434 protein-coding genes, 14 tRNA genes, 3 rRNA genes, 1 other RNA gene, 6 pseudogenes, 6 riboswitches and 1 other annotated feature (2 of these 465 cut by a window edge) are annotated in these 461,373 nt (G+C 34.8%); of the genes and pseudogenes, 358 read left to right on the top strand and 100 right to left on the bottom strand.

Annotation, left to right across the window (positions count from 1 at the left end; all coding sequences use genetic code 11):
• From fabG to ABC346_RS19500, 18 genes are all read left to right on the top strand, one after another.
• Nucleotides 1-218, top strand: the end of a protein-coding gene (gene fabG, locus ABC346_RS19585; RefSeq protein WP_413236457.1) for a 3-oxoacyl-ACP reductase FabG. The gene continues 547 nt to the left of window position 1, outside the view; 218 of the gene's 765 nt are visible here — the last part of the coding sequence; the start codon falls outside the window, past its left edge; its stop codon occupies nucleotides 216-218.
• Nucleotides 219-245: 27 nt separating this feature from the next.
• Entirely contained in the window at nucleotides 246-695 is a 450-nt protein-coding gene (locus tag ABC346_RS19580; protein WP_413236456.1) for a MaoC family dehydratase N-terminal domain-containing protein, read from the top strand.
• Complete coding sequence (locus ABC346_RS19575) at nucleotides 692-1,102, top strand: MaoC family dehydratase (RefSeq protein ID WP_413236455.1); 411 nt, start codon at nucleotides 692-694, stop codon at nucleotides 1,100-1,102. Before ABC346_RS19580 ends, ABC346_RS19575 begins: the two co-directional genes overlap by 4 nt.
• 20 nt (nucleotides 1,103-1,122) lie before the next feature.
• Nucleotides 1,123-2,328, top strand: a complete 1,206-nt coding sequence (locus ABC346_RS19570; RefSeq protein WP_413236454.1) for an acyl-CoA dehydrogenase — start codon at nucleotides 1,123-1,125, stop codon at nucleotides 2,326-2,328.
• Nucleotides 2,329-2,343: 15 nt separating this feature from the next.
• Nucleotides 2,344-3,117, top strand: coding sequence for an SDR family oxidoreductase (locus ABC346_RS19565; RefSeq protein WP_413236453.1), 774 nt, complete (start codon nucleotides 2,344-2,346; stop codon nucleotides 3,115-3,117).
• 35 nt (nucleotides 3,118-3,152) lie between these two features.
• Nucleotides 3,153-4,325: a thiolase family protein gene (locus ABC346_RS19560; protein WP_413236452.1), complete on the top strand. Its 1,173-nt coding sequence runs from the start codon at nucleotides 3,153-3,155 to the stop codon at nucleotides 4,323-4,325.
• Nucleotides 4,326-4,409: 84 nt separating this feature from the next.
• A complete protein-coding gene (locus ABC346_RS19555; protein WP_413236451.1) occupies nucleotides 4,410-4,976 on the top strand; it encodes a TetR/AcrR family transcriptional regulator in 567 nt (188 codons plus the stop codon).
• Between the two features lie 25 nt (nucleotides 4,977-5,001).
• On the top strand, nucleotides 5,002-5,466 hold the full coding sequence (locus ABC346_RS19550; protein ID WP_413236450.1) for an acyl-CoA thioesterase: 465 nt from the start codon (nucleotides 5,002-5,004) through the stop codon (nucleotides 5,464-5,466).
• The gene (locus ABC346_RS19545; protein ID WP_413236449.1) at nucleotides 5,423-6,484 is read left to right on the top strand and encodes a phosphotransferase family protein; all 1,062 of its coding nucleotides are present in this window, start codon (nucleotides 5,423-5,425) and stop codon (nucleotides 6,482-6,484) included. Before ABC346_RS19550 ends, ABC346_RS19545 begins: the two co-directional genes overlap by 44 nt.
• Before the next feature lie 22 nt (nucleotides 6,485-6,506).
• The gene (locus ABC346_RS19540) at nucleotides 6,507-7,256 is read left to right on the top strand and encodes a 2-phosphosulfolactate phosphatase (protein ID WP_413236448.1); all 750 of its coding nucleotides are present in this window, start codon (nucleotides 6,507-6,509) and stop codon (nucleotides 7,254-7,256) included.
• Nucleotides 7,257-7,269: 13 nt separating this feature from the next.
• The gene (locus ABC346_RS19535) at nucleotides 7,270-8,079 is read left to right on the top strand and encodes an enoyl-CoA hydratase/isomerase family protein (protein ID WP_413236447.1); all 810 of its coding nucleotides are present in this window, start codon (nucleotides 7,270-7,272) and stop codon (nucleotides 8,077-8,079) included.
• A 309-nt stretch (nucleotides 8,080-8,388) separates the two neighbouring features.
• Nucleotides 8,389-9,252, top strand: a complete 864-nt coding sequence (locus tag ABC346_RS19530; RefSeq protein WP_413236446.1) for a branched-chain amino acid ABC transporter permease — start codon at nucleotides 8,389-8,391, stop codon at nucleotides 9,250-9,252.
• Complete coding sequence (locus tag ABC346_RS19525; RefSeq protein ID WP_413236445.1) at nucleotides 9,253-10,239, top strand: branched-chain amino acid ABC transporter permease; 987 nt, start codon at nucleotides 9,253-9,255, stop codon at nucleotides 10,237-10,239.
• A 14-nt stretch (nucleotides 10,240-10,253) separates the two neighbouring features.
• Complete coding sequence (locus tag ABC346_RS19520) at nucleotides 10,254-11,018, top strand: ABC transporter ATP-binding protein (RefSeq protein WP_413236444.1); 765 nt, start codon at nucleotides 10,254-10,256, stop codon at nucleotides 11,016-11,018.
• Complete coding sequence (locus ABC346_RS19515) at nucleotides 11,011-11,718, top strand: ABC transporter ATP-binding protein (protein ID WP_413236443.1); 708 nt, start codon at nucleotides 11,011-11,013, stop codon at nucleotides 11,716-11,718. The genes ABC346_RS19520 and ABC346_RS19515 overlap by 8 nt, the downstream gene beginning before the upstream one ends.
• Nucleotides 11,719-11,752: 34 nt before the next feature.
• Nucleotides 11,753-12,955 carry an ABC transporter substrate-binding protein gene (locus tag ABC346_RS19510; protein WP_413236442.1) on the top strand — a complete coding sequence of 401 codons (1,203 nt, stop codon included), beginning with the start codon at nucleotides 11,753-11,755 and terminating at the stop codon, nucleotides 12,953-12,955.
• A 102-nt stretch (nucleotides 12,956-13,057) separates the two neighbouring features.
• The gene (locus tag ABC346_RS19505) at nucleotides 13,058-14,206 is read left to right on the top strand and encodes an acyl-CoA dehydrogenase family protein (RefSeq protein WP_413236441.1); all 1,149 of its coding nucleotides are present in this window, start codon (nucleotides 13,058-13,060) and stop codon (nucleotides 14,204-14,206) included.
• Nucleotides 14,207-14,231: 25 nt separating this feature from the next.
• Entirely contained in the window at nucleotides 14,232-15,416 is a 1,185-nt protein-coding gene (locus ABC346_RS19500; RefSeq protein ID WP_413236440.1) for a thiolase family protein, read from the top strand.
• 1 nt (nucleotide 15,417) lies between these two features.
• On the opposite strand, the gene ABC346_RS19495 is transcribed toward ABC346_RS19500, so the two are convergent.
• Nucleotides 15,418-15,846, bottom strand: a complete 429-nt coding sequence (locus ABC346_RS19495; RefSeq protein ID WP_413236439.1) for a DUF1801 domain-containing protein — start codon at nucleotides 15,844-15,846, stop codon at nucleotides 15,418-15,420.
• A 457-nt stretch (nucleotides 15,847-16,303) separates the two neighbouring features.
• Nucleotides 16,304-16,409: riboswitch (SAM riboswitch) on the top strand.
• Between the two features lie 80 nt (nucleotides 16,410-16,489).
• Between ABC346_RS19495 and ABC346_RS19490 the strand changes: the two genes are divergently transcribed.
• The 4 genes from ABC346_RS19490 (at nucleotide 16,490) to ABC346_RS19475 (ending at nucleotide 20,241) form a co-directional block, all read left to right on the top strand.
• On the top strand, nucleotides 16,490-17,539 hold the full coding sequence (locus ABC346_RS19490; RefSeq protein WP_413236438.1) for a homocysteine S-methyltransferase family protein: 1,050 nt from the start codon (nucleotides 16,490-16,492) through the stop codon (nucleotides 17,537-17,539).
• An 86-nt stretch (nucleotides 17,540-17,625) separates the two neighbouring features.
• Nucleotides 17,626-18,612 carry an aliphatic sulfonate ABC transporter substrate-binding protein gene (locus ABC346_RS19485; protein WP_413236437.1) on the top strand — a complete coding sequence of 329 codons (987 nt, stop codon included), beginning with the start codon at nucleotides 17,626-17,628 and terminating at the stop codon, nucleotides 18,610-18,612.
• A gap of 11 nt (nucleotides 18,613-18,623) precedes the next feature.
• On the top strand, nucleotides 18,624-19,454 hold the full coding sequence (locus ABC346_RS19480; RefSeq protein WP_413236436.1) for an ABC transporter permease: 831 nt from the start codon (nucleotides 18,624-18,626) through the stop codon (nucleotides 19,452-19,454).
• A gap of 19 nt (nucleotides 19,455-19,473) precedes the next feature.
• Nucleotides 19,474-20,241, top strand: a complete 768-nt coding sequence (locus ABC346_RS19475) for an ABC transporter ATP-binding protein (protein WP_413236435.1) — start codon at nucleotides 19,474-19,476, stop codon at nucleotides 20,239-20,241.
• A 237-nt stretch (nucleotides 20,242-20,478) separates the two neighbouring features.
• On the opposite strand, the gene ABC346_RS19470 is transcribed toward ABC346_RS19475, so the two are convergent.
• Entirely contained in the window at nucleotides 20,479-20,703 is a 225-nt protein-coding gene (locus ABC346_RS19470) for a hypothetical protein (RefSeq protein WP_413236434.1), read from the bottom strand.
• 503 nt (nucleotides 20,704-21,206) lie between these two features.
• On the opposite strand from ABC346_RS19470, the gene ABC346_RS19465 reads away from it, so the two are divergent.
• The 12 genes from ABC346_RS19465 (at nucleotide 21,207) to ABC346_RS19410 (ending at nucleotide 35,328) form a co-directional block, all read left to right on the top strand.
• A complete protein-coding gene (locus ABC346_RS19465) occupies nucleotides 21,207-22,760 on the top strand; it encodes a spore germination protein (RefSeq protein WP_413236433.1) in 1,554 nt (517 codons plus the stop codon).
• A complete protein-coding gene (locus ABC346_RS19460) occupies nucleotides 22,760-23,872 on the top strand; it encodes a GerAB/ArcD/ProY family transporter (protein WP_413236432.1) in 1,113 nt (370 codons plus the stop codon). The genes ABC346_RS19465 and ABC346_RS19460 overlap by 1 nt, the downstream gene beginning before the upstream one ends.
• Nucleotides 23,869-25,026, top strand: coding sequence for a Ger(x)C family spore germination protein (locus tag ABC346_RS19455; protein ID WP_413236431.1), 1,158 nt, complete (start codon nucleotides 23,869-23,871; stop codon nucleotides 25,024-25,026). Before ABC346_RS19460 ends, ABC346_RS19455 begins: the two co-directional genes overlap by 4 nt.
• Before the next feature lie 12 nt (nucleotides 25,027-25,038).
• Nucleotides 25,039-25,206: a hypothetical protein gene (locus ABC346_RS19450; RefSeq protein ID WP_413236430.1), complete on the top strand. Its 168-nt coding sequence runs from the start codon at nucleotides 25,039-25,041 to the stop codon at nucleotides 25,204-25,206.
• A 51-nt stretch (nucleotides 25,207-25,257) separates the two neighbouring features.
• On the top strand, nucleotides 25,258-26,706 hold the full coding sequence (locus ABC346_RS19445) for an FMN-binding glutamate synthase family protein (RefSeq protein WP_413236429.1): 1,449 nt from the start codon (nucleotides 25,258-25,260) through the stop codon (nucleotides 26,704-26,706).
• 581 nt (nucleotides 26,707-27,287) lie between these two features.
• A complete protein-coding gene (gene celB / locus ABC346_RS19440; protein WP_413236428.1) occupies nucleotides 27,288-28,574 on the top strand; it encodes a PTS cellobiose transporter subunit IIC in 1,287 nt (428 codons plus the stop codon).
• On the top strand, nucleotides 28,571-29,317 hold the full coding sequence (locus ABC346_RS19435) for a carbohydrate deacetylase (protein ID WP_413236427.1): 747 nt from the start codon (nucleotides 28,571-28,573) through the stop codon (nucleotides 29,315-29,317). The genes celB (ABC346_RS19440) and ABC346_RS19435 overlap by 4 nt, the downstream gene beginning before the upstream one ends.
• 435 nt (nucleotides 29,318-29,752) lie before the next feature.
• The gene (locus ABC346_RS19430) at nucleotides 29,753-31,210 is read left to right on the top strand and encodes an Msr family ABC-F type ribosomal protection protein (protein ID WP_413236426.1); all 1,458 of its coding nucleotides are present in this window, start codon (nucleotides 29,753-29,755) and stop codon (nucleotides 31,208-31,210) included.
• Nucleotides 31,211-31,855: 645 nt separating this feature from the next.
• Complete coding sequence (locus ABC346_RS19425) at nucleotides 31,856-32,296, top strand: hypothetical protein (RefSeq protein ID WP_413236425.1); 441 nt, start codon at nucleotides 31,856-31,858, stop codon at nucleotides 32,294-32,296.
• A 120-nt stretch (nucleotides 32,297-32,416) separates the two neighbouring features.
• On the top strand, nucleotides 32,417-33,031 hold the full coding sequence (locus ABC346_RS19420; RefSeq protein WP_413236424.1) for an anthranilate synthase component II: 615 nt from the start codon (nucleotides 32,417-32,419) through the stop codon (nucleotides 33,029-33,031).
• Nucleotides 33,003-34,763 carry an aminodeoxychorismate synthase component I gene (gene pabB / locus ABC346_RS19415; RefSeq protein WP_413236423.1) on the top strand — a complete coding sequence of 587 codons (1,761 nt, stop codon included), beginning with the start codon at nucleotides 33,003-33,005 and terminating at the stop codon, nucleotides 34,761-34,763. Before ABC346_RS19420 ends, pabB begins: the two co-directional genes overlap by 29 nt.
• Nucleotides 34,764-34,815: 52 nt before the next feature.
• Nucleotides 34,816-35,328, top strand: coding sequence for a type 1 glutamine amidotransferase domain-containing protein (locus ABC346_RS19410; RefSeq protein WP_017795826.1), 513 nt, complete (start codon nucleotides 34,816-34,818; stop codon nucleotides 35,326-35,328).
• 54 nt (nucleotides 35,329-35,382) lie between these two features.
• Here ABC346_RS19410 and ABC346_RS19405 read toward each other — a convergent pair whose 3' ends face one another.
• Together ABC346_RS19405 and bglX are read right to left on the bottom strand one after the other, a co-directional pair.
• Nucleotides 35,383-38,724 (bottom strand): GH36-type glycosyl hydrolase domain-containing protein, encoded by a 3,342-nt coding sequence (locus ABC346_RS19405; protein WP_413236422.1) that lies wholly within the window; start codon nucleotides 38,722-38,724, stop codon nucleotides 35,383-35,385.
• Nucleotides 38,725-38,741: 17 nt separating this feature from the next.
• The gene (bglX, locus tag ABC346_RS19400; protein WP_413236421.1) at nucleotides 38,742-40,901 is read right to left on the bottom strand and encodes a beta-glucosidase BglX; all 2,160 of its coding nucleotides are present in this window, start codon (nucleotides 40,899-40,901) and stop codon (nucleotides 38,742-38,744) included.
• Nucleotides 40,902-41,149: 248 nt separating this feature from the next.
• On the opposite strand from bglX, the gene ABC346_RS19395 reads away from it, so the two are divergent.
• The 7 genes from ABC346_RS19395 to ABC346_RS19365 all read left to right on the top strand — a co-directional run bounded on the left by ABC346_RS19395 (nucleotide 41,150) and on the right by ABC346_RS19365 (nucleotide 48,354).
• On the top strand, nucleotides 41,150-42,544 hold the full coding sequence (locus ABC346_RS19395) for a sulfatase family protein (protein ID WP_413236420.1): 1,395 nt from the start codon (nucleotides 41,150-41,152) through the stop codon (nucleotides 42,542-42,544).
• 22 nt (nucleotides 42,545-42,566) lie between these two features.
• Nucleotides 42,567-43,517 (top strand): formylglycine-generating enzyme family protein, encoded by a 951-nt coding sequence (locus ABC346_RS19390; RefSeq protein WP_413236419.1) that lies wholly within the window; start codon nucleotides 42,567-42,569, stop codon nucleotides 43,515-43,517.
• Nucleotides 43,518-43,533: 16 nt separating this feature from the next.
• Entirely contained in the window at nucleotides 43,534-44,766 is a 1,233-nt protein-coding gene (locus tag ABC346_RS19385) for a sugar ABC transporter substrate-binding protein (RefSeq protein WP_413236418.1), read from the top strand.
• Between the two features lie 72 nt (nucleotides 44,767-44,838).
• Nucleotides 44,839-45,723, top strand: a complete 885-nt coding sequence (locus tag ABC346_RS19380) for a carbohydrate ABC transporter permease (RefSeq protein ID WP_413236417.1) — start codon at nucleotides 44,839-44,841, stop codon at nucleotides 45,721-45,723.
• 14 nt (nucleotides 45,724-45,737) lie between these two features.
• Entirely contained in the window at nucleotides 45,738-46,562 is an 825-nt protein-coding gene (locus ABC346_RS19375; RefSeq protein ID WP_413236416.1) for a carbohydrate ABC transporter permease, read from the top strand.
• 15 nt (nucleotides 46,563-46,577) lie between these two features.
• On the top strand, nucleotides 46,578-47,336 hold the full coding sequence (locus tag ABC346_RS19370; RefSeq protein ID WP_413236415.1) for an alpha/beta hydrolase: 759 nt from the start codon (nucleotides 46,578-46,580) through the stop codon (nucleotides 47,334-47,336).
• A 28-nt stretch (nucleotides 47,337-47,364) separates the two neighbouring features.
• Nucleotides 47,365-48,354, top strand: a complete 990-nt coding sequence (locus tag ABC346_RS19365; RefSeq protein WP_413236414.1) for a LacI family DNA-binding transcriptional regulator — start codon at nucleotides 47,365-47,367, stop codon at nucleotides 48,352-48,354.
• Nucleotides 48,355-48,615: 261 nt separating this feature from the next.
• Here ABC346_RS19365 and ABC346_RS19360 read toward each other — a convergent pair whose 3' ends face one another.
• Complete coding sequence (locus ABC346_RS19360; protein WP_413236413.1) at nucleotides 48,616-50,211, bottom strand: BCCT family transporter; 1,596 nt, start codon at nucleotides 50,209-50,211, stop codon at nucleotides 48,616-48,618.
• A gap of 685 nt (nucleotides 50,212-50,896) precedes the next feature.
• Here ABC346_RS19360 and ABC346_RS19355 point away from each other — a divergent pair.
• Nucleotides 50,897-52,114: a M20/M25/M40 family metallo-hydrolase gene (locus ABC346_RS19355; protein WP_413236412.1), complete on the top strand. Its 1,218-nt coding sequence runs from the start codon at nucleotides 50,897-50,899 to the stop codon at nucleotides 52,112-52,114.
• A 499-nt stretch (nucleotides 52,115-52,613) separates the two neighbouring features.
• Here the strand turns inward: ABC346_RS19355 and ABC346_RS19350 are convergent, their stop codons facing one another.
• From ABC346_RS19350 to ABC346_RS19330, 5 genes are read right to left on the bottom strand one after another with little or no spacing between them, the layout of a single operon-like run.
• The gene (locus tag ABC346_RS19350; protein ID WP_413236411.1) at nucleotides 52,614-53,384 is read right to left on the bottom strand and encodes an alpha/beta hydrolase; all 771 of its coding nucleotides are present in this window, start codon (nucleotides 53,382-53,384) and stop codon (nucleotides 52,614-52,616) included.
• Nucleotides 53,371-54,189, bottom strand: a complete 819-nt coding sequence (locus ABC346_RS19345; RefSeq protein ID WP_413236410.1) for an ABC transporter ATP-binding protein — start codon at nucleotides 54,187-54,189, stop codon at nucleotides 53,371-53,373. The genes ABC346_RS19350 and ABC346_RS19345 overlap by 14 nt, the downstream gene beginning before the upstream one ends.
• A gap of 6 nt (nucleotides 54,190-54,195) precedes the next feature.
• Complete coding sequence (locus ABC346_RS19340) at nucleotides 54,196-55,227, bottom strand: FecCD family ABC transporter permease (protein WP_413236409.1); 1,032 nt, start codon at nucleotides 55,225-55,227, stop codon at nucleotides 54,196-54,198.
• Complete coding sequence (locus ABC346_RS19335) at nucleotides 55,220-56,230, bottom strand: FecCD family ABC transporter permease (protein ID WP_413236580.1); 1,011 nt, start codon at nucleotides 56,228-56,230, stop codon at nucleotides 55,220-55,222. The genes ABC346_RS19340 and ABC346_RS19335 overlap by 8 nt, the downstream gene beginning before the upstream one ends.
• 9 nt (nucleotides 56,231-56,239) lie before the next feature.
• Nucleotides 56,240-57,202, bottom strand: coding sequence for an iron-hydroxamate ABC transporter substrate-binding protein (locus ABC346_RS19330; RefSeq protein WP_413236408.1), 963 nt, complete (start codon nucleotides 57,200-57,202; stop codon nucleotides 56,240-56,242).
• 164 nt (nucleotides 57,203-57,366) lie between these two features.
• Between ABC346_RS19330 and ABC346_RS19325 the strand changes: the two genes are divergently transcribed.
• The 6 genes from ABC346_RS19325 to guaA all read left to right on the top strand — a co-directional run bounded on the left by ABC346_RS19325 (nucleotide 57,367) and on the right by guaA (nucleotide 67,403).
• Nucleotides 57,367-58,869 (top strand): amidase family protein, encoded by a 1,503-nt coding sequence (locus ABC346_RS19325; RefSeq protein ID WP_413236407.1) that lies wholly within the window; start codon nucleotides 57,367-57,369, stop codon nucleotides 58,867-58,869.
• A gap of 167 nt (nucleotides 58,870-59,036) precedes the next feature.
• Nucleotides 59,037-60,566 carry an AbgT family transporter gene (locus tag ABC346_RS19320; RefSeq protein WP_413236406.1) on the top strand — a complete coding sequence of 510 codons (1,530 nt, stop codon included), beginning with the start codon at nucleotides 59,037-59,039 and terminating at the stop codon, nucleotides 60,564-60,566.
• A gap of 488 nt (nucleotides 60,567-61,054) precedes the next feature.
• Nucleotides 61,055-62,020 carry an AAA family ATPase gene (locus tag ABC346_RS19315; protein WP_413236405.1) on the top strand — a complete coding sequence of 322 codons (966 nt, stop codon included), beginning with the start codon at nucleotides 61,055-61,057 and terminating at the stop codon, nucleotides 62,018-62,020.
• On the top strand, nucleotides 62,017-63,285 hold the full coding sequence (locus tag ABC346_RS19310) for a DUF58 domain-containing protein (protein ID WP_413236404.1): 1,269 nt from the start codon (nucleotides 62,017-62,019) through the stop codon (nucleotides 63,283-63,285). The genes ABC346_RS19315 and ABC346_RS19310 overlap by 4 nt, the downstream gene beginning before the upstream one ends.
• Nucleotides 63,282-65,468 (top strand): transglutaminase TgpA family protein, encoded by a 2,187-nt coding sequence (locus tag ABC346_RS19305; RefSeq protein ID WP_413236403.1) that lies wholly within the window; start codon nucleotides 63,282-63,284, stop codon nucleotides 65,466-65,468. Before ABC346_RS19310 ends, ABC346_RS19305 begins: the two co-directional genes overlap by 4 nt.
• A 75-nt stretch (nucleotides 65,469-65,543) precedes the next feature.
• Nucleotides 65,544-65,645, top strand: a riboswitch (purine riboswitch).
• A 222-nt stretch (nucleotides 65,646-65,867) separates the two neighbouring features.
• Nucleotides 65,868-67,403: a glutamine-hydrolyzing GMP synthase gene (guaA, locus tag ABC346_RS19300; protein WP_413236402.1), complete on the top strand. Its 1,536-nt coding sequence runs from the start codon at nucleotides 65,868-65,870 to the stop codon at nucleotides 67,401-67,403.
• A gap of 56 nt (nucleotides 67,404-67,459) precedes the next feature.
• Here guaA and ABC346_RS19295 read toward each other — a convergent pair.
• Nucleotides 67,460-68,294: pseudogene (locus ABC346_RS19295) on the bottom strand (site-specific integrase).
• A 108-nt stretch (nucleotides 68,295-68,402) separates the two neighbouring features.
• Nucleotides 68,403-68,687: pseudogene (locus tag ABC346_RS19290) on the bottom strand (transposase domain-containing protein); the annotation flags it as partial.
• 116 nt (nucleotides 68,688-68,803) lie between these two features.
• Between ABC346_RS19290 and ABC346_RS19285 the strand changes: the two are divergent.
• From ABC346_RS19285 to ABC346_RS19265, 5 genes are all read left to right on the top strand, one after another.
• Nucleotides 68,804-69,973 carry an ABC-three component system protein gene (locus ABC346_RS19285; protein WP_413236401.1) on the top strand — a complete coding sequence of 390 codons (1,170 nt, stop codon included), beginning with the start codon at nucleotides 68,804-68,806 and terminating at the stop codon, nucleotides 69,971-69,973.
• A complete protein-coding gene (locus ABC346_RS19280; protein WP_413236400.1) occupies nucleotides 69,973-70,485 on the top strand; it encodes a three component ABC system middle component in 513 nt (170 codons plus the stop codon). The genes ABC346_RS19285 and ABC346_RS19280 overlap by 1 nt, the downstream gene beginning before the upstream one ends.
• Entirely contained in the window at nucleotides 70,482-72,668 is a 2,187-nt protein-coding gene (locus tag ABC346_RS19275; protein WP_413236399.1) for a DUF3732 domain-containing protein, read from the top strand. Before ABC346_RS19280 ends, ABC346_RS19275 begins: the two co-directional genes overlap by 4 nt.
• Before the next feature lie 341 nt (nucleotides 72,669-73,009).
• Entirely contained in the window at nucleotides 73,010-74,797 is a 1,788-nt protein-coding gene (locus ABC346_RS19270) for an ATP-dependent nuclease (protein WP_413236398.1), read from the top strand.
• Nucleotides 74,778-76,604 carry a UvrD-helicase domain-containing protein gene (locus ABC346_RS19265; RefSeq protein WP_413236397.1) on the top strand — a complete coding sequence of 609 codons (1,827 nt, stop codon included), beginning with the start codon at nucleotides 74,778-74,780 and terminating at the stop codon, nucleotides 76,602-76,604. The genes ABC346_RS19270 and ABC346_RS19265 overlap by 20 nt, the downstream gene beginning before the upstream one ends.
• A 718-nt stretch (nucleotides 76,605-77,322) precedes the next feature.
• Here the strand turns inward: ABC346_RS19265 and ABC346_RS19260 are convergent.
• Nucleotides 77,323-77,859 carry a dihydrofolate reductase family protein gene (locus ABC346_RS19260; RefSeq protein ID WP_413236396.1) on the bottom strand — a complete coding sequence of 179 codons (537 nt, stop codon included), beginning with the start codon at nucleotides 77,857-77,859 and terminating at the stop codon, nucleotides 77,323-77,325.
• A gap of 106 nt (nucleotides 77,860-77,965) precedes the next feature.
• Between ABC346_RS19260 and ABC346_RS19255 the strand changes: the two genes are divergently transcribed.
• Entirely contained in the window at nucleotides 77,966-78,928 is a 963-nt protein-coding gene (locus ABC346_RS19255; protein WP_413236395.1) for a helix-turn-helix transcriptional regulator, read from the top strand.
• 107 nt (nucleotides 78,929-79,035) lie between these two features.
• Here ABC346_RS19255 and ABC346_RS19250 read toward each other — a convergent pair.
• Nucleotides 79,036-79,281: pseudogene (locus ABC346_RS19250) on the bottom strand (hypothetical protein); the annotation flags it as partial.
• Between the two features lie 42 nt (nucleotides 79,282-79,323).
• Nucleotides 79,324-79,779 carry an effector binding domain-containing protein gene (locus tag ABC346_RS19245; protein ID WP_413236394.1) on the bottom strand — a complete coding sequence of 152 codons (456 nt, stop codon included), beginning with the start codon at nucleotides 79,777-79,779 and terminating at the stop codon, nucleotides 79,324-79,326.
• Nucleotides 79,780-79,886: 107 nt separating this feature from the next.
• On the opposite strand from ABC346_RS19245, the gene ABC346_RS19240 reads away from it, so the two are divergent.
• The gene (locus ABC346_RS19240) at nucleotides 79,887-80,762 is read left to right on the top strand and encodes a helix-turn-helix transcriptional regulator (RefSeq protein WP_413236393.1); all 876 of its coding nucleotides are present in this window, start codon (nucleotides 79,887-79,889) and stop codon (nucleotides 80,760-80,762) included.
• Nucleotides 80,763-81,170: 408 nt separating this feature from the next.
• Nucleotides 81,171-82,196 (top strand): NAD-dependent formate dehydrogenase, encoded by a 1,026-nt coding sequence (locus ABC346_RS19230; protein WP_413236392.1) that lies wholly within the window; start codon nucleotides 81,171-81,173, stop codon nucleotides 82,194-82,196.
• 113 nt (nucleotides 82,197-82,309) lie between these two features.
• Here ABC346_RS19230 and ABC346_RS19225 read toward each other — a convergent pair whose 3' ends face one another.
• Entirely contained in the window at nucleotides 82,310-83,665 is a 1,356-nt protein-coding gene (locus tag ABC346_RS19225; RefSeq protein ID WP_413236391.1) for a sodium/glutamate symporter, read from the bottom strand.
• Between the two features lie 317 nt (nucleotides 83,666-83,982).
• On the opposite strand from ABC346_RS19225, the gene ABC346_RS19220 reads away from it, so the two are divergent.
• Nucleotides 83,983-84,849, top strand: coding sequence for an AraC family transcriptional regulator (locus ABC346_RS19220; RefSeq protein ID WP_413236390.1), 867 nt, complete (start codon nucleotides 83,983-83,985; stop codon nucleotides 84,847-84,849).
• Between the two features lie 210 nt (nucleotides 84,850-85,059).
• A riboswitch (purine riboswitch) is annotated at nucleotides 85,060-85,160 on the top strand.
• Nucleotides 85,161-85,258: 98 nt separating this feature from the next.
• Nucleotides 85,259-86,563, top strand: coding sequence for an NCS2 family permease (locus ABC346_RS19215; RefSeq protein WP_413236389.1), 1,305 nt, complete (start codon nucleotides 85,259-85,261; stop codon nucleotides 86,561-86,563).
• Between the two features lie 76 nt (nucleotides 86,564-86,639).
• Here the strand turns inward: ABC346_RS19215 and ABC346_RS19210 are convergent, their stop codons facing one another.
• Nucleotides 86,640-87,812 (bottom strand): MFS transporter, encoded by a 1,173-nt coding sequence (locus ABC346_RS19210; RefSeq protein ID WP_413236388.1) that lies wholly within the window; start codon nucleotides 87,810-87,812, stop codon nucleotides 86,640-86,642.
• A 178-nt stretch (nucleotides 87,813-87,990) separates the two neighbouring features.
• Between ABC346_RS19210 and ABC346_RS19205 the strand changes: the two genes are divergently transcribed.
• On the top strand, nucleotides 87,991-88,692 hold the full coding sequence (locus ABC346_RS19205; RefSeq protein ID WP_413236387.1) for a gamma-glutamyl-gamma-aminobutyrate hydrolase family protein: 702 nt from the start codon (nucleotides 87,991-87,993) through the stop codon (nucleotides 88,690-88,692).
• 685 nt (nucleotides 88,693-89,377) lie between these two features.
• On the opposite strand, the gene ABC346_RS19200 is transcribed toward ABC346_RS19205, so the two are convergent.
• Entirely contained in the window at nucleotides 89,378-90,082 is a 705-nt protein-coding gene (locus ABC346_RS19200; RefSeq protein WP_413236386.1) for a CPBP family intramembrane glutamic endopeptidase, read from the bottom strand.
• Nucleotides 90,083-90,087: 5 nt separating this feature from the next.
• Entirely contained in the window at nucleotides 90,088-90,537 is a 450-nt protein-coding gene (locus tag ABC346_RS19195; protein ID WP_413236385.1) for a MarR family winged helix-turn-helix transcriptional regulator, read from the bottom strand.
• Nucleotides 90,538-90,794: 257 nt separating this feature from the next.
• On the opposite strand from ABC346_RS19195, the gene ABC346_RS19190 reads away from it, so the two are divergent.
• Nucleotides 90,795-91,181 (top strand): hypothetical protein, encoded by a 387-nt coding sequence (locus ABC346_RS19190; RefSeq protein ID WP_413236384.1) that lies wholly within the window; start codon nucleotides 90,795-90,797, stop codon nucleotides 91,179-91,181.
• 81 nt (nucleotides 91,182-91,262) lie between these two features.
• Here ABC346_RS19190 and ABC346_RS19185 read toward each other — a convergent pair whose 3' ends face one another.
• Nucleotides 91,263-91,700: an SRPBCC domain-containing protein gene (locus tag ABC346_RS19185; protein WP_413236383.1), complete on the bottom strand. Its 438-nt coding sequence runs from the start codon at nucleotides 91,698-91,700 to the stop codon at nucleotides 91,263-91,265.
• A 46-nt stretch (nucleotides 91,701-91,746) separates the two neighbouring features.
• Entirely contained in the window at nucleotides 91,747-92,271 is a 525-nt protein-coding gene (gene msrA / locus ABC346_RS19180; protein WP_413236382.1) for a peptide-methionine (S)-S-oxide reductase MsrA, read from the bottom strand.
• An 81-nt stretch (nucleotides 92,272-92,352) separates the two neighbouring features.
• Between msrA and ABC346_RS19175 the strand changes: the two genes are divergently transcribed.
• The 16 genes from ABC346_RS19175 to purD all read left to right on the top strand — a co-directional run bounded on the left by ABC346_RS19175 (nucleotide 92,353) and on the right by purD (nucleotide 108,556).
• The gene (locus ABC346_RS19175) at nucleotides 92,353-92,907 is read left to right on the top strand and encodes an MOSC domain-containing protein (RefSeq protein WP_413236381.1); all 555 of its coding nucleotides are present in this window, start codon (nucleotides 92,353-92,355) and stop codon (nucleotides 92,905-92,907) included.
• Nucleotides 92,908-92,924: 17 nt separating this feature from the next.
• Nucleotides 92,925-93,428: a methylated-DNA--[protein]-cysteine S-methyltransferase gene (locus ABC346_RS19170; protein WP_413236380.1), complete on the top strand. Its 504-nt coding sequence runs from the start codon at nucleotides 92,925-92,927 to the stop codon at nucleotides 93,426-93,428.
• A gap of 185 nt (nucleotides 93,429-93,613) precedes the next feature.
• The gene (locus ABC346_RS19165) at nucleotides 93,614-94,867 is read left to right on the top strand and encodes an Nramp family divalent metal transporter (protein ID WP_413236379.1); all 1,254 of its coding nucleotides are present in this window, start codon (nucleotides 93,614-93,616) and stop codon (nucleotides 94,865-94,867) included.
• Between the two features lie 148 nt (nucleotides 94,868-95,015).
• Nucleotides 95,016-95,609 (top strand): DUF2179 domain-containing protein, encoded by a 594-nt coding sequence (locus ABC346_RS19160; RefSeq protein WP_413236378.1) that lies wholly within the window; start codon nucleotides 95,016-95,018, stop codon nucleotides 95,607-95,609.
• A gap of 82 nt (nucleotides 95,610-95,691) precedes the next feature.
• Nucleotides 95,692-95,792, top strand: a riboswitch (purine riboswitch).
• Nucleotides 95,793-95,970: 178 nt separating this feature from the next.
• Complete coding sequence (gene purE, locus ABC346_RS19155) at nucleotides 95,971-96,462, top strand: 5-(carboxyamino)imidazole ribonucleotide mutase (RefSeq protein WP_413236377.1); 492 nt, start codon at nucleotides 95,971-95,973, stop codon at nucleotides 96,460-96,462.
• Nucleotides 96,449-97,582 carry a 5-(carboxyamino)imidazole ribonucleotide synthase gene (gene purK, locus ABC346_RS19150; RefSeq protein ID WP_413236376.1) on the top strand — a complete coding sequence of 378 codons (1,134 nt, stop codon included), beginning with the start codon at nucleotides 96,449-96,451 and terminating at the stop codon, nucleotides 97,580-97,582. The genes purE and purK overlap by 14 nt, the downstream gene beginning before the upstream one ends.
• On the top strand, nucleotides 97,579-98,874 hold the full coding sequence (gene purB, locus ABC346_RS19145) for an adenylosuccinate lyase (protein WP_413236375.1): 1,296 nt from the start codon (nucleotides 97,579-97,581) through the stop codon (nucleotides 98,872-98,874). Before purK ends, purB begins: the two co-directional genes overlap by 4 nt.
• Before the next feature lie 13 nt (nucleotides 98,875-98,887).
• Nucleotides 98,888-99,601, top strand: a complete 714-nt coding sequence (purC, locus tag ABC346_RS19140; RefSeq protein ID WP_413236374.1) for a phosphoribosylaminoimidazolesuccinocarboxamide synthase — start codon at nucleotides 98,888-98,890, stop codon at nucleotides 99,599-99,601.
• Nucleotides 99,598-99,843 (top strand): phosphoribosylformylglycinamidine synthase subunit PurS, encoded by a 246-nt coding sequence (gene purS, locus ABC346_RS19135; protein WP_413236373.1) that lies wholly within the window; start codon nucleotides 99,598-99,600, stop codon nucleotides 99,841-99,843. The genes purC and purS overlap by 4 nt, the downstream gene beginning before the upstream one ends.
• 3 nt (nucleotides 99,844-99,846) lie before the next feature.
• The gene (gene purQ, locus ABC346_RS19130) at nucleotides 99,847-100,533 is read left to right on the top strand and encodes a phosphoribosylformylglycinamidine synthase subunit PurQ (protein ID WP_413236372.1); all 687 of its coding nucleotides are present in this window, start codon (nucleotides 99,847-99,849) and stop codon (nucleotides 100,531-100,533) included.
• Entirely contained in the window at nucleotides 100,517-102,745 is a 2,229-nt protein-coding gene (gene purL / locus ABC346_RS19125; RefSeq protein WP_413236371.1) for a phosphoribosylformylglycinamidine synthase subunit PurL, read from the top strand. Before purQ ends, purL begins: the two co-directional genes overlap by 17 nt.
• Nucleotides 102,721-104,127 (top strand): amidophosphoribosyltransferase, encoded by a 1,407-nt coding sequence (gene purF / locus ABC346_RS19120; protein WP_413236370.1) that lies wholly within the window; start codon nucleotides 102,721-102,723, stop codon nucleotides 104,125-104,127. The genes purL and purF overlap by 25 nt, the downstream gene beginning before the upstream one ends.
• 25 nt (nucleotides 104,128-104,152) lie before the next feature.
• Nucleotides 104,153-105,172 carry a phosphoribosylformylglycinamidine cyclo-ligase gene (purM, locus tag ABC346_RS19115; RefSeq protein WP_413236369.1) on the top strand — a complete coding sequence of 340 codons (1,020 nt, stop codon included), beginning with the start codon at nucleotides 104,153-104,155 and terminating at the stop codon, nucleotides 105,170-105,172.
• A complete protein-coding gene (gene purN, locus ABC346_RS19110) occupies nucleotides 105,169-105,741 on the top strand; it encodes a phosphoribosylglycinamide formyltransferase (protein ID WP_413236368.1) in 573 nt (190 codons plus the stop codon). The genes purM and purN overlap by 4 nt, the downstream gene beginning before the upstream one ends.
• Nucleotides 105,742-105,743: 2 nt before the next feature.
• The gene (gene purH, locus ABC346_RS19105; RefSeq protein WP_413236367.1) at nucleotides 105,744-107,276 is read left to right on the top strand and encodes a bifunctional phosphoribosylaminoimidazolecarboxamide formyltransferase/IMP cyclohydrolase; all 1,533 of its coding nucleotides are present in this window, start codon (nucleotides 105,744-105,746) and stop codon (nucleotides 107,274-107,276) included.
• 17 nt (nucleotides 107,277-107,293) lie between these two features.
• Nucleotides 107,294-108,556, top strand: coding sequence for a phosphoribosylamine--glycine ligase (gene purD / locus ABC346_RS19100; protein WP_413236366.1), 1,263 nt, complete (start codon nucleotides 107,294-107,296; stop codon nucleotides 108,554-108,556).
• 442 nt (nucleotides 108,557-108,998) lie between these two features.
• Here purD and ABC346_RS19095 read toward each other — a convergent pair whose 3' ends face one another.
• Nucleotides 108,999-109,181 (bottom strand): hypothetical protein, encoded by a 183-nt coding sequence (locus tag ABC346_RS19095; protein WP_413236365.1) that lies wholly within the window; start codon nucleotides 109,179-109,181, stop codon nucleotides 108,999-109,001.
• A 197-nt stretch (nucleotides 109,182-109,378) separates the two neighbouring features.
• Here ABC346_RS19095 and ABC346_RS19090 point away from each other — a divergent pair, with 197 nt between their 5' ends.
• The 17 genes from ABC346_RS19090 (at nucleotide 109,379) to ABC346_RS19010 (ending at nucleotide 129,590) form a co-directional block, all read left to right on the top strand.
• Nucleotides 109,379-111,118, top strand: a complete 1,740-nt coding sequence (locus tag ABC346_RS19090) for an adenine deaminase (RefSeq protein ID WP_413236364.1) — start codon at nucleotides 109,379-109,381, stop codon at nucleotides 111,116-111,118.
• A 41-nt stretch (nucleotides 111,119-111,159) separates the two neighbouring features.
• Nucleotides 111,160-112,218 (top strand): DUF3048 domain-containing protein, encoded by a 1,059-nt coding sequence (locus tag ABC346_RS19085; protein WP_413236363.1) that lies wholly within the window; start codon nucleotides 111,160-111,162, stop codon nucleotides 112,216-112,218.
• A 24-nt stretch (nucleotides 112,219-112,242) separates the two neighbouring features.
• Nucleotides 112,243-112,539, top strand: coding sequence for a YerC/YecD family TrpR-related protein (locus ABC346_RS19080; protein ID WP_413236362.1), 297 nt, complete (start codon nucleotides 112,243-112,245; stop codon nucleotides 112,537-112,539).
• Nucleotides 112,540-112,687: 148 nt separating this feature from the next.
• Nucleotides 112,688-113,377, top strand: coding sequence for a heptaprenylglyceryl phosphate synthase (gene pcrB, locus ABC346_RS19075; RefSeq protein ID WP_413236361.1), 690 nt, complete (start codon nucleotides 112,688-112,690; stop codon nucleotides 113,375-113,377).
• Nucleotides 113,378-113,400: 23 nt separating this feature from the next.
• Nucleotides 113,401-115,626 carry a DNA helicase PcrA gene (gene pcrA / locus ABC346_RS19070; protein WP_413236360.1) on the top strand — a complete coding sequence of 742 codons (2,226 nt, stop codon included), beginning with the start codon at nucleotides 113,401-113,403 and terminating at the stop codon, nucleotides 115,624-115,626.
• Nucleotides 115,627-115,637: 11 nt separating this feature from the next.
• A complete protein-coding gene (ligA, locus tag ABC346_RS19065; RefSeq protein ID WP_413236359.1) occupies nucleotides 115,638-117,641 on the top strand; it encodes an NAD-dependent DNA ligase LigA in 2,004 nt (667 codons plus the stop codon).
• Nucleotides 117,642-117,653: 12 nt separating this feature from the next.
• Nucleotides 117,654-118,763 carry a CamS family sex pheromone protein gene (locus ABC346_RS19060; protein WP_413236358.1) on the top strand — a complete coding sequence of 370 codons (1,110 nt, stop codon included), beginning with the start codon at nucleotides 117,654-117,656 and terminating at the stop codon, nucleotides 118,761-118,763.
• A 249-nt stretch (nucleotides 118,764-119,012) separates the two neighbouring features.
• On the top strand, nucleotides 119,013-119,663 hold the full coding sequence (locus tag ABC346_RS19055; RefSeq protein ID WP_413236357.1) for a helix-turn-helix domain-containing protein: 651 nt from the start codon (nucleotides 119,013-119,015) through the stop codon (nucleotides 119,661-119,663).
• Nucleotides 119,660-120,283, top strand: a complete 624-nt coding sequence (locus tag ABC346_RS19050) for a tetratricopeptide repeat protein (RefSeq protein WP_413236356.1) — start codon at nucleotides 119,660-119,662, stop codon at nucleotides 120,281-120,283. Before ABC346_RS19055 ends, ABC346_RS19050 begins: the two co-directional genes overlap by 4 nt.
• A gap of 25 nt (nucleotides 120,284-120,308) precedes the next feature.
• Complete coding sequence (locus tag ABC346_RS19045) at nucleotides 120,309-120,989, top strand: hypothetical protein (protein WP_413236355.1); 681 nt, start codon at nucleotides 120,309-120,311, stop codon at nucleotides 120,987-120,989.
• Nucleotides 120,990-121,238: 249 nt separating this feature from the next.
• Complete coding sequence (gene gatC / locus ABC346_RS19040) at nucleotides 121,239-121,529, top strand: Asp-tRNA(Asn)/Glu-tRNA(Gln) amidotransferase subunit GatC (protein WP_011065172.1); 291 nt, start codon at nucleotides 121,239-121,241, stop codon at nucleotides 121,527-121,529.
• Nucleotides 121,530-121,545: 16 nt separating this feature from the next.
• Nucleotides 121,546-123,012, top strand: coding sequence for an Asp-tRNA(Asn)/Glu-tRNA(Gln) amidotransferase subunit GatA (gene gatA / locus ABC346_RS19035; protein ID WP_413236354.1), 1,467 nt, complete (start codon nucleotides 121,546-121,548; stop codon nucleotides 123,010-123,012).
• Nucleotides 123,012-124,442: an Asp-tRNA(Asn)/Glu-tRNA(Gln) amidotransferase subunit GatB gene (gatB, locus tag ABC346_RS19030; protein WP_413236353.1), complete on the top strand. Its 1,431-nt coding sequence runs from the start codon at nucleotides 123,012-123,014 to the stop codon at nucleotides 124,440-124,442. The genes gatA and gatB overlap by 1 nt, the downstream gene beginning before the upstream one ends.
• Nucleotides 124,443-124,661: 219 nt before the next feature.
• On the top strand, nucleotides 124,662-125,579 hold the full coding sequence (locus ABC346_RS19025) for a diacylglycerol kinase (RefSeq protein ID WP_413236352.1): 918 nt from the start codon (nucleotides 124,662-124,664) through the stop codon (nucleotides 125,577-125,579).
• Between the two features lie 115 nt (nucleotides 125,580-125,694).
• Nucleotides 125,695-127,074 carry a 23S rRNA (uracil(1939)-C(5))-methyltransferase RlmD gene (gene rlmD / locus ABC346_RS19020; RefSeq protein ID WP_413236351.1) on the top strand — a complete coding sequence of 460 codons (1,380 nt, stop codon included), beginning with the start codon at nucleotides 125,695-125,697 and terminating at the stop codon, nucleotides 127,072-127,074.
• 776 nt (nucleotides 127,075-127,850) lie between these two features.
• Nucleotides 127,851-128,489: a hypothetical protein gene (locus ABC346_RS19015; RefSeq protein WP_413236350.1), complete on the top strand. Its 639-nt coding sequence runs from the start codon at nucleotides 127,851-127,853 to the stop codon at nucleotides 128,487-128,489.
• Nucleotides 128,490-128,762: 273 nt separating this feature from the next.
• Nucleotides 128,763-129,590 carry a hypothetical protein gene (locus ABC346_RS19010; RefSeq protein WP_413236349.1) on the top strand — a complete coding sequence of 276 codons (828 nt, stop codon included), beginning with the start codon at nucleotides 128,763-128,765 and terminating at the stop codon, nucleotides 129,588-129,590.
• Nucleotides 129,591-130,681: 1,091 nt separating this feature from the next.
• Here the strand turns inward: ABC346_RS19010 and ABC346_RS19005 are convergent.
• Nucleotides 130,682-131,230 (bottom strand): hypothetical protein, encoded by a 549-nt coding sequence (locus tag ABC346_RS19005; RefSeq protein WP_413236348.1) that lies wholly within the window; start codon nucleotides 131,228-131,230, stop codon nucleotides 130,682-130,684.
• 547 nt (nucleotides 131,231-131,777) lie between these two features.
• Here ABC346_RS19005 and ABC346_RS19000 point away from each other — a divergent pair.
• From ABC346_RS19000 to ABC346_RS18985, 4 genes are all read left to right on the top strand, one after another.
• On the top strand, nucleotides 131,778-131,963 hold the full coding sequence (locus ABC346_RS19000; RefSeq protein WP_413236347.1) for a hypothetical protein: 186 nt from the start codon (nucleotides 131,778-131,780) through the stop codon (nucleotides 131,961-131,963).
• A 1,126-nt stretch (nucleotides 131,964-133,089) separates the two neighbouring features.
• Complete coding sequence (locus tag ABC346_RS18995) at nucleotides 133,090-133,371, top strand: helix-turn-helix domain-containing protein (RefSeq protein WP_413236346.1); 282 nt, start codon at nucleotides 133,090-133,092, stop codon at nucleotides 133,369-133,371.
• A gap of 1,022 nt (nucleotides 133,372-134,393) precedes the next feature.
• Complete coding sequence (locus ABC346_RS18990) at nucleotides 134,394-134,963, top strand: DUF6434 domain-containing protein (RefSeq protein WP_413236345.1); 570 nt, start codon at nucleotides 134,394-134,396, stop codon at nucleotides 134,961-134,963.
• Nucleotides 134,964-134,998: 35 nt separating this feature from the next.
• Nucleotides 134,999-135,319 carry a cytidine deaminase gene (locus ABC346_RS18985; RefSeq protein WP_413236344.1) on the top strand — a complete coding sequence of 107 codons (321 nt, stop codon included), beginning with the start codon at nucleotides 134,999-135,001 and terminating at the stop codon, nucleotides 135,317-135,319.
• A 624-nt stretch (nucleotides 135,320-135,943) separates the two neighbouring features.
• Here the strand turns inward: ABC346_RS18985 and ABC346_RS18980 are convergent.
• The 4 genes from ABC346_RS18980 to ABC346_RS18965 all read right to left on the bottom strand — a co-directional run bounded on the left by ABC346_RS18980 (nucleotide 135,944) and on the right by ABC346_RS18965 (nucleotide 138,238).
• Entirely contained in the window at nucleotides 135,944-136,099 is a 156-nt protein-coding gene (locus ABC346_RS18980) for a hypothetical protein (RefSeq protein WP_413236343.1), read from the bottom strand.
• Nucleotides 136,100-136,278: 179 nt separating this feature from the next.
• The gene (locus ABC346_RS18975) at nucleotides 136,279-136,428 is read right to left on the bottom strand and encodes a hypothetical protein (protein WP_413236342.1); all 150 of its coding nucleotides are present in this window, start codon (nucleotides 136,426-136,428) and stop codon (nucleotides 136,279-136,281) included.
• A gap of 186 nt (nucleotides 136,429-136,614) precedes the next feature.
• A complete protein-coding gene (locus ABC346_RS18970; RefSeq protein WP_413236341.1) occupies nucleotides 136,615-137,922 on the bottom strand; it encodes a T7SS effector LXG polymorphic toxin in 1,308 nt (435 codons plus the stop codon).
• 127 nt (nucleotides 137,923-138,049) lie between these two features.
• Entirely contained in the window at nucleotides 138,050-138,238 is a 189-nt protein-coding gene (locus ABC346_RS18965) for a hypothetical protein (protein ID WP_413236340.1), read from the bottom strand.
• Between the two features lie 594 nt (nucleotides 138,239-138,832).
• Between ABC346_RS18965 and ABC346_RS18960 the strand changes: the two genes are divergently transcribed.
• The 5 genes from ABC346_RS18960 to ABC346_RS18940 all read left to right on the top strand — a co-directional run bounded on the left by ABC346_RS18960 (nucleotide 138,833) and on the right by ABC346_RS18940 (nucleotide 148,842).
• The gene (locus ABC346_RS18960) at nucleotides 138,833-138,976 is read left to right on the top strand and encodes a hypothetical protein (protein WP_413236339.1); all 144 of its coding nucleotides are present in this window, start codon (nucleotides 138,833-138,835) and stop codon (nucleotides 138,974-138,976) included.
• Nucleotides 138,977-139,267: 291 nt separating this feature from the next.
• Nucleotides 139,268-142,231: a DEAD/DEAH box helicase gene (locus ABC346_RS18955; protein WP_413236338.1), complete on the top strand. Its 2,964-nt coding sequence runs from the start codon at nucleotides 139,268-139,270 to the stop codon at nucleotides 142,229-142,231.
• Nucleotides 142,232-142,479: 248 nt separating this feature from the next.
• Entirely contained in the window at nucleotides 142,480-144,489 is a 2,010-nt protein-coding gene (locus ABC346_RS18950) for a type I restriction-modification system subunit M (RefSeq protein WP_413236337.1), read from the top strand.
• Nucleotides 144,489-145,781, top strand: a complete 1,293-nt coding sequence (locus ABC346_RS18945; protein ID WP_413236336.1) for a restriction endonuclease subunit S — start codon at nucleotides 144,489-144,491, stop codon at nucleotides 145,779-145,781. Before ABC346_RS18950 ends, ABC346_RS18945 begins: the two co-directional genes overlap by 1 nt.
• Before the next feature lie 64 nt (nucleotides 145,782-145,845).
• Complete coding sequence (locus ABC346_RS18940) at nucleotides 145,846-148,842, top strand: type I restriction endonuclease subunit R (protein WP_413236335.1); 2,997 nt, start codon at nucleotides 145,846-145,848, stop codon at nucleotides 148,840-148,842.
• Between the two features lie 55 nt (nucleotides 148,843-148,897).
• On the opposite strand, the gene ABC346_RS18935 is transcribed toward ABC346_RS18940, so the two are convergent.
• The gene (locus tag ABC346_RS18935) at nucleotides 148,898-149,170 is read right to left on the bottom strand and encodes a hypothetical protein (protein ID WP_413236334.1); all 273 of its coding nucleotides are present in this window, start codon (nucleotides 149,168-149,170) and stop codon (nucleotides 148,898-148,900) included.
• Nucleotides 149,163-150,134 carry a ParM/StbA family protein gene (locus ABC346_RS18930; RefSeq protein ID WP_413236333.1) on the bottom strand — a complete coding sequence of 324 codons (972 nt, stop codon included), beginning with the start codon at nucleotides 150,132-150,134 and terminating at the stop codon, nucleotides 149,163-149,165. The genes ABC346_RS18935 and ABC346_RS18930 overlap by 8 nt, the downstream gene beginning before the upstream one ends.
• 233 nt (nucleotides 150,135-150,367) lie before the next feature.
• On the opposite strand from ABC346_RS18930, the gene ABC346_RS18925 reads away from it, so the two are divergent.
• The 3 genes from ABC346_RS18925 to ABC346_RS18915 all read left to right on the top strand — a co-directional run bounded on the left by ABC346_RS18925 (nucleotide 150,368) and on the right by ABC346_RS18915 (nucleotide 153,263).
• Complete coding sequence (locus ABC346_RS18925) at nucleotides 150,368-151,420, top strand: four helix bundle protein (RefSeq protein WP_413236332.1); 1,053 nt, start codon at nucleotides 150,368-150,370, stop codon at nucleotides 151,418-151,420.
• Between the two features lie 303 nt (nucleotides 151,421-151,723).
• Nucleotides 151,724-152,635, top strand: coding sequence for a hypothetical protein (locus ABC346_RS18920; RefSeq protein ID WP_413236331.1), 912 nt, complete (start codon nucleotides 151,724-151,726; stop codon nucleotides 152,633-152,635).
• On the top strand, nucleotides 152,625-153,263 hold the full coding sequence (locus ABC346_RS18915; RefSeq protein ID WP_413236330.1) for a hypothetical protein: 639 nt from the start codon (nucleotides 152,625-152,627) through the stop codon (nucleotides 153,261-153,263). The genes ABC346_RS18920 and ABC346_RS18915 overlap by 11 nt, the downstream gene beginning before the upstream one ends.
• Before the next feature lie 261 nt (nucleotides 153,264-153,524).
• Here ABC346_RS18915 and ABC346_RS18910 read toward each other — a convergent pair whose 3' ends face one another.
• Nucleotides 153,525-154,100, bottom strand: coding sequence for a transglutaminase-like domain-containing protein (locus ABC346_RS18910; RefSeq protein ID WP_413236329.1), 576 nt, complete (start codon nucleotides 154,098-154,100; stop codon nucleotides 153,525-153,527).
• A 404-nt stretch (nucleotides 154,101-154,504) separates the two neighbouring features.
• Nucleotides 154,505-156,778 carry a hypothetical protein gene (locus ABC346_RS18905; RefSeq protein ID WP_413236328.1) on the bottom strand — a complete coding sequence of 758 codons (2,274 nt, stop codon included), beginning with the start codon at nucleotides 156,776-156,778 and terminating at the stop codon, nucleotides 154,505-154,507.
• Nucleotides 156,779-157,136: 358 nt separating this feature from the next.
• Between ABC346_RS18905 and ABC346_RS18900 the strand changes: the two genes are divergently transcribed.
• The 28 genes from ABC346_RS18900 (at nucleotide 157,137) to ABC346_RS18765 (ending at nucleotide 192,120) form a co-directional block, all read left to right on the top strand.
• Entirely contained in the window at nucleotides 157,137-157,706 is a 570-nt protein-coding gene (locus ABC346_RS18900; protein WP_413236327.1) for a site-specific integrase, read from the top strand.
• A gap of 130 nt (nucleotides 157,707-157,836) precedes the next feature.
• Complete coding sequence (locus ABC346_RS18895) at nucleotides 157,837-158,646, top strand: TnsA endonuclease N-terminal domain-containing protein (protein ID WP_413236326.1); 810 nt, start codon at nucleotides 157,837-157,839, stop codon at nucleotides 158,644-158,646.
• A 1-nt stretch (nucleotide 158,647) separates the two neighbouring features.
• Nucleotides 158,648-160,801, top strand: a complete 2,154-nt coding sequence (locus ABC346_RS18890) for a Mu transposase C-terminal domain-containing protein (RefSeq protein WP_413236325.1) — start codon at nucleotides 158,648-158,650, stop codon at nucleotides 160,799-160,801.
• Nucleotides 160,794-162,275 carry an ATP-binding protein gene (locus tag ABC346_RS18885; protein WP_413236324.1) on the top strand — a complete coding sequence of 494 codons (1,482 nt, stop codon included), beginning with the start codon at nucleotides 160,794-160,796 and terminating at the stop codon, nucleotides 162,273-162,275. Before ABC346_RS18890 ends, ABC346_RS18885 begins: the two co-directional genes overlap by 8 nt.
• Nucleotides 162,272-163,804 (top strand): TnsD family Tn7-like transposition protein, encoded by a 1,533-nt coding sequence (locus ABC346_RS18880; RefSeq protein ID WP_413236323.1) that lies wholly within the window; start codon nucleotides 162,272-162,274, stop codon nucleotides 163,802-163,804. Before ABC346_RS18885 ends, ABC346_RS18880 begins: the two co-directional genes overlap by 4 nt.
• A 138-nt stretch (nucleotides 163,805-163,942) precedes the next feature.
• Nucleotides 163,943-164,641, top strand: a complete 699-nt coding sequence (locus tag ABC346_RS18875; RefSeq protein WP_413236322.1) for a DUF5986 family protein — start codon at nucleotides 163,943-163,945, stop codon at nucleotides 164,639-164,641.
• A gap of 25 nt (nucleotides 164,642-164,666) precedes the next feature.
• Nucleotides 164,667-165,830: an XRE family transcriptional regulator gene (locus tag ABC346_RS18870; protein ID WP_413236321.1), complete on the top strand. Its 1,164-nt coding sequence runs from the start codon at nucleotides 164,667-164,669 to the stop codon at nucleotides 165,828-165,830.
• Nucleotides 165,831-165,922: 92 nt separating this feature from the next.
• Nucleotides 165,923-167,098, top strand: a complete 1,176-nt coding sequence (locus ABC346_RS18865) for a hypothetical protein (RefSeq protein ID WP_413236320.1) — start codon at nucleotides 165,923-165,925, stop codon at nucleotides 167,096-167,098.
• Between the two features lie 247 nt (nucleotides 167,099-167,345).
• Nucleotides 167,346-169,220: a KAP family P-loop NTPase fold protein gene (locus ABC346_RS18860; RefSeq protein ID WP_413236319.1), complete on the top strand. Its 1,875-nt coding sequence runs from the start codon at nucleotides 167,346-167,348 to the stop codon at nucleotides 169,218-169,220.
• 3 nt (nucleotides 169,221-169,223) lie between these two features.
• Nucleotides 169,224-169,937 carry a hypothetical protein gene (locus ABC346_RS18855; RefSeq protein ID WP_413236318.1) on the top strand — a complete coding sequence of 238 codons (714 nt, stop codon included), beginning with the start codon at nucleotides 169,224-169,226 and terminating at the stop codon, nucleotides 169,935-169,937.
• Nucleotides 169,930-171,348 (top strand): Qat anti-phage system QueC-like protein QatC, encoded by a 1,419-nt coding sequence (gene qatC / locus ABC346_RS18850; RefSeq protein WP_413236317.1) that lies wholly within the window; start codon nucleotides 169,930-169,932, stop codon nucleotides 171,346-171,348. The genes ABC346_RS18855 and qatC overlap by 8 nt, the downstream gene beginning before the upstream one ends.
• A gap of 3 nt (nucleotides 171,349-171,351) precedes the next feature.
• On the top strand, nucleotides 171,352-172,092 hold the full coding sequence (locus ABC346_RS18845; protein ID WP_413236316.1) for a TatD family hydrolase: 741 nt from the start codon (nucleotides 171,352-171,354) through the stop codon (nucleotides 172,090-172,092).
• 218 nt (nucleotides 172,093-172,310) lie between these two features.
• Entirely contained in the window at nucleotides 172,311-172,784 is a 474-nt protein-coding gene (locus tag ABC346_RS18840) for a hypothetical protein (protein ID WP_413236315.1), read from the top strand.
• 783 nt (nucleotides 172,785-173,567) lie between these two features.
• Entirely contained in the window at nucleotides 173,568-174,422 is an 855-nt protein-coding gene (locus ABC346_RS18835) for a formate/nitrite transporter family protein (RefSeq protein WP_413236314.1), read from the top strand.
• 323 nt (nucleotides 174,423-174,745) lie between these two features.
• Nucleotides 174,746-175,810 carry a M42 family metallopeptidase gene (locus ABC346_RS18830; RefSeq protein ID WP_413236313.1) on the top strand — a complete coding sequence of 355 codons (1,065 nt, stop codon included), beginning with the start codon at nucleotides 174,746-174,748 and terminating at the stop codon, nucleotides 175,808-175,810.
• Between the two features lie 21 nt (nucleotides 175,811-175,831).
• Complete coding sequence (locus ABC346_RS18825) at nucleotides 175,832-177,424, top strand: glutathione ABC transporter substrate-binding protein (protein WP_413236312.1); 1,593 nt, start codon at nucleotides 175,832-175,834, stop codon at nucleotides 177,422-177,424.
• 489 nt (nucleotides 177,425-177,913) lie between these two features.
• Nucleotides 177,914-179,194 (top strand): extracellular solute-binding protein, encoded by a 1,281-nt coding sequence (locus ABC346_RS18820; RefSeq protein ID WP_413236311.1) that lies wholly within the window; start codon nucleotides 177,914-177,916, stop codon nucleotides 179,192-179,194.
• A 60-nt stretch (nucleotides 179,195-179,254) separates the two neighbouring features.
• Nucleotides 179,255-180,130 carry a carbohydrate ABC transporter permease gene (locus ABC346_RS18815; protein WP_413236310.1) on the top strand — a complete coding sequence of 292 codons (876 nt, stop codon included), beginning with the start codon at nucleotides 179,255-179,257 and terminating at the stop codon, nucleotides 180,128-180,130.
• A 12-nt stretch (nucleotides 180,131-180,142) separates the two neighbouring features.
• A complete protein-coding gene (locus tag ABC346_RS18810; RefSeq protein ID WP_413236309.1) occupies nucleotides 180,143-181,021 on the top strand; it encodes a carbohydrate ABC transporter permease in 879 nt (292 codons plus the stop codon).
• Nucleotides 181,022-181,052: 31 nt separating this feature from the next.
• Nucleotides 181,053-182,786 carry a cache domain-containing sensor histidine kinase gene (locus ABC346_RS18805; RefSeq protein ID WP_413236308.1) on the top strand — a complete coding sequence of 578 codons (1,734 nt, stop codon included), beginning with the start codon at nucleotides 181,053-181,055 and terminating at the stop codon, nucleotides 182,784-182,786.
• Complete coding sequence (locus ABC346_RS18800) at nucleotides 182,787-184,343, top strand: response regulator transcription factor (protein ID WP_413236307.1); 1,557 nt, start codon at nucleotides 182,787-182,789, stop codon at nucleotides 184,341-184,343.
• A 22-nt stretch (nucleotides 184,344-184,365) separates the two neighbouring features.
• Complete coding sequence (locus ABC346_RS18795) at nucleotides 184,366-185,805, top strand: glycoside hydrolase family 1 protein (RefSeq protein WP_413236306.1); 1,440 nt, start codon at nucleotides 184,366-184,368, stop codon at nucleotides 185,803-185,805.
• Nucleotides 185,806-185,863: 58 nt separating this feature from the next.
• Nucleotides 185,864-186,769, top strand: a complete 906-nt coding sequence (locus ABC346_RS18790) for an ROK family protein (RefSeq protein WP_413236305.1) — start codon at nucleotides 185,864-185,866, stop codon at nucleotides 186,767-186,769.
• Between the two features lie 221 nt (nucleotides 186,770-186,990).
• The gene (gene celB, locus ABC346_RS18785; protein ID WP_413236304.1) at nucleotides 186,991-188,307 is read left to right on the top strand and encodes a PTS cellobiose transporter subunit IIC; all 1,317 of its coding nucleotides are present in this window, start codon (nucleotides 186,991-186,993) and stop codon (nucleotides 188,305-188,307) included.
• Nucleotides 188,308-188,720: 413 nt separating this feature from the next.
• Nucleotides 188,721-188,765 (top strand): erythromycin resistance leader peptide, encoded by a 45-nt coding sequence (locus ABC346_RS18780; protein WP_413236579.1) that lies wholly within the window; start codon nucleotides 188,721-188,723, stop codon nucleotides 188,763-188,765.
• A gap of 366 nt (nucleotides 188,766-189,131) precedes the next feature.
• Nucleotides 189,132-189,980, top strand: coding sequence for a 23S ribosomal RNA methyltransferase Erm (gene erm / locus ABC346_RS18775; RefSeq protein ID WP_413236303.1), 849 nt, complete (start codon nucleotides 189,132-189,134; stop codon nucleotides 189,978-189,980).
• A 709-nt stretch (nucleotides 189,981-190,689) separates the two neighbouring features.
• Nucleotides 190,690-191,670: a tRNA dihydrouridine synthase gene (locus ABC346_RS18770; RefSeq protein WP_413236302.1), complete on the top strand. Its 981-nt coding sequence runs from the start codon at nucleotides 190,690-190,692 to the stop codon at nucleotides 191,668-191,670.
• A gap of 132 nt (nucleotides 191,671-191,802) precedes the next feature.
• Nucleotides 191,803-192,120, top strand: a complete 318-nt coding sequence (locus ABC346_RS18765) for a CHY zinc finger protein (protein ID WP_413236301.1) — start codon at nucleotides 191,803-191,805, stop codon at nucleotides 192,118-192,120.
• Between the two features lie 41 nt (nucleotides 192,121-192,161).
• On the opposite strand, the gene ABC346_RS18760 is transcribed toward ABC346_RS18765, so the two are convergent.
• Entirely contained in the window at nucleotides 192,162-192,578 is a 417-nt protein-coding gene (locus tag ABC346_RS18760; protein ID WP_413236300.1) for a MerR family transcriptional regulator, read from the bottom strand.
• 188 nt (nucleotides 192,579-192,766) lie between these two features.
• Between ABC346_RS18760 and ABC346_RS18755 the strand changes: the two genes are divergently transcribed.
• The 6 genes from ABC346_RS18755 (at nucleotide 192,767) to ABC346_RS18730 (ending at nucleotide 197,464) form a co-directional block, all read left to right on the top strand.
• Complete coding sequence (locus tag ABC346_RS18755) at nucleotides 192,767-193,807, top strand: NAD(P)-dependent alcohol dehydrogenase (protein ID WP_413236299.1); 1,041 nt, start codon at nucleotides 192,767-192,769, stop codon at nucleotides 193,805-193,807.
• Nucleotides 193,808-193,980: 173 nt separating this feature from the next.
• Nucleotides 193,981-194,610: a class I SAM-dependent methyltransferase gene (locus ABC346_RS18750; protein ID WP_413236298.1), complete on the top strand. Its 630-nt coding sequence runs from the start codon at nucleotides 193,981-193,983 to the stop codon at nucleotides 194,608-194,610.
• 124 nt (nucleotides 194,611-194,734) lie between these two features.
• On the top strand, nucleotides 194,735-195,571 hold the full coding sequence (gene phaZ / locus ABC346_RS18745) for an intracellular short-chain-length polyhydroxyalkanoate depolymerase (protein WP_413236297.1): 837 nt from the start codon (nucleotides 194,735-194,737) through the stop codon (nucleotides 195,569-195,571).
• A gap of 85 nt (nucleotides 195,572-195,656) precedes the next feature.
• A complete protein-coding gene (locus ABC346_RS18740; protein ID WP_413236296.1) occupies nucleotides 195,657-196,319 on the top strand; it encodes a hypothetical protein in 663 nt (220 codons plus the stop codon).
• A gap of 142 nt (nucleotides 196,320-196,461) precedes the next feature.
• On the top strand, nucleotides 196,462-196,932 hold the full coding sequence (locus ABC346_RS18735) for an ASCH domain-containing protein (protein WP_413236295.1): 471 nt from the start codon (nucleotides 196,462-196,464) through the stop codon (nucleotides 196,930-196,932).
• Between the two features lies 1 nt (nucleotide 196,933).
• Nucleotides 196,934-197,464, top strand: a complete 531-nt coding sequence (locus ABC346_RS18730) for a DinB family protein (protein ID WP_413236294.1) — start codon at nucleotides 196,934-196,936, stop codon at nucleotides 197,462-197,464.
• Between the two features lie 490 nt (nucleotides 197,465-197,954).
• On the opposite strand, the gene ABC346_RS18725 is transcribed toward ABC346_RS18730, so the two are convergent.
• On the bottom strand, nucleotides 197,955-198,869 hold the full coding sequence (locus tag ABC346_RS18725) for a nuclease-related domain-containing protein (protein ID WP_413236293.1): 915 nt from the start codon (nucleotides 198,867-198,869) through the stop codon (nucleotides 197,955-197,957).
• 112 nt (nucleotides 198,870-198,981) lie between these two features.
• On the opposite strand from ABC346_RS18725, the gene ABC346_RS18720 reads away from it, so the two are divergent.
• From ABC346_RS18720 to argS, 8 genes are all read left to right on the top strand, one after another.
• On the top strand, nucleotides 198,982-199,155 hold the full coding sequence (locus tag ABC346_RS18720) for a hypothetical protein (protein WP_413236292.1): 174 nt from the start codon (nucleotides 198,982-198,984) through the stop codon (nucleotides 199,153-199,155).
• A gap of 161 nt (nucleotides 199,156-199,316) precedes the next feature.
• Nucleotides 199,317-200,222 (top strand): diacylglycerol/lipid kinase family protein, encoded by a 906-nt coding sequence (locus ABC346_RS18715; RefSeq protein ID WP_413236291.1) that lies wholly within the window; start codon nucleotides 199,317-199,319, stop codon nucleotides 200,220-200,222.
• Nucleotides 200,223-200,243: 21 nt separating this feature from the next.
• Nucleotides 200,244-200,501 (top strand): hypothetical protein, encoded by a 258-nt coding sequence (locus ABC346_RS18710; RefSeq protein WP_413236290.1) that lies wholly within the window; start codon nucleotides 200,244-200,246, stop codon nucleotides 200,499-200,501.
• Between the two features lie 512 nt (nucleotides 200,502-201,013).
• Nucleotides 201,014-201,445 carry a hypothetical protein gene (locus ABC346_RS18705; protein WP_413236289.1) on the top strand — a complete coding sequence of 144 codons (432 nt, stop codon included), beginning with the start codon at nucleotides 201,014-201,016 and terminating at the stop codon, nucleotides 201,443-201,445.
• A gap of 73 nt (nucleotides 201,446-201,518) precedes the next feature.
• The gene (sipW, locus tag ABC346_RS18700) at nucleotides 201,519-202,085 is read left to right on the top strand and encodes a signal peptidase I SipW (RefSeq protein ID WP_413236288.1); all 567 of its coding nucleotides are present in this window, start codon (nucleotides 201,519-201,521) and stop codon (nucleotides 202,083-202,085) included.
• Nucleotides 202,086-202,158: 73 nt separating this feature from the next.
• Nucleotides 202,159-202,746 (top strand): TasA family protein, encoded by a 588-nt coding sequence (locus ABC346_RS18695; protein ID WP_413236287.1) that lies wholly within the window; start codon nucleotides 202,159-202,161, stop codon nucleotides 202,744-202,746.
• Between the two features lie 104 nt (nucleotides 202,747-202,850).
• Nucleotides 202,851-204,479 (top strand): purple acid phosphatase family protein, encoded by a 1,629-nt coding sequence (locus tag ABC346_RS18690; protein WP_413236286.1) that lies wholly within the window; start codon nucleotides 202,851-202,853, stop codon nucleotides 204,477-204,479.
• 205 nt (nucleotides 204,480-204,684) lie between these two features.
• Nucleotides 204,685-204,904: a binding site (T-box leader), on the top strand.
• Between the two features lie 44 nt (nucleotides 204,905-204,948).
• Nucleotides 204,949-206,637 (top strand): arginine--tRNA ligase, encoded by a 1,689-nt coding sequence (gene argS / locus ABC346_RS18685; protein WP_413236285.1) that lies wholly within the window; start codon nucleotides 204,949-204,951, stop codon nucleotides 206,635-206,637.
• Nucleotides 206,638-206,813: 176 nt separating this feature from the next.
• Here the strand turns inward: argS and ABC346_RS18680 are convergent, their stop codons facing one another.
• From ABC346_RS18680 to ABC346_RS18660, 5 genes are all read right to left on the bottom strand, one after another.
• The gene (locus ABC346_RS18680) at nucleotides 206,814-207,599 is read right to left on the bottom strand and encodes an energy-coupling factor transporter transmembrane component T family protein (RefSeq protein ID WP_413236284.1); all 786 of its coding nucleotides are present in this window, start codon (nucleotides 207,597-207,599) and stop codon (nucleotides 206,814-206,816) included.
• Nucleotides 207,596-209,179 carry an ABC transporter ATP-binding protein gene (locus tag ABC346_RS18675; RefSeq protein WP_413236283.1) on the bottom strand — a complete coding sequence of 528 codons (1,584 nt, stop codon included), beginning with the start codon at nucleotides 209,177-209,179 and terminating at the stop codon, nucleotides 207,596-207,598. The genes ABC346_RS18680 and ABC346_RS18675 overlap by 4 nt, the downstream gene beginning before the upstream one ends.
• A complete protein-coding gene (locus ABC346_RS18670; protein WP_413236282.1) occupies nucleotides 209,160-209,765 on the bottom strand; it encodes an ECF transporter S component in 606 nt (201 codons plus the stop codon). Before ABC346_RS18670 ends, ABC346_RS18675 begins: the two co-directional genes overlap by 20 nt.
• A 12-nt stretch (nucleotides 209,766-209,777) precedes the next feature.
• Nucleotides 209,778-210,368 (bottom strand): YkoF family thiamine-binding protein, encoded by a 591-nt coding sequence (locus ABC346_RS18665; protein WP_413236281.1) that lies wholly within the window; start codon nucleotides 210,366-210,368, stop codon nucleotides 209,778-209,780.
• Between the two features lie 97 nt (nucleotides 210,369-210,465).
• Nucleotides 210,466-210,567: riboswitch (TPP riboswitch) on the bottom strand.
• Between the two features lie 74 nt (nucleotides 210,568-210,641).
• Nucleotides 210,642-210,887 carry a phage holin gene (locus ABC346_RS18660; protein ID WP_413236280.1) on the bottom strand — a complete coding sequence of 82 codons (246 nt, stop codon included), beginning with the start codon at nucleotides 210,885-210,887 and terminating at the stop codon, nucleotides 210,642-210,644.
• 125 nt (nucleotides 210,888-211,012) lie between these two features.
• Between ABC346_RS18660 and ABC346_RS18655 the strand changes: the two genes are divergently transcribed.
• From ABC346_RS18655 to ABC346_RS18640, 4 genes are all read left to right on the top strand, one after another.
• Nucleotides 211,013-211,570 carry a phosphotransferase-like protein gene (locus ABC346_RS18655; RefSeq protein WP_413236578.1) on the top strand — a complete coding sequence of 186 codons (558 nt, stop codon included), beginning with the start codon at nucleotides 211,013-211,015 and terminating at the stop codon, nucleotides 211,568-211,570.
• 12 nt (nucleotides 211,571-211,582) lie between these two features.
• The gene (locus ABC346_RS18650; RefSeq protein WP_413236279.1) at nucleotides 211,583-212,092 is read left to right on the top strand and encodes a DUF3221 domain-containing protein; all 510 of its coding nucleotides are present in this window, start codon (nucleotides 211,583-211,585) and stop codon (nucleotides 212,090-212,092) included.
• A 13-nt stretch (nucleotides 212,093-212,105) separates the two neighbouring features.
• Nucleotides 212,106-212,675, top strand: coding sequence for an AAA family ATPase (locus ABC346_RS18645; RefSeq protein ID WP_413236278.1), 570 nt, complete (start codon nucleotides 212,106-212,108; stop codon nucleotides 212,673-212,675).
• A 577-nt stretch (nucleotides 212,676-213,252) separates the two neighbouring features.
• Entirely contained in the window at nucleotides 213,253-214,110 is an 858-nt protein-coding gene (locus ABC346_RS18640; protein WP_413236277.1) for a lytic polysaccharide monooxygenase, read from the top strand.
• 172 nt (nucleotides 214,111-214,282) lie between these two features.
• On the opposite strand, the gene ABC346_RS18635 is transcribed toward ABC346_RS18640, so the two are convergent.
• Nucleotides 214,283-215,605: a 6-phospho-beta-glucosidase gene (locus tag ABC346_RS18635; protein WP_413236276.1), complete on the bottom strand. Its 1,323-nt coding sequence runs from the start codon at nucleotides 215,603-215,605 to the stop codon at nucleotides 214,283-214,285.
• Between the two features lie 91 nt (nucleotides 215,606-215,696).
• Between ABC346_RS18635 and ABC346_RS18630 the strand changes: the two genes are divergently transcribed.
• From ABC346_RS18630 to ABC346_RS18610, 5 genes are all read left to right on the top strand, one after another.
• Complete coding sequence (locus ABC346_RS18630; protein ID WP_413236275.1) at nucleotides 215,697-216,425, top strand: MurR/RpiR family transcriptional regulator; 729 nt, start codon at nucleotides 215,697-215,699, stop codon at nucleotides 216,423-216,425.
• A 264-nt stretch (nucleotides 216,426-216,689) separates the two neighbouring features.
• Nucleotides 216,690-218,411, top strand: coding sequence for a sigma 54-interacting transcriptional regulator (locus tag ABC346_RS18625; protein WP_413236274.1), 1,722 nt, complete (start codon nucleotides 216,690-216,692; stop codon nucleotides 218,409-218,411).
• A gap of 138 nt (nucleotides 218,412-218,549) precedes the next feature.
• Nucleotides 218,550-220,202, top strand: coding sequence for an acyl-CoA dehydrogenase family protein (locus ABC346_RS18620; protein WP_413236273.1), 1,653 nt, complete (start codon nucleotides 218,550-218,552; stop codon nucleotides 220,200-220,202).
• Nucleotides 220,195-221,094 (top strand): NAD(P)-dependent oxidoreductase, encoded by a 900-nt coding sequence (locus tag ABC346_RS18615; RefSeq protein WP_413236272.1) that lies wholly within the window; start codon nucleotides 220,195-220,197, stop codon nucleotides 221,092-221,094. The genes ABC346_RS18620 and ABC346_RS18615 overlap by 8 nt, the downstream gene beginning before the upstream one ends.
• Entirely contained in the window at nucleotides 221,091-222,551 is a 1,461-nt protein-coding gene (locus ABC346_RS18610) for a CoA-acylating methylmalonate-semialdehyde dehydrogenase (RefSeq protein WP_413236271.1), read from the top strand. Before ABC346_RS18615 ends, ABC346_RS18610 begins: the two co-directional genes overlap by 4 nt.
• A 76-nt stretch (nucleotides 222,552-222,627) precedes the next feature.
• On the opposite strand, the gene ABC346_RS18605 is transcribed toward ABC346_RS18610, so the two are convergent.
• Entirely contained in the window at nucleotides 222,628-223,668 is a 1,041-nt protein-coding gene (locus tag ABC346_RS18605; protein WP_413236270.1) for an enoyl-CoA hydratase/isomerase family protein, read from the bottom strand.
• 306 nt (nucleotides 223,669-223,974) lie between these two features.
• Between ABC346_RS18605 and ABC346_RS18600 the strand changes: the two genes are divergently transcribed.
• The gene (locus ABC346_RS18600; RefSeq protein WP_413236269.1) at nucleotides 223,975-224,910 is read left to right on the top strand and encodes an NADP-dependent oxidoreductase; all 936 of its coding nucleotides are present in this window, start codon (nucleotides 223,975-223,977) and stop codon (nucleotides 224,908-224,910) included.
• 56 nt (nucleotides 224,911-224,966) lie between these two features.
• Here ABC346_RS18600 and ABC346_RS18595 read toward each other — a convergent pair whose 3' ends face one another.
• Nucleotides 224,967-225,890: a MazG nucleotide pyrophosphohydrolase domain-containing protein gene (locus ABC346_RS18595; RefSeq protein ID WP_413236268.1), complete on the bottom strand. Its 924-nt coding sequence runs from the start codon at nucleotides 225,888-225,890 to the stop codon at nucleotides 224,967-224,969.
• Between the two features lie 128 nt (nucleotides 225,891-226,018).
• Between ABC346_RS18595 and ABC346_RS18590 the strand changes: the two genes are divergently transcribed.
• The 6 genes from ABC346_RS18590 (at nucleotide 226,019) to ABC346_RS18565 (ending at nucleotide 231,014) form a co-directional block, all read left to right on the top strand.
• Complete coding sequence (locus ABC346_RS18590) at nucleotides 226,019-226,324, top strand: ArsR/SmtB family transcription factor (protein ID WP_413236267.1); 306 nt, start codon at nucleotides 226,019-226,021, stop codon at nucleotides 226,322-226,324.
• A 1-nt stretch (nucleotide 226,325) separates the two neighbouring features.
• Complete coding sequence (locus tag ABC346_RS18585; protein WP_413236266.1) at nucleotides 226,326-227,012, top strand: SRPBCC domain-containing protein; 687 nt, start codon at nucleotides 226,326-226,328, stop codon at nucleotides 227,010-227,012.
• A 603-nt stretch (nucleotides 227,013-227,615) separates the two neighbouring features.
• Nucleotides 227,616-229,535: a threonine--tRNA ligase gene (gene thrS, locus ABC346_RS18580; RefSeq protein ID WP_413236265.1), complete on the top strand. Its 1,920-nt coding sequence runs from the start codon at nucleotides 227,616-227,618 to the stop codon at nucleotides 229,533-229,535.
• Between the two features lie 158 nt (nucleotides 229,536-229,693).
• Nucleotides 229,694-230,164 (top strand): GNAT family N-acetyltransferase, encoded by a 471-nt coding sequence (locus ABC346_RS18575; protein ID WP_413236264.1) that lies wholly within the window; start codon nucleotides 229,694-229,696, stop codon nucleotides 230,162-230,164.
• Nucleotides 230,165-230,178: 14 nt separating this feature from the next.
• Nucleotides 230,179-230,466: a hypothetical protein gene (locus ABC346_RS18570; RefSeq protein ID WP_413236263.1), complete on the top strand. Its 288-nt coding sequence runs from the start codon at nucleotides 230,179-230,181 to the stop codon at nucleotides 230,464-230,466.
• A 20-nt stretch (nucleotides 230,467-230,486) separates the two neighbouring features.
• Nucleotides 230,487-231,014 carry a DUF4269 domain-containing protein gene (locus tag ABC346_RS18565; RefSeq protein ID WP_413236262.1) on the top strand — a complete coding sequence of 176 codons (528 nt, stop codon included), beginning with the start codon at nucleotides 230,487-230,489 and terminating at the stop codon, nucleotides 231,012-231,014.
• On the opposite strand, the gene ABC346_RS18560 is transcribed toward ABC346_RS18565, so the two are convergent.
• Nucleotides 231,007-231,303 carry a hypothetical protein gene (locus ABC346_RS18560; RefSeq protein ID WP_413236261.1) on the bottom strand — a complete coding sequence of 99 codons (297 nt, stop codon included), beginning with the start codon at nucleotides 231,301-231,303 and terminating at the stop codon, nucleotides 231,007-231,009. The genes ABC346_RS18565 and ABC346_RS18560 overlap by 8 nt on opposite strands.
• A 225-nt stretch (nucleotides 231,304-231,528) precedes the next feature.
• On the opposite strand from ABC346_RS18560, the gene ABC346_RS18555 reads away from it, so the two are divergent.
• The 3 genes from ABC346_RS18555 to fosB are packed head-to-tail and all read left to right on the top strand — an operon-like array spanning nucleotide 231,529 to nucleotide 233,255.
• A complete protein-coding gene (locus ABC346_RS18555; RefSeq protein WP_413236260.1) occupies nucleotides 231,529-232,254 on the top strand; it encodes a sulfite exporter TauE/SafE family protein in 726 nt (241 codons plus the stop codon).
• Nucleotides 232,255-232,279: 25 nt separating this feature from the next.
• Nucleotides 232,280-232,840 carry a GNAT family N-acetyltransferase gene (locus tag ABC346_RS18550; protein ID WP_413236259.1) on the top strand — a complete coding sequence of 187 codons (561 nt, stop codon included), beginning with the start codon at nucleotides 232,280-232,282 and terminating at the stop codon, nucleotides 232,838-232,840.
• Nucleotides 232,833-233,255 (top strand): metallothiol transferase FosB, encoded by a 423-nt coding sequence (gene fosB, locus ABC346_RS18545; protein WP_413236258.1) that lies wholly within the window; start codon nucleotides 232,833-232,835, stop codon nucleotides 233,253-233,255. Before ABC346_RS18550 ends, fosB begins: the two co-directional genes overlap by 8 nt.
• A 38-nt stretch (nucleotides 233,256-233,293) precedes the next feature.
• Here the strand turns inward: fosB and ABC346_RS18540 are convergent, their stop codons facing one another.
• The gene (locus tag ABC346_RS18540; protein ID WP_413236257.1) at nucleotides 233,294-233,533 is read right to left on the bottom strand and encodes a DUF2651 family protein; all 240 of its coding nucleotides are present in this window, start codon (nucleotides 233,531-233,533) and stop codon (nucleotides 233,294-233,296) included.
• 169 nt (nucleotides 233,534-233,702) lie between these two features.
• Here ABC346_RS18540 and ABC346_RS18535 point away from each other — a divergent pair, with 169 nt between their 5' ends.
• The 9 genes from ABC346_RS18535 to ABC346_RS18495 all read left to right on the top strand — a co-directional run bounded on the left by ABC346_RS18535 (nucleotide 233,703) and on the right by ABC346_RS18495 (nucleotide 241,108).
• Nucleotides 233,703-234,761, top strand: coding sequence for an NAD(P)H-dependent flavin oxidoreductase (locus ABC346_RS18535; protein ID WP_413236256.1), 1,059 nt, complete (start codon nucleotides 233,703-233,705; stop codon nucleotides 234,759-234,761).
• Nucleotides 234,762-234,940: 179 nt separating this feature from the next.
• On the top strand, nucleotides 234,941-235,117 hold the full coding sequence (locus tag ABC346_RS18530) for a hypothetical protein (RefSeq protein WP_413236255.1): 177 nt from the start codon (nucleotides 234,941-234,943) through the stop codon (nucleotides 235,115-235,117).
• Between the two features lie 78 nt (nucleotides 235,118-235,195).
• Nucleotides 235,196-235,381 (top strand): hypothetical protein, encoded by a 186-nt coding sequence (locus ABC346_RS18525; protein WP_413236254.1) that lies wholly within the window; start codon nucleotides 235,196-235,198, stop codon nucleotides 235,379-235,381.
• Between the two features lie 12 nt (nucleotides 235,382-235,393).
• Nucleotides 235,394-235,648 carry a spore coat protein gene (locus tag ABC346_RS18520; RefSeq protein ID WP_413236253.1) on the top strand — a complete coding sequence of 85 codons (255 nt, stop codon included), beginning with the start codon at nucleotides 235,394-235,396 and terminating at the stop codon, nucleotides 235,646-235,648.
• Between the two features lie 301 nt (nucleotides 235,649-235,949).
• Nucleotides 235,950-236,582 (top strand): N-acetylmuramoyl-L-alanine amidase, encoded by a 633-nt coding sequence (locus ABC346_RS18515; protein WP_413236252.1) that lies wholly within the window; start codon nucleotides 235,950-235,952, stop codon nucleotides 236,580-236,582.
• A 21-nt stretch (nucleotides 236,583-236,603) separates the two neighbouring features.
• Nucleotides 236,604-237,296: a response regulator transcription factor gene (locus tag ABC346_RS18510; protein WP_413236251.1), complete on the top strand. Its 693-nt coding sequence runs from the start codon at nucleotides 236,604-236,606 to the stop codon at nucleotides 237,294-237,296.
• The gene (locus tag ABC346_RS18505) at nucleotides 237,293-238,297 is read left to right on the top strand and encodes a sensor histidine kinase (RefSeq protein WP_413236250.1); all 1,005 of its coding nucleotides are present in this window, start codon (nucleotides 237,293-237,295) and stop codon (nucleotides 238,295-238,297) included. Before ABC346_RS18510 ends, ABC346_RS18505 begins: the two co-directional genes overlap by 4 nt.
• A 113-nt stretch (nucleotides 238,298-238,410) precedes the next feature.
• Nucleotides 238,411-239,172: an ABC transporter ATP-binding protein gene (locus tag ABC346_RS18500; protein ID WP_413236249.1), complete on the top strand. Its 762-nt coding sequence runs from the start codon at nucleotides 238,411-238,413 to the stop codon at nucleotides 239,170-239,172.
• Nucleotides 239,162-241,108, top strand: a complete 1,947-nt coding sequence (locus ABC346_RS18495) for an FtsX-like permease family protein (RefSeq protein ID WP_413236248.1) — start codon at nucleotides 239,162-239,164, stop codon at nucleotides 241,106-241,108. Before ABC346_RS18500 ends, ABC346_RS18495 begins: the two co-directional genes overlap by 11 nt.
• 45 nt (nucleotides 241,109-241,153) lie before the next feature.
• Here the strand turns inward: ABC346_RS18495 and ABC346_RS18490 are convergent, their stop codons facing one another.
• Together ABC346_RS18490 and ABC346_RS18485 are read right to left on the bottom strand one after the other, a co-directional pair.
• Entirely contained in the window at nucleotides 241,154-241,777 is a 624-nt protein-coding gene (locus ABC346_RS18490) for a LuxR C-terminal-related transcriptional regulator (RefSeq protein WP_413236247.1), read from the bottom strand.
• Between the two features lie 288 nt (nucleotides 241,778-242,065).
• Nucleotides 242,066-242,449, bottom strand: a complete 384-nt coding sequence (locus tag ABC346_RS18485; RefSeq protein WP_413236246.1) for an SLAP domain-containing protein — start codon at nucleotides 242,447-242,449, stop codon at nucleotides 242,066-242,068.
• Nucleotides 242,450-242,653: 204 nt separating this feature from the next.
• Between ABC346_RS18485 and ABC346_RS18480 the strand changes: the two genes are divergently transcribed.
• Entirely contained in the window at nucleotides 242,654-242,863 is a 210-nt protein-coding gene (locus tag ABC346_RS18480; protein ID WP_413236245.1) for a DUF2187 family protein, read from the top strand.
• A gap of 330 nt (nucleotides 242,864-243,193) precedes the next feature.
• On the opposite strand, the gene ABC346_RS18475 is transcribed toward ABC346_RS18480, so the two are convergent.
• From ABC346_RS18475 to ABC346_RS18465, 3 genes are read right to left on the bottom strand one after another with little or no spacing between them, the layout of a single operon-like run.
• On the bottom strand, nucleotides 243,194-245,074 hold the full coding sequence (locus tag ABC346_RS18475; protein ID WP_413236244.1) for a PTS fructose transporter subunit IIABC: 1,881 nt from the start codon (nucleotides 245,072-245,074) through the stop codon (nucleotides 243,194-243,196).
• Nucleotides 245,075-245,093: 19 nt separating this feature from the next.
• On the bottom strand, nucleotides 245,094-246,005 hold the full coding sequence (gene pfkB, locus ABC346_RS18470; RefSeq protein ID WP_413236243.1) for a 1-phosphofructokinase: 912 nt from the start codon (nucleotides 246,003-246,005) through the stop codon (nucleotides 245,094-245,096).
• The gene (locus tag ABC346_RS18465) at nucleotides 246,005-246,751 is read right to left on the bottom strand and encodes a DeoR/GlpR family DNA-binding transcription regulator (RefSeq protein WP_413236242.1); all 747 of its coding nucleotides are present in this window, start codon (nucleotides 246,749-246,751) and stop codon (nucleotides 246,005-246,007) included. Before ABC346_RS18465 ends, pfkB begins: the two co-directional genes overlap by 1 nt.
• A gap of 387 nt (nucleotides 246,752-247,138) precedes the next feature.
• On the opposite strand from ABC346_RS18465, the gene ABC346_RS18460 reads away from it, so the two are divergent.
• Nucleotides 247,139-248,167: a PTS sugar transporter subunit IIC gene (locus ABC346_RS18460; protein ID WP_413236241.1), complete on the top strand. Its 1,029-nt coding sequence runs from the start codon at nucleotides 247,139-247,141 to the stop codon at nucleotides 248,165-248,167.
• A gap of 97 nt (nucleotides 248,168-248,264) precedes the next feature.
• On the opposite strand, the gene ABC346_RS18455 is transcribed toward ABC346_RS18460, so the two are convergent.
• The gene (locus ABC346_RS18455; protein ID WP_413236240.1) at nucleotides 248,265-250,181 is read right to left on the bottom strand and encodes a vWA domain-containing protein; all 1,917 of its coding nucleotides are present in this window, start codon (nucleotides 250,179-250,181) and stop codon (nucleotides 248,265-248,267) included.
• Nucleotides 250,182-250,193: 12 nt separating this feature from the next.
• Nucleotides 250,194-251,066 carry an ATP-binding protein gene (locus tag ABC346_RS18450; protein ID WP_413236239.1) on the bottom strand — a complete coding sequence of 291 codons (873 nt, stop codon included), beginning with the start codon at nucleotides 251,064-251,066 and terminating at the stop codon, nucleotides 250,194-250,196.
• A 171-nt stretch (nucleotides 251,067-251,237) separates the two neighbouring features.
• Between ABC346_RS18450 and ABC346_RS18445 the strand changes: the two genes are divergently transcribed.
• The 3 genes from ABC346_RS18445 to ABC346_RS18435 all read left to right on the top strand — a co-directional run bounded on the left by ABC346_RS18445 (nucleotide 251,238) and on the right by ABC346_RS18435 (nucleotide 253,781).
• A complete protein-coding gene (locus ABC346_RS18445) occupies nucleotides 251,238-252,191 on the top strand; it encodes a D-2-hydroxyacid dehydrogenase (protein ID WP_413236238.1) in 954 nt (317 codons plus the stop codon).
• 513 nt (nucleotides 252,192-252,704) lie between these two features.
• A complete protein-coding gene (locus ABC346_RS18440; RefSeq protein WP_413236237.1) occupies nucleotides 252,705-253,274 on the top strand; it encodes a DUF4879 domain-containing protein in 570 nt (189 codons plus the stop codon).
• A 99-nt stretch (nucleotides 253,275-253,373) separates the two neighbouring features.
• Nucleotides 253,374-253,781 (top strand): hypothetical protein, encoded by a 408-nt coding sequence (locus ABC346_RS18435; protein ID WP_413236236.1) that lies wholly within the window; start codon nucleotides 253,374-253,376, stop codon nucleotides 253,779-253,781.
• A 265-nt stretch (nucleotides 253,782-254,046) separates the two neighbouring features.
• Here the strand turns inward: ABC346_RS18435 and ABC346_RS18430 are convergent, their stop codons facing one another.
• Nucleotides 254,047-254,409: an ArdC-like ssDNA-binding domain-containing protein gene (locus tag ABC346_RS18430; RefSeq protein WP_413236235.1), complete on the bottom strand. Its 363-nt coding sequence runs from the start codon at nucleotides 254,407-254,409 to the stop codon at nucleotides 254,047-254,049.
• 12 nt (nucleotides 254,410-254,421) lie between these two features.
• Complete coding sequence (locus ABC346_RS18425) at nucleotides 254,422-254,568, bottom strand: aspartyl-phosphate phosphatase Spo0E family protein (RefSeq protein ID WP_413236234.1); 147 nt, start codon at nucleotides 254,566-254,568, stop codon at nucleotides 254,422-254,424.
• Between the two features lie 92 nt (nucleotides 254,569-254,660).
• On the opposite strand from ABC346_RS18425, the gene ABC346_RS18420 reads away from it, so the two are divergent.
• The gene (locus ABC346_RS18420; protein ID WP_413236233.1) at nucleotides 254,661-255,233 is read left to right on the top strand and encodes a DUF2087 domain-containing protein; all 573 of its coding nucleotides are present in this window, start codon (nucleotides 254,661-254,663) and stop codon (nucleotides 255,231-255,233) included.
• 65 nt (nucleotides 255,234-255,298) lie between these two features.
• A complete protein-coding gene (locus ABC346_RS18415; RefSeq protein ID WP_413236232.1) occupies nucleotides 255,299-256,513 on the top strand; it encodes an MFS transporter in 1,215 nt (404 codons plus the stop codon).
• Between the two features lie 87 nt (nucleotides 256,514-256,600).
• Here ABC346_RS18415 and ABC346_RS18410 read toward each other — a convergent pair whose 3' ends face one another.
• Nucleotides 256,601-257,497, bottom strand: a complete 897-nt coding sequence (locus ABC346_RS18410; protein WP_413236231.1) for a GNAT family N-acetyltransferase — start codon at nucleotides 257,495-257,497, stop codon at nucleotides 256,601-256,603.
• 210 nt (nucleotides 257,498-257,707) lie between these two features.
• Here ABC346_RS18410 and ABC346_RS18405 point away from each other — a divergent pair, with 210 nt between their 5' ends.
• From ABC346_RS18405 to ABC346_RS18395, 3 genes are all read left to right on the top strand, one after another.
• A complete protein-coding gene (locus tag ABC346_RS18405) occupies nucleotides 257,708-257,995 on the top strand; it encodes a GNAT family N-acetyltransferase (protein WP_413236230.1) in 288 nt (95 codons plus the stop codon).
• A 24-nt stretch (nucleotides 257,996-258,019) separates the two neighbouring features.
• Nucleotides 258,020-258,250, top strand: coding sequence for a helix-turn-helix domain-containing protein (locus ABC346_RS18400; RefSeq protein WP_413236229.1), 231 nt, complete (start codon nucleotides 258,020-258,022; stop codon nucleotides 258,248-258,250).
• An 81-nt stretch (nucleotides 258,251-258,331) separates the two neighbouring features.
• The gene (locus tag ABC346_RS18395) at nucleotides 258,332-259,243 is read left to right on the top strand and encodes an RluA family pseudouridine synthase (RefSeq protein WP_413236228.1); all 912 of its coding nucleotides are present in this window, start codon (nucleotides 258,332-258,334) and stop codon (nucleotides 259,241-259,243) included.
• A gap of 111 nt (nucleotides 259,244-259,354) precedes the next feature.
• On the opposite strand, the gene ABC346_RS18390 is transcribed toward ABC346_RS18395, so the two are convergent.
• Together ABC346_RS18390 and ABC346_RS18385 are read right to left on the bottom strand one after the other, a co-directional pair.
• Nucleotides 259,355-260,341 carry a DmpA family aminopeptidase gene (locus tag ABC346_RS18390; protein WP_413236227.1) on the bottom strand — a complete coding sequence of 329 codons (987 nt, stop codon included), beginning with the start codon at nucleotides 260,339-260,341 and terminating at the stop codon, nucleotides 259,355-259,357.
• Between the two features lie 113 nt (nucleotides 260,342-260,454).
• On the bottom strand, nucleotides 260,455-260,613 hold the full coding sequence (locus ABC346_RS18385; RefSeq protein WP_413236226.1) for a hypothetical protein: 159 nt from the start codon (nucleotides 260,611-260,613) through the stop codon (nucleotides 260,455-260,457).
• Between the two features lie 192 nt (nucleotides 260,614-260,805).
• Between ABC346_RS18385 and ABC346_RS18380 the strand changes: the two genes are divergently transcribed.
• From ABC346_RS18380 to ABC346_RS18350, 7 genes are all read left to right on the top strand, one after another.
• The gene (locus ABC346_RS18380) at nucleotides 260,806-261,300 is read left to right on the top strand and encodes a peroxiredoxin family protein (RefSeq protein WP_413236225.1); all 495 of its coding nucleotides are present in this window, start codon (nucleotides 260,806-260,808) and stop codon (nucleotides 261,298-261,300) included.
• A 311-nt stretch (nucleotides 261,301-261,611) separates the two neighbouring features.
• Complete coding sequence (locus tag ABC346_RS18375; protein ID WP_413236224.1) at nucleotides 261,612-261,845, top strand: phage holin; 234 nt, start codon at nucleotides 261,612-261,614, stop codon at nucleotides 261,843-261,845.
• Between the two features lie 25 nt (nucleotides 261,846-261,870).
• Nucleotides 261,871-262,665, top strand: coding sequence for an N-acetylmuramoyl-L-alanine amidase (locus ABC346_RS18370; protein ID WP_413236223.1), 795 nt, complete (start codon nucleotides 261,871-261,873; stop codon nucleotides 262,663-262,665).
• A gap of 89 nt (nucleotides 262,666-262,754) precedes the next feature.
• The gene (locus tag ABC346_RS18365) at nucleotides 262,755-262,955 is read left to right on the top strand and encodes a hypothetical protein (protein WP_413236222.1); all 201 of its coding nucleotides are present in this window, start codon (nucleotides 262,755-262,757) and stop codon (nucleotides 262,953-262,955) included.
• A gap of 14 nt (nucleotides 262,956-262,969) precedes the next feature.
• Nucleotides 262,970-264,865, top strand: coding sequence for an ABC-F family ATP-binding cassette domain-containing protein (locus ABC346_RS18360; protein WP_413236221.1), 1,896 nt, complete (start codon nucleotides 262,970-262,972; stop codon nucleotides 264,863-264,865).
• A gap of 128 nt (nucleotides 264,866-264,993) precedes the next feature.
• Nucleotides 264,994-266,046, top strand: a complete 1,053-nt coding sequence (locus ABC346_RS18355; protein ID WP_413236220.1) for a C45 family autoproteolytic acyltransferase/hydrolase — start codon at nucleotides 264,994-264,996, stop codon at nucleotides 266,044-266,046.
• Nucleotides 266,047-266,133: 87 nt separating this feature from the next.
• Nucleotides 266,134-266,802, top strand: a complete 669-nt coding sequence (locus ABC346_RS18350) for a hypothetical protein (protein WP_413236219.1) — start codon at nucleotides 266,134-266,136, stop codon at nucleotides 266,800-266,802.
• A 152-nt stretch (nucleotides 266,803-266,954) separates the two neighbouring features.
• On the opposite strand, the gene ABC346_RS18345 is transcribed toward ABC346_RS18350, so the two are convergent.
• Together ABC346_RS18345 and ABC346_RS18340 are read right to left on the bottom strand one after the other, a co-directional pair.
• Nucleotides 266,955-268,298 (bottom strand): FAD-dependent oxidoreductase, encoded by a 1,344-nt coding sequence (locus ABC346_RS18345; protein ID WP_413236218.1) that lies wholly within the window; start codon nucleotides 268,296-268,298, stop codon nucleotides 266,955-266,957.
• Between the two features lie 89 nt (nucleotides 268,299-268,387).
• Nucleotides 268,388-269,731 (bottom strand): sodium-dependent transporter, encoded by a 1,344-nt coding sequence (locus tag ABC346_RS18340; RefSeq protein ID WP_413236217.1) that lies wholly within the window; start codon nucleotides 269,729-269,731, stop codon nucleotides 268,388-268,390.
• A gap of 311 nt (nucleotides 269,732-270,042) precedes the next feature.
• On the opposite strand from ABC346_RS18340, the gene ABC346_RS18335 reads away from it, so the two are divergent.
• The 3 genes from ABC346_RS18335 to ABC346_RS18325 all read left to right on the top strand — a co-directional run bounded on the left by ABC346_RS18335 (nucleotide 270,043) and on the right by ABC346_RS18325 (nucleotide 273,113).
• Entirely contained in the window at nucleotides 270,043-271,536 is a 1,494-nt protein-coding gene (locus tag ABC346_RS18335; protein ID WP_413236216.1) for an aldehyde dehydrogenase family protein, read from the top strand.
• 63 nt (nucleotides 271,537-271,599) lie between these two features.
• Nucleotides 271,600-272,769, top strand: a complete 1,170-nt coding sequence (locus ABC346_RS18330) for a saccharopine dehydrogenase family protein (RefSeq protein WP_413236215.1) — start codon at nucleotides 271,600-271,602, stop codon at nucleotides 272,767-272,769.
• A 20-nt stretch (nucleotides 272,770-272,789) separates the two neighbouring features.
• Complete coding sequence (locus tag ABC346_RS18325) at nucleotides 272,790-273,113, top strand: DUF3870 domain-containing protein (RefSeq protein ID WP_413236214.1); 324 nt, start codon at nucleotides 272,790-272,792, stop codon at nucleotides 273,111-273,113.
• A gap of 255 nt (nucleotides 273,114-273,368) precedes the next feature.
• Here ABC346_RS18325 and ABC346_RS18320 read toward each other — a convergent pair whose 3' ends face one another.
• From ABC346_RS18320 to mreBH, 3 genes are all read right to left on the bottom strand, one after another.
• Nucleotides 273,369-274,565 (bottom strand): acyl-CoA dehydrogenase family protein, encoded by a 1,197-nt coding sequence (locus ABC346_RS18320; protein ID WP_413236213.1) that lies wholly within the window; start codon nucleotides 274,563-274,565, stop codon nucleotides 273,369-273,371.
• Entirely contained in the window at nucleotides 274,565-275,716 is a 1,152-nt protein-coding gene (locus ABC346_RS18315; RefSeq protein WP_413236212.1) for a CaiB/BaiF CoA transferase family protein, read from the bottom strand. Before ABC346_RS18315 ends, ABC346_RS18320 begins: the two co-directional genes overlap by 1 nt.
• Before the next feature lie 461 nt (nucleotides 275,717-276,177).
• Nucleotides 276,178-277,185, bottom strand: coding sequence for a rod-share determining protein MreBH (gene mreBH, locus ABC346_RS18310; protein WP_413236211.1), 1,008 nt, complete (start codon nucleotides 277,183-277,185; stop codon nucleotides 276,178-276,180).
• A 488-nt stretch (nucleotides 277,186-277,673) separates the two neighbouring features.
• Between mreBH and ABC346_RS18305 the strand changes: the two genes are divergently transcribed.
• On the top strand, nucleotides 277,674-278,516 hold the full coding sequence (locus tag ABC346_RS18305; protein ID WP_413236210.1) for a CAP domain-containing protein: 843 nt from the start codon (nucleotides 277,674-277,676) through the stop codon (nucleotides 278,514-278,516).
• A gap of 524 nt (nucleotides 278,517-279,040) precedes the next feature.
• Here ABC346_RS18305 and ABC346_RS18300 read toward each other — a convergent pair.
• Nucleotides 279,041-280,024, bottom strand: a complete 984-nt coding sequence (locus ABC346_RS18300; protein WP_413236209.1) for an NADPH:quinone oxidoreductase family protein — start codon at nucleotides 280,022-280,024, stop codon at nucleotides 279,041-279,043.
• Nucleotides 280,025-280,170: 146 nt separating this feature from the next.
• Here ABC346_RS18300 and ABC346_RS18295 point away from each other — a divergent pair, with 146 nt between their 5' ends.
• From ABC346_RS18295 to ABC346_RS18285, 3 genes are all read left to right on the top strand, one after another.
• On the top strand, nucleotides 280,171-280,896 hold the full coding sequence (locus tag ABC346_RS18295) for a lysophospholipid acyltransferase family protein (protein ID WP_413236208.1): 726 nt from the start codon (nucleotides 280,171-280,173) through the stop codon (nucleotides 280,894-280,896).
• 144 nt (nucleotides 280,897-281,040) lie between these two features.
• The gene (locus ABC346_RS18290; protein WP_413236207.1) at nucleotides 281,041-282,036 is read left to right on the top strand and encodes a glutaminase; all 996 of its coding nucleotides are present in this window, start codon (nucleotides 281,041-281,043) and stop codon (nucleotides 282,034-282,036) included.
• Between the two features lie 15 nt (nucleotides 282,037-282,051).
• A complete protein-coding gene (locus tag ABC346_RS18285; RefSeq protein WP_413236206.1) occupies nucleotides 282,052-282,723 on the top strand; it encodes an SOS response-associated peptidase in 672 nt (223 codons plus the stop codon).
• A 75-nt stretch (nucleotides 282,724-282,798) separates the two neighbouring features.
• On the opposite strand, the gene ABC346_RS18280 is transcribed toward ABC346_RS18285, so the two are convergent.
• On the bottom strand, nucleotides 282,799-284,151 hold the full coding sequence (locus tag ABC346_RS18280) for an alanine/glycine:cation symporter family protein (protein ID WP_413236205.1): 1,353 nt from the start codon (nucleotides 284,149-284,151) through the stop codon (nucleotides 282,799-282,801).
• 169 nt (nucleotides 284,152-284,320) lie between these two features.
• On the opposite strand from ABC346_RS18280, the gene ABC346_RS18275 reads away from it, so the two are divergent.
• The 15 genes from ABC346_RS18275 to ABC346_RS18205 all read left to right on the top strand — a co-directional run bounded on the left by ABC346_RS18275 (nucleotide 284,321) and on the right by ABC346_RS18205 (nucleotide 298,207).
• On the top strand, nucleotides 284,321-284,815 hold the full coding sequence (locus ABC346_RS18275) for a low molecular weight protein-tyrosine-phosphatase (protein ID WP_413236204.1): 495 nt from the start codon (nucleotides 284,321-284,323) through the stop codon (nucleotides 284,813-284,815).
• Nucleotides 284,808-285,104 (top strand): YtxH domain-containing protein, encoded by a 297-nt coding sequence (locus ABC346_RS18270; RefSeq protein WP_413236203.1) that lies wholly within the window; start codon nucleotides 284,808-284,810, stop codon nucleotides 285,102-285,104. The genes ABC346_RS18275 and ABC346_RS18270 overlap by 8 nt, the downstream gene beginning before the upstream one ends.
• A gap of 33 nt (nucleotides 285,105-285,137) precedes the next feature.
• The gene (locus tag ABC346_RS18265; protein WP_413236202.1) at nucleotides 285,138-285,962 is read left to right on the top strand and encodes a YihY/virulence factor BrkB family protein; all 825 of its coding nucleotides are present in this window, start codon (nucleotides 285,138-285,140) and stop codon (nucleotides 285,960-285,962) included.
• Between the two features lie 184 nt (nucleotides 285,963-286,146).
• Nucleotides 286,147-287,025, top strand: coding sequence for a transporter substrate-binding domain-containing protein (locus ABC346_RS18260; RefSeq protein WP_413236201.1), 879 nt, complete (start codon nucleotides 286,147-286,149; stop codon nucleotides 287,023-287,025).
• A gap of 13 nt (nucleotides 287,026-287,038) precedes the next feature.
• A complete protein-coding gene (locus ABC346_RS18255; protein WP_413236577.1) occupies nucleotides 287,039-287,731 on the top strand; it encodes an amino acid ABC transporter permease in 693 nt (230 codons plus the stop codon).
• 145 nt (nucleotides 287,732-287,876) lie between these two features.
• Nucleotides 287,877-288,677, top strand: a complete 801-nt coding sequence (locus ABC346_RS18250; RefSeq protein WP_413236200.1) for a YfkD famly protein — start codon at nucleotides 287,877-287,879, stop codon at nucleotides 288,675-288,677.
• Nucleotides 288,678-289,073: 396 nt separating this feature from the next.
• Nucleotides 289,074-290,381 carry a Na+/H+ antiporter family protein gene (locus tag ABC346_RS18245; RefSeq protein ID WP_413236199.1) on the top strand — a complete coding sequence of 436 codons (1,308 nt, stop codon included), beginning with the start codon at nucleotides 289,074-289,076 and terminating at the stop codon, nucleotides 290,379-290,381.
• Nucleotides 290,382-290,436: 55 nt separating this feature from the next.
• On the top strand, nucleotides 290,437-291,222 hold the full coding sequence (gene pdaA, locus ABC346_RS18240; RefSeq protein WP_413236198.1) for a delta-lactam-biosynthetic de-N-acetylase: 786 nt from the start codon (nucleotides 290,437-290,439) through the stop codon (nucleotides 291,220-291,222).
• Between the two features lie 263 nt (nucleotides 291,223-291,485).
• Nucleotides 291,486-293,624, top strand: a complete 2,139-nt coding sequence (locus ABC346_RS18235) for an ATP-dependent Clp protease ATP-binding subunit (protein WP_413236197.1) — start codon at nucleotides 291,486-291,488, stop codon at nucleotides 293,622-293,624.
• Nucleotides 293,625-294,160: 536 nt separating this feature from the next.
• Nucleotides 294,161-295,033, top strand: coding sequence for a ComEC/Rec2 family competence protein (locus ABC346_RS18230; protein WP_413236196.1), 873 nt, complete (start codon nucleotides 294,161-294,163; stop codon nucleotides 295,031-295,033).
• A 76-nt stretch (nucleotides 295,034-295,109) separates the two neighbouring features.
• Entirely contained in the window at nucleotides 295,110-295,958 is an 849-nt protein-coding gene (locus ABC346_RS18225; RefSeq protein ID WP_413236195.1) for an SPFH domain-containing protein, read from the top strand.
• Nucleotides 295,959-295,969: 11 nt separating this feature from the next.
• Entirely contained in the window at nucleotides 295,970-296,149 is a 180-nt protein-coding gene (locus tag ABC346_RS18220) for a type II toxin-antitoxin system antitoxin (protein ID WP_413236194.1), read from the top strand.
• A gap of 131 nt (nucleotides 296,150-296,280) precedes the next feature.
• The gene (locus ABC346_RS18215; protein ID WP_413236193.1) at nucleotides 296,281-296,658 is read left to right on the top strand and encodes a GntR family transcriptional regulator; all 378 of its coding nucleotides are present in this window, start codon (nucleotides 296,281-296,283) and stop codon (nucleotides 296,656-296,658) included.
• Complete coding sequence (locus ABC346_RS18210) at nucleotides 296,648-297,502, top strand: ABC transporter ATP-binding protein (protein ID WP_413236192.1); 855 nt, start codon at nucleotides 296,648-296,650, stop codon at nucleotides 297,500-297,502. The genes ABC346_RS18215 and ABC346_RS18210 overlap by 11 nt, the downstream gene beginning before the upstream one ends.
• 3 nt (nucleotides 297,503-297,505) lie before the next feature.
• The gene (locus ABC346_RS18205; protein ID WP_413236191.1) at nucleotides 297,506-298,207 is read left to right on the top strand and encodes a hypothetical protein; all 702 of its coding nucleotides are present in this window, start codon (nucleotides 297,506-297,508) and stop codon (nucleotides 298,205-298,207) included.
• A gap of 396 nt (nucleotides 298,208-298,603) precedes the next feature.
• On the opposite strand, the gene ABC346_RS18200 is transcribed toward ABC346_RS18205, so the two are convergent.
• The 6 genes from ABC346_RS18200 to ABC346_RS18175 all read right to left on the bottom strand — a co-directional run bounded on the left by ABC346_RS18200 (nucleotide 298,604) and on the right by ABC346_RS18175 (nucleotide 302,668).
• Nucleotides 298,604-299,380: an ABC transporter permease gene (locus tag ABC346_RS18200; protein WP_413236190.1), complete on the bottom strand. Its 777-nt coding sequence runs from the start codon at nucleotides 299,378-299,380 to the stop codon at nucleotides 298,604-298,606.
• Nucleotides 299,380-300,288, bottom strand: a complete 909-nt coding sequence (locus tag ABC346_RS18195) for an ABC transporter ATP-binding protein (protein ID WP_413236189.1) — start codon at nucleotides 300,286-300,288, stop codon at nucleotides 299,380-299,382. Before ABC346_RS18195 ends, ABC346_RS18200 begins: the two co-directional genes overlap by 1 nt.
• Nucleotides 300,285-300,485 carry a PLD nuclease N-terminal domain-containing protein gene (locus tag ABC346_RS18190; RefSeq protein WP_413236188.1) on the bottom strand — a complete coding sequence of 67 codons (201 nt, stop codon included), beginning with the start codon at nucleotides 300,483-300,485 and terminating at the stop codon, nucleotides 300,285-300,287. The genes ABC346_RS18195 and ABC346_RS18190 overlap by 4 nt, the downstream gene beginning before the upstream one ends.
• Nucleotides 300,486-300,579: 94 nt before the next feature.
• On the bottom strand, nucleotides 300,580-300,708 hold the full coding sequence (locus ABC346_RS18185; RefSeq protein ID WP_413236187.1) for a YfhE family protein: 129 nt from the start codon (nucleotides 300,706-300,708) through the stop codon (nucleotides 300,580-300,582).
• 96 nt (nucleotides 300,709-300,804) lie between these two features.
• The gene (locus ABC346_RS18180) at nucleotides 300,805-301,365 is read right to left on the bottom strand and encodes a GNAT family N-acetyltransferase (RefSeq protein ID WP_413236186.1); all 561 of its coding nucleotides are present in this window, start codon (nucleotides 301,363-301,365) and stop codon (nucleotides 300,805-300,807) included.
• Nucleotides 301,366-301,768: 403 nt separating this feature from the next.
• On the bottom strand, nucleotides 301,769-302,668 hold the full coding sequence (locus ABC346_RS18175) for a TIGR01777 family oxidoreductase (protein ID WP_413236185.1): 900 nt from the start codon (nucleotides 302,666-302,668) through the stop codon (nucleotides 301,769-301,771).
• Nucleotides 302,669-302,744: 76 nt separating this feature from the next.
• On the opposite strand from ABC346_RS18175, the gene recX reads away from it, so the two are divergent.
• Nucleotides 302,745-303,560 (top strand): recombination regulator RecX, encoded by an 816-nt coding sequence (recX, locus tag ABC346_RS18170; RefSeq protein WP_413236184.1) that lies wholly within the window; start codon nucleotides 302,745-302,747, stop codon nucleotides 303,558-303,560.
• Between the two features lie 62 nt (nucleotides 303,561-303,622).
• Nucleotides 303,623-303,955 carry a YfhH family protein gene (locus tag ABC346_RS18165; RefSeq protein WP_413236183.1) on the top strand — a complete coding sequence of 111 codons (333 nt, stop codon included), beginning with the start codon at nucleotides 303,623-303,625 and terminating at the stop codon, nucleotides 303,953-303,955.
• A 52-nt stretch (nucleotides 303,956-304,007) separates the two neighbouring features.
• On the opposite strand, the gene ABC346_RS18160 is transcribed toward ABC346_RS18165, so the two are convergent.
• A complete protein-coding gene (locus ABC346_RS18160; RefSeq protein WP_413236182.1) occupies nucleotides 304,008-304,997 on the bottom strand; it encodes a metal-dependent hydrolase in 990 nt (329 codons plus the stop codon).
• Nucleotides 304,998-305,076: 79 nt separating this feature from the next.
• Here ABC346_RS18160 and mutY point away from each other — a divergent pair, with 79 nt between their 5' ends.
• From mutY to ABC346_RS18140, 4 genes are all read left to right on the top strand, one after another.
• Entirely contained in the window at nucleotides 305,077-306,141 is a 1,065-nt protein-coding gene (gene mutY / locus ABC346_RS18155) for an A/G-specific adenine glycosylase (RefSeq protein ID WP_413236181.1), read from the top strand.
• 357 nt (nucleotides 306,142-306,498) lie between these two features.
• Complete coding sequence (locus ABC346_RS18150) at nucleotides 306,499-306,681, top strand: gamma-type small acid-soluble spore protein (RefSeq protein WP_413236180.1); 183 nt, start codon at nucleotides 306,499-306,501, stop codon at nucleotides 306,679-306,681.
• A gap of 225 nt (nucleotides 306,682-306,906) precedes the next feature.
• A complete protein-coding gene (gene ntdP / locus ABC346_RS18145; protein WP_413236179.1) occupies nucleotides 306,907-307,434 on the top strand; it encodes a nucleoside tri-diphosphate phosphatase in 528 nt (175 codons plus the stop codon).
• Nucleotides 307,435-307,544: 110 nt separating this feature from the next.
• Nucleotides 307,545-309,299, top strand: coding sequence for an ABC transporter ATP-binding protein (locus ABC346_RS18140; protein WP_413236178.1), 1,755 nt, complete (start codon nucleotides 307,545-307,547; stop codon nucleotides 309,297-309,299).
• A gap of 16 nt (nucleotides 309,300-309,315) precedes the next feature.
• On the opposite strand, the gene ABC346_RS18135 is transcribed toward ABC346_RS18140, so the two are convergent.
• Nucleotides 309,316-310,566 carry an MDR family MFS transporter gene (locus ABC346_RS18135; protein ID WP_413236177.1) on the bottom strand — a complete coding sequence of 417 codons (1,251 nt, stop codon included), beginning with the start codon at nucleotides 310,564-310,566 and terminating at the stop codon, nucleotides 309,316-309,318.
• A gap of 260 nt (nucleotides 310,567-310,826) precedes the next feature.
• A complete protein-coding gene (locus ABC346_RS18130) occupies nucleotides 310,827-312,125 on the bottom strand; it encodes a glutamate-1-semialdehyde 2,1-aminomutase (RefSeq protein WP_413236176.1) in 1,299 nt (432 codons plus the stop codon).
• A gap of 152 nt (nucleotides 312,126-312,277) precedes the next feature.
• On the opposite strand from ABC346_RS18130, the gene ABC346_RS18125 reads away from it, so the two are divergent.
• The 4 genes from ABC346_RS18125 (at nucleotide 312,278) to perR (ending at nucleotide 314,475) form a co-directional block, all read left to right on the top strand.
• The gene (locus tag ABC346_RS18125; RefSeq protein WP_413236175.1) at nucleotides 312,278-312,712 is read left to right on the top strand and encodes a potassium channel family protein; all 435 of its coding nucleotides are present in this window, start codon (nucleotides 312,278-312,280) and stop codon (nucleotides 312,710-312,712) included.
• Between the two features lie 60 nt (nucleotides 312,713-312,772).
• Nucleotides 312,773-313,249, top strand: a complete 477-nt coding sequence (bcp, locus tag ABC346_RS18120) for a thioredoxin-dependent thiol peroxidase (RefSeq protein ID WP_413236174.1) — start codon at nucleotides 312,773-312,775, stop codon at nucleotides 313,247-313,249.
• A 10-nt stretch (nucleotides 313,250-313,259) separates the two neighbouring features.
• Nucleotides 313,260-313,826: a cob(I)yrinic acid a,c-diamide adenosyltransferase gene (locus tag ABC346_RS18115; RefSeq protein WP_413236173.1), complete on the top strand. Its 567-nt coding sequence runs from the start codon at nucleotides 313,260-313,262 to the stop codon at nucleotides 313,824-313,826.
• A 205-nt stretch (nucleotides 313,827-314,031) separates the two neighbouring features.
• Nucleotides 314,032-314,475 carry a peroxide-responsive transcriptional repressor PerR gene (gene perR, locus ABC346_RS18110; RefSeq protein ID WP_413236172.1) on the top strand — a complete coding sequence of 148 codons (444 nt, stop codon included), beginning with the start codon at nucleotides 314,032-314,034 and terminating at the stop codon, nucleotides 314,473-314,475.
• Nucleotides 314,476-314,524: 49 nt separating this feature from the next.
• Here the strand turns inward: perR and ABC346_RS18105 are convergent, their stop codons facing one another.
• Nucleotides 314,525-314,890: a YgzB family protein gene (locus ABC346_RS18105; RefSeq protein ID WP_011065312.1), complete on the bottom strand. Its 366-nt coding sequence runs from the start codon at nucleotides 314,888-314,890 to the stop codon at nucleotides 314,525-314,527.
• Between the two features lie 125 nt (nucleotides 314,891-315,015).
• On the opposite strand from ABC346_RS18105, the gene ABC346_RS18100 reads away from it, so the two are divergent.
• From ABC346_RS18100 to ABC346_RS18015, 18 genes are all read left to right on the top strand, one after another.
• Nucleotides 315,016-315,888 carry a nucleotidyltransferase-like protein gene (locus ABC346_RS18100; protein ID WP_413236171.1) on the top strand — a complete coding sequence of 291 codons (873 nt, stop codon included), beginning with the start codon at nucleotides 315,016-315,018 and terminating at the stop codon, nucleotides 315,886-315,888.
• Nucleotides 315,889-316,282: 394 nt separating this feature from the next.
• Nucleotides 316,283-317,846 (top strand): 16S ribosomal RNA (locus ABC346_RS18095).
• Between the two features lie 273 nt (nucleotides 317,847-318,119).
• Nucleotides 318,120-321,041, top strand: a 23S ribosomal RNA gene (locus ABC346_RS18090).
• Nucleotides 321,042-321,172: 131 nt separating this feature from the next.
• Nucleotides 321,173-321,288, top strand: a 5S ribosomal RNA gene (rrf, locus tag ABC346_RS18085).
• The 16S, 23S and 5S rRNA genes sit together here with 14 tRNA genes alongside, the layout of an rRNA operon.
• A gap of 75 nt (nucleotides 321,289-321,363) precedes the next feature.
• Nucleotides 321,364-321,438 (top strand) — tRNA-Asn (locus ABC346_RS18080).
• Nucleotide 321,439: 1 nt separating this feature from the next.
• Nucleotides 321,440-321,531, top strand: a tRNA-Ser gene (locus tag ABC346_RS18075).
• A gap of 9 nt (nucleotides 321,532-321,540) precedes the next feature.
• A tRNA-Glu gene (locus tag ABC346_RS18070) sits at nucleotides 321,541-321,615 on the top strand.
• A gap of 12 nt (nucleotides 321,616-321,627) precedes the next feature.
• Nucleotides 321,628-321,703 (top strand) — tRNA-Val (locus ABC346_RS18065).
• A gap of 26 nt (nucleotides 321,704-321,729) precedes the next feature.
• Nucleotides 321,730-321,806: transfer RNA gene (locus tag ABC346_RS18060), tRNA-Met, on the top strand.
• A 9-nt stretch (nucleotides 321,807-321,815) separates the two neighbouring features.
• Nucleotides 321,816-321,892, top strand: a tRNA-Asp gene (locus ABC346_RS18055).
• A 32-nt stretch (nucleotides 321,893-321,924) separates the two neighbouring features.
• A tRNA-Phe gene (locus ABC346_RS18050) sits at nucleotides 321,925-321,997 on the top strand.
• Nucleotides 321,998-322,012: 15 nt separating this feature from the next.
• Nucleotides 322,013-322,096: transfer RNA gene (locus tag ABC346_RS18045), tRNA-Tyr, on the top strand.
• 16 nt (nucleotides 322,097-322,112) lie between these two features.
• Nucleotides 322,113-322,186 (top strand) — tRNA-Trp (locus ABC346_RS18040).
• A gap of 5 nt (nucleotides 322,187-322,191) precedes the next feature.
• Nucleotides 322,192-322,264, top strand: a tRNA-His gene (locus tag ABC346_RS18035).
• 25 nt (nucleotides 322,265-322,289) lie between these two features.
• Nucleotides 322,290-322,364, top strand: a tRNA-Gln gene (locus tag ABC346_RS18030).
• A 2-nt stretch (nucleotides 322,365-322,366) separates the two neighbouring features.
• Nucleotides 322,367-322,441: transfer RNA gene (locus tag ABC346_RS18025), tRNA-Gly, on the top strand.
• Between the two features lie 8 nt (nucleotides 322,442-322,449).
• A tRNA-Cys gene (locus tag ABC346_RS18020) sits at nucleotides 322,450-322,523 on the top strand.
• A 4-nt stretch (nucleotides 322,524-322,527) separates the two neighbouring features.
• A tRNA-Leu gene (locus tag ABC346_RS18015) sits at nucleotides 322,528-322,609 on the top strand.
• Between the two features lie 136 nt (nucleotides 322,610-322,745).
• Here the strand turns inward: ABC346_RS18015 and ABC346_RS18010 are convergent.
• The 3 genes and pseudogenes from ABC346_RS18010 to ABC346_RS18000 form a co-directional block, all read right to left on the bottom strand.
• Nucleotides 322,746-322,997 (bottom strand): annotated as a pseudogene (locus ABC346_RS18010) (tyrosine-type recombinase/integrase); the annotation flags it as partial.
• A gap of 112 nt (nucleotides 322,998-323,109) precedes the next feature.
• Nucleotides 323,110-324,801: a hypothetical protein gene (locus tag ABC346_RS18005; protein ID WP_413236170.1), complete on the bottom strand. Its 1,692-nt coding sequence runs from the start codon at nucleotides 324,799-324,801 to the stop codon at nucleotides 323,110-323,112.
• 33 nt (nucleotides 324,802-324,834) lie between these two features.
• On the bottom strand, nucleotides 324,835-326,103 hold the full coding sequence (locus tag ABC346_RS18000) for a hypothetical protein (RefSeq protein WP_413236169.1): 1,269 nt from the start codon (nucleotides 326,101-326,103) through the stop codon (nucleotides 324,835-324,837).
• Nucleotides 326,104-326,751: 648 nt separating this feature from the next.
• On the opposite strand from ABC346_RS18000, the gene ABC346_RS17995 reads away from it, so the two are divergent.
• Nucleotides 326,752-327,024 carry a YesK-like family protein gene (locus tag ABC346_RS17995; RefSeq protein WP_413236168.1) on the top strand — a complete coding sequence of 91 codons (273 nt, stop codon included), beginning with the start codon at nucleotides 326,752-326,754 and terminating at the stop codon, nucleotides 327,022-327,024.
• A 378-nt stretch (nucleotides 327,025-327,402) separates the two neighbouring features.
• Here ABC346_RS17995 and ABC346_RS17990 read toward each other — a convergent pair whose 3' ends face one another.
• Nucleotides 327,403-328,104: a DUF5694 domain-containing protein gene (locus tag ABC346_RS17990; RefSeq protein WP_413236167.1), complete on the bottom strand. Its 702-nt coding sequence runs from the start codon at nucleotides 328,102-328,104 to the stop codon at nucleotides 327,403-327,405.
• A gap of 251 nt (nucleotides 328,105-328,355) precedes the next feature.
• Between ABC346_RS17990 and ABC346_RS17985 the strand changes: the two genes are divergently transcribed.
• Together ABC346_RS17985 and ABC346_RS17980 are read left to right on the top strand one after the other, a co-directional pair.
• Complete coding sequence (locus tag ABC346_RS17985; RefSeq protein ID WP_413236166.1) at nucleotides 328,356-328,700, top strand: hypothetical protein; 345 nt, start codon at nucleotides 328,356-328,358, stop codon at nucleotides 328,698-328,700.
• 186 nt (nucleotides 328,701-328,886) lie between these two features.
• On the top strand, nucleotides 328,887-329,804 hold the full coding sequence (locus ABC346_RS17980; RefSeq protein ID WP_413236165.1) for a 3-oxoacyl-[acyl-carrier-protein] synthase III C-terminal domain-containing protein: 918 nt from the start codon (nucleotides 328,887-328,889) through the stop codon (nucleotides 329,802-329,804).
• Here the strand turns inward: ABC346_RS17980 and ABC346_RS17975 are convergent.
• Nucleotides 329,793-329,909: pseudogene (locus tag ABC346_RS17975) on the bottom strand (IS3 family transposase); the annotation flags it as partial. The gene ABC346_RS17980 and the pseudogene ABC346_RS17975 overlap by 12 nt on opposite strands.
• Nucleotides 329,910-330,197: 288 nt before the next feature.
• Between ABC346_RS17975 and ABC346_RS17970 the strand changes: the two are divergent.
• The 6 genes from ABC346_RS17970 to ABC346_RS17945 all read left to right on the top strand — a co-directional run bounded on the left by ABC346_RS17970 (nucleotide 330,198) and on the right by ABC346_RS17945 (nucleotide 335,592).
• Nucleotides 330,198-330,698, top strand: a complete 501-nt coding sequence (locus ABC346_RS17970) for an SDR family NAD(P)-dependent oxidoreductase (protein ID WP_413236164.1) — start codon at nucleotides 330,198-330,200, stop codon at nucleotides 330,696-330,698.
• 306 nt (nucleotides 330,699-331,004) lie between these two features.
• Nucleotides 331,005-332,261 carry a cytochrome P450 family protein gene (locus tag ABC346_RS17965; RefSeq protein ID WP_413236163.1) on the top strand — a complete coding sequence of 419 codons (1,257 nt, stop codon included), beginning with the start codon at nucleotides 331,005-331,007 and terminating at the stop codon, nucleotides 332,259-332,261.
• A gap of 90 nt (nucleotides 332,262-332,351) precedes the next feature.
• Nucleotides 332,352-333,341, top strand: a complete 990-nt coding sequence (locus tag ABC346_RS17960) for an NAD(P)/FAD-dependent oxidoreductase (RefSeq protein WP_413236162.1) — start codon at nucleotides 332,352-332,354, stop codon at nucleotides 333,339-333,341.
• Between the two features lie 25 nt (nucleotides 333,342-333,366).
• On the top strand, nucleotides 333,367-333,600 hold the full coding sequence (locus tag ABC346_RS17955) for a ferredoxin (protein WP_413236161.1): 234 nt from the start codon (nucleotides 333,367-333,369) through the stop codon (nucleotides 333,598-333,600).
• A gap of 131 nt (nucleotides 333,601-333,731) precedes the next feature.
• Entirely contained in the window at nucleotides 333,732-334,952 is a 1,221-nt protein-coding gene (locus tag ABC346_RS17950; protein WP_413236160.1) for a sensor histidine kinase, read from the top strand.
• Nucleotides 334,942-335,592, top strand: coding sequence for a response regulator (locus ABC346_RS17945; RefSeq protein WP_413236159.1), 651 nt, complete (start codon nucleotides 334,942-334,944; stop codon nucleotides 335,590-335,592). The genes ABC346_RS17950 and ABC346_RS17945 overlap by 11 nt, the downstream gene beginning before the upstream one ends.
• A 44-nt stretch (nucleotides 335,593-335,636) precedes the next feature.
• Here the strand turns inward: ABC346_RS17945 and speD are convergent, their stop codons facing one another.
• Nucleotides 335,637-336,017, bottom strand: coding sequence for an adenosylmethionine decarboxylase (gene speD, locus ABC346_RS17940; protein WP_413236158.1), 381 nt, complete (start codon nucleotides 336,015-336,017; stop codon nucleotides 335,637-335,639).
• 236 nt (nucleotides 336,018-336,253) lie between these two features.
• Here speD and ABC346_RS17935 point away from each other — a divergent pair, with 236 nt between their 5' ends.
• The 22 genes from ABC346_RS17935 to ABC346_RS17830 all read left to right on the top strand — a co-directional run bounded on the left by ABC346_RS17935 (nucleotide 336,254) and on the right by ABC346_RS17830 (nucleotide 363,877).
• Entirely contained in the window at nucleotides 336,254-336,766 is a 513-nt protein-coding gene (locus ABC346_RS17935; RefSeq protein WP_413236157.1) for a DUF4178 domain-containing protein, read from the top strand.
• An 89-nt stretch (nucleotides 336,767-336,855) separates the two neighbouring features.
• Nucleotides 336,856-337,527, top strand: coding sequence for a PspA/IM30 family protein (locus ABC346_RS17930; protein WP_413236156.1), 672 nt, complete (start codon nucleotides 336,856-336,858; stop codon nucleotides 337,525-337,527).
• A 63-nt stretch (nucleotides 337,528-337,590) separates the two neighbouring features.
• Nucleotides 337,591-338,202, top strand: coding sequence for a DUF4247 domain-containing protein (locus ABC346_RS17925; protein ID WP_413236155.1), 612 nt, complete (start codon nucleotides 337,591-337,593; stop codon nucleotides 338,200-338,202).
• A gap of 15 nt (nucleotides 338,203-338,217) precedes the next feature.
• Nucleotides 338,218-338,613: a DUF350 domain-containing protein gene (locus ABC346_RS17920; protein ID WP_413236154.1), complete on the top strand. Its 396-nt coding sequence runs from the start codon at nucleotides 338,218-338,220 to the stop codon at nucleotides 338,611-338,613.
• A 72-nt stretch (nucleotides 338,614-338,685) separates the two neighbouring features.
• Nucleotides 338,686-340,224: a polyamine aminopropyltransferase gene (locus ABC346_RS17915; RefSeq protein WP_413236153.1), complete on the top strand. Its 1,539-nt coding sequence runs from the start codon at nucleotides 338,686-338,688 to the stop codon at nucleotides 340,222-340,224.
• Between the two features lie 503 nt (nucleotides 340,225-340,727).
• The gene (gene mqo, locus ABC346_RS17910) at nucleotides 340,728-342,236 is read left to right on the top strand and encodes a malate dehydrogenase (quinone) (protein WP_413236152.1); all 1,509 of its coding nucleotides are present in this window, start codon (nucleotides 340,728-340,730) and stop codon (nucleotides 342,234-342,236) included.
• A 191-nt stretch (nucleotides 342,237-342,427) separates the two neighbouring features.
• Nucleotides 342,428-342,949 (top strand): LysM peptidoglycan-binding domain-containing protein, encoded by a 522-nt coding sequence (locus ABC346_RS17905; protein ID WP_413236151.1) that lies wholly within the window; start codon nucleotides 342,428-342,430, stop codon nucleotides 342,947-342,949.
• 277 nt (nucleotides 342,950-343,226) lie between these two features.
• Nucleotides 343,227-343,529 carry a MerR family transcriptional regulator gene (locus ABC346_RS17900; RefSeq protein ID WP_413236150.1) on the top strand — a complete coding sequence of 101 codons (303 nt, stop codon included), beginning with the start codon at nucleotides 343,227-343,229 and terminating at the stop codon, nucleotides 343,527-343,529.
• Nucleotides 343,530-343,737: 208 nt separating this feature from the next.
• Entirely contained in the window at nucleotides 343,738-344,454 is a 717-nt protein-coding gene (locus tag ABC346_RS17895; RefSeq protein WP_413236149.1) for a DUF5058 family protein, read from the top strand.
• A 28-nt stretch (nucleotides 344,455-344,482) separates the two neighbouring features.
• Nucleotides 344,483-345,196 (top strand): small-conductance mechanosensitive channel, encoded by a 714-nt coding sequence (locus tag ABC346_RS17890; RefSeq protein WP_413236148.1) that lies wholly within the window; start codon nucleotides 344,483-344,485, stop codon nucleotides 345,194-345,196.
• A 16-nt stretch (nucleotides 345,197-345,212) separates the two neighbouring features.
• Nucleotides 345,213-346,640, top strand: coding sequence for an amidohydrolase (locus ABC346_RS17885; RefSeq protein ID WP_413236147.1), 1,428 nt, complete (start codon nucleotides 345,213-345,215; stop codon nucleotides 346,638-346,640).
• A 522-nt stretch (nucleotides 346,641-347,162) separates the two neighbouring features.
• Nucleotides 347,163-347,939, top strand: a complete 777-nt coding sequence (locus ABC346_RS17880; RefSeq protein ID WP_413236146.1) for a 2,3-dihydro-2,3-dihydroxybenzoate dehydrogenase — start codon at nucleotides 347,163-347,165, stop codon at nucleotides 347,937-347,939.
• 25 nt (nucleotides 347,940-347,964) lie between these two features.
• On the top strand, nucleotides 347,965-349,161 hold the full coding sequence (gene dhbC, locus ABC346_RS17875; protein ID WP_413236145.1) for an isochorismate synthase DhbC: 1,197 nt from the start codon (nucleotides 347,965-347,967) through the stop codon (nucleotides 349,159-349,161).
• The gene (locus ABC346_RS17870) at nucleotides 349,155-350,774 is read left to right on the top strand and encodes a (2,3-dihydroxybenzoyl)adenylate synthase (protein WP_413236144.1); all 1,620 of its coding nucleotides are present in this window, start codon (nucleotides 349,155-349,157) and stop codon (nucleotides 350,772-350,774) included. The genes dhbC and ABC346_RS17870 overlap by 7 nt, the downstream gene beginning before the upstream one ends.
• A gap of 13 nt (nucleotides 350,775-350,787) precedes the next feature.
• Nucleotides 350,788-351,672 carry an isochorismatase gene (locus tag ABC346_RS17865; protein ID WP_413236143.1) on the top strand — a complete coding sequence of 295 codons (885 nt, stop codon included), beginning with the start codon at nucleotides 350,788-350,790 and terminating at the stop codon, nucleotides 351,670-351,672.
• 13 nt (nucleotides 351,673-351,685) lie between these two features.
• Entirely contained in the window at nucleotides 351,686-358,774 is a 7,089-nt protein-coding gene (locus ABC346_RS17860) for an amino acid adenylation domain-containing protein (protein ID WP_413236142.1), read from the top strand.
• Nucleotides 358,775-358,791: 17 nt separating this feature from the next.
• Complete coding sequence (locus ABC346_RS17855; RefSeq protein ID WP_413236141.1) at nucleotides 358,792-359,007, top strand: MbtH family protein; 216 nt, start codon at nucleotides 358,792-358,794, stop codon at nucleotides 359,005-359,007.
• Nucleotides 359,008-360,435: a DHA2 family efflux MFS transporter permease subunit gene (locus ABC346_RS17850; protein ID WP_413236140.1), complete on the top strand. Its 1,428-nt coding sequence runs from the start codon at nucleotides 359,008-359,010 to the stop codon at nucleotides 360,433-360,435.
• Complete coding sequence (locus ABC346_RS17845) at nucleotides 360,435-361,100, top strand: 4'-phosphopantetheinyl transferase family protein (RefSeq protein ID WP_413236139.1); 666 nt, start codon at nucleotides 360,435-360,437, stop codon at nucleotides 361,098-361,100. Before ABC346_RS17850 ends, ABC346_RS17845 begins: the two co-directional genes overlap by 1 nt.
• Before the next feature lie 707 nt (nucleotides 361,101-361,807).
• The gene (locus ABC346_RS17840; protein ID WP_413236138.1) at nucleotides 361,808-362,206 is read left to right on the top strand and encodes an acyl-CoA thioesterase; all 399 of its coding nucleotides are present in this window, start codon (nucleotides 361,808-361,810) and stop codon (nucleotides 362,204-362,206) included.
• Nucleotides 362,207-362,571: 365 nt separating this feature from the next.
• Nucleotides 362,572-363,087 carry a DUF2243 domain-containing protein gene (locus tag ABC346_RS17835; protein WP_413236137.1) on the top strand — a complete coding sequence of 172 codons (516 nt, stop codon included), beginning with the start codon at nucleotides 362,572-362,574 and terminating at the stop codon, nucleotides 363,085-363,087.
• A complete protein-coding gene (locus tag ABC346_RS17830; RefSeq protein ID WP_413236136.1) occupies nucleotides 363,080-363,877 on the top strand; it encodes a cytochrome c oxidase assembly protein in 798 nt (265 codons plus the stop codon). Before ABC346_RS17835 ends, ABC346_RS17830 begins: the two co-directional genes overlap by 8 nt.
• 64 nt (nucleotides 363,878-363,941) lie before the next feature.
• Here the strand turns inward: ABC346_RS17830 and ABC346_RS17825 are convergent, their stop codons facing one another.
• A complete protein-coding gene (locus ABC346_RS17825; protein WP_413236135.1) occupies nucleotides 363,942-364,301 on the bottom strand; it encodes a Lin0512 family protein in 360 nt (119 codons plus the stop codon).
• Between the two features lie 175 nt (nucleotides 364,302-364,476).
• Between ABC346_RS17825 and ABC346_RS17820 the strand changes: the two genes are divergently transcribed.
• The 13 genes from ABC346_RS17820 (at nucleotide 364,477) to ABC346_RS17760 (ending at nucleotide 375,745) form a co-directional block, all read left to right on the top strand.
• Nucleotides 364,477-365,193, top strand: coding sequence for a GntR family transcriptional regulator (locus ABC346_RS17820; RefSeq protein WP_413236134.1), 717 nt, complete (start codon nucleotides 364,477-364,479; stop codon nucleotides 365,191-365,193).
• Nucleotides 365,194-365,555: 362 nt separating this feature from the next.
• A complete protein-coding gene (gene phnG, locus ABC346_RS17815) occupies nucleotides 365,556-365,981 on the top strand; it encodes a phosphonate C-P lyase system protein PhnG (RefSeq protein WP_413236133.1) in 426 nt (141 codons plus the stop codon).
• Nucleotides 365,982-366,005: 24 nt separating this feature from the next.
• Nucleotides 366,006-366,593: a phosphonate C-P lyase system protein PhnH gene (gene phnH, locus ABC346_RS17810; protein WP_413236132.1), complete on the top strand. Its 588-nt coding sequence runs from the start codon at nucleotides 366,006-366,008 to the stop codon at nucleotides 366,591-366,593.
• The gene (locus ABC346_RS17805; RefSeq protein ID WP_413236131.1) at nucleotides 366,593-367,696 is read left to right on the top strand and encodes a carbon-phosphorus lyase complex subunit PhnI; all 1,104 of its coding nucleotides are present in this window, start codon (nucleotides 366,593-366,595) and stop codon (nucleotides 367,694-367,696) included. The genes phnH and ABC346_RS17805 overlap by 1 nt, the downstream gene beginning before the upstream one ends.
• Entirely contained in the window at nucleotides 367,693-368,562 is an 870-nt protein-coding gene (locus tag ABC346_RS17800) for an alpha-D-ribose 1-methylphosphonate 5-phosphate C-P-lyase PhnJ (RefSeq protein WP_413236130.1), read from the top strand. The genes ABC346_RS17805 and ABC346_RS17800 overlap by 4 nt, the downstream gene beginning before the upstream one ends.
• Nucleotides 368,555-369,394: an ATP-binding cassette domain-containing protein gene (locus ABC346_RS17795; protein ID WP_413236129.1), complete on the top strand. Its 840-nt coding sequence runs from the start codon at nucleotides 368,555-368,557 to the stop codon at nucleotides 369,392-369,394. The genes ABC346_RS17800 and ABC346_RS17795 overlap by 8 nt, the downstream gene beginning before the upstream one ends.
• Nucleotides 369,395-369,407: 13 nt before the next feature.
• Nucleotides 369,408-370,589, top strand: coding sequence for a phosphonate metabolism protein PhnM (phnM, locus tag ABC346_RS17790; protein ID WP_413236128.1), 1,182 nt, complete (start codon nucleotides 369,408-369,410; stop codon nucleotides 370,587-370,589).
• Between the two features lie 15 nt (nucleotides 370,590-370,604).
• Complete coding sequence (phnL, locus tag ABC346_RS17785) at nucleotides 370,605-371,324, top strand: phosphonate C-P lyase system protein PhnL (protein WP_413236127.1); 720 nt, start codon at nucleotides 370,605-370,607, stop codon at nucleotides 371,322-371,324.
• On the top strand, nucleotides 371,314-372,120 hold the full coding sequence (locus ABC346_RS17780) for a PHP domain-containing protein (protein WP_413236126.1): 807 nt from the start codon (nucleotides 371,314-371,316) through the stop codon (nucleotides 372,118-372,120). The genes phnL and ABC346_RS17780 overlap by 11 nt, the downstream gene beginning before the upstream one ends.
• 118 nt (nucleotides 372,121-372,238) lie before the next feature.
• On the top strand, nucleotides 372,239-373,267 hold the full coding sequence (locus tag ABC346_RS17775) for a PhnD/SsuA/transferrin family substrate-binding protein (protein WP_413236125.1): 1,029 nt from the start codon (nucleotides 372,239-372,241) through the stop codon (nucleotides 373,265-373,267).
• A gap of 51 nt (nucleotides 373,268-373,318) precedes the next feature.
• Nucleotides 373,319-374,083 carry a phosphonate ABC transporter ATP-binding protein gene (gene phnC / locus ABC346_RS17770; protein ID WP_413236124.1) on the top strand — a complete coding sequence of 255 codons (765 nt, stop codon included), beginning with the start codon at nucleotides 373,319-373,321 and terminating at the stop codon, nucleotides 374,081-374,083.
• A 13-nt stretch (nucleotides 374,084-374,096) separates the two neighbouring features.
• Complete coding sequence (phnE, locus tag ABC346_RS17765) at nucleotides 374,097-374,882, top strand: phosphonate ABC transporter, permease protein PhnE (protein ID WP_413236123.1); 786 nt, start codon at nucleotides 374,097-374,099, stop codon at nucleotides 374,880-374,882.
• Nucleotides 374,882-375,745: an ABC transporter permease subunit gene (locus tag ABC346_RS17760; RefSeq protein ID WP_413236122.1), complete on the top strand. Its 864-nt coding sequence runs from the start codon at nucleotides 374,882-374,884 to the stop codon at nucleotides 375,743-375,745. The genes phnE and ABC346_RS17760 overlap by 1 nt, the downstream gene beginning before the upstream one ends.
• A gap of 289 nt (nucleotides 375,746-376,034) precedes the next feature.
• Here the strand turns inward: ABC346_RS17760 and ABC346_RS17755 are convergent, their stop codons facing one another.
• The gene (locus tag ABC346_RS17755; RefSeq protein ID WP_413236121.1) at nucleotides 376,035-376,910 is read right to left on the bottom strand and encodes a superoxide dismutase; all 876 of its coding nucleotides are present in this window, start codon (nucleotides 376,908-376,910) and stop codon (nucleotides 376,035-376,037) included.
• Between the two features lie 208 nt (nucleotides 376,911-377,118).
• On the opposite strand from ABC346_RS17755, the gene ABC346_RS17750 reads away from it, so the two are divergent.
• The 3 genes from ABC346_RS17750 (at nucleotide 377,119) to ABC346_RS17740 (ending at nucleotide 378,913) form a co-directional block, all read left to right on the top strand.
• Complete coding sequence (locus tag ABC346_RS17750; protein WP_413236120.1) at nucleotides 377,119-377,709, top strand: DUF5412 family protein; 591 nt, start codon at nucleotides 377,119-377,121, stop codon at nucleotides 377,707-377,709.
• A 67-nt stretch (nucleotides 377,710-377,776) separates the two neighbouring features.
• Complete coding sequence (locus tag ABC346_RS17745; protein WP_413236119.1) at nucleotides 377,777-378,370, top strand: hypothetical protein; 594 nt, start codon at nucleotides 377,777-377,779, stop codon at nucleotides 378,368-378,370.
• Between the two features lie 24 nt (nucleotides 378,371-378,394).
• Complete coding sequence (locus tag ABC346_RS17740) at nucleotides 378,395-378,913, top strand: AAA family ATPase (RefSeq protein WP_413236118.1); 519 nt, start codon at nucleotides 378,395-378,397, stop codon at nucleotides 378,911-378,913.
• A gap of 155 nt (nucleotides 378,914-379,068) precedes the next feature.
• Here the strand turns inward: ABC346_RS17740 and ABC346_RS17735 are convergent, their stop codons facing one another.
• Nucleotides 379,069-379,917 carry a YitT family protein gene (locus tag ABC346_RS17735; RefSeq protein ID WP_413236117.1) on the bottom strand — a complete coding sequence of 283 codons (849 nt, stop codon included), beginning with the start codon at nucleotides 379,915-379,917 and terminating at the stop codon, nucleotides 379,069-379,071.
• A gap of 140 nt (nucleotides 379,918-380,057) precedes the next feature.
• Here ABC346_RS17735 and ABC346_RS17730 point away from each other — a divergent pair, with 140 nt between their 5' ends.
• From ABC346_RS17730 to ABC346_RS17685, 10 genes are all read left to right on the top strand, one after another.
• Nucleotides 380,058-380,309, top strand: coding sequence for a hypothetical protein (locus ABC346_RS17730; RefSeq protein ID WP_413236116.1), 252 nt, complete (start codon nucleotides 380,058-380,060; stop codon nucleotides 380,307-380,309).
• On the top strand, nucleotides 380,309-380,887 hold the full coding sequence (locus ABC346_RS17725) for a metallophosphoesterase (protein WP_413236575.1): 579 nt from the start codon (nucleotides 380,309-380,311) through the stop codon (nucleotides 380,885-380,887). The genes ABC346_RS17730 and ABC346_RS17725 overlap by 1 nt, the downstream gene beginning before the upstream one ends.
• Before the next feature lie 113 nt (nucleotides 380,888-381,000).
• Entirely contained in the window at nucleotides 381,001-381,177 is a 177-nt protein-coding gene (locus ABC346_RS17720; protein ID WP_413236115.1) for a hypothetical protein, read from the top strand.
• 901 nt (nucleotides 381,178-382,078) lie between these two features.
• Nucleotides 382,079-383,344: an extracellular solute-binding protein gene (locus ABC346_RS17715; RefSeq protein ID WP_413236114.1), complete on the top strand. Its 1,266-nt coding sequence runs from the start codon at nucleotides 382,079-382,081 to the stop codon at nucleotides 383,342-383,344.
• Between the two features lie 47 nt (nucleotides 383,345-383,391).
• Complete coding sequence (locus ABC346_RS17710; RefSeq protein WP_413236113.1) at nucleotides 383,392-384,270, top strand: carbohydrate ABC transporter permease; 879 nt, start codon at nucleotides 383,392-383,394, stop codon at nucleotides 384,268-384,270.
• Between the two features lie 27 nt (nucleotides 384,271-384,297).
• Entirely contained in the window at nucleotides 384,298-385,137 is an 840-nt protein-coding gene (locus ABC346_RS17705; RefSeq protein ID WP_413236112.1) for a carbohydrate ABC transporter permease, read from the top strand.
• Between the two features lie 28 nt (nucleotides 385,138-385,165).
• Nucleotides 385,166-385,576, top strand: a complete 411-nt coding sequence (locus tag ABC346_RS17700) for a hypothetical protein (protein ID WP_413236111.1) — start codon at nucleotides 385,166-385,168, stop codon at nucleotides 385,574-385,576.
• 44 nt (nucleotides 385,577-385,620) lie between these two features.
• Entirely contained in the window at nucleotides 385,621-387,099 is a 1,479-nt protein-coding gene (locus ABC346_RS17695) for an alpha-N-arabinofuranosidase (protein WP_413236110.1), read from the top strand.
• A gap of 40 nt (nucleotides 387,100-387,139) precedes the next feature.
• Nucleotides 387,140-389,086 carry a glycoside hydrolase family 127 protein gene (locus tag ABC346_RS17690; protein WP_413236109.1) on the top strand — a complete coding sequence of 649 codons (1,947 nt, stop codon included), beginning with the start codon at nucleotides 387,140-387,142 and terminating at the stop codon, nucleotides 389,084-389,086.
• A 261-nt stretch (nucleotides 389,087-389,347) separates the two neighbouring features.
• A complete protein-coding gene (locus tag ABC346_RS17685; protein WP_413236108.1) occupies nucleotides 389,348-389,761 on the top strand; it encodes an NUDIX hydrolase in 414 nt (137 codons plus the stop codon).
• Nucleotides 389,762-389,767: 6 nt separating this feature from the next.
• Here ABC346_RS17685 and ABC346_RS17680 read toward each other — a convergent pair whose 3' ends face one another.
• Nucleotides 389,768-390,112 carry a hypothetical protein gene (locus ABC346_RS17680; RefSeq protein WP_413236107.1) on the bottom strand — a complete coding sequence of 115 codons (345 nt, stop codon included), beginning with the start codon at nucleotides 390,110-390,112 and terminating at the stop codon, nucleotides 389,768-389,770.
• 107 nt (nucleotides 390,113-390,219) lie between these two features.
• Here ABC346_RS17680 and ABC346_RS17675 point away from each other — a divergent pair, with 107 nt between their 5' ends.
• Both ABC346_RS17675 and ABC346_RS17670 read left to right on the top strand, forming a co-directional pair.
• Entirely contained in the window at nucleotides 390,220-390,408 is a 189-nt protein-coding gene (locus ABC346_RS17675; RefSeq protein WP_413236106.1) for a hypothetical protein, read from the top strand.
• Nucleotides 390,409-390,472: 64 nt separating this feature from the next.
• Entirely contained in the window at nucleotides 390,473-390,763 is a 291-nt protein-coding gene (locus ABC346_RS17670) for a hypothetical protein (protein ID WP_413236105.1), read from the top strand.
• Here the strand turns inward: ABC346_RS17670 and ABC346_RS17665 are convergent, their stop codons facing one another.
• Nucleotides 390,764-390,901 (bottom strand): hypothetical protein, encoded by a 138-nt coding sequence (locus ABC346_RS17665; protein ID WP_413236104.1) that lies wholly within the window; start codon nucleotides 390,899-390,901, stop codon nucleotides 390,764-390,766.
• Nucleotides 390,902-390,975: 74 nt separating this feature from the next.
• Here ABC346_RS17665 and ABC346_RS17660 point away from each other — a divergent pair, with 74 nt between their 5' ends.
• Nucleotides 390,976-391,371, top strand: coding sequence for a DUF3221 domain-containing protein (locus tag ABC346_RS17660; protein ID WP_413236103.1), 396 nt, complete (start codon nucleotides 390,976-390,978; stop codon nucleotides 391,369-391,371).
• 114 nt (nucleotides 391,372-391,485) lie between these two features.
• Here ABC346_RS17660 and ABC346_RS17655 read toward each other — a convergent pair whose 3' ends face one another.
• The gene (locus ABC346_RS17655; RefSeq protein ID WP_413236102.1) at nucleotides 391,486-392,298 is read right to left on the bottom strand and encodes an alpha/beta fold hydrolase; all 813 of its coding nucleotides are present in this window, start codon (nucleotides 392,296-392,298) and stop codon (nucleotides 391,486-391,488) included.
• A 184-nt stretch (nucleotides 392,299-392,482) separates the two neighbouring features.
• Between ABC346_RS17655 and ABC346_RS17650 the strand changes: the two genes are divergently transcribed.
• Nucleotides 392,483-393,229 carry a sulfite exporter TauE/SafE family protein gene (locus ABC346_RS17650; RefSeq protein ID WP_413236101.1) on the top strand — a complete coding sequence of 249 codons (747 nt, stop codon included), beginning with the start codon at nucleotides 392,483-392,485 and terminating at the stop codon, nucleotides 393,227-393,229.
• 76 nt (nucleotides 393,230-393,305) lie between these two features.
• Here the strand turns inward: ABC346_RS17650 and ABC346_RS17645 are convergent, their stop codons facing one another.
• Nucleotides 393,306-394,067 carry an SDR family oxidoreductase gene (locus ABC346_RS17645; RefSeq protein WP_413236100.1) on the bottom strand — a complete coding sequence of 254 codons (762 nt, stop codon included), beginning with the start codon at nucleotides 394,065-394,067 and terminating at the stop codon, nucleotides 393,306-393,308.
• A 136-nt stretch (nucleotides 394,068-394,203) separates the two neighbouring features.
• Here ABC346_RS17645 and ABC346_RS17640 point away from each other — a divergent pair, with 136 nt between their 5' ends.
• From ABC346_RS17640 to ABC346_RS17600, 9 genes are all read left to right on the top strand, one after another.
• Nucleotides 394,204-394,773: a TetR/AcrR family transcriptional regulator gene (locus ABC346_RS17640; RefSeq protein ID WP_413236574.1), complete on the top strand. Its 570-nt coding sequence runs from the start codon at nucleotides 394,204-394,206 to the stop codon at nucleotides 394,771-394,773.
• 164 nt (nucleotides 394,774-394,937) lie between these two features.
• Complete coding sequence (locus tag ABC346_RS17635) at nucleotides 394,938-395,912, top strand: bile acid:sodium symporter family protein (protein WP_413236099.1); 975 nt, start codon at nucleotides 394,938-394,940, stop codon at nucleotides 395,910-395,912.
• A gap of 217 nt (nucleotides 395,913-396,129) precedes the next feature.
• Nucleotides 396,130-396,705: a TetR/AcrR family transcriptional regulator gene (locus ABC346_RS17630; protein ID WP_413236098.1), complete on the top strand. Its 576-nt coding sequence runs from the start codon at nucleotides 396,130-396,132 to the stop codon at nucleotides 396,703-396,705.
• A 187-nt stretch (nucleotides 396,706-396,892) separates the two neighbouring features.
• Nucleotides 396,893-397,771 carry a beta-keto acid cleavage family enzyme gene (locus tag ABC346_RS17625; protein ID WP_413236097.1) on the top strand — a complete coding sequence of 293 codons (879 nt, stop codon included), beginning with the start codon at nucleotides 396,893-396,895 and terminating at the stop codon, nucleotides 397,769-397,771.
• Between the two features lie 14 nt (nucleotides 397,772-397,785).
• The gene (locus ABC346_RS17620; RefSeq protein WP_413236096.1) at nucleotides 397,786-398,709 is read left to right on the top strand and encodes an L-carnitine dehydrogenase; all 924 of its coding nucleotides are present in this window, start codon (nucleotides 397,786-397,788) and stop codon (nucleotides 398,707-398,709) included.
• Nucleotides 398,710-398,725: 16 nt separating this feature from the next.
• Nucleotides 398,726-399,196 (top strand): thioesterase family protein, encoded by a 471-nt coding sequence (locus tag ABC346_RS17615; RefSeq protein WP_413236095.1) that lies wholly within the window; start codon nucleotides 398,726-398,728, stop codon nucleotides 399,194-399,196.
• Nucleotides 399,197-399,226: 30 nt separating this feature from the next.
• Nucleotides 399,227-400,423, top strand: coding sequence for a quaternary amine ABC transporter ATP-binding protein (locus tag ABC346_RS17610; RefSeq protein ID WP_413236094.1), 1,197 nt, complete (start codon nucleotides 399,227-399,229; stop codon nucleotides 400,421-400,423).
• Nucleotides 400,423-401,253 (top strand): ABC transporter permease, encoded by an 831-nt coding sequence (locus tag ABC346_RS17605; protein WP_413236093.1) that lies wholly within the window; start codon nucleotides 400,423-400,425, stop codon nucleotides 401,251-401,253. The genes ABC346_RS17610 and ABC346_RS17605 overlap by 1 nt, the downstream gene beginning before the upstream one ends.
• Before the next feature lie 25 nt (nucleotides 401,254-401,278).
• Nucleotides 401,279-402,145 carry a glycine betaine ABC transporter substrate-binding protein gene (locus ABC346_RS17600; RefSeq protein WP_413236092.1) on the top strand — a complete coding sequence of 289 codons (867 nt, stop codon included), beginning with the start codon at nucleotides 401,279-401,281 and terminating at the stop codon, nucleotides 402,143-402,145.
• A 211-nt stretch (nucleotides 402,146-402,356) separates the two neighbouring features.
• Here ABC346_RS17600 and ABC346_RS17595 read toward each other — a convergent pair whose 3' ends face one another.
• The gene (locus tag ABC346_RS17595; protein ID WP_413236091.1) at nucleotides 402,357-402,692 is read right to left on the bottom strand and encodes a hypothetical protein; all 336 of its coding nucleotides are present in this window, start codon (nucleotides 402,690-402,692) and stop codon (nucleotides 402,357-402,359) included.
• 18 nt (nucleotides 402,693-402,710) lie between these two features.
• The gene (locus tag ABC346_RS17590; RefSeq protein ID WP_413236090.1) at nucleotides 402,711-403,280 is read right to left on the bottom strand and encodes a hypothetical protein; all 570 of its coding nucleotides are present in this window, start codon (nucleotides 403,278-403,280) and stop codon (nucleotides 402,711-402,713) included.
• Between the two features lie 319 nt (nucleotides 403,281-403,599).
• Here ABC346_RS17590 and ABC346_RS17585 point away from each other — a divergent pair, with 319 nt between their 5' ends.
• The 9 genes from ABC346_RS17585 to pdxA all read left to right on the top strand — a co-directional run bounded on the left by ABC346_RS17585 (nucleotide 403,600) and on the right by pdxA (nucleotide 413,138).
• Nucleotides 403,600-404,418 carry a glutamine ABC transporter substrate-binding protein gene (locus tag ABC346_RS17585; RefSeq protein WP_413236089.1) on the top strand — a complete coding sequence of 273 codons (819 nt, stop codon included), beginning with the start codon at nucleotides 403,600-403,602 and terminating at the stop codon, nucleotides 404,416-404,418.
• A 101-nt stretch (nucleotides 404,419-404,519) separates the two neighbouring features.
• Nucleotides 404,520-405,194, top strand: coding sequence for an amino acid ABC transporter permease (locus ABC346_RS17580; RefSeq protein WP_413236088.1), 675 nt, complete (start codon nucleotides 404,520-404,522; stop codon nucleotides 405,192-405,194).
• Nucleotides 405,194-405,916 carry an amino acid ABC transporter ATP-binding protein gene (locus tag ABC346_RS17575; protein WP_413236087.1) on the top strand — a complete coding sequence of 241 codons (723 nt, stop codon included), beginning with the start codon at nucleotides 405,194-405,196 and terminating at the stop codon, nucleotides 405,914-405,916. Before ABC346_RS17580 ends, ABC346_RS17575 begins: the two co-directional genes overlap by 1 nt.
• 511 nt (nucleotides 405,917-406,427) lie before the next feature.
• Nucleotides 406,428-406,895, top strand: a complete 468-nt coding sequence (locus ABC346_RS17570; RefSeq protein WP_413236086.1) for a pyrimidine dimer DNA glycosylase/endonuclease V — start codon at nucleotides 406,428-406,430, stop codon at nucleotides 406,893-406,895.
• 161 nt (nucleotides 406,896-407,056) lie between these two features.
• Complete coding sequence (locus ABC346_RS17565) at nucleotides 407,057-407,704, top strand: YczE/YyaS/YitT family protein (protein WP_413236085.1); 648 nt, start codon at nucleotides 407,057-407,059, stop codon at nucleotides 407,702-407,704.
• A gap of 162 nt (nucleotides 407,705-407,866) precedes the next feature.
• Nucleotides 407,867-409,651: a sigma-54-dependent Fis family transcriptional regulator gene (locus ABC346_RS17560; protein ID WP_413236084.1), complete on the top strand. Its 1,785-nt coding sequence runs from the start codon at nucleotides 407,867-407,869 to the stop codon at nucleotides 409,649-409,651.
• 175 nt (nucleotides 409,652-409,826) lie between these two features.
• Nucleotides 409,827-410,822, top strand: coding sequence for a 2-keto-3-deoxygluconate permease (locus ABC346_RS17555; RefSeq protein ID WP_413236083.1), 996 nt, complete (start codon nucleotides 409,827-409,829; stop codon nucleotides 410,820-410,822).
• 29 nt (nucleotides 410,823-410,851) lie between these two features.
• Nucleotides 410,852-412,147, top strand: coding sequence for a four-carbon acid sugar kinase family protein (locus ABC346_RS17550; RefSeq protein ID WP_413236082.1), 1,296 nt, complete (start codon nucleotides 410,852-410,854; stop codon nucleotides 412,145-412,147).
• Nucleotides 412,140-413,138 (top strand): 4-hydroxythreonine-4-phosphate dehydrogenase PdxA, encoded by a 999-nt coding sequence (gene pdxA, locus ABC346_RS17545; protein ID WP_413236081.1) that lies wholly within the window; start codon nucleotides 412,140-412,142, stop codon nucleotides 413,136-413,138. Before ABC346_RS17550 ends, pdxA begins: the two co-directional genes overlap by 8 nt.
• A gap of 212 nt (nucleotides 413,139-413,350) precedes the next feature.
• On the opposite strand, the gene ABC346_RS17540 is transcribed toward pdxA, so the two are convergent.
• Nucleotides 413,351-414,478, bottom strand: a complete 1,128-nt coding sequence (locus ABC346_RS17540) for an NAD(P)/FAD-dependent oxidoreductase (RefSeq protein ID WP_413236080.1) — start codon at nucleotides 414,476-414,478, stop codon at nucleotides 413,351-413,353.
• Nucleotides 414,479-414,689: 211 nt separating this feature from the next.
• Between ABC346_RS17540 and ABC346_RS17535 the strand changes: the two genes are divergently transcribed.
• The 3 genes from ABC346_RS17535 to ABC346_RS17525 all read left to right on the top strand — a co-directional run bounded on the left by ABC346_RS17535 (nucleotide 414,690) and on the right by ABC346_RS17525 (nucleotide 416,897).
• Nucleotides 414,690-415,262 (top strand): hypothetical protein, encoded by a 573-nt coding sequence (locus tag ABC346_RS17535; protein ID WP_413236079.1) that lies wholly within the window; start codon nucleotides 414,690-414,692, stop codon nucleotides 415,260-415,262.
• A gap of 19 nt (nucleotides 415,263-415,281) precedes the next feature.
• A complete protein-coding gene (locus ABC346_RS17530) occupies nucleotides 415,282-415,845 on the top strand; it encodes a hypothetical protein (RefSeq protein ID WP_413236078.1) in 564 nt (187 codons plus the stop codon).
• A gap of 125 nt (nucleotides 415,846-415,970) precedes the next feature.
• The gene (locus ABC346_RS17525; RefSeq protein WP_413236573.1) at nucleotides 415,971-416,897 is read left to right on the top strand and encodes a manganese-dependent inorganic pyrophosphatase; all 927 of its coding nucleotides are present in this window, start codon (nucleotides 415,971-415,973) and stop codon (nucleotides 416,895-416,897) included.
• A gap of 88 nt (nucleotides 416,898-416,985) precedes the next feature.
• Here ABC346_RS17525 and cspD read toward each other — a convergent pair whose 3' ends face one another.
• Nucleotides 416,986-417,186, bottom strand: coding sequence for a cold-shock protein CspD (gene cspD / locus ABC346_RS17520; RefSeq protein WP_011065421.1), 201 nt, complete (start codon nucleotides 417,184-417,186; stop codon nucleotides 416,986-416,988).
• 237 nt (nucleotides 417,187-417,423) lie between these two features.
• Here cspD and ABC346_RS17515 point away from each other — a divergent pair, with 237 nt between their 5' ends.
• The 14 genes from ABC346_RS17515 (at nucleotide 417,424) to ABC346_RS17450 (ending at nucleotide 429,972) form a co-directional block, all read left to right on the top strand.
• On the top strand, nucleotides 417,424-417,576 hold the full coding sequence (locus ABC346_RS17515) for a small acid-soluble spore protein P (protein ID WP_413236077.1): 153 nt from the start codon (nucleotides 417,424-417,426) through the stop codon (nucleotides 417,574-417,576).
• A gap of 580 nt (nucleotides 417,577-418,156) precedes the next feature.
• Nucleotides 418,157-418,546 carry a large conductance mechanosensitive channel protein MscL gene (mscL, locus tag ABC346_RS17510; RefSeq protein ID WP_413236076.1) on the top strand — a complete coding sequence of 130 codons (390 nt, stop codon included), beginning with the start codon at nucleotides 418,157-418,159 and terminating at the stop codon, nucleotides 418,544-418,546.
• A gap of 420 nt (nucleotides 418,547-418,966) precedes the next feature.
• Nucleotides 418,967-419,941, top strand: a complete 975-nt coding sequence (locus ABC346_RS17505) for an ABC transporter ATP-binding protein (protein WP_413236075.1) — start codon at nucleotides 418,967-418,969, stop codon at nucleotides 419,939-419,941.
• Nucleotides 419,928-420,701 carry an ABC transporter permease gene (locus ABC346_RS17500; RefSeq protein WP_413236074.1) on the top strand — a complete coding sequence of 258 codons (774 nt, stop codon included), beginning with the start codon at nucleotides 419,928-419,930 and terminating at the stop codon, nucleotides 420,699-420,701. Before ABC346_RS17505 ends, ABC346_RS17500 begins: the two co-directional genes overlap by 14 nt.
• A 110-nt stretch (nucleotides 420,702-420,811) precedes the next feature.
• Nucleotides 420,812-421,210, top strand: coding sequence for a spore coat protein (locus ABC346_RS17495; RefSeq protein WP_413236073.1), 399 nt, complete (start codon nucleotides 420,812-420,814; stop codon nucleotides 421,208-421,210).
• A gap of 137 nt (nucleotides 421,211-421,347) precedes the next feature.
• The gene (locus ABC346_RS17490) at nucleotides 421,348-421,902 is read left to right on the top strand and encodes an SLOG family protein (protein WP_413236072.1); all 555 of its coding nucleotides are present in this window, start codon (nucleotides 421,348-421,350) and stop codon (nucleotides 421,900-421,902) included.
• Nucleotides 421,903-421,964: 62 nt separating this feature from the next.
• Nucleotides 421,965-422,621 carry an SIMPL domain-containing protein gene (locus tag ABC346_RS17485; protein ID WP_413236071.1) on the top strand — a complete coding sequence of 219 codons (657 nt, stop codon included), beginning with the start codon at nucleotides 421,965-421,967 and terminating at the stop codon, nucleotides 422,619-422,621.
• A gap of 89 nt (nucleotides 422,622-422,710) precedes the next feature.
• A complete protein-coding gene (locus ABC346_RS17480) occupies nucleotides 422,711-422,866 on the top strand; it encodes a hypothetical protein (protein WP_413236070.1) in 156 nt (51 codons plus the stop codon).
• Between the two features lie 192 nt (nucleotides 422,867-423,058).
• Nucleotides 423,059-423,523, top strand: a complete 465-nt coding sequence (locus tag ABC346_RS17475; protein WP_413236572.1) for a GNAT family N-acetyltransferase — start codon at nucleotides 423,059-423,061, stop codon at nucleotides 423,521-423,523.
• A gap of 208 nt (nucleotides 423,524-423,731) precedes the next feature.
• Nucleotides 423,732-425,063: an alkaline phosphatase gene (locus tag ABC346_RS17470; protein WP_413236069.1), complete on the top strand. Its 1,332-nt coding sequence runs from the start codon at nucleotides 423,732-423,734 to the stop codon at nucleotides 425,061-425,063.
• 248 nt (nucleotides 425,064-425,311) lie between these two features.
• Nucleotides 425,312-427,060 carry an adenine deaminase gene (gene ade, locus ABC346_RS17465; protein ID WP_413236068.1) on the top strand — a complete coding sequence of 583 codons (1,749 nt, stop codon included), beginning with the start codon at nucleotides 425,312-425,314 and terminating at the stop codon, nucleotides 427,058-427,060.
• 278 nt (nucleotides 427,061-427,338) lie between these two features.
• On the top strand, nucleotides 427,339-427,815 hold the full coding sequence (locus ABC346_RS17460; protein WP_413236067.1) for a GNAT family N-acetyltransferase: 477 nt from the start codon (nucleotides 427,339-427,341) through the stop codon (nucleotides 427,813-427,815).
• A gap of 352 nt (nucleotides 427,816-428,167) precedes the next feature.
• Nucleotides 428,168-429,280 (top strand): YecA family protein, encoded by a 1,113-nt coding sequence (locus ABC346_RS17455; protein WP_413236066.1) that lies wholly within the window; start codon nucleotides 428,168-428,170, stop codon nucleotides 429,278-429,280.
• A 269-nt stretch (nucleotides 429,281-429,549) separates the two neighbouring features.
• Nucleotides 429,550-429,972 (top strand): spore coat protein, encoded by a 423-nt coding sequence (locus ABC346_RS17450; protein WP_413236065.1) that lies wholly within the window; start codon nucleotides 429,550-429,552, stop codon nucleotides 429,970-429,972.
• Between the two features lie 65 nt (nucleotides 429,973-430,037).
• Here the strand turns inward: ABC346_RS17450 and ABC346_RS17445 are convergent.
• Nucleotides 430,038-430,387 (bottom strand): annotated as a pseudogene (locus ABC346_RS17445) (SDR family oxidoreductase); the annotation flags it as partial.
• Nucleotides 430,388-430,521: 134 nt separating this feature from the next.
• Here ABC346_RS17445 and ABC346_RS17440 point away from each other — a divergent pair.
• On the top strand, nucleotides 430,522-431,457 hold the full coding sequence (locus tag ABC346_RS17440) for a ring-cleaving dioxygenase (RefSeq protein WP_413236064.1): 936 nt from the start codon (nucleotides 430,522-430,524) through the stop codon (nucleotides 431,455-431,457).
• A gap of 163 nt (nucleotides 431,458-431,620) precedes the next feature.
• Nucleotides 431,621-432,229 (top strand): zinc dependent phospholipase C family protein, encoded by a 609-nt coding sequence (locus ABC346_RS17435; RefSeq protein WP_413236063.1) that lies wholly within the window; start codon nucleotides 431,621-431,623, stop codon nucleotides 432,227-432,229.
• Nucleotides 432,230-432,246: 17 nt separating this feature from the next.
• On the opposite strand, the gene ABC346_RS17430 is transcribed toward ABC346_RS17435, so the two are convergent.
• On the bottom strand, nucleotides 432,247-433,029 hold the full coding sequence (locus ABC346_RS17430; RefSeq protein WP_413236062.1) for a class I SAM-dependent methyltransferase: 783 nt from the start codon (nucleotides 433,027-433,029) through the stop codon (nucleotides 432,247-432,249).
• A 188-nt stretch (nucleotides 433,030-433,217) separates the two neighbouring features.
• On the opposite strand from ABC346_RS17430, the gene ABC346_RS17425 reads away from it, so the two are divergent.
• Together ABC346_RS17425 and ABC346_RS17420 are read left to right on the top strand one after the other, a co-directional pair.
• Nucleotides 433,218-433,763, top strand: a complete 546-nt coding sequence (locus ABC346_RS17425) for an NADPH-dependent FMN reductase (protein ID WP_413236061.1) — start codon at nucleotides 433,218-433,220, stop codon at nucleotides 433,761-433,763.
• A gap of 162 nt (nucleotides 433,764-433,925) precedes the next feature.
• The gene (locus tag ABC346_RS17420) at nucleotides 433,926-435,338 is read left to right on the top strand and encodes a DHA2 family efflux MFS transporter permease subunit (RefSeq protein ID WP_413236060.1); all 1,413 of its coding nucleotides are present in this window, start codon (nucleotides 433,926-433,928) and stop codon (nucleotides 435,336-435,338) included.
• Between the two features lie 36 nt (nucleotides 435,339-435,374).
• Here the strand turns inward: ABC346_RS17420 and pdxK are convergent, their stop codons facing one another.
• Both pdxK and ABC346_RS17410 read right to left on the bottom strand, forming a co-directional pair.
• A complete protein-coding gene (gene pdxK / locus ABC346_RS17415) occupies nucleotides 435,375-436,205 on the bottom strand; it encodes a pyridoxine/pyridoxal/pyridoxamine kinase (protein ID WP_413236059.1) in 831 nt (276 codons plus the stop codon).
• A 103-nt stretch (nucleotides 436,206-436,308) separates the two neighbouring features.
• Entirely contained in the window at nucleotides 436,309-437,346 is a 1,038-nt protein-coding gene (locus ABC346_RS17410) for a C45 family autoproteolytic acyltransferase/hydrolase (RefSeq protein WP_413236058.1), read from the bottom strand.
• A gap of 97 nt (nucleotides 437,347-437,443) precedes the next feature.
• On the opposite strand from ABC346_RS17410, the gene ABC346_RS17405 reads away from it, so the two are divergent.
• Nucleotides 437,444-438,100: an endonuclease III domain-containing protein gene (locus ABC346_RS17405; protein ID WP_413236057.1), complete on the top strand. Its 657-nt coding sequence runs from the start codon at nucleotides 437,444-437,446 to the stop codon at nucleotides 438,098-438,100.
• Nucleotides 438,101-438,123: 23 nt separating this feature from the next.
• On the opposite strand, the gene ABC346_RS17400 is transcribed toward ABC346_RS17405, so the two are convergent.
• Complete coding sequence (locus tag ABC346_RS17400; RefSeq protein ID WP_413236056.1) at nucleotides 438,124-438,414, bottom strand: hypothetical protein; 291 nt, start codon at nucleotides 438,412-438,414, stop codon at nucleotides 438,124-438,126.
• A 90-nt stretch (nucleotides 438,415-438,504) separates the two neighbouring features.
• Nucleotides 438,505-438,969 (bottom strand): YndM family protein, encoded by a 465-nt coding sequence (locus ABC346_RS17395; protein ID WP_413236055.1) that lies wholly within the window; start codon nucleotides 438,967-438,969, stop codon nucleotides 438,505-438,507.
• 149 nt (nucleotides 438,970-439,118) lie between these two features.
• On the opposite strand from ABC346_RS17395, the gene ABC346_RS17390 reads away from it, so the two are divergent.
• From ABC346_RS17390 to cydC, 5 genes are read left to right on the top strand one after another with little or no spacing between them, the layout of a single operon-like run.
• Entirely contained in the window at nucleotides 439,119-440,555 is a 1,437-nt protein-coding gene (locus ABC346_RS17390) for an amidase family protein (RefSeq protein WP_413236054.1), read from the top strand.
• A gap of 16 nt (nucleotides 440,556-440,571) precedes the next feature.
• Nucleotides 440,572-441,426 (top strand): alpha/beta fold hydrolase, encoded by an 855-nt coding sequence (locus tag ABC346_RS17385; protein WP_413236053.1) that lies wholly within the window; start codon nucleotides 440,572-440,574, stop codon nucleotides 441,424-441,426.
• A complete protein-coding gene (locus tag ABC346_RS17380) occupies nucleotides 441,419-442,501 on the top strand; it encodes a metallophosphoesterase (protein ID WP_413236052.1) in 1,083 nt (360 codons plus the stop codon). Before ABC346_RS17385 ends, ABC346_RS17380 begins: the two co-directional genes overlap by 8 nt.
• Nucleotides 442,502-442,535: 34 nt before the next feature.
• The gene (cydD, locus tag ABC346_RS17375) at nucleotides 442,536-444,260 is read left to right on the top strand and encodes a thiol reductant ABC exporter subunit CydD (protein WP_413236051.1); all 1,725 of its coding nucleotides are present in this window, start codon (nucleotides 442,536-442,538) and stop codon (nucleotides 444,258-444,260) included.
• The gene (cydC, locus tag ABC346_RS17370; protein ID WP_413236050.1) at nucleotides 444,260-445,981 is read left to right on the top strand and encodes a thiol reductant ABC exporter subunit CydC; all 1,722 of its coding nucleotides are present in this window, start codon (nucleotides 444,260-444,262) and stop codon (nucleotides 445,979-445,981) included. Before cydD ends, cydC begins: the two co-directional genes overlap by 1 nt.
• Nucleotides 445,982-446,405: 424 nt before the next feature.
• Here cydC and cydS read toward each other — a convergent pair whose 3' ends face one another.
• From cydS to ABC346_RS17350, 4 genes are read right to left on the bottom strand one after another with little or no spacing between them, the layout of a single operon-like run.
• Nucleotides 446,406-446,501, bottom strand: a complete 96-nt coding sequence (gene cydS, locus ABC346_RS17365) for a cytochrome bd oxidase small subunit CydS family protein (RefSeq protein ID WP_375544880.1) — start codon at nucleotides 446,499-446,501, stop codon at nucleotides 446,406-446,408.
• A gap of 6 nt (nucleotides 446,502-446,507) precedes the next feature.
• Complete coding sequence (locus ABC346_RS17360) at nucleotides 446,508-447,521, bottom strand: cytochrome d ubiquinol oxidase subunit II (RefSeq protein WP_413236049.1); 1,014 nt, start codon at nucleotides 447,519-447,521, stop codon at nucleotides 446,508-446,510.
• Entirely contained in the window at nucleotides 447,518-448,858 is a 1,341-nt protein-coding gene (locus ABC346_RS17355) for a cytochrome ubiquinol oxidase subunit I (RefSeq protein ID WP_413236048.1), read from the bottom strand. The genes ABC346_RS17360 and ABC346_RS17355 overlap by 4 nt, the downstream gene beginning before the upstream one ends.
• A gap of 58 nt (nucleotides 448,859-448,916) precedes the next feature.
• Complete coding sequence (locus ABC346_RS17350) at nucleotides 448,917-449,687, bottom strand: NRDE family protein (RefSeq protein ID WP_413236047.1); 771 nt, start codon at nucleotides 449,685-449,687, stop codon at nucleotides 448,917-448,919.
• 580 nt (nucleotides 449,688-450,267) lie between these two features.
• On the opposite strand from ABC346_RS17350, the gene proB reads away from it, so the two are divergent.
• Both proB and ABC346_RS17340 read left to right on the top strand, forming a co-directional pair.
• Nucleotides 450,268-451,386: a glutamate 5-kinase gene (gene proB, locus ABC346_RS17345; RefSeq protein WP_413236046.1), complete on the top strand. Its 1,119-nt coding sequence runs from the start codon at nucleotides 450,268-450,270 to the stop codon at nucleotides 451,384-451,386.
• On the top strand, nucleotides 451,383-452,630 hold the full coding sequence (locus ABC346_RS17340; RefSeq protein ID WP_413236045.1) for a glutamate-5-semialdehyde dehydrogenase: 1,248 nt from the start codon (nucleotides 451,383-451,385) through the stop codon (nucleotides 452,628-452,630). The genes proB and ABC346_RS17340 overlap by 4 nt, the downstream gene beginning before the upstream one ends.
• 70 nt (nucleotides 452,631-452,700) lie before the next feature.
• Here the strand turns inward: ABC346_RS17340 and ABC346_RS17335 are convergent, their stop codons facing one another.
• Entirely contained in the window at nucleotides 452,701-453,804 is a 1,104-nt protein-coding gene (locus ABC346_RS17335; protein ID WP_413236044.1) for a 5-methyltetrahydropteroyltriglutamate--homocysteine S-methyltransferase, read from the bottom strand.
• Nucleotides 453,805-453,963: 159 nt separating this feature from the next.
• Nucleotides 453,964-454,067: riboswitch (SAM riboswitch) on the bottom strand.
• 608 nt (nucleotides 454,068-454,675) lie between these two features.
• Between ABC346_RS17335 and ABC346_RS17330 the strand changes: the two genes are divergently transcribed.
• The 8 genes from ABC346_RS17330 to ABC346_RS17295 form a co-directional block, all read left to right on the top strand.
• Entirely contained in the window at nucleotides 454,676-455,395 is a 720-nt protein-coding gene (locus tag ABC346_RS17330; protein ID WP_413236043.1) for an MBL fold metallo-hydrolase, read from the top strand.
• A gap of 283 nt (nucleotides 455,396-455,678) precedes the next feature.
• Nucleotides 455,679-456,368, top strand: coding sequence for a CBS domain-containing protein (locus tag ABC346_RS17325; RefSeq protein ID WP_413236042.1), 690 nt, complete (start codon nucleotides 455,679-455,681; stop codon nucleotides 456,366-456,368).
• 12 nt (nucleotides 456,369-456,380) lie between these two features.
• Nucleotides 456,381-456,974: a 3'-5' exonuclease gene (locus ABC346_RS17320; protein WP_413236041.1), complete on the top strand. Its 594-nt coding sequence runs from the start codon at nucleotides 456,381-456,383 to the stop codon at nucleotides 456,972-456,974.
• 326 nt (nucleotides 456,975-457,300) lie between these two features.
• Entirely contained in the window at nucleotides 457,301-458,908 is a 1,608-nt protein-coding gene (locus tag ABC346_RS17315; RefSeq protein WP_413236040.1) for an acyl-CoA synthetase, read from the top strand.
• Nucleotides 458,909-459,000: 92 nt separating this feature from the next.
• Nucleotides 459,001-459,141: a small, acid-soluble spore protein L gene (gene sspL / locus ABC346_RS17310; RefSeq protein WP_413236039.1), complete on the top strand. Its 141-nt coding sequence runs from the start codon at nucleotides 459,001-459,003 to the stop codon at nucleotides 459,139-459,141.
• Nucleotides 459,142-459,199: 58 nt separating this feature from the next.
• Nucleotides 459,200-459,385: non-coding RNA, 6S RNA (gene ssrS, locus ABC346_RS17305), on the top strand.
• Nucleotides 459,386-459,736: 351 nt separating this feature from the next.
• On the top strand, nucleotides 459,737-459,955 hold the full coding sequence (locus ABC346_RS17300) for a hypothetical protein (protein WP_413236038.1): 219 nt from the start codon (nucleotides 459,737-459,739) through the stop codon (nucleotides 459,953-459,955).
• Nucleotides 459,956-459,971: 16 nt separating this feature from the next.
• Nucleotides 459,972-461,373, top strand: partial view of a sodium:solute symporter family protein gene (locus ABC346_RS17295; RefSeq protein WP_413236037.1) — the 5' portion only. Its footprint extends 29 nt past the window's final position; 1,402 of the gene's 1,431 nt are visible here — the first part of the coding sequence; the start codon lies at nucleotides 459,972-459,974; the stop codon falls past the right edge of the window.

The raw sequence follows: 461,373 nt of genomic DNA, 5'->3' as shown, positions 1-461,373 counted from the left end.
TTGCGCCTGGTTTTATTGAAACAGATATGACTAAAGCAACTGCTGCTAGAGTCGGCGTACCATTTGATGATTTTGTCAAAGGAAGTGTGAGTCAAATTCCGGTTGGAAGAAGTGGAAAACCAGAAGATATTGCGAATGCAGTGGCATTCTTTGCAGATGAGAAATCATCATTTGTGAGTGGTCAGGTAATTTATGTTGCCGGCGGACCAAAAGCATAATTTATATATTAGGAATGAGGTGAATCTATGTTTCGTGATGTGATCGGAGAAGAATCAAAAAAGATCAAAAATGTTGTAGAAAAAGGTATTGTTACAAGGTTTGCAGAGTCAATTGGTGATTTGCATCCCATTTATGTGAACGAAGAGGCTGGGCGACAATCAAGATATGGAAGGAATATTGCACCGCCGACGTTCCCAAGAGTTTTTGATTACGGAGAGATTGAAGGACTTCAACTTCCAAATAAAGGACTCATACATGGTGAACAAATTTATCATTATGAACGGCCTTTATTGGTAGGAGAAGAATTATATTGTTACACACAAGTAAAGGATTACTATGAAAAAGAAGGTAAAAATGGCTTGATGGGATTTTTGGTTACAAAAAGATATGGTGAGGATTTACAAGGAAACATCATTTTCACAGAAGAAGCTACCATCATTATTACAGAAAAAGTAAGGAAGGCGATGGAAGTATGAGTACTCTAGTAAAGCTTCAGGCGGTAGATAGGTTAGAACAAATTACATTAGATCCTGTATCGAGAATGGATTTAATTAAATATGCTGGTTCTTCTCTTGATTATAATCCGATTCATACGATTGATAAGGAAGCAACAAATGCTGGACTTCCGGGAATTATTGCTCATGGGATGTGGACCATGGGAAATCTAGCTAAGTTATTTACACCATATTATGAAGAAGGGTTTATTCAAGATTATAAGATTCGTTTTGCTGGAATGGTATTTTTAAATGATACCTTGACGTTACAGGCAGAAGTATCCGATAAATCGAATGACAACTTATTGTTTGATGTCAAAGCTGTCAACCAACATGGTAAATCGGTTATTAAAGGGACGATTAAATTTAAATTATTTGAAGATGAATAGATAAATTCGGGGTGAAATAGATGGAGTTTGAGTACTCAGATAAAGTGAAGGCTTATCAAGAAAAGTTGACGTCGTTTATGGAATCGTATATTTATCCGAATGAAAAATTATATCAAGAACAACTTGACCCCATGGATCGCTTTTCGAGCATCCCTCCAATTATGGAAGAATTGAAACAAAAAGCAAAAGATGAAAAACTATGGAACTTGTTTTTACCAGATAGTGAATACGGAGCAGGATTAACCAACTTGGAGTATGCTCCATTGTGTGAAATTATGGGTCGTTCGGGCCTTGCCCCCGAAGTTTTTAATTGTGCTGCTCCTGATACTGGCAATATGGAAACAATAGAAAGATATGGTTCAAAAGAGCAAAAGAAAGCATGGCTGGAGCCTTTATTAAATGGAGAGATTCGCTCTTGTTTTTCAATGACAGAACCAGATGTTGCTTCGTCGGATGCAACAAATATAAAGGCAAGTATTGTTCAGGATGGTGACGATTATGTTATCAACGGAACAAAATGGTGGTCTTCTGGAGCTGGGGATCCTCGATGTAAAATCGCGATTGTAATGGGAAAGAGTGATACAACAGCTCCAAAACATAAGCAACAGTCGATGATTTTAGTTCCAATGGATACCCCTGGAGTAACGATAAAACGGACACTACCTGTTTTTGGATACGATCATGCACCACATGGTCATGCAGAGATTGAGTATAAAAATGTGAGAGTTCCTGTTACGAATATGTTATTAGGTGAAGGTAGAGGATTTGAAATTGCTCAAGGAAGATTAGGGCCAGGAAGAATTCATCACTGTATGCGAACGATAGGGGCTGCGGAACGTGCATTAGAACTTTTGTGTAAGCGCGTTCTCGATCGTAAGACATTTGGTAAAAAGTTGGCAGAACAGGGTGTCATTCAAGAGTGGATTGCAAATGCAAGGATGAATATAGAACAGGCTCGGTTATTAACTTTGAAAGCTGCTTATATGATGGACACTGTTGGCAATAAGGAAGCAAAATCAGAAATTGCGATGATTAAAGTAGTAGCTCCAAACATGGCACTTGAGGTGATAGATAAAGCAATTCAAGTGTTGGGAGCGGCAGGAGTAAGTGAAGATTTTCCACTTGCTTCAAGTTGGGCAAATATACGAACGTTACGACTTGCTGATGGTCCTGATGAAGTACATCGCAGGTCTATAGCGAAATGGGAATTGAAGAAGTATCAATAGTTGGGAGATGAGTGTATGCACGTTAACGAGTTATTTGATCTTACAGGAAAAACAGCTCTCGTTACAGGAGGTGGACGTGGACTAGGCGAACAGATAGCTGAAGGATTTGCTGAAGCTGGTGCAAATGTAGTTGTCTGTTCAAGGAAGGAAGAAAATTGCAAGGAAGTAAGTGAAAAGCTAAAAAAAATTGGAGTACAATCACTAGCTTTAAAGTGTGATATTACCAATCCTGAGGAAATTAAACAGGCTGTTGAACAAACCGTTGAAAAATTTGGAGGCATCGATATTTTAGTGAATAATAGTGGTGCAACTTGGGGAGCACCAGTTGATGAAATGCCACTAGAAGCCTTTCAAAAAGTGATTAACGTCAATGTTATTGGGACATTTTTAATGTCACAGGCTGTAGGGAAAGTCATGAAAGATCAGGAATATGGAAAAATAATCAATATTGCCTCGGTAGCTGGATTAAAAGGTTCCGATCCTGAATTGATGGACGCCATTGGGTATAACACAAGTAAAGGTGGAGTAATTACATTTACAAAGGACCTCGCAGTGAAATGGGGGCCAAGTGGAATATATGTAAATGCTATTGCACCGGGATTTTTCCCAACTAAAATGTCTAAGGTATTAATTGAAAGAAGCAAGGATAAGTTTTTAAGTCGAACACCGCTTCGTAAGTTTGGAACAGATACAGATTTAAAAGGGGTAGCTTTATTTTTAGCTTCATCTGCCTCTGACTTTATCACAGGAGAAACCATTGTAGTAGACGGTGGATCTGCGGCAATGTAGTATCAAACTCTTCGAAAAAGGGGTGAAATAAATTTATGAATAGAGATGTAGTAATCGTTTCTGCTGTTCGAACAGCTATTGCCAAGCAAGGCGGTGCATTATCGACCGTTCCTGCTCATTTATTTGGGGCAGAAGTAATTAAAAAATCAGTGGAACGCGCAAAGGTAGACCCGGAGTTAATCGATGATGTAATCATGGGGAATGTACTAAGCGGTGGGGGAAATATTGCTCGATTAGCAGCGCTACAAGCTGATTTATCGATTCATTTACCAGGACTAACCGTTGATCGTCAATGTGGTTCAGGAATTAATGCAGTCGTTCTCGCAGCCCAAGCAATTCAGTCTGGAATGGGAGATATTTATGTTGCTGGTGGGATTGAAAGTATGAGTCGTGCTCCATATTTGATGGACCGACCAGAGAAAGCATATAGTCCCGTCCCGCCAACGATTCGGAAATCTAAATTATCTCCAGATCATATAGGTGATCCACCGATGGGAATAACAGCAGAGAACCTTGTGCAAAAGTATAATATCTCAAGAGAAGAGCAAGATGAATATGCTCTTGCAAGTCAACAAAGAATGGGAGAAGCAATGCGTGAAGGGAGATTTAAAGAACAAATTGTTCCGATTTCCGTTCCCAACCGTAAAGAAGAATCTATTGTTTTTGATGTAGATGAGCATCCACGTCCGAATTCTACTATAGAAGGGTTAAAAAAATTGCCCCCTGCTTTTGTTAAAGGAGGAACAGTGACTGCTGGTAGTAGTTCTGGACTAAATGACGCGGCATCTGCACTTGTAATTATGGCTAGAGAAAAAGCAGAGGAATTAGGGTTAACACCAATGGCGATTATTAGAAATGCTGCGGTTTCTGGAGTGGATCCAAATGTCATGGGCATCGGCCCTGTTCCAGCGACACAAAAGTTACTCAGTCGTGAGAACATAGACTTAAGAGATATCGATCTTATCGAGTTGAATGAAGCATTTGCAGCACAAGTACTCGCTTGTGATCGAGAGCTAGCATTCGATAGGGAGAAATTAAATGTAAATGGTGGAGCAATTGCTCATGGACATCCTCTTGGAGCAACAGGAGCTATTTTAATGACAAAAATGGTTTATGAGTTACAACGAATTGGTGGTAAATATGGCCTTGTAACAGCTTGTATCGGTGGTGGCCAAGGAATTTCCACATTGATTGAAAGTGTGCAGTAGTAAGGTGATATCTAGAATTTGCAACCATTTGTGTGGATTATATATGCTATAATATAACCCACAAAAATGAGAGGAACTTAGATTATGAGAGAAAAAATAATTCAAGTAAGTATACCATTGTTTGATACACATGGTTACAGTGAAACTTCTATTCAAGATATTGTCGATGCTATTGGAGTTACAAAAGGTACTTTCTATTATTATTATAAAAGCAAACAAGAGTTACTAAAGGATATTAATTTGACATATATTCAAAATCTTCTGCTTGCTCAAGAAGAGATTTTGAATGATGGCAATCAGACCTATAAAGAAAAATTATACAATAATGTTTTATTAATCATTCGTAATATACGAAAACAGAGACAGAGTGCAAGAATATTTGCAAGAGAAATTCGTCATTTAGAAGGTGACAACTTAGAAATCGTTAGACATATACGAAATAAATTTAGAAACAACACTCAAACGATTATTGCAAAGGGAATAGAAGGTGGAGAATTCAATAAAAATATTCGTCCTGATATTTTAACGTTAGGAATTCTCGGAATTACAAATTGGAGTTACTATTGGTTTAATCCGGATGGAGAAGTATCTGAAGAAGAACTTACGGATTACTATATGGAGTTAATTTTAAACGGAATCAATCAAGAATAGGAAGTTAGAGGAAAGGAGGGTGTATGTGAACGATGAAATTGAAGTATATGTACGGTTTAGTGAGACCGATATGCTTGGGCACGTTAACAATACGAGCTATTTCTTATATTTTGAAGAGGCTCGAACGAAATTCTTTAAGAAAGTTCATCCGAATCGAGATTCCTCCTTTGGATTTATATTAGCATCCATCAAGTGTGATTTTCTAAAGCAAGCCTACGGTGATGAATCATTAAAAATAAGTACAAATATCTCAAAAATCGGTACAAAGAGCTTTCATATGCAACATATTTTAGTAAATAATCAAGATGAAAAAATTGCCCAAGCAAGTGCTGTAATAGTTTGTTTTAACTATGAAGAACAACAATCGGTAGCTATTCCAGCACAATTGAGAGAAAATCTTGAAGCATGGTTAGCTTCAAAAGTAAGATGTAGCAAGGAGGGTAATAATGCCAGCAGAAACGATTCCAGTACGTCATGGAGAAGCGATTGATCATCTAGCTTTGGAAAAATTTTTAAGAAAAAATATAAAAGATTTACCTAGTGAAGCGATAACGATGAAGCAATTTAGTGCAGGACGTTCTAATCTGACATATTTATTGAGGATGGGGAGGTGGGAAGCAGTATTAAGAAGGCCGCCATTAGGTCCAGTTGCTCCGAAAGCTCATGATATGGGCAGAGAATATACTATCTTAAAGGAAATACATGCTCATTTTTCTCCTGCCCCTAAACCATTAGTATACGGTGATGAAAACGTCATTGGAAGTCCATTTTTTGTCATGGAACGAAAAAAAGGGATTGTATTGGATACAGATTTCCCTGAGGGTATTCAGGTAACAAATGAGTTATGTCGTAGAGTATCAGAAAATATGGTTGATACACTGGTAACGCTTCATCAAATTGATTATAAACAAACGGACTTAGTGAACTTTACAAAACCTGAAGGCTTTTTAGAAAGGCAGGTTCATGGGTGGATAAAGAGGTATGATCGAGCAAAAACAGATGAGATTAACGGAGTGGAACAACTGAAAGCGTGGTTGATAAAACATATTCCATATTCATCAGAAACCACTATTATTCATTATGATTATAAATTAAATAATTTAATGTTTGATGACGATTTTAGTGAAATTGTTGGATTGTTCGATTGGGAAATGACTACAGTAGGCGACCCTTTAGCTGATTTAGGAGTTGCGATGAGTTATTGGACAGAAGCAAATGATTCTCCACTACTGAAAAAAGAATTCGATGGAAAAGAGGTAACTACACATTATTCAGGATTTTTCACTAGAGATGAATGGATTGAATCATATTCCAAGAAAAGCGGAAGAGATGTTTCCAATATCCATTTTTATTTAACATTTGCTTATTTTAAGCTAGCTGTAATTTGCCAACAAATTTATTACCGTTGGTTCCAAGGTCAGACAAACGATCAGCGATTTAAGGATTTAAATGTGTATGTAAAAAACCTTATAATGTATGCACTTGAAAACACGAGTAAAAAAATATAATCCCTTCGAGTGAGGTGTTTAATTGGGAAAAATACATGTTCTCCTCAAGAAAGAGGATTTGAATCGAAAAAAGTTAGAAGGTAAAGTCGTTGTTGTTTTTGATATATTATTAGCTACTTCAACCATTACCGCAGTATTAGAGCATGGTGCAAAAGAAGTTATACCTGTACTTAATGGAGAAGAGGCGAAACGGGTAGCATCGAACGGACCGGAAAATTGTATATTAGTTGGAGAATATCAAGGATTAACGTTAGAAGGATTTCATTCTCCGAGTCCAAAGAGTCTCATTGAACAAGTGAATGAAAAAACGGTGATACTCTCCACAACAAATGGAACTGTTGCGATGAAGAATGCTCATGCTGCAAACGAAGTATATGCTGCCTCATTATTAAATGCGGTTTCTGTGGCAAAAGAAATTTTTCAATATTACGACAATAAAACAATTCTATTAGTATGCTCTGGTTCATCTGGTGAATTTAATATAGAGGATTTCTATGGAGCGGGTTATTTCATTGAATGCATCAAGAAGAATTCGAGTGAGAATTTGGAGTGGGATTTAACTGATGCAGCCATGGCTGCACACCAATTTTATCTTGGGAAAGTTAATCGAGCGGAAGAAGTATTAACAACTTCCCGGGTAGGAAAAAAGTTAAGTGAGATAGGACTTTATCATGATATTTGTTATGTAGCGGAAAAAGATGTCTGCACTGTAGTTCCTTATTTAAAAGATGGTACGTATGTGATTCACAAAAATGTAATTCCAAAAATATAGAGAGGTGATAAAAATGTCTGTAATGAAGTATGAAGATTTAATAGTAGATTTAAAAGAGAACGTTATGTATATAACGTTAAATCGTCCAGATCGATTAAATGCGTTTAGTCCAGAAATGATACTAGGTTTAAAAGAATCTTTAACTGAAGCAAATGCGAATGATCGGGTCAAAGCAATTGTTATTAAAGGGGCAGGAAGAGCATTTAGTGCCGGTGGAGATGTAAAAACAATGGGGACAAAAGATCCTATTCACACTTATGATCATATCGGCAAATTAAATGAACTCATTATTCAAATGAATAATTTAGAAAAGCCAATAATTGCTGCTGTACATGGTTATGCAGCTGGTGCTGGTTTCAACTTAGCATTGGCAAGTGATTTAATCGTGGCTACAGAAGGAAGTAATTTTATTCTTAGTTTTTCTAAAGTCGGTTTAATTTCCGATGGTGGCGGGTTATATTTCCTCCCGAGACTCGTTGGTCCGTATGTAGCAAAAGAGCTATTTTTTAATGCAGAACCAATCTCTGTTGATAAGGCGCACGCTTTAGGAATTGTAAATCAAATCTATTCAAAAGAACAATTCGATGATGAAGTCGAAAAATTTGCTTCTAAGATTGCGTCTGGTCCTAGCTACGCTTATGGATTTATTAAAAAGCTTACCAATCTTTCACTCAACTCTAGTTTGTCAGAAATTCTTGAGCAAGAAAGAATTACACAGGCAACGATGGTCACAACCGAGGATCATGCAGAAGGAGTAAACGCTTTTAAAGAGAAGAGAACTCCGCAATTTGGTAAAAACGAAAGTAAAGAAAGTAGTAGATAAATAATTAGTATAGTGTTAACTGGATTAAAATGTAAACGCTTTAATTAAAGTAACACTGAACTTGTTTCTGAAAATATAGAGGTGCGAGGTGAAAAGTATACCTTAATTGAATTATTGCTTTATCCCATATGTAACAAGGATTCACACTTCAATATCATAATGGTTTAGGCAGTAGAGATGTTATGCAAGCTACCTGTAAATGTCCAAATGACCGATTCTGTGCACTGACATTCATTGGTGGGAGAACGGAAACACCACTGAATGATGTTTTCACTTTATATAAATTTATCGAAAGAAGGGGGAGAATGCATGGAGATATTAATACAGCAGTTATTCAATGGACTAACGATTGGAAGTGTATATAGTTTAGTAGCGTTGGGACTCACCCTAGTTTATGGGATTTTGCATGTACCCAATTTTGCCCATGGAGCTATTTACATGATTGGCGGTTATGTAACGTTAACCATGATGGTTTATGCAGGTTTATCATATTGGCTGGCTATGATTATTTCTGTGCTCGTAGTAGGTACATTAGCATTATTAATGGAGCGTCTCATATTTCATCCTCTAAGAAATTCTATATCCATTAATAGTATGATTGCTGCCATTGGGATGTTGTTATTTTTAGAAGCATTTGCTCAACTGTTCTGGGGACCGGATTATCGCGAAATGCCAACACCTTACAATGAGGTTGTTAACGTATTGGGATTAACACTCACAGTCCAAAGAATCTTAATTGTTGTTGCAGCAATTGCTGTTATGGTATTACTGTACGTTTTTCTTAAGAAAACATTTATAGGTCGAACAATTATTGCATTGTCACAAAATCGAGAAGGAGCATTTTTGGTTGGTATTAATGCAAATAAAGTAGCCATGTTGACGTTCTTTATAGCTGGGGCTCTAGCAGCAATTGCAGCGTCGCTTACATCACCAATCAATCTTGTATTTCCAGGAATGGGTCATCTCGTTATTTTAAAGGCATTCGTCATTATTATTATCGGTGGTATGGGCAGTGTTCCTGGAGCGATTGTAGGAGGTTATATTTTAGGGTTTAGCGAAAGTATTGGGGCAACCTATATCTCGAGCGATTATAAAGATATTATTGCTTTTGTTCTTCTGATTATTATTCTCTCTATTAAGCCAAATGGCATATTTGCAAAGGGGGAACATTAAATGATCAAAAATAATACGCAAAAATATATCGTTATAGGATTGCTTTTAGTTGCTCTTCTCTTCCCTCTGTTCACACAAAATAATTACTATATTCATGTCATGACTCTATCGTTTATATGGATGATTGCCGTGTATGGCTTAAATATTCTGGCAGGATATACCGGTTACCTATCACTTGCTCATGCAGGATTTTTTGCAATAGGAGCATATGCATTAGGGTTACTAACGGTAAAGGCAGAAGTTGGGTTTTGGCTAGCTCTAATTTTAGCCCCTATTATAACAACAATCATTGGGTTTGGTATTGGATTAATTGCATTGCGCACCAAAGAACACTTCTTTGCTATATATACGCTTTGTGTAGGGTATGTCATCTATTTAGTAATTGATAAATGGGATAGTTTGACAGAAGGTGTTCGTGGCCTAATGGGGATACCGTTACCATCTGATATTGGACCAATATCTTTTGAAAGTAACATCGCTCAATATTATTTTATTTTAGTAGTATTGCTTTTCTCTATTTTCGTTATTTATAGAATTGTAAATTCCATAGTTGGAAGAAAGCTAATTGCAATCCGAAATAGTGAACAGCTTGCATTATCGTTAGGTATTTCAACGAAAAAAAATAAACTACTTGCCTTTGTTTTATCTACCTTTTTTGCAGGATTAGCCGGTGCGTTATATGCAAGTTTTATACGGTTTTTAGGTCCGGATATCGGTTCTACAAATATAACCTTTGATTTATTGATGTATCTAATTGTTGGAGGTATTGGTACATTATCTGGTCCGATTATAGGCACACTTCTAGTAGTATGGCTTTCTCAGAACTTACAATTCTTACAAGATTATCGAATGTTAATCTTCGGTCCATTATTAGCACTATTAATCATCTTCTCCCCTCGAGGTATTGTAGGTATGTTCTCTAGCATGAAGCAAAACATCCAACAAAAAAGAGATTTACGGCAAAAACAACTAAAAAAAGAAGCGTAGAAAGGGGTGTATACATGTATATAGAAACAAAGGTATTATCCAAACAGTTTGGGGGATTAAGTGCCGTAAATAATGTTGATTTTTCAATAGATAAAGGGAAAATAAACGCAATTATTGGCCCAAACGGAGCAGGGAAAACAACATTTTTTAACTTAATCAGTGGTGTTCACAAACCTACTTCAGGACAAGTGATGTTTAAAGGCAAAGATATTTCTACATTGCCAGCAAATAAAATCGCTGAATTAGGGGTTGCACGCACTTTCCAAACTACAAATCTATTTGAAAAGTCTACTGTCTTAGAAAATGTTGTCGTTGGTCATAGTTTACGAACCCATTCTAATTTATGGGATGCTATCTTTCGGACAAAACGATTAAAGGAAGAACAAGAGCGATCCAATCAGAAAGCATATGAAGTCATTTCGTTTGTCGGCTTATCAAACGTCGCGGATATCCCTGTTGCGAATCTTTCACAGGAAGAGAAAAAAAGAGTAGCATTCGCACTTGCATTAGCAACAGATCCTGAAATTGTATTTCTAGATGAACCAACAGCTGGTGTTAATCCAGATGAAACCGAAGAATTATCCGCATTAATTAAAAAAATGGCGCAGCAAGGAATTACTATTTGTTTAATTGAACACAAGATGAAAATGATTATGGAGTTAGCCCACAAAATTATGGTATTAAATTATGGTGAAAAAATTGCTGAGGGCACACCGAATGAAATAAATCAAAATGAGGAAGTGATTCGTGCTTATCTAGGAGGGAGTGCAAGTGCTTGAGCTAAATAAAGTTACGGTGAAATATGGTAATTATGCTGCTGTAAACAATATTAATATTCAAGTGAATCAGGGAGAGATTGCTGTATTACTAGGAGCTAATGGGGCTGGGAAAAGTACAGTATTTCGTACGATAAGTGGATTAAACAAACCAGCTTCTGGAGAGATAAAATTTGAAGGAATGGCATTGAAGGGAAAATCCCCAGATAAAATTGTGCAAGCAGGAATTGTACAATGTGCGGAGGATCGAAAGTTATTTCCTCGAATGACAGTACACGACAACTTGATAATGGGTGCCTATATTCATAGAAAAACTAAAAGTAGAATTAAACAGACCATAAAGGAAGTATATGAGTTGTTTCCAATATTATATGAGAAACGCCATAGTATGGCTGGGTCACTGAGTGGAGGACAACAACAGATGGTGGCCATTGGAAGAGCACTTATGGCAAAACCAAAGTTAATGTTGTTAGATGAACCTTCCATAGGATTAGCACCATTAATTGTGGAGCAAATGTTTGATAGTATAAAGCGGATTAATCAGGAAGGAACTACCATTCTATTGGCTGAACAGAATGCAAATGCCGCTTTAAACATCGCCAATAAGGGATATGTCTTTGAAAACGGTGGGATTGTGGTAGAAGGATTAAAGGAAGAGCTACTTTCGAACGAAGAGGTTAGAAAGGCTTATATAGGGGCCTAACCTCATTTTGTTTAAAAAAATAGGAGGAATTAGAATGAGAATAAACAAAATTTTCTTGAGTTTGATTTCCTTATTGGTTATTGGCATTTTAGCGGGTTGCATTGATGGTAGTTCAAACACAAATAATAATGATACGGACTCTAGTACGAATGCGGAGACAAAGGAGAAAGTTGTTAACATTGGATATACCGGTCCTTTAAGTGGTTCTGCTGCTTTATATGGAGCAAATACTTTAAATGGTTTAGAGATGGCTGCAGAAGAAATTAATGAAGAAGGATTTGAGGTTAATGGTGAAACATATAAGTTAAATATTGTTTCTCTTGATGATAAGTATCTACCAAATGAGTCAGCTTCTAATGCAAAACGATTAGTACAAGAAAATGCTACACCAATTATTTATGCTCCACATAGTGGGGGGATTGCAGCGCTACAAGTGTTTAATGAACAAGAAAACTTTATTATTGGGGCTTACTCAAGTGAACCTGCGATTACGGAACAAGGGAATGAATTAACCGTAAGAATTCCGCCTAGTTATCATGGATATGTCGAGCCTTTTACGAAATATTCGATGGAACGATTTGGAGGAAAATTGGCTGCTATTCCTCCAGTAACACAATATGGTCAAGATTGGGCTGATGAATTACTTCCATATTGGGAGGAACAAGGAGGAGAGGTAGTACATGAGGCATCGGTAGATTTTGCAAAAGAAACGGATTTTTATACATTATTAACCAACGCCCTAGAGTCAGATCCTGATGTAATCTTCCTTGGCGGGCCTTCAGAACCAACAGCAAATGTAATGACCCAAGCAAGGCAGCTTGGCTTTGAAGGTGGATTTATTATTATGGACCAAGCAAAATTAGATGAAATGAAACGGATTACAGAAACATATGAAGTCCTAGAAGGTGCAATTGGGACCATGCCATTGGTAGAAGCGGATTATCCTGGAGTCCCTGCATTTGTCGAAAAATATACAGAAGAGCACGGAATTGAACCAGGGTCAGAAGCTGGTTTCCATTATGTGAGTTTGTATATTTTTGTAGAAGCAATGAAAGCAGCAGGCAATGTAGAGGATGCGACTGTAATTCGAGAGCATATACAGGCTGGGTTAGATTCGCTACCTGAAGATAAACATGTATATGTAATTCCAAGTATCGATGAAAATGGAGGATTTGAAATTCTTACTAGAGTCAGTGCAGTAGAAGATGGCGAAATCGTAGGAATTCCAATTGATTAAAGTATCCTAATCATTTTTTATACAGCAAAAAAGCAACTTGGCATTTTTATTGCCAAGTTTGCTTTCTATTTCCAACAAAAGATGAGAAGGAGGTATATTGATATGAATTTTGAATTAGATGAAGTCATTCAATCTATAAAAGAAAACGTTCGCAACTTTATTCAAACAGAGGTAGAGCAGGTCGCTGATGATATTGAGCGAAACAATAAAATACCCGAACGAATAATTGAATTATCAAAGACAATGGGGCTTTTTGGTTTAAGTATACCCGAACAATACGGTGGATTAGGTATTGGAATGGTAGGAAAATGTGCATTATACGAAGAAATTGGAGCGACGCATAATGGATATACAACACTAATCGGAGCTCATACTGGAATTGGTACTGTTGGAATAGTAGAGATGGGAAATGAAGAACAAAAGCAAAAATACTTACCTCCTATGGCAAGTGGAGAAAAAATTGGTGCATTTGCTTTAACAGAACCGGAAGCAGGATCGAACGCAAGTGCTCTAAAAACTACTGCTGTTAGAAAAGGAGATAAATATATACTAAATGGAACAAAACATTATATTACCAATGCCACAGAGGCAGAAGTATTTACTGTAATGGCAGTTACTGATCCAACGAGAGGAGCAAAAGGCGTCTCTTCTTTTATTGTAGAAAAGAGTGCTTCGGGATTTCATATAGGTGCGATTGAAGAAAAAATGGGACTTAAAGGTTCTCACTCGGCGGAAATAATTTTAGAAGATTGTGAAGTGCCCATAGAGAATTTACTTGGTCAAGAAGGACAGGGGTATGTGAATGCCTTAAAAATTTTAACGAATGGCCGTGCTGGTTTAGCAGCTCGGAATTTAGGTTCAAGCCAGAAACTATTAGATATGTCGACTACTTATGCAATAGAAAGAGAACAATTCGGTAAGTCAATTATTGAACACCAAGCAGTTGCACACATGTTAGCAGAGATGGCTGTAGAGATAGAAGCATTACGTGCTTTAACTTATAAAGTGGCATGGATGGTTGACAATGGAGAAAATGTCATTAAAGAAGCAGCGATGTTAAAACTGTATGGTTCAGAAGTATATAACCGAGTAGCGGATAAGGCAGTCCAAGTGCACGGAGGGATCGGTTATATATCTGATTTTCCTGTGGAGCGATTCTATAGAGATGCGCGCATTACGCGGATTTATGAAGGAACATCGGAAATTCAGAAGAATATTATTGCTGGACAATTAAAAAAACATTATAGCTAAGGATAAGTTGTAGGGAGGTATAGGTATGGAAGATTCGATCGTTATTGTCAGTGCAACTAGAACACCAATTGGAGCATATGGGAAATCATTGAAAAACGTATCTTCTGGTTATCTAGCAAGCCATGTAATCAAAGAATCGTTGCAAAGAATAAATATTCCAGCTGATCACATAGATGAAGTTATTTTAGGTGAAGTAAGACAAACGACGGAAGCATCGAATATTGCTAGAGTGGCAGCACTTAGAGCTGGTCTCCCCAAACAAGTGACTGCTTTTACAGTAAATAGATTATGTGCTTCTGGCATTCAGGCGGTTACATCTGGAGTGCAACAAATCCTTAGTAATCAAGCTGATATTGTCATAGCTGGTGGAACAGAGAGTATGAGTCGTTCACCAATATACTTACGAAACACGAGATTTGGAGGAGATCAAACAACTATCGTCGATTCAAATTTAGAAGCAGGACAACAACCTCAAGAAATCTATGGTAAGAATTTATCTATGGGTATTACAGCTGAGAATGTTGCTAGGAAATACGTTATATCTAGAGAAGATCAAGATACATTTGCAATAGAAAGTCAGCAAAGAGCAAAAAAAGCTATAGAGACTGGACGTTTCAAAGAAGAGATAGCTCCTATCCAAGTTGTGGAGAAAAAGCAGACATCTGTATTTGCAGTAGATGAATATCCTCGATTTGATACATCTTTAGAGAAATTAGCAAAGCTAAATCCGGTATTTGAAGCAGGTGGAACGGTGACTGCAGGTAATGCTTGCGGAAGAAATGATGGTGCTTCGGCTGTAATTATCATGAAAGAATCTCGTGCCAATCAACTTGGTTTGCAACCACTCGCTAGAATCAAAGACTGGAGTACAGCAGGTGTTTCTCCTAAAGTTATGGGGATTGGTCCAGTACCGGCAGTTAAACAACTTCTTAAACGAACGAAGAAAACATTACAAGACATAGATTTAATCGAATTGAATGAAGCTTTTGCTTCTCAATCTATCGCTGTCATCCGCGAACTAGGTTTGGATCATGAAAAAGTAAATGTCAATGGAGGGGCAATTGCGTTAGGTCATCCGGTCGGTGCTACAGGAACACGAATTATAACAACATTAATCTATGAATTAATGAAAAGAAAACAGCAATATGGCATAGCTACTTTATGTGCTGGTGGCGGACAAGGGATGGCACTATTAATCGAACAGTGCTAAGTTATTTTTCAGTAACAGGATATGTTGAATTGATATGGCTGAGTGATTGTTTAATTAATCGACGTAAAACATCAAGATTAATATCGCTGAGTTTGTTAATATAAACACATGATTTGCCGGTAGTATATTTACCTAAAGCTGTCATTAATTCACTATCTTGAACAATATCTGTTGCAAGATAGAGACTAATTTTTGATTTTCTGGGAGAGTATCCTACCATTAAAAATTCTCCGGAGTGGCCGGAAGCGTATTTATATTTGTATTTTCCAAAACCAATAATACTTGTTCCCCACATCTTTGCTTGATACTCAGTCGAATCGGTAAATATATCTAATAGTTTATAAGCATCTTCTTTTTTTTGAAGATGATCCACACTTTCGATGAATTGAATAACACTGTCTTCTGTTTCTTTTGTTTTTAACTCATACATTTTTAGCACTCCTAAGTATAAAGGTTAATTATAGTATAACAAATGAAATAAGTTATTTTTATGAAATATGGATATTGTGCTGTTTTTATTTCCAATGCCGATGACTCGCTTATTTAGAAGACACTGCTCTAACATACTAGGAAGAGAAAACCCTTTTCCTAGTGTGCTCTATTTACTAAAATTCCTGTAAATCGCTTATGATTTGGTAATAAACATATTCTATGCACTAATAATTCTTGATTTTCTTTCGTATTTGCCATATATTAAGCTAGGTTATTCTGAGCAGGAGTCACCGTCTTCCATTTCAATCAAGTCCAACTCATTGCTATTGTTGAAACATTAGACAAAATAATTCTTTAAAAAATAATAAATGAATAATTTAAATTTCCTATTGATTATTTTATGGTTATCATTTAAGATGTTAAAAAGTTAATTTTTAAAAAATTTAATAAAGTTAGACTTATCAAGAGAGACGGAGGGATTGGCCCGATGAAGTCTCAGCAACCAGCCTTACATGGGTATGGTGCTAATTCCAATAGGCTTACATGCCTTAAAGATAAGAAGAACAATGTATGCTTACCTTTCTTCTTACTTTTAGAAGAGGGGTTTTTTGTTTGTAAAAATAATTGAGGAGGAGATTTTAATGAAACGTAGTTTAAAAAGACGTTTGCAAGAAGGTACCGTAATAGCAGGGGAAGGGTATTTATTTGAATTAGAGAGGAGAGGGTATCTACAGGCAGGTTCATTTGTACCTGAAGTTGCCCTTGCGAACCCGGATGCGTTAAAACAAACATATCGTGATTTTATGAATGCTGGCTCTGATGTTGTTTTAGCATTTACATATAATGCACATCGAGAAAAAATGCGCATTATCGGAAAGGAAGATCTATTAGAACCTTTGAATAGAAGTGCTATTCGTTTAGCAAAAGAAGTAGCGAAAGAGCATCCTGTGGAGGAGGCATTAGTGGCAGGAAATATTTCTAATACAAATATCTTTGACCCTGATGATGAATCGAGCAAAAATCAAGTAAGAGAGATGTTCGCTGAAATGGCTCAGTGGAGTAAAGAGGAAGACGTTGATTTTATTAATGGAGAAACATTTTATTATCATGAAGAAGCAGAAATCGCGTTGGAAGAAATATTGAAAAAAGACTTGCCAGCAGTCATTACACTGGGATTAATGGGAGAAAATATTTTAAGAGATGGCTACACGGTAGAGGAGTCTTGTAAGATTCTATCAGAAAAAGGAGCACTTGTAGTTGGAATGAACTGTTTCCGAGGTCCAGACACGATGCAACCTTATATAGCCAAGATTAGAAATCATGTAACCGGTTATGTAGGAGCTTTGCCCATTCCATATCGTACATCAAATGAGCATCCGACATTTTTTAATTTACCAGATGGTGGTTGCAGTTGCCATTTGCCTACGGAAACAACTTTTCCTACTGCTTTAGATCCGCTTTACCATAACCGTTATGAACTAGCTGAGTGGGCAAAAGAAGCAAAAGGGATTGGTGTCAATTATATTGGATTATGTTGTGGAGCATCTCCAGCAATGCTTAGAGCTGTTTCAGAGGCGGTTGGTAAGGAGACCATTAACTCTCCTTATTCTCCTGATATGGAGAAGCATTTCTTATTTGGGAAAGATAAAACATTAAAAGAGCATAATGTAGGCTATCGATTTAAGGCATAGTAAATCTCCTATTCTATTTATTTTGTTAGCAGCTTTAGTATAAAACCAAGTAGTTTTATTTAAATAATGAAAAGGAGGAGAAATTAATGAAAAGGAAGTTAATGAGTGTAGCTCTAATTATATTAATAATTAGTGTATTAGCAGCATGTGGATCAGATTCAAGTTCTGCAGAAGGAAAGCCTGATAAGATCCGCTTAGATTATGCCTATTATTCACCAACAAGCCTTGTTTTAAAAGAACAAGGATGGTTAGAAGAAGCTTTAGAAAATGAAGGAATAGGTGTGGAGTGGGTTCTAAGTCAGGGTAGTAATAAGGCTTTAGAATTTTTAACAAGTGATAGCATTGATTTTGGTTCATCGGCAGGATCTGCGGCACTTGTTTCGAAATCCAAGGGTTCTCCAATTCAAAATATATATATTTATTCTCAACCAGAGTGGACAGCGTTGGTTGCTAATAATGAGTCGGGGATACAATCTGTAGAAGAATTAAAAGGAAAAAAAGTCGCTGCCACGTTAGGAACGGATCCATATATTTTTCTACTAAGAGCTTTAAATGAAGCTGGATTATCAGCAAATGACTTAGAAATTGTAAATTTACAACATGGAGACGGTGCGGTTGCTTTGTCGAAAGGTTCTGTTGATGCATGGGCGGGGTTAGATCCACATATGGCTAGAGCAGAATTAGAATCTGATGCAAACTTATTTTATCGAAATAAAGAATTTAACACCTATGGTTTTTTAAATGTAAGAAAGGATTTTGCAGAAGAGTATCCAGATTATGTTGATGTTGTGATTGGTGCGTATGAAAAAGCAAGAGAGTGGACAATAGATAATCCGGAAGAAGCGGCAAAGATTTTATCTGAAGAAGCAGAGATGTCACTAGATGTAGCGAAACAAACTTTAGAGAGGAATGATTTTTCCAATCCTATTCCTGGAGATGAGCATCGAGATACGTTAAGAAATTCAGCAGAGGTGCTTCTAGAGGGAGAAGTTATTGAAGCTAGCACGGACATTGAGAAGGTTGTAAATGAACTTGTTCAACCATCATTTATAGAAGGGCTAAATAATGATTAGGGGTGGTTGTCTTGTCTAAGGCGTCTGAAGAAGTTATTAATTGGGATATAAATAAGTCTAAAAAAAAGAAATCATTTTCGTCATATAAAGTAATTTGGATGGGAAGTATTATCCCTATTTTGCTTTTAATTGTCTGGGAAGTATTAAGTAGATTTGGTTACTTTCCTGCGTATTTATTACCTGCACCAACGACAGTTGTAGGTACGATAATTAATCTTGCTGAAGATGGATCCTTATGGGGACATATAGGTATTACTTTATATAGAGTATTTGCTGGATTTTTCTTGGGTACTGTTGCCGCACTAATACTCGGTGGACTAGTAGGTTTGTATAGAAACGCAGAAATGTTATTTGATCCATTAATTCAAGCATTTCGAGCGATTCCTTCTTTAGCTTGGGTTCCGTTATTTATTCTGTGGATGGGAATTGGAGAGGTTTCCAAAATTACTATGATTAGTGTTGGTGTCTTCTTTCCAGTGTATTTAAATATCATAAGTGGAATTACAAGTGTTGATCGAAAGCTGATTGAAGTTGGGAAAATGAATCGATTGTCTACCTTTCAACTTGTACGAAGAATTATACTACCTGCATCACTACCTTCTTTTCTAACAGGTCTACGTAGCGGATTAGGGCTTGGATGGATGTTTGTTGTAGCCGCTGAATTAATGGGTGCAAGTCAAGGTTTAGGTTATTTATTGATTGCAGGTCAAAACACACTATCTCCTGAAACGATTTTAGCTAGTATATTATTATTCGCATTTATTGGAAAAGGTACAGACTGGATACTGAAAAAACTAGAAAATAGAACGCTACACTGGCAAGATCGAATTGTAAAGTCCTAAAAATAAAGGAGGATGAATCGTGAGTTTGGAACTAAAAGAAGTAAGTCGATCTTTTGATGGTACCCCTGCAATAAATAATATATCGTTTCGTACAAAATCAGGAGAAATTGTAGGATTACTCGGAACAAGTGGCTGCGGGAAAAGTACCATTTTACGTTCAATTGCTGGCTTGGATACAGGGTATCATGGAGAAATTACTATTAACCAAAAACGAACAAAAGGAATACAGGATTCGATAGGATATATATTTCAAGAGCCGAGGTTATTACCATGGTTGAATGTTACTGAAAATGTAACATTTGGGTTAAAAGGGAAAAAAATAAATAAAAATCAGCAAGGTTTATCTTACTTGGAAAGCGTTGGGCTATCTCAAAAGGAGAACCTTTATCCAAAGCAGCTTTCAGGAGGCATGGCTCAACGAGTCGCAATTGCTCGGGCTCTAGTTACTTCTCCGGAGATTCTATTATTAGATGAACCTTTTAGTGCATTAGACGCTTTTACGAAAATGCAATTACAAGATTTATTATTGTCTATATGGAGGAAGTATCAAACAACCATGGTGCTTGTGACACATGATATTGATGAAGCTCTATATCTATGTGATAGGATTCTTATTTTACGTGGGCAGCCTGGAACGCTGTCTGCGGAAATTGTATTAGAACAATCGAAACCTAGATTAAGAGGTAGTCAGGAGATGGCAACGGTTAAGGCAGAAATTTTGGGGATTCTTCAAATTGAAAGAGAAGAACAAAAAGAGAGTACACAAAAAATAAGATATACGATGTAAGGTAGTGACGAACTAGAATAATGAAAAGATTAATACGCGACCTACGGGGGGGAGTCAGTTTACTTGTTACTTGTTTTTTCCTCCCGTAGAGATTACGTCTGTTTTCAACAATACTTTTGTTCTGATCAATGCACCAAACTACATGTGAATACTTTTGTTCTGATCGATGCACCAAACTACATGTGATAACTTTACTACGTCCATTATCATTCCTCTTGTATATCTTATTGTTTTGTCTTAGTTCTTTAATGATTCTTCTACTTCGTATCTCCCTGCCTCTATATCAGATTGCAATGAAAATAAATAATTTTTCAATTCTAAATCCTGGATACTGTCCAGTTCACTCCATTTAAAATTAAATGGCTCCTCATCGATAAGCATGGCAAGCCAGATATCCCCGTTACTTCGGTAAGTAGCAATTAATTTATACTTCGAAGTGAAGGGAGGAATCTTAAATGACATTCCTCATCATTCCTCGCTAATTAAGTTGTATATCTAATTTATTATCGGGTAATTATCTCAGGATATAAACTAGATTGAATAAAATAATTAGGTATTTACGCCTAATTATTTGTTTGGAATGATTCTATTATAACGAATTTCTTACATAGGCCCCATTGAATGAGAATTTCTATTATTAAAGTTATTATGCAATGACAAGTCAGTTATGAAATAAAGGGCATACCGATTTTGGTCATTTGGTACAAGGTACTTTTGCCACAGCAAGATTAGACATTAGAATGTTAGCCATCCTCAAATTGATAAGATTCAATCGCAACCTGCCTAGTGAACCAGTATTAACTAACTTTAAGAAAGAATAAGCCACTAAAAGATGTTTCCCTTAATTTTTTTACATATGTATTATCTTAAACTACAAAACGAAGTTATAAATTCATTCCAATCTAGAGAATAATTAACTGGTTCTGTGGAATGGTAAAAAAAACTGTATCCTTGGAGGTATCGCGTTGAGAAGATCAATATTATCTAAATTAAAGAATATTCAATCAGATAACAAACGTGCTACTTCTATACAGGTATCTTCAAACACAAAATTATCGTTATCAAGTAAGGTAAGTACTAATCTTCAAAATATAAAAGATACGATAGGTAACCCAGAAGATTTAAATTTACGTAATATTAAAATCGGTAAGATGAAGACTATCTGTGGGATTGCCTATATTGCAGGAATAACCGATGAAATCCGTATTAATAATAGTATTATTCAAAACCTTCAACAAAATTTAAAAGATATTGACGTCGATCTCATAGAGAATATTAAGTTAGAGGTAATATCAATTACTTCTATTGAAGAATCTGAGAATATGGATAAGATTATTGATTATGTTTTAGACGGACAGACTGTATTTTTTATTGATGGTGAAAAGAAGGCTTTAATCATTGGTTCTACCGGTGGTAAAGAACGTACCGTGGAGCAGCCTCAATCTGAAACATTAATTCACGGACCACGAGATGGTTTTATAGAAAATTTAGAGGTAAATTTGTCTTTAATTCGAAAAGATATAAGAGATCCGAAATTACGATTTAAAAGTTTTGAGATTGGATCTAGATCAAAACAAAAGGTAGTACTTTGTTATATAGAAGATATCATTAATCCGAATATTTTAGAAGAAGTAACACGAAGACTGCAATCTATCGATACGGAATATGTAACGGATTCTGCACAAATTGAACAATGGATTGAGGATAGTTCGCTATCTCCATTTCCTCAAATGATAAGTTCAGAACGTCCAGACAAAGCGTCATTTGAAATGTTACATGGAAAATTTGTGATTTTGGTAGATGGTACGCCTTTTTCTATTATCGGACCAATTGTTTTAAATGATATTGTGAAATCAATGGAAGATTATAATCAACGTTGGATAACGGCTTCTTTGATACGTAGTTTGCGATTTATTGCATGTATTATTGCTTTATTTTTACCAGCGATCTATATTGCTTTAGTATCCTTTCACCCTGGGATGCTGCCTACATCCTTAGTTTTTTCTATAGCAGCTAGTAGAGAGGGGATGCCTTTTAGTGCAGCTGTTGAAGTGTTGTTAATGGCAATGGTATTTGAGATGCTTCAAGAGGCTGCTATACGACTTCCAAGAGTAATTGGTCAAACCATCAGTATTGTTGGAGGTTTAGTAATTGGGGAATCCGCTGTAAATGCTGGGATTGCCAGTCCAATAATTGTTATTGTGACAGCATTAACAGCTATCGCAAGCTTTTGTGTTCCATATTATAGTGTAGCAATTAGTTTTCGCGCTATTCGTTTTGGAGTTATGTTAGCCTCTGCATTACTTGGATTATATGGACTGATTTTATCGTTAATTATAATGGTGATTCATATAACTAACCTCAAAAGTTTTGGGGTGCCGTACAGTATACCGCTTATGCCAATGGTGAAGAGAGATATGTCAGATATTATTATTCGTGCACCAATTACTATTTTATCGAAGCGGGAGAACTTTTTGCAGAATAATTTAAAACAACCTAAAAAAGGTCGGAAAAGTTAATGAAAACAGTGAACTATACGGATGGAAGAATTTCAAATAGAGCAATTGGTTTTTCGGTTCCAAGTATGGCTGTGGCAGTTGGTATCCTGACATATCCACGTTTATTAGCGAGTAAGACAGAGGCGGCTGATGGATGGGTAACGTTGCTTGTTGCAGGAATCATTTCAATTATGGTTACATGGGCGATTGCTAATATAGCTTCTAAATTTCCTAATCAGTCATTTTTAGATTATGCATCTTTTTTGTTAAGTCGACCTGTTGCAGTTGCTTTTTCGCTTTTTTTTATAATTGTTTGTTGGTTTATTGTAGGGTATGAACTAGCGTTTATTGCAGATATATCACAACACTATCTTTTTGATCGAACCCCATCAGAATTTGTTATATTAACTTTCTTATTAGTTATTGTCTATGCAGTTTCTGGTGATAGAAATGCAATGTTTCGTATGTGTTTTGGATTTATGTCCCTTTCAATCATAGCTACGGTTGTATTGGTATTTATGGCACTACCATTTGGTGATTTCAATCATCTACTACCGATTTTTACTACGGATTGGAAGACATATATCAAAGAACTTCCAAATGGCATCTTATCATATACGGGAGCTTTTATTTTATTATTCTATATGAAATTAAATAGAGATCCTAAAAATGGTCCCAAAAGCGCAGCTGCAGGAATGTTAATTGTAGTAATACTGTATGTTGCAATTTATTTAACTTGTATAGCTGTGTTAGGAAATGTTACGACTGCGAATACAATCTATCCATTAGTGGAACTCGCCAATACAATTCATTCGGCAGGTCTTCTAGATCGGATTGAATCTTTATATTTTATCATATGGAACACTACGATATTCCTCACGTGTATCCTCGCATATGATGTTAGTGTCATGATAATAACAGATTTATTCCCTAAGGTTAATAAAAAATATGTGGCGTTTGGAATATCCCCTATTATATTATTGTTATCCATACTACCAGCTAATTATTATGAACTTGGTTTATACGCAACAATTATAAGTTATTCATCCGTTATCGTGACAATAGTAACTATATTGTTCTTATATATTATGTATCTTTTCAAACGTAAGAAAAAACAGGTGATAAAACAATGAAAAAGTTATTGATCAGCATAGTAATTACTTCTTTTCTTTTTTTAACAGGATGTTGGGATAGTTTGGAATTAGAGGAGCGAGCGTTTTTATCTGGAATTGCAATCGACCTTCCTCATGATAATACAAATCAAACCTTAAGTGTGACTGAACAAATTGTGGTTCCAAATGGACTAATTACATTGCCTGCTGCTTCTAGCGGTACTGGAAAAGGTTATCGAAATATTGTGGAGGAAGGAAGAACAATTTATGAAGTAGGAGATGCAATAGAAAAACAAGAGGATAGAAAATTAGATGGAAGCCATATAGAGATTGTGGTAATTTCTGATGAAGTTGTGAAAGAAGAATATCAATTAGCTGATGTTGTAGATGTATTTATGCGTGAAAAACGGATGAATAGAGAAGTTATACTTTCTATAGCAGAGGGATCTGCTGGGGAATTATTGTACATTGAACCACAGGATGTAAAATTGCCCTCTCAATATTTAACACAACTCATTATAGGAAATTACCGTGCAGTTGGAGGAGATCCACAACGATTTGGAAATATGCAACAATACTTTATTAATAAACGTAGTTTTACGTTACCTTTATTAACTACAGTAGGATCTTCTACCGGTATTGATTTAACTGGGCTTGCTGTTTTTAGTGGCGATAATTCAAAAATGGTTGGAACGTTAAAAGATGACAATTTAGAAGGTTATATGATTATACAACCTATGTATAATGGTTCAGTAACAGCCAAATTTGATGATACCTTTGCAACTTTTCATATTCCAGATGGAATAACAAAGATAAAATTAAAAAATAAAGATCCTAAAAATCTTCATTTTGAATTTGAAACTTTTTTAGATGCTGAGTTAGTGGAAACCTTTTATTCGGAAGATTTTTTTGCACTTAAAAACATGAAAAAATTAGAGAGTTCTTTAGAAACAAGAGTAAAGAGTTTAATTACAGGAACAATAGAGAAAGTTAGAGATGAATACGAAACAGATATTCTAGGTCTTGCCGAACATCTGAAAACCAAAGAGCCGAAGATTTGGAAACAAGTTAAAGATGATTGGGACTACGGAGAAAATTATTTCAAGGATGTGGAAATTACGTTATCCGTAAATATTGATATTAGAGAACCAGGAAATTCAGTGGATACAGATTAAGGAGGGGTTGTTTTGATGGGTTTTATCGCCGACAGGTTAAATAATATGGCGTTGATATGCTTAATATTATCTATAACCGTTCCAATAACTATATATTATATTAATTCCAAGTACCATCAATTAGTCGACCCGAAATGGAAAAAGGAAAATGATCAGCAATCAGAATCAAAGAATCAGTAATGAATTGCACTTGAATTAATAACTGATTAAAGAAAGGAAATAAATAAAACGATGATAGATATAATTATATTAATATTACTTAGCATCGTAATTTTAGGATTCCTAATTACACTTTTCAATTGGCGTAAAATAATTAAAAAAATGACAAAAAAATATGGTTCCATTATTATGTCTGACAGATATCAAGAAAATCTGATTGAGATGCTTGCTGGTTTTAAACACATGGGCATTCAAACTACATTTGAGAATAATCTGCGGTCGGAATATGGAAAGATTTTGCATCGTCCATTGGGATCTACAAGACAGTGGCCTCACTTTGAAAGCATCACGTTTATACCAGCTCAAGTTGCGAAATTTCCAACGGATCATGATGTAGCGGTTGATATTTCTGTAACGATTGGACCAAAAGCAAAAAAACCACTTGAGATTAATGCTCCTTTTATGATTAGCGGAATGGCTTATGGAATTGCGTTAGCTAAAAATGTACGTCTTGCATTAATGGATGCTGCTAATAATGTAGGTATTGCTCTTAATTCAGGTGAAGGTGGAATTTTAGATGAGGAAATAAACAGCGCAGATAAATACATACTGCAGTTTGGCAAGGCAAGATGGTCAAAAGAAGAAAAGTTGTTTAAAAAGGCAGATATGATAGAAATAAAATTCGGTCAAGGAGCATTATTTGGAATGGGAGATGTAATCATTCCAAGAGATTTACAAGGACACGCAAGGAAAGTAATGGGATTAGAGGACGATGAAGACGCGGTGATTCATAATAATTTCTTTGATAATCAAACGATGAAAGACCTAAAAGATTTAGTACAAGAGCTTCGACAAATTAGTGGAGGCGTACCTATTGGTGCAAAAATTGGAGCAGGAGGTAAGATAGAAGATGATATTGACGCTCTATTAGAAATGGATGTTGATTATATAGCAATAGATGGAGGTCAAGCAGCTACATATGGGGCTGCTCCAATCTTAACAGATGATTTCGGTATTCCCACTTTGCATGCTTTAATAAGAGCTGTTAACCATTTAGAGAAATTAAATAAAAAAAGTGAAATCAGTCTTATTATTTCAGGTGGTATGTTTACGCCTGGAGAGTATTTGAAGGCAATAGCATTAGGTGCCGATGCAGTTTATCTAGGTTCTGTATTATTATTTACAGTAGCTCATAAACAAGTTCTAGATGCAGTACCTTTTGAACCGCCTACACAAGTGGTGTGGAGTGATGGGAAGTATAAAGATAAATTTGTGCGAGAAGAAGGGGCAAAAAATGCTACCAATTATCTTAAATCAACTATTGAAGAATTCGAAGTCGCTATTCGTGCAATGGGGAAGAAAAAATTATCAGATGTTACTAAGAAAGATCTGGTAGCTTATGAGAAAAATACTGCGGAAGCAGCTGGGGTTCCATTTACTACATTTCCGTATTCTGAAGACAAAGTAGGTCATCCTTCTCGAAAAAAAGAAAAGAAGAAAGATCCTCTAATAGAATTGTAATAAAAGCATTCTCTACTATAGAAGAATGCTTTTAGTTTATTCAAATTATCCCTTTGGAATATTTATGACAAAACTAACCCGATGCCAATTATCTTTTATTTTATTCTGGGATTAAATAGTTCTGCCAAACTCAGTACTAAAATACATAGACAAGCATTAAAAATTTCCTCTTATATTTACCCTAACTAGTTTTAAAATCTTTTCAACTTCATTCATTTACCATCCACTAACTTTAAATTAGAGATAATACATTTTATATACCTTCTTCCTTATATACTTAGATTATTTATTACAGAATACGCTTCCAATTGTATTTTTGCATGTTTTTCTATCATGACTTTTAAAAGATAGATCAACTGTTCTTAAGAGATTTATATTAGTTTTAAAAGAAATTTAGTTAGAGAAATTGAACATTTATTCTTCATTTGTTGCGCTCCCTAATTTGTAGAAGAAAGCTATGTTTTTGTAAGAACAAATTTAAGAATGCTTGTAGCTGTCATTTCATATGTTTAGATTATACAAGTCTTGAAAAATCTGATGAGAACTACTGTTAATATTTTTCAATAAAAGGAGGCTTTATAGTGAACAAGTTTCAAATATTTATGGAAAAATATTTCATGCCAGTGGCAGGAAAGCTTGCAGAACAGCGGCATCTAAAGGCAATCCGTGATGGAATTATAGCGGTTATGCCTTTATTGATTATCGGAAGTATTTTTTTAATTATTTCTTCACCACCAATTAAATCGTGGGCGGAGTTTATGTCGCAATATGCTGCAACATTAAGTATTCCTGTTAATGCAACATTTGGATTGTTAGGTTTAGTCGCTGTATTTTCCATCGCTTATAGTTTGGCTAAAAGTTATAAGATGGATGGATTATCTGCCGGTGTACTTGCATTATCCGCATTTTTCGTAGCTACGCCATTAACTGAGGACGGAAATATTCCACTGAATTTAATGGGAAGTGAAGGACTTTTTATTGCAATTGTTTTAGCTATTTTTACGGTTGAGGTGTTTCGTTTCTTTAACAGCAGAAAATTAGTAATAAGAATGCCTGATACCGTCCCTCCATCTGTATGGAGAGCGTTTACAGCATTAATTCCTGGTGCCGCTATCATTTCTATTGTATTTGGCGTAGATGTGTTACTTGCACATTGGTGGGATTTATCATTGCATGATATAGTTGCGACTGTTTTAAGGCAACCATTAGAAATGCTTGGTGCGAGTTTTTGGGGAGCAATGGTAGCAATCATATTAATACATTTATTATGGGCATTTGGAATTCATGGTATTTCGGTAGTTGCAAGTGTTATGGCTCCAATTTGGTATAGTCTAACCGAACAAAATGTTGCTGCTCATCAAGCAGGTGAAGAATTGCCGCATATTATTGGCCAACCTTTTATGGCTATCTGGTGGGCGGTTGGTGGATCAGGGATGGTTTTAGCACTAACATTACTATTTTTGATATTTTCTAAATCAAGACATTTGAAAAATGTAGGTAGAGGATCAATTGGTGCAAGCATTTTTAATATTAGTGAACCGACGATATTTGGAGCACCCGTGGTAATGAATCCGATATTAATGGTTCCTTTTATTCTTGCTCCGTTGACGGTTGGAATTATTACTTACGTTTCGATGGCGATTGGTCTTGTTGGAAAACCGTATGTGATCGTACCATGGACAACTCCCGCACCGTTTTCTGGTCTTCTTACGACAGGGGAATTCAGTGGGCTTGTTCTAATGATTATTAATATTGTCATTGCGATGGTAATCTATTATCCTTTCTTTAAGATGTATGATCGACAGTTACTAAAAGAAGAAACTGCAGGTGCTTCAGATAATATAAAGGAAGAAGGGAAGAGTGAATGAGTAAAAAGAAATTAATTGTGAATGCAGATGATTTTGGATTGTCACCAGGGGTTACTATGGGAATTTTGTATGCACATCAGTTTGGGATTGTAACAAGTACAACAGCAATGGTGAATACAATATTCGCAAAAGAAAGTATTCAACTTGCTAGAAGTTTTCCAGAGTTAGGTGTGGGTTTACACCTAGTGTTAGATAGAGGCGAGCCAATTTCTTCAAATGTACCAAGTTTAATTGATAAACAAGGGAATTTTTTAAAAGGAGAAGCATTGTTAGAGAGTGCTGAAAAACAAGATGTAAAAGAAGAAATTATTCGCCAGTTAGAACTATTACTTTCATGGTATCCAAAGGTAACACATTTAGATAGTCATCATCATGTTCACACACGTATTCCGGCAGTTGCAGAAGCTATAGAAGAAGTAGCTAAAGAATATCGGCTACCGATACGAACACTAGATGGATTTAGTATCGATGATATCTTAACACCAAGTAAATTTATTGGTGGGTTTTACGGTGAAGGAGAAGTTGATACAGCATCGTTAATAAATATTCTAAATAATGTCGAAGAAGAAGTAACCGAATTGATGTGCCATCCAGGATTTTTAGATAATTGGTTAATCAAGCAATCAAGTTATCAGCAGCTACGAGTGCAGGAATTAGAAACACTTATAAATCAAGAAGTACAAAATACAATATTAACGAATAATATAGAATGTATCCAATACGAGTATTTTAATGATTTGTGATAATATTGACGATACTGTATTGCATCGCTATAATTAATGTAATACTAGGATGTGCGGAAGGAGAATGAATAAAGATGAATTCAATTAGATTACGTTCCCCAAATTTGAACAAGTAACTGAATATGTTCAAACTCTACCTGTTTTTTTGGAGAGTAAATGGGAGTAGTCTGTCTGATATAAATAATTCATCTTATAATAGATTCTCAATAAGTTAGAAGACAGCTGATTCTTAAGCTGTCTTTTATCTTATCTATAGTTTTTCTCCTAAACAAAAACACAGGTAGAGTACCTGTGTTTTTTGTTTAGGAGGTTAAATATGTATATGTTATTGTTCTTTTGATTCGTACGAGCTTGTCTTTAATAACCATGTAATCAAGCTCGTATCGATATAGTTAGCTATCGATACGAAGTAATATTATTCGGAGGTAGCTATCAATGGAAAGAATTAGTTTTGAATTAGAAAATATTGAATTAAACTATTTAGATAAAGAAATTTTAAAAATTGACCGTTTAGCCATCCATCAATTTGATCGAATTGGCATTGTTGGAAAAAATGGCTCCGGAAAAAGCAGTTTATTAAAGTTACTTGCAGGAAAAATACAACCAAATAAAGGCATCGTACACCAACATGCTAGTTATGCCTATTTCGAGCAAATGGAAGCCCCGGATAAAACAACAGGAAATGAAGATCCTGCTTTGTTAGGAAAACTACATGTTCCTTCCCAATTAGATTCAATAAGTGGAGGAGAACAAACTCGGTTGAAATTAACGCAACTTTTATCAGAGTACCGGGAAGCTTTATTTATTGATGAGCCAACGACGCATTTAGATCAAAACGGAGTTGCATTTATTCAATCTGAACTAGAGTTTTATTATGGTGCATTAGTATTAGTAAGCCACGATCGTACTTTAATAGATAAATTAGTAACGACGATTTGGGAAATCCGCGATGGCAGTGTTTTTGTTTACGCAGGCAATTATACGGAATATGAAAAACAGAAAGAGCTTGAGTTAGAGCAACAACAAGAGGCTCATCATCAATTTGTTAAGGAAAAGTCTCGTCTAGAAAAAGCTGCAGATCAAAAGCGTTCCAAAGCAAATAAAATGATGAAAGGTGAAAAAGCAAACATCCGCTCAAAAGAAGGGGTTAACCGGATGTTTGCGACAAAGTCAAAAGACGCTACGCAAAAAGCGATGCAAAAAAGTGCAAAAGCTATTGAAAAACGAATAGATCAATTAAAGGAAGTTGCTGCTCCTGAATCAAGTCGCCCGATTAACTTCTATAAATCAAAAGCACTTGAATTGCACAATAAATTTCCGATTATAGGTGATCAATTAACTTTGCAAGTAGGGGATAAAGTTTTATTGGAAAAAGCCAGATTTCAATTTCCTCTTGGTGAAAATATTGCTATTACCGGAGAAAATGGAGTTGGTAAAAGTTCCCTACTGCAACATATTGTACAACGTGGAGATGGATTGGATATTTCACCTAAAGTAACATTTGGTTATTTTCAGCAGCTTAGTTACCAGCGGAATATTAATGAGACTGTGCTTGAATTTTTGCAAAAGCGAACAGAATATGAGGAAGGATTTTTAAGAAGTGTTCTTCATTCGATGTATTTCTCGGGAAATGATTTAAGAAAAAAGTTAAATCAATTAAGTGGAGGAGAATCGATTCGACTGCAATTAAGTTATTTGTTCCTAGGAGAATTTCATATATTAATACTTGATGAACCAACAAATTTTTTAGATATTCCAACCATCCAAGCTTTAGAGAAGTTCTTTCACGCCTACCCTGGGACAATCGTATTTGTTTCACATGATCAAACATTTATTAATCATGTTGCTACGAGGAAATTTATTTTTAATAATAAGAAGCTATATGAAGTATAATAGAAAAAGATATTGAAGCAATGAATAACGGAAAAATTTAATGATACACAAAGAGGTTGGGCCATAACGAACAGTTTTTGGCAAAAGATGGGATGATAGCTTAAATAAGCGTAAGAAATATACGCAGACTCCTTGAAAATCAAAAATCGATTTTCTGCGTGCGATGCAATGCTGTCGAGGACTTCCTTGTCCTATGGGAGGAAGGCTTAGGCGAGACCCCGGAATATGAAGTATCCGGAGGCTCACCAGCCGCCCATGGAAAGCGCAGTATATTTCTGAAGCGGTTTTCAAAAGCAAATCATTCGGATTTATCTTTTGCGTGAATACTTTTGTCCCAGCCTCTTTGTGCCATATATAATAGCTAGATTATTATGGAATTCCAAAAAGCGATCACAAAGAACGATCCTAATATAGATAAGCTATTTATTTTAATAATTGAATAGAGGATGAGAAATTTCGATTACCAATTTAAATGGGTTATGTATCCGACATAAAAGTCAAAGCAAAAGCGAAATTTTTGGATAAGTTCAGATGTTGAATGTAGTCAGTTTTAATAGAGAAAAAATTTTATATCAGTATCCACTCTTTTGGGAAACCATGAAAATCTAAAACACAACAAGAATTACATCATGAGGTGAGAAATATATGAAAAAATGGATAATCAGTATGATTATGGTGTTAACAATAGGAATTATAATTGTTAAATTGAACAGTCCGGAAGTAACGTTTGCACATGTATTACCAGAGGAAATGAATGATTCAACAGAAATAAATGAGATTATGATTTATGAGATTAAACCTCGAGGAGAACCACGTGAAATTGTTTTATCTGATAAACAAGATATTGATCAGTTACTCCAAGCATCAAAAAATATGCAGTTGAAACAGACAGATGATTATACCCATAGTGGTTATCTACTTTTATTAAGTGATGAAGATCAGACTTTTACGATTACAGTGAATGAAGAAGGGGATTTGGATACGGATGCCCATGATAATCATTATACAGTTAAAGGAGAAAACGACTTAATAGAAATAATTAAATCATTTGAGGATAAGTGGGAGCCAGTTCAGGAAGAAGACTAGTACTGTTACTGTTCAAAAAGTTATAGTGATATTTATATCACAATGTTATTTATAACTTAAAAGCTGTAGTCTATGCTATAGTTAAGAGGAAATTTGAGATTGAAGCTATAGGAGAAAAAAATGCTATTAATTATAGATAACTACGATTCTTTTACATATAATCTTGTACATTATTTGGAAAAACTTTCTATTGAGTTAATGGTAATTAAAAATGACCAAACAACCATAAAAGAAATAATTGAATTGGACCCTGAATATATTTTGCTATCACCAGGTCCTCATAATCCAGGTCGGGCAGGGATTACTCTAGATGTAATTAAGTTTTTTCATGATAAAGTACCAATTTTAGGAGTTTGTCTTGGACATCAGGCAATTGGACAAGTATTTGGTGCAAATATTATAAAAACTACACCGATGCATGGAAAACGATCCACTCTAGTTCATGATGCTAAAACGATATTTATGGATATCCCCTCTCCTTATTTAGTAACACGGTACCACTCATTAGTAATTGAACGAGCTTCTTTACCTGAAGAATTAGTAATTACATCTGAATCAGAAGATGGGGAGATAATGGCAGTTCGACACAGTAAATTCCCAATAGAAGGTGTTCAATTCCATCCAGAGTCTATTTGGACAGAGTATGGTGAAACATTACTCGATAATTTCCTTACTCATTACGCTAATTACAAGGAGCGAAGAAAAGATGCAACAAGCAGGAAAATTGATATTTGATTTTGCATTTGATGAACAGAAAAAGAAAAGACTAGTTTTTTCAGATCCAGTAGATATGATTGTCGCAAATGCTAAATCGGAAGTAATTTCTGCTATGGAAAAAATTGAAACCTATATAAAACAAGGCTTTTATGCAGGTGGATATATATCTTATGAAGCGGGAGAAGGATTTGATAATAATCTAAAAACATCAGATGATTTTGACCTCCCTTTAATTATGATGGGAATCTATAAAGAACCTGTAGAAAAAACAATAGATGAACAGGAATATGCACAGCCATCCCAGCTAGTCGATTGGGAGATGTCTACTTCTAAAGAAAAATATTTAAAAAATATATCATCCATTAAAAATTCTATAGCCCAAGGAGATACATATCAAGTTAACTATACAGCTCGTTTACATTCCGATAATGTAGTTCGTGACCATGATTTATATGAAAAATTAAGTAAAGCTCAAAAAGCGAATTATTGCGCCCATTTACAATTAGGTAGATATAACATTGTATCAGCATCTCCTGAGTTATTTTTTCAATTAAAAGAAGGTAAGATACTTACAAAACCGATGAAAGGTACGATAAAGCGTGGTAAATCCATTGAAGAGGATATTCGGAATAAACAGTTGCTATCGGAATCGATCAAAGATCAAGCTGAAAATTTAATGATAGTAGATTTATTACGAAACGATATCTCTAAAATTGCGAAAAAAGGTACTGTAACTGTACCAAAACTATTTAATGTGGAGAGTTATCCTACCGTATTTCAAATGACATCAACGGTTTCTGCAGAAATTGAAGAAAACATCGGGATGATAGATATTTTCAAAGCATTATTTCCATGTGGGTCGATAACAGGTGCCCCAAAGCAAAGTACGATGCAGATTATTCAAGAACTTGAAAAAAGTCCGAGAGAAGTTTATTGCGGAAGTATAGGATATATTACACCGAATCAAGAGGCGATCTTTAATGTGGCTATTCGCACGGCATTAATTGATACAGAACAAAACACAATGTCTTATGGGGTTGGTGGAGGAATTACTTGGGATTCTAATCCAGAGGCTGAATATCAAGAAGCTTGGGCAAAGGCAGAAATACTCAAATGTATAAACGAGACTGACATTGAACTTCTAGAAACAATGAAATTTAATAATGGTTCTTACTATTTGTTAAATCATCACTTGGATCGATTAAGTAAATCAGCAAATTATTTTAATTACTCACTTTCTATCAAAGAAGTCGAACAAAAATTATATAAGTATGCAGAAGAAAACTTTAAGCAAAAAAAAGCGTATAGAGTTCGATTATTAGCAAATAAACTCGGTGAAATTAAAATTAATTTTACAACTATTCCTTTGAGAAATGAAAAACCAATAAATACATTTCAACTTGCCACAAGTCCAATAAATAAAAGTAATCCATATTACTACCATAAGACAACATTTCGTAAGATGTATGAAAAATTTCGAGAAGAATTAGGAGATGCGTTTGATATTCTCCTTTGGAATGATAAAGAAGAGCTTACGGAATTTACAATGGGAAATCTCGTTGTAAAAGCACAAGGCAAATATTGGACACCTCCGATAAAGTCAGGTTTACTTGCCGGTACTTTTCGTCAACAGCTAATTGATGAGAAGAAAATCAAGGAAAGAATCATATCTAAATCGGAACTAGAAAGTGTTGACGAAATTTGGTTTATAAATAGTGTGCGAGGGTGGGTGCAGATGTTTCAACAGTAAAAATTCGGGTACACTACTGATAGATGCTTAATAATGAAAGGATGAGTTAAACATGAGTAAACACATTGCAGTATTAGTCACAGATATGGTAGAAGAAATCGAATTAACTGATCCAGTTAAAGCTTATAAAGAAGCGGGTCATACGGTAGATATTATTAGTAATGAAGGAAATAAAACGATTAATGGTAAAAATGGAGATAAAATCGAAGCGGACAAAGGTATTAACGATGTAGATCCATCTTCTTATGACGCATTATTAGTACCAGGTGGATTCTCTCCGGACTTACTTCGTATTGATCCGAAAAATGGAGAATTTGCAAAAGCATTTATGAAAGACAATAAACCAGTATTTGCGATTTGTCATGGACCTCAATTCTTAGTGGAAACGGACTTACTGAAAGGTAAAACATTAACTAGCTTTGTTTCCGTGAGAAAAGACCTTGAAAACGCTGGTGCGACAGTTAAAGATGAAGAAGTAGTTGTTGATGGTAATCTTGTAACAAGCAGAACGCCTGATGACTTACCAGCATTCAACCGCGAATCACTAAAATTGCTTGAAAAATAATAATAAATGTAAAAAGGATTGCAACTCTTGTTGCAATCCTTTCTTGCGTTTAAATCAAGCTAAATAGATATCTAATTGGTTGTTATTTTCTAAAAGATGTTCTTTAAAAGCTGAAAGGGGAATAGCCTTTCCACCTGTTCGATAAGGGTTCGGTTGTACCGTATACTCTAATTTCTGCCCGTTTAATTCAATTGCTTCTATATCTTTATGATAATGATATTTTATTTGAATGGCTTTATTACATAATTCGAAATTCAATACTAGCCCATCTAATTCTCTAGGGAGTATTGGATCAATAATTACAGCATCACTTTCTTTTCGAATTCCTAAAACATTACTAATTAATTGATTCATATAAATTCCTGGTCCACTGGAATAAATACGCCAGCCACCTTTTACAGGAATGGAGCCTGTTCGTAATTTATCAAAATGTTCTTGGGCATCGTAACGGGTATTAAATTTACCATCAGAACTACTAAAATAAGTATTACTTTGACGTAATTCGGCATTAGGTACAGTTTCTTGAATCAGTACAGGATTTATTTGGAATAATCCCTTCCATGCTTGTTCTGGTTTGCCATATTTCGTCATAGCTTCGATAAATCGAATATGAGCATGTACATATTGTAAACCAATCTCTCTTCCAAAGTTCGCTGCTTGTTCCGCTCTTTTAAAGTGAGTACTAATCCCGCCTTGATATTTAGCAGGACGATTCATTAAACGTACACCATCTGGGAAAGTTAAGTGTTTTTCAATAATATTTACATGTGTATCCGCTTGTTCTTTGGTAAATAATTCACTAATAATACTCTCTTGCATAGGTAGTAATCGATAATCGATTCCGGTTTCTTTATCGGTTGGATGTAGCATGAAATCAATATGTTCTTTATTCTCCATATAGATAAATCCTGGAACAATTTTATCATTCATGATATACGTTTGAAAATCGGACTGAATTTCTTGCTTTACAATCAATAATTCTTCTCCTAGTGATTTGTACTTCGTCTTCGTAAGTATTGTAGCCAGATTACGGATGGATTCAAATGTTAACGCGACTGTCCAACTACTAACCATATAAGACTTTAACTGACTGTTAGCCGGTTGTAACGTATCGTCCCAATCTCCGTCATCGTAGGAAGATAAATGTGTATCATGTAAAAAGTTAGTTTGAATATAGTTCAGTTGTTTTTTTACATGTTCTATGATGGAATAATCTTGATTTGAAAAAGTGAAATCCTCCTTTAGCGTATAGGGAACTTTTACATCTAGGATGGTGAAGTCTCCTGTATGTCGCAAATAATCTCCCAATACTTTTAATGGCCATACGATAATATCCCCGTGACTGTCACTTTGCTGGATTTTGTTATATTGATCAAACATAAACCATTGTGGAAAGTCCCCTGACTCCATATATTGATGTTTATATATCTCTATAAGAATGGTACGCACGGTATCATCTTGACCGGTAGCTAAAAAGTATTCTACAGGACCTTGACTGACATCCCTAGTTCCCCATGCAGCACCACCATATTGTTCAAGTCCATGGGGGGTAGAAAAGTGAACAAGCATATTGTGCGTGTACCACCATGCAATTACATTTAATTTGTTTAACTGATGAGAAGACGGACCAGAAAGATGAAAATGATTCATTAGTTTTTTATAATATGCTTGATATTTTTTTGCTTCTGTTGAAAAATCAATTGCTTGTACGTTGTTTCTTTTCCCTGTTAATGAACCTTCTATGGATAGATGAATGTCACTGGTTTTCTCTGTTTTAAAAATTACAAAAGGAGTCTTACTCGATCCATTATTAATTATGCATTGTTCATTTTCTAATGTGAAATTTGTTTCATTCATATCCATAAAATAGCTTAGGTGTGGATATGTTTGTTTGCTAGCAGCATCTTCGCCTGCTGTTACAGTAACAACTTGATTATTTCGTTCAAAAGAGATACTTACCTCATCTTCATTAGGATGCATCGTTATGTGATTGGAAATAAGGAAATGATATTCATTATTATGAAGCGATCGAATTTCCAAGTGAACAGATTTTTCTTCCACTGTTGTAAATGCTTTAATTAATAATAAATCATTTGATAATTTATAATACCATCGTGAATAATTAAATCCGAGCTCATATACAGAAGGTAAAGTTAATAAACGATAGGTACCTTCCATTTCAATATAAATTCGTTGTCCACTAGTTTTCATTATATTTAATGGATTTCTAGCATTGGATAGTAATTTATTCATATTCGTATTGCCTGTTGCGATTTGAGAATTAAATATTCCGTACATATAATGATTAGAGGTTATGGTATCTGTAACTACTTTATGGTTATTCCCACTCATGATAATATGTCCATGCGGTCTTTCCACGCTTAATTCTTTCTCAGGCAATACCACATGTTCAAATGTGTCTGTGTAGAAGGAGAATAAATCATCCCCATTTTTTTCCTCTAATATACGGTTTGGATATAGATTTTCCATTTCTTCTATAGTAAGTCTCTCTCCGCAGAGTGGAGCACCAATCCAAGAATGCTTTTCTACTTTTTCAATAGGTCGGTACAATGTGATAGATTGTGATTGAACATTATCCCAAGCTTTATGGATAAATGCTTCGTTTTCTAATTGAGTTACGGCTTCTGGGTGATTATCTTGAAAGTGAGCATAGAAAATGAATGTCTTTTTATTATTTAGATGAATTGGTTCAGATTGAAGTGCTGAATAAGCAAACTCATATTGATATACTGTGTTGGCAAGGTTCTGTTGTAATAATGCTTCCGGTACGTTGGTTTGTTTATATGTTTGACCAAAAAATTGAAATCCATCTGTACTAAAACCGATATTCCGTTGTAATGAACCTTGCTGTATAAAAGGATTTAGTCCCTGTTGGTCTTGGTTTTGTCTCGAACAGATCGTAAAACTGTCTTTGTGATTCTTATAAACGGAATGATCAATATATTGAGACACATATGCTTCATTGGATTGTAAAGCATTTGTATGTGCTAATCCAATATCTTGTGTATAAACAAGATCAACTTTTTGATTATGGTTATCATCTATCGATACTTCCCAGAACCAAACAGCGTCATCCGCTAAATGAAAAACAACCTCATATTTTATATCCTCAATCGTTCCTTTCCATCTGGCATTGGTCGTAGATATGGAAAAAGAACTGTTGGAATTGATTCCGAGTAAAGGATAGTAATATATTTGTTCATGATTTTTATAAAGACGTAAATATATATTATTGAGAGACCCGTCGATATGATTCCCTAGCAATTGATTAATGGAGATTTCTCCACTCTTTATACTATATATATCGCCAGTTGCTAAAAAGTCGATCTTCACTTTGTGATTTTGAATCGTATATGTTTCTGGGTTTATACTCACCTGTATGATACCTCCTCTTATACCAATCTGAATGTTGCTGCTTTTACATCTACGCTATTAGTACCAATAAATACTGTGAAATCTCCTTTATCAGCATAAAAGGACAAATCAGAATGGTGATATGCTAAGTCTTGTTCATGAATCGTAAATGTAACTTTTTTTGAATCTTTTGGATGTAAAAATACTTTTTTAAATCCTTTTAATTCCTTTAGAGGACGTACTACTTGACCGACATGATCTCGAATGTACAGCTGAACTATTTCCTCAGCTGCGATAGTACCATTGTTAATTACTTCTACAGTTGCTTCGATTGATTCTCCACTCTGAAAGACGGATGACGATAATTGGACATTTCCATAGGAGAAACTGGTGTAACTTAAGCCGTATCCAAATGGATATAAAGGTTCATTTGGTATATCTAAAAACTTTGAAGAGAAGCGTTCTTCTGCATTAGGCGCATCTTTCGGACGGCCTGTATTATAATGATTATAATATACAGGAACTTGTCCTACACTGTAAGGAAATGACATGGATAGCTTACCAGTTGGAGTTTCGTCTCCATAAAGTAAGTCAGCGATAGCAGACCCTCCTTCTGTTCCAGGAAACCAAGCTTCTAATATGGCATCGGAATATTCGATAACCCCGTGAAGGTCTAGTGGTCTACCGTTAAATAACACAGTAACAACTGGTTTATTTAATTCTGAGATAGCCTTAATAAGTGTAAGTTGTTCTTTGGGTAGTTGGATATTCGCGCGAGATCCAGCTTCTCCACTCATTTCTGACCTCTCTCCAAGACCTAATATCACTACATCTGCATTTTTTGCAATTTCAATAGCTTTATCTATTTCCTGTGAATCTATGGAATCAACGTCACAGCCTTTTGCAATAGATAAGTTAGCTGTTTTGTTTTTTAAGCCTTTATCTAAAGTTACTGCATCGTTTTTATCGCCTTGCCAAGACCAGGGCCCTAGGATATCGTTGCTGGTGGAAAAGGGTCCAATTAATGCTATTTTTTGATTCGTGTCTAATGGTAAGGTGTTGTTATTATTTTTTAATAGAACACTAGATTTAATCGCTAATTCTTTCGCTAGTTTACGATGATCAGCGTGTAAGATAGTAAGTGATTCTTGTTCTTCATTAGCAGCTCGGTATGGATTTTCGAATAACCCTAACTTATCTTTTAGTTGCAATATCCGTAGTACAGCTTCATCTAAAATATCTTCCTTTATTCTACCTTGGTCGATTAAAGTTACAAGATGATCTATATATGTGGTAGTCATCATTTCGATATCGACACCTGCTTCTATTGCCAATTTAGCTGCTTCGGAAGCATCTGCTGCAACACCGTGAGGGATGAGTTCTTTTACAGCTCCCCAATCAGATATAATAACACCATTGAATCCCCATTCTTTTCTTAGTATATCTCGCATTAATCTTTTATTGCCTGATGCTGGAATGCCCTCAATGGTATTAAAAGAAGTCATTACGAGCTCGCTTCCTGCTTGTAATGCAGCTTGATAGGCAGGTAAGTAATTTTCACGCAATTCACGTTCGGATATATCTACTGTATTGTAATCTCTTCCAGCTTCTGCCGCTCCATATCCGGCAAAGTGTTTTACGCAAGCCGCTACATGATCCATATCTATTACCGAGCTGTTCCCTTGATATCCTTCAACCTGAGCTTCTGCAAACCTACTATTTAAATAAGGATCCTCTCCTGTTGTTTCCATAACCCTGCCCCATCGAGGATCTCTTACGAGGTCAACCATCGGTGCAAAAGAAACATGCACTCCACTAACCGACGCTTCTTTTGCAGCGACTTCAGCGCTTTTCTTAGCTAAATGTAAATCCCATGAACATCCCATAGCTAACGGAATAGGAAAAATAGTTTTAAAACCATGCACCACATCAGCCATGAATAATAATGGGATTCCTAAGCGATTGTGCTTTAAGTGTTCTTTTTGTATATTGATTGTTTCCTTTGCACCAGAAGCACCTAAAACAGAACCAGTGGATTGAATGACCTTTTCTTTTACTCCCATTTCTTCCATTGGACCTGTGATTTTTCCTTCGTGTTTCGAACCTTTAAAAAAAGGAGTGGCTAATTGTAGTAACTGAGCTGCCTTTTCTTCTGTAGTCATTTTTTCTAATAAATGATGAATGTAATCGTTCGTCATGTAGTAATCCTCCTAAACAATCAATTAATTGAAAAATTTAAAAATACCTTGCAATCGATTTCAACTAATACTATAATCCATTTATAGAAACGTTTCAATAGTTTAATCGAATATTATTTTCTGGTGTATGTATATAAATACTTTAATTAATAGGTTTAATAAATTTTTGTTGAAAACGATTTCAATTTTTATTACACTGTTTTATAGAAACGTTTCACTAAATTTAGAAAGGAAGGTGAATGTTGGATATGAATAGCCATAATAAAAAACGGCCAAATCTATTATTTATAATGAGTGATGACCATTCGGCCAATGCAATTAGCACTTATAATGACCAACTTATAGAGACGCCGAATATTGATCGTATTGCAGATGATGGTATGCGTCTTGATCACGTATACTGTACAAATTCGTTATGTGCCCCCAGTAGAGCTACCATCCTTACGGGTAATTATAGTCATGAAAATGGAGTTCGTGGATTATCAGAGCATTTTGACGGAAGTCAACAAACATTTCCAAAACTAATGCAAGCAGACGGCTATCAAACAGCAATTATAGGTAAATGGCACTTAGGGCACGGGGATAAAAGCGATCCTACTGGATTTGATTATTGGACTGTATTTCCTGACCAAGGAGATTATTATGATCCAGAGATGATTGAAATGGGAGAAAGTAAAGTAGTGGAAGGCTACGCAACAGATATCATAACCGATAAATCAGAAGAATGGTTGGATAATAGAGATGAAGATAAACCATTCATGTTAATGGTTCATCATAAAGCACCGCATCGTCCATGGCATCCTCCAGAGAAGTATAAAGATCTATTCAATCATCACGATATACCGATTCCTGATACATTTCATGATAGTTATCAACAATCAAATGCAGCTAAAAATGCGGATATGCGTATAGAAGATTTAAAAGAAGAAGATGTCAAACAAAAAGTACCCGATGGATTGAGTTCACAAGAAGTAAAAGAATGGAAGTTTCAACGCTATATGAAAGATTATCTAGGATGTGTAAAATCAATTGACGATAATGTTGGTAGATTGCTAGATTATCTAGATAAAAATCATCTAACCGAACATACAATAATTGTATATACATCCGATCAAGGATTTTTCTTAGGTGATCATGGATGGTATGATAAGCGATTTATGTATGAAGAATCTCTACAAATGCCATTTGTTATTCGCTATCCAAAAGAAATACAACCAGCTACCGTCTGTAAAGAAATGATTATCAATAATGATTTTGCTCCAACATTTTTAGATTTTGCAGGAATCAAAGTAGAAGAACCCATGCAGGGAGAGAGTTTTCGGCACTTACTCCAGGGGAAGAAAACAGGTCAATGGAGAGATGCGATTTATTATCGATACTTTGAGCACCTTACTATTCACAATGTGCCAGCGCATTACGGTATACGAACAAATCGGTACAAATTGATTTATTATTATGGAGAGCCATTAGATGTTATAGGGGCAGTGAAAAAACCAACTACTCCGGAATGGGAACTTTTTGATATGGAAAGAGATCCATATGAATTAACAAATGAATACAACAATCCCAATTATGAAAACGTTATAATTGAGTTAAAGAATAAGTTGCAGAATGTGAAAGATTATTATAACGATCATAACTAGTTTTCATAATGGAGGTATATTCATGCAAAAGAGAAGCTGTTGTGTACCCAATAGATCACAGCAACCAAAAAAAACGACTGAGATTAGCGGTATTCAATTAACGGAAAAACATTCTTTCCTTGAAAATATGGTAGAGATTAAGGGTGGAGTATTTTTGATGGGGAATCAAGAAAGTGATGGTTTTCCTGAAGATGGGGAAGGCCCTGTCAGAAGTGTTTCTGTAAATTCATTTTTTATGGATTCCACCACTGTAACGAATAGACAATTTCGAGATTTCATCAAGGCTACCGGATATCTTACGGATGCAGAACGGTATGGTTGGTCGTTTGTATTTTTTCAATTTTTAAGTCGGGATGTAATGGAGACAGCGACAGATAGAGTAGCTCAAACCCCATGGTGGGTAGTCGTAAAAGGTGCAGATTGGGCACATCCGGAAGGTCCAGACTCATCCATTGACAATCGCATGTGCCATCCAGTAGTTCATGTGTCATGGAATGATGCAAATGCGTATTGTGAGTGGGCTGGAAAAAGACTACCAACAGAAGCGGAATGGGAAATGGCAGCTAGGGGTGGATTGAAACAAAAACTATATCCATGGGGAAATGAACTTGTTCCAGATGGTATTCATAAGTGTAATATTTGGCAAGGTAACTTTCCATCGCACAATACATTGGATGATGGATATTTAGGGACTGCACCTGCAAAATCCTTCTCAGCGAATTTGTATGGTCTATTTAATATGGCGGGTAATGTTTGGGAGTGGTGTTCTGATTGGTTTACCAATGTTCCTTCCAACCGCGGTGGAGAAGATAATCCAGTAGGGCCGAATACAGGAATAAGTAAGGTGATACGTGGAGGATCATATCTCTGTCATAAAAGTTATTGTAATCGCTATCGTGTTGCTGCTCGCTCAGCAAACACGCCAGATAGTTCTACTGGAAATATGGGATTTAGATGTGTAAGTAAAAAGTGAAAGAAAGGGTGTTTACATGTTGAAAAGTAAGTATAAATGGATATATGCAATCGTTATTGGAGTGGTCTTTGTTTTATCGGCATGCTCTGGGGGATCAGATAATGAATCTGAAGGTTCTAGTAATACGTTAACTGTTTGGACAATGAGTCAAGATTTGGATGAGTTTGTTACAGAATATGAAGATGAAACAGGAGTGACAGTAGAAGTACAAGCTATTCCTTGGGATAATGCACATGATAAATTACTTACTGCGGTAGCATCAGGAAAAGGACCGGATGTATTACAGATTGGAACTACATGGGTAGCTGAATTCGGTGAAGCGGGTACATTTTTAGATCTAACTGACCATTTAAGTGACTATGAGAATTTAAGTCCAGATAATTTTTTCGAGGAAGCAGTTGCATCAACAGAATTTAATAATCAAACTATCGGCGTTCCTTGGTATGTCGATACGAGAACATTATATTACCGAACAGATATTTTAGAGGAAGTAGGTTATCCAGAAGGACCAGAGTCTTGGGATGATGTGTTAGATGCGTCTAGAAAATTGGCTGATCGAGGAGAAGGACAGTATGGAATAGAATTTCCTAAAACAGATCCTAACTTTCCATTTATGTTAGCTTGGGGGCAAGGTTGGGAATATGATGAAGAACTTGGAACGAAGAATTTTGAAGATCCAAAATTTGTTCAAGCGGTGGAATTGTATAATACGTTTTTTGAAGAAGGCTTAACGCAAAGTGAAGAAGGAAAAGAACTATATCAAGCATTTAGTGATGGTTCAAAACCAATGTATTTTAGTGGCCCATGGGAAATTGATCAATTAAAAGACCAATTGCCAGAATTAGATGGACAGTGGGATGTTCGTGTGATGCCCATGGCAGAAACGAATAATTCTATGATCGGCGGAGCGCATTGGTCGATTTTTCATAATTCGGATAATGTGGACGGAGCGTTAGACTTTATTAATTGGATGTCAGATCCAGAAACGCAACTTTCATGGTATGAAACAAGAAATGAGCTTCCTGCAAATACATCTGCTTGGGATGATCCAATATTAGCGGAAGATTCAAAAGTAAATACATTCGGAGAGCAATTAGAGTCCACTCAAGCACTACCAGTAATTCCTGAATTTAATAATATCGGTCAAGAGCTTGTTAATACACTAGAGCAAATTTATCGTGGTGGACAAGATATTGATACTGCACTCGAAGCTTATCGTCAAGAAGTAAGTAGAATATTAGGGGAATAGATAATGAGAGTTTGGGACAAGCGTATTTAATATGTCCTAACCTCTTACAATTAAAGAGGCGAGGTGGGTAATATGAATACACATAAATCAAAGCTAACACCCTATCTATTCATTGCTCCAGCTATTATTTTACTTGCTATTTTTACATTTTTACCAATTATTATAGCGCTTGGTATAAGCTTTACTGACATGGGTTTAGTTGGCCTAGCTAACTGGGATTCCGTTAATTTTATAGGTTTGGATAACTTTGTAAGGTTGTTCCAAGATGACGTATTTTTAAAAGCGATGGTAAATACGTTATTTTATGTTGTAATTGGTGTTCCTTTGGCAGTATTAAGTTCATTTGTTATTGCGTTGGCATTAAGTAATGTATCGAATTGGATGTCGAACACATTCCGAGTTGTATATTATATGCCATCAATTACAAATATTGTAGCGATTGCAGTAGTATGGGGCTTTCTGTATAACCAAGAATATGGTTTATTTAATTATTTATTGTCCACGGTGGATATAGATGCTGTGCCTTGGTTAAATGATCCTTTTATAGCTAAAATCTCTCTAATAATTTTAGCAGTTTGGAAGAGTAATGGTGTAAGTATGTTAATATTCTTAGCTGCAATTCAATCTATACCAAAGACCTACTATGAAGCAGCAGAAATAGATGGAGCAAATTGGTGGCACAAGTTAACGAAAATCACATTACCATCGATGCGATTTGCTACATTCTTTGTAGTAGTTACTACCTTAATTGGTTGGTTACAATTTTTTGAAGAACCTTTTGTAATGACAAATGGAGGACCTTTAGATGGTACGGTATCGATTGCGCTATTTATATATCAAGAAGGATTCCAATATAGTGAATTTGGTTATGGTGCAGCAGCATCGTTTGTATTATTCATTATTGTCATTTTAGCTACATTACTACAGTTTAAACTACGTAAGAAAGAAGTCATGTAAAGGAGTGAGAAGCGATGCAAATACGAAGTAAAGCTAATAAAATAATTGTTAATGTCGCATTAATTTTAGGCGGTATTCTAGTCTCACTACCATTTATATGGATGATTTTGAGCTCGTTAAAAACTGATAGAGAGGTATTACAAATACCGCCAACGATTATTCCTGAAAATCCCACCTTTCAACACTTTATCGATCTCTTTGTCAGTATGAATTTTGGAACTTACTTAATTAATACATTAATCATTGTATTTTTCTCTATGGTAGGCCTTCTATTAAACACCATGGCAGGATACGGATTTGGGAAGTTTCAATTTAAGGGGAAAGAAATACTCTTTGCGATTGTGTTAATTACGATGATGATACCTGGGCAAGTTACAATGATTCCAACTTACCTTGTTCTAAATGAGATGGGTTTAACAAATACAATGTCTGGGATTGTATTGCCAGGCTTGATTGCTGCTTTCAACATATTTTTGATTAGACAATTTATGCAGACTATACCAGATGGATTGCTGGAAGCAGCTAGACTGGACGGGGCTGGGGAGTTTTATATTTTCTTCAAGTTAATTATTCCTTTAGCGAAGCCGATTTTAGCTGTGCAAGTTATACTCACCTTTATTGGAGCGTGGAATAGTTTTATTTGGCCATTAATTGTAGCGAATGATGAAGCATTATATACACTGTCTGTAGGTTTGGCATTATTACAAGACCAGAATGTAACCAATTATGGATTACAAATGGCTGGAGCTACATTTATGGTTATACCAGTATTAGTGATTTTTATAATTTTCCAACGGTATGTTATTGAAGGGTTCAATGTTGGAGGAATGAAAGAATAGGGAGTGAAAAAAGACATGGCCTATTTACAGTGTGAGTTTTCATCTGAAGTGTTATCAAGAACGATGACGATGTCAGTTATTTTACCTCAAGGAAATGAAAAAAAAGAATATACTACCCTTTATTTATTACATGGTTTTAGCGATAATGGTAATATATGGATGCGCAATACATCGATTGAGCGGTATGCGTTAGAGAAAAATATAGCTGTAGTAATGCCTTCGGTAGATAACAGTTATTATACAGATATGAAAAGTGGAGGAAGGTTCTTTACCTATTTAACTGAAGAGGTGTTGTATTTGTCTAGGCAGTTTTTCCCTCTATCTAATAAACGAGAGCATACCTTTGTAGCAGGAAACTCTATGGGTGGTTTTGGAGCTTTGAAGTGGGGATTAAACTTCCCAGATGAATTTGCGGCAATCGCTAGTTTGTCTGGGGTTACCGATATGGTTTCACATTTAGATAGAATACGTGAGCAACCTGGAGATAAAAAAGAAAGTCTGGAACTTGTATTTGGAAAAGACTCAATTGCTGGAAGTGAAAATGATATAATAAATAGAATGAAGCATTTAGATAAATCTATAGGTAATAAACCAAAATTTTATCAAGCATGTGGACGAAATGATTTTCTCTATGATGTGAATAAACGTTTTTATCATGAGAGTCAGCAAACAAATTTAGATATTACGCATATTTTTAACGAAGGCGATCATACATGGGACTACTGGGATAAACAAATCAAACATGTTTTAGATTGGCTTCCGATTGAATCATGATGGGATGTATTATTTGGAGGAAGAGATAATGGCAACAATAAAAGACGTAGCAAAAAAAGCAGGTGTAGCTCTTTCCACAGCCTCTTATGCTTTAAACAATAGTAATAAGATAAGTGAAGCAACAAGAAAAAAAGTGGAAGAAGCTGCACGGGCATTAAATTACAAAAAGAACGGTCCTGCTTCCGACCTTAAACGAACGAAGACCAATACAATTGCACTAATTCTTAGCGATTTATCTGGCCCATTTTATTCTGAATTAATACAAGGGGTACAAGATGTGGCAATGTCAAATGGCTATGATTTAATTGCTTGTAACTCTATAGGAGGGAACGATTCTACAGCAGTAAAGTTTCTGCGTGAGAAACGTGTTGATGGAGCTATAATTCTTGCGCATAATATAAGCGATACCATTGCATTAGAATCAGCGAAAAATGGATTCCCTATTGTCGTTTTAGATCGTGAGTTAGAGGGGGAATTTATTTTTCATGTAGAGGTTGATAATATTCAAGGTGCTTTTTCTGCAACAGAATATTTAATTCAACAAGGGGCAGAGAAGCTTGCTTTTGTAAGCGGTCCAGTTAATTCTTTTGATAATAAACGTCGTCTAGAAGGATTTGAAAAAGCATTAGAAGAATATAATATTTCAAAGAAGAACAAGTGGAAATTGTCAGGTGACTTTACTCGAGAAGGTGGTTACCGTGCAACAAACTTACTTATTGCTCAACAAGAACTTCCCGACGGAATTTTTTATGCGAATGACGAGATGGCAATTGGCGGAATGAAGGCTTTTGAAGAAAAGGGGATAACTATACCAAACGATATTTTAATTATTGGGTTTGATGATATTAATTTGACGGAATTCACGAATCCCCCTTTAACGACCATCCGTCAACCAAAGTACGACGCAGGAGCATTAGCTACGCATCTGATTTTCCAAGTGTTACACGGAGAAGAGATAAAACATCATTATTCATTACCGACCTCTTTAATCGAGCGAAATTCCGCAAAGTTAACATAGTACTTCTAAAAAAAGTGTTACGGAATGCCTAGAATAGATGTGAGTGGGTAAGGATAAAAAGAAATTAGCTAATAAAAAATCCGGAGAAGCTGCTATTTTCTCCGGATTTTTTATAGTTATCTGTATCATGGAACTTCAGATATGTGACAGAATAAATTGCTCATAAATGTCCGATTCTGTTCAAAGGCTCCTTAGCTTATGCCCTATGGTACTCATTTTTCGTTGAAGTAGAACGACATCCCCACGTATTGCGATTTCACTTTATTTATTTTTTTCTTTTCGGTTTTGATCTCTTTCAACATCAATGATGATAGCAGTGCCTGAGTTAGAATATTTTGTTTGATTAATATCATATGTTGAAGCCCGCATAAACGACCAAGCTAACAGTATCATAATAAACATGACTGGGAAACCGGCGACAATACTGGCGGTTTGCAGTGTTTCAAGCCCTCCAATAAACATAAGCGCCATCGGTAGAATCATTAATGTAAATGCCCAGAACAAGCGATGCCATCTTAGCGGCTCACCCTTCGTTACTTGTTTTTGTGCTACTGCAGCAAGAATGTAGGATGCAGAATCAAATGTCGTAGCCAAGAAGACAATTGCAAGGACAGTAAATACTGGTATTACAAACCAAGCTAATGGTAATTGATCAAGGATGGCAATTATGGTTGCTGGTGCACTATATTCATTAATGTAACTAATAACGTCAAATGAACCGGAAAGCTGTAGGTATAACCCATAATTACCAAGGATACCAAAGAACAGCACACAACCTAACGTTCCGTAGATTAAAGTCCCTAAAATCATTTCCTTAATGGTTCGACCACGTGAAATTCTTGCTACAAACAAACCGACAAATGGTGCATAAACAAGCCACCAAGCCCAGTAAAAGATTGTCCAGCTTTCAGGGAAATTTGTCCCTTCAACTCCTGGTACGTTTGCTTTTGGTTCTAACCACGTTGCCATAGAGAAAAAGTTATTAACGATTACACCAAGGCTGGTAAAAGTCATTTCACTAATAAAAAGAGTCGGACCAAATATAAAGACAAAGGCTAGAATGAAGATGGCTAACCAAAGATTTAAGTCACTTAGCCTTTTAATTCCTTTATTAATCCCTGAAAATGAACTAATTGCAAAAATCACTGTACATATAATCATGATAATTGCTTGTAAAAGTAAAGTAACAGGAATTCCTGTTACATAATTTATTCCTTCTGCAATCATTGGTGTACCTAAGGCTAATGTCGTTCCTGCTCCACCTAAAAGTCCAAAGATAAATAGTATATCAATGATTACTCCAAGCGGGCCATCGGCATATTTACCAATTACAGGTCTTGATGCTTCACTAATTTTTAATACAGGTTTTTTTCGGACGTAATAAAAATATGCTATAGGTAAAGCTGGTAATGTGTATAGAGCCCAAGCTATTGGTCCCCAATGGAATATACCGTAAGAAGCAGCCCAATTGATTGCCTCTTCTGATTCTGGAGTAATCCCAAATGGTGGACCTTGATAGTAGAATGCCCACTCAATCATAGCCCAGTACAGAATACTAGAACCTATACCAGCAGAGAAAAGCATCGCTGCCCAGGAAAAGGTACCAAATTCTTTCTTCACTTCTCTTCCGCCCAGTTTAATCCGCCCATTTTTACTAAATGCAACATATAAGATAAATACTAATGATCCCAAGCCTAAAATAAGATACAAAATACCGAAGTTACCTGTTACAAAGCTATTAGCTGCATTAATTACCTCGGACCCAGCTTCTGGAAATAGAATTAATGGAATTACAACAATGAGTAATATAAGTAGTGCTCCAATAAATGTTGGCCAATCTATTAGACGTTTGTTCATTATTTCCCTCGATTCTTTGGTTTGATTATTTTTCTCCTCTGCTAGTTTAGCTCGCAACTTATTTTATCTTTTACTGTTCTTGGGTATAGAGCTAAACCTTCTACCTTAAATTGCAAAACATTAACAACAATAACAAAACTTTAATTTTTTAACAAATAGCAAAAATCAGGATGAATACATATGAAGCGAAAAATAACTTTATTTGACGGATTTAACATTACTATGCCCTATTATTTCTTTTAAAAGCTTTTATTTGCTGACATTTGCAAAAATCGTTTGTTTTATCCTGCATATAATGTTCAGTATTTTCCTCCTCACTTTAATGCGATGAAACCTAGCCAAAGTGTATAAGTAGGAGATACATGCTCGTAAATATCTGGTTTTGTTCAACGAACATTCGTCGGGGAGGGTGAATATAAAAATCTTGTCTGGTTACGATTAGTTTTAATGTATATTATGATTTTATGTAGTTATATAATTTTTTTTTGTGTTAAAATTAGCTGAAAGTTACCCACCAAGAGCATCTTTCTTTAGTAAAAACAATTAGCAACTTTTATATGTTCATACAGCGACATTCATTTTTAATATTAAAATAGAATATGAATAAATTTCATAATTGCCAAGCTCCATTTTAAAAACGATGATAAAATATTTATAAGGGATAGTAGAAAAGGAGGCTTACAAGATGAAAGAAGTGTTTGAACAATTAATGGGGATGCAAGAAATAAAGCGAATATTAGAGTTTATTCATCAAGATGATAAACAAACATTACAAGAGCAAATTCAATTAACAGAGATACCAGCCCCGCCATTTAAAGAACAAGAACGTGCCAAGAAATTTCAAGAAATGTTAATTCAATATGGACTTGAGGATGTGCATATTGATGTAGAAGGAAATGTTTTTGGAATAAGAAAAGGGACAGGTAATGGTCCGAAATTAGTGATTTCTGCACATATAGATACGGTATTCCCAGAAGGTACGGATACGACTGTAACAGAAAAAGAAGGTAAATTATTCGCTCCAGGTATCGGGGATGATACAAGAGGATTAGCAGAGGTTTTATCTATAGTACGTGCTTTACAGGAAATGGAGCTTGAAACGATCGGGGATATTATAATTGGCGGTACAGTTGGCGAGGAGGGAGCAGGAGATTTAAGAGGAGTAAAAGCTTATTTTAATGAAAATCAAGTTGATGGGTTTATCTCTATTGATGGTCCAAATCTAGAAAGAATTACTTATCAAGGAACAGGCAGTTATCGTTATAAAATTACATATTCTGGCCCTGGAGGTCATAGCTTTGCCGATTTTGGGACGCCTAGTGCTACACATGCGTTAGGTAGAGCAATTGCAGACATATCAAATATAGTAACGAAATCTGATCCAAAAACAACATTCTCTGTTGGTCCGATAACTGGTGGTTCTTCTGTAAATGCAATATCAGAAACTGCTTCTATGCAAGTTGATTTACGTTCTAATTCAAAATCAGAACTTGATCGATTAGACGAAAAGTTCCAGGAAATTGTAAAGGAAGCATGTGAAGCTGAAAATCGCCGTTGGGAAAGCAATACATTAACGGTAGACATACATCGATTTGGCAATAGACCACCTGCTAAACAAAGTGAGGACCTTCCGATTGTATGTGCATTACAAGAAGCAATTATAGCGATAGGGGAAACACCAGAATTATCTGGACCAAGTAGTACGGATGCTAATTATCCAATGAGTTTAGGAATTCCTTCAATTACTTCTGGTACTGGTGGACAGGCTGGAGGAGCACATACATTACAAGAATGGTATGACCCTAAAGATGGTTATTTAGCTGTGCAGAAAAATTTCTTGCTTATTCTTGGACTAGTAGGTATTAGAAGTGAAATTAACCCCACATTAAAAATTCGTTCATAATTAAGATATTTGGTAAATCCAAATGTTGCTCGATCCAATTTTCATTGCAGATGGCTTGCTTTTTAGCAGGCACGGTTTCAACTAATTAATAAAGAAGTAGTATGCTATTTACTAAAATTCCTGTAAATTGCTTATGTTTTGGTAAATAGACGCATTCTATTTACTAAAGTTCTTGTGATTCGCTTGTTCTTTTGTTTATAGACTTACTCTATGTACTAATAATTCTTCGACAATTTTCTTTGTATCTGCTAGTTTTTATGCTCTGTTATTCTGAGAAGAAGTCACCGTTTTGCATCACTATCAAAATCAAATTTACCTATAATAAAAATAAAACGTGGCAATTAAGAAATTCACTCCATTAATGAAAATCCGAACTTTAGTTTAATCTAAAAAATTAAACTAAAGTTCGGATTTATTTATCTGTTCAACTAATATTATAGTGGGAAGGAAAACTCCCATTGAATGAAATTTAAATTTATGACACTTAAGAATGAGGGGCTTATTTGCTAGCATATCGAATCGCCCTGCTCATAATAGTAGGAACTACAGAAGCGTGATTTTCATCTGGAGCGATATATAATCCACAATTAAGGTTATAATGCTTTAAGAGTTGTTGTAGTTGTTTTGCATCATCCACCATAAATCCTTCGTTTTCTCCAACAAATAAATGTCTTCGTTGTGCATGGTCATTTTTTATTTGTAATGCTCTTTCGATATAACTATTCAGTTCATAGTCATTCCACCAAATGGAAGGACTACAAGCTAAATATGTATCAAATAAATTTTGAGAATAGATACTTGCGAATAGAGAAAAGTATCCACCAAGTGAGTGACCAAACAATGTTCGTTTCTCTTGATTGATAAACAAATGTTTATTGATCTCCGGAAATAATTCAAGCTCTATAAAATTCAAAAATTGTTCAGCACCACCAAAGAGGTCTGGAATTTTTCCTTTCATTCTATCTGGAAAAACAACTTGATCTGATAGTGCAGTAAAATCTCGAAAACGTTTATTTCTTCTATCTTCATCCTGATGAGCGATTCCAATAACGATACTTGGATGTACCCCTGTTTTCGTATGGCGGATATGCTGTAGACGAACAACGTCAGCCGCTAGTTGAAAGTGAGAACTTCCATCCAATACAAAAATTGCTGGAAACCCGTTTTCAGGAACAGGACAATCTGGTGTATATATTTGTATATGGTAAGTATCATTAACAAATGAAGAGTGAATAGAGATTTTATTTTCAATAATGTTAATTTCGCTCATTATAAATCTCCTTCTTAATCTGGCATTCATAACCAAAGCAAACAGGACTATTTGTTTGAGGGTCTTTTAAGATTCTAGCTTCAATCTGGAATACTTTTTGTAAAACAGAAGGATGAATAATTTCGTCCGGACTACCTATTTGGATAATCTCTCCATCTTTCATTGCAATGATATTATCTGAAAATCTAGCTGCATGGTTGATATCGTGCAGCACCATAACAACAGTACATTGTTTTTCTTGATTCAATTGTTTTACAATTTGTAGCACTTCTAATTGATGAGCCATATCTAAATAAGTAGTAGGTTCATCAAGTAATAGTATATTTGTTTCCTGTGCTAAGGTCATTGCTAGCCATACTCGTTGACGCTGTCCCCCAGATAATTGTGCTATTTCTTCATTCCGGTATTCGGTTGTTTTAGTAACTTCCATTGCCCATTCAATCATCGATTGATCCTGTTTGGTTAATGTGTTTTTATTTTTACGGTGTGGGTAACGTCCATAAGAAATTAATTCCTCTACCTTGATTGCTCCTGGAGCTGAAGGCGACTGGGATAGTATTGCCAACTTTTTAGCTATCTCTTTTGTAGAAAGGTTCTTCATATTTTGATCATATAAAAGGATGTCACCAAATTTATGTTTTAAAACCCTGCCAATTGTTTTTAAAAGTGTGGATTTACCACAACCATTGGGACCAATTATCGTTGTTATTTTGCCTTCTTCGATTTCTAGTGAAAGGTCAGAAATAATCGTCTTTTTACTATACCCAGTAGTTACATGATCAATTTGAATTGTGTTTTTTGACATTACATATCATCCTTCCTTATTCCGAATGAGAAGATAAAGGAAATAAGGTATCCCAATAATCGAAATAACAATTCCAACTGGTAATTCAGATGGAGAAAAAATAGTTTTTGCTATGAAATCAGACAGAACGACTAATGTAGCACCAATCAAAGCGCTAACTGGGATGACATAGCGGTGTTTGATTCCGATAAGTTGTCTTGCAATATGTGGAGCCATTAATCCAATGAAACCAATGCTTCCGGATACGGACACACAAGCACTGATTAACCCCACGCTTGAATATAGTAAAAGCCTTTTTTCTTTTTCCGTTTGAATGCCAATACTAATCATTTGATCTTCTTGTAATTGGAAATAATCGAGTATCGGAGCTTTTCGATAAATAACAAATCCTAATATTATTAACCAAGGCAGGGAAGACCAAATATAGATCCAATTTGCATTGTAGATACTACCTGTTGTCCATATTGCGGCCATTTCATAGTCTTCTGGTGACAGTTTTAAAGAGATATACATGGATAGAGCTCCTAAACCACTATTTAAAGCAATACCAGTTAAGATTAATCGTTGCATATCCATCTGTTGGTTTTTGGTAGCAAAGAACAAGATAAATATTGCGGTTATAATTCCTCCTACAAATCCAAATATCGGTAACAACATGATAGATACCCAGCCATTTAAAGAGAAGGAGGAAAACATTACTTGGAAAAAATACATAAATGAAATAATCCCTACACCAGCACCTGCATTTATACCTAGAATCCCAGGGTCGGCTAATTCATTTTTTGTTATCCCTTGTAAAACAACACCCGCAATCCCAAGGCCAGCTCCAGTAATAATTGCTAGTACTATACGAGGCATTCTGAAATCAAAGATGACTAATTCATGCATTTCATTATTACCGATTCCGAGGAGCACTCGAATAATTTCCATAATCTTCATGTCGAATTCGCCATTTGTTAAATGGAGGTAAGAAGATACTAAAATTAATAGTAATAATACACCTTGAATAATAATAAATCTAGTTGTTTGTTTAAGCACTTTTCACACTTCCCTTACTCCAGATTAAGTAGAGGAAAAATGGCACTCCAATAATCGCTGTCACTACCCCGATTGGAGTTTCATATGGGAAGTTAATTAATCTACTAATCACATCACATAAAGCTAAAAAACATCCTCCAATAACTGCTGCACACGGAATGATATAACGATAATCGACACCAACTAAAAATCGAGTAATGTGTGGAATAATTAATCCTACAAAACCAATTCTACCTACGAGAGCGACGGATACACCAGTTAAAATGACAACAGTAAACATCGAAGTAATCTTGATCCATAATGTTTTCTGGCCTAAGCCAATAGCAACCTCTTCGCCAAGTGAACTAATTGTAATGCCCTTAGCTAGTGAATAAGCCAGTATAATACCTACAATTCCTATAGGAGCAGATAATAGAAGTAGCTTCGGATCTACTAAATGAATTTTGGAATTATACCATAATGTTATCGTTTGAGATACTTGAAAATGCATTGCAATAGAAGTAGCGACACTTCCTAAGAATGTTCCGATTATAGTTCCGATAATTGCTAGTCTTACAGGTGATAACCCGTCACGGATAATAGATCCAAATCCAAAAACAAGCCCAGCACCTATAGCTGAACCAATCATTGAAATTATTATTAACGAAGTATTAGACATACTTGGTAAAAAGATAATCGCTAATGTTACTAGAAATGCAGACCCGTCATTTACACCCATAATTGACGGAGATGCCAAGTAATTTCTAGTTATCCCTTGCATAATGGCACCAGCAACTGCAAGAAACGCTCCAACGAGTAATGCTGCTGTAAATCTTGGAATACGAGATGTCCAAATAATTTGATGGTCAACATTACTTTCATTGAAATGAAATATAGCTTGATAGATGGCCTCTATCGATATATCTTTTGTACCGATAATAATAGAACTAACCATAACTATTACGATAAAAAAAGGAGAGGATGCTAGTATGAGTACCGGCATCCATGTGTTTTTTTTCTTCATCATCATTCATTACTCCGAATATAGTTCGTTTAATGCTTCAAGAAAATGTACTTTTGACCAAGCAGTACCACCTTGAGCGAGTGGATCAACTGCATTTACGTGAATGTTATCATTTTTTGCAGCAGTAGTGCTTTGGAAGATTGGATCCTCTATTAACTCATCTAACGCTTCAGGTGATTCCGCATTTTCTGATGTTTCGAACTGTAAAAATACCGTGTCTGGATCGATTTCTGCTAAAGTCTCCATCGATAATTCAGCTTGAGCTTCTGAATTTTTAATTACTTCAGGTACTTGAATTCCTAAGTCTTGATAAAGTACCGGGTTTAAATAAACATCTTCTGGGTATACAAACATAGAACCACTTCTTACACGAACAATAAGGACATCTTGATCTGCCATTTCTCCAGAGATTTGAGAAGAAAGGTCTTCTGCATCTTGTTTATAATTATCAATAATTGTTTGTGCTTCATCTTCTTTATTGGTTAATTGTCCTATTAATAATAGATTGTCTTCCCAATCTGAAGAGATATGTGAATAAGGTAATGTTGTTTGAATTTTACTTAGTTTTTCAACTACTGGCTCTTGGAATTTAGATGACCCTAAAATTACATCAGGTTCTAAAGTAGCGATTACTTCGTGATTTGGTTCTCTTTTATCTCCAATTAAAGTAGGATCTTCAAAATCCTCTGCTAGATAACCGGGTACTTGATTAGCTATAGCTAAAACACCAGTTGGCTGAATACCAAGAATCGCTGCATCTTCCATAGATTCTAAGCTAGCGGTTACAATTGAATCTACTTCAGACGGTATTTCGTACTCTTTATCTAAATATGTAACAGACTGGTTTTCTGAGGTCTCTTCTTCTTGTGTACTAGAATTATTATCAGTTGCAGTAGCATCTTCGTCTTGGCCGCATCCGTAAAGTACCCCTAATAGTAGAGCTAGTAATAATAATGAATATATCTTTTTCAATGTGTATTCCCCTCTCTGTTCATTAATTACATTATAGTTGATAATGATTCTCAATTTCAATACGTATTGTAAATATTTTAATATTTTTTTAAAATATATAGATAATGACTTTTAGATTTGGAAATGGTAGAATTTGGTTATAGTTATAGGAGATGAATTGCTGCATGAATCTTAAAGAGTATGTGACCTATGATGCTACAGGATTAGCAAACTTGATCAAGAACAAAGAAGTACATCCAAAAGAGTTAATCAATGTAGCATTTCACAGATTGAATCAAGTAAATAACGAATTGAATATTATTACTCATAGTCGTGAGAAACGAGTGAGAAAAGAGTCTATTAATGAAGTAACGATTCCTAATGGCATGTTTAAAGGTGTTCCGATTTTGATGAAGAATATTTCACAGGCTATTGAAGGAGAACCAACGTCATCGGGGTCAAAACTTTTAAAAGATATTACATATAAACACGATAACTATTTTGTTAAGAAATTTAGAGAAGCCGGTTTCTTATTTATGGGCCATACAAATACACCGGAATTCGGTTTGAAAAATATAACTGAACCAGAGTTTTATGGAGCGACGCATAATCCGTGGAATACATTATATTCACCGGGTGGTTCTAGTGGGGGAGCAGCTGCAGCTATTGCTTCTGGTGTAGTTCCATTAGCGGGAGCAAGTGATGGTGGAGGATCTATACGGATTCCTGCATCATTTACGGGGCTATTTGGATTAAAACCTACTCGTGGACGAACTCCAGTTGGTCCCGGTGTTGGTAGACAGTGGCAAGGAGCATCGATCAATTTTGTATTAAGTCGTTCTGTCCGTGATAGTGCCGCGATGTTGGATCAATTGCAGGTTGTAGAACCCCATGCTGCATTTCAGACACCATTATATGAAGGTAGTTATTTAAATGATATAGAAAAATCACAGGAAAAATCGTTGAAAATAGCGTATTCTACTCAATCACCGGTCGGGACTCCAGTGTCTGAGGAAGCAAAAGAAGCGGTGAATAATTTGATTCAGCTATTGCGTGACGAAGGACATTATGTTGAAGAGGTCGAGTATCCTGTAGATGGAAAACAATTGATGAAAGATTATTATATAATGAACAGTGGAGAGATGAATGCAACTATCTTAGGTTTAGAAAATATGCTTAACCGAAAATTAACAGATGATGACATGGAAATAGAGTCTTGGTTGTTACACCGAGCTGGAGAATCTGTGAGTGCGGCAGCATATTCGCAAAGTCTGTCCTCATGGGACATAGCAGCAGAGAAGATGGCTTATTTTCATCAGACATATGATTTTTACATAACTCCTTCAACTGCTTATTCCGCACCTAAAGTTGGGGAATTGACAATTACAAAGGAGAAAAAGGAATACTACAAAGAATATATTGAGAAGGTATCTAATGTAGAAAAACAAGATATTATTTACGATATGTTTTTACCGAGTCTAACGTATACTCCATTTACACAACTTGCTAATTTAACAGGGCAGCCTGCTATGTCATTACCGCTCTATTTGACCGAACAAGGGCTACCTCTAGGGGTTCAAGTTATGGCAAACAAAGGAGAAGAACATCGATTATTACGATTCGCTCGTTTTTTAGAACAATCTCCTTTATGGGTTGATATGAATGAGAATCCATATTTTAATATATAACATCAAATAGTAGCATTTTTCGACAATCTTATGAAAAATGCTACTATTTTTACTTTAATGTAATAGGTTTCATTATTATCTGTTCGAATGTATAATGGAAAACATGTCTAAACGCAGACTTTATTGTCAGAATATTATCGATTTAATAACAAGGAAGGGGCAACATCATGGCAAAAGAAAGAAAAGGGTTATTCCAACGCTTTCTCGATATGATCGAGTTTGTAGGAAATAAATTACCTCACCCTGTTACATTATTTGCAATATTAGCTTTAATTGTTCTTCTTCTTTCTGCTGCATTGCAGCCACTTAATATAAGTGTGGAACATCCAGGACAAGAAGGAGAAATTGTTGAAATAAACAATTTACTAAATGCTGAAGGAATTAAATATATTTTTGAAAGCATGACCGATAACTTTATCGGATTCGCTCCACTTGGTGTTGTTCTTGTGACGATGCTAGGTATCGGAGTAGCTGAACGAGCAGGCTTAATCAGTGCAATGCTTCGTGGATTTGTATTAGCTATACCCGGCCGATTTGTAACATTAGGTCTTGTATTTGCAGGTATTATGTCCAGTGTGGCATCAGATGCTGGTTATGTAGTACTGCCCCCATTAGGTGCATTAATCTTCGCGGCACTTGGCCGACATCCTTTAGCCGGTTTAGCAGCAGCATTTGCTGGTGTTTCTGGAGGATTTAGTGCAAACTTTGCATTATCCGGTACAGATGCAATGTTAGGTGAATTAACAATTGCTGGTGCAGCAATTATTGATCCTGCCTATGCAGAGCAAATGAACATTGCGATGAACTGGTGGTTTATTGCAGCTTCTGTTATTGTATTAACATTTATAGGTGCTTGGGTAACTGAAAAGATAGTAGAACCTCGTCTTGGTTCATATAAAGGTGACCAAAAAGAAGATCTAGAAGGTATTAGTAGCATAGAGAAGAAAGGACTTATCTGGTCTGGAATCTCATTCGTAGTTGCTGGTGTACTTGCACTATTATTAGTACTTCCGGAAAATGCTCCACTTCGTGGCGATGGGCCTGGAATGGATGCAATCATTCAATCTCCGTTCATGAGTTCATTAGTTCCAATTATTGCATTATTATTCTTAATTCCTGGTTTGACATATGGTATTGTTACGAAGTCGATTCGAAATGATAAAGATGTAGCTAGTCAAATGACGGATACAATGGCGTCTATGGGGATGTTTATTGTACTTGCCTTTACTGCTGGTCAGTTTGTAGCTTATTTTAATGAATCAAATATGGGATTAATTCTAGGTGTTTACGGTGCTGAATTCCTAGACAGTATTAACTTAAAAGGGTTCGCTCTTATCTTAATGTTTATCTTGATTACAGCATTTATTAACCTATTTGTGGGAAGTGCTTCTGCGAAATGGGCTATGATGGCACCAGTATTTGTTCCAATTATGATGCAATTAGGTTATTCTCCAGAGTTAACACAGATGGCTTATCGTATTGCTGATTCATCGACGAATATTATATCACCGCTCATGACGTATTTTGCAATAATCATTGCATTTGCTCAGAAATATGATAAGAAGATGGGAATTGGTACGTTAATTTCTACAATGTTACCATATTCTATATTCTTCCTTGTTGGCTGGTCACTCATGTTAATCATTTGGATGCTACTTGGATTACCGTTAGGTCCAAATGGTCCTTTAACATATTAAATAGTAAAAGCGTAATGCAGTATTTTTGCATTACGCTTTTTTTATCTTAATGATTAGGTTTTGAAATCCGCCACAGAAATACAATGCGCTTAACCTAAGGCGGGTGGTGATCCTCCGGTTACAAATGCAATCCGGGGTCCCTCCTATGCGTTGTTCCCCACAGGACAAGGAAGACCTCGACAGCATTGCATCGCACGCAGAAATCGATTTTGATTTTCAAGGAATCTCCGTATTTTCTTATTCTTATTTTTGCTATACTCCATCTTTTAATGAGAACTTTTCTTTCAAAAAAACAGGGGAGAAATCGCTAAGTATTAAACAAGTCCTCATGAATTCATTCTAGTAAAATATCTAGTTAATTTTAGTATAGAAAATAGAAGTTGTGTTAACACTAGATTTTAAATTATCAAACTATTGCGTTTGATTTCATGTACTTTTCTAGTATAGTTATAGTAGGATAATGGTAAGAGAGGCGAAGGGGGATGAATATGATTCAACAAACAAAGATTTATAACGAAAAAATAGAACGTGTTATCGAAAATATAAATAAAGTTATCATCGGTAAAGAAGAGGTGGCTAGTTTAAGTTTAGTGGCTCTTTTAACAGATGGCCATGTATTGCTAGAGGATGTTCCAGGTGTTGGAAAAACAATGCTAGTACGAACGTTGGCAAAATCTATAAATAGTGATTTTACACGTATCCAATTTACTCCAGACTTGCTACCTTCCGATGTGACTGGAGTGTCAATATATAATCCAAAAGAACTGCAATTTGAATTCAGAAGTGGTCCAATATTTGGAAATATTATCTTAGCAGATGAAATTAACCGAACTTCGCCAAAAACACAATCTGCTTTGTTAGAAGCTATGGAAGAAAAAAGTGTCACCGTGGATGGAGAGACGAAACAGTTACAGAAACCATTTTTCGTCATGGCAACACAAAATCCTATTGAATATGAAGGTACATACCCATTGCCTGAAGCACAGTTGGATCGTTTCTTATTGAAATTGAAGATGGGATATCCAACATTTGGGGAAGAGTTAGAAATGCTGCATCGGACTTCTTCTACTCATCCAATCGAAGCAATAGAAGCCGTAATGACGCAGGCAGATGTATTACAGGCACAAGAAGAAGTAAAGCAAGTTTATATCGACCATTCTGTGAAACAATATATTATTAATCTTGTAACAAGAACAAGAGAAAATAGCTCGATATACTTAGGAGTTAGTCCGCGTGGATCCATAGCTTTGATGAAGGCTGCTATGGCTTATGCATATATTTCCGATCGTGATTATGTTATCCCTGATGATGTGAAGTATCTTGCTCCATTCGTATTATCTCATCGTATTATCCTTACTTCCGAAGCAAGATATGAGGGGATCTCTGGTGAAGATGCAATAGCATCTATTATTAAATCAACGCATGTTCCAATAAGGAAGGATACAGCAGAATGAAGGCAAAGATAAAAGCTACTTGGAATATCACATGGCTAGTTTTATTAATAGTTATATTATTTAGCTATGCGATGTTTCAAGGTGGATTTGTAAGTTGGTTTTTATTTTATAGCTTTCTACCAATTTTTCTATACCAGTTACTTCTATCTATTTATCCGTTTAAAAAATGGGAAATATCACGTGAAATCCCTCGATCGGTAGTTCAAGCTGGTGATGAGATTTATGTAACGATTCATATGAAACGAAATTCATCATTTCCTTTGTTCTATTGTTCTATAAGGGAACAAATACCCGATTCATTGATGGTAAGAGATGTAAAAAAGGAAAAGTATCGTTCTTTCTCCAATCCAAACCAATTCAAAGGGAACCGAACATTAAATCGAATGGTATTCCCGTTATTCAGAAAACGGATATCATTTACTTATTCAATCCAACAAGTTCCTAGAGGAGAGCATGAGTTACGAGCAGTTACGTTACGTACTGGTGATATTTTTGGTTTAATAAAAAAACAGGTAACGATACCTGTGGAAAATAAGCTCGTTGTGTTTCCTTATATTCATGATCTGAAAATTAAAGATCGTATAACGAGTTATGATCAAGGAGCGGTTGCTTCTGCTGTGGTAAATCAATCTAACACGAATATTGCTACGGGTGTTCGAGAATATGCTCCTGGCGACCGTGTGTCATGGATTGATTGGAAACAAACTGCACGAAGACAGGATGTAATGACAAAGGAATTTGAACAGGAAAAAAGTACGGAAATTCTCGTGATATTAGATAGTTGTAATAGTACGCGTCTGAACCAATTAGCATATGAAGCATCTATTGAAATTACCTCCTCTTTATTAATGGAATTTCAAAAAAAGGATCATCAGGCCAATTTTCTTTCAATTGGACAAGAGTCCCACTTTTTCCCATCCAAATACGGGAAAAGTAATCATTCTCCAGTGAATCGTTATTTCATACATGCTCAACCTAGTGGGACCCAACCATTTTCTATTCGTCTACGTGAAGAATTAAAACGAAATAGAAAATCGGAAAGTATTTTTATCATTGTTACTCATGTAGATGATTTTTTAATGCAGATAATGTTAGAAGGAAAAGTGGGGAGAAAATATTTGGCAGTAATATTTATTCAGGCAGGGTCACTTATTACAGAAGAAGAACATCGCATTATTCAGCAGATGAGACTTGCGAATATTCACGTTCAAATGATAACCGACCAACACCTGCTTGAGAGTCCTATCGAGGTGAATGTTAGATGAAGCTTAAAGGAGAACAATCAAACCAAATAACGACGATACTGCTGTATATCTGTGGGTTCTTCTTATTTTTAGAATGGCTATATCCGCTTGGTGATATAACGGATACAACAGTTGGTGTGTTTGTAATGTTTGCGGCTTATTGTTTTTTCTTGTCTCTGTTTGAGATGAAATGGTGGTTAACACTCTCATTAAAAGGCTTCGCATTAATATTCATTTTAAATGGATTATACTTTGACGTTAGTCTGGTTGATTTGCAGTGGATAACAATTGCGATAGAGGAATTATTTTATAATATAAATGTTCTTTTCTCTCAAGAATGGTATTTCTTAACGCCAATGTTCCGTAGTTTGCTATTCTTAGTCTTAATATGGTTAATGAGTTACTTACTGCATTACTGGTTTGTACAAATGAAGCATATTTTCTTATTTATTCTATTAACTTTTTTCTACGTGACGATTATTGATACATTTACTGTTTATGATGGTGCGTTCTCGGTGGTTCGTACATTTATTATTTCTTTTGTTGCGTTGGGAATTGCCAATTTAGGAAAGGAAATGGATAAAGGATCTGTTCGAATAACCATAAAGAATAGTGTTGTTTATTGGCTTGTGCCGTTGATAGGGTTTGTTTTATTTTCTACGATGATTGGATATGCGGCACCTAAATTAGATCCACAATGGCCAGATCCCGTGCCGTTCATTCAAAGTGCGGCAGAGAATGCAGGATATGGTAGTGGTCCGGTTCAAAAGGTTGGTTATGGGGAAAATGATTCACAACTAGGTGGATCCTTTATTCAGGATGATACACCAGTATTTGAAGCGACTGCAGAAGAAGATCATTATTGGCGTATAGAGACGAAGGATGTTTATACCGGGAAGGGTTGGGAAGTTTCACTAGATAGTACAGAGATGGAATTACCTAATGGTATGATTCCATTTGCTACTTTTTCAACTAATGTCGAACTTGAAGATTTAGAAGCAGAAATCGAATTTGTTGGTGGGGAGTCGCTTCCGAAACTTGTTTATCCTTACGGTGCAAATCAAGTAACTATAGAGAATGGGTATGATATTTTTCATGATGTTAGTATGGAATCTGTATTCATGAAAGAAAATGGCGAAGATGTAGAACCTAATCAATATCAAATTCAATATAATCATCCTTCTTATGACATAGATGTATTGAAAGAAGATGACGGCGATGATGGTGAAGCGATTCAAGCGAGATACACACAACTTCCAGATGTACTTCCTGAACGAGTGGAAGAATTAGCAGAAGAAATTACAAATAGTCAAGAAACACGTTATGATAAGGCAAAAGCAATTGAAAGATACTTTAGTTCGAACGATTATCAATATCAGACATCCGATGTTCCGGTGCCAGGCGATGGGGAAGATTATGTTGACCAATTTTTGTTTGATACAAAGGTTGGCTACTGTGATAATTTTTCTACTTCTATGGTAGTTCTATTGCGATCACTCGATATCCCAGCTCGATGGGTAAAAGGATTTACTGGTGGTGAAATCACGGACACATTAGATGATGATAAGAGAATCTACGAAGTAAAGAATTCCAATGCCCATTCATGGGTAGAAGTATATTTTCCGGAAACAGGATGGGTTCCATTCGAACCTACACAAGGTTTTACAAACTTGTCTGATTTTCATGTCGAGTTAGAAGAAAATAATGAAAGTGAGCAAGATTTAGAAGCTCCAGAAAATAATATACAAGAGCCACCAGAGTCAGAATCCGAGGTGCCAGAAGAGGAAGATGATACGCAAGCTACGGGAAGCTCGACTAATGATAATGGTTTTACCATTAATCCCTGGTATATGTGGATCGGTATAGCAGTGCTGGTTCTCATCATTGCTATTATTTTATATAATAAGCGTCATCATCTAAAAGTGAGAATGATTCAAGCTAAACTAGAAAAGCAACAAGATACGGCCTCCTTCCAAGATGCATATTTGTATTTAATTACGTTACTCAAAAAGCAAGGGTATCAAAGACATCCAGATCAAACACTGAGAGAATTTGCAAAGGAAATAGACTTTAATTTATCTTCCCAAGATATGGGAGAACTTACGAGACATTATGAACGAACAATCTATAGTGGCAACCATTCGTTACGAATACAAGAACTAACTCAATTATGGAAAAATTTAATTAACCGTATAATGGGTTGACCAGTGGGAGCCTGCTTAGTAGAATAAGGACATGTGAAAATATAGTGATAAAAGTCGATTTCTATATTAGTATATCGAATTTTATCCAATGCCTTTCGTATATCCTCGATAATATGGTTCGAAAGTATCTACCGGGTCACCGTAAATGACCTGACTATGAAGGCAGAAGCAGGTTCGGTTAAGATACCTGGATTTCTGTCTTTTTAGATAGCTATGTCTATGTAGCTAATGGAAGGACAGTTTTCCAGGTTTTTTCATAGGTAAATGTTTGTTATTTTATTATTTTATTTCGAATAGATATGGATGATACTAGTCATAAGGTATACGGTATGTAAACGAAACACAAACTAATAATATAAGAGACAAGCCTATAGTAAGTATAGATAGGAGAGAGCGATTATGGAAAATAATGAGTTAGTACTTGTACTTGATTTTGGAAGTCAATACAATCAATTAATCACACGTCGAATTAGAGAATTTGGCGTTTATAGTGAACTTCATTCTCATAAATTAACCGCTGAAGAAATCAAAGAAATGAATCCAAAAGGAATTATTCTTTCTGGCGGTCCTCATAGTGTTTATGATGAAAATAGTTTCCGCTGTGACGAGCGTATTTTTGAATTAGGAATTCCTGTATTAGGGATTTGCTACGGAATGCAGTTAATGTCACTTCATTATGACGGTAAGGTTGAACGCTCTAAGAACCGTGAATATGGGAAAGCATTGATTGAACTTGATGGAGATCCGGTATTATTTAAAGATACTCCAAAAGGACAGACTGTTTGGATGAGTCACGGCGACAAAGTCACTGCAGCACCACCATCTTTCAACATTGATGCAACAAGTCCTTCCACACCGATTGCAGCAATTAGTAATGTAGAAAAGGGCTTGTACGGTGTTCAATTCCATCCGGAAGTTCGTCACACTGAATATGGAAATGATTTATTAAATCGCTTTGTATTTGATGTTTGTGGATGTGCTGGAGATTGGTCCATTGAGAACTTCATTGATATGGAAATAGAGAAAATCCAAGAAGCAGTTGGCGACCGTAAAGTATTATGTGCACTAAGCGGTGGAGTAGACTCCTCTGTAGTAGCTGCTTTGATTCATAAAGCGATTGGCGATCAGCTGACTTGTATTTTCGTGGATCATGGCCTTCTTCGTAAAAATGAAGCAGATGATGTCATGAAAGTATTTGCAGAAGATTTTCAGATGAATATTATCAAAGTCGATGCAAAAGATCGTTTCCTATCTAAATTAGCGGGTGTATCCGACCCAGAATTAAAACGTAAAATTATTGGTAATGAATTTATTTATGTATTTGATGATGAAGCATCAAAACTTAAAGATATCGACTTTCTAGCACAAGGTACACTATATACGGATGTTATTGAAAGTGGTACCGACACTGCACAAACCATTAAATCTCACCATAATGTAGGTGGATTACCAGAAGATATGCAGTTTACATTAATTGAGCCTTTAAATACTTTATTTAAAGATGAGGTACGTGAATTAGGATCTCAATTAGGTGTTCCCGATCGTATTGTTTGGCGCCAGCCATTCCCAGGACCTGGATTAGCTATCCGTATCCTAGGTGAAGTAACCGAAGAACATTTAGAAATCGTTCGTGAATCGGATGCAATCCTACGTGAAGAAATTGCAAAAGCAGGTCTAGATCGTGATATTTGGCAATACTTCACTGTCCTACCAAACATCAAAAGTGTGGGAGTAATGGGTGATGCACGTACGTACGCTCATACAATCGGTATCCGCGCGGTAACTTCTATTGATGGTATGACTTCCGATTGGGCACGTATCCCATGGGATGTATTAGAAAGAATCTCTACACGTCTTGTGAATGATGTAGATAATATTAACCGCGTTGTGTATGACGTAACGAGTAAGCCGCCTGCTACAATTGAGTGGGAATAATTGTAGAAGAGCCGAGAAGCCTTGCACGACAAGAACTCCGGCTCTTTTTTCTTTTGTCATTGCATTGTTATGGCATTATTTATTTCTGAGTCTTTTTCTGTATCTTTTCGCAGGTATTGACCAGTGAATTGATATTTGGTGAAGTGTCTTTTTTTCAGTTGAAGTTTGGTAAGATAGAACCCCTTGTAATTTATGAGCTACTTCAAAATTACTGTTTCGATATCTACATGCCCTAAGCGATCTTTAATAATTAATGGATTTTCCGCCATACTGATAAGCAATGAAGCGTGTGAATGCCTAAAAGCACGTAAGCTGTTTCGGTGAACGCCGGCCATTTTAGAATAACGTGTAATAGCATAAGAGAGTGTATGATTTTACGTGGGAACACCATTATAGCTCATTACAAATTTAGTCTGGATAACAGATTGCTGTATATCTTTCCATTCACAAAGTAAATTTAATGTATCCTCGTCTAAAACAATATGACGGGAACTTGCTTTTGTTTTCGGTTCGACAAAAGAGAAGTCATCCAAATTCTTGTAGTAGAGTGTTTTATCAATGGACAATACTCCTGTTTCGAAGTCAATATCATCCCATTGAACTGCAGTAGCCTCTCCAATTCGCATGCCTGTCATAAATAAAACCCATAGCGAGACAAATAAAAAATGTTGATAGTAATCCTCTTTATAAATGTAAGAGAGGATTTTTTCAAACTCTTCTTTTGTCCAAAAGTCAATTTTTGACTTGGTTTTCTTCACGTCGGTCCTCTTTTTTAGTTGTAAAACCACTGCGATATTTTTGAATTTGCTTACCAGTGACGGGATGATAACCTAAATTTTCTCGAAAATAATAAGTTCCATTCTTTGTTTTTTTGATAATATCTTTAGCCATGATTTCACTCCTTACGCAATTAGTGCAAGAAGTATAAATGACTCTTCTAAAGGTAAGCGTCAAACAGCCCACACCTATTTTCAGGTCTAGGCTCGTGCTATGATTGGTTTACTTCTTACTTGGCACATGACAATTTTCAGGTAGATGGTCTGACCAAGGTAAATAGTGTTGAACTACCGTTTCATTGGTAAGGTCTACACTCGGAAGTTCTTCAAATAAATATTTGAGGTATGCATAAGGATTGAGTTTATTAGCCTTAGCTGTTTCAACCACACTATAAATAAGAGCACTGCTTTTTGCACCCTTCGCAGTGTTTCTAAACAGCCAATTCTTCCTTCCAATTACAAAAGGCTTAATTGCTCTCTCCGCATGATTATTGTCTAGCTCCAATGGATTAAATTCAATTTATAACTGTAAATAATCACCTTTTTAGAGTCGGAGAAGGAATTTAGTCTGATAATGTCGAAATATAATATTAGATTTAAAGTTCTATATTTGGTGGTGAAATAATGATTACAGACCATTCAGCATTAGGTAATGCGTTAGGATATGTGTATCAGTTTGATCGTGCAACTCAAAGACTATTTCAATCAGGGGTCGATGTTATTGAAGTGGGTATTGAGTATTTAGATGACGTTAGCGTTCATAAAACTGATGATAGTAAAATACATGAACAAGATAAATCGACGGTAAAAACTGGGTCACCTCTATCGGATCGAAGTGTTGCGTTATGGAAGACTTTGCACATATGGGCTGAATTAGTCTTATCAGACTCATCGGTACTTAACAATACAGAATTTCATTTGGTTACAAATGGAACATTGACAAAGAAATGTCTTGCTCAGCGTATAAATGACACTTCTGAAGAAAATTCTTCAAAAATTGTTTGTGATGAAATACGACAAATGATTACTACTTTGAGAAAAGACTTAGTTCCTTTTGGCAGGACACTGGATAAGATGGGCGATGTATTATTGATGAAGTTATTAACAAAGATTTCTGTATTAGATAATAAGTGTTCTCAATTTGGTGGAAGTTTAGAAGAGATTCAAGCAATTAGAGGATTTGATTTTGGAATTAAAAAAAGTCTTTTTGATCAAATGAGTGGATGGGTTAAGCGAAGAATTATTGAATTAGCACAAGCTGGCGTGCAGCCAAGAATATTAAGAGAAGATTTTGATAGAGAGTTTAAAGGACTGGTAAAGAAAATTACAGTAGCTCGTTTATCAGCAATGGTAGCACCCTATAATTCTGGAGTAGACGTTAGTGAATATGAATCACATGGTTTTGTTAAACAACTAGATTGGATTGATGTTGATGATGGTTTAATTAGAGAGGCCATATTAGATTATATTCATGCTCATGATACAAGGGTTATATGGACTGATAATAATGCGGTATCAGAATCTACACTATTGTTATACCAAACTGAACTAAAAAAAATATGGAGAACTGCAAAAAGAAGGGCTTATAGACAACCTTTCGAAACAGATGAGTTAAAAGGGGAAGAATGTTTGGACTTAACGATGGAACAAAATAGTTACATTCATGGTGAACCCATGCCTAAGACTATTACAAGTGGTAATTTTCATACATTAGCACACTTTAATGAAGAAAAGGAGCCTGATATTGGTTGGCATCCAAAATATAAATCACTATTGAAAGGGTTATCAAAATAATGGAGAAATCTCTACTTCAAGAGTATGAAATAATGCAAAACTCTGCACTTGGTGCAAATGCACTTTGGGCATTTGCTCATGGTTTTTTTTCGGAAAAACAAGATACTGAAAAAAAGTTAACATTATGGCATATGGTGAGTGTTCTTCCTCTTGTTTATCAAAAAACTAGTAGGAAAGTGATTTTGAAAAGACAAGTAACTTCGGGTTTACGTTCCATATTAGACCGTGACCCAAAAATCTCCATAGCACAAAACGAAGCTATTTTTAATATTAATGAACGTATCCATGCAATGGAAAAAAGAACTTTTCGTTCTTTGAATATAGCAATTACTTGCCAGTTGATAAGCATTGGGGATGGATATTTTTCATCTTTACCTCCATTTAAAATTCCTAGAAACACCTCTTTGGAAACTAAAGAAATACTAAAAGCAGCAAACAAATTAGGGAGGTGGGCTGGAGAGATGTCTGATTTCGAATATTTAACTGTGTTAGGAGTGAAACCATTATTATGAAATTTTCTATACTAAAGTTAATTATATGGTCAAATAAGCCGGAAAAAATGCCTAGAGTTTTAGAGTTTCAAGAAGGAACTATTAATTATATAACGGGATCTAGTCGTAGCGGGAAATCAGCTATTATAGAAATAATAGATTATTGTCTAGGATCCAGTAGTTGTTCTATACCTAAAATTGGTGCGATAAGAAAAAATTCATCTTGGTATGGATTATTAATTAACACTGTAGAAGGGAAAAAATTATTTGCAAGAAGAGACCCAGTTGAGCAAAATTCTACGGATGATTATTATATCGAAGAAGGAAACTTTATTAATGTCCCCAATATACCTAAGAAAAATTCTAGTCGAAATCAAGCAAAGGGAATTTTGGAAAGGTTAGCTAGAATTCCGCAATCAAATTCGGATTTTAACGAATCTGGTAGTGGTTATAAAGGAAGAGCATCTATTTTAGATATGACAGCATTTATGTTTCAGCCTCAAAGAATTGTTGCAAATAATGAAACTATGTTTTACGAAGCTGATAACGAAGATCATGCTAGAAAGCTTAAAGAGATATTCCCTCTTGTACTAGGGGCTATTAATGCTGAAACATTGGTAAAACAGCATAGACTTCAAGAAGTTAGAAGAATAATTGCACGTAAAAAACGCCAATTAGAAAATTTAAAATCTGATATTGAAAATTTTTCAGGAGAAGTAAAGGGAAGATATATCGCAGCCAGTCAGTATGGTCTTGTTCAGACAATAAATATTGAAGATACAGATATAAATGTTTTATTGGAAAGGCTTAGAGATTTAGTCTCATCATGGAAAGATAAAGAATACTTGGAGGTCGATGGAAGTGAAGTAAATGCCAAACGTCTTTCCACTTTAAGAAAAGAAGAAAGTAAACTACAAATAGAAATTACGACTTTACGTGTGAGATTATCTCAACTAAAAGAATTATCCTTAGCAAGGGCTACTTCAGAAAAGAATATTCTAAGGCAAAAAGATCGTCTTTCCTCCACTTCTTGGCTAGTAGACAAATTAATGTTTCAACATAAATGTCCACTTTGCGGAAGTGAGACCAATCATCACAACCAAGAACTTGAAAATTTAGTGAACACAACTAAAAAAGTGGAAGAACAGTGGAAAACAATAGAATTAGTACCACCAATGTTAGATGCTGAAGAAGTAGAATTAAAAAAGCAAATATCTTTTCAAGAGTCGAAATTAAAGCAAATAAATGCAGAACGTGAGTATCTGCAGGAGGAGACTGAAGAACTACTTGTTACTAATGAGCAAAAAGCAATGTTTATTGGACAACTTTCTGAATTTATAAGCTTACATACATCCTTAAATGATGAAGGAACATTTAAAAATGAAATTTATACATTGGAAGAAGAAGAGAAGGAGTTATTAAAATCTGTTGATTTCGAAGCTTTCACGGAAAGGAAAGAAACAGCTTTATTTAAGTTTTCAAGATTTGCTGGTCATTATGGAAGTATTTTAGATTTGGAAACAGGTGATGATTTAATTCAACTAGATACCAATAAATTAACAATTAGAGTAATAAATGCTGACGGACAAGCAGCATGGATGCGTCAAATTGGAAGTGGAGCAAACTGGCTAGGCTATCATATTGCTACATTATTAGCATTACATGAATTATTTATTAATCAGAATATACCTTATGTACCAAGTTTATTAGCAATTGATCAACCAAGTCAAACCCATTTTCCGGATAGAACTGAAGCTGATTCTGAACATGAGGAACTTCGCGCAGTAACAAAGGTATTTAAGGCACTTTCATCTGGAATTAATCGAACAGGTGGAAATCTTCAAGTGATCGTCAGTGAACATGCAGGACAAGATATTATTCATGATATAGAGAAGGTTAATATTGTAGAAAGATGGCGCTACGGAAGAAAGTTAATACCATGGCATTGGAATGATGAAATGCCTGAAGATTTGCTAGGAGAGAATTCTAATGCACAATTTGCAGCGGAAGACTTATTGAAAACTATAATTGAGCCTTCTTTTTCAAAAATGACTGGATTTAATGAAGGGGAAATTTCTATAATAGATGCACATTTTGAAGAAACAGGTCTTTTATTTAATGCTGAATTTTCTACTGATAATAAAAAAATTAATTTTTCTGGGAGTATTGATTTTAATTTAAAGATTAAACTTGTACTATTTTAGTAAAGTAAAAATGCTTAATCTTAATAAAAATATAAACGTAAAATCTTGCTGTGTAGCTTTGCTCTCAAAGTACTTAAAATTATATTGCAAAAACAGGCGCTTTCTAAGAAATTAGAGAGTCCCTTTTTTGTATTTTGTGTCAGAAGCAAAGAGAAGTATAGTTTAATTAAAATAAATTACTAGTGTAGTTTACTACCTCCAACTATAATAAAGGATTTTTTTATGGGGAGATATGTTTATGCAATATTTCTAATTATTAATTTAAACAAAATATTTTAATGCGACACTAGTGAAGTATTACATATTTTAAAATATTAAAACTTGTAAGGGGTGCAATAATTATGTACATAAGCAAAGTGAAAATAAATAACTTTAGAAATTTTGACGAAACCGAAGTTGAACTAGAAAAACAAATGGTTATTGTAGGAGAAAATAAAATTGGAAAGTCTAATTTTCTACATGCATTAAGATTGATTTTAGATCCATCGATACCCGATTCAAGACGCTTATTGCAGCTTTCTGATTTTTGGGATGGGTTACCTCGTCCGTTAAATGATGAAGAAATTAGAATAGATGTTGAACTTACTGACTTTGAACAGGATGTAAAATTAAAATCTGTTCTTTCCGATTACTTAGTGCAAGATTCACCATTAACTGCAGGATTAACATTTAGATTTTTTCCTGAAGATGAAGAAGAAAATAAAATTTACAATTTTAAAGTTTTTGGCACAAGGACAGGTAATATTTTTACTTATGAACAAAGAAAATGGTTGCCATTTGAGGTACTGTCAGCGTTAAGAGATACAGAAAATGATTTATCAAATTGGAGGAAGTCCCCTTTAAGGCCGTTAATTGAAAGAGCGATAGAGATAACTGATAAGGACGAACTAAATAGTGTTGCTGAGGAAATTACTCAATCAACAAATTCTTTAAAAGAACTAGATGAAATTGAAGCTTTAACCGAAAAAATAAATACTCAACTAGAAAATATTGTTGGAAACAGATATTCTCTGGAAACTAGTTTGGGCTTCTCTCCTGCTGATGCTACAAAATTATATAGAGCAATAAAGATGTTTATTGACGATGGAAATAGAGGAATTAAGGAGGCAAGTCTGGGATCTTCAAATTTACTCTATCTAGTATTGAAACTTCTTTCTTTAGAACAATATGTGGCTGAAAATGAACGCGCTCATACTTTTTTGGCTATTGAAGAACCAGAAGCACATTTGCATCCTCATTTACAAAGGTTGCTTTACAAGTATTTATTGAATCATGACAAGGTGATAGTTGAAACTTCTCAAAATCATAATCAAATTTATAGTGTGTCTAACATTTTAACAACTCATTCACCTCATATTGCAAGCGTTGCTCCATTAAGATCTATTGTTTTGTTAAAAGAAGCACACAAAGAAAATAAATCTACAAAAATAGTTTCTACTGCAAAAGTTGATTTAGATGATAAAGATGTGAAAGATTTAGAACGTTATATTAATGTTACTAGAGGAGAAGTTTTGTTTGCTAAGGGCGTTATACTGGTTGAAGGAGATGCTGAAGAATTTCTACTATCTTCATTTGCAGAATTACATGGAATTGATCTTGATAAATATGGAATTACTGTATGCTCTGTAGCAGGTACTAATTTCCTCCCGTATATAAAACTTTTAGGAAGCGAAGGATTAGACATACCTTTTACAATACTTACGGATTATGATCCGCAAGATAGTGCCCCTTTAATCCGTAATCGCTTAATTAAGTTATTAAGTTTTATGGATAATGAACGCGAAAAACAATATAAAAATCTAAATACTAACAATTTAATTCTGTGTGGAGAACAGTTTGGTATTTTTACTAATAGTTATACTTTAGAGGTAGATTTATTTGAAACCATGCATCAAGAAATTAAAACGACATTAACTGAATTGACATCAAATCAAAAAGCAATTGATAGGGCTAAAATTTGGGGACTGTTAGGGGGTTTTTTAAATGGAGAGGAAAAAACGTATCTATCTGACATAGGAAATATTGGAAAAGGAAGGTTTGCTCAAAGATTAGCAACAAATCTTACCGATTCTTCAGTTGTTCCTAATTATGTGAAAGGGGCTTTAGACTATGTCATCAGTAGAATTTGATAAGAAATTATATAGAGAAGCCTCTAAAGATTTAGTAAATAATGAAGAGCAACTACAGGTTTATGATTCTACGGGGAATTGCGTAGTACTTGCAGGCCCAGGTAGCGGAAAGTCTAAGGTTCTTACATTAAAATTAGCTAGAATTTTGAATGAAGATATAGAACCACCGCAAGGGATTGCTTGTTTAACTTATAATAAAGAATGTGCAAGAGAATTGAAAGAAAAGCTATACAAATTAGGTGTCCTTGAATCATCTTCAGTTTTTGTCGATACTGTTCATTCTTTTTGTTTAAATCATGTAATTAAACCATACAAACATTTAATAAAGACAAAATTACCTGAACAAATTACGGTAGCTACTTCTGTAGAAATACGGGAAACAAAGTTTCAAACATTCCACTTAACTTTTGGAATAAATGAAAAATGTACGCAAAAATTATTACAAGCATTTGATGTTTATAGAAGAACGTTTACAAAAAGAAATTCTTTTGAATGGGAAAACAATGATAACGAAATAGCAACATGGATTCTTAACTATGAAGATTCATTAAGAAGTAAAGGGTTAATTGATTATGATGATATGGTGTTGAATGGGCTATGGATGATTGAAGAAAATCAGTGGATTCAAAAATTGTTACAAGCTAAGTTTCCTGTTATAGCAGTTGACGAGTATCAAGATTTAGGTGTACCGTTAGATGAAATAATAAGAGTACTTTGTATAAAAAATGAAACTCGTCTTCTAGCAGTTGGAGATCCGGATCAATCAATATATGGATTTACTGGAGCCAAACCTAGTTTATTAAACGATCTTGCTCATCAATCAAATGTTTTAAAAATAAGACTTAAAAAAAATTACAGATCAAAAGGAAATATTGTTAAAGCTTCGATTGCTACATTATTGGAGGAAAGAGAATTTTTCTCAACCCGAGAAGAAAGTGGGAATATTAATTTTTATGGCATTAAGGAAGGGATCGATGCACAATGTGATTACATCTGTACAAATCTGATTCCTAAAATTCTTACTTTAGATTCCTCCAATACGCTTGGGGATATCGGAATATTGTATATTGATAAAAATGATGGAAACAAAATTGCTGATAAAGTGGCACTAGAAGGTTTCCAATATATTAGAGTGGATGGAAATGCACCATATAATAAAAACCAATTAACCGTTTGGATAGAAAAATGTGCAATGTGGTGCTCCGGAGGATGGTTGAAGGGTAACCCAAGATTTTCTGATATTCAACGTGTTTTCATTTCGTTTTTATCAAAAGCAAATATTTCAAAAGCAAAACTAGAAAGTAAAAAATTAAACTTATTTAATTTTTTATTTCGGAATAAAGATATCGACTTAAAATTAAGTGACTGGCTTAAGGATTTTAATGACAATATTATTTATGAATTATTAGATTGTTTTATAGAAGAACCAGAAATTAAAAGGGAATATAATAAATTAATTGAGTCTGCCAAAAAAGGACAATTAAAAGATTTTAAAATATCGTCTTTATCTCGACAATTGGGGTCTAAATCACACTTGAATTTATATACATTGCATAGTTCTAAAGGATTAGAGTTCAAGTATGTTATTATGCTCGGTTTGGAACAAGGAAGGATACCTTGGCTAGAGACTAATGTTGAGAAAGAAGCTGAATTTAGGAGGCTCTTTTATGTAGGGTTAACAAGAGCAAAAGATGAGGTTAACTTGTTATGTTCAGGATGGTACTTTGATTATTATGGTAATGTGAGGCGCAACGGTGCTTCTCAATATGTATTAGAACTTAAAGAGTTTGTGGATAATAATCTATAACTAAGAAAGTATTCTTGGTCTGTAAGAATTAAAACATCACCATTAATAAGGTGGAAGATATGTGACTAAAGAAGGTCACTAGAAGCAATTTTATGCTAGTAGTGACCTTCAATCCTTGCTTAACTTTTCTTGCTCTGAAAGTTTACTGCTAGTTTCGACTGTCTTCTTTACATTTTCCCTCATTGTAAATAATCACCTTCCATTAAATTAGATAATATATATTACTACACCTAAGCAGATAAACTTAGCAACTATGATAAGCATTGAAATTCTTAAATGCCAAATAAGAAGAAAATGATTCCGGTTAGATAGAGGAGAGGGAGTTAGAAAGAATGTCATCATTTAAACCTTTTTAATCATATTTAAAAGCTCTTTATCTTTTTAAAATACTATTAAATCAAGGTTTGGATGCCCAAAGTCTCTAAAATACGATTGAGTGGGAATAAAGAGCTAACTTGATTTGAAGAGACAACGCCTATTTAACAGCATTAAACCTAATCTAAAACGGATAAAAATGTATAAAAATTTATGGTTCCCTACCAACTTAAATTTTTGGTAGGGAATTTTGTTTTAGTTTTAATTTTTGTAGGATATATTGAATTATCGTGTATAATATTATAAAGCTTTTTTATTCTACAAACGTTTCAGACCGCGGAGGAAGTTTAAAAAGAAACACAGTTCTCCTTATTAGGGTTGTTTATTTGCTAAGCAAGATAATTTACCTTTTAACTTCATATTGCAATTCTACAAATTGATTAAATTTCCTAGTTCCTTTTAACAATAATTCTAAGTGATAATCCCCACTTTTGAATAAAGGAATCCCTTTTCCTATGAGTGTTGGAGCAATGGTTATAATGATCTTATCTACAATATTCTCTTTTAGGAAGGAATATAGCAGTTCCCCTCCTCCAACCATCCAAATATTTTTCCCTTCCTGTTTCTTTAGTTTATTTACAAAGTCCTTAATATTGGGGCTAATAAATTTCACCTGCTCCGTATCAGCAATCGAAGACCTTGTAAACACATAAAAATTTTTATCAGAATTCAGCCAGCTATTGTCACCCTCATGTTTTATAATCCAATCGTAAGTTGTTTTCCCCATTAAAACGGTATCAATCGTGTCAAAAAACTCAGAAGTGCCATTATCCCCTTCTCCCTCTACTTTAAACAACCATTCAAGTGACTCCTCTTTTGTCGCAATATACCCGTCTAAAGTCGATGCAATGTACAATACGACATTTCGATTTTGATTCATAATCATTCTCCTTTCCTTATCTCTAAAATAAGTATATCGTTAAAACACGACATCTATTGTCATATAACTATAATTAATTATTATTTTCACTGAATGGATGGATTTTATGAGAGCGGATAGATTAATGAGTATTATGATCTTGTTACAGAACAGAGGGAAAATGACGGCAAAAGAATTAGCTAATGAACTAGAGGTATCGGATAGAACCATTCTTAGAGATATGGATGCATTAACTAATGCAGGGATCCCAATCGTTTCTCAAAGAGGTAAAGAGGGAGGATGGCATCTATTAGATAATTTTCGGAGTAAGTTAAATGGATTAAACATAGATGACATGAAATCTTTATTTCTTTTCCCTTCTGCAGAATTACTCGAGGATTTAGGGTTAAACAACCTGCTACTTGATACGAGGGAAAAGCTACTTGCAGCTATCCCAGATATTTATCGGGATGAAGCACAAGCAATGTGGGAAAGAATTCATATAGATTCGGGTACCTGGAGACAATCCAAAGAAAAAAAGGATGCTCTTAATATCGTGCAACAAGCCGTTTGGGATAGTAAAAAGCTGAAAATTCACTATGAACAGCTAGGTGGGGAGCAAAAGGAAAGGTTAATTGAACCATTAGGGTTAGTGGCAAAAGGAAATAAGTGGTACCTTGTTGCTACAAGAAATGGAGAACTACGTAATTATAGGGTATCGCGAATACACCATGCAAAAGTTGAAAATGAAACATTTAGAAGACCGCTTAATTTCAATTTGGCCACATATTGGGAACAATCAAAAGTAGAGTTTGTACAAAATTTACCGAAATATGATGTACAAGTAGAAATCCATACAGAAATTATTAATAGAATTAATTTTACAGGTAAGTTTGTTAAAGTTATCAAAACCGAAAACCCAAATAGAGATAAATGGATACCAGCGACTCTAAGATTTAATGATAAGCAAGAGGCTATAGAGTTTATATTGGGATTCGCAAGCAAAATAAAAGTCGTTTCACCAAAAGATCTTCCAGAAAAAGTTGTATCATTAGCCACGTCCGTTATTGATTTTTACAATAATGAATAAAAGGGTTATATTGTAATAATACATGTTTATTTGATACCTCTGTCATTGTGTCTTTTAGCAATCAGGCGCTATTTTTGAAGAGAGTAAATCAACAATTTCATTTCACACTATTTTTTGTTTATCTCAAAGAGTCTATTGGAATAGTTGTAGAGTATCCACATTATTGAAGCCACCACTTGTTCATTTATGTAAGAACAAGTGGTGGCTTTTAAAAAATCATGTTCTTTAGAGACAAGTGGTGTAAAAAATTCAGAAATGACGTTATTCCCTTTATCTTCATAGCCGCAGTCTTTAATTTGTTTTAAGAAAAATTGTTTTTGTACGTCACTGCCAAACATCATTGCCATATTTAATTAGATGCTATTAATTTTTTGGATTACTAACAGATTTATTTATCAATGCTTAATAGGTATCCACAATTCAACTTCAGCATCTGTTGGGTTTCCATTCAAAAGAACTTCCAGAATTTCTTTTCCATTATATTGTGCAGACTGTTCCTCATCTGAAAAAAATGCAACTTCCAGTTGATCGAATAGGAGTCTTGATATGCCATTTTGTGAATTAGACACCAAATAATCTTGTGAACTAATTTTCAATTTCTCATATCCATCTAGATTCTTATCAGATATGACACCGGCAAAATATCTGATACCGTTTTCTTTCGGTATAATAACGGCATAACCCCTTTTATCCTTGGATATCGGCATCAATTCCTTCATCATACCAACCTGAAACAGCTCTTTATAAAAAGCTGTTTTTTCATGTGAGTATTTAGGGTCATTAATTCCTGTTCCTTCCATTTCAATACTTCTTCCAATAAAGTTGCATCCTTCTTTGTGTTTTGTTTGCATATCTATTACCTCCTTAATCGTATGTTATAATAGTAGCAAGTATAATATGGCAACTGTATGTCATATTAAAATAAAAGGATGTGTTTATCATAAAAATAGATAGACATATGGGAATTATCTCGTATCTAATTGACCAGCCCAAAACAACTGCTAAAGAGCTATCTGAAAAGTTTCAAGTAAACAGAAGAACAATTATGAGGGATATAGATGATCTGACTTTAGCTGGAATTCCATTATATTGTAAGAAAGGAAAAAATGGCGGTATCTATTTAATGGATTCTGTTCAAATGAATAAGCCACCTTTATCTAAAAGAGAACTAGAGTCAATCGAGGGTAGTTTGAAAAGCAGGATGCAGGTACTTAACGATGATTCTACTTTTAATGCCATTTTAAAATTAAATAAAATGGAAGACATCTCTGATTTTGAAATTGATCTATCGCTTTCAAAGGGAAATATAGAGTTAAGAAAACTTGTTTTAAATGTACTTAAAGCTATAAGGAACAATCAACTGATTTGTTTTGACTATATTAACTCACAAGGAGAGGAATCAGAGAAAACAGCAGAGCCTTATCGTGTCGTTTTTAAAGACAGAAGTTGGTATATGGATGCTTATTGTTATTCTACGGAACGCTTTAATGTCTACAAGCTTGCTAGAATATCTAATCTAAATACAAAAGGGACATTTTCTAAAAGAGATTATCAACCTATTACTTATAATGGGGGAGAGTGGATGGAGAAAGATAAAATTTCCGTCCAACTGCTTGTAAACAAGATTGTTCTGGATAAATTTCTGGAGTTATTGGGAAAAGAAAGTGTGGAAAAAGTAGATAATACATGGTACAGAGTTGTTTATTCGTTAAAGGATAACGTATTTGGATATAATAAGCTGCTTAGTTACGGAAAATTTGTGAGAGTAGTCTCTCCAGAGACTTTTCGAAACCATTTTATTAAGTATATTGATGAAATAAAGAGTTTTTATTGAATGCAAGGAGCGTTCCAAAGTTAACACGAAAAACGAAATGAAGTAATTATTTCATTTCAAAAGCTAAAATCTTGGTAATCAGCCGGGTTTCCATTCTGCCACGTAACGTTTCATTTACTAACATCTCTTCAAATCAAGTTAGCTTTACATGTCTAGTAAGTGATATAAATAATATTAACCGCGTTATCTATGACGTAAACGAGTAAGCCTCATGGAATAACCAAAAAAGCGACAATTCTTTACATTTTAAAGGATTGTCGCTTTTCGTTTGTGATTTCAACTATTACAGCAATTTAATAAATTTAAGGATAGTTTTACATAGTATGTTTATTTTTGGATATTAGTTGGGAAGAGTGTAATAGAAAATTAAATAGGATCTAAAAATTTTAATAAATGGAGGGATTATTCATGAAGATCCTAGCTCTTTTACCTAAAACTACAAGTGTTACACAATTATTATCTAAGGAAGAATCATTAGGCTTAGAAGATTTTCTGAGAAATACGGAGCATGAAATCACGCTTATAGAAAGCGACAGTGAAGTAGACAATCATATCGAGGATGCAGATGTAATTATTTCATCACCATTTTTACCTGCTTATGTTACAGAAGAAAGAATTGATAAAGCGAAAAATCTTAAGCTTGCTATAACAGCAGGAATCGGTTCCGATCACGTTGATTTAGATGCTGCAATTGACAAAAATATTACTGTAGCTGAAATACCTGGTAGTAATAATGTAAGTGTAGCAGAGCAAAATGTAATGGAAGCATTATTACTATTGAGAAACTATGAAGAAGGTCATCGCCAAGTTGAAGAAGGAGAATGGGACTTACCTAAAGTTGGTGCTAGAGCTCATGATATTGTCGGGAAAAAAGTGGGCATATTTGGTTTAGGTCGTATAGGTGAGCTAACAGCTAAGCGATTGAAACCGTTTGAAGTTGAATTGCAATATCATGATCCATATCGCAAAGAAGAATTGGAAAATGAAATTGGAATTGATTATGTAGATTTTGATACGTTAATTCAAACCTCAGATGTTGTTATTGTTCAATCTCCACTAACGAAAGATACGAAGAATAAGTTTGATAAAAATGTTATCAGCCAAATGAAAGACGATGCGGTTTTAGTTAATTGTGCTAGAGGTGGGATAGTTGAAAAAGATGCCTTAGCTGAAGCAGTAAATAAAGGTGAAATCCGTTATGGTGGGGATGTGTGGTATCCACAACCTGCACCAAAAGATCATCCATGGAGATCGCTTAAACAGACTGGTCTTACTGTTCACTATTCTGGTATGACTGTAGAAGCACAAGAAAGAATTCAAAAAGGGGTTCAGGAAATTTTAACAAGCTTTATGAATAATGATCCGATAAACGATTCATATTTAATCGTAGATAATCATAAAATTGCGAACCAAAGTTATCAGACACAAAGCTAATCTTTATGCTTACAATATAAACCCATAATAAGGCCATTACTTCTAAATTTTTTGAAGCAATGGCCTTAAAAATAGCTAATTTGTTGTACTGTTAAGAAACAAACCGAATTTCTTTAGTTTGATGTCTTCCCGTGTCTACCTTCTCCCCATAACCCTGTTACTTTGTATATACCAATGATAACGGCTGTACCAAGTAAAAGAACTACTGGAATAGCCCATGTAAATCCGAGCGCGAATAGAATTGGAGCGAACGTTACAATGATAATATCGATTGGTGCAACACCTACATAAGCCAGGGCATAGTCTTCTGGTGTACGACTTTTAAGTTCCGGGTCAACAATTCGTAATAGTGCAAGTCCCATAGCGACGGTTCCTGTACTCCAACCCCATCCAAAAATTGACTTCTCTAACCAGAATTCTTTGAATATGTTTGGACCGACGAAGCGAAATAATAGATATGCCCACAATGTTCCAAAAGCAAATAAGAGAATTAATGGTAGAGCGTAATCCATAACCACTGTTATATTAATAGAAGCAATACCAAAAGCAACAAGAAAGTCGGTGGCAGTTCCTCCAATTCGCTCCATCACGCGACCGTCAACATAGTCATCTGATTTTATACGTCGACTAATTGCTTGAAATAATAAACCGAGTATAAAGGCAACGCTGAATAATGGAATAGATATTGCAGGAATTAAATCCGAAAGTGTATTTGTTACCCAATAAGATATTCCAATTATAAAAGTAATAATAGCGAGATGTAATACTAGCGGGTCAATGGAACTTGATGATACGGTTTCTTGTCCCATATGGAATCGTTTTGATTTTGGCATTAGGCCGGATTTTAATTCAGAAGGGAGATCTTTAAAGCTAGTAATGAATTGTGTATGTCCTTTTTCAGTACTATGTTTAATCAGAAATAATCCGCCTAAAACAGCAACTAGTAAACCGACTGTAGCTGATGTCATCCCAAGATCCATTGCTTCTTCCCATCCTGCATGCATCAGACCTTCTCCAAGAGCGGCAGCTGTACCATGTCCACCTAAGAAACCTGCCCCTAATATTAATCCAAACCCATTCGGTAAATCGGTAAATATGGGATTAAGAATAAGCATAGCGAATAGGACACCTATACCCCACATGGATAATGTAAGAATCATAGAGTATGAAAACATATTGCGTACACGATGAAAAACTTCGGATAAACGTACCTTCGCAGCTCCAATTGGTATTGCTGCAAAAATAACGGCAATTAACAAGCTCGGATAAACACTGAATTGTGAAGAGAAAGGTAGAATACCTAATCCACTAGGGCCGAAAGCAAGTCCTAGAAATCCTGCTATCATACTAGCAGGTAAAAATAAGGATTGAATCCACCTCACTTTTGCGCGTAAAATGGTTCCAACTAATAGTAATCCAGAAATAATACTAATATCTATCATTAATGACCAAATTGTAAAATTCTCCATTTCGATAAAATTCCTCCTTCAAGTAAGTTATTGAAAATAGTCTTAAGAGTTTGTTGTATGGATGCGAATTTTAGCCTGCGGTTTTAGGGTTAGAGGAAATAGGGACTATTCATTATATCATATAGGGTACGTTTTACCATACTATCAAAAGAATTCCCAAGCATAATGTTTGATGTAAGGCGGTTTTTACGTTAATAGGAGTCTTAAACTATTCTAATGTTAAGATATAGGATTCGATATAATTTATATAAGAAATGTCGAGTATTATAAAAATAACTTTGTTAGGATATAGGCATGAAAGGATGGGTGAATAGAATATGTTACACGAATTAAATCATGTCATTGATTATATTGAGGAGAATTTAACGAATGATTTACCCTTAGAAAGTATTTCTGCATATGCGGGGGTTTCGGATTTTCATTTTAGAAAGATATTTTTTTATATTGCTGGGGTAACGCTAAATGAATATATTAAAAATAGAAGATTATCTGAAGCGAATAAAGAATTATTAAATGGTGAAAAAGTGACAGACGTTGCATTTAAGTACCGTTACGAATCCCTGGATGGATTTACAAGAGCTTTTAAGAAGTGGAGCGGATTTTTACCTTCTGACGTGATCAAAACCGGTGTAAGTAAATATTTCCCAAAACTTTCATTTGTAATAAATGTAAAAGGAGGGTTATCTATGGATGTTAGAATTGAAGAGAAGCCGGCGTTTAATTTTGTAGGCGTGACGAAAAGGGTACCGATGCAATTTGAAGGTGTGAATAATGAGATCGTAAAGCTTGTCGAAAGTATTACAGATGTTCAAATGGAAGAGATGCATACACTGCAAAATATCGAACCTTATGAAGTGGTAAACGTTTCTTACGATGCCGATGCGAATTTTTTGAAAGAGGAAGGCGATTTAACACATTTAGTAGGTGTGTTAACAACCTCGAATCAAGTGAGCAATCAATTAGAAAAGGTCTCTATTGCTGCTTGTACTTGGGCTGTTTTTCCTAATGAGGGGCCTTTCCCTACAACATTACAGGATACCATGGCAAGAACGTATACGGAGTGGTTTCCTACTTCAAATTATGAAGTAATCGATGTACCATCTTTTTCCTTTACCAAGAGGGATGAGCATAAAGCAGAATATGCTTATAGTGAAATATGGATTCCGGTTAGAAAAAGAAAGTAAACTTCTTTCAAAGCGTTTTATCATAACTTTTATAAAAATAAGTTGTGATAGAGCGCTTTTCTGTTTACAATATAATTTATCATCGATAAAATAAGAGCTAACGTAAATAATAAGAATTTGAAATTTTATAGTAAAACACGAATGTTATTTTTTATAATGAGTTTTTTGTTCGTGTTTTATTGACAATTTTCGATAGTGATAGTAATATAATGATGTAATTGAATAGAAATGCGTATAATTAAGGGGATATGGCCCGAAGTTTCTACCAGACTGCCGTAAATGGTCTGACTACGCAGTATTTATATTCGTATCCTGGTTATTTAAGGTATGAAGATATATTTACTGTTGTAATAGTAGAAGCGCTTGGAGATCCCAGGGGCTTTTATTTATTTTGGGGGGAATTAGAGAAATGAAAAAATATTTTCAATTAGAAGAGTTAGGTACGAATATCCGTAGAGAATTTGTAGCCGGCTTAACAACATTCTTAGCAATGGCATATATTTTATTTGTAAATCCTAATATGCTCAGTGAAACTGGGATGGACGCTGACGCAGTTTTTGCTGCAACAGCAATTGCAGCAGCGATAGGTACATTAGTAATGGGATTAGTTGCGAAATATCCAGTAGCATTAGCTCCAGGTATGGGACTAAATGCATTCTTTACGTATACGGTTGTAATTGGTTTTGGTATACCTTGGGAGACTGCACTTGCAGGTGTATTAGCTTCAGGTCTTATATTTATTGTTTTAACCTTATCCGGTATTCGTGAAAAAGTAATTAACGCAATTCCATCAAGTTTAAAGTTAGCCGTTGGTGCAGGTATTGGTCTATTTATTGCTTTTATTGGTTTGCAAAATGCCAATCTTGTTCAAGCTGACCCATCTACACTTCTAGCATTAGGTGATCTTACTTCACCAACTGTTATGCTTGCGATTTTCGGACTTGTAGTTTCTGTTGTTCTATTAGCTTATGGTGTGAAGGCAGGAATATTTTATGGAATGATTATTACTGCGATCGCTGGAATGATATTTGGATTGATTCAACCACCTACTGGAATCAATGATATTGTCAGTGGAGTTCCAAGTTTAGCTCCTACGTTTGGACAAGCCGTTCTGCATTTTGGTGAGATTTTTACTTTAGAGATGTTAGTTGTTATTTTAACTTTCTTATTTGTAGACTTTTTTGATACAGCAGGTACACTTGTAGCAGTTGCATCAAAAGCAGGAATTATGAAAGATAATAAGCTACCTCGTGCTGGTAAAGCATTATTTTCTGATGCTTCAGCTACAGTGGTTGGGGCAGTTGTTGGTACTTCAACAACTACTGCATATGTAGAATCGACAACGGGTGTAAGTGTTGGAGGACGCTCTGGATTAACTTCTGTGTTTACTGCACTGTTTTTCTTACTAGCATTATTCTTCTCACCTTTATTGGGAGTTGTTACAAGTGAGGTTACTGCACCAGCTTTAATTATTGTCGGTGTACTAATGGTAAGTGCTTTAAAAGATATTCCATGGGATAAATTTGAGATTGCTGTTCCTGCGTTCTTCACTGTATTGATGATGCCATTAACGTATAGTATCGCTACTGGTATTGCGATTGGGTTTATCTTTTACCCAATTACAATGTTAGTCAAAGGGCGAGGGAAAGAAATTCATCCGATTATGTATGGTTTATTCGTCATATTTATTCTCTATTTCATATTCCTAAATTAATTTTAGATACAAAAAGGGTTAACCAAATTTGGTTGACCCTTTTTGTATTGCCTATGATAAAATGTACTACATTAGCCTATTCTGAGCCAGGTGCAGTTAAATCTTTACGGTAATATGCGATATGATAAGTGATTAATAATACTGTACCTATTGCAGAAAGAATACCCATTAATGTATACATCGAACTTCCTCCAAAGACATCAACTAGAGAACCTCCGGCTAATGAACCGATAATACCAGAAAGTCCAAAGTATACCGAGAAAAATACGAGATGACCAGTAGATTGTAAGAAACTTGGAATTAATCGTGTAACATAATCAAATGCTGCGGTATAAAATACACCAAATGTTAGTCCATGTAAGAATTGTAAGCCGATAATCATCATGGGATCCATAGCTGATGCGTATAGGAACCATCTGACTGTATATATAATCGCAGCGATAATAATAAATATTAATGAATGGAACTTTTTAAACCAAAACGCTGCTAATGCAAAGACGACTGCTTCTGAGATAACCCCTGCAAACCAAGCCAATCCAACAAGATTCTCACTTCCACCAAGTTCACTAATATAAAGAGCCATATAGTAATCGTTCATTCGGTGAGTAATCGTAATAAATAAGATAACTCCAAGAAAAAGAAGGAAAGGTTTACTTTTTATTATTTTACCGATGTCATTAAATTTAACTGGTTTGGTATCGGCTTTTACATCTTTTAGAGGGATGAGAGTAAGTAACGCAATTGTTCCAAAAGCTAAATAGACCCAAACCATATATCCAATCCCGAATCGCGCCAATACTTCTCCAACTAGTAAGGATGATAGTGCAAACCCAACAGATCCCCACATCCGAATGGAGCCAAAAGAAATACCTAATTGTGTGGCACGTCGTTGCGCAAAACTATCATTTAAACCACCGATAGGAGCTGCAAAAAAGTAAAACACTGCTCCGAAAATAAGAATAGTATGTAAAGAGGACATTTGGAAAAAGGTAAAGCCAAAAATTAATAAGCCGATGAGGCAAATGAATAGTATTCGTTTTATTGTTTTGAACTTATCACTTAGAAATCCCCAAAATGGTTGCGCCAGTATAGCTGCTAAAGATTCAACGGCAAGCACCCAGCCTATTTGTGTGCCAGACAATCCGCGAGACTGTAGATATAGTGGTAAGAAACTTATCAGAATCGTATTGGATGCATGGTAACTTACAAATAATGTTTTTAAAGGGATTAATGATTTTGTTTTGCTCATATAATCAGATCTCCTTTTCGACTATAAAGTGAAAATTCATTCAGCTAGGGGGATCACTGTCCGCTATGAGCGGGATAACGAATAAACACAACTTACATTACTATATCACTTTTTATAAAAGAGATGTAGAGAATATTATTTAATTTTTGAATAGGGGGAGTTTTAATGAAACCAGTTATTGGTATTACATCATCTATGGAGAACAGATTGTTCCCAATACACCATCAATAATCGTAATATACGGGCAATTGAGATCGCAGGTGGTATTCCTGTCATGCTCCCGTATCTGAAGGGAAAAGAAGATATAAATGACTTGATGAACAAGTTAGATGGTTTGTATTTAACCGGCGGATACGATATTGATCCGACCTTATTTGATGAAGAACCTATACCTGGGCTTGGCACAATTATTCCTGAACGAGATCGTTCGGAAATTGCATTTGTAGAAAAAATGATTGAAACAAACAAACCAATTCTTGGAGTATGTCGTGGAAGTCAATTATTAAATATCGCAGTGGGTGGTACCATGTATCAAGATATTTATTCACAACTAGATACTTCCAATTTATTACAACATCAACAGAAAGCACCATTCGATCATCGGTCACATTTTGTGAATATCAAGGAAGATTCATTATTATATCAATTAACTGGAAAGGAAAAAGTCAAAGTAAATAGTTATCATCATCAGACAAACCATCGAGTTCCTAAAGATTTTCAAATCTGTGCAACAGCAAGTGATGGAATTGTAGAAGCTTTTGAGAGTACAAACCATCGTTTTGTGCTTGGACTACAATGGCATCCAGAGGGCCTTATCGATTATAAAGATGATCCCTCGCTTTCGATTTATCAAGGATTTATCAAAGCGTGTATTGATTAGTAGAGTAATAGGATGGTATTGCCTTGCCTGGGATGGTTAGATGGATATTCCTATTAATATAGCTGGAAAATAGCAAAAAAATTTATTCCTTTGATTTGGAAGTAGGAAACAAAATTAGAGAGATGATGGAGAAATCCGGCTACGTTTCTAAACGGGTGCTTGCACTTTTGTTCTAATCATTTTTTCGGTACTATTAGGAGACTAATTCAAGTCTATTGGCGACAATTATGGGATATAGAAGAAGTTTTAGTAGATAGAGGTGTTCTATAAACGACAATTATGGGATATAGAAGAAGTTTTAGTAGGTAGAGGTGTTCTATAGACGACAATTATGGAATATAGAAGAATTTTTGGTGAATAGAGCGGTTCTATAGACGACAATTATGGAATATAGAAGAATTTTTGGTGAATAGAGCGGTTCTATAGACGACAATTATGGAATATAGAAGAATTTTTGGTAGATAGAGGTGTTCTATAGACGACAATTATAGAATATAGAAGAATTTTTGGTGAATAGACCCGTTCTATTAACAATCATTATGAAAAACAGAAGCAGTTATAGTGAATAGAGCGCTTCTATGTTTATAGGCTTCATCTGTCGATTTCGCTTCATATATGTCAAAAAACTGTTCTTTAAGCTCATAGGCTTGAGCCAACAATGGAAACTTGTGAGTCCATACCTTTATTAACTATGTAACTTAACATATTCACGCTTTTGAATTGGCCACCATATTAAATGGAAAAGCATATGGACAAATATAGCTGCTAATAATCCCCCTTGAATGAAGGCTATCCCAGCGAAAAAACCAACCCAAATGTTACCAACAATTGTATACACATACATAAGAGGTTTTGGTTGTGAGGTAACTAGTTTAATAGACGGTAAATGAACCAAGGCAAATAAGATACTTGAAATGGAAATTGCAAACAATGTACTAAGATGATCACCCATACTCATTAATTGAAACAACCAAATAAATAAGCTAAGTAAGCCCCATCGAAACATAACTTCTTCTACAACTCCACCATAAAATAAACGACTTAAAATACCTGTATTTACATAATGCGTTTCAATTTCCATATAATCTGTTTTTGTTAATCTTGGTACTACATACATATAATAAAACACCAAATGGCTAAGAGAACAGATAACACCTAGTCCTAAACCATATATAAGAATTTGACTAATTTCTATTTGTTGAAGAACATGAATCTTAGGAACAAAATAAGCACCCATCGCTGAAAATACAAGTGCTGTTAAGCTGTGTGCAATTATTCGTTGCCCATCTGTCACATCATCATCTTTTATATGTATTTTTTCCGAATGATACATAAAATAAATGCCTGGCATACAAATGGTAAGCACAATGACTAAATAAATCCAATTCATGGGAACTACTCTCCTTTTGATTTCATTTGTTCTTCCAAAATGACCTCATAGATCTTGTTCACTGCTTGTTCCAATTGACTAATTACTTCGTCATCTAGCTTAGCATAGTATGTTGATACAATTTGCTCATCTACTTTTGCATATAATTCATAAAGTTCTTTACCTTTCAAGCCAAGTGATACAACGATTTCACGTCTTGAGTTAGGATTAATGGATCGCTCGATATAGTGCTCTTTCTCTAATTTACTTAACAACTGGCTAATTGCACTTACAGTCACATTCATCTTTTCAGCCAGTTCACTGACTGTTAATGTATTATGCTGCTGGACATGCTCGATAATTAAGGATTGCTTCGGTGTTAATTTATGTTCAAGTACTTCATCGTAGTGATGTAACAATGCGTAGTTTATTTGATCTAATGTTTGGAAAATTTCATTCATTCGCTTTTCTAGCATAAAATCCCTCACTCTATTTAGTCGTATAAACATTTTAGCTATCTAAAGTGTTTGTTATAAGAATACTATAGCTAAATACACACATTAATGCAAACGCATAGAAGTAAATTTTATGCACTATTCTATTGAGCTCCAGATAGGAATGCTGGTCTTACCATAAACTTTTGATAAAATTGTTTAGTTCAAGAGTAGAACAAATTAATCTTCCTTCACATAAAGAAAAAGACGAGCTAACTGTGAGAAGTGAGATCATTGGAATGGATGATGATAAAGATGGAAGGGATGATGTCCGTGCATGGGTTCGAACTTCAAGATCGACAGAAAAGGCGGTTTTTGTTGCTGCATATTCACATCATTCATATGCTAATAATAAATATATAAACATATCTTTGCCATTACCATTTGGGCATATGACAGGTATACTTCGCTTAGTAAATAATATTGATCATGGATTAGAATTAACAAGTAAAGCTCGCTTGAAAAATAAGGGAGATGAAGGTATTTATTACGTGACAAAATGGTTTACTATTAAACTCCCAATTAGTGAGCATTTTACAATTTGGGAAGAGGAAGATTATTTGAAGGCAAACCATGAAATGTGGATTCTTGGAAAGAAATTCGTGTTTCAACAGAATAAATCTTAGTGAATTAAAGTGATGGTATAAAGAAGAAATATGCGGTATTTAGCATATTTCTTCTTTAGCATTTTTTGAAGAGAATTTCGATTAAAGACCCTCTGATAGATTTTTAATCGTTTGTTTTGCTTCTTCTGCAAACTCTACGGAAGCATCATAATACATTTGTCCATTTTCAATTAGTGAGAAATCACCTATTTCTATAGACAATAATGTATGATCATTATTTTCTTCAATATAGAAATGATAGGCGACTTCTCCTTGTTGTGGTTTCTTTTGCCAACCAGTTCCATGTAAATCAATTACTAATTCTTTCTCTCTTACAGCTTTAATAATTGTTGTTATCGATTGATCTCCGTTAGGTGTATCCCAAATAACTTTGGAACCGGTAGTCATGTTTGTTGTGGGATAGTCTTCCGGTAATTCATCCCATATGGCTACATATTTTGGGTTTGTGAGTACTTCCCAGACATTTGTTGGAGTTGTGTTTATTTGGATATTATCTTGAACCATCAACTTTTTCTCCATTTTTATACCCTCCTAAAATAGATATTATATTGAAGGTGCATATGAATTACTCCCAGTTATCATCGATAAATTCATCTCTACCTGATTTTGCTCGATCCTCTTCATACTCTTCTTTATTCTTTTTATAAAAATCTTGATGATATTCTTCAGCTGGATAAAATGGAGTAGCTGGTTTTATCTCGGTTACAATTGGTTTGGAAAAACGTCCGCTAGTTGCAAGCTCTTCTTTAGACGCTTCAGCTAATCCCCACTGTTCTTTGGAATGGTAAAAAATCGCAGTCCGATATTGTTCTCCTCGATCTTGAAATTGACCTCCATCATCGGTTGGGTCAATTTGCTTCCAATATAAATCAAGTATTGTATTATAATCGATTATCGAATCATCATATGTGATTTCGACAGCCTCATAATGTCCGGTATCCCCTTTTTTTACTTGTTCATAAGTAGGGTTCATAACTTTTCCGCCAGTATATCCTGAAATAACCTGGTGAACGCCATCCCATTGGTCAAACGGCTTGACCATGCACCAGAAGCATCCTCCTGCAAATGTTGCTTTTTGTAAAGTCATCATATCCCTCCTAAAAGATTTTCAAACCGTCGCTTTTTTAGTAGAATAAACTTAATATAACACAATCAAAGATTGGGTGACAGTATGGAAGAACCGTTTGTTCATAAGATTATCAAACAAGGTCAATTAATTGAAAGTGAAATGTATTTATCTAAAAATGGATTTATCGAGAAATTAGAACCTTTAAAAAAGTCAGATGTAGATAAGGCAGTATTTGCTTTTCCTATCAAGCATTATTCAAATACGAGTAACGATACTGTATTTAGTGATAGGGTTGGAGAAAAAAAAGAGAATTTCTCCATATTAGAGATGGACGAGTTTTCTGTTTTTGTCGGTGATATTTATCAATTTGGAGAAGCAACAATACAAGTCTCTCAACCAGGGATTGTGACGCGAGAAGAGGTGGAAAATGGCTATCGCACGGGATGGTACTTTCGTGTGGTTAATGAAGGAAACATTCAAGCGGAAACGGATCTAACCTTACTGGAACGACCTTACCCGCAATTTTCTATTGCAGCTTGTTCAGAAATTATGTATATCAATCGAGAAGATTTATGGGCTGCAGATGAATTGTTTCAATGTGAAGCTTTAGGACTCACGTGGAGAAAAGCATTAAGGAAGCGATTAAGAGGTTATTGAATAGGAGGGAACGTGTTATGAACAACGTACTATATTATTCAAAGATTACTCGCAATAATGGAAGTATATGGATTTTAGGGACCGATGAAGCGATTTACTATATAGGAGGATATAATTCCGGTTTCCATGATTTAACATTATGGGCAAAGAAAAAATATCCTACTTATGAACTTATCCGTGATGATCAAATTGTAGAAAACGCCGTAAAAGAAATGGAGAGTTATTTAGATGGCAAGGTAACAGATTTTTCTTTTGAAGTTGATTATTCTTATGGTACACCTTTTCAACAGAAGGTTTGGAGTGCTCTACAAGAAGTTCCTTTCGGTGAAACGGTTACGTATACTGACATTGCTAAGCACATTGGAAGACCTGATGCGGTTCGAGCAGTTGCAGGAGCAATTGGTGCAAATCAACTGTTAATAGCCATTCCCTGTCATCGCGTTATTGGAAAGAATGGAAAGTTAGTCGGTTATCGAGGTGGCTTAGAAATGAAAGAATCATTATTAAAACTAGAGTCATAGACAGAAAGTCTATGGCTTTTTTTCTTATTTTACAGACACATTTTCCTCATAAAAGTATTCGATAATTAAGGTATTTTGCCTATGTTTGAATGATAACGAGAGGGGAAAAGGTATAGAAATATTTTATCTTTCATACGTTTGAAGAAGAAAGGTAATACGTATTCAGGAGAGGGGAAGGTGTATCCATGGAAGATCCGAATCTGGAATCGGGACAAACGGAAAAGAAATCATTGATTCAAAAGCTGAAATCAGTTGGACCTGGTGCCATTATTGCTGCTTCGTTTATTGGCCCCGGGACAGTAACAACGTCTACACAAGCTGGTGCTAGTTTTGGCTATGCTTTAATTTGGGCAGTTTTATTCTCGATTTTGGCTACTATTGTTTTACAAGAAATGTCGGCACGTCTAGGTATTATTTCAAAGAAAGGTTTAGCTGAAGCTGCTCGAGATCAATTTAACCATCCGGCGGTAAAGTATCCGATTATTGGATTTATCATTATGGCAATATACGTGGGCTGTGCTGCCTATATGAGTGGAGACTTAAGAGGAACATCATTAGGGTTAGAGGCCTTAACAGGGGTTTCTATAAATATTATTGGACCAATTGTCGGAATTTTAATACTCTTCCTCGGGTTAAGTGGAAGTTATAAATTAATTGAAAAATTAATGGTATTCTTTGTTGTTTTAATGAGCATTATCTTTATCACTACAATGTTTATAGCTCAACCAGATATAGGTGGAGTGTTATCAGGAATGTTTGTACCGTCTATACCAGTTGGTTCAATCCTTACAATTATCGCGTTAATTGGAACCACCGTAGTACCATATAATTTATTTATCCACTCTTCATCCGTACAAGAAAGATGGTCGCGGCCTGAACAATTGAAAGATTCACGAAGAGACATTTATTTTTCCATCGGTGTTGGTGGTTTGATTACGATGGCAATCGTAATTACATCAGGAACACTGATGCGTGGAGTAGAAGTTAGCAGTGTCATAGATTTAGCAATACAATTAGAACCTTTACTTGGTGGATTTGCGGAATCATTTCTAGCTATTGGGATTTTTTCTGCTGGATTTTCTTCAGCTACTGCATCAGCATTAGGTGCTGCTATTACTGTAAGCAGTATGTTGAAATGGGATAATGGAATGAAAAATTGGAAATTTAAAGCTGTGTTTTCTTCTGTAATTATCATTGGTATCCTATCTTTTGTATTTCGATTTGAGCCGTTGGATGTTTTATTATTTGCACAAGCGTTAAATGGTATATTACTACCTGGTATTGCGATATTATTAATGGTAATAATGAATAATAAGAAATTACTAGGAAACTATGCAAATTCCACTATCGTTAATATAATTGGAACTGCAGTAGTAATTGTATGCACTGGGCTAGGGTTATACAGTCTAGTTACTGCGATACAGGGGTTCATTGGTTAAAGTATGACCTATACATGTCGTCTTGTTATGCCTCATGCAATGGGCGGAAATCTCCCCCTCCCACTGAGAGAGGTCGTATAATGGCATGGATTCGTCCATGTATGATAAATTAGGTGGAATACATGGATAGGATAAAGGAGGATTTACCTTGTTAGAGAATGCATTTATTATGTTGGCAATTATATTCTCGGTAAATGTTATTTATGTATCTTTAATGACAGTAAGAATGATTTTAACATTAAAAGGAAGAACGTATATTGCAGCATTTGTAAGTATGTTTGAGATCGTAATTTATGTAGTTGGATTAGGACTCGTATTAGATAATCTAGATCAGATTCAAAATCTAATTGCTTATGCTATTGGTTTTGGAACAGGTTTAGTTATTGGTGCGAAAATCGAAGAAAAATTAGCTTTGGGTTATATAACTGTGAACGTTGTGTCTGCGAATCCGGATTTAAAATTTACACAACGACTTCGTGACAAGGGATATGGTGTAACGAGCTGGTCTTCATATGGAAGAGAAGGCGATCGTTTATCGGTTCAAATTTTAACCCCACGAAAATATGAATTACGGTTATATGAAACCATTCAAGAAATTGATCCGAAAGCATTTATAATATCATATGAACCGAAACGAATTCATGGCGGGTTCTGGGTAAAACAAGTTCGCAAAGGAAAGTTAATGAATCCGAAGAAAAACAAAAATGCGAACACAGAGGAACCAAAAAACGAACAAAAATAGCAAAACCCGAACGTTATAATAAAAATATATAAAATCGTACGAGATTATATTGATTTTTGGTATTCGATTTGTTATGCTTAAGCCGACAATTGAAAATGAACCTCATATAAATTTGAGAATATGGCTCAGAAGTTTCTACCCAGCACCGTAAATCGCTGGACTATGAGGGAAGATGGATCATTTCCATTATAAGTTTATGTTTTTAAAGACTTGCGATACGTCGATCTCAGTCTATGAAACATGAACGTTAATGAAATGATTAAGTTCGTTAATTACAAGTCTATTCATCTTCTCTCTATATATTATAGATGGAAGATAATAGACTTTTTCGTTTGTAAAAAGACATAGAAAGAGGGATTGGATGGCTCAAGTAGGGGTTATTATGGGGAGTATTTCCGACTGGGAAACGATGCAGTATACTTGTAATGTACTCGATGAATTACAGATTTCTTATGAGAAAGAAGTGATATCTGCACACCGTACGCCGGATGATATGTTTGCTTACTCGAAACAGGCTCGTAGCAGAGGGTTAAAGGTAATTATTGCTGGAGCAGGAGGAGCAGCGCATTTACCAGGGATGGTAGCTTCACAAACAACATTACCTGTAATAGGTGTACCAGTTGAAAGTAAAGCATTACAAGGGTTGGATTCCCTGTTATCTATTGTTCAAATGCCTGGTGGTGTTCCGACTGCTACGGTAGCAATAGGGAAAGCTGGAGCCAAAAACGCTGGTATTCTTGCTGCGCAAATCATCAGTACATTTGATGAAGGTGCAGAGAAGTCTCTAAAGAAGTATCGTGAAGAAATGCGAGAATCTGTGAATGAAATGAGGGAAAATCTTGCAAACTACTAATACGATCTTACCTTCACAAACAATTGGAATTATCGGTGGTGGACAGTTAGGAAGAATGATGGCAATCGCTGCTCGGCATATGGGATATAAGATTGTTGTTTTAGACCCGACTCCAGATTGTCCTACTGCACACATCGCAGATCAACAAATCGTTGCCGCTTATAATGATTTGACTGCAATTGAAGCGTTAATGGATTGTAGTGATGTGATTACATATGAATTTGAAAATGTGGATTTACAAGCTGCTGCTCTTATTCATCAGTCTGGAAAGTTACCACAAGGAACACGTGCATTAGAAGTTACTCAAAATCGTGAAAAAGAAAAAAGCGTAGTTTCTGATTTAGCGTTGCCAGTCCCTGACTATTATATTGTTACTAATACAGAAGAATGTGAACATGCACTTGACTCCATTTCTTTCCCGGCAGTAATTAAAACGTGTCGAGGAGGCTATGACGGAAAAGGGCAATTGAAAATTCATAATGAATCTGAAAAAGATCTAGCCATTCAATTTTTCAAGAAACATGGGTATTGCATTATTGAACAATGGATTACCTTTGATAAAGAAGTATCGGTAGTCTTTACAAGGTCTATAAATGGAAATATCGAGTTCTTTCCATTAGCTGAGAACGTGCATCGGGATCATATTCTATACAAAACAACTGTTCCAGCTAACGTAGACCACCAAATTCATGAATCTGCCTGTCAGATAGCTGAAAAAATTGCGGACCATATGGATATTGTTGGTACCTTTGCTATTGAAATGTTTGTAAAAGGAACAGAAGTCTATGTCAACGAAATGGCTCCTCGTCCTCACAATTCAGGTCATTATACCATCGAAGGTTGCAATGTTTCGCAATTCGCACAGCATATACGGGCAATTTGTGGTTTACCATTAATCAATGTGGAATTACATGGACCAACGGCTATGATTAATGTTTTAGGCAATGATATAGAATACGCAAAAACCTTTCTTACCGAATCACATGTTGGCTTTCTTCATTTGTATGGAAAAGAAGAGCCGAAGGAAAAACGAAAAATGGGACACATTACATTCACTGCTAAGACAGTAGAAGAATTAGAGAAACAACTGAATTACTTCAAGGAGGAAATACATTCATGATTGAACGTTATACAAGAGAAGAAATGGGTAGTATTTGGACGGAAGAGAATAAATTTAAAGCGTGGTTAGAGGTTGAAATATTAGCTTGTGAAGCATGGAGTGAATTAGGAGTAATCCCGAAAGAAGATGTAAAGAAATTAAGAGAAAATGCTTCTTTTGATATGAACCGTATCTATGAAATTGAAGAAGAAACACGACATGATGTAGTAGCATTCACACGTGCTGTGTCTGAGACATTAGGTGAAGAGCGAAAATGGGTACATTACGGTCTAACATCGACAGACGTTGTAGATACAGCGTTATCTTATATTTTAAAACAAGCAAACGATATTTTACGTAAAGACTTAAATAATTTCGTTGATATTTTAAAAGAAAAGGCACGAGAACATAAGCACACGGTAATGATGGGACGTACACATGGTGTACATGCAGAACCAACGACATTCGGTTTGAAAATGGCATTATGGTATGAAGAAATGAAACGTAATGTAGAGCGTTTTGAAATGGCTGCTGAGAATATCGAATTTGGTAAGATTTCTGGAGCAGTCGGTACCTATGCAAATATAGATCCATTTGTAGAACAGTATGTGTGTGAAAAGTTAGGTACCTCTCCAGCTCCGGTATCGACACAAACATTACAGCGTGATCGTCATGCAGCATATTTATCGACACTTGCATTAATTGCAACGTCGATTGAAAAATTCGCAACAGAAATTCGTAGCTTGCAAAAAACAGAAACTCGTGAAGTAGAAGAACGGTTTGCGAAAGGTCAAAAAGGCTCGTCTGCTATGCCGCATAAACGTAATCCTATCGGATCTGAAAATATGACGGGCATGGCTCGTGTGATTCGAGGATATATGGTAACTGCCTATGAAAATGTCGCTTTATGGCATGAACGCGATATTTCTCATTCATCAGCAGAAAGAGTAATCTTACCTGATGCGACTATCGCATTAAATTATATGTTAAACCGTTTTGGCAACATCGTAAAAAACTTAACGGTATTCCCGGAAAATATGAAGCGTAATATTGATCGAACTCATGGAGTTATCTTTTCACAGCGAGTGCTGCTTTCCTTGATTGATAAAGGCATGGCTCGTGAAGAAGCATATGATATTGTGCAACCAAAGGCGATGGAAGCATGGGAAACAGAGACTCACTTCAAACAGTTAGTAGAAAGTGATGATCGGATTACTGGAAAGTTAACACAAGAAGAAATTGATGATTGTTTTGATTATACGTACCACTTGAAGAATGTCGATCAAATCTTTACAAAAATCGGTATTTCCTAGGAGGCCAATCGATATGAAAGCAGCGCTTTTATATGAAGGTAAAGCAAAGAAAGTATATCAATCTTCTGAAGATGAACATCAATTAGTGCTCTCCTATAAGAATGATGCAACAGCTTTTAATGGAGAGAAGAAAAGTCAATTTGAAGGGAAGGGGAGACTCAATAATGAGATCTCTTCCCTTATCTTTCAACGCTTACATGATGCAGGTATTCAAACACATTTTATAAAACGATTGGATTCGACTCAACAAATTGTTCAGAAAACTAATATTATTCCTTTAGAAGTGGTTATTCGAAATATTGCGACAGGAAGTATTACGAAAAGGCTAAGGATTAAAGAAAAGATTCCTTTTACTCCACCTTTACTCGAATTATTTTATAAGCACGATGCTTTAGGAGACCCATTAATCAATGATGAACATGCATTGCTTTTAACGGATATAACTGAAACTGAATTGGCTGAAATAAAAGATAAAGCGAGAGTAGTAAATGGAGCGCTTCAAGAAATCTTTCAATCTATCGGGGTTCGACTAGTAGATTTCAAATTGGAATTTGGAAGAAATAAAGAAGGAGAAATACTTCTTTCAGATGAGGTTTCTCCTGATACTTGCAGACTATGGGATATAAAAACGAATGAAAAACTCGATAAAGATGTATTTCGCCAAGGCACGGGAGACTTAATTACTGTATATCAAGAAATTCTAAATCGCTTGGAGGTTCATGTATGAAAAAAGTAACGGTATATATCACATTAAAACCAGGAGTTTTAGATCCACAAGGAAAAGCAATTCAAGAATCACTTCAGTCCTTAGGATACCAAGAGGTTGAAGATGCTCGAGTAGGGAAGTATATTGAATTGCAAGTGGAGGAGGGACCAAATATTGAAGAACGAATTACGGAGATGTGTGATCGACTTTTAGCAAACCCAGTTATTGAGAACTATCAATTTGATTTAGAGGGGGTTAAGTAAACCGTGAAATTTGCTGTCATCGTGTTTCCAGGATCAAATTGTGATCGAGATATGTACCATGCGGTAAAGGAAGTAGCTGGTGCTGAAGCAGAACTTGTTTGGTATACAGATACAAGTAAATTAGAAAATGTAGATGGAATATTACTTCCAGGTGGCTTTTCCTATGGGGATTATTTACGTTCGGGATCAATGGCCTCTACTTCAGATGTCATGCATAAAATACGAGAGCATGCATCGAAAGGAAAACCTGTCTTAGGAGTATGCAATGGATTCCAAATATTAACGGAATCGGGACTACTTCCGGGAGCTTTGATGAGAAATAAACATCTTTCATTCATGTGCCATCAAGAAGAATTAGTTGTAGAAGATAACCAAACTTTTTTTACATCGCTTTATGAAAAAGGTGAAGTTGTTCGTTATCCGATTGCACATGGTGAAGGAAACTATTTTTGTGACGATGTCACATTGCAAGCGTTAAAAGCAAATAATCAAATCGTCTTTACATATAAACATAATCCAAATGGTTCGATTGAAAATATCGCAGGGATTCGAAATAAACAAGGAAATGTACTTGGAATGATGCCTCATCCAGAACGAGCTGTAGAAGAACTACTTGGCAGTGACGATGGTTTAAAACTATTTAAATCAATGATCGCAAATTGGAGGGACAGCTATGCAGTTAACGCATGATATACATCCAGAACAGATTGAGAAAGACCGTCTATACCTTGATATGGGATTAAGCGATGAAGAGTTTCAACGTATTAAACAAATCCTCGGCCGTCATCCGAATTTTACAGAGACAGGTATTTTTTCCGTAATGTGGTCAGAACATTGCAGTTATAAAACGTCAAAACCACTGTTGAAAAAGTTTCCTACAGATGGGCCTCATGTATTACAAGGACCTGGTGAAGGTGCAGGAGTAATTGATATTGGTGACGAGCAAGCAGTCGTATTTAAAATAGAAAGTCACAACCATCCATCTGCAGTAGAACCATACCAAGGAGCGGCTACTGGAGTAGGTGGAATCATTCGTGATGTATTTTCAATGGGGGCGCGACCGATTGCTTCGCTGAATTCACTACGGTTTGGACCATTAACAAATAATCGTACGAAATATCTTTTTTCCGAAGTGGTCGCTGGAATAGCTGGTTACGGGAACTGTGTCGGTGTTCCAACAGTTGGTGGAGAAGTACAATTTGATGAAAGTTATGAAGATAATCCATTAGTTAATGCGATGTGTGTCGGGTTGATTAATCATAACGATGTGCAAAAAGGGATAGCGGCAGGGATTGGGAATACGATTCTTTATGCAGGGCCGCCAACCGGTCGTGATGGAATTCATGGTGCGACATTTGCCTCTGACGACTTAGCGGAGGATTCCAATAAAGATAGACCTGCTGTCCAGGTTGGGGATCCGTTTATGGAAAAGTTATTAATTGAAGCTTGTTTAGAAGTGATTCAGTCCGATGCACTGGTCGGTATCCAAGATATGGGTGCGGCAGGTTTAACCTCGTCTGCTAGTGAAATGGCGAGTAAAGCTGGAACAGGTTTAGAGATGAATTTGGATCTTGTTCCCCAACGTGAACAAGGCATGACAGCTTATGAAATGATGCTTTCTGAGTCTCAAGAGCGCATGCTGCTTTGTGTGCAGGAAGGTCGTGAACAAGAAATTATCGATATATTCGAAAAATATGGACTGAAATCTGTGCCAGTTGGAAAAGTAATTGAGGAGAAGGTATTTCGTATTAAGCACCTTGGCGAAGTGGTTGCCGACATCCCTGTTGATTCATTAGCTGATGATGCACCGGTCTATGATATGCCATCGAAAGAGGCAGTTTACTACAAAGCTTTTCAACAGATGGATATAGCGACGCCAGCTATTGAAGATTATGCAAATACGTTAAAACAGCTATTACAACAACCGACGATTGCCAATAAAGAGTGGGTCTATGACCAATATGATTCGATGGTACAAACCAATACTGTCGTAACTCCTGGTTCGGATGCAGCAGTTATTCGGATAAAAGGAACGGATAAAGCTTTAGCAATGACAACGGATTGTAATTCGAGATATATCTATCTTGATCCAGAAACAGGTGGGAAAATTGCAGTTGCAGAAGCAGCGAGAAATATCGTATGCTCAGGAGCAAAACCATTAGGATTAACGGATGGATTAAATTTTGGTAATCCGACGAATCCAGAGATTTTTTGGCAAATGGAGAAGAGTGTTGAAGGAATGAGTGCTGCATGTAATGCGTTGCATACACCGGTAATCAGTGGAAATGTCTCCTTATATAATCAATCAAAAGGAAAATCTATCTACCCAACGCCAATTGTAGGTATGGTAGGGTTGCATGAATCGACGAAACATATTACACCGAGTTATTTTCAACATAAAGAGGATGTAATTTATTGCATTGGTAAAGCAAAAGCTGAATTCGGTGGATCGGAATTACAGCAATTATATTCTGGGAAATATGAAGGAAAAGCACCACATATTGATTTAGACGTGGAAGCAGAACGTCAAGAAAAGTTATTAACAGTCATTAAAGAAGGAATTATTTCTTCTGCACACGATATATCTGAAGGGGGTCTGGCGATTGCTTTAGCAGAGTCGTTGTTCAATGGTAAAGGACTTGGTGCGGAGATTAACTTAGTAGGAGAAGCAACCGTAGAATTATTTAGTGAATCTCAATCTAGATTCCTAGTTTCCGTCAATGAAACACATGTGGATGCATTTGAGGACCATTTTCCAGAAGCAACTAAGTTAGGGAAGGTTACTGACCTAGGGGAATTATCTATTTCTATCAACGATAAAATAATCATTCAAGAAGGTACCGAAGAATTAGAGAATCTTTGGAAAGGAGCTATTCCATGCTTGCTGAAATCAAAGGCATAAATGAAGAATGTGGAGTTTTTGGCATCTGGGGTCATGAAAAGGCAGCTGAGTTAACTTATTATGGCTTACATTCCATGCAACATCGGGGACAAGAAGGTGCCGGGATTGTCGTCAATACGGGTAGAGAACTCAAAGCACATAAAGGATTAGGGCTTGTAAATGATGTGTTCAAACCCGTGAAATTTGATGATTTAGCAGGAAGAGTGGCTGTAGGTCATGTCAGGTATGCGACACAAGGTGGCAGAGGCATTGAAAATGTCCAACCTTTATTATTTCAGTCACAAACTGGAGGAATGGCGTTAGCACATAATGGTAATCTAATGAACGCACATGAACTGCGTGGAGAATTAGAAAGAGAAGGAAGCATTTTACAGACATCTTCGGATACAGAAGTATTAGCTCATTTAATTAAACGGAGCGGAGAAGTAACCGAGGACTCTATCGCTCGTGCACTGAATCGTGTTGTCGGAGCGTACGCATATATCATCCTGCAAGAAGATAAAATGTTTGCAGCATTAGATCCTGCAGGAATTCGTCCGCTTTCTATAGGTCGGTTGGGAGATGCTTATGTCGTAGCTTCTGAAACATGTGCTTTTGATCAGATTGGTGCCACATTCGAACGTGAAGTATTGCCCGGGGAATTGATTACAATTAGTGACGATGGAATTCACTCGACTCGATTTGCACCCAGAGATAAGCGCCGTATGTGCGCAATGGAATATGTCTACCTTTCTAGACCAGATAGTGATGTGAACTATGTGAATGTGCATGCATCTAGAAAGCAAATGGGCAAAGAATTAGCGAAAGAATCATCCATTGATGCGGATATCGTTATCGGTGTTCCTGATTCTAGTATCTCTGCTGCGATCGGTTTTGCGGAAGAAAGTGGTCTTCCATATGAAATGGGGATTATAAAGAATCGCTATGTAGGACGTACTTTCATACAACCCTCACAGGAATTACGTGAACTTGGTGTGAAGATGAAGCTTTCACCTGTTCGAAGTATCATTGAAGGAAAACGAGTTGTTATGATTGATGATTCGATCGTACGTGGTACAACAAGTCGGCGAATTGTTCAAATGTTAAAGGAAGCAGGAGCAAAAGAAGTTCATGTTCGGATTGCTTCTCCAGCGATTCAAAATCCTTGTTACTACGGAATCGATATGTCTACTAAACAAGAATTAATTGGAGCCAATTATTCGGTTGATGAAATCAATGACATTATTGGATCAGATACGTTAGCTTATTTATCAGAACAAGGGTTGGAAAAAGCAATTGTAAAAGACAAAACAATTAACCAAGGTGTTTGTATGGCTTGTATGACTGGTAAATACCCAGTAAAACAAGACGGTGAATTGGAAATTCATTATACAAGTTGTTAGAAGAAAGTTACGTGGAGGGATTACCATGTCAGAAGTCTATAAACAAGCAGGAGTAGATGTAGAAAAAGGCTATGAAGCTGTAGAACGGATGAAAAAACATATTGCCCGTACACACCGACCAGAGGTATTAGGGGCACTTGGATCTTTTGCAGGAGCATTTGACCTATCATCGTTTCAATATAAGGAGCCTGTTCTTCTATCCGGTACAGACGGCGTTGGGACAAAATTAAAACTAGCTATTGATTTAGATAAGCATGATACAGTTGGGATTGATTTAGTTGCTATGTGTGTGAATGATATTGTCGCCCAAGGTGGAGACCCACTATTCTTTTTAGATTATATCGCTTGTGGTGAAAATGATCCAACAAGGATAGAAGCAATTGTTTCTGGTATTGCCAAAGGGTGTGAACAAGCAGGGGCTGCATTGATTGGTGGAGAGACTGCTGAAATGCCTGGTATGTATGAACCTAGTGAGTATGATTTAGCAGGGTTTGTCGTAGGAATCGTAGAGAAATCTGAGATGATTACAGGTTCAGAAATCAAATCTGGAGATGTAGTAATTGGACTTTCTTCAAGTGGTATTCATTCGAATGGCTACTCTCTCGTGCGTAAATTAATCGCGGATGTCGATTTACGTCAAACGTACCCTGGACTAAATCAACCGTTATCAGATGCAGTGATGGAACCTACAAAGATTTATGCAAAAACGATTCAAGCGCTAAAACAGAAAGTATCTATAAAAGGAATGTCGCATATTACTGGGGGAGGATTTGATGAAAATATTCCCCGCATGCTTCCAGCAGGTTTAGGCGTTTTAATTGAATCCACTAGTTGGGATGTACCAGAGATTTTTCACTTCCTACAAGCAAAGGGAAACATCGACGACAGAGAAATGTATGGTGTGTTCAACATGGGAATTGGAATGGCTGTCGTTGTGTCAGAAGATGATGTTTCTACCGCATTACAGTTGCTTGAAAAAGTAGATGAACAAGCATATGTGATTGGAAAAGTTATAGAGGAGGAAGGAGTGCACTTTACATTATGACTATAAAAGCAGCTGTTTTTGCTTCAGGGACGGGTAGTAATTTTGAAGCAATAATGGAAGCAACCGATTTGAAATGTGAGATTACTCTTCTCGTATGTGATAAACCGGGAGCATTAGTGATTGATAAAGCAGCTAGTTACAATATTCCAACATTGGTATTTAATCCAAAGGAATACAGTTCAAAGACCGAATATGAAAGAATGATCTACCGTCATTTACAGCATTATGGTATATCTTGGATCTTTTTAGCAGGGTATATGCGACTGATTGGCAATACGTTGCTGGACCAATATGAAAGTAAAATCTTAAATATACATCCTTCTTTGTTGCCTTTTTTTCCTGGAAAGGATGCGATTGGGCAAGCATATGATGCAGGAGCGAGAGAAACAGGGGTTAGCATTCATTTTGTTGATGCGGGAATGGATACGGGACCAGTTATTGCTCAGGAAGGCGTCATGATTGAAGAACATGATACAATAGAAAAATTAAAAAAACGCATACAGAAGGTAGAACATCAACTTTATCCAAAAGTAATTAATAAAGTAGTGTCTAATAAAGTGAGGGAATAACAATGAGTAAACGTGCGTTAATTAGTGTGTCAGATAAAACAAATATAATCGAATTTGCCAAAGGTCTCAAAGAAAGTGGATTCGAAATCTTATCTACAGGTGGGACATTACGAAGTATTGCTGAAGCGGGAATTCATGTAACACCAGTAGATGAAGTAACTGGATTCCCAGAAATGTTAGATGGGCGTGTAAAAACATTACATCCAATGATTCATGGGGGATTACTTGGTAAACGTTCCAACAAGGAGCATCTTTCTCAAATGGAAGAGCATGGCATTGTAGCAATTGATATAGTGGCCGTTAATCTATATCCATTTAAAGAGACCGTGCAGGAAACGGATGTAAGTCATCAAGATATTATTGAGAATATAGATATTGGTGGCCCATCTATGTTGCGTTCTGCTGCCAAAAACTTTGAAGACGTACTTGTTGTAACGGATCCAACAGATTACGAGCATGTGTTAGAAGCAATTATATCCGAAACAGATACATATGAATTTCGTCAGCAATTAGCAGCAAAAGTATTTCGTCATACTGCTAGTTATGATGCAATGATAGCGAATTATTTCCTATCTCAGACTGGGGAGCAATATCCAGAAAGCTATACAGTTACGTATGAAAAAGTGCAAGACTTACGATATGGAGAAAATCCGCATCAGAAAGCTGCATTTTATAAAGAACCCATTCAATCTCGATCTACATTAGCAACTGCGAAGCAACTACATGGTAAGGAGCTTTCTTATAACAATATTCAGGATACGAATGCAGCCATAGAGATTGTAAAAGAGTTTGAAGAACCTGCTGCAGTCGCAGTAAAGCATATGAATCCTTGTGGAATAGGTATTGGAGAGACGATATCAGCAGCATTTGAACGTGCATATCATGCAGACCCAATCTCGATTTTCGGAGGAATTGTAGCTTGTAATCAACCTGTAGATGCTGCTACAGCGGAACAATTAAGTCAGATCTTTTTAGAAATTGTGGTGGCACCATCTTTTGATAAGGATGCGCTAGAAATTTTAACTCAAAAGAAAAATATACGACTATTGGAGTTAGATGTTACAACTGATGACAAACAGTCCAATCGTTTAACAACAGTAGATGGCGGTGCATTAATCCAAGCTTATGACGCAAAAGAAGTAAATGAAGCGGATCTTGAAGTGGTTACTAATCAACAACCAACTAAACAAGAAATCAATGATATGTTGTTTGCTTGGAAAGCAGTGAAACATGTGAAGTCGAATGCGATTGTTCTTGCTAAAGACTCACAAACTATTGGGGTTGGTGCAGGTCAAATGAATCGTATTGGTGCTGCAGAAATTGCCATTAAGCAAGCAGGGGATAAAGGTGAAGGTGCGGTATTAGCTTCAGATGCATTCTTCCCCATGCCAGATACGGTAGAAGCGGCTGCAAAAGCAGGTATTAAGGCAATTATCCAACCGGGAGGATCGAAACGAGACCAAGATTCGATTGACGTTTGTAATCAGTTTGGCATTTCCATGGTCTATACGAAAGTCAGACACTTTAAACACTAACAGTAGGAGGGACGATCTTGGATGTTTTAGTAGTTGGTCGAGGCGGTAGAGAACATAGTATTGTGAAAAAACTAAAAACGAATACGAATATAGTAAATCTTTATGTTGCTCCAGGAAATGGCGGAATCGCGAATGACGCTTCATGTGTGGAAATCGATGAGATGGATATCGATAACTTATGTGAATTTGCAAAGCAAAACGGAGTAGATTTTACCATTGTCGGACCAGAAAACCCTTTAAACGCTGGCATTGTAAATGAATTTCACAAAGAAGGATTAGCGATTTTTGCTCCCACCAAAGAAGCAGCATTATTAGAAGGAAGTAAAAGTTTTGCAAAAGACTTTATGAAAAAGTATGAAATTCCAACTGCTGCTTATGGTGTATTTACTGATGTAAACGAAGCAAAAAAAATGGTAAAACAACAAGGTGCTCCGATCGTTATTAAAGCAGATGGATTAGCTGCCGGAAAAGGTGTAATCGTGGCTATGACAGAAGAGGAAGCTTATCAAGCAATTGACGATATGTTAGTAGATAAAACATTTTCTAATGCTGGTGCAACTGTCGTTATTGAAGAATACCTCGAAGGCAAGGAATTTTCCTTAATGGCCTTTGTTCATGAAAATCACGTCTACCCTATGCTAGCTGCAAGAGATCACAAACGTGCGTTTGATCATGATCAAGGACCCAATACAGGTGGTATGGGTGCATTCGCCCCGGTTCCTGATCTATCAAAAGAAGATTATGACTTTACTTTTGAGCGTATCTTACAAAAAACTGCAGATGGGATGATTGAAGAAGGGCGTCCATTTACCGGGATCTTATACGCCGGGTTGATGATGACGAAAGAAGGACCGAAAGTTATTGAATTTAACACCCGTTTCGGAGATCCTGAGACACAGGTCGTCCTCCCATTACTTAAAAATGATTTATTACAAGTAATGCAAGATGTACTGGCGAAGAAAGACCCGCAATTAACATGGTATGACGAAGCTTGTGTAGGAGTTGTACTCGCCTCTCAAGGATATCCAAATGATTATGAAAAAGGACATCGTATCCCAGAGTTTAATCCGCAACAAAAAGACTTTGTCATCCATGCCGGTGCCAAATTAAATGATGAGAATTTAGTTTCTGATGGTGGCCGCGTGCTTTTAGTGGGTAGTCGAGCTGATACAATCGAAAAAGCCTCTGCAAACGTTTATCATCAATTGGAGAAAACAGCGATTAACACAGATTCTTTCTTTTATCGAAAAGATATAGCAGTAACCAAAACTAGAACATAAGACATAAACCGAGATGATCTTAGGTAATTTATATAGAATGTGAGAGAAAGTTTGGGTAGCGCAGGTGTAGGCTTCCTCCGTAAAATGATCCGTAAATGGAAGCCCACCAGCTATATGTCTGAAGCACCAATAGTCTTTGAGAGAGCGATTTTAATACCAAGCTGCGTTAGAGATCTATAATAACCCAGTTCTAAAACCCAAAACAGCCTAAGAAATCCGGAAAAGTGGTAAATAGAACCGCTCTAAAACCCAAATCAGCACGAGAAATCCGGAAAAGTGGTAAATAGACCGGTTCTAAAAACGAAAACAGCACGAGAAATCTAGAAAAGTGGTAAATAGACCGGTTCTAAAAACGAAAACAGCCTGAGAAATCTAGAAAAGTGGTAAATAGAACCGCTCTATCTTAGAATAGCTTGCCCTCATTCCAAGCTAGCTTAAAAGCTTATGTGTAGATTTGTCCCCCGGCACAATTAATGGTTGAGCCGTTTAGTAATTTTCCATTATTCATTGCAAATATCATTGCTTCAGCAACTTCTTCTGCAGTAGCGGGTTCACTGGCAAGTTTTAAAGCTGTTGCTCGACCTAATCCTGTGGCAGATCCAGTAATTAATACTACGTTATCCATCATAATCCCCCTATATGTATATTATAATGTTAGTATATACCCATAAATGAAACATTTCTATTATGTTGTAGGAACAAAAACATAACACCAAAATATTAATATTTGGTAAATTTTACTAAAATATACACATTCTTTGCTCTATTAAAGCGTTATATATGATAGAATGGAAGAAATTATAATTACTGGAGAGTTGCCGTATGGAAAACGGAAGGAACTGGAGAAATCGAGAATTGCGACAACATGTGAAGGTGATTGATGGAACAGTATCACCAACTTTATTATTGAAAAATGCAACATACTTAAATGTTCATACGAAACAATGGTTAGAAGCGAATATTTGGATTTATGAAGATCGTATTGTATATGTAGGTGAAAAATTACCAAATCAATCCCAAGAGACAGAGGTCTATGATTGTGAAGGTAAGTTTATTGTACCAGGCTATATTGAACCACATGCTCATCCGTTTCAACTAGCAAATCCGGAAATAACAGCTATGCATGCAGCGAAAACAGGTACTACTACGCTAGTTAATGACAATTTGACATGGTATTTGCTAACTAATAAAAAGAAAGCGTTTTCTATTATTGATCAATTTAACAAATTACCAATTTCAATGTTTTGGTGGTCTAGATATGATTCTCAGACAACCTTACAAGAAGAGAATCATTTTATTAATACAAATGATGTGCTTGATTGGATAAATCATCCGTCAGTTGTACAAGGTGGAGAATTAACGGATTGGCCAAGTTTGTTGGCTGGTGATGATCGACTTCTTTATTGGATTCAAGAGACAAAACGAAAAGGAAAACCAATTGAAGGTCATTTGCCAGGTGCTTCATTACGAACATTAACAAAGATGAAATTATTAGGAATTAGTGCCGATCATGAAGCAATGACAGGAGAAGACGTGATGAATCGTCTACAACTTGGATACATGGTAGGTCTTCGCTACTCGCCTATACGGCCTGATTTGCCAACTATTCTAGAAGAATTGCTAGAGTCTGGATTAACTACATTCGATCAACTAACATTTACGATGGATGGCCCGACTCCTTACTTTATGAAAGATGGAGTAATTAATACTTGTATTCAGATTGCTATCGATAAAGGAATTCCAATAGAAGATGCGTATCGCATGGGGTCGTTTCATGCTGCAAAACACCTGCGGATGGATGAGGAACTTGGCAGCATTGCACCAGGTAGAATCGCACATATGAACATCCTGCAGGAAAAAGCTAATCCTAATCCGATCGGTGTCCTCGCGAAAGGGCAATGGATTGTTAAAGAAGCAAAAGAAATCGATATTCCATCGATTATTGATTGGAGTAAATATGAAATTAATGAAATGAATATTGATTGGGAATTAACTGATGATGATTTACAATTTTCTGTTCCAGTAGGGATGGATGTAGTCAATGATGTCATTATTAAGCCATATACGATCGATTCAGATGTTAGTTTTGAAGAACTAAATGAAGAAAAAGGAGAACAATTTATTCTCTTGATAGATCGAAAAGGAAAATGGAGAGTAAATACGATTATTCGAGGGTTTGCACCGAAACTCGGAGCGCTTATCAGTAGTTATTCTGCATCGGGAGATATTATTATAATTGGAAATAGCAAAAAAGACATTTTTATTGCTTGGAGTCGACTGAAAGAATTAAAAGGTGGCATAATTCTAGTTAATGATGGTGAAATATTAACGGAGATTCCATTACCACTTGGAGGATCTCTTCCAAATGAACCAATGGAACAAATGATAGTGTATGATAAACAACTGAAGGAGACATTACAAAAATTTGGATTTGCTTTTTATGATCCAGTTTATAGTCTATTATTCTTGTCCGCTTTTCATCTGCCTTTCTTTAGGATTACACAGAAAGGACTATTAGATGTAAAAAATCGTGATATACTCTTTCCAGCAACAATGAGGTAGCCTATAATAAGAGATAACTTATACACAAAAAGGTGTTGTTTATGAAAAGAGTAGGGTTCGTTTTATTGCTTATTATTTCTTTATTAATCGCTTGCGAAGAGGACAATCATGATGCAACGGCAAATACACAGAAAGAACCAGGTGTAGATAAAAAAGAGCAAGTGACAGATAATCGTAATCAAGAAGTATATCCATTATCTGGTATAGTGTCGGAAGGCGGGAATATTGATCAACGTCCGATTGGTGTGATGATTAACAATCACCGATCTGCTCGACCTCAATCTGGTTTATCTGATGCAGATATTGTCTTTGAAATATTAGCTGAAGGTACAATTACTCGATTTCTCGCAATATATCAAAGTAATTTGCCAGAAGTAGTTGGCCCTGTACGAAGTGCAAGAGAATATTATGCGGATATTGCGAATGGCTATAATAGTATATATGTATATCATGGTGCTGCTAATTTTGTAAATGATATCATTGCTTCAAAAGGAATTGATCATTTAAATGGATCGATTTATGATAACGATGGGCATTTATTTAAAAGAGAAAGTTTTAGAAAAGCACCGCATAATTCATACTTGCAACTACCAGCTGTCAACGAAGTTGCAAGTGAAGAAGGATTTGAAATATCAAATTCAATCGAACCACTTGAATTTTTAACAGATACGGATGTAGAAGGTTTGTCTGGTGATTCAGCGAGTAGTATTGAAGTCATCTACAGTAGTAATCCTGCAAATGTGGTAGAATATATGTACCAAGAAGACAAAGGTACATATACTCGTTCGAGTGATGGAGAACAGACGGTTGAATTACAAACAGAACAACCAATATCTGTAGAGAATATATTTATCTTAGAAACTAACCATGAAGTTATTGATGATGCTGGTAGAAGAGCAGTTGATTTTACGAGTGGAGGATCTGCATATTTAATTCAGCATGGACAATACCAAAAGGTAGAGTGGGAAAATAGAGACGGAAGAATTGTACCAGTAAAAGATGGTAAGGAACTTGGATTGATTCCAGGTATGACTTGGGTAAATGTCGTACCAAGCGGAGATCCTGGAATGGAGCAAGCTGTTACTATTTCTGGTCAGTAGGGCTTAGGTTAAGGAGGAAATTTCGTGCAAATAGATAAATTACGAGGAGAGCAATTAGATCTTTTATTTGATGCTATTCTATCGTTAAAAGATAAAGAAGAATGCTATAAATTTTTTGATGATATTGCTACGATGTCAGAGATTCAGTCATTGTCACAACGATTTCAAGTAGCGAAAATGCTAACTGAAGGAAAAACGTATAGTGCAATTGAGAAGGAAACAAAAGCATCTACTGCGACAATCTCTAGAGTAAGACGTTGTATTAACTATGGTAGTGACGGTTATAATCTAGTGTTAGAGCGAATGGATATAAAGGAATAGTAGCAAGCACCTTCCGTACAGGAGGGTGTTTTTTTGTCGATATTTTGGTAGAGTATGGTTCGTAATAAAAATTTCGCTCAATCACTAAATTCCGTATACTATTTTTGGTATAATAAAGTAATGAATTTATTGATGGAGGAATTATGGTTTGAAAAATATAAATGAGTGGCATCATATTTTTAAATTAGATCCTGCGAAAGAAATATCGGATGAACATCTCGATCAAATTTGTGAGTCTGGAACAGATGCTATTATTGTTGGCGGAACAGATAATGTCACCTTAGATGGTGTACTAGATTTGTTATCTAGGATACGCCGTAGTCATATGGTTCCCGTTGTATTAGAAGTTTCAGAAGAAGAAACGTTAACTCCAGGTTTTGATTATTATTTTGTTCCAATGGTATTGAATTCAAAAGAAAAAAAATACATGATGGATATTCAACATAAAGCTATCAAAGAATTTATCGACATGATGGAATTTGCTGAAGTATACTTTGAGGGATACTGTATTTTAAATGAAGATGCGAAGGCATTTCAATATACAAATTGTGTAATGCCTGATCTTGATGATGTAAAAGCATATGCCTATATGGCAGAGAAGGTATTTCACTTACCATTCTTTTATATAGAATATAGTGGTACATATGGAGATCCTACGTTGGTAAAAGAAGTAAAAGAAGAACTTCAAAATACCCAACTTCTGTACGGTGGAGGAATCGAAACATCAACACAAGCGAAAGAAATGAAACAATATGCTGATACGATCATTGTAGGCAATAGCATTTATACCAATATCAAAGAAGCATTAAAAACAGTAGATGCAGTTAAAGGGAATTAAACAGTAGTAAGGACGGTGTACGTATGAATCAATCATTGGAAAGTATGATCAATACGTTAAATAAACAACAGCAAGAGGCTGTGCGACATACAGAAGGACCATTATTAATTATGGCAGGAGCAGGAAGTGGAAAAACACGTGTGCTAACCCATCGAATCGCATATTTAATGGGAGAAAAAGATGTATCGCCACGGAATATATTAGCCATTACATTTACGAATAAAGCTGCTCGAGAAATGAAAGAGCGTGTGAGCAAATTAGTCGGACCACAAGGAGAGTACATGTGGGTATCCACCTTTCACTCCATGTGTGTCCGTATTTTGCGTCGTGACATAGATCGAATTGGATATTCAACTAACTTCTCTATATTAGATAGTAGTGATCAATTATCAGTAATCAAGCAAGTATTAAAAAATTTGAATATCGATCCTAAAAAATTCGATCCTCGTGCGATGCTTGGACAAATAAGCTCAGCTAAGAACGAATTGATTACTGAAGAAGAATATACGAAAAATGCTGGAAATTTCTATGATCGTCAAGTAGCTCAAGTATATGAAGGGTATCAAAAAAAACTCCGTAAAAATCAATCACTTGATTTTGATGATTTGATCATGCAAACCATTCATTTATTCCAACGTATTCCAGAAGTGTTGGAATATTATCAGCGTCGTTTTCAATATATACATGTGGACGAGTATCAAGATACCAACCATGCACAATATTATTTAGTGAAACAACTAGCTAGTAGATTTCAAAATCTATGCGTAGTAGGTGATTCTGACCAATCGATTTATCGTTGGAGAGGTGCGGATATTGGAAATATCTTAACTTTTGAAAAAGACTATCCTTCTGCTCGAACAGTTTTATTAGAGCAAAATTACCGTTCTACAAAATCTATACTACAAGCTGCGAATCAGGTGATTTCTAACAACTCTGGCAGAAAGCCGAAAAACTTATGGACGGATAATATTGATGGGAAAAATCTAAACTATTATCAAGGCGCAACAGAACAAGAAGAAGCGCTCTATGTCACGGATACGATCCAACAGTTAATAAGAAATAATGATTATCAGCCGAGTGATGTTGCCATTTTATATCGAACAAATGCACAATCACGTGCGATAGAAGATACTTTATTAAAATCAGGTATTGCCTATCAAATGGTTGGAGGCATGAAGTTCTACGATCGTAAAGAAATTAAGGATATGATTGCCTATCTAAGATTAATTGTGAATCCAGATGACGATATTAGTTTTGTACGTGTAGTGAATGAACCAAAACGCGGGGTTGGTAAGACGTCGGTTGAACGACTACAAGCTTATGCTGCAGATCATGATATCTCATTATATGAAGCGGTGAAAGAAGTCGACTTTACAGGTGTATCCAAAAAGGCAGCGAATGCACTAGCGGGCTTTGAAAATTTAATCCGAACTTTATCCCAACAACAAGAGTTCCTAACAGCTACAGATATGGTAGAAGCTGTATTAGAACGAACGGGTTATGAAGAAATGTTAAAAAATGAGCGTTCCATTGAAGCACAAAGTCGGTTAGAGAACTTAGAAGAATTCATGACAGTTACAAAAGATTTTGAAAAAGCAAGCGAAGATAAGACGCTTATTGCTTTCTTAACCGACCTTGCGTTAGTTGCTGATATTGATCGTGTCGATGAAGAAGATCCAGACCATAATGAAAAAATCACATTGATGACTTTACATGCGGCAAAAGGATTAGAATTCCCTGTAGTATTCTTAATAGGAATGGAAGAAAATGTTTTCCCGCATAGTCGGTCCATCATGGATGAAGATGAGATGGAAGAGGAAAGAAGACTTGCTTATGTAGGGATTACACGTGCAGAAAAAGAATTGTATGTAACACATGCAAAGATGCGTACACTGTATGGTAGAACGAATATGAATCCAATAAGTAGGTTTATTAATGAAATACCAAAAGAGTTAATTGATGGTTTGGATGAAATGGATAAACCGATGTTTGGCGCAAAATCTCTCGACCGTTCCCCACTACAACCAGCTCCAAGGAAGCGACGTGCTGAAAAAATGCAACGTTCTTCAGGTGCTGAAAGTAAAACATGGGCTGTTGGTGAAAAAGCAAACCATAAGAAGTGGGGCATAGGAACGGTTGTCAAAGTACAGGGTGAAGGAGAAAAAATGGAATTAGATATTGCCTTCCCTGCACCTATTGGAATCAAACGGTTACTAGCGAAATTTGCACCAATTACGAAGGAAGAATAGGGGCAATTAAAATGAATAAAGAGCAAGCAAGTAAGAAAATAGAATCCTTAATTGAATTATTAAATCAATATGGATATGAATATTATGTGTTGGATAATCCTACTATTCCTGATGCGGAATACGATCAGAAATTACGAGAGTTACAGCAATTGGAGCAGGACTTTCCAGATCTAGTTATGGAAAATTCACCTACCCAGCGTGTAGGTGGAGCTCCGTTAGCATCTTTTCAAAAAGTAACCCATAATGTTCCTATGCTAAGTCTTGGGAATGCATTTAATGAACAAGATTTACGTGATTTTGCAAGACGTGCTAGTAACGGTACAGACCAGCCCATCAGCTTTGTATGTGAGCTTAAAATCGATGGTCTTGCTATTTCTCTTACATATGAAAATGGCAAGTTTGTTCGAGGAGCAACTCGAGGGGATGGAACTATTGGAGAAGATATTACTTCGAATTTAAAAACAATCCGCAGTATTCCTCTATCGATTAAAGAACAAGGTACCTTAGAGGTTCGTGGAGAAGCATATATGCCACATAAATCATTTCTTGCATTAAATGATCAACGTGAGAAAAATGAAGAGGAACCTTTTGCAAATCCAAGAAATGCTGCTGCCGGATCATTGCGCCAACTGGATCCAAAAATTGCTGCAAAGCGCAATTTAGATATTTTCCTGTACGGTGTAGGTGAATGGGAGAATAGCGAACTTACATCTCATAGTGAGCATTTAACTCACTTAAAAGAATTGGGCTTTAAAACAAACAAGGAATGGAAGAAATGTAATACCATTGAAGAAGTCATTGACTATGTAAACTATTGGACAGAACATCGTAATGATCTTTCTTATGAAATTGATGGAATAGTAATCAAAGTAGATAGTCTTGATCAGCAGGATGAATTAGGGTTTACAGCAAAAAGTCCACGTTGGGCGATTGCATATAAATTTCCGGCAGAAGAAGCAATGACAACTCTTCGAGATATTGAATTGAGTATTGGAAGAACGGGTGTTGTCACGCCGACAGCAATATTAGACCCAGTACGAGTAGCAGGTACAACTGTTCAGCGAGCTTCTCTTCATAATGAAGATCTAATTCGCGAACAGGATATCCGAATTGGAGATAAAGTAGTAATAAAAAAAGCCGGGGATATTATTCCAAAAGTAGTTCGGTCTGTAGTCGAACAACGAACTGGAGATGAAGAAGAATTCCATATGCCTGATGAATGCCCTGCATGTGGCAATGAACTTGTGAGACTGGAAGAAGAAGTCGCTCTTCGTTGTATCAATCCGGATTGCCCTGCTCAATTAATGGAAGGTTTAATTCATTTCGTATCTCGCAATGCAATGAATATTGACGGACTAGGTGAAAAAGTAATTATTCAGTTATTCCAAGAAAATTTGGTTCAAACTATGGCGGATCTTTATCGACTTAATAAAGAAGAACTTTTACAATTAGAAAGAATGGGAGAAAAATCAGTTACGAACCTTTTAGAAGCAATTGAAAAATCGAAATATAATTCATTGGAGCGTCTGTTATTCGGATTAGGAATTCGATTTATAGGTGCGAAAGCAGCGAAAACGCTGGCAATGGAATTTGAAACAATGGAAAACCTTCAAAAAGCAACATACGAAGAGGTATTAGCTATAGATGAGATTGGAGATAAGATGGCTGATTCCATTGTACAATATTTTGCTGAAGAAAAAGTTACAGAACTCTTAAACACTCTGCGTGAACTAGGAGTTCAAATGGAATATAAAGGACCACGTAAATCAGAACAGGCAACGGATAGTGTATTTTCAGGGAAAACGGTTGTGCTTACTGGCAAGATGGAGAAGTTTTCTAGAAAAGAGGCAAAAGAAATAATCGAGTCGCTGGGTGGCACTGTTACTGGAAGCGTCAGTAAGAAGACAGATATTGTCATTGCTGGAGAAGATGCTGGTTCAAAATTGGAAAAAGCAGAGAAATTAGGAATTGATGTGTGGAGTGAACAACAACTAGAAGATGTTGTTGGGAAGTAAGGAGGGAGCAATTTGAAAAAAGTCAGCTTGTTAATGTTGGCGTTACTTCTTTTGTTAAGTGGGTGTCTTCAAAATCAAAATAATGAAGAAGAAGTAGTACAAGATGATACGGAACAAGAGACATCAATTGTCCCTAGTTATCAATTATCTGGTGAAAATTATCGTATGATATTACCTTATAAGACTAGTGCAGCTAGGGGAGCTATTGTGAACCAAGTGGCGAATCGTGTCGATATCGACGAAATGGAAGAAGGACTAAGAAGATTGTCTAAAGATGTCTACAGTCCAGAGGATTTATATTTTCAAGAAGGGCAATACTTTGATACAAATCGTATATATACATGGATCGACGATTTAAATCCTGAGGTTGAAGAAGGGGCAGATGTCCAAGAGTATAGAGATAATCCGCGTTATCTCACACATGTTCTAGAGCAGAATTTTATGAGACATACTGATGACCAAAGTGTTGAGCTAGAAGGTATCTCACTAGGAATTGCGATGAAGTCAGTATATAGTTTCCAGACAGAACCGGGCGGAACTACTTATTATCAAGATATACCGGAAGAGGAAATGTTAAGTGTCGCGAATGATGTTGCAGAAAATATCGTAACAGATATAAGAGAAAATGATGAAAATTTGCGTGATGTACCAATAATGATTGCAATCTATAGAGAAGAAGAACAAGCATCTCCTGTCCCGGGGAATTTTGTAGCAAGAACAAATGTCCCAGGTGGAAGTAGTACGATTGATGATTGGGAAGAAATCAAGGAAGAGAATATACTTTTTCCATCTGAAGAAGGATCAGAAAAATATTTTGAGGATCAAGAACTTGTAACAAATTTTGGTAATGAAGTGAGAAAATTCTTTCCTAACTATGTAGGATTGGTTGGAGAAGGATTCTATATCGATGAAGAACTGCAAAAGTTACAAATAGAAATACCTATCGAGTTTAATGGAAAAGGTGAGGTAATAGGTTTCACTCAATATGCTTATGGACTCGTACAGGAGATCTTCCCTAACTATTATGATGTTGAAATAGATGTCGTTTCTAGTCAGAAAACAGAGAGTATCATTTATCGAAATGCGGGAGAAGATCAGGTTAACGTTCATATTTATGATTGAATAGGTTACAAATGAGTTCATTCAAAGTAACTATATAATAAACAAATATTGGTAAAAATGAGGATTTACTGTTTCTAGTTACATCTACTTATAGAAACAGTAAATTTTCTTTGTTTAGGAAAACAGGAAAACTTTTCTTATCTTAAACAAGCATATTGCTCTATGATTTTCCCAATATGAAAATATAGGAAACATGTTATAATTAATTTAACGAAACAGAATTAAGAATTAATTGATAGGGTGGGTACAATGATTGAGATTGGATCCTTTATAAAATTACAACGAAATAAACAAGAAATGACGCTTGGAGAGTTGTCAGACGGGATTGTTTCAGTATCTTATCTATCAAAAATTGAGAATCAAAAGACTCAAGCAAGCCCGGAAATCATCCAAATGCTCTGTAATCGACTAGGTATAGAGGTCGATAATAGTCAGGAAGATCTAATAAGGCAACGATGTGAAGATTGGTATGCAATGTTGTTCGAAGATCAAGATAAAAAAGAAATTGTCGAAACATATAATGAGTTACAGGAGCTAATGGATAAAAATTTATCGGAAAGTTTAATGATGTTTGAAATCCACAAAATTCGTTATTATCTAGTTTTAGGTGATTACGACATTGCACTTCAAAAGATAAACGAGCTTTCCGAGGTTTCAAATTCGTTTGACAACGAACAGCAATATTATTGGTTTAAATTTAAAGGCAATTACTATTCAATTTCTGGAGATTTTTCGCAAGCGATGTATATGTATAAGAATTCAGAAGATAAGTTGTTACACGTTCGAGTTGAGGAACAAGAGATAGCTGATTTAAAATATGTTATTGCTATCACACATACTAAGTTTATAAATACACTAGAGGCAATTGAGTATGCTAATCAAGCATTAGATTTTTTATGAAAGATTATAACTTTGTAAGATGTGCTCAATGTCATAACATATTAGGTATTTCATATAGAAGAATTAAACTATATGATAAAGCAATTAAGAATTTTAATTTAGGTTTGCATCTAGGGAAACTACAAAAAAATAGACAATTAATTCAATTAACTAATCAGAATCTTGGTTATCTATATTCAACACAAGGTAAACATGAGCAAGCAATTTTTCATTATAAAGAAGTATTAGATGATCCAGAGGTTTATATTGTAGAAAAGCTTGCAACTATTTCATCATTAATTAAAGAACTTTATAATACAAAAGATTATGAAGAGACAAAAGAAAAAGTAGAGAAAGCTTTAGAGTTACTTGAAGAGTTCGAATCTGCAGAGTCAGATGAATTATATTTTGTTTATGTTATTTATACTTATAAATATTTATTGGAAGATAATTGGGAAGAATTTGTTGCTCTTTTAACCAAGAAATTTATCCCTCACTTGCAGAAGAATCAAGATTATGCCGGTGTAACAACTTATTCGAAATTATTAGCTAAATATTTCGAGGATACAAACAAGTATAAATTAGCTGCTAAATATTATAAAGAGGCTACCTTTGCCTATGAGCAAATTTCAAATATTTAAAACATCTTTTAAGGAGGGGAGTATTATGAAAAAATTATCAGTAGGATTAGTTTTAGGTGTCCTTCTTGTCACTAGCTCTCTTTTTATCAGTGATATCTCTAAAGAATCTTCCAAGGATAGAGAGCAAGGGTTATCAGAAGTTGAAGATTTTGAAGTAGCAATTGACAGATTACCAGGAGTACTGAAATCAGGTAATGAGGTAGCAATTGACAGGTTACCAGGAGTACTGAAATCAGGTAATGAGGTAGCAATTGACAGGTTACCAGGAGTACTGAAATCAGGTAATGAGGTAGCAATTGACAGGTTACCAGGAGTACTGAAATCAGGTAATGAGGTAGCAATTGACAGATTACCAGGAGTACTGAAATCAGGTAATGAGGTAGCAATTGACAGGTTACCAGGAGTACTGAAATCAGGTAATGAGGTAGCAATTGACAGATTACCAGGAGTACTGAAATCAGGTAATGAGGTAGCAATTGACAGGTTACCAGGAGTACTGAAATCAGGTAATGAGGTAGCAATTGACAGATTACCAGGAGTACTGAAATCAGGTAATGAGGTAGCAATTGACAGGTTACCAGGAGTACTGAAATCAGGTAATGAGGTAGCAATTGACAGGTTACCAGGAGTACTGAAATCAGGCAATGAAGTAGCAATTGACAGACTACCAGGTGTACTATCTATCAACACTACTTCACAAGTTTAATTTTTAAATTTTAACACATGTTTTTTTACCCTATACAAATGACAGATTTCCTGAGACTGTGTGGAAAACAGTTTCAGGTATTTTTTTGTCCATTTATAGAAATAATGTATGCCACTATTAACTTCAATTATTATGGATAACCAGAAGATTTGCCTTTAATAAGCTATCTTTGCTATTATCAATAGTGTTATAATAAGGGAATGAAAAAATTGTAGATACATGTTAGAAAACATATAGGAGGTACTTATAATGGCAGAGATTTCAAAAGACCAAGTGAAGCATGTTGCTCACTTAGCTCGTCTAGAGTTAGACGATGAAGCTGTTGAAAAGATGTCGGACGAGTTGAGTGCGATTATTGATTTTGCTGAACAATTAAATGAACTGGATACGGATTCTGTAGAACCTACTACACACGTACTTAATCTTAAGAATGTAATGCGAAAAGACGAACCGAAGAAATGGATTAGCCAGGAAGATGCATTGCGTAATGCTCCTGATCATAAAGATGGTCAAATTCGTGTTCCATCGATATTAGAATAGGGAGGAGAAAATCATTATGTCTTTATTTGATTACACAATAAAAGAATTAGAAGAAAAGCTACATAATAAAGAAATTACCGTTGTAGATCTAGTGAAAGAATCATATCAACGTATTCATGAAGTAGATCAAGAGGTCCATGCTTTTCTTACGTTAGATGAAGAAAAAGCGTTAGAAAAAGCGAGAGAATTAGATCAACTTGAAGATAAAACAGGTATCTTATTTGGAATGCCTGGTGGTATTAAAGATAATATTGTAACAAAAGGACTTCGTACAACTTGTGCAAGTCAATTCTTAGATAATTTTAATGATCCATTGTATGATGCAACTGTTGTTCAAAAGTTACAGAAAGAAAACATGGTTGCTGTTGGTAAATTAAATATGGATGAATTTGCCATGGGCTCCTCTAATGAGAATTCTGGTTATGAACCAACACGTAATCCATGGAATACAGAACATGTACCTGGTGGGTCTAGTGGTGGTTCTGCTGCTGCAGTAGCTGCAGGAGAAGTGCTATTTACATTAGGCTCTGATACCGGTGGTTCGATTCGTCAACCAGCAGCATTTTGTGGAGTAGTTGGTATGAAACCAACGTATGGTAGAGTTTCACGTTTTGGATTGGTTGCTTTTGCTTCTTCTCTTGATCAAATTGGGCCAGTTACTCGTACAGTAGAAGATAATGCACGCGTACTTGAAGTTATTGCTGGGCATGATCAAATGGATACAACGAGTGCGAATGTAGAAGTTCCTTCCTATACAGAAGCGTTAAAACAAGATGTAAAAGGGCTTAAAATTGCAGTGCCAAAAGAATATCTTGCAGAAGGTGTATCGAAAGAAGTAAAAGACGCTATCTTAGACGCATTGAAAGTATATGAATCCATGGGTGCTACATGGGAAGAAGTTTCTTTACCGCACTCAAAATACGCACTTGCAACATATTATTTACTTTCATCTTCAGAGGCGTCTGCTAACTTAGCTCGTTTTGATGGCGTACGCTATGGTGTGCGTTCAGAGAATGCAGATAACATGATTGATATGTTCAAAAAATCCCGTAGTGAAGGATTTGGAGAAGAAGTGAAGCGTCGTATTATGTTAGGAACTTTTGCGCTTAGCTCTGGTTACTATGATGCTTATTATAAAAAAGCACAAAAAGTACGTACATTAATAAAAAATGACTTTGATAAAATACTAGAGGAATATGATGTTATCGTTGGGCCAACAACTCCAACTCCAGCATTTAAAGTTGGAGAAAAAACAAGTGATCCATTAACGATGTATGCGAACGATATTTTAACTATTCCAGTTAACTTGGCTGGTGTACCAGGAATTTCTATTCCATGCGGATTCTCTCAAGAAGGTCTACCTATTGGGTTACAAATTATCGGTAACTATTTCGATGAAAGCACAGTATACCGTACAGCATACGCATATGAACAAGCAACGGAACATCACAAGAAAAGACCTCAACTTGGAGGTGCAAAATAATGAATTTCGAAACAATTATAGGTCTAGAAGTACACGTAGAATTAAAAACAAACTCAAAGATTTTTAGCCCAAGTACAAATGAATTTGGTTCTGATCCGAATACCAATGTGAACCCGATTGACTTAGGGTATCCAGGTACATTACCTGTACTTAATGAAGAAGCGGTAAACTTTGCAATGAAAGCGGCAATGGCTTTAAATTGTGAAATCGCAACGGATACAAAATTTGATCGTAAAAACTATTTCTATCCGGACAACCCGAAAGCTTATCAAATCTCTCAATTCGATCAACCAATTGGGGAAAACGGCTGGATTGAAATTGAAGTAAATGGTGAGAAAAAGAAAATTGGTATTACACGTCTGCATTTAGAAGAAGATGCTGGTAAATTAACACATGGTGAAGACGGATATTCTTATGTAGACTTTAACCGTCAAGGTACGCCGTTAATCGAGATTGTATCGGAACCAGATATGCGTTCTCCAGAAGAAGCATATGCATATTTAGAAAAACTAAAAAATATCATTCAATATACTGGTGTTTCTGATGTGAAGATGCAGGAAGGTTCTTTACGTTGTGATGCGAATATTTCTTTACGTCCAATTGGACAAGAAGAATTTGGTACGAAAGCGGAATTGAAGAACTTAAATTCTTTCTCTTATGTTCAAAAAGGATTAGAGTTTGAAGAAAAACGTCAGGAAAAAGAATTGTTATCAGGTGGAGAGATACTTCAAGAAACTCGCCGTTATGATGAGAAAACAAAAGAAACCATTCTTATGCGTGTCAAAGAAGGTTCGGATGATTATCGTTATTTCCCAGAGCCAGATTTAGTCCCATTATATATTGATGAGGAATGGAAAGAACGTGTAAGAAGCGAGATTCCTGAATTACCTGATGCTCGTTTAGAACGTTATATTAATGAGCTTGGACTTTCAGAGTATGATGCTAATGTGTTAACAGCTTCCAAGCAAATGTCTGATTTCTTTGAAGATGCAGTAGCACAAGGCGCTGATATGAAGCAAGTTTCTAACTGGTTGATGGGTGAAGTATCTGCTTATATGAATAAACACTATAAAGAGTTAGATGAATTGGCAATCACACCTGAAGCACTTGCAAAAATGATTAACTTAATTGAAGATGGAACCATATCTTCTAAAATTGCTAAAAAAGTATTCGCAGAGCTTGTAGAAAATGGTGGCGATCCTCAAAAAATTGTGGAAGAAAAAGGGCTTGTACAAATTTCTGATCCAGAGCAACTAAAACAGATTGTGAATGATGTGTTGGATGAAAATGAACAATCCATCATTGATTTTAAAAATGGAAAGAATAAAGCAAAAGGCTTCTTAGTTGGACAGATTATGAAAGCAACAAAAGGACAAGCAAACCCACCATTAGTAAATAAAATTCTTGCAGAAGAACTTAATAATCGCTAATACTCTAAGAGAGGCTGTCATTATGAAATAATGGCAGCCTACAAAATTATCGAATACCCTTTTCAAACTATAAAAAAAGGACTATGATATTGGATAGGCATGATTATTAAGATCGATATTAAGAAACCTAGGAGATACTTCTTCAAAAAGTAACACACCCAAGGGTTCTCCGATATATGATAAGTTTCTATCTGTTGAACGTATGGGGGAGGAAATAACATGAAAAAGGCCCGAATCATCTATAATCCAACTTCGGGACGCGAAGCAATAAAAAGAGCTTTACCGAATATACTTGAAAAATTAGAAGTTGCTGGTTTTGAGACATCTACACATGCGACTACATGCGAAGGAGATGCTACGGAAGCTGCAAAAATAGCTGTCGAACGTAGGTATGATTTAGTTATCGCAGCTGGTGGCGATGGAACGATTAATGAAGTAATAAATGGACTAGCGGAACAAGAACATCGTCCACAATTAGGAATTATACCGGCCGGTACTACGAATGACTTTGCTCGTGCATTACATATTCCTCGAGATATTGACAAGGCAGTTGACGTTATTATCGAAGGAAATACGATGGAGCTTGATATAGGTAGAGTCAATGATGATCATTACTTTATCAATATTGCTGGTGGAGGAAAATTAACGGAATTAACATATGAAGTGCCTAGCAAATTAAAAACCCTCCTTGGTCAGCTAGCATACTATATAAAAGGTATTGAAATGCTTCCATTCTTGAAAGCAACAAGAGTGAGGATTGAATATGATGATCAGGTCCTAGAAGATGATATTATGCTGTTTCTTATTTCCAATACCAATTCTGTAGGAGGATTTGAGAAGCTTGCCCCAGATGCAAAATTAAACGATGGGTATTTCGATCTTCTAATCCTAAAGAAAACAAATCTTGCAGAATTTATACAGATCGCAACTTTAGCTTTACGCGGGGATCATTTTAGAAGTAAAAATATTATCTATACACAAGCAAAGCATATAAAAGTATCAAATGAAGAAAAAATGCAATTAAATATCGATGGAGAGTATGGCGGATTACTCCCAGGAGAATTTTTAAATCTACGGAAGCATATTGAATTTTATGTACCGAAGGACTTTATAGAAGTACAGGAAGACTTGGATTAAAAGTCTTCCTTTTGTATGTTTAGAAGCACAAGAAAGATGGGATTCTATTCTTGAGACGGTGCTTATGGTAGAATAATTATTTAAGACGAATATGGTAATAAAAAGGAAGAATGTTATGGCAAAAACGAAGCCTCCAGTAAATAAAAATGAAATATATACACTTACCTTTGAGGATTTAACACATGAAGGGAACGGTGTTGCGAAAATAGAAGGATATCCATTGTTTGTACCGGATGTTTTACCTGATGAAGAAGCAAAAATAAAAGTTGTAAAAGTCAATAAGAACTTTGGATTTGGGAAATTACTTGAATTAACGAAAACAAGTCCCCATCGTGTAGAACCTACATGTCATGTTCATTGCGGTGGATGCCAATTGCAACATATGAGCTATGATTTACAGCTTCAAATGAAGCAAGATCAAGTGCATAATGTGATGAAGAAAGTAGCTCATCTGGATCATGTGCCGGTACATCCGATATTAGGGATGAAAGAGCCATCGTATTACCGAAATAAAGTACAAATTCCTGTAGGGGAGAAAAATGGAGAAGTCATTGTTGGCTTTTATCAAAAACGAAGCCATCGAATTCTTCAAAATCAAGATACTTGTCATATCCAAGATGAAGCAATTAATGAGGTATTACCTTTCACTCGACAATTGATGAATAAATATGGCATCCAAGCTTATGATGAAAAATCTCATCGAGGTCAACTCCGCCATATTATGGTTCGTGTTGGTCACCATACAAAAGATATTATGATCGTATTTGTGACGAAAACGTCCAAGTTCCCAGAGAAGGATCGAATTATTAAGGAATTGACAGAACAATTTCCTCAAGTGAAATCGATCGTCCAAAATGTGAATGATCAACGGACGAATGTGGTACTTGGTAAAAAGACAAAGGTTCTTTGGGGAGAGAATTATATTTATGATAAAATTGGAGATCTTACATTTGCGATTTCCCCTAAATCGTTTTTCCAAGTAAATCCTGTTCAAACAAAGGTCTTATATGATAAAGCATTAGAATATGCCAATATTGATAAGGACGATGTGGTTATTGATGCGTATTGCGGTATCGGCAGCATTTCTTTATTCTTAGCCCAAAAAGCGAAGAAAGTATACGGCATTGAAGTCGTGCCAGAAGCCATAGAAGATGCGAAAATGAATGCAGAGATAAATGCGATGGACAATGTGGAATTCTCTGTTGGGCAAGCAGAAAAAGTGATGCCGAAGTGGAAAGAACAAGGATTAGATCCGGATGTCATTGTAGTCGATCCGCCTCGAAAAGGATGCGATGTCGATTTCTTAGAAGCAATGATTGCAATGAAACCAAAACGTATTGTCTATGTTTCTTGCAACCCTTCCACATTAGCTCGTGATCTTCGTATTTTAGAAGATGGTGGTTTTGAAACAAAACAAGTACAACCTGTTGATATGTTTCCGAGCACGAATCATGTGGAGTGCGTAGCGGAATTGACTCTAAAGTTGTCTAACTAAAATAAACCCTTGCTCGTTAAAATAAACATTACCGATTCAGACCCCGATTTCGTGAATATAAACATTTCCGATTTCAGGGTCTTTTTCATGCCCATCCCTTGTCTTGTCTCGGTTTCCTCTTCTTTCCTCTATGCAACATTTTGAGAGAACTTTATTCCAACTCCCCAAAAAAGATGAAAAAACAGGCGGAAAAGAGGCGGAAAAACGGCAATAATTAAATCCAAAACTGGGGAAAATGGGGGTTCCGTAGGAAAACTTTATTTTAACTCGAACGGTGGAATGCGGGTTGGAGGTGGGGGTTTTAGCAGGGGTTTATTTTGGGGGAACATAGTAGAGAAAAGAAAATAAGTTCGTTTTGTAATATTTCATTTACAATATGGAAATTGGAGGTAAGAGAAAAGAAGAGAGAAGGAAAGAGCAGGCATACAGTTATGTACTCGATCGTTTTTTTAACAAAAACAATATAAGACTCGGACTGGATTCAATAGTGGATTCAGTCTTTTTCTTTATTCAATATTTCCTCGATCAATCATTTGTAGGGGGCGGTTCACGTATTTCCCTGCGATTCTCTCTTTTTCTCTATCTCTGTATCAAAACTGTGATATTTCTTTGAATTATTAACCAATCCAATAATTTTTCAATCGTTAATCAACCTAATAGTCTTTTCTAACGGGTTCAATCATGAAAGAAGGAAAGGAACCTTTTTTGTCGAATTTATACAATAGGAGCAGGATTACATTACAAGTGTTGTTGCTATATAGAAAGGGGAAAATAACATGGGTATATTTGATTATCTATTTAAAAATAAAAAAACACCTCAAAACAATGAAACAGAAAAACAACAAAAGGACGTAACTCCGGAAATTAAAGAAGACTATAAAAGACCAGTCCAAATTGCAGAAACAAGTTATTCAGTAACGAGAGAAGAAAAATATGGAATATTTGAATACATTGATTTCAAGATTGCAGGAACCTCGTTTTACCAAAAGGCTATAAAAAAGGCATTACAACAAGAAAAGGAAAATAGCGTTTTCTTTGATGAAAAATATAATGGTATGACAAACAAAGAAATTTTAGAAGAAACTTATGATGAACCAATTTTTGAATATAGTGATGCATTATTTTCCAATTGCTCACTACGATTAGAACCTGAAAATGAGTATGATTCAAAGGCAATAGCAGTCTATATAGATTCATTTATGGTTGGCCATATCCCCAAGAAAAACTTTTCAGAAGGTAAGGACTACATATATAATCAGTTAACAGGTGGATTGAAAGCTAACCAAAGACTCAATCTTAGTGTCAGTCTAAGTGGTGGTAAATATAAAATAAACCGTAATGACGAAAAAGTAGACACTGGGGAATCTGAATATAAATTAGATGGACAAGTAACTATAAAAACCGAGCTGTATTAAATGAAATTCAGCAATTAATTGCTGAAGAAACAGGATTTGAAGTTAAAGTTTATTTTGAAAACAGAAAGAGATGATTAATTTTGGTTACATTAAAGGATTATTCTCCAGAACTTTTGGTAGAATGACATTTGATAAAAAATGGGAAACTCCCTCCTTTAAATACATCATACGGATCTGACTATGAGCCCATTGTGTTTGTTCTATCTGTGATCATGAATGGAAAATAAGAGTTGCTAATCGTGCCATTCATAAAATGAAAGGGCGTGAATATATATGCTTTCCCTTGAAGAATATATTTCTAAAAGAAAAAAGGAAGATCGACTTAATGAATTTGATATTGAGTCAAAAGCTCAAAACATGCAAACTTGTATGAACTATATATTTGAATATTTTAATCAGTATTTAGATGATGCGAAAATGGATGAAAAGACAGTGCTAAACAAGGAGAAACTTGAGAAGTATAAACATTCTCTTCGGCATTACGATCCTGAAATTCAAGAATGGTTAGTTGGAATTTATGATGATTATGACAAGCAACTTAATCGTTCCATTGCTAACTATCTTAGAAAAGATGATTTATTTTATCTATACAATGCGGATAGAGAATTCCGTAGTGCTTCATATGATTGTTATGCTCAACTTATAAAGAGGAATAGTTTCATGAAAGAGCAGACGGAAATGCTTTTTTTGTTCATCAAAGACCATCATAGAATCCAAAGCCATTCGGAAAAGGATTTTGAAAATACCTATATATCGGATGAAGTAGAGGAGTGGATTAATAATACATGGAACAAATACCAAGTGAATTTGCCTGCTTTTGCTTCAGATTATGTAAATCGCTTTTATGATAATGGTGAAATTTGGGATGCGAAGCATAGAATCAAAAGCAAGGATAGTTGGAGAAAATACGAGTATGACTATAAACAAAAAAGTAATTTATTCAACATTAACTCATTATTTAGGAGAATCTCTCAAAAGCCTTTTATCAGGGGAAAGAAACAATTTCTTGAAATATTATTAATGTATTATTGGCTTCATGAAATTGATGGTAATGAAGACTACTGGCAAGAATATATAAATAAGACATTGCCTTCAAAATAGGTAGTCGTAACTGCTAACCTAGAGTGCTTGATAATTGTTTTCCTGCCATTGTCCTCTTGTCCTTCAGTTACTTTTAAGATGGATGGTATCCCAAAGGCAAGAAATTGGCAAAGAAACAGTGGAGAAATCTGTATCTTATGGTTTTTTCCATACATTGATTTTTAAATGGTGTTACACTATAATTCGAGATAATCATAAAAAGGACGAATGGTGATTTCAAATGAATCGAATGTACTTTTATTCAGAAATTAAACTAATAGAATCTTTAAAAACTCGTATTCAACAGTAGATGCGAGTTTTTTTATTGCTCCCATTGTTTATAGTCAATGGTACATTGGAAAAAGTTTGGAAGGAACCAACCCATAATTACTGTGGAACAAACTTAGTCATTACTATGTTAATTATTTTTTATTTGCTTTACATGGTACTAGGTAGTGGTATATGGGTACTCTTAGTGTCTTGGAGTATCGGATACAAGATAAGGAAAGCTTAGCTAATTGGGGGAGGGGGTGTAAAGGGTACGGATGTTGCAAATAGGATGAAAGTCACAGTAAATTATGTTTCCAAATTGGAAAGGATTGAGAGAACCTACAGAACCTTTAAGCTGTAAGTCTGCGGAAGTATTTAAAATAATTCATGAGGTATATTGTATCGAAAAGCAGATAGGGCTTCTATATTTGATCAGAAGGGGATATTATATGGGACTAATAATAGTATCTGTTGTAGCAATTGTAATTATATTTACGCTAACTATTGCTACTGCAACGCTTATCTTGAAATCCAAAGGAAAAAGATTAAAGAAAAAATAGCCAACTAAAGTGTTTGATAGTTGCATACTTAGCTGAGAAAATGAATTATCTGTTTGAAGGTGTTTAGCCGGAACCAGTTTAGGACAAAAAATTCAAAAAGGTTAGGACACTATTTGCTGTTTTATTGATATGTCACTTCTAAGTTTATAACAGAGATTTAACAAGAAAAGGAGGCTATATGTGATTGTAATAGATAATTGATATTGGTTTTGTGAATAGTTGTTGAGATGGAAAAAAGGAAGCTTTGACTACTTTGAATTAAAAGAGAGTAGAAAGTTAACTCTACTCTCTTTTAGTTTTGTTATTAAGTTTTTGACTCAAGAAATAATTGACGTCATTAGCTTTATCGCCTGCTATAATGTGATAGACAAAACTAGGATTCTCCATAAAAATGAAAAAATGTTCATTTTCTCTAGTATAGTAACTAATTTCTTCCCAATTGTTGGTCATATTTCTTTCTCTATTAGGGTTATTAGGGCGGTAAATGACATGAATTTCTTCTTCAGATAATTCTGCTCTGTACTCCCCTAAAACACTCATATTCTGTGTACTTAGCTCTCTTTTAATCTTTCCTATCCTATCTTTTTCAAATCCCTTCCAACCAAAGTAAGTCATAATTATACTTACAACAAGAACTAAAGCTAAATAAGTGATTAATCCTTCCTCTATCCTCTTATGAACTGGGTATGAAAGAACTGCGATTACTATATACATAACAATCATTGCAAATATGCGAAGTTTTTTCTCTCTATAACTATATTTATAGTAGTTCTCTGCAAATGCCGGAATATCACTTTCGTCTTTTTCATATGTTAGTAAAATCTTTTCCATAATGTGCTCCTTTTATAAATATAGTTAATTTTTTTTAGATTGAATCTTCCTTATCTATAATATTATCTTTGTCGTTCAGAGTATATAGAAATGGTAGCTGAACAATTAACTTATTCTCCGTTATAAGTTGCAAATTTTATCAAACTTTGGATGGGTGCTCCGCTGAAAACTGCAGTTTTTTCTCTATTGAAATCCATAGTTTTGACACCAGGCAATATAAATGCGGTTTACATCCGTGTTTTTCTATTATTTGTTGACAATAGGTAAAACTGTGGAACCATCTACCGCTGAAAACTGCAACTTTTCTTTGTGCAAATCCATAGTTTTGACATTAGGCAATAAATATTTGGTTTATATCCTTTTTTCTTCTATTTTTGTTGACGATAGGTAAAACTATGGACTGTTCTACCGCTGGAAACTGCAGTTTTTGATAAACTCTAGAGGAATGATTCATTATAAACTACACCTTTTTTAAGTTATTAATAATCAATTACTATGGTGTATGATTTAATTAATAGACATTAGTATTAGTAAAGGAGAAGAAAACATGACGTATAAAATTAATGAGCCTTCTAAGAGGAAATTTGGATGGATGGATAAATGGGCTAAAGCCACGGGAGATTTGGCAAGAATTGATGCAAAAGTAAATAATACTTATATTATTTATGAAAAAGAAGGTGAGCTGGTTAAAGAATATCCTAATGGGAAAATCATGCCGTTAAATAACGATTGATAAAGTTAATGTATATTTGTTAAGTTTCTATCTTTAAGCTGCAATAATCTTTGTAATCTTTTTGAACTTAATCGTATTCTCCAAGCAATTTTTTCGTGAAATCGTCTTAAATTTTCTTCATATTTCCGATGTAGTTCAATAGTTTTTTTAGTTATTTTCGATATATTGAATTAACTCACGACTATTTGATTAACCGCTCCAAATGTACATGATAAGATAATAAATATTTAATCTAATAATGTAGGATCTTTTATTCCCTTTTTTTGAAACAATTCCAAATTTTAAAAGGACCGGTTTGCATTCTCCTTAGTTCTCTTTTAAGAAGTTCGTTCTCTCTTTTTAATTTCTTTATTGATTCTGATTCACCCGATTTAGCCAAAGGTAAATTCAAAGCTTTTCTATTATCCCGCCTAAATCTTCAGTTTACAAGAGAAACATGTTCCTCTTAGCTTATATAATTATTATAATGCAGCAAGAGGAGAATGATAAGTCTTATTAAGTTTAATAATTGTTTAACTGTATTTGATACTTGATAAATGTTGATATTTGCTACAAAAAGATAACCGTAATTTTCCTTCGAATTCAACACTTTTTCTCCTAATATCCTATGGTTCATCAATCTTTTTTGGATGATCGCTCAACACTTTTCAATGTATTAAAAAGTGTTGAGTGAATTTTTATGCCAGTTTTTTTATATAAAGCTAATTTGACCTTTCAATCGTATTTATATATACTTTTAATAACTAGAGACAAAAATTTCTTTAATTGATGTGTTGAATTATGAAATACAGAAATTTATTTAATATAAACAAATCAATGAGGTTCAAAGAACTCGTATCTAATTAATGGATACGAGTTCTTTTTTATTACATCGCTTATAGTCAATAGAACTATTTGTTTGAAAGGTGGTGAGAACATTGAATGACAATCAGTTATAAAAAATATTCTATTGAGAAATGAGTTTTATCCATTATTAGAAATTGTAAGAGAAGTGTTCTTTCCAAAATACTTGGCTGGAATAGTAAGAAGACTTAACTATTAGTAATAAAATTCCGTTAGTTATCTATTATAAAGAGTACTAAAAAATAGGGATTGGTTATACCAATAGTTAAGGAGGAAAATAGTTATGGTAGATCAAGAGAGGGTAGTATTAATTGATAGTTTAGTTGAAGATTTTGGTAGAGCAGTTAGGGATTTTAGAATCAGAAGCGGGATAACATTGCAGGATATGGCTTTTATTATTTCGTGTAGTCCTAGTTATATATGGAGGATAGAGGCACATAGGAGAAATCCAGAAGTAGATTTTAGAATAAGGGTTTTAAATCAAGCAATGGGGTTTTCAGCGGAAGATATTTGCTTGTATTTAGAAAAGTATATGGAGAAAAATAAGTCTGCAAGTGAAGTGTAAGATAATTTATCTGAAGCAGGAGGCATAGGTATGGTGACATGGACTATTGTGCTATCTATATTGGCAATTATCATTTCGATTATATCTCTATTTATAAGTTATAAAAATCAGAGGGTGTCAAAATAGCATATTGAATTGGAGAAATAGGCTACTAGATTTTGATGGTAGTCTATTTTTTACTGTATCTGCGGATTTTGATTTACGTCAGGTAATCGAAGGTGTATCAAGAGATAAGGTAGTTAGGGTTTTAATATTATGTGTTGTTTAGTAATTATTCATTATGTTATACATTACTCAAAGCATAATACATCTAGAGAGAAGAAAAACGGCTCTCCCTTCTTTGTCAAAGATGACAAAATAATAAGCCATAAATAACAAAGAGGGATTAAAAAGATTGACTAGCTTCCGTCGTTCAGCGGAAATAGTGTGATATTATTCTAACGAGCGACATGACGCTGTGGTTTTACAGCGAATGGGTTTTTACGTATATTTCCAATCTACAATTAATACAATGCTTAATTTTTATGTTTATATATTATATCCATGTAAATGATAACTTTCTAGTGTTCGAGGTGACAATCGAAATTACCGAATCATATCCCTATATATAGTAATTTGAAAAATTGATATAGCATAGTAAAGTATTAAAATCAGCCATTGATCTAAATCCTTTAATAACAGATACGTTGTAAAAAGTTTAAACTATTTGAAGAGTAAGATACCACAAAGATAAATAAAGGTAATACTACATAATATCTTAAATTTAAAACTATCACAGATTGAGTTTTGAAATGGTTTTATTAATATCTAACAACATGACAATATTAAAGAATATCTCCCTTAACGTAGAGTCTATTTACCTGTGTAATATTATTACACTCAATTTGTGATACTTAATGTGAAATAACTACTTTAAAAATAAGGCTGTTTTCGTAAACTTTGGTGTTTTTGCTTATGATTATCTTTGATTAATAGGAACAAACGTTCTATAATGTGAATATGTAAGTATGGAGGTGTAGAATATGAGACCAAATCTAACAAAAGATATTAGTGTAGATAGTTTTAAAGATTTCTATTGGTTGAAGGAAGAATTACAATCTTTTTGCAGAGAAAATGGAATAAGTGCTTCTGGTTCAAAAATAGAGATTTCCGATAGAATTGAAACATTTCTTCGAACAGGAGAGATAAAAAAGCCAATTAGAAAATCAAAGGTGAATAGTAAGTCAGAACCACAGGTCGATTTAAGTCTTGATACAGTCATTTCGAAAAACCATCGTTGTAGTCAAAATGTAAGAGCTTTTTTCAAGACAGTTATCCCTAATTTTCATTTTTCTACCTATATCCAAAACTATTTTAAAACTAACATTGGAAAAACGTATCGAGATGTTGTAGATGCTTGGTATAAAGAAGAAGAACGAAAGAAAAACCCATCGTACAAGAAAAAAATCGCTCCTCAATTTGAATACAATCAATTTATTCGTGATTTTTTTGCCGACTCTAATAATCAAGGGAAAAGTCGTAAGGAAGCGATTGAGGCGTGGAACAACATCAAAAAACTCCCTGGAAGCAATAAATATACGTCTAATAATTAGTTAAGCACATCTCAACATTTCTATTGTGGTGTGACTTGATTTTCGACAGGCAGAAACAAATCTTAACCAGTGTAGCATCAGACGTTATAAATGCTTCAACCGAATTGTGTATTGAGACAGGTGCAATTCTCGAAGCACATAAACTAAACCCTAAAATTACTCATACGATTTGTGTTGTAAGGGAGGATGAGAATTCTGGATATATAGTTTTAACTCCCTGTGGTGTATGCCAGGAACGACTTTTTTACTGGGGAGAAAATGTAAAAGTAGCTATAACTAATCTGGGTGAAAAATTGGAATTCAAAACATTAAAAGAAATACAACCATATCATTGGTATAAAGCTTATGAAGATTGATTTTACATATTTAAGTAAAGGAGTTTTCCTGAAAAGCGAGAGCTCTATTTTGTGGGATTTATCGAATTGAAATGATAAAATTAAGCAATGAACTAAATACTTTAATTACTCTAAAATAAAGTTCCGTTTTTCCGAATCATATCCTATAAATAGTAAATTATAAAATTGATCTAATTATAGAAAAATGATAAAATTCAGCAAATGAAAAAGAGCTCTAATAAAATGAATTAATAAAGTTTACTTACACACTCTGTAATCAATGCATATGCCAGGATTTAATTGAAGATAATGATAAGTAAATCATGGTTTTATTATATAATATTTTATCAAATCCACAAACACCCGTTATGCTTTGATTTTCGATGACACCTTGCGTGACGAAATTGATAAAATGGATAAATAAAACATTAACTATAATCTCTTTAATGGAGAATAGATGAGAAAAAAAACTTTAAAAAGAAAAGGAACCTAAGTTAGTGGGTTCCTTTTTATTGCTACAATTCAAACCTCAAAAAATAAAAATAATAGTATCTTCAATACTGTCTTCTCTAGTTAGTAATAACATAGTAATCGTTGAAAGAATTATTAATTGAAGGTAACATTTTTCCTCTCTGAGCACTCCATTCAATTTAGGAATTGATCAACAACTATAAAAATTATAGAGAATCCGACAATTAAATAAACAATTTCTTTCCATGTCCTTTTCTTACTATTCTTATTAACCAGTGGTAATAGTAATACGAATAGCGTTGCAATAATAATCGAATAAAGAATTGACATTATTTTATCATCCTAGAAAGCGTTTTGTGAGTATTAGTGCTGTAGATAATAGAGCAATTGCAATAAGTTTTTGTTTCCATGTATCCTTTATACTATGCTTGCTAGTCAATAATAAAATGACAACCGTTGAGAAGTTATTATTAATTGAAAAGGTGACATTTAGACTTCACATTCTTATCTCATAAGAGAAATCTTTCTATTAAAATTAATAAGACTGATAATATAGCAATTGCGATTAACTTCTCTTTCCATTTTTCCTTGATACTATCTTTTGCAGTCAAAACCAATATGCCTATAGTTGCGATTAGAATTAGTTGATGAGGTGACATTCATCATCTTCCCTTTTATCTGTCGTTTAGTTATAAGAGGAATCTATCGATTAAAAATATTATAATAGACAAACCCACAATTAAATAAATTTTCCCTTTCCAACTAGGATTATCACTTCTTTTATCAATAAGTGGTGCAAGTAATACAACTAAAGCTGCAATTATAACTATTTGAAATAGAGACATCTAATTTTCACCCTCTTTAAATACTTTGTAACTAACTCCTCCATCGGAACTAACTACGAAACGTACTCTTCCATCCCAATTTTTTCCATCATCATCACTTATATACAATATAACTTCTTGTGTACCAGCCTTAGGTACTGGCGTTCCCACAATATCTCCCCAAATTGGTATATTCCTTTGCAGATAAAATGATGCACCATATTTAGCAGTGCTTTTAGCAAAAGGAATACTTGTATTATCAAGTTTGTCATACGCTTTCTGAACCGCCTTGACTTTATCTCCTGCAATAGTCGCAACCTTCGATAAGGTAAGAGTTGCAGCAACATTTGACGCTATATAAGCACCTTCCCCAATACGCTGATTAATTTTACCTTGTACAGCATCTTGAGTATAATAATGTAGATTTGGATTATCTTTGAAGATCATAAAGTCTCCATCTTCTATCGCATAATTTATCTGATGGCCATTCAGTTTGATACTAGAAGGCTGAATGCCCATTGCTTCATAATCTACACTTTTACCTTGACTGACTTCCATATTGTTTTTCTCCCATTTAACAATACCAGAGCCGTCTGAACCCTCATTGTTCACTTTTATAGAAGGATTATATTCTAAATACGGTAATTTTCTACCTGAAAGTAACTGCTCCTCACGATAAGCACTAACGTGTTCTTTTAGTACTGGTAATCCATTAATGTCTAAAGTATTAACATAATTAGTAAAACGTTTTTCTCCTTTTGTTGTGCCGGCTCTATCAATTGTTAATCTTATGTGATGAAGAAGTTCTTCAATATCTGAATCAATCTCTGTTGTAGTATATGCATCCAATTTTTCAGTTAAGTCCATTAAGTTCTTAGAAGATTCTTGTTTGTTATTCATTACTGAGGTAAAGTCTGGCTTAGATGCATTACTAATATCTAATACACTATTAATAGTATCAATAATAGATTGATGTTCTTTTTCTAATTTTTCATATGTAGTTGTAATATTCTCTTCAGTATCAAGTAAGTAATCACTGTGGATACGTGCAGATGGACTAGCATCAACATTCTGAAATTCATTCAGGTGTTTCTCTAATTCAGCATTCATCTTAATAAACAATTTACTAAAAGAATCTAATAATGTTAAGTGAATCTCAGAAAAATAGTTCTTTGCGTTATTTGCTGTTTTCCCAGAAAATGAGTCCATGCTTTGTATTATATATATAGCTTGCTTTATATCATTAAGATTTATCTCTGTTGTTTCTGCATATTCTTTGAGGTCGTGTGAAAGTTGTAGCACTTCATCAATGTCTATCTTTTGTGCCATACTATTACATCCCCATTCTAAAATGTTATTTATTTACATTATAAAATAAGCCCCTGTCATTAGATAGGGGTCATTTGTTGTGTTTAGGTATTATCTCATAATGAATCATGCGAAAAGTTGTGGGTCTTTAGTAATATCCTAGAGAAGAGATATTCTCAATAAGTGATTCAATAAAGATGATATCCTTCTCTTGGTGTAGAGAGGCAATTAAATCACCTTGCTCTTCATATGACTTTGGAGTTATTGTCTGAATGACTTGATCATTTAATATAAATTCATATGTACAAAACATACTTGCAGTTTCTTTTTCTAACACAATATACTTTTCTCTTGGCCATACTCTTAAAGCCTACCTTTTATCTTTATTTTATCAGAAAAATTAAAATAGTGTTGGCGTATGATGTTTAAGAAAAAATGCACCCAAATTAAACTTTTATGTGATAGTGATGACCGATACAAATGGGCAAGATTTTTACAAAAATTATTAAGAAAGAAAGCTTATTTTTTTGCCCTGAATTAGATTTCTAAGGGGGAATCAAATCAATATTTTTTCATTATCACTTTTGCGAGCCCCCTTTAGTATTAATTCCGAACCATCTTCCAATTCTTTTAAGTAATTCAAGCATCTTCATTAAAAAGAGGTGATGATGTTGGAGATGTTATGGATTCAATAGTATGTTGTATGTTTTACGGTTGAATTAAAACATTAACATCATCAGGCTTTCTCGAGGTAACTTAGTGGTGCATTTGGTTCATCAATAGCACTTGGAGATGCTTTAGCTTACCTATTATGATAATTTTAGATAGGTTTACATTAAATGAACCAATATTAGTTAACAAAAATTAATACTGGAAATAAAAGGGTGGAACTGATTAAAAACATAAACGTTATCAAATTTGGATTGATATGTTGCGTGATAATAATATTATTCCATTAGTAATATATCGTCATCTAGGTGCGGAAGCTTATTATGCTGTTGGAGTAGGTATAATTAATGTTATTTTAATGTTAATAATTAGTATTGTGTTAGAAAAGAAAAGGAAAAGACAGTGATTATATTATGTTATTAGGACTGCAGTAACCAAAATCTCTGCCTATTTTTATGTTTAAAAGACTCTAGAGAGCACGGTCTTATTTTTTGCACCCAAATTAAACTTTTATGTGATAGTGAAGATCGATACAAATGGGCAAGATTTTTACATAAATTATTAAGAAAGAAAGCTCATTTTTTTGCCCCCTAATCCTGATTAAATTTTATAGAACACCCTCAAACATATGGCTGGTTATCTTAAATACTTAAACCATCTATCATAATGTATCTAATTATGGAAGGATGCATTTAATATGGTAGTAGATAACGATAAAAACAACACAGAGAGAAATATTCTAATTCAACCTTATAAACGAGGGTTTGATTCAAAGGAAGAAGCAATGCAACAAGTTAGTAATATATCATCTTATCTTGAGACGATAAATCTATGGAATAATTCAAAGCTAAATGTAATATCGGAAAAAGAATTTATTCAACAATTAGAGAATGGGGTACCACACCGTCTAGGAAGTTGCTTAGAATCCAGAATGTCATTAAGAGAGGTTGATAAATATCGTACAAATATTTTTTGTTTTGACTTAGATCATTTAGATCATTTACCAGATGATTCAATCCGTAAAATTATATCTAGATTAAATGGAAATTTTCATTATATACAGGAAAGCTTCTCTAGTGGTACTAAATTAACTCAAAAAAGATTTCATTGTTATTTGATGGTATCAACATTACAAGTGGATTTTAATGTGTTGAATTATATTTATAAAAGAGTCAAAGACGAACTAAGTGTGAAGATAGGGATAGAATTTGATGGTAGTATGCATCTATTGAAAAATATTTTTGCTTCTGGTAAAGATGTTAAAGTAAATAACACATTAGATATATTTAATCTTAGTCCTTATTTAGAAGATTATAATGCAAAAAGGTCAACATTAAGTAATAAGCAAGACATGAAGAGCTCCGTTACAGTTAATGAAGTGGTAGATGAAGATTTTAACGATAGATTCACAACTACTCAGGTAAACTTCCCAGAACTTCTTAAAGTTTTAAAATCAGCTAAAGTACCTGTTTATGAGTATCACGAATGGATTCGATATCTAATGTCATTTAATGATATGGAGAGAAAAGGGCTTATAACCAAAGATCAAAAATATCACCTAGCCGAAGCCATTGATGATGGTAATGCAAGTTACTATAAAGAAATGGAAAAACTAGAACGGTATACGAAAGTAACTATTGGTTCATTAATTTATAATTTACAGCTAAGGGGAATATCTACAAATCAGATATTTACCCTCAATGAACGGAAAGAATTGAGAATAGATACTTCATTTGATATTTATGGAAAGATAACTGAAAATCAGCAGGTATTTAAAGAAATAGAGAGAGTTATAACCAATCCTGAAAATAGTGGTAAACGAATACTCTTATATAGTGAAACGGGAACTGGAAAGTCCACAGCAATTCTAAAAATCCTCGAGAAATTCAACGATAATCAAAGTAAAGGCTTCTCTATTTTATCCATTCCACGAAGAAATTTAATTAATAATCTCAAAACAAAATTTGAAAAAAGTAGCGATTCAAACACGATTACTGGAAGTGATATATACACTTTCAAAGAGAGACGAAATATTATCAATGATTCTACCAATATTCTTACAACAGTAGATCATTGTCCTTATATCGTAAAATTCAAGTTGGAAAAAGATGATACTGATCTAGAATTGAATAACAGTGATGTTATGACAAGCTATAACCCGAGACTAATGATATTAGATGAATGCCATATGTTATCAAATGATGCTACTTTTAAGGAGGAAACTATTCGAGAGTACTGTGCAGCCGAAAAAAACTTATTGAAATCAGGTGGATTATCTGTTCATGTTACTGCCACACCAGAGAACCTTCGTTCAGAAGACTATGACTTCATCATTAAGGTAAATCAGTTAGACAGGGAAAATCCTTTTCAACATGCAGGTTACTTGATGATGGAAGGAACATCGAAACAAATAGAGAAGAAGATGCTAGAAACAATAAAATTAGCCACTAAAAAAAATAGAAATCGTCGTTTATTGGTGTTTATTGAACGTAAAGAAATCATTTTTCAATATAGTAAGGAACTAAACAATATGGGTATTAAAACCATGCAAGTGGTTTCCAGTAATGAGGAAATAAAATCAAAGGATGAAATATCAGTTGTTTGTAAAGGTGAAATACCAGAAGATGTGCAAGTTATATTGGCGACTACTTCTTTATCAGCAGGTGTTTCTATTATAAATAATGATAAAGGTGATGAAATATGGGTTTTGTGCACAAGTCGTTCTCTAAATTATGAAATGACAAGGATCGCTCAAATGGCCCATCGTTTTCGAAATCCGTATCACGCTTTAAAACTATTTATTCAACAAGGAAAATCTCAAGTAGAGAGAAAGACATTTCTTTATCATAAATATTTGGATGAAGAAGTGAAAAAAGCGGAGAATTTTAAAAGAACAATTGAGTTTATGAGAGAAAATAATTGTGAAGGGAGGGTTACGCTTGATGATTTAGAGAAGAAAAATGGTCTTTTTACTGACAGAGACGGTCAGGTAAGTGTTTGTCAGCCGTTAATTCAAAGTGAGATTGTTTTAAATAAGACCTACTATAATATCAATAACCCAATGGCGTTAATTAATGAGCTTAGTAAAAAATTTCAGCTTCAAATCAATCAAATGAAAATTAATGGATTTATTGATGTAGAAGAGAATGATAAATCTATGAAGTGTGATCCAACTGTTACTTCAAATGACATCATTTCAAAGCTAATTAAAGATGAGCTTTTCTATTCTCAATTAAATGAAGAGTATATTCTTTATGGTAAAAGTAGATTGATTGCTTCATTGCCAAAAATTAAAAGTTCAACGCTTAATGATTTGATGTTACTCTTCGATAATGGATATGAATTTTCCTTTGCGAGCCAAATAATGAAAGCTCATTTACACGCTAAGAAAAATGAAACTCTTTCTTATAAAAGAGATATAGCTGCTTTGAAGAATATTAATAAGATAAAAAATTCTGCTGAGAAATCTTTACTGACAAAGGTAGTTGAAAAAATATCTAAAGATATTTCATTAGCAAAAAATCAAATGGTTTATCAAAAAACGAGTGAAATAAAGTCTTATCTAAATTCAGTAGCAAGAGAAGTTTTAGAATCTAAGAGGTACTATGAGGAGCCAAAAAAAGTTGAGTATCTTTATAAGCTGTTAAAAATTAAAAAATGAAGAAACAAGGCTGTTGGATTTATGTTATTGAGGGTTTCATTGATATGAAATATATTAAAATGAAGTACGGTGTGAAGAAAGTTCTATATTAGACAAAGGAAAGGGAGATGTTAACTGACATCTTCCTTTTATCAATTTTGCTACATAATATGATAAAAACAGTAGATTAGTCTTATTTAATATACAATTATTTGTTACTATAAAAGTAGTATATTTACATAATAGTTATTACATAGAGGAGTATAAGTATGTTTAATTTTCAAGAAAAAGTTTCATTTATATGGTCTATTGCAGAGTTGCTCAGAGGTCCATATAAACCAGAAGACTATGGAAAAGTAGTCTTACCGATGGCAGTATTAAGACGTTTTGATAGCGTGTTAGGCAGTACAAAAGAAGAGGTTTTAAATAAATACGAGCAATTTAAAGATATACCAGAAGATTCAAGGGATGAAATACTAAACCGAGTGGCGAAGCAGAAATTTAGTAACGTAAGTAAATATGACTTTTCAAAATTACTAAGTGATGCAGATAATATAGCGGATAACTTACGAGATTATATTAATGGGTTTTCTAAGACAGCAAGAGATATCATAGAGTATTTTGATTTTGATAAGCAAATAGATAAGATGGAGCGGAATGATTTACTGTATCTTGTTGTAAAACGTTTCAGCGAGATTGATCTACATCCAAGTGTTGTATCTAATGTAGAAATGGGATACATATTTGAAGAGTTAATTCGCCGTTTTAGTGAGCATGCGGAGGCTGGTGATCACTACACACCAAGAGAGGTAGTTCGTCTCATGGTAAATCTATTGTTCTTAAATGATGAAGATATATTAACCAAACAAGGGATAACACAAACATTATATGATTCATGTGCAGGTACTGGTGGTATGGGATCAGTTGCTCAAGAATATCTAAAGGAATTAAATCCGTCAGCAGAGTTAGAATTCTTTGCTCAAGAGTTCAACGAGGAATCATATGCGATTAGTAAGGCTGATGTTTTGATAAAGGGTGAGGAAGCCAAGAATATTCGGTTTGGGAATACTTTATCAAATGATGCCTTTTCTGAAATGACCTTTGACTATCTAATAACTAATCCGCCTTATGGAGTGGAATGGAAGCCAGCTGAAAAAGCGGTGAAGGCTGAATATGAGGAAAAGGGTTATAACGGAAGATTCGGAGCAGGCCTGCCTCGTATAAGTGATGGACAACTTCTTTTCTTACAGCACCTTGTATCCAAAATGAAGCCTGTAACGGAAGATAATCCAAAGGGGTCCCGTCTTGCCATTATTATGAATGGATCTCCATTATTTACTGGTGATGCGGGTAGTGGAGAGTCTGAAATACGGAAATATTTAATTGAGAACGATTTGGTTGAAGGAATAGTTGCTATGCCAACTGACCTTTTCTACAATACTGGGATTTCTACGTATGTATGGATACTAACGAATAACAAAAGTTCACATCGTAAAGAGAAAATCCAACTTGTAAATGCCATAGAGTTCTATCAAAAAATGAGAAAGAGTTTAGGCAGCAAGCGTAAGGAACTATCTGAGGAGCACATTGCTGAAATAATTAGATTGTATGGTGATTTTAAAGAAAGCAAACAGGTAAAGGTCTTTGATAATAAAGACTTTGGCTATCAAAAGATTACAGTAGAAAGACCGTTACGTTTAAATTTCAAGATTAACGAAGAAAGAGTAGAAGAATTAAATAATCAGACTGCTTTTGCTAACTTAGCAAAGTCTAAGAAAAAAGGCGAAGCTGGTTTAGAGGCTATAGAGTTAGGTAAACAACAGCAAAGAGCCATAGTGTATGCTTTGCTAGCAATGAAATCGGATGAGACATATAAAAATAGAGAAGAGTTCACGAAGAAGCTGAAGAAGAAGTTTAAAGAAAACGATATAAAGGTCGGTGCACCTTTATTTAAAGCTATTCTAGCTGCATTATCTGAGAAAGATGAGACTGCTGATGTTTGTGTGGATACTAAAGGAATCCCTGAACCAGATGCGGATTTACGTGATACAGAGATTGTACCGCTGAAAGAATCTATTCATGACTATTTTGAAAGAGAAGTAAAACCACATGTTCCAGATGCTTGGATTGATGAGTCAAAGACAAAAGTAGGTTGCGAAATTCCTTTTACACGTTATTTTTATGAATATACAGAATTAAGAAGTTCGGAAGAGATAAAAGAAGAAATAAGAGAGTTGGAAGAGAGTATTTTGGAGAAGTTGAAGAAGGTGATGGGATAATGGAAATAATAAAGAAATACCCATCGTATAAAGATAGTGGGGTTGAATGGATAGGGCAGATACCGGAGCATTGGGAATTAATAAAATTAAAAAGAAGTCTTAAGATAATGAATGGAAAAGAAATACGAAATGAAATAGATATTAACGATTCAGAAGTAATAAATGTTTTCGGTTCCGGAGGGGTTTTTAAAAAAACTAATCAATTTTTATATAATGGACAATCAGTTTTGTTCGGTCGAAAAGGAACTATCGGAAAACCATTATACGTCGACGGAAAGTTTTGGACAGTGGATACAATGTATTACACGAAATTTCATAAAGGAATGCAGCCGAAGTGGTTTTATTATATGTTTAATGTGTTCCCTTGGGACTTATATACGACAAAAACTGCATTGCCTAGTATTGTAGGTACTGATATAGAGAATGAGTTTTGGGCCGTACCAGATCTACGTGAACAACAGGAAATAGTTAAACTATTGGATAATAAAACCACTGAGATAGACTTACTCATATCCGACAATGAAAAGCTCATCACATTACTTGAGGAAAAACGTCAAGCTATCATTACCGAAGCGGTTACAAAAGGATTAAATCTTGATGTGAAAATGAAAGATTCAGGTGTGGAATGGATTGGTGAGATACCTGAGCATTGGGAAAAGAATAAAGTTAAATATAGTACCTATGTTAAAGGTAGAATTGGATGGCAAGGATTACGTTCAGATGAATTTATTGATGAAGGTCCGTATCTGGTTACAGGTACAGACTTTGAAAATGGCTTGATCAATTGGGAAACTTGTTATCATATTAGAGAAGAAAGATTTAATGAAGCACCGGCAATTCAATTGAAGGAAGATGATTTGTTAATAACAAAGGATGGTACAATAGGAAAAATTGCTATTGTTAGGAATAAACCAGAACAAGCTATATTAAATAGTGGGGTTTTTGTTACAAGGTGTTTAAATAATCAGTATCTTACTGAATATATGTATTGGGTTTTATCTTCAGAGGTATTTAACAAGTACATTAAGTATATGGAAACGGGTTCTACTATTAAACACTTATATCAAGAAACTTTCGTGAATTTTATTTACCCCTTACCAAATATTACTGAACAAAAAGAAATTGTTGATTACCTTAATGAAGAAACGAACGATATTGATTCAATAATATTTGGTACAAAGAAACAAATCGAAAAAATAAAAGAATATCGCCAATCTCTCATCTATGAAGCAGTCACAGGGAAAATTGATGTGCAGAACTATAAAGGTGAAGAGGTATTATTGCATGAATAAAATTATTGGTAATGCCACGAATGTAATAACAGATTGCAAATAGTTAATGAAAAGGGGTGAGAAAATGAGCATTGATTACTCAGAGCAAGGTTTTGAAGCTAATATAGAAGCTAATTTGATTAATTCAGGGTATATTCAAAGAACCCATTCTGGTCAAACCTTAGATGACTTTAGGAAGTATGCAATTGATGTAGAGATTTTTTTCAAGTTTCTGGAGAACTCACAACCGAAGTCACTTGAACGTTTACGAAAGGCCTATAAAGACCAATATAAAAAGAAAATCTTAGACCGTGTACACAAAGAGTTAGATAAACGTGGAATAATTGACTGTTTGCGGCACGGTGTAAAGGACTATGGTGTGACTTTAAAATTGGCATACAATAAGCCTGTTAGTGATATGAATCAGATGCTTGTTGACTTGTATAGGAAAAACATCTTTACGGTTAGTAGACAAGTTTACTACAGCAGTAAAAACAACAATAGCATTGATATGATGCTCTCTCTGAATGGCTTACCCATAGTTGTTATGGAGTTAAAGAATCAACTAACCAATCAAACAGTAGATGATTCCAAGAATCAGTTTAGAAAAAATCGTGACCCTAGAGAGTTGTTATTTCAGTTTAAGAAACGAGCAGTTGTTTATTTCGCTGTTGATACGGATGAAGTTTTCATGACAACACAGCTTAATCGAGAAAAGACATTCTTTCTGCCTTTCAATAGAGGAAATGATGGGGGCAAGGGAAACCCTGTTGTTTATAATGATTACCGTACGTCATACCTATGGAATGAGATTCTTCAAAAAGATAGCTTACTAGATATTCTTTTTCGGTTCGTCTATGTAAATCAAGAAGATGTTTTAGACTCTACAGGGGAGATTATTGATAAAAAAGAAACAGTTATTTTCCCTCGATACCATCAGTTAGATGCAGTTAGAAAGATAGAACTAGATGTGAAAGAAAAAGGGATTGGTCAAAACTACTTGATTCAACATAGTGCAGGTAGCGGTAAGACTAACAGTATTTCTTGGCTAGCACATCGTCTTGCTAAACTCCATGATGAAGACAATATTGCAACGTTTACGAGCGTAATTGTTATTACGGACAGAAGGGTATTAGATAAGCAGCTGCAAGATGCTGTTTATCAATTAGAGCACAAAGCGGGGATGGTTGAGAAAATAGATAAAGATTCTGCCCAATTAGCTAATGCTATTGCTGGAGGAACTAGAGTGATTATCACTACGTTACAGAAGTTCCCATTTATTATCGAAAAGTTAGGAGAGTTTTCTGCTGGTAAGTATGGAATAGTAATAGATGAAGCTCATTCATCTCAGGGTGGTAAGGCTTCGACAGCAATGACTAACATCTTATCGGATAAATCGTTAGAAGATGCTTTTGAGGCCGACAGACTAGCAGAAGAAAACTTAGAAGATGTAGATGAGCAAATTGCCGAAACTATCGCAAAAAGTGGACAACAAGATAATATCTCTTTCTTTGCTTTTACTGCAACACCAAAACCGAAAACAATTGAACGGTTTGGAACCTATGATGAAGATGGGATGCCAAATGCTTTCCATGTTTACTCTATGCGGCAAGCAATTGAAGAAGGTTTTATTTTAGATGTATTAAAGAATTACACTACGTACAAAACTTTCTATAAAGTTGCTAAAAATATTGAAGATGATCCAGAGATTTCTGGCAAAAAAGCAACCAAACAAATAGCTAGATATGTATCTTTGCATCCACACAACATAGCTCAGAAAACAGAAATTATAGTGGAACACTTTAGACAAGTAACCTCTCATAAAATTGGAGGTCGTGCCAAAGCTATGGTTGTTACAGGTAGCCGTCTCCATGCTGTGAGGTATAAACATGCTTTTGATAGATATATTAAAGCAAAAGGATATAAAGATCTTAATACTTTAGTAGCGTTTTCTGGAGTTGTTGAGGATAAAGGTATGTCTTATACAGAGACGGATATGAACGGATTTGGAGAGAAAGAATTACCGGATAAGTTTCATAAAGACGATTATCAAGTACTCCTTGTAGCAGAAAAATATCAAACTGGATTCGATGAGCCTTTATTACATAGTATGTATGTTGATAAACCGCTTGATGGTATAAAAGCAGTACAAACGCTTTCTAGATTAAACAGAACATGCAATGGTAAAAATGATACCTTTGTACTTGATTTTGTAAATGATGCTGAAAATATTCAAAAAGCTTTCCAACCTTATTATGAAGTAACAGGTTTAGAAACTACAACAGATCCTAATTTATTATATGATCTAGAAAGAGAACTAGCTTCATGTCAGGTTTATACTGAAGAAGAAATTGAAGAAGTATGTAAATTAGAATTTAGTGACAAAAAGAAAATAAGTAAGACTCAGGAAAAACTAAATTCAATTCTAGATAAAGCAGTTAACCGCTTCAATCAAGATTTATCAAAGGAACTGCAGGATGATTTCAAAAGTGCTTCAACTAAATTTCTAAGAGTATACGCATTTATTTTGCAAATAGGACCCTTTGCCGATATAGACCTGCACAAGTTATATGTTTATCTAAATTATTTGTTAAGAAAGCTTCCTAAAAATGTATCTGATAGTGTATATCTTGCAGATGATGTAGCTTTACAATACTATAGAAATGATAAAGTGTTTGAAGGTAATATATCACTGAATCAAGAGGGAGAGTCTAAATTAAAGCCTACAAGTCACGGCAAAGGACAATCAGGTGAAGATGAAAAAGAAAAGCTTTCATCTATTATTGACAGACTCAATGAACGATTTGGTACGGAGTTTTCAGAAACAGATAAGTTATCCAGAGATCAAATAAAAGAAGATATGATAAACAATGAGGAATTAGCTCAAAAGGCACAGAGTAACACAAGGGATAATTTTAAATTTGCTTATGAAAAAGCGTTTTTAGACTTTGTCATTTCAAGAATGTCGCAAAATGAGAAGTTTTTCATGAAAATGTTAGAAAACAGTGAATTTAAAGCTTATATTATGGATGATATGTTTGAAGAAGTTTATGATGGCTTACACGAAAATACAACACATTAGGTGAAATCAGCTTATTAAAAAAGGGCCATAACTGGCCCTTTTTGTTTAGAAGAGTTTAAAAGAGATCTATAATCATTTCTTTATCATGCTCGTCAATAAATTCTTTCTGAGTACTTGATTCTTGCATGATATATCCTTCTTCTTTAATTCTCTTAGCAACGTATTCAAATATTTCTTCCATTGATGAATCAACCTTGGCTGCCATGTCCTTTTTGATTAGTTCTCGAATGTAGGCACTAAAGTTTTGTGATTTACTTTTTTCCTCGACAAAGTGAAGTAATTCGAAATCGTTTGGCAGAAAACTAATCGTGTATCTAACATTAGGCATTTTTAATCTCCAGGATATTGAGGAAAGAAAGGCAATTACTAAGCTGAGGGTTATCCATGATAATTGCATTAGAAAATGATTGTTTGATATATCTTTTAAGCGTAATTGCCCCACCGCCTACAAAGTGGATATCTGACATGTTGAAAGTGTACCCACGACTTTTTGCAAATTGGATGATTTGTTGCAGGTGTTCATACTTTATTTCTTCTATAAATACTTTACTATCTTCAAAGATTTCCCCGTTATTTGCAAAGTATCCATATCGTAGCACTTGTTCTAGATCATCTGAAGAAACAGAAAGACCATATCTTTCATTAATGATTTTTCCAATACTACCCTTAAGAACATTTATTCCTAAATCAGAGACAATCATTGTATTTACTAAAGGTTGAATCCCTTTGAAAGTACAAAAAGTGGCATTTAAACCTCCTATATCTATTACAGTAGTATGTTTATTCTTAAATTTTTCTGGCTTGGAATATACTTCACCCACTCCTTCAAAGGCAAGAGTTACATCTGTTAAATCAAATGAATAATTTTTTTCATTCACTATAAGATGATTTGTCCGGCCTTGATTTTCAACCATCGTTTTGAATTGTTCCTTTTGGTTAGCATCCTTGTAGGTAGTAATAGGAACATTAACAACTAAACGAATGTCAACATTTGAAGGAGTGTGTGCTTTGTGAAGTAACTGAGCAATAGCAGTGTAGATGGTTACCTTGTGAATTAAAGAGGATTTGCTTAAAGAATAATCTACATGATTTTCACTTACCATGTCTCCTAGTAAGTATTCATTGCCATAATAGTTTACTAGATAAGAATTCGGTTGAATATCAACTCCAAGTCTTGAAACTGACATCATTTTAGTTCGAAATGTTGTCATATAGGTTCTTCCTTTATACTTTGCGATTCCTTTTGTTTGATACTTGCCTGAATCTACAGCAATTAAAATTTTTTCAGTCAAATTGACCACTTCCTTTTCTTTTAATAGATTTCTCCTTATACTACTCAGTTCGTTATGAAATATAAGAGAAAATAAGAAAAAAGCGGTTTTAGTCTTATGAATTTTTCATATTTCTTCATATCGAATGCTAGAACAAGGTTAAACTAATAAAAGTATTACTATGCATTGTAGTTAAGTAGAATTGAATTATATAGAGAACCCAAACATACTTGGAAAAAGGAGAATGATAAGCAGTGAATGAAACAGTAGAACAAATCCAAAAATGGTATCGAGATGAAAGAGAGAAGGGTGAATTTAACGTTATTGTCATAGATGAGGCTCTTAAGAAACTTGCAGAAAATGGTCTGGTATGGATAGTTAAAGATCTAAAAGGAAATACAGATGCTGAAGAAATTGTCATTAATGCCTATATTAATAAATATAGAGGCAGGCAAATTTATGATGATTTAGAGAATGTTACTTTTCTTCCACTAGAATCCCCCGATAATATTCTATCAAACACTAACTCTTCTAAAAATAACTCCTCATTACAAATTAGAGATATTACCCGATTCAATGGATATACAAAAGCCCAAGAACTTGAAGAACGGATTATTGAAATAACGAAAGAATTCCCATCATATGAAACGAAACAAATCGTTGATCAAATAAATAGAAGTGCTGAATCAATCAAAAAAAGAATTTATATGGGTGAGCAATCTTATGTTGGGGTGAAATTTAATCAATATAGCTATGCGATAGGTTCGGCGAAAGAAACTTCTGCTTGGCTTCAGATCTCTTTAGACCAGGGATATATAACTCAAAAACAACATCATGAATTAAATAATTTAATTACTCAAGTAGTTTGCATCTTAACAAAAAGCCTATCGAACATTAAAGAGAATGAAGGAAAGGGAATGGATCTACCTAATGTTTATACTCCTAATGTCAATAATTTCAAAGCCTATACATATTCTTTAATTCTAGTAAGGAAAGTGTATGAACTCACTAATAAGAGAGAGTACTGGAATAAAAAAAGATTGGTATCAAGCATTCGTGAGTATAGTACTTCTATTGCTGCTAATATTGCTGAAAGTAATCAATTATACACCTCGAGAAAGTTTCAGTTTTTTAATAATACTATTGTGGCATTAAATGGTCTTGAAAGTGTATTAGAAAGTTCTTTAAGTAGTGGCATTATTTTAAAAAAGGATTTTCTAGAGATTAATAAGTTAAGAATTTCTGTTCGGAATATCTTAACTACGACGATGGGGAACATGAGTGGTAAAAAGTATGTTAAAAGGTAAACTTTGGAGAAGGGTAGAGAAATTCATTCTCTATCCTTACAATATGTGGAGGTTAGTTTAAAAGTGGCCAAATCAAACCTAAAATTTATGTGAAGAGAATCTTTATTCTTATTTACGTTTCGGTAAGAATATTTTTCTGGGTTTTCCTTGAAATTATCTACATGGATGTACTTAAAGTAATGGGGTAATTTAGTTGAAAAGGAGCCTTAAGATCTTGCTTACCTATTGGATTAGATTATAGAAGATAGTTCATATTTTTAATGTTATAATAAATTTAAAATATTTATGTTTTTCGGAGGAATAATGGAGCAAATACTATTATCTAAATATGCTAGAAAAATTTTTTTCTTTATAAGCAGTGTTATATTTATACTTATATTATTTATAAGGTTATTATTAGTCCCGAAAATTTCAGTTTATTTAAGCCAGGAACTTATTAATATTTTCAATACAATACTTGATGCAATACTTTCTACAGGAATTAGTACTGTAATTATTGGTTCTCTTGCATTTTGGCTTACCCCTCGTATAGTGAAAAAATCTCAAATGGACGTAATTAATCCAAAAGAAATTAAAGATTATTTAGAGAAGGCAAGAGATACTGATGAATATTGGTTTGCAGGAGGAACTGGAAGATTTACAAGATCAAAGACTATACCTAAATTGGCTGCCGATGCAAGATTCTCAAATTTTTCTAAAAAGATAGTATTAATCTTGATTAACCCAGATAATGATGGAGTCTGCTCGAGTTATGTAAAATATAGAAACCGAATTAGATCGGGAATTAAAAAAACGTGGGATTATAAAGAATTAAAAAAAGAAATTTTCGCTACAATAGTGTCTGCATATTCATGGGAAAAAGAGCAACCGTTGTTGGAAGTGACGATAGGACTAATAGATCATTACTCTATGTTTAGAATTGATTTATCAACGAAATTTCTCGTAATAACAAAAGAAGACACAAGTGAACCAGCACTAATGTGTGAAAAAGAAACATTCTTTTTTAAGTCATACCTTGAAGATTTAAGGCTTAGTCTAAGTCAAAGTAATATTCTTGATAAAGAAGTAGAAGGTATACCCTTTAATGAATTAAGTGGGGAAAAAATACGAAAATTTATAACTGTTCTAGGATTAAATATAAGTATAATGGATGATGATGACTTTAACGATATCGCTGAATTAGTAAAGAAAGGGGAAAATCCATATGGATACTGAATTAAAACATCTAACAAATAAACTGTTAAAAAAAGAATCACCCGACGAAGTTTTAAAAGCTTTCAAGACATATATAGAACAACAAGGAAGTGAAATTATATTTAATTGGCATCCTTTAGGCTTTGTTCATTCTAAACTTAGCTATATTCCTAATATTGGTTATTTAAGGTTACATGTTTGGTTAGAAGGTGATAGGAAAACTCAATCCCCACCTATGCCAATTCATGATCATATTTTTCAAGTGAATAGTTTTATCTTAGCAGGTTCAGTTACCAATAATATTTATGAGTTAGATAGTGGTAGTGGTAATTTATATAGGACTTACAAAGCTGAGTATAATAACGATGGATCGTTATTAACCCCTACCGAAGAAATATTAACATGTAATCTAAAAAATAGTACTAATTATAATAAAGGAGATTTTTATAGTGTAGAACTAGGGGTTTTTCATGAAACAACTGTAGAGAATGGTAATTTTGCAGCAACCCTTGTGATAGAAACTGAAAAAGATCAAACTATACAACCCAAAATCTTAGGTCCTACTAAGAATAGCAGTTATACTTACAAAAGAAAAAAATGTGATGAACCAATTTTAACAATCCTAAAAGATAAATTAGATTATAAATGAAGAGGATTGTGACCCTGAAAGAGTGATAGTTAAATTTAAAAATAGATAATTCTTAGGCTAACGATTATTCAACCGGTCACTAATTTTAATTTAACTATAAACGGGTGCGTTAGTTGAACAAGGGAAATAGTAAGTAAATTTAAATTATAGCTTACCTCTTATCGAGCTGGGTTATTTTCTGGAATCAAAAACACCGCATTTTGCGGTGTTAATTTAATATACTTTTTTACTTATAATTTGATAACCATATAACATCACATTTTAAGGTTGTTGTTTCAAGGTGCGTTCCGTATTTAAGTATCGCTGTCGAAGTTCGATTATATCCAATTTCAGTCTGAGTTCTCTACCAATGACTTTAACAATTCTCCATGCACCTTCTCTTAACTGGGGATAGTCATCCATATATTTTACAAAAGGAGTTTTCAAAATTTGTTTTGCATCTCTATCAAAACCGGTCGGTGATTGAGATCCGTAAATCCTTTTAGTATTGACTTCGGTTAGCAAATCATACCCTGCATAGACCGGAGCATTCCTAGATGCATCTAATGTCAGTTGAATGGCAATATCAAAAACTCTATCATTAATTTCTATCCATGAGTGATCAAAATATTGAGTACCAGTTTTTACTTCCCCGACACATAGTTGGTTTTCAATGTTTTGTTCATTGAGTAAGACATAAAAAATGCTAGAGACCAGATGGCATGCCCCTGGATTGGGGTGCTTTTTGTAATAATCGGATACTGCAAAGAAAGTCTTAAATATTTTTTCTTTTTGTTCATGTTCGAAAGGTATATCTTCAGCAATTATACGATAGGATTTTGTTTTATCAGTCGCCACAGAATTCTTCCCCCAAATTCAATTGATATTTTATTTTTTCATTTAACCTAAAACTAATTTTAGTCGTTGCTAATAGAACGTATGTAGACATTTCAATCATATTCTAATTTATTATAACATTTTGATTTTAGTTTGAGATATACTTATCTTCGTAAATATTGTTGGAAAAAGAGTTACTTTACAAAAGCTAGGTGAGGAAACAAATGAATGTTGATAAATCAACATTCATTTGTTTCAATATTAGATAGTTAATACGGAATGTTACTCATTCATTTATACACTATACTTAGTAAAGGTCTAATTGGAAGTTGGTCTAAGGAAGGTGAGGGGCGTGCTGATTCAGTAAATTTTTTCTTTGAGTCATATTTTAGTTTTTCCAACAATTAACATACATTTTTGAAGATTTAATTGGATAATATTTCTGTTAATTTATTTGATATTTGTTCTACATCAGATTTTCCTATGCTAACTAATTCAAAGTCGAATAATTTATTATAAATTGATTCAACAAACTCATTAGCAGTCATATCAATACTTCTAAGAAAATTATTTCCCTCGGTTTTGAAGGCTATTAAAAACTCTTGGTTATTAAATATTTCTGTATAACTGACATCTATTGATTTAACTATGAAAAACTCAAAAATGCTATTTGGAATAAAATGATACCTAGATATTTTTTTAAACCTACTCTTTATAGCTCCCAAAAACGTCGATACAGTATCCACAGAGTCGACTTGATAATCCAACAACCACTCATAGTACAATAATCCCTTTAGACCCAAGTTATGAGCAATAATTCGTATATCAAGTGTACTTTTTTGAATCAAATCCTCCATAATATCTTTAAATCTTACGCACTCAATAAGACTAGGTAATTCATCAACGGCACTTAAATAACTAACACACAATGAATCAACCACTCTTGTTTCAAAGTCGATATCTTTGGTATGAATTAATATTCTACCACAATAACTAGCATTGTTAGATAAAATACTTTGAACAAATATTAGTTTTAGATTAGATATCCTGCTGTATTCAAACTGATCAAAATAATTTATTGCAGTTATTTTTTTCTCTCTGTTATAGAATATTTCTTTTAAAACCCCATAGGTAACTCTGTGACCTATATGGGTATTTGATACTTTTACAGCGGCAGATAAAAATAACTGTTCTCGTTGATCATTTTCTAAGAATTTAAAAGCAGATTCTAACTTTTCTTTATAAAAAATTACATTACTATTCCATTTATCAACACCAGGATATAAAAGCTGATACAATATATATGCTACTTGCGATTCCTTATCCATAGTTAAAATTAATTTTTCCAGATTTATGTTTTCTGTAATTAACTCTCGAATGTAGCCATAACTATTGATTAAATAATTCAGGCATATCTGTGAGTACAATTCAATGTTATCATTATCAAATGTTACCTTTTCAAATTCTTCCCCATTTTGAAAATTTGTAACTCTTTTATCAGAGAACGTTGGTAAAGCGAAATAATTTTCACCTTTTAAATAAATATCAAATATTTGCTCCCACTTATATTTTTCAACCTTAATATAGTATGTAATACTGTCAGCAGGACTTGATTTTAGATTGCAAGTAGTTTGTTTGACAGTCAAACAAATATCGGTCATATTATCCGGAGTCGCTTTTTCCAATAATTTATCAAATAAAAAATTATGGATATTCTGAGTCCTCCAATTTAAAACAAAATGATTATCACTTTCTTGTACTAACTCTGGATTTCTGCTAATTAGAAAGTCAAGCATTTCAATATCCTGATATATTAACTTCTTATATGTGGAAAAATCAACTTTCTCTTGAAATTTTGATAGATAATTCCATTTTTCATTTATAAATTTCTTATAACCATTAAAGAGGGAAATTATGTTACCGTGTTCACTTACTCTTCTAATGCTCTTAAATTCATCAAAGTAAACAATGTTTTCGTAAATGGAGGAAAAAACGATAGTTAAAAAATAACCTACTTCTGCACCATCTACTTTGCGAATATCATATTTTATCCAACTAAAGAAGTTTTTTATATCGTTATAATCGAAACCAGAATAATACATTTCCCTAAACAAATCTGTATATTTTCGCTTAATTGATTCTCTTATGTTATATTCTAAACCAGAATCCACATCATCTTTTATCAAAAATAAAATACGCATTATCTTCAAACTCATTCCAATTAAATATATATAAATCCAAAGTAATATTCCCATACTTGTTTGCCAAGTGTACAAAAGATTATTTTGTAAAATACCATGAGTATTAATAAATAGCACGGGTAGTGTAATTGACAAAAATAAAGTCACCAAGAAAGACTTTGTTTGTGTGATTTGATACCAAATTGATATATCAGTAAGATATTTAATTTTACTTTTTCCTAAATATCTTGCTTTTTCGCTGTGTCCGGTTATATATTGCAGGAAACCAATATAAATACCATACATACTAAATATAGCGATCACAAACACAAAAACATCGATTATTTGAAAGTCTGAATTATTAATATTTATAAACTGGATATCATTCTTTTCTTGTATAAAATACAATATTAAAAATAGTAGAAGGAAAACAATATTACTAAGTAGCGGTATATTTTCTCCCGTTGAAAATCTATCCATTTTTTCTACTAGCGTTCGAGTAAGATTCAAATAAATCATAATTCTCCGTATCCATGTCCTAATAAATCGATATACTGTTGGCCCCAAAAACAATATCAATAACAAAGCGAGCCAATTGTTACCTTGATATAATAATTCCACTTTAGAACCTCAAATCTTTTTTCTTTAATTATACTATTCGCTAGTTTCATAGTCACGTGTTCTTGAAATAACAAGCACGCCATCTTGCCACACCTAAATACGAACTGAAAAGTTTATCAAAAAATAGGAAAAACATCTTTATGGAATTTGAAAGGTATTTTGTATACTTTCAATAACTGTTTTATTGCCTTCAGGCTCTTGAGGTTTCTTCATTCACCGGATAGAATGTTTTTGTAAGTTTATAGGAGGTGAAATATTGAAAGTTGTTCAGCCAATAAGGGACTTGAAACAGCTAGAAGCTGTAAAAGGATATTTACGTGGGAAAAATAAAAGGGATTATTTACTTTTTATGGTAGGAATATCATCAGCTTTAAGAATAAGTGATATTTTAACATTGAAGGTAAGAGATGTATGGAATGGAAAAAAAGCTAATGAATTCATAGAAATAAATGAAAAGAAAACTGGAAAATACAAAAGGTTCCCTATAACCAAGAACCTTAAAAAATCTATCAATGAATACATGAAAGAGTATTCTAATAAAAATCAGGATGATTATCTTTTTACAAGTAGAAAGGGTATAAATCAACCGATTTCAAGACAATATGCAGCGTCCATGCTAAATATTGCCTGTGATATGGTGGGTATTAATGAAAGATTTTCGACACACGGAATGAGAAAAACCTGGGGCTACTGGGCATTTCAAAAAGGTATATCGCTCGATTATATATGTATAGCTCTAAATCATAGTTCTGTAGCAGAAACAAAAAGATACCTTGGTATATTACAAGAGGATCTCGATAATCTATACCTAGAGGTGAACTTATAAAAGTGTTCAAACTAAATTTAATAGAAGATAGAAGATGTATTTGACTATTGATAATCAGTTCAAAAAAAAACGAACTCGATTGCCAATAGTCATTTTTGATTTCAAGAAAAAATTCAGCAGGGAGAATTCAATGGGCACAAATAATTGGACTAAGGAAAAATTAACTAAGTATCTGAAAGAAGGAAGAGGGACAGGCAATGGCAAAGATTATCTTCCTTGGAGCTATACCTATAATTATAGTTCTAAAGGAAGAGTTTCTAGAATTTATGGACTGAAAACGAGACGTATTCATCATCTCCATTCAGATAATCAATACAGAGCATTTCTTCTATTTGAGTTTAACTCGAAAGTTAATGATATTAGAGAGTCTTATCCTCTCTTAGACGTACTGGAGGTGATCAATGAAAAGGAGGATCTACGTTTTGATAGGTTTATGGATAAGGAGACTAAACAACCTTATGTATTAACTACAAACTTTCTATTGACTACTAAAGATGCTAAAGGTGATGAAAAGTATGTGGCAAGAACCATAAAAAATACAACAGAACTTAGGAGGAAAATAACATTTGAAAAGCTAGAAATTGAACGAAGGTATTGGCAACAGAAAGGCGTTGATTGGAAGATAATTACGGAAAAACAACTTCCGAGGCAATTAGCTAAGAATATTGAATGGGTAAGAGAAACAATGTTGGAAGGAAGTGAGAGATTACTTGATAAAGAGGGTATGTCCTCTGTATTGCTCAGACTTATCTTAGAAAATGATGAACTCCCTTTAAAAGAAATATTAAAAATAATGGACAAAGAAGAAGGATTACCAAAGGGAACAGGTTTGTATCTATTTCGCTATTTAATTGCTAAGAAAGAGGTATGGTTAGATATGACAAAACCAATAGATTTATCTTTAAGAGTAAGTGATTTACTAAGTAAAGGGATGGATTAACTTGGAACTAACAGAGAACTTATTATTACAGTATCAGGATAAAAAAACAATTCGTATTGTATATTTTGAACATCTTTCTTCTATTATATTTGCAATAGATATGGATAATAAGCGATGGCCGTATGCAATTAATAAAGATGAATTGTTTTCTGAATATCAAGATGGAAAAATAGTTATTTTAAAGAAGGATCCTTATATACAAAACGTTGTAGAAGAGAAACTAAGTAGTGCTGAAAAGGAAAGAAGAAACCATGGATGGGATATAGTTAATTACCTGCTTCAACAAGTGGAATCTGAACACCTTATATTTAAAGTGCAATATAGAAACCAAGCGATTAAACAGGCGATGAATCTCTATAAAGTTAGTTACAACACTGTTAAGAACTATCTTATTCGTTATTGGAGAGGCGGAAAAATACGGAATGGTTTACTTCCTGCATTTAACTTATGTGGCTCAAAAGGGATGGAAAGAATTAGTAGTGATAAGAAGAGGGGAAGACCTCTAAAGTCTGGAGCAAAACAAGGTGTAAATGTAGACGATAAAATTAAGAAATACTTTAGGGTTGGACTGAATCGTTATTATTACAATGAGCGGCAGAATTCATTAAAGACTACATACGAATTAATTCTGAAAGATTTTTTCACAGATACAAAGGTTGATATGAATGGCAAGGAGGTACCAGTACTCAAAGATCCTTCTAAAATCCCATCTTATCATCAATTTTTATATTGGTACAAAAAATTCAATGACTCTAAGAAAGAAATCATTAATAGAAAGGGGACAAGAAATTACTTTCTAAATCACCGAAGCCTACTAGGGAATTCAACGCAAGATGCTGGATTGGGGCCGGGTACACTTTGGCAAATTGATTCTACCCAATTTGATATATATTTAGTTTCTTCAGTTGATCGCAATTTAATAGTTGGACGACCAACAGTTATATGTTGCATAGATGTGTACTCTAAGATGATAGTGGGCATCAATGTCACCTTTGAATCATTTAATTCTTATACGAGTGTAATGGTTGCTTTAGCAAATAGTATGACATCTAAGAAGGATTATTGTTTACAGTATGGTATCCAATTAGAAGAGAATGAATGGGAAGTGGCTTGCGTTCCACAAAAGATTTTTGCAGATAGAGGGGAACTTAATGGAAAACAAATTGAAGATGCTATTGCAGGATTAGGTATCTCAGTTCAGAATGCTCCTCCATATAGAGCCGATTATAAGGGGGTAATTGAACAGGCATTTGCCCAATTAAATATAAAGGTGAAACCTTTTGCTGAAGGAGTTGTAAAAAATGGTAAGAACATAATTGAAAGGGGAGGAGAGGATTATAGATTAAAAGCCAATCTCACTATTGATGAATTTACAAGAATACTGATCAAATGTGTACTTTTTCATAATAATCATCACATATTGAGTGAATATATCTTAGATGAAGTGATGATTGAAGAGGGTATTGAAAAAATTCCAGCTAAAATATGGGATTATGGAGTAAAAAAAATGAAGGGACAGCTACGAATCCTACCAGAAAAGACAGTTAGAATGCACCTACTCCCAACTGATACAGCTTCGATTACTTCTCGTGGGGTTCGGTATAAGAAGATGCTCTATGCTTCGAATTACTCTATGAAAAACAATTGGTATCAGTTAGCAAGGATAAATGGTAGTAAAAAAATAAAAATTTGGTATGATCCACGTGATCTTTCTAACATCTATACTATTAATGAAGACGGTGAATTTCATAAACTTACATTACTTGAACATTTGACGAAGTATAAGAATAGAGGCATCGATGAAATTGAACAAATAATAAATTATGAAGAGTCATTAGATAGTAAAACCAAAGAAAAAGAATTGCAGCAAAAAATGAAGTTATATGATGATATTCAAGCAATCGTAGATCAAGGAAAGAAGAAAACCGAAATGGAAAAGGACGAATCTTTAAGTAAAGCTGAGCGGTTAAAAGGAATTAGGGATAACCAAAGACAGGAAAAAGATTTACAACGAGAATTAGTAAGAAGCAGACAAAAAGATTTGAAAATGGATTCGCAAACGTTAATAGGTTCACAAGAAAATCAGATTCAAGATGACGAACTTAGCATGTTTAGATCTATACAACAATTAGATTGGGCTGATGGTATTGAGTAACCCTATATTTCTACCTAATGGAATGGAGGCAATTAAAGCAGAATATAAGAAATTTCCGCTTCAAGAGTTTAATCAAAATCCTTTAATTCAAGCCTTGCCACCATTATTGGATAAAGCAGCAATCATAAGAAAATTAATGGTTAGACCAATTTATAAGGACGAAGAAAAATATGTAGATAGTGCTTATCGAATCTATATGGTAAACCGGCTTTTTCAATTGTTTACTCCTTTACCAGTACATGTAGAGGTCTGGAATATGATTCATTCATTAATTATGCAAGGTTATTTGGCGAGGAATCCTTTTGATAAGCACTACAAACAATACATTAATGAGTCTGGAAAGGAGATAATCAATCGTTCTTTTGATATTAATAGCAGGCAAAATTTTAGAACAACTGCTGGCTGTGGTACATTTATTGGATATTCAGGTATGGGAAAGACTACTACTATTAATCGGGTGCTTTCTAATATTCCTCAAGTTATCGTTCATAATCAGTATAGAGGAATTCATTACAATCAAATCCAATTAGTTTGGCTTAAATTAGAAGCTCCTAGTAATTCTAGTTTAAAGGCTTTGTGCCTTCAATTTTTCATGAAAATAGATGAGCTCCTTGGAACAAATAATTATAAAAAGTATGTATCTAGGAATATGTCTGTAGATCACATGCTACCTTTAATTAGTCAGGTATCACACAATATAGGACTAGGTCTACTTATTATTGATGAAACGCAGAACATAAAAAAACGTGGTGCAGACCAAATTATGAATTTTTTTGTCTACTTAATAAACTCTGGAATTAATCTTTGTCTAATTGGAACACCTGGAGCGTACGATCTTTTTGGAAAAGAGTTAAGAATGACAAGGCGACTAACAGGAAATGCTGAAATAATCTATAACAATATGAAGTATGGTAATGAATTTACCTATTTATTGGAGTCGATATGGAAATATCAGTGGACACAAAATTTTATACCATTTAATGAAGAGTTGGGAAAGGCAATTTATGAAGAAACTCAAGGAATTTCGGACCTAGTTGTAAAACTATTTGTATACTCTCAACAACTGGCTATAGAGAATGGAGAAGAGGAAGTTTCCATTAATATAATAAAGAAAGTAGCAAAAGACAAATTTAAACTGCTGCAACCAATGTTAGAGGCAATTAGGTCTGGTAATCCTCATAAAATTGCTAAGTATGAAGATATAAGAAGAATAAACTCGGAGAATTTTGTTGTAAGTAACAGTAGAGAAACTAGAAAACAAGAACCAGTAAATCCAAAAAGGGTAAAGGAAGTAGAAATCGTTGATAAGATTGAAGAACCAAGGAAAAAATTAAAACAAAAAGAATACAAGGAAGATGATTTAAGGTATTTACTTCAGCGGGGAGTACAGATAGAAAAGACACCTTATCAAGTACTCCTGGAAAATGAGTATATAGAGGATACCACAAATTGGATAGAGGTGAATGATCTGTGATTAATTTTCTTCCTCAAATCTATGAAAACGAACTATTCTATTCCGTGCTTGCACGTTATCGGAGAATGTGTGGGATGGTAAGTAAAAGGGCTTTGATAGAGGATTTGTTTGGGAGGCACATTTTTGTGTCTTCCATTTATTTTCCTCAGTATATTGATTCCTTTGTTAAATGTCTTCCACCAACTTCAGAGCTGACAGCTATAGAGATTATAAAAAACCATACTATGTTTCCATTTTATACTTCCTTTTTGTCAAAGGAAAAAACAGACTTTCTTTTTAATATCATGCAGAATGGAGCAAATGGTTCAAAAATGACCGTCGAAAAGTATATTGGGTTTTCCAACAGCAAAGTACGTAAACCAAATTATTTAAGATATTGTCCTTTATGTTATAAGGAAGATTTAGAAGTATTGGGAGAAAGTTATTGGCGAACTAATCATCAGATAGCAGGTGTTCATTATTGTTCTAAACATCACCTGCTTTTAAAACAAAGCTCTGTATTAAGTACAGGAAGTGGAATTGATTTTATATGTGCCGATGAACAAGTTTGTGATGTAGAGCTATTGAAGGATGATTATCCAGACAACATAAAACAATTAAATCTTAAATATGTTCATAATGCAGAACTATTACTAGAGACCAACTTTCCTAGGAAAGAATTAAAGTACATTATTGAATTTTATATTGATAGATTAAGAGAAAAAGGACTAGCATCCAATAATGGAAATTTGTATATGAAGGATGTTCAGGAACGTTTTCTGCTAAATTATCCTATGGAGTATTTGAACTTAATGCAGAGCGATATTGATCCAGACAGTCCATCTAATTGGCTTCGATTGTTTGTACGAAACAACAACAAGAACAGAACCCCATTGAGACATTTATTATTTCTACAGTTCTTAGGTATTAGAATGGATTACCTCTTTCAGAATAAGGAGGTTATCGGTAAAAAGTCTGTCTCAATCCAACATAATCCAATTTTTGATATTCAAGAAAGAAGAGAAAAATGGTTGCAATTAATTGAAGAAAATCCGAATGCAAATAGAAGCCAGTTAAAAGAGAAGGGAAAAGGCCTACATACCTGGATCTGTAAATATGATTGGGATTGGTATGACAGAGTAACCCCCAAGGCTGCATTGGGTAGGGAAAAGGCTGGAACAATTGATTGGTATAAGAGAGATGAAGAATGTTTGAGACTTGCTAAAGATGCTGTTGAAAGCATTTTACATAGAAAAGGTAAACCGGTAAGAGTAACTCCGTCGAGTGTAAGGAAAATTTTAGGGTTTGGGTCATGGTTTCATAATGAGAAGTTAGTTAGAACACAACAATATCTAAGAGAAGCAAAAGAAGAGATAGAGGATTTTAGGATTAGGAAGATTAAGAGGGCAATTGAAGATAGAATCAAGCAAGGAGAGAAGTTGACCGTGTATAAGGTGCAACTGCATGCTGGATTTGGGGGAAACAACCAAGAGGTCAAAAATCTCATTGCAGATGTTTTAGAAAAGGAATTTAATTTTCCAAAATGTTAAAGGAATACGATGTTTAATTCTCAACAAATGAAAAAACTAAATAAGTAACTATTTACTAGATTAAAAATTAAAATAGTTGACTTATTTAGAAAATAATCTAAAATAATAATTAGATGGGATGGGATGGGAGGGGCAGTAATGATCAATTTAGATAATAAGGTAGTTAAAGAAATAATAAATATATTAGTAACACCCGATTCTGAATCACGTCATTTATACTTGCAATCTATTAAAAATGTATCAGGAGAAGGAACGCAAAATAGTAGGGGAACTCATGGATGGGATTACCGATATAACAGTATTTTAGAAATGACTAAAAAATTCAATTTGAAACATATAAAATTGGGTAGAGGTAAGTTGTGGGAAGCTATTCTCTTACTTGGACCAGAAAATGAACTTTACGTTTGTTTCAGTGAATCTAATTTGAAAAGGATTATTAGAAAAGGTAAAGATAGTCATTATTTAAGACTACTTAATTTATTCAATAAAGAACTTGATAAGATGAAAGTTTTGAGTCAACAATTGACGTTGTTTGACCAAGAAGTAGAAGAAAAAGATGTCTTAATAAGGCAAGCAAGAGAAATGCTACATATGATGGAGACGGATCCTAGTAAAGTTATTGTTTTTGCCTTTGATAACTCTTTTATCTCAACTGCAAAAGCATTTGCTTTTAATACTAACCATCAAATAGTATGGGAAGAAGATTTAACTGATCTTATAGATGTTAATTATCACTTAGTATTAAAAGACGATAATGTTGAACCTGAGAAGCGTAAAAGCACAAACATTAATGAGACCAAAAAAGAAAAGAAACGTATTGTAAAATTAAAAAGTTAATAATTTGAGTTTGGAGATAGTTTGAATGAAAAAGATATTTAATGGGGCTAGGTTAAAGGAAGCAAGACTTTATAATAAAATGACAATTACTTCTTTGGCTGAAGAATTGAATGTTACTAAACAAATGGTTTCAAAATACGAAAATGGGAAAAGTGAACCAAGTTTTGAAAAATCACTTCAACTGAATAATATTCTAGGTTATCCAAGAGAATTCTTCTATACGATAGAAAAATTCCCTATTCAAAATGAAGGCACTTTTTTTAGATCAAGATTAACTGCTACCCAGAAATCTAAGGAACCAGCTTCAATCGCTCTTAAATATTCGGTTATTGTACGAGATTACCTTGAACAGTTTATAGATTTCCCTACTTTACAAAACAGAGAAGTTTACGAAGGAAAAGATAATATTGAAGAAATTGCTTTAAGTATTCGAAAATCTATGGATTTAGGGTTGGATCCAATACAAGATATTATTGAAGTTGCAGAATTAATGGGTTTTACTGTTATAAATATGAATTACCAAGAGGATAAAGTAGATGCTTTTAGTAGTATGAACACTATAAATGATAATAATTATTTCATAATTACGACCGGTGATTCGGGGTCTTTTTACAGACAACAATTTAGTATTGCACATGAAATTGGTCACTGGGCACTTCATCAAAATATTAACCCACAAGAATTGGATAAGGATGAATATAAGGTAATTGAAGCTGAAGCTAATAAATTAGCTTCAATATTACTCTTACCACAGGAATCATTTGGAAAAGAGTTAAAATCAAAAATAGTCGATGAGATAGATACGTATTATAATCTTAAAAGAAAATGGAAAGTTTCAATGGCTGCTATGATTAAGCGGGCAAGAGACTTAAATATAATTTCATCTGACCAAGAAGCGAAATTATATAAACAAATGCACTACAGAAAATGGAGAAACCCAGAACCTTTTGATTTAGAAACTAAAGTAACCTTGCCAGTCGCATTTAAGCAGTCTTTAGAATTGTTGATTGATGAAAACATTCTACAAGGACACGAAATTCCACTTAGGATAGCTGAGCAATATAATTTATATCTTACACCTAAAATGTTAGCAGAAATTTGTGGTGTTGAGCCAGCAATGTTTACGGATAATAGCCAATCGAAAGTCGTTATAAAAATTAAAGATTTTAAAAACAAATATAGTAGCTAGTTGTATATAATTAACGGTATTTTAGAAAAGTCACTTCTTAGAAACTTGCAAAATCTAAGTAGTGACTTTTTTGTAGAAAGGAGAGCCTTTTTATGGAAACCAGGATCTACGAAAGAGAAAAGCTATATACAGAGGTATGGAAAGAACCTATGACTTCCCTATCCAAGCGTTATGGAGTATCCGATGTTGCATTACGAAAGCAGTGTAAAAAGATGGGAATACCTCTACCGAAGGCCGGCCACTGGATGAAGGTTAAAGCAGGCCACAAGATAAATATACCGCCATTACCAGAAACAGATGAACCAAATAAGGTTGAAGTAAAAATACAGTCAAACGATTTATTTGGTGGGAAAATGGATGATGTACTCTTATTTTTACAAGAAGAAAAAAGAAAAAAAGTAAAGGAATATTGTTTATCAGTAACGATTCCTAGCAAATTAACAAAACCTCATGAATTAATAATGGATACTAAACAATACTACCGTTCAAGGAAAGAATCAACAAGACCTCTGACGGACAGAGTTATTAACATGAAAGTCTCAGTTGAACAAATGGAACGGACATACAGGATTTATAATATGTTATTTAAAGGGTTAGAACATTTAGGATATACAATAGAAATTAGAGAATCCAAGTATCGCCAATATAGAAATCGTAACGAATTATTTGTTTGTTTAAATGAAGATAGTGTTCCTATTTTTATAAAAGAAAAACAAAGAAGGGTGGAACATAAGCAGACTAAGGAAAAAATTGAGTATAGTTTTGGATCTTCTTATGATTATGTCTATACTGGAAAACTTCATTTTGGAATAGATTCTTACCATGCAAAACGTAAAAACTGGCATGATACTGAAACTAAAAAAATAGAAGACCAAATTGGTGAAATTATTATATGGGTAATAGAAGCCATTCAAGTTGAGAAAACAATTAGGAAAAAACATGAAGCAGAAAAAGTCCGTAGGTTAGAAGAGGAGCGTATACGTCAGCAAATAGCGGAGCGTAAAGAAGAGGAATTAAAGCAGCTTGAACAATTGAATATAAATTCTATTGACTGGGACAAAGCTGAACGAATCAGAAGATTTGCAAATGCCGTGGAGTTGAAACTTGATGGAATTAAAAAACAAGAGGAAAAAGAAAAGGTGTTAAATTGGTTGAAATGGGCAAGAGAAAAAGCGGACTGGATTGATCCTCTTGTAGAAAGAGAGGATAAACTTTTAGGGGAACGTTCAGCTTTATTTGAAGCAATTTATGATAGTTTTAAGTCTTAGATTGTTTTATTCAAAGATAATCAATGGCATATATAGCCATTTAGCGAAATTAGAGGAAGAATCCGCATAATTATTTTCTTATGTGTTCTTTATTATTTAAGAATTCCTAATATTATCTTGAAGAAGTGATTTGAACTCTAGTAAAATAGCATTAGGAAATAATAATTAACAAGGTGAGAATTTCAAATTAATATCTAAGTAAATGTTAATTGCAGATAAAGCAACTAATAGAATAGGAGTGGGATATATGTGGGCAGATGATGCTTCAAAAATTGATATGCTTGCTTACCGACCATATGCAGATTTAATAACAGAAATTGCTATAAGTGAAAGGATGAACCCCTTAACAATTGGATTATTCGGAAAGTGGGGAAGTGGTAAATCGACATTGTTGAATTTGATAGAAGAACAGACTACTAATCAAACCGAAAAAAAATTGGCAGTTGTGAAAGTAAACGCATGGATGTTTGAAGGATATGAAGATGCTAAAACAGCTTTAATGGAAGCCATTCTACAGAGTATGAAGGATAATCAAACATTTTTTGAGACTTCCACTGAAAAGATTAAGGGTTTGATGAAAAGAGTTAATTGGATGGGGTTAGGGAAAACGGTTGTGAAGCAAGGAGTGCCCTGGGCTATAAGTGGTATGACAGGTGTACCTCCTATGATAATGATGCCTAATTCCTCCGATTTTGATACACCTGAGAAAATTCAACTACAGATAGATAAGGCAAAAGCGTACACAAAAGAATATCTTAAAGAAAATACGGATGAGAATATTGTAGAAAATATTCGTAAGTTTCGTGAAGATTTTACAAGCCTTATTAAAGAATCTAAAATAGACAATCTAATAATACTTATTGACGATTTAGATAGATGTAATCCAGACCGTATTGTAGAGACTCTTGAAGCAATTAAACTATTTTTATCAGTTGAAAAAACAACTTTTATTATTGCGATGGACGAAAAAATTATTACATACTCAATAAAAAGAAAGTATCCTCAATTAAATGAAGAGGGGATAGATATTTCGGTTGATTATATTGAAAAAATTATACAGCTTCCTATAAGAATTGCAGAATTAGCTGAAAGTGATGTTAAAAATTATATGCTCCTACTTATTTCAGAAATGTACTTGAGCGAAGTAGCGTTGAATCAGTTAATTGAACAATTAAAAGGAAAAGGGATTTTTATAAAGGGCGAAATTATCACAGGAGCTGAAATATTGGATATCGTTCAAAATAAGATAACAGAAGGTGTTCCAAAATACAAAGAGAATATTACCAATGATGAATTTGAAGAACAAATTCAAGTTTTCAACAGTATAGGGAGTATAGTTGCTTCAACTCTTAAAGGAAATCCCCGTCAAACAAAAAGATTTTTAAATACGTTTTATATACGTAAAAGATTAGCAGAGATTCAAAAAATTGAGTTAAACCTTTCTGTTTTAGCAAAATTAATGGTATTAGAATATTTTGATGTTGATTTATTTAAGGAATTATTCCAATGGCAATTTGAACACAGTGGAAAACCTAAACAGTTAAAGGTGCTTGAAGAAAGAATATTCAATGAAGAAGAGACGGAAAAGAGCAGTTCTCAATCAGAGAATACTGAAATGAACACAGCGTGGAAAGGGGAAAAAGTCAAGAGATGGATTGGAGTAGAACCTAAATTGTCAGATATAGACTTGTCTCCTTATTTTTATTTAGCTCGTGATTCTGTTTCAAATAGAAATTTATTTTCAACCAATCTAAATCAGGATGAAAGAAAATTTATTAACCAGATATGTAATCTTGATATAAATAAAGCAGTTCGCAGGAAGAGAATGGAGCAAATGATTGACATGGATGAAGTCACAAGAAACGAAATATTAAAAGGAGTTATAGAAAAATACCATCAAGACAAGAATCAGTTAGAGACCTTAATAGAACTATATAAAATTCTTCCAACCAATAAGTCAAAAATATTTGCTGAACTAAAGAAAATGAGAAATGATCATGTAACATTGCCTGATATTATTCTATTTCAACAATTGGATTCAGATGTGTTCCAGAATTTAAAAACATATTATATTGAAGAGAAAAAAATGGAAAAGACACTTTGGGAGATAGCAGGTGAGTAAGTAATGGGGACTTCAAAGGGTTATGTACCGCCAACAGGATATTTATGGCCTGATGTAAAAAGAGACGTTACTAAAATGGTTAAAAATAATTTTTCGTCTACCTCTGTAGATAAGACTATTTCTAGTTTTGCGAAAGCGTTAAGTAGTTCGGGAACAACAAGTCCAAGTAGGGCAATACAATCAGGTAGTAAAGCTCTCAGTTTTATTGACTCTGTAAGAAGGTATGGATTTTCAGAAACTTTGGATCGTTTAAGATTGTCACATTTGAAAAATGAAACTCCTGAAAATGTTCGTACAGGGCTTTTACAATATTTTAGCGATGGAGGGAGTGAGTTCTATGATAATATTTCCTCACAAAGCATGAATGAATTAATGAGGGAACTGCTTAAAGGCATAAATGATATTAGTGAGTATGAAGATGTTATAAAATCATTAGATACAGGTGTTTTTATTCAGGAGTTCATTATTAAATTCATTCAGAATTGTTTTTTTGCAAACTTTACTGAAAAATTATTAACCTTATTTGATAGATTAGATAGATACGAAGTTGCTGAGCGAAGTGTAAAAACACACATTAGAAATTCAATTGAAAGGAACTTTTCCGCTGAGGATATTCAAAAGGTTGATTGGAATGGTATAGAAGGAAAAAAGATTATTAACAATCTGTATAATAGAGCTCTTGAAATTCTATCTGCTTGGAGTGAAGTGAATGATTAATGTATGGATAAATAAAAATTCTAATGATTTCAATCAAAATAATGTAACAGAAGAACAATTCTTGTTGTTTCAATTATTAGATAAAAAAAATAAATCAAATGTAAAAACGGATATGGAACAGTTATGGAGAAGGTTTGGATTAGAAAATTTGCCGAGCATAAATGAAGATTTTCTAATAATTGCATCAAGTATATTTTGTGCTGATAAGAGGATTCCTCGAAAAATCTTCTCTGATAACTGGTCTAGAACTATCAAGTTATTTATTCCTGTTTTAGAATTAGAAAAATGGAATTCAGTCAAAGATAAACTTCAAGAGACTATTGGATTTTTAAGTGGCGATGAATGGAAATTTGAATTCAGAAAAACTAATTCGAGATTTAGGGGAGATAAGAGAAATACAAAGAATATAATTTCTCCAGAAAAGTACGACTCGGTTAGTCTGTTTTCTGGAGGTTTAGATTCATTTTGCGGTGCTTTAACACTTTCTGAAAAGGAGAAGAATACATGCTATGTGGGTTTTAGAGAATATAGCCTTTTGACTAACCGACAAAAGGAACTATTCTCTGCCATACAAAATTCATATTCCGATTTAGAGAGCGAGTTGCTATTATTTAATGTCAATCCCTTTGTTCCACAACTAATAGGGTATAATTCCATAAAACTTTCAGTTGAAAGTACGAGTCGCAGTAGGTCATTACTATTTATTGCAGGAGCAATGGCCGTAGCTTCAATTATTGATAATAAAACGCCAGTATACATACCTGAAAATGGATTTATTGGAGTTAACGTCCCCCTTACTGATAGTAGGGCAGGTAGTTGTAGTACAAGGACTACTCACCCAATCTTTATAAATTTATTAAATAATATATTTAGAAGCATAGGGATAGAAAATAAAGTATCAAACTTCTATTGGAATAAGTCAAAAGGAGAAATATTAGAAGAACATAAAGAAAATATTGTTTTTGTTGAAAAAGCTCACAGGACACTTTCGTGTTCTCATCCTTGTTTATCACGTTATGATAAAAAACGAAGTGATCAAGTGGTAACACCTTGTAATTGTGGTTATTGCTATCCTTGTTTAATTAGAAGAGCATCTTTTAATAAAATTAAGAAAGATGAAACTAACTATAACCCTCTATATAAATTAAGCAGAGAATTCATTTTGAATCACAATAATCTTCAAGGAAGAGCTAGTGATTTAAAAGCAGTGCTCTTTAGCCTAAGAAGGTACATTCAGCATAAGGACGATCAAGAATATATTAGAAGTCTTCTCCTAAGGCAAGGACCATTAACCAATGAGGAATTAGATGGTTACGAAAAGGTGTATCGTCAATCCATGGATGAACTAAAAGAGATGATAAATGAGAGCAAAAGTGGTTTGTTAGAATATGCGGGTTTGAAGGAAGCGTGAATAGTGAATAATCTATCGGATTTCCATATACATATTGATTATTTTAAAAACTATAATCAAATATTTCATTCTTTCAACAAAAACAAAATCTATGCTTTATTTGTTACCAATTTACCAGAAATTTTTCAACAGTGCAGAAAAGAATTTCCTGATTCTAAATATGTCAAATTGGCTTTAGGATATAACCCACAATTAGCAAATAAATATAAATTTAATCAGAGTTTGTTCGATGATTTGCTCCCATTTACGAAGTATGTTGGGGAAGTAGGATTGGACTATTCTAAAGAGTTTCTTGCATCAAAGAATGATCAACAGGTAGCCTTTGAATATATATGTTTCCAATCGGCTAAACTAAACAGAATAATGTCAATTCATTCCCGCAAGGCTGAATCTGATGTATTATCAATATTAATAAATAATAATGTAAAATTTGCAGTGCTTCACTGGTATTCAGGGAATAAACGAATTCTTCAAAAAGCAGTTAATCAAGGATATTATTTTTCGGTAAACTATTCAATGTTATCAACTCAAAAAGGATTTGATATTATTAGATCTATACCATTAGATAGGTTATTAATAGAGACAGATGCTCCCTTTGGAAATACTAATGTGAATGGAAAACACTATGATTTACCTGGAATATATAACAAGTTTTCAAAGAAATTAGATATAGATTCTTTTGAAATAATAATTCATCAAAATCTGAGAAGATTATTGGAAGAACAAGGAAATGTTTTATATTAAAACTTGGAAGTTTAAATTGTAGTAACAGCTCAATCAAGTCATACACTTAGGAAGAAGATGGAAAATTTACTTTTGATTTTCCAGAAGGTACGTGAAAAAGTGTTGTTTACCTGTGAATATTTAAAGCAATTTAACAAAGCGTAAAAATTAGTTACCCGTTTAAAAAGATGTTTTTGAAAAGTCTCTTGGTTAGTAAATTCGATAAAGGATGAGGAATATTGGATATGGTTGAAGTGTTTGAAAAACAGGTTATTGAGATTACAAAACAAAAAATGAATGATGCCTTAGAAAAATTGAAAAGAGATGAGCCAGTTCAACGGGAATTTAGAGAATTGGCTGAAATTATTTCAAAGTTGGATAGAATTAATTTTGCTTTAAGAAAAAGCTCAAACCACTATAAAGATAGACAGAAATGGATTACAAAGAGTGATGACATTCGTACAAAGCGTAACAGAATATATAGAGAGTTGGAAGAATTAGGTTTTAAACAATCATGGATTGAAAAAATTGTTAATTTTGAAATAGAGAAACTAGATAAAATTATGCATGATGCAAGAGAAGATGCATATATGAAATCTTTTGGGACAACTATCGTTGATGATATAGATATATTTGATAGTCGTTGGGAGTTAGTAGGTCAATATATGGCAGAAGCAAAGTCCAGTTATATTGAAGGAAAAATCTTTAATTAGATGAAAAGGTTAATCCCTGTCTAACTTTTTCTTATATCCTAAAAATCTTTTATCCACTATGTCTAACTAAAATAAACTCTTGCTCGTTAAAATAAACATTACCGATTCAGACCCCGATTTCGTGAATATAAACATTTCCGATTTCAGGGTCTTTTTCATGCCCATCCCTTGTCTTGTCTCGGTTTCCTCTTCTTTCCTCTATGCAACATTTTGAGAGAACTTTATTCCAACTCCCCAAAAAAGATGAAAAAACAGGCGGAAAAGAGGCGGAAAAACGGCAATAATTAAATCCAAAACTGGGGAAAATGGGGGTTTCGTAGCAAAACTTTATTTTAACTCGAACGGTGGAATGCGGGTTGGAGGTGGGGGATTTAGCAGGAGTTTATTTTGGGGGAACAAAAGTTGTCCAACTAAAATAAACTCTTGCTCGTAAAATAAAAAAATTGTAAAATCACCCTGATTCCGTATAAACATTTGCGAAATCGGGGTTTTTTGTGAAATCTCGGTGTTTTACTCAATAAAAATCCAATATTTTTTCTTGAATACCTCCAAAAAAACTTCAATATTCTTTCGGTCCTGAAAACCCTAAAAACCCGCCCATTACTGGGATTTCAATATTTCCCAATACAAATCCACTAACCTTGTTATCCGAATAACTAGCTTTGTAAAAAAGCGTGAATAAATGATTATTCGGGTACATATATTGATAGACTTTTAAATGCAGTCGAAGATATAAAAACTTGTCCCATCTAACATAGAGTTAAAGAAATTAGGAGGATATTTATGGCTGATAATAATAACAATGAATCTTCAAACCAGACAAATGAAACGAAAGAGATCCCAGAAAGGCAATTTTTATTTCCAGTCCAGGTTATGCAGTCATTTAGTAATAAAGGAAAAGAATACCTTGATACAAATACTCCCTCGCAGTTAGTACTTGCTTTAAAAGCAGGTTCATTTATGAGCTTTGGTGCTGTCTTTTCTGTATTGCTAGCCATTGGTGTAGATGCAAAAGGACTAACATATATTTTACAGGGGATTGGCTTCACTGCAGGCTATCTAATGGTATTTATGTCACAATCAGCTTTGTTTACGGAAGTTAATGTTCTTTTACCGACATCTTATTTACAAAAGTCTTATTGGAGGAAGCATAAGTTTCTCAAATTTTGGGGTGTGGCATATCTTGGCAATCTTCTAGGTGCGTTGTTTGTGGCATTATTAATAATTATGTCAAACTCTTTAACACCTGAATTTTCAAAAGAGCTTGAAACACTACTCTCAGATAAAATGAAATTCACCGAAAATGGCTGGGTAGGCTGGTTCCAAGTACTGCTGTCAGGAATTTTAGCCAATTGGCTAATCGGTATGGCTACATTTCTAACAACATCTGCTAGGGACATAGCAGGTAAGATATTAGGAACAGCGCTTCCCGTTATTTTATTTGTGGCAGGTAATTTTCAACACAGTGCTGCAAATATGGGGTATTTTAGTTTAGGGATTTTTACAACTGATAACTATGCGTGGTATGAATATATATTATTAAATTTAATTCCAGCCAGTATTGGAAATATTATTGGTGGAGCAATATTCATCTCCTTGTTATTCTTATATGCTTTTCGGAAAGAGATGCGAGGTTAGGCCTTTTATGTACAATGTACAACTAAATAAATTATTACTAGTAAAATAATACAATTGTAAAATCACCCTGATTTCGAATAATCATTAGCGAAATCGGGGTTTTATATTGTTGAATAGTCTTAGTGTTTCAAATGTTATACGACAGAAAAATCCTAAACCAATAAAATAATAACAGTTAATTTGTCGAATTTTCAATAAAGATGCAAAAAATATGTTGATTCTAAATGTAGAGAGGTATAGAATAACATTAATTATCAAAATATCTAGATAAATTACGGTTTTCTATTTATTGAGATAAAGTTTATAGCGAAAGGGATGTAATGATGGACAACCTTGTAAAACAACTGAGTGAATTAAATGGTCCTTGTGGCTACGAACAAAATGTTACTTATTTTATTCGAGACTATGTAAAGGATAAAGTGGACAGTGTAGAAGTTGATGCAATGGGGAATGTAATTGCAAGGAAAAAAGGTGACAAACCGGGACCGGTAACACTTATAACAGCTCATATGGATGAGGTCGGTTTTATTATAAAGAAAATTGAGAATAATGGATTATTACGTTTTGAAAAATTGGGTGGCCATGATGATCGCATTTTGCTGGCACAGTCTGTGAAAGTACTAGGTTCGAAGCAAGAGCTTGATGGTGTAATCGGGACGATGTCTGCCCATTTTGTGAAATTTGACGACCCGAAAAAAGTAAGACCGCATGCTAATTTATACATAGACGTTGGAGCAACATCAAAACAGGATGCCCTTAAAATGGGAGTAGAGGTTGGAACACCTGTTACATGGGCTACTAAGAGCAGGATTATTGGTCCTGAAGATAAGCAATTGATTGTTGGAAAAGCACTTGATGATCGGGCGGGATGTGCTGTACTTTTATCCGTATTAAATGAGATTGACAAACAAGAATTTGCTGGAGAAATTGTTTTCCTCTTCACTGTTCAAGAGGAAGTTGGATTACGTGGTGCACAAACAGCAATTAATGGTTTGGGAGATGTAGACGTAGCTATCGCTATTGATACGACTGCTGTGAGTGATACACCCGAAGAAACCATGGATCAAAGTCTTTTCCTTGGTGAGGGAACTGGGATAAAGATGTTGGATTTTAGTTTGATTGTACAAAAGAGCATATTGGAAGAATTGAAAAAAATCGCAGTCCAAGAAGAAATTATTCATCAGATGGAAGTCTTTCCTGGAATTGGAACGGATGGAGGAGCAGTAGCTTTAGCCAATAAAGGCATACCAACAGGAGTGCTATCAATTCCTTCCCGTTACGCACATTCTCCTGTTGAAGCAATCAGCCTATCCGATTTAATTGCAACAAAAGAATTAGTGAAAGCATTTATATTTAACTTAAATGAAAATACCAAATTTACATTTTAATACATAATGGGGGAAATCAGCATGATAACACGTAAAAACTTAACTACACTTATCGTAACATTTGTGTTTAGTTTATTGCTTGCTGCATGTGCCAGTGAGCCAGAAGAAAATAGTGATAGTAATTCAGAAGAAGGTGGGAGTCAAGGCGGTGATTTAGTAATTGCTAGCCAAGCAGATGCAGTATCATTAGATCCTCATGCAACAAATGATACACCTTCTGCAAATATTCGCATTAATATTTTTGATAATTTGGTTACACAAAATGAAGATATGGAACTGCAGTCTGCTCTAGCAGAAAGTTGGGAGCAAGTAAATGATACTACATGGGAATTTAAGCTTCGAGAAGGCGTCCTTTTTCATGATGGTTCCATGTTCAATTCAAATGTAGTGAAAGCAAATATCGAACGGATACTCGATCCTGAGATTGGGTCACCAGTAGCATTTATGTACGATATGATAACAGAGGTCCAAGTGGTTGATGATTACACGGTACGCTTCACGACAGAGTATCCTTTTGCTCCGTTGCCAGCTCATTTAGCACATCCGGGTGGACAGATGGTGTCGCAAGAACTAATTGAAGAGGATTATGCAGCAATGGAGAACGGGGCAGATCCAAGCAGTGTAATTAATTCAAGCCCAGTGGGTACTGGTCCTTTTACATTTGAGAATTGGCAAACTGGTGAATCCGTGAAGCTAGTGAAGAATGAGGATTACTGGGAAGAGCCAGCAATGCTTAATTCTGTTACCTTTAAAGTAGTTTCAGAGGATTTAACTCGAATCTCTGAATTATCTACGGGTGATTCTCATATTATTACACCTTTAAGCCCATCCGACGTTGCAGAAGTTGAAAATACAGAAGGAATGAAGGTGCAGCGTCAGGAAAGTTCTTCTTTAGCTTATATAGGTTTTAATATGGAAAAGGAACCATTTAATGATGTGCGTGTACGACAAGCAATTTCGATGGCTATCAACAAAGAAGAAATCATTAATGGAATTTATGAAGGTGCTGGAATTCCTGCCAAGGGACCACTAGCTCCTGGGATTTTTGGATATGATGAGCAATTAAATGGTTTGGAATACAATATGGAAGAGGCAAAGTCATTATTAGAAGAAGCTGGTTATCCCGATGGGTTCTCTGCGACGATCTGGACGAATGATGATCGTCAACGAATTGATACAGCAACAAATGTTCAGGCTCAACTTGCTGAAATTGGAATCGATTTAGAAGTAGAAACGGTTGAATGGGGTGCCATGCTTGATAAAACTGCCAATGGAGAACATGAGATGATGGTATTTGGTTGGACAACTGTTACCGGTGATGCGGATAATGGAATGTATCCACTTTTCCATTCTGAAAATGTTGGGTCACCAGGAAATCGCACATTTACAGTAGATAAAGAATTGGATTCTTATTTGCAAGAAGCGCGTCAAACGGCTGATCCAGAAAAACGTCTAGATTTATATAGTAAGGCACAGGAAAAGCTAGTTGAGCTTTCTCCATTTGTGTACTTACTTCATCAAGAATATTTACTTGGAGTTCGTGATGAAGTGAAGGGTCTGACTCAGTTGCCAACCCAGTTATTGCAATTGAATCGAGTTTCTTTAGAAGAATAAATAGATATTAAAAAAAGTCTGATGTCCACTGTTTGGATATTAGGCTTTTTTAGAGGTGCTAGTATTAACCAGCTTGTTCTAATAACAGAACACTATATTGTTGGAAATCAGATTCTGCGTTTTCATTCACCTTAGTTGAAAACGATTAAACATTTCCTCCTTGTACCGGAAATAGGTTAGGTTTAGTTAAAAAATCGTATCAAATAAAATAAAACTATAGAAAAAAAGCTTTATATACAGGAAGCGAGCAGGTGATGATGACTTGGTCACTCGCTTATCCCCCAAGCAAATTAGGCACCTAAGAATGAACTCATAGGCATTGCAAGCAATTTTCTTCTATCCAGACCCATCGATAACAAATAAAAATTTGAATGGATATTTTTTAAAATATCTGTATTTTTTGGATATTTTTATAGAATTATAGGATACCAAGTAAATAGGTGAATTGCTACAATCTTTGTAAGCGCTTAATAAATGAGGGGGAATATGATGAAAACGATGAAGCTTTTACTATTGGGTGTAGCAGTTACTTTTATACTAGCGGCCTGTGGGGGCAATGAAGAGGCACAATCCGAGGATGGGGTGATTGAGCTAACATTATGGAATGATTGGACAGAGGATCGACCCGAAAATACAGTGTACAAAGATATAATAGAAAAATTCAATGAAGAGCATGAAGACATTCAAATTGTTAATGAAAGCATTCCACATGATGATTACGAAATAAAGTTACGGACACAAGCGGCAGGTAATCAGTTGCCGGATATGATGCGTGTCTGGCCAGGGACTCGTGTACAACCATTAGTTGAAGGTAATGCATTACTTCCATTAAACCCGATTATTGATCATTGGGAGGGTATGATTCCTGATGAGATTTTACAGGACTATGCTGTAGATGGAAATTATTATGCCATTCCATCTAATATTAGTGAAACAAGCTTGATTTTTTATAATAAAGCAATTGTGAGCGAAGCTGGTTATGATGAATTTCCAACAAATTATGATGAATTTAAACGTTTGATAGAGGAATTAAAATCAAATGATGTTACACCAATTTCTCTTGGCAATAAAGCAATTTGGCCATTGCAATCTGTATATATTTCAGGAATTGCGGATCGTTACACAGGAAGTGATTTCCTGGGAAATGTTCTAAATGGTGAAGGTACGTTTGAGGATGAACAGTTCATTAATGCTTTATCTGTAATTGATGAATTGACCAAATTAGAGGCGTTTAATGAGGATATGAATACGGTCGATGAGGCCCAATCAAGAAATGAATTTATTAAAGGTTCTACTGCGATGCATTTTGCAGGTTCCTGGGCAATCGGGCCAATAATGGACAGTGTTGAGGATGTGGAAAATATCGGTGTTGCTGCGTTTCCTTCTTTTGAAGGTGGAGAGGGAGATCCATCTAAAATTTCTGGAGTTGCTGGCGGTGGAATTGCAGTTAATAGTAATTTAAGTGAAGCGGAGCAAGAGGCGGCATTTGAGTTCCTTAAATTTTACTATAGTGAAGAGCTGTTCCAGCAGCTTGTTCAGGCAAATATAATTGTACCCGCTGATGTGGAAATGGATGAAAGTATTCCACAAGTGTTCAAGGACGCGAACAGCATGGCTCAAAGTGGGTTATCACCGGTTTATGACGCGACACTAACACCGGAATTAACGGACATTATCAATAACGGTCTTCAATCTATAACACTTGGTGATAAAAAACCAGAAGAGCTTGCAGAAGAAATGCAGGCAGAATGGGACAAATCTAATGAGTAATCAATTAATTCACAGGTTGCCGGCTTTATTGGCAACCTGTGAAAATTGGAGTGATAGAAGATGCAGCTAACGCGTAAAAGCAAAGCAGCGATTATCATTGGATTACTTCCAGCTTTTCTTATCTATGCTGTTTTTGCTATTTATCCAATCCTTCAATCATTTTATTACTCATTAATGGAATGGGATGGATTTACCGATATGACCTTTATTGGTCTTGATAACTTCAGAAATCTATTTGAAGATCCCTTGTTCTGGAACTCTGTCAAAAATAATCTTTACGTTGTTTTTGCTTCTGTATTAGGTCAGGTACCAATAGCACTATTCTTCGCACTTTTACTGAACCGTAAGATTAAAGGAGTAAAGTTTTTTAGAGCAGTTGGGTTTCTTCCAGTAGTCTTGTCAACGGTTGTAATCTCTTTAACATGGAGCCTTATTTATAATTCTCAGAATGGTATGTTGAATGAGTTTTTGCGAACTGTTGGTCTAGGATTCATGGCGCAAAATTGGCTTGGCGATACGAAATGGGTCATGATTGCCGTTTTAGTTACCGTGGTTTGGCAATTTGTTGGGTTGTACTTCATTATTTTTCTAGCGGCGTTACAAAACGTGCCGACGGAAGTACTGGAAGCAGCGAAAATGGATGGCGCCTCAGAATGGACGACCACGTTCAAAATTACGATACCGATGATATGGGATACGATTATTGTGGCAGTTATTCTATGTATTTCTGGAAGCTTGAAGACATTTGATCTGATTTATGTCATGACGAATGGTGGTCCAGCTCATTCATCAGATGTTATGGCACTCTATATGTTTCATGAGACATTTAATAACCTGCAATATGGGTACGGTAGTGCAGTTTCTGTATTTATCTTCTTCTTTAGTCTCATTTTAATTTTTATAGTTACGAAATTACTAGGAAAGAAAATGATATGAGGAGGGGTGTAAATGGAGTCCACTGTTACTACTGAAGACAATCGCCGCAACAATAACAATGGAAAGATAAAAAAACGGGTCTCAAGAATTATCATCTATACCTTGCTTGGGATATTTGCAATTGTGAATGTCTACCCGATTATCTGGATGGCAATCAACTCATTTAAGTCTGAGCAGGAATTTACGGTCAATCAGTTTGGTTTTCCCAATGAATTTATATTGGATAATTATGCCAATGCATGGGAGATAGCTAATCTTGGTGTGTTGTTCAAAAATAGTATTTTTGTATGTGTGACAGCAACAATCGTCACGGTAATTATTGGGGCATTGGCATCGTATTTCCTAGCTAGATTTAAGTTTAGATTTAATAAGATAATGTATACATTTTTTATATTCGGTTTATTAATTCCGATTCACGCTACGCTCGTTCCGATGTTTATTCTGATGAAAAATCTCGGATTGCTTAATACTGAAATTACACTATTATTCCCGTATGTGGCTTTCCATCTGCCAATTACGATATTTATTTTAACGAGTTTTATGAAAGCTTTTCCAAAGGATATTGAAGAATCGGCAATTATGGATGGCGCTGGGATATTCCGGATCTTTTGGTCGATTATCCTTCCTATGTCAAGACCAGCAATTGCTACGGTTGTTATTCTTAATTTCATCTATAACTGGAATGAGTTTTCTTTTGCATTAGTACTAATTAATGATCCAGCGCTGCAAACATTGCCACTTGGATTAGCTAATTTTGCCGGGCAGTTTACAACCAATTATGGAGCACAGATGGCAGGATTAACGATGTCACTAGTTCCAGTAGTCATCTTCTATTTATTCCTGGAGAAAGAGATTGTGAATGGAATGACATCTGGAGCCGTAAAGGGTTAATGAAGAATTAAATGCTAAAGGACTAGATTGGATGAAGAGATGGGGATTAAAAAGGAAATTCATTACATTTTTCCTGGCATTAATGATACCGATACTGTTTGTTAGTTTATTAATCTATTATCAAACCAGTGTTGCATTGAAGAATCAAGCAATAGAGGAAGCAACAGAAAGACTAAGCAGAAATGAACAAAATTTATTGACCATATTTTCAACAGTAGAATCGATGTCGTCGTATATGATTTATGATCGTAATTTCCGAGAAATTTTTATCTCCGAAGAGAATGAAATGTATCAGCCCGAGTACCAAGAGGCGATGGAAATTATTAAAGGCTATTTTACATTTCAGCTAATATCTAATCCATACATTAATTCCATTTTATTAGAGGGAAGAGATGGCCATTTGGTGGAGCATGGAGAACCAGTTAACGGAGATGAAGAGGAACTGGATAAAGTTGCTGAAGATGCAAATGGTAGCCCAGTATGGAGTAATCCCTATCAAGTAAAAAGTGATTGGAATGATGATAAATATGTCATCAGCTTAACGAGAATAATTAATGATATGAACAATATCAGTGAACAAATCGGGATCGTACGAATACGTTTGGATCAAACGGAATTGTATAACCAAATTGAGGTGCCGTCTCAACAGAGTGACTATTTCATTATTTCTAATACAGGGGAGGTCATCTTACATCCGGATGCGGATCTGGTTGGCAAGCAATTTCCGGACGCAGGCTTGATTGAATGGGTTTTGAGTGGAGAGAAGAAATCATACAGCTATCAGGATGAAGAAAGTCATTTTGTAGTAGTAAGAAACCAACTTACGAATACCGATTGGTTTTCTGTTACTGCTATCGATGAAGATAAGCTTGCTGCGGATTTAACAGAAGTTCGCACATTGATCGGGTTTTTAATTGGTATTCTTTTCCTTGCGGGCATGTTTTTCTTTATCTTCTTTTATCATTCTAATATTAAACGGATACTAGAATTGACTAAACAGACAAAGCAAGTGGAAACAGGGAATTTTACTGCAAGTGTCGATGTAGATTCTAATGATGAAATTGGGAAACTAGGTTACCGTTTTAATAAAATGGTTAAAACTATTCAAAAACATATTGATACAGAATATCGATTAAAAATAAAGCAGAAAGAGTCGGAACTTAAAGTCTTACAGAATCAAATAAATCCACATTTTCTGTATAACACACTTGATATGATCCGTTGGAATGCAAGACTGGAAAATGCACCAGAAACTGGTCAACTGATAGAACGGCTTTCAAAAATATTTCGCATGAATCTAAATAATGGAAAATCCTTAGTAAAGTTCGAGGAAGAAGTGGAATATAGTCAGGCTTATCTCGAACTACAAAAGAAACGATTAGGTGAAAAACTTGATTATCAACTTGTGATGGAGGAGCAACTTAAAGGCTATTATGTTATGAAACAAATGATACAACCTTTAATCGAGAATAGTATTCAACATGGTTTTAAGAACCTTCCGAGACAGGGTATGATTCGGATTCATTGTTACCGTGATGAAAATCAAGCAGTAATAGATGTTATCGATAATGGTTGGGGATTTAATGAACATAAGAAGAACGGTGAGTTACGTGCTGGATATGCCTTGAAAAATCTGAACGATCGACTCTCTCTTGTTTTTGGGAAATCTTATGGGCTAAGTATTTTGGATTCAGGTGAAGGTGCATTCCTTCGTATGACCTTACCACTATTAAACGAGGATAAATCAAAAGAATTAGGTGATTAGATGTCGTCATACAGAATATTGATTGTCGATGATGAACCGATAATTCGATTAGGTCTTCAGCAAACCATACCATGGGGGAAATATCAGATAGAAAAGGTCGAGACAGCATGTGATGGATTGGATGCTATTCGAAAAATTGAAGAGTTAGGCGGTATCGATCTTGTGTTATCTGATGTGCGCATGCCGAACATGGATGGATTACAATTAGCATCCTATTTACACAAAAACCAACCACAAACAAAAACGATGCTCATTAGTGGGTACGATGAGTTCGCATACGCGAAAAAAGCAATCCAGTCAGGTGTAAAGGATTACTTATTAAAACCGGTGGACATAAATGAACTGGAATCAAAAGTGAATAGTCTTATATATGAATTAGAAGCAGAACAAAATGTGAAAAACGAAATTAGACAAAAGGAAATAAAGAATATTATTTATCAGCAGATTTATCATTTCCCACAAGAGACTGTAAATCTTAATAGATATCCAGATAACAGGATTTATCCATTTATTAGTTCGGTAAAAGAGTACGAAAAACAAACTGGTAAACTGTCTGAACAAGATCTAGCATGCTTTAACCAACAATGGAAAGGAACGATTGAGCAAACGACAGAAAAACTCGGATTTGACGCTGTATCGATTTTTGTTCATCGCAATCAATTGCTTACCTGTTTGATAGAACCAATAGATTCTGAAATTAATCCAATTCAAGTAGCTGAGATAATCACTCATACACACTCCAATTCTTTTATATGGAGTGATTCGGTTATTAAAGTGATGGATTTAAAAGACAAATATAATCAGCTGAAAACTGTCTATGACTATTTACCGTTAACCAGAGAACGTGATGTAATTTTCTCCAATTATCAAATGGACCGACCTGATAGCCAAATTTACCCTTTCGAAGTAGAGAAGGAATTGATAGATACGTTATTCCATAGGAAACCAATACAGCATAACCAAGTCGAAAACTGGATATCTGCTTTATTTGACCACTTTCGAAGCCATTCATTTCTTCTTCAAGAAGTACAAGACGCATGTAGCCATATGTTAAGCGGGATTATAAAGGAATACGAAGTGCTACTTGGTGAAATATCTGTAAAGTTAGATTGTCATTTCTTCAAAGAACTGGATCTTATTCTTTTTAATTCGTATTCTTCTTTACAACATTTATTTGAACAGGATGTAGAGCTGATTATGAAAAAGCTTGCTTATCATAAGGTTGAAAAAGCAGATTGGTTGATTAGCCAAGCAGAGGGTTACATCAAGGAATATTTTCGTACAACAATAAAAGTGCAGGAAGTTGCGGATGTCGTAAATGTGTCATCCAATTATTTTAGTACTCTATTTAAACAGAAAACAGGAGAAAATTTCAATGAATATGTCAACAAATTAAGGGTAGATGAAGCTAAATCATTGCTCATAAATACCCCTTTTAAAGTAAGCGAAATCTCAAAACAAGTAGGTTTTCAGGAGTATAAATATTTTGTCAGTGTATTTAAGAAGTTTTCTGGATTAACTCCAACGAATTACCGGAAATTAACTGCAATTGAGTAGAAGCTACAAAGGAGGAGTTTGAATGGAAAATGTAACAATAAAGGTGCCGCGTAATTTTATGCTAGGGGCAGCAGTTTCAGCGTGGCAGACAGAGGGATGGAGTGGAAAGAAGGACTCTCAGGACTCCTATTTGGACATCTGGTATAAAAACAATAAACATGTTTGGCATAATGGGTACGGTCCTGCCGGAGCAACGAATTTCTATGAGAGGTATGAGGAAGATATTCATTATATGAAAGAAATAGGATTAACGCATTTTCGGACATCGATTAATTGGTCACGTTTTTTAGTAGATTATGAGAATGCTGTTGTGGATGAGGAATATGCAGCGTACGTGGATGATGTTATTGAAAAATTAATACAAAACGGTGTAGAGCCAATGATCTGTTTGGAGCATTATGAGGTTCCGGCTGTTTTATTTGAAAAATATGGAGCTTGGGAGTCAAAGCATGTAGTGGAATTATTTGTACAATATGCTAGAAAAGTTTTTGAACGGTATGGAGACAAGGTAAAGCACTGGTTTACTTTCAATGAACCAATTGTGGTACAGACTCGTGTTTATTTAGATGCTATTCGCTGGCCGTTTGAACAAAACACAAAAAAATGGATGCAGTGGAACTACAATAAAGGGTTGGCGACAGCTAAGGTAGTAAAACTATTCAAAGAGATGCAGCTTAAAGAAAAAAGTGGAGCGAAAATAGGCGTTATCTTAAATCCAGAGGTCACCTATGCACGTTCAACTGCCGCACATGATCAACAAGCAGCAAAGATGTATGATTTGTTTTTCAATCGTGTATTTCTCGATCCCTCGATTAAAGGCGAATACCCGGAGGAATTATTTGATGTAATGAAGAAACATGAGATTACATTTGATTATACGGAAGAAGAGTTAGCTTTGATTAAGGATAATACGGTTGATTATGTCGGGTTAAATTTATATTTTCCACACCGAGTTAAAGCACGTACAGCCGCGTGGAATGAACAGACCCCATTTCATCCTGCATATTATTATGAAATGTTTGAACTTCCAGGAAAGAAAATGAATCCCTATCGTGGGTGGGAAATATATCCGCAAATTATGTATGATATGGGAATTCGGATGAAAGAGGAATATGGCAATATCGAATGGTTTATTGCGGAAAATGGGATGGGAGTAGAAAACGAGAAAAGATTTAAGGATGCCTCTAATATAATTCAGGATAATTATCGAATCGAATTTATTCGTGAGCATTTGAAATGGTTATTAAAGGCAGTAGAAGAAGGTGTAAATTGTAAAGGTTATATGCTTTGGGCATTTACCGATAATGTATCACCGATGAATGCTTTTAAAAATAGATATGGATTAGTAGAAATTGATTTGGAAGATAATCGTAATCGCCATTTAAAAAAATCTGCTTATTGGTATAAACAACTAATAGAATCAAGGAAATTTGAAGCAGAAAATGATGAGAATTTTAAATAGACAAGCAATTAATTTTTACTAGTAGAAGATTTTAGAAAAATTGTTAAGGGGTGGATAAATGGATAGGTATCTAGCGTTCGATATTGGTGGAACCTTTTTGAAATATGGGGTGGTAGCTGAGGATATGACAGTGTTAGAAACGAATAAAGTGAAGACTCCTGACTCATTGGAAGGTTTATTACGTGCGATGGAAGAAATCTCACATTTATATAAAGAAGTGAAGGGAGTGACGGTGAGCTGTCCAGGAGCAGTATCGGATGAAGGGATCATAAAAGGCTCGAGTGCACTGAATTATTTACATGGACCAAATATAAGGCATTTAATAGAAGAACGGCTAAACGTACCTATTTTTATGGAGAATGATGCACACTGTGCAGGCTATGCAGAATTTTGGAAAGGGGCTGCAAAAGGGAAGAAAGACGTATTAGTTATGGTGCTAGGAACTGGCATTGGTGGTGCTGTATTTAAAAATGCAGAGCTCCATAAGGGAGCAAATCTGCATGGTGGAGAGTTTGGCTATATGCTTTTGAATTCAAATATTCAAGATAGTAATGATGTGTGGAGCAGAGTAGCTTCAACAAAGGCGTTAGTGCGAGTAGTCGCTGAAAGGAAGAATATTGCTGTAGATTCCCTTTCCGGTGAGCAAATTTTTAGCATGGCAGAGGAAGGAGATGAGGTATGTTTACAAGCATTAGATAGATTCTATCATCTATTAGCAGTAGGCATTTATAATCTCCAATATATGTACGATCCAGAAGTTATCTTACTTGGTGGAGGAATTAGCGCCAGGGAGGATTTAATTGAAAAAATTGATGAAAAGCTGGATGGAATTTTGGCAGCAGTAGATTTAGCGAAGGTCAAACCTAAAGTAGCAGCTTGCAAATTTAAACAGAATGCCAATTTAATAGGTGCTGTATATGGTTGGTTGAAAAAATTTAATCATTCGAAGGTAGCTCCTATTTAATGGATTGCTGCTGGTTAAATGTTAATAGACGCTTTGAAGCGAAGCTTGTTGAAATTGTTGAATAGCAGATGTCTGGCATGGCTGAAGATGGAGAAGTAATAGATGAATTCAAACCATCGTGAGTCTTAATCACTTTAACGGATAATTATAATCATATCGTGGTCAGAAATAGACATTGGGTTTTACTAGTATAAATAAAAGATATACAAAGGGAGTTTAAAATGGAAAACAGCAAATTTATGCAGTTTATGGAACGATTCTTTTTACCAATTGCAGATAAGCTCAATAACAATCGTTACTTAGGTGCTTTGCGTGATGGATTTATGGTAGCATTGCCTATCATTATCTTTGGATCAATTTTTGTCGTTATTGCTAATATCCCATTTTTAGATCAATTACTAAGTGAAGATGCTTACAATGCATATAAAGATGCACTCGGACCAGCATCAGCTGCCACGTTATCGATTATGGGGATGTTTGTCATTGTTGGAATTGCCTATAAACTGACAGCCTATTATGATGGTGACGCTATTTATGGAGGAGTTACTGCATTAGCATCTTTCCTCATTTTGACACCTCAAGTTCTAGAAGATGTTACAGGAGTAATTCCGACATCAAGTTTAGGAGCGGAAGGACTTTTTCTTGGAATCTTAACGGCATTTATTTCGACAGAGATCTTTCGATTTTTTGTAAAGAAAAATTGGATGATTAAGATGCCACCAGGTGTTCCAGAAGCAGTATCAAGGTCGTTTAGTTCTTTAATTCCAATTTCGTTTACACTGTCTATATTTTTGTTAATTCGTATTCTTTTTAGCATCACACCTTTTGAAACGATACAAAACTTTATTTATTCTGTTATTCAAGAACCAATAACAGCATTGGGAAGTGGATTGCCTGCAGCGATCATTGCAGTCCTTTTAATCCAAGTTTTTTGGTTCTTTGGTTTACATGGTCAAATCATCGTAAATTCAATAATGGATCCAATTTGGATGACGTTATCTTTAGAAAACTATGAAGCATATCAAGCCGGTGAAGAAAGACTGCATATCGTAAACAACCAATTTATCGATACATTTATTGTTGGCATGGGCGGATCAGGAATGACAATGGCAGTTATCCTTGGTCTATTTATAGTAGCTAAAAGTAGGCAATTAAAGCAGCTCGGTAAGATTGGTGGTCCGCCTTCGGTATTTAATGTAAATGAACCGATTATATTTGGGTTACCCATCATTCTTAATCCGTTAGTTTTGATACCTTGGTTATTAGCACCAGTTGTTATTACAATTGTTACTTATTTTTCCATGTCGATCGGTCTTGTTCCCGTTTCTACTGGAGTCCATGTTCCTTGGACAACGCCAATCTTCATCGGTGGAATGCTGACAACAAATTCGATAGCTGGTGGAATTATGCAATTAGTGAACCTAGTAATTGTTACGCTTATTTGGATTCCTTTTCTAAAATTATTGGATAAGCGGTATTTTAATGAGGAATTGGTAGGCGCGGGTAAGGAAATTGCAGCAGGTAAAGATAAAGAATGATTGGTCTTGCTTAAGAATACTATGGGGAAGATCGATCTTTTAATAGTATAACGAAAGAGAAGAGAAAAGCCTTGCGTCGGGTGGTTCCCCAAAAAATGTTAGAGTTTTTATTAGGCAGCTGATTGGCTGGATTGAGTTCGATATTCTACTGGACTCAATCCAGTCGATTTTTCTTTTACCAGTAGTTGGTAAGAAATCTACCCGAATGCTGAAAGGGGGATTAGGGATTAGTAAAAAAAATGATATAATTGTCCATTTTAATGCTTACAATAGGTGAATCCTTTTGTAATAAATGGCTATTAACAAAGGAGCTAGATAATAAAATTAAAAGTTAAAATGTTTTGACTTATTACGGCAAGCTTGCTATAATTTATGATATATATTTAAAACGTTATTAGGAGGATTATTAAAAAATGATACATTATATGAGACTACGTTTCCCAACTTTGAACAAGTAATTGAATAAGTTCAAAGGCTCTGTTGTGTGATACAGAGTAAACGGGAGTAGTCTGTCCTTTTTTAATAATCTTCGTTTCATATTAGAAATACATGTAATTTGTCATTAATGGCATTACATGTATTTCTAATACTATCGTTGATCAGTGAACAACGTTAGTATAAAATATGTAATGTTTAAAAGAAAGGCGGATTGTTCTGCCTTTCTTTATTTATGCCTAATTTACCTTCTTATGTTACAAAAAAGAAGGTTTCTTTGCTGATGGTTTCCAATAACCACTAACTTAATAAGGATGTGGCGTCTTCTCTTTACTCTTAATCACAGGCAGATTACCTGTGATTTTTTATTTTAGAAAGGAAGAGAAGATATGACCAAAAAAATTAATAAAAATAATGGGAAAAAATTGAGCCGTGTGGAACCTCCTAACTTTTCAGGTCAGCATTTAATGCATAATAAAAGGCTGCTTCATGAAATTGTCGACAGAGCAAATGTAAGTCAAAAAGACACTGTCTTAGAGTTAGGAGCTGGAAAAGGAGCTTTAACAACTATAATAAATCAACGAGCAGGTAAGGTTTTGGCGGTTGAGTTTGATGCCAAGTTTGTAAACATCCTAAAGCGAAAAACAGCAGAAAATCCTAATACCAAAATTATTCATCAGGATATTATGAAGATTCATTTGCCAAAAGAGAAGTTTATCGTTGTGTCAAATATTCCTTACTCTATTACAACACCCATTATGAAAAAGCTTTTAAATAAACCTTCGAGTGGTTTTCAATATGGGGTTATTGTTATGGAAAAGGGGGCGGCCAAACGCTTTACTTCAAAGTCAGTCAAAGATTATTACGTCTTATCTTGGAGAATGTGGTTTGAAATATGTTACGTAAAAAGCATATCCAGAAACAACTTTTCTCCACCGCCCAAAGTAGATTCCGCGATAATCACAATAACTAGAAAAAAAGAGCCATTAATACCCAACAAGTATTATTCAGTTTTCCTTGGGCTGGCACAACATGCCCTAAAACAACCCGAGGCTACTATTGGTATTGCATTAAAAGGGATATTTACCCATCTACAGTTGAAACACTTAAGAAGGAATTTGGGTATCACGAATGAAACCCCAATAAGGTTACTAACGGCTACTCAATGGGGGAGTGTTTTCAATACGATGATTAAATATGTCCGACGACCTTTATGGCCGAGAGTAAAGAAGAAATAAATTTGAAAGGATCATAGTGATTTTTAAGCAATATGTACAATTCAATTAAAGGGTTTGAGGCAAACCGTAAGACTTACCCTAATAAATAGGAGAGCGGCCTCTGAAAATGAACTAATTCAACAGTCAGAAATTTCACCAGGGTATGAGGCGATATTAGAATGGCCACTTGAAGAACATCCGATAATTTGTTATAGGCTTATGGCACGGGGACATTCATCTGAGACAAACACAATATGTTGTATATTTGAATTCGCCCCGGCTAATAAGGTTTTACTTTAACTCTTGTACACTCCCAGTTCCAATTCAAAAGAGAAGAAAAAAGCCCTAAAGCCCTGCTACAACGCAGGGCTTTTTAGCATAATAGTAAGTTTTCTGGTGGTTAAGTTGTTCATTGTTTTTAGTCTATTGCAGTTCCTTGTCATTTCCTACAAAAGAATATTTCTAGGTATGTAATTTAACATTTTTTCCTTAAACCCTTTTTCTAAATCCCTAAAGGAAAAACATGAAGGTAGGTTTCGTATTTATCCAATGTCCTTTATAATATAATAGTACTCTATCCAAAGTCGCATTAGTGGCGATTATTGGCAGGGTTTATTTTAGGCAATCCGTTTGTTTAACTTACGGAAAAATGATATAAGTGAAAAAGAAGAAAAGATATATTGGGATAAGGGTTAACTATAACCCACAATGAGAGGATTGAAATGTAACAATGATAGATAATTTTTGGCGTGATTTACCACGTCCATTTTTTGTACTTGCACCAATGGAAGATGTGACGGATGTTGTTTTTCGTCATGTAGTGACAGAAGCAGCTAGGCCGGATGTGTTTTTTACGGAGTTTACCAATTCAGAGAGTTATTGCCATCCAGATGGAAAACAGAGCGTGCGCGGACGCTTAACATTTACGGAAGATGAACAACCAATTGTCGCTCATATATGGGGAGATAAACCAGAGTACTTCCGGCAAATGAGTATCGGTATGGCAGAGATGGGATTTAAAGGTTTAGATATTAATATGGGTTGTCCTGTAGCAAATGTAGCAGGGAATGGAAAAGGTTCCGGTCTTATTAATCGCCCAGAGGTCGCTGCTGAATTAATACAAGCAGCTAAAGCTGGAGGGTTGCCTGTAAGTGTGAAGACAAGGCTTGGTTACACGTATATCGATGAATGGAAAGAATGGCTGAAACATGTATTGGAACAAGATATTGTCAATTTGTCGATCCATCTTCGTACGAGAAAAGAAATGAGCAAGGTAGATGCTCATTGGGAGTTAATTCCGGAGATTAAAAAGCTTCGTGATGAGATTGCTCCAGATACCCTATTAACTATCAATGGGGATATTCCTGACCGCCAAACTGGCTTGAAACTTGTAGAAGATTACGGTGTGGATGGAGTAATGATTGGACGAGGTGTGTTTAAGAATCCTTTTGCTTTTGAGAAGGAGCAGAAAGAGCATAGCAGTCAAGAAATGCTTGACCTTTTACGATTACATTTGGACCTTCATGATAAATATGATGAATTAGAATCACGTTCTTTTAAACCACTTCATCGTTTCTTCAAGATTTATGTTAAAGGGTTTAGGGGTGCAAGTGAGTTAAGAAATCAAATGATGAATACTAAATCAACTGCAGAAGTGCGTGCATTACTTGATAACTTTGAGATAGAAAATGCGGTTGAAGTAGAGCAGTAGACAGATCTACTTAGCAAAAAAGGCTGAAAATCATAATTCCAGCCTTTTTTGCTATACAATGCTTGTGAAGTGAAACTACATTAGAATGAGAGATTATTACAGTCAAAGGATCAATTTATAGGAGGCTGCATAGTGATAAAAGTCTATGGGAAGGTTGTCGACGATCAATCTCGTTGTGAACACTATCATTCTGAGAAAGATATTATCAGTATTAAATTTAAATGTTGCAATACTTACTATCCTTGTTATAAGTGCCATCAAGAGTGTGAAAATCATGAAATAGAAAGACGGCAAAAAGAAGACTTTGATGAAAAAGCTATCTTATGTGGTGTTTGTCAGACGGAATTAACGATTAATGAGTACATGAATGTGAGCTCCTGTAAAAATTGTCATGCATCATTTAACGAAAATTGTCAATTACATTATCATCTTTATTTTGATTATAACTAATAAGAGAACCCGCCTACTGTGAAAAAGATAGGTGGGTTCTGTTAGTTAGTAGAGTAAATATCTAATTTTTTGTTTTTATGAATATCTTCTGTTCCTGCATCTAAGGCAGTCTTATAATAATCGCATTTATGATCGATAATTGCCATTGTTTTAGTTAATTCTTCTAATTGAGCTTCTACATTTGCTTTTCTTTCTACAAATAAATCATATCTTTGTTGCAAAGTAGCATCGCCTTCTCCACACCAATCTATAAAATTTTTAATTTCTTTAATTGGCATTCCAGTGGATTTGAGACACTCGATAATGTGTAAAGCTTCAATATCTGCGTCCTTAAACAATCGTGTCCCATTGTCTTTTCTCTCTACAAAAGGCAATAAGCCTTCCTTGTCATAATAACGTAGTGTATATACAGTGAGATTCAGTTTATTTGCAACTTCGCTAATAGAATATGTTTTCATTATAAATCCTCCTTAGTTAGATTTAGATTTCGAGTTAACTCTAGGATTTTGACATAGTCTAACATATTATATTTTGATGGTCAAAATTAACTGATTTCTAAAAATAACTGATGAATCTATTGACTTCGAGTTAACTATAACGTTTACGATGAATATGTAAATAAACTAGAAATTTAGGAGGTTCTTTAATGTATACTGCTAAAGCAAGAGCTGTTGATGGGCCGCATCAACCATTTCACGCAACGGAAATTAAACGACGCAACCTGGATTCACATGATGTTCTAATTGAAATTAAGTATTCGGGTATATGCCATTCAGACATTCATACTGCTCATGGTGAATGGGGAGAAGTAAATTATCCTCTAGTACCAGGACATGAAATTGCTGGGGTAGTATCAGATGTTGGACCTGAAGTTACTAAATATAAGATTGGTGACCGAGTGGGCGTCGGATGTATGGTTGACTCTTGTGGTGAATGTGAAAATTGCCGCAGAGGAGAAGAGCAATACTGTCATCAAGGAAATATTCAAACCTATGGTGGTGTTGATAAATATGGTGAACCAACCCAAGGAGGTTATTCTACTCATATTGTCGTAACAGAGGATTTTGTACTCAGAATTCCTGATAATATCGACTTGGATGTTGCAGCACCATTACTCTGTGCTGGTATTACAACATATTCTCCACTTAATCATTGGAATGCTGGGCCAGGGAAGAAAGTAGCTGTAATCGGTATGGGCGGCCTTGGCCATATGGCTGTTAAGATTGCGCACGCCAAGGGAGCAGAAGTTACTGTTCTATCCAGAACATTAAATAAAAAAGAAGATGGACTTCAATTCGGTGCAGAAAGCTATTATGCAACTAGTGATCCAGAAACATTTGAAAAACTTGCAGGATCATTTGACTTAATTATAAACACGGTAAGTGCTAAGCTTGATATGGATGCTTATTTGAGTCTTTTAAATCTGGATGGTGCGTTGGTAAATGTTGGTGCGCCGGCAGAACCATTGTCACTTAATGTATTCTCCCTCATCGGACATCGCCGTTCATTCGCGGGTTCTTTAATTGGAGGCATTCGAGAAACTCAAGAAATGTTAGACTTCTGTGCTGAGCATCATATTGTTCCAAAAATCGAAGTGATTTCTGCTGATCAAATTGATGAAGCATACAAACGCGTATTAGCTTCAGATGTAAAATATCGTTTCGTTATTGATGTCAGCACAATTTAAATTTAATATTTGAAAGATAAGGTGTTCTATAAGCATTGCTTATGGGACATCTTTTTTTTGTGAAGATTAATGGACAATGCTTCAATCTTTACAAAAATTTCAACTAAAATTATAGTTATTAAAGAGTAATTATATCTTTAATTAATTTCAAGTATAAAGGAGATAGAACTATAATGGAATTCTGGGAAGCAAGCTTTTTAGAAAAACAAGTGATGTGGGGATATGAACCAACTGATTCTGCTATTAAAGCAAAAGACATCTTTATTGATAAAAGTGTAAAGAATATTTTATTACCAGGGATTGGATATGGACGAAATGCAAAAGTATTTATAGAAAAAGGAATAGATGTTACCGGAATAGAAATATCCAAAACAGCAATCGATCTCGCTAGAAAAAATGGGCTAGATATCCCTATTTTTCACGGTCCTGTGAGGGATATGCCTTTTAATAACAAGCAATACGATGGGATATTTTCTCATGCATTGATCCACTTACTTAATCAAGAGGAAAGACTACAATTTCTCCAAGATTGTTATAATCAATTAAAACCAAATGGATATATGATTTTTACTACAGTCTCTAAAGAAGCCCCCATGTATGGTAAAGGCAAACAATTGGATAAAGATTACTATGAAACAAAGGATGGCGTAAAATTGTATTTTTATGATGCTGAATCCATCGATCAGGATTTTAAAGACTATGGGTTAGTAGATTCTTTTGAAGTGGAAGAGCCTAATAAAGATAGTGATAATAAACCTTCGATGAAATTTACGATGATTATTTGTAGGAAAGATGAAAAGTAAGATTAGGCAGCTTTGGAAAAATAAGCTGCTTTTTCATCTGTAATACTCTATTCTTGTCTTTTTGCAATTCATTTCTATGGAGAAGTGGAATATAATAAACAGTGAAAGCCAGGGAGGGGATTGAATGAATGTTAAGATAACTAATGGAGAAACAATACATTACCAAAAGAGAGTTAGTGGAGAAAATATACTCTTATTGATACATGGCAATTTTGCCTCTTCAGATCATTGGGATATTTTAATGGAACAATTACCTAAGGAATATACGATATATGCCATAGATTTACGTGGTTATGGAAAATCTACGTATCATACACCAATAGATTCTTTTAACGATTTTGCGGAAGACATTAGATTATTTTGTGATGTATTACATATTCAAAAGTGTCATGTAATGGGTTGGTCTAATGGTGGAGGTGTGGCTATGCAATTTGCAGCTAATTATCCAACAAGGGTGAAATCAATAATTCTACTTAATTCTATTTCTACCAAAGGTTATCCAGCATTAAATTCGAATGGAGAAAGAATGACCACAAGGGAGGAAATTTCAGCTGATCCAATGATCAATAGAATGCTTCAAGCACAAAAGAACAAAGAAAAATCATTTTTTGAAGCTGCTTTGTTACAGCTAATGTTTGTTATTAAAAAACCGGCAGAAAGTAGATTTAAGAAATATATCGAAGCAGCTCTGAATCAGCGGAATATAATTGATGTAGCTAATGCGGCAAATCAATTTAATATAAGTGGCGGCTTAAAAAATATCACTTCTCCAATTCTTATTTTATGGGGGAGGCATGATTTAATGGTTCCCGAGAAAATGACATTAGAACTAGTGAATGAAATGAAAGAGAACAGTGTATCTTTTATTTATAAACAACTGAATACAGGGCATGCTCCATTGGTTGATGATATTGACAGCATCATTTCAGAATTAGATTCTTTTTTAGATATAACTTCTTAAATTCGTTTACTACAATATCAATCTTAGTTATAGTTAGATTATCATTAAAAGATTGACTTTTCGAAAAAATTGAAGAGGTGAATAATTGAACAGGAGTAAATTGCTATTTATTATCATTACACTATATATGTTTATAATTTCTTATTTCATTTCAAAAACTATCTATCTCTTTTTTACAACTCACATAGAAAATTGGAATAGTTTGATAGATATTATCGCGATAATATTAGTGGTAGTAATTTTCCTCCCATTTTCCATATTTATATCTGAAAAATTAACTAGTTTTATTATGAAAACAAAGCTTGTAGAGCAAAAAGTATACCCCACTATGATTACGTTACTAATAATAATACCAATCATTATCTTTTCATTCACCGTGTTTCATGAATATAAAATAAAAAGTTTAGAAGAATTACTCGAATATGATCAATCCAGTTTTGAAGCCGTTTTCGTCAATCATCAAGAGATAACAGAAGATTATCAAGCCGCTGAAGAGATAGTGGAATTTCTTAGTCAATACCAAGTGAAGAAGATGAACGATCGAGAGTGGAGCTCGGATGTTAGTAAAGAGGATGGTTTTATGATTGAAATTAGGACCGAAAATGAGATCGTCATGGCTAGTATTTATGAAAATCGATTAATGTCGTTAAATAATAACGGTGACTATTATAAAGTAGCGAATGGTCCAATCGAGATACAATGGATGTATGATTATATAAAAGGTTTTGATGAAGAAGTCTCGCGGTGACATTTAGACAGACATTAGTAGTTTTGCTTTGGAGTAGTGTGAAGAACATACCAAATTGCTGAAATTACATAATCAGGTTAAGGTAGAAGGGGTTCTTTAGAAATAAAAATAAGTAAGATAAATTTGACGAAGGATGATATAAATGGATGAACAATCGGTAAAGGATATATGGAATAAATATATAAGAATACAAGCTGATGCTCCCGATTTTGATGAAGTAGATGTGTGGGCTTTTGGAGATGCCCCAGATCATGCTGACGGGTTGGCAAAATTGGTAATGGAAGGGAAGAAGACGGCTACCTCATCGAGCTATAGAAACTATCTAGTGGATGGCGATTCCTTGCCTGTAAGAGGGCTGCACAATATTATTCTCAATGGTGATGGAGAGGCAGTTGCAATCATTGTTACGACAGATGTAGAAATAGTACCTTATCATGAAGTAACAGAAGAACATGCTTATTTAGAAGGAGAAGGAGATCGCTCTTTACGGTATTGGCAAGAGGTTCATGAAGCCTTTTTTACTAGGGAGCTAAAACAAATTGATCAAGAATTTAGTGATGACATTCCAGTAGTTTGTGAAAGATTTGAATTAGTTTATAAAATGAGTGATTGATATGAAAGATAAGAGAGAAGTAATAGATCACTATAAGCAATCAATAGAGTTTGCTATGTTTTTAAAAGATATCGATAACATAACGTGGAGAGCACAAATTGATAAAGGCAAGTGGACGATAGCAGAAGTTTTAGGACACCTTATTCCGTGGGATGAGTTTGTAATACATAAGCGAGTCCCTTATTTTATGCAAAATAGCATCTTCCCAAAAGGGCCCAATGTTGAAGAGATGAATAAATCATCTGCTTTGAACGCAAGAAAAAATTCTCAAACACAAACTATTAATGCATTTGTTCAAGGAAGAAGAGAATTAATAAATGCAATTAGTTCAATTTCGTCTGACATGTGGAGTAAGGAGATAGTTATTGGGACATCCAAGTTAATATTATCTGATTATTTTACGGGTTTGGCTAAACATGATCTTCATCATTTTAATCAAATATATATTGTCCTTAATGAGAGGAAGAAGTACATTGAAAAAATGGAAGACTTCCCAGAATTAAAGAAGAGAAACAAATACGGTAACTCATAGAGTAGATGAACGCCCAGAATTAGGGAAGAGAAACAAAAATGGTAACTCATAGAGTGGATGAACGCTCAGAATTAAAGAAGAGGATCAAATACGGTAACTCATAGAGTAGATGAGCGCCCAGAATTAGGGAAGAGAAACAAATTTGGTAAGTCATAAAGCTGATGAGCGCCCAGGATTGGGAAAAGAAACAAATACGGTAACTCATAGAGTGGATGAGCGCCCAGGATTAGGAAAGAGAAACAAATACGGTAACTCATAGAGTGGATGAGCGCCCAGGATTAGGAAAGAGAAACAAATACGGTAACTCATAGAGTGGATGAGCGCCCAGGATTGGGAAAGAGAAACAAATACGGTAACTCATAGAGTGGATGAGCGCCCAGAATTAGGGAAGAGAAACAAAAATGGTAACTCATAAAGCTGATGAGCGCCCAGAATAAAAGAAGAGAATCAAATCTGGTTAGTCATAGCATAGTAATTTTTGAGTAGTTTTCTAGATATAATAAGTCCATTGCTTTGTTCCCTTCACTTCATAGTTCTCACGTAGTATTTTTCGAATCCGTTTTTTAGAAGTAATGATTGCACACCAATCTAGTATGTTATTGGTTGTTACTTTTTCGTTTGGAAACAGTATTTTATATTCATTGACGCAACGTAGGACTGCAGTATTCACATCTTCCTTTTCATTGCAATGTGCACATACTAGATATTTTCGTTCAGGGTAGGCTATATCAAAAAATTGCTTGCAATTACGGCAGTAGATCCCTTTTTGAAGTTCATCGTAGTGATAATCAGCAACGTTACGAAATTTTGATTGGGAGATATGATGATTTAAGAGCTCTTTTGCTATTAGATGATGTCGTTCTGTAATATTCATTGTGGAATTACGATGGAGCTTTTGTACAAATGATTGGACTTGAGTTGGTAAGACAAAGGGGATTTTTACAGGAGCTTGATATAGAGTGAAATGCGGATGTATAAATATGACCAAGGACTTAATAGGAAGAGTGTATTTAAATCCTAACATCATATTACGAAATAATGCTTCACTACGATGCAGTTGATGAAGTGGCTGTATAATTTCAGTGTTCGGCATTTTAACTAATTTATCATTTTCATAAATAAAATCTCCTTTATAATTCTTTATTTCTAACAAAAAAATAGTATCTGCAGTAATAATTACCGAATCGATTTGGAAAGTTGTATTATTATGTGTAAATAGTAAATCTTGCAGTATTAAGCTATCACCATTGGTCTCATCAAATAATTGATCAAATCTTCTTTCTCCTTCATATCCTTGTTTCATCTTTTCATAGGTTTGCCGATCTTTTATAGAAAAATCCATCCTATGAACTAATAAATCATACAACATTAAATCCTTTGTCTTTTCTCTGCGCTTTGTAATCATAAATCAATTCCTTTCCTATTTACCCTCTATTATATATGAATATTTCGATAAGTGTATTAACTAATGAAAAAAGAATGATATAATTTGAAAAACAGATAAAAAGGGTGGTTGAATGAATTATTTATTTTTCACGATTTATGCTATTCTACTCGCAGTACTTGCATTCTTCACTGGAGAAATCGTCACATTTATTATGTTAGGGATTATATTGATAGCGTTGCAGAATATTCATGCCACTTTAAAAAATATACTTAAGGTCTTAAAGGAAAATAAAACAACGTCTTAACGTGTAAATCAAACATTGAAAATTTTGGGTGACTTCCTTACATTCTCGCAGCATTCTATAATCCCTTTTTAGTTGAATATAATCTCTCTATTTAAAAAATGATCAAGATCATAAAAATTCGGGAATGATATTAAAAGAAGTTTGATAAGGAGAGAGGATTCATGAAGAGAGTAGCAGTAATAATAAATCCTAATGCAGGAAATCAAAAATTAAAAAATGAAATAAATACAATTGAAGCAAGATTAAAAGATGTATTTGAAGAGGTAACCGTATATACTACAGAAAAAGAAGGTGACGGTAAAAAAATCGTCGAAAAAATTTCCAGTAAAGTCGATTTAGTTATTGGTGGGGGCGGAGATGGAACAATATTTGAGCTTGTAAATGCGCTCGCTTCACTAGATCATCGACCAGCCTTTGCGGTGTTGCCGGGCGGTACATGTAATGATTTTTCTAGAACAATAGGGATGAATCAAAATCCGCTAGTTGCATTGGAACAAATCGTACAAAAACAAGTAAAGTCTGTTGATATAGGTAAATACAATGATTGTTATTTCCTTAACTTCTGGGGAATTGGGCTAATATCTAAAGTAGCTGAAGAAATGGATGGGGACAATAAAAAATTACTTGGAAAGATGTCATATTACATTAATACTTCCAAAGTTGTTTTTCAGAATGAAACATTTCAGCTTAAAGTAACTAGTGAGGAAATGAATTATGATGGGGAAGCTGTAATGATGGTCGTTGGAAATGGGGCTTTTCTAGGTGGGATGAAGTCATTTTTCCCTCATGCTGATATTCAAGATGGTAAATTTGACATACTAATTATTAAGTTAGCAAAGTTACAGCATTTTTGGACATGGTTAGAAACACAAATGCAAAATGATTATCCAGATAATAGAAACGATGAAGTTATTTATTTTCGAACAAGTAAACTTCATGTAGACAGTTCGCCCAAGCAAAATATTGATAGTGATGGAGAAGTATTGGCGCAAACGCCTTCTGAAATTACCGTACTTCCCAAACATTTAAAGGTAGTTATAGGCGATGAGGCATTTGGAACATTATAGATCATCAGTTAGGGGGATTATATGAAAAAAACAGCAATATTTATTGGGAGTGTAATTATAGTGTATTTTATATTACAGTTAGGTACAGGTATGATTTTAACTACGTCATATGTACCTAATGTATCGGAGGCGTGGCAAAATGTTGTAGGACTTTTACCTGAAATTACTTTCGGACCGAGTTCAATTGCTTTAGCTCCTGCCTTAATTTTTGGGGTTCTATCCATATTCATTGCCTATGGAATTACATCATTATTCAGCAAAAAATTAAACATAAATTAATCAAAAGGAGGTCCAAGTTATGGTTAACTTGGATCTCCTTTTCTATTTTATAATATTATTGATGCTTGCTCGTTGCAAAAGGGTCAAAAGCTTAGGTGGAAAATTAAGTAAATATCCTGGGTGAATGCTATCAATTAGAATTACTAAATAATTATGTGACAAAAAGATGTACCCTTTTATTGAAGGGTGCATCTTTGTCATTTATCACTGACTTCTCTTTTATTTCACAGTTCTCCTATCACTTCCAACACCAACCTTTTTACCTAAATAAATATCTTTCGTTAATCCAAAATGTCTACTTATTTTATATGTCATTAAATAATCAATACTTTAAACCTATTACCTTATAATTACGAAAAATTTTTATTTTCTTAATTTACAATACATTAACGTTAACTCCATAATCTATTAATAGTACTCCACTATACTTCAAATAGAGAAAAAGAATCTATTAAAAATGCAAGAGTACTTTCACACACTAAACAAACCTCTAAATTTATAGGAGTGATTGAATGAAGAAGAGCTCTATTAAGTTCAAAATTCGATTTCAATTATATGCCATATTATTTTTATGTCTTTATATTATTACGTTGGTAACTTCACCAACAACCGCCTTATTTCGAACTGAAACGGACTTGTTGGAAGGGGAAATTTTGGCTACAGATACATTTGTAGGATATGAGGATGAAGAACTTAATGAAGTAGATGAAACAATTGATAATGAATTAGAAAATGAATCAACAGATAGTATGAACAAGCAATCAACAGATGAACCAAATTATAAATCAATGAATGGCACGAACAAGCAATCAACTGAGGAATCAAACGATTCCAACAAGCCATTAACAGAAGATACAGTAGAGAAAAGCGAGAAAGATGAAAATGAATCACCAGAGAAAGATACAGATGCAGAACTTGACGATACAACAGGCGATGCATCATAGGGTAGAAAGTTTTCTATCAACGCTTTAAAAATAAAAAACATTCAAGGAAATAGGATATATGAGGTGATATTAGATGAAGTGGACAACGATGAAAAAGTTTACGAGTGTACTGACTACAACCGTACTATCTATGTTACTAATTATTACGGTGTTCACGATGATTTTACACCAAGCAACCGATGGAGAACCAAATGTATTCGGGTATCAATTAAAAACAGTTCTATCTGGATCTATGGAGCCAGAATTTCAAACCGGATCAATCATAGCTATTGAACAACAAGAAGATGTTACACAATTTCAAAGAGGCGATATCATTACTTTTCATAATTCTGAAGGAATGGTCATTACTCACAGAGTTGAAGAAGTAAAGGATAATGGAGCGCAATATGTGACTAAAGGGGATAACAACAATAGAGCAGATTCTGAGCTGGTGATCCCTGAGAGTATCATCGGTCAATACACCGGGTTCACCATTCCATATGCAGGATATGTGACTCAATTTGCCAATTCAAAAGAGGGTGCACTTTTCTTATTAATCTTCCCCGGCATAATGCTAGTGGGCTATTCACTAATTAATATCGGAAGAGCATTAAGGCAAATAGAAACCTCAAATAAAAAAGAAATGAGTAGTAATCAGTGACTCCGTGTTATCAGGTCTTCCACCCTGATGGACCGTTCACAAATAAAATCAAATCTTTGAAGGAGGAATTATGATGGGAATCAAAAAGCAATTGGGCATGGGTGTGGCAACAGCAGTACTGGGATTATCATTAATTGGAGGTGGCACGTTCGCATACTTTAGTGACAGTGAACAAACAAGTAACACATTCGCTGCAGGTACGTTAGATCTAACAGCAGAGCCAACAGAGATTATTAATGTTGGAAATATGGCCCCTGGCGATTCAATGGTTCGTGACTTTGAACTTCATAACAGTGGCACACTCGACATTAACACGGTTTATTTGGAAACTAATTATACGGTTGAGGATGCAGAGGGCGATAATTCGGAGGATTTCGGCGAACACATAGAAGTAGAATTTCTTTATAACGTAAATAACTTGGATGAAGTGATTTATCAAACAACATTGGCAGAATTGCAAGAAATGACACCAGAAGCGATCAATGAACATATTTTTTACCCAGCGATTGGTAATGAAGGTCTTGCAGCTGGAGATTCCCATGATTTCGTTGTTCAATTTAACTTCAAAGATAACGGAGAAGACCAAAATCAATTCCAGGGTGACGCTTTAAACCTTGAATGGACATTTATTGCTACGCAAGGAGAGGGACAAGATATCTAAATGAAAAATGTGATTATCTATAAAATAGGTGAATTCGTAGTGTAATTTTATTATTGCTCTAAATAAACTAAGAATCTTGATTTTTAAGGGGAGGGAATTTATTTATGAAAAATGTATTAAAAGATTTGAAAGGTGAGAAAGATTTGAGATTGAAAAAGCGTTCCATAGCTGCGTTGCTTGCAGCGGGAATTATCTTACCAAGTGCAGTAGCTGTGGCTGATCAACAAGAGCATCCTGATGCAGAAACGTACAAGCCTAGTCCGGTTCCAGACCGCGTTTTATTAGGATGGGAGGGCGATACAACTACTACTCAGTCTGTTTCATGGAGAACGGATGATAGTGTTACAACTCCCGTTGCAGAGATTGCAGTAGCTGAAGAAGGGCCTAATTTTACAAGCAATTCATTGACGGTTGAGGCAGAAACGAGTGAAGAGATTGAGGCAAACCTTGGCTATACGAATCAATACCATACAGTGAATTTTGAAGGTCTTGAACCAGATACGCAATACTTGTACCGCGTAGGTGATGGTGCAAACTGGAGTGAGTGGTTTGAGTTTACTACAGCATCAGCTGAAGATGAGCCATTTTCATTTATTTACATGGGTGACGCTCAAAATGATATAAAAGAACATTGGTCACGCGTGATGCGAAGCGCTTATTCTGATTTAGCTGATGCGAGCTTTATTGTGCATGCTGGAGATATGATAAATCACGGTGACGCAGATCAGCAATGGGGTGAGTGGTACGAAGGAGCTGGATGGATAAACGGTATGGTACCAAGTATTGCGACAGCAGGAAATCATGAGTATTATAGAACTACAAATGAACCTAGAAAACTGTCCGAATACTGGGGACCTCAATTTGCATATCCTGGTAACGGCCCTGAGGGACTAGAAGAGCAAGTCGGCTACTGGGATTACCAAGATATGCGTATTATCTCTTTAGATTCCAATGTCGGATATGCAAATATTGATCAACAAGCCGAATGGTTGGATGAAGTTCTTGAGAATAATCCGAATCAATGGACAGTTATTACGTTCCACCATCCGATTTTCTCTTCTGGAGAGGGACGTGATAACGTAGAGCTACGTGAAGCGATACTTCCTGTAATCGAAAAACACAATGTAGACTTAATCTTTCAAGGGCATGATCACACATATGCGCGAGGACATTTGAGCAATGAACAAGATGGGGAAAGAGAGTACACTACTGGTACGATGTTTGTTAACTCTGTCTCTGGTCCAAAGATGTATGATAGATCTGAAGTAGTTTGGGAGGAAAATAACGCTTATGTGAGAAGCGGCGCAGAAGATACCCAGATGTATCAACATGTTTACGTTGATGGCGAAGAGCTGAAATATGAATCATATAACGCTTTAGGTGAATTATACGATGAGTTTACAATGACAAAGCAGTCAGATGGGCAGAAACTTATTACCGAAACAGAGGGGTCTGAAGAACCAGTTGAATCCTCTATCGAAGAGGTGAAAACACAGGTTGATGAGTTATTGGCTGCAGGGGATATATCAAGTGAAGAAACAGCGAGGCATTTAAAGACTCACTTGAATTCCGTCGCACATTATCAAGAAACTCAATCCGTGGATAAGGCTATAAAACACATGAATAGTTTTATAGAGTTGTTGCAAGGGATAAAAGAAGAACAATTAATTACTGAGAATGCTTTTAATGGACTAAAAGCTAGTGCTGAAGAATTAATTGAACAATGGGGATAAAGGAAGAGCTTTAATTAGACATCTCTTGTGGTGGAAAGAAAATCTACTGCAAGGGATGTTTATTTTTATAAATGCTTGAGGGTAACAACAACTGTTTACTGAGCTAGAATACTCTAATGTTCGAAATGAGTAAAAGTAGATAAATTAGTCATTAAATTTTCCTGTTGCATTTATCTATAAAATCAGTATAATAATCATAAATATCATATCGTCGATGACAAAGAGAGTAATTATTGTAGCGTGCACAGCGAACTAGGGATAGTGGGAGCCTAGTCATGAGCAGTAATGAACCGCACTTTGGAGACTCTTGTTCGAAAATTGGAGTAGGATAAGACGGGGATGACCTCGTTAACAACTAAAGCGGTAATGATTCATTAAATTACAATTGGAGTGGTACCACGGGATTATAGACTCTCGTCTCTTTTTCAAATAGAAAAAGAGGCGGGAGTTTTTTTAGGAGGAATAACTAATGGATGGAAAACAAATCTTCGTTCAATCATTATTTGAATGCTTGGATGGGAATTTAGAGGAAGAACAATTATATCGATTGATTGAAAAACCAAAACAAGCAAAGATGGGGGATTTAGCTTTTCCTTGTTTTGAATTAGCACGTATTTTTAGAAAAAATCCTCAAGAAATTGCGATGCAGCTAGCCGCTGAAATAAACTCTATTTACTTTGAGCATGTGGAAGCAGTGGGAGCATATGTAAATGTTTTCTTGAATAAAGCTTTATTTACAGAAAACATTCTTCAACAAATCTGTAAGGAAAAAACAAGTTTTGGTTATTCCAATCTTGGTAAGGAAAGAGCAATCACAATCGATCTCTCATCTCCTAATATCGCAAAACCTTTTTCAATGGGACATTTACGTTCAACCGTGATTGGAAATGCAATTGCTAATATTGCTGAGAAAGTGGGATATAAAACGATTCGTATCAATCATTTAGGCGACTGGGGCACACAGTTTGGTAAATTAATGGTTGCCTATCAAAAATGGGGAAATGAGGCTCAAGTACGAGCGAATCCAATCAAAGAATTACTTCAACTGTATATTCGTTTTCATGAAGAAGCGGAAGTTGATCCTACACTCAATGACTTAGGAAGACAATGGTTTAAGCGATTAGAAGATGGAGATACACAAGCTGAACAATTATGGGAATGGTTTCGTGAAGAATCGTTAAAAGATTTCTCAAGAATTTATGAGCTATTAGGGATTTCATTTGATTCTTATAATGGAGAAGCTTTTTACAATGACAAGATGGTTCGAGTCGTTCATGAGCTACAGCAAAAAAGCTTATTAACCGAATCAGAAGGAGCAAAAGTTGTTACGTTAGAGGAAGAGAACTTACCACCTTGCTTGATTCAAAAACGTGATGGAACTACGTTATATGCAACGCGTGATTTAGCTGCTGCTATCTATCGTTATGAGAATTATCATTTTGCAGAATCCTTATATGTTGTAGGTAATGAACAAACACTACACTTTACACAGTTGTCTTATGTACTTCAAAAAATGGGATATAGTTGGGCTGAGAATATGAAGCATATTTCGTTTGGTATGATGTTAAAAGAAGGAAAGAAGATGTCTACTCGAAAAGGAAAGGTCGTGCTATTAGAAGAAGTACTACAAGAAGCAATTCAATTAGCAAGCACTAATATTACGGAGAAAAATCCTTTATTAGTTAACAAGGAAAAAGTAGCAAGACAGGTTGGCGTAGGAGCTGTCATTTTCCATGATTTAAAAAATGATCGACGCAATGATGTGGATTTTTCTTTAGAAGATATGCTGCGCTTTGAAGGAGAAACAGGTCCATATATTCAATATACACATGCAAGATTACATTCACTGCTGAAAAAAGGCGGATATCATGAAACGGACAATGTTAGCGTAGTAGATATAAATAAAGCTTGGCTAATCATTAGGCGTCTTATGGCTTTTCAAGATACAGTCATGAGAGCTTACAATGAATATGATCCTTCTAAAATAGCAAAATACCTTATTGAGCTGGCAAGAGAATTCAACAAGTATTATGCAAATGTTCGTATTTTAGGCGATGAGGAGAATAAACAAGCGAGATTACAACTTGTGTATTCAGTGAAAACAGTTCTAAAAGAAGGACTGCGACTATTAGGCATTCAGGCGCCAGACGCAATGTAAAAAATACGGCTACAGTCTTGGTTATCAAAGTGGGATTATATATTATGGAATAAGGTTTAGGTGAGACTCAGATGCATGAGCATCTAGAAGCTCACCTAACCGATGAATAAGCAATTAAATGTTTTCGGAAGGGCTTTTCAAAGGTATTCATTTGAACATCGTTCTTTTGGGTAATCCTATCTCCCAACCTCATTCCCAAATATATTCAAGTAACCTAGCTGATACGATGTGTAATAAGCAATGATTAATGCAACAACCATTCCAAAAAGGAATATCCAATCTTTTCTATTAATCTTCATTTGATGATAGTACGTACGCTCGCGTTCTCCAGTGAACCCTTTGGATTCCATAGCAATTGGAACTCGTTCCGCTTTTCTTATTGAGTTAGCAAGTAAAGGAATAGCATATTGTTTCATATTTTGTATTCGATTCTTCCATCCTTCTGCTCTGCTAATTCCGCGAATACGATGCGCTTGTTTCAGTAATTCAAATTCATGTTGTAACGTTGGTAAAAAGCGATAACCAGCTAATATACCATAGGTTAATTTTGGAGTTAATTTACATTGTTGCATTAAACTTAACATGAACTTTGTAGGATTAGTAGTGAATACAAATAATAAGGATAATGCTATAAAACATAAAGAACGTAATGCAAGGCTTATCCCAACCTCAGCACTACCTGTAGTTACTTCAAACCAAAGGAATGAAAATATGACTTCTCCAGTTGCATAGGATTCATCGGTGTAAAGCATCGTCATCCAAGCGAGTGATATAGCAAACAAGGAAAGGGGCATAAAAATGAGTAACCATCTCTTCCATGGAATGCTTGCCAGTAAAAATGTTATCGCTAAAATATACAATAAATAGATTAAAGGTGTAACAATATCGAAAGAGAAACTAAGAAATATCCCGGGAATTAAAATAGCCACAGCTTTCATACTAGGATTTCTATTCTCTATCATCTTAGGCGCACCACCTTTTGATTTCGGCACTCTCGAATGCGATAAGGTTCTCTTAATCTAGTATCTTGTAATAATTCTTTCTGATTCCAAAGCGATTGTGGACTTCCGTCAAAGCTTACTATTCCTTTATTCATCACTAATGCCCGATCGCAATAGGTATCTACTAAATCCATATCATGTGTGACAAAAATAATAGCTGTCCCTTGACTTTGGAGTTCTAATATCATGTTCATCAATTCTCTAGTAGTATGAGCATCTTGACCAAATGTAGGTTCATCAAATAAAAGTAAATCTGGCGTTTCGTCTAACATCGTAGCTACACTCAAACGACGTTTTTGTCCGCCGCTTAATGTAAAAGGATTCTTCCATTGATGATCTAAAAGTCGAAATGCTCGCAGTAACGAAATAGTACGATGATGAATTACACTAGTAGAATAATTGTTTAGTCGCATACCAAAAGCGACCTCATCAAAGACAGTATCACAAATAAATTGATGTTCAGGCTGTTGAAAAACGAATCCAGTATGTTTCGATAATGTTTTTCTATCCCAAACCTGTAGATCTTTTCCTTGAAATAAAATATTGCCACTGTGATATTTTTTTAATCCGATTAAACATTGCAGTAGGGTTGATTTTCCCGCACCATTTTCTCCTAAGATCGCGATAAATTCACCTTGCTGAATAGAAAAAGAGATATCCTTTAATATAGTAGACTTTCTCTGGAAATAGTGAAGATGATGAACTTCTAAACACATAGGCATAGATTTTTTGTGCTCTATTTTCCTAATTGTTTCTTGGTTATCCAGATACTTCATTGGAATTGCGATTTGATGATCTCGCAGCAAAGTTTGATGTACTTGGAACGCTGTTTCGGGCTTTTCGTCTATTAGAATTTTAGTTTCCTTACTCAAAATGACTAGCCGGTCTGCATAGATTTCCCAATCATCGACTTGATGTTCAATAATGAGTATGCCGATAGTTGTTTTCTTTTGTATTTCTATAATAAGCTCGATAAATTCTAACCTTGACATAGGGTCTAAGTTTGCTGTTGGTTCGTCTAAGATAATGTATCTTGGTTCCATAAGTAAGACAGATGCTAAAGCGATTTTCTGTTTTTGTCCTCCGGATAAATGGTGAATGGCGGTATTCATGTACTCGAGCATTCCGAGTTGTTGTAACACATTTCTTATCTTTCTTTTCATTTCAGAACGTGGAATAGAAAGGTTTTCTAACACAAAAGCTAGTTCATCTTCCACTCGAACCATACAAAATTGACTTTCCGGGTCTTGAAATACAATGCCAACCTCTTGGTTAATTACACCTCTTGGATAATCATCAATAGCCTTCCCCTTATACAAAAAAGTTCCTTTCGTGGTTCCTTCTACAGCTTCTGGATAAAGTCCATTTAGACAAAGTGCCAACGTACTTTTCCCAGAACCACTTGCTCCCATTAAAATGGTAATCTCATCCTCATAAATGGATAGAGATAACTGATTAATACTAGCAGATTGGTTCGTATTATAAACGAATGAAAAATTATCGAGTTTAAAAAGGGGTTGATCAAGATGCGCTTTGTTCACGTTGTTTCTGACGCTCCCTTCCTAGTGGATATCCACTAAGCACTCCAGTTTTTGCTAGTTGGTCAGCTGTTAATTTTCCAAGAAGACCAGATAAAATTGCACCACTTATCATTCGTGTGATAAACATTAATCCTACTAACCATGGGGCATATGCATCGTATCCAGACATGAAGTAATGATAAGGAAAACTGATTACTGCGGCACCAATTCCTGAAAATATGAGTATTCTTAGGCGATAATCTTTCCAACCAGTAGCTGCGAAAGCAAGTTCTGCCCCGAGTCCTTGTACCATTCCGGATAATATTAATGTTGGTCCAGAGGTAGATCCAATTAGCACTTCGGTTAGAGCAGCTATCGTTTCTGAGGTAAAAGCGACGCCTGGTTTTCGGATAATGTACGCAGCAACAATAGACACAATAAACCATATCCCAAATATAAATTCATATCCTAATGGGCCTAGTCCTAATGGAGTTAATGCTCCAAATAATATATTTCCAACTCCGAAGAAAGCAAGATAAATTAATCCGAAAACTACTCCTAGCATCGACATCAAGACGACATCTTTTAATTTCCAGTTCTTAGTCATGATATCCACCTTTTAACCTTTATTTGAGGGACTATTAGCAGATATAGTAAATGTCATCGTCACATGTGATACAACTTCTCGAATATTATCAAACGATTGTTGTAGTGCAGAAAAAATATCATTTACATCTCCGTCAAGCCGTGTTGCATAATGGGACTGGCTGACCTTTACACCTGTATTTTTCGATAAATCGATTTGTTCATAGATTTTATCCATATAATCTTCACGTCCAAGAGGGTAAAGAGAAAATTTACAGCCTGCTTGCTGCTTCAAAATTATTGAATTGGATTCGTTCATTAATGTATCAGATTCTTCCATGTATACATCTCCAGAAGAATCACCTGGGCATCCAATGGAAAAGGTTCCGCTCATTGCTACATGTTCTCCTGTTTTTGCTGCATGTAAGAAAATAGCTTTTGTCACATCAAAGATATGAATTGATTTTCCGCGGATACATGTAGTAACATCATCTGTTTCTTTCCATACTTTTGACGTGTCCACTTCTTCAAGAGTAGATAAAATAATATCTACAAAATCACTACTCATTGGAAATAAAGTAAATTGGCATCCTGTAATTCTGCTTGTACTGCAAATGTTTGTCATTTTTAATTCCTCCTATTTTTTGAGTAATAAAAAAAACTGCAATCCTAAGGGAATGCAGTTTGTGTATGTGAATGAAAAAAATCGTAAATATATATCCATACATTGAACTACACTTCCCCACGCTAGTATTATCTAGTTCGGGTTATAAGGGTCAGGCATCGCCTTCTCAGCCATAAAAATAGCTCCCCTAGTGCGCACGATAGAATATGCAGTTTTATTTATTGTAGTTTCATCATAAGCAATATTCATTTAAATGTAAACCATTCATTTGCTTTATATTTTTAATTGTTTTAAATACTTATCTGCCTCTTTTGCGCTTTTTGTATAGCTATTGTTTTTCCAATGGTTCAGAATCTCCGATATTGCTAATGCCACTACTGATAATCCTGTGGCAATTTCTTCATTCGTAAAAGGAATGAGTTGATGACCAAATATCATTGATACCGTATTAGTAAAAACAACAATAAGTATAAACAGGCGGACCCATTTATTATTAATACTTTCTAAAGCTGCTCTCATGGACAATCCCTCCTTAATTAATAAATATGGAACGCACGTATAAGTTATGATTAAGTTCTGAACATTTTGTTATAATTGATGTAAGAGACATCGTGATATGAAGAGGAAAAGGAGGAGGATGGACACTGAAAGGGAAGATAATATTTTTAAATGGCGTTCCGCGATCAGGAAAATCAAGCGTTATTAAAGAACTTCAATCACTTTCAAAGGAAATATGGGTTAATTTAGGGGTAGATCAAACAGCAGCCATGATAGATAAAAAATTTTTTCCTGGAATGGGACTAAGACCTGGTAAGGAATTTCCTGAAATAGAGGAGACCGTAAAAAATCTATACATTGCTTTGTTTCAATCCGTCGTTTGTTATAGTAATCAAGGGTTTCACGTAATTGTTGATGTCGGTTTTCATATAGATTATCATATTGAATTTAATCCATACGAAGAAATGAAAAAAATCCTCAAAGAAGAAAATGTACATCTTTTCACCATATATTGTCCACCTGAAGTTGTAATGGAAAGAAGAAATCAAACATGGGGACAAGAATGGGATGGTAAACAGGTGCCAGAATATGTTTACCGTTGGCATCATGCAGTTTATAAGAGCAACCCATCAACACTTCATTTTGATACATCGCGTTTTTCTAGTAAACAAATAGCTGAAAATATTCTTCAAATAATTCATTAGTGGGTGATATTGGTGAAGAAAGTTCTTCTTATTTTTTTCGGTGGATTAGTATTACTAACGTTTCTCGGTATGATTGCACTTGTTATATTACCTAGCTCCAATCAATCATCTTCGGGTACTTCTGATTTGAATGAAGAAGATTTTCAAAATCAAGAGGCTCCTATGGATGAACAAGAAGGCACGCTGCAAGGATATTATTTCAATGGCTATATCGATTGGCGTGATTCGTTTGCAAGTTTTGAGGAAGAATCAGAGTACATTTACTATATGAATCATCATTTTGACTATTATCGAAATAATGCTTTTGGAAATGAAAATGATGAAAAGAACGAAGACTATGCAAAATATTTTAGCCAATTAGATCCATTAAATGCTCTTGTCTCTTTCTCTAACAATACAAAAAAGGAACTAAGAAATGGTGATTATATAAAAGTGACCTTCAAAGGTGGGATTATGGAATCTTATCCAGCACAAATTGGTGAGGTTGTTGAAGTAGAAGTAATTGACCGAAGGAAGCAATAAAGGAGTTTATGAAATGAAACGCTATGTCATTATCACTGTAGGGAAGACACATAGTGGGAAATCCACCTTTGCAAAATTATTGAATAAACGACTCAGTAATTCAATCATTGTCGACCAAGATAACCATGCGGAATTTATTCATCAATATTATTCGAATTTACAGCCTAAAACGGGACCTAATACATTGAAACATGCTATATCAAGGCTGGTGGTTGCTTATGCTGTGGAACATACAAATGATCACCTGATTATTTGTAACTCGAATCGGAATAAAATGAGCAGACAACATTTGATTCAGTGGTATAGAAATAACAATTTAATCCCAGTTATCGTTCATTTTGATATACCAGATGATGTTCTTTTAAAGCGAATTCAGACAACTACACGTAAAACGAATATTTTTCGTAATGCTAGTAATTTTGAACAAGTTTTAGAACGACAACGTGAAGATTCTAAAAATGAAGATGTTCAAGAACCTAATCAGAATGAAGCAGATTACCTTTTTCAGATTGTAAATGAAACGGATATAGCCGTAGTTATTCATAAAATACAAGAAATAGTCAGATCTTATTCCAGAAGATAGCGAAAAAAGCTTAAAACGTAATAGATTTTTATTAACCACATACCAGAAAAACACATATTAAATATGATATCGTTATAATGTTTAATAATATACTGTTTACGACTTCTAGCAAATAAGTATGATTTAATAACGTTAATTCAGTGAAATAATATCCTGTAAAATTACAATAATGTTAAAATTTTACATTATTGTAAAACATTATAATCTTTGTTGACGCTTCCAAAATGACCATGTAAGATATGGAAATATAAGCGAGTTGGAAAATTAATACAATTGGATAAATTTCGTAATTACTAAGTATATTTAAAAATGAACATTTTTGGTAGTTTATAAAATAATGTTTGATTTATAAGAAATACTTAGTGTTGATTGTAATGGAAGACGGTGCCTCCTATAGGAAGAGCAGGAGCTGAAAATCCACTAAGAAATAGTTAGTGGAAGCCGTGTCTGCTAAAAAGCGTCGTCTGCAATGGAAATCAAACAACACGACATTCGGATTTATACCAAATATATTAATTATTATGAAATTTTTTCTTGTATTAATACCTTTCGCTAATATTTTTAAAGGAGGAGTAACATGAAAGCAGTGTTTAGAACAAAGTCGTTGAAATTTTTTGGAACATCCATTGCTGCACTCGCCTTTTTTATGTTTGTTGCTTGGCAAACAGCTTCAGCACATGGTTACATCGAGGAACCGCAATCAAGGAGTCTATTATGTCACGAACAAGTGAATACGGGTTGCGGAGCGATTCAATGGGAACCGCAAAGTCTGGAAGCACCAAAAGGATTTCCAGGGCCAAGTGTTCCTGATGGCCAAATTGCATCTGCTGGAGGGGCTTTTCCAGAATTGGATGAGCAATCTTCAAACCGTTGGGAAAAAGTGGATTTGAACTGGGGAACCAATACGTTCACATGGCATCTAACTGCGATGCATGCAACGACAAAATGGCACTATTACATTACAAAACCAGATTGGAATCCCAATCAACCACTTACAAGAGATCAATTTGAATTAGTACCATTCTATGAAGTCTATGATGGTGGAGCAAGACCAGGAGAAAAAGTTACGCATCAAGTAACTATACCAGAAAGATCGGGATATCATGTTATCTTAGGTGTTTGGGATGTATATGATACGGCAAATGCTTTCTACAATGTTATTGATGCTAATTTTGGTGGGGAATCTAGTAATCCTGACCCTGATCCAGGTAATCCAGAAGAACCTGAATTACCAGATGTACCGGAATGGAATGCTAGTACGGTCTATGTTGGTGGAGACCAAGTAATATATAATGGTAAATTATATCGAGCAAAATGGTGGACCAGAGGAGAGACTCCTGGTAACTCTCAAGTTTGGGAAGAAGTAGCTACAGGTATAGCTACATCTCAAGACGCTTTTGAATCAATTACTGCTTGGAATACTTTAGCATACTAATAGATTTCTCTCATGTGGAATAGGAAGTAATATGTGAACTTGATGGGGATAGACTGGCGTTAAATGCCTGGTTTAATCACACGATATTATTATGCAGCAGGAAATCCCCTTTTATATAGTAGTAGAAAAAAGTTCCGATCACTAGACTCAAATGATCGGAACTTTTTATTTTTTATGGAACTTTTTCAAAAAAGTTCGGTAGATGATCTTTATGTGCTTCTAACATTTCATTTAAAATCTTCTTCGCTACCGTATCCGATGGTACAAGGGGATTTACCGTCATTGCTAAAAGTGCTTTGTTGTAATCACCCGAAACAGCAGCTTCCGAAGCTACTCTTTCGAAAGACTTAATCTGACTGACTAAACCTTGAACTGCTACAGGAAGTTCATCCATGATAATTGGCTTTGGTCCTTCTTTGGTAATTACACAACTGACCTCTACGGCAGACTCATAAGGGATACTTTGTATCGCGCCGCGATTAATCGTATTTACTGGTTGAATGTCTCTACGATCATTATAAATCGAATCAATTAAGCTGCATGCAGCATCACTATAGTATGCTCCGCCTCGTTTTTCCAATTGAGGTGGTTTTATCGATAAAGTCGGGTCTTTATACAGTTCGAATAATTCATCTTCTAATTTTTTTACTACCTCTGCACGAGTTCCGCCAGATGTAGCGTTTTCTTTTTCATTGTCAAACATCTCATCTGTTTTATAATAATAACGATGGTATGGACATGGCAGTACACCTAATCCTTCAATGAAAGATGGTTCCCAACCTAAATCAATAATGTTTTCCATTGTTCCAGTGGAATTTGCCTCTGTCATTCTCTTTAATACATCAGAAGTAGATTCTTTTCCGTCTACATAAATATGTAAACCAAAGACCATATGGTTGAGGCCAGCGAAGTCGATTTCCACTCGACTTGCATCAACTTCTAAAAATTTTGCAACCATCATTTTCATCCCAATCGGAACATTGCATAAACCAACAATTTTTTTCCAATTAGTATGTCTAAGCACTGCTTCTGTTACCATACCGGCTGGATTTGTGAAGTTAATTAGCCATGCATCTGGGCACAATTCTTCCATATCTTTGACGATATCAAGAATGACAGGAATTGTTCTGAGTCCTTTAAACAATCCACCTGGCCCATTAGTTTCCTGCCCAATTACTCCATATTTCAAAGGGATTCTTTCATCTTTTGCCCTAGCTTCAAGCAGACCAACACGAAATTGTGTGGTCACAAAGTCTGCGTCTTTAAGGGCTTTTTTTCGATCAAGTGTTAAGTGAATATCAATAGGTACATTTGCCTCTTTTACCATTCGTTTTGCTAGTTCACCTACAATTTCTAATTTTTCTTTTCCTGCTTCAATATCTACAAGCCAGATTTCACTCACAGGTAATTCATCATATCGCTTAATAAAACCCTCAATAAGTTCAGGAGTGTAGCTTGATCCTCCCCCTATAGTGACAATTTTAAGTCCATTCATAAAATGAAAACATCCCTTCTAATAATTTTAAATTATCAAAATCTGATTTATAATAAATATAAATACTAAAGAAATGGCGAGTGAATGAATAATGTTTACAAATATAAAAATGAGTGAATTCTCCGATTTAGAATTCTCGTTATATAATTTTATCGTGACGCATCCAGAAAAAGTGATTTATATGCGTATTCGAGACTTAGCTAATGAAACGCATGTCTCACCAACTAGTATTCTCCGGTTTTGTAAAAAGCTTGGATTCGATGGATTTACCGAATTTAAAGTCCAACTAAAAATGTATATGAATCAAACGGAAAATTTGAGTTTTATTCATTCTACTACCTCATTAACAGAATACTTAGAACGTACAATGCAACATGACTATGATCAGCGAATTCGCACAATCTCTCAATCTATTGCTGCTGCACAAACAATTATTTTTATTGGTATTGGAACATCGGGTATTTTAGCAGAATATGGTTCTAGGTATTTTTCTGCCTTAAAAAAATTTTCACTGCATATAAAAGATCCCTATTTTCCAATGTATACTTCTTCTTTGGAAAATAGCGTTGCTATTGTATTATCTGTTTCTGGTGAAACGGAATCCATCATAAACCTTACAAATCGAGTAAAGGAAGAAGGTACAAAAGTAATTAGTATAACTAATTTTCCTGATTGTACTTTGGCAAAATTATCCGATTATAATCTTTCATATTTTGTTTCCACGGAGTATAGAGAAACATTCAATTTGACTACGCAAATACCTGTCATTCATTTGTTAGAAAGTCTAGCTAAAGAAACGTATAAATCTATTAATACTTAATTTTATCCATAGATAAGCGCTTATATTTAACTTATATGAGATCACTGATTGTTGTAAATGCTTATTTACTGTTTTGTATTTTGTTCCACCATGTTGGGAGCTGTTTCAAAGGAGGAACAGAGTGTACCTTTCTATATATATGCTCATATTGTAGTTATATTAACGTTCATTAGACTTCACGCGTATTGGTTCTCATATGTAATAATGCTATAATTAAATAACAGAATTTTTATAATTTTAAAGTTAGAATGGGGGCTACTAAGTATGACTGACAAAATCATTGATTGGATGCACTCGAATCCACTTTATGTACATCCAGAGGACCCTTTAAAACATGCACTTCACATCCTATTGGAAAATAATCGTACAGAAATAGCAGTTGTAGAAGAACAGAAATGGAAAGGAATTATTAAGTTACAGGATGTGCTTCAACAAGATAGTGATAAAAAAATTAGCCCATTCGTAAGGAATTGTGATCGTGTTGCTTCTGCTGATTTGTTAGTAGATAAGCTTCAAGATATACCTACATATATTGTTAATGTTGAAGGAGAACTAATTGGAGAAATAACAGATATGGAATGGCTTCATTATCATACAGAAATAACAAAACAATTAAAGCAAAAAGATGAAATGCTCCATTTGTACGAAATGGTTTTTGATACTGCCTACGAAGGTTTGACCGTGGTAGATGACAAAGGAATTATTCGTTTATTTAATGAAGCATATAGTAGATATGTAAAAGTTCCTACAGAAGAAGCAATCGGAAAAGATGCTTCATTAATTATAGAAAATACTCGATTACCAGTAGTATTAAAAACAGGTGTACCAGAGCGAAGTCAGGCCCATCGACTACAAGGACAAAATTTAGTAGTACATCGAATACCGATATGGAAAGATAATAAGGTGATTGCTGCAGCTGGTATCTTAGTTTATGAAGGTGTATCTGAAATCTATCAAGTTATCGATCAAATGGAAGAATTAGATAAAGTAAAGCATAGTAAATTAAAAAAGGATCAACCGTATAAGAAAAGCTTGCATACTCGATTTGAAGATTTGCTAGGTGATAGTCTCTGTTTTACTCAAACAAAAAAAATTGCTAGAAAAGCTTCACAATCAAAAGCTCCAGTACTAATTACTGGAGAGAGTGGGGTTGGAAAAGAACAGGTAGCAAAAGCCATTCATAATGAAAGCCCTTTAACTAATGGAAGATTTATAAGTGTAAATTGTGCTGCTATCCCGGAAGCATTGTTAGAATCAGAATTATTCGGGTACAGTTCTGGAGCATTTACTGGAGCAGAAAAAGGTGGAAAACCTGGAAAAATAGAGTTAGCCCATAGGGGAACACTTTTTTTAGATGAAATTGGCGACATGCCACTAACCATGCAAGCAAAAATATTACGTGTTATTCAAGAGAAGAGTGTGGAAAGAGTAGGAAGTAATCATCAATCAACCATCGATTTTAGGTTGATAACTGCAACAAACAAAGATATCAAGCAGATGGTTTTAGATGGAACTTTTAGAGAAGATTTGTACTATCGCTTGTATGTAATACCTATTCATATTCCTCCTTTACGTGATAGGGCAGAGGATATTCCTATCATAGTTTCACATAAAATAGCCGAATTAAATAATGAATACAATGATGAAAAAACGATCGATCATTTAGTTGTTCAATGGATGTATACTCAACCGTGGAAAGGGAATATTAGAGAACTTATCAATTTCTTAGAACGATTATATGTGTTAGCAGAAAATCAACATATGACATTAGAAAATATTCCCGAATTGGACGATAAACAACGATTAACATCATATAACTTTCTTACAAATAAAAAATCAGTGAAATCGCTATCGGAAGAAGAAGAGAAGGAACAGATAAAAGAAACATTAAAGCAAGTAAATGGTAATAAGACAAAAGCTGCAAAATTATTAGGGATATCCCGTGCTACACTTTATAATAAAATATCTCGTTATACACTTAAATGAAACTGTAAAATTAGTCAACACTGACATTAATTGTCTATACAGTTAGACACTAATATACCTTTAAAATAAAGCACCTGTAACTTTAACCTGAGTTGGCATACTTTTTGCATGTTTACAATTGAAAGGAGGTTTTTTAACGTGAAACATACTGAAACGAGATCTTTGTTTCCTGATGAAAAGGGGTTAGAAAAAGATAGCTATTCGATTATTTTAAGTGAGGACGAACAACTAATTACTAAAACGATACATCAATTAGTGGACGAGAAAATTCTCCCTTATATGGACAAATTGGAAGGTCATGATTATACGTTACAGAAAAAGAGAATGAAAGAGGTTGGTCAATTAGGTTTAATGGGTGCAGAAGTTCCTGAAAAATATGGTGGACTAGAAGCTGGAAAACGAATGTCTGGAATTATAGCAGAAAAAATGGGGTATGCAGCTTCCTTTAGTGTAGCATTCAATATTCATTCTGGTGTAGGTACGTTACCATATGTGTATTTTGGAAATGAAGATCAGAAAAATCAATATCTACCAAAACTTGTGTCAGGCGAATGGGTAGGGGCGTATGCTCTAACCGAACCTAACGCCGGATCAGATGCACTGGCTTCCAAAACGACTGCAAAATGGAATGAAGAGAAGCAGGTGTGGACTTTAAATGGAGAGAAGCAATGGATTACAAATGCACATATTGCAAATGTGTATGTTGTATTTGCAAATACAGAACAAGGTATAACTGCTTTTATAGTTGAAAGAACTTTCAAAGGGGTATCCATAGGAGCAGAAGAAAAGAAATTAGGTATCAAAGGATCATCTACAGCAACATTAATTTTAGAGGACGTAGAATTAGGTTCTGCACAAGTTCTAGGGAAAATTGGGAAAGGTCATCGTATTGCATTAAATATATTAAATCTAGCAAGATTGAAAATTGCTTTCTCAAATATTGGTATGTCGAAACAAGCACTTGAACTTGCTATTAAATACGGAAAAGAACGTCAACAGTTTGGCAAAAATATTGTTGAATTTGGATTGATTCAAGAGAAAATAGCGAATATGGCTACAGCCATTTATAAGTCAGAGTGTACAGCATACTACACTGCCAGCTTACTTGATCAGCAGTTAATTGAACAAGGTAAAGAGAATTTTATAACATTACTTGCTCGTTTTTCCATGGATTGTTCCATTAATAAAGTACTAGCATCAGAGTCGCTTGATATGATTGTAGATGAAGCATTGCAGATGCATGGTGGATATGGTTATATGCAAGAATATGAGATTGAAAGATTGTATCGTGACGCAAGGATTAATCGTTTATTTGAAGGTACATCTGAAATTAACCGATTAACGATAGCGAAATCGTTTTTAAAACAGTACTCCGATGAAAAATTAAATGAAGAAATTGAATCAGAACAAAGTGTATATATTCGATATGGAAAAGTTTTATTAAACAAAATGTTGAAAGCGGTTACTTTTAGTGGAGACGAAGTTAATCAAATGTATCTGGGGGTAATTGCAGATACCGTAATGGATGTATATGTGATGAAAACAGCTGAGTTAAATTGTAATCACTCCGAAGTAACAAAGCAAATGACACAGATAATACTAGAAGAGAATGTACAACGTATTCTTGAAAGAACCAAGCGTATGATTGTTGCTAAGGTAGATGATGGTTTAGTACAACAACAGTATTTAGACGAAATTGAGGAATTAATAATTCCTAATTATTCTAATATATACGAAGCCAAGGAATATATCGCAAAATCATTAATAAAAAAAGGGGGATATTATGTCTAAAATTGGTTTTATTGGTTTAGGAAATATGGGGTTACCAATGTCTATTGGGTTAATGGAGAGTGGATATGAGGTCATAGGTTATGATGTAAACGAGGAACGGTCACTGCTTTTTAAAAAGTCTGGAGGCAATATTGCGCTTTCATGCACTAACGTAGTTGCAGAAAGTGATGTTATCCTTACTAGTTTGCCATCCAATAAGGCAGTTGAATCTGTATATCTGGATAAAGATGGATTGGTTGACCATTGTAATCCTTCACAAATAGTGATTGATACAAGTACAGTTTCTCCTGAGTTAAATCAACAATTGGAAGCCTCCTTATTGGAAAAATCGATTTCGTTTTTAGCAGCTCCCGTTAGTGGTGGGGTGGTTGGTGCAGAAAACCAAACCTTAACCGTGATGGTTGGAGGAAAAGAAGAGACTTTTCAAAAAGTGGAAGATATTCTGAACGTCATTGGTGGGAACGTCTTTCATGTTGGTGAACAAATTGATAAAGGGACTACTGTAAAACTGATCAATAATCTATTAATTGGCTTTTATACTGCAGGGGTAAGTGAGGCCCTTCAAATCGCCAATCAAAAAGACATTGATTTAAACGATTTATTTTCGATGATGAATGTTAGCTACGGTCAAAGCAGAATTTATGAGAGAAATTATAAAACATTTATTGAACCAAACGATTATAATCCGGGTTTTGCACTAAAGTTACTACGAAAAGATTTAGAGTTTGCTATGGAAGTAGCAGACAACAATCAATTAGATTTGCCAATTAGTAAATCATTGCTAGATTTGTATAAGAATTTAGAACAACAAGGATATGGTGATCAAGATATGGCCGTTTTATACAAATATCTAAAAGATACCATTGATCAAAATAAGGAGGCGACGACATGATTAGTTCTGAAACAAAACATATGCGAAATTATATAAATGGGAAGTGGGTAGATGCCAAAAGTGGGAGGCAAGAAGTGATTCCTAATCCTGCAACTGGAGAAACAATAGCTACGGTCACTATCTCTGATATAGAAGATGTAGATATGGCTGTTGCCGCAGCTAAAGAAGTGTTTCCAGAATGGTCAGACATTCCCGTGCCAAATCGCACAAGATATCTACTTGATTATTGGAAGTTACTACAAGATCATAAGCAAGAATTAGCTGAGATCATTACCTTAGAGAATGGTAAATCACTGAGAGACGCACAAGGAGAGGTGCAACGAGGAATAGAAGTAGTAGAACTAGCTACTTCCACTCCTTCTATGATGATGGGAGATGCACTCCCTAATATTGCTAAAGGTATAGACGGTTCAATATGGCGCTATCCTCTAGGAGTTGTAGCTGGTATTACGCCATTTAATTTTCCAATGATGGTTCCACTTTGGATGTTTCCTTTAGCAATTGCCTGTGGAAATACCTTTGTATTAAAAACTTCAGAAAGAACACCAATATTAGCAGAGAGACTCGTTGAATTATTTTATGAAGCTGGATTTCCAAAAGGAGTATTAAATTTAGTCCATGGTGGAAAAGAAGTCGTTAATCGATTTTTAACACATCCAGATATTGAAGCAATCTCTTTTGTTGGATCAGAACCTGTAGCTAAACATGTATATCAAACAGGAACTGCCCACGGAAAGCGTGTTCAAGCTCTGGCTGGAGCGAAAAATCATGCAGTAGTAATGCCTGATTGTGACATGGAAAAGACCATTCAAGGAGTTATTGGAGCAGCATTTGGAAGTAGTGGAGAAAGATGTATGGCCTGTTCAGTAGTTGCAGTAGTCGATGATATAGCTGATGCGTTTTTAGAACAGCTAGTAAAAGAAACAAACAAACTTCGAGTCGGGGATGGAATGGATGACAGTAATTTTATCGGACCAGTTATTCGAGAATCCCATAAAGAGCGGGTACTCAGTTATATCGATTCTGGTGTAGATGAAGGAGCGCATCTTTTAGTGGATGGAAGGAAAATCAAAGAAGAAACTCCAGATGGTTACTATGTTGGAGCAACAATTTTTGATCATGTAACACAAGAAATGAAAATTTGGCAAGATGAAATTTTTGCACCTGTATTAAGTGTAGTACGTGTGTCAGATTTGGAAGAAGGTATTCGGGTAACAAATCAATCAAAATTTGCAAATGGTGCTGTGATTTATACAAATAGCGGCAAATCTGCTCAACTGTTCCGTAACAGAATAGATGCGGGTATGATTGGGGTAAATGTGAATGTTCCTGCTCCGATGGCTTTCTTCTCGTTTGCAGGTAATAAAGCTTCATTTTATGGTGATCTAGGAACGAACGGAAAAGATGGTGTACAATTCTATACTCGTAAAAAAGTAGTTACTGAAAGATGGTTTTAATTGATGGATAGTAAGTAACTAAAATGGTGGGAAAGGTTAAATCTTTACCACCATTTTAGTATGTGGAGCTTGCCTATTAATTAAAATAGGATTCTACTAAATCTTTCTCAACATCATCTAATTTCTTATATTGATAGTTTGGTTTTTGGTCTTTATCGATAACGATAGATCGTACCCCTTCATAAAAATCATTCGATTTTAAGAAGTTTTTAACAAGTATTAAATCCATATCAAAGCAAGCTTCTAATGATTTTTCTTTCCCTCTCCGTAATTGCTCCAATGTAACCTTCAAAGAAATAGGCGATTTCGTTAATAACAGTTGTTTAGTTTTATTTGCAAAATCACTCTCTGCGCTCTCTAAAGCTGTAATAACCTGTTCTAAAGTAGAATAAGAGAAATATTCGTCGATTTCAGAACGATGATTCTCTAATCTGCTTTGGTCTGATGCTGAAGTGAATTTCTGCACGATATTATCTATTGCATGGTCAATATCCGTTTCAATTATCCAATCTTTTTTTGTAAGTTCGTGGATGAATGTATCTAAGTTATCTGTTGTGATATAGTGATCTGCTGCATTTGCATAAATTGCGTCAGAGCCAGAAATAACTGATGCAGATAAGGCAAGGTAATAACCAACTTTTCCAGGAGCTTGATTAAAAAAGTAGGATGCTCCAACATCAGGAAAGAAGCCAATATTCATTTCTGGCATTGCCCATTTTGTACGTTCTGTTACAATTCGGTGGCTTGCCCCGTAGGTGAGACCAACTCCCCCTCCCATCGTAACCCCATCTAGAATTGCTATTATAGGTTTTGGATAATGATAAATAAGAGCATCTGTCTTATATTCTAATTGGAAAAAACGAATTGCTTGTTGATATTTAGATTCACTCTCTTTTGCTTGATAAAGTGTTTTGATGTCTCCACCTGCACAAAATCCTTTAGGACCATTCCCTGAGAGTATGATAAATTTAATATTGGAGTCATTTTTCCAATCTATTAATTGTTGATGAATCAATTCAATCATACGTTGAGATATAGAATTAATCGCTTTTGGCCGATTTAATTCAATAGTTCCAACCCCATTTTTTTCGCTACATAGTACAACATCTTGTTCCATTTCAATCTCTCCTTCACTTTTTGATTTTTGGATAACGCTTACATAACCGAATATCTTCATTTGATTCCTTATTCTAAGTATTCTATTAATTATATATTATTTTACCATTCATTACCATAAACTGAAACTTCATTTCAGTAGACAGTCGTTCTTTCACTGTACTACAAGGGAATTAACATTGAACAGTAGCGGTAGTTAATTTCATCTTATTGTCTTTAACGATAAAATCATATATTGTATGGTAATGATTAAATTAGTCTATATTGGGGAACAAAGATGATAGATCTTAAAAGAAAGAGGGATAAGATGAAAGCAATTGTAATTCAAAACTATGGACACGCAGATGAACTTCATGAGCAAGATGTCCCCAAACCTAAATTAAAAGATAATCAATTATTAATCGAACAATATGCAACATCAATTAATCCGATAGATTGGAAAATGCGTGAAGGGTATATGAAAGATGGGTTTAATTTTGATTTTCCCATTACCCTTGGCTGGGACTCTGCTGGTGTCGTAGCAGAGGTTGGAAAAGATGTAGGTCAGTTTAAGGTTGGAGACCGTGTGTTTTCACGACCAGCGACTACTGCTCAAGGAACTTATGCAGAATTTGTAGCAGCAGAGGAATCAAGAGTGGCGAAACTACCAGAAAATGTATCTTTTGATGAAGCTGCAAGTGTTCCACTGGCAGGTCTTACTGCTTGGCAATGTCTAGTAGATTTCTCAAATATTAAAAAAGATGACAACGTTCTTATTCATGCAGGTTCGGGTGGCGTCGGTAGTTTTGCTATTCAATTTGCCAAATATTTTGGTGCTTATGTAGCAACTACTGCTAGTGAAAAAAATGAATCATTAGTGAAAGAATTAGGAGCCGATCGATTCATTAATTATAAAGAAGAGAAGTTTAACGAAGTTCTAAACGATTATGACATTGTTGTCGACACATTAGGTGGCGACATATTAGAACAGAGTTTTGATGTATTAAAAGAAGGTGGAAAACTAGTATCTATTGCAGGAAATCCAGATGAAGAAAAGGCAAAAGAAAAAGGGATAAAAGCTGGGTTCCTTTGGTTAGAAGAAAACGGAAAGCAACTTAGCGAAATAGCAGATCTCTTGGAAACAGGTGAAGTTAAGCCGGTTATTGGTCACACGTTCCCATTTACTGAACAAGGATTACGAGAAGCACATCAATTAAGTGAAACACATCATGCTAGAGGGAAAATTGTAATAAAAATAAAATAAAATTCAAGAAACCATATGGAGAGATTTCATATGGTTTTTTTGAATGATTAAATTGTCTAATGAATAAGAAATAAAATATATTGAAGTCCATCTTTGTTTGTATACATTTCCACTTGAAAAGGAATTTTTTGTATGAAAATGAGATTTGAACTTCTTTTTACTTCTAAATTATGTATTGAAAGAATATCTAGGAGATTGTTTAAAACGACGGTATCGGTATTGTCACTAGCTGCAATCTCGAAAACGTATCCATCTAATCCTTCTATTTGAGCACATTTACAAAAATGAATAAAAGAAGGGATGCTTTTGCAAATATTACTCTCCATACTTCTATTGGGATCCCATTCATAACTCCCCCATAGTTTCTGCTCTGTAATTTTACTAGTCGATTGATTGATAAGAGTTTTATATCTTTTTAAGGTCAGTGTTGTTGTTGGGTCGTGCATAAAAGAAAAACGATTTTTATCTCGTAGAGCCGATTTTTTTAACACCTTATCAATAGACTCGAATACATTAAACTTAAAGTGATTTGCAAAAAGAATGAGATATTTATGTAAATAGGCGATCTCCGAGCCTAAATTACGATTTTTTTCTGTAGATTTTTTTATTTTGTCTCCATCGTAATGATTAATGATTCGCGCAATTTTACCTGCTTGAATCTGAATGTGAAAAAATAAATCGGTTATAGAAAGACCACTTCTTAGTTCTTGTAATTCTTTTGTGTTTGTTGGAATAGCTATTTTCATATATACTTCTTCTAATTTATTTATATATTGGTTAGCTAAGCAGGTGGAAATAATATAAATATCCGCAGTTTCTTCTTTCATATCATCTATATTAAAATTTTCTTCCATCATTAATTCTGCTAATTCACCAATCTCTTCTTGTAGTCTGGCAAGCGCAGATATGGATCGCCAGTAGCCGCCTAATTTTTGAATATGTACGTCAATATTACGCTGATATATATGGATGTCTTGCATATTTAACCCTCCTTATTGTAAGTATAACAAAAGTTTTAATTTAATTATTCAAATAATTATTCCATTTAATTTAAATTTAATATATAATACATATAACTAAATGGTTATATAAAGGGAGTAACACACATATGGTGAATTTATATAAATTACTTGCGGATCCAACAAGAAGAACAATACTCTCTTTAACAGCGAAGAGAGAGTATACACAAAAAGAACTAGTTTCATCATTTGACATGAGTCAACCTGCAATTAAGAAACATATTGATATGTTAATTGATGAAGAATTAATTTTAATAAGAAGGGAGGGAAAATACAATTACTATCGTTTAAATGAATCATTGTTTGAAAAAGAAGCAATTGAGGTGAAAAAAGAAATTAATCGTATACTGGAATCTAAACTTGGTCGTTTGAAAGATTTTTTAGAGGAGGAATAGGATGGAATGGGTTAGTATAGCAAAAAAAGAAATAGTTATAAATACGAGTATTGAAAAGGTTTGGCAAGCATTAACTATACCCGAACTTCGAAATAAATGGGAAACAAGACAGTGTGAAATTGATTTATGCAAAGGAGGGAAGATATATTTAGATTACGGTTGGAATGTAACTTATGAAGGAGTCATTGTGGAAATTAAGGAAAATGAAAAACTGGTGTTAGAAGATATAGATGGTTATTATACTACATGGACACTTCAATCACAGGGAGAAATGACGAACGTATCGATTGAATACACAGGAAATTGGGTTGGTGACCACGGTATTTCAGAAATGGAAAATATGCTTTTTGGAACGTTTCAATTTATGTTAAATCTAAAAACCGTGATGGAGGACAAATATGATCAACGTGAGCACTTCTGGAAAAGTTGGTTAGGATTAAATAATCGTACTGAAAATGATCGAGTCAAGGTGGTTCATGTCCATGAAGACACTCCCGTTTCAGGTAAAGTTCAAATGGGGGACTATATTCACGCTGTAAATGGAGAAGTTGTGAACCATTATGATGGGTGCGAATTTGCAATAACACATCAGCCTGTGGGAACTGAAATAAAGCTTGATATTGAAAGAAATGAAAAACAAATTAAAATTATTGCTAACACAATTCCATATGGAACTGCATTGAGATAATAGATTATTGCCTTTTTTTGAAAAACAGCTTGCTAATCCATGGGTGATTGTGTATGATATATCTTAATATTATATAGAGCGAAGATAAGGACATGGATTACTTGGAATAGTTCTCAGAGAAGGAAGGTTAGGTGTGAGCTTCCTAACTAGGAAAAGTAATTTACCACCTTGGAGTTGTGTTAGGGTAACAACTAATACCGTGGATGCGACGTTATAGCAAATGAAGCCGAAAACAGTGGAAAATTTTCGGGAACTTGGGTGGAACCACGAAAACACACATTCGTCCCTTCTTATGAAGGAGAATGTGTGTTTTTTATATACAATTTTATATTCTAATAAGGCACTGAAGAGGACATGAGAAGTATACTGCATTTACAGAGAAGGAAGATGGCTGAGAACTTCCTAATTGGTTGTATGTTTTTTACCACCTTGGAGCTGTGTTAGGGGTAACAACCAGCACCGTTAAAGCGACGTTATCGCAATCAAGCCAAGGATAGCTGAACGCTATTTGGAAATTTGGGTGGAACCACGGATAGAACATATCCGTCCCTTGTATAGGGATGGATATGTTTTTTTATATTTAAAAAAAAGGAGTGAAAGAAAATGAAAGAATTTATTGTTATTGAGTTACCAGATAGTAAGCAGATAAAGGTGGAGAAGGGAACGACACTCATCGAAGTGGCAGGGAAGATTGCAACAAGTTTGGGGAAAAAAGCAATTGCTGGAAAGTTCAATAGTCTGCCGATGTCATTAAATGATTCATTAATGGAATCAGGAAAACTAGAAATCATTAGCATTGATTCGAATGAAGGATTATCCGCTATAAGACAAACAGCAGCACGTGTATTTTGTCATGCAATTCAAAGAGTATTTGGCGATGTGAATTTAGGTATTGGAAATCAAACAGAGAATGGATTCTATTATGATTTTCATACAAATCATCGTATATCAAAAGAAGATTTTAACGTTATTGAAGAAGAAATGAAAAAGATTATTTCTGCAGATATTCCTATTGAATTAAATCTGCTTTCACGTCAGGAAGCAATTCAACTATTTGAATCATATAATCAAAGTTATAAATTGGAACTTATCAATGACTATAAACAAGATATGGTAAATGTGTATAGAGAAGGACAATTTGTTGATATATATGAAGGTCCTTATCTTCCTTCTACAGGTTGGTTGAAAGCTTATAAACTTTTAGAAGTATCTGGCGTTTATTGGAAGGGAGAAGAGACAAACGATGTTTTGCAACGTGTATATGGTATTGCCTTTCGTAACAACAAGGAATTAAACGAACATTTAAAAAGGGTAGAAGAGGCGAAGAACAGAGACCATCGAAAATTAGGCAAACAATTAGAATTATTCATGTTTTCAGATGAAGCTCCAGGAATGCCTTTTTATTTACCAAAGGGTCAGTTGGTACGACAAGCATTAGAAGATTATTCAAGAGAAGCGCAACGCAAATCTGGATATAATGAAGTGCGCACACCATCTATGATGAATCAAAAGTTGTGGGAAGAATCTGGTCATTGGGATCATTACCATGAAAATATGTATTTTTCGGAAGTTGATAAAACGAATTTTGCTTTAAAACCGATGAATTGCCCGGGTCATATGCTGATATTTAAAGATAAGTTGTATTCTTATCGTGATCTCCCTGTACGAATTGCAGAATTTGGTCAAGTGCATCGTCATGAATTTAGTGGAGCATTAAACGGACTCCTTCGTGTACGAACTTTTTGTCAAGATGACGCTCATATTTTTATACGTGAGGATCAGATGGTAGAAGAGATACGCAATGTTTTTTGTCTCATTGATGAGGTATATCAAACATTTGGATTTTCCTACAAAGTGGAATTATCCACTCGTCCAGAAAAATCACTGGGGAATGAAGCATTTTGGGAAGATTCTGAGGCAGCACTTAAACAAGTATTGGATAATTTGGGCATAGACTATGTGCTTAACGAAGGTGATGGCGCATTTTATGGTCCAAAAATCGATTTCCATATTGAGGATGCTCTACACCGGAGTCATCAATGTGCAACGATTCAACTGGATTTTCAAATGCCAGAGAAATTTAATTTGACTTATATCAATGAGAACAATGAGAAGGTTCGACCAGTCGTTATTCATCGAGCGATTTTTGGCTCGATTGACCGGTTCTTAGGAATTCTGATCGAGCATTATGCTGGTGCTTTTCCAACATGGTTAGCTCCTGTTCAAGTGAAAATATTACCAGTAGCCAAGGCGCATGAAGAATACGCTAATGATCTAAAACAACTTCTGCTTAGTCACAATATCCGTGTGGAAATTGATCATCGAAATGAAAAATTAGGATATAGAATCAGAGAAGCACAGTTAGAAAAAGTACCATATGTTTTAGTAGTTGGTAATCAAGAGGTAAATGAAAACCTTATTAATGTAAGAAAATATGGTGAAAAAACATCGGTGAATGTTGGCGTAGAAGATTTTATAGTAAAAGTTTGTGATGAAATAAAATCTAAAAAGTCATCATGGTAAATAGTAGAGGGTCTATAAACGAAAACAGCAGCAAAATTTTATGATAATGGTAAATAGCTCCACTATATTAACTAAAAAAATACAGAATTTAAATAAGCTTTATATATTCAGAAATATAAGATAATATAAAGTTATGAAATGATAAAGGGGGAATTGTAATGACATTTACTTTTAAAAAAATAGATGCATCTAATTATAAGAAGGCAATATTCTTACAAGTGAATGAGAATCAAGATAATTATGTGGCACCAAATTGGTATTCGATTTTAGAAGCAAATTATGAATCTGAAGAAAAGCATCCTTTTGCTATATATGAAGATAAGGAAATAGTAGGTTTCTTAATGTATAGCTATTATTCTGCTGATGAAGATTATCCTCGTGATTCATGGTGGTTAGAACGGTATATGATTGGGAAGGATTTTCAGGGGAAAGGCTACGGTAAGAAGGCATTAAAACAATTTCTAGAATGCTTTTTTAAAGAATATGAAGGGAAAGACATTCTTACGTCTGCTGTCCCTGAAAATCATGTTGCCATTACGTTGTATGAACAGGCTGGATTTAAAAGAACTGGAGAATACGTGGATAAAGAGGTAGTCTTAGAGTTTCCATTTTCAAGATTTAAAATATGAAGTAAGGTGATAGCTTGCAAAATAGAAAAGAGTTATTTACACTACTCGGTTGGTTTTTCACAATCTCGTCTGTAGTTTTAATGACGAGTATGTTCTTTGGCTGGGAGAGCTTGATGGACCTTCTTATTATTCGTATTGGATCTTTCTATATATTAACTTCATTAGTTCTATCATTGATAGCACTTATAATGGCTTTCTTCTCTAAAAATAAATGGAAATTGGCTTTACAATTAATTAATTTTTCCCTAGTAATCATGTTAGCATGTATTAATATTATGGCTCTAGGGTTTAATGAACCGTAATCGTGAATTGGAGGGATGAGATGAATAGCTTTGCAACTTTAAAAAATGGTAATTCAGAGCAGAAAAATGTATGTGAACTTGTACAGTCTTTAAGGATTTTAGACGATTTCTCGAGGTATAGGCCAGTCGTATGTGGTACATATCCAATCGATATTTATACCGATGAATCCGATATCGACATCATCATGTTTGTTGACGATTTTCAATTGTTTTCCAAAAAACTATATTCGCATTATCATCACTTGAAAAAATTTAATTTGAAAGAAAAAATCATTCGTAATAATCAAGTTGTTAAGGCGCAATTTGAATTCCAGGGATACATGTTTGAACTATTTGGTCAAAATGTACCAGTATATGAACAATACGCTTATTTACATATGAAAATTGAAAATCATATATTGAAGTCATATCCATCAATTAAAAATAATATTCGTTTATTAAAAAAAGCAGGAATCAAAACAGAACCCGCATTTTGTAGGATGTTGGGAATTGCAGGCGATCCATATGAGGAATTAATTAATTATGGGAGAGATCAAGGAATTATTTGATATTATTGCTAGTCTCCTTCGCCTTTAACCAATCAACATAACGTTTGCCCTCAAGTAAAGAAAATCCAAACGTTTCACGTGCTAATTTTACTGCCTTTACATCTTGCTGTTGATCAATTAGGAGTAATAATTGTTGATGTATTGGATGATCAGTATAATCGGAGGCCTCTTCCTTATTCAAATATTGAGTATTTGATTCTAGAGATTTTAATTCACTTCGAGTTTTCATTAATTGGATTGCCAAATATAATATGATGAAAATAAGTGAAATAAAGATTATCAACTCCATATTTTCCCCTCCATTTGTTTGATTATAAATATATTGTAACACCAAAAGGAGTTAGGTGCCTTCCTTCGTTTCAGCTTTTACTTGTAGTATACTTATAAATATAGCAACTGGGTAATTTTCAATAAATATTATTGAAAAGAAGCTGGGTAAATGTGACTCGTTTATTATTCTGATGGATCGACCATCCATATTAGATATTTTTTCATGCATATAAGGAGTGTGAAGATGGGGACGATTATTGCTTTTATTAGCATTATTGTAATCGCTAGTATATTTCAAACAAGTACTGGGTTTGGCTTTTCGATAATGGCCACTCCTTTTTTACTTTTACTATTTTTACCACAAGATGCTATACAAATAAACATTGTACTTTCATTAATCATATCGATTGCATTGATTTGGAAGATTCGATCAGATGTAGACAAAAAACTATTGAAGCGGATGATTTTTGGGAGTATTGCTGGGGTACCATTCGGAATTATTATTTATATGACGGTGGATATTGTGATATTTAAATTAATGATAAGTATTATTTTGTTATTGTTAACCCTCCTGCTATTAAGTCGTGTAAAGATGACTCCAACCTCCCGAAGAGATTATTTCGTTGGATGGACATCTGGTATTTTAACTACAAGTATTGGCATGCCGGGACCACCGCTATTGTTGTATTTTACAGGTGCAAAAATAACAAAAGAAAAATTACGTGCTACTACACTTGCTTTCTTCTTATTCATCTATAGTATTAGTCTGATTACGCAAATAACATTTAGCGGGACGACAGCAACAGTGTGGATGTCTAGTTTGTATGCTATACCGCTTGTGATTATAGGTTTAGTACTAGGACAATATATATTTAAAAAGATGAATCAGCAAATATTTACAGTCATAACGTATGTCTTGTTGCTTATAACAGGTATCTATTTATTATTTGATAGTATGAATTCGATTTAAACAGCCTAGATTTGGAGGAGAAACTATGGATTGGTTTGAGCGATTAAATAATTATTTTCCTGAGGATGAAATGAAAGCAAAACAACAGATGGATTTACTGCTTAAAGAAAAAGGAGACCACTATCATAAAGATGAAAGTGATGTACATATTTTGATGTATGCCGAATTTGAACATTTTGTATTTATTGATTTTTTATGGGTGTCTGAAAAAGCAAGAGGACAAGGTATCGGTAAAAAAATAATTCAAAATTTGAAGCATAAAGGTAAAACAATTTTGCTTGAAGTTGAACCTGTAGATGAAGATAATCAAGATACAGAGAAACGTCTGCGATTTTATACAAGAGAAGGATTTAAACTTGCTCCAAACATAGGTTATGTATTTCAAGCTTTTATAGCGAAGGCAGAAACACCACTTAGCATTATGTATTGGGATAGTCATGAAAAGACAGATAATGAAATATATCAACATATGAGAACCGTTTATGAAGCCATCCATACGTATAGAACATACGAAATATATGGGGTAAATCCTAAACAAGTTTCAGATGTTATTTGGATAAAGAATGAAGGGGGATTTTATGATTGATATTAAAGGACTGAATCATCTGTTGTTTTCTGTATCCGATTTGGAAGAGTCTATCGATTTTTATCGCAATGTTTTTAACGCTAAACTTCTAGTAAAAGGGAGATCAACAGCATATTTTGATTTAAATGGGATATGGTTAGCGTTAAATGAAGAGAAACATATTCCTCGAAATGAAATTAATGAATCTTATACCCATATGGCATTTTCCATAGATGAATCAGAGTTTAGAAGTGCTTTTCAACATTTAAAAACGCTGAAGGTTAACATTCTAGAAGGAAGAGAACGTTCTGAGCAGGATAAACAATCCATTTATTTTACAGATCCAGATGGACATAAATTTGAATTCCATACGGGAACATTGCAAGATAGATTAAACTATTATCATGATCAAAAAAAGCATATGACTTTTTATTAAGTAAAAATGGCATAGAAGTATCTTTCTTATGCCATTTTTCAATATTGTGGTTCCTTTTTTTGAAAGTAATCAATGATTAAGCTAAAAATTAAAGACATCACAGTATAAATAATGGCCCATATTAAAAAGCTTGTGTTATATACGAAAATGGTGAGGATAAGAAAAACGATGAGTGTAATTGAAGGAAAAACAAACCATTTTCGGAATAAAAAATACCCAAAAACAGAAGCAAGAATCACAAAGATCGGATAAACGATAAGAACTAATAGAAATTCCAAAGCTATCAGCTCCTTGGATTTTTTATTTTATTATACAATAAATAAACAGGTCTGAATATTCCGATCTTATTTCAAGTGATAAGAAAAGAATTAAAATAAATGACTAGTGCAGGAATTAATAGAATGGTGTAGAAATTAGTATAAAAGTCGTGTGAATAGGAGCGGTGTTATGAATAAATCTTTTTTAGAAGCTATTGGAATTGAATATCCCATTATCCAAGCGCCAATGGCAGGAGGAATTACTACTCCAGAATTGGTAGCAAATGTCTCCGAAAGTGGAGGACTAGGAATGATAGCTGCGGGTTATTTAAATCCCAATCAATTAAAAGTTGCTATTCAAGAAGTGAAAAAAAGAGTGGATAAACCTTTTGGGGTTAACATATTTGTTCCTAGTGATTTTACATATTCTTCTCAGCATGTGGAAAATATGCAATTAATGATGAAAAGTATATATGACGAACTTCAATTAACTGACTATAAAGTAAAGGAACTTCCAAAATTTAAAGATCAACAAGCGATATTCGAACAACATTTACAAGTGATTCTAGATGAAGGAATAAAAGTGTGCTCATTTACTTTTGGATTGCCAACCGAAGAGCAAATAAAACAGTTAAGGCAAGCTGGTGTCTATACGATTGGAACTGCAACGACTGTAAGAGAAGCCCTTATTATACAAGAGCTAGGAATGGATGCTGCCGTAATGCAAGGAAGCGAGGCTGGAGGACATCGTAGTCATTTCTTAAGTTCTTTTGAAGAAGGTAATATCGGATTAATAGCCCTTGTTCCGCAGGCAGTTGAAGAAATCGATATTCCAATTATCGCTGCTGGTGGCATCATGAATGGCAGAGGAATACGAGCTTGTTTAGAACTTGGAGCTCAAGCTGCTCAAATGGGAACAGCTTTCTTAGCATTAAAAGAAAGTGGAGCGCAGAATCTTCATAAAACTGCTATTCTAAACGCTGCTGAGGATGAATTGGTCTTTACAAAAAGTTTCTCTGGAAAATGGGCAAGAGGAATTCGTAATGAATTTACGGAAGAAATGAAATCAAATGAAGCAATGACTTTACCATTTCCTATTCAAAATACATTAACGCAACCAATTCGTAAAGAAGCGGCTAAGCAAAATAAGGCTGCATATATGTCATTGTGGTCTGGACAGGCTCCTCGCTTAGCAACAAATGTTGATGTAACGACGTTGATGGATCGACTGATTAAGGAACTAAATTAGGAAAATAATTATGCAAGCATTACTTGTTATTGATTGATACGCATAATGCGATAGTTCATAATCGTTTTTACAGATTTTATCCAAACTGTATTACATTGGTCTCGAGTAATAAAAGTGTTAGATATGGAAGAATATAGAGATTTGAATAGGAGTATGAGTTTGTAGTAGGGAGTGATTAGGTGGAAGTTATATTAATATTTGTAATAGGATTCATAGTACTATTACTTGCGATTATTGCCATAATCAAATCGATTACTCATCGAATTCAAAATTCAGGTAAAGAAGTAAAAGATAAAATTGAACACTTGGAGAAAAGGTTAGATGAGTTAGAGAATAGTGAAGAGAATAAGAAATAGTTATGGTACGTTTCTCTGAATAGATAGTAATGTGCTGGGTAAACTATCGATGATATATCATCGAAAGGAGCTTGTTGGATGAACCAATTAACACAGACGGAATTAGAAAATCTGCGGAAAATGATTGGAGAGCATGGGATGATTGCAAATAAATTAGAATCTTATGCTCAAGAAGCAATGGATCCGGAACTAAAGTCAATTCTACAACGTGATGCTCAAGCAGCTCGACAAGCACAGCAACAGTTATTGCCATTCTTACAGTAAGGAGAGAGGTATATGCTACAGGATAAGGATATTGTAAATGATTATTTAAATGGGTTAAATGCAAGTATGAAAAGCTATGCCGGATACATTACAGAGGCAAATAATCCAGAACTACGCCAAAAATTAGTCAGTTTACGTAATGGTGATGAAGCAAGACAGTTAAACGTATATCAATATGCATTACAAAAAGGTTTTTATAAACCTGCACAGCAAGCATCTCCACAAGAAATACAGCAAGTACAAACTGAATTAAATCAAGGTAGTTAATCATAAGCTGGTGAATACCCAGCTTATTTTTTTTAGTTATGTATAGAGTTAATACATTCTAAATTACTATTTAGTATCGAAGTATCATATAGATACACATGTAATAAGTTGGTATTCTAGTTTAGAACTTTTATAGAGATTGCTACTTCCCTTTTTAAATATAAAATTAAACAAAATTCTCTTGTCTCCGATAGTGAAAGTAAGTAGATCACTTTTGGAGGATGGAAAATGTTTCGTTTATGGAGAACAAGTTTTATAGTTGTAGCATTATTTTTTTTTAGTAGCGTGTAAGCAAGAAGTAATGGAGGATACAGTAGAAGTAGAAGCTAAGGAAGAAAAGGTAGAATCTGCGGAAGTGGATTTGGAAGAAACTGTGATAGATATGTATCTTCCAGAAGAGAATTCAGAACCAAGAGAAGCATCAATAACTCACGTAATGTTGCACTTTAGCAGTAATGCATTAGAAAAGCCAGAGAATCCTTTTCAAGTCAAAGATATCTATGAGGTTTTCCGTGAGTATGAGGTATCTGCACACTATGTGATTGATCGAACTGGTCAAATATATCGATTTGTGTCTGAAGATAGAATTGCTTACCACGCTGGTAATGGAAAGTTAGAAGGATTTCCAATGTATGAAGATAATTTAAATCCTTATTCTATAGGAATTGAGCTACTAGCAATTGGTACAAAAGAAGAAATGTTACCAATGATGAGCGCTGAACACTATGATACAATAAGCTCTAGACATATAGGTTATACAAAAGAACAGTACGATGCATTACAAGGTCTATTAATGGATATTTCAACAAGACATCATAATTTAAAACTGAATCGGAACCATATCATTGGTCACCAGGAATATGCATCAGAACGAAAGACAGATCCAGGCGAACTCTTTGATTGGGAAAAGTTAATGAGTAGGTTCGAGAATTAAAGAAAGGAGGCAGAATACAATTTGTTTCGGGTTCTCATAATTGAAGATGATCAAACATTATTAAATGAGTTAATTAAACAGTTAAGTCAATGGGATTATGAAACTTTTGGAATTGAAGATTTTAATTTTGTAATGGAGCGTTATAGTGAAATTCAACCTGATTTGATTATCATAGATATTCAACTTCCAAAATATGATGGTTTCCATTGGTGTAGAGCGATACGATCTCGCTCTGATGTACCTATTATTTTTCTATCCAGTAGAGACCATCCAATGGATATGGTTATGGCAATGCAACTAGGTGCAGACGATTATATTCAAAAACCATTTCATTTTGAAGTATTACTTGCTAAAATTCAAGCAATTCTTCGCAGAACGTATCGTTATAGTCAATCGACAAATGTTGATATAAGAATTTGGAATCAAGCTACTATTAACTTTAGTAAAGGTGATATTCATTATAAAGATGGAAGTGTGGAGTTAAGCAAAAATGAAAGTAGTATTCTTCGCATTTTGGTTGACCAAAAAAATCAGATTGTATCTCGCGATGAACTTATTCGAGCATTATGGGATGATGAGCGATTTATTAGTGATAATACACTTACGGTAAATGTAAATAGACTTCGAAAAAGCCTTGACGACATAGGTCTTGGGAAATTTATTGAAACTAGAGTTGGACAAGGATACATAGCGATAGAGGAGCAAGACAAATGATTTTTAGTTATATGAAAGAACGCATTAGTTGGATTATATTGTTTCTAGTAGTACAATCAATCACCTTAATTGTGGGGTATATTGATACGACAATACCTATGAAGTCCATTTACTATATTGTATTTATTCAATTTCTCATTGGAGTTATTTTCTTGGGAATACGTTATAGGAAAGAAACTAGGTTTTATAAAGAATTAAACGAGTGGAAACCAGACATAGAGTTAACAGATATGCCTAAAGGAGACACGCTATTCTCTAGAGTTGTAACTAATGCACTCGAAGATCAATCTCAAATGTACCGTAAAGAATATAATCAGTTACAGTTAGATGTCCGAAGTGAAAAAGATGATCTTCTGTTGTGGATACATGAAGTAAAGACGCCATTAACCACAATGCAGTTAATGTTAGAACGGGTAGAAGACAAAGAACTGCGTGCCCATTTGTCCTATGAATGGCTTCGGATTCATTTATTATTAGATCAACAACTTCATCAGAAAAGAATTCCCTTTATGAAAAATGACTTGTATATAGAAAATGTTAATCTGGAATCTATAATAAATGAAGAAATTCGAACATTGCGTTCCTGGTGTATGCAGAAAGGGATAGGTTTTCAAATTGAATTAAATATAACTCAGGTTCTTTCAGATGCGAAGTGGCTTCATTTTGTACTCCGTCAAATTATTACTAACGCTGTTAAGTATAGTGAGAAGAATGATATAAAAATTGAAAGTTTAACCATAAACAATCAACATATACTTCAAATATCAGATATGGGGCGAGGAATCCCTGCTAAAGATTTGCCACGAATTTTTGAGAAAGGTTTTACATCAACGAAGGAGCATTTTGATCAAAGTTCCTCGGGCATGGGTTTATACTTAGCGAAACAAGCTGCTGATTCATTAGGATTAAAAATAGAAGTTACTTCAGAATGGAATAAAGGCACTTGTTTTCAGTTGATTTTTCCAAAAAAGAATGAATTACTACATGTAACAAGCATGTGACAGCAATGTCACATGCTTTATTATATTGTTCGGAGAATAGAAGGAAAATCGTTATGTATATACGATAAAATAGGTCCATACTAGAAATTAGAATTAAAAAGGAGTAATAAATAATGAGTATATTGCAAGCTCAACAAATTTATAAGAGTTATGGAAATAAATTTAATCGTCAAGAGGTATTAAAAGGAATTGACTTAACAGTAGATAAGAGAGAGTTTGTAGGAATAATGGGAGCATCAGGATCTGGAAAAACCACTTTACTTAATGTGTTATCTTCTATCGATAAAGTGAGTCAAGGAAAAATTCAAATTGAAGGAAAAGAATTTACGAGTATGAAAGATAAGCAAGTTGCAGAATTTAGAAAGCAGCATTTGGGATTCATTTTTCAAGAATATAATCTACTGGATACATTAACGGTAAAAGAAAATATCTTATTACCATTAACTGTACAAAAAATATCTGAAAAAGATGCCCAAATAAGATTTCAACAGGTAGCACAGGAATTAGAAATTTTTGATATACGGGATAAGTACCCAAATGAAATTTCAGGAGGACAAAAACAGCGTACCTCTGCTGCTCGAGCATTTATTCACAATCCTAGTATGATATTTGCTGACGAACCAACAGGAGCATTAGATTCGAAAGCAGCTTCAAATTTACTTAATCGATTAGTGGATTTAAATGAAAAAAGAGCATCTACGATTGTAATGGTGACACATGATCCATTAGCAGCTAGTTTTTGTAGTCGGGTTATTTTTATAAAAGATGGAAGAATATACTCTCAGTTAAATAAAGGTGATGAGAAACGTAAATCTTTTTTTGATGACATTATAAAAACTCAAGGCGTGTTAGGTGGCATACATCATGACTATTAGAAGGCTAATTTTTACAAATTTAAAAAAGAGCGCCAAAAATTATTATTTATATTTATTTGCTCTGACCTTTTGTATCGCATTATATTTTTCATTTGTTACATTGCAATACGATCCAGCGATGAATGAAGTAGAAGGTTCTATTAAAGGGGCTGCAGCTATAAGGGCAGCATCTATAATGTTAATAGTTATTGTAGGTGTATTCTTAATTTATGCAAATAATTTATTTATTAAGCGACGTAGTAGAGAAATTGGATTACTTCAATTAGTAGGTTTTACAAAAGGAAAAATCTTTCAGGTTATTAGTATTGAAAATATAATTATGTATACCATAGCTTTGATTACAGGTATTTTCATTGGATTTATTTCTTCAAGACTTATGATGATGATTTTAATTCGGTTAATGAGCTTAAATGAAGTGGCTGAATTAAATTATTCTAGCCAGGCAGTAATACAGACGCTTCTAGTTTTCATGGGGATTTACATCGTTATTATGGTAGTAAGTGCTCTTTTTATTCACAGACAACGGTTAATAAACTTATTCCAGCTCCAATCCTCTTCTGAATTAAAAAGTAAGAAGATATCTAAATGGCAATTATTCATTGGAATAGTAGGTATTGTTGCTATTTTGTTTGGATATTATATGTCTTCTAAATTATTTGATGGAGATTTTGTGACAATAAATAGTTTATTCGCTGTGATGCTCGTTATATTAGCATCCGTAATTATTGGCACGTATCTATTCTACAAAGGATCAGTAAGCTTTATTTTTTATTTAATAAGAAAGAAAAATAATGGATATCTAACTATTAATAAAGTACTTTCACTATCGTCGATTATGTTTCGGATGCGTTCAAACTCTCTCTTATTAACGATAATAACAACAATTTCAGCTTTAGCAATCGGATTTTTATCTTTAGCTTATATATCTTATTATTCTATAGAAAAACAAGCGGAGAACACAAATCCTAATCATTTTTCTATCCCTAGCTTTGAGGAAGCAGGTGATTTTTATAGTGCCCTAGAAGATAATGATATTGACTATAAAACTACAGAAATGGAATTATATGAAGTTGGTGCAGATTTAAGTAACATTATAAATGGACCAACAGATGATAACTTTTTTAGAACGGACGATACCACAATGATTGTGCTCAGTGATAAATATATTACTGATATTGATTTAAATCGAGAAGAGTCCATTTTTATGAATGTACAAGGTGTTTTGGAGGAATTTATGCAATTGGATGAGGAAGGAGAATTTACGCTCTTTACTGAAACTGAAAGCATTACATTAGATTATCTAGGGGGAAAAGAAGAAAGTATTGTTCCGTTTTCATATAGTAATGGAGGGTTTCCGTTAGCTGTTGTTGATTCCTCTGTGTATGAACAGTTAATAACAGATGTAGAGAATAAAGGTATTTCAGGTTATAAGGAGTATGCAGGAATTGATGTTGAAAATGAAAGTGAATTAGAAGAAGCGAATGAACTTTATCATTCGATTTATGGTGAAGGTGGTCCAGATTATGGATCATATCTGCAATCAATTCAATCTCAAAAATACACAATGGGAATGATTATGTTTATCGTAGGATTTTTAGGACTTACGTTCCTAATCACTTCGGGATGTATCCTTTATATTAAACAAATGGATGAATCAGAAGATGAAAAAAGAAACTATACCATTCTACGGAAAATAGGATTTACGCAAAATGACTTACAAGGTGGTATACGGATAAAACAATTATTTAATTTCGGAATACCATTAGTTCTTGGTATTAGTCATAGTTATTTTGCTGTTAAATCTGGTTGGTTTTACTTCGGGACAGAACTATGGACACCAATGATAGTTGTTATATTTATTTATACGCTCCTTTATTCCATGTTCGGAATATTATCTATCTCTTATTATAAAAAAGTAATTAGAGCATCACTTTAAAAAAGAATGTTCAGAGCTTATACAGCTCTGAACATTCTTAAAAATCTATATCCATCCTTTTCGAAATGCTAACAGCATAGCATTAGTACGGTCGTTTACATCCAGTTTACGAAGGATCGTAGTAACGTGATTTTTAACCGTTTTATCTGATATTTCTAGATTTAAAGCAATCTGATCATTGTTATTACCTTTTGCGATTTCAATTAATATATCCCATTCTCGGTCCGTAAGTAATCCCTCTGGTCGTGCCTGTAATGTATTAGCGATACGAACATATTCTTCATGAAGTAGTTTTGCAAGTTCAGGATATACATAGGTATACCCACTCTTAATAAACTCAATACCAGATACGATATCTTTTTCCAACATAGAATGGTAAAAATATCCATCAAATTCCATTTCGAATAATCTTGTTACATGAGCCATATCTATATCCGAAATGACAATTGCAACAGATGCAGGAAGTGGATTATAATCTTTTATTAGTAGTTCACTATCTTTATGATCCTTAATAGTTACAATTAAAAAGTCAGCTTTTGTTAGTTCTTCCTCTGTCATATGAAATAATTCAACTGGGGTTTTAACATATATAGCTAGATTCGTAATTTGAGATAATGTTGAAGAATTGAAATGGTAAGCCTGTCCATTTGTAGTAGGTGCCATACTCATTATGATCAGCTCCTATCTTTGATTTGAGTAATTGGTCTTTTCAATATGTCGTAAATATAAATAAAGTTGTATAAGTATTCCATTGACTTGAATAATTTTATGTTGTTATAAGAATATTTTCAACCCTTTTAAAGCGAATTACTAGGAAATTATAAAGTTGTAATCATAATATAATATATCATAAAATTAAGATAATTTATATAAAATACTTTAACTTGAAAATAAATATGTCATAACACCTAGACTAATCGGTCCAGGTGTTATTATGAGGTCTTAGAAAACAGTCTGTTATGCCCAACTGAGAACACCATTATTCAATGTTGCTTGCGGACTGATATTTTCTACTGGATAAATGAAAGCCCAAGGCATACTCGTTTTAGGAGGTATAATTACTGTTTTAAGTGTAAAGAAATGTGTTGCGAGTACTTGACCGTCCTCTATATAGTTAATTGGTGCTTGATCAAATGTTAACTCGTCTTCACTATAATTATTAATAACTACTGTTACGAGAAGTTCACCTTTGTAATTCTGGGCTTGCCAAAGCGGTGTGAAAGTCGTTGTTTGTTCAGCAGTCTCATGATTTATTTGCCCAAAAACTTGCTTAATCATCAATCGATCTTGTTCTGGTAAAGCTTTATCCCATGAGGATTCAAATTTCAATGTTTGTGACATGTTTTAGACCTCCTATATTAATCATAATTATATAAAATAGAATGACTTACAAGTATTCTGTTCATTTTCTTGAAAAATGATGAAAATCCCAGTAAACTTATGATACTATTGGAGGGGATTCAAGAGGAAGTTATACGTAAATCTCTATCGAAGTAAGGAATAAATTTTCCTAATATGAAATAAATGTTTGAAGGAGGCCCAAACATGGAACAAGAAAACACTCAACCAGTGCAAAAAGAGGATATGGCAGAAGTTGGAGAAACAATTGACATTATCCGAGGAGAACAAAAAGGCAACAAAGGCAAGGTCTTAATTGTGAGAGAGAACTCAGTAATTGTAAATATTGGGAATCATCCATCCACAGGTGAACCTATTAAGACAGTTGTTAATCATAAGAACTATAAAAGAAAATAATAAATGAACTGAGAGGTAAGTATAGTAAAACATACTTGCCTTTTTATTTTGGTTAAGTTTATATTCCCGAGAATAAGGAAGGGCAAGGAAAGTGGAAGATAAATGAAGAATATGTGACTAGACTGAAGAAAGAGCAAGAAGAAAGGTAAGATAAATGAAGAATATGTGCCCAGAATGAAGAAGGAGCAAGAAGAAAGGTAAGATAAATGAAGAATATGTGCCCAGAATGAAGAGGGGGCAAGAAGAAAGGTAAGATAAATGAATTTACTTTAAAAAAAGATGTAAAAATAGGCATACATTAATGAATAAGTATGCCCTTAAAACAACTTCTTATTTCGTAACAGGTTTTCTCCAAAGTCCTAAAATTATTGCTGTAATGATTGTACCGATAAACAAGGATAGTAGGAAGAATAGAGGCCCTTCTGCCAATGGTATGACGAAAACCCCGCCGTGTGGTGCTGGAATGGAACTATTCCATAACTGCGTAAGTCCACCTGCGATTGCAGCACCTAGTACAGAGGAACCAATGACGCGTAATGGATCTGCAGCTGCAAATGGAATTGCACCTTCTGTAATAAAGGAAAGTCCCATGACATAGTTCGTAACACCTGATTTACGTTCTGCTTCATCAAATTTATTTTTGAACAGCGTAGTAGCTACAGCGATTGCTAGAGGTGGTACCATACCACCAGCCATTACTGCGGCCATAAGACTACCATCACCAGTACTTGTAAATATACCGATAGAAAATGTGTATGCAGCTTTGTTAAATGGACCACCCATATCGATAGCCATCATACCACCAAGTAGTGCGCCAAGTATTACTGCATTTCCAGTTCCTAATCCTTGTAAGAATTCTACCATTATGCCATTTAGTCCGGAGAAAATAGGTCCGATAATAAAGTACATAAGTAATCCTGTGAAGAATAAGCCAAATACTGGATACAGAAGAATCGGTTTTAATCCATCAAGGGATCTAGGAAGCCCTTTAAATACATATTTCAATCCAACAACGATATAACCTGCAAGGAAACCACCAACTAATCCACCGATAAATCCAGCGTCACTATTAAAAGCCAACAGTCCTGCTACCATACCAGGCATTAGACCAGGTCGGTCAGCAATACTCATTGCAATATAACCTGCTAAAATCGGTATAAGGAAATTAAAAGCACTACCTCCAAGATCATTTAGGAAACTAAATATTTCACTTTCTGAACCCAGCACACTTTCGAATAAGAAAGAGATGGCCATGATAATTCCGCCACCAATAACAAATGGTAGCATATGAGAAATTCCATTCATTAGATCTTTGTATATTTTTCCCCATACAGAACTAGATTGTTTTTCTTCATTTTCACTTTTACTTGTTGTAGATGATCCCTGATACACTGGTGCATCTTGATTAATTGCTTTGGTTAATAGTTCTTCAGTGTTCTTTATACCGTCACTTACTGGACGTTCAATAACATGCTTGCCATTAAATCGTTCCATTTCCACTTTTTTACTAGCCGCAACAATAACTGCATCAGCACGCTGAATATCATCGGAAGATAATTTATTCTTGGCCCCATCTGAACCGTTCGTTTCCACTTTAATATCAATATTCATTTCTTTGGCGTGTTTTTTTAGTGCATCTTCGGCCATAAACGTATGAGCGATACCTGTTGGACAAGCAGTTACTGCTACAACAAATGGTCGGTCATACGAATCATTTTGAAGAGTGTTTTTTTGTACCTCCTTTTTAGGAGTATCTTCCTCAGCTTCGCTTAAAAAGAGTTGCTGTACCTCTTCTGGAGTAGAAGCAGCGTTTAATTTCTCAACAAACGTTGGTTCCATTAAAAGTTTGGATAAAGAAGCAAGTGTTTGTAAATGTGTATCATTATTTCCATCAGGAACAGCAATCATAAAGAATAAGTGAGCTGGTTGTCCATCTAATGAGTCGTAATCTATTCCCTGGCGACTTTTGGCAAACAATACAGCCGGTTCATTCACTGAATCAGTTTTAGCATGTGGCATAGCGATTCCATCACCGAGCCCAGTGGAAGATTGTGCTTCACGGTTAAGAATTGCTTTTTTAAACGTATCTACATTGTTTATAACTTTATATTTGTGAAGTTTATCGATCATTTCTTCGATAACGGATTGCTTATCCGTCGATTTCAAATCCATAATCATAATATCTTTACGTAATAAATCAGTTACAGCCATTTGTAACACCCTTTCCATTTTATAGTGACTTTACTTCAATTTCTGAGAGTAAGCCATCAATTTTATTTTTGGTTGCTAGATCATAAGAAAAAGCAGTAGCACTTCCAGCAGCAATACTCATTTTGAATGCTTCAAGTACGTTCTCACTTTTTAGATAAGTACTGAGGAAACCAGCAATCATGGAATCTCCTGCTCCAACGGAATTACGTAAAGTACCTCTTGGAGAAATACCTTTTAAAACTCCATCGTTCGTTATCAAAATAGCTCCATCTGCACCCATTGATATAATGACGTGTTGAGCTCCTTTTTCTAGAAGTTTCTTTCCGTAATTTATGACGTCCTCATCGGTTGATATAGATACTCCAAAAAGATCCTCAAGCTCATGATTATTTGGCTTAATGACTAACGGATGATAAGCAAGTGACTGCATTAATGCATCTCCAGTTGTATCAATGGCGAACTGAGCACCAGTTGCTTTTACTTTTTGGATAGCTTTTTCATAGAAATCAGTTGGTAAAGAGGGTGGCTTACTTCCAGACATAACTACAAAATCGTTGGCAGTTATTTTTTCTAACTGTGAAAGAAGTTGATTGGCCTCATCCTTAGAGATGGAAGGTCCTCGACCATTAATTTCTGTCTCCTCTCTTGACTTCAATTTAATATTGATTCTCGTATCTTCATCTACTGATATAAAATTAGTTTTAAGATTTCTTTTTTCGAGAAAATCAATGATGAAATTTCCGGTAAAACCACCGATGAATCCTAATGCAGTGGAGGAGGTCGAAAGTTCTTGTAAGATGCGAGATACATTAATTCCCTTTCCACCAGGAACTTTATACTCATCGTTCATGTAGTTTAACTTTCCGAGTTTTAATTGATCCACTGGTACAATGAAGTCAATGGATGGATTAAGTGTTATCGTGTAAATCATTACGTTGCCTCCAAAATGTTAGTATAAGGTTGGAAAGGTTCATGTTCGGATGTGAGTTTTTCTGTAATAAAGGTAACATCGTTAATTTCACAGATTTTTGCAAAGTTAACGTTGTTCCATTTACTCTCATCAGCGAGCATATATGTGGTTGATGCTTGTTGTAATGCTAAACTTTTCATGGCTGCTTCTTCAGGGTCCGCAGTAGTACATCCATATCGCAAATCAACGCCATTAACACCTAGAAATGCTTTTGTGAATTGGTATTCTTGTAATTGACGTTGACTACTTGCTCCAACCATTGCGTTTGTGGAGTGCTTCAACTTTCCCCCAACTAAGTAGGAGTGGATTTGCTTATTCGTGAGCATGGATGCATGAACAATTCCATTCGTAACAACCGTTAAAGATGTATCTGGTAAATAGGGAATCATTTCTAAAGTAGTCGTTCCTGCATCTAAATAAATGACATCATTTTCTTCAATTAAGGATGCTGCAAATTTTCCAATAGAAGTTTTATGTTGAACGTTTTTGATCGTTTTTTCTTGATAAGTTGGTTCTTTATCAAATGAATAGTGTTTTTTTGCTCCGCCATGTATCCGAGTTAGCAGTCCATCTTCTTCCAATTGTGCTAAATCTCTTCTTATTGTAGATTCTGAACAATTTAGATCACTTATAAGATCAATGGATTTAACTACACCGCTTTCATTTAGTTTTTTTAAAATTTGTCTATGTCTTTCATCGGTTAGCACATCATCACCTCAAATTTAATAATATCATTGTTACAATCACTAAACAATCATAAACATTCAAAATCAATCAATTTCATCCACGGAGAAATACGTATTCGGTTAACCGCTTTCAAATTAACGGCTTTATTCTGAAAAAAATAACTATTGACTCTAATTCAAAATGGGTTTACTATAGTAACAATTTACAACATGAAAGGAGCATAACTATGATGTGTAAAATAGCTGTAAACCAAATAGGAATTTTAATTATATGACTATAAAATAAGATGCTACATATTGGAATTATTATGTCAATATCTTATTCTTATGGTCTTATTGAAGCCCATGTAGAAGGGCTTTTTTTCATATCAACAGGGGTAGAACATATGGAATTAGGAGGGTCTATGGATGAAGCAGTCAACAAAGAAATATATAATCGATCGAATGTATAAGGGTTCACAAGGTTTAGCAAATGCAGTATTAGTAACGTTAGGTATAGGCCTTCTAATTGAAACATTTGGTACATTTACTGGTTGGGAAGGATTTATTACGATTGGAAATGCTGCACAATTAATGTTAGCACCGGCAATTGGTGCAGGAATAGCCTATCAGTTAGGTGGGAATACGCTAATTATATTTAGTGCTATGGCTGCGAGTACAGTAGGAGCAAATGCGCTTGCGATGACATCTGATGGTGCCTGGGTGTTAACAACTGGACAACCTATCAGCGCTGTCTTAGCTGCTGCTGTAGCGATTTGGATAGGAAAGAGAGTTGCTGGAAAAACAAAACTAGATATGATGTCGATTCCTTTTTCTGCTATTTTTGTAGGTGGGATTGCAGGGGTTGGATTAGCCGCAGTTACTACACCATTATTAGAGGAGATTAGTCGTATTATTGCCAATTCAACAGTAGGATCACCGCTTGTGACATCTGTAGTTATTGCACTTATATGGAGTATTTTCTTAATGTCACCTGCGTCTTCAGCTGCCTTAGCAATAGCTTTACAACTTGATCCAGTATCTAGCGCTGCTGCGTTAATTGGATGTACGGCGCAATTTGCAGGATTCACAGCGATGTCATTAAGACAAAATAATTTAGGTGCAAACATTGCTCAATCTTTCCTAACACCGAAAGTTCAGGTTCCGAATATTGTTAAAAATCCGCGTCTAGTTGCAGGACCGTTTTTATCATCGATTATTTGTGCTCCTATTGCTATTTTAGTATTTGATTTTCAAGTGCCATATGAGCTCGCTGGATTAGGTTTAAATTCATTTATTGCACCGCTTAATATACTAGCAAATCAAGGGTTTGGAGTGTTGTTGATGTATATCGTTGTTGGTGTCGTTCTTCCAGCAGTAATATCAGTTACGGTTTATCAATCATTAAAAGCAAGAGGATGGGCAGAAACAGGAGACCTGCATATGGAAGTTCAATAAAAAGGGAATAGAAAAAAATAGGGCTGGGGCAATAATTTAAGAAATTACATTTCGTTTATTGTCCCAGCCTCTTATGTGTAATTTCCATTTCCTTTTATTACATTGCTTTTAAAAGTAATCTTTTGAGAAGAGGAGTAAAATGTTCTGGAAGTTCCTCAACATGCGGAATCATGATTCGTTCTTTTCCGTAAATGTTTTTCATTGTGGTGTCGTTTTTCTCCTGTATTTCTCCATTGGCTAAAAACATACCAATTACATCGATATGATGCTTTCTTGCTTCAGTAACTGCTTGATGGGTATCAAGAATTCCATTTTGATCATATCCACTTGCGGCAGGTTCACCGTCTGAAAATACAAGTAAGAATTTATTTTTCTCATTACGCTTCATTAATTGTTTTGTTATATAACGAATACTAAAACCATCACGATTATCTTCTTGTGGTTCCAGTTGCATAATTTTTGCACCATTGTTTTCATATAATGAATCATTTAATTCATGTATATATTGTAAATAGTTTGGTTGATACTTCTCTTTTACTTCATTGGCATCTTCCCAAAAACCGATAATTTCATGCGGGATTTGTAATTCTTTTAACACTTCATGGAAAAGAACAACTCCACGTTTCGTTTCTTCCATTTTATTTACCATTGAAGCAGAACAATCAATTAGTAAAGTGAATACTGCATCAAACTCTTTTGATTCTTGTTCTTTTTTATAAAATACCCGAGGAGAATCATCTACAATGATTGGCAATAACTTCTTAGATAGTCGGCCAAATAAAAGCTCGGTACGTGGAAAATTACGTTTGTGTTCTAATGTTAATTGAATTGTTTTTGCTAGTTTTCGTTTATATGGATCAATCTCAAATACGTATTGGTCATATTTTTCTTGGTGATCGAGTGAAGGTTGTTCTGCTTTTTCGATAAACATAACTGCATCTTCATTTTCTTTTCCAAGTTCAGAACCGCTACTACCAGATTGTTGTTCTTCTTGTTTAGATAAGGTTTCTTTATCTGAGTAATCCTGTTGTTTACTTTCAACAGATGAACCTTGAACAGAAGCCATGGCTTGATCAGCATCTTCTGTCTCACGAGCTCCTCCACCCATCATATTGGTTTTCGTGCCTTGCTCTAATTCAAATTGAAGGAAATTTTGCTTTCTGTCCTCATTTTTGTTTTCACGATGCCATGTAGAAAAAGTCTCATCAAAGTATTCATTCTCATCATCTTCGTCTAGCCATTGTTCCTCATCATTTACTACATCATCTGTTCGTGTCAACTCATCAAATAAAGTGTTCTTTTCATAAATTTCTATATGTCCAATAGGAAAGACAAAGTATTCATGAATGCTATCTTTATAGTCAGCTGCTTGAATTAAACGAACAATAGACAAGCATAAGTTGGTATTATCTATTGTTGTCTTTGCTTCAAACACGCGATAGAGATAAGGTTTTAATTTTTCTAGCATTTCTAATTGCGCTTGAGGAACTCTAGGAAATGAGGGGTCAGGTCCATCAGCATGTATAGAAAGGTAAATCATACAAAAAAGTTCATCAGTAGCATAGCTTCTCGTTACGTTTGATTGTAATTGAGTTTGAAAATAACGTTGAAAGAATTGATGACGTTTTTCAAACCACTGTTTTGTTCCTGGGCGGTTTTTTCGAATAATTTCTTCCAATCGTATATCTTCTAATAGGGTTACTAGTTGATTGGCAAATTTAGGTATCATTAACTCGGTTACATCTTCTTTAAAGGTTTGCATTGTTGGAATATGGGTTTCCATCATTGTCCCAAGTGTACGAAGAAGTACATCTGATTTCGTACCCGCAGTTTTCGTTTCTATATCTAATTTATCCCAAAAACGACTAGCAGTAATTTTATTGTCTGCAATATCCGCAAACGAACCATAGCTGTTTTCGAATTGTAACTTAGAATTACCAGATAATACAGTGGTTAGATCTTGTAATTGCATAAATAAATGCGTGTCTACCTTGGATTCATGAAATCGGTACATTTCATATTCTCCTTAATCAAATAGAGTATCTGCAAGATTTTGAACAAAAGCTTTTTCACGATCTTCATCTAGTTTATCCACTATGGAACGAAGAATCGCACGTTTAGGAGGAATGATGGTAGTAAGATCACATGCATCTAGCAGAGCTCTAATAGATGCGGCATCTTCTGATAGCTTACCTTGTTCCACAGCAGTTATTAAATCTTTTGATAAAGTAACAAACAGATTAATGAGCGTCTCATCTTCTAACTTTGTGCTATTAGATATAAGTTGTTTTAATTGGTCTCCTTGAATATAAGGAACATCGATAACAATAAAACGGTTTTTTAATGCTTCATTTAATGGAACAGTTCCTATATATCCTTCATTAATTGCTGCGATTACACCAAACCCCTCTTGTGCAGTGATCATTTCATTGGTAAATGGGTTAGTAATCGTACGACGATAATCTAGGACACCATTAATTAATGGTAATGTTTCTGGTTTAGCCATATTTATTTCATCGATATATAAAAATGTACCGTGTTTCATTGAATTAGTTACAGGGCCAGGCACAAAATCAATTGTTTGTTTACCATTTTCATAACTTAACGTCTTAAATCCCATCAAGCTCTCCGCATCTAAATCAACCGAACAATTAACACTAAACATCGGTTGTTTAAAAAGCGAAGAAAGTGTTTCAGCAAACTTTGTCTTTCCAGCTCCAGTGGGGCCTTTTAAAAGAATATTTTTCCCCATGCTTAGAGCAGTAATCGCATCAATAATTAGCTCCTCATTAGGAGGCATATATCCACCGCTTCTGATCAAATCTTGAAAGTGTTCATGTTTGTATTGATTATTTTTAACTAGTTGTTGTATTGGTTGTGGTAACGAATCAGTGTTCATTTCATTACTCCTTTCCATGACATTGTATTACTAGTCTGGCAAAAAAACAAAGAATGCGCAGTTCGTTGCGATTTAACAAGAAGGTTGATAAGATAAATAATAATTAGACTTTTCGAAAACTTATTTATAATAGAAGTCCTAAGTATACTGAACTTCTAGACAGGAGGAACTATGACAAAGAGATCGATCGCAATTAATTTAAATTTAGATGAACAAAATCTACAAGCAATTCAAGAAGTGGTTCCAGGATGGGATATTTATATTGGGAAAGATATAGCAGAGGAGAAATTAAATAAGGCAGAGATACTTGTACATTGGCGTGAATCACAAGCAGATAAATATGTAAAGAGTAACAATTTGAAATGGGTTCAATCTTGGAGTGCAGGTGTCGATTATATTGATCTTGATCATTTAAAAAAGAATGATATATATTTAACAAGTGCAAACGGAGTTCATGCTTTTCCGATTTCTGAAACGATATTTGCGTACATGTTAGGCTTTACAAGGTTAATACATACGTATATTAAACAACAACAAGAGAAAAAATGGCATCATGCTAATTTAAATGGAGAAATCCATGGAAAAACCATTAGTATTATTGGAGTAGGGAAAATTGGCAAAGAAACGGCTAAAATTGCGCAAGCTTTTAATATGAAAGTATTAGGTGTACGTCATTCTGGAAAAAATGTTGATTATGTAGACGAGATGTATACACCAGATGATTTGAAACATGTTTTAGAACAGAGTGACTTTGTGGTAGTGACCTTACCTTTGACAAACGAAACTCGTCATATGTTTGGCAAAGAACAATTTAATCAAATGAAGGACAGTGCATTCTTTGTGAATATAGGAAGAGGACCAATCGTCGATGAAAAAGCATTAATTACTGCATTACAGCAAAAAGAAATAGCAGGAGCAGGGCTTGACGTTTTTGAATCAGAACCGCTTCAATCGGATAGTCCATTATGGGAGATGGATAATGTAATTATTACACCGCATTCAGCTGGGGCCACAGAATACTACACGAATCGAGTGATACAGGATATTTTTATCCCTAATTTAAAGACTTATCTTGATAAAGGAGCACCTTCTATAAATGTGTTTCAGCATAATCTAGGATACTAAATGATTATCAGTAGTTTCTACAGAACAAGCACGGATCTAAAATCCACGGTAAAGTTAATTTTACTCGCCGGATTTTAGACCCGTGCTTTTTGGTTAGTAGGAAATTTAAAGGAGGAATTATTTAAGAAGTATTTACGTTTTACTTTATTATTGTCTTTTGGTTTTATGCTTTTTTTATTAATTAATCCTCTAGGAACAGATGCAGCAAGTCGTTCTAATTGTTCGGAGTCTTATGTTCGTTGCCAAGCAGTGACTATTAATCGTGGTGATATATCACATACTACAAACAGTATATACGTTCCACAAGGTGGGCGTATTATGCTTGATGTTATCACATATAATGATAGTCAATTTTTTGCACACCTCTCAAATATTTGTCCTTATTATGATCCTTGTGTATTAATTTATCCAATATAAAAATGCTTATTTTTTCTAAATAAATCAATAATTATGTCGATACAATTATTGTAATGGTAAATATTGGTTTTACTGTTATAATTAGGAGGAGTATGTTTGAAAAAGATTTTAATAATGGTAACAGGGTTAATATTATCTGTTTCTGTATTCGCTGGAACAGTCTCTGCATCATCTATTGATGATGAGCTTCAGTTAGACATTGATAGTTTCAAAGAACAGGTGTTAGATTCACTTCACACAGAATATCCTAATGCACAATTTATTGATGAAAGTGAAGGACAGAAAGACCTTTATAAGAGTATTACACCATTTCAAGCTGCGTCTCCATTAACATCTCTTGAAGTATATGCTGCATGGTCTACTAACTATTCGCAATATGAATACTTCACTACTAATCAGTTAACATCAGTTGAAGATCATGGTGGAGAAGAACTTTATATCGTCACTGAAGAAATTGGATATGGAACTGTTAGATTCGCAAGAATGGAAGGGGAAAGACTATCTTTTATCCAAAGAGAAAACATTGATTTGAATGGAGATAATATCGTTGATGGATATTATTTATGGTGGGATGCTAGTGGATATGAAGAAGGGTTGTTTACTTATCAAAATACTTCTTCTAATGCTCCTTGGAATACTATGAATGATAGAATGAATATTAAGTAATCAATATTATGAAGAGAGTGAAATAGTATGAATGTAGGCTCAGTATCATCTATGCCACCCCAATGGACTAATGTGAATAAACATTCAAGAGATTTAGTAATGGAAGAAAAAACAAAACCACAGGAAGTTGTACAAGAAAATCATGTAGATAAAAATAATGCATCAAAAGTATGGGAAGACCTATCTAATAAATATGATGTAAAAAATGCCACCTTTGATGATATTGTGGACATTGCCAATTCATTATATGAAGCAGGAGAAATCTCCGGAAAAGAAGTTGCTTTAATGACTTTTGATTATGAGCGAGCTACAAATGATTTGAAACAAAGATTCGGTGGTGCTTCTTCTGAGTTTAGTATGTTTGTAACAGAAGCTAACGAAAACGGAAAGAGAAACTGGATAGAGGAATTTAAAGAGAGAGCTAATAAACAGTTCGGTTTTGGTAATTTAATCGGGCATAGTAATAATTTAAATATATACAATATCCTACAAAAATTGGATAATTGATAAGGGATACTTACTATTAGATGAATAGCTACGAAAAAGAGCTATTCTTTTTTTATGTAGTTATCATTCAATTTGAGTAAGAATACAACCAGTGGAGAGCAGGCAGACGCCTGCTTTTTTATTTTGGTTATTTTTCCTTTTGCAATCCGAAGAATAAACACCTGCCACTCTAACCAATATTTAAACGGTTTATACCATGCTTCCCCTGTTATCGATCTGTAAGAAGGTGCATTTATATAATTATCTTTGATTTTTTTAGCTTCTTCTATTGGGTAGTGTATATATGTTTCATATTCTCTTTTTGGCTCAATTCCTTCACCTGAGAACCAACTTCGAAAACTCTATAATACTTTAAAAATGGTATATTCTTTTCTTCTTCTGTTTCTTTTTCCTCTATCTCTAACCACTTCCAAAATACAATTATTTGGCTTTTTTCGCCTTTTTTAACCTTACCACCAGCATCTTTGATTTGCTTAAATGTTAGATATTCCCCACCATCCAAGAGCATCGTATTAATACCTCTATATGGCTTTTGTGTATTCCAGTTTACTGCTTGCCCACTTGCAAAAGGCTTTTTCCAAGGTACTGTTCCTTTTTCTAGATTACTTATGATTTGATTTGTTACCATTTCATGATTTTTTTACTCATTGTCATAAACTCCTTTCAATTGATTTTGATAAATTAATTCATCTAATTCTTGTGAAATCTGTATTACTTTTTTCGAGTTAAAACCTTGATTTAAAGCTAATTCAATCATTTCTTTTCTTTTATCTTCTATTGCTTGCAACTGGATTCATCCTACTTATAAAGAATTTTCAAAAAAGTGTTTTCATATGCATCTAATTAGATTATAATCTAATTAGATGAGGAGGTGTATTTATGCAATTAAATCGAATCGTTAATTTTCATAAGACAATGGGAGATAAAACTAGAATTCGTATTATTACCTTACTAAAGCAAGGACCACTTCACGGCCAAGCAATCGCAGGAAAATTAGGTTTAAAGCCTCCAACAATTTCTCATCATTTAACAAAATTAAAAGAAATCGATGTAGTTTATCAGCGACGTGATAAAAATACCATCTATTTCTATCTCAATGATGACAAACTTGAAAGAATGGCTTTAGCAATCACTCGAATAGGAGGAGACGATATGTTTGGGAACTTTGATGTTACCGATCAAGAGAAAGCAAATGTTATAAAAAACTTTGTAGATAGTAAAGGAAGAATTGAGGCTCTACCAGCACAAAGAAAGAAAAAGTTAATTATTTTAGAGTACATAATACGAGGATTAAAGCATGGAGTAACATATAAGGAAATAGAGATTAACGAATATATCATGCAATATCACGAAGATTATGCAACAGTGAGGCGTGAACTCGTTATGACTCACTTTATGTTTCGACAAAATGGGATTTATGAACTTAATCCAGTAGAAATGTGGCCTGTATAATCAGGTCTATTTTTTAAATAACTGATTAGATAAGTATCTAATTAGAAGAGAGGGGCTAGTCTACTATGATGATTCCAAAGATACTGTATGAAGAATCCACCTATAAAATGATATTTTGGAGTTCTATCTTAAATGGCATCGGTGGTCGCTTTGCACAAGTAGGGTCATTAGCCTTGCTTTATAAATTAACTGAATCAGGAATGGCACTAGGTATATTATTGTCTTTGCAAGTCCTACCGACAATTGTTTTTACTCCAATTAGTGGTTATTTAGCAGACCGATTTCATAAAGGGAATCTATTATTTTGGGCAGATTTATTGCGAGTACCCTTTGCATTACTTCCCATACTAGCAGTAAGTACTGAACAACTTTGGTTATTATACTTTAGTGCATTAGCTATTTCTATTGGAAATGCTATTTACAGGCCAGTACGGTTTGCGATTATACCCGAAATTGTTCAGAAAAAGAATTTAGTTTCTGTTAATGGTTTAGAACAGAATGTAATTGGTATCACACTCGTATTTGGATCATTACTAGGTGGGATAATCGGTTATTTTTTTGATGTCATTATCTTATTCTTCTTTCATTCTTTATTTCTTTTATGTGCTGCGTGTCTTGTTTGGAGTGTTAAAAAGATTAATCTTAGTAAGAATATAAAAGATGTTGAATCTTATACCTCCTTTAGTTCGAGCAAATTAATACTAAACGTTGCATTGTTACGTGTATTACTTATCGTATTCGCAGTAATGCCACTCGCAAATGGTATTGATAATGTTGTATTTAATTTGATTGCATTAGATGTATTTAGCAAAGGTAATATTGGAGTTGGTCTAATTTATGGAGCGTTAGGCATAGGTTTTGTTTTGAGTTCCTTTATTGCAAAATGGATTCGTGGAAAGTACATTACTATCGCAGTTTATATGATTTTCTTTGAAGGAATGGGGCACCTTTTTCTAAGCCAATCTTATTTGTTTTATCAAGCTATTTTACTAGCAATACTGATTAGCTTTGTAGGGGGTATCAGTAATATTTGTTTCGACACAGTGTTAATGAAGATACTTCCGGAGTCCAAACGAGGCTTTTTATTTGGTACTTTTACTATGATACAGAACAGTTCAATGGGAATTGCAATGATATTAGCAGGATTTTTAATGGAATGGCTTTCTCCACTGTTTAGTGCATTTCTCGTTGGAATTAGTTATGTAATATTTGCTTTGATCTTCATGATTGCATTTAAGCAGGTAAATGTTCGTAAATCTCTAATGAAATTAAAAACATAGCTTTCATTTCTCAAAATAACTCTTGATATAAAACAGTGAGAAAGATCATCCCTCGATGATCTTTCTCACTAGTTTTAATATGTTTACTCAACTAACTCCAGAGTTCTTATTGATCTTTTTCCAAGTATCGATATTCATACCATGTAATATCCATGGAGAATCGATATGAAATGGATGATCAACTGGTAGGTGATGTATATGTTGTTCCGGGATATCCAACCAAATATAGACCTCTTTGTCAGTTTCACTTAATTGTAAAGCTTGATAATCATCATAGACTGTTTCCCATAGTCCAGGTTGAGAAAACAAATCAGAAAATGGATAAATTACTTGTAGGTATGTATTATCTTTAACATCTTTTTTAGTAACAAGAGGATAAATACATTCGGGACTTTGATATATATTCCAGTTTTCTATATTTGCTTCGGTAAATAAGTCATTTGTTGCTGGAAAAGGATTATAACATTCATAAGAGAACAATTGTTCATGATATACAAATGCCTCATATAAAATTCTTCTTTTTGCTTTCGAGTCCTTTATTAACTTCCATTTATCAACATTTTTTATGAGAGTTTCAATATTTTGACTTAAGGCAGGATATAATTTTTCTGATTCGGTTAAACCAATATTTGTCAAAACACGTCTAGCTGAGGGATTATTTTCTTGTGTGTTTCCTCCAACCCACGTTACATGAGGCAATTGAAATGCAACATCTCTTACAAAAGCCATTAATCTTGTCGCATAATTTCGACCTCTAAATTGCTGATCACTTCGAAGCCTACCGAGCATGGCATACCTGTGTGCAAAAATAGAATAGCCTGCAATGCTAATCAATTGTTCATCAATAAATAGTCCGTATAATCGATTAGAGCCAGTACTAACACGATTAAAAACACGGATCACATAGTCATTTTTAATTCCTGTATCCATGGCTATTATGGATGGTAAATCGGAGTCTGAAAGTTCACGAATGTATTCCCCCATTATTTTCCTCCTTCGTATATGTGTTATTATACCTTGCAATAATTCATTGGGTCTACTCTTGCTAATCTATATTTTTCCTGGAATAACTTATTAAAAAAGAGTATTAATTTACTTTGGTTAAAGCAAGTGAATATAGGAAAAAATATATGCTTGTTCCAATAAAATGATAGGAGTATAATAAAATAGATGCTGAATAATAGGAGGGGTAGTGTGGCTACTATAAGTAAAGGTGAAAATAAATTTTATATAGGTGAAGATATTCGGAATCCCCAAGCTGAAATCACATTTGTGGAATCTGGAGAATGTCGATTAGTGATCGATCACACCTATGTAGCTACTGATCTTCGTGGCCAGGGTATTGCCCAACAATTACTAGACCATGTAGTGACTTATGCTAGGGAAAAAGGAAAAACAATCATTCCTTTATGTCCATTTGCTAAAGGACAAATCCAAAAACAATCTAAGTATCATGATGTGCTAAATGTACAACATATTTAATATAATATAGAAAGGTGCTTGGACATGTACGTGACGATTCCTGAAGCAGCTGAATACTTATCTATGAGCGAATCTACATTATCTGCACTCGTCCTGCAAGGGAAAATTAATGCCATACATGACGGCAAGCAATATTTAGTTAACAAACAGCAATTTACCACCCATTTTGAACAAGTGGAGAAATATAAGAAAATGATAGAAGAATATTTACAAGAGCCAATTCCTGAAGATCCAGATGTAAACGATGAAGATTAGATGAGAATGAAAGGAATAAAGCTCTATTATAGTTAGGGTGAGTTATCATCTTAACTTTTTTATATGAAGGAGTTATGATATATGAAGAAAAGAAAACCTCCCCGATCGAGGAAGGAGCCTGCTTCCTTAACGTATGAAGTAGAAGAACAACAAGAGCTGTTACCATTTCTATTAAAGGTAATGGATAATCGGAGCAGGAATTCCGTAAAATCGATTTTGACGAGAGGGCAAGTGTCCGTAGATGATCATATCGAGACGAAACATAATTTTATGTTGAACAAGGGTAGTACTGTGCGAATTTTGAAAAACAAAGCAGCTATCCAACAGGATGTATTTGTAGGAATGTCGATTATGTATGAAGATGAAGATATTATTGTAATTGAGAAAGAGTCTGGTTTACTCTCGATTGCGACGGAAAAAGAACGAAAGCATACGGCATTGCATCAATTAATGCATTACGTAAAACAACAACATCCAGCAAATCGTGTATTTGTTGTTCATCGGCTTGATAAAGATACATCTGGAGTAATGATGTTTGCAAAAAGCGAACGAGTCAAACGTAAGCTTCAGAATAATTGGAAAAATATCGTTAAAGAGCGGACCTATGTGGCACTTGTAGAAGGAAAAGTAGCCAAAGAGAAAGGATATATCGTCTCTTGGCTCAAAGAAAGTAAAACTCGAAAAATGTATTCTTCACGAGTAAAGGATGATGGTCAACGAGCAGCGACACGTTATCGAGTTCTGCAAACAAATGATCGTTATTCATTATTGGAGTTACAATTAGAAACAGGTAGAAAAAATCAAATTCGTGTTCATATGGAAGAGCTTGGACATCCAGTTGTTGGAGATAAACGTTATGGTTCCAAAGGTAAAAGTGTTATTGGTAGATTGGGCCTTCATGCGAAGATACTTTCGTTTTATCATCCGGTAACAAATAAGTTAATGCTTTTCCGTTCTGATGTACCTAATGCTTTCTTCCTGAAATCAAAATAAAGAATGCCAAATCGAACTATAGCTAATTGTGATTGTTAGTTAGCTATAGCTCGGTTTTTTTATTGCATGAATCAAATTCATAATTAAGGTATTTGGTTAATCCGAATTAGCTTATAACGGAGCTTTCTCTAATTTATGTCCTGATCGTCCTACTGTAGTTTCAGATTTTTGAAGAGAATGAAGTACACAGGATTCAATTAACTCCACAACAGCCTGAAATATTTGATTCATTATTGGATGATCATCGCGAATATAAGTTGCGGTTGTCAGATGGTTTTTCGAATCATGCATCACTTGATTTGCTGTAGAAAAAGCAATCGCTATATCCCCGCTTCCATGGTCAATAGCACTTCCAGTTCGCCCGAGACCTGCGGCACATCGCTTGGTAATTCGTGTTAATTGTCGGTCGGATAAAGGCGCATCTGTAGCCAATATCATCATAATAGAACCATCTGGTGTTTCTTGCTCTGTGGCTCTCCAATTCGCAAAGGTAGCTTGTTCGCGATTTCCATAATTACTAACAACAAGTCCTCCTAAGGTATAGGTAACATCTTCAGATTTAATAAGGCGAGAAGCTGTTCCAATTCCTCCTTTATATCCAAAACATTGCATACCTGTTCCCGCACCAACTGCACCTTCTAAGCTTGCTTCTGTACTTGCAGATTCAATTGCAGTAATAGCGTGCGATGGTGTAATTGCTTGTAAGCGAATAGAGTTTAGATAACTGTCATTACATTCTCCAACAACAAGGTTAATGGTACCTGTTGTATCACCAATTTCTTCCGTGACATTAAGCATGTACGTCAATGTTCCTTGCATTACTGGTGCTACACTTAGCGTGTTTGTGAGCATAATAGGAGATTCAATGAGACCTAATTCGTTCAATTGAACGAGTCCAGTTGTTTTAGCAAATCCATTAATTACGAAGCACCCGGCTATGACTTTTTGACGAAATAAATTTCCTGGATGTGGTAATATGGCTGTCACGCCCGTACAAATGGTGTCTTTTTCATTTATTTTTTCATATAGAGTGGTATGTCCAACCTGCACGCCCTCAACATCCGTAATACAATCTTTCAACCCGCTTTTTAATGCCATATTGATCAACTCCTTCTTTTATTCCAATTATTCACTTGAGGTGAATTAAAAAATAAATACTTATCTTTATGTAACGGACAGTTATACTCACACTTCGAGATGATGAGTTAAACCTAAAAGAGGATAAGTGGTATAAACTGTTCGTAAATGTAAAAAACAAAAACCCCTACTAAATGAAGTTTCCCTATATCTATATCATAATCGATGACCTTACTATCTTTAAAGGTAAAATTATTATCGCCGGTTTTACCCATTTCTTTTTCACTATCCACCCCCCTAACAACGAATTTTCCTATTTATGGATATATATTTCAAGTTATTTTGAATAGTTAATAACTATTTAACTAACCTTACGAAATGAAGTTACACTATAATCCAAGCATCATTTTATGATGAAATTTTTCTTGTATGCAAATTCGAAGAACAGGAAAACTATGATTAAAGCTCGTGATGGAGGGGAGTAAATGAAGTTTTTAAAATATGTAATGATGATAATAAGTATTAGCATGTTTTTACCAATTATGACAGTTTATGCGAATGGTACTGAAGTCGGGGAACGTGCTCCAGATTTTGAATTGACAACAATAGATGGTCAACAACTTCGTCTTTCGGATTTTAAGGGAGAACGAGTTATGATAAATTTTTGGACGACATGGTGCCCACCATGTAGACAAGAAATGCCTGATATGCAGCGATTTTATCAAGATTTACAGCCCAATATTCTAGCTGTTAATCTAACCGATACGGAAATGAATAGGGAACAGGTAGTACGTTTTTCGCAAGAGCTAGAGCTGACATTTCCAATTCTCTTAGATGAAAAAGGGGAAGTATCAAAAGCGTATCGAATTAGCCCAATTCCAACGACATATATGATTGATTCGGAAGGTATTATCAGGCATAAATCTTATGGCGCACTAACCTATGAGCAAATGATTGCAGAGTATAACAAAATGGAATAGCTGTTAGGGATGGAAGAAAAATCAACGGAACGAATTATTTCGATTGATTTTTCTTTTTTTATGAGTCAATTTCATAGTAAGAGAATTTGTATAAAATTCGAATACTATGCTGTTTGATTTCCATTGCTGACGGCTTTTTTTAGAGGCACTAGTTTTTAGCTAACTTGAGAAGAAGAACAATTATCAAGTAGGTCTTCAGCTAACGTTGACTTGAGAAGGAGTCGCCGTCTTCCATTTCAATCATTTATTTTTTGTTTTAGGGTGTGAAAATTGACGAATACATGCCTTTATACAAAAAAGGAGGTGGGGACATGGATAAAGGAACGATTATTCGAACTATCGTACTTGTTCTAGCTTTAACTAATCAGTTTTTGATCACTGCTGGATACCATCCCATACCTGGAACACAAGAGCTGTGGGGAGAAATACTTTCTTCAATCTTTACTATTGTAGCTACATTAACAGCTTGGTTCAAAAATAATTATGTGACGTACAAAGGCAAAAGACAACATCAAGTACTCATGGAACATCAGTTAGCAAAATAATAAGATAAGGACAAGGAGGATAAGTATGAAGCGAATTTTTATTGATCCTGGTCATGGAGGAAATGACCCTGGTGCAACAGGAAACGGATTACAGGAAAAGGATATTACCTTAGATATCGCGCTTCGTATGAAAGAATACTTGTTACAAACATTTGATGGACATGAAGTACGATTGTCTCGAGAAACAGATAAAACAGTCTCTCTATCGCAAAGAACGACTATGGCAAATAATTGGCAAGCTGATTATTTAATATCCATTCATATTAATGCCGGTGGAGGTACTGGGTTTGAATCATTTATTTTTAATGGTAGTTATTCAGGAAAGGCGGAAACACATCGTTTGCGTCAATTAGTACATCAATCTATCGTAAATCAGACTAGCTTTTATGATAGGGGTATGAAAGAAGCGAATTTTCACATGCTTCGTGAATCGCAAATGCCCGCCGTTTTAACGGAGAATGGATTTATTGATCATAGAGAAGACGCTAATAAACTAAAATCTTCCTCATTTCTTCATTCAATAGCAACAAGTCATGCGACTGGAGTTGCAGATGCACTTGAACTGCCAGATGGTGGAGCTGCATCCACAGGGTATTTAGAAATTCTGGCAGATTCTTTATGGACATATAATAGCCCTGACTGGGAAGATAAAGCAGTTATTGTTCATAAAGGTGAAGTATTTACAGTAAAAAAAGATAAGTTCCCTGTCGGTGATGGACATATGTATCAAATAAAAAGTGGACTATATATTACTGCAAATAAAAATTATGTACGTTACTATACTCGTTCAACTTCCAAAGTAAAATCAGTCTTAAGTTAAAATATTTCATTTCATTACCATAGAAAAATACCTACGTATAAGATAAACTATACGATAGGTATTTTTTTATTGAATGGAGAGAGTCAAAAATGAAGCTATTAGTTGGACAGCTGGTGATTACAGCATTAATTTGGATGGGGATGGCTAGCTTTTATGATCAAATGAATGAATTAAATACATGGATATTTTATCTAGTGACTTCTTGGATGTTATTATTATTAGTATTGGTAATTAAAGAATGGCTTCGATTAAAGAAAAACACTAAAGAAGATAATGATATTAACGAATAAAGAAGGTCTGTACAATGTTAATTATAGATAATTTAAGTAAAACATACGGGGATAAAACATTATTTAATCAAATTTCTGCAACCATCGGTGAGAAGGAACGAATTGGACTTATAGGAGTAAATGGGACAGGCAAATCAAGTTTTCTCAAAGTAATTGCAGGAATAGATAGTCCAGATCACGGAGAGATAAAACATTCCAAAGATTACCATATTGAATACGTTACACAAGAAACGAGTTTACAAGAAGATTTAACGGTGTTAGATCAAATATATTATGGTGACTCGATAATCATGCAAGTTATGAGAGAGTATGAGCAAGCATTGTTGGATTTAGAAAATAACCCAGATGATGCAGCTTTACAGCAGAAATTAATTCATATACAGCAAAAAATGGATGAAGTAGAGGCTTGGGAAGCAAATACAACTGCAAAGACCATTTTAACTAAATTAGGAATCACTGATTTCGGAGCTATTGTTGGAAAACTATCGGGTGGACAGAAAAAGAGAATCGCGATCGCAAAAGCATTAATACAGCCGGCAGACTTGTTAATTATGGACGAACCTACGAACCATTTAGACCATGATACGGTTGAGTGGTTAGAAAAATATATGCAATCCTATTCTGGATCTGTTTTACTTGTTACTCATGATAGGTATTTCTTAAATCGGGTAACGAACCGAATTTTTGAATTAGATAAAGGGAATTTATACACGTATGCAGGAAATTATGAGTTGTTTTTAGAGAAGAAAGCGGAAAGAGAGTCTCTAGAACGTAGTAATGAACAAAAACATCAAAATACGTTAAAGCGTGAACTTGCATGGTTAAAACGTGGTGCTAAGGCTAGATCGACAAAACAACGAGCTCGTGTAGAACGAGTGGAAGAGATGAAAAATCAAACATTTGATACGAAGAAAGAAGAAGTTATATTTCAAGCAGGTTCAAAAAGACTAGGAAATGACGTTATTGAACTAGATGGTCTTTATAAATCATTTGGAAATCAGACAGTATTGAGTAACTTCTCTCACCTTATTATACCGGGAGACAGAATCGGTATTATTGGTAATAACGGTACAGGAAAAACAACGCTTCTAAATATGATGGCAAAACGTACGGAACCTGACCAAGGCTATGTCAAAATAGGGGAAACGGTGTTAATTGGTTATTATACCCAAGGAGAAGAGGAACTAGATAATCAGCAGCGTATTATCGAATATATTAAAGATGTAGCTGAAGTTATTCATACAAAAGATGGAGAAGTAATTACTGCTGAGCAGATGCTAGAACGATTTCTATTTGACCGTGCTCAACAATGGTCCTATATTCGAACATTATCCGGCGGAGAACGTCGTCGACTGTATTTATTAAAAGTATTAATGCAAGAGCCAAATGTGTTGTTCTTGGATGAACCGACAAATGATCTTGATACGCAGACACTATCCGTTCTAGAAGATTATCTGGATCATTTTCCTGGTGTCGTCATAACCGTATCACATGATCGTTACTTTTTAGATCGAGTAGTTGATAAGCTGATCGTATTTAAAGGGAATGGCAATACGGATACATTTTATGGGAATTATACCGGATTTCTTGAGAAGCAAAAGGAATTAATTGAAACACAACCAATATCCAAAAAGAAATCAACCATTAATACTCCTCAAAATGGGAAGAAGAAAAAGAAGTTATCTTATATGGAAAAAAGAGAATGGGATACGATTGAAGATGAAATTACGGAATTAGAGGATCAGATTGTAGAAATTGAACAAGCGATTGTTGATGCTGGAAGTGATTCAGAGAAAGTACAGAAATTATATGCGAAACAACAAGAAGTTGAATTGGAATTGGAAGAAAAAATGACTCGCTGGGAAGCACTGTCTATAAAAGTGGAAGACTTAAAACATGAAGAAAATTAAATTCTTCATGTTTTTTTATTGAATTTATATTGGGTTATAAGCTAAACTAACAAAGCCGAGTAAAGTTATTTCACTTTGGACCTTTTTTCAGTAGTTTGTATTTATACATAAGGATAGGTGATTATGTTATGCAACAAATATATACAGATGTAATAACTTTTAGAGGATCGCACTATCATTTTGGAAAAATGCAAGGAGAAAGTATCAAAAATTCTTTTGTGATGGAAAATCGTAAGAAGCAATGGAAACTAAGGAGACCAAGATTTACAGTTAATATCGATGAAGTAAAAGCTATGATTAATGCTTATGCACCTGGAATATGGGAAGAGCTAGAGGGAATTAGAGATGGAATTGAGTGGTCACTTTCCGATACCCTTCAAGAATTTGCAGGTTATCGAATTAACTTACCTTCGAGTGGATGTTCCGTATTTACAAGCAGCAATTATATGATTCGAAATTATGATTACCATCCAAAAACATATGAAGGAAGATTGGTTTTATTTCAACCTACGGATACTGGATTAACATGTGTTGGACCATCTCAGCGTATTACAGGAAGATTAGATGGAATGAATCAACATGGGCTCGTATTGGGATATAACTTTACCCATCGGAAAAAGCCTGGAGAAGGATTTATCTGTAATATGATTAGTCGAATTGTGTTAGAAACATGTTCTAATGTAGAGCAAGCAGTACACCTATTACAAGAAATCCCACATCGATATGCTTTTAGTTATTTAGTATTGGACCAACATGAAGAAACTTTTATAATCGAAGGGTCTGCACGTGGGACATCGGTGAGAAAAGGAAATTTGTGTACCAATCATTTTGAAAATTTAACAACAGAGAATCGAAATTACTTAGATGATTCCTACCGCAGATTATTTGCAATGCAAAACAATAGTACGAATAAGTTAAGTGCGGAAGAAGCTTTTCGAATGATGAATGGTACGGATAGAGGAGTTTTTTCTAAACAATATAAAAATTGGGGAGGAACGATCCACACTTCTGGTTATCTACCTGCAGAAAAGAAAGTTTGGTTTAGTTTAGGAGGCGATACGGAACCATATGTCATTGATTTTGGTAAATGGATGGAAGGGCAAGAGATCTTAGAAAAAAGACTTTTTGGGGAGGTAGACACGACATTACCATTTGCGCATATGGAAGGAAATGTACGTTAATTAAAGTTCTATGTTTAAAAAGTCGCTTTTCAAGGGAATATAAAAATGGATTCTATTATAGAAAATGAATTAAGGAGGCTACATTAAATGAAACTTTACCAAGTTAGAAAAGGTCAATTTGTTTTCTTTGAGAACGAATTGCATAAAGTGTATTCTGTAAAACCTATGTTTAAAAAATCTGTTCATATGTACCGTCTAAAAGATATGAAGCAGGTTTTAACTACTGCTAAAGATATTGAGTTATATCGGCCTCAACATAATGACACATTTATATTTTATGGAAAAAGATATACCATTGATAAACATGCAAAACCAGAGCCGGGTGATTATATTCTAATTGTAAAACCGACACCTGATTTTCTCGACCATTATTCTTTAAATGAAATTGAAAAGGTAGAGAAAGTCGAAAATGGAAATGTATTAACCACTCGTGATAATGGTGTGAAACATAATGAATATGTTGTGATGGTACCAGGAAAATCTGAGGCTAGTCAGGAGATTGCTTATTATGATAAAAATCTAGTTCCTGAAGAACAACAGATTCAAGATGAGTCGATCTCTTATTTAGCAGAGAAAGATGATGCATTAAAGCCAGCAGTGGGTGATATATTCTTAGATGTTCAAAACAATACAAAAGCGATGGTAGTCGCAATGACTGAGGATGAAATTGTTTTTGGACATGGTGTAAGAATTCATGTAGCAGAGTTATTAGATGAAAGTAAATATGAACTAATTTATCAATTTGAGGATAATTAATATACGCTTTTTCTATAACATCTTTTCATTACGTAGCCTCTAGCGTCGTCGATGATAAGATGTTTTTTATCAGAATGAAATATTGTACCCCCTCTAAGTAGCCAGATTATAATAACATCTGTTTCTTAGAGGGGGATTTTTAGGTCATTTAATTAATTCTCCAGCTGTTCCATGGCTTTATAACCTAGTATATTCAAGGGATCTTTTGCGCTTGAATAAATAGGGGAATAACCTAGTTCTAACGAAGCCAAATCTGCTACTGTTAACTTCCCTTTGATAGCGGTAGCTAGAACAGCCATCCGTTTATCTGCACCGTCAAATCCAATGACACTTCCGCCAAATAATTGTCCAGTATTTTTGTCAAAGACAATTTGCATCCAAAGCTCTTTTGATCCCGGATAATACGCTGCGTGGGAATATCCTTTCATTATAGTTTCTTTAAATCCAATTCCATTATCAATTAACGTCTGCTTGTTTTGCCCAGTAGCTGTAACGGTTAAATCAAAGACACGCAAAATGGATGATCCAATTATTCCATCATCAGTTATAGGGTTGCCACTCAAGTAAGACGAGATAATGAATGCTTGCCTATGAGCTGGCCAAGCTAAGGCAATATGAGCCGGTTCTCCAGTTATAAAGTCAGTGACTTCCACTGCATCACCAAGCGCAAAGATATGCGGATCAGTAGTTTGCATATGTTGATTTACTTTGATTCCGCCGGTTTCTCCAATTTCCATTCCGGCATCGATGGCAAGCTCAGTATTTGGTTTTATCCCTATAGCCATAATCGTCATATCCGCCTGGATCGTTTTTTCACTGGAAAGATGTAAGGTAGTACCATTATTTGAAAAGCCCTTTATTCCATCATTTACATACAAAGCTATTCCTTTTTCCTGCAGATGTTTATCTAAATGTACAGCCATTTCGCTGTCGATTCGTTTTAATACATGTTCAGAACGATCCACTAAGGAACAGGAAAGACCTCGATTATGTAGACTTTCTACCATTTCTAACCCTACAAATCCTCCACCAATAATAGCAGCAGATTGGGGATTAGTAGATTGAATAAATTGTTCAATTGCATCCATATCTTCAATCGTCCTTAACGGAAACGTATTTGATTGTTGTAATCCATCTATATCAGGTAGAACAGGTGATGCTCCTGGGGACAATATTAGAATATCATAGTAAGCTCTATATTCTGTCTGATTCTTTTCATATACAATGCTTTTTTGCTCTCGTTCAATTTTTGTTACATTTGCATGTGTTTGTACAGTTAGGTCATATTTTTCTGCAAATTTTTCTTCAGGATAAATCAATTTTTGACGATCAGTAATCGTACCGCTTAAGTAATATGGCATACCACAATTCGCAAAGGAGACATAACCATTCCGTTCTAATACAAGAATTTCTGCCGTTTTATCGGTTCTCCTAATTTGTGCTGCAACGGTCGCTCCACCGCCAACTCCACCGACAATGATAATTTTCTTAGGCATACTAATCACTCCTTATCAATAGGCTTTTTGAAGCTCGTTATAAAAAACCTCTCATCAAATAGATGAGAGGCACAAATATCTATTTAGTTTTATATTACCCCGATTGAGTAAAGAAAAACGATAATAATGGTAAAAGGTACTACCCAACGCATGAGTTGATACCACGTTTGGAATACACCATTACTTAAATTATTTCCATAACTAAACTCTTGTTTAACAAGTTGTTTATCCATTTTAAAGCCGATAAATATAGCAATAAATAAACAACCAGCTGGAAGCATAATGTTACTGACAAGAAAGTCACTTGCATCAAAAACGGTTTTTCCAAAAATATGAAAGTCAGCAAGTACGTTTGAAGATAATGCAGCTGGAATACCAGCAATGAAAACAAGGATACCTGCTATCCAAGCAACAGATTTTCTTGAAACATTCTTCTTTTCAGTTACAGCTGCAGTGATAATTTCCAGCATACTAAAAGAAGATGTGAGGATAGCGAATAAGAATAAAAGTAAAAATAAACTTAAGAAAAGTTCACCAAACGGCATTTGTGCAAATGCTTCAGGAAGAACAACAAATAGTAGTCCTGGACCTTCTGTTGGCTCTAAACCAAAAGAAAATACAATAGGAAAAATCGCAAGTCCTGCCAACAAGGAAACAAATATATTCATAACTGAAACGGAAGCTGCTGAACTTCCTAGGCTCACGTTTTTATCTAAATAAGAACTATACGTGACCATTACTGAAATACCTACAGCAAGGGAGAAAAACGCCTGACCTAATGCATATAAGATATTTTCACCATTTAATTTTGAAAAATCAGGTTGAAGGAAGAATTGAATGCCTTCCATAGCTCCTTCAAAAGTAATAGATCGTATTACGATTATAATAAAGAAAATAAATAACAATGGCATTAAAACTTTACTATATTTCTCAATTCCATTTTTTATACCAGAGGATATAACAAAAGAGTTAATAAAGATAAATAGTGCAAGTCCTACAATTGTAAGTAATGGATTCCCTGTTATCGATGCAAATAATTCCCCGTATTGTGCACCATCTGTAATAACCATTCCAGGGATAGACAGAAGACTGTAAATTAATACCCATCCTCCTACAACGGAATAGAAAGACATTAATATAAAGGCACCTACTACTCCCCAATGACCTATAAAGGAGAATATACTTTTTGGAGCAAGTTTTTGATAAGCAGAAATAGCCTCTTTTTGTGCACCTCTACCTATAATAAATTCAGCAATTAACAAAGGTAATCCGATAATGACCGTGAATAAGATAAAGATAAAGAAGAAAGCTCCTCCACCATTCATTCCTGTCATATAAGGGAACTTCCAAATCGCTCCTAAACCAACCGCAGCACCAGCGGAAGATAAGATAAACCCAAGTTTTGATGCCCATTGATCTTTTCGTTGATCCATAATGTCAAATTCCTTTCGTTATAAAAAAATTATTTTATAAGTATAACATAAAAGAAGAAGATGTTAAGAGAAGGTATCTAATTTGTAAATACAATGAAAAAATTAACAGATTTAACTATCGAAGGAAGCTTTCCTAAGAGATTTCCCTATTAATGAATAAAAGAAATAAGAGTACAATACATTAAGTAGTGATTTATTAGTAAATTTACGTATTTTAAAAATAGTTGTAAAATTTAAACTTTGTCATTTATACTTGTGATAATAAGGTTTATTGATTTTTATTGCTTTAAATATTAAAGGAGGGATTAATAGTGACAGCGCTTACATTAGAAACGGATGTACTTAAAAATTTTATCGATGGTAAATGGGTAGATGTGGATGATACAACTGCCGTTACGAATCCTGCAACTGGTGAACGAATTGTGCAAGTACCATTGTCTAAACAATCTCATGTTGAGGAGGCAGTACGGGTTGCTAAAAGGGCTCAGAAAGAATGGGCACTTGTACCAGCACCACAACGTGCAGAAGTATTGTATCGAGTTGGCCTGATTATGAAAGATAAAAAAGAACGTCTATCTCGTCTGTTGACCATGGAAAATGGAAAGGTTTTAGAAGAAGCAAGAGGAGAGGTACAAGAAGGAATCGATATGGCATTTTATATGGCAGGTGAAGGGCGAAGGTTGTTTGGCCAAACTACACCAGCTGAATTAAAAGATAAATTTGCAATGAGTCAACGGGTGCCTGTAGGCGTCGTAGGAATTATTACACCATGGAATTTTCCGATTGCAATTGCTACATGGAAGTCCTTCCCAGCAATTGTCGCTGGTAATGCGGTGATTTGGAAACCAGCAACGGAAACACCTATTATGGCATATGAATTAGCTAAAATATTTGAAGAAGCAGGGTTACCTAATGGTGTTATAAATGTTGTGTTTGGTAAAGGTTCTGAAGTAGGCGATGCGATGGTTCATAATGAGGATATCAGAGTAATATCTTTTACGGGATCAAATGACACGGGGAGAAATATCGCAGCCGATTGTGGGAAACAGTTAAAGAAAGTATCACTAGAGATGGGCGGGAAAAATGCAGTCATTGTAATGGATGATGCAGACTTGGACTTAGCAGTAGAAGGAATTCTTTGGAGTGCATTTGGAACGAGTGGTCAACGCTGTACAGCATGTAGTCGTGTGATTGTGCATCAAAAAGTGAAGAAGACACTAGAAGAGAGACTGTTAGCTGCAATGGATCATTTAACGATTGGTAATGGTTTAGAAGACGGAATAAAAGTAGGACCAATCATAAATGAAGCAGGATTAAATAAAATCAAGAAATATATTGAGATAGGAAAACAAGAGGGGGCTACTTTATTAGCTGGAGGCTCTGAATGGGAAACGAATAATCAAGGATATTATTTTACTCCGACGTTATTTACCGATGCTAAGCCTAATATGCGAATTTCACAGGAAGAGATTTTTGGACCGGTAGTTTCATTAATTGAAGTAAGTAGTTTTGAAGAAGCTATTGAAGTAAATAATCAAGTTACTTATGGATTATCCAGTTCTATTTTTACGAAGGATGTAAATCGTGTCTTTAAAGCACAACGTGATTTAGATACAGGCATTGTCTATGTCAATGCAGGAACTACTGGTGCTGAGATTCATCTACCGTTTGGTGGAACGAAAGGAACAGGTAATGGGCATCGTGATTCGGGTGTTCAAGCGTTAGATGTGTTCACTGAATGGAAAGCCATTTATGTTGATTATAGCGGGAAATTACAACGTGCCCAGATAGACACAGAGGAGTAGATTTCTCGGAAGTATTTGCCTTGACTATAGAGTAGTTTTTAGTGATTACGGGGAGGGAATAACATGAAGATTGGTGTATTAGGTTCTGGTTTAATGGGGAAGGAAGCAGCACGTGATTTAACGCAAAGTGAAGGAGTAAAGCAAGTTGGTTTAGCAGATATTGATTTACTTCGAGCACAAGAAGTCTGTGATCAATTGAATTCTTCTAAATTAACTGCATATCAAGTTGATGCGAGTAATCAGGATGAACTAGCAAAATTCATGCGGCAATTCGATGTAATTATTAATGCTTTATTTTATTCGTTTAATGAAGTAGTGGCTAGAACTGCTATCGAAGTAGGTGTATCCTCTGTTGATTTAGGGGGACACATTGGGCATGTAACGGATAAGGTATTAACTTATCATGAAGATGCTAAACAAGCTCAAGTAACGATTATACCTGATTTAGGGGTAGCACCAGGAATGATTAATATTTTATCTGGATATGGTGTAAGTAAACTAGACCAAACAAAGGCAATTAAATTATATGTTGGTGGAATACCAGTTAAGCCCGAACCGCCACTCGAATACAACCATGTTTTTTCCATGGAAGGTGTCTTCGATCATTATACGGACCCGTCCCTTATTATAAGAAATGGTTCTGTTCAAGAAGTGCCTTCCTTAAGCGAAGTGGAGTCTATTCACTTTGAAAAATTTGGACCACTAGAAGCATTTCATACATCTGGTGGTACGTCGACTTTATCGTTATCATATCCTTATTTGAATACACTTGAATATAAAACTATCCGCTACCCAGGACATGCGGAAAAGTTTAAATTGCTGGTAGATTTAAATCTAACGCGGTTAGATTATCATGTTGATGTAAATGGGGTTGAAGTAAATCCGAGAGAAGTGTTTTTAAAAGTACTGGATCCAATAGTTGAATTAGGAGACAGGGAGGATGCGGTACTATTACGGGTGGTAGTAGAAGGGGAGAAGGATGGACTGTTAATATCTCATATTTTTGAAATGATTACCTATAAAGATAGAGATACAAATGTTACTGCAATGGCAAGGGCAACAGCGAATACTATTTCTGTTGTGGCACAAATGATTGCAAATGGAACAATTACGACAAGAGGTGTGTTACCTCCAGAGAAAATGGTACCAGGAAAGCAATACATTGCTGAGATGGAAAAACGAGGTGTTACAATTAAAGAAAGAGTATCTGTAAGCAAACAAACATCAGTGTAAGTAATAAGGAGATGACTAGGTTGAATACGGTATTTATCGCAGGACACGCGAAATTGCCTTCAGGTATGGCTGCTAAGAGCATCTATGAAACATTAACGATAACTGCAGAAATTGATAAAAAATACGGTGTTATTGTGACTGCTGGTTGTACACTTGCTACAGATCATGGGAAGCAATTTGTACAAACTATATTAAAGGGTCATAGTTTACAAGATGGGATTCAAATTCCGATTAATCAAATAAAAACGCATTACTTAGGAAAAGCGGGTAATGCGTTAGCATCTGCATTAATGGACTTGTTTAAGCAGTATGAGCAATATCAAAAATCTATTGCTGTACATTAAAAAAGACGACGTAAGTAAGGAAGGGTATTTACGGTGAAAACCTAGTTCAAACATGTAATGCACTATCGAGCAGTTGAAAAAGGTGAGGATAGAGTGATAGGGCATGAGACAAAAAATCACTCGGAAAAGCTTACTTGCTTTCTCGAGTGGATTTTTGTTGTGTCTTTGCTTAATGTATATTCTTTTTTCAAACCATCATGCTATATTTCGGATTTCAAATCAGAAGCCATCCTTATGTCTCTTTATGAGCAAAAGCTACTTTGCTTCCTCCCATGCAGGAAGCATTTGATTAAGCAGTTTATCTTCACGATAACCTAATACGTATTCAGCTTGCATAATTGTATGGACTTCCCTCGTTCCTTCGTATATGACCGGGGCTTTTGAATTTCGTAAGAATCTTTCTACTGGATATTCATCTGAATATCCATAAGCTCCGTGTATTTGTACAGCATCATCAGCTGCTTTATTCGCAAAATCACAAGCCTGCCACTTGGCTAATGAAGTTTCTCTCGTATTACGTTTTCCCTCATTCTTCAATTCTCCTGCACGATAAACAAGCAGCTTACTCATCTGATATCCAGCTTCCATTTTAGCTATCATTTGTTGGACTAATTGATGTTCTCCGATTTCTTTTCCAAATGTTTTTCGTTCATGACAATATTTTACGCTTGCCTCTATACATGCCATAATTTGACCAACCGCACCTGCTGCAACGGTAAATCGACCATTATCTAGTGCAGCCATGGCAATTTTAAATCCTTCTCCTTCTTCACCAAGCAAATTTTCTTTTGGAACTTTAATGTGGTCAAAGAATATCTCTCCAGTATTCCCTGAACGAATCCCATGTTTCCCTTTGATTGCCTTAGAGGAGAACCCTTCCCAAGATCGTTCTACGATAAATGCAGATATTCCTTTATGTTTTTCGGAACGGTCCTTAGTGTAGGCGAAAACAATAAAATGATCTGCGACATCACAAAGAGATATCCACGTTTTTTGTCCATTTAAAATATAATGATCCCCTTGCTTCATTGCTGTAGATTGAAGAGCAGCAACATCCGATCCAGCACCAGGTTCTGTTAATCCAAAGGCGCCAATTTTTTCGCCTTTTGCTTGTGGCGTAAGATATTTTTGTTTTTGTTCTTCATTTCCCCATTGCAATAATGTCATACTGTTAAGTCCAGTATGCACTGAAACGGCGGTTCGAAAAGCTGTATCGCCACGTTCCAATTCCTCACACACAATCGCGAGTGAATTATAATCCATTCCACTACCACCATATTGTTCCGGAATGCAAACTCCCATCAATCCTAGTTCTGCTAATTTATTTAATAGAGTTGGATCAAATTTTCCATTACGATCCCAATCGCCAATATAAGGCATAATTTCCTTGTCAGTAAATTCTCTGACTGTTTTTCTTAATAGTGTTTGTTCCTCGCTAAAATGAAAATCCATTATTTATTATCTCCTTTCAAATGTATAAAATCGTTGTTATGTTCTCCAGGGTTAGGTGGTGCATGACGATAGGTGACTGGTGTCCTGGATAATTTCAGTGGATTACCAATAAGTTTGATAGGGCCAGCCGTTTGATGTTGCATAGATACAAACATATCTCTACTTTGTAATTGTGGGTCTTTGGGAAGTTTATCTATAGTTTGAATTGGACCACACGGAATTTTTTCTTTTTGTAAAGCGTTTATCCAGTATTCGGAGGTTTGAAGTATTAGAGATTCTTGAAGTAATGGGATTAATAGATCACGATGCTGGACGCGACCAGCATTGGTTTGAAAACGATTATCGTTTGCTAGGTGATCTAATTGAAGTATGTGGCAGAATCTCTTAAATTGTGCATCGTTTCCAACAGCGATAACGATATCCTTATCTTTGGACTTAAATGTTTGATAAGGTACAATATTTGGGTGATTATTTCCTAATAATTTAGGATTTTGACTGGACATTAAATAATTACTTGCAACATTAACTAAAGAGCTGACAGCAGTATCGTATAAAGAAATATCAATTTTTTGTCCTTTGCCTGAGTGTTGTCTTTCTAACAATGCTGCTTGGATTCCGATACAAGTATATAAGCCAGTTAATACATCCGTTATAGCAACACCGACTTTTTGTGGACCGGATTCAGGGCTACCTGTAATGCTCATTAGCCCACTCATTGCTTGGATAATGAAGTCGTATCCTGGCATATCTTTGTAGGGACCAGTTTCACCAAAACCAGTTATTGATGCATAGATAATTCTCGGATTAAGCTTAGTGAGAGTCTGATAATCCAATCCAAAACGTTCCATCGTGCCAGTTTTAAAATTATTTACAATCACATCTGATTCTTTGATAATTTCCTTTAGATAATGAATACCACTAGACGACTTAAGGTCAATCGTAATACTCTTTTTATTACGATTGGCACAAAGATAATAGGCACTAACTCCATGTTGAAATGGGGGCCCCCAATCTCTAGTTTCATCACTTCCTCCAGGAGCTTCCACTTTTATTACCTCTGCTCCTAAATCAGCAAGAATCATAGTACAATAGGGGCCAGCCAGAACACGTGTGAGATCCAAAATCTTTAATCCTTCTAAACTCATCGACAAAATTGTAATCCCTCCTTTGAACATGAATGAAAAAAGCCAGTTCAAATAACATTGCTTTACGCAATTATTTGAACTGGCTTTTTGTGGGTAGCTACTCTGGCAATGAGTATGCATACAAAATAGTCAGCATGGCATATAAAATAGAATATGGTCAAGGCATGACGCATATTACATGACCACAGAGATGAACGTGGAATACGCTTTCATGTGGCTCTAAAATTATTATAGAACGAATAAGTATATTTGTAAACGCTTTTATTTAGAAAAAATAGAATTCCACACAATAAAGTAAACAATTTGTGTGGAATTTGTTGTTTGTCTATCATTTAACGGGTAGTAGTATCTGCACGTAAGCTGGATAATACTGCCCGTAAATGTTCAATTCCGTTTAAGAGCCCTTAGGTCATACCCTTGGGTACACATTAGGGAGTATGTTCTACCACTAAAATGATAGTCTACCTTTATTTTGCAGCTTTTTGTAATTTATGAATCATTTTTAATGCACGTCCGGTTCCAATAGCAACTGATTCTAATGGATTTGGTGCCATATGCACAGGAACACTAATTTCGTCAGATAGCCATTCCCGCATGCCATTGAGCAATGCTCCTCCTCCAGTAAGAACAATACCGTTGTCTACAATATCGCCACTTAATTCAGGAGGACACTCTTCAAGAGTTGAACGGATCGTTTCTAGAATTTGTTCTAGAGATTCTTTGATAGCTTGATAGATTTCAGTTGACGTAACTTCGATTGTTTTCGGTAATCCGGTTACCATATCGCGTCCACGAATTTCCATCGTTACCTCTTTATGATTTGGATGAGCATAACCGATTTCCATTTTAATATTCTCAGCAGTTCGTTCACCAATTAGAATATTATATTGTTTTCGGATATGCTGAATAATTTCATCATCCATTTTATCTCCAGCAGTACGGACAGAATTGCAGGATACAATCCCACCAAATGAAATAATTCCTACCTCAGATGTTCCTCCACCAATATCAACAATTACATTAGCGAACGGTTCATCTACAGGTAAATCTGCACCAATTGCTGCTGCTACAGGTTCTTCAATTAAATGAACCTGTTTCGCGCCATAACTAGATACAGCATTATGAATCGCTCTTCTTTCTACACTCGTACTTCCAGAAGGTGTACATACAACTACATTTGGTTTACGCATAGACATACCAAGCTGTTTACTTACTTTTTTTAATAGTTCTTTTAACATTTGAGCGGTCACATCATAATCCGCAATAACTCCATCCTTTAAGGGACGGATTGGAATGATATTTTTCGGCGTTTTACCAACCATTTCTTTAGCTTCTGTTCCGACAGCCATTACTTGTTTAGTATTAACATCGATTGCCACCACAGATGGCTCGTTTAAAACAATTCCTTTTGTCTTTGAATATACAAGAATATTAGCAGTACCTAAGTCAATTCCGATTTCAGCATTTGAAAACATATAATAAATCCTCCATTGATGACAGAATATATTTGAAAACATATTTATTGTAGACAAATTTTTATATAATACTTTTCTATTCTACAAAAACTTTTGTGGGGGTGGATAAATTTTATTCCACAGATTTCTTTGAATTTAAAATTTTCCATTCCATATAATCTAATACATTAAAATCTACAAATACAAGTAACAATTTCGTTACATTGATGCTCAATTTGTAATATATAGCCTATTCTAGAAGGTTGTCAACAATAACTTAGTAGTAAATTTTTCCTGATTAAATTAGTTTTTCCAAGCTTGGTCAAGATAACCTAAAATAGAATTATAGAATACATAAGGGTTTAATAGATTTTAAATTATAAACCATATGCATCTCCAGTAACATTGGTAAAGGATACCATTAATATTTCAATTATTACATAAAACCCATGCTATAGTGTTATTGCACAAAGCAAGACAACAAAAAACAAAAGGAGCGTGCGTTTTACATGTTTAAAAAAGTAGGAATTGCTGCTGCATTATCAGCATCATTAATTTTTGGAGGAGCTTTTGCAGGACAAGCAGATGCGTCTGCAAATGAGCAACCGTCTATCCAAACTTCATATAAATTCTTGTATTCTGTAAATGGTCAGGTGAATGAACTTTCACAAGATCAAATCAATTCTATTAAAGATAAATTGTCAAAATTAGATTGGCAGAATATTAATTTGGAGACTATCATAAATAAAGTAAAGCAAGAACAACCTAAAGAAGATACTCCTAAAAAAGAAGAAGAAAAACAATCTGAATCTAATGAAACACCAGCTCAACCAGAACAATCTGAAGAGCAAAACACTGAACAGCAAGCTGCTGAATCAGAAGAACAAGCTGCTGATGAGCAAGCAACTGCACCATCTCAACAACAAGAACAAAACAATAGCCAAAATGAACAAAGCCAAGAGCAAAGCGAAGATGTAAGTCAATTCGAACAAGAAGTAGTTGAACTTACTAACCAAGAAAGAGAAAAGCAAGGCTTACAACCACTTGAGCTAGATACTGAACTTAGTGAAGTAGCTAAAGCAAAATCTCAAGATATGCAGTCTAATAACTATTTCGACCACAATAGCCCGAATTATGGTTCTCCGTTCGATATGATGCAAAGCTTCGGTATTGATTACAATACTGCTGGAGAAAACATTGCACAAGGTCAACAGTCTCCAGAAGAAGTTGTAGATGCATGGATGAATAGTGAAGGTCACCGTGCTAACATCCTAAATGGAGATTACACTCACATTGGGGTAGGACATGTTGAAGATGGAAACTACTGGACTCAAATGTTCATTGGAAAATAATAGAGTAGGAGAGAAGAATGGTAGATTACCATTCTTCTTTTTTTATGAGCATATTATCAGTGCTGTTATGAGTATTATTCCAATTCTGTACAGTTTCATGAAATATTGATGTTGTTTTGGTTAATAGACCGGTTCTATCAACGATTATTATGGAAATAAGAAGCATTTTTGGTTAATAGACCGGTTCTATCAACGACTATTATGGAAATAAGAAGCAGTTTTGGTTAATAGACCGGTTCTATCAACAATTATTATGGAAATAAGAAGCATTTTTAGTAAATAGACTCGTTCTATTAACGATTATCCTGGGAATTAAAATCCTTTTTGGTAAATAGAGCGGCCCTTTTTACTACTATCATAAAAATCAGAAGTAGTTATAGCGAATAGACTCACTCTATTGACCATTTTCAAGTTTATCAGAATCGATTGTGGCTTTAACACAAGTCAATCATACAAATCCTGACAGATTTCCTGTTGCCCCATCATTTCATCCTCATTTGAGAAATATTTATCATCCCCAAAAATTATAAAGCTACAATCGTCCGACCTGTTGTTTTACCAGCAAGCATTGCTTCAAAAACATGATCTAACTCTTCTAGCGAAACTTCTTGAATCGATTCATTTTGGAATATAGTTGGTTTTAAGTCTGTTGCTAGTCGATTCCATGCTTCTGTGCGTTGTTCCATTGAACAAGTAACAGAATCAATTCCTAACCAGTTAACTCCTCTACCGATAAATGGAAATACAGTTGTTTGGACATCTGTTCCTCCAGTGAAACCACTTGTTGCAACGGACCCACCGCGTTTTAATGTGTTGAGAATATAAGATAATGTATTTCCACCAACTGGATCAACTGCGCCAGCCCATTTTGCTTTCTGTGGTGAAGAAGGGGTTTCTTCTTGTAAATCTTGACGCTTTACTACTTCGCTTGCTCCGATTTGTAATAAATAATCTTTTTTATCTTCTTTTCCAGTCCCTGCAACGACTTCATAACCTAGATTATGAAGCATATTAACAGCGAGACTTCCGACTCCTCCTGTAGCTCCTGGGACAACAACTGGTCCTTGTATAGGGGTTAATCCATTATTTTCTAACTTCTGAATAGATAAAGCAGCCGTTAAACCAGCTGTTCCAAGTATCATCGCTTCTTTTAATGAGAGACCATCAGGTAAAGGAATAACCCATTCACTAGGAATTCGTGCTAATTGTGCATAGCCGCCATGATGACCAGTTCCTATGGAATAGCTTGTTGCAATAACTTCTTGTCCTTTTTTAAACGAAGGATTGCTTGATTTCCGTACAGTTCCTGCTAGATCAATCCCAGGAATTAAAGGAGACTTTTCAGCTAAAGAACCATCTTTAACAACATAAGCATCTTTATAATTCACGCTAGAGTATGCAACATCGATCCAAACATCACCAACTTCCCAAAAACTATCTTCTATATTTTCTATTTTATGGTGTAATCGATCTTCTTCCTTGTACAAAACAAATGCTTTAAAACTCATCATGATTCACTCCTTTATAGGTATTACAAAAAGAATAATATAAAGTAACCACTTCAATCAATTTATTCGTTTTTCGACAAATTTCTTCAATGTAAATAGTAATCATAGTATAATAAATTTTGTGTGCGCAGAGGGAGAGTTAACGAATGATACGAACAATTGGAATATATGTTTATGCGTCCTTATTAGTTATCGGGACAATCTTTAAATTACAAAAAGTGAAAAAATGGGCTGAGACTGGACTTGCTGTAGAAAAACAGGATGAGATATTTAAAACTCCAAAAATAGTATCTCAAAAAGTAATTGCCAAAACAGGGACAGGTGTGAAGGTTGAAGGACTAGAAAAAGTACCATCGGGACCAGTTTTGTTTGTAGCAAATCATCAAGGAATATTTGATATATTGGCTTTCTTAGGATATCTTGAACGTCCAGTTGGCTTTATTGCGAAAAAGGAAATAAAAAAAATTCCGATAATCTCTACATGGATGGAATTTGTTCATTGCGTGTTCATCGATCGGACAGATCGCAGACAATCTATGCAGGCGATTCAACAAGGGATTGAAAACTTAAAAGATGGTAACTCTATGTTGATCTTTCCAGAAGGTACGAGAAGTAAAGGAAGACAAGTGAGCAGTTTTAAAGCTGGAAGTTTTCGTCTAGCTACGAAATCAAAGGTACCTATTGTTCCAGTCAGTATTGATGGAACTTATCAAATGTTAGAAGAAGATGGTGGAAGAATAAAAAAATCTTCCATTCATATTGTTGTCGATGATCCGATATTGCCAGAACAGTACGAGAAAATGAAAAGCGCTGAAATTGCTAGTAATGTAGAGAGTACCATTAGAAAAAGGTTAAAACACGTAAATGAATAATTTTTGAAGAAACACTTTTGAGCGGAAGGTATTCCTTTAATTTGAAAGTGTTTTTTTGTATGGAAAGGAATCAAACAAGGGTAAAATACAAAAGATTAGGGAATACGGTTAATATAAGCAATGTAGAAATGAGGTGTTAAAGAAATGGTGCAGGGGTCGGTTAATTTAAATACGGAGAGAGGTAAAGAGTGGTTACAAGATTATGTAGATAATTGGGTAAATTTTTATCAGAAACAAACAGATGAAGGGAAAGTAGCTAGTTACATACCAAGTCTCGAACATGCTGATCCTAATGCTTTAGGTATTTCTATAATTGGTAAAAATGGCACTATCATTCGTTCTGGCGATACAAATGTGGAATTTTCCATTCAAAGTATATCGAAAGTGTTAAGTTTTATTGTGGCATGTATGGAAAGAGGTCTTACATATGTCCTCCAAAGAGTTGATGTAGAACCAACTGGTGAATCTTTTAATTCGATTATGCATTTAGAAATCAACCAACCAAAAAAACCATTTAATCCACTTGTGAATTCGGGAGCTATAACAGTTTCTTCTTTATTAGAAGGTAGAACATCAGATCAAAAATTAGAACCCTTATATCAATTATTAGAAAAAATACTCGGACATCGACCTGAGATTGATGTGGATGTATATGTTTCGGAACGAGACACTTCAATGCGAAATAGAGCAATCGGATATTATCTACTGGAAGAAGGATACCTAGAGTCTGATTTGAGTATTACTTTGGAAACATATTTTAAACACTGTTCATTAAACGTTACACTTGATGACTTGGCAATGATAGGTTTAGTATTATCTAACGATGGAGTACATCCGAATACAGATGAGACGCTAATTCCAAAACAAATTGCTCGAGTCGCGAAATCACTTATGCTTACTTGTGGAATGTATGATGCATCTGGGAAATTTGCTTCTTATGTAGGTATTCCTGCAAAAAGTGGTGTGTCTGGAGGAATACTTGCAGTAGTGCCGCCAAGGGTTCGAAATCAAAATCTTCCATTCCTAGAAGGTTGTGGCATTGGAGTATTTGGACCAGCGTTGGATAAGCAAGGAAATAGTACCGCAGGAATTAAACTACTGCGACATATAGCCAATCAATGGGATTTAAGTCTATTCTAAGGGAGGATTAATCATTTGTGTGGTAGATATACTTTATTAGCAGATGAATTAGCAATTAAAGAAGCATTTGGATTGCAGCAATCGTTAGATTTTTATGGGCCTAGTTATAACATAGCTCCTGGTCAAAAAGTTTTGTCGATTATACATGATGGTAAAAATCGTCGTGCGGGTTATATGAAATGGGGATTAGTTCCATCGTGGGCACAAGATCCAAAAATTGGATACAAGATGATAAACGCTCGAAGTGAAACTGCACATGAAAAGCCAAGCTTCAAGCGATTGCTTTCTTCAAAAAGATGTTTAATTATTGCAGATAGTTTCTATGAATGGAAAAAAGAAATGGATAAAAAACAACCGATGCGCATCCGTTTAGAGGGTCAAGAAGTCTTTGCATTTGCAGGATTATGGGATAAATGGCAAGGCGATGAAGAGCCTTTATTTACATGTACCATTTTAACAAAACCAGCGAATCAAGATATGGAGAACGTTCATCATAGAATGCCGGTGATTTTGCCTAAGGACAGAGAAGAAGAGTGGATAGAGCCTGCGGGAAATCATGCTGTTGATTGGAAGAAATGGCTCGATGAAGTAGAGCAAGATAAATTAATACATTACCCTGTTAGTACACATGTGAATAACGCAAAAAACAATGATGAAAAATGTATTTCGCCCATTGTACAAATGTGAATAGATAAGAGTTAAAAGAAAGGGCGAACTACAATTAATTATAGTTCGCCTCTTTTTTAAGTTGAAAATGATTCATTATCCAGTTCTTTTTGCTTGTTGTTTTTCTTCCTTGGCAACTTTCATAAATCGTTTCGTTTCATAGACTACTACTCCAGATAAACCGAGAAGACCGATAATATTCGGTACAGCCATTAAAGCATTAAATATATCAGACATTAGCCATACTACATCAATTACTTCAACTGCTCCGTAGAATACAATCAGAACAAAAATCAATCGATAGGCCTTCATTGCATTTTGATTTTTAAATAAGTACCCAAAACATTTTTCTCCGTAATAAGACCATCCAACAAGTGTGGAAAATGCGAAGAATACAATCGAAATGGTTACAATATGTTCACCAAACCCACCTAGGAAGTATGCAAATGATGCCCCAGTTAAGGAAGCTCCATCAGCTCCAGCACCATACATATCTGCCATGACGATGGTAATTCCAGTTATAGAACAAACAATAATTGTATCAATAAATACTTGCGTCATCGATACTAATGCTTGTCTACCAGGATAATCTGTTTTGGCAGCAGCTGCTGCAATTGGAGCAGAACCAAGTCCGGCTTCGTTAGAGAAAACACCGCGTGCGACTCCATATCGGATTACGGTCCCTAAAATACCTCCACCAACAGCACTACCAGTGAATGCATCGGTTAAGATAAGGTTTACTGCGGCTGGAATTAAATCAAAATTCATAACCATAATAGTAAGACCACCAAGTACATAAATAACAGCCATAATTGGTACAAAGAATGAAGTAACTTTTCCGATAGTTTTAATTCCTCCAAGTACAACAAGTGCGGTAAGAACAGTGAGTACAAGTCCTGTTACCCATGTAGGAATGGAAAATGACGTTTGTAACGCATCTGAGACAGAGTTAGACTGTACCATATTACCGATTCCAAATGCTGCGATGGAACCAAATATAGCAAAAATAACACCTAACCACTTTAAATTTAATCCACGTTCCAAGTAATACATTGGACCCCCGGCCATTTTGCCGTTATCATCAGTGACGCGATATTTAACCGCTAATATTGCTTCGGAATATTTGGTGGCCATTCCGAATACAGCGGTTATCCACATCCAAAAAACGGCACCAGGTCCTCCGGCAACAACCGCGGTTGCAACCCCAACAATATTACCAGTTCCAATGGTCGCAGCCATAGCAGTTGTTAATGCTTGGTAATGACTAATATCACCTTTAGATTTTTTATCTTGTTTTTGTGGGCTAAATGCTAATCTTAACGCATACGGTAACGCCCGAATTTGCAAAAATCCAAGTCGGAATGTAAGGTAAAGTCCTGCTCCAACAATTAAAATTAGTGTTGGTGGACCCCACACAAATGAACTTACCTCTTCTAAAAACTCAATCAATTTTTCTAGCCCCCTCTTCTTTTTGATATAGTATATAATATTTCGAATATTCGATTGGATGTCAAGAGAAAATTTAATATAGCTTATATTTTTTATCGAAATTTACATGTATTTGCTTATCAAATCTAGTCGCTTATAATAGAATAAAAAGAGAAAGAGGTGGAAATCGTTGATACGTGTTTTATTTGTTTGTCTTGGAAATATTTGTCGTTCCCCGATGGCAGAAGCTATTTTCAGACATAAGCTTGAAAGAGAAAATTTAACTTCTCGAATTCAAGTTGACTCTGCTGGAATAGGAAATTGGCATAATGGTAAGCAACCACACAGTGGAACTAGGAACATCCTGGATCGTGAGGGGATCTCATATAGAAATTTATATGCTAGGCAGATCGAGAAGGATGACTGGAAAAATTATGATTATATTATTGTTATGGATGAGCAGAATATAAAGGACTTGGAAAAGATAAAATCAATAAAAGGTCCTGTTATTGGTCGTTTACTCGAATTTGTGGAAAGTTCTCAAGTATGTAATGTTCCAGATCCTTTTTTTAGTGGGAATTTTGAATACGTGTATCAACTTATATTAAGTGGATGTCAACATTTACTTCAATTTTTGAAAGAATACCATCAATTAAACGAAGAAGGAGAGATGAATCATGGGTAAACGTAAAATTATACTTGGAATGGTAATCGGAGCAGTTGCAGGTGGAGCAACAGCATTAATAGATAAGGATGCACGAGATTATGCAAAGAAAAAGTTAGTGTTAGCTAAAGCGACTTCATCTTACTATACAAGTCATCCATCTGAAGCAATTAGCGGTATTAAGCAAACGGTTGATAAATTAAATCATGCTGTGGCAAGTGGTTCTTCCAATGCTATCAACGCTTTAGAGCAAGTGGAACAAACATTAGATAAAGTTACGAATAAAACAGGCCGAAAAGAAATAGAGTAATACAAGAACAAATGATAGGGGGAGAGAGATACATTGGAGAGTTGGATAAGACTAGGCAAGAAATTTTATCAACGAATAGAAGAGGTTGATGTGTTTGGTTTGGCAGCACAACTTGCTTATTTCTTTTTGTTATCTTTATTCCCTTTTCTATTGTTTTTACTTAATCTAATCGCCTATCTCCCGATTGATATGGATCTAATTATGGAGACAATTGGAACCTTTGCTCCCGAACAAGTAATGCATCTAATCTTTACAAATTTAGATACATTAACCCAGCAAAATACCGGCCTTTTATCAATTAGTATTATTGGAACATTATGGGCGGCATCAAATGGTGTTAATGCAATTACTAGAGCTTTTAATAGTTCCTATCGTATAGAAACGGAACGATCCTTTTTTACGACAAGACTAATCGCGATTGTATTAACAGTGTGCATGGTAATTATCATTTTATTAGCCTTATTGTTGCCTATATTTGGAAGAATGATTGGCGTTTATGTTTTTTCTGTGTTTGGATTTACTACTGGGTTTATAGAAGTTTGGGAGACATTGCGATGGGTTATATCCTCCGCTATTTTCTTTATCGTCTTACTATTTCTGTATAAACTTGCACCTCATAAACGAATTGCATTCTCAGAAGTGATATGGGGTACTGCATTTGCTACTTTATCTTGGCAATTAGTATCATGGGGCTTTTCTTTTTATGTAAATAATTTAGGGAATTACTCCACAACATACGGAAGTTTAGGAACAGTAATCGTCCTGATGATATGGTTTTATTTATTTGGAATTATCATTATCACAGGCGGAGCATTGAATGCTTTTATACAAGATCAACAAAAAAGAATTATTAAATAAAAGGAAGCCAGAGGAGAATAAAGTGTATTTTCCCTGGTTTTTTAACGTTTTCAAAAACCTGTTATACATATATTGTTATATAAAAATTATACAGGTTATGTTAATTGTTTTACACATAGCCGTTATCTGTTATAATAATTTTCAGATTCATATTATAACAATAGGGGAAGGGTGGAAGAATGTAATGAAGAAGGTAATGTTTAGCTTATTTGTATTCATGTTTATTCTGCTTTTAGCTGCGTGTGGAACGAGCGAAGATAACGAAGAAACACCGGAGAATAGTGAAGGTGATGAAACAGCATCTGATGAACGATGGGAAAGCGTTCAACAATCTGGTGAACTTGTTGTCGGAACATCAGGGACACTAATAGCGGCGTCTTATTACGATGAACAGGATGAATTGACAGGCTATGATGTCGAGATTATGAAAGAAATCGGAAATAGATTAGATTTAGAGGTAAAGTTTGAAATCATGGGAATAGACAGTATGTTACCTGCTGTTCAGAGTGGCAGAATAGATGTAGCAGCAAATGATATTGAAATTACCGATAAACGTAAGAAACAATTTAATTTCAGTGAGCCTTATAAATACTCTTATACAACAATGGCAGTGCGTGAATCGGATAATTCTGGAATTGAAAGTTTAGAGGATTTAAAAGGGAAAAAAGCTGGCGGTGGAGCTACCACTATCTATAGCCAAATTGCAGAACAATACGGTGCAGAAGTAATTACTTATGGGAATGCACCGAATGAAGCGTATTTAAGTGATGTAAGTAATGGAAGAACAGATGTAGTTGTCAACGACTATTACTTAACCAAGTTTGGTGTAGCTGCTTTTCCTGATTTTGATTTACACTTGCATCCAACGATTAAGTTCCATCCTAGTCAACAAGGTGTCATTATGCCAAATGATGCTGATAAGATGACAGAAGAAATCAACAAAGTACTTCAAGAAATGAGAGAAGATGGAACGTTAAGTGAACTGGCGAAAAAGTTTTATGAAGAAGATGCATCTGTAGAGCCGACCGAAGAGATTGAAGAAATTGATGGATTAGATTTGTAAAAGGCGTTAAATGATGACTATTATTTTAATGACAAAGTTGTTTAATATTTTTGATGTTGATCTCGCCTTACAAAATTTACCATTTATTTTGGAGGGTTTGCCATATACAATCATGATTGCCATAGCAGGTATGGCAATTGGGTTAGTTTTTGGTCTATTTCTCGCCTTAGCGAGAGATTCAAAAACAATATTATTACGTTGGCCATCTAGAATATATATATCCTTTATGCGTGGGACTCCAATGCTTGTTTTTCTTTTTATTATATATTTTGGATTGCCCTATATAGGTATTGAATTATCGGCTATTACAGCCGCAATCTTAGGATTCGGTCTTAATAGTGCTGCTTACATAGCAGAAATTGATCGTTCATCTTTAAATAGTGTTGATAGAGGACAATGGGAATCAGCAAAAGCGCTTAATATGACTTATTGGCATACATTACGAAAAATTATTTTGCCACAGGCAACAAGAATAGCTATTCCGCCGTTGACCAATGTTTTTATGGATATCGTGAAGGCGACATCGTTAACTGCGGTAATAACTGTACCAGAGCTCTTCCAAAAGGCACAGATTGTTACAGGTAGAGAATTTGATGCGATGACAGTGTATATTTTAGTTGCTTTAATTTATTGGCCGATTTGTATTCTGATTGGAATACTTCAAGAAAGATTAGAAAAAAGATATAGCGTATATGTAACTAAATAAAAGAGCAAGGTGGAGACAAAAGTAAAAATATGTCTCTACCTTGCTTTTTGTATTTGCCTTATGCTATTAAATACCATTTTTGAATTCAATGCATAGTTTTACTACCTTCAGAAAAAAATAGAAAAAAAAGAAAGGAAGGTAAATTATGCTTAATAACATTAGTGCGAGCTTTTTGTTTATCGCAGTATTATTTTCATCTCTCACCTTTCCTCAACTTGCAGTAGCAGAAGAATCGAAAGAAAATGAAGACTCAGCTATTCCTAGTCATGTTCTTGATATTTCTAAAGAAAATACGTATCCAAACTCAACAGAAGATCAAGAAGTCATTGAACCAAGTGATTGGACAGTAGAAATATTAGAGGATGTTGAAATACCTATTGAAAACCCAGAGTTAATAAAAATTTTAAATGAAAGCTCTATAAAGCCTTCACCGATTGCCATAGGTTATCGTGGTATGGTCTACTTAGGAAGATGGCCACTGAATTATCAATCAGAAGAATCGAATATAAATTGGGAATACCAAGAGATTAATTTGAATGAAATGAATAATATTGGTGGAAATGATGTTCAAAATATGAATTATATTCAGCAACAAGAAAAAGAAGTAAAAGGTGCACTCACCAATAAGATAAGCAATCCAAATGATGTAAAAAAAATGATGTTATTAAAATCGAAGGAAAAAACGAAGCTTCCTTTATCATATAACACTATCTTTGGTCAAAATACAAAGCTAAATAATTCCTATTCTGTACCTACTCAAAAACATGGGACATTGCAAGCATATGCACCAGCGGTCAATGAAAAAGGACAGGTTACTTTTGGGGAAGTATATATCGAATTAAAAGGATCAAATAAATCAATAAAAATCAAAAATGTTACGAAACAAGGAATTGGTGCTTGGATACCTATTCAAGACCACGTTTCTTTCTCATTTAATGTCAAATAACTTATAGAGAGCTGTCTAAAGGACGGCTTTTTGTTATTAGGTATATATTTCCTAATCACCAAGGTTCATTTAAAAACATACTAATATCCGGATTATAGGTAGGTGATTATAGGAAATACTTGGGATTGGTTATAATGGAAGATTCATGCTAAGAGCAGCGCGAGCTGAAGTTCTACTTAGAAAATTGTGATCTTCTTTTTCAAGTTAGCTAAAAGACGGTGGCTATTAAAAAGCTATCTTCTGCAATGGAAATCAAATAGAAAAGCATGGAGTTTTACATAATTTCTTATAATCATATTCATTCAGATAAAATAATTTAAAAAAAGGGTTGAATTTTAGTCTTTAATACTTTATCATGATGAAGTAGTAAAGAGATAAGAATGGTGGGGAAGTACAATGGAATGGGTTGTTATTTTATCTGTATTAGTAATGACGATATTATGTTTGCTCAGATTTAATGTAATACTGTCTATTATCGTAGCAGCGATTACGGCAGGATTACTTTCTGGTTTAAATATAAGTGATTCAATAAAAATGATGGTAGAAGGAATGGGAGGAGCTGCCAATACAGCTCTCAGTTATATTCTATTAGGTGCTTTTGCGGTTGCAATTAGTTACACCGGAATAACGAGTTTATTAGTAAACTTTATTATTCGTATATTAACCGGCAAGAAGACAATGATGTTACTTGCATTAGCCGGTGTTGCATCACTTTCACAAAATCTAGTTCCCGTGCATATTGCTTTTATTCCGATTCTAATTCCACCTTTATTAAAAGTATTTGATGAGATGAGAATGGATAGACGTGCGGTAGCAACTGCACTAACATTTGGTTTGAAAGCTCCGTATATAATGATTCCTGCTGGTTATGGTTTAATTTTCCATGGATTAATTATTGACGGATTACAAAATAATGGTGCAGAAATCACAGCGAATCAAACAACGATGGCTATGTTAATTCCTGGACTAGGGATGGTAGTTGGGCTTTTAGTAGCAATATTTATAACGTATCGAAAAGATAAAGAACCCAAAGAAGTTCGAGAAGACGTATCTTCTAATGCTGCTACCCAAACAGAATCGAATATCACTTTTGAGAAGAAGCATGTTTTTACATTAGTAGCAATAGTGTTAGCATTAATTGTTCAAGTTATATTTGATAATCTTATACTTGGTGCATTAACTGGTCTAGTAGCTTTACTTCTATTTGTTGTAATACCTTTTAAAGAGATGGATCGTGTGATGACAGATGGGATTACAATGATGGGGACAATTTCATTTGTTATTCTTATAGCATCTGGATTTGCAAATGTCTTAGAACAAACTGGGGCAGTGAAATCTTTAGTAGAAGTAACACAGTCAATAGGTGATAATCAAGCATTAATCGCGTTAGTGCTATTAATTCTAGGATTGTTTATTACTATAGGCATTGGTACTTCTTTCGGTACTATTCCAATAATCGCAGCTTTATTTGTTCCGATTTGCATTGCTGCGGGCTTTTCACCAATGGCAACAGCCGCACTTGTTGGTACTGCTGGTGCTCTTGGAGATGCTGGATCACCGGCTTCGGATAGTACGTTAGGGCCAACTTCAGGCTTAAATGCAGATGGAAACCATAACCACATTTGGGATACATGTGTACCAACTTTCTTACATTATAATATTCCATTATTTATATTCGGATGGATAGCTGCGATGGTTCTATAATGCATAAAAAAATATGAAACAGGTTAAGGTAAGAAAAAACTTAGGTGGGGATTGTATGAAAAAAACAACATCTTTACTCGTTTTTCTTACCTTTTTTCTTGTACTATTACCATTAAACACCGTTCATGCTTATGGATGGGGCTATAGTAAAAATTCAAATCATGAAATACCGGATATTGGTTCATATCAAGCCTTATTAGATAAATATAATGCCTATTATGTCGATGACTCGGGAGAAAAAGTTTTATATTTAACGTTTGATAATGGATATGAAGAAGGATATACGGATGAAATTCTTGATGTTTTAAAGGAAGAGAATGTACCTGCAACTTTTTTTGTCACCGGTCATTATGTTAAAAGCACACCAGATTTAATCAATCGTATGGTGGATGAGGGACATATTATTGGAAATCACTCTTATCATCATCCTGATTTTACTATTATGAACAAACAAGCAATACAAAAAGAAGTAGAAGATTTGGAACGTGCAGTGGCCGAAATCAGTGATCAGAAAGAAATGATGTATTTGCGCCCACCAAGAGGAGTATTTAATGAAGATACATTAAAATGGGCAAATGAATTAGGATTAGTTCATATCTTTTGGTCACTTGCTTTTATTGACTGGAATACAGATGGTCAGAAAGGCTGGCAATATGCATATGATCAAATAATGGATCAAATACATCCTGGTGCGATTATTTTACTTCATGCTGTTTCCTCAGATAATGCAAAAGCATTGAAACAGGTAGTCAAAGATTTAAAGGCGGAAGGATATACGTTTAAAAGTCTAGATCATTTAATGTTAAAAAATCAATTACCACAAGGTTTTCCTATGTTCTAAAATGGGAATAGTAATACTGTAAAGGGAAAAGGAGCTGTTTCAACTACGGCTCCTTTTGTGTATTTCTTTATTAAATTATCAAAGGTCAAACTTTTTATAAAAAAATTTGACTAAAATACTTGAAAGTCAAAAAAGGTCAGAGTATAATGTAACTATAGTCAAAGATAGTCAAAGTCAAAAATGCTTGTGACATCGCATAGGCGAATGTCATATTATATCAATGTAATAGGCTATCTTCACTGTAATTAGAGGAGGAATGAGAAATGAAATGTCAAAATTGTGGTCAAAATGATGCAACAATTAATGCACAAATGCAGATGAATAATCAACGAATGGAAATTCATCTATGCCATGAATGTTTCCAAGATATTCAAGGAAATATGATGAACTCTGACTTTTTCTCTAATTCTCCATTCGGCAATATGGATCAAGCATTTGCCAATAACTTTTCACAAGGAAATAGTGGAAGTGCTACTGGTACACGCACCAAGCAAAAAGCGAATAAAGGCAATGGCCTCATTGATCAGTTAGCAAAAAATTTAACTGACCAAGCGAGATCTGGAAATGTAGATCCTGTCATTGGTAGAGATAAAGAAATTAAACGAGTTACGGAAACATTAAATAGAAGAAATAAAAATAACCCAGTTCTCATTGGTGAACCGGGTGTCGGTAAAACTGCAATTGCAGAAGGACTAGCAGTAAATATAGTAGAAGGTAATGTTCCTGCAAAATTAATGAATAAAGAAATTTATTTATTAGATGTAGCTTCATTAGTTGCCAATACTGGAGTTCGAGGTCAATTTGAAGAAAGAATGAAGAAGTTAATTGAAGAATTACAATCAAGAAAAGATGTGATCTTGTTCATTGACGAAATTCATTTAATCGTTGGAGCAGGAACAGCAGAAAGTTCACAAATGGATGTTGGTAACTTATTAAAACCAGCATTAGCGCGTGGAGATTTACAAATCATTGGTGCTACAACACTAAAAGAATATCGACAAATAGAAAAAGATGCTGCGCTAGAACGTCGACTACAACCAATTATGGTACACGAACCATCTTTTGAAGATGCAGTAACCATATTAGAAGGTATTAAAGAGCGCTATGAGAAATTCCACGAAGTTCGATATTCGGAAGATGTTATTCGTGCGTTTGTAAACTTATCAAGCAGATATATTCAAGACCGTCATTTGCCTGATAAAGCCATTGATTTAATGGATGAAGTAGGTTCAAGATTGAATTTATCTAATGCTCAGAAAGACTCTGATACTCTTCAACAACAACTTGATGAAATTATTAAGAAAAAACAAGAAGCTGCCGATGTAGAGGATTATGAAAAAGCAGCAAACTTAAGATATCAAGAAATTCAATTGCAAAAACAATTGGATAAAGTTGAAGAGGGCGAAAAAGTCTTAGACGTCGATATTAGTGATATCGAGTTAATTGTAGAAGAGAAGACTGGTATTCCAGTAACGAAAATGCAAAAAGATGAACAAGAAAAAATGAAAAACTTATCTGATCAACTAAGTCAGAAGGTGATTGGCCAAGACGAGGCTGTGCAAAAAGTAGCGAAAGCAATTCGCCGTAGTCGTGCAGGCTTAAAGGCTAAACAACGTCCAATCGGATCATTCTTATTTGTTGGACCTACAGGTGTTGGTAAAACAGAACTCACAAAAGTACTAGCAGAAGAACTATTCGGTTCTAGAGATGCGATGGTTAGACTGGACATGAGTGAGTATATGGAAAAACATGCCGTTTCTAAAATAATTGGTTCACCACCAGGCTATGTAGGACATGAAGAAGCTGGTCAACTTACCGAGCGAATCCGTCGTAACCCATACTCTATTCTATTGTTAGATGAGATTGAAAAAGCTCATCCAGATGTACAAAATATGTTCTTGCAGATTATGGAAGATGGTCAATTGACTGATTCTCAAGGTAGAAAAGTAAGTTTTAAAGATACAGTTATCATCATGACAAGTAACGCTGGTACTGGTGTAAAACAAGTTAATGTTGGTTTTAATCGTGAAGCACACGAATCTGTTTCTACACTAGAAAACTTAAGCGAATACTTTAAGCCAGAATTTCTAAATCGATTTGATGCTATTGTTAACTTCCATGAGTTAGCAGAAGAAGACTTACTACAAATTGTTGATTTGATGTTGTCTGAATTAGAAGAGACAATAAAAGAAAATAAAATGACAATAACAATCTCTGATAAAGCAAAACAGCAATTAGTTAAATTAGGATATGATACTCGTTTTGGGGCACGTCCATTACGTCGTGTCATCCAAGATAAGATTGAAGATCCATTAACGGATTTGATTCTCGAAGGTGAAGAAATAGCCTCAATTCATGTCGATGTTAAAGATAATGAAATTGTAGTAAACCAAGCATCTTAAACATGTATTAACGCTAAGCCAAAATTGGCTTAGCTTTTTTTTGAAATTATATTCAAATCATTTTCATTAAGAAATTATATATGTTTACGAAGAGTGCCGTTTCAAAAAGAAAACACAAATAACTCCAATACCCACCATTACTACTTCTTTTTCTTACATTCATATTTCGCAAAAAAATATCCTATTATGAAATCGGAATGTAGCGTTGTTTGATTTTCATTACAGACGGACGCTTTCCGCAGGCACGGCTTCAGCTAACTTGAAAAGAAGAACACTTTTCAAGTGGATCTTCAGCTCGTGCTATTCCTGCAGGAGTCGCCGTCTTCCATTACAATCAAAGCCAAGAATTGCCTGAAACCCGGACATTAATGTTTATACTCTTATTGATTTTTCGGTTTTTAATGAAACTTGGCAATTATGAAATTGATTCATTAGAATAATTTAACCTTAATTATATTAATTTCCATTTTACTCTTTTCATAACATGGTTCATACAGGTTAACACTAAGACAAATAAGTTTAGAAGGTGTTAATTGATGAAAAGACAGCTATGGATAATAATATTACTGCCTTTTATATTATTTGCAGATCCTGCATCTATGTATGCAGGTCAAGCTCCTGGCATGCGAGTTCATTTTATTGATGTTGGTCAGGGTGACAGCATCTTAATTGAAACACCACTTGATCGAACCATTTTGATTGATGGTGGTCCTCCAGAAGCGGGAGAAAAGGTCGTGGACTATATAAAAAAACAAAAAATAAATCAAATCGATGTACTTATTTCAACCCATCCTGATATTGATCATATAGGTGGATTATTAAAAGTGTTGGATTCCGTAGAGGTAGGAGAGGCTTATGATACTGGAAAATTGCATCCTACAAAGACATTTGCTAATTACATCAATAAATTACGCGAACTTGAAATTCCTGTACACTTAGCAGAAAAGGACGTACCAATTGAAGTTGATCCAATGATTGAATTAAATGTGTGGAATAGCTATCACCGCTTTAGTACAAATAATGAATCCTCCATCGTATTAAAATTAACGTACGGTGATATGGATATGCTTCTAATGAGTGACGTGGGAAAAGCTCAAGAGAGACAAATCATGAGGGAATATGATATTCAAGCTGAAGTAATTAAAGTTGGTCATCATGGTTCAAAAACAAGTTCATCTTTAAAATTCTTACAGGAAGTAAGTCCAGAAATCTCTATACTTACGTACAGTAAAGAAAATCGATATGGACATCCAGTTAAACGTGTAATAGAAAATTTATATTCAGTAAAGTCTGCGATATACTCCACAGCCGCTCTTGGCAATATTGTATTAGAAACAGATGGAAATTCAATGGTTATCACTCCAGAAGAAAATCCAATTCAAAAGTTTATAAGAGAATCTATGGGATAACAATTACATATTAATTTACATTATTATACAAAAGTGATATCATAATAATATAAATATAATATGAAAAGGTGATCTCATGATACAAGAAAGAAAGGCATGGAGTTTAAATGGTATTGTTGGTTTAGGACTTATTATCGTACTAATTGCAATTGGAGCCTTTGCATTTATTCAGCAGCAGTTCATTATTGGAATTTTACTTGTATTAATTGCAGCATGTTTAATTAGCGGAATAACGATTGTGCAGCCGAATCAATCAATTGTAGTAATATTTTTAGGTAAATATATGGGAACAGTACGAAGAGAAGGAATTGTCGTAACTATTCCATTTTCTGTAAGAAGGACAATTTCATTACGTGTTCGTAACTTTAATAGTAATCGACTAAAAGTTAATGATGTAAATGGTAATCCAATTGAAATTGCGGCAGTAGTTGTATTTAAAGTAGTCGATGCTGCTAAAGCGGTTTTTGATGTTGACCAATATGAACAATTTGTAGAAATTCAAAGTGAAACTGCGATTCGAGCAGTTGCAACAACGTACCCATATGATTCATTTGAAGACAATGACTTAACCTTAAGAGGAAACGCTGATGAGGTCTCGAATGAATTGACACAAGAGTTACAGGAACGGTTGAAGGTAGCAGGTGTAGAAGTAATAGAAGCAAGACTGACGCATTTAGCATATTCTACAGAAATTGCCCAAGCAATGTTACAGCGTCAACAAGCTAGTGCAATTATTTCTGCGAGAAAACAAATTGTCGATGGAGCAGTAGGTATGGCGCAAGATGCAGTTACTCGTCTAGAAAGAGATGGCATCGTTGATTTGGATGATGAAAGACGTGTAGCAATGATTAATAATTTACTTGTTTCCATTGTATCCGATCAAGGGACACAACCTGTGGTGAATACAGGTTCCTTGTATCAATAAGTAGGGTTTTTATGCCAAAAAAAAAGAACTTTCCTCTACGTATTGATCCAGAACTTTACGATGTATTACAAAAATGGGCGCATGATGAATTTCGAAGTGTAAATAGCCACGTAGAATTTTTACTGCGAGAATCTACAAAACGAGCTGGAAGATTACCGAAAAAGCAAGATAAAAAAATAGGTGAAGACTAAGGCGGGGCGCATGCTTCCGTCTTTTTTATGTTCGCAAAAACAACTTTATTAAAAATTGGGATTGACTTTTAAAAATTAATGTTATATGGTTAGTTACATAAGTAATTAACCAATTAAGGAATGAACTAAAAATGAGAAAAGAACTGGATGAGAATAAACCTATATTTTTACAAATAAAAGACCACGTGGAAGATTCGATCATGGATGGTTCCTATAAATCTGGAGATCGAGTACCATCCACTAATGAATTTGCCGCCTTTTATCAAATTAATCCTGCTACTGCTGGTAAAGGGATAAATGAATTGGTGGCAGAGGGAATTTTGGTGAAAAGGAGAGGAGTAGGCATGTTTGTTACAGATTCAGCCAAAGATATTGTAATCGAAAAAAGAAAGCAAACATTTTATGATCACTATATGCTTCCATTAAAGCGAGAGGCAAGAAAGCTTCGTATGGATGAAGATGAAATATTGGAAATGTGGAAAAGGGAGGATAATGTTAATGAAGATTGAAGTAAATAACCTTAGTAAAAAGTATGGTGAAAAATATGCTTTAGATAATGTCACTTTTACACTTGAAAAAAATAAAATCTATGGCTTATTAGGTAGGAATGGAGCTGGGAAAACAACATTTATGGATATTCTTAGCGGCCAAATCCTTGCAACTAGTGGGGAAATTAAATTAGACGGGGAAAGCCCGTTCGATAAGCAAAAGCTAACGGAATCGATCTGTTTAGTTAAAGAATCAAATAACTTTCCAAAAGAGATTACGATCAAAAACGTGCTTAAGATATTCTCCTTTTTCTATCCTAATTGGAACCAAAATTTTGCGGAGCAACTATTGAAAGAGTTTAATTTAACAAAAAAATTAAAAGTAAAAACATTATCAAAAGGAATGGAGTCCGCATTAGGAATCACTGTAGGTTTAGCAAGTAGAGCTCCGATTACCGTTTTTGATGAACCGTATATTGGGATGGATGCTCCTTCACGTAAACGATTTTATGAGTTGTTGTTAGAGGATTATCAAGAATATCAGAGAACGTTTATATTTTCTACTCACTTAATTGATGAAGTTAGTTTAATGTTTGAGGAAGTGTTAATTTTGCGAGAAGGTTCGTTAGTCTTACAAGAGGATTCTGAAGTATTGAGAGATAAAACAGTAGCTGTTACAGGTCCAACAACTAAGGTAGATGCTTATTTACAAGGAAAAGAAGTAATAGAAAGAAAAGATTTGGCTGGCAACTCGATGGCATATACGTACGGTACAAAAGAAGAAGCAAAGGCAGCAGGGTTACAAGTGGAAGGAGTTCCTATTCAGGAATTAATGATTCACTTAACAGAAAGGAAAGGGGCATAGAAGATGAATAATCAGGTAAAAGGGCTATTATATTACTATACGCAAGATATAATGCGTACTTCAAAGATATTTTGGTCGATTCTAATTTCTATACTTGTTGCATTAAGCGTATTAGCTTATTTTTTAATTGATGTAGGTGCGACTGAGTTTTATTGGGCAATGCCATTTGCCACATATACCAATGTTTGTATTATAGCATTTCAAAGTGTGAAAAAGGATATACCATTTGGTTTAAAAATGGGGGCAATCCGTAATAATATTTTTCTTAGTTATTTTTATTTCTTTTTAGGTTATTCTTTGTTTATGTCGATTGCAGGAAACACGTTACAACTCGTTACAGAGGGTACGCATCATTTATTCGGGGTATCCAACTTTATCTTTTCTCATCCAGCAATGTTACTGACAGATAATTGGTTAACACGAACTATTATTGATACCTTTTTTATGTTCTTTCTTATGGCATTATTATTTTTAGTAGGTTTAATTTTTTATCGATCCGGATTAATTGGTGGTGGGTTATTCTTAGCAGCATTTTTAGTAGTGGCCTTATACGGACTATTTGATGGATGGCTAATCGATGCTTTTGCAAATATATTACCAGATCTTTCAATGCTGACATTCTTTATCTTATTCCTTATTGGAGTAGTACTGTATATGTTTAGCTATCTATTTATAAAAAGAATGACGGTTGTTCAAAAAGTATAAGAAGATATAAATGATAAGTTTTGCTAAAAGATATGTGTTGTAGGAGTAATAGCTCACTTCAAGCTTAGAGGCCCTTAAACTCATATAGGTGTGATTATGAGTTTAAAGGCCTCTTAAGTTCATGCTCTAGTAAAACTAACATTCAGTGAGGGTCTGTGTACTTTCTCTACTGAATGTTAGTTTTACTTTAAGAGCTAAGAGAGTATAAAAATTTGAAACCGTATATTTTCGTAGACGGAAATTGCCACGTCCAGCTCCAGCGCCCAGAAACTAGGCGACTTCACGAAATCGCCCTACGATAAGTCATCATCGCTCGTTCCTCACCGTGATTCCTTTATCTCAGTTGATTCGTTCCACTCGCTACGTTTCTAAACGTGGCTTGCGCTTTTGTTCTTTTTACTTCTCTAATTGTTGTTTTCTAAAAAGTATTACAGAAAGTAGCAGTAATATAGCTATAATTATAATGGTAGTCATACCGGTATATATTAGATCGGTATGGATGGAACCTTGTTCAATGGTTAGTTTAATGTAAGCAGATAAATGAACAGGACTCCATTTCAGTGCACTTTGGAAAATTGTCGTTAGTCCTGAAAGCATCATTAGACTCGCAATGGATAGAAACGCAATTAGACCTTGTGTTTTTACAAATGTATTGTAAAAAATAACTACAGTAACGACAAGGGATAGCCATAGTCCATAGAAAAAAATAGTTTGTACGAGATGACTAAACGATAAAGCCCCGTATAACAAATAAATATAATACCAACTTACAAGCATACCTAATATCCAAGATACCCATACCAATAAAAGTAAAGAAGCCCATTTTGCAGTTACATATGAGTGATGATCAATAGGTTTTACTAAGATAATTTGTGATACACCACTTTTATGTTCATTTGCAATAATCCCCATAGCCATAAAAACGATTACTAACACACCTAAGCTACTAAGTTGACCAAGTGTCATCATCACCACCTCAGGTACTGTATATTCAGGTAAAATGAATTTCATACCCTCAGGCATCTCACCAACTGCATCTAAAATTTGTGGTAAGAAGTAATTAGTGACCGGATCTAAAATCGATAATAAAATGATAACTAGCGGAAACCAAATCCATTTTTTATTTCTCCAGTTTTCTACAACTTCTTTCTGAAATAGAGTGTTCCACTGCATTATCGGTTCACCGCCTTCATAAACATGTCCTCTAGAGAAGCTCTATCTATTGAAAAATTTGTTAAGTCCCAGTTATGAGTGGCTGCTTTTAATAATATTTCTTCTCGAGCAGACGGTATGTCGATTGCTGTTACCCATAATGCATTCTTTTCAATATACGTGTCGGATACATTAGATAACTGACTTACTTTTTCTTGATACATCTCTAAGCTGTCTTGAAATTCTAATTTAATCATAGAAGTTTGATATGTATCTTGTAGGTTACGAATAGAACCAGATTCAATAACCTTTCCTTGATGTAAAAGGATGAGCTCGTCACTTACTTCTTCAGCATCTCGTAATATATGGGTAGAGAAAAAGATGGACATATCTTTTTTTAGCTCTTCCATAAGAGAGAGTATCTCTCTTCTACCAATAGGATCTAGGGAAGATACGGGCTCGTCTAATAATAACAACTTTGGCTGATGAATAATTGCTTGAGCAATCCCAAGGCGTTGTTTCATTCCACCTGAATAACTAGCTATTCGTTTATCTTTGGCTTCATAAACACCGGTTTTTTGTAAAAGCTCCTTAGCACGTGATTTAGCTGCTGTTGGAGATAGAAGACAAAGTTTTGCGCAGTATACTAGAAATTCATATCCGGTCATCCACGAATAAAAAGTAGGATATTGAGGTAGATAGCCAATATAATTTCGGAAATCTCCTTTTTTAGGGCGATTATGAAAAATAATATCTCCAGAGGTAGATTGTAATAACCCAGCTAGCATTTTTAACGTGGTCGTTTTTCCAGCACCATTTGGACCAATTAGTGCAACACAAGCGTTGTCGGGAACTTTAAAATCAACATGATCAACTACAGTTTTTCCTTTGTATGTTTTAGTCAACTGATTAACGGTTAACAAATTCATTCTTTATTCCTCCTTGCAAAGAGAAAATAAATAATTGGACCAAATATATTAAGAAAGATAATCACGATTAACCAAACTAGCTTCCCGTCTAATGATTCTTTGTTTTTGTTCCAATCAATGAGTGCTATAATCATTAAAATAATTTGTATGACAACAAAAGGTAAAATAATTGGTAGATATTCTAATAATTCTTCCATTATATGTATCACTTCACTTTCTTATATTCATTAGTATTAGTACGATTCATTTTAAAAAAAGATTCATGTATTTCAAAGAAAAAGTCGAAGCTTTTTAGCTTCGACTTTTTCTTTGAGAGAATTGATCATACACTTGATTTGCACGCTTGAATTCTTTTGCATACAAGACTTCTTGTGTTTTAGAAAGAAATTTTTCTTTTTCCGAAGATCGTTGCTTTACCATATAGCATCCCTCACTTTATCAGTAGCATATCCAACACTGGAAGTTTTATACAAAATCAACTATCTCACGACTTTGTTAATAGGGTAATTCCAGAACTTAAGATACTTCTTCCCCAGTACTCTCTGCAGTAGTATCCATTTGGAATTGTTGATAAGAAAAGTAATGCTCTTTTGTAATAACAAATAAATCATAAATATCATCAGAACCATTTACTCGTTGATACATTTGTGGATAAATATCATTTGCAAAAGTAATATAAGGTAATTTTAATACTGCTTTTTTGGAACGTTCATTTGATTTGCGAACTTTCATAAAGATACCATCTATTGCCTTTTCCATAAAAAGTTCATGAAAAAAAGCATCTTTTGCTGGACGATTATACCCTTTGCCAAAGTAAGGCTCGCCTATCCATGTAGCAAGAAAACCATAGTTATCCTCTATATCAAATAGGTTGATTGTACCGATGGGTTGTTGATATTCATCAACTATCGTACGAGAAATTAATTCCCCTCTGTCTTCTGCTTCTATTGTCTGTTTCGTTAAAAAGTAAAACTCATCTGATGTTGATGCTTTATGCCTAACAAAAGGGAATACTTCCGGGTGCGCCATAAGTTCAAAAAGTACAGGCACCTCCTGTAAATCACGTATTTTTAGCATAAAAAATACCCTCCTTATTCCAGGTGGGTATATACAGATGCCAATATAATAAGGAATCTGTGAGTTGCCCACCCTCGAATTTTCATTTATAGATCTCAACAAAAATTCGGGGTGGGAATCGAACCCACTAGAACCAGGTAGTACCCGGTGGCGCACCATTTGCCTTCCCTATTTAATTCTGCTTGAAATTTCTATACGATTCATCTCTTTCATCTTTTTAGTAGTTTTATTTTACAACCTTTTTTTTAAAAAGGGAATCCCTTTTTTGTGAAGAAATTATAAAATTTTCATCCCGCATGTAATTACCCTCGCTTCAAGACTATTTGGTATTGTTAAAGAGGCATGTGTGGGGGGAAACCGCCTGTAAAGGAAGAACCAAAACCCTATTGAATGAAGTTTCACATTATGATTTTGTCTCTTTGATATTTTCTATTGCTTGTTGTAACTTTGGAAACTTAAAATTAAATCCATGATCGATCGCTTTTTGAGGATATGCATACTGTCCTTTTGTTATTAGTTGTGCCATTTCACCAAACGTGATTTCCATAACTAAACGAGGTACATGGATCCAATATGGTCTTCTATATACTTCAGCAACAATCTTCATAAAATCTTTGTTACGTTTTGGTTGTGGTGCAGTTACATTGATAGGACCAGTAACTGTACTATTGTGTATACAGAATAAAATTAATTGAGCAGCATCTTCAATATGAATCCAAGATAACCACTGTTCACCATTACCAATTCTACCTCCAGCAAAAAGTTGAACTGGTAACTTCATCATTGGAAATGCACCTTTATTTCCTAGCAATATTCCTAATCTTGTATAGACCGTCCGTATCCCAAAAGATTGTGCAGTTTTTGCAGTCTCTTCCCATTTTTCGGTTACAGTAGCTAAATAGTCATCAGCAGCTTCGGTAGTTTTTTCAGTGAAGATTAAGTCCTCCGTCATGCCATAATATCCAACTGCAGAAGCACTGATAAATACTTTTGGTTTGGTATTCATCTCTTTCATTAATTGTATAAGATGGTTAGTTATTTTTAATCTACTATCGAGAATAGATTGTTTCTTTTGTTCAGTCCAATATCCAAACAATGATTCACCTGCTAAATTAATTACACATTCAAATATAGGTAGAGAATCAGCTTGAACAGTATAATCTATGTAAGTCGATGTAGAAGTGTTCACTTTATTTTCTACGGACCTAGTAAGTATATATACGTGATATTCCTGATTTTGTAATTGGCTAGTTATTTCAGAACCGAGAAATCCTGTTCCACCACTTATTAAAGCATATTTCATATATGATAGCCTCCTTTATATATTAGTTCATTCGTATCGTAGTTTTTGCTATGATGTATAAAGAGGTGAATAACCAATGAAAAAAATTGCTCGTATTACAACGCAAAAAAAACATAAAAACCGATATAATATCTTTTTGCAAACTCCTGAAGGTGATGCATATGGTTTTAGTGTGGATGAAGCGGTACTAATTGAATATCGTCTTTCTAAAGGAATGGAGCTTGAGGATGAAATGATTTCAATTCTCGAGCAAAAAGATACATTACATAAAGCATATACCCTTACTATACACTTTTTAAGCTATCGAATGCGCTCAGAAAAAGAAGTTAGAGATTATTTACAAAAAAAAGAAGTGGATGGTACACATATTGATGAAATTATTAAACGTTTAAAACGTGAAAAATGGGTGGATGATCAACAGTTTGCACTGATGTTTGTGCGCTCCCGTATGAATTCATCTTCTAAAGGACCAAAAATGATACAACAAGAATTATATGAAAAGGGTGTAGAGGGGAGTAAAATAACAATAGCTCTCGAACAATATTCAATAGCAGATCAGAAACAGAAGGTAGTAAAATTAATTAATAAAAAACTTCAATCAAAATCAAAAGATTCCCATCAAAAAAGAATGGATCAAATAAAGCAAAATTTGATGCAAAAAGGATTTGATTCAGGAGTAATAAGTATCGTTATTCAAGAAATGGACACGACAAAAGATACGGATCGTGAGTGGGAAGTTCTACAACTCCAAGGGGAGAAACTTATGTATAAATATCAAAAAAAACATAGTGGCTTTACCTTAAAACAAAAAGTAATGGAAGGACTATATCGTAAAGGATTTTCATTTGATATGATAAATCAGTTTATAGAGCAAGAACTTCAAGATGAGTAAAATGAATGGTTTACAGATAATATTGCTGATACAATTAGATAGGATGAATAGGAGGAAGAAAAATGAATTTTCGTTATAGTGATTATTCTATTGAACAATTGCACCGAGAAATTGGGGAATTAAAAGAAAAAGCACAGAAAGCCGAACAACTTGGTAACGTTTCTGAAGTACAAATATATGAGCGGAAAATGCAAGTTGCATTAGCATATACATTAAATCCAGATGAATTTAAAAAAGATGAAATTTATCAATTGAAGATGGAACCAGGATATACATTTAAAATTGATTATATTAATGGGGTATTTGCTTGGGGATATCGTATAAATTTATTAGATGAAATACGTGAAGAAATCGAAGCATTGCCTATTTCACTTTTAGGTAAAAAGTTAGGATAACGAATCAATTTCATTATAGAAGGATGGTTAGTAGAAAAGCTAACCATCCTTTTTATGGGGAAGAATCACTTGGAACTAATTTACTTTGTAATTTTCTTTCTGAGAATATCCATCCTGTATACGAAGTGACAATTTCTAAATTCGCATTAATTTGTACAACAGCCACGAATGGATAGTAATCTTTTGAACGATAACGTAAATCAATAAATCTAACTTCCGTTGATCCATCTTTTTGTTCATAAATTTCCCAACGATAAATGGGAGAAAAGTTCAAGAAAGACTGGATATTTTTATCTTGTTTGGCAACATCCATAATGTCACTTTCTGGAAGCGGTACCCGTAGAAATTCATCGATTATTTCAATGTGACGATCCTCTACTCTGCCTACATAAAACCGATCGGGAGTGGTTATAGCTACACGCCAATAATTTTGTTTTAGTGTAGGAGAGGTAACAACAGAAACGGTTTCTGGATAATACTCATGAATTTTTTTTACGATTTCTCTTTTGTCCATATACCGTTTAATGTAATATAGTACAATGACTGAGTATATGATTACCCAAGTAATGCCAGGATTGGCACCCAAAGCCCAAGCTGCTATTCCAGCAACATTTAAAAAGAAAATATAGGGATCAAATGTATTAATGAACCCTTTGGCTATCCACTTTTTAGAGAATGGACGAAATGCTTGTGTGCCGTATGCATTAAATAAATCGACAAACACATGGATAACGACTGCTAATAAAGTCCATAACCAAAGATGCAAATAATTAACTTCAGGTACAAATAAATATATTAATCCGGATACGAGAAAACTCCATATGATAATTGCTGGTAGTGAATGAGAGGCTCCTCGATGGTGTCGGATATAAGTAGCGTTATTTTTTAGTTTAAACACCGTGTCAAAATCAGGGGCGTGAGACCCAACAACGGTACCAACTAATACAGCATGAAATAGTGTAGGGTTACTTTGCACTACAGGGTCGATTGTTGCTAGTCCGCCTAATGCAACACCCATAACTATATGCGTACCAGTGTCCATATAAGATTATCCTCCTTAAATTTACCAGTAATTAAAGTCAAACTAGACGTTATTGTAACACAAAGGATGTGGGAAAAAGATGAATAAAAGGTTACAACATTTTAACATTCCAGTTTTTCAATCCGATTTACTGGAATGGTATTATTTGAATAAACGTGATCTACCCTGGAGAAGAGAAAAAAATCCTTATAAAACATGGGTATCAGAAATTATGCTACAACAAACCAAGGTAGATACAGTTATACCTTATTTTAATCGCTTTATGGAGAAATATCCAACAGTTTATGATTTAGCCGAAGCAGATGAACAAGACGTATTAAAATCTTGGGAAGGCTTAGGTTACTATTCCCGTGCACGAAATTTACAAACCGCAGTTCGTGAAGTTGTAAATACATATCATGGTAAAATTCCCGATAATGAAAAGGAATTAGCAAGTTTAAAAGGGGTTGGTCCGTACACAAAGGGTGCAATACTATCCATTGCTTTTGATCATCCCGTTCCTGCAGTGGATGGAAATGTTCTTAGAGTGTTCTCTAGAATTTTAAAGATAGAAGATGATATTGCCAAGCAATCAACAAAAAAAGAAATAGAGCACCATGTTGGAGAAATTATATCCCATAAAGATCCTTCCTCATTTAATCAAGCCATTATGGACTTAGGTGCAACAATCTGTACACCAAAAAAACCAACATGTATGTTCTGCCCTGTAATGGAACACTGTCAAGCTTTTCAATATGGAATCCAAGAACAATTACCAATTAAGAAAAAAGCAAAAAAGCAAAAAATAAAACAGTATATTGTCTTGCTCATTCAAAACGATCAAGGTGAATATGTAATCGAAAAACGTAGTGATCAAGGGTTATTAGCAAATTTATGGCAATTTCCAATGGTCCCTCTAGAAGAAGTAAGTATAAATCAATTGGAACAATGGATGTATGATAAATATGGAATTGAATTACAAATAGAATCAGATTGCGGCGATCTGAAACATACATTTAGTCATATTATATGGAAAATGAATATAAAGAAAGCTAGTACTTCTCAACATTATTTAAATAAAGATTCATTAACATTCGTTTCTAAAGAAGATATTGATAATTACCCATTCCCTGTGTCACATCAAAAAATGATGCAATTTTTATAACGAAAAATCAGGATTAATCCAAATGGATGTCCTGATTTTTTTCTATGCGTTGGAACATTTCTTTATTTATCTCGTGAAGGATTGTAAGTCCTTCAGAATTTATATATGGAAGTATTTGTGATAATGCATGCTGAAAATAATGAAGTTCCCCGTCCTCCCAATCTGTTTTGCTCATCATAGATAATTCGGAAAAGTCTCTCTGAAGCTTAATTGGTATCTCCTCCCCTTGTATTTTACATTCTTATTTTGTGCACTTACCTAAGTAGACATCCATGCCATTTTTTGTAGTGAAAAAGTAAAAAAGTTTGGATAAGAAACGAGTTACTGGACAAATTAATTATTGCGGAGGTGATATTGATGGCTAAAAAGCAAAATCAACAAAATCAAACTACTGCAGCTGGTACAAATGCACAGCATGTTAAACAACAAAACAAACAAGCTGCTCAAGGTCAAGGACAATATGGTACTGAGTTCGCTTCTGAAACAGATGCACAGCAAGTGAAGCAACAAAATCAAAAATCTCAACAAAAAAAGAAATAACATCTGTTTTCTAATTAACGAAAGAGTTCCCTTTTGATATAAAGGGGACTCTTTTTATTGGTAAAAGACAAGTGCACTTGTAAATCGCTATTTCTCCCCTTGTTATCTTTTAGTATTCATTATCAAGTCCCTTCTTGTTCGTTTAGCTTTATATTTCTAAATAGAACACTTATAATAGTAATAATTAAAAAGTGATCGGGCGAAAATGAAAAGGAGAGGAGTACTATGGTTTCTCCAAATGCAGGTTCTAAGGTTTCTATCCAAAGTTATAAACATAACGGACAACTCCATCGTACTTGGGAGAACAGTGTGATTTTAAAAGGTACGGAAAGTGTCGTTATTGGTGCAAATGATCGAACAAAAGTAGTTGAAAGTGATGGACGTTCTTGGATTACTAGAGAACCAGCCATATGCTATTTTCATTCCAAGTACTGGTTTAACATTATTGGGATGTTACGTAATGATGGAATTTATTATTATTGTAATATTAGTTCGCCATTTGTGTATGATGGTGAGGCATTAAAATATATTGATTATGATTTAGATGTAAAAGTTTTTCCAGATATGACATTTCAATTATTAGATGAAGACGAATATGAAGAACATCGGAATTTGATGAATTATCCTCAAGTCATTGATCGTATTCTTCATCAACAGTTAGAGATTTTAATTCGATGGATACGACAAGGGAAAGGTCCGTTTTCCCCCGACTTTGTCGATAATTGGTATGAAATGTACTTAACGTATCATTGATTGAAGCTATTTTATTGCAATTTCTATGAAGAAAGAGGTATCCTTGTTACCGTGAGTTGTAACAAGGTTTTTTTATGGAAACCAATCACATCAACAGAGGAAGATGTATTATGAGCAGTATTAAACAGTATATGGAATTTGTAAAACCATATAAATGGAAAATAGTGTTGACATTAATTATTGGAGTTATGAAATTTGGAATTCCATTATTAATGCCATTAATTTTGAAATATGTAATTGATGATATTATATCTGTAGAAGGATTAACGCAGTCTGAAAGAATAACACAGTTATTTTGGGTGATGGGAATATCGTTTGTTATTTTTCTTGTTCTTCGTCCCCCGATTGAATATGTAAGACAATACTTAGCTCAGTGGGTAGGAAATAAAATATTATTTGATATTCGTGATAAATTATTTGATCACTTACAAAAATTAAGCCTAAAATTCTATTCTCAGACAAAAACCGGAGAAATTATTTCCCGGGTAATACATGATGTCGAACAAACGAAGAATTTTGTGATTACTGGGTTAATGAATATTTGGTTGGACTTAACAACAATTTTAATCGCAATTGTAATTATGCTAACAATGAATGTTCAACTAACTCTTGTTTCCATTATATTATTCCCGTTATTTGGGTTTGCAGTGAAGTACTTCTTTGGTCGATTGCGTACTCTTACTCGAGAAAGGTCACAAGCGCTAGCGGAGGTACAAGGACATTTACATGAGCGGGTACAAGGAGTACCGGTTACACGTAGTTTTGCACTTGAAGATTATGAACAAGAGCAATTCGATAAAAGAAACAGTAACTTTCTTGATAAGGCTTTACGTCACACAGATTGGAATGCAAGAACATTTGCTGTGACTAATACTATTACTGATTTAGCACCATTATTAGTGATTGCATTTGCTGGATATCAAGTTATTACTGGAGCAGTAACATTAGGGACAATGGTTGCTTTCGTAGGATATATGGAACGTGTGTATAGTCCATTACGCCGTTTGATCAATTCTTCTACTACATTAGTACAAGCTATTGCATCGATCGATCGTGTCTTTGAGTTAATGAATGAGAAATATGATATATCGGACAAACAAGATGCCGTTGATCCTGGAAGATTAAATGGCAGAGTCGAATTTGAACATGTTTCATTCCAATATGACGAAGAAGAATTACCAGTACTTAAAGATGTTACTCTCCATGTAGATAAAGGTGAAACTATTGCTTTTGTAGGTATGAGTGGGGGAGGGAAATCGACATTAATTAGTCTTATTCCTCGTTTTTATGATGCAACAGGTGGAAGTGTGAAAATTGATGGGAAAGATATTCGTGATTATCAATCTAGATCGTTAAGAGATAATATTGGTATGGTATTACAAGATAATATCCTCTTTTCTGAATCGATCGAAATGAATATACGTATGGGTAACCCTGAAGCAACGGATGAAGAGGTAGTTCAAGCAGCTAAAGCAGCCAATGCTCATCAATTTATTGAGTCACTACCACAAGGTTATGCCACAATGGTAGGTGAACGAGGAGTCAAACTCTCTGGTGGACAAAAACAACGCATCGCTATTGCGAGAGTATTTTTAAAGAATCCACCAATTCTTATATTTGACGAAGCAACTTCTGCACTTGATCTTGAGAGCGAACATCTTATTCAAGAAACAATGGAACGATTGGCGTCCGATAGAACTACATTCATTGTCGCGCATCGACTAGCAACTATTACACACGCGAATAGAATTGTTGTTGTGGAAGACGGACAAATAATCGAATCTGGTTCGCACGACGAATTAATGAAGTTACAGGGTCATTATTATGATTTGTATCAAATTCAACACTTAGAAGCAGAGAACTAAAACGAAGCCATCGAACTTAATTTTCGATGGCTTCTTTCTTTTTTAAGTCTATAATATGAAACATTTTGATATAGATTATTGCGCTGATACAAGCACATAATAAAATGAATCCAAATATGAAAATTGGTGGAAATATACTTGATAATATGACTGTGAAGGGAGCGATAAACCTTCCAAAAGAATATTGTAAGTCAGAAGCGCCGATATATTGTCCTCTTGCGTTTTTAGGAGCGTAGGAAACGGCAAAGTTTTGAACTACTGGTCCATGGATGATTTCACCAATAGTAAAAATTACTGTGAGAATAAACAACAGCCAAATATTAGTGGAGAGGCCGACGCTAAACATACCCATTCCAGATAAAGATGCAGCGAGTATAAGAGCGTTTCGGTCTGACCAACCATTTATCTTTTTTGTAACTGGGATAACTAATAAAACAAATAATAATCCGTTTAATCCTATCATCCAACCGAAAATTTGCTCGCTATTTAATGAGAATGACCAGTCGCCTATAGAAAAAAGTGTTTGTGTTTGAATATAGTTTTTTACATATAATGCAAGGTATAGATCTAATTGCATCATCGATACCGTGATAAACATCCCTCCGATAATATAATAGAGGTAAACTTTATCTTTAAGAATGTGTAAATAGCTTTTCCAATGTTTCATTATAACTGAAAAGGCAGTTGTGTTTTGTTTGGATTTTTGGATTGGGATAGTCTCTCTCATAAGAGCTAGAATAATGCCAGAATAAAGAAAGGTAACAAATGTACATGTCCATAGTAATTCAGTTCTGTATTGAAAAAATAAAACAGCTCCGATAACTGGTCCTAAAACAGCCCCGATGTTATTTGCAGAAGCAAACGTTGCGAACACATTACGTCGTTCTTGGTCTGATACTAAGTCAGCAACCATCGCACTGCTTGCAGGTCTGTAAAAGGATTTCCCTAAGCTTATACCAATAAATGCCATATAGTCGAACCAAGGAGAGATCGATAATGCGAACAAAGCAAAAAACATTGCCTGGATGAAGGAACCTATTAACATGATCTTGCGTCTTCCGTATTCATCAGCAATATAACCTCCAAGCATTCCTCCAAATATACTAATAATAGATGGAGCGGTCATCATAATACCTGCTTCAATTACACCTATTGACTCACTAAAGTAAATGGTTAAGAAAGGGAAATACATCCAAAACAGCATATTAAATAATGTTTCACCAAACAATCTAATTTTTAAATTACGATTCCATGTTAACCATGACATTTAATAGCTCCTATAAATCGATTCCTGGCCAGGTAATATATATTCTATATTTAATTTTTTGAAAATTATAGACTTATAATTAGAAAACAGTTATAATACTATTATAGAATTTAAAGCAGGGATGTCTTTATTTTAAGTGTCCTACAAATAGAACATTTGTTCCTGGGAGGTACATATGCTAACAAAGCATATGTTTTTTAATGTATATAAAAGACCTACAAACCGGAATTTTCCAGATTGTAGGTCTTTATTATATTTCACTATAAAATTTTAGCCATTTCAGCAAAACTTCTATCAATAGCATCGATCGTGTTTTCAATATCTGAATCTTTATGCTCTGTTGTTAAGAACCAAGCTTCATATTTAGATGGCGCTAGATTAATGCCTTCTCGCAGCATTAGTTGGAAGAACTTTGCAAATGCCTCTCCGTCTGAGACATCCGCTTCTTCGTAATTTGTTACCTGGTCTACTCCAAAGTATACTGTCAAAGCACCACATAGTCGATTGACGGTGATATGAATACCATGTTCGCGAGCTTTTTCGATTATACCTTCTTCTAATCGTTTACCAAGCCGATCTAACTCTTCATAGACGCCTTCCTCTTTTAATACTTCTAAACATGCGATACCCGCTGCCATCGATGCCGGATTACCTGACATCGTACCAGCTTGATAGGCAGGTCCAAGAGGTGCTACTTGTTCCATTATATCTTTTCTGCCACCGTAAGCACCAATAGGTAAGCCGCCACCAATGATTTTACCCATTGCAGTCATATCTGGTTCTACACCGTATATTTGTTGAGCACTTCCATAAGTGAAACGGAATGCAGTAATTACTTCATCATATATTACTAATGCACCTGCTCGGTGAGTAAGCTCATTTACCTCTTGTAAAAATCCTTTAAAAGGTTCCACAATTCCAAAGTTCCCTACTATTGGTTCCACAAGTACAGCTGCTACTTCATCTCCCCATTTATCTAATGCAACTTTAAATGATTCGATATCATTGAACGGTACAGTTATTACATCAGATGCAGTTGATGTAGGAACGCCGGCTGAATCTGGAGTACCTAATGTAGAAGGTCCAGATCCTGCTTCTACTAATACAGCATCAAAATGTCCATGATAACAACCTGCGAATTTAATTATTTTTGTACGTCCAGTATAAGCGCGAGCAACACGAATTGTTGTCATTACGGCTTCAGTGCCAGAATTATTAAATCGAACTTTTTCTAATGAAGGAATTGCTTCTTTTAACATTTGAGCAAATTCATTTTCCAAACGTGTTGGTGTACCATATAGAACACCAGTTGTCGCAGCATGAGCTATCGCTTTTGCTATATGCGGATGTGCATGTCCAGTTATGATTGGTCCATAAGCTGCTAAATAATCAATATATTTATTATCATCCACATCCCAAAAGTAAGCTCCTTGTCCTCGTTCCATATATACAGGCGAACCACCGCCTACAGCTTTATAAGCACGAGAAGGAGAGTTTACTCCTCCTACAATATGTTGAAGAGCCTCTTGATGTAGCTTTTCAGAATTTGTAAATTTCATCAGTCATTTTCCTCCTCTGTCTTACCAGTTACTAATATATCAAAAATCACCCAGAAATTCTTATAAAACGTACATTTTTATTTTTTGAACAAGCTTGTTGCTCTTTGGCATATATATATAGTATAGGAGCCATTAAGAGAGGATGGTTAACGATGATATTACCTTGGATTTTGTTAATTCTTATTGTGATAATAGGTGGAAAATGTGTATATGATTTCATTCAAACAAATAATATCAGTCAGTTGTTTCGTATGAGAGAGGGACATTTTTCGATAGAGATCTTTCTTGCTATGATAGTTGTATATATAACAATAATGCTTGGCTATGGAATGATATATTTTATATTATCTCTTGAGGGGATTGTGCTTGTAGAACATGGAGAACTTAGACAAGTTAGTATTATTGGGTCATTAATACATTCTGTTTACTTTAGTGGAGTTACGCTTTTAACAATTGGCTATGGTGACATTATTCCATTAGGTATTGGAAGGTTAATTGCTGTATCTCAAGCTCTTATTGGATACATACTGCCAGCGGCATTTGTGTTGAAGGTAGTGCAAATTGGATCTAGAAGTAGGGATGAATGAATATCTCTATTTATTGTGATATATTGAAGAAAATGGTTATATGTTGGAGGGGTAACAATAATGTCTGTAAAAATAGGATCAAAAGTAAAAGATTTTAGTTTACCAAATCAGAATGGTGAAAATATAAGTTTGTCTGATTATCAAGGGAAATATGTTGTTTTATATTTTTATCCAAAGGATATGACACCGGGGTGTACGACAGAAGCATGTGATTTTCGCGATAATCACGAAAGTTTTAAAGAGTTAGATGCAGTTATACTAGGAGTAAGCCCTGACCCAGAAGCACGTCATCAGAAATTTATTGATAAACACGAATTACCATTTAATCTTCTTTCGGACGAAGATCATCAAGTTGCAGAACAATTCGATGTTTGGAAGTTAAAGAAGAATTTCGGAAAAGAATATTATGGTATTGAACGATCTACATTTATTTTAGATAAAGAAGGAAATTTAATTAAAGAATATAGAAAAGTAAGAGTGAAAGATCATGTTTCTAATGCCCTAACATACATTAAAGAAATAAAAGAAGACGAATAGAGGTTAAAATATGCGTATTTATACTAGGTCCGGGGATAGCGGATTAACCTCATTAGTATATGGACAACGAGTTCCAAAAAATCATTTGCGGGTAGAGGCCTATGGGACATGTGATGAAGCAAACTCAGCAATTGGAATGGCTGTTAGTGCGCTCGGGAATGAAGAGTGGGAAGGTAAACAGGATTTCCTTGATCAATTACATCGTGTCCAAACAATTTTATTTCATGTTGGAGCGGAGCTTTCTACTCCAAAGGACAAAGAAGTGTACTGGAAATTAAAACAGTCGCATATAGATGAAATGGAAAAACAAATAGATGTTTGGGACGAGGAATTAGAAACATTAAATAATTTTATTTTACCATCTGGTCATCTAGCTTCGAGTGCTTTGCATAATGCACGTACAATTGTTAGACGAGCAGAACGAGTAGTAGTAAGTTTAGAAGAGGAAATTGAAAATAAACTCGTAATTTCTTACCTAAATCGCCTCTCTGATTTCCTTTTTGTTGCAGCCCGTTTTATCAATAAAAAACTTGGTGGAGAAGAACAAGGACTACACGTTGATTTATCACGCATGTAATGTGAAGTAATACGACTATGATTCTATGCCATATTAGAGAAGTGGAGAAGAGCGATTATTCTTCATGAAGTTTCTATTTATAAATGATATTGGTGGTTATGCTATTGTTGACAGAAAACAGTTTATGAAGGTACACTATTTATAAAGATTATAATATAATAATTTTATTAACTAAAATATATTACTGAAAGAGAGGTGTTTAACGGTGTCTGAACAACGTCTGCGTCAAGCAATCGATACTTTGAAGGAATCAGGCGTCCGTATTACACCACAGAGACACGCAGTGCTCGAATATCTTTTAAATGCTATGGTTCATCCCACTGCGGACGAAATATATAAAGCTTTAGAAGGTAAGTTTCCGAATATGAGTGTTGCAACCGTGTATAATAACTTACGTGTATTGAAAGATATCGGACTTGTACGCGAATTGACCTATGGTGATTCCTCTAGTCGATTTGACTGTAATACATCGGATCACTACCATATCATTTGTAATGATTGTGGAAAGATTGTTGATTTTCATTACCCTTCATTAAATGAAGTTGAATCTCTTGCAGAACAAGTAACTGGATTTGATGTTAGCCATCATCGCTTAGAAGTCTATGGTAAATGCGATGAATGTCAAGAAGTAAATACGAAAAAGCACTAATGTATATTAATAAACCCCGTCAGGTGACGGGGTTTATTTTATGTGTAACTTATTTCTTCTTATATTTACGGGAATTATACTTCTCGTCAAATTCTATTCCTTCTAAATTTTTGTCCATTGTGAGTGGTTGTTTACAATGCATACATGCATCTACACGACCAAGCATTTTTGTTGGTTTTTCACAACTTGGACAGATTACAGGTACAGCCCGAAGTGATAAAGTACCAATCCATACATATACTGCACAACTAAGGATCACCATTAAGGTACCTAAGATAAAGAAAATTACCATTAACCATTCAATATTCTTGGTTAAAATACCACCGTACATTGTTATTATGCCAGCAAAAACAAGTATCAATGCAAATGTACGTATCTTATTTATTTTACTTGAGTATGTAAGTTGTTGTGACATGGTTGTCCTCCTTATTCTTCCATTGTAGTATAGCACAGAATAAGAAAAGATTGAATTTGATTAGAGGATTTCACTGTAATTTAACGAATATATTAAATATTAGGTGTAGTGGGGAGGCATCTTAGGTGGAAAATTTTTTAAGACCAATTTATCAAGAGCATGCAAGTAATTCTAATACATTAGGAATTTTAACAATAGAAGCAACGCAATTTGATCGTCCATTAACAGATGGTTTTGATAGTATTTTACTTATTATTGTGCGCGAACAAGCAAATAACTGGTTTGTTAAACATTATGAAGTTGATGGGGGAACTGCTGCACTTCATTTAGTAAAAGAAGAAATACTAATGGAGTGGATAGACACGAGCGGTTACAGAAGAGCGGTCGAATGGATTATATATGGAAGAACCATCTATGATAGAAATGAATATGTAAAGCAACTTAAAGAAGAATTGAGATTTTTTCCTGAAGACAAAAGAGATTTAAGGAAGATTATTGATTTTGGTAAACTTGTAAAAAGTTATAGTGAAGCAAAATTATTATATGATGCTGGAGAAATAAGAGACGCGCATAGTAAAATCTTAAATTCTTTGCACTATTTAGCAAGATTATCTGTTATTGATCATGGTTATTATCCTGAAGTGACTGTATGGAATCAGGTAAAGAACATGGATCTTGAAGTATATAAATTATACGAATCTTTATTAGATAGTAATGAATCCATTGAAAAAAGAATTGAACTTATGTTAATAGCAATGGATTTTGTGATGAATAATCGTGCACACTCAGCTTCAAAACATTTACTTGAGATAATGGACAAACAAGAAGAACCATGGTCATATGCTTCTATCAAAGCAATTACCGATGTTCAACATTATACGTATGATTTAAGTGCAATCCTTTCTTATTTAGTTGAAAAAGGTTTTGTAGAAGTAGTCTTATTAGATACAAAAAACCCTGCTGTATTTCAACGTACTTATAGGGTGAAAGAAAAGTAATAGTAACGTTTATTGTGAGTTTGAATATAATGAAATGGTGAAAGCGCCTAGGAAACGATTATTTTGCATTATACCCCATATTGTTCCTTGTTTTATTGCTTGTGTAAAAAAAATGTAAAATAATCGTTGACTTTCATTCTGAGCCGTGATAAAGTTAATTTCGTTGCTGAGATGAGCAAGCGTTCAGCAAAAACAAATTAAAAAACAACAAAAAAGTTATTGACATTAAAAACACAGCATGGTATATTTAAGAGGTCGCTGCTTGAGAGAGTGACACTGAAATTGCTCTTTGAAAACTGAACAAAACAACCAGTACGAAAGAAGAAAAACACCTCGTTTTTCTTAAAAAGAAATGAAGTCAGAAGTTGACTTCTGAAGCACAAGAAACACAACTTTTATGGAGAGTTTGATCTTGGCTCAGGACGAACGCTGGCGGCGTGCCTAATACATGCAAGTCGAGCGCAGGAAGTTATCTGATCCTCTTCGGAGGTGACGATAATGGAATGAGCGGCGGACGGGTGAGTAACACGTAGGCAACCTGCCTGTAAGACTGGGATAACTCGTGGAAACGCGAGCTAATACCGGATAACACTTTTCATCTCCTGATGAGAAGTTGAAAGGCGGCTTTTGCTGTCACTTACAGATGGGCCTGCGGCGCATTAGCTAGTTGGTAAGGTAACGGCTTACCAAGGCGACGATGCGTAGCCGACCTGAGAGGGTGATCGGCCACACTGGGACTGAGACACGGCCCAGACTCCTACGGGAGGCAGCAGTAGGGAATCTTCCGCAATGGACGAAAGTCTGACGGAGCAACGCCGCGTGAGTGATGAAGGTTTTCGGATCGTAAAACTCTGTTGTTAGGGAAGAACAAGTGCCATAGTAACTGATGGCACCTTGACGGTACCTAACCAGAAAGCCACGGCTAACTACGTGCCAGCAGCCGCGGTAATACGTAGGTGGCAAGCGTTGTCCGGAATTATTGGGCGTAAAGCGCTCGCAGGCGGTTCTTTAAGTCTGATGTGAAATCTTACGGCTCAACCGTAAACGTGCATTGGAAACTGGAGGACTTGAGTGCAGAAGAGGAGAGTGGAATTCCACGTGTAGCGGTGAAATGCGTAGAGATGTGGAGGAACACCAGTGGCGAAGGCGACTCTCTGGTCTGTAACTGACGCTGAGGAGCGAAAGCGTGGGGAGCGAACAGGATTAGATACCCTGGTAGTCCACGCCGTAAACGATGAGTGCTAGGTGTTAGGGGGTTTCCGCCCCTTAGTGCTGAAGTTAACGCATTAAGCACTCCGCCTGGGGAGTACGGCCGCAAGGCTGAAACTCAAAAGAATTGACGGGGGCCCGCACAAGCGGTGGAGCATGTGGTTTAATTCGAAGCAACGCGAAGAACCTTACCAGGTCTTGACATCCTCTGAACACTCTAGAGATAGAGTTTTCCCTTCGGGGACAGAGTGACAGGTGGTGCATGGTTGTCGTCAGCTCGTGTCGTGAGATGTTGGGTTAAGTCCCGCAACGAGCGCAACCCTTGATCTTAGTTGCCAGCATTTAGTTGGGCACTCTAAGGTGACTGCCGGTGACAAACCGGAGGAAGGTGGGGATGACGTCAAATCATCATGCCCCTTATGACCTGGGCTACACACGTGCTACAATGGATGGAACAAAGGGAAGCGAACCCGTGAGGTCAAGCAAATCCCACAAAACCATTCTCAGTTCGGATTGTAGGCTGCAACTCGCCTACATGAAGCCGGAATCGCTAGTAATCGCGGATCAGCATGCCGCGGTGAATACGTTCCCGGGCCTTGTACACACCGCCCGTCACACCACGAGAGTTGGTAACACCCGAAGTCGGTGAGGTAACCTTTTGGAGCCAGCCGCCGAAGGTGGGACTAATGATTGGGGTGAAGTCGTAACAAGGTAGCCGTATCGGAAGGTGCGGCTGGATCACCTCCTTTCTAAGGATTATTACGGAATCGTACTTGGTTGTTTGGTTCAGTTTTGAGAGAGCAATCTCTCGAAATAATGAACTTCTGTTAAGAACGTCACGTCCATGTGACAACACAGAAGCCACCACATCCGTGTGGAAGTTTGTACCTTGAAAACTAAATAAGAGTAACAACGACATCAAACAAAAAGATGAAGCAACTATTAAATTAGAAGCTGAATCTATTTAATGTTTTTTTGAAACAAGGCTATTAAATTAGCACGCTTATTTACTGAAATAACTTAGTTAAGTGAATAAGGGCGCACGGTGGATGCCTTGGCACTAGGAGCTGAAGAAGGACGGGACTAACACCGATATGCCTCGGGGAGTTGTAAGTAAACTTTGATCCGGGGATTTCCGAATGGGGAAACCCACTGTTCGTAATGGAGCAGTACCTATACCTCAATACATAGGGTATAGGGAGCAGACCCGGGGAACTGAAACATCTCAGTACCTGGAGGAAGAGAAAGAAACCTCGATTTCCTGAGTAGCGGCGAGCGAAACGGAAAGAGCCCAAACCAGAAAGCTTGCTTTCTGGGGTTGTAGGACACTCCTTTGGAGTTACAAAGAAATTCTTTAAATGAATCGATCTGGAAAGGTCAGCCGAAGAAGGTAACAGCCCTGTAATTGAAAAGGAATTTCCTCCGGAGTGTATCCTGAGTACGGCGGAACACGTGGAATTCCGTCGGAATCCGGGAGGACCATCTCCCAAGGCTAAATACTCCCTAGTGACCGATAGTGAACCAGTACCGTGAGGGAAAGGTGAAAAGCACCCCGGAAGGGGAGTGAAATAGAACCTGAAACCGTGTGCCTACAAGTAGTCGAAGCCCGTTAATGGGTGACGGCGTACCTTTTGTAGAATGGACCGGCGAGTTACGATCTCATGCAAGGTTAAGTGGAAGACACGGAGCCGCAGCGAAAGCGAGTCTGAATAGGGCGAGTATAGTATGTGGTCGTAGACCCGAAACCGTGTGATCTACCCATGTCCAGGGTGAAGGTCAGGTAACACTGACTGGAGGCCCGAACCCACGTATGTTGAAAAATGCGGGGATGAGGTGTGGGTAGGGGTGAAATGCCAATCGAACACGGAGATAGCTGGTTCTCTCCGAAATAGCTTTAGGGCTAGCCTCAAGATGATGAGTACTGGAGGTAGAGCACTGATTGGACTAGGGGCCCCTACCGGGTTACCGAATTCAGTCAAACTCCGAATGCCAGTTACTTAAACTTGGGAGTCAGACTATGGGTGATAAGGTTCATAGTCGAAAGGGAAACAGCCCAGACCGCCAGCTAAGGTCCCAAAGTATACGTTAAGTGGAAAAGGATGTGGAGTTGCCCAGACAACCAGGATGTTGGCTTAGAAGCAGCCACCATTTAAAGAGTGCGTAATAGCTCACTGGTCGAGTGACTCTGCGCCGAAAATGTACCGGGGCTAAACGTATCACCGAAGCTGCGGATTGTTCTTACGAACAATGGTAGGAGAGCGTTCTAAGTGCTGTGAAGTCAGACCGTGAGGACTGGTGGAGCGCTTAGAAGTGAGAATGCCGGTATGAGTAGCGAAAAAAGAGTGAGAATCTCTTTCACCGAATGCCTAAGGTTTCCTGAGGAAGGCTCGTCCTCTCAGGGTTAGTCGGGACCTAAGCCGAGGCCGACAGGCGTAGGCGATGGACAACAGGTAGATATTCCTGTACCACCTCATGATTGTTTGAGCGATGGGGGGACGCAGTAGGATAAGGAATGCGCACCGATGGACGTGTGCGCCCAAGCAGTGAGAAAGTCAGATAGGCAAATCCGTCTGGCAATTTCAAGCTGTGATGGGGAGGGAAATTGAGTACCGAAGTTCCGGATTTCACACTGCCAAGAAAAGCCTCTAGTTAGATCATAGGTGCCCGTACCGCAAACCGACACAGGTAGGCGAGGAGAGAATCCTAAGGTGAGCGGGAGAACTCTCGTTAAGGAACTCGGCAAAATGACCCCGTAACTTCGGGAGAAGGGGTGCTCCTTCATAGGAGGAGCCGCAGTGAATAGGCCCAAGCGACTGTTTAGCAAAAACACAGGTCTCTGCGAAGCCGAAAGGCGAAGTATAGGGGCTGACACCTGCCCGGTGCTGGAAGGTTAAGGGGACGAGTTAGCTCTTCGGAGCGAAGCTTTGAACCGAAGCCCCAGTAAACGGCGGCCGTAACTATAACGGTCCTAAGGTAGCGAAATTCCTTGTCGGGTAAGTTCCGACCCGCACGAAAGGTGCAACGACTTGGGCACTGTCTCAACGAGAGACCCGGTGAAATTATACTATGCGTGAAGATGCGCATTACCCGCGACAGGACGGAAAGACCCCGTGGAGCTTTACTGTAGCCTGATATTGAATGTTTGTGCAGCTTGTACAGGATAGGTGGGAGCCTTTGAAGCGTGAGCGCTAGCTTACGTGGAGGCACCCGTGGGATACCACCCTCGCTGTATGAACATTCTAACCCAGGACCGTGATCCGGTTCGGAGACAGTGTCAGGCGGGCAGTTTGACTGGGGCGGTCGCCTCCCAAAGAGTAACGGAGGCGCCCAAAGGTTCCCTCAGAATGGTTGGAAATCATTCGTAGAGTGTAAAGGCAGAAGGGAGCTTGACTGCGAGACCTACAAGTCGAGCAGGGACGAAAGTCGGGCTTAGTGATCCGGTGGTTCCGCATGGAAGGGCCATCGCTCAACGGATAAAAGCTACCCCGGGGATAACAGGCTTATCTCCCCCAAGAGTTCACATCGACGGGGAGGTTTGGCACCTCGATGTCGGCTCATCGCATCCTGGGGCTGTAGTCGGTCCCAAGGGTTGGGCTGTTCGCCCATTAAAGCGGTACGCGAGCTGGGTTCAGAACGTCGTGAGACAGTTCGGTCCCTATCCGTCGTGGGCGTTGGAAGTTTGAGAGGAGCTGTCCTTAGTACGAGAGGACCGGGATGGACACACCGCTGGTGTACCAGTTGTTCCGCCAGGAGCATGGCTGGGTAGCTACGTGTGGAAAGGATAAGTGCTGAAAGCATCTAAGCATGAAGCCCCCCTCAAGATGAAACTTCCCATCACTTCGAGTGAGTAAGATCCCTCAGAGACGATGAGGTTGATAGGTCCGAGGTGGAAGCGTGGTGACACGTGCAGCTGACGGATACTAATTGATCGAGGACTTATCTAAGTTCTTAGAATGATGTCACGTTACTCTTATTTAGTTTTTAGGGTACAATCCTAAAAAAGTGTTGCATTTTATCTAAGAAATGCATATAATATAACTTGTCCTTGTTTTTTGGACTACATATTACATAAAGATCTGGTAGCGATAGCGAAGAGGTCACACCTGTTCCCATGCCGAACACAGAAGTTAAGCTCTTCAGCGCCGATGGTAGTTGGGGCTTTGCCCCTGCAAGAGTAGGACGCCGCCAGGCGATATTAAATCATTATTTCCGGGTTTGCCTATAAGGACAAGCAATGAAAGATAAATATCATTATTTATGGATCATTCCACAGTAGCTCAGTGGTAGAGCAATCGGCTGTTAACCGATCGGTCGTAGGTTCGAATCCTACCTGTGGAGCCATGGAGAGCTGTCCGAGAGGCCGAAGGAGCACGATTGGAAATCGTGTAAGCCGCTACCGCGGCTTCGAGGGTTCGAATCCCTCGCTCTCCGCCATTACACAATGGCCCGTTGGTCAAGCGGTTAAGACACCGCCCTTTCACGGCGGTAACACGGGTTCGAATCCCGTACGGGTCACCAACAATATCATGTGGAGGATTAGCTCAGCTGGGAGAGCACCTGCCTTACAAGCAGGGGGTCGCAGGTTCGAGCCCTGCATCCTCCACCATATATAAAGTATAGTATTAATCATATCGCGGGGTGGAGCAGTCTGGTAGCTCGTTGGGCTCATAACCCAAAGGTCGCAGGTTCAAATCCTGCCCCCGCAACCAAATAATAATGGTCCGGTAGTTCAGTTGGTTAGAATGCCTGCCTGTCACGCAGGAGGTCGCGGGTTCGAGTCCCGTCCGGACCGCCATCTAAATTAATTGGTTTATAGAAACAACATATGGCTTGGTAGCTCAGTCGGTAGAGCAGAGGACTGAAAATCCTTGTGTCGGCGGTTCGATTCCGTCCCGAGCCACTTTTTTATTTTTACGGAGGGGTAGCGAAGTGGCTAAACGCGGCGGACTGTAAATCCGCTCCTTCGGGTTCGGCAGTTCGAATCTGCCCCCCTCCACCATTTTTAATAAATAGTTAGGGGTATAGTTTAATGGTAAAACGAAGGTCTCCAAAACCTTTGATGTGGGTTCAATTCCTACTACCCCTGCCAATATGGCGGTCGTGGCGAAGTGGTTAACGCACCGGATTGTGGCTCCGGCACTCGTGGGTTCGATCCCCACCGGTCGCCCTTTTTTATATCTAAATATAGTGATTGGGCCATAGCCAAGCGGTAAGGCATCGGGTTTTGATCCCGTGTACCCCAGGTTCGAATCCTGGTGGCCCAGCCATTGCGGAAGTAGTTCAGTGGTAGAACACCACCTTGCCAAGGTGGGGGTCGCGGGTTCGAATCCCGTCTTCCGCTCCAGAGACAGTGGCGGTATAGCCAAGTGGTAAGGCAGAGGTCTGCAAAACCTTTATCACCGGTTCAAATCCGGTTACCGCCTCCAATATGCCGGTGTGGCGGAATTGGCAGACGCGCACGACTCAAAATCGTGTTCCTTCTGGAGTGTCGGTTTGACCCCGACCACCGGTATCAGATTAATAATTTTAGTTGCTTTTAAAAGCTTTCTTTTGCTCGTAAACCTTGATATATAAGGATTTACGAGCTTTTTCTATTTCTTGAGTATGCGATAGCAAACGATTGGTTTTCGAATGGTTTTACACATTTTTTACACAGTCATTTTCTCGAATATATTGATCGTTTCTTGTTCATCTTTCTCTCGTAATTCTTTAATGACGTGGGTGTATTCCCTTAATGTTGTATTAATGTCACTATGTCCAAGTCGCTCGCTTATGTAATGAATTGACACATTTTCATATAAAAGGACGCTCGCATGAGTATGGCGTAATCCATGCATAGTGATTGGAGTAATTTCAAGTTCTGTTAATATCTTCTTCAGCAGCTTGTTTGCAACGGTACTTGGGTCCTAATTTTTGTTCACTTTAACACAAATTATGGATAGGCTGGATTTTTAGGGGATGTCAATTAAGTTGGATGACTTAACGGACAACCCTTATTATTTTTAACAATCATTAATAGTCTAAATTCAACCCGAAGAAGTTTGTTTTATATTCTGTTTCTCCTATTGTTTTGCTAATACTAAATTTATTATTTCCTTCATCATCATAACTTACATTTGTTTCTAAAGAACAGATTTCATTTATTAGGTCTTTTAAATTTAATTTTGTACCAACTGAGAATTTTTCTAGTAAAAATAACATTGTGTAAATAGGTAGCAAGTGTTTATTATCAATATGAATTTGTGACCTTTTATCTAGAGCAATATAGGTAATTTCAACATCTTCTGATAGATTTACTATACAAGTGTCATTGTCGAATATAAAGTCTATATTAGCTTTATTCGACTCAAGGAAAGCTTTGTGTTTGTCTAATTGTTTTTTATATATTTCGTTTAGGGTTCTAGTAATTTTAACAAAGTCTTCTATAGGTAAGTAAACATTATCCTTCCATTTGCATTCTATTATTAATAAATTGTTTGTTTCAAGATCATAAATTGCAAAATCCACATCACTATTTTCTTTTTTACCATTAAGCTCAAATTCATAATACTTTTCATAAACAAATTTTATGTTCGAATGTTTTTGAACTTTTTTTATTAATTCCTTAATGATACTTGCAGAAATAGTTTCATCTCTGTTTGTAAATTGTATGTTTCTAAAATAATGTCCATTCACTAAACTAAAATGCCAATCATTTAGAATGATAGAACTAGGTATAAAATAAATCTTTCCCTGATGCTCGACCAATGGAAATTCTAAGAGTGTCCCACCCTTATCTAAAACTAAATAATTTATATACTTTTTTACTACTTCAAAAGGAATGTGATTTACATTTGCAATTTTATTAATTAACCATTCTCGATCAAACGTAATAAGGGTATCCTCTAGACTAAAGCGATGATGAGCATCAAACGCTTTGTACTTGTAATGAGTCACTTGACCTAGGTAAAATAAGGTTCCGATAACTTTATTTAAATTTTCATTATCTCCAATTAATTGGCTTTTGGCATTGTCACCTATTTTTTTCGTATCCTGTTTTATACGTTGATAACAAAGTTCCACTAAATCCATATCAAATCTTGAAATTAGCCCACCTAGATGATTAAGATGTTTTTTTTCAGGATAGATAAATGGAAAGGTGCTAATTTTTTTAAAATAAGGATAATAACTATGAAGGTAATTTAATACTATATTTATGGATTTTTGTTCCTCTTTAAAGCTTTCTTTATCATCAAGTCCTAAGTAGTATAAAGCCACATCTGCATATTCATCAGTAATAATTGGTTTTTTAAAATTAAGTTCTTGACCTTCTTTAAATAGAGCAATTTTAGAAATAGAGAACATATCCAATAATTGCATACTGTATTGAAAATCTGAATAGACCTTCTTAATTTCAGAATATTGATTTTTAAAATCTATGTAGTCGTTTTTGTTAAAAATAAAAGGTGTTGGAGATTCAGGTAATCTATTTTTCAATTCTAAAATAAACCAGCTTATTATATTTCTATCTAAATTTATTTTATAATATTCTAAGAAGGCGTTTTCGAATAGCGATTCTAGTAGTATTAAGGGATACTGAATGAAATATCCTATTTTTGTGTCATATTTTCTACTATATTCATCTAGGAAATCATTAACTTTTATTTTTATTGAATTGGATATTTCCAATCTAATATCATACTCAATTTGACGAGTTAATTCCATAATTTATATAACCTCCGTTTAAAAAAGAAAATGTTAATCTTTTTCTTTAATGAGTTTACTAATGAGTACAGATAAATCCCAAACGATTAAACTAATTTTCATTGATTTAAAGCATTTATAAGCGAACTCAATAAGGTATAATTGTTTTGGTCCTTGATTCTCATAATTAGAATGAAAAGTAATTAATTGAGAGTTAGAGTCATACGAGTAGTTATTATGGCCAATAGGATTTCTTAATTTTGTATCTAATGCTTCTTGGTAAATTTTTGATAAAACATTATTGTTGTCAGATAGGTAAGTTAATTTTTGCCCATTTGTGAGAGATTGGAAGTCTTGAATATTTTTTACAGGCTTTTTTCTAACTTTAATAGAAGCATTCATACTATTAATTGAACCTCTAACAATTAGATTATCTAAGAGCAAAGGTAACGTAGAGTTTTGAAGTAATGTCTCATAAGCATTCTGGTATAATCTATCTAGCCTTTCGAAGGAGACATTATTTAGTCCTTCATGGAATTTTATGTCTTCTATATTCCGACCTATTGCTTCTAAGTATATGACAGGAACTATATATCTATAGTGATTTATAAATGTATTAAATAGTGAAAATAACTCCTTTTGTAATTTAACCAAATCTTCCCTAGTATAGAAATCTATTAATTCTAGAAAATTAGTGCTGTTTTTTTGGGAAATGGAATCCAATTTATCTGGCAAAGATTTCATTTGGGAGTCTATTAGTGGCTCTTTAGATGAAAGTTCTCTAAAAACTGCTGTTATAATTTTGTTAACACTAGATACTTTTTCAAAGGGTCCCATAGTTAATTTAGAACTTTCCCTTAGTTTGTTTACCTCATTCTCTATGTATTCATCTTTTCCATTAAAATAAAGGTGGGCAACTCTTTCGATTAACTTCCATTCATAGTCGATAAATTCAGGTAAAAAATTAAATAAAATTTGATATTTATTCATTTCCTCTTCGCTATGAGGAGAGTAACGAATAAAAGGTGAGAATAATGCCGCTCGGTAGGTTTCTTCTGTTGACTTAATAATTTTTATTGATGGGAACTCCCCTGATAATACAAGAATATACTCTTCTTCTCCTTCGAATTCATAGGTGGCATTGTTAAGTTTAAATTCTATACCACCCTCTTCTTGATTTATATAAATTTCTCCGTATATATTGGTTAAGCATTCAGGACAAGAGTAATGAACAGGATACTGATTTAGGATACCAACCTGAAATTTAACTAACGTTTTTGTATTACATACATCACAACTTACTATCTGAGTTCTAACCGCCATAATATCCAAACCTCCTTTTCTCTTAATAATATCATGATTTTGGATAGATATAGATCTTTATACTCACAATTTGCTGAAATAGCAATCAATAGAATCACTAAAAAAGGTAGATCTATTCGGAAGAAACAAAAGATGCAAGATAATTTTTAATCTTATTTTACACTCAAATAATTTTACACAAATTTTACACATAGTATTTGCAAAACCTTATAATATCAATACATTAAGACCTATTTCGACCCCGACCACCGGTATCTTTGAATGATTATAAATGCTTTAAATAAAAACAAAAACGCTGAAGAACATTAAATTATGTTCTTCAGCGTTTTTAATTTTAAGATAACGAAAGAAACGAAACATTACTATTCGAGAAATTCAATAAACTTCATAAAGTAGTAGAACCATATTCTTGATGGTTTAAAACCGGTATAATTGAAAAAATTAATTACTCCAAATAGTAGTTGATATTATGAAAGCACGCAGGAAAGTTGATAGTCCAACTAAAATTGAAACTTATAAAAAGATTAATCCAGTAAATTATGATTCATCTTTAAACCAATATAATTAATGTTAAAATTAAAGTGAATATCATTAGTTACCATTGTAGGAATAGATTGTATAATAAGTAATTGCAAAAGAGGGATTCAGATGGATGCAATAATGCTAGAAGGTTGGACGCCTATATTGCTTATGGGTATTGGTAGTGCTATTATTCTCTTTTTTATATCTCGTAAAATTTCTAGAAAAGCTTTATTTTTAACCTCCACTTTATTGAGTTTAATTTGTATTGGAGTTGTAATTTACAGTAAAGACGTTGTTGGTGGATGGGAAGGGATAGGATTAGGAGTAGTTACATTCATTGTTTTCATAGGAATATGGCTAGGTACAATAGTAGGGGCTGTTAAAAGAAGTACCAATTAGGTTGATTTTCTATTGAATTATCGTATGGTAAATCCTATGAAATATCTTTTCCACCATCGGTCGCCCTTCTTATGGATTTAAGGGCTCGATGATAATCTAAGGAGGAACTTTTGTGTCACAATGCACGAACTGTAATTATAAATGGAAGGTTAGAGAAATTTTGTCTCTCGGATTCTCAAAGCAAGGAAAAAACTGTCCAAATTGTTGTTGTAAGCAATACATTTCTGCAGAAACTCAAAGGTTATTCACATTTGGTTATCTAAGCATTATATTCGTTCCATTTCTACTTTTTCGTATCAAACTAAGTGATAAAGATGAACCAATGTGGTAGCTTCGGTTTTGTATTGCCAACAAAATTGGAACCTTTTGTGCTAATTATTATAAATAACTTAGTGGTTGAACGATCTCACAGGCTTCACTTTCTTTAAGAAATTTATTAACAATTGCAGGATGTGAAGCACCTACAATAAATAGTATTCGATCTTCCTTTGAACGAATCAAACGCGTTAGGTTTGAGAACATTATTAGATTTCTTTTGTACCACCAACTTAGCCATTTCATGCCGATATAATTGTTAATATCGCCAATTCGAGCAATATTTACATAATGCTTATGTATTTTATTGAGCCAGATTGGATCATTTAACTCTCTATAATAATCTATAATACGCTTATTTTTCGTTAATTCAGGTACAAATAAATCATTATAGATTTCATTGAAAAGGTCTGGTTGATTATCTTTTACCCACTTCTCAATTTCTCCATAATCCATGTCGGCATCCTTCATCCAATCAACAGAATATATCTGTTCATGCCCAAGCCTTACACCTAAACGAAAACCTATTTGAAAAATTTCATTCATTTCTAAATTGTAAGTTCCGAGTTTGTATTGCCTATACTTTTCATTAGTGAATACACTATCTTCTGGTACCATTTCAACGGCAATCTTTGTTGGTTTAAAGTTTACTAATTTTGATACTAGTTCCTCAATTTCTGTTTGCCTTCTATTAGAATACAACCCTTCATGTTCAGCCATGTGAAAGGTTCCGAGTACAAGAACTTTCGCCTTTTCTACATTCATTGAGATTCCCCCCTTTTTAGTAATTACGTGCTAGTTTAATAATATCTTAATTTCTCTACTGAGCAAAATTAATCCGTCCGAAATAACTCACATATATTAGGTTGGTATTACATATAGAGCAAAAATACATATTTATAATCTAAATTAGTTCTTAACACAAAACAATAAAAGCTGAAATTTCTTTCATCTAAAACATTTTTCGTATATACCGATAGATAAATATAAAACACTTAATAAAGGGACTACTTAAAATGTCAAAAACAAATATTGTAGTAAACACAGATGGAAAAATTGTAAATATGGCAGTTGCAGGTCAAATGACTATGGAGGATAGCAAGAAGTTCGTAGATGATTATCACAACAAAATATCGCCTTTAAATGGTGCAGAGTATGATTTGATAGTCGATTGTACTGATATGAGAGTATTAACAAAAGATATGACAGATAATCTAGTAGAAGTAATGAAAATGTATAAAGAAACAGGTTTTAAACACATAACGTACACGGTTTCAGATAATATTACTTTAAAAATGCAGCTATCTAGACTGACAGGGAATGCGGGACTTAAAGATATAACAAAAGTTGAGACAATATGATAAACACTAAGTAAGAAAAATCAATGTAACAATAGATGAAAAGGGGATAACTATTAAGTAATAAATATAGAAAATATTAAAATCAGAGATCTTGCAGTTTATCATCCTAAAAATGTAGTAGGAAATGACTTTTATATTGAACATTTCAAGAAACAGGGGAGAGATATAAGTCATTTTTTAGAAGTAATGGGGAAAAAAGAACGTTATATCATAGATGATGAAAATGAAAATACGTTAACAATGGGGATTAACTCGGCAAAGATGGTGCTAGAGAAAGCAGGATTAAGTGGGGAAGATATTGATATGATTGTGTTTTCCACCCAAGTCCTCGAAAGAACTCTACCTACAAATGCTACTTATGTTCATAACGCTATCGATGCAAGAAAGGACACAATGGTATTTGATACCAATGCCAATTGTGCGGAGATGACAACATCTGTAGAGATAGTTTCCAGATATATGATGGCGAGTCCATGGGTTAATAGAGCATTAGTTATTGGATCTGATGCGAATAGCTTAATTTCAAACCCTGATCAGGAAATTACCTATGCTAATTTTTCGGATGCTTCAGCATCTATTATTTTAGAAAAAACCGAAGAGAATACAGGATTTTTCGATGCGATATATGATGTAGATTCATCAAATAAAGAAAACATTTCGTTTCCACAAGATGGATTTTCCAAAACAATAGGAAAAGTGGAGCATATTGTCTTTTTACCTTTTGATGGATCTGCGCCCGTACCTGACGCTTGTGTTATGATTGATAAGTTGTTAGAAAGAAATAAATTAAGTATTGAAGATATTGATTCGTTTTGTTTCTTTCAATTCGCATTGACAAATATATTAAAGATCCAAAAACATTTTAGTATTCAAGATGAAAAAATTGTCTATGTTGGCGATAAATATGGGTATACGACTACAAGTAGCCCGTTTGTTAGTCTATATGAGGGTGTTAAGACTGAAAAAATTAAACGGGGAGATAAGTACTATTTTGGACTATCGGAGCGGGTCATGAAATGGGTGCTATGTTATTTAAATATTAGGGGGCTAAGGACTGCATGGTGGTGGTCACCCCAAAATGCTATAGTTTTATTATGCAGATGATTGGCTGGATTGAGTTCGATATTCTACTGGACTCAATCCAGTCAATTTTTCTTTTACACGTTCATAATTATTCTAATAGATATACTCTTCAATCCGTCTTTTAAATAAGAAGTGAAAATATTCCAAGTAAGGCTTAACTATCTAGGTATTTATGCCGATGAAGAATTGACTATTACATAAAATATGGTGTAGAAAATGATTATATATATGCTACCCCAAGAAGGCTGATCAACCAGAAATATAGAATTAAAATGTAGATTGTAATGCAAGTCGATAATACATAAAGGTATGGTATAACCATGCAGAAGAATATTGATAGAAGTCAACTTGATAATAGGAATATAAACTTACAACTCTAACGAAAAATATATCTAAAAAATAGGAGGACAAAACATGAAAGTATCTAATAAAGAAAAAATAAAATTAGTTATGGATATTAATTTTTACGGGACACTTTATATGACAAAGTCATTTCTTCCACATTTACTGGAGAGACCTGTCGGGCATATTACGAATGTATCAAGTATGGGAGGCTTCCTTCCTGTACCTGGTCAATCAATCTATGGTGCATCAAAGGCAGCTGTTAAACTTTTGACTGAAGGGCTAAGTGCAGAGTTAAAAGATACAAATATAAATGTTACTGTAGTCTTTCCAGGCGGTGTAGGTACAAATATTATGCAGAATTCTGGTGTAGATCGTTCCAGAAATAAAGAAGCTAGTGAAGAGGACATGGCAAAATTATTAACACCGAAAGAAGCAGCAGAAATTATTGTACAAGGAACAGAAAATGATGAATACAGAGTATTAGCAGGAAAAGATTCTAAGTTATTGGATAAGATGTATCGATTAAGTCCTAAACGTGCTTCTGAACTGATAGCTAAAAAGATGAATTAGGAAACAAATTATTTTTAATAGTTAAGAATAGAAGTGAGCTCATTGCTTACTTCTATTTTTTTAGCTTCAAATATGATACTGATGTAATCTCTAAAGTGATTAAATGACAAAACTTATATGCTTATTTTTATCTACATAAACCAATATATATCTAGCTAAATAATACTAGCTAGTGCTTGTTTATGAAAAAAATTAGGTATTAAAGGCAACTATAATGATGCCCCTTTGTACGTTTTGCATCGCTAGTATAGTTGATAGAATTTATTATGTTAAAGCTACTTTCTATTTTATGAAAGGATGATATTAATGTATTCAAAAGAAGCAACTCCTGAACAAGAGCTTATAAAAGTATTAGGTGGGAAAAGTGAAAAAGATCCTTTTCTCGTTTTTAAAGAATTGCGAGATAACGGGGCAGTTAGGCCAATTCCAATGCAAATTGGAAATACCGATAATCAAACTTGGATTGCCACACAAATGGATGAAGTGAAAACCGTTCTAAAAGATCAAGATACGTTCTGTGTAGATCCATCTACGATTAATAAAGAAAGTAACACAAGAAGTGAGTTAACAAATAGTTCTGATAACCCAAACTCAAATTTATTCCTTGCAAATTCTTTAAACGCAATAGATGAACCAGACCATCGTCGTCTACGTAGATTAGTTTCAAAAGGATTTACACCTAGATATATGGAAAGTTTACGACCAAAGGTACAAGGAATAGCTGATGATTTAATTGATCAAGTACAAGAAAAAGGTGAAATGGATATAGTTCAAGATTTTGCTTATAAACTTCCGATTATCGTTATTTCAGAAATGATTGGGGTTCCAAATTCTGATCAAGAACAAATTTATCATTGGTCTGAGTCTATAGCTAATGGTCTTGGATTAGGGAGATTAGATGAAGAAGTATCAAAAAGCTTAGATGAGTTTGGTAATTATTTTAAACAATTGATTGCAGAAAGGCGTCAACAACCAAAAGATGATTTGATTAGTGATCTTGTATCTATAGAAGATGGTGGAGATAAACTCCATGAAAAAGAACTTCTATCGTTGGTTCAGTTATTAATTTTTGCGGGGCATGAAACTACTTCAAATTTAATTTCTACAGGTACATTAATGTTATTGGATAACCCAAAACAGCTAGAAACATTAAGAAATGATCTTAGTCTGGTTCCTAAAGCCGTAGAGGAATTATTACGTTTTCATGGTCCTTCTACTACCGCCGGTCCGCGATATGTTATCAAAGATACAGTGCTTGGTGGGCAGAATATTAAAAAGGGGGATATTGTCTTTCCGTTATTGAAATCAGCGAATCGTGATGAAAATGTCTTTTCAAGTTCTGAAGATCTAGATGTTACACGTCATATCAAACGACATGTAGCATTTGGTCATGGAGTTCACATGTGTTTAGGAGCTCCTCTTGCTCGTATTGAAGGGGATATTGCTTTTACTACTTTAATAAAACGATTGCCAGATATGAAATTAAATGTACCTCGTGAGAATATACAATGGCAATTTAAGTTGGCTGCACAAGGATTATCCTCCTTGCCAGTATCTTTTTAAAGCGATCAAATAGTAAAGTAGATTTCGTATAATTAATTAAAGTAGTTAAAGAAAGTAGACTCCCTTTTAATGGAATTTAGGAGGAAAGACATGAATAACGAAGTAGTTGATATGACAATTATTGGCGGTGGCCCTGTTGGAATGTTCGGGGCATTTTATGCAGGTATGAGAGATATTTCGGTAAAAGTAATCGAAAGCTTACCCCAATTAGGAGGACAGCTCGCTGCATTATATCCGGAGAAGTATATTTATGATATTGCAGGATTTCCGAAAGTATCAGGTCAAAAATTAGTCGATAACTTAGAAGAACAAATGAATATATTTCAAGATAAAGTTGAGATTTGTTTAGGACAAACTGTGATAAAAGTACAAAAAAAAGATGAAATTATAGTCATTCAAACAGATAAAGAGACTCACTACACTAAATCTATTATCATTACTGCTGGAAATGGTGCCTTTGAACCTAGAAAATTGCCAGTCGATGTGACTGTTTATGAAGAAAAGAATAATATTCACTATTTTGTGAAAGACATGAATCGCTTCTTAGATAAAAAGGTGATGATTTTTGGTGGTGGTGATTCAGCTGTTGACTGGGCGTTAATGCTCGAATCAATTGCTAGTAGTGTGACACTCGTTCATCGTCGTAATGAATTTCGTGCACACGAACACAGTGTGAAAAAGTTATATGAGTCAAGTGTAGAGTTAGTTACACCATATATTCCATTAGAATTTAAAGGACAACAATCACTAGAAAAGGTGATTCTCGAAGAAACTAAGGGAAGTAGCACCGTAGAAGTAGAAGTGGATGATGTTCTAGTTAATTATGGATTTATATCAAAGCTAGGCCCTATTAAACAATGGAACCTTGAAATAGAAAAGAATTCAATTGTAGTAAATTCAAGATTTGAAACAAATATGGAAGGAATATATGCCGCTGGAGATATATGTACGTATGACGGAAAAATAAATTTAATAGCTACAGGGTTTGGAGAAGTAGCAACTGCAGTAAGTAATGCAAAAGTATATTTAGATCCAAAATCTCGTGTACAACCAAAACACAGTACTAGTTTAATGGGTTAAGGCGTCTTAATTTTAGGAGGTAGCTATGGTAGCAAAATACGCAAAGGTGAATCAAGAGACATGTATAGCTTGTGGAGCTTGTGGTGAAGCTGCTCCAGAAATTTTTGATTTTGACGAGGAGGGCATTGCATACGTTTTCTTAGATAATAATAAAGGAGTTTATCAAATCCTGGATGAACTCTTAGACGATCTAGAAGATGCATATGAAGAGTGCCCTTCTGAATCTATACAGATTTCAAGTCATCCTTTTAATGAATAAAATAAGTATTATTTTTACCCTTAATAACCTTACAATATTTTGTAGGGTTATTTTACTTTTAAAATATACTGTCTTTTAGGATTTTGATAAACTTGCTATATTATTCTCTTAAACTTCTGGGAGGTTCTGCATTGTTAAAACTGAAAAGTACCCGTACTCCTTGTAAAGAAGAACATATGATCAATTTACATGTATATCGAATAAGAATGGTATTTTGGATTGTGTTTATTTTTATTGCTGCTACCTTGTTACAATTCTTAGAACAGGTCTCGATTATTGCATCCTTAGTTTCCATGTTATTTATAGTTCTACATATTGTATTATATAGATTTTCATACCGATTCAAATATAAGAAAAGTGCATATTACTTTTTATTGCAATCCAGTATTATCTTTATCACTGCATCTATAATGCCACATGGATCACCTGTTATTTTAATTGGATTATTACCGATATTAATAGCTGAGAGTATTATTTTTTTCGGGCAGTCATTTAAAGTGTTTTTACTCGTTCTATTGTTATATATACCGTTTACAGTGGCTATCGCTATTAATTATGGTATACAAGAATTGGTGATCTTCATTCCAGTTTTATTTTCGATTGTGGGTATTACAGTATTTTATGCGCTGCTTTACATAAAAGAAGAAAAAGCTTGGATGCGCATGGAATATTATATAGAAGAATTAGAGACTGCTAATCAAACCATTGAAGAGTTAAGCATAAAAAATGAAAGAAAAAGAGTTGCCAGAGACTTGCATGATACTTTAGCTCAAGGACTTGTAGGGGTAATCATGAAGCTTGAAGCAGTTGATATACATTTGGAAAGTGGGAATTATGAAAAATGTCAAAGCATAATAAAAGGATCCATGAAGGAAGCTAGATTGACCCTAAAGGATGCAAGGGAAGTAATTGATGATTTACGTATCAATTCTATGTCAGAATCAGCTTTTGTCATGGATGTAGAAGAGGAAATTAGTCGATTTGAGCAAGCAACTTCTATACAAGTTCATAAAACAATTGAAGTACTACCTTCTTTAACTTCATTAATAAAACAGCATGTATCATATATTATAAGTGAATGTTTAATAAATATAGCGAAACATGCACAAGCGAGTAAAGTAGAAATTGAAATAGCTTTAAGAAATAATGAATTGATTATCAACATATCAGATAATGGTCGAGGATTTAATGTTCATTCTATTGGAGAAATTAATGGTCACTATGGTTTAATTGGAATAAAAGAGCGTGTACGTATTTTAAATGGATCTATACAAATCAATAGTGAACCAAAGAATGGCACAAGTTTAAAGATAGAGATCCCTGTTGAAAAAGGAGCAGAGAATGAAGACTAAAATACTTATTGTTGATGATCATCTATTAGTACGAGAAGGATTGAAATTAATACTTGAAGCGAATGAATCATTTGAAGTTATAGGAGAAGCGCAAAACGGGAAGAAAGCGCTAGATTTTTTGGAATATGAACTACCTGATGTTATTTTACTAGATTTAAAAATGCCAATTATGAGTGGGTTGGATACCATGGACCAAATTAAAACAAGACAGCTTGACATTCCGATAATTATATTAACTACGTATAATGAAGATGGTTTAATGGTCAAAGGATTAAAAGCAGGAGCGAAAGGATACTTATTAAAGGATACAGATAGATATAATTTATATAGAACGATAGAATCAGCAGTAAGAGGTGATTCATTAATCCAGCCAGAAATAATGGAAAAATTACTGCATATTAACGATGCTGCATTTAGTATTAATAATGACACTGTGAATAGTCAGCAATTATCAAAAAAGGAAATTTATATTATCACTAAAGTTGCTAATGGATATAGAAACAAAGAAATTGCATGTGAATTAGGTATAGCGGAAAGAACAGTGAAGTCTCGCTTAACAAACATCTACAATAAATTAGGTGTTAATTCACGATCAGAAGCCGTATCGGTAGCAATTAAACAAGGTTATATTAATCTTTAATAGGTAGGGTAAATGGAGGAAGGTTACTTACCTTAATAAAGTTCTCACTTTACTTCTTGCACTGGTTTGGGCTTCACTGGCCCCATTCCTCGTGGAATTTCTCTAAACTCACCTATACTTGATTCAAGAGCATCTGCAATATATTTTACCGCAATATTTGGATCTACCTTATCTCCGCATGTATAGACGTCGATACTCGCATAACCATGTTCTGGGAAACTATGGATGGTTAAATGGGATTCTGAGATGATTACAACACCGCTTATCCCGTATGGTGCGAATGGATGAAATACAACTTCACGTATCTCTGCACCGGCAATGACTGCAGCCTCTACAAAAGTATCTCGAATAAAATCGATATTGTTTAATTTATCTAAATTGCACTCCCATAGTTCAGCAATGATATGTCTTCCCAATACATCCATGTGACGAAACTTCCCCTTACATAATAAATTTACAGTCAGTATATAGAAAAGTATAAACCGATAATTTTGTTAATGCAATTTTTCTAGAAGTATGTGAATTGATTTATATAAGTAATTTGATCCATAAGCATCTTTAAATTTTTATTTTTTAGGTCAATCAGTTAGAATTATAATAGGATTAAAGGTCATATAATTTTTATAAGTAGTGATAATGACTAGTTATGTGGGGTGAAAAAGTGGGGCTATTCTCGAAGATTTTTTCCAAAAATAAACAAAACCAACCTGCACCGAAAGAAAGAGATGTATTGACGATTAAAGTTGGAGATATTATAACTTATGATTTAGTGGATTATGAAGTTGTTGGGAAAATAACATATCGATCAGGAAACTATGAATGGTATAGTTATCAACTACTAGAAGGAAGAAATACAGTTTGGTTAGCTGCAGAAATGGATGATGAATTGGAACTAGGAATTTATAAAAAAGTTACATTGCCTGTTTCTAAGCCATTTCCGAAAGAGCTTAGTCATGATGGGAATACGTATTATTTTGATGAATCTGGTACTGCTAGAATAATCGGTGAAGGAAGAAGTGCCAATTTACAAGGATCTGAAGTAGAGTATGCAGAATATGCAGATGAAGATGAAGAAAACTTTATCAGTCTAGAAGTATGGGGATCAGAAGTAGAGGTAAGCGTAGGCTACCCAATCGAATCCTATGAAATTAAAATTATGGCTGGTTCATTGTAAAAAATGAAACATATTAATGAGTTATATCGTATAGGATAACGACAGCAAAAATGAATACAAATTGAATATAATCTGAAGGAGAGAGTAATATGTTTAAGTTTTTTAACCGAGTAAAGACAGTAGTAAGTTCAGAGTTGAATTCTGCTCTTGATAAAGCGGAAGATCCGGTGAAAATGCTGGATCAATATATGCGTGATATGGCAGAGGATATACGTGAAGTAGAAACAGCTGTGGCAAAACAAATATCCAATGAGAAAATGTTAAAACGGAAAGCTGACGATGCGAAGGCTATGATGGAAAAACGTCAGAAACAAGCTGAACAAGCAATTGAAGCGGGAAATGATGATCTAGCTCGACGTGCGCTTCAAGATAAGAAAGATCATGAAGCGACTGCAACTAGCTTGAATGAGTCTTGGACAACAGCGAAAAATGATTCAGAAGTTCTTAAATCCAAGTTAGATGAAATGAAAAAGGAATACCAAGAAATGCAACTGAAGAAGGATTCTTTAAAAGCTCGTGCAGAATCTGCTAAAACAAGAACAAAAATCAATCGTACAATGTCTTCTATTGGTAGTGATAGTTCTAAACAAGGATTTGAACGAATGGAAGAGAAAGTGATGCGTTATGAAGCAGAAGCAGAGACAAGTGAAGCGATGTCTTATCAAAGCCGATCCTTAGATGATGAATTTGAGGAATTAAATAAACAGAATGGTGTTGACGATGAGCTAGCAGCATTAAAGGCAAAAATGAATAAAGAGTAAGTTGTCAAGAAAAGGGCAGTGCTTTAATTAGCTGCCCTTTCTTAAAGGTGGAGGGGGATTGATTTGTGTAAAAGATGGATGTTACGCATAGGGATATTATTGTTCATCCTGTTAGCAGCTTGTTCTTCAGAGGATGAGACAATTATGGCAGCAGATATCCCGGAAGAACCACAAAAACAAGAAATCAAGCAAGTGATTGAAAATGGTGCTAACGAAAATAATGAAATTGACGATGTCATTGAAGACGCATTTCCACTTATGACAACCATTGAAGGCGACTCGAGTAATTCGGAAGTTTATGCAACAACCAGATTTACTTTGTCAGAGCTTAGTCTTTTACTTTCTAATACGTTTCAAGCGGAAGAGATTAGTGAAGTGAAAGATAATCAGCAGATCATTATTATTAATGATTACTTTGTGACCTTACGCAAAAATGAAGCGGATCAAGAAGTACTATTAATTGAAGTTGCTGGTGAAGAATTTGTAAAAAGAAATTATTCTCCAAGCTTTTTAGGTACATATTTTTCCATTCGACTGTTAGATAGTATGTTCGGAAACAATTGGAATCGAAATGCGAATGGGGATTATTCTGGCATGGGAAGCTATGGTGGTTCTGGAGGACTTGGCCGTGGAAATACGACATTTAGAGGCGGCGGACCAGGAACAGGTAAATAAAAGGAAGGTGATAATATGGAATTGTTTATTGCTACAGTAGTATATTTTGTTATTGCAATCATTATTGTTTTAGCTGGTTTATTTATATTTGAGAACATGACCCGTAAATATAAGGACATGGAAGAAGTAAAGAATGGGAATATAGCAGTTGCTTTATCAGTCGTTGGAAAGATTGTAGGAATCTGTATTATTCTATCATTTGCAATCTATAATAGCGGAAGATTTACTGATACAATCATTTGGGGTCTTGTTGGTGTTGTACTACAAATGATTGCATATTGGTTATTTGATCTATTTACAAGAAATTTCTCAGTAGAAGAAGAACTAAAGAAGAACAATATCGCAGTTGGAGTTATGTCAGTAGGGGTATCTATTGGCTTAGCATTTGTAATCGGCGCATCGATTACATAATAAGAGAATTTGCAGCCAGGTGATTGCTTGGCTGTTTATTATTTTATCGTTTTTCTGGTGTGGAGTGGATGAATGTTGAATGAGAAAGCAATTAGACAAAGTAAAATTATTTATTGGTCCTCGGGAATTGTGTCCATCTGTGGAATTATTTTCGAGGTTTTATTTGGTGCGTTAGGCTCGTACATTTTAGGCGATGGTGTTAAGCAATATACATTAACCATTTCATTATTCTTAACTGGTATGGGAATAGGTGCTAGTTTAAGTGAGAAGTTTATGCGGAATTTAATCATTAAGTTTGTCTGGATTGAATTTTGTGTAGCACTCATTGGTGGTTTTTCTAGTTTTATTATGTTTGGTATTACCGCCTTTGCGCCAGCCGGAACTGATGCTTTTTACTTATATTCGATCACGTTAATTGTCGGTGCCTTAACAGGTGTTGAATTACCAATCTTAATTCGTAAAGCAAATGAAATTGGTGTGACATTAAATAAAAGTACCGCACGTGTATTATTTTCTGATTATGCTGGAGGACTAATTGGCGGCGTACTATTTGTCTTTTTATTCCGACCATATTTCGGTATGGTAAAAACAGCATTTCTTGTTGGGTTGATTAATTTAACCGTTGCATTAATCGTCTTATGGTTATTCCGAAAAGAGATTCGGCATTTTATCGTACATGCTGTAATTGGTGTGGGTATTGGTGTGTTATTAATTATAGGGTTGTTCTTCGGTGAAGAAATGGCGTTTAATTTTGAGCAAAAACTATACCAAGATCCAATTATTCATATGGAAGAGAGTAGTTATCAAAAAATCACAGTTACACAGGATGAAGGAGATATCCGGCTTTATTTAGATGGATCTTTGCAATTTAGCTCTGTCGATGAGCATCGCTATCATGAAGTGCTCGTCCATCCGGCCATGGCAAATGTAGATAGTCCAGAGAATGTTCTTATCCTTGGTGGTGGAGATGGGATTGCAGCTAAGGAAGTTTTAAAGTATGAAGATGTGAAACAGGTTACGCTCGTTGACTTAGACCCTGCAGTTGTAGAATTAGCAAATACGAATCGACATTTACTAGAGATTAATGAAGGAGCATTAATGGATGACAATGTAAACGTGAAAAACATGGACGCCTTTCAATTTCTAGAAGATACTTCGGAATGGTATGATGTTATTCTTGTTGATTTGCCTGATCCAAACAATGAAAGTCTAAATAAGTTGTATACGAAGGAATTTTATTCTTTGGTACGCAATCACTTAAAACCTGAGGGAACGATCATGGTTCAAGCAACAAGTCCAGTCTTCGCTAGAGAAGTATATTGGACGATTTCAGAGACGATTAGTTCAACTGATTTGAATACGGAGAATTTGCATGTAGATGTACCAAGTTTTGGAAACTGGGGATTTGTCATGGCGAGTCGTGAGGAGATTGATTTAGATACAATGGAAATACCCGTTTCTACAAGTTTCCTAACTGATGATATGATGCCAGCACTAACTGCGTTTGGCAAGGATGAAGATCGAGAGATACCGAACTTTGAATTAAAAGCAAATACACTAATTGATCCACACTTGATTCAAATATATGAAAAGGCATGGGAGAATTATTAAAATATAGTAGACCCCGGAAAACAACTCAAGTTAGTTGTTTTCTAGGGGCTTTTTAAATTTAGTAAGAATCAATTTCATACTTGCCAAATTTCATTAAAAGACGGATGATTGGCTTTGATTGCAATGGAAGACGGCGACTCCTGCAGGAATTGCACGAGCTGAAAATTCACTAGGAAAAGTGGTTTTCTTTTCCTAATTAGTTGAAGCTGTGCCTGATAAAAAGCGGCCGACTGCAATGGAAATCAAACAGCACAACATTCGGATTTTAAACTAGATACCTTAATTATGAAATTGATTCAGTATAGAAAAAAGTAAAATTATGTAATAAGAAAAAGAATTAGATTTTATGCTCGTGATCAACCTTATTTGTTGAATTTGATAAATCTAAATATTATATTTACTCCATATATATTAAAAAATTTTAACAATAGGTTTATAATGGAGATATAAGGGGTTAATGTTTTATTTCAGTTTTAAAATTTTGGGGGATAAGGAAGGATAAAATGAGTAACAAACATACGCAAGCAGACGTTATCTTAATCGGTGCTGGAATTATGAGTGCTACATTAGGATTTCTTCTGAAAGAACTATCACCAGACTTAGAAATTAGAGTATTTGAGAAGCTCGAAAATCCTGGAGAAGAAAGCTCCAATGAATGGAATAATGCTGGGACAGGGCATTCAGCATTATGTGAGCTTAACTATACTTCCGAAAGAACAGATGGATCTATTGATATCAATAAAGCGGTGAAAATCAATGAACAATTTCAACTTTCGAGACAATTTTGGTCTTATCTTGTAAATCGTAAATTGATACGTAATCCTGAAGAATTTATCAGAGCGTTACCACATATAAGTTTAGTACAAGGTGAGGGTAATGTAACTTTCCTTAGAAAGCGCTTCAAAGCATTGGCGGATCATCCATTATTTAAGGGGATGGAGTTCGCTGAAGATACAGAAACGTTAAAAGAGTGGATGCCACTGATTATGAATGATCGAGATACAAATGAACCTATTGCAGCGACAAAAATTGACTCTGGTACAGATGTTAATTTTGGTGCTTTAACACGTCTTTTGTTTCAAGAGTTAGATCATAAAAGTATTGATGTTAATTACAATCATAGTGTAGAAGATATTAAACGAAATAGTGAAGGATTATGGGAAGTAAAAGTTCATGATATGAACGATGAAAAGATTGAATACCATACTGCTAAATTCGTCTTCATCGGTGCTGGTGGTGGAAGTTTGCCATTACTTCAAAAAACAGGAATCAAAGAATCAAAACACATTGGTGGCTTCCCTGTTAGTGGATTATTTATGGTATGTAATAATCCGGAAGTAATCGAGCAGCACCATGCGAAGGTCTATGGAAAAGCAAAAGTGGGTGCACCACCGATGTCTGTTCCGCATCTCGATACGCGGTTTATTGACGGAAAAAAATCATTGCTATTTGGACCTTTTGCCGGTTTTTCACCAAAGTTTTTAAAAACAGGTTCATTATTTGATTTAATACATTCTGTGAAATCGGATAATCTGTTTACCATGCTTTCTGCTGGTATGAAGGAATTACCATTAACAAAATATCTTATTCAACAGGTAGTCTTATCCAATGAAAAACGTATGGAAGAATTACGTGAATTCATTCCTAATGCACAAAGTAAAGATTGGGATGTTGTTATTGCGGGCCAGCGTGTCCAGGTAATTAAGGATACAGAGGATGGTGGCAAAGGTACACTGCAATTTGGAACAGAAGTTGTTTGCGGTGAGGATGGGACTGTGGCAGCTTTACTAGGTGCTTCCCCAGGGGCATCTACTGCAGTACATGTGATGCTAGAAGTAATAAAAAAATGTTTTCCTGAACATTTGCAAGAGTGGGAACCAAAGATTAAAGAGATGATACCTTCCTACGGCATAAAACTATCTGAGAATCCAGAGATGTATAAAGAGATTGAGGCATCTATAGAACATGCACTAGGTTTAAAAATCGAAGAACCTATGGTTATACCTTCATAATAAAACACAAAAAAGATCTGTGATATACTATCGCAGATCTTTTTCTGTGTTATCAGAAAGTAGGCTGATAGTCGTACCTACCTTTACATCTTTATTTCAGTTCATTAACGACGTTAGAAGAAGTAGTCCCTATGCGTAGATTATAGTGGAAAATGATAAGAAATATAAAAAACACATAGGGGGTTATCATCATGAAATTTCTAAAAATACTTACACTGTTAACTATCACATTAGGTGTAGTACTATTTTCCAATGAAGCGCATGCAAGCAGTAAGTATACGGTGCAATCGGGAGATGTTCTATCTGAAATCTCGAAGGAACATAATGTAAGTGTGGCAACATTAATAGAATTTAATACATCCATAACAGATCCAGATATTATTTTTGCAGGTCAATCAATTACGATTCCAGATGCGAAAGGAGAAAAATTCAATGTAACTGCTTATACAGCAGGGTATGAATCTACTGGAAAAGAACCTGGTGATCCAGCATATGGTATTACCGCATCCGGTACAGAAGTGAAAGAGGGACAAACGATTGCTTGTCCAGAATCAATGTCATTTGGAACTAAAGTATATATCCCATATTTCGATAATACATTTACTTGTGAAGATAGAGGAAGTGCCGTAACTGAAGGAGACCTAGATATATATATGTCAGATGTGGATGAAGCAATAGAATTTGGTGTAAAAGAATTACAAGTCCAATATTAGGTTAAATTCTATTTCATAGATTAATATAATATTATTTTACTAGCTAGTTAACATCCAAACCTTTCAACTTTTGTTGGAAGGTTTTTTACGTAAGGAATCTTAGTCTTATGCCAATGGTAATATTTTCACTTTAAATCGATTTATAATTACGTATAATGTACCCTTTTTAATGAATTAACATATGTAGAGAAAAATACTTGCTATAATGTAGAGATATATCGATAAAGGGAGAATTTTGTAATAAAAGTCAATGACAATTAGATAGAGGAGGAAAAGTATGGCTTCATATAAACATAAAAAAGTCATTACCATTGGGATTGTGAATGAATTAACTGGTCTTTCTGTACGTCAAATTCGTTATTATGAAGAGCGCGGATTAATATACCCAGATAGGTCGAAAAATGGTACAAGAAAATACTCCTTCTCTGATATTGAGACACTGATGAATATTGCCGAGCAGCGAGAAGAAGGTGTACAAACAAGAGAGATAAAACATAATATGCTGAAAAAGAAAAACAAGCAAAAGGTTAAGGAAGAGATGCTTCGTGGTCAGATTAACGCACATTTTCATCAACGATAAAATGAGGTAATAAACTTTCGATCGTTAAAATTTTTTGTTTTTTAAAATTATTGTTAGAAAATCTAACAAAGTAATTGCAGTATGATAGGAACTCCTCTTTAATGTATAAGTATAAATTAAAATAATTGAATCTTTGGATAATACTAAATTACTAGTTTATTTTCTCTAAATATTAATATCTAGGTACAAAAAAGGAGGAGTTCAGATAGTGGAAGCCACTATGATTTTTGCAAATAGTCCTATAGTATGGTTATTCGCTTTATTAGTTATTAGTGTGGTCGCTTTTCAAGGAATAAAATTTATCCTATTAGCGTTAAAGACGAGTCCTAGTGTAGGAATGACGAAAGAGGAGGCTAAGAGTGCACTGAAAGTTGGGGCGATAAATGCAATTGGTCCTTCATTAGGTATTATTATTGTTGCAATATCATTAATTGCTTTATTAGGAGAGCCGCTTACCTTAATGCGTATCGGTATAATTGGCTCCGCAGGGATTGAGGCTACTGGAGCACAGCTTGCAACTTCATCTGCCGGTGTTGAGCTAGGGACATCAGCCTTTACTAACGAGGTATTTACATTAGTAGTGTGGGTATTATGCTTAGGTGGTATCGGCTGGCTATTAGTTGTTACATTATTTACTAAGTCACTAGGAAAAATGCAAACAAAAATTGTTAATAAGAATAAAAATAAGGAATTCCCAATTATGATTATCCTATCGACAGCTGCTATGTTAGGCATTTTTAGTAACTTTGTAATGGATGAAATGGTAAAAGGAGTGACGAGTACGGCGGTTATTTTTGGATCAGCTATAGCGATGGTTTTTGTCTCTTTAATTGCTAGCAAAATCAAAAAACTGAAATGGCTAAATGAATACTCCTTAGGAATATCAATTATTGTTGGTCTGTCTGTCAGTTATATGATGTTGTAATTTTGATAAAAAAGGAGATGAGTAGAGAATGGAAGTTAGTAGAAGAGTCATAGAAACGGAAGAGGAGCAGTCAGCCAAAAAAGCATTGAGTATGTCACTATTTCATCAACGATCTCATTTTTGGGGAAGGGTAACCATTTGGACTGTAATCTTTTTAACCATCAGTTTACCTTTTACTTTATCATTTTATCTTGGTTATCATCCTGGATGGCAAGCAATTTTAACTGGATTTTTAGCATATGCATCTGTTATCGGAGTGATTTGGTTTGTCGAACCAATTTCATATTATCCAACCCTTGGAGTATCGGGAACATATATGGCATTTCTTACTGGTAACATCGCAAATATGTGCTTGCCATCAGCAGCTGCTGCACAGAATGCGATAGGAACAGATCCTGGTTCTAAGAAAGGAGAAATTGCGGCTGCATTGGCAATTGGCGCTGCTTCCATTGTAAATCTATTATTTTTAATCATGATTATTTTAGGAGGATCCTATGTTCTGTCGATTATTCCCGAATCTGTGAAATCAGTGTTTCCCTATATTGTTCCTTCTATTTTTGGTGGGATATTTGCACAATTCGCATTGAAAAAACCACTATATGGAGGAATAGCAATTTCGATTGCTTTACTGCTATACCTTCTCTCTATACCAACATTAATTAAAGGTTTGCTATGCATCATCTGTACGGTTTCAATTGTACTTGTAATTGAGAAAAAGAAATTAAATAATAAAGTAGCATAATTTAGGAGGGTGTTTCATGAGTAAAAAAGATATTTTAGATTGGATAAATAAAAATGAGGGAATATTTACGAACATTGCAAAAAATATCTGGGAGAATCCACAATTAGCTTATGATGAGGACTATGCTAGTCAGCTACAAATCGATACTTTCGAAAAAGAAGGTTTCCATATTCAACCTAATATTGGTGGAATTCCTACGGCGTTTGTAGCAGAATACGGAAATGGCTCACCAATTATTGGTATACTTGGTGAATTCGATGCGTTACCAGGATTATCACAAACGGTATCACCGACTAGAGAAGAAATTATAGCTGATGGACCAGGACATGGATGTGGTCATCATCTATTAGGAACAGCTGGTGTTGAAGCAGTAATTGCATTAAAGGAGTATATGAAAAAAGAAAATATTAAAGGAACCATCCGTTATTATGGTTGTCCAGCGGAGGAGGTACTGTCAGGTAAAACATATATGGCAAGAGAGGGTGTATTCGATGATTTAGATTGTTGTTTGACTTGGCATCCAGGTACATCCAATTTTACAGTGAATCAAAGTATGCAAGCGATGGTTTCCATTGAATTTGAATTTACAGGGATAACAGCACATGCTGCTGCAGCACCGCATGCCGGGAGAAGTGCTCTTGATGCAGTAGAGTTAATGAATGTCGGTACAAATTATATGCGAGAACATGTTTTAGATGGGTCACGAATTCATTATGTCATAACAAATGGTGGACTAGCTCCAAATGTTGTGCCTGATCAAGCAAAGGTATGGTACTATTTACGAGCTGCTACGAAAGAACAAGTGAATGATATGTTAAAAAGAGTGAAAAAGATTGCTGATGGAGCAGTGTTAATGACGGAGACAGAAGTGGAATCAACCATCTTAGCATTTGCTTACGAAACACTTCCAAATGAAACATTAAATGACTTAATGTATGAAAATATGATGCAATCGGAGATATCATTTACGAAAGAAGAAGAATCGTTTGCATCACATTTATTAGAAAGTATTAATCCAGAGATTGTAGAGATGTCAAAAAAACAATTACGTAATCAATCAGATGATTTACTTCCGACGCATATGACGAATAATAAGCAATTACTAGGTTCTTCAGTCGGAGGGTCAACGGATGTTGGTGATGTAAGTTGGATTACACCTACTGGAATGGTGATGACTACTTGTGCTCCTGTTGGGGTGCAGGCACATACCTGGCAAGCCACTTCGGCTTATGGTTCTTCCATTGGCTATAAAGGAATGCATTTAGCAGCGAAAACGATGGCATTAACTTTATACGATCTTTTTTCAAATGAAGAACTTGTTGCAAAGGCGAAGGAAGAATTTAAACAAAGTACAATAGGCAAGCCCTATACAGCTGGAATACCTGATAATGTAAACCCTCCTGTGAAAAAGAAGGTGGATCCTGTTCTTACGTCCATGAAGTAAATCGTATATAGTACCTAAAGCATTCTCATTTTAGTGAGGGTGCTTTTAAAATCTTTAGATGGCTAAAGAATTATTTTATCGAATTTTTACAAAAAATGTAGGAATTTAGATGCAAACAAAAATAGCATGGAAAAATTTATTGAATTTTTCCATGCTATTTTTAGTTAGTGGGCAAAAACGCTACTATATCAATACTTCCTTTGCATATTTGTTTTTCATGTCGTTGTAACAATCCAAATTATTTATGTTTATATGGGAATAACTGTAATTTTAAAAAATGAACAATTATAGACTGCTATATCAACTGTTAACTAGTAGTAATTAGGATAACAAATTACATGTTTGCTAAATGATATAGGCTTTTTTACCTTGTTGACGGATAGTTTCATGTATTCTAAAGTATTTAATATATGATAATGATAATCATTATCATTTAAATTACCAATTGATACTAGGTGAGATTCGTCTTTATTTTTTTATACCACATTGAGAATGATTATCAATTGAAGGAGGTATGGTGAATTGACCGTAAAGAACGTTGCTATTGTTACAGGTGCAGCACAAGGAATGGGATACGAAGTATTTCATGCATTGGCAGCGAGAGGTTATGTAACGATAGGGATTGATATCCAAAAAGAAAAATTACAAAAAGTAAAAGAAATAGTTGAGCAAGATAATGTAGCAGTTGAAATATTTGGTGCCGATGTTTCCGATAGCACAAGAGTCAATGAAATTATTGATCAAGTATATAAAACCTATGGAAGTATAGATGTATTAGTTAATGCAGCTGGAGTACTTTCACAAGGTGAAGTGACAACACTTTCTGATGAGGACTGGGAGCGAACATTTGCTGTAAATACAACGGGTGTTTTTCATATTTCGAGAGCTGTTTGTAACCGAATGAAAGAAAATCAGCAAGGTGCAGTAGTAACCATTAGTTCCAATGCTGCATCTGTTCCACGAACATCAATGTCTGCTTACTGCGCCTCAAAAGCTGCATCTTTAATGTTTACCAAGTGTTTGGGCTTGGAAATGGCAAGTTATGGTATCAGATGTAACATCGTATCACCTGGTGCAACGGACACAGAAATGCAGAGAGCATTTTGGAACGAAGAAGCAGATATAGAAAAAGGAATAAAAGGTATTCCAGAACAATATCGAGTAGGTATTCCATTGCAAAAAATAGCCAATACATCAGATATTACTGAGGCAGTATTATTCCTTTTATCGGAAAATGCTCGTCATATAACGATGAATAATATTGTTGTTGATGGTGGTGCTACGTTAGGTGCTCAATAGATGCTAATAAAGGGAGATGGATTACATGACTGTAGAAACGTTAAATGAAGAGCAACAATTAATTAGTCAATATAATTCAAATGATTATTTATTATCTTTTCCTAGTAGATGTATTTTAGGTAAAGGAAAAGCAGTGGAACTTATGGAGGAAGAACAACGAGGATTATCATTTCGTAAAAGAATCGAATCCCTTTTACATAAAGGAACATTGAATGGGATGGAAAATCCAATTGTTATTGGTGCTTTACCATTTCATCAACAAGATAAGGGGACATTAGTTATACCAGAAGAAATTCAGCAATCAGAAGTTCACCAGAATGTAGATAATTCATTATCATCAGATACTGTCTCATCAACACATATACAATCGATTCCTTCCGGTAAAGAATATGCAAAGGCAGTGAAGAAGATTACGAAAGAAATTAGAAAAGGGAAACTCGAAAAAGCGGTTCTTGGCAGGGTTTTACAAATAGATGTAGACAAACAGCCAAATATTTCACAACTGGTTCAAAACTTAATTACACATAATCATGATAAGTATAATTTTGCTTTAAATACATCCGAAGAAGACAAAGAAAAAACATTAATCGGTGCTAGTCCAGAATTACTTATTTCCAAAAAAGGGAGCATCGTTGTTTCCAATCCTTTGGCTGGTTCGCGTCCAAGACAGAAAGATCCAGAAAAAGATGTTTTAATGGCGGAGGAATTACGCCATTCTGAAAAAGATTTGCATGAACATAAGCTAGTCGTTCAGTCTGTAGCGAATGCACTACGCCCATTTTGCAAGGAGTTACACGTACCGGAAGAACCATCTGTCATTCATACAGAGACAATGTGGCATCTTTCAACAGAAATTATCGGTCATTTAGAAGATCCGTTTACACAATCAATTGAAATAGCTGAAAATTTGCATCCAACACCAGCGATATGTGGAACTCCAAATGATATTGCATTGGAGAACATCGAGCAGCTAGAACCATTTAACCGAGATTATTTTACTGGGCTAATTGGCTGGAGCGATAAAAACGGAGATGGCGAATGGGCGATTACGATTCGTTGTGCGGAGATTGAAGAAAATTTGATTCGTATGTTTGCAGGTGCGGGGATTGTACAAGATTCAGTCCCTGAAGAAGAAAAAAATGAAACAGCTGCAAAGTTACAAACCATGCTACGTGTATTTGGTATTGATTTTTACGAAGAGGAAGGGAATGAATCATGTTAGAAGGATATAAGTCATGGCCAGAGAGTCTTAAAAAGTATTATCAAGAAACTGGTTGCTGGAACGGAGAGACTTTTGGAGGAATATTAGCGGAACAAGCTAGAGATAGAAATGACAGTATTGCGATTACAGATGGTGAAAAATCTATTACTTATCAACAGTTAGATGAAAGAGTAAATAAACTATCTGTGGGTTTTATGAATTTAGGTATAAAGAAAGAAGATAGAGTAGTTATTCAACTACCCAATACAATAGAATTTTTTGAGGTTTGTTTCGCCTTATTCCGTATAGGTGCATTACCTATTTTTTCATTACCGTTACATCGAAAAATGGAGATAAGCTATTTCTGTGAATTTACAGAAGCTAAAGCGTATATCATTCCAGATGTATACGATAAATTTGATTACAGAAATCTGGCAGATGAAATAAAAAATATTGTACCTACACTTGAACATATTATAGTCGCGGGTGATACAGATCATTTTAAGCGTCTTGATGATTTATATATGGATGAAGAACCTTCATTACCAGATATTACTGGAAGTGATTTAGCTTTCTTCCAATTATCAGGTGGAAGTACAGGTTTACCTAAATTAATTCCGCGTACACATGACGAGTATATTTATAGTCTTCGGAAAAGTGTGGAAATATGTCAAATCAGTCCAGACACGAATTTCTTAGCAGTCCTACCTGTTGCACATAATTTCACAATGAGTTCACCAGGGGTTTTTGGTGTCATATGTGCAGGAGGAAAAATTATTCTTAGCAAATATCCTAGCCCAGATGTAGCTTTCCCTTTAATAGAAAAGGAAAAAGTTGATTTTACTTCGCTTGTTCCACCATTAGCAATTGTATGGTTGCAGGCGCAGAAAAGGACGAAAGCAGATTTAAGTACGTTGGAAGTTATTCAAGTTGGTGGAGCGAAATGCAGTGCCGAAATAGCCAAGCAAATTGGACCGGCCTTTAATTGTAAGTTACAACAAGTATTTGGCATGGCAGAAGGTTTAGTGAATTATACGAGATTAGATGATGACGACGAAGTAGTTATTCATACACAAGGTAAACCGATGTCTGAGTATGATGAAATTCGTATCGTAGATGAAGAAGATAATGAACTTCCTGTTGGACAAACTGGACAACTTCAAGCAAGGGGACCATATACCATCATTGGTTATTTTAATGTAGAAGAACATAATGCAAAAGCTTTTACATCCGATGGTTTTTATCGTACTGGAGATTTAGTCAAACTGACAGAGGAAGGGTATCTTATCGTTGAAGGAAGGGATAAGGACCAAATTAACCGAGGTGGCGAAAAAATTGCTGCAGAAGAGGTAGAAAATTATATTCTATCGCATTCAGGAATACATGATGTAGCAATTGTAAGTATGCCAGATAAATTTCTTGGAGAAAGGTCCTGTGCATTTGTTATAAAAAAAGATGATCAAATATTAGGAAAAGAAATAAAAGATTTCCTACAACAAAAAGGAATAGCTAATTTTAAAATTCCAGATCGTATAGAGTTCGTGGATCGTTTTCCATATACAGCACTAGGTAAGGTAAGTAAGAAAAACTTAAGAGTAATGATAAAAGAAAAACTAACAGAGAAAAGTTACTAAGGAGAGATTAATAATGTCAATACCGTCGATTGCAAGTTATACATTACCCACAGAAAATGAATTACCAAAAAGTAAAGTAGATTGGAAAGCAGAAGCAAATCGTTCCGTATTATTGATTCATGATATGCAACAATACTTTTTAGATTTTTATGGTCAAGATTCTCCTTTAATTCAACAATTGATAAAAAATATATCAACTATTAAAGAGACATGTACAAAACTTGGCATCCCAACAGTTTATACTGCACAACCTGGGGATCAAAATCAAGAAGATCGAGCGTTACTTACAGATTTTTGGGGACCAGGACTAGATGATGATATAGAGCAGACAAAAATTACCGATCAGTTGGCGCCTACTGAAGATGACATTGTGCAGACGAAGTGGAGATATAGTGCATTTAAGAAATCGCAACTACTTGACTGGATGCAGGAAAATGGTAAAGATCAACTAATTATTTGTGGAGTTTATGCGAATATTGGGTGCATTGTTACAGCGGTAGAGGCATTTATGAGTGATATCCAGCCATTTATTGTCGCAGATGCTATGGCAGATTTTTCGAAGGAGCAACATGAAGAAGCATTAATCTTTGGAGCAGGACGTTGTGCAAGACCTTTAATGATGAAGCAATTAATAGAGGATATTTCATCTGATCAACCAATTACCGTTCAATCGATTAAAGCACAAGTAGCAGAAATGTTAGAAATTTCACCAGATCAATTGAATGATACAGATGACTTAATTGAAAGTGGACTGGATTCTATTCGAATTATGATGCTTGCAGAAAATTGGAGTTCTGAAGGGATAGATATAAGTTTTATAGAATTGATTGAATCTCCTAAGTTGGAATCGTGGTATCAAAAATTAGTTCCAGAATACGAAACCATTCAGGTAAAGTAAGGGGATGTTTTAGGTGATTGAAACAATGAAGAATTATCCAATATCTGATGCTCAAGCTGGGATTTGGTTTGCGCATCAATTGGATACGGCAAGTGCTAGTTATAATATGGGAGAATATGTTGAAATCGAAAATTCAATGAATGTAGCACTTTTCATCGAATCAATTAAACAAGTAGTAAAAGAAACAGATAGTTTGCATATGAAGTATGGTGAGGATGCAAACGGACCATGGCAACAGTTACAAGAACCTAATCATATTGAAGTGCAATATATTGATATTAGTCAAATGCGTTCGGCTAAAGAGGAAGCAATTCATCTTATGGAATCAGATCTTCATCGTAGAGTAGATTTAGGACGAGATGATGTTTATAAACAAATTGTATTTAAGATAGATTCCATGCAGTATCTGTGGTATCAGCGCATCCATCACATTGCGATGGATGCATATGGATTTTCATTACTTACAAATCGTGTGGCTCGTTTATATAGTAGTAAAGTAGACCAAAAACAACATAAGCAAGCGCCATGGAATCCATTTTATACAGTATTAGAAGAAGAGGATACCTATAAAGAATCTGCTCAGTATATAGAGGATAGCAACTATTGGATAAATCGTTATCAAGACTTACCTGAACCGGAAACACTGACAAATAAATATCAAAGTGAAAATAGTACGGTTAAAGTCTCTCGAATATTAAAAAATGCCCATTTAACGAGACTTAAAGAAAAAGCGAAACATATGAAAGTTAGTTGGCCGGATCTTATTATTGCGGTAAAGGCAATCTATATGTATCGAATGAAAGGTAATCGAGATATTATTTTAGGGATTCCAATGATGAATCGATTAAAATCAGCATCCATTCATATCCCTTGTACAAGGATGAATGTCCTGCCACTTCATATTTCTATTCATCCAACGTCATCTTTTCAAGATATTGTGGAACAGGTTTCCGTGAAGATGAGAGAGAATAGTCAGCATCAAAGCTACCGTCAAGAACAACTCCAACGAGATCTAGGTAAAGTAGGTACGGATTCAAATCTCTTTGGACCACAGGTGAATGTTATGCCATTTTCGTATAATCCTGTCTTTGCAGGTACGAAAGCAATAACATATAAATTAGCGACTGGACCGGTGGAAGATATATCGTGGAATATTTATGAACAAGGAAATGAAGATGGAATTACGCTAGATTTAGAAGGGAATGCAGGAAAATATACGAAGCAGGAATTAGAACGCCATGCTGAACGATTATTATATCTGATTCATTCTTGTACAGAAATGGATGTACAGTCATCGATGAGTAGTATTTCTGCTCTACTTCATGAAGAAAAAGAGCAAATAGTTGATAAGTGGAATAGTAATTCAAACCAATTTCCGATTACTGATCCAGTAAGCCTTTTCCGTCAGCAAGTACAGAAGACACCGGAAGCAATAGCAATACAGCACGATGAAGCGGTATTAACATATCGTGAATTAGATGAAAAATCCAATCAGCTTGCTAAAGTACTAATCGAAAAGGGTGTGGAAAAGGAAAGGTTTGTGGCGATTAGTCTAGAAAGAACAGATAATTTACCAATTAGTATACTCGCTATATGGAAAGCAGGTGCCGCTTATCTTCCACTTGATCCAACATACCCAGAAGAGCGTCTGGAATATATGTTGGAGAATGCACATCCTGTCATGATCCTGACTGACGAAGCATCGTGTCAAAGTATACCAGGTTCGTTTGTACCGATCCTATTTAATCTGGATGACGGTCTTTTTCAAGAGGAAGTAAATAACCAATCTACATCTTCTTTAAATCTTTTTGCTGAGCAATCATTAAAACACGCAGTTTATATGATTTATACATCAGGATCAACTGGGAAACCAAAAGGAGTTGTTGTTCCAGCTGAAGGTCTTGTTCATTTTCTACAATATATGAACAATGTGTTTTCCCTATCCCTGAGAGATAGATTATTAGCTTTAACTACCATGTCATTTGATATCTCTATCTTGGAATTGTTCTTGCCATTAGTTAGTGGGGCGACTTGTGTATTAACGAAACGAGAGATCGTGCAAGATCCTATCTTACTTAATCAAACGATAAACAATCAGAAAATTACAGTAATACAAGCTACGCCAACACATTGGCAAATGATTTTAGCGCATCAACACACTTCGTTAAGAGGTATAAAGGCGTTGGTAGGAGGAGAAGCATTACCTACCTATGTAGCAGAAGAAATGATAAAAACATGTCAATCCGTTACCAATCTATATGGTCCTACGGAAACGACCATTTGGTCTACTGTATATGAATTGAACAAGGATGAACCAAGGGGATTGATAGGGACACCGATTGATGATACAGCAGTATACGTTCTAGATCATGACCTACAACCGGTACCTCCAAAAGTAGACGGGGAGTTATATATTGCTGGAGCTGGGGTTACAAGAGGATATGATGGGCGACCTTCTTTAACTGCAGAGCGATATGTAGCTAATCCATTTGGCAAGTCTGGGAGTAGAATGTACCGTACAGGAGATATTGTACGATGGACAAGCGAGGGCAAACTTGAATATATAAAACGTGCAGATGATCAGGTTAAGTTGAGAGGCCACCGAATTGAATTAGGAGAAATTGAAAAAGTGATTTCATCATCTTCTCCAAATATGAATGCAAAAGTCATCGTCCGTGAAGATACACCAGGTAATCAGCAACTCGTTGCCTATGTAGTTGGTGCCGATGAAATAAACAAGCAAGAGATAATCCGTCATGCGAAGAATACATTACCTGTTTATATGGTTCCTGATTCAATTGTTTGCTTAGAAGAATTCCCTTTAACACTTAATGGCAAGCTGGATAAGAAGAAGTTGCCACAACCAGAATATTATCAGGTTGAAGTGGAACAACAATTAAATGAAGATGAGGAGGCGCTACATGATATTTTTTCAGATTTATTAAATCTACCAGTTATTTCTATTGAAGATTCTTTTTTTGATTTAGGTGGACACTCTTTATTAGCATCTCATTTAATTGCGCAAATTAGAAATAAATGGAATAAGGAAATATCTTTTTCAACGATATTTACCTATCCAACGATTAAAGAGTTAGCGGAATTAATAAAAGGTATTTCAGAGACTTCTACAGAAATTGTTGCCGTTGAAAATAGGACAAACGCATTGTTATCTTATGAACAACATCGATTATGGTTTATTGATCAAATGGAAGGACCGAGTGCGACATATAACATCCCATTGGAAATAAAATTAGATGGAAAGTTGAATAAGCATGCTTTGCAAGAGGCGTTAAACTATGTAGTGAAGCGACATGAATCATTAAGGACTGTCTTTTCCATGGATGGGGAAACGCCTGTTCAAAATATAATACCAGAGGATAGGTCATGTATTCGTCTAGATATAGTACAGACAAATCAAGAAGATTTAGCAAGTGCTGTAGAGGAAGCGAAGCAATTTCATTTTGATATTACAGAAGAGCCTCCAGTAAAGGCATTCCTTTATGAAATAGAGGAAGAAAAGCATGTGTTATTACTATTATTCCATCGTATTATTGCAGATGGATGGTCGTTAATACCACTCACGAAAGACTTATCAAAAGCCTATAAAAATAATCTGGATCAGAATGATGTTATAGATGAACCTTTAGCAATTCAGTATCAAGATTATGTAGCTTGGCAACAAGAGCAGATGGAAAAATCATCTACGGAGGAACAGTTGAATTATTGGAAGCAACAATTAGACGAATTACCAGTAGAAACGCCACTGCCATATGATGTACAACGACCAAAAACTCGACACAATGAAGGAAAGCATTATCCTTTTACCATTGATCATCTATTACAATCAGCAATAACGAACTATGCTAAAGAAAACAATGTAACTACATTTATGGTCTTACAAGCTTCTCTAGCTTCTATTTTGTCGAGGTTAGGATCCGGAGTCGATATTCCGATAGGTACTCCGATTGTTGGTAGAAATAATCAGCAATTAGATGATGTAATTGGATTCTTTGTAAATACATTAGTACTGCGGACAGATGTATCAAATAATCCTACATTTCATGAATTAGTGAGTCGAGTAAAAGATACCAATGTGGAAGCTTATGATCGTCAAGATATTCCATTCGATAAAGTAGTGGAAGTTGTTAATCCGGAGCGTTCAGCATCAACACATCCACTCTTTCAAATGATGTTAATCCTTCAGAATGCACCGAATCCTGTGGTAGATATTCCACAAGTAGACACCGATGTGAAGGTGAGTGGAACAGGAACAGCGAAGTTTGATTTAACATTTGAATTATGGGAGCAACCGAATGAAGATGGTACATTGAACGGTATTATTGAATATCGAACCGATTTATTTAAAGACAATCAGATTGAACGGATATGTCATCAATGGCTAACATTTTTAAAACATGCATTGGAAACTCCAGAAAAGACAATAGGAAATATTCCTTTTATCTCGAATGAAGAAAGACAATTTGTTTTAGATTATAAAAAGCGAGCTAATAAAGAATTATCCAACACATCAATTGTTCAAATGTTCGAATCGCAAGTGGACAAGTATCCAAACAATATTGCCGTTTCGTTTGAAGGTGAACAGATCACTTATCAGCAATTAAACGAGCAAGCTAACCAAATGGCTAGATATTTAATGGATCAAGGAGCTGGATCAGAAAAACTAATATCAATTATGTTACCAAGGTCTCTTTCCATGATGGTAAGTATTCTAGCTGTCTTAAAAACCGGGAGTGCTTATGTACCTGTAGATCCTGATTACCCTGACGAAAGAATAAGTTATATATTAACAGATGCGAATCCGTCTATTGTGATAACGAATGGAAAAAGTAAACAAGCAACAGAGACTTTTTTCAACCTAAGCATAATTGATTTGGATGTATTAACAAGTAGTACGTTACAAGCGTATTCTAATCAAAATATCAATCAATCGATTTCAGCCATGAATGCGGCTTATATAATTTATACATCTGGTTCAACAGGAAAGCCAAAGGGTGTGGTAATACCTCATCATAATGTCATTCGCTTATTAAAAGAGACGGATAAATGGTATCACTTTGATTCTAATGATGTGTGGACGATGTTCCACTCGTATTCGTTTGATTTTTCTGTTTGGGAAATCTGGGGAGCACTACTTTATGGTGGGAAACTAGTAATTGTGCCATACAATGTAAGTAGAATGCCACTGGAATTTCTTGAACTTCTTGTACAAGAAAAAGTAACCGTATTAAATCAGACTCCTTCTGCATTTTATCAGCTAATGTATGCAGAACAGGAAAGAATGGACTTATCTGAAAAATTGTCACTAAGATATGTTGTATTTGGTGGGGAACAGTTAGAATTAGCGAGGTTAAAAGAATGGTTTACACTGCATGATAATTCGAAGACAAAGCTGATTAATATGTATGGAATTACAGAGACGACAGTACATGTTAGTTACCTTGAATTAAATGAAGAAATTATTGAACAACAAGGTAATAGTTTAATTGGGACAAACATTCCAGATCTAGAAATATACATTTTAGACGACTTTTTACAACCAGTACCAATTGGTGTCACAGGTGAGATGTACGTAGCTGGAGGAGGATTGGCTAGAGGATACCTCAATCAAAGTTCTTTAACCGCATCTCGATTTGTAGCTAATCCCTTTGGAGAGGCAGGAAGTAGAATGTATAAAACAGGTGATTTAGCAAAATGGCTGGACGACGGAACCATTGACTATATTGGGCGCTCTGATCATCAAGTGAAAATCAGAGGTTATCGAATTGAATTAGGTGAGGTAAATGCACATATTATGTCCCATGAATCTATCAAAGAAGCAGCTACGACAGTACTTAATCAACATGGAGATAATCAACTTGTATCTTATATCGTAGCAGATAAAGAAGTAAGAGACGCTGACTTAAAAGCTTATATCGCTTCTTTCTTACCTGGGTATATGATTCCATCGACATTTGTTCACATAGATAGAATTCCATTAACGGCACATGGAAAGTTAGATACGAAGAATCTACCATTACCTGATTACACTGTAAATGTAAAAGGAGAAGGTCCACGCACGCCTAGTGAGGAGCTACTATGTGAATTATTTAAAGAAATCCTTCATTTAGATGAAGTAGGTATTCATGATAGTTTCTTTGATTTAGGAGGACATTCTTTATTAGCAGTTACGTTAATGAATAGAATAAGAGAATTGTTTGGAAAAGAGCTAGGAATTGGAGTCTTATTTGAAGCACCTACAGTTGCCGAATTAGTAAATGTTATGGATGGAGATAATGCAACATCAAGTTCATTAAACATGTTGCTCCCATTACGAAAAAGCGGTTCAGAGCTGCCACTATTTTGTGTACACCCGGCAGGTGGATTGAGCTGGTGCTATGCGGGTTTAATGAGTACACTTGGACCAGAATTTCCGATATATGGATTACAAGCAAAAGGAATTGCTGAAGATGAGGAAAAACCTGAATCATTAGTAGAAATGGCGCAAGACTATATTGCAGAAATGAAAAGTGTACAACCAGAAGGACCATACCGAGTATTAGGTTGGTCACTCGGTGGAAATGTTGCTCATGCAATCACAGTTGAATTGCAAAAACTCGGTGATGAGGTAGAGTTAGTGTTCATTATGGATTCCTATCCAAGTAATTTTATTCCGCTTTCTGGTAAAGAAGGGGAACAAGATGCCTTGATTGCCTTACTTACTTTAGGTGGATATGATCCTGAACAACTAATGCATAAAGAAATTTCAATTGAAAATGTAGTTGAACTTCTTAATCACCATGGTAGTGCTTTGGCTAGTTTAGATAAACAAACGATTATTAATTTGAAAGAGACATATAGAAATTCGATTAAGATTATGTCAGAATATAAGCCAAAAAAATTAGATGGTAATATGATTTTCTTTAAATCAACGATTGTACCAGATTGGTTTACAGATGCAGACCCTAGTAAATGGAGACCCTTCATATCTGGAGAAATGATAGAGTATGAAATTCATTGTCGACATAAAGATATGTGTCAACCCGAACCGCTTGCGGAAATTGGATCGATCGTAGAACAAGAATTACAAAAAAAGAAAAAATAATAGAAAGGATGCGTATAATGACAAATCCATTTGAAAATAAAGATGGAAATTACTATGTACTTATAAATGACGAGGGCCAGTATTCACTTTGGCCCGACTTCATCCAAATTCCAGAAGGTTGGAATATTGCATACGGTCCAGAAGGATTAACAAATTGTCAAAACTATATCGAAGCATATTGGGAAGATTTACTCCCAACTAGCTTGAAAAAGAAAAAGCTGAGTATTTCTTAAATGATTGGTTCTCCATTTTTACATTCAAGAAAAGTAGTTTGTTTCATCTATATACTAGCAATGTTTATGGCTTCGTTAGATGGGACGATTGTATATGTAGCATTACCAACGATTGGAGAGGATTTAGGCGTTTCCTCAGCAGATTTAAGTGGAGTGACGGTTTGGTACCTTGTCGGTGTGGCTGCGATCCTGCCTATAGCTGGATGGCTTGGAGATCGATTTGGTAGTAAGAAGGTATTTTTAACTGCATTGTCTCTATTTACGATTGCATCTATCATTTGTGGCCTTGTACAAACAGTTGGTCTATTAAATATAGCAAGATTTATACAAGGTTTAGGCGGAGGCATGCTCGCTCCTATCGGCATGGCGATGATATTCCGGACATTCTCTGTAGAAGAACGTCCTAAAGTATCTCGTTCACTTGTATTACCGATAGCAATTGCTCCAGCATTAGGACCTGTAGTAGGGGGACTAATTTTAGAAATTCTTTCTTGGCAATGGATTTTCTTTATCAATGTGCCAATTGGAGTTATCGCAATTGTAATTGGTATGTTCTATCTTACAGAACATCACGAGGAAAGTGTAGGGAGAATGGATTGGAAAGGATTTGTTCTCATTGTTGTTGGCTTCCCATTATTAATGTTTTCTTTAACACAAGGGTCGTCAAGAGGATGGACTTCGATTGAAATACTTAGTTCGGCGATTTGTGGATTTCTATTAGTCAGTGTATTTATATTGCATGCAATAAATAAAGAAAAACCGATCATGGATGTAAAACTATTATCTGAGTCTACATTTCGTAAGGTAAGTATCCTTTCATTCTTTGCGGTCGGCGGATTACAAAGCTTACTATTTATATTTCCAATTATGTACCAGCAGGCAGTGGGTGCTACAGCACTGGAAAGTGGTATTGTTGTATTTATCGAAGCCATCGGATTAATGTTAGCTTCAAGAATAATGCCGATATCGTTAAAAAAACTCGGCGTGTACCGAGTCATTCTGTTTGGATTTCTAGGAGCTTGTATTAGCTTTATACTAATGAGCATTGTTGGACCTTTTGCTAATCCTTGGGTGTTACGGATTCTGTTATTTACAATTGGTTTAACACTAGGTCATTCAGTAATTGCTATGCAATATACGACATTTACAAATATAACTTCTGAAAATATGAGTAAAGCGACGACGTTATTTAATGTTCAAAATCGATTAGGAGCAGCGATTGGTATATCGATGATTGCTAGTCTACTATTTATGTTACAAGATGGAGCGGAAAGCATCATGGACCCTATTCCGTACCAGATTTCTATTTTTATAGCTGCATTATTTTTAGCCACTTCATTTATACTAACGTTTAAAAATCGTCATATTATTAAGCGTAGTGACAAACGAACAAGTCGTGACTCAATTAAAGGAGAAAAAGCAGGCTAATGAATATCTATGTTTGTAAAATTCCATCCTATCAAAATTGGCGTGAAGTGCTTTACTACAGCCGTTATATTTCACAACAAAGGCAAGATAGGATACAGCGATATAAAAAAGTGGGGGACGCTTATCGTTCTCTCACAAGTGAACTTTTGCTTAGAAAGATACTATTAGATCATTTTCAGCTTGATGATGTAGCTATTTCTATCAATAAGCAAGGAAAACCATACTTACCCTATCATTCGGATATACATTTTAATCTTTCTCACTCGGGAGAATGGTGTGTATGTACAGTAGGAGAAAAGCAAGTTGGTATTGATATTGAGTATATTGGCGTGATACCTGAAAATATGATTTTTACTATCATTTCAGATGAAGAGCTGGAATCTGAGGATGATTTGCAACATCTTTTTTATGAAAAATGGACGGTATTGGAAAGTTACTTAAAAATGATAGGGACAGGTTTATATCTCCCGCTAGATTCCGTAGAAATGAGTGCTGAAGGTGATCAAACGTACAATGTAAAACATTGTGAAGGGGCGTACCCGGAAGGAACAACTAAATGTGTTACGTTCAAAGAAAATTACAAATTATCGGTTTGTACACATGGGTTAGATGACAATTTGCAAACATGTATCTATCAATATGAATTTGACTGGCTAGTAACCTAAAACAGAACGAAGTCGTATGTCACATAGTTATATATCCAAAATGTAGTTCCTGAAATCCGCTGCAGAAATATACTTCGCTTTCCGTGGACGGCTGGTGAGCCCCCGGTTGCTCCGCATTCCGGGGTCTCACCCATGCCTTCTCCCCACCGGAGTCTCCGTATATTTCTTCCGCTTATTCTAGCTATTTATTATTAGTATTTTGACAAAACTTTTTGTTATGTCTTATTTTCCTTTGATATAAATGTATCATGGATATAAGTGCGACTATGCCTCATAAACAACATTCGGCAGTCTTCTTTTCACCTCAGGTATAAGTGCGACTATGCCTCATAAATAACATTCGGCAGTCTTCTTTTCACCTCAGGTATAAGTGCGACTATGCCTCATAAACAACATTCGGCAGTCTTCTTTTCACCTCAGTTATAAGTGCGACTATGCCTCATAAACAACATTCGGCAGTCTTCTTTTCACCTCAGGTATAAGTGCGACTATGCCTCATAAATAACATTCGGCAGTCTTCTTTTCACCTCAGGTATAAGTGCGACTATGCCTCATAAATAACATTCGGCAGTCTTCTTTATCGTGGGGCGATTTCGAATAGTCTTTTAGTTTCTGGTAGAGCTAGACGTGACTGTTCACTTATTTCGTTCTTCACAGAACACAAATTATTAAATTTCCTATGAAGGAACAAAGAAAGGATTTTCATTGTGAACAATATCCATCAAGTTAAGGCTTATTTTGGAGATACTGATGCTGCTGGGATAGTTTTTTATCCTAATTTTTATAAATGGATGGATCAAGCTACTACAGAGTTGGTTGGAAAAAACATTTTACCAACTCCCGTCCTTTTTAAAGAAAAGCATATACTACTTCCCTTGATTGAAACATTTTGTAAGTATTATTCTCCGATATATTTTGAAGATGTGGTGGATATTTACTCAGAAATAACAAAAATAACTGATCGGACAATACGAGTGGAACATGTTTTTAAACGTGAAGGAGAAATAGTTGCTAAAGGTTATGAAGTAAAAGCTTGGACGAAGAAAAAGGAAGATGGTATTAAGAGTGAATCTATACCAGATAAGATTAAACAACTGATAAAATAAGTCGTTTCAGAAATATACTGCACTTAACCAATGAATAAGGAACGCTGGAGCCTCGGTTTGTTAGACACAATCCGAGGTTTTGCATGGTTCTAAATCTAGCAACATTCTACTATTTCTTAGATTTATCCAACAGTCTTCTACTAAACGAGTGTTTATTCTTTAATGAGAATGAAGTGAACTCATTTTATATTGTGATTAGTTTGTAATAGTTGAAATATATTCTTAAAGTTTAATAGTAGGTCCTGTTACATCAAAACTGTATCATGTAAAGATATGTCATATTGTTAACATAGTACTCAAGCACTAGACTGGAGAAGGTTGATATTGGGTATACTTAGTTCATAACCTAGATTGGAGGTTGTGCTATGGATATTCTATCTAAAAATGTGAATGAAACATCATTATATTCGACAAAGTCCAAGTATGCAGGACGTAATTTTTGGTCGGGTTTGTTGTTTGGAATTGGATTAGTAGCATTTATTGATGAGGTGGTTTTTCATCAATTATTACAATGGCATCACTTTTATGACCGATCGACAACGCAAATCGGATTGATTTCAGATGGTCTCTTTCATGCATTCAGTTGGTTTGCAACGATAGGAGGATTGTTTTTATTTGCAGATCTTCGACGGAGAAATGCATTTTGGCTAAAGCGATGGGTTGGAAGTATCCTGTTAGGTGCAGGTCTATTTCAATTATATGATGGAACGATACAACATAAAATTATGAAAATTCATCAAATACGTTATGTTGATCATGTAATTGTTTATGATATTGTTTGGAACTCCATTGCAGCGGTATTGATAGTTATTGGGGCGATATTAGTTTTTCAGACACGAAGGAAAGCGAATCCTTTAAAAGGAATGAACCTTGATGATTAATCATGGGCATCATGAAAATGGTTTGCAGATGATGGATTTGTTTATTATTGTGCTTGTATTAACCCTAATAATAACTTATATTGGTGCTGGATTAATTTCAAATAAGAAAAAACACTTGAACAGTTGGCCGTTCCATAGATACATATTATGGATAATGGGCTTTCTTTTAGTCGGTGTTTCATTAGTAGGACCAATAGCTGAATTAGCTCATAGTAATTTTACTGCTCATATGCTAAGCCATTTATTATTAGGCATGTTATCCCCGTTATTACTAGCTCTTGCAGCACCAATTACATTACTACTTCGTATGCTACCAGTTCAGCAAGCGCGAATTTTATCAAGACTATTAAAAACACCATTTCCTAGTTTAATGCGACATCCAATAATTGCGTCAATACTAAATATAGGTGGTTTATGGCTACTTTACACAACTAACTTATATATGCTCATGCATGAAAACTTACTCGTATATCTTATTGTCCATTTTCATATATTTGTAGCTGGTTATCTATTCACTATTTCAATGATATATATGGATCCAACACCACATCGGTTTAGTTATCTCTATCGAGCAGTTGTGTTTGTATTTGCTTTGGCTGGACATGGTATATTATCAAAGTATATTTATGCAAATCCCCCAGTAGAAGTGCCGAAAGACCAAGCAGAAGCCGGTGGAATACTTATGTATTATGGTGGAGATGCAATTGATATTATAATCATCTTTATACTATGTTTACATTGGTATCGTTCTACGAGCCCAAAAGCGAGATTAAATGTAAGCTCAAACTAAAAAGAGGTGGGTCAATGCCCAACCTCTTTGTGAGAAACTTGTCTATATACGAAATGTGTTTTTTCTAATATCCTACTTCTACCGCAGCGTTAACAATATACATTAAATCATTTTCATCATGTTTATCTTCTAAAATTATGCCACTCGAAGTAGCCATTCCTCCATCTGTTACATCTACTTCTACTGTTCCATATGGGATGGTTTCTTTAATTTTACTAATATCTAAATTATCTCGATCAAGAGGTACTGCTAGACGAACCACTACTTTCATGTTTTCCAGACGTTGATTTGGTAAACTTTTCTCGATGCCAGGCATTGAATTTGCCCAGATTGCATTTTGTACTGCTCTAGTCGCCGCTTTCGTTATATCCTGTCCATGTACATCAATTCCCATTCCAGTTTGAATAAAGAGTATCTGTTTCATGATAAAACTCCTTTATTAATGTAATTTAGAATATATAATACGATTCCCAACAAACTAAAATAGTAAACTCCGAAATAGAATAACTGAGTTTCCATTTCTTCTATTTAAAGAGCTATAATTGTTTGTAGATTAGACATAAATGATACGATAAAATAGAATCGAGAGGAGGCTTCTTTTGGAAAATAAAGAAATGCTAATCATAGATGATCTCATGAATCAAATAAAACAAAAAAAGATACAGCTGGGAGAAAAATTCCCCTCGGAAAATACATTAGCAGATATGTATAAAGTTCCGAGAATAACGGTTAGAAATGCATTTAATACTTTAGAAGAGCGGGGATTTATTCAGTCATCGCAAGGTAAAGGTCGCTTTCTAAAAGGAAAATCGATTCAAATTAAGTTGCCTTTAACTGGAGATACTAGCTTCTCAGAAAAAATGGAACAGATGGGATATAATTTACAATCGAAAAATGTTTTGTTCAAGAAAATTAACTTTAATCAATCTATATTTAATCGACTACATGCAAGTGAAAGTGACAATGTCTATCAAGTTGTAAGATTACGTTATATTAATGGAGAAATTATTGCAATTCACTATTCTTTTGTAAAGGAATCAACTGTTCCAAAGATTGTAGAAGAGGGACCGGAAATTTTATCTATGTTTCGTTTTTATAGACAACAAGGATTTGAATCTTTTACCAGTAGTCAATCGATTTTAAGTGTCACTTTTCCAACCTTAGAAGAGCAACAATTATTGGAATGTAAGAGTATGATTCCATTAATTATAGTAGAAACAGATTGTACAGATAAAGAAACCAATCAAATTTTAGAATATACGAAAATACTTTATCGAAGTGATACATTTAAATATGATATATCTGCTATTCCATAAGCAAGGATCAATCTAAACTTAGAGATTGGTCCTTGTTTTTTCTATCTGTATATAAATTTGTGTGCAGTCGATAGTACCTATAGCTCTGCCCTTAGCAACCAGCAAGTACGAGTAGCTAAATAAACGGAGTATATTTCTGAAGGGGTTTCTGATTTATCTTTTACATACTGATGTCACAAAACTTCCTACGGAGGCGGTTTTTAGGTTGCTAACCTGGTGATTGTGGCTTTGCTCTAATTACTCAAGATCTTTTCTTATACAATTCCCCACTTTATACATTCCTTTACATATACTTAACCACTTCTTAACACACAATAACTTGGCGACAAGTTAGGATTGATTTGTGAAGGAGGTTATGAAAAATGAATCGGAAACGTAGAACCGAAATTCTTATTCAGGGAGATGCGAGTTTAGTAGATAACCTTGCGGAAGAAATTACAAGTAAGTATCAATGGCAGGAATTTTCACCACCATCTTATAGCCTTACGATGATGAAAATGCGTGAAACAGCAAAACAATCCTTATTTCATATCGGAGAAGTTCTTGTTACAGAAGCAAAGGTTGAAGTCAGTGGTCAAATAGGAGTTGGAATCATAGTAGGAATGAAAGATAACCTTGCGAATAAATTAGCCATTATTGATGCTGCATATAAAGCGAAATTGCCAGAAATAATTAATTGGAATGAGCTTCTAATTAAAGAAGAACAAAAAATTTATATCAGGAAGGTAAAGAAGCAACAGGAATTACTAAAAACAAAAGTTCATTTTGACACTATGGATGTTGAATAGAATTCCCATTTAGGAGGTGTTTACATGGTTACTAGCTTTGTTCACGATACGCAACATACATATCGGAAAATTCTTGACAGCATGTCGAAGCCGGGGCAAATTTCATCGATTGAATCCAATCCTGAACATCAGATGTATTGTTTACCTGCGACTTTTTTAGTTGCTTTAACCTTGTTTGATACAGAGGTGAACTTCCATGTGATTGATCATGACACAAAGATTGCGAATGTGCTATCTCAATATACAGTTGCAACACAGGTGCCAATTGAAAAAGCAGATTATATCATTGCCACAAACAATACGGATGCTATGGAATTACTACATGGGTTAAAGAAAAGCAGTGTCGGTACTTTAGCTGACCCACATCAGTCTGCAACGTTAATTGTTGAGCAACAAAACATAATAGAAAATGGAGATCTTGAATTATCAGGCCCAGGAATTAAAGAAACACATCGTATCGGAATAGAAGTCTCTGAGGAATTTTGGAAGGAAAGAGACGTGAAAATAAAGGAATACCCGCTAGGAATAGATTTAATATTTACGGATCAAAATTCTAATATTATGTGTATTCCTAGAACGACAAGAGTACATAAGAAAGGAGCGGATAAATAATGGGGTATGTTGCTGTTAAAGGGGGCACAGAAGCAATAGAAGCCTCTATTGAACGTTTGAAATATGAACGACTGAAAGAAACATCAACTATCGAAGTAGAAACGATTTTGGCATCAATGCGGCAACTTGTAGATCAGGTGATGTCAGAGGCGAGTTTGTTTAATCCATATTTAGCTGCACTTGCTATCAAACAAGCTGAGGGCAGTATGGAAGAAGCTGTTTTCTTACTTCGTGCCCATCGTTCTACATTACCAAGACGTTATTATAGTAGAACAATAGAAACATCGTCTATGTTCGTCGAAAGAAGAATTTCAGCTAGCTTTAAAGATATTCCTGGTGGGCAATTATTAGGTGCTACATATGATTATACACATCGATTGCTAGATTTTAATTTAATCTATGAAACGAAAGCTGAAATAGAAAGATGGTTAGAACAATTTCAAGCGGAACAGTCAGAAGTTACTGATGAATTACTCTTTTTTCCAAAAGTAGTGGATTATTTAAGAGAAGAAGGGTTATTTGAAACTTATGTGTTGAATGATCAATTACCAGATGATGTAACAAAGAGGAGTCTTTCCTTTCCATCTTCACGTAGCGAACGATTGCAAGTATTGACTCGAGGACAGACAGGTGCAGTTACATCATTGGGGTATGCTTCACTAAGAGGATATGGTCAAGTTCATCCGACGGTAGGGGAAGTTCGTGTAGGTTCCGTTCCAATTCATGTATCTCCTCCTTATGAAGCTGGGGATGACAAAGATGAAGATTATTATATTGGTGAAATTAAGCTGACGGAAGTTGAATCCTTCGTACCCGTAATGAAGGAGAAAAACAAAAAAACGAAAGAATTACAGTTTGAAATTGGTTATGGAGCATGCTTTGGTCAGAATGAAACAAAAGCAATTGCAATGAGTATACTCGATCAATGCTTGGAAAACAATCAGGCTCCTTATCCAACACATGATGAAGAATTTGTTTTACTTCACATTGATTCCGTGGAATCGACAGGTTTTATTTCTCATTTAAAACTTCCACATTATGTTACGTTCCAATCAAAATTAGACAGTATCCGCAATGTGAAGAAGGGAGGAACTGAAACATGATTCATCAAGAGACACATTTTGCATTTTTGGATGAAAGTTCTAAAAAAGAAATACGAAGGGCAACGTTAAAAGCAGTTGCAATACCAGGGTATCAAGTACCATTTTCATCTCGAGAAATGCCAATAGGTAGAGGTTGGGGGACCGGTGGCCTGCAGCTAACTCTTTCGCTTGTTGGAAAAAAAGATATTTTAAAAGTAATTGATCAAGGCGCAGATGAGTCTGTTAATGCAGTCAGTATTAAAAAACTTGTTCAATCAACTACCAATATTGAAGTGACGGAAAGAACACAAGATGCAACGCTTATACAATCTAGACATCGAATACCAGAAATCCCGTTAACGCCGGATCAAATACTTGTATTGCAGGTGCCGATGCCAGAGCCATTAAGAGCATATGAATCGAAGGAAGCAGTTACTAAAAACTTACATGCAGAGCAAGAATATAGTGGAATTTGGATGATGCTATTTGAGCAAATCATTAAATATGGCAGACAAACAACAAATGCGGATCATCCTGTAATGGTAAATAATCATTACATTATGGCTCCAAGTCCAATACCAAGATTCGACAATCCAAAGATGCACCAATCAGAAGCATTAATCTTGCTAGGAGCTGGACGGGAAAAGAAAATATATGCTGTCCCGCCATTTACACCAATTGAATCACTTGCATTTAATGATTATCCTTTTGCAAAGGAAGATTTCACTGGTAGGGAATGTAAACTCTGTGGAGCTAGTGATGTATTCCTAGATGAATTAGTTGATGAAAAAACACAAGAAACCTTTTATCAATGTAATGATACAAGCTATTGTATTGAACGGCTCAACAATATGAATAACAAAGAGGTGAAATCGATTGATGTATGAGAAACCAACACTCTCTATTCAGAACCTAAATAAACAATTTGGTACCGGCTGTGATCATTGCTTAAATCCTGAGACAAGAGTTCTAAATCAGAATTTTTGTCCAGAATGTGGAACGGTCTATGCATGCCAAGATATTTCATTTGATTTGTTTCCTGGGGAAATACTTGGTGTTGTAGGAGAAAGTGGGAGCGGTAAATCTAGCCTGATGAAATGCATGTATTTCGATTCAGATGTAACATCTGGAGAAATGTATGCTGATCATAAAGATTTTCAAGATGAAAATTTAGTTGATTTATCTGCTCAACAAAAACGATATATACGTAATCATCATTATGGAATGGTTTATCAAAACCCAGCAAATGGACTGAAAATGGATTTTTCATCGATTGGAAATATCGCAGAAAAGCAAATTGCAGCGGGGAATCGGAATGTGAACCAAATGGAATCGACTGGGAAACGTCTGTTAGAAACGGTACATATTCCCATATTTCGAATGAAAGAAGAACCGAAATATTTTTCTGGGGGAATGCAGCAACGCGTTCAAATTGCAAAGGCATTATCAAATAATCCACCAGTATTATTTTTAGATGAAGTAACAACCGGATTAGACCTTTCTGTACAAGCGGATGTTTTAGATTTAATAAAAAATATTCAACTGGAATTTGGAATTAGTATGGTAGTAGTATCTCATGATTTAGCTGTTATTCGAATGTTAGCAGACCGAACAATTGTCATGTTAAACGGGAAAATTATCGAACAAGGGTTAACCGATCAAATTTTAGAAGATCCTTTCCATGCTTATACACAACAGCTCGTCTATTCATTATTATAGGAGGTTGTCTATATTGTACGTTATTCACAATGGAAACATTATTATGGAAGACTCGATTTTAACCGGCCATGCACTACTTATTGAAGGGGACAGAATAAAAGATGTGGTTATTGAAGAAGAGGCTATGCAAATCTCGAATGTAGAATGTATTAATGCAAATGGAGGGTTCATCTCACCGGGTTTCATTGACATTCATTCGGATTATATTGAATCAATTGTTTCTCCTAGACCTACTAGTATGATGAATATGGATATTAGTCTAAGAGAAGCAGAGAAAATATTAATTAGCCATGGTATAACAACTATTTTTCATTCTCTTTCCTTTTATAAAAAAGATTTATTTACTCATAAGCCAATACGAAATCCAGAAACAGTACAGCGGTTAGTAGAAGCAATTCATAAAACTCATGATCGTCCTCACCTAATCAGGCATCGCCTGCATGCCCGATTTGAACTAGATAATATCGAGCAGATTGAACAACTCGTTGAAAATATTGAAAATGATAAGGTCCACCTGCTTTCTTTTATGGATCATACTCCAGGACAAGGCCAATATCGTGATCTAGAGGTATTTAGTAAGACATTAAAGGGATATAGAAATTTATCGGATGAAGAAGTGAATGTCATTATACTAGAGCGAAAAAGTAGAGAACAAATGACATTAGAAAAAATAGCGGAAGTCGCAAAAATAGCTGATAACAAAGGAATTGCTGTTGCTTCACATGATGATGATAATGAGGAGAAATTAAAGCTTGTCCAATCATTTGGTACAACGATTAGTGAATTTCCAATTACATTGAATGTAGCTAAAGAAGCAAAAAATCTAGGATTACGAACGATTGTTGGAGCTCCAAATGTGCTTCTCGGTGGTTCCCATTCTGGAAATTTATCGGCTATCGAAGCAATTCACGAAGACTCTGCAGATATACTATGCAGTGATTATTTTCCAGCAGCACTTTTATTAGCTGTTTTTCAACTACATGAAAAGCATCAGAAAGAGCTTCATGAGATGTTTAAGATGGTTACATTAAATCCAGCGAAAGCTGTACGAATGGATGATGAAATAGGTTCTATAAAACCTGGTAAAAAAGCAGATATCTTAATCATTAATCAAATGGAAGATGGATATCCCATGTTAACAAAGACAATGGTCAACGGTTCATTCATTACCACCACCAATTATAGATTCAACTAAAAGTGAGGGGATAACATGGCACTATTAGAAGTGAGCGATTTTGGAAAAGAGTTTGTCAATCATCGGTTACAAGTTAAAAGACAAGCGGTAGAGAATATTCACTTTACATTAGAAGAAGGAGAATTTTTAGGCATAATTGGAAAAAGCGGTAGCGGTAAATCCACGATTTTAAAGAGTATTTATCGCACTTATCTTCCAGATCAAGGAAATATTTATTTTGATTCCAACCAGCTTGGAAAAATTGATATTACGAAAATATCAGAAAGAGAAATGATTTACTTGCGAAAATTTGAAATCAGTTATGTATCCCAATTTTTAGATGTGTTGCCACGAATTACTTGTCGGGAATTGGTTGAGAAATCCCTTCAAGAAATGGGTGTAGAACATGCAATTGCCAGAGTAGAAGCAGAATCTGCTCTTACCCATTTTGAGTTAGACGAAAAACTGTGGGATGTGTACCCAAATACATTTTCTGGTGGAGAGAAGCTGAGATTGAATATTGCTATGGCAACGGTCAAACAACCTCGTCTGCTGTTATTAGATGAACCAACAGCAAGCCTTGATCAAGATTCTAAAATGAAGGTTCGTGAGGTAATCGAAAAGTTAAAGCATAGCGGAACCTCTCTTATTGGTATCTTTCATGATATTGAATTTATAGAAGGTCTTTGTGATTCTATTTTTAATATGAATGATCATCAGCCTGTTACATCAGTAGGGAATAGATATGAAAGCTGATTTACATGTTCACAGCCATTTCTCAGATGGTTCAGATGCTGTAAGTGAAGTAATGAGGCAGGCTAAGAAAAATGGTGTTACTCATCTAAGTTTTGTTGACCATGATACAGTAGATAATTTACTAGAAATTCAGCGACAAGCTAAACGTTTTGATATTCGTGTGATTCCTGGCATTGAAATATCTGCTTATGATTTTAAGCGGAAACGCAAGGTGCATATTCTTGGGTATAATTACAAGCTAGAAGCAAGTCACATACGTAATCTTTGTAATCCACTGTTAGATCGAAGAAATGATCATTCACTTTGGCAAATTAGAAAAATTAACGATTTAGGTTATCAAATAGATGAACAAGTTATTAAGCAAAAAGCTTTGCCTAGCAATACGATTTATAAACAACACATTATGCAAGAGTTGACAGAAGTCCCCTATGATTCGACGGAATATGGAAATCTTTATCAGCAGCTATTTAAATATAATGGCGTAGCTAGAGGAGATATTGTATATATCGATGCCTTTGATGCAGTGGAATCCATTGTTAAAGACGGGGGCATTGCAGTAGTTGCACATCCTGGTCAATTGGATTCCTATGACTTGATTCCAGAATTAGTAGAAATAGGTCTCGGTGGAGTCGAAAGAAATCATCCTGATCATACGATAAGAGACCATGATAAAGTAGAGACTTTAGCGGAGGAACTAAACTTATTCATGACAGGAGGAACAGATTACCATGGCAGGTTCGGGACTCCTATTCAGATAGGTGAAATAACAAGTCCAATAAATAAATTATTGGTATAGCGTAAAAAGTCTTAATTTAGTGTGAAGTATCTGTAAATAAACCGTCTTTTTATCATTTTTATGCTTCAATGAAAATAGCTCTAAACTATACTATTTTATATTCTGGGAGGAATACACGATGTGTAAAAAAATTGGTAGTTTACTTATGCTTGTGATGATTGTGTCAGTGTTAGCTGCATGTTCAGATGGCAGTGCGGGAGGGGCAAGTAGCGATGATGTTATTGATATCGTCTGGTACCCTAATGAGTCTGGTAATGAATTGAAAACTGCAAGAGACGAAATAGGTAATGTTATAGAAGAAGAGACTGGGAAGCAAGTAGAACATCATTTAACTACTGACTATGCAATCGCAATTGAAACCATCGCAAATGATAATGCAGAACTTGCATTTATGGGAGCTCAGGGTTATATCGAGGCCAATAGTAAAAATGAAGCAGTAGAGCCAATGGTTGTTCCTACTGGTCCATCTGGGACATTAGAAGATGCAATGTATTATAGTTGGCTAGCTGTAAATGTCGATGATCAAACAAATTATAAAAATGGTGATGATTTTAGTCTAGATACAATCGAAGGGAAAAGATTCTCTTTTGTTTCAAATAGTTCAACCTCAGGATTTGTGGTTCCTTCTTCAACAATATTAGAGAATTTTTCGGACATGGAGTTAACGGAAGAAAATTTGATGGAAGGTGGGCCTTTATTTGAACAAGTATTATTTGGTGGATCTCACCAAGGGTCAGCAGTTAATTTATTAAACGGAAATGCTGACGTAGCAGCATTCTGTGACACATGTGTAGAAAACTATGTAGAGGTAGCAGAAGGTGAAGAAAACACAGTAGGATCTGTGTATAAAGTAAAAGATAATGCTGAAGAGCCGTTTAATACGGTAACTGGAAGTGAATTTACATTAATGAATGTAACTCCAGTCTTAAATGCTCCTTTTGTAGCAAATACTAACCTGCTAAGTGAAGAAGAGTTTGAAACAATTCAAAATCTATTTAGTTCTGATGAAATTGCAAACAATGAAGCGATATTTGTTCCTGAAGGTTCCGATGAATCTGGTTTATTTTTTAAATCTGGTGATGAACGTTTTGCTCCTGTAGAGGATCAATGGTTTAATCCCATTCGAGAGCTTTCAGCTACAAAGTAAGTTTATTGACTATCTACCAGCGTTATATTAATTCGGAAGGAGTGTCACTATATGACTTTATTAGAAGTGAATAACCTTGGTAAGAATTATAATGGGGAAACCAAAGTGTTAAAGAACGTTAATTTTGAAGTAGGCTCAGGCGAGTTTGTATCGATCATTGGTCCATCTGGCGCGGGTAAATCTACATTACTTCGGTGCATTAATCGAATGGTAGAAATTAGTGAAGGTAGTGTATTTATAGATGGACAAAGTGTAGGAGATATGAAGAAAAAGTCGTTAAGGTCCTTACGAACAAATATTGGGATGATTTTTCAACACTACAATTTAGTTCCTAGACTTACGGTAATTGAAAATGTGCTTCATGGAAGATTTGGCTATAAAACAAATCTACAAGGCATAATGGGAAGATTTACAGAAAAAGAGAAAGAAAAAGCATTTGAATTACTTGATAAATTAGGGATTGCTGACCATGCGTATAAACGTTGTGACCAATTAAGTGGAGGGCAGCAGCAAAGGGTAGGAATATGTCGAGCATTAATTCAAGACCCCAAAATTATTCTATGTGATGAACCAATCGCTTCCCTAGATCCAAATTCTTCGAAGATTATTATGGATTATTTAAAAAAAATTACGAATGAATTAGGGATTACCTGTTTAGTAAATTTACACCAAGTTGAAGTGGCAAAAGCATATGCAGATCGCATTATCGGATTAAAAAGAGGAGAAATTGTTTTTGATGGTCCAAGTAATTTACTATATCAAGATAAAATTGAATCGATTTATGGTTTTCAACAGCGGGAACTAATTACGGTATAGAGGAGTAGGTCACATGGATGAACAAAAGATGAGAAAAGGGAAGTGGCAAGCAACAATCTTTTTACTAGTGATTATCTTAATGACCTATTTTGCTTCGTCCATAACGCAGTTTAATTTGCTTGAGAGTATAACGACAATCCCACAAGCAATTGGTTGGATGGTTACTAATTTGTTTATTACCGGTGAGGCTATTACAAAATTACCAGGAATAATAGAAAAATTAACCGAGACAATTTTTATGTCTATTGCTGCCACAACCTTAGCAGCAGTGCTATCAATCGCATTAGCATTACTCGGTTCAAAAACGACAAAAGTAAATAACATATTTAGTGTGATTGCTCGTTTTATAGCATCTTTTTCAAGAAACATTCCTGTGGTAGCTTGGTCATTGATTTTACTTATTTCTTTTGGTCAAAACTCAGTAACTGGTTTTCTAGCATTGTTTGTTGGGACGCTGGGATTTTTGACAAGAGCATTTATTGAAACGATAGATGAAGCAAGCCCAAGTTCCGTAGAAGCCCTTAGTGCTACTGGGGCTACATACTTTCATATTGTAAATAATGCCGTCATTCCTCAAAGTCTCCCACAAATGATAAGTTGGATACTATTTATGATCGAGACGAATATACGTAGTGCAACACTTGTAGGGATTTTAACAGGTACTGGTATTGGCTATATGTTCGATATTTACTATAAAAATATGAATTATGATGTTGTTGCCTTGATTACGTTTTCCATCGTGATAGCCGTCATTGTCATTGAATTATTATCTAACAAGATACGGAAGGTGATATTGTAATGGAAATGAATCAAGGGACAACCTCCATAAATATGAGACGGAAACGGAACGGAAAAATTAATATAAAATCTGGGAATAAAATAGATTTAGTTGTCAAGAGTACGATATGGATCCTTAGCCTATTAACGATCTTAGCGTTTTTCTTCTTCAATTATTCCGGCCTACAATTAGAACGTGCAATACCTGAAACGTGGCATAATCTAAAAGTAATGTTTTTAGAACCTGCCCTGAATCATTTTAGCTGGCAAGAAGCGGTATATCAAATTGGAGTTACACTAGGATTAGGTGTTTTAGCCACTGTCTTTGGAGCGATTATTGCTTTTTTTCTTGCTTTAATGGCAGCAGAGAATTTATCTAAACCATGGATTTCGAAAACAGTAAGGATTTTCGTAGCGTTCGTACGAGCTGTACCTACCGTGCTTTGGGTACTTATCTTCGCCATAGCGGCGGGGCTCGGAAGTGAAGCTGCTGTTCTTGGAATGTTATTTCACTCTGTTGCTTATTTAGTGAAGGCTTTTTCAGAATCCTTTGAGGAGGTCGATGCTGGAATACTTGAAGCATTGAGGGCATCGGGTTCAAAATGGTGGCATGTTATCGTTCATGGTGTATTACCATCTACATTTACGTATTTATTATCATGGACATTTTTACGATTCGAAATTAACTTCTCAGTAGCCGTGGCAATGGGTGCAGCTGCTGGGGCAGGAGGAATTGGCTTTGAATTGTTTATGGCTTCTGGATTTTATTTTGATCTGAGAGAAGTAGGTTTTATCACGTATGCAATCTTATTGATCGCAATCATATTAGAAATTACGTCAACGAGATTGAAACATCGTTATTTCCCTGGTCAATTAACTTCATAAAACAGGAAATACTACAAGCTGAACGATGTGGAGAAAACAACTTCAGAGTTTAGTCTTTAATGGCATTTGGAGTAAGTATAGGTATTATTAAGTACTATCGTAAATAGATATTCTTAATTAATTTATGATGTATAGTTTGTTCAAAAGTGCATAATCAAACACATCCTAGATTACAGGATACGAAGGTTAGTGGGAAAGATCGAATGATTTTCCCCACTAATTTTTCAATGTAGATTATAAAGCAAAGCTCTAGGAGTACGATTTCTCATAAAACAATAATATATTTTTATCAAGCTAAACTCCAACGTAGGTTTTTAGCTTTAGAATATCGATCTGAAACAGCTGGCCAATTGACCACATTCCACCATTGATCAACATAATCTTTTTTCTCGTTTAAATATTGTAAATAATAGGCATGTTCCCATACATCAAGAACTAATAAAGGTATCATATCTTGTTGAGAGAGATTTTGGTGTTTTTCTGCTTGTAATATTTCCATTCTTCCGGAACGAGGTGCCCAGATAAGCATCGCCCAACCTCCACCTTCGACTTGATCAGCTGCATGCGTAAAGTGCGCTTTAAACTGATCAAAGCTACCGAAATCACGCTCGATTGCTTGAAGTAATTCTCCCCGAGGTTTGCCTCCTGCATGAGGTGCCATAATTTCCCAAAAAATCGAATGCAAATAATGTCCTGCACCATTAAAAGCAGCCTCTCGTTCCCAATGCTTAATTAAATCATAATCGCCTGTTTGTCTTGCTTCTTGCATCTTTTTTTCAGCTTTGTTCAAACCATCTACATAGCTTTGATGATGTTTATCATGGTGTAAATACATAATTTCTTTGGCAATATAAGGCTCTAAGGCATCATAATTATATGGAAGTGGCGGTAAACGATGGTTGCCTATTGATACATAGGACTGTCTATGCTTCTCATATAGTTCACGTTGATTTCTTTCATACAAATTATATACTTTAGATAGTAATTGATAAATATGGTGTTCGCTATAATAATTTAAATCAGTCCCTAATAAAGTTTCAACCTGATTGTATGATTTTTCATATTCTTCTTTTTCACGCTGATTATCAATTAACTCCAATTCTTTCTTTAAGTATTCTTTATTCTCCTCAAACCATTTTCTTATTTCTAACGAGTAAGAGCTCATAATATAATATCCCCCTAAATAACATGATCATATTATATTATGAGTTTCTTGCCCAAAAGTTCCTATATCAGTTTATCTATATGAACTCCTTTTTTTTATGAAGGGTCATTTTATACTGCCACTTTATCACGCAGAAATGTTACTTTTTTAAGAAAATTTATTTTTGCAAATATTAGTTTATGCTAAGGTTAAAAGGAGAGGGGGATTTATGATCAACGGGATTATTTTTTTATTCATTTTATTAATAGCTATGATTACTACAATAGCGACAGCCAGTTTCTGTGTTATGTTTTTCCTTTACTTAGGCAAGAAAAAAACTTTTCCAAAGAAATTACTATTAACTTCGATAATAGGATTGGCACTCACAGTGAGTTATGTAGGATATAGAACTTACTTATTTACGCTTCATGACCTTGAAGGAGAACACCAAGATGGTCCTATGGTTTCACCAGAAGGAACTTATACTGCAAATACATATTATGAAACTTATGGTGGAGCTGCTGAAGGTGTCAATATTTGGGTAGGTATTACTTATAATGAAGAGGAAAAATTAGCTAAAACCATCTATTATAGTGAAGCATTAAGTGACTTTGAGATAGAATGGAAAACAAATGATGTTCTACTAATAAAAAATGAAGATGCCAATTATCCAAGTGCTAGTAGAAGCATAGAATTGGATGTATCGAAAGAGATATATCATGATGCAGGGTTAGCATGCGAGAGTATATTAATGAAAGATGAATATGAATATTGTTATGAGAAAGAAGAAGAGGATTGGAGAAGTAAAAATGAAGAATGAAAATTTTTGTAAAATACTGAAACTATTTAGCGGGTAAATTCGTATGTATTGGACGAGGAGGCATTTTATGAAATTTCTACGTGAAATAGATGCAGATTCACTCGTTCCATATATCTTGACCAGTAGCTTACTTTTACTTGTTTCTGCATTTGCTGTTCCTGGAATAGCGATTATATTTATTCAAGACCTATTATTTTTTTCTTATGATCATTGGATGTTTATTCGTCCTGTAGAAGCATATAAAGGATTTGGAATCGCAATGATTTTGATTGCAGTTATACTATTATCCTTTTTATTAACTAAATTCTATATGGAGAAAAAAGACAAAGAATATAAATTAACGGTCATCCATCTATTATTAATAGTTGTAACCATTCCATTATTTATCTTGTCTATTTCACACTATGCGTATTTTGATGATAATGGGGTACATGGAAATGGTTTTTGGACCTTATCTGAAGATAACATTGCATGGGACGATGTAGAGAATGTTAGCAGAGTTGTTGATCCTAGTTCACGGAAAGTATTTTCTTATCATTTTTCAGATAATAATATAACGATTGACATTCCATATGACACCCAAGATACTCGTATTAAACAAACAATTACGGAAGTAATAGATTCAAATGATTGGGAAGTAGAGGAAATATATAGTGAGTAAATCTGGGTTTAAGGAAGTGGAATGATGATTATTTGGATTAATGGAACGTTTGGGGTTGGAAAAACAGAGACCGCGAAAATACTACATAAAAAAATGCCGAATTCCTATTTGTATGATCCAGAAGAGGTAGGTTCTCTAATTAGAAAGCAGCTACCAGTTGATTTATGGGAAGAAGATTTTCAAGATCATGAAGAATGGAGACTGTGGAACTACCATTTATTGAAGAAGGTAACAACAGAAACAGAAAAAGTTGTAATCGTACCAATGACACTTACAAATGAACAATATTATCAAGAAATTATAGGTGGCCTCACAAAAGAAGGAATTAAGATACATCACTTTACACTTGTAGCAGAACCACAAACAATTTTAGACAGGTTAATGAAGAGAGGGGATGGAAATAATGAATGGATTATGAATAGAACCGAGATGAACGTTAAGCAATTATCTGCAACGTTCTTTCAAATACATATTCATACTGAAAAACTAACTGTAGAAGAAACGGCCTTGGAGGTTATAAATTTAATCATGAGTAAAAGTTAATGAATTATGATTTAACGAATTAGATTATTAATTTATAAACACAATAGAAGTATTGCCCTTATCGCTGATTCTGTTCAATGTCCTTCAGGATTTACCTTCGTGGTAATACAAATCAGTGGAGAAAAAAGAAATACACCACTGAATGAACTTTCACTCTATTTCCTTCCACGTTTTTTTTCCCAAGCAAAGCTACCGCCGGTGACATCCCGCACATCGTGAATGACTACAAATGCTTTTTCGTCTACTGAATAGATAAGTCTTTTTAATTTCATTAATTGATATTTGCTAATAATAATATAAGACATGTCTGCATCTTGTTTCATATAACCACCATATCCTTTAAATACGGTTGCGCTAGTGTCTAAATTCTTTATTACCACATCCGTGATTTCAGTGGAATGAGTGGAGATTACACTAACTGCCTTTCTAGGATCCAGCCCTTCCATAACAAGATCGGTAGCTTTCTTACCGATAAATAATAAGATGATAGTGTACATTGTATTTAATGTTCCGATAAAAAATAAACCAGCTATAACTACAGCTGCATCTAAAACAAAATTTGTTCTTGTTAGATCCCATCCTAAATTATGGTGAAACATTCGTGCGATAACGCTTGTGCCACCCATCGAACTACCAGTACGAAATATCAACCCTGCACCTATCCCACTAAAGAAACCTGCAAATATAGCAGATACAAGAGGATCTGCAAGTGGTTCAATGTTATTTTCTGTTATGAATAGAAAAAAGGAAATCAGTGTTGCAGTAATCGCAGTTAAAATTATATTTCTTTTTGGCAACACAGTGTATCCGATAGTTAGGATAATTGCAGCTAATATAAAGTTAACAATACCAGTCGACCATCCAAATATGTAATGGAGGAGTATAGACATACCTGTAAGTCCACCATCAGCAAAATTATTTGGAATGATTAACATATTAACGGCTAACGCGTAAAAAAGTGCTCCAATTATAATAAAAATAAAGTCTTTCAAAAAATGTTTCATTATGTAAGCTCCTTGCTATTAGAAGTCTAGTTATATTTAAATTTCTAAACTAAATTTTTCCCTAATTATATAAATTCAAACCAAAATTAATGTGATATTATTAATTTTAAAATATGTATTGTCGGGAAGAGGATGTTACCTTGAAACGTATATCAAGAAAAAAGTCTCTCATTATTATCACTTTATTTATACTTATATTAGCTGTTGTTATTGAAATCTATTACGAAACAAATGTGTTTAAGGTTAATAAAGTACATTTCAATTCCAATAAAATACCTAATGGTTCGAGTATTAAATTGATACAGTTTAGCGATCTTCATGCAAAAGTATTTGGTAAAAATAACCAGAAGTTAATACAAACAATAAAAATGAGCAGCCCGACGTTGTTGTAATTACTGGAGATATCATAGATAGAAAGACTAAGAGTTTGCAAGATGTATTTCATTTAATAGAAGAAATAACTTCTTTTCAGAAGCACGTTTATTTTGTATCTGGTAATCATGAATGGGGAAATAACTTAAGAAATGAGTTGTTGACAGGACTCGAGCAACGGGAAGTACAGATTCTAAATAATACTTCAGCAGAAATTATGATAAATGGAATGAAGTTGAATCTTGTTGGTATTGACGATGTATCAACAAATCACGAGGATATGAAAAAGGCATTTACCAATGTTAATAATCAAGAATACACAGTCTTGTTGTCTCATTCTCCAAGTGTAACCGATAAGTATTTTGATATAGATGCTGATTTAATTTTGAGCGGTCATACTCATGGAGGACAAGTAAGGCTTCCATTAATTGGTCCAATAATAGCACCTGACGAAGGATTATTTCCTAAAAAGACAAAAGGTGTTTACCAACTGAAAAGGAATCAACATTTATATATCGATAGTGGATTAGGTACTAGTCTGTTACCAGTCCGATTCCTAAATAAAAGTCAGTTAAGTGTAATAGAAATTACGGATTAACACGTTTTATGTGAGGTGAAATAATTTAATGTAAATTTTTAAATAATTGAAACATCGATTCTAAGGTAATCGTACAATAGCTATAATAGTTTTATAAAAAGGGAGCGTATGAATTGAGAGAATGGTGGAATACAAAGAAAGCTAAAACGAGAAAGCAAAGAAAAAATAAAGAAGATTATACTAAGAAAGATCTTGCTCTAGATATTCTGTTCTGGATTCCTGAAATTATCGTTTTACCTATTAGATTAATTATTTGGATGGTAAGAGGGATTATCAATGTGTGGATGTAATCTAAAAAGGTTTGGATGAGATATGTGTTTGGTTTGTAGCCACAATTATATGTACTGCATTGTAATTTTAAGTATTGCCTATTAATAAGTTTATTGTGAAGAAGTTTAAGATAGACATTCCTGAATCAGAAGAAAAGTATGTTAGTAGGTTGCATAGAACAGTGTGGGAATGTAGGTATGATAATTGCTATATCACTTATATTTACTCAATTCCCTCAATTTCAGCAATGCAGCAGTTATTTCGTTTTATAATGGAGTATTTGTTTAACTATGAAATTAAACGGTTTATTTTAAGTGTGAATACTAGTTGTTTGTTATTGATAGGTGCAATTATCTATGATTTCTATACATAACATAAGCGAGGAATAATATTAAAGACTTCATAAAAGATTCTTTATAGAAAGGTTTGGAAAAGGAACATCCTAGCAATTTGAAATTGATAAATTGGCTATACTAACATTATCGGGAAGAACGAAAACGCTCCTAATACAAAGGTTCACTTTATATGTAGATATTTGCAATAGAAGAAAAATGTTGGTCACAGGGTGACTAATTTTTTTCTTCTGTTTTTATTTTAGCGAGGTGTATCTAGTTTATTTCTATTCTACTTATGTTTTTAAAACTAAAACTACATTAACAATTTTTATACAGGACAATACACGAACTTAATTATATATAGATCGTTATTAATATTATTTTTAGTTAATTTAAAAATTTTAAAAAACTTATTGATTATACGTACAAATTATATTATTATAATTAATAAGATAATATATATACGTATAAGTTAATTTGAAAGCGTTTTACACTGAAGGAGGACAAATAAAATAAGCAAAGGGAGGTTTGGTTGAAGATTTAATGAAAACGCTATCAATTAAAATAAAAATTAGGAGGTTTTTGAATGAAGAAGTATGTTTACATAAGTTTTTTAGTGTTATTTTCGGTAATATTAGTCGGCTGCAATAATGATGAAAATGTAATTGAATTTTGGACACCATTAACTGGGGATGATGGTGTCTACATGAATCAATTAGTTGATGACTATAATGAACAATCTGAACAAGAAATCGAAATTAAGCATGTAATTACCTCTGATATGTATACCAAATTATATACGGTAATTAATTCAGGTAGTGGGATTCCTGATCTTACCTTAATTCATGCTGATCGTGTGCCAAGTTTTGTCAAGCAAGATTTACTTAAGCCAATGACAGGAGTTATGGATGCGCAATCGAACATAAATGAAGAAAATTACTTGGCAGAAGCGTGGACTGCAGGTGTAGTTGATGGTACGCAATATACAATTCCACTTGATATTCATGGAAATGCAATGTATTACAACCAGGATTTATTAGAGAAATATGGTGTCGAACATTGGTTAGATGATGATGTAGTCACCTTTGACGAAATGTTATCTCTTGAGGGGCAATTAGAAGAGGGGGATTATCTCGTTAATGATGCTCTAATCGGTTGGGTGATATTGGCTCAAATCCAAAATTTAGATGGGGATATTCAAGAGAATGGGGAACCTGCTGTAAATACTCCCGTTATGAAAGAAGCAATAGAAAGAGTTAAGGAAATTGCAGATGCTGGATTAATGACACCGTATGGTGAAGATGGATATCTAATGTTTCAATCTGGTAATGTACTATTCTCTACAGATGGTACGTGGAGTTCTACAGGTCATGCGCAAGTAGAAGGGCTTAACTTCGGAGTAACAAATGTTTATGCACCATCACCAGATAATTTTCATAATAGAGCCTCTTCCCATCTTTTTTCTATGTTAAATAAAGAAGAAAGAACGGAAGAGAAAGAGGTAGTAATCGCAGACTTTTTGGAATATATTCGCGGCCATTCCATTGATTGGGCGGAAGCAGGTCAAATTGTTGCTAGTACAGAAGTAGTGGAATCACCTGAGTATGAAGAATATATGCAATCATTCTTTACGAAAAATGAAGCTGAGGAAGAGTCATTGCACATCTATACGTATGAACATTATCCGTATATTGCAGAAGCCATTGATACTCATATCGTTGACCTCATACATGGAGAAATCGAAATAGATCAAGGGTTAGAAGAAATGCAGAAGTTTGTTGATGACAAAGTGAATGAAGGAACGTTAGACGTGGAGAATTATGAAGATACAGGAGAAGAGTCAGAAGAATAGAGGATAGGATGTACTTTGGAAATCATGTGGTTAGGAGGATAAAAAAGATGAAAAAGAAAGTCAGCCTATCCCCCATATTCTTTGTAGGACCTCATATCATTTTATTTATTGTGTTCATTCTTTTGCCGTCCATATATGGTATATATACATCGTTTACGAATTGGAATTTAATTGGAGATCCCGTATGGGTTGGATTTGATAATTATAAGACAATATTATTCGATTCGGATTCAACTTTTCATTCTCAATTTATGAATGGAATGAAGAACACGCTCATCTTTGTAGCAATCAGTGTTCCTTTAATGATTATTATCCCATTAGTAATTGCAGTAGCTATAGAGAACAAAGGTGTACAAATGAAGAATTTCTTTCAAACAATCATTTATGTTCCAGGCCTTATCTCGATTTCTGCTGCAGCATTAATTTGGTCGTTAATATTTAATAAGCAATTGGGTGTGGTGAATAATATATTTGGGTCCGAAAATGTTTGGGCATCTACTCAACCGTACGCATGGATTATTATTTTCATAATTACGGTGTGGGCTGGTGTCGGAGGTAATATGATTATTTATCGAGCATCGATTAATGGGGTATCAAAGGATTTATATGAATCAGCAGATATCGACGGAGCTGGCTCCATTAGGAAGTTTTTTAGCATTACCCTACCATCCATTCGTTTTCCCTTGATTTATACAATGGTTATGACAACTGCAGGTGCGTTTAATGTTTTTGCACAACCATTAATGATGACAAATGGTGGTCCTAGGCAAGGAACAACGGTACTGATGATGTATATACGAGATTTAGCTTTTAGCCACGGGGAGTCCATAGCTGGTATTGCCTCAGCAATGGCTGTTCTGCTTGGTTTAGTCATCCTTGTCATTTCAGCATTCCAATACTACTTGATGAATAGAAATACAGCTTAGTAATAAAAAATGAAGGGAGTAGATGGTATGAAAATCAATATATCAAAGTATTTAGCTTATCTATTTCTGATAGTAGTTAGTGTGATTTGGCTTGTTCCGCTCATATTTGGCTTAACAACTTCTTTTCGTTCGCAGACTGAAGTGGTTACAGCAGGGTTTCGTATGCTACCTGTCAATTGGGTAGTGGAAAATTATGCTTCTATTTTTTCCGATACATCATCCGCACCAATTTTACAATGGATAGGAAATTCTATATTTATCGCAGTTACCCACACTTTATTAGTTGTAATAGTTATTTCAATTACGGGTTATGGATACTCTCGAATGAATTTTAAGGGTAGAGATGTTTTATTTTTTACCTTATTAGCCATATCCTTCTTCCCAAATGTAGTTAACTTAATTCCTTCTTATAAAATTATTGAGACCTTGGGATGGGTGAATACACCTTGGGCGATGATTGTTCCAGGGTTAGCAGGAATGGGGAATATATTTTTAGTTAGACAATTTATGAAAAATGTACCGAAAGAGCTTGATGAATCAGCTAGGGTGGATGGTGCTAGTGATTTTCAAATTTACGCTAGAATTATTTTGCCAGCAATAAAGCCAATTTTAATTGTATGTGGCCTGTTCTCTTTTGTCGGCTCATGGAATGACTTTTTATGGCCGGTAATTGTGTATACCGATGTAGAAAAAATGCCAGTTACAGCTGGATTACTATTACTGCAAGATATTTATGGTAACTATCGAATGATAGGTCAATTGATGGGATCTGCCATATTAGCAATTATACCAACTGTCTTATTATTCTTTTTCGCTCAAAAATACTTTGTTCAATCTCTTGACTTGAACTCAGGTATAAAAGGATAGGTTATAGACTGTTAGGAGTTGGAGTCGCATGTATAGAAAAACCGAAAGAAGATTACTGTTTGTTGGGGCAACATGGAATTTAATTACATCATTATTAACGATATTTAGTTATAATACATGGTTCCAAGCACAAGGGAAAGTGGTTTTAGAAGGTGCTGAAGCAGAGTCTTTAGTCATTGGGGCGAGTATGTTAGATAACATATCTAAAGTAATTTTGACATTTGGACTATTCGTTTTTGTAGGAGCTATTATTAACTTTTTAATAGCAGTAAAGTTAAAAGATAATACAATCCAAAAGTCATTTCTAATCTGGATTGGTGTATGGTCTGTCATTCAATTAGCAAGTATGGATATATTAGGTTTCGTTATATATTTATTAATCTTTATTATATATCTAGCAAAAAATAAAGCTATTAGACTTTCAGCAAAGGCAGCTTAAGCGAAAAAATAATAGCGAATAATATTCATTAAAGAGGTGTATTCATGCGTAATAAATTAATTGTAAATATAGATATTACAGAAGGGAAAATTAATAAAAATATATATGGACATTTTGCTGAGCATTTAGGTAGAGGAATTTATGAAGGATTATGGGTTGGAGAAGAATCTAGTATTCCGAATATAAAAGGTATAAGGAAAGATGTGCTAGACGCCTTAAAAAAATTGAATATTCCGGTTCTTCGCTGGCCTGGTGGATGTTTTGCAGATGAATATCATTGGAAGGATGGAGTCGGTCCACGTGAACAAAGAAAAAGAATGGTTAATACACACTGGGGTGGAGTTGTAGAAAATAATCACTTTGGAACACATGAATTTATGTTGTTATGTGACTTATTAGAAACAGAGCCTTATATTTGTGGAAATGTTGGAAGTGGAACTGTTCAAGAAATGTCCGAGTGGGTTGAATATATGACATTTGACGGTGAATCACCAATGGCGAATTGGAGAAAAGAGAACGGGAAGGAAGATCCATGGAAACTGACATACTTTGGAGTTGGTAATGAAAATTGGGGTTGTGGCGGTAACATGCGTCCAGAATATTATGCTGACTTGTACCGACGATATCAAACTTATGTAAGAAATTATGGAGACAATCAAATCTATCGAATTGCAGGTGGAGCAAACGTAGATGATTTTTATTGGACAGAGGTTTTAATGCGTGAAGCTCATCATCTAATGGATGGATTAAGTCTACATTACTATGTGCATCCAGGTGGCTTTGAGAATAAAGGGCAGGCAGTAGATTTTTCGGGAGAAGAATGGGATATTACCATGCAAAAGACGATGTATATGAAAGATTTAATTAGAAAACATGGAACTATTATGGATAAATACGACCCTGAAAAACGTATTGGAATGATTATTGATGAATGGGGTGCCTGGTATGATGTGGAGCCAGGAACAAATCCGGGATTTCTCTATCAACAAAATACTATTCGAGATGCCGTAGTAGCAGGTGTACATTTTAATATTTTTCATGACCACTGTGATCGTGTACAAATGGCAAATATTGCTCAAATGGTAAATGTTATTCAAGCAATGATTTTAACAGAAGGAGATAAAATGATTTTAACTCCTACCTACCATGTATTTGAAATGTATAAAGTCCATCAGGATGCTGAAAAGCTTTCATTAAATGTGAGAACGGAGACAATTAATGAAAATGATCAAATATATCCTACCGTAAGTGCTACAGCATCGAAAGCACATGATGGATCGATTAATATAAGCTTATGTAATTTAGATAAAGATGCTGGAACTACGGTTGATATAGATTTACGTGGTATAGAAGTAACGGAACTAAAGGGACGCATATTAACCGCAAATGAAATGAATGCGATAAACACATTTGAACAACCAGATAACGTTGTTCCAGAGAATTTCACATCATATCGTCAAGATGGAAATTTGCTAAAAGTCGAGCTTCCATCAAAGTCAGTTACGGTATTAACGATAAAATAATTATTTGGCTGAGTAGATTTATAGAATCTTCTTGGCCTATATGTATTTAACACTGTTAGGGGTGCAAACATTGAAAAAAATTACAATGAAGGATTCTTTTTGGCATAAGTATTTACAGTTAGTGAAGGAAGAAGTTATTCCATATCAGTGGGAAGCTTTAAATGATCGAATAGCTGATACAGAACCTAGTCACGCAATTAAAAATTTCAAAATTGCAGCAGGAGAAGCAGAAGGTAAATTCTATGGGATGGTATTTCAAGATAGTGATGTTGCAAAGTGGTTAGAGGCTGTAGCATACAGTTTAGAACATTTTCCCGATCAAAAATTAGAAAACACTGCTGATGAATTAATTAATCTATTAGAAAAAGCACAACGTGAAGATGGATACTTGAACACCTATTATACCGTAGCAGAACCAGATAATCGTTGGACGAATGTTCGAGATAACCATGAACTTTATTGTGCGGGACATTTAATAGAAGCAGCTGTAGCTTATTATCGGGTGACAGGAAAAGATAAATTTTTAAATGTAATGTGTAAATATGCAGATTATATTGTAGATACGTTTGGAGAAGAAGATAGTAAAATCCATGGTTATCCGGGTCATCAAGAAATAGAACTAGCATTTGTAAAGTTATATGATGTCACAGGAGTGGAGAGATATTTGAATTTGAGCAAGTATTTTATTGACGAACGTGGAAGACAACCTCATTACTTTGATATCGAAAAAGAGACAAGAAAAGACGAGAATGCCTTCTTTTACCCAAAAGAATATGAATACCATCAAGCTCACCTGCCTGTAAGATCTCAGGAAAAGGCAGTTGGACATTCGGTTAGGGCAATTTATATGTATTCTGCCATGGCAGATCTGGCATTGAGAACAAATGATAAATCTTTATTAGAAGCAAGTAAGAGATTATGGGATAATGTTACCAGTCAACAAATGTACATAACAGGTGGAGTTGGTTCAGAGGAATTTGGTGAATCATTTTCATTTGATTATGACTTACCCAATGACATTTCCTATACGGAAACGTGTGCATCGATTGCATTAGTATTTTGGGCAAAACGTATGCTAGAGTTGCAAATTGATAGAAACTATGCAGATATTATGGAGAAAGCATTATATAATGGCACAATTAGTGGTATGTCTTTAGATGGAGAAAGTTTTTTCTATGTCAATCCTTTAGAAGTTTTCCCACAAGCAATGGAACGACATAGTCATCACCATGTTAAGCCAGTTAGACAGAAGTGGTTTAATTGTGCCTGTTGTCCACCGAACCTAGCTAGATTAATTTCTTCTATTCACCATTATATATATTCAAAAAAGAATGATCAGTTATATATACATTTATATTGTGGTAATGAATCTTCTATAGAAGTAAATAACCAAATTGTCGATATAGAACAAAAAACGGAATATCCGTGGGACGGGAAAGTTTCGATTTCCATAAATCCAGCTTATCAGAGTGAGTTTACTATTGCATTACGTATACCGGGATGGTGTGATAATCCATTTTTAAGTGTGAACGGAGAAGAAATGGACATACATTCTATTGAACAGGATGGCTATGTCTATATTAAACGAACATGGAAAAAAGGAGATGGTATTGAATTGCTTTTGCCTATGTCTGTTAAACAAATGAAATCCCATCCTCTAGTTAGACAAAATATTGGAAAGGTTGCTCTACAACGAGGACCAATTATTTATTGTTTAGAAGAGATAGATAATGGAGAAAATCTGCAACACATATATGTAGATACTAACAAAAATAATCTTGATGCAGAATTTGATAAGGATTTGTTAGGTGGGGTAGTAAAATTATTTGGTACGGCATATCGCTTAGATACTTCATTATGGAAAGATGATTGTTTATATGCGGAATCGAAAATGAACCTAACTCCGCTTGAAATAAAAGCTATTCCTTACTATTCATGGTGTAACAGAAAACCAGGAGAAATGTTGGTATGGATAAATGAAAAGTAATCAAATTAGAGGGATAGTTCACTCACTACTGGAAACAGCTTAGTTTATATCGACCTAACTCCGGAGAGTTATATAAAAAAGTAAAATGAACCGGTCTATAATATGGATGATCTATTTATCTTCCGATTATCGATCGGTCATTTTTTATTACTGTATTGTAGTTAATATAATTATTTGTAAATTCCTATTAGAGCAGGACATCTATAAATAATCTAGAAGTATTTAAATTATGAGTACTTTTTATAGGAGGAAGTGGAGTAAATGGTAAATTCAGCCCCAAAACATTTTATATCAGCAGCAACGATTGTCATTAATGAGCATGATGAAATTTTATTAATCAAAGGCCCCAGTAGAGGATGGGAAATGCCTGGTGGTCAAGTTGAGGAAGGAGAATCATTAAAAGAAGCCGCTATTCGAGAAACGAAAGAAGAATCTGGAGTAGATATTGAAATAATAAAGTTTTGTGGAGTATTTCAAAATGTTCAACAGTCAATTACCAATACTTTATTTTTAGCCAAACCAATTGGAGGGAAACCTTCTTCATCATCAGAGAGTTTAGAGACAGGTTATTTCCCTATTAAATTAGCATTAGACATGATAACTATTCAAAACTTTAAACAAAGAATCAAATATTGTTTAGATGAGAGTACGCATCCATTTTGCATAGAGTTTTAATAGTTATTATTGATCTGTATTTAAATTGGTTTCTTCTGTAGAGTATACGGTTGTTTCACCGGTCTCTTTGATTTTTACAATAAAATGTACAGTACTTTCTCTAGTGGAGTATACGTCAGATCCTTTTGCTTCAGCATTCGATCTTAAATGTCTAACCGGATTGACACCAGGTGGAGTTTGTTCCTTAATCTCGCCAATTTTAGCAGAGGGAGTATATTCACTATTGTCATCAACATAATAATAATTTGTTCCGTTAATATTGACTATGGCTTGATACGAATCATTTCCATTAGCAGTGCTACATCCAGCAACGATAATGATTAAACTAAGATACAATGCGCTCCATCTCATTTTCATACCTCCAATTTAGTCCAAGATAATTAATTATAAAAAGAGAATACAGAGGTGAACAAATACATCAGCCACCTTACCAAAAGAAACATGGAATAATTAGTTATATGTCACTTGTTACAGGTATCATCTGTTTTGTGCACCCGACTAGAATAGTAAACATAGGTAGTTTAACAGGAGATTATATTACGTTTGCATTAACTGCTGCAGGTATTATTCTTTCTGTGTTTGGTAGATTGAAAAAGTCGGAGAAGAATGTAATTCCAACTATTTCGCTGATACTTTCTGGATTATGATTTTTATTCTATTCATTACAGGAATCATTGATTTTGCACCATAAAATGAAAGGTATGAGAATATTTGAAAATAGCATTGATCATTATTAATTTAATTGTTTGTGGTTTTCTTGCTTTTGCTATAACGTTATTTTTTGCTAGCGGAACAATTGCTGAGAATTATACAGATCAAACATTTGTGGCACCTGAATATTTCTTCATTTTACTTATTTGGTTCCTTGGTGTTGTATTGTTATGGTCGTATGTTTACAAGCGAAAAATAGAATATATCTCTTATCCAGAAATTATATTCATTCATATTATTCCATGGATATCTTTGTTTGTTGGTATTTTTATTATACATATTATTTTATAGCTAAGGAATATTATTTTGTTTGGTCTTTTGGTTTTGTTTTTTATCTCGCTGATAGTTAGCTTCGTCCTTTAAAGCTACTGTTAAGGCAAGGAATACAATTATGATAAATATAATAGTAAGGATGATTACTGGCAACATGTAAATCACCTCCTTATGTGATTATGTTTCTATTATTAATAATTCTTAAACTTGTTGAGAGGAGTTAGTCCATAATGAATAAGTTTGTATCTAATCGAACGATAATACTTTTGGCATTATTCATCGGGATAATCTCATATTTATTAATGATGAATCTCTATACAAATCACCAAGTTGTACAGAGAGCTGATGCGTATAGTTTTACAACGGATGGTTATGTAGTCTCGAAAAGATTAACAAACAAAATATGGATTGCAGATGAACCTACTTCCTATATCAATAGAGTTACAGGGCACCTTTTTTCCGAACATAATGGGCTTATAATTGTTTCGGAGCATCAAGATGTTAAAGGTAGCAGCTTGTTTCACGATTTAAAAGTAAATCAAAGAGTGCGTGTCTATAGCGATAAATTAGTGGAATCTTCACCAGCAAGAACGAATGCTTATTTTGTTGAAGTAATAGAAGAGTAAGATTTTGACAAACGTTTAAGAAAGGCAGTGAATCCTATGTAAACCATTCAAACTCTTGTACACGGAAAACGTCTGCCTTAAATGAACTGATTGGCTTACAACATTCTAAAGAAATTAATTCCTCAAAAAATCTTTTAGCAGCGCATTAAATTTCTCGGGATATTCCCAAAACATCATATGTCCACCAAGCACTTCTATTTCTGCTTTTGGAACTAATTGATTCAAATAAGGTTTCGCAACATCGGACCAATGTTCGGCAATAACAAATAAAGTAGGTATTTCTGAATCAAGCTGTTTTGCTTCTATACGATAATCAGAAAATAAACCAGAAGCAAATAAACTTGCTGCAATATGAGAAGGGGTTATTAATGATTGATCAATAATCCAATTTAATTCACTACCGGATAGTTCACGTTGAATCATTACATTTTGAGTGTAACTAGTAATGAAATCTTTTTGTCCATTTATATCTCGTAAACTAGTATGATAGACATTAGCCATATCATCCAGTTTACCTTCAACCCAATCATTTTCATTTACGGATAAAGATTTAGGTGGCATATCTATCAGTATGGAAGATTTAATATTATCACTTCCAAATTGTTTGACGTATTCCCATATAGTTAAACATCCAAAAGACCAACCGACTAAATGAACATTCGTTAAACTCAATTTTTTTAGAACCTTGTGAAGATCCGTTCCATGTGTAACGTAATCATTGCCATGTGCAGTCTTAGTTGATTTTCCATGACTTCTTGGATCTATAACAATCACACGATAATTAGTCGAAAAATAATTGACTTGGTGATGAAACACTTCGGATGTAAAAGTGAACCCAGGGATAAACACAAGAACATCCCCTTTACCACCAGTATCGCTGACATATAGTTTTACATTTTCTTCTACCTCTACAAAAAATTCTTCCATCTTTATCTAACCCCCAGCATTTTTTATTTTCTATTAGTATACTTCAATAAAAATTGAAAAAGACCTGCCGGAAATTAGTTGAATTAGAAATGCTGAACAATTTTTTTAAAATGAACTTTTCAAATAGAATTAGTATTGTAAACTTGTATATATAATTCGTTACAGTGAGAAAAGAGGCATAATTATGTTTGATTTTTCATTATTAGATTGGTTTATCGTTCTTATCTGTGCATTATTTGTTGGATTTTCAAAATCTGGATTACCAAATTTAGTCATTTTAGTTGTAACTGTAATTATGTTTGTATTTCCTGCACGAGAATCAGTAGGTATACTACTACCGATGTTGTTAATTGGAGATCTATTTGCGGTTACATATTATCGTAGAAATGTAGTTTGGAAGTATCTTACGAATTTGATACCTTGGGTGGTAATTGGTATCTTAGCAGGCTTTTTTGTACTACAATATGTCAATGATGAACAATTAAAACCAATGATCGGTATTATTGTTTTATTGATGATAGCATTGAATGTAATTAGAGAAAGACTTGGTAGTAAGTTTAATGAGATGTTACCGACTTCATTGACATTTACAATTTTAATGGGGGTACTCGGTGGCTTTACTACAATGGTTGGTAATGCTGCTGGTGCTATAATGACCATCTACTTACTTGTAAAAGGACTTCCGAAGAAAGAGTTTGTGGGGACAGGTGCTTGGTTTTTCCTTTCAGTTAATGTAATTAAATTTCCTTTTTACATGTACTTAGGATTAATTACAACGGAATCATTAACATTTAATTTAACGATGGCTCCGATTATCATACTTGGAGCTATAATCGGAGTAAAAGTGTTACCATTGATCCCACAAAAAGTATTTACTATACTTATATTAGTTTTAGCAACGATAGGTGGAATTAACTTATTGATTAATTAGAGCAGATAAAAACAACCGAACTTTCATCCAGTATATATTGGAAAAAGTTCGGTTATTGTATTTAGTTGCCTTTATATTAAAATGCAGCTGTCCAACCGCCATCTGCTGTTACCACAGTTCCGTTAACGAAGCTTGCATCATCAGATGCTAAGAAAAGTGCTACTTTTGCAATCTCTTCTGGTTGTCCAACGCGTGGCATAACACCTTGAACTGCTTTGGTACGTCCCATACCAAATTCGTTGAATCCTTTCAAAGATGAAGTAATATTAGTTGCTACACCACCTGGTGCGATTGCATTACAACGAATTCCGCTTTTAGCATACATATAACCTGTATTTTTAGTTAATCCAATTACAGCATGCTTAGAAGCGCCATATGCAGCACCAGCATGTGCGCCGTTTAAACCACCTGTAGAAGCCGTATTAACAATAACACCGCTTTCTTTTTCAAGGAAAATCGGAATAGCTTTACGCATTGCGCGCATAACACCTTTTGTGTTTATATCAAAAATAAGGTCCCAACGGTCATCCTCAATATCACCAACTGCTTCAAAACCATCCATGATTCCAGCATTATTTACTAAAATGTCTAATGTGCCGTAAGTTTCAACAGCAGTATCAATCATCTTATCAATATCTTCTTTTTGAGCAATATTTACTTTGATTGCAGTTGCAACTCCATTATTGTTTGTAATTTCTTCAACAACACTTTGAGCGCCTTCTTCATTTAAATCAGCGACAATTACTTTTGCACCTTCACTAGCATATAGAGTAGCAATGGCTTTCCCCATACCAGATGCAGCTCCTGTAACGATAGCTACTTTGTTTTGTAGTTTCATTTCAATCTCCCCCTAAAATTTATTGTACATCTGTTCAATAAAAATTATACTGTAAAAGAGAGATGCTTTCTATTATCATAGAGCATCGTTTTTGAATAATCGACAGTTCGCCATAAACATGTTTAATAAAAAGGTTGTGAAGAAGTTGAAAAAAGATCTTCGTATCATAAAAACAGAAAAAAACATCCGAACAGCATTGTTTTCTTTATTAAAAACAAAGTCATTAGAAGAGATTACTGTATCTGAACTCTGTCGAACAGCTAACGTAAATAGAGGAACATTTTATTTGCATTACGGAAATATTCAAGATGTATTTAAACAAACTTTTGAAGAAATAGTAGAAGATTTAAAAATATCCTATGATGAACCGTATAAACAGACGAACGATAATATTAATCAACTAGATGCAGATATGATAAGAATATTTGATCATGTGAAAAGACATCAAAGCTTTTATGAAATAGTATTCAATGAACGTATTCCAATGACATATTATTATTCCGTTTTTGACCGGATTCGATTGTTGATGTCTTATTCCATCGAAAAAGAGTTTACAAAAGTTACTAATATAGATAAGGGATATTTATTAAGCTATCAAACCAATGCAATTCTTGGTTTACTAATTCATTGGCATCGAAAAAATTATGAGACACCTGTTAATGAATTGAATCAACAGCTATTAAAAATTATAAATTTTCCAAGCTGATTGCCTCTGGAGACAAGTCTAGTTTTGAAGGAGAAAGAAGAATGTTAAAATGACACCATCAATTATTTAACTCTCTGCCTCATTAAATTATTAAAATAGTGTAGACTTTATTATCAGATTATTGTTATTATAATGAGAATACAAACAGATTGGGGGATGTTGTTTTGAAATCTTTTGAGAAAGTGAGTTCTTTCGCAGGTAATACTTTTGCAATATGGGTTCTACTATTTGGGGTGATTAGTTTTATCTTTCCAAGTGGCTTTTCTTGGATTGCTCCACATATTTCGCTCCTCCTTGGAATTATTATGTTTGGGATGGGCTTAACGCTTACTCCAAATGATTTCAAGGGGGTAATAAAGGCTCCGAAGAGTGTATTGATTGCTGTAATTCTACAATATACGATCATGCCCTTAACAGCTTATTGTCTCGCTGTACTATTTCAACTTCCTCCGGCAATTGCTGTGGGAGTGATTTTAGTAGGATGCTGTCCTGGTGGTACTGCATCTAATGTTATGACGTATTTAGCGAAAGGGAACACTGCATTATCGGTATCTGTGACAACAATATCTACGTTAATTGCACCGATTATGACACCGACATTGACGTTGTTATTAGCAAGTGAATGGATGGCAGTCTCGTTTATGAGTATGTTTATTTCTATTATACAAGTAGTATTGCTGCCAATTGTATTGGGTGTAGGGGTACGAATGCTATTCCGTAGTCAAGTGGAAAAAAGCGTATCCGCTCTGCCGCTTATATCTGTAATCGGTATTGTTGCAGTAGCAAGTGCCGTAGTTGCAGTAAATACTCAAGCAATTGCAACATCTGGTCTATTCATTTTTGGGGTTGTCGTATTACATAATTTAATTGGTTTATGTCTAGGTTTTCTTATCGCTAAACTATTTAAACTTGATTTTACAGATCAGAAAGCAATATCGATTGAAGTAGGTATGCAAAATTCTGGACTCGCTTCAACCCTAGCATTAAGTGCTTTTGCAGCAACACCAGTGGCTGCTGTGCCAAGCGCGATTTTCAGTGTGTGGCATAATATATCTGGGCCATTATTAGCAACGTATTGGTCAAAAAGAAACAATAATGATATTTCCATTGCCAATGAAAAAGTTCAAAATCTGGGATAATTAAGTTGAAGAAACAAAAAAATATAGTAACAAGGTAATGATGGAATTAATTATTTTTGATTATTGTATATTCACCTCAGCACAGTTTATATTAATAAAAGATTTGATAATTATATGGACGGTATTAGTAAATCATAGATAATATATTGAAAATAAACCGTCTGAGTAGTATAGTGAAATTAAATATAAAATATTAACTGTGCTGAGGATGATGAAATTGTCAAAACAATCACGTAAAATTGCAATCCTGAATGCAGCATCAGGAATCGTGAGTGATAAAGGGATTTTTAATTTAACATTAGAGGCTGTAGCGAAAGAAGCAGGAATTAGTAAAGGCGGGTTGTTATACCATTTTCCTTCTAAAGAGGCTCTTGTAAAAGGGATGGTTGAACACTTAGCACAAAATTATCAAAATAAAATAAGTGATAATGTTGAAAGAGATCCTTTGGAAAGAGGGAAGTGGACGAGATCCTTCTTGAATGTAACTTTTAACCAAGGGTATCCAAATAAAGATATGCATGCTGGGCTATTAGCGGCAAAAGCGGTAAACCCTAAATTAATGGCTCCACTTCATGATGCTTATGAAAAATGGCAAAATAATATTGAAAATGATGGATTAGACCCAATCGATGCAACCATCATACGTCTAGCAGCAGACGGTATTTGGTTAGCTGAACTATTGGAACATTATAATATAGATGATGAAAAGAAAAAAGAAGTATACAAAAGGCTTCATGAGCGGATTCAGGATTTATATATGAAAGCAGAAAAGGAAGAAAAAGATAGTCATTAAAACTACCTAAAGTATTAGGTAGTTTTTTTAATACATAATTTTAAATATACGGCAAATTCTATTAAAAAGTAAAAAGGGTGTTGATATAAAACCGTCCAGATGGTATAGTGTCACTTGTGAATAATTAACCGTCTGTACGGTACAGTATTAATAAATATATAAATAATTACTTGTAGGAGGGATAAGAATGAGTAAAAAAGTTTTGTTAACAGCTGCTGTAACAGGAGCAGGTGATACAATTCAAAAAAATCCTAATGTCCCAGTAACACCAAAAGAAATTGCAGAGTCTGCGATTGTTTCTGCAAAAGCAGGTGCTACAGTTGCACATGTTCATGCAAGGGATCCAAAAACAGGTGGAATCAGTCATGATATTGAACATTATCGTGAAATTGTAGATCGAATTCGTGATTCTGAAACTGATGTAATAATAAATATCACTTCTGGCGGTGGTGGAGATTTCATTCCAAGTCTAGATACACCAGCAGCAGGAGGAAATGGTACGGATATTCAGATTCCATCAGAACGACATGAACCTATTGGAGAATTGCTTCCTGAAATGTGTACGTTAGATTGTGGATCAACAAACTTTGGTGACATGATTTATATGAGCCCAACTGAATGGCTACGTGAACAGGCTGCACTTGTGCAGAAGAGTGGAGTAAAGCCAGAATTAGAATGTTTTGATACTGGTAATGTTCATTTTGCAAATCAGTTAATTAAGGAAGGATTAATTGATAATGATCCGATGTTCCAATTTTGTCTTGGGATTCCATGGGGAGCAGACGCTGAGTTAGATACATTGTTGTATATGAAGGGTCGAATTCCAGAAAATGCTCATTGGTCTGCATTTAGTATTGGAAGAAATCAATTACCAATGGTAACTCAAGCTGCACAGCTTGGGGGAAATGTAAGAGTTGGTCTAGAAGACAACATTTATCTGAAAAAAGGTGTATTAGCAACGAACGAAGCTCTAGTAGATCAAGCAGTAAATCAATTACATGCAAATAATATAGAAATTATGACTCCTCAAGAAGCAAGAGAGGCTTATAACTTGAGAGGTAAATAAAGGGGAAATCCAAAATGAAAAAAGTAGCAGTTATTGGTACAGGAGTGATTGGGAATGGATGGATTACTCGTTTTCTTGCAAACGGGTGTGAAGTTGTAGCTTATGATCCTGCACCTGGGGCACAGGAAAGAACAAGACAAGCAATCGACAATGCTTGGGAATCAGTAGAACAACTAGGATTAAAAGAAGGTGCTTCTAAAGATAGTCTTACTTTTGTAGATAGTATAGAAGAAGCAGTCAAAGATGCAGACTTAATTCAAGAAAGTGTACCAGAGCGTTATGAATTAAAACATGGTGTACTCATAGAAATTGATCGCTTTGCACAATCGGAAGTAATTATTGGATCCAGTACTTCCGGAATTAAGCCTACTGATTTACAAGTGGATTTAAAACATCCAGAACGTCTCGTAGTAGCCCATCCTTTTAATCCAGTATATTTACTACCACTCGTAGAAATTGTTGGCGGAGAAGCAACTACAAAAGAAATTACGGATAGAGCATCGGCTCAATATGAATCTTTAAGAATGAAACCAATGGTAATTGAAAAAGAAATTGAAGGATTTGTAGCAGATCGTTTAATGGAGGCACTTTGGCGTGAGGCACTACATCTGGTGAACGATGGTATCGCGACAACAGAAGAAGTAGATAAAGCAATTACTTATGGTGCAGGTTTACGCTGGGCGCAAATGGGACCATTTATGACATTCCATTTAGCTGGTGGGAATGAAGGCATGAGACACATGTTAGAACAATTCGGACCAGCATTGAAATTACCTTGGACTAAGCTAGAAGCACCAGAATTAACAGATGAATTAAAAGAACGAGTTATCCAAGGCTGTGAAACACATGCTAATGATCGCTCTGTGAAAGAGTTAGAGAAAAAACGAAATGAATTTTTAGTGAAACTTATTGATCTTGTCGAAGATTACTGGCCATAAGAGGTGAAATGAAAAGATGGATACAACATTTAGTTTTAAATCAGAAGTAGCACAAGAGTGGGTAGATTATAACGGTCATATGAATGATGCCGCATATGCTTCTGTTTTCAGTCATGCTGTTGATTCATTGATGGAGTTTCTAGGTTTGACAAAGGAAGTCATTGAGGATGAACACTATACTCTTTTTACTTTGGAAACGCATCTTTGTTATTTAGATGAAGCTCATTTAGGTGAAAAACTTCACGTGGATATGCAGTTATTAGATATAGATTCTAAACGTTTACACGTATTCTTTACGATGAAAAATGCAGAAGAAGCTGTTGTAGCAACGAGTGAGCAAATGTTGATGGGAATGGATCAAGAAGTAGGAAAACCTGCACCATTTATATCTCATGTAAAAGAGAATATTGATCATGTTTGGAAGAATCATCAATTCCTAGAGAAACCTAAACAAGCTGGTAGAGTAATAGGAATAAAGAAAAAATAAATTATTGTAAAAATTTGAAGGAGAGTATACATGAATAAGATTGAAGTAAATCAATTAACGAAGATTTTTGGCTCTCATTCAAAAAAAGGATTACAGTTACTTGAAGAGGGCTATACAAAAGGTGAAATTTTAAAGAAATCCGGAAATACAGTCGGTGTAAATAATGTTTCTTTTGATGTAAAAAGTGGTGAATTCTTCGTGATTATGGGCCTTTCTGGAAGTGGGAAGTCTACTTTAATCAGATTGATTAATCGATTAATTGAACCAACTAACGGCTCCGTTAAAATTGATGGAGATGACATCACGAATATGAATAAAGAACAGCTTATCGAAACAAGAAGAAATAAACTTGGCATGGTATTTCAAAACTTTGGATTATTTCCTCATCGTACAGTCATTAATAATGTATCTTATGGACTTGAAATTCAAGGGGTTTCTAAAGAAGAACGAAAAAAGAAAGCATATAAATCAATTGAAGATGTCGGTCTAAAAGGCTATGAAAATAGTTATCCGAACGAACTTAGTGGCGGTATGCAGCAACGAGTTGGATTAGCAAGAGCATTAGCTAATGATACAGATATTTTACTAATGGATGAGGCTTTTAGCGCACTAGATCCGCTTATTAGAAAAGAAATGCAGGATGAGCTATTAAAACTTCAAAATACATTGAATAAAACTATTATTTTTATTACGCATGATTTAGACGAAGCATTAAAATTAGGTGACCGAATTGCAATTATGAAAGATGGCGAAATTGTTCAAGTCGGAACTTCTGAAGAGATTCTTGAGAATCCTGCGAATGAATACGTGAGTAATTTTGTGAAAGATGTAGATCGTTCAAAAGTATTGGATGCAGGAAGCGTAATGCGGAAACCCGAAGTTCTGACAACATATAAAGATGGCCCTCGTATGGCGGTCAGAAAGATGGAAGACGTAGGTGCATCTAGCATATTTGTAGTTGATCGAGAAGATCGATATAAAGGTTTATTAACTATTGATGATGCTATTCGATCTTATAAAGAGGATATTCCTATGGAAAATGTCCTTCAAACAGAAATTCATCATACAACTCCTAGCACTCCTTTAAGTGATTTGATTGGAATTGCAGCAGACACAAAATATCCAATTGCAGTCATAGAAGAAGAGAAACTTGTAGGAATTGTATCACGAGTATCTATTCTATCTGGACTCGTTCTAGGTAAGGAAAACTCGGAGGTGAATGTATAATGGATTATTTCTATTTACCATTAGAAAAATGGATGAATCAATTTGTTAATGGATGGTTTCTACCAACATTCAGTGGTATATTCAACGTTATTAGTGATGTATTTAACATATTTATTAATGGAGTTACCGATCTATTATTAATGATACCAGCAGAGCTATTTACTATTATTCTAGCATTAATAGCTTGGAAGGTTTCTGGTATTGGTTTAGCGGTATTTGCTATTATTGGGTTCCTATTTATTGGATCAGTGGATATGTGGGATGGAGCCATGCAAACACTTGCAATAATTATTGTGGCTACATTTGTTTCACTAGTTATAGGTATACCAGTAGGAATTCTAAGCGCAATGAGTGATGGCGTCGAGCGAATTGTTCGACCAATTCTAGATTTCATGCAAACATTACCTAGTTTTGTATACTTAATTCCAGCTGTTCTATTATTCGGTTTAGGTGGAGTGCCTGCAGTAATGGCGACATTTATTTTTGCTGCTCCACCAGCAGTCCGTATGACGAATTTAGGTATTCGAAGTGTACCAAAAGAGATAATCGAAGCTTCTCGAGCATTCGGTTCAACTAATAAACAGCTATTATATAAAGTTCAGTTTCCATTAGCCATACCAAGTATTATGGCAGGAGTAAACCAGACTATTATGCTTTCATTGTCGATGGCTGTAGTAGCATCTATGATTGGGGCACCAGGTTTAGGAGCTTCTGTATTAACAGCTATTTCTCAAGTGAATATTGGTTTAGGACTTGTGGCAGGTTTAGGAATCGTTGTGTTAGCAATTGTTCTCGATCGAATTACACAAGGAATTGGAAAAGGAAAATAATTAAGGAAAGGATTGCTTTAACATCATGAAGAAATTTAGCATTGTTGTATTATCAGTCTTAACATTAATTTTTTTAGCAGCTTGTGGGTCTAGTGAAGAATCAAGTGACTCCGGAGAAAGTAAAGGTACCATTAATTTAGCGGTAACGTCTTGGACAAGTACCGTACCTCCAACAAAGATTGCACGTATTATTATTGAAGATATGGGCTATGAAGTGCAAGAAACACAAGCAGATGTTAGTTCAACATTTGTAGGGTTATCTCGAGGAGATTCAGATGTATATATGGATTCTTGGATGCCAGCACATGAAAATCAGATGGAGAAGTACTCAGACTCCATTGAAAAAGTATCAACTAGTTATGATAATGCAAACACTGGTTTAACAATCCCTTCGAACATAGAGGGTATTAATAAAGTAAGTGATCTTAAAGGAAAAGAAGATCAATTTGGTAATAAGATTTATGGTATTGAAGAGGGAGCAGGAGCAACAGAAATGATGCGTGACTTGATTGATGAAGCGGATCTAGATGTTGAATTAGTTCCATCTTCTGAAGGTGGTATGTTAGCCCAAGCACAACGAAAAATGTCGAGTGATGAGCCTGTAATATTCTATGGCTGGAGACCACATTCTATGTTTAATAAGTACGATATCAAAGTACTTGAAGATGACTATGAAGTATTTACACCTTCAACGGTAAATGTACTTGCAAATGAAGGTCTAGAGGAAAAAGCTCCAGATGTATATGCGTTTCTACAAAATTGGAGTATCTCCATTGATGATGTTGAAGAAATGATTACTAAAATTGAAGACGGTGCAGATGAGCGTGAAGTTGCGCAAGAATGGATAGATAATAATCAAGATAAAGTAAATAAAATGCTTGAAAATGAGTAAAAGATAAGAAGATTAGACGCTAGGACAAAAGGATTTAATCAAAGGAAAAACAAAAAACTATGTTTAGGAAATATACTCGTTTATCTTATCGAGTGACTAACTAAGCTCGTCGTGCTCATGCACGACGGGTCTCAGTTAGTCTTACTTCCAAAACATAAGCTCTTAGATTGTTCAACTTTTGATCTAAACCTATTATTATGTCTTAGCGTCTTTATTTATTTTCTAATAATTGAATATCCTTTTTTGTAAGTGGTTCTTGATTAATTTGAATATCTCCTGATTTTATATGATCCAAATTTATTTTTCCATCAATGAAGAGGTTATCTGGCAATATAGAAGGAATAGGATATCTTACACGTTCCCCGGCTATATCGTAAAACAAATATCCTTCATTGTCATCATGGATAACGGAATTTATTTTCATATTAGGCACAAGAAGTAACGTCATTTTTTCTCGCTCATTCCAGAGCATTTTGATAATTAGTTTTTTTCTTGTTTTTTCTTCTACGAAGGATTTCCATTGCTGCAAGGTTATTTCTTTATTCATGTTGTTCCTCCTCCTGTTTTATGGTTTAGTAACATTCATTAGATATCTTTCTATGTCTATTTTGTTCAATCCTAGTTCGGATAATCCTTTACAAATGATATTCCGATAAGAAATTGCAGGGGCATATCTCACCATGTCTGTTATTGGATTGCTATTGGTAAATGTAAAGATAGGAGAGCCGTCTTCTTCACCTAAATAGATAATACGATCATACCAGCCTAAGTCTAAATCAGCAAAACCACGATCCCTTACTTTACATAAATCGATGTAAATATCCTTTAGCCGATTTTCTTGAGCAACAACTTCTAAAAATTGTTCTTCGGTAATTCGGTACATACGTCCGATGGTTGAATGATTTGCATCATATTCATGATGAATAAATGCCACTCCGCCCTCTCCCCATTTACTCCTTTCTTTAGCAAAATAAAGCTGATAAGGAAGGATAATTTTTTTGTTTTCTTTTGGTAAGGTTTTATCTCGACAGCCTCTTTCTGCTTTGTTAGATCCGTATGGTTGTCGTCCAAGAATATAACAATAAAAACGCTCTTTACATAAATTTGATCCATAACTGGAATACCAAATTTCCATTAAATCAACCCCAAACACACAAGAAATATTACTGTTATTGTAAACCAAACAAAGTCTATTTTTCTATTAATTACGGTAAAAGAAGCATTAATAATTGGAAAATATTAGTTTTTTTCCACTGAATAATTCGAGAAATCGAGTAAATACGATTATTTCGTACCTTATATAAGCATTTAGGTTATATTTCTAATAATAGAATTATATTTAAAATATTTTTCTGAAATATAAGGCAAAAGAGAAATTTCGTAATATGAAATTATTTGATAACATTAAATATGTCAGTTTTTGTAGAATATAATCTATTTAGGGGGCAGAAATAATGAAAAAGAATAAGTGGAGTTTGCTGATTATGTTGTCAGCGTTCTTAATAATTCTTTCAGCTTGTGGATCTAGTGAAGAGGATTCAGCATCAGGTGAAGGAGAGGATAATGCTAACGATGAAGGTTCTTATGATTTAGAAGATTCCTATACTATAGTTAGTGATAATTCTTTCGTTCCTTTTGAGTTTGTAGAGGATGGGGAGTTAACTGGATTTGATATCGAACTAATAAAAGCTATTGCAGATGAAGTAGGATTTGAAATTGAAGGTGGAGAAATTCAAACTACGAATTTTGATGGAATTATCCCTGGACTTCAAACACAACAATTTGATATTGCTATTGCAGGTATAAGTATCACTGAGGAACGTAAACAAGTTATTGATTACAGTGAACCTTACTACGAATCTGGTCTGAAGATTGCGGTATCAGCTGATAATGAAGATATTAATAGTTTAGAAGATTTAGAAGGTAAAACGGTTGCTACTCGTATGGGGTCTACAAGTGCCGATTTTCTTGAAGAAAACCTTGAAGATGCAACTATTAATCAATTCGAACAACTAGATCAAGTTTATTTAGCGGTGGAAAATGGAAGTGCTGATGCAGTTATGTATGATGCACCAAACGTAGACTATTATATTTCTACAACAGGAGATGGATTAAAATCAGTTGGAGACTTATATCAAGCAGAAAACTATGGTATTGCCATCGCAAAAGGAAATGAAGACTTAGTTGCTGCCATTGACGATGCACTGGCAACATTAAAAGAAAATGGTACTTATGATGAAATCTATAATAAGTGGTTTGGTTCAGAAGAATAATATAAGTCAACATTAAGTTTAGGTATGCTGTATAAAAATTTTAAAGCTTATAAGGCTTATCACAAGTAGATAAGCCTTATTTTATTTAATGAGGTGAAAGAATGGATGCTATTGGAAGATTGTTAGAGTTTGATTGGTTTCGTGTGTTTGAATTTATGCCTGAATTAGGAAAAGGATTGTATTACACTCTATTAATTTCTATTATTGGATTACTTATTGGTTTTGTTCTTGGAGCAATATTTGGGCTTGGGCGAATCTCTAAAAATAAATTTTTATTTGTATTGGCGTCTATTTATGTAGAGGTAGTGAGAGGTACTCCTGTACTTGTGCAAGCAATTTGGATATTCTTTGCGTTACCAATTATTATCCAATATAATTTTGACCCGATTGTAGCTGGTATTATTGTTATTGCTATTAATTCAGGTGCGTACATCGCAGAAGTTGTTCGTGGGTCAGTAGAATCAATTGATAAAGGTCAAATCGAGGCTGGACGTTCACTTGGGCTTACAAAAAATCAAACCATGAGATATATTATCTGGCCACAGGCTTTTAAACGAATGATTCCTCCACTAGGAAATCAATTTATCATCAGTATCAAAGATACATCACTCTTATCTGTTATCCTAGTACCAGAGTTAATGTTCCAAGGTAGATTAATAGTATCCAATCAATTTATTGCGGTTGAAATATATACTGCTGTGGCATTATTCTATCTAGCAATCACATTGACACTATCGTTGATACTACGATTAATTGAAAGAAGGTTGAATTACTAATGATAACTGTAAATGGTCTACACAAACGATTTGGGAAAAATGAAGTGTTAAAAGGGATAAATTGTAAAGTGAAAGAGACAGAAGTTGTATGTGTCATTGGTCCAAGTGGTTCAGGGAAAAGTACTTTTTTACGTTGCTTAAATTTATTAGAAGATGTTTCAAGCGGTAAAGTCGTTATCGACGGTCATGATTTAACTGATAAAAGAACGGATATAAATATGGTGCGTACAGAAGTTGGAATGGTATTTCAGCAATTTAACTTATTCCCACATAAGACAGTATTACAGAATGTAATGCTGGCCCCACAAAAAGTAAGGAAAATAACAAGTGAAGAAGCGAGAAAACGTGGTGAAACATTATTGGAAAAAGTTGGTCTATCCGATAAAGCGAATCAATATCCTTCTCAATTATCTGGTGGTCAGCAACAACGTGTTGCGATAGCGAGAGCTTTAGCCATGGAACCGAAGCTTATGCTATTTGATGAGCCTACTTCAGCACTTGACCCAGAATTAGTAGGGGAAGTATTAGAGGTTATGAAGCAATTGGCTAAAGAAGGTATGACAATGGTAGTTGTAACACACGAAATGGGCTTTGCTAAAGAAGTAGCAGATCGTGTCTTGTTTATGGATGAAGGAATTATTATGGAGGAAAATACCCCAGATAAGATATTTACCAACCCAACTTCCGAAAGAACAAAAGAATTTTTGAATAAAGTATTATAGATAAGCTTAAGTCTCCATCTTATTATAGATGGGGATTTTATTTATTATATAAAGTGAATTTGCAGTTTTAAGACGAGTTGCTAAGCCAAAGCGAGACGATAAATCCAAGAAAGTAATTTGGGAGTTCTAAAAAACCAAAAAAGCTTGAAAAATCCGAACAAGTGGTGAATAGAGTGGTTCTATAAACGAAAAAAGGATAAGAATACGATGAAAGTGGTGAATAGAGTGGTTCTATAAACGAAAAGAGCTTCGGAATATCATGATAATCGTAAATAGAAGATTAAGTCAGTAAAATTGTGTAAAAAAAGAGTTATTTTAATCACTTTTGGTTACAATGTAATCAATCACTGGAGGTTTGAAGTGCAGTTAATAAGGAAATGCATTATTTACGGGAGCAATAAAGTTTAACATCAAAGACTGTCTGGCGAAAGAATGGGACACTATACTATACATAAAGATTGTAGAATAGCACAAAATAAGCAATTGAATAGGATTAAAAGGAGTTCGAATAATGCAATTGTTTCGAGTAAGTTCTAATCACCAGATATCTGCTCAATTTCTTGATAATCGGAGGCTATCTAAACAAGTATTGGAAACATATCAGATTATTCGAGTTTGTTTAGCTGAATTAAAAATAATTGAAGGTAATACAAAATATCTTCAACATCCGATTGTAAAGCATGTATATAATGGTGGCACACCATACCTAGTAGATACATGGCGTTTTCTACAGGCATGTAACGAAGAACATATACTCCGAGGTGGTACACGTAATGCTGAGTTCCGGAATCAACTAGTAGATTTGGAGAAGATAATTGAGGAACATAAATATTTATTTTCAAATGAGCCATTACCACCTTATTTTGTATATGGTGATAAAAAGATTTTTGGACAAAAAGCATACGAATTATATCAAACTATTTTGTATGATAAATGGAGAAATGACAAGATAGCACCTCGATGTGGAATACATAGATAAGACGATGTAAAAATGAAGATTTTACTAACTATTACTCATGATAGAGCATCGGAATTATAAAATTAACTATATGAATTCTTCCCATCACGATTTAAAAAGCGTATACTATCTATATTCGTTTTTTTTGAAAAATTATGATGTTTGAAAGAAGGTAGTTAACGTTGAACTATGCATTTAGATGGCCGTTTTTTGTTGTTGGTATCATGGTGTTTAGTTTGGGGATTGCATTAACAATTAATATGCAACATCTTGGCATTCACCCGTGGGATGTAATCAATGTAGCTTTCTTTAATAATTTCGGACTGACGATCGGGTCATGGAATATTATAGTTTCTTGTATATTAATTATTATATCCTTTTGTTTGGATCGAACTTATATAAAAGTTGGTACGTTTTTTAACGCCATTCTGGTAGGAGTTTTTGTAGATTTTTACCATTGGTCTGGTATTCTCCCAACTGCAACTCATACTTGGGTTGATATAGTATTTATATTGATTGGGATTGTTATTATGGGATTTGGCGGTGGAATGTATAATGCTGCGGGAGTAGGTTCAGGTCCAAGAGATGGTTTTATGCTATCTTTGTCAGATAAATTAAATGCTCCAATTGGTCGAGTAAGAATTATTACAGAATGTACTGTTTTAGTAATTGGCTTACTAATTGGAGGTCCAGTATTTATTTTTACATTTATATTTACGTTTATACAGAGTCCAATATTTCAGTGGACCTATTTAAAGTTAGGAGCACTTGTAGTGAAAATGGATTATAAACGAAGCAATCGTTTAAAGAAACACACCCATATATCTTAAAAACGATTGAACAATGAATAAGAACATAACAACTGGTATATTTTCAAGGGGTGATTGATGTCTCACTCTTTTCGAGGGAATTATTGCTTAACCATTTGCATGAGTGAATAAAAGTATGGCATAATAGTGTTGTTGAAAAATGCAACATAAGTAGGTGTGAAAATGATTAAGACAATGTTAATTGCTCCATATTCTGGTATGGCAGAATCTGTAAAACAAATTAAACTCCCAGATGATTTCCATGTTGATATTGAAGTCGCTAACTTAGAAGATGCACTTCAACTGGCTGATAGTGTTGAAGATCAAGGCTATGACTTGATTATAAGCCGTGGTGGTACTGCAGCTATGATTCAAGAAAAAGTGTCAATACCAGTTATTCATATAGATATTAGCGGGTATGATATGCTTCGTGTGTTTACTTTGATCCAAGATACCAATCATAGTGTTGCGCTTGTTGGTTTTGAGAATATATGTCGAGGTGCGAAGACGTTGAGTAGCATCTTAGAGTATGAGATTGAAATGTTTACAATAAGTCACCGAAATCAAGTTCGTTCCCAATTAGAAGAATTAAAAAGGCTTGGCTATACTATTGTTATTGGGGATGTTGTAACAGTAGAAGAAGCACAAAAATTAGGAATCCGAGGCATTTTAATCACTTCTGGTAAAGAAGCTATTTTAGATGCGTTTGATGAAGGGAGAAGGCAATATCAATTATTAAAGCGAGCACATGCTAGAGTATCGCGCTATCATCAGATTCTTCAATCACTTCCACCAAACATAATCTTGGTAAATAAAAAGTGTGAAATAGAATTCTCTAATCTCTCTACTGAAAATGATGAAATAACAAATGAAATTATCGAGTACAAGCAGATAAATCAGTTAGTATGGAAAGTTTTAAAAGAAAAGAAGCCTTATTGGGAGTCAATTGAAACAAATAAATATAACATAGATATGCAAATCTTTCCTATTAAACAAGATGATTCATTAATCGGAATTTATATACAAGCACTCAAAAGGGTGGAAGAGCTAAGTCCTGTTAAATTAATTAGTAGAGTAGTACATACTCCTATTATTGGTGATAGTTCTTATTCGGAATCGGTAAGAGAGACGATTAATCAATTCGCAAAAGTGAATGAGCGTATTCTCATAAGTGGAGAACAAGCAACTGGTAAAATGACTATTGCAAAGTCTATACATTTTACTAAATTTGGACAAGATAATCCGATGCTTGTTGTAGATTGCAGCTTAATTACTCAAGAAGGGATACAACATTTAGTTGAAAAAGTCCAAATGATGGATAAAGGTACGATAATCTTTGAAAAAATAGATAGTCTCCCTCTTCAGAAGCAAGAACAATTATGTAATTTTGTTCAGAACACACCTAATACTGTTCAAATTATTTCTTTATCAGAGCAATATTTAGAATCTTTACTTCATAATCAACTTTTTAATTCAGATTTATATCAATTAGTCTCTATGTTAACATTCTATACTAAACCATTGAGAGAAAGAAAAGAAGATATAGCTGCATTTACCTCTTATTTCTTATCGGAATTTCATACGCACAGTGGAAATGAAACACTTGGTATAAGAAAATCGTCAATCGAAATGTTAAAAGAGTTTGATTGGAGTGGAAATCTAAATGAATTAAAAAGAAGATTGAAAGAATTAAGTATAAAAGCAACAGGGTATTATATTAACGAAGATCATGTTCATGAATTATCAGTAAGAGAAGATAGGCAAAAGATGAATGAGTGTATGAATCAAGAAAATTTCATCTCAATAACAGGTACTTTAGAAGAAATCGAACAACAAATCATTCAAAAAGTATATGAAGAAGAGAATAGAAATCAAACCAAAACAGCAAAACGATTAGGGATTAATCGAACGACGCTTTGGAGAAAACTAAATAATACTTCAGTTAGAGAGTCTATTGATAAAAAGTAGGCTCTTTTTTGTTGCATTATAAAACAAAATTTATATATATAATGATTTTTTGATGTTTTTCTAAAAAAATGTTGCAAAATAATTCTATTAGTTGTACTATAATTATTGAAAACGCTTTATGAATTAAAAGATTTGTTTAAAAAATAAACAATCTATATAATTGAGGGGGATTAAAATGAAAATTAAAGCAACGATTGAGAAGATTCCAGGAGGAATGATGGTAGTTCCGTTGCTACTTGCAGCAACTATTAATACGATAGCTCCAGATTTACTTCGTATTGGAAATTTCACGCAAGCTTTGTTCGTAGATGGAGCAAGTACGTTAATAGCACTATTTCTTTTATTCACAGGAGCTCAAATTAATCTACGTAACGTTGGAGTTAGTTTAGGAAAAGGTGCAACATTACTTGTGACAAAATGGGTTGCAGGTGCCCTAGTAGGTTTAATTGCATTTATGATGATGGGAGATAATGGTTTATGGCTTGGATTGGCACCGATTGCAATTATTGCAGCGATGACAAATAGTAACGGTGGATTGTATGTAGCGCTTGTAGGACAATATGGGGATAAAACAGACCGTGCTGCGTACTCTCTTTTAGCGCTTAATGATGGTCCGTTTCTAACAATGATTGCATTATCCATCTTTGGAGCAATGGGCTTTGTAGAAGGAATGTTTTCATTTGCTTCCTTTATATCTGTATTATTACCAATTGTAGTTGGTATGGTTCTTGGTAATTTAGATGAAGACTTAAGAAATTTCTTTAGTACGGGAAGTTCCGTATTAATACCTTTCTTTGCATTTGCATTAGGTATGGGAATTGATTTCACAAGTATTATTGAAGGTGGACTCGGTGGAATCGTATTAGGATTACTAACTGTTTTCTTCACTGGTACTGTTGGATACTTTGTATTTAAAGCAATGAAATGGAATCCAATTGTTGGTGCTGCTGAAGGATCAACTGCTGGTAATGCAGTAGCAACTCCAGCTGCTATAGCTGCAGCAAGTCCGGCATTTGCAGCGAATGTGGAATTAGCTACCGTTCAAGTAGCTGCAGCAGTAGTAACAACAGCAATTTTACTACCAATTTATATCGGTTTTCTTGTTAAACGATTAGAGAAAAAAGGTGTAAACGTTCCAGATGACTACGCAGTTCAAGATAATAAGAATTAAAATGGTTAAATTAAAGTGGGTGGTACAACATGGCAAAACAGATTGCAATTATAGCGGATGATTTGACTGGAGCAAATGATAGTGGAGTACAATTGACTGAAAAAGGAATGGATACTTCAGTATTATTTGAAATTCCAGAAGAAATGGAGCTTTTGAGTGAAGGATTAGTAATTGATACCAATTCACGAGCGCTTAATAAAGCAGATGCGATTTCAATTACCTCACAGGCTACAAATCTAATAAATAAATTAGGTTATCAGCATGTCTATAAAAAAATGGATTCTACTTTACGTGGGCATATCGGATATGAGTTGAAAGTGATGGAATTTGAATTAGATGCAGATTTAGTTTTAATAGCACCAGCTTTTCCGAGTATGGGGCGTGTCACTAAAAATGGGTATCACTATGTCTATGATGAGTTAATTTCTGAGACCGAGATATCGAAAGATCCAAAACATCCTGTAACTGAATCTCATATTCCAACTCTGATAAAAAATCAGATAGGTGAAGAAGTTGGATTAATCACGAAGCGTGAGTATGAAGACGAAACTTTACTGTTAAACAAACTTGACTCCTATCAAAAAGAGAATATAAAAATGGTAGTTTTTGATGCAGAAACAGAAGAAGATTTAAGAACAATTGCTTCTCGAATTGCTTCTACAAATCAAAAAGTTGTATGGGCTGGATCTGCTGGTCTAGCGGAAGTTGTCCCAGAAGTATTGCACTTGGAAAAAGAAAAACAAGTAACTTCCTATACTAACTCGAATATAACAATGACGGTTTGTGGCAGTTTATCACAAATGACACAGAAACAAGTACAGTATGCAATGAAACAAAATGGAGTAAAAGCTGTTGAATTAAACCCAACAAAGATGTTTCAGGATGACTGGAATACCTATAAAATAACTTACATGGAAGAATGTTTAACTGGGTTTAAAGACGATAAAGATGTAGTCTTATATGTTCCTTCTAATGAAGTTATTCGTAAAGATGTTCAAGAAATTGGAACCAATCTGGGTCTAACTAAAAATCAAATTGGAGAAACTATATCTGAAAAAATCGCTGATTTAGTAACTACGATAAAAGAAGAATTTCCTAGGATAGATCGGTTTGTTTTAACTGGTGGTGACACAGCAAAGGCAACAGCACAGCATTTAGGTGCAATTGGTATTCATCTAATCAAACAACTTGAGCCAGGCATACCATTAGGTTCTTTAATAGGAACTATTGAAAGCTTAGTCGTTACAAAAGCGGGAGCATTTGGGAAAGAAGATTCTATTTATAAAGCAATGCTCCAACTGAAAGGAGAAATTGTCGATGAGTAAAAAACCAATTATTGGAATAACTATGGGAGATGCAGCAGGGGTAGGTCCAGAAATTATCATCAAAAGTTTACGGAATCGTGAGATATATGAACAAGCTCATCCAATCGTAATTGGTGATGCAAAGATGCTAGAGAGAGCTGCAAAAATACTTGGTGTCGAAGTATCTTTTGATAAGAAAACCAAAGATGAAGAACTTACAGATACTGCTTTTGGAAAAATTACTTGTATTGATTTAGATATACTACCAGAAGACTTGGCATATGGACAGGTTTCCCCTGTATCAGGAAATGCGGCTTTTGAATATTTACGTATGGCAATAGATCTTGCGAATGAAGGGAAAATCCAAGCAATTTGTACGGCTCCTTTAAATAAAGAAGCACTACAAAAAGGCGGGCATATGTACCCTGGGCATACAGAGATTCTTGCTGAATTAACAAACACAGAAGAGTTTTCTATGATGCTATCCTCGCCAAAATTAAAGGTTATTCATGTTACAACACATGTTGGTCTTATTCAAGCCATACAGATGATTAAACCAGAACGTGTGCATAAAGTAATTCAATTAGCACATGATACACTATCAAATTCAGGTATTAAAAACCCTAAAATTGGTGTTTGTGGTATCAATCCCCATGCTGGAGAGAATGGATTGTTTGGTAATGGTGAAGAAGAAGAGAAAATAATTCCAGCTATTCAACAAGCGCAAAAAGAAGGGATAAATGTGGAAGGGCCATTACCTGCGGATACTTTGTTCTTCCGAGCGCAACGTGGAGATTTTGATATTGTTGTAGCGATGTATCATGATCAAGGTCATGGACCAATTAAAGTATTGGGATTGGAAGCAGGGGTAAATATAACCGTAGGCCTGCCAATTATTCGTACAAGTGTCGACCACGGAACGGCATTCGATATTGCTGGCAAAGGGATTGTAGATGAAAGAAGTATGTTAGAAGCACTTTATCAAGCAATAGAGTTAGCGCCAACAAAATAATAAAAAACCTTAAGGAAAACAGATTTATCCGTTCTCCTTAAGGTTTTTTATTTGTTGATATTATTTACTATGGAAAAAATATAGGAGAGGGATTCCTCATTTTGCGTGAAATTTTGTAACCATAGCCAAGTAAAAAAACCGGTTAATAATATAACGACAATGATGATAAAGACAATGTGTGAACCTTTCATCCTAGCACCTCTTCAATCATATTATTGTGAAGCTATCGCTTTAGATACATCATAATTTTCAAGCTCGATATCCGGTGACTCACCAAGTGCTATCTTCGCAAGTTGTTGACCCACAAACGGACCCATTGTTAACCCAGTTCCACCTAATCCGTTAGCCAAGTATACACCTTTAATTTGATGTAGTGGACCGACAACTGGGAGAGATCCAGGTGTAATTGGTCTAAATCCGACTCTTGTTTCAATTACAGTGCTATTTTCTAATCCTGGAGCCACATTTAAAGCTTTATCTAAGATTTCGTGCACTCTTCCGGCTGTTATTCGATAATCAAAGCCGACATTATCTTCATAAGTAGAACCTAAGACAATTCGGTTATCTGGTAAAGAGAGCATATATTGGTTTCCCGGAGGCATAATAACAGGCCAACTTGTAGTATCAATTCCAGGTAACTTTACATGTGTAATTTGAGCTCGTTGAGGAAATACCTGTAAATCAATTCCGAAAGGTTTAACAAGTTCTGACATCCATGCCCCGTTTGTAAGTATTACTTTGTCGGCAGGGAGGGTATACTGATTATCCAGATGGACTCCTTTTATTTGATAATCCTCGATACTTAGACTGGCATCGCCCTGTAAAATATTTACACCTTTTAATTTTCCAGCTCTTTTAAGTGCTTGAAGTAACTCTTGACCATTTACCCGTGCAGCTCCACTTATATAGACAGACCGATAATCTTCTTTAAGAATAGGAACTCGATTTAATGTTTCCAATTCGTTTAAAGTAGAAATTTCACCAATTTCAGGAGCGGTTTCTTTTCTTTTTGTTGCTCGTTCTACCATACCCTCTAATTTCTTTGTTTCAGTATGTAGACTAATTGCGCCGACTTTTTCATACCCTGTATTTGTCTCTCCTAAGGATTTTAATTCAGCAATCAATTCCGTATATAGTGCAGCGCCACTTTTGGCTAGATGATACCAATTTTTATTACGTCGTTGTGAAATCCAGGGGCATATGATACCTGCCGCAGCATCAGTAGCTTGTCCTTGATCATTACGATCGATCAGTGTAACGGATGCTCCTTGTTTCGCAAGGTAATAAGCAGTACTCGCTCCTACAATTCCACCACCTATAACTATTACTTTTTCACTCATTTGTTCGATGAGAAATCAGATTGTTGATTAATTATCTCGTTTAATAATACAGTACATTTTAGATTAAATTGTTTATTTCTCACCATAACCCTCCAATAGTAATGATTATAATAGAAGTCTATAAACTTTTACAGTATTTAGCCAGGAAACAGGAGAATTTAATGAAATGTAGAATTTATAGATAGTAGGAGTTTGGGAAGGAGGGATAAAAGTGTATCAAAAGATAACTTATCTAAGTTATGTGATTATGGCGTTAGGATTATTAATAATTTTATTTGGAATATTTACCTCTATCGAAATGGCTACTTTTGATGATTATTATGAGCCAAGCAGCGGCTTAGGAGAGAATGAAGAGATAACATTTGATTGGACACAATTTTATTATTCTTTTATACAATCCTTAGAAGCTGGAGTAGTTACTATTGGAATCGGTTTTATCGGTTTAATACTCAATCAAGGAAATCGGTTACGAGATAAACAAACGAAAGAATTGACTAGGCTTTCATTACCAGTTAGCAAACAAGAATCAGTATATAAAGCAGAAGAAACATGGGAGATAACAGAGGAAGATGAATGGAAAATTGATGAATTATATAAAGATAAAGCGATCTTAGAAATACATCCTACATTGGAAGAGGGATATGTTGTTGTAACTTTAAAGGATTTTGATGAGGAAGGTGATTCCTATCAAAGAGTAGTATACATAAGTTCGGAGAAAGCGAAAGAGATAAAGCAACCTGCTCTAGTTAAAAAGTTTTTTAAACAACTGAATAACGTAGGTTAACTTTAACGGAGGATTGATGATGGGAAAGAATCAAAAAAAGAAAAGTAACAAGCGATTTTGGTGGGTTCTTATCAGTGTAATTATTATCGTTGGGGTAGGGTCCAGTCTATTTTTCTTTAATTTTTTTGGGATAGGAATAGATGCTCTGAATAATAGCGATACCGCGGGCTCTGTAGAACAAAAGGATTTGTCTAAGAAAGAAGAGGAGAAGATTAATCAAGTTCGTTCTACGGTAGGAGAATCTCACCAAGACTTAGGTGATTTTGTGGCATCGACGCATGAATTTTATAATGATACAACTGGATACGGTGGTATAAATAACCTTGATTGGGAAGAACAAAAAAATAAATCGGAACAAGTAATAATGGAGATAGAGAAGCTAACATTAGATGTCTCGGATGAATCTTTAAAACAAGACTTACAATCAATATTAAATGTAAGTCAACAAGCTATTGAAGAAGAAGAAGCCGAAGATGTACGTTCACTCCATAGGTATTTTCACGACCTAGATATCGCATTGAACGACTATCAGAGTTATGATAGAATTTGGAATGTTACGGAGACATTAAAAGAAGTACGATAGATATTACACGGATAGCTAGGAAAAACAATCAAGGTAATAGGTGTCCGTGAAAAAGGCTTTTTTGTAGAGTATGATAGAATAGTTATGGTAATCTAAAAAAGGAATAATCGATGGAAGGAGAAGTTTTGGTGAAAACATTAATTTTTGGACATAAAAATCCAGATACAGATACAATTTGCTCAAGTCTCGCTTATGCAGATTTAAAAACAAAACTAGGTTATGATGTGACATCTGTACGTTTAGGCGAGGTAAACCAAGAAACACAATTTGCTTTAGATAAATTTAATATAAAAGCTCCAGAATTAATAGAACGTTTAGAAGATGGAGCAGAGGTTATACTAGTAGATCATAATGAATTCCAACAAAGTGTAGATAATATTGAAAATGCTACGATTCGTGAAGTAATAGATCATCATCGTATTTCTAACTTTGAAACAAAGGAACCATTATATTTTCGTGCTGAACCGGTCGGCTGTACTGCAACAATCTTAAACAAAATGTACAAAGAAAGTGACGTTTCTGTAGATAAAGACATTGCTGGAATATTACTTTCTGCAATTATATCAGACTCATTATTATTGAAATCTCCAACTTGCACAGATGAAGATGTAAAAGCAGCACATGAACTTGCAGAAATCGCAGGTGTGGATTTAGAGAGTTATGGTCTTGATATGTTAAAAGCCGGTGCTGATTTAAGTGATAAAACAGTAAGTGATCTGATCACAATGGATGCAAAAGAATTTGCAATGGGGAATGCTAAAGTTGAAATAGCGCAAGTAAATGCTGTAGATACAAATGAGATTTATAAACTTCATGACGAATTAGTTGAAGTGATTACCAGTCGAACAAACGATAACGACTTAGATTTATTCTTGTTTGTTGTCACTGATATTCTCAACAATGATTCAGAAGCATTAGCTATTGGAAGTGGGAAAGACAAGGTAGAATCAGCATTTAACGTAACCTTGGATTCAAATAATCGTGCTTTATTAAAAGGCATTGTATCTCGTAAAAAGCAGATTGTTACTGTATTAACGGAACAATTTAAATAATAATGAAAAAATCTCCTTTAATATTAAAGGAGATTTTTTTTCAATAAAAAACCATCGATAAAAATCGATGGTTTATTCAGCAAACTAATTAGTTTTTAACAACGTTAGCTGCTTGTGGTCCACGGTTACCTTCTTCGATATCGAAAGAAACTGATTGACCTTCTTCTAATGTTTTGAAACCTTCGCCTTGGATTGCTGAGAAGTGTACGAATACATCGTCTCCACCTTCAACTTCGATGAAACCGAAGCCTTTTTCTGCGTTAAACCATTTTACTGAACCTGTGTTCATATAGAAAACCTCCATGTGCGTAATGCACGATATATTACTATTTAGTTCAAGTTTACAATCAAGACAAAAGCTCGTTACATTGAAACATTCTATCCTGTATTTCTACCGAACATAAATAATTAATCTTAGTATAACACACATAATAAAAAAATATCCACCCTTTTAAAAAATTGTCTTAGAATAATTGTTTGTAATTGCTAAACACTATGTATATAGGAAAAGGAAGGAGGATAGGTTATGTCAAAAAGACAAATGGGACCAAAACAACAAAAAAGTCCAGATTTACCTAAAAGTCCTGAACAACCTTATGGTGAACCATTAAATGGTTCGAAAAAAACTAAAAAAGCAAATCATTCAGGTCAAAAACATAATCCACATCATGGCTTATAATGAGAGATTGTATAGTGATATTACATTCAAGGCTTGAGGAGGATAACTTAGCCAAAAGTATCTAAAAGTATTTGATGCTATCCAATTACTACTCTGTGGAGTGGGGAAAGAACAATAAGCTCTATATGAATTTAAGTTCATTGGATATTTAAATGTAGATTAAGTCAATTCTAAAACCCAAAACAGGCGGAGAAATCCGAAAAAGTAGTAGATAGACTGGTTCCAAAACCAAAACAGCTTAGTAAAATATATAGAGGTTGTACGATATGTAACGTCCGTTATCCCACAAATAGACTTCTTGTATTATTTTAAAAGTCTTTAAGTGGGAGTATTTCGGGCGTTTATTCAACATAATATCAGTTCAATAATCTCTTAAACGAGTTAATTATTTATTATAAGATATATATGTCTTTTCATTCTTTATAAATTGAAAATAGAATTTACTCAATCATTACCTCTCGTTACATTTGTTTTTAATTTTTCTAATATAACTATCTATTTATTTGGTGCATCCCTTGACGTGAAAAACCCTTCATTTTATTCTGTTAATATACTGACTTAGATAAAGAGGTGAATGAAGGTGTGGAAAGAATTTAAAGAATTTGCTTTTAAAGGGAATATCATAGATTTAGCTGTAGCAGTTGTCATTGGTGGTGCATTCGGAGCGATTGTAACATCTTTTGTAGAAAATATAATTACTCCATTAATGGGGATAGTTGTTGGTGGCATCGATTTTACAAATTTGAAATTGACAGTTGGAGAAGCAGAACTATTATATGGAAATTTTATTCAATCATTTGTTGACTTTATTATTATTGCTCTTTCTATCTTTTTAGCTATTAAATTCCTTACAAAGTTTAAACGTCAGAAAGAAGAGGAAGCAGAAGAGGTTGTAGAAGAATTAAGTAAGCAAGAGGTGTTACTTGAAGAAATTAGAGATCTACTGAAAGAACAATCAAAAAAGAAGTAATTTGAAAGGTTGTCCTATTAAGTAACGGGATAACCTTTTTTAATGAGGTAAGAAAGTATATAGATTTGGTATTTTAATCTCGTAAACAGAAACTGCTACGTCCAGTTCCAGTTACCCGGAAACTAGACGACTTCACGAAATCTCCCAATACGAATGTTTTTCATGAGGCATAGTCACTTATGCCCTTGTGATGAAAGTCTTCATCGGTTCGTCACCTCACTGTGATTCCTTTATCTTAAAGAAATAGGAAGTTTGACTTTCAAACCATCCCTGAATAACAGCGGTGCACTTGCTACGCTTCTAAACTGAGCTTGCGCATTGTTCATTCAGTCTGTAGTCGGAGATAATTTCCGTCATAAGAAACAGGGAAATAATTCCGAACTTTGTTAAGATTATGTTATTGATGGAGGGGGGATTAAAATGGAAAAAATTATTGAAGTGAGTAATTTAACTAAGGTCTACAAGAAACGGAAAACAAAAGAAGTGATTGAAGCGTTAAAGGGAATTGATTTTGATGTCTTCAAAGGCGAGATTCTAGGATTATTGGGACCAAACGGTGCAGGAAAGACAACGACGATCAAATTAATCTGTGGATTATTACAACCAGATAATGGGATAGTAAGGATAAATGGAATATCGAACAAGCAACATCGACTAGAATCTTTACAGCATATTAGTGCTGTTCTAGAAGGAAATCGCAACTTATATTGGAGATTAAGTGTAAGAGAAAATATGGATTATTTTGCTGGTAATCGTGGGAAAGCGCCTAAAAAAGTAGCAAAAGAAATTGATGATCTATTGTATATGTTTAAGTTAAAGGATAAAGAAAATGAACTAGTAAATCGTCTATCTCGTGGTATGCAACAAAAGCTTGCAATTGCTGTTGCCATGTTAGCTGACACAGAAGTATTGCTGCTCGATGAGCCAACATTAGGTTTAGATGTAGAGACTAGCTTTGAAGTAAGAGGAATTCTAAAAAAGATAATTCGTGATTATGGAAGAACAATTATTATTAGTTCTCATGATATGGATGTGATTCAGGATATATGTGACCGTACCGTTATTATTAATCAAGGTAAAGTGATTATGAATGACAGAGTAGATCGCTTAATGGACTTATTTGACGTAAGGTCATATAAAATATCTATAGGTCAACCGTTAACGTTAAAGCAGATAGAATCCTTAAAAGAACAATTTCCTTTGTATGAATATGAAGGAGATGGCAACCATGCAACGATTACTGTTGACTTAGAAAAAAGTGAACATATTTATCAATTATTTGCGATTTTACAATTAAATCAAACTCAAATTGATTCCATTGATAGGAAAGCGGTCCGCTTTGATGAGGTATTTATGGAGATCATTAAGGGGGGACATGAATATGAAATGGTTTAATTTATTTCGAGTCAATTTGAAAAAAGAATATATTGAACTAAAGCGGTATTTACCAAATACAATTGCAATGATTTTAACATTTTATTTTATTTTTCTAGGATTGTTTGGTGTTATTCATTTCTTTGGAGATCCCTCTACGCAAGGTACAAATATTCAGTTTGTAATTGTTAATTATGTCTTTTGGTTCTTATCCCTTATGGTCATTCAACAAATTGGATATGATATCGTCAATGAAGGAATGCGGGGAACGTTAGAACAATTATCAATGTCACCGATGGGAATATTAAGAATTCTAATCACACGATTAATCGCTAATAATATTATATATGGAATTATTATCCTTATCCTATTATATGTGTCCATGTTTACAGCTGATCAGTGGTTGAATGTAGACATTATATCTATTCTACCAATATTTATTTTTACGGTTATCGGTATGATGGGGCTTGGATTAATCATTGGTGGAATTTCAATTATCTTAAAACAAGTACAAGCAATTTTACAGGTTTTGCAATTTCTTTTAGCAGCATTAGCATTTATCCCACTTGCTGCATCGCCAATTATGAATTTTTTACCTTTTGTTATTGGTATTGATCTTGTTCGAGACATTATGATAGATGGTGCAACTCTTATGGAACTAGGATGGATGAATATGATTTTACTTATTATCAATGCACTGGTTTATTTTGGAATTGGAATATTTTTTTTCAATTATTGTGAACGTTTTGCTATGAAAAGAGGACTGCTCGGTCAATATTAATTATGCAAATTATCCCATGAAATCTGTATAAAATAGGTAACTGTCTCTTACCAATATAAGCAAAATAACATAGGTTAATAGTGAACCTAATACAGAAAGGGGCTTATTTTATGCGTAGACATCATGGGGGACATTGTGGTTGCGAGAAAACAGTTGTACATCCTACAAAACACAACTGTGTAAACACTTGTTCAGAGAGTGTTGTAAATCACATTCATCCGAGTCATACCACAGTGATGAATCATCACACTGTAAAGAACAAGCATTTCTATCCGCATTCTACTTCATTCCAAAATCAAACGAACAATGTTAATGAATATGGTGGTTCTTTTAACGTACCAAACAACCAAGTGGCAGGAGCTATGTCACCAGGTTATGGTAATGGTAATGGCCAAGTGGCAGGAGCTACGTCACCAGGATACGGTAATGGTAACTGTAATAGTAATCAAGTTGGCGGCTCAATGCATCCAGGACATCATCACTGGAATAAACCAAATAAATGGTGTTAATCTAAAGAGGTGGCGTATATGCTACCTCCTTTCCTTTTTGAAAAGCTTGTTTCATATAGACACAATAGTACTGCTAGATGAAAGAATTTGATTGATTAAGATCGTCAATACGTAATACATAAGAAAGTTGGTTAGGTATGAAAATTTTAATGGTAACAGGCTATAAACCAATGGAATTAAATATTTTTAAAGAAGATGATTCTAGAATTCAATTTATAAAAGCTTCTCTAGAAAAACGAATACGTGAATTTTTAGAAGAAGGTTTAGAATGGGTAATTATATCTGGACAAATGGGAGTGGAGTTATGGGCTGCGGATGTTGTAATGGATTTAAAAGAAGAATATCCAGTTCAATTAGGCGTTTTTCCTCCTTTTGAAAATCATGATAGTCGGTGGCCAGAAATGTTAAAAGAGAAATATGAGGAATTAACGATGACAGCTGATTTTTTTAAAACAATCTATAAAGGAGATTATCAAGGTCCATATCAGTTTCGAACAAAAGATATGTGGTTAATTGATAAAAGCGATGCATGTCTGTTATTAGTGGATGAAGAGTTTCCTGGAAGTACTAAATATTTTTATGACACTTTACAAAAAACAGCTAAAGATTACCCCGTATTTACAATAACTCCCCAAGATATCGAAGACATTGTAGAAGATTTGCGTATGCAAGATCCGGATTATTGGGATTAATAATGAACAATAATGTACCTGTTATATATACCTAGCATAGGATGATATGGAGGAGGGATGTTATGTATTATAATTATGTACCATCACCGATGCGTCAGTCATTACCTATGCGACAAACGGAATCTACAATAACAGTTACTGGAACAGGATCGGTATTAGTCATACCTAGTATCGCACATGTACGGTTAGCGGTAGTAACAAGAAATGCTTCATTGGAAGAAGCACAACAACAAAATAATGAATCGATGACAAATGTTATTTCTGCAATTGTTGGTGAAGGAGTACCAAGGGAATCCATTCAAACTACAAGTTTTTCTGCACGGCCTATTTATAACTACGTAGATGGAAAGCAAATTTTTGAAACTTTTGAAGTTAGAAATGAAATTACCATAACTTTAGAAGATTTAGACCGTTTAGGAGAAATTATTGATTTAGCGATTAGCCAGGGAGCAAATGAAGTTGTTTCCGTGACGTTTTCTGTTGATGATCCAGAAAATTTTTATGAAGAAGCACTAACGTTAGCTTTACGAAATGCACAAAGCAAAGCTGAAGTTATAGCTCAAGAATTAGGAGTTTCAATTAATCCAATTCCAACAAAAATTACTGAGGTTGATTCCGGTGGTAATGGAGTAAAATTATTTGCAGCCTCTACTCCAGTGGAACCAGGTACACAACGGATAGAAGCTTCAGTTAAAGCTAATTATCAATTGCAAGGATAGAAAACGAATGGTAGCAGTGCCTTCTTTATGGCGAAGGAATTATATACTGTATATAATTGAAGTACGTAGTAATAGAGGAGGCAAAAATTGTGGAAGCATTTTTAATAATAATTTCTTACATTATCCCATTTGCGATTTTATATTTTGTTATTGTTACAGCAGTAAAACGTGGAATTGATCAATCAGAGGCTGGACGGATAATAATTGAAAACAAGGTACGAAATAAAGATCGAGAAAAGCAATGACATTACAATTATAAAACCTTTCTAAGTAAAAGCATCTTATTAGAGTTATCCTATACTTTAAGGATGCTTTTTTCGTATATTCACAATAATAAATAGGTAGTAATGATATAATAAAAAGTATTAAAAATTGCTGTTTTGTCAGATGTAATATTATAGGGAGGAGTGAAAAAGTTGGGGATCGTGATTCGACCTATGAAAAGAAAAGATATTACTAATGTGCAAGATATTGCTAAAACGAGTTGGCATGATACATATAATGGAATAATTCCAGAAAAAATACAGAATAGGTTCTTAGAAGGAGCCTACAGTGAAAAAAATATGAAATATAGGTTGAAAAGGTCTTATATTTATATCGCGGAAAAAGAAGGAGAGGCAGTGGGATTTGCTAATTTTTCACCGATGTCAGAGGAAGGGTATGTGGAATTAGGAGCACTATATTTATACCCATCACAGCAAGGAATTGGAATTGGTTCAGCACTTTTACATTATGGAATTGATCAATTGCATCCTCAAGAAATACAACTGAATGTGGAGAAAAATAATATAAAAGCATTGAATTTTTATAAGTCAAAGGGGTTTGAAATAATTAAAGATTTTCATGAAAACTTTGATGGACATCTTCTAAATACCTATCGCATGTCATGGAAACTAGATTAAATTCGATAATTAATAATAGAGGAAATTGGAATTGGTAGCATATACTAATTCTATTTTTTTATCTACAACTAAACATCGTTTTTTAAAATCGGATAATAAGCATGGGTAATTGGAGTGATTTTTCTTCATTCTTTTTTAACATTATATTTATATTGAGTTAAACTTCCTTCGGTAGTGTTGAAGTAGTTACAAAAGAAGGAGGAATTATGTGTTTAAGAAATTAGGTTGGATTTCAGTATTAAGTCTATTAATTTTTGCAGGAATTATAGGAGCGTCTTTTGGTAATGAAAAAGAAGCAGCCTCAGTAAAGGGTAAAAATAAAAAAGTAGAGAATGTAATTTATATGATACCAGATGGCTTTAGTTCAGATTATGCTTCCAATTACCGTACATATAAAGGAGAAGAGGTTGTATGGGATTCTCACTTAAAAGGTCTTTTTACAACCCACTCTGCAGATTCGGATGTGACTGATTCAGCGGCAGCTGGTACAGCAATGGCTACTGGTGAGAAAACAAACAACGGTGTCATTGGTAAGGATACAGATGGGAATAATTTAGAAACTATCTTAGAAAAATCGAAGCAACATCATAAAGCAACTGGATTAGTAGCTACATCTACGATCACACACGCTACTCCAGCTGCATTTGCAACACATGTAGAAGATAGAAATAATGAGACGGAGATTGCACGACAATTAATTGATTCTGAGGTAGATATTTTACTTGGTGGGGGAATGAATAATTTTATTGGAGAAGTAGAAGGAGGTAATCAAGAGGACGCTGGGCTTATGAAAAGAGCTCAAGATAAAGGCTATCTTTTAGCAGAAAATAGAGAGGAAATGTTAGAACAAAATATTGATATCAAGAAAGATGAGAGATTACTAGGCTTGTTTGCAAACGAAGCCTTATCTCCAGAACTTCATAGAAAAGATACGGAAGAACCAAGCTTAGAGGACATGACTACACATGCGATTGATCAACTGAATCAAAATAAACAAGGATTTTTCTTAATGGTCGAAGGTAGTCAAATTGATTGGGCTGGTCATGATAATGATCCTGCCTACGCTATGAGTGAGACAGAAGCGTTTGAAAAAGCGGTTCAAGCTGCAATTGATTTTGCTGAAGAAGATGGAGAGACATTAGTCGTGGTTGCGGCTGATCATGATACAGGAGGAATGACAACTGGTGGATATGATCAGATGGATTTAAATGCAAACATTCTTAATGATGTAACAGCGACAGGGGAATACATGGCGAATCAACTAGATGAAGAGCGTTCTAATGTTCATGAAGTTGTAAATACCTATACTGGGTTCAAATTGACGGAAGAAGAGATAGAATCTATTAAAGTAGCAGAAGACCCTAAGCTAGCTATTAATCATGTAGTTAGTGAACGATCCACTATTGGCTGGACAAGTACTGGTCATACAGCTGCAGATATTCCAATTTATGCATATGGTCCACAATCAGAATCATTTTCTGGGATATTGGATAACACAGACATTCCAAAATTATTAGAAAAAGCTATGAAACTAAAATAAAATTAGGCCTTTAGCTTACTTGAAAAAAATTACGCAATTTCACTGTATATCATTATTACTGATTATTTGATTGCTTGATTTTATAAAATTAATATATAAGTGAAATCCTGATCTACATTCCGAAAAGTAGCCAGCTTTCGGTATAATAGATCAGGATTTTTATTATTTTTGCTCCGTCTAGACTTGTGAGGGAACTACATTCATGCGTATAATATACAACAAGTTATTAGAAGGTGAGTGGTTTGAAGGTGAAGAATACAATAGAGCAGTTGAAAAATAGAATTGCTGTAGCGAGTAAACGTAAACCAGCTGAACTTGTAATAAAAAATGCAGAGGTTTTAAATGTATTTACTGGAGATTGGAAGAAGACGGATATAGCTATTATAGATGGTTATATTGCTGGTATCGGTGAATATGAAGGTGAGCAAATTGTTGATGCTACCGGTAAAAAAATCGTACCTGGGCTTATTAATGGGCATGTACATATTGAAAGTACAATGTTGACACCTCGAGAATTTTCAAAAGTGATGTTAAAACATGGTATAACGACAGCGATTACAGATCCTCATGAAATAGCTAATGTCGCAGGTAAATCTGGTTTAGAATATATGTTAAATGCTTCAGATGCCTTGCCAATGAACATTTTTGTTAATATGCCCTCGAGTGTACCTGCAACACAATTTGAACATAATGGTGCACAACTCGATGCGAAAGATTTATCTCCCTATATACAAAACTCTAATGTTCTTGGACTGGCAGAAGTAATGGATTTTTCCTCGGTCGCCAATGCAGAACAAACAATGTTAGAAAAAATAGCTACTACTATTCAACATGGCGGAACAATCGATGGTCATGCTGCTGGATTATCTAAAGAAGACTTAAATATTTACATGGCTGCTGGAATTCGTAATGATCATGAATCAGTTACTGCACAAGAAGGGAAAGATAGACTGGAAGCAGGAATGTACTTGATGATACGAGAAGGAACGGTAGCCAAAGATTTGGAATCTTTATTACCAATTATTAATGAAAAAAATGCAAGACGGTGTGTATTTGTAACCGATGATATGTTACTAGATGATTTAGTAGAGAATGGAGATATCGATCATATAATACGTAAAGCAATCCAATTTGGACTAGATCCAGTAAAGGCCTATCAAATGGCTACATTAAATACATCTGAATGTTATGGGTTAAGAGAGCTTGGAGCGATAGCACCGGGATATATAGCAGACTTTTTAATTTTGAATGATGAATATCAGGTTGACATTCATCAAGTTTATAAAAACGGTAAGTGTGTAGTGGATGAAGGAGAAATTAATCAGTCTTATTTTTCTGCTTCCCTCACTTATGAGGCAAGTAAATTACCAAAGCCTTGTATTCATCAATTAAAAACAAGTGATTTTTCCATTCAAATTTCACAAGATTATTGTAATATCATAGAAATTGTTCCTAATAAAATTATAACGAATCACATTTGTGAGAAAGTAGATGTCAAAGATGGAAAGTTTGTACCTTCTATAGACAGAGACCAATTACTGATTGCGGTAGTGGAGAGACATAAAGGCCTAGGTTATATTGGAAAAGGAATAGTGAAAGGTTTCCAAATGAAAGAAGGAGCCATAGCGACATCTGTGGCACATGATTCACATAACTTTGTTGTAGTAGGGACTTCAGAAGAAGAAATGCTTATAGCTATAAAAAAAGTGGAAGAACTTAATGGTGGGTTAGTCATAACGAAGCAGAAGCAGGTTAAGGCTTACTTAGCATTACCAATTGGAGGATTAATGTCTGATAAAGATTATATAGATGTTTATGAAGATGTTGTGAAGTTAAATCATGTAGCAGAGGATATTGGTATTCCTACTACATTTAATCCATTTTTAACGTTATCATTTTTAACTTTACCTGTAATACCGGCTCTTAAAATAACTGATCAAGGATTATTTGACTTTAAAACATTCTCTCATATTGATATCGAAGTAGAGGAGAAATAGTATCAATAAATTATATATATGCGTGTTCAGCATGATTTGATTTCCCATGGAGATGAGTCTTTTAGTTAATGCTACTAAATGTTCTCATCTTGACCTCTCCCCTCTTTGAGGGTTACGTATATTCGCGACGGTCTATTATTGTTCAGTTTATGCATTAAACCTCTGTTTTGTTCCTATCGTTTCTGATTGTTTGAATTCCATCATGAGAACTTTTATGGGATAATTGAAATTGAAAAGTGTGATTATTGTAACGTCTCAAACTGAATGGGGAAGGGAAAATGGATATTCAAATAATACGCATGAACCAAAAATACGCAGTTGAAGCGCTTTGTTGGAAATATGAAAAACCATATGATTTTTATAATCATGTTCTTACTACAGGTGCAATTGCTGAACTTCTGGGAAATCAATATTATGCGATAATTAATGGAGATAGAGAGCTAATTGGTTTTTTCTGTTTAGGACGTTCCGCGCAGGTTCCGGCTGGAGATCGATTTGGTGCTTATATTGATGATTGTATTGATCTTGGATTGGGAATGAAACCAGAATATACGGGTAGAGGATATGGAACGATATTTTTAAGCCATATCTTGAATTATGTCTATGATACTTGCCCATTGAAAGATATTCGTCTAACTGTGGCAACGTTTAATCACCGTGCAATTTGTTTATATGAAAATCATGGTTTTATTAAAAAACAAAAATTTTTACATAAAAATACAGATTTTATAACGATGATAAAGTACGTTTCATAATAAGATATGTTTTAAACAACCCAACAAATTGATTTTGAAACACTGCTTCAGAAGTATGCCTCGCTTATCCAACAAGCGGCTGGTGAGCCTTCGGATGCTTATGCACCATGGTCTCACCTATGCCCTGATCCCACAGGATTATCTGTCTTATTATTGTTCATCTTTTGAGAAAAACGTTTTGTTATATTTCTTGCCCTTTTAAATGGCCCTTGGCGAATATGTAATTGACTTAATTATATTTCAAATGAGATGGTTTGACGATATGTATATGTAAACATTACAATATAGTAATGTTGAATTTAGATAGTAATATCTATCCATGTAAAATAGAAATAAAAAGGTGAATATAATTATGATAGAAAATGTGAAAATGCCAACCTATATAAAAGAACTAGAACAATATCCAAAAGTAAAACTAGATAAATTGCGACGTATTCATGCAATTCCTAACGCTAGTCAGCTTAATAAAGCCAATTTAGTGGAACGATTGGCAACAGAGATTCCAGACAGGTTTCAAGTTACACTAATGTATTTTAATAAACCTGTAATGGACTTATTTAATGAATTTCAACGAAATAATGGTGTGATTCCTGTCCATGTAAAAACCAAAGAAATGCTATTTTTACAGGCGCTTGGATTCATATTTGTTAAAGAAGTAGAAGAAGTTGCTATTATGCCAAAAGAGTTACTAAAAGTATATGATAATATACAATCAAATGAGTTGCAGAAGACAGCTTCCCGTAATACGAAATGGCATAAATTAACGGAAGGTATGTTATATTATTACGGCGTGATGAAGCAGGAAATATTGATTGCTCAAATTGAAAAAATAACAAATGAAAAAATTGAATCATTTGAATTTCTTCATGTCATGAAGATTGCTGAAACAATGTATCAATCCTTTGAAATACAAGTGGATAAAAAAATATATATAGATTTTCGTGTAGATGATCCTGATTTTATTTTAGTTGAACAATCGAAAAGAAAAGAAATACCTTATTATCCTTTTACTGAACAAGAACTTTTACAAAGTAGCGATGTTGATTTTGTACCATCGACTAAAGGGTTAAAAAAACTCCGCAAATATATACTACGTAATTTTGATATCGAAGAAATTGATGTTTTAGATATACTTGATAACTATATTATTATATGTAATATTGATCAAAAACCGACAGCGCCACTTCAATATTTAAATGAAGTATTTGAGTTTAATTCAGAGCAGCAATTTCATGAATTTGTACAACTCGTCATGAATGCAACTAACGAAGTAAGGTTATGGATTTTAAAAGGCTATACACCTACTGAAATTTCACAAATGAATAATTCGAACCTAAAAGAACTACCAAAAGGCAATTTTGTAATTCAAAATGAAGATACAAGTCCCATAAAAAAATCAAAAGTTGGTAGAAATGATCCTTGCCCTTGTGGAACTGGCAAGAAATATAAAAAATGTTGTATGTAATATATTAGAAAAATCGATGGAGCAAGAAAGTGTCCAGTTGTTTCCAAAACACATCTGATTATGAACTGGATTCAATATTTGATATATACATTCTTGAAATTATGGCCTATTAAACAATGGTAAATACATTGTTTAATAGGCCATAATAAGAAAATCTAGTTAATCTCCTTAGTATAAAGGTACATTTTATATGTTTCATAGTCACTAGCTTAAGACATCCTTATTTTTTTTCATATAGTAAAGTATGAAATAAGAAAGGGGGATGTATAATGGGTAAATATAACGGATATCGTGGTTGTAAGTGTAGTAAATGTCAAAACCACAATAATAACAACGACTATGTAGAAACAATTACAAGTCCAACTCGACAAATAGTTCGTAACACAACAGATCATAGAACTGTGAGATATATTCATCCAACTAAAATCAAAAATGTTCATCGTACTATTGTTCGTAATGAAAACTATTATCCAGTAAGCGAATCTGATTTTGAAGAGACAGTTGTAGAAAACTATGACTGTGGAAGCGATGTAAATGATTCAAGTAATTGTCGTAGAGTCGGTAGTGAAAGTAATGGCAATGGAAACGGTAACAGTAATGGGTGTCACAAAAAAAGACACAAAGATGATAAAGAACGTGGTGGTAGAAGACATGGTAAATGTTGTGGACACCGTAAACACGGGTTTATCTAATTAATTAAAAAGATGATTTTTGTTTGAGGTGTATAATGCCTCAACAATAATCATCTTTTTACTTTTTAGTATTTATATGATTTGTCCACTGTCAATAGGGATGACAGTAGCATTGATAAATCCAGAGTGATTAGATAGTAAAAAGCAACCAAATGTCCTACTTCTTCTGGTTTCCTAAATCTTTTCATTGGATTTACACTTACAAATTTTTACCTGCTTCTTCCCAATTGTCTTCACCCATTTGTTTTAGAGAATCTTCTACCATAGGCGTCAATATAGCACCAGGAGCAACTGCTTTAATACTAACTCCATATTGTTCATACTCTATTCCAGAATTTCGGGTTAAGCCTACAACACCATGTTTACTTGCTACATAACCTGATTGGTTTCCAACTCCACGGATACCTTCTATAGAATGCCTTCTCTTTGAATAGAATTATTTCTTATGCATTATTATCCTAATCTCGATAACTTGACAAAAATAATAAAACGTCGTATATTATATTTAATTAAAGATATATTAATTAAATATAAATGGAGGGATAACTTATGAATACTGCAGGAATCCATCATATTTCGGCCATTGTTGGACATCCTCAAGAAAATGTAGATTTCTATGCAAGTGTATTAGGATTAAGATTGGTTAAGAAAACAATTAATTTTGATGATCCTAGTACCTATCATCTTTATTTTGGTAATAAAGCAGGAGAACCAGGAACAATCATTACCTTCTTTCCATGGGCGAATGCATACCAAGGTAGAATAGGGTCTGGTCAAGTTGGTGTTACGAGTTATGCAATACCACCAGGAACGATGAACTTCTGGGAAGAGCGTCTTGCTAAATTTAACATACCCACAGAGAAAGTAATGCGTTTTGGTGATACGTATCTTGCGTTTAATGATATTCATGGCTTGAATTTAGAATTAGTTGAAACAGAGAATGGAAAATTAAATGATTTTTCATTTGGTGATATTACACCTGAAGTTTCAATTAAAGGATTTGCTGGGGCAATATTACTTCCCTCTCACCCAGGAAAAACAGGAGAGACATTAGTAAATACGTTAGGATTTGAAAAAGTTGCAGAGGAAGGAGAGTATATTCGATATCGATCTTATGGAGATATTGGAAATACGATTGATATTAAACAAACTGCTTCTCCAAAAGGTCAAATGGGGGTTGGAACAGTTCATCATATCGCTTTTAGGGCAAAAGATAATCAAGAGCATTTAGAATGGCAGCAGCATGTAGCTAAACACGGATTACATGTAACGGAAGTTAAAGATCGTAACTATTTTAATGCCATTTATTTTAAAGAGCATGGTGAGATTTTATTTGAGATAGCTACAGATCCTCCTGGATTTGCTCACGATGAATCAGTAAAAACGATGGGTGAAACATTAAAATTACCTAGCCAATATGAAATATTTAGAGCGAGATTAGAGAAAAAACTAATTCCTATTGAAATAAGAAATTTGGATAACTAGAGGTTAAGGCTATTTGGAATAAAGTAAGAAAAGATAGATAAAGTAGATAGAACCAGAACTAGAATGAGAAAAATACATTCTAGTTCTGGTTTATTATAAAAGTACAATAGCAGCATGCCAAATTTTCGTGTGATATGGTATAGGTTAAAAGGTGGGATCGAATTTGGGATCAAGAATAATGCATTTAATAATTACAAAGAGAATTACAGAGCATTTTCCTATAGAGGATGTTCATTCATTTCTAATTGGGGGAATCGCGCCAGATGCAATAACATCAAAGGATGCATCGCACTTTTATAAAGGATCTTTAGAAAATTATACAAGAACGATTGATTATATAGGATTTATAGAAAAGTATAAAGAATATAAAACTAATCCCTATGTGTTAGGATATTTTAGTCATTTAGTAGCCGATGATCTATGGCTAAAAGGTTTTTACTTACCTTGGTTGAAGAATAGAATGGAATCGAATAAAGAAATTTTTCAATTATACCATCAAGATTTTCGAATTTTAAATGGAAAATTATTAGAATTTTATGATTATAACAAAGAGTTAAACGATCAACTGCAATCGAATATAGAAATAAAGGATTTAGAGGAAGTAAAGTCACAGGATGTTAAAAACTTTATAGATTTTGTTCTGGATGATATGCGATATAGCAATAAGGAGTTAGTAGCTATATTAAATGTATTTACATTACAACAAATTATTGGATACATAGAAACATCTGTAGAAAGAGCAATTTATTTTATGAAAAAACTATCAGAATAGAGAACTGTACAAAATATTTAGTTGCTGTCTTTCTTATGGGCTACCCATATAGTCCAACAATCTTTTTCAACAATCTCCATATCAGGAAGTCGATTTTCTAGCTTTTGAATCCATAATTTTAATTCAGCGTCAGTAAGTTCATGTAAAATGGATCTTCCTTTTCTGGATTCAATTTCTCGTCGTAAATCCTGAAAGGAATCATATTTTTTTCGAACTTCCCATAAATTCATGTGTTTTATTTCTGTAAAACCTGCATTTTTTAATTGAAATATAGTTTCTGAAATAGTGGGCCTTCGCTGCTTTTCAATTTCAATAAGTTCCGGAAAATCATAATATAAATACCCTCGGAGATGACTCGTGGATCCAGGGATTAGACAATCTTCAATAGTACGGTCTTGAATAAATATTATTCCTTCATTTCGCAATATTCGAGCAGCTTCCATAAATGCTGCTTCTGGGTCTGATAAATGATGTAATACCGCACGCTGTAAGTAGAAATCAATAGAACTTGATTCTAGCCCACTGCTATAAGCAGTTCCTTTAAGAAAACGAGTTCGCTTTAGGTATTGGTAATTATTGGTGGCTGAAGTTAACATTGCATCAGAAAAATCAATTCCGTATATTTCCTTAAATCCTAAGTCAGCTAATGCTTCAGTGTATAACCCTCCACCACACCCCATATCTACAGCGATCTTATGTTGAGGTTTTTCAATAAAGGTTTGTAACTTTTCTATCCATGTTATATCAACGGGTCTATTGCTATAAGAATTTGTATTTTCAAACGAATGAAAATCAATCATTACGTTACCTCCTTTCCGATATTATATCGATTCATGGTAAGAATATATAATATCGTTTCATTATAAAAAGTGATTCGAAATAATTAATAATTATTTTACAAACAGATTTCTTGAGATGAAGTTAACGATATGTTTATATTATACTATTGTGATTTAAAGAATAGAATATCATGGAGGGATTTTTACAGATGAAAATAGCAGCATTGGTAGGAAGTAACAGAAAAGATTCTTACAATAAACAACTTGTAGAATATATGAAAGAAAAATATGCAGGAAAGTTAGATATCGATATTTTACCAATCGATGAACTTCCTTTTTATAATCAAGATAAAGAAATGGATCCACCAGCAATTGTAGAGGATTTAAGAGCAAGAATTAAAAATAGTGATGGTATTTTATTTGCTACACCAGAATACAATGGCTCGATTTCGGGTATGTTAAAAAATGCAATCGACTGGTTCTCTCGTGTGGATCTAGTGATGGTAAATAAACCAGCCATGATCGTTGGTGCATCAATGGGAGCTATGGGTACGGTCAAAGCACAAATGCAATTGCGTCAAATATTAAATGCACCTGGTGTTGGTACTTTGACATTACCAGGAAATGAAGTATTCGTTGGTTCTGTCCAAAATAAAATGGACGAGCTAGGTAACTTAACGGATGAGCCAACAGTACAATTTATAGATAATGTTGTTGATAATTTTGTTCAATGGATTAATCGTGTAGAAGCATAAATAATTGATAAAAAACCTGGTAATTATTTACCGGGTTTTATTATTCTTTTATCTACATAACTCTAACAAATAGCTAAAGAATATATCTTGTAAGGATAAAATTAACATGATATAATAATTTTTTTGCTAAAATTTTATAGGTTTAAAGAAAGAAGGATTATTATGAGTGAGAGCCATGTAGGTGGGTCTACAGAGAATATGAGTCGTATGCCAATATTAGTGGTATTATTATCCGGTGCGTTTGTTGCAATTTTGAATCAGACATTATTAGGAACAGCGTTACCTCATATTATGGGTGATCTAGAACTAGACGCTAACACTGCACAATGGCTACAGTCTGCGTTTATGCTTGTAAATGGTATTATGATTCCAATTACTGCGTTCCTGATTGGAACATTCACTACGCGCAGTTTATTTCTAGCGGCAATGTCATTTTTCGCTATAGGAACATTAATATGTGGGGTCGCTCCGAATTTTGGATTACTCTTAACAGGAAGGATTTTACAAGCTGCAGGAGCGGGTATTATCATGCCGTTAATGCAAACAATTATGATGTTAATCTACCCTAAAGAGCAAAGAGGTAGTGCAATGGGGATGTTTGGACTTGTCATTTCATTTGCACCTGCTATTGGACCGTCACTATCTGGTTATATTGTAGAACATTTCCCTTGGAGAACATTGTTCTTTATGGTTCTACCTATTGCAATCATTAATATTGCAATCGCATATTTTCTACTAAAAAATGTAACAAAACGTACATTTCCAAAATTGGATAAACTATCCATCATTTTATCTACATTAGGATTTGGTGGATTGCTATATGGATTTAGTATTGCTGGTAGTGCTGGATGGCTAAGCAATCAAGTGATTATATCGATGGTTATAGGAATTATTGCTTTGGCTTGGTTTATATTGAGACAATTAAATTTAAAAACACCAATATTAGAATTTCGTGTATTTCAATACAAAATATTTACGATTACAACGGTACTTGGAATGGTAACTTTCATGACAATGATAGGTGCTGCTGTTATTCTTCCGTTATATATGCAGGATATGTTAGGGTTTTCTGCATTTGAATCAGGACTCGCTTTACTAGCTGGTGCAATTCTACAAGGGATATTGAACCCAATCACGGGAAGGTTATTCGATAGGTATGGTTCGCGTTACTTAGCTATCATTGGACTTAGCTTAATTGTGGTAACCACGTTTATGTTCGGTATGTTGAGTACCGAAACAAGCTTCACATATATTGCAACCATACACGCAATTCGTATGTTAGGAGTTGCTATGGCTATGATGCCAGTGACTACTGCTGGACTAAATGCATTACCGAATGAGTATATAGCTCATGGTACCGCAGTAAATAACACATTGAGACAAGTTTCAGGTGCTATTGGAACAGCATTGCCAATTACAATCATGTCGACAGCTGCAATTCCTGAAAAAGGATTGGAAGGGTTAATACATGGAGTGAATGTTTCCTTTATTGTTACAGCAATCATTTCTATAGTAGGGCTTATTCTTGCATTCTTCATTCGTGATGGGAAAGAAAAGAGAATTACATCACGATAACTAAAAAAGCTTGGACTTTGCGTCCAAGCTTTTTTACTATATAGAAGACATTTCTACTTTTGTACTATCGATTCGATTATAGGCACCATGCATCACTGGCCCTACGTATTCATTTAATTTCCAGCCATTTGCAATTGCAGATGTTACAAATGATTTAGCTGTTTTAACAGCTTCTAATACATCCTTACCATGGGCTAGGTTAGCTGTAATTGCTGCTGCAAATGTACAACCTGCTCCATGATTATACGTAGTATTGATTTTATCGCTTTCCAATAGTTCAAAACGATTGCCATCATAGAAAAGGTCTATTGCCTTATCATGGTCCAAATCTTTTCCACCTTTAATTACAACATTTTTCGCACCTAATTCATGAATTTTAACCGCAGCATCTTTCATTTGTTCTAAAGTTTTTATGGGAGATGTTTTTGCTAATTGTGCTGCCTCAAAAAGGTTTGGTGTTGTAACTAGGGAACGTGGTAATAATTCTTCACGCATAGCATCTGTATTTTCCGGTTGTAGAACTTCATCGTCACCTTTACAAACCATTACAGGGTCTAGTACATATTGTTTTATATTAAATTCATCAATTTTTTTTGCACCTAAATTGATTATTTCTACAGATCCAAGCATACCAGATTTCATTGCGTCTACACCTACAGATAGTATGGTATCTAATTGCTTCTCAACTACCTCAACATCGATTGGTGTTACATGATGATTCCATCCTTGAGGGTTCATGGAAACAATAGAAGTCAATGCAGTCATCCCGTAAACATTTAATTCTTGAAATGTTTTTAAGTCAGCTGCTATACCTGCACCACCACTAGAATCTGATCCAGCGAGAGTTAATGTTTTTTTCATAGTCATACTCTGTTTCCTCCTTTGTTGCCCAAAAATCGCGCTTTGATAATTATTGATAGTTAAAGAATAATCCTTTATGACCTAGTTGTAAAGTCATAGCGGTTATATGTTAGACATTGACAAATTGTTCGTCTGTATCTAAAATCCCTTTAATTTTTGTAGCATGGAATGGTTGTCCATTTAACCATTTTTGGAAATCAAAAATGAGAGGCGGGCGATTAGCTCCTAATGCAATCCAGGCTTTCATTTCTTTTGGCAAATACGCTGTTGTGTGCAGAGTACCAGCCCAAGCTCCATATTTTTTAGAGAAGACTCCTTTTTCCAGATTATTTAATAATTGATAGGCCTCAAGAGGGTTTTGTACTGATGATTGTTGGGAAGAAATTTTGTTAAGCCTTTCCATTGATTCGTCAGTTCTGTATCGATTTTCCTCCGTAAGTTCTTCAAAGTGATTTGTACACATATTTGCTTCACGGAATCTTACATTTCGAGGGGATACTTCAGCTACTACGGAATATCCATTTTTGTCGAGTAAAACATAACTAAATGTATGCCTATGTGGTAGCTCTTGTATTAAACGCTTTGCTTCCTCTACAGAAGCGCAATGTTCTAAAAGTAATCTCCCTATCATGTTGCATACAAATCCGTCATCTGATTTGATTCTGTTCACAAAGTTATAACCCATGGCGAACCCTTTTTCATTTATCCCATCAGTTCTACCTGTGATTTGCATTGTCGGACCGACAGACGCATAACCTTCATCAGTAGGGTTATATATCACATATCTTCCTTCGTAGGAACGAGGTGCATTATCATAGTTTCGAATTAAGAAATCAGCCTCTGTATATATAGAGCAACCACTACGCCCATATTCATAATAGTATCCGCCAAATTCACGAATAGCATCTTTTATAGGCATTTTCAATGCATCGGCTAGCCCTTCTAGTTCCTCCCAAATTGCTGGTGAAAAAGTTTTAAAAGCATCTCTAACCTCGTCAATATCAACAAGAAAATTTCGCCAACGATTTCCTTTTTGTAAATTACGATGTTTTAGAATAGGTGAATTTTGAAGAAGTTCACCTTGTTTATATCCAAATTGATAGTGATTTCCTTTAAATTGTATAATATCACTATATACATTAATCATAATCATTTCTCCATTCTAATGCAGAGTAATTTGAGTTTAGATGATTTTTGTTAAGAAGGAAAAGAAATTGCTTGGAATAAAATAAGGGGACATGAAAATGGAAAAAAATAATTATCTTGAAATTTACCATAAACTTTATGATTATTATGGTCCTCAAGCATGGTGGCCAGCAAGTTCTAACTTAGAAATGCTTTTAGGATCTATTCTTGTCCAACGAACAAATTGGCGAAATGTAGAAAAAGCTCTAGCGCGATTAGAAACCAATGTACATGATGCTAATTATTTGTATCAAATAGAAGAAAGGGAGCTTTCGGAAAAAATACGTCCAAGTGGTTTTTATCGTATTAAAGCAGCAAGAATAAAGGCGTTTATTACTTGGTTTCGTAACTATAATTATGATGTATCAGTAGTACAAGACATTCCGCATAACAAGTTGCGATCAGAGTTACTATCGATAAAAGGTATTGGAGATGAGACCGCAGATGTAATGTTGTTATACGCTTTTGAAAAACATACATTTATCGCTGATCAATATGCATTCAGGATTTTTAATCGGATTGGCATGGGAGTACCATCCACATATCGTGGTTTGCAAAAAATGGTAGAGAAAGGTTTACCGAATGACATCCTTCTTTACCAAGAATACCATGCATTATTAGTGGAACACGCAAAAGTACATTGTAAGGTAAAGCCACTATGTAACACTTGTCCAGTAAAATCGATTTGTGCATTTGGACTGCAAAAACAAGAATAATTCAGGGGCTCAACTAAAGAGGGTTATCGCCCCTGATCCTGTTCTAATTGATCAATTTTTCTTTGTAATAATTGAATTTGTTGTTGCATTTCTTGGAGCTGACGTTGATTAATGGAAGATTGTTGAGAAAACCCTTCCGTTTCTTTTAAATCTTCTTCATACACTATTGAGGATCCTATAAAGGCAATAATTGCACCTACAGTTGATACCATACCACCATAGTATATTAGCTTATCTCCAAATTTAATGTTCGTATTTGATGTGAAAGAAGAATCAGAAAAGGTATTTGGATTATTTAGAAAAAATTGACTCACGGTCCTCCACCCCTGAAAAAACATTATAAAATAGCATATGTTCATTAATAAAAAATTGCCCCTAATGAACATATATGTACAAGCTTACGTTTAATTTTCATCTTGTTGACGATAGGAATCTTTCTTTATATACTTTTCCTCCGTATGTTGTTCTTCCGCAAATTCAGCTTGTACAGTTTGCATGTTAGTTCTTCTCGTATTATCCTTCTCTTCAAGAATTTTTTCTTTCATATAAATATGAAAAACGGATTCAGTAAGGCTAATTATTATGGAAATATAGACTGAAGCTGTTGCTATTGGAAAGGTAGTTCCTAAAAAGGTGTATAAAAGCAACCATACGGAAGCATAAGCAAATATTAAGTCACCAATTGCAGCAGCAACATAACCCATCTTCGGTAAAATCCATAGATCTCCAATCACATAAGTAGCTAATGTTAGTATTGCACTCATCACAATCATCTCAGTCACACTTAGAAATTCAAATATACTTACAATTGATAAAAGAATTGTAGCGATAATGACAAATTTAATTCCAATTGCTTTAAGATGTTTCATTTTTAATCATCCTTTAAAACATATATTTGAGTTTAGTCTGTTCCATTTTCTGGTTCCTATGTATCTAAGAAGGCTAATCATTGAATTGACAGTAAAATCAATCAATTCTATACTTAGTTTAATTTGTAGAATATGGGGAGATGAGAATTATGAATATAGAAGAATTAAATATAATACAAATTCAAGATGCTTTCGATGATGGGGAATTTTCCTCTAAAGAGTTAACGTTTTATTACTTGAATCGAATTGCAAAATATGATCAAGCTGGTCCTAAACTTAATTCCATCTTAGAAATAAATCCGGATGCAGTTCACATTGCTGATGCGCTTGATTATGAAAGAAGAACTTTAGGACCACGTAGTCTGTTGCACGGTATCCCTATCCTTATGAAAGATAATATAGATACCGCGGACAAAATGCATACCAGTGCTGGATCCTTAGCTTTACAAAATCATTACGCTAAGAAGGACGCATGGGTGATTCAACAATTACGAAAAGCAGGTGCAGTAATTTTAGGGAAGACAAATATGACTGAATGGGCTAATTTTATGGCTGATAATATGCCCGCTGGTTACAGTTCAAGAGGTGGGCAAGTAAAGAACCCATATGGTAAACATTTCACTCCGGGAGGATCAAGTGCAGGTTCGGGAGTTGCTGTTGCAGCAGGTTTAGCGGTAGCAGCCGTTGGGACCGAAACATCAGGATCAATTTTAAGCCCGGCAAGCCAAAATGGAATTGTTGGCATAAAACCAACAATTGGAATGATAAGTCGGACGGGCATTATTCCAATTTCTCACACGCAAGATACTGCTGGACCAATGACTAGAAATGTTACTGATGCAGCAGTTCTTTTAAACTATTTACAAGGTATTGATCAAGAAGATCCTATTACTCGTATTAATCCAATTCTTTCTACGGATTTACGATTATCTTTACGTGAAGATGGCTTAACTCACAAACGAATTGGTATTGCAAGAACCCCCTATTTTCATGAATTATCGAATAGTCATAAAAAGGCGTTAGATCATTCTATCGACACATTAAAAAGACTTGGTGCTATTGTTGTCGACCCCATTGAAATTCAAATTCCTGAGAGTTTTAATAACATCGAAGTAATGTTGCATGAATTTAAAGTTGGTATTGAAGGATATTTAAACACGGTCGATGCAAAACTTGGTATTCACACTTTAGCGGATATTATAAATCAAAATAAAATGATTGGTCACGACGCGTTAGTATACGGTCAACAGGTATTGGTTAAAGCAGATAAAACCAGTGGAAACCTAACAGAACCTACATACTTACGAGCTTTAGAAAATGATCAAAGGGATGCGAGGAAAAACGGTATTGATGCTGTGGTCGAAGAAAATAATTTAGATGCTATTTTATTTCCAAGTTACAAAGGAGCGCTTATCTCTGCAAAAGCGGGGTATCCTTCTATAACTGTTCCATCAGGTTTTTGTGAAACCGATGGTCCTATTGGTATTACATTTACAGGAAAATCCTTTACAGAACCACAATTGCTAGAAATTGCGTATGCTTATGAAAGTGGGGTGGAGTCTGATTGGAAAGTCAATTTAAAATAAGAGGGGGAGAGTTATTTTGTGGAAAGAAGATAAAATTGAAACAGAAAGAGGAACATTTCAATATTTTTTCAAAGGAAGTGGACGACCTCTTGCAGTAACTCATTTATATAGTGAATTCAATGAAAGAGGAAATAATTTTGCAGATAAATTTACCCCATATTATTCTGTGTATTTAATTAACCTTCGAGGATGTGGAGAGTCCGCATCAGCAACATCTGCTGATCAATTTAGTATGAAAGAAGCAGTAAAAGATTTGGAAGCAATTCGCATGGCATTAAATTTCCCGATTTGGTCATTTGCAGGGCATTCTACTGGTGGAATGTTAGCTTTGAAATATGCAATTGAATCTCCCGAAAGTGTGAACAAGATTATTGCTGGAGGGTTGTCTGCTTCAAATGAATATATGAAACATCCGGATAGCATTTATTGTAAGAAGAACAAGAACAACCCTCGTATATTGAAAATTATAGAAAAGTTGGGACAAAAAGAAACACCAATTGAAGAAAGAAGAGCGCTAGGCAAAGAGTGGGATCTTATGTCCATATATAACAAAGATCGATATGATGAAATGATAAAACGCCCCAATAGCGGGAAGGTAGTGAGCAACCGTCTCGATTATTATTCGTACGAAGAATTACCTTCCTATGATTTACGTCCTTACCTAGTAAATGTTAATGTTCCGGCTTTTATTTATAGTGGACTACACGATAGTCAGTGTCCTTATGTATTCTCAAAAGAAGCAGCAGATTTAATTCCGAATGCAACATTTACTACTTTCAGTGATAGTAATCATAATCCTTTTATGGAAGAAGAGTCAGCGTTTGAAGATTTTGTTGTGCATACAATAGAGAAGGAGAATATTAATGATTGATATACGTAAACTTTCACTCGAACCATTAAGAAGAGTGATCGTAATATCCGATATACATGCTAGCTTGGCTTTGTTCAAAAAATTGTTGAAAAAAGTGAACTATACTGAGGAAGATTATCTATTTGTTAACGGAGATCTATGTGAAAAAGGTTTAAACAGCCATGAATTAGTACATTATGTTCAATGGATGGATAAGAATTTAAAACGAGTATTTATAACGAAAGGAAATTGCGATGTGGTTTTTCGTCATGTGTTTCGGGGAAATGATATAGGTAGAGAGTATTTAAACACAAGACCAAAGTCAATGATGCATGAAATGATTGCTTCAACAGGTCAATCTTTCTCAGATGAAATGCCGTTAACCAAAGCGTCTAGTATTTTCGAAGATAATTTTGAACAAGAAATTGAGTGGCTAGAGTCATTGCCAATCGCTTATGAAACGGATGACTTTATTATAGTTCATGCTGCCGTTGATGAGCAGTGGCCAAATACCGAGGAAGCAGCAGCTTTATATACACCTGCATTCTATGAAAAAGGTCATTCATTAGATAAGCCTGTCATCGTTGGACACTGGCCGGTAATTAATTACCGAACCAAACAAGTATCTACACATAATCCAATTATAGATTTCGATAACAATATTATTGCAATAGACGGTGGAAATCAGATAAAAATTAGCGGTCAATTAAATGCACTTATCATCAATCAAGGTGAGTATTCCTTTACATATGTGGATGAATTGAAAGATCCCGTAATTGTTAAACAAACACATAACGACAGTTTACGTTGGATTGGTTCTGTTAATTATCCATACTATCAAATCGAACCAATTGAAAAGGCACGATATTTTACACGTTGTAAAAATATAAACGCTAATATTGAACAATGGGTGAAAAATGAATATATCATTGAAAAAGACGATGGATACTATTGCAAAGAAGGAGTAAGTACAACAACTGTAAGTGTTAATAAAGGCGAGAAAGTATACATATTAGATGATATTTATGATGGATATGTCCTTATAAAAAAACATAATGGCATTATTGGTTGGATTCCAAAGTTTTGTGTTTGGTAAATATCTTAAAAAATAACCAGAAGGAGGATGAATTATGCTACAACAACTACAGCGACAACATCAGGTGCAAATCTTTTGGATGGTTATTTGTTCCATTGGGCTAGGCATAGCAATAATTTGGCAAAGTTATCTAATTGTATCCATTATAGAACAGATATTTTTACAAGGGGAAACAGTAGATGCTATTGGCAATTTATTTTTATTATTAGGAGTAATGCTATTATTACGGATGTTATTTTCCTTTATAAATAAGCGTAACGGCACTAGAATGTCTACAAGTGTAAAGCAAAAATTAAGAGAAGATGTATTAAATCATTTTACTAATCAAACTGTATCTAATGCAGCTAAAGGTCAATCAGGAAATAAAACGAGTGTTTTTATGGATACTGTGGATGAGATAGACGCATACTTCAGCCAATATCTACCACAGATGATACAGTCATTTGTGGTTCCATTGCTAATTCTTTCAGTTATATTTTGGACACATTGGACCACCGGAGTAATTATACTTGTTACTGCTCCATTCATCCCAATATTTATGATGATTATAGGGTTTAAGACAAAAGATAAATCCGAAGAACAACTGTCACAAATGGCAGCTTTTTCAGGGACTTTTTTAGATATATTACAGGGGTTACCAACGATCCGATTGTTTGGGAAATCCAAACAACAGCGTGAAAAAATTTCAAATAGTAGTGTTCGATTTCGCGATTCCACTATGGAAGTATTAAGAGTAGCTTTTACCAATTCTTTAGCACTTGAATTTATTTCTATGCTAAGTATTGGTTTGATTGCGCTAGAGGTAGCGATTCGAATGATTATTTTTCAAGATATTTCGTTCTTTACTGGATTTTTAATGCTGTTGTTAGCTCCAGAATTTTTTAATCAATTAAAAGCTCTAGGGACTGCGTTTCATTCCGGAAGATCTAGCATGGGAGCGGGTAGCAAACTAGAAGCAATTTTTGGTGAAACAAATCATGAAGTAGTAAAATGGGGAGCTGAGGTGCTACCATCTATTGAACCACCAAGATTAGAATTAAGAGATATGAACTTTACGTATGCGGATGGTAGTTTTCAATTACAATCTATTAACCTGATTATTAACCCGAAAGAGCAAGTAGCCATCATAGGATCTACAGGGGCTGGAAAATCAACCATACTCCATCTTCTTGCAGGCTTATTGCCAATTACAGAAGGAAGTTATTATATTGGTAAGTATAAGCAAGAAGAAGTAGAAGAGCATTCGTGGTTTAAGCAATTAATTTATATATCACAAAATCCTTATCTATTTTCAGGAACAATTGCTGAGAATATTGCTTTAGGTAGTACGAAAGTACATAGCCGTAATGAAATAAAGCAAGCAGCTATGGAAGCAGGGATTTGGGAATGGATTGAGCAGCTTCCTTCTGGGCTAGATACCAATATTGGTGAAGCTGGTAGAGGATTATCAGGTGGTGAAAAACAACGTGTAGTTTTAGCACGTACTTTTTTAAAAAGACCAAATATCATTCTATTTGATGAACCGACGACTGGGTTAGATGTGCACACAGAAGAAGTGTTACAACAATCAATGAATAAGTTACGAGAATATGCAACTGTAATTACTGTCGCACACCGTATGCAACAAATTCGTTCCGCAGATAAAATTATATTGCTGGAACGGGGAGCTATTCGTGCAACTGGAACAGATAAAGAGCTATTTCGAGAAGACGAATTATACCAGTCTATGATGAAATTGCATCAAGGAGGAGAGGCGTAATGCAAGAATTAAAACTCATCATGAAAATGACGATGAAAGAGAAGAAAGACGTCCTCTTGTCAATCTTGTTTGGTTTTTTAGCTGGTGTTACTGCTGTGTCATTATTTGCATCTAGTGGCTATTTAATATCGAAAGCTGCACTTACCCCACCTATATATACATTGATGATAATCGTTGCGATGGTAAAAATGTTAGGGATAACTTCAGCACTCAGTCGTTATGGAGAAAGATATTTTTCTCATCGTGGAACATTTTCGATGCTTCGCAATTTGCGAGTATATGTATATGAAAAAATTGAACCAATTTCGACTACGATATTACAAAAATATAGAAGTGGTGACATTTTAGCGCGCATCGTAGGCGATGTAGAATCTCTGCAGCATTTTTTCTTGAGAGTATTTTATCCACCAATTGTCTTAATGACGGTTTTTATTGCGACGATTGCATTTACAATGGTATTTTCCGTACCAATAGCGATGGTAATTTTGATGGGGATGATATTCGTTGTCATCGTTGTACCTAGTTTATTTTATCTCTATCAAAGAAAGGTAGCTAATAACGTCCGTTCGTATCGTGGCCAGCTGTCTTCTGTGGTTACAGAGTATTTATATGGCTTTACAGATTTGAAAATATACGGACAAGCAGAGTCAAGGAAAAATAACATTCTTGATAAAGTAAATTTATATGAGCAAGCAAACAAACAAGCGAACAACCAACAGGCTTTTCGTGAGTCTTTATTAACATTTGTTTCATTTATCGTATCGGTCGCTGTTTTAGGGTTAGCCGGTTATTTTGTAGCAAATGGTAACTTAGAAGGTATATTATTAGCAATGTTATTTATGATTTCGTTGACAGTATTTGAAGATACATCAAATATGGCATTATTTCCTGCCTATTTAGAGGAAACGAAACAATCTGCTCATCGATTAGAAGAAGTGTGGAATGTTAGTGAAGATCCAAACGAAGATAAAGAGCCATTTGTATTGGAATCGAACCTAGCGCCAACTATTACATTAGAGAACGTGTCAAAGAAATATCCAAGTGCGCCTCGTCCCGTTGCGCAAAATATTTCCCTCCATATTAAATCTGGATCTAAAATAGCTATTGTAGGTGCTAGTGGATCTGGTAAGTCGACGATCTTACAACTTATCCTTGGAATGATTCCTTCAACAGATGGTCTGATAAAATGGAACGAAGAATCAATAGATTATTTAGAAGAGGAAACATTATGGAATCATGCAAATGTTTCATTACAATCCAACCATTTTTTCTATGGAACAATTCGTGAAAATTTACATTTAGCTAATTCTGAAGCAACTGATGCTGAACTTCGCGAGGCTTTGGAGAATGTAAATTTACATCATATTGGTTTGGATGATTTATTACAGGAACAAGGTTCTAACCTTTCTGGAGGCGAAAAACAACGTCTAGCGATAGCTCGTCTGTTTATTCGTAAGGCAGCTGTATGGGCGTTAGACGAACCAACTTCATCTCTAGATGTAGTGACCGAAAAATATATTTGGGATAAGATTGACCACTATTCAGAGCAAAGTACCTTAATTGTAGTGACACATCGTTTAACAAGATTACAAAAAATGGATGAGATAATTGTTATGGATCATGGAAAAATCATCGAACAAGGAACTTACCATGAATTGATGCAGCATAATGGATATTTCAAACGGATGAAGGAATTGGAAAAGGCAAAATTAAATCTATAGAGGTGTCGTTCGTTGTAATAAATTTTATAAACAATAAAGAGCCGAGCCGCATCGGATTTAAATATCCGATGCGGCTCGGCTTGTTCACAATACATTTATTAAACCGGTACCTATTTCATACTTCACCGTGATTCCTTTACCTCAAAGATCAAAAGGAAGTTCGACCACTGTCGAACCACCCCTTAAAATCAGGGGCGCAGTCTCTACGTTTCTGTACGGCGCCCATCACTTTTTTTGATCTAGTTCTGTGCGCCAAAAACTAGGAGACTTCCCACCATGCCCTAGGATAAGTCATCATCGGTTCATACTTCACCGTGATTCCTTTATCTCAAAGATCAAAAGGAAGTTCGACCACTGTCGAACCACCCCTTAAAATCAGGGGCGCAGTCTCTACGTTTTTAAACGGCGCTCATCACTTTTCTTATTATGATCCATCTTTTAGTGCTACATAAAAGGATATTCCCATTGCAGCAAACAAAATAAGGAAGGGGGCGATAAAAATTAGAAAATCATTAATCATATTTAATCACTTCTTTCCTTTTTTATAATTTTCATCAAACAAGAATAGCTTTAACAGTAAATAAAGCGATGGTATTAATAATGCCATTCCTAGGATGAAAGCAATAATTAAAGATATCGCCATTGCTTGATTTGTAAAGCCTTCAGATATCGTAATATGAGGATATAAAAGATATGGGTAATGAGAAATACCATATCCGAAAAAGGCAAAAGCAAATTGACCAACTAATAGCCAGAATGCTGTAATGTAATTCTTACGTTTCCATAATAACCATACGGTACCAATCCATAGTAGAAAAGATATTCCGAACATCCACCAAAGATCAATAATGTTGTTAAAATGTTCTTCATTATGGAAACGCAGTTCTACAATAATTCCGGAAGCTGCAATGATTAGTGGAACGGACCAAACTAGGGCATATTTCCGCATTAAGTTTGTTGCTCCTTCATCACCAGTCTCATTTGCATACCAAGTCAAAAATACAGCAGAAATATAGAGAACTGCGATAATGCTCAATACTACAATTGACCATGTAAGTGGGCTCATCAATAAATCAAGGTATTCAAGTTGAGGTTCTCCATTATTAATGGTGATAAATCCACCTTCAGATATTGTCAGTACAATAGATAGAGAAGCTGGAAGTAATATACCAGAAGCACCATACATAAATGCATATCCTTTGTGCCCTTTTTTTCCATAAGATTCAAACGCATAATAAGATCCTCGGATTGCCAGTAATATTAAGGCTAAACTTCCAGGGACAAGAAGTACGGTACCAAAGTAAAATGCTGTCTCTGGAAAGAATCCAACGATTCCTACGAAGAAGAATACAAAAAATACATTGGTGACTTCCCATACTGGAGAAAGATAACGCTGAATTACTTTAGAAACGATATGTTGTTTTCCGGTTAAAATGCTGTATGCATTAAAGAAACCTGCACCGTAATCAATTGAACCAACGATGACATATCCAAATAGGAATAACCAAAGTACAGAAATACCGATGATTTCTAATATCATGATTGGTCACCACCTTGAAAATTCTCGATGTCTTTATCTATCGGACTCCTTTGGAACATTTTTCTTAAAACAACTACAGTTCCTACTCCTAAAATAAGATAGAGGAGTACGAATAAGAAGAACATAACTCCAACATAATCACTGGTTGTGGCTGCTTCGTCAATGGTCATAATTCCTCGTAAAATCCAAGGTTGTCTACCAACTTCAGCCATCCACCAGCCAGCTTCAATCGCTAAGAATGATAATGGACCTCCGAGAACAATGAGCCAACGGTACCATTTTGATTCGACAAAATTCCATCGTCTGCGTATACCAAGCCAATAAATAAATGATAAACCAAGCATAAATACTCCAATCGTCACCATCGTGTCAAAGAAATAATGAATGACAAGTGGAGGTTGCTCATCTTCTGGAAATTCATTTAGACCAATAACTTCTGCTGTCGGCCAACTATGTGCCAATATACTCAGTGCATATGGGATTTCCAAAGCGTATTGCGGTTCATTGTTATCATCAAGAATCCCCCACATAACTAACGGTGCTTCAGAAGAAGTCTCAAAATGCCATTCTGCTGCAGCTAACTTTTCTGGTTGGTATTCTGCTAAGTATTTACCAGAAAGGTCGCCGATTAACGCCGTTGCTAGAGCGAAGACAAAACCTATTTTCATTAGCATGTTAAGTGATTTCTTATGATATTCACGATTTGAACCTTGTAATAGACGAAAGGCTGCAATCGCAGCTAGAACAAACGCAATTGTCATATAACCAGTCGATAAAACATGCGCAACTTTTGTCGGCATAGATACTGTAAACATCGCAGCAAGAGGGTTAGCATTAACGAGTTCACCATTAACAATGTCAAATCCTCCTGGAGAATTCATGAATGAGTTCACTACTGTAATAAAGTAAGCAGACATTCCTCCACCTACGGCAACAGGTATTAGTAATAAGAAATGTTTTTTTTGATTATCAAAGCGATCCCAAGTATACAGGTAAATACCAAGAAAAATAGCTTCGAAAAAGAATGCAAATACTTCCATGAATAGAGGAAGTGCGATAATATTACCTGCTAGCTCCATGAAACTTGGCCAAAGCAGTGACAGCTGTAATCCAATAGCAGTACCTGTAACTACACCGACAGCTACTGTCACGATAAATCCTTTTGCCCAACGTCTTGCCATTAGTAAGTAATGCATGTCATTTTTCTTAATTCCTATCCACTGTGCAATCATTATCATTAATGGAACACCAACACCGATTGTGGCATAAATAATATGAAAAGAAAGGGTGAGTAATGTCAGCAAGCGGCTCGCATATGTCGGATCATCGAATATCATTTGTGGACCTCCTTAAAGAACAATCATATTGTATTAATTTACCCGATGATCAACAAAATTAATCGGAAACAATCGAAAAATGGTAATTTATATCTCCAATTGCTATCCCTTGATGATACGTACGTTCTATAAAGGTAACATTGCTTCTTTTATCTACTAAAATAATCGTTGATGCTCTTGTTCCGTAATTACCCGTATCTATAAACATAGAAGATAAATTTCGTTCTAAATGAATTCCAACACCGGTGTCAGGAAGATCTTGATCAGTCGGTTTATCAGCATTTTGTAAGATACGAAACAACGACTCGCTAGAAATATTTTGGTTGTTTTCTAGGTACGTCTGTAATAAGCCCTTGGATTTTAATACTTTTGGCCATGGACTGTTTAATTTATCATTACTTAATGAATGGATACCCGATTCTAATTGTGCGCTACTATTATAGATATTATTGTAAGTATAGAGGCATTGGAAATCTCCAAATAAAGCATTATATCCTGAATATAAGGATTGATCTTCCTCTAAATTAGATAAAAATTGTGTTGAATCTCTTTCCTTATTTAAAAAATCAACAGGTATTTTTCCTCTTGAATATTTACCTGTCTCAGGAAGCGAAGGATCTCTGTAATTGGTAATTGCTGCAATTTTTCCTTGTTTTGTTATACCCAACCACGTACCTTTTGATTTTAAGTCACGTCCTGCTAAAATATCTGGAGCATCATCCCAAAATGTTGCTTTTGCAGTGGGGCGATCATAGAATTCATCCCGATTGGCAATTAATACAAATGGATATTCGGAATGTTTTTGGATAGCAAAAGTTATTAAACACATAATCAAACCTCCTATTCCATATTATAGATGAAATAGATTGATTTTCCTAAAAATCAGATCAAAATACAAATAGCTGTTGACAATTAATGAGAAACTGATAATAATAAATTACAATACAGTTGAACGTTTAACAGAGGAATAGTATGTAAATATCGAATGAAAGAGATCGGAATTTATTAGCTGAGAGATTCCGTCATTGCTGATTTATTAGAACCTACCTTTGAAGTCTCATGCAAACATGGGCGTATATCCAGCGTTAATGGAAGAAGTGAGATGCGATTCCAGTCAGATTGCATCTAAGTTGTGGTGGTACCGCGGAAGAGAACTCTTTCGTCCCTTTTTATTAAATTGGGATGAAAGGGTTTTTTATTGATATATATAAATTTGGTATTTCAATCGTGGCACCTATACCTAAGGTGAAATTCATCGTGGATTCGTCACCTCACCGTGATTCCTTTATCTCAAAAAAAGGAAGTTCGACGAATGTCGAAATACCCTTGAAAAGGGGCTCGCTAAGTTTCTATTTTTTTGTTCTAAACCTGAAAATAGACATCTAGAGAATATTGAGGAGGAGAAGAATATGAATAAAAAGAGGGTAGTTATAAAAATTGGAAGTAGCTCATTGACGAATGAAAAAGGGGAAATTGATCATAAGAAACTAGGAGATCATGTGAATGCGTTAGCTATGTTACATCAACATAATTTCGAAGTAATTTTAGTTTCCTCAGGGGCCGTTGCAGCTGGGTTTCGAAACCTTGGATATTCTTCTAGGCCGGTTACATTAAAAGGAAAGCAAGCATCTGCGGCAATTGGCCAAGGTCTACTCATTCATACTTATATGGATAAGTTTATGGAATACAATATTCGATCTGCTCAATTATTATTAACAAGGACTGATTTTTCGATTCAAAAACGTTATAAAAATGCTACATCTACTATGCTGGAATTATTAGAACGTGGGGTTATTCCGATTATTAATGAAAATGACACAGTTGCTGTTGATGAATTAACATTTGGTGATAATGATATGCTTTCTGCTTTAGTTAGTGGAGCTATTCATGCAGCTAAACTAATTATATTAACTGATATTGATGGAATTTATGATAAACATCCCGGTAAATTTATGAATGCTAAGCGGTACGATACAATTGATGTAATTACTGAAAAAATGATACAGGAAACGGATGTTTCTGGTTCGAAATTAGGTACTGGGGGTATGAAATCGAAATTGATGGCTGCAAAGGTTGCTACCTCTCTCGGAGTCCCTATTTTTATTGGTAAGGGCGAAGGAATATCTAAATTACTAGAAATAGTTAATGGAAATGGTGAGGGTACTTATGTCAAAAGTGTGCGAAATAAACAAATTCCTATTCGTAAGCAATGGATTTCTTTGCACTCCACTTTAGAAGGGAAACTGCTTATTGATGATGGAGCTACCCAAGCACTTATGTATAATGGAAGTAGTTTGTTGTCAGCCGGTGTAGTAAATGTTCAGGGAGATTTTGAACAAGGGGATGTAGTGGAAGTTTTTAATCGAAGTAATTTATTAGGAAGAGGACAAGTGAGTTGTTCATCAGAGGAACTCAAAGCAGCGAATACATTAAAAAATGCGAAACAGGTGACCCAACTTCCTGCTATTGAGGTTATTCACAGAGATTCGTGGGTTATGGTTGATCAATTGAAGGAGGAGTTACGATGAGTGAAGTGATAGAAAAAGCCAAGATAGCAAAACAAGCAAGTTATCAAATTGCACTAGCTACAACTGATGAAAAAAATGAAGCATTACAATTAATTTCCCAAGCAATTTTAGAAGAAACACATGAAATAATTGCCGCAAATGAATTAGATATAGAAGAAGGTAAGAAAAAAGGTTTATCTAATGCAGTTATTGATAGAATTAAATTAAATGAGGAAAGATTGCAAGATATAGCTGAAGCAATATTGCAGATAACTGTATTAACGGATCCTATTGGAGAAGCCCTAGAAATATTCGAGAAAGACAATGGATTATATATTACGAAGAAGCGGGTTCCGATTGGTGTTATTGGAATGGTTTATGAGGCTAGACCTAATGTCACTGTAGATGCAGCTTCTCTTGCAATAAAAACAGGAAACTCAGTAGTATTACGTGGTAGTTCTTCAGCTATACATTCTAATAAAGCACTTATTCATGTTATTCATGCGGCATTAGCTTCCAGCTCCTTACCAAAAGAAGCTGTACAATTAATAGAAGATACTAGAAGAGAAGTAGCAAATCAACTGTTTCAATTAAATGAATATCTAGATGTTTTAATTCCAAGGGGAGGAAAACAGTTAATTGATACAGTGGTAAAACAATCTACTGTACCTGTAATTGAAACTGGTGCAGGAAACTGCCACGTTTATCTAGATGAATCTGCTAAAGTAGAGATGGCAACGGAAATTGTATTGAATGCAAAATTACAGCGACCATCTGTATGTAATGCAATTGAGTCGTTAATCATTCATAACCAGTGGTTTGAAAAACATGGTTTCGAACTATTAAAAACATTGCAATCTCATGATGTAACCATTCACGGTGATTCATTCGTTATGGAAAAGCTTCCTACGGCTATAGGAGCAACCGAAAAAGATTGGGAAACAGAATATTTAGCCAGTGAAATAAGTGTAAAAATAGTTGATTCAGTATCAGAGGCGATCACCCACATCAATCGATACGGTACACGTCATTCAGAAGCGATTATAACTGAAAATAAGATTAATGCTGAACAGTTTCAACGTCAAGTTGATGCTGCAGCAGTTTATCATAATGCTTCAACCAGATTTACAGATGGGTTTGAATTCGGATACGGTGCAGAGATAGGAATTAGTACACAAAAATTACATGCTCGAGGTCCAATGGGGCTGGAAGCATTAACATCAACTAAATTTGTGATATCAGGAACAGGACAAATTCGTAATTAATTTATTAACTCCAAACTACTCTATTTTAACGGAAGTAGTTTGGAGTTATTTTAGTCATGTTTTATAAAGCTTATCCCCAAATCTCTTTGGAAAGCTCAACGATATAACGTAATTTTTTCCACTGGTCCTCTTCTGTTAATTTATTTCCTTGATGTGTCGATGCAAATCCACATTGAGGGCTAAGCGAGATTTGATCTAATGGAATATATTGTGAAGCATCCTTTATTTTCTTAATGATCTCATCTTTGTCTTCTAACACACCAAATTTAGAAGTGATTGCTCCAATGACTACCTGTGGTCCACCATTAGGAATATGAGCAAGAGGTTCAAAGCTGCCTGAACGATCATCATCATATTCTAGGAAAAATCCGTCCACTTTTTCATGAGCAAATAAGGTTGGTGCGATATGAGCATAACTGCCTTCAAATGCCCAAGTTGACCGATAGTTTCCTCTACATAAGTGTGTCGTTACGATTAAATCATCTGGCTTATTCTCGAGTACACTATTTACAACATGTAATGATAAATCAATCAACTCTTGACGAGATAAATCTTCTTCGAATGCTATTAACTCATCTACGTTCAAGCCGGCAATGTATACATCATCTAATTGCAGGTAACGACATCCAGCTTCGTAAAATGCTTGGATTGCATTACGATAAGCAATAATAATATCCTCTGCATAGGATTGGATATCTGGATAAACTTCTGGATTACGCGTTCCTTTGTGAAATAATTGATTTGGGCTAGGAATGGTTTGTTTTGCTACAGCACGATCCCCGACAATTTGTTTAAACTCAATGAAATCTTTGACAAATGAATGGTCTTTTGGAAAACTGATTTTTCCATTATTACGGATGTTATATCTCTCTGTTTCAATTCCTTTAAATAAGTAACCTTGTTCTGGAATATATCCTTCTATGCCATTTAATTCTTCTAAAAAGTCCGTGTGCCACCATAGTCTGCGGAACTCACCATCTGTAACAGCTTGTAAACCTATCTCAATTTGTTTGTCTACGATGCGCTTGATTTCTTCTGTTTGAATACCACGTAATTCTTCCGCTGAAATATTTCCATTCGTATAGTTTTTTCTTGCCTGAAGCAAACGTTCTGGTCGTAGCAAACTACCTACATGGTCTGCACGAAATGGTGCCTTAATAATTGTTTTTGTCAATTTTCCTTCCTTCTTTCTCCATTAGATTTTGGTTAGTCTTATAGAGTAGGGTCTTGCTCTATGAAACTAACATATGACAGTTCTGTACAGAGAATAGGGGAAAATAAATACCCCCTTCTACAAGTAAGAAGAGGGTACAGGAAACCGTACGATATACTCTTCTTATCTTCTAGCTTTTACGCTACTGGAATTGGCACAGTACTTAAATAAAGTCTGTTGCCGAGGCTTCCTTGGGCCAGTCCCTCCACCTCTCTGGATAAGAATTGTCATATTTAATTAATAGAAATTTTATAAGGTATTGAATATAATGTCAAGAGTTTTTTGAAAATTTATTCTGTATGTAAATGGTAGAGTAAAACATTTCAAGACTTAAGATATGGAGATAAACGGTTTGTAAATGTCCTAATCGCTTTAAGAGCTTTTAGGTCTTTGTGGTACTTACATTTAGTGGAAATACTTACCCGAACTAACGAATTTTCACTTAATATCATTTGAATCAATTTCATAATTAAAATATATGATTTAAAATCCGCATGTTGCGTTGTTTGATTTCCATTGCAGACGGCGCTTTCTGCAGGCACAGCTTCAACTAACTAGGAAAAGAAAACCCCTCTTCCTAGTGGATTTTCAGCTCGTGCTATTTCCGCAGGAGTCGCCGTCTTCCATTCTAATCAAAGCCAAGAATTACCTAATCCGAACATTATTATATAAAACACCAAATAATGTTCGTCTTCCAATAAAACTTAGCAATTATGAAATTGATTCATTTGTTTTGTAGCATATTAGTTCCTTTGCCTTTGCAATTCCATCTCGGAACGATAAAATAACAATAAGCTCATTTTACATTGATTGTGTTAGAAAGAGGTATTTCATGCTAAAGAAGATGACAGAAGATATATTTCAATTAGTAGTACGCTTTAAAGGTTCAATGGGGGAAGTAAATTGTTATTTAATAAAAGGTAAAAACGGATATACTGCCGTAGATACAGGTATTTATGATACGGAAACAAAAGAAACTTGGCAGAATGTTCTAGATAACTATCACATTGAAAAACTTATATTAACGCATACTCATGAAGACCATATAGGATTAGCAAAATGGTTTCAAGAGGAATATGCTGTCCCAGTTTTTGTATCGAAGCGAGGATATAAAGAAATGTTAAAGGGAAGAGATCGAAAAGCACATATGGATAGAATGAAATCACTAATTAAACGTCATGGTACACCACCATTACCGTTAAAAATAAAAGATTTTTCTTTTATTTATGATTTTGAGCCGGACGGATATTTTGATGATTTTGATCAAATTGTTTTAGGAAATCTTCCTTTTCAAGCAATTTGGACTCCTGGACATGCTCCCGATCACTATTGTTTTTATAATAAGCAAGAAGAAGTAATGATTGTAGGAGATCATGTGTTAGAACATCTGTCGCCAGTAATTGGCTTATGGATGGGAGAAGAGTTAAATCCATTAAAGGATTACTTACCATCTTTATTAGAACTACAGCAATATCCAAGCAGATTAGCATTACCAGGTCATGGGAAAGTGATGGGAGATCTGTCAGAACGAATAACGGGAACTTATAATTGACATCTCTTTCGTCTTGATGAACTCAAACAACTTCTATCGGATAAACCGATGTCTGCTTTTAAATTAACGACAAAAATTTATGGACCGATGAAAGGAACAGCTTTCGTCAGTCAATTTATGGCCACATTAACTAGGTTAATTTATCTAGCAGAAAATCAGGACATACGAAGTATAGAAAAAAACGGTAAAGTACTTTACAAGGCGAAGTAAAACGATATGGGGAATGTTTAATGTTAAGTCCGAACGGTTAAAATGATAGAACGCAAAGATAGGAGAAATAGATATGTATAAAAATTCAGAGCGCTTTATCACAGCATTTAATCGTATTGACAAAGCATTAAAATCACACTTACACAAAAAAGAAATGGGTTTCTCGAGAGCAGTTCGGGTTTTATCAGACACTAATGCTACGATAAAACGATATTACGATGATCTATTGGAATTTGCAGAACTCAGAAATGCAATCATTCATAATCGTATCGATGTTTCTTATGCGATTGCAGAACCTCATGATACAATTGTGGAACGAATCGAAAAGATAGAAAAAGATTTTACAAGTCCAAAACAAGTAAAGAGTGCATTCTTAAAACAAGTTGTTACATTTCAATTAAACGATTCTGTGCAAAAGTTACTTCAAGTAGTAAGAGATAGAGGATTAACGAAGTTACCCATATATATAAATCAAGATTTTAAAGGTTTAATAACACATAAAGGCATTGCTCGGTGGATAGCAAATTCTATGAACGATAATCAACAAATAGCTGATGCAACTGCTAAAGATATTTTAGAATACGAAAAAACAGATAATCATCTTTTTATAAGCGAGGAAATGTCTGTATATGAAGCTGCTGACGTATTTACAGAACAAGTTGGAAAAGGTAACCGACTTGCGGCTTTGCTTATTACAAAAACAGGGAAAGAGGATGAAAAATTGGTAGGCATTATTACCAATTGGGATATCATGGAAATATAGGGGGAGTTTTGAATGGTTAAGTTTGCAGCAATTGATTTTGAAACAGCAAACGAAAAAAGAAATAGTGCTTGTTCTATTGGTGTGGTAATGATGAATGATACTGAAATTCTAGACGAGTCTTACTCACTCATTAATCCATTAGCTCCATTCCGTTCACGCAATGTTTATATTCATGGAATCACCGAGGAACAAGTTGAAGAAGCACCGACCTTTGCTGAATTATGGCCAACGTTATCTACATATTTAGAAGACACAATACTTATCGCGCATAATGCAAGTTTTGATATGAGCGTTTTACGTCAATCTTTATATAAATACGACATGCCATGTCCAAATTATATGTCACTCTGTACGGTTAAAATCTCACAACTACTTTGGCCAGAATTAGAGAATCATAAATTACATACGGTTGCAAACTACCATGACATACCGTTAAATCATCATCATGCGATGGACGATGCCCGAGCATCTGCAAGAATCTTTTTGGCTGCTTTAGCAGAGCAGAGAATAGGTACAACTGAAGAATTTTTAGAACGGTGGCTCAATTCCAAAAGAGCAAAAACAGCTAGAAAGCAAAAGGCAAAAACAACAAAATTATATTTCTAAGTTATAATGGGCTTGGACAACACAAAAGATAAAATCGAGTGAATTGGTTTGAAACCCGCTACAGAAATATACTACGCTTATCCAGTGGCGGCTGTTGAGCCCCAAGGTGCTGACGCAAGCCGGGGGCTCAACTATGCCTTTTTTCTACAGAGTCTTCGAATATTTCTTACGTTTATTTAGTTATCATCGTCTTTTGATCAAAAAATTTTTTGTTATGTTCCAATCTTTTTTTGCAATTAGGCTCTACAAATCACACTAAATAAAGTGACAACCTTATATATCTGAATTATAATAATAATTAAATAATTAGTGGGAGAGTGAGGTCAGTGGAATTAAATCAAATCGATACAGAGTTAAATAAATTAATTAACCGCGTACGAAGAAATACATTGGGCGATTTATTAACAAGAACAAGTGAGCGTTATCCGGACAAAAATGCAATCGCTTACAAAAGCAATAGACTAACTTATCAAGAGCTTGATAATCTCGTAAATCAAACCGCTAATGGATTACTGGATATAGGAATTAAAAAGGGTGACAAGTTTATTTTAGTTTCAAAAAATAGCTTGGACTTTGTGTTTGTTACGTATGCACTTGCTAGAATTGGGGCAGTGCTAATTCCTGTTAATTACATGCTCACATCCCAAGAAATACGATATATTTTAGAAAATTCAAAGGCAGTAGGTGTAATTGCATCTGATGAATTTAGAGATGTACTAGTAGCTGCTGCAGAAGATAAACAACTTGAGCATTATATAGCATTAGAAGTAGATCAGGAAGAGGAGGCATTAGCCGATCCATGGATGGCAATAAATCAAATTCAATCACATCAACCTACAACAATGCCAGAAGTGGAAATTTATGATGATGATTTAGCACATATACTTTATACTAGCGGAACAGAATCAAAACCAAAAGGAGTAATGTTGACTCATAAAAGTATTGTAAGTGAATATGTCAGTACTATTATTGATTGTAAAATGGAAAGTCATGATATCGCTATACATGCATTGCCACTCTATCATAGTGCACAACTTCATGTATTTTTAGGTCCGAATATATACATCGGATCGACGGGAGTCATACTTCCTTCTGCTAGTCCAGAGTTAATCCTAGAAACAATTGAAAAAGAGCAAGTAACTCAATTATTTTGTCCACCTACTGTATGGATTGGTTTATTACGCCATCCTGATTTTAATAAACGAGACTTGAGTTCCTTGAAGAAAGGTTACTATGGAGCAGCAATCATGCCAATGGAAATTATCAAAGAGCTGATGGAAAGACTTCCACAAATCGAACTTTGGAACTGTTATGGACAAACAGAAGTAGCACCATTAGCAACGGTTTTACAACCAGAAGATCAACTACGAAAATTGGGTTCAGCTGGGTTACCCAGTTTAAATGTACAGACAAAGATTGTTGACGACGATGGAAATGAAGTTGCTCGTGGAATCGTTGGAGAAATTGTCCATCGAACTCCTCATTCGATGACAGGATATCTATACGCGACCGAGAAAACGAAAGAAGCATTTAAGCACGGATGGTTTCATAGTGGAGATTTAGGCTTTATGGATGAGGAAGGTTATATAACAATTGTTGACCGTAAGAAAGATATGATAATAACTGGAGGGGTAAATGTTTCTAGTCGAGAAGTCGAAGAAGTAATTTATGAAATTGATGGTGTATCAGAAGTAGCTGTGATTAGTGTTCCAGATCCTTATTGGGGAGAAGCAGTAACTGCCATTATAGTATTAAAAGAAGAAAGTACAGTTACAAAACAACAAGTAATTGACTATTGTAGTGGTCGATTGTCCAAGTTTAAAACACCAAAATATCTAGACTTTACGGATGTACTGCCGAAAAATCCAAGCGGAAAAGTATTAAAACGCTCATTGCGAAATCATTATGAAGATGTAGATTTTTCTACTTTGTAAAATAAAGAAATAAAAATTGGTTAAGCAGTAATGTATTTTAAAATGAATATCCTTGTCTAGAATACGAACAATAAGACAAGGAGGTGGTCGTTTTGAAACAAAAAAATACAAATTGGAGTAAAAAACATGTAAATTCCAGTGTGAATCCACAAGGGAAATCAGAAGATGAAGCAAGCCAGTCTCCACAAAGTCAATTAGAACAACGTGCCAAGAAAAAGAATACAAAGTTATAGGAAAAAATTAGTAAATATAGCTTATTGATAAATAGGACAAAAAACGTTATGATATTTTTACAAGCTACATTGTTCGTATTAATATAAGTTTTAACCTCTAATGTTGGAATAGGGAGTTTTACATCGAAATTGGAATGCCGAGCCGCCATTGAAGCGGAAGGCAGGAAGTTTTCTGCGAACACCCACTTTGCGAAGTGGTGGTTTAAAACTTTTTATTACAAGATACGGCAAATGTGGCCTGTATACATAATCATAATGATTAAGCCCGTTCTCTTAAGAGAGCGGGCTTTTTAGTTGAATAGTAAATTATTAAATTTGTGCAGAGAATAACAAAATAACTGAACTTGCCACTTACGGCGTAAGTGTCCAGGTATAATCATTACTTGATATGGTCATCATAAACAGAATTTTAATCTGAAAAATTTATATATTTGAAATATTACTGGTAATTTGCTAATTTAAAGTAGTAAAGTATTCTTTCAAACTGTAAGAAATTATGAGAAACCATGACGATAATAGTTTTTCGCTGTCATTTCTTAATGCTTGCCCACATATAATTCAGCAAGTGAAAATTTATAAAAATGGGGTGATAAGTATGTCAAATAAACCAAAATGGAAGGATCCAGGCATTATTTTGACGATTATTATGTCGTTATATGCAATGGTTGTCTTTTTTTGGTGGCCGACTGATATTTATTGGTTAGGTGTATCGCTTGTTGGCTGGTTAATGTTTTTTGGATTGTTCTTTTGGATGGTTTTAGGATTTATCTATGTATTTTGGGTAGAAAAATTAGATAAACAAAAAGCATCATAATAAGGGGGGGATCGAATTGAAGATAGCTGAATCATCTATATTACTTATTTATTTAGTGATTATGACTGTTATAGGTATTTATTTTTACAAACGTGCAAGACAATCAGAAAATGATTATTATACAGCAGGCAATAGCATCAATACGCTAGTTGGGGCCTTTGCTATTTTTGCTGCGGTTACGAGCTCGAGTTCTTTGATGGGAGCGGTAGGTGGGGGTGTTGTAAATGGACTTCCGTACTTTTTAACCTATGCTTTTGGTGTAATAGCTATTCTGCCTTTTGTGATGTTTTTAGTTGCAGGACAAATTCGCCGAGCAGGTGTGAAAACAGTTCCTGACTTTTTTAAACAACGTTTTGGTAAATCAGTACAAATTATTGCGGCTGTCATTGTTGTTGTCTCTATGACCTTTTACATGGTACCACAGCTTACAGCATCCGGAATAATTGGATCGTATGTTTTAGGTATTGATTATGTAACAGCTGTTATTGTGTTGGGACTTGGATTTACACTGTATGCTGCGCTTGGTGGAATGTGGGCTATTACTTATACAGACTTAATCCAAGGAGCGATTATGTTAGTAGGAATGATTATCTTAGCAACATTTATTTTTGCTGACTTTGGTAGTTTTACAAATTTACTTAATCAAGCATTAGCAGTAGATCCAACTTTTGGTGATATACAATTACCTTGGATGTCTTACTTCGGATTATTTATTGCTTTTTTATGGTTCGGAATTATTTCACCTTCCGTGGTGATGCGTAACTTTGCTTCTAGAGATGCAAAAACCGCACGTCGATCAGCTATGTGGGGAACCGTCTTTTATTTAGTCTTATTTGTAGCGGGCTTTTTTGTTACGATGGCCGGAGCCCAGTTAGGGGTCGTTGATTCACTTTCTCAAACTGATATGATTTTTGTTTCTGTTATTGAAGAATATTTGCCTCCTATTTTTGCGGGAATAATATTAGCTGGCGTGTTAGCAGCGATTATGTCTTCAGCCGATGCAATGTTATTGGCTATTTCTGCAGGAGTGGCCCATGACATCTACAAAGAACATATTAATAAACAAGCTACTGAACGAAGAATTACAGGACTAAGTTTAATTATTATGTTTGTAGCTATATTAGTAGGGATTTACTTTGCGATAGAACCACCAGGAATTATCGCGGTTATGGTTGGATGGGTTGGAGGGTTCTTATTATCCTCATTTGGCTTTCCGATTGTCTTAGGATTATGGTGGAAAAGAGCAACAAAAGAAGGTGCGCTGGTGGGGATGCTGAGTGGAGCGTTATTGTTCTTAATCCTTGTATTTTTTGCAGATCTACCTACAAATGCAGAACCAATTATTGCTGCACCCGTTTCCCTAATATTGATGATTATCGTAAGTTTAACTACAAAAGCTCCAACACAAGAAATTCAAG

This window comes from Oceanobacillus phoenicis (genome assembly GCF_047238145.1).
In the GTDB taxonomy this organism is placed as follows: Bacteria; Bacillota; Bacilli; order Bacillales; family Amphibacillaceae; genus Oceanobacillus.
Note: the sequence above shows the minus strand (reverse complement) of the source record. Positions and strands in the feature narration are given on the sequence as shown.

Coding starts and splice junctions, on each gene's coding strand:
- ABC346_RS19580 (WP_413236456.1), top strand. CDS start 246: ATGTTTCGTGATGTGATCGGAGAAGAATCAAAAAAGATCAAAAATGTT.
- ABC346_RS19575 (WP_413236455.1), top strand. CDS start 692: ATGAGTACTCTAGTAAAGCTTCAGGCGGTAGATAGGTTAGAACAAATT.
- ABC346_RS19570 (WP_413236454.1), top strand. CDS start 1,123: ATGGAGTTTGAGTACTCAGATAAAGTGAAGGCTTATCAAGAAAAGTTG.
- ABC346_RS19565 (WP_413236453.1), top strand. CDS start 2,344: ATGCACGTTAACGAGTTATTTGATCTTACAGGAAAAACAGCTCTCGTT.
- ABC346_RS19560 (WP_413236452.1), top strand. CDS start 3,153: ATGAATAGAGATGTAGTAATCGTTTCTGCTGTTCGAACAGCTATTGCC.
- ABC346_RS19555 (WP_413236451.1), top strand. CDS start 4,410: ATGAGAGAAAAAATAATTCAAGTAAGTATACCATTGTTTGATACACAT.
- ABC346_RS19545 (WP_413236449.1), top strand. CDS start 5,423: ATGCCAGCAGAAACGATTCCAGTACGTCATGGAGAAGCGATTGATCAT.
- ABC346_RS19535 (WP_413236447.1), top strand. CDS start 7,270: ATGTCTGTAATGAAGTATGAAGATTTAATAGTAGATTTAAAAGAGAAC.
- ABC346_RS19530 (WP_413236446.1), top strand. CDS start 8,389: ATGGAGATATTAATACAGCAGTTATTCAATGGACTAACGATTGGAAGT.
- ABC346_RS19525 (WP_413236445.1), top strand. CDS start 9,253: ATGATCAAAAATAATACGCAAAAATATATCGTTATAGGATTGCTTTTA.
- ABC346_RS19520 (WP_413236444.1), top strand. CDS start 10,254: ATGTATATAGAAACAAAGGTATTATCCAAACAGTTTGGGGGATTAAGT.
- ABC346_RS19510 (WP_413236442.1), top strand. CDS start 11,753: ATGAGAATAAACAAAATTTTCTTGAGTTTGATTTCCTTATTGGTTATT.
- ABC346_RS19505 (WP_413236441.1), top strand. CDS start 13,058: ATGAATTTTGAATTAGATGAAGTCATTCAATCTATAAAAGAAAACGTT.
- ABC346_RS19500 (WP_413236440.1), top strand. CDS start 14,232: ATGGAAGATTCGATCGTTATTGTCAGTGCAACTAGAACACCAATTGGA.
- ABC346_RS19495 (WP_413236439.1), bottom strand. CDS start 15,846: ATGTATGAGTTAAAAACAAAAGAAACAGAAGACAGTGTTATTCAATTC.
- ABC346_RS19490 (WP_413236438.1), top strand. CDS start 16,490: ATGAAACGTAGTTTAAAAAGACGTTTGCAAGAAGGTACCGTAATAGCA.
- ABC346_RS19485 (WP_413236437.1), top strand. CDS start 17,626: ATGAAAAGGAAGTTAATGAGTGTAGCTCTAATTATATTAATAATTAGT.
- ABC346_RS19470 (WP_413236434.1), bottom strand. CDS start 20,703: ATGTCATTTAAGATTCCTCCCTTCACTTCGAAGTATAAATTAATTGCT.
- ABC346_RS19460 (WP_413236432.1), top strand. CDS start 22,760: ATGAAAACAGTGAACTATACGGATGGAAGAATTTCAAATAGAGCAATT.
- ABC346_RS19455 (WP_413236431.1), top strand. CDS start 23,869: ATGAAAAAGTTATTGATCAGCATAGTAATTACTTCTTTTCTTTTTTTA.
- ABC346_RS19445 (WP_413236429.1), top strand. CDS start 25,258: ATGATAGATATAATTATATTAATATTACTTAGCATCGTAATTTTAGGA.
- ABC346_RS19435 (WP_413236427.1), top strand. CDS start 28,571: ATGAGTAAAAAGAAATTAATTGTGAATGCAGATGATTTTGGATTGTCA.
- ABC346_RS19430 (WP_413236426.1), top strand. CDS start 29,753: ATGGAAAGAATTAGTTTTGAATTAGAAAATATTGAATTAAACTATTTA.
- ABC346_RS19425 (WP_413236425.1), top strand. CDS start 31,856: ATGAAAAAATGGATAATCAGTATGATTATGGTGTTAACAATAGGAATT.
- ABC346_RS19420 (WP_413236424.1), top strand. CDS start 32,417: ATGCTATTAATTATAGATAACTACGATTCTTTTACATATAATCTTGTA.
- pabB (WP_413236423.1), top strand. CDS start 33,003: ATGCAACAAGCAGGAAAATTGATATTTGATTTTGCATTTGATGAACAG.
- ABC346_RS19410 (WP_017795826.1), top strand. CDS start 34,816: ATGAGTAAACACATTGCAGTATTAGTCACAGATATGGTAGAAGAAATC.
- bglX (WP_413236421.1), bottom strand. CDS start 40,901: ATGACGAACGATTACATTCATCATTTATTAGAAAAAATGACTACAGAA.
- ABC346_RS19395 (WP_413236420.1), top strand. CDS start 41,150: ATGAATAGCCATAATAAAAAACGGCCAAATCTATTATTTATAATGAGT.
- ABC346_RS19390 (WP_413236419.1), top strand. CDS start 42,567: ATGCAAAAGAGAAGCTGTTGTGTACCCAATAGATCACAGCAACCAAAA.
- ABC346_RS19385 (WP_413236418.1), top strand. CDS start 43,534: ATGTTGAAAAGTAAGTATAAATGGATATATGCAATCGTTATTGGAGTG.
- ABC346_RS19380 (WP_413236417.1), top strand. CDS start 44,839: ATGAATACACATAAATCAAAGCTAACACCCTATCTATTCATTGCTCCA.
- ABC346_RS19375 (WP_413236416.1), top strand. CDS start 45,738: ATGCAAATACGAAGTAAAGCTAATAAAATAATTGTTAATGTCGCATTA.
- ABC346_RS19370 (WP_413236415.1), top strand. CDS start 46,578: ATGGCCTATTTACAGTGTGAGTTTTCATCTGAAGTGTTATCAAGAACG.
- ABC346_RS19365 (WP_413236414.1), top strand. CDS start 47,365: ATGGCAACAATAAAAGACGTAGCAAAAAAAGCAGGTGTAGCTCTTTCC.
- ABC346_RS19360 (WP_413236413.1), bottom strand. CDS start 50,211: ATGAACAAACGTCTAATAGATTGGCCAACATTTATTGGAGCACTACTT.
- ABC346_RS19355 (WP_413236412.1), top strand. CDS start 50,897: ATGAAAGAAGTGTTTGAACAATTAATGGGGATGCAAGAAATAAAGCGA.
- ABC346_RS19350 (WP_413236411.1), bottom strand. CDS start 53,384: ATGAGCGAAATTAACATTATTGAAAATAAAATCTCTATTCACTCTTCA.
- ABC346_RS19345 (WP_413236410.1), bottom strand. CDS start 54,189: ATGTCAAAAAACACAATTCAAATTGATCATGTAACTACTGGGTATAGT.
- ABC346_RS19335 (WP_413236580.1), bottom strand. CDS start 56,230: ATGAAGAAAAAAAACACATGGATGCCGGTACTCATACTAGCATCCTCT.
- ABC346_RS19325 (WP_413236407.1), top strand. CDS start 57,367: ATGAATCTTAAAGAGTATGTGACCTATGATGCTACAGGATTAGCAAAC.
- ABC346_RS19320 (WP_413236406.1), top strand. CDS start 59,037: ATGGCAAAAGAAAGAAAAGGGTTATTCCAACGCTTTCTCGATATGATC.
- ABC346_RS19315 (WP_413236405.1), top strand. CDS start 61,055: ATGATTCAACAAACAAAGATTTATAACGAAAAAATAGAACGTGTTATC.
- ABC346_RS19310 (WP_413236404.1), top strand. CDS start 62,017: ATGAAGGCAAAGATAAAAGCTACTTGGAATATCACATGGCTAGTTTTA.
- ABC346_RS19305 (WP_413236403.1), top strand. CDS start 63,282: ATGAAGCTTAAAGGAGAACAATCAAACCAAATAACGACGATACTGCTG.
- guaA (WP_413236402.1), top strand. CDS start 65,868: ATGGAAAATAATGAGTTAGTACTTGTACTTGATTTTGGAAGTCAATAC.
- ABC346_RS19285 (WP_413236401.1), top strand. CDS start 68,804: ATGATTACAGACCATTCAGCATTAGGTAATGCGTTAGGATATGTGTAT.
- ABC346_RS19280 (WP_413236400.1), top strand. CDS start 69,973: ATGGAGAAATCTCTACTTCAAGAGTATGAAATAATGCAAAACTCTGCA.
- ABC346_RS19275 (WP_413236399.1), top strand. CDS start 70,482: ATGAAATTTTCTATACTAAAGTTAATTATATGGTCAAATAAGCCGGAA.
- ABC346_RS19270 (WP_413236398.1), top strand. CDS start 73,010: ATGTACATAAGCAAAGTGAAAATAAATAACTTTAGAAATTTTGACGAA.
- ABC346_RS19265 (WP_413236397.1), top strand. CDS start 74,778: ATGTCATCAGTAGAATTTGATAAGAAATTATATAGAGAAGCCTCTAAA.
- ABC346_RS19260 (WP_413236396.1), bottom strand. CDS start 77,859: ATGAATCAAAATCGAAATGTCGTATTGTACATTGCATCGACTTTAGAC.
- ABC346_RS19255 (WP_413236395.1), top strand. CDS start 77,966: ATGAGAGCGGATAGATTAATGAGTATTATGATCTTGTTACAGAACAGA.
- ABC346_RS19245 (WP_413236394.1), bottom strand. CDS start 79,779: ATGCAAACAAAACACAAAGAAGGATGCAACTTTATTGGAAGAAGTATT.
- ABC346_RS19240 (WP_413236393.1), top strand. CDS start 79,887: ATGGGAATTATCTCGTATCTAATTGACCAGCCCAAAACAACTGCTAAA.
- ABC346_RS19230 (WP_413236392.1), top strand. CDS start 81,171: ATGAAGATCCTAGCTCTTTTACCTAAAACTACAAGTGTTACACAATTA.
- ABC346_RS19225 (WP_413236391.1), bottom strand. CDS start 83,665: ATGGAGAATTTTACAATTTGGTCATTAATGATAGATATTAGTATTATT.
- ABC346_RS19220 (WP_413236390.1), top strand. CDS start 83,983: ATGTTACACGAATTAAATCATGTCATTGATTATATTGAGGAGAATTTA.
- ABC346_RS19215 (WP_413236389.1), top strand. CDS start 85,259: ATGAAAAAATATTTTCAATTAGAAGAGTTAGGTACGAATATCCGTAGA.
- ABC346_RS19210 (WP_413236388.1), bottom strand. CDS start 87,812: ATGAGCAAAACAAAATCATTAATCCCTTTAAAAACATTATTTGTAAGT.
- ABC346_RS19200 (WP_413236386.1), bottom strand. CDS start 90,082: ATGAATTGGATTTATTTAGTCATTGTGCTTACCATTTGTATGCCAGGC.
- ABC346_RS19195 (WP_413236385.1), bottom strand. CDS start 90,537: ATGCTAGAAAAGCGAATGAATGAAATTTTCCAAACATTAGATCAAATA.
- ABC346_RS19190 (WP_413236384.1), top strand. CDS start 90,795: ATGGATGATGATAAAGATGGAAGGGATGATGTCCGTGCATGGGTTCGA.
- ABC346_RS19185 (WP_413236383.1), bottom strand. CDS start 91,700: ATGGAGAAAAAGTTGATGGTTCAAGATAATATCCAAATAAACACAACT.
- msrA (WP_413236382.1), bottom strand. CDS start 92,271: ATGATGACTTTACAAAAAGCAACATTTGCAGGAGGATGCTTCTGGTGC.
- ABC346_RS19175 (WP_413236381.1), top strand. CDS start 92,353: ATGGAAGAACCGTTTGTTCATAAGATTATCAAACAAGGTCAATTAATT.
- ABC346_RS19170 (WP_413236380.1), top strand. CDS start 92,925: ATGAACAACGTACTATATTATTCAAAGATTACTCGCAATAATGGAAGT.
- ABC346_RS19165 (WP_413236379.1), top strand. CDS start 93,614: ATGGAAGATCCGAATCTGGAATCGGGACAAACGGAAAAGAAATCATTG.
- purE (WP_413236377.1), top strand. CDS start 95,971: ATGGCTCAAGTAGGGGTTATTATGGGGAGTATTTCCGACTGGGAAACG.
- purB (WP_413236375.1), top strand. CDS start 97,579: ATGATTGAACGTTATACAAGAGAAGAAATGGGTAGTATTTGGACGGAA.
- purC (WP_413236374.1), top strand. CDS start 98,888: ATGAAAGCAGCGCTTTTATATGAAGGTAAAGCAAAGAAAGTATATCAA.
- purS (WP_413236373.1), top strand. CDS start 99,598: ATGAAAAAAGTAACGGTATATATCACATTAAAACCAGGAGTTTTAGAT.
- purL (WP_413236371.1), top strand. CDS start 100,517: ATGCAGTTAACGCATGATATACATCCAGAACAGATTGAGAAAGACCGT.
- purF (WP_413236370.1), top strand. CDS start 102,721: ATGCTTGCTGAAATCAAAGGCATAAATGAAGAATGTGGAGTTTTTGGC.
- purM (WP_413236369.1), top strand. CDS start 104,153: ATGTCAGAAGTCTATAAACAAGCAGGAGTAGATGTAGAAAAAGGCTAT.
- purN (WP_413236368.1), top strand. CDS start 105,169: ATGACTATAAAAGCAGCTGTTTTTGCTTCAGGGACGGGTAGTAATTTT.
- purH (WP_413236367.1), top strand. CDS start 105,744: ATGAGTAAACGTGCGTTAATTAGTGTGTCAGATAAAACAAATATAATC.
- ABC346_RS19095 (WP_413236365.1), bottom strand. CDS start 109,181: ATGGATAACGTAGTATTAATTACTGGATCTGCCACAGGATTAGGTCGA.
- ABC346_RS19090 (WP_413236364.1), top strand. CDS start 109,379: ATGGAAAACGGAAGGAACTGGAGAAATCGAGAATTGCGACAACATGTG.
- ABC346_RS19085 (WP_413236363.1), top strand. CDS start 111,160: ATGAAAAGAGTAGGGTTCGTTTTATTGCTTATTATTTCTTTATTAATC.
- pcrA (WP_413236360.1), top strand. CDS start 113,401: ATGAATCAATCATTGGAAAGTATGATCAATACGTTAAATAAACAACAG.
- ligA (WP_413236359.1), top strand. CDS start 115,638: ATGAATAAAGAGCAAGCAAGTAAGAAAATAGAATCCTTAATTGAATTA.
- ABC346_RS19055 (WP_413236357.1), top strand. CDS start 119,013: ATGATTGAGATTGGATCCTTTATAAAATTACAACGAAATAAACAAGAA.
- ABC346_RS19050 (WP_413236356.1), top strand. CDS start 119,660: ATGAAAGATTATAACTTTGTAAGATGTGCTCAATGTCATAACATATTA.
- ABC346_RS19045 (WP_413236355.1), top strand. CDS start 120,309: ATGAAAAAATTATCAGTAGGATTAGTTTTAGGTGTCCTTCTTGTCACT.
- gatC (WP_011065172.1), top strand. CDS start 121,239: ATGGCAGAGATTTCAAAAGACCAAGTGAAGCATGTTGCTCACTTAGCT.
- gatA (WP_413236354.1), top strand. CDS start 121,546: ATGTCTTTATTTGATTACACAATAAAAGAATTAGAAGAAAAGCTACAT.
- gatB (WP_413236353.1), top strand. CDS start 123,012: ATGAATTTCGAAACAATTATAGGTCTAGAAGTACACGTAGAATTAAAA.
- ABC346_RS19025 (WP_413236352.1), top strand. CDS start 124,662: ATGAAAAAGGCCCGAATCATCTATAATCCAACTTCGGGACGCGAAGCA.
- rlmD (WP_413236351.1), top strand. CDS start 125,695: ATGGCAAAAACGAAGCCTCCAGTAAATAAAAATGAAATATATACACTT.
- ABC346_RS19015 (WP_413236350.1), top strand. CDS start 127,851: ATGGGTATATTTGATTATCTATTTAAAAATAAAAAAACACCTCAAAAC.
- ABC346_RS19010 (WP_413236349.1), top strand. CDS start 128,763: ATGCTTTCCCTTGAAGAATATATTTCTAAAAGAAAAAAGGAAGATCGA.
- ABC346_RS19005 (WP_413236348.1), bottom strand. CDS start 131,230: ATGGAAAAGATTTTACTAACATATGAAAAAGACGAAAGTGATATTCCG.
- ABC346_RS19000 (WP_413236347.1), top strand. CDS start 131,778: ATGACGTATAAAATTAATGAGCCTTCTAAGAGGAAATTTGGATGGATG.
- ABC346_RS18995 (WP_413236346.1), top strand. CDS start 133,090: ATGGTAGATCAAGAGAGGGTAGTATTAATTGATAGTTTAGTTGAAGAT.
- ABC346_RS18990 (WP_413236345.1), top strand. CDS start 134,394: ATGAGACCAAATCTAACAAAAGATATTAGTGTAGATAGTTTTAAAGAT.
- ABC346_RS18980 (WP_413236343.1), bottom strand. CDS start 136,099: ATGTCAATTCTTTATTCGATTATTATTGCAACGCTATTCGTATTACTA.
- ABC346_RS18975 (WP_413236342.1), bottom strand. CDS start 136,428: ATGTCACCTCATCAACTAATTCTAATCGCAACTATAGGCATATTGGTT.
- ABC346_RS18970 (WP_413236341.1), bottom strand. CDS start 137,922: ATGGCACAAAAGATAGACATTGATGAAGTGCTACAACTTTCACACGAC.
- ABC346_RS18955 (WP_413236338.1), top strand. CDS start 139,268: ATGGTAGTAGATAACGATAAAAACAACACAGAGAGAAATATTCTAATT.
- ABC346_RS18950 (WP_413236337.1), top strand. CDS start 142,480: ATGTTTAATTTTCAAGAAAAAGTTTCATTTATATGGTCTATTGCAGAG.
- ABC346_RS18945 (WP_413236336.1), top strand. CDS start 144,489: ATGGAAATAATAAAGAAATACCCATCGTATAAAGATAGTGGGGTTGAA.
- ABC346_RS18940 (WP_413236335.1), top strand. CDS start 145,846: ATGAGCATTGATTACTCAGAGCAAGGTTTTGAAGCTAATATAGAAGCT.
- ABC346_RS18935 (WP_413236334.1), bottom strand. CDS start 149,170: ATGCCTAATGTTAGATACACGATTAGTTTTCTGCCAAACGATTTCGAA.
- ABC346_RS18920 (WP_413236331.1), top strand. CDS start 151,724: ATGGAGCAAATACTATTATCTAAATATGCTAGAAAAATTTTTTTCTTT.
- ABC346_RS18915 (WP_413236330.1), top strand. CDS start 152,625: ATGGATACTGAATTAAAACATCTAACAAATAAACTGTTAAAAAAAGAA.
- ABC346_RS18905 (WP_413236328.1), bottom strand. CDS start 156,778: ATGATTTATTTGAATCTTACTCGAACGCTAGTAGAAAAAATGGATAGA.
- ABC346_RS18895 (WP_413236326.1), top strand. CDS start 157,837: ATGGGCACAAATAATTGGACTAAGGAAAAATTAACTAAGTATCTGAAA.
- ABC346_RS18875 (WP_413236322.1), top strand. CDS start 163,943: ATGATCAATTTAGATAATAAGGTAGTTAAAGAAATAATAAATATATTA.
- ABC346_RS18870 (WP_413236321.1), top strand. CDS start 164,667: ATGAAAAAGATATTTAATGGGGCTAGGTTAAAGGAAGCAAGACTTTAT.
- ABC346_RS18865 (WP_413236320.1), top strand. CDS start 165,923: ATGGAAACCAGGATCTACGAAAGAGAAAAGCTATATACAGAGGTATGG.
- ABC346_RS18860 (WP_413236319.1), top strand. CDS start 167,346: ATGTGGGCAGATGATGCTTCAAAAATTGATATGCTTGCTTACCGACCA.
- ABC346_RS18855 (WP_413236318.1), top strand. CDS start 169,224: ATGGGGACTTCAAAGGGTTATGTACCGCCAACAGGATATTTATGGCCT.
- qatC (WP_413236317.1), top strand. CDS start 169,930: ATGATTAATGTATGGATAAATAAAAATTCTAATGATTTCAATCAAAAT.
- ABC346_RS18835 (WP_413236314.1), top strand. CDS start 173,568: ATGGCTGATAATAATAACAATGAATCTTCAAACCAGACAAATGAAACG.
- ABC346_RS18830 (WP_413236313.1), top strand. CDS start 174,746: ATGGACAACCTTGTAAAACAACTGAGTGAATTAAATGGTCCTTGTGGC.
- ABC346_RS18825 (WP_413236312.1), top strand. CDS start 175,832: ATGATAACACGTAAAAACTTAACTACACTTATCGTAACATTTGTGTTT.
- ABC346_RS18820 (WP_413236311.1), top strand. CDS start 177,914: ATGAAAACGATGAAGCTTTTACTATTGGGTGTAGCAGTTACTTTTATA.
- ABC346_RS18815 (WP_413236310.1), top strand. CDS start 179,255: ATGCAGCTAACGCGTAAAAGCAAAGCAGCGATTATCATTGGATTACTT.
- ABC346_RS18810 (WP_413236309.1), top strand. CDS start 180,143: ATGGAGTCCACTGTTACTACTGAAGACAATCGCCGCAACAATAACAAT.
- ABC346_RS18805 (WP_413236308.1), top strand. CDS start 181,053: ATGAAGAGATGGGGATTAAAAAGGAAATTCATTACATTTTTCCTGGCA.
- ABC346_RS18800 (WP_413236307.1), top strand. CDS start 182,787: ATGTCGTCATACAGAATATTGATTGTCGATGATGAACCGATAATTCGA.
- ABC346_RS18795 (WP_413236306.1), top strand. CDS start 184,366: ATGGAAAATGTAACAATAAAGGTGCCGCGTAATTTTATGCTAGGGGCA.
- ABC346_RS18790 (WP_413236305.1), top strand. CDS start 185,864: ATGGATAGGTATCTAGCGTTCGATATTGGTGGAACCTTTTTGAAATAT.
- celB (WP_413236304.1), top strand. CDS start 186,991: ATGGAAAACAGCAAATTTATGCAGTTTATGGAACGATTCTTTTTACCA.
- erm (WP_413236303.1), top strand. CDS start 189,132: ATGACCAAAAAAATTAATAAAAATAATGGGAAAAAATTGAGCCGTGTG.
- ABC346_RS18770 (WP_413236302.1), top strand. CDS start 190,690: ATGATAGATAATTTTTGGCGTGATTTACCACGTCCATTTTTTGTACTT.
- ABC346_RS18760 (WP_413236300.1), bottom strand. CDS start 192,578: ATGAAAACATATTCTATTAGCGAAGTTGCAAATAAACTGAATCTCACT.
- ABC346_RS18755 (WP_413236299.1), top strand. CDS start 192,767: ATGTATACTGCTAAAGCAAGAGCTGTTGATGGGCCGCATCAACCATTT.
- ABC346_RS18750 (WP_413236298.1), top strand. CDS start 193,981: ATGGAATTCTGGGAAGCAAGCTTTTTAGAAAAACAAGTGATGTGGGGA.
- phaZ (WP_413236297.1), top strand. CDS start 194,735: ATGAATGTTAAGATAACTAATGGAGAAACAATACATTACCAAAAGAGA.
- ABC346_RS18735 (WP_413236295.1), top strand. CDS start 196,462: ATGGATGAACAATCGGTAAAGGATATATGGAATAAATATATAAGAATA.
- ABC346_RS18730 (WP_413236294.1), top strand. CDS start 196,934: ATGAAAGATAAGAGAGAAGTAATAGATCACTATAAGCAATCAATAGAG.
- ABC346_RS18725 (WP_413236293.1), bottom strand. CDS start 198,869: ATGATTACAAAGCGCAGAGAAAAGACAAAGGATTTAATGTTGTATGAT.
- ABC346_RS18720 (WP_413236292.1), top strand. CDS start 198,982: ATGAATTATTTATTTTTCACGATTTATGCTATTCTACTCGCAGTACTT.
- ABC346_RS18715 (WP_413236291.1), top strand. CDS start 199,317: ATGAAGAGAGTAGCAGTAATAATAAATCCTAATGCAGGAAATCAAAAA.
- ABC346_RS18710 (WP_413236290.1), top strand. CDS start 200,244: ATGAAAAAAACAGCAATATTTATTGGGAGTGTAATTATAGTGTATTTT.
- ABC346_RS18705 (WP_413236289.1), top strand. CDS start 201,014: ATGAAGAAGAGCTCTATTAAGTTCAAAATTCGATTTCAATTATATGCC.
- sipW (WP_413236288.1), top strand. CDS start 201,519: ATGAAGTGGACAACGATGAAAAAGTTTACGAGTGTACTGACTACAACC.
- ABC346_RS18695 (WP_413236287.1), top strand. CDS start 202,159: ATGGGAATCAAAAAGCAATTGGGCATGGGTGTGGCAACAGCAGTACTG.
- ABC346_RS18690 (WP_413236286.1), top strand. CDS start 202,851: ATGAAAAATGTATTAAAAGATTTGAAAGGTGAGAAAGATTTGAGATTG.
- argS (WP_413236285.1), top strand. CDS start 204,949: ATGGATGGAAAACAAATCTTCGTTCAATCATTATTTGAATGCTTGGAT.
- ABC346_RS18680 (WP_413236284.1), bottom strand. CDS start 207,599: ATGATAGAGAATAGAAATCCTAGTATGAAAGCTGTGGCTATTTTAATT.
- ABC346_RS18670 (WP_413236282.1), bottom strand. CDS start 209,765: ATGACTAAGAACTGGAAATTAAAAGATGTCGTCTTGATGTCGATGCTA.
- ABC346_RS18665 (WP_413236281.1), bottom strand. CDS start 210,368: ATGACAAACATTTGCAGTACAAGCAGAATTACAGGATGCCAATTTACT.
- ABC346_RS18660 (WP_413236280.1), bottom strand. CDS start 210,887: ATGAGAGCAGCTTTAGAAAGTATTAATAATAAATGGGTCCGCCTGTTT.
- ABC346_RS18645 (WP_413236278.1), top strand. CDS start 212,106: ATGAAACGCTATGTCATTATCACTGTAGGGAAGACACATAGTGGGAAA.
- ABC346_RS18640 (WP_413236277.1), top strand. CDS start 213,253: ATGAAAGCAGTGTTTAGAACAAAGTCGTTGAAATTTTTTGGAACATCC.
- ABC346_RS18635 (WP_413236276.1), bottom strand. CDS start 215,605: ATGAATGGACTTAAAATTGTCACTATAGGGGGAGGATCAAGCTACACT.
- ABC346_RS18630 (WP_413236275.1), top strand. CDS start 215,697: ATGTTTACAAATATAAAAATGAGTGAATTCTCCGATTTAGAATTCTCG.
- ABC346_RS18625 (WP_413236274.1), top strand. CDS start 216,690: ATGACTGACAAAATCATTGATTGGATGCACTCGAATCCACTTTATGTA.
- ABC346_RS18615 (WP_413236272.1), top strand. CDS start 220,195: ATGTCTAAAATTGGTTTTATTGGTTTAGGAAATATGGGGTTACCAATG.
- ABC346_RS18610 (WP_413236271.1), top strand. CDS start 221,091: ATGATTAGTTCTGAAACAAAACATATGCGAAATTATATAAATGGGAAG.
- ABC346_RS18605 (WP_413236270.1), bottom strand. CDS start 223,668: ATGGAACAAGATGTTGTACTATGTAGCGAAAAAAATGGGGTTGGAACT.
- ABC346_RS18600 (WP_413236269.1), top strand. CDS start 223,975: ATGAAAGCAATTGTAATTCAAAACTATGGACACGCAGATGAACTTCAT.
- ABC346_RS18595 (WP_413236268.1), bottom strand. CDS start 225,890: ATGCAAGACATCCATATATATCAGCGTAATATTGACGTACATATTCAA.
- ABC346_RS18590 (WP_413236267.1), top strand. CDS start 226,019: ATGGTGAATTTATATAAATTACTTGCGGATCCAACAAGAAGAACAATA.
- ABC346_RS18585 (WP_413236266.1), top strand. CDS start 226,326: ATGGAATGGGTTAGTATAGCAAAAAAAGAAATAGTTATAAATACGAGT.
- thrS (WP_413236265.1), top strand. CDS start 227,616: ATGAAAGAATTTATTGTTATTGAGTTACCAGATAGTAAGCAGATAAAG.
- ABC346_RS18575 (WP_413236264.1), top strand. CDS start 229,694: ATGACATTTACTTTTAAAAAAATAGATGCATCTAATTATAAGAAGGCA.
- ABC346_RS18565 (WP_413236262.1), top strand. CDS start 230,487: ATGAATAGCTTTGCAACTTTAAAAAATGGTAATTCAGAGCAGAAAAAT.
- ABC346_RS18560 (WP_413236261.1), bottom strand. CDS start 231,303: ATGGAGTTGATAATCTTTATTTCACTTATTTTCATCATATTATATTTG.
- ABC346_RS18555 (WP_413236260.1), top strand. CDS start 231,529: ATGGGGACGATTATTGCTTTTATTAGCATTATTGTAATCGCTAGTATA.
- ABC346_RS18550 (WP_413236259.1), top strand. CDS start 232,280: ATGGATTGGTTTGAGCGATTAAATAATTATTTTCCTGAGGATGAAATG.
- fosB (WP_413236258.1), top strand. CDS start 232,833: ATGATTGATATTAAAGGACTGAATCATCTGTTGTTTTCTGTATCCGAT.
- ABC346_RS18535 (WP_413236256.1), top strand. CDS start 233,703: ATGAATAAATCTTTTTTAGAAGCTATTGGAATTGAATATCCCATTATC.
- ABC346_RS18525 (WP_413236254.1), top strand. CDS start 235,196: ATGAACCAATTAACACAGACGGAATTAGAAAATCTGCGGAAAATGATT.
- ABC346_RS18520 (WP_413236253.1), top strand. CDS start 235,394: ATGCTACAGGATAAGGATATTGTAAATGATTATTTAAATGGGTTAAAT.
- ABC346_RS18515 (WP_413236252.1), top strand. CDS start 235,950: ATGGAGGATACAGTAGAAGTAGAAGCTAAGGAAGAAAAGGTAGAATCT.
- ABC346_RS18505 (WP_413236250.1), top strand. CDS start 237,293: ATGATTTTTAGTTATATGAAAGAACGCATTAGTTGGATTATATTGTTT.
- ABC346_RS18500 (WP_413236249.1), top strand. CDS start 238,411: ATGAGTATATTGCAAGCTCAACAAATTTATAAGAGTTATGGAAATAAA.
- ABC346_RS18495 (WP_413236248.1), top strand. CDS start 239,162: ATGACTATTAGAAGGCTAATTTTTACAAATTTAAAAAAGAGCGCCAAA.
- ABC346_RS18490 (WP_413236247.1), bottom strand. CDS start 241,777: ATGAGTATGGCACCTACTACAAATGGACAGGCTTACCATTTCAATTCT.
- ABC346_RS18485 (WP_413236246.1), bottom strand. CDS start 242,449: ATGTCACAAACATTGAAATTTGAATCCTCATGGGATAAAGCTTTACCA.
- ABC346_RS18480 (WP_413236245.1), top strand. CDS start 242,654: ATGGAACAAGAAAACACTCAACCAGTGCAAAAAGAGGATATGGCAGAA.
- ABC346_RS18475 (WP_413236244.1), bottom strand. CDS start 245,074: ATGGCTGTAACTGATTTATTACGTAAAGATATTATGATTATGGATTTG.
- pfkB (WP_413236243.1), bottom strand. CDS start 246,005: ATGATTTACACGATAACACTTAATCCATCCATTGACTTCATTGTACCA.
- ABC346_RS18460 (WP_413236241.1), top strand. CDS start 247,139: ATGAAGCAGTCAACAAAGAAATATATAATCGATCGAATGTATAAGGGT.
- ABC346_RS18455 (WP_413236240.1), bottom strand. CDS start 250,181: ATGTACCGATTTCATGAATCCAAGGTAGACACGCATTTATTTATGCAA.
- ABC346_RS18450 (WP_413236239.1), bottom strand. CDS start 251,066: ATGAACACTGATTCGTTACCACAACCAATACAACAACTAGTTAAAAAT.
- ABC346_RS18445 (WP_413236238.1), top strand. CDS start 251,238: ATGACAAAGAGATCGATCGCAATTAATTTAAATTTAGATGAACAAAAT.
- ABC346_RS18435 (WP_413236236.1), top strand. CDS start 253,374: ATGGAAGAAAAAACAAAACCACAGGAAGTTGTACAAGAAAATCATGTA.
- ABC346_RS18430 (WP_413236235.1), bottom strand. CDS start 254,409: ATGGTAACAAATCAAATCATAAGTAATCTAGAAAAAGGAACAGTACCT.
- ABC346_RS18420 (WP_413236233.1), top strand. CDS start 254,661: ATGCAATTAAATCGAATCGTTAATTTTCATAAGACAATGGGAGATAAA.
- ABC346_RS18415 (WP_413236232.1), top strand. CDS start 255,299: ATGATGATTCCAAAGATACTGTATGAAGAATCCACCTATAAAATGATA.
- ABC346_RS18410 (WP_413236231.1), bottom strand. CDS start 257,497: ATGGGGGAATACATTCGTGAACTTTCAGACTCCGATTTACCATCCATA.
- ABC346_RS18400 (WP_413236229.1), top strand. CDS start 258,020: ATGTACGTGACGATTCCTGAAGCAGCTGAATACTTATCTATGAGCGAA.
- ABC346_RS18395 (WP_413236228.1), top strand. CDS start 258,332: ATGAAGAAAAGAAAACCTCCCCGATCGAGGAAGGAGCCTGCTTCCTTA.
- ABC346_RS18390 (WP_413236227.1), bottom strand. CDS start 260,341: ATGGCATTAAAAAGCGGGTTGAAAGATTGTATTACGGATGTTGAGGGC.
- ABC346_RS18380 (WP_413236225.1), top strand. CDS start 260,806: ATGAAGTTTTTAAAATATGTAATGATGATAATAAGTATTAGCATGTTT.
- ABC346_RS18375 (WP_413236224.1), top strand. CDS start 261,612: ATGGATAAAGGAACGATTATTCGAACTATCGTACTTGTTCTAGCTTTA.
- ABC346_RS18370 (WP_413236223.1), top strand. CDS start 261,871: ATGAAGCGAATTTTTATTGATCCTGGTCATGGAGGAAATGACCCTGGT.
- ABC346_RS18365 (WP_413236222.1), top strand. CDS start 262,755: ATGAAGCTATTAGTTGGACAGCTGGTGATTACAGCATTAATTTGGATG.
- ABC346_RS18360 (WP_413236221.1), top strand. CDS start 262,970: ATGTTAATTATAGATAATTTAAGTAAAACATACGGGGATAAAACATTA.
- ABC346_RS18355 (WP_413236220.1), top strand. CDS start 264,994: ATGCAACAAATATATACAGATGTAATAACTTTTAGAGGATCGCACTAT.
- ABC346_RS18350 (WP_413236219.1), top strand. CDS start 266,134: ATGAAACTTTACCAAGTTAGAAAAGGTCAATTTGTTTTCTTTGAGAAC.
- ABC346_RS18345 (WP_413236218.1), bottom strand. CDS start 268,298: ATGCCTAAGAAAATTATCATTGTCGGTGGAGTTGGCGGTGGAGCGACC.
- ABC346_RS18340 (WP_413236217.1), bottom strand. CDS start 269,731: ATGGATCAACGAAAAGATCAATGGGCATCAAAACTTGGGTTTATCTTA.
- ABC346_RS18330 (WP_413236215.1), top strand. CDS start 271,600: ATGAAGATTGGTGTATTAGGTTCTGGTTTAATGGGGAAGGAAGCAGCA.
- ABC346_RS18320 (WP_413236213.1), bottom strand. CDS start 274,565: ATGGATTTTCATTTTAGCGAGGAACAAACACTATTAAGAAAAACAGTC.
- mreBH (WP_413236211.1), bottom strand. CDS start 277,185: ATGTTTTCAAATGCTGAAATCGGAATTGACTTAGGTACTGCTAATATT.
- ABC346_RS18305 (WP_413236210.1), top strand. CDS start 277,674: ATGTTTAAAAAAGTAGGAATTGCTGCTGCATTATCAGCATCATTAATT.
- ABC346_RS18300 (WP_413236209.1), bottom strand. CDS start 280,024: ATGAGTTTTAAAGCATTTGTTTTGTACAAGGAAGAAGATCGATTACAC.
- ABC346_RS18295 (WP_413236208.1), top strand. CDS start 280,171: ATGATACGAACAATTGGAATATATGTTTATGCGTCCTTATTAGTTATC.
- ABC346_RS18290 (WP_413236207.1), top strand. CDS start 281,041: ATGGTGCAGGGGTCGGTTAATTTAAATACGGAGAGAGGTAAAGAGTGG.
- ABC346_RS18270 (WP_413236203.1), top strand. CDS start 284,808: ATGGGTAAACGTAAAATTATACTTGGAATGGTAATCGGAGCAGTTGCA.
- ABC346_RS18260 (WP_413236201.1), top strand. CDS start 286,147: ATGAAGAAGGTAATGTTTAGCTTATTTGTATTCATGTTTATTCTGCTT.
- ABC346_RS18255 (WP_413236577.1), top strand. CDS start 287,039: ATGACTATTATTTTAATGACAAAGTTGTTTAATATTTTTGATGTTGAT.
- ABC346_RS18250 (WP_413236200.1), top strand. CDS start 287,877: ATGCTTAATAACATTAGTGCGAGCTTTTTGTTTATCGCAGTATTATTT.
- ABC346_RS18245 (WP_413236199.1), top strand. CDS start 289,074: ATGGAATGGGTTGTTATTTTATCTGTATTAGTAATGACGATATTATGT.
- pdaA (WP_413236198.1), top strand. CDS start 290,437: ATGAAAAAAACAACATCTTTACTCGTTTTTCTTACCTTTTTTCTTGTA.
- ABC346_RS18235 (WP_413236197.1), top strand. CDS start 291,486: ATGAAATGTCAAAATTGTGGTCAAAATGATGCAACAATTAATGCACAA.
- ABC346_RS18230 (WP_413236196.1), top strand. CDS start 294,161: ATGAAAAGACAGCTATGGATAATAATATTACTGCCTTTTATATTATTT.
- ABC346_RS18225 (WP_413236195.1), top strand. CDS start 295,110: ATGATACAAGAAAGAAAGGCATGGAGTTTAAATGGTATTGTTGGTTTA.
- ABC346_RS18220 (WP_413236194.1), top strand. CDS start 295,970: ATGCCAAAAAAAAAGAACTTTCCTCTACGTATTGATCCAGAACTTTAC.
- ABC346_RS18215 (WP_413236193.1), top strand. CDS start 296,281: ATGAGAAAAGAACTGGATGAGAATAAACCTATATTTTTACAAATAAAA.
- ABC346_RS18210 (WP_413236192.1), top strand. CDS start 296,648: ATGAAGATTGAAGTAAATAACCTTAGTAAAAAGTATGGTGAAAAATAT.
- ABC346_RS18205 (WP_413236191.1), top strand. CDS start 297,506: ATGAATAATCAGGTAAAAGGGCTATTATATTACTATACGCAAGATATA.
- ABC346_RS18200 (WP_413236190.1), bottom strand. CDS start 299,380: ATGCAGTGGAACACTCTATTTCAGAAAGAAGTTGTAGAAAACTGGAGA.
- ABC346_RS18195 (WP_413236189.1), bottom strand. CDS start 300,288: ATGAATTTGTTAACCGTTAATCAGTTGACTAAAACATACAAAGGAAAA.
- ABC346_RS18190 (WP_413236188.1), bottom strand. CDS start 300,485: ATGGAAGAATTATTAGAATATCTACCAATTATTTTACCTTTTGTTGTC.
- ABC346_RS18185 (WP_413236187.1), bottom strand. CDS start 300,708: ATGGTAAAGCAACGATCTTCGGAAAAAGAAAAATTTCTTTCTAAAACA.
- ABC346_RS18180 (WP_413236186.1), bottom strand. CDS start 301,365: ATGCTAAAAATACGTGATTTACAGGAGGTGCCTGTACTTTTTGAACTT.
- ABC346_RS18175 (WP_413236185.1), bottom strand. CDS start 302,668: ATGAAATATGCTTTAATAAGTGGTGGAACAGGATTTCTCGGTTCTGAA.
- recX (WP_413236184.1), top strand. CDS start 302,745: ATGAAAAAAATTGCTCGTATTACAACGCAAAAAAAACATAAAAACCGA.
- ABC346_RS18165 (WP_413236183.1), top strand. CDS start 303,623: ATGAATTTTCGTTATAGTGATTATTCTATTGAACAATTGCACCGAGAA.
- ABC346_RS18160 (WP_413236182.1), bottom strand. CDS start 304,997: ATGGACACTGGTACGCATATAGTTATGGGTGTTGCATTAGGCGGACTA.
- mutY (WP_413236181.1), top strand. CDS start 305,077: ATGAATAAAAGGTTACAACATTTTAACATTCCAGTTTTTCAATCCGAT.
- ABC346_RS18150 (WP_413236180.1), top strand. CDS start 306,499: ATGGCTAAAAAGCAAAATCAACAAAATCAAACTACTGCAGCTGGTACA.
- ntdP (WP_413236179.1), top strand. CDS start 306,907: ATGGTTTCTCCAAATGCAGGTTCTAAGGTTTCTATCCAAAGTTATAAA.
- ABC346_RS18140 (WP_413236178.1), top strand. CDS start 307,545: ATGAGCAGTATTAAACAGTATATGGAATTTGTAAAACCATATAAATGG.
- ABC346_RS18135 (WP_413236177.1), bottom strand. CDS start 310,566: ATGTCATGGTTAACATGGAATCGTAATTTAAAAATTAGATTGTTTGGT.
- ABC346_RS18130 (WP_413236176.1), bottom strand. CDS start 312,125: ATGAAATTTACAAATTCTGAAAAGCTACATCAAGAGGCTCTTCAACAT.
- ABC346_RS18125 (WP_413236175.1), top strand. CDS start 312,278: ATGATATTACCTTGGATTTTGTTAATTCTTATTGTGATAATAGGTGGA.
- bcp (WP_413236174.1), top strand. CDS start 312,773: ATGTCTGTAAAAATAGGATCAAAAGTAAAAGATTTTAGTTTACCAAAT.
- ABC346_RS18115 (WP_413236173.1), top strand. CDS start 313,260: ATGCGTATTTATACTAGGTCCGGGGATAGCGGATTAACCTCATTAGTA.
- ABC346_RS18105 (WP_011065312.1), bottom strand. CDS start 314,890: ATGTCACAACAACTTACATACTCAAGTAAAATAAATAAGATACGTACA.
- ABC346_RS18005 (WP_413236170.1), bottom strand. CDS start 324,801: ATGGAATTAACTCGTCAAATTGAGTATGATATTAGATTGGAAATATCC.
- ABC346_RS18000 (WP_413236169.1), bottom strand. CDS start 326,103: ATGGCGGTTAGAACTCAGATAGTAAGTTGTGATGTATGTAATACAAAA.
- ABC346_RS17995 (WP_413236168.1), top strand. CDS start 326,752: ATGGATGCAATAATGCTAGAAGGTTGGACGCCTATATTGCTTATGGGT.
- ABC346_RS17990 (WP_413236167.1), bottom strand. CDS start 328,104: ATGAATGTAGAAAAGGCGAAAGTTCTTGTACTCGGAACCTTTCACATG.
- ABC346_RS17985 (WP_413236166.1), top strand. CDS start 328,356: ATGTCAAAAACAAATATTGTAGTAAACACAGATGGAAAAATTGTAAAT.
- ABC346_RS17980 (WP_413236165.1), top strand. CDS start 328,887: ATGGGGAAAAAAGAACGTTATATCATAGATGATGAAAATGAAAATACG.
- ABC346_RS17970 (WP_413236164.1), top strand. CDS start 330,198: ATGAAAGTATCTAATAAAGAAAAAATAAAATTAGTTATGGATATTAAT.
- ABC346_RS17965 (WP_413236163.1), top strand. CDS start 331,005: ATGTATTCAAAAGAAGCAACTCCTGAACAAGAGCTTATAAAAGTATTA.
- ABC346_RS17960 (WP_413236162.1), top strand. CDS start 332,352: ATGAATAACGAAGTAGTTGATATGACAATTATTGGCGGTGGCCCTGTT.
- ABC346_RS17955 (WP_413236161.1), top strand. CDS start 333,367: ATGGTAGCAAAATACGCAAAGGTGAATCAAGAGACATGTATAGCTTGT.
- ABC346_RS17945 (WP_413236159.1), top strand. CDS start 334,942: ATGAAGACTAAAATACTTATTGTTGATGATCATCTATTAGTACGAGAA.
- speD (WP_413236158.1), bottom strand. CDS start 336,017: ATGGATGTATTGGGAAGACATATCATTGCTGAACTATGGGAGTGCAAT.
- ABC346_RS17930 (WP_413236156.1), top strand. CDS start 336,856: ATGTTTAAGTTTTTTAACCGAGTAAAGACAGTAGTAAGTTCAGAGTTG.
- ABC346_RS17920 (WP_413236154.1), top strand. CDS start 338,218: ATGGAATTGTTTATTGCTACAGTAGTATATTTTGTTATTGCAATCATT.
- ABC346_RS17915 (WP_413236153.1), top strand. CDS start 338,686: ATGTTGAATGAGAAAGCAATTAGACAAAGTAAAATTATTTATTGGTCC.
- mqo (WP_413236152.1), top strand. CDS start 340,728: ATGAGTAACAAACATACGCAAGCAGACGTTATCTTAATCGGTGCTGGA.
- ABC346_RS17905 (WP_413236151.1), top strand. CDS start 342,428: ATGAAATTTCTAAAAATACTTACACTGTTAACTATCACATTAGGTGTA.
- ABC346_RS17900 (WP_413236150.1), top strand. CDS start 343,227: ATGGCTTCATATAAACATAAAAAAGTCATTACCATTGGGATTGTGAAT.
- ABC346_RS17890 (WP_413236148.1), top strand. CDS start 344,483: ATGGAAGTTAGTAGAAGAGTCATAGAAACGGAAGAGGAGCAGTCAGCC.
- ABC346_RS17885 (WP_413236147.1), top strand. CDS start 345,213: ATGAGTAAAAAAGATATTTTAGATTGGATAAATAAAAATGAGGGAATA.
- dhbC (WP_413236145.1), top strand. CDS start 347,965: ATGACTGTAGAAACGTTAAATGAAGAGCAACAATTAATTAGTCAATAT.
- ABC346_RS17870 (WP_413236144.1), top strand. CDS start 349,155: ATGTTAGAAGGATATAAGTCATGGCCAGAGAGTCTTAAAAAGTATTAT.
- ABC346_RS17865 (WP_413236143.1), top strand. CDS start 350,788: ATGTCAATACCGTCGATTGCAAGTTATACATTACCCACAGAAAATGAA.
- ABC346_RS17855 (WP_413236141.1), top strand. CDS start 358,792: ATGACAAATCCATTTGAAAATAAAGATGGAAATTACTATGTACTTATA.
- ABC346_RS17850 (WP_413236140.1), top strand. CDS start 359,008: ATGATTGGTTCTCCATTTTTACATTCAAGAAAAGTAGTTTGTTTCATC.
- ABC346_RS17845 (WP_413236139.1), top strand. CDS start 360,435: ATGAATATCTATGTTTGTAAAATTCCATCCTATCAAAATTGGCGTGAA.
- ABC346_RS17835 (WP_413236137.1), top strand. CDS start 362,572: ATGGATATTCTATCTAAAAATGTGAATGAAACATCATTATATTCGACA.
- ABC346_RS17830 (WP_413236136.1), top strand. CDS start 363,080: ATGATTAATCATGGGCATCATGAAAATGGTTTGCAGATGATGGATTTG.
- ABC346_RS17825 (WP_413236135.1), bottom strand. CDS start 364,301: ATGAAACAGATACTCTTTATTCAAACTGGAATGGGAATTGATGTACAT.
- phnG (WP_413236133.1), top strand. CDS start 365,556: ATGAATCGGAAACGTAGAACCGAAATTCTTATTCAGGGAGATGCGAGT.
- phnH (WP_413236132.1), top strand. CDS start 366,006: ATGGTTACTAGCTTTGTTCACGATACGCAACATACATATCGGAAAATT.
- ABC346_RS17805 (WP_413236131.1), top strand. CDS start 366,593: ATGGGGTATGTTGCTGTTAAAGGGGGCACAGAAGCAATAGAAGCCTCT.
- ABC346_RS17800 (WP_413236130.1), top strand. CDS start 367,693: ATGATTCATCAAGAGACACATTTTGCATTTTTGGATGAAAGTTCTAAA.
- ABC346_RS17795 (WP_413236129.1), top strand. CDS start 368,555: ATGTATGAGAAACCAACACTCTCTATTCAGAACCTAAATAAACAATTT.
- phnL (WP_413236127.1), top strand. CDS start 370,605: ATGGCACTATTAGAAGTGAGCGATTTTGGAAAAGAGTTTGTCAATCAT.
- ABC346_RS17780 (WP_413236126.1), top strand. CDS start 371,314: ATGAAAGCTGATTTACATGTTCACAGCCATTTCTCAGATGGTTCAGAT.
- ABC346_RS17775 (WP_413236125.1), top strand. CDS start 372,239: ATGTGTAAAAAAATTGGTAGTTTACTTATGCTTGTGATGATTGTGTCA.
- phnC (WP_413236124.1), top strand. CDS start 373,319: ATGACTTTATTAGAAGTGAATAACCTTGGTAAGAATTATAATGGGGAA.
- phnE (WP_413236123.1), top strand. CDS start 374,097: ATGGATGAACAAAAGATGAGAAAAGGGAAGTGGCAAGCAACAATCTTT.
- ABC346_RS17760 (WP_413236122.1), top strand. CDS start 374,882: ATGGAAATGAATCAAGGGACAACCTCCATAAATATGAGACGGAAACGG.
- ABC346_RS17755 (WP_413236121.1), bottom strand. CDS start 376,910: ATGAGCTCTTACTCGTTAGAAATAAGAAAATGGTTTGAGGAGAATAAA.
- ABC346_RS17750 (WP_413236120.1), top strand. CDS start 377,119: ATGATCAACGGGATTATTTTTTTATTCATTTTATTAATAGCTATGATT.
- ABC346_RS17745 (WP_413236119.1), top strand. CDS start 377,777: ATGAAATTTCTACGTGAAATAGATGCAGATTCACTCGTTCCATATATC.
- ABC346_RS17740 (WP_413236118.1), top strand. CDS start 378,395: ATGATTATTTGGATTAATGGAACGTTTGGGGTTGGAAAAACAGAGACC.
- ABC346_RS17735 (WP_413236117.1), bottom strand. CDS start 379,917: ATGAAACATTTTTTGAAAGACTTTATTTTTATTATAATTGGAGCACTT.
- ABC346_RS17715 (WP_413236114.1), top strand. CDS start 382,079: ATGAAGAAGTATGTTTACATAAGTTTTTTAGTGTTATTTTCGGTAATA.
- ABC346_RS17710 (WP_413236113.1), top strand. CDS start 383,392: ATGAAAAAGAAAGTCAGCCTATCCCCCATATTCTTTGTAGGACCTCAT.
- ABC346_RS17705 (WP_413236112.1), top strand. CDS start 384,298: ATGAAAATCAATATATCAAAGTATTTAGCTTATCTATTTCTGATAGTA.
- ABC346_RS17700 (WP_413236111.1), top strand. CDS start 385,166: ATGTATAGAAAAACCGAAAGAAGATTACTGTTTGTTGGGGCAACATGG.
- ABC346_RS17695 (WP_413236110.1), top strand. CDS start 385,621: ATGCGTAATAAATTAATTGTAAATATAGATATTACAGAAGGGAAAATT.
- ABC346_RS17690 (WP_413236109.1), top strand. CDS start 387,140: ATGTATTTAACACTGTTAGGGGTGCAAACATTGAAAAAAATTACAATG.
- ABC346_RS17685 (WP_413236108.1), top strand. CDS start 389,348: ATGGTAAATTCAGCCCCAAAACATTTTATATCAGCAGCAACGATTGTC.
- ABC346_RS17680 (WP_413236107.1), bottom strand. CDS start 390,112: ATGAGATGGAGCGCATTGTATCTTAGTTTAATCATTATCGTTGCTGGA.
- ABC346_RS17675 (WP_413236106.1), top strand. CDS start 390,220: ATGTCACTTGTTACAGGTATCATCTGTTTTGTGCACCCGACTAGAATA.
- ABC346_RS17665 (WP_413236104.1), bottom strand. CDS start 390,901: ATGTTGCCAGTAATCATCCTTACTATTATATTTATCATAATTGTATTC.
- ABC346_RS17660 (WP_413236103.1), top strand. CDS start 390,976: ATGAATAAGTTTGTATCTAATCGAACGATAATACTTTTGGCATTATTC.
- ABC346_RS17655 (WP_413236102.1), bottom strand. CDS start 392,298: ATGGAAGAATTTTTTGTAGAGGTAGAAGAAAATGTAAAACTATATGTC.
- ABC346_RS17650 (WP_413236101.1), top strand. CDS start 392,483: ATGTTTGATTTTTCATTATTAGATTGGTTTATCGTTCTTATCTGTGCA.
- ABC346_RS17645 (WP_413236100.1), bottom strand. CDS start 394,067: ATGAAACTACAAAACAAAGTAGCTATCGTTACAGGAGCTGCATCTGGT.
- ABC346_RS17625 (WP_413236097.1), top strand. CDS start 396,893: ATGAGTAAAAAAGTTTTGTTAACAGCTGCTGTAACAGGAGCAGGTGAT.
- ABC346_RS17620 (WP_413236096.1), top strand. CDS start 397,786: ATGAAAAAAGTAGCAGTTATTGGTACAGGAGTGATTGGGAATGGATGG.
- ABC346_RS17615 (WP_413236095.1), top strand. CDS start 398,726: ATGGATACAACATTTAGTTTTAAATCAGAAGTAGCACAAGAGTGGGTA.
- ABC346_RS17610 (WP_413236094.1), top strand. CDS start 399,227: ATGAATAAGATTGAAGTAAATCAATTAACGAAGATTTTTGGCTCTCAT.
- ABC346_RS17605 (WP_413236093.1), top strand. CDS start 400,423: ATGGATTATTTCTATTTACCATTAGAAAAATGGATGAATCAATTTGTT.
- ABC346_RS17600 (WP_413236092.1), top strand. CDS start 401,279: ATGAAGAAATTTAGCATTGTTGTATTATCAGTCTTAACATTAATTTTT.
- ABC346_RS17595 (WP_413236091.1), bottom strand. CDS start 402,692: ATGAATAAAGAAATAACCTTGCAGCAATGGAAATCCTTCGTAGAAGAA.
- ABC346_RS17590 (WP_413236090.1), bottom strand. CDS start 403,280: ATGGAAATTTGGTATTCCAGTTATGGATCAAATTTATGTAAAGAGCGT.
- ABC346_RS17585 (WP_413236089.1), top strand. CDS start 403,600: ATGAAAAAGAATAAGTGGAGTTTGCTGATTATGTTGTCAGCGTTCTTA.
- ABC346_RS17580 (WP_413236088.1), top strand. CDS start 404,520: ATGGATGCTATTGGAAGATTGTTAGAGTTTGATTGGTTTCGTGTGTTT.
- ABC346_RS17575 (WP_413236087.1), top strand. CDS start 405,194: ATGATAACTGTAAATGGTCTACACAAACGATTTGGGAAAAATGAAGTG.
- ABC346_RS17570 (WP_413236086.1), top strand. CDS start 406,428: ATGCAATTGTTTCGAGTAAGTTCTAATCACCAGATATCTGCTCAATTT.
- ABC346_RS17560 (WP_413236084.1), top strand. CDS start 407,867: ATGATTAAGACAATGTTAATTGCTCCATATTCTGGTATGGCAGAATCT.
- ABC346_RS17555 (WP_413236083.1), top strand. CDS start 409,827: ATGAAAATTAAAGCAACGATTGAGAAGATTCCAGGAGGAATGATGGTA.
- ABC346_RS17550 (WP_413236082.1), top strand. CDS start 410,852: ATGGCAAAACAGATTGCAATTATAGCGGATGATTTGACTGGAGCAAAT.
- pdxA (WP_413236081.1), top strand. CDS start 412,140: ATGAGTAAAAAACCAATTATTGGAATAACTATGGGAGATGCAGCAGGG.
- ABC346_RS17540 (WP_413236080.1), bottom strand. CDS start 414,478: ATGAGTGAAAAAGTAATAGTTATAGGTGGTGGAATTGTAGGAGCGAGT.
- ABC346_RS17530 (WP_413236078.1), top strand. CDS start 415,282: ATGGGAAAGAATCAAAAAAAGAAAAGTAACAAGCGATTTTGGTGGGTT.
- cspD (WP_011065421.1), bottom strand. CDS start 417,186: ATGAACACAGGTTCAGTAAAATGGTTTAACGCAGAAAAAGGCTTCGGT.
- ABC346_RS17515 (WP_413236077.1), top strand. CDS start 417,424: ATGTCAAAAAGACAAATGGGACCAAAACAACAAAAAAGTCCAGATTTA.
- ABC346_RS17505 (WP_413236075.1), top strand. CDS start 418,967: ATGGAAAAAATTATTGAAGTGAGTAATTTAACTAAGGTCTACAAGAAA.
- ABC346_RS17500 (WP_413236074.1), top strand. CDS start 419,928: ATGAAATGGTTTAATTTATTTCGAGTCAATTTGAAAAAAGAATATATT.
- ABC346_RS17495 (WP_413236073.1), top strand. CDS start 420,812: ATGCGTAGACATCATGGGGGACATTGTGGTTGCGAGAAAACAGTTGTA.
- ABC346_RS17490 (WP_413236072.1), top strand. CDS start 421,348: ATGAAAATTTTAATGGTAACAGGCTATAAACCAATGGAATTAAATATT.
- ABC346_RS17485 (WP_413236071.1), top strand. CDS start 421,965: ATGTATTATAATTATGTACCATCACCGATGCGTCAGTCATTACCTATG.
- ABC346_RS17475 (WP_413236572.1), top strand. CDS start 423,059: ATGAAAAGAAAAGATATTACTAATGTGCAAGATATTGCTAAAACGAGT.
- ABC346_RS17460 (WP_413236067.1), top strand. CDS start 427,339: ATGGATATTCAAATAATACGCATGAACCAAAAATACGCAGTTGAAGCG.
- ABC346_RS17455 (WP_413236066.1), top strand. CDS start 428,168: ATGATAGAAAATGTGAAAATGCCAACCTATATAAAAGAACTAGAACAA.
- ABC346_RS17450 (WP_413236065.1), top strand. CDS start 429,550: ATGGGTAAATATAACGGATATCGTGGTTGTAAGTGTAGTAAATGTCAA.
- ABC346_RS17440 (WP_413236064.1), top strand. CDS start 430,522: ATGAATACTGCAGGAATCCATCATATTTCGGCCATTGTTGGACATCCT.
- ABC346_RS17430 (WP_413236062.1), bottom strand. CDS start 433,029: ATGATTGATTTTCATTCGTTTGAAAATACAAATTCTTATAGCAATAGA.
- ABC346_RS17425 (WP_413236061.1), top strand. CDS start 433,218: ATGAAAATAGCAGCATTGGTAGGAAGTAACAGAAAAGATTCTTACAAT.
- ABC346_RS17420 (WP_413236060.1), top strand. CDS start 433,926: ATGAGTGAGAGCCATGTAGGTGGGTCTACAGAGAATATGAGTCGTATG.
- pdxK (WP_413236059.1), bottom strand. CDS start 436,205: ATGACTATGAAAAAAACATTAACTCTCGCTGGATCAGATTCTAGTGGT.
- ABC346_RS17410 (WP_413236058.1), bottom strand. CDS start 437,346: ATGATTAATGTATATAGTGATATTATACAATTTAAAGGAAATCACTAT.
- ABC346_RS17405 (WP_413236057.1), top strand. CDS start 437,444: ATGGAAAAAAATAATTATCTTGAAATTTACCATAAACTTTATGATTAT.
- ABC346_RS17395 (WP_413236055.1), bottom strand. CDS start 438,969: ATGAAACATCTTAAAGCAATTGGAATTAAATTTGTCATTATCGCTACA.
- ABC346_RS17390 (WP_413236054.1), top strand. CDS start 439,119: ATGAATATAGAAGAATTAAATATAATACAAATTCAAGATGCTTTCGAT.
- ABC346_RS17380 (WP_413236052.1), top strand. CDS start 441,419: ATGATTGATATACGTAAACTTTCACTCGAACCATTAAGAAGAGTGATC.
- cydD (WP_413236051.1), top strand. CDS start 442,536: ATGCTACAACAACTACAGCGACAACATCAGGTGCAAATCTTTTGGATG.
- cydC (WP_413236050.1), top strand. CDS start 444,260: ATGCAAGAATTAAAACTCATCATGAAAATGACGATGAAAGAGAAGAAA.
- cydS (WP_375544880.1), bottom strand. CDS start 446,501: ATGATTAATGATTTTCTAATTTTTATCGCCCCCTTCCTTATTTTGTTT.
- ABC346_RS17360 (WP_413236049.1), bottom strand. CDS start 447,521: ATGATATTAGAAATCATCGGTATTTCTGTACTTTGGTTATTCCTATTT.
- ABC346_RS17355 (WP_413236048.1), bottom strand. CDS start 448,858: ATGATATTCGATGATCCGACATATGCGAGCCGCTTGCTGACATTACTC.
- ABC346_RS17350 (WP_413236047.1), bottom strand. CDS start 449,687: ATGTGTTTAATAACTTTTGCTATCCAAAAACATTCCGAATATCCATTT.
- proB (WP_413236046.1), top strand. CDS start 450,268: ATGAATAAAAAGAGGGTAGTTATAAAAATTGGAAGTAGCTCATTGACG.
- ABC346_RS17340 (WP_413236045.1), top strand. CDS start 451,383: ATGAGTGAAGTGATAGAAAAAGCCAAGATAGCAAAACAAGCAAGTTAT.
- ABC346_RS17330 (WP_413236043.1), top strand. CDS start 454,676: ATGCTAAAGAAGATGACAGAAGATATATTTCAATTAGTAGTACGCTTT.
- ABC346_RS17325 (WP_413236042.1), top strand. CDS start 455,679: ATGTATAAAAATTCAGAGCGCTTTATCACAGCATTTAATCGTATTGAC.
- ABC346_RS17320 (WP_413236041.1), top strand. CDS start 456,381: ATGGTTAAGTTTGCAGCAATTGATTTTGAAACAGCAAACGAAAAAAGA.
- ABC346_RS17300 (WP_413236038.1), top strand. CDS start 459,737: ATGTCAAATAAACCAAAATGGAAGGATCCAGGCATTATTTTGACGATT.